The 461,373-nt window shown below is 62.4% G+C and carries 423 protein-coding genes, 2 tRNA genes, 5 pseudogenes and 1 riboswitch (2 of these 431 running past the window's edge); of the genes and pseudogenes, 134 read left to right on the forward strand and 296 right to left on the reverse strand.

Features of this window, described 5'->3' with window-relative positions; translation table 11 throughout:
* The 37 genes from HPY55_00585 to HPY55_00765 form a co-directional block, all read right to left on the reverse strand.
* Positions 1–297, reverse strand: the 5' portion of a protein-coding gene (locus tag HPY55_00585; protein NPV69125.1) for a 2Fe-2S iron-sulfur cluster binding domain-containing protein. It extends 1,422 nt beyond the left edge of the window; the window shows 297 of its 1,719 coding nt (coding positions 1–297); it begins with the start codon at positions 295–297; its stop codon lies off the left edge, out of view.
* 16 nt (positions 298–313) lie between these two features.
* On the reverse strand, positions 314–1,936 hold the full coding sequence (gene nuoF / locus HPY55_00590) for an NADH-quinone oxidoreductase subunit NuoF (GenBank protein NPV69126.1): 1,623 nt from the start codon (positions 1,934–1,936) through the stop codon (positions 314–316).
* Between the two features lie 15 nt (positions 1,937–1,951).
* Positions 1,952–2,449, reverse strand: a complete 498-nt coding sequence (nuoE, locus tag HPY55_00595) for an NADH-quinone oxidoreductase subunit NuoE (GenBank protein ID NPV69127.1) — start codon at positions 2,447–2,449, stop codon at positions 1,952–1,954.
* Between the two features lie 119 nt (positions 2,450–2,568).
* Entirely contained in the window at positions 2,569–4,314 is a 1,746-nt protein-coding gene (locus HPY55_00600; GenBank protein ID NPV69128.1) for a 2Fe-2S iron-sulfur cluster binding domain-containing protein, read from the reverse strand.
* Between the two features lie 19 nt (positions 4,315–4,333).
* Positions 4,334–7,375, reverse strand: a complete 3,042-nt coding sequence (gene nuoF / locus HPY55_00605) for an NADH-quinone oxidoreductase subunit NuoF (GenBank protein NPV69129.1) — start codon at positions 7,373–7,375, stop codon at positions 4,334–4,336.
* Between the two features lie 18 nt (positions 7,376–7,393).
* Positions 7,394–7,759: a (2Fe-2S) ferredoxin domain-containing protein gene (locus tag HPY55_00610; protein ID NPV69130.1), complete on the reverse strand. Its 366-nt coding sequence runs from the start codon at positions 7,757–7,759 to the stop codon at positions 7,394–7,396.
* On the reverse strand, positions 7,756–8,307 hold the full coding sequence (locus HPY55_00615) for an ATP-binding protein (protein NPV69131.1): 552 nt from the start codon (positions 8,305–8,307) through the stop codon (positions 7,756–7,758). Before HPY55_00615 ends, HPY55_00610 begins: the two co-directional genes overlap by 4 nt.
* A 29-nt stretch (positions 8,308–8,336) precedes the next feature.
* On the reverse strand, positions 8,337–8,813 hold the full coding sequence (gene nuoE / locus HPY55_00620) for an NADH-quinone oxidoreductase subunit NuoE (protein ID NPV69132.1): 477 nt from the start codon (positions 8,811–8,813) through the stop codon (positions 8,337–8,339).
* Between the two features lie 50 nt (positions 8,814–8,863).
* Positions 8,864–9,616 (reverse strand): PHP domain-containing protein, encoded by a 753-nt coding sequence (locus HPY55_00625; GenBank protein ID NPV69133.1) that lies wholly within the window; start codon positions 9,614–9,616, stop codon positions 8,864–8,866.
* A 12-nt stretch (positions 9,617–9,628) separates the two neighbouring features.
* Entirely contained in the window at positions 9,629–9,964 is a 336-nt protein-coding gene (locus HPY55_00630) for a serine kinase (protein ID NPV69134.1), read from the reverse strand.
* Positions 9,965–9,983: 19 nt separating this feature from the next.
* The gene (locus HPY55_00635) at positions 9,984–11,429 is read right to left on the reverse strand and encodes a 4Fe-4S binding protein (GenBank protein ID NPV69135.1); all 1,446 of its coding nucleotides are present in this window, start codon (positions 11,427–11,429) and stop codon (positions 9,984–9,986) included.
* Positions 11,430–11,478: 49 nt separating this feature from the next.
* A complete protein-coding gene (locus HPY55_00640; protein NPV69136.1) occupies positions 11,479–11,883 on the reverse strand; it encodes an anti-sigma regulatory factor in 405 nt (134 codons plus the stop codon).
* Between the two features lie 31 nt (positions 11,884–11,914).
* Entirely contained in the window at positions 11,915–12,286 is a 372-nt protein-coding gene (locus tag HPY55_00645) for a hypothetical protein (protein NPV69137.1), read from the reverse strand.
* A gap of 4 nt (positions 12,287–12,290) precedes the next feature.
* Positions 12,291–12,797 carry an ECF transporter S component gene (locus HPY55_00650; protein NPV69138.1) on the reverse strand — a complete coding sequence of 169 codons (507 nt, stop codon included), beginning with the start codon at positions 12,795–12,797 and terminating at the stop codon, positions 12,291–12,293.
* A gap of 142 nt (positions 12,798–12,939) precedes the next feature.
* Positions 12,940–14,307, reverse strand: a complete 1,368-nt coding sequence (locus HPY55_00655) for a DUF3048 domain-containing protein (GenBank protein ID NPV69139.1) — start codon at positions 14,305–14,307, stop codon at positions 12,940–12,942.
* Between the two features lie 350 nt (positions 14,308–14,657).
* The gene (locus tag HPY55_00660) at positions 14,658–14,969 is read right to left on the reverse strand and encodes a BMC domain-containing protein (protein ID NPV69140.1); all 312 of its coding nucleotides are present in this window, start codon (positions 14,967–14,969) and stop codon (positions 14,658–14,660) included.
* Positions 14,970–15,045: 76 nt separating this feature from the next.
* Positions 15,046–15,870 (reverse strand): hypothetical protein, encoded by an 825-nt coding sequence (locus HPY55_00665; protein NPV69141.1) that lies wholly within the window; start codon positions 15,868–15,870, stop codon positions 15,046–15,048.
* A gap of 89 nt (positions 15,871–15,959) precedes the next feature.
* Complete coding sequence (locus tag HPY55_00670) at positions 15,960–16,499, reverse strand: BMC domain-containing protein (GenBank protein ID NPV69142.1); 540 nt, start codon at positions 16,497–16,499, stop codon at positions 15,960–15,962.
* Positions 16,496–17,827 carry an electron transport complex protein RnfC gene (locus HPY55_00675; protein NPV69143.1) on the reverse strand — a complete coding sequence of 444 codons (1,332 nt, stop codon included), beginning with the start codon at positions 17,825–17,827 and terminating at the stop codon, positions 16,496–16,498. The genes HPY55_00670 and HPY55_00675 overlap by 4 nt, the downstream gene beginning before the upstream one ends.
* Positions 17,828–17,861: 34 nt before the next feature.
* The gene (locus tag HPY55_00680) at positions 17,862–19,271 is read right to left on the reverse strand and encodes an aldehyde dehydrogenase EutE (protein ID NPV69144.1); all 1,410 of its coding nucleotides are present in this window, start codon (positions 19,269–19,271) and stop codon (positions 17,862–17,864) included.
* Complete coding sequence (locus HPY55_00685; GenBank protein NPV69145.1) at positions 19,261–20,247, reverse strand: cob(I)yrinic acid a,c-diamide adenosyltransferase; 987 nt, start codon at positions 20,245–20,247, stop codon at positions 19,261–19,263. The genes HPY55_00680 and HPY55_00685 overlap by 11 nt, the downstream gene beginning before the upstream one ends.
* On the reverse strand, positions 20,219–20,515 hold the full coding sequence (locus tag HPY55_00690; GenBank protein NPV69146.1) for a EutN/CcmL family microcompartment protein: 297 nt from the start codon (positions 20,513–20,515) through the stop codon (positions 20,219–20,221). The genes HPY55_00685 and HPY55_00690 overlap by 29 nt, the downstream gene beginning before the upstream one ends.
* A gap of 4 nt (positions 20,516–20,519) precedes the next feature.
* Positions 20,520–21,341, reverse strand: a complete 822-nt coding sequence (locus HPY55_00695; protein NPV69147.1) for a hypothetical protein — start codon at positions 21,339–21,341, stop codon at positions 20,520–20,522.
* 3 nt (positions 21,342–21,344) lie between these two features.
* Positions 21,345–22,172 carry an ethanolamine utilization protein EutJ gene (gene eutJ / locus HPY55_00700; protein NPV69148.1) on the reverse strand — a complete coding sequence of 276 codons (828 nt, stop codon included), beginning with the start codon at positions 22,170–22,172 and terminating at the stop codon, positions 21,345–21,347.
* Positions 22,165–22,848 (reverse strand): phosphate propanoyltransferase, encoded by a 684-nt coding sequence (locus HPY55_00705; protein ID NPV69149.1) that lies wholly within the window; start codon positions 22,846–22,848, stop codon positions 22,165–22,167. Before HPY55_00705 ends, eutJ begins: the two co-directional genes overlap by 8 nt.
* A gap of 14 nt (positions 22,849–22,862) precedes the next feature.
* Positions 22,863–23,372: a BMC domain-containing protein gene (locus tag HPY55_00710; GenBank protein ID NPV69150.1), complete on the reverse strand. Its 510-nt coding sequence runs from the start codon at positions 23,370–23,372 to the stop codon at positions 22,863–22,865.
* A 5-nt stretch (positions 23,373–23,377) separates the two neighbouring features.
* Complete coding sequence (locus tag HPY55_00715) at positions 23,378–23,860, reverse strand: dehydratase (GenBank protein ID NPV69151.1); 483 nt, start codon at positions 23,858–23,860, stop codon at positions 23,378–23,380.
* Positions 23,857–25,686 carry a diol dehydratase reactivase subunit alpha gene (locus HPY55_00720; protein NPV69152.1) on the reverse strand — a complete coding sequence of 610 codons (1,830 nt, stop codon included), beginning with the start codon at positions 25,684–25,686 and terminating at the stop codon, positions 23,857–23,859. The genes HPY55_00715 and HPY55_00720 overlap by 4 nt, the downstream gene beginning before the upstream one ends.
* Before the next feature lie 48 nt (positions 25,687–25,734).
* The gene (locus HPY55_00725) at positions 25,735–26,256 is read right to left on the reverse strand and encodes a diol dehydratase small subunit (protein ID NPV69153.1); all 522 of its coding nucleotides are present in this window, start codon (positions 26,254–26,256) and stop codon (positions 25,735–25,737) included.
* A gap of 17 nt (positions 26,257–26,273) precedes the next feature.
* The gene (locus HPY55_00730; GenBank protein NPV69154.1) at positions 26,274–26,921 is read right to left on the reverse strand and encodes a propanediol/glycerol family dehydratase medium subunit; all 648 of its coding nucleotides are present in this window, start codon (positions 26,919–26,921) and stop codon (positions 26,274–26,276) included.
* A 29-nt stretch (positions 26,922–26,950) separates the two neighbouring features.
* Positions 26,951–28,618, reverse strand: a complete 1,668-nt coding sequence (locus HPY55_00735) for a propanediol/glycerol family dehydratase large subunit (GenBank protein NPV69155.1) — start codon at positions 28,616–28,618, stop codon at positions 26,951–26,953.
* A 160-nt stretch (positions 28,619–28,778) separates the two neighbouring features.
* Complete coding sequence (gene pduB, locus HPY55_00740; GenBank protein ID NPV69156.1) at positions 28,779–29,570, reverse strand: propanediol utilization microcompartment protein PduB; 792 nt, start codon at positions 29,568–29,570, stop codon at positions 28,779–28,781.
* Between the two features lie 49 nt (positions 29,571–29,619).
* Positions 29,620–29,895: an ethanolamine utilization microcompartment protein EutM gene (gene eutM, locus HPY55_00745; GenBank protein NPV69157.1), complete on the reverse strand. Its 276-nt coding sequence runs from the start codon at positions 29,893–29,895 to the stop codon at positions 29,620–29,622.
* Positions 29,896–29,929: 34 nt separating this feature from the next.
* Positions 29,930–30,424: an ethanolamine utilization protein EutP gene (locus tag HPY55_00750; GenBank protein NPV69158.1), complete on the reverse strand. Its 495-nt coding sequence runs from the start codon at positions 30,422–30,424 to the stop codon at positions 29,930–29,932.
* A 1-nt stretch (position 30,425) separates the two neighbouring features.
* Entirely contained in the window at positions 30,426–30,767 is a 342-nt protein-coding gene (gene eutS / locus HPY55_00755) for an ethanolamine utilization microcompartment protein EutS (GenBank protein ID NPV69159.1), read from the reverse strand.
* 184 nt (positions 30,768–30,951) lie between these two features.
* Positions 30,952–32,598 carry a response regulator gene (locus tag HPY55_00760; GenBank protein ID NPV69160.1) on the reverse strand — a complete coding sequence of 549 codons (1,647 nt, stop codon included), beginning with the start codon at positions 32,596–32,598 and terminating at the stop codon, positions 30,952–30,954.
* Positions 32,599–33,849: a histidine kinase gene (locus HPY55_00765; GenBank protein ID NPV69161.1), complete on the reverse strand. Its 1,251-nt coding sequence runs from the start codon at positions 33,847–33,849 to the stop codon at positions 32,599–32,601.
* A 568-nt stretch (positions 33,850–34,417) separates the two neighbouring features.
* On the opposite strand from HPY55_00765, the gene HPY55_00770 reads away from it, so the two are divergent.
* A complete protein-coding gene (locus tag HPY55_00770) occupies positions 34,418–34,936 on the forward strand; it encodes a hypothetical protein (protein ID NPV69162.1) in 519 nt (172 codons plus the stop codon).
* 171 nt (positions 34,937–35,107) lie between these two features.
* Here the strand turns inward: HPY55_00770 and HPY55_00775 are convergent, their stop codons facing one another.
* From HPY55_00775 to HPY55_00815, 9 genes are all read right to left on the reverse strand, one after another.
* Positions 35,108–36,175, reverse strand: a complete 1,068-nt coding sequence (locus HPY55_00775; GenBank protein ID NPV69163.1) for an NAD(P)-binding domain-containing protein — start codon at positions 36,173–36,175, stop codon at positions 35,108–35,110.
* A 95-nt stretch (positions 36,176–36,270) separates the two neighbouring features.
* Positions 36,271–37,407, reverse strand: a complete 1,137-nt coding sequence (locus tag HPY55_00780; GenBank protein NPV69164.1) for a hypothetical protein — start codon at positions 37,405–37,407, stop codon at positions 36,271–36,273.
* A 191-nt stretch (positions 37,408–37,598) separates the two neighbouring features.
* On the reverse strand, positions 37,599–38,699 hold the full coding sequence (locus tag HPY55_00785; protein NPV69165.1) for a hypothetical protein: 1,101 nt from the start codon (positions 38,697–38,699) through the stop codon (positions 37,599–37,601).
* Positions 38,700–38,967: 268 nt separating this feature from the next.
* The gene (locus HPY55_00790) at positions 38,968–40,725 is read right to left on the reverse strand and encodes a sigma 54-interacting transcriptional regulator (GenBank protein NPV69166.1); all 1,758 of its coding nucleotides are present in this window, start codon (positions 40,723–40,725) and stop codon (positions 38,968–38,970) included.
* Between the two features lie 181 nt (positions 40,726–40,906).
* Positions 40,907–42,115 (reverse strand): acetate kinase, encoded by a 1,209-nt coding sequence (locus HPY55_00795; GenBank protein ID NPV69167.1) that lies wholly within the window; start codon positions 42,113–42,115, stop codon positions 40,907–40,909.
* 49 nt (positions 42,116–42,164) lie between these two features.
* Entirely contained in the window at positions 42,165–42,764 is a 600-nt protein-coding gene (locus HPY55_00800; protein ID NPV69168.1) for a phosphate propanoyltransferase, read from the reverse strand.
* Between the two features lie 337 nt (positions 42,765–43,101).
* The gene (arcC, locus tag HPY55_00805; GenBank protein NPV69169.1) at positions 43,102–44,052 is read right to left on the reverse strand and encodes a carbamate kinase; all 951 of its coding nucleotides are present in this window, start codon (positions 44,050–44,052) and stop codon (positions 43,102–43,104) included.
* Positions 44,053–44,232: 180 nt separating this feature from the next.
* The gene (locus HPY55_00810) at positions 44,233–44,400 is read right to left on the reverse strand and encodes a hypothetical protein (GenBank protein ID NPV69170.1); all 168 of its coding nucleotides are present in this window, start codon (positions 44,398–44,400) and stop codon (positions 44,233–44,235) included.
* 19 nt (positions 44,401–44,419) lie between these two features.
* Entirely contained in the window at positions 44,420–46,756 is a 2,337-nt protein-coding gene (locus HPY55_00815; GenBank protein NPV69171.1) for a copper-translocating P-type ATPase, read from the reverse strand.
* 220 nt (positions 46,757–46,976) lie between these two features.
* On the opposite strand from HPY55_00815, the gene HPY55_00820 reads away from it, so the two are divergent.
* Positions 46,977–47,246 (forward strand): hypothetical protein, encoded by a 270-nt coding sequence (locus HPY55_00820; protein NPV69172.1) that lies wholly within the window; start codon positions 46,977–46,979, stop codon positions 47,244–47,246.
* Complete coding sequence (locus HPY55_00825) at positions 47,224–47,649, forward strand: PIN domain-containing protein (GenBank protein NPV69173.1); 426 nt, start codon at positions 47,224–47,226, stop codon at positions 47,647–47,649. The genes HPY55_00820 and HPY55_00825 overlap by 23 nt, the downstream gene beginning before the upstream one ends.
* Before the next feature lie 103 nt (positions 47,650–47,752).
* Here the strand turns inward: HPY55_00825 and HPY55_00830 are convergent, their stop codons facing one another.
* The gene (locus HPY55_00830) at positions 47,753–48,577 is read right to left on the reverse strand and encodes a hypothetical protein (GenBank protein NPV69174.1); all 825 of its coding nucleotides are present in this window, start codon (positions 48,575–48,577) and stop codon (positions 47,753–47,755) included.
* 125 nt (positions 48,578–48,702) lie between these two features.
* On the opposite strand from HPY55_00830, the gene HPY55_00835 reads away from it, so the two are divergent.
* Positions 48,703–49,371 carry a sigma-70 family RNA polymerase sigma factor gene (locus HPY55_00835; GenBank protein ID NPV69175.1) on the forward strand — a complete coding sequence of 223 codons (669 nt, stop codon included), beginning with the start codon at positions 48,703–48,705 and terminating at the stop codon, positions 49,369–49,371.
* Between the two features lie 109 nt (positions 49,372–49,480).
* Here the strand turns inward: HPY55_00835 and HPY55_00840 are convergent, their stop codons facing one another.
* On the reverse strand, positions 49,481–50,539 hold the full coding sequence (locus HPY55_00840; GenBank protein NPV69176.1) for a tetratricopeptide repeat protein: 1,059 nt from the start codon (positions 50,537–50,539) through the stop codon (positions 49,481–49,483).
* A 187-nt stretch (positions 50,540–50,726) separates the two neighbouring features.
* On the opposite strand from HPY55_00840, the gene HPY55_00845 reads away from it, so the two are divergent.
* Positions 50,727–52,034 (forward strand): hypothetical protein, encoded by a 1,308-nt coding sequence (locus HPY55_00845; GenBank protein NPV69177.1) that lies wholly within the window; start codon positions 50,727–50,729, stop codon positions 52,032–52,034.
* Between the two features lie 50 nt (positions 52,035–52,084).
* On the opposite strand, the gene HPY55_00850 is transcribed toward HPY55_00845, so the two are convergent.
* The 10 genes from HPY55_00850 to HPY55_00895 form a co-directional block, all read right to left on the reverse strand.
* Entirely contained in the window at positions 52,085–52,636 is a 552-nt protein-coding gene (locus tag HPY55_00850) for a 2-oxoacid:acceptor oxidoreductase family protein (protein NPV69178.1), read from the reverse strand.
* The gene (locus tag HPY55_00855; GenBank protein ID NPV69179.1) at positions 52,629–53,390 is read right to left on the reverse strand and encodes a 2-oxoglutarate oxidoreductase; all 762 of its coding nucleotides are present in this window, start codon (positions 53,388–53,390) and stop codon (positions 52,629–52,631) included. Before HPY55_00855 ends, HPY55_00850 begins: the two co-directional genes overlap by 8 nt.
* The gene (gene vorB, locus HPY55_00860) at positions 53,390–54,469 is read right to left on the reverse strand and encodes a 3-methyl-2-oxobutanoate dehydrogenase subunit VorB (protein NPV69180.1); all 1,080 of its coding nucleotides are present in this window, start codon (positions 54,467–54,469) and stop codon (positions 53,390–53,392) included. Before vorB ends, HPY55_00855 begins: the two co-directional genes overlap by 1 nt.
* Before the next feature lie 45 nt (positions 54,470–54,514).
* Positions 54,515–54,718 (reverse strand): 4Fe-4S binding protein, encoded by a 204-nt coding sequence (locus HPY55_00865; protein NPV69181.1) that lies wholly within the window; start codon positions 54,716–54,718, stop codon positions 54,515–54,517.
* 35 nt (positions 54,719–54,753) lie between these two features.
* Positions 54,754–55,719: a bifunctional enoyl-CoA hydratase/phosphate acetyltransferase gene (locus HPY55_00870; GenBank protein NPV69182.1), complete on the reverse strand. Its 966-nt coding sequence runs from the start codon at positions 55,717–55,719 to the stop codon at positions 54,754–54,756.
* 198 nt (positions 55,720–55,917) lie between these two features.
* Positions 55,918–56,769, reverse strand: coding sequence for an ATP-binding cassette domain-containing protein (locus tag HPY55_00875; protein ID NPV69183.1), 852 nt, complete (start codon positions 56,767–56,769; stop codon positions 55,918–55,920).
* 53 nt (positions 56,770–56,822) lie between these two features.
* Complete coding sequence (locus HPY55_00880) at positions 56,823–57,500, reverse strand: hypothetical protein (GenBank protein ID NPV69184.1); 678 nt, start codon at positions 57,498–57,500, stop codon at positions 56,823–56,825.
* 42 nt (positions 57,501–57,542) lie between these two features.
* Positions 57,543–58,274: an energy-coupling factor ABC transporter permease gene (locus HPY55_00885; GenBank protein NPV69185.1), complete on the reverse strand. Its 732-nt coding sequence runs from the start codon at positions 58,272–58,274 to the stop codon at positions 57,543–57,545.
* Positions 58,271–58,711, reverse strand: a complete 441-nt coding sequence (locus HPY55_00890; protein ID NPV69186.1) for a transcriptional repressor — start codon at positions 58,709–58,711, stop codon at positions 58,271–58,273. Before HPY55_00890 ends, HPY55_00885 begins: the two co-directional genes overlap by 4 nt.
* Before the next feature lie 161 nt (positions 58,712–58,872).
* The gene (locus tag HPY55_00895) at positions 58,873–59,820 is read right to left on the reverse strand and encodes an L-lactate dehydrogenase (GenBank protein ID NPV69187.1); all 948 of its coding nucleotides are present in this window, start codon (positions 59,818–59,820) and stop codon (positions 58,873–58,875) included.
* Positions 59,821–59,984: 164 nt separating this feature from the next.
* Here HPY55_00895 and HPY55_00900 point away from each other — a divergent pair, with 164 nt between their 5' ends.
* The 13 genes from HPY55_00900 (at position 59,985) to HPY55_00960 (ending at position 69,622) form a co-directional block, all read left to right on the forward strand.
* The gene (locus tag HPY55_00900) at positions 59,985–60,281 is read left to right on the forward strand and encodes a hypothetical protein (protein ID NPV69188.1); all 297 of its coding nucleotides are present in this window, start codon (positions 59,985–59,987) and stop codon (positions 60,279–60,281) included.
* A gap of 32 nt (positions 60,282–60,313) precedes the next feature.
* A complete protein-coding gene (locus HPY55_00905) occupies positions 60,314–61,525 on the forward strand; it encodes a S8 family serine peptidase (GenBank protein NPV69189.1) in 1,212 nt (403 codons plus the stop codon).
* Between the two features lie 447 nt (positions 61,526–61,972).
* Positions 61,973–62,413 carry a hypothetical protein gene (locus tag HPY55_00910; GenBank protein NPV69190.1) on the forward strand — a complete coding sequence of 147 codons (441 nt, stop codon included), beginning with the start codon at positions 61,973–61,975 and terminating at the stop codon, positions 62,411–62,413.
* Between the two features lie 46 nt (positions 62,414–62,459).
* Positions 62,460–63,305, forward strand: a complete 846-nt coding sequence (locus tag HPY55_00915) for a L,D-transpeptidase family protein (protein ID NPV69191.1) — start codon at positions 62,460–62,462, stop codon at positions 63,303–63,305.
* A gap of 139 nt (positions 63,306–63,444) precedes the next feature.
* Positions 63,445–63,756 (forward strand): YbaB/EbfC family nucleoid-associated protein, encoded by a 312-nt coding sequence (locus HPY55_00920; protein NPV69192.1) that lies wholly within the window; start codon positions 63,445–63,447, stop codon positions 63,754–63,756.
* A 1-nt stretch (position 63,757) separates the two neighbouring features.
* Positions 63,758–64,222, forward strand: coding sequence for a hypothetical protein (locus HPY55_00925; protein NPV69193.1), 465 nt, complete (start codon positions 63,758–63,760; stop codon positions 64,220–64,222).
* A gap of 107 nt (positions 64,223–64,329) precedes the next feature.
* Positions 64,330–65,265 carry a patatin-like phospholipase family protein gene (locus HPY55_00930; GenBank protein ID NPV69194.1) on the forward strand — a complete coding sequence of 312 codons (936 nt, stop codon included), beginning with the start codon at positions 64,330–64,332 and terminating at the stop codon, positions 65,263–65,265.
* Between the two features lie 157 nt (positions 65,266–65,422).
* Positions 65,423–66,589, forward strand: a complete 1,167-nt coding sequence (locus HPY55_00935; protein ID NPV69195.1) for a cysteine desulfurase — start codon at positions 65,423–65,425, stop codon at positions 66,587–66,589.
* A 1-nt stretch (position 66,590) separates the two neighbouring features.
* Positions 66,591–67,757 (forward strand): tRNA 4-thiouridine(8) synthase ThiI, encoded by a 1,167-nt coding sequence (gene thiI / locus HPY55_00940; GenBank protein ID NPV69196.1) that lies wholly within the window; start codon positions 66,591–66,593, stop codon positions 67,755–67,757.
* A 22-nt stretch (positions 67,758–67,779) separates the two neighbouring features.
* Complete coding sequence (locus HPY55_00945) at positions 67,780–68,181, forward strand: OsmC family protein (protein NPV69197.1); 402 nt, start codon at positions 67,780–67,782, stop codon at positions 68,179–68,181.
* A 103-nt stretch (positions 68,182–68,284) separates the two neighbouring features.
* Positions 68,285–68,485 (forward strand): hypothetical protein, encoded by a 201-nt coding sequence (locus tag HPY55_00950; GenBank protein NPV69198.1) that lies wholly within the window; start codon positions 68,285–68,287, stop codon positions 68,483–68,485.
* A gap of 148 nt (positions 68,486–68,633) precedes the next feature.
* Positions 68,634–69,080 carry an Hsp20/alpha crystallin family protein gene (locus tag HPY55_00955; GenBank protein NPV69199.1) on the forward strand — a complete coding sequence of 149 codons (447 nt, stop codon included), beginning with the start codon at positions 68,634–68,636 and terminating at the stop codon, positions 69,078–69,080.
* A 44-nt stretch (positions 69,081–69,124) separates the two neighbouring features.
* Positions 69,125–69,622 carry a hypothetical protein gene (locus HPY55_00960; GenBank protein ID NPV69200.1) on the forward strand — a complete coding sequence of 166 codons (498 nt, stop codon included), beginning with the start codon at positions 69,125–69,127 and terminating at the stop codon, positions 69,620–69,622.
* A gap of 306 nt (positions 69,623–69,928) precedes the next feature.
* On the opposite strand, the gene HPY55_00965 is transcribed toward HPY55_00960, so the two are convergent.
* From HPY55_00965 to HPY55_00990, 6 genes are all read right to left on the reverse strand, one after another.
* On the reverse strand, positions 69,929–70,567 hold the full coding sequence (locus tag HPY55_00965; protein ID NPV69201.1) for a hypothetical protein: 639 nt from the start codon (positions 70,565–70,567) through the stop codon (positions 69,929–69,931).
* 671 nt (positions 70,568–71,238) lie between these two features.
* A complete protein-coding gene (locus HPY55_00970; protein NPV69202.1) occupies positions 71,239–71,466 on the reverse strand; it encodes a hypothetical protein in 228 nt (75 codons plus the stop codon).
* 34 nt (positions 71,467–71,500) lie between these two features.
* Positions 71,501–74,908, reverse strand: coding sequence for a hypothetical protein (locus HPY55_00975; GenBank protein NPV69203.1), 3,408 nt, complete (start codon positions 74,906–74,908; stop codon positions 71,501–71,503).
* Between the two features lie 16 nt (positions 74,909–74,924).
* Positions 74,925–75,524, reverse strand: coding sequence for an isoprenylcysteine carboxylmethyltransferase family protein (locus tag HPY55_00980; GenBank protein NPV69204.1), 600 nt, complete (start codon positions 75,522–75,524; stop codon positions 74,925–74,927).
* Positions 75,525–75,785: 261 nt separating this feature from the next.
* On the reverse strand, positions 75,786–76,469 hold the full coding sequence (locus HPY55_00985; GenBank protein ID NPV69205.1) for an isoprenylcysteine carboxylmethyltransferase family protein: 684 nt from the start codon (positions 76,467–76,469) through the stop codon (positions 75,786–75,788).
* Positions 76,470–76,575: 106 nt separating this feature from the next.
* Positions 76,576–78,885, reverse strand: coding sequence for a sigma 54-interacting transcriptional regulator (locus HPY55_00990; protein NPV69206.1), 2,310 nt, complete (start codon positions 78,883–78,885; stop codon positions 76,576–76,578).
* Positions 78,886–79,185: 300 nt separating this feature from the next.
* Here HPY55_00990 and HPY55_00995 point away from each other — a divergent pair.
* From HPY55_00995 to HPY55_01025, 7 genes and pseudogenes are all read left to right on the forward strand, one after another.
* Positions 79,186–79,587 (forward strand): annotated as a pseudogene (locus tag HPY55_00995) (PTS sugar transporter subunit IIA).
* A 7-nt stretch (positions 79,588–79,594) separates the two neighbouring features.
* Complete coding sequence (locus tag HPY55_01000; GenBank protein NPV69207.1) at positions 79,595–80,080, forward strand: PTS sugar transporter subunit IIB; 486 nt, start codon at positions 79,595–79,597, stop codon at positions 80,078–80,080.
* A gap of 27 nt (positions 80,081–80,107) precedes the next feature.
* The gene (locus HPY55_01005; GenBank protein NPV69208.1) at positions 80,108–80,851 is read left to right on the forward strand and encodes a PTS sugar transporter subunit IIC; all 744 of its coding nucleotides are present in this window, start codon (positions 80,108–80,110) and stop codon (positions 80,849–80,851) included.
* A gap of 9 nt (positions 80,852–80,860) precedes the next feature.
* Positions 80,861–81,682, forward strand: coding sequence for a PTS system mannose/fructose/sorbose family transporter subunit IID (locus HPY55_01010; protein ID NPV69209.1), 822 nt, complete (start codon positions 80,861–80,863; stop codon positions 81,680–81,682).
* A 12-nt stretch (positions 81,683–81,694) separates the two neighbouring features.
* Positions 81,695–82,489 (forward strand): BtpA/SgcQ family protein, encoded by a 795-nt coding sequence (locus tag HPY55_01015; protein ID NPV69210.1) that lies wholly within the window; start codon positions 81,695–81,697, stop codon positions 82,487–82,489.
* A 170-nt stretch (positions 82,490–82,659) separates the two neighbouring features.
* Positions 82,660–83,949 (forward strand): DUF3644 domain-containing protein, encoded by a 1,290-nt coding sequence (locus HPY55_01020; GenBank protein ID NPV69211.1) that lies wholly within the window; start codon positions 82,660–82,662, stop codon positions 83,947–83,949.
* Positions 83,950–84,015: 66 nt separating this feature from the next.
* The gene (locus HPY55_01025) at positions 84,016–84,318 is read left to right on the forward strand and encodes a hypothetical protein (GenBank protein ID NPV69212.1); all 303 of its coding nucleotides are present in this window, start codon (positions 84,016–84,018) and stop codon (positions 84,316–84,318) included.
* Between the two features lie 51 nt (positions 84,319–84,369).
* On the opposite strand, the gene HPY55_01030 is transcribed toward HPY55_01025, so the two are convergent.
* From HPY55_01030 to HPY55_01060, 7 genes are all read right to left on the reverse strand, one after another.
* A complete protein-coding gene (locus tag HPY55_01030; GenBank protein ID NPV69213.1) occupies positions 84,370–85,377 on the reverse strand; it encodes an MBL fold metallo-hydrolase in 1,008 nt (335 codons plus the stop codon).
* Between the two features lie 130 nt (positions 85,378–85,507).
* Positions 85,508–85,720, reverse strand: a complete 213-nt coding sequence (locus tag HPY55_01035; GenBank protein ID NPV69214.1) for a hypothetical protein — start codon at positions 85,718–85,720, stop codon at positions 85,508–85,510.
* A 229-nt stretch (positions 85,721–85,949) separates the two neighbouring features.
* Positions 85,950–86,666, reverse strand: coding sequence for a P-loop NTPase (locus tag HPY55_01040; protein NPV69215.1), 717 nt, complete (start codon positions 86,664–86,666; stop codon positions 85,950–85,952).
* Between the two features lie 119 nt (positions 86,667–86,785).
* Positions 86,786–87,310 (reverse strand): hypothetical protein, encoded by a 525-nt coding sequence (locus HPY55_01045; GenBank protein NPV69216.1) that lies wholly within the window; start codon positions 87,308–87,310, stop codon positions 86,786–86,788.
* A gap of 25 nt (positions 87,311–87,335) precedes the next feature.
* The gene (locus HPY55_01050; GenBank protein ID NPV69217.1) at positions 87,336–88,580 is read right to left on the reverse strand and encodes a Glu/Leu/Phe/Val dehydrogenase; all 1,245 of its coding nucleotides are present in this window, start codon (positions 88,578–88,580) and stop codon (positions 87,336–87,338) included.
* A gap of 170 nt (positions 88,581–88,750) precedes the next feature.
* A complete protein-coding gene (locus HPY55_01055) occupies positions 88,751–89,461 on the reverse strand; it encodes a response regulator transcription factor (protein ID NPV69218.1) in 711 nt (236 codons plus the stop codon).
* On the reverse strand, positions 89,458–90,681 hold the full coding sequence (locus tag HPY55_01060; protein NPV69219.1) for a hypothetical protein: 1,224 nt from the start codon (positions 90,679–90,681) through the stop codon (positions 89,458–89,460). The genes HPY55_01055 and HPY55_01060 overlap by 4 nt, the downstream gene beginning before the upstream one ends.
* Before the next feature lie 232 nt (positions 90,682–90,913).
* Between HPY55_01060 and HPY55_01065 the strand changes: the two genes are divergently transcribed.
* Genes HPY55_01065 through HPY55_01080 form a run of 4 tightly spaced genes read left to right on the forward strand, consistent with a single transcriptional unit; the run spans position 90,914 to position 95,968 of the window.
* Positions 90,914–93,880: a sigma 54-interacting transcriptional regulator gene (locus tag HPY55_01065; protein ID NPV69220.1), complete on the forward strand. Its 2,967-nt coding sequence runs from the start codon at positions 90,914–90,916 to the stop codon at positions 93,878–93,880.
* Positions 93,877–94,368 (forward strand): PTS sugar transporter subunit IIA, encoded by a 492-nt coding sequence (locus tag HPY55_01070; protein ID NPV69221.1) that lies wholly within the window; start codon positions 93,877–93,879, stop codon positions 94,366–94,368. Before HPY55_01065 ends, HPY55_01070 begins: the two co-directional genes overlap by 4 nt.
* A 6-nt stretch (positions 94,369–94,374) precedes the next feature.
* A complete protein-coding gene (locus HPY55_01075) occupies positions 94,375–94,668 on the forward strand; it encodes a PTS sugar transporter subunit IIB (protein ID NPV69222.1) in 294 nt (97 codons plus the stop codon).
* Positions 94,669–94,717: 49 nt separating this feature from the next.
* Positions 94,718–95,968: a PTS galactitol transporter subunit IIC gene (locus HPY55_01080; protein NPV69223.1), complete on the forward strand. Its 1,251-nt coding sequence runs from the start codon at positions 94,718–94,720 to the stop codon at positions 95,966–95,968.
* A gap of 311 nt (positions 95,969–96,279) precedes the next feature.
* On the opposite strand, the gene HPY55_01085 is transcribed toward HPY55_01080, so the two are convergent.
* The 21 genes from HPY55_01085 to HPY55_01185 form a co-directional block, all read right to left on the reverse strand.
* Positions 96,280–97,656 (reverse strand): MerR family transcriptional regulator, encoded by a 1,377-nt coding sequence (locus HPY55_01085; protein NPV69224.1) that lies wholly within the window; start codon positions 97,654–97,656, stop codon positions 96,280–96,282.
* A gap of 171 nt (positions 97,657–97,827) precedes the next feature.
* Positions 97,828–98,241: a PTS sugar transporter subunit IIA gene (locus HPY55_01090; GenBank protein NPV69225.1), complete on the reverse strand. Its 414-nt coding sequence runs from the start codon at positions 98,239–98,241 to the stop codon at positions 97,828–97,830.
* Positions 98,238–99,104, reverse strand: coding sequence for a class II fructose-bisphosphate aldolase (locus tag HPY55_01095; protein NPV69226.1), 867 nt, complete (start codon positions 99,102–99,104; stop codon positions 98,238–98,240). Before HPY55_01095 ends, HPY55_01090 begins: the two co-directional genes overlap by 4 nt.
* Positions 99,105–99,139: 35 nt before the next feature.
* Positions 99,140–100,189 carry an alcohol dehydrogenase catalytic domain-containing protein gene (locus HPY55_01100; protein NPV69227.1) on the reverse strand — a complete coding sequence of 350 codons (1,050 nt, stop codon included), beginning with the start codon at positions 100,187–100,189 and terminating at the stop codon, positions 99,140–99,142.
* A gap of 56 nt (positions 100,190–100,245) precedes the next feature.
* On the reverse strand, positions 100,246–101,061 hold the full coding sequence (locus tag HPY55_01105; GenBank protein NPV69228.1) for a PTS system mannose/fructose/sorbose family transporter subunit IID: 816 nt from the start codon (positions 101,059–101,061) through the stop codon (positions 100,246–100,248).
* Positions 101,051–101,812, reverse strand: a complete 762-nt coding sequence (locus HPY55_01110; protein ID NPV69229.1) for a PTS sugar transporter subunit IIC — start codon at positions 101,810–101,812, stop codon at positions 101,051–101,053. Before HPY55_01110 ends, HPY55_01105 begins: the two co-directional genes overlap by 11 nt.
* 26 nt (positions 101,813–101,838) lie before the next feature.
* Positions 101,839–102,315 (reverse strand): PTS sugar transporter subunit IIB, encoded by a 477-nt coding sequence (locus tag HPY55_01115; protein NPV69230.1) that lies wholly within the window; start codon positions 102,313–102,315, stop codon positions 101,839–101,841.
* 220 nt (positions 102,316–102,535) lie between these two features.
* Positions 102,536–103,480, reverse strand: a complete 945-nt coding sequence (locus tag HPY55_01120; protein NPV69231.1) for a sugar-binding transcriptional regulator — start codon at positions 103,478–103,480, stop codon at positions 102,536–102,538.
* A gap of 139 nt (positions 103,481–103,619) precedes the next feature.
* The gene (locus tag HPY55_01125; GenBank protein ID NPV69232.1) at positions 103,620–104,534 is read right to left on the reverse strand and encodes a TIM barrel protein; all 915 of its coding nucleotides are present in this window, start codon (positions 104,532–104,534) and stop codon (positions 103,620–103,622) included.
* A gap of 49 nt (positions 104,535–104,583) precedes the next feature.
* Positions 104,584–105,210 carry a bifunctional 4-hydroxy-2-oxoglutarate aldolase/2-dehydro-3-deoxy-phosphogluconate aldolase gene (locus HPY55_01130; GenBank protein ID NPV69233.1) on the reverse strand — a complete coding sequence of 209 codons (627 nt, stop codon included), beginning with the start codon at positions 105,208–105,210 and terminating at the stop codon, positions 104,584–104,586.
* A 17-nt stretch (positions 105,211–105,227) separates the two neighbouring features.
* Complete coding sequence (locus HPY55_01135; GenBank protein NPV69234.1) at positions 105,228–105,545, reverse strand: hypothetical protein; 318 nt, start codon at positions 105,543–105,545, stop codon at positions 105,228–105,230.
* Complete coding sequence (locus HPY55_01140) at positions 105,535–106,308, reverse strand: SDR family oxidoreductase (GenBank protein NPV69235.1); 774 nt, start codon at positions 106,306–106,308, stop codon at positions 105,535–105,537. The genes HPY55_01135 and HPY55_01140 overlap by 11 nt, the downstream gene beginning before the upstream one ends.
* 48 nt (positions 106,309–106,356) lie before the next feature.
* The gene (locus HPY55_01145) at positions 106,357–107,400 is read right to left on the reverse strand and encodes an alcohol dehydrogenase catalytic domain-containing protein (protein ID NPV69236.1); all 1,044 of its coding nucleotides are present in this window, start codon (positions 107,398–107,400) and stop codon (positions 106,357–106,359) included.
* A gap of 31 nt (positions 107,401–107,431) precedes the next feature.
* A complete protein-coding gene (locus HPY55_01150; protein ID NPV69237.1) occupies positions 107,432–108,496 on the reverse strand; it encodes an Ldh family oxidoreductase in 1,065 nt (354 codons plus the stop codon).
* Between the two features lie 102 nt (positions 108,497–108,598).
* The gene (locus HPY55_01155; GenBank protein NPV69238.1) at positions 108,599–109,930 is read right to left on the reverse strand and encodes a PTS galactitol transporter subunit IIC; all 1,332 of its coding nucleotides are present in this window, start codon (positions 109,928–109,930) and stop codon (positions 108,599–108,601) included.
* Entirely contained in the window at positions 109,927–110,226 is a 300-nt protein-coding gene (locus tag HPY55_01160) for a PTS sugar transporter subunit IIB (protein ID NPV69239.1), read from the reverse strand. Before HPY55_01160 ends, HPY55_01155 begins: the two co-directional genes overlap by 4 nt.
* Before the next feature lies 1 nt (position 110,227).
* A complete protein-coding gene (locus HPY55_01165) occupies positions 110,228–110,725 on the reverse strand; it encodes a PTS sugar transporter subunit IIA (protein NPV69240.1) in 498 nt (165 codons plus the stop codon).
* Entirely contained in the window at positions 110,722–111,399 is a 678-nt protein-coding gene (locus tag HPY55_01170) for a class II aldolase/adducin family protein (GenBank protein ID NPV69241.1), read from the reverse strand. Before HPY55_01170 ends, HPY55_01165 begins: the two co-directional genes overlap by 4 nt.
* A 40-nt stretch (positions 111,400–111,439) precedes the next feature.
* The gene (locus HPY55_01175; protein ID NPV69242.1) at positions 111,440–114,280 is read right to left on the reverse strand and encodes a sigma 54-interacting transcriptional regulator; all 2,841 of its coding nucleotides are present in this window, start codon (positions 114,278–114,280) and stop codon (positions 111,440–111,442) included.
* 498 nt (positions 114,281–114,778) lie between these two features.
* Positions 114,779–115,600, reverse strand: coding sequence for a phosphoenolpyruvate hydrolase family protein (locus tag HPY55_01180; GenBank protein ID NPV69243.1), 822 nt, complete (start codon positions 115,598–115,600; stop codon positions 114,779–114,781).
* Complete coding sequence (locus HPY55_01185) at positions 115,597–116,823, reverse strand: Tm-1-like ATP-binding domain-containing protein (GenBank protein NPV69244.1); 1,227 nt, start codon at positions 116,821–116,823, stop codon at positions 115,597–115,599. The genes HPY55_01180 and HPY55_01185 overlap by 4 nt, the downstream gene beginning before the upstream one ends.
* 208 nt (positions 116,824–117,031) lie before the next feature.
* Here HPY55_01185 and HPY55_01190 point away from each other — a divergent pair, with 208 nt between their 5' ends.
* The gene (locus tag HPY55_01190; protein NPV69245.1) at positions 117,032–118,873 is read left to right on the forward strand and encodes a sigma 54-interacting transcriptional regulator; all 1,842 of its coding nucleotides are present in this window, start codon (positions 117,032–117,034) and stop codon (positions 118,871–118,873) included.
* A gap of 66 nt (positions 118,874–118,939) precedes the next feature.
* Here the strand turns inward: HPY55_01190 and HPY55_01195 are convergent, their stop codons facing one another.
* The 11 genes and pseudogenes from HPY55_01195 to HPY55_01245 form a co-directional block, all read right to left on the reverse strand.
* Entirely contained in the window at positions 118,940–119,872 is a 933-nt protein-coding gene (locus HPY55_01195) for a MarR family transcriptional regulator (GenBank protein NPV69246.1), read from the reverse strand.
* A gap of 148 nt (positions 119,873–120,020) precedes the next feature.
* Positions 120,021–120,374 carry a hypothetical protein gene (locus HPY55_01200; protein ID NPV69247.1) on the reverse strand — a complete coding sequence of 118 codons (354 nt, stop codon included), beginning with the start codon at positions 120,372–120,374 and terminating at the stop codon, positions 120,021–120,023.
* 408 nt (positions 120,375–120,782) lie between these two features.
* Positions 120,783–121,229 (reverse strand): type II toxin-antitoxin system VapC family toxin, encoded by a 447-nt coding sequence (locus tag HPY55_01205; GenBank protein NPV69248.1) that lies wholly within the window; start codon positions 121,227–121,229, stop codon positions 120,783–120,785.
* Positions 121,226–121,522 (reverse strand): type II toxin-antitoxin system Phd/YefM family antitoxin, encoded by a 297-nt coding sequence (locus HPY55_01210; protein ID NPV69249.1) that lies wholly within the window; start codon positions 121,520–121,522, stop codon positions 121,226–121,228. The genes HPY55_01205 and HPY55_01210 overlap by 4 nt, the downstream gene beginning before the upstream one ends.
* 489 nt (positions 121,523–122,011) lie before the next feature.
* On the reverse strand, positions 122,012–122,242 hold the full coding sequence (locus HPY55_01215) for an antitoxin family protein (GenBank protein NPV69250.1): 231 nt from the start codon (positions 122,240–122,242) through the stop codon (positions 122,012–122,014).
* Positions 122,243–122,286: 44 nt separating this feature from the next.
* Entirely contained in the window at positions 122,287–122,637 is a 351-nt protein-coding gene (locus tag HPY55_01220; GenBank protein NPV69251.1) for a type II toxin-antitoxin system VapC family toxin, read from the reverse strand.
* A gap of 157 nt (positions 122,638–122,794) precedes the next feature.
* A complete protein-coding gene (locus HPY55_01225) occupies positions 122,795–123,580 on the reverse strand; it encodes a hypothetical protein (protein ID NPV69252.1) in 786 nt (261 codons plus the stop codon).
* A gap of 96 nt (positions 123,581–123,676) precedes the next feature.
* A complete protein-coding gene (locus tag HPY55_01230; GenBank protein NPV69253.1) occupies positions 123,677–124,885 on the reverse strand; it encodes a DUF4163 domain-containing protein in 1,209 nt (402 codons plus the stop codon).
* Between the two features lie 917 nt (positions 124,886–125,802).
* Positions 125,803–126,062 (reverse strand): annotated as a pseudogene (locus HPY55_01235) (HEPN domain-containing protein).
* On the reverse strand, positions 126,055–126,378 hold the full coding sequence (locus HPY55_01240) for a nucleotidyltransferase domain-containing protein (GenBank protein NPV69254.1): 324 nt from the start codon (positions 126,376–126,378) through the stop codon (positions 126,055–126,057). The pseudogene HPY55_01235 and the gene HPY55_01240 overlap by 8 nt, the downstream one beginning before the upstream one ends.
* Positions 126,351–126,716, reverse strand: a complete 366-nt coding sequence (locus HPY55_01245; protein ID NPV69255.1) for a GNAT family N-acetyltransferase — start codon at positions 126,714–126,716, stop codon at positions 126,351–126,353. The genes HPY55_01240 and HPY55_01245 overlap by 28 nt, the downstream gene beginning before the upstream one ends.
* A gap of 167 nt (positions 126,717–126,883) precedes the next feature.
* Here HPY55_01245 and HPY55_01250 point away from each other — a divergent pair, with 167 nt between their 5' ends.
* Positions 126,884–127,585: an epoxyqueuosine reductase gene (locus HPY55_01250; GenBank protein NPV69256.1), complete on the forward strand. Its 702-nt coding sequence runs from the start codon at positions 126,884–126,886 to the stop codon at positions 127,583–127,585.
* Between the two features lie 3 nt (positions 127,586–127,588).
* Positions 127,589–128,401: an Fpg/Nei family DNA glycosylase gene (locus HPY55_01255; GenBank protein ID NPV69257.1), complete on the forward strand. Its 813-nt coding sequence runs from the start codon at positions 127,589–127,591 to the stop codon at positions 128,399–128,401.
* Between the two features lie 48 nt (positions 128,402–128,449).
* Here the strand turns inward: HPY55_01255 and HPY55_01260 are convergent, their stop codons facing one another.
* From HPY55_01260 to HPY55_01285, 6 genes are all read right to left on the reverse strand, one after another.
* Positions 128,450–128,974 carry a hypothetical protein gene (locus tag HPY55_01260; protein ID NPV69258.1) on the reverse strand — a complete coding sequence of 175 codons (525 nt, stop codon included), beginning with the start codon at positions 128,972–128,974 and terminating at the stop codon, positions 128,450–128,452.
* Positions 128,975–129,315: 341 nt separating this feature from the next.
* Positions 129,316–132,102 carry a DEAD/DEAH box helicase family protein gene (locus HPY55_01265; protein NPV69259.1) on the reverse strand — a complete coding sequence of 929 codons (2,787 nt, stop codon included), beginning with the start codon at positions 132,100–132,102 and terminating at the stop codon, positions 129,316–129,318.
* Positions 132,083–132,583, reverse strand: a complete 501-nt coding sequence (locus HPY55_01270; protein ID NPV69260.1) for a hypothetical protein — start codon at positions 132,581–132,583, stop codon at positions 132,083–132,085. The genes HPY55_01265 and HPY55_01270 overlap by 20 nt, the downstream gene beginning before the upstream one ends.
* Positions 132,583–136,140 carry a DUF1156 domain-containing protein gene (locus HPY55_01275; GenBank protein ID NPV69261.1) on the reverse strand — a complete coding sequence of 1,186 codons (3,558 nt, stop codon included), beginning with the start codon at positions 136,138–136,140 and terminating at the stop codon, positions 132,583–132,585. Before HPY55_01275 ends, HPY55_01270 begins: the two co-directional genes overlap by 1 nt.
* Before the next feature lie 5 nt (positions 136,141–136,145).
* Positions 136,146–137,099, reverse strand: a complete 954-nt coding sequence (locus HPY55_01280) for a hypothetical protein (GenBank protein ID NPV69262.1) — start codon at positions 137,097–137,099, stop codon at positions 136,146–136,148.
* Position 137,100: 1 nt separating this feature from the next.
* Positions 137,101–139,911: a hypothetical protein gene (locus HPY55_01285; GenBank protein NPV69263.1), complete on the reverse strand. Its 2,811-nt coding sequence runs from the start codon at positions 139,909–139,911 to the stop codon at positions 137,101–137,103.
* Positions 139,912–140,145: 234 nt separating this feature from the next.
* Here HPY55_01285 and HPY55_01290 point away from each other — a divergent pair, with 234 nt between their 5' ends.
* The gene (locus HPY55_01290; GenBank protein NPV69264.1) at positions 140,146–140,304 is read left to right on the forward strand and encodes a hypothetical protein; all 159 of its coding nucleotides are present in this window, start codon (positions 140,146–140,148) and stop codon (positions 140,302–140,304) included.
* Positions 140,305–140,506: 202 nt separating this feature from the next.
* Here the strand turns inward: HPY55_01290 and HPY55_01295 are convergent.
* Positions 140,507–142,104, reverse strand: a pseudogene (locus HPY55_01295) (DUF87 domain-containing protein).
* Positions 142,094–143,527 carry a hypothetical protein gene (locus HPY55_01300; protein NPV69265.1) on the reverse strand — a complete coding sequence of 478 codons (1,434 nt, stop codon included), beginning with the start codon at positions 143,525–143,527 and terminating at the stop codon, positions 142,094–142,096. Before HPY55_01300 ends, HPY55_01295 begins: the two are co-directional and overlap by 11 nt.
* A 450-nt stretch (positions 143,528–143,977) precedes the next feature.
* Here HPY55_01300 and HPY55_01305 point away from each other — a divergent pair, with 450 nt between their 5' ends.
* From HPY55_01305 to HPY55_01315, 3 genes are all read left to right on the forward strand, one after another.
* A complete protein-coding gene (locus HPY55_01305; GenBank protein ID NPV69266.1) occupies positions 143,978–144,463 on the forward strand; it encodes a YbaK/EbsC family protein in 486 nt (161 codons plus the stop codon).
* 256 nt (positions 144,464–144,719) lie between these two features.
* Positions 144,720–145,157, forward strand: a complete 438-nt coding sequence (locus HPY55_01310; protein ID NPV69267.1) for a hypothetical protein — start codon at positions 144,720–144,722, stop codon at positions 145,155–145,157.
* Between the two features lie 301 nt (positions 145,158–145,458).
* Positions 145,459–146,007, forward strand: a complete 549-nt coding sequence (locus HPY55_01315) for a rubrerythrin family protein (GenBank protein ID NPV69268.1) — start codon at positions 145,459–145,461, stop codon at positions 146,005–146,007.
* A 178-nt stretch (positions 146,008–146,185) separates the two neighbouring features.
* Here HPY55_01315 and HPY55_01320 read toward each other — a convergent pair whose 3' ends face one another.
* Positions 146,186–146,485 carry a hypothetical protein gene (locus tag HPY55_01320; GenBank protein NPV69269.1) on the reverse strand — a complete coding sequence of 100 codons (300 nt, stop codon included), beginning with the start codon at positions 146,483–146,485 and terminating at the stop codon, positions 146,186–146,188.
* A 716-nt stretch (positions 146,486–147,201) separates the two neighbouring features.
* Positions 147,202–147,288: transfer RNA gene (locus HPY55_01325), tRNA-Leu, on the reverse strand.
* 128 nt (positions 147,289–147,416) lie between these two features.
* Between HPY55_01325 and HPY55_01330 the strand changes: the two genes are divergently transcribed.
* From HPY55_01330 to HPY55_01345, 4 genes are all read left to right on the forward strand, one after another.
* Complete coding sequence (locus HPY55_01330) at positions 147,417–148,070, forward strand: TetR/AcrR family transcriptional regulator (protein NPV69270.1); 654 nt, start codon at positions 147,417–147,419, stop codon at positions 148,068–148,070.
* Between the two features lie 83 nt (positions 148,071–148,153).
* Positions 148,154–149,008, forward strand: a complete 855-nt coding sequence (locus HPY55_01335) for an ABC transporter ATP-binding protein (protein NPV69271.1) — start codon at positions 148,154–148,156, stop codon at positions 149,006–149,008.
* On the forward strand, positions 149,005–149,715 hold the full coding sequence (locus tag HPY55_01340; GenBank protein NPV69272.1) for a fluoroquinolone transporter permease: 711 nt from the start codon (positions 149,005–149,007) through the stop codon (positions 149,713–149,715). The genes HPY55_01335 and HPY55_01340 overlap by 4 nt, the downstream gene beginning before the upstream one ends.
* Positions 149,712–150,449, forward strand: a complete 738-nt coding sequence (locus HPY55_01345; protein NPV69273.1) for a hypothetical protein — start codon at positions 149,712–149,714, stop codon at positions 150,447–150,449. Before HPY55_01340 ends, HPY55_01345 begins: the two co-directional genes overlap by 4 nt.
* 53 nt (positions 150,450–150,502) lie before the next feature.
* Here HPY55_01345 and HPY55_01350 read toward each other — a convergent pair whose 3' ends face one another.
* The 12 genes from HPY55_01350 to HPY55_01405 all read right to left on the reverse strand — a co-directional run bounded on the left by HPY55_01350 (position 150,503) and on the right by HPY55_01405 (position 164,526).
* Positions 150,503–151,459 (reverse strand): D-2-hydroxyacid dehydrogenase, encoded by a 957-nt coding sequence (locus HPY55_01350; GenBank protein NPV69274.1) that lies wholly within the window; start codon positions 151,457–151,459, stop codon positions 150,503–150,505.
* Positions 151,460–151,500: 41 nt separating this feature from the next.
* The gene (locus HPY55_01355; GenBank protein ID NPV69275.1) at positions 151,501–152,091 is read right to left on the reverse strand and encodes a lytic transglycosylase domain-containing protein; all 591 of its coding nucleotides are present in this window, start codon (positions 152,089–152,091) and stop codon (positions 151,501–151,503) included.
* 94 nt (positions 152,092–152,185) lie between these two features.
* Positions 152,186–152,824 carry a dephospho-CoA kinase gene (locus HPY55_01360; protein NPV69276.1) on the reverse strand — a complete coding sequence of 213 codons (639 nt, stop codon included), beginning with the start codon at positions 152,822–152,824 and terminating at the stop codon, positions 152,186–152,188.
* 85 nt (positions 152,825–152,909) lie between these two features.
* Positions 152,910–153,899, reverse strand: a complete 990-nt coding sequence (locus tag HPY55_01365) for a dipeptide ABC transporter ATP-binding protein (GenBank protein ID NPV69277.1) — start codon at positions 153,897–153,899, stop codon at positions 152,910–152,912.
* Positions 153,896–154,909: an ABC transporter ATP-binding protein gene (locus tag HPY55_01370; protein ID NPV69278.1), complete on the reverse strand. Its 1,014-nt coding sequence runs from the start codon at positions 154,907–154,909 to the stop codon at positions 153,896–153,898. Before HPY55_01370 ends, HPY55_01365 begins: the two co-directional genes overlap by 4 nt.
* A gap of 12 nt (positions 154,910–154,921) precedes the next feature.
* Positions 154,922–155,836 (reverse strand): ABC transporter permease, encoded by a 915-nt coding sequence (locus HPY55_01375; GenBank protein NPV69279.1) that lies wholly within the window; start codon positions 155,834–155,836, stop codon positions 154,922–154,924.
* Between the two features lie 5 nt (positions 155,837–155,841).
* On the reverse strand, positions 155,842–156,765 hold the full coding sequence (locus HPY55_01380) for an ABC transporter permease (protein NPV69280.1): 924 nt from the start codon (positions 156,763–156,765) through the stop codon (positions 155,842–155,844).
* Positions 156,766–156,845: 80 nt separating this feature from the next.
* Complete coding sequence (locus HPY55_01385) at positions 156,846–158,450, reverse strand: peptide ABC transporter substrate-binding protein (GenBank protein ID NPV69281.1); 1,605 nt, start codon at positions 158,448–158,450, stop codon at positions 156,846–156,848.
* Between the two features lie 285 nt (positions 158,451–158,735).
* Complete coding sequence (gene polA / locus HPY55_01390) at positions 158,736–161,531, reverse strand: DNA polymerase I (GenBank protein ID NPV69282.1); 2,796 nt, start codon at positions 161,529–161,531, stop codon at positions 158,736–158,738.
* Positions 161,532–161,843: 312 nt separating this feature from the next.
* Positions 161,844–163,163 carry a DUF4349 domain-containing protein gene (locus tag HPY55_01395; GenBank protein ID NPV69283.1) on the reverse strand — a complete coding sequence of 440 codons (1,320 nt, stop codon included), beginning with the start codon at positions 163,161–163,163 and terminating at the stop codon, positions 161,844–161,846.
* Positions 163,160–163,777: a sigma-70 family RNA polymerase sigma factor gene (locus HPY55_01400; protein NPV69284.1), complete on the reverse strand. Its 618-nt coding sequence runs from the start codon at positions 163,775–163,777 to the stop codon at positions 163,160–163,162. Before HPY55_01400 ends, HPY55_01395 begins: the two co-directional genes overlap by 4 nt.
* A gap of 41 nt (positions 163,778–163,818) precedes the next feature.
* On the reverse strand, positions 163,819–164,526 hold the full coding sequence (locus HPY55_01405; protein NPV69285.1) for a hypothetical protein: 708 nt from the start codon (positions 164,524–164,526) through the stop codon (positions 163,819–163,821).
* A gap of 184 nt (positions 164,527–164,710) precedes the next feature.
* On the opposite strand from HPY55_01405, the gene HPY55_01410 reads away from it, so the two are divergent.
* The 4 genes from HPY55_01410 to HPY55_01425 all read left to right on the forward strand — a co-directional run bounded on the left by HPY55_01410 (position 164,711) and on the right by HPY55_01425 (position 168,571).
* A tRNA-Leu gene (locus tag HPY55_01410) sits at positions 164,711–164,798 on the forward strand.
* Between the two features lie 1,286 nt (positions 164,799–166,084).
* Complete coding sequence (locus HPY55_01415) at positions 166,085–166,612, forward strand: hypothetical protein (protein NPV69286.1); 528 nt, start codon at positions 166,085–166,087, stop codon at positions 166,610–166,612.
* A gap of 204 nt (positions 166,613–166,816) precedes the next feature.
* Entirely contained in the window at positions 166,817–167,995 is a 1,179-nt protein-coding gene (locus HPY55_01420) for an FprA family A-type flavoprotein (protein NPV69287.1), read from the forward strand.
* Positions 167,996–168,010: 15 nt separating this feature from the next.
* Positions 168,011–168,571 carry a flavodoxin family protein gene (locus tag HPY55_01425; GenBank protein NPV69288.1) on the forward strand — a complete coding sequence of 187 codons (561 nt, stop codon included), beginning with the start codon at positions 168,011–168,013 and terminating at the stop codon, positions 168,569–168,571.
* Positions 168,572–168,620: 49 nt separating this feature from the next.
* Here HPY55_01425 and HPY55_01430 read toward each other — a convergent pair whose 3' ends face one another.
* Both HPY55_01430 and HPY55_01435 read right to left on the reverse strand, forming a co-directional pair.
* A complete protein-coding gene (locus HPY55_01430; GenBank protein ID NPV69289.1) occupies positions 168,621–169,283 on the reverse strand; it encodes an N-acetylmuramoyl-L-alanine amidase in 663 nt (220 codons plus the stop codon).
* 9 nt (positions 169,284–169,292) lie between these two features.
* On the reverse strand, positions 169,293–169,607 hold the full coding sequence (locus HPY55_01435; GenBank protein NPV69290.1) for a hypothetical protein: 315 nt from the start codon (positions 169,605–169,607) through the stop codon (positions 169,293–169,295).
* A gap of 208 nt (positions 169,608–169,815) precedes the next feature.
* On the opposite strand from HPY55_01435, the gene HPY55_01440 reads away from it, so the two are divergent.
* Complete coding sequence (locus HPY55_01440; protein NPV69291.1) at positions 169,816–171,171, forward strand: M20/M25/M40 family metallo-hydrolase; 1,356 nt, start codon at positions 169,816–169,818, stop codon at positions 171,169–171,171.
* A 124-nt stretch (positions 171,172–171,295) separates the two neighbouring features.
* Here HPY55_01440 and pyk read toward each other — a convergent pair whose 3' ends face one another.
* The 7 genes from pyk to HPY55_01475 form a co-directional block, all read right to left on the reverse strand.
* On the reverse strand, positions 171,296–173,044 hold the full coding sequence (pyk, locus tag HPY55_01445; GenBank protein NPV69292.1) for a pyruvate kinase: 1,749 nt from the start codon (positions 173,042–173,044) through the stop codon (positions 171,296–171,298).
* A 24-nt stretch (positions 173,045–173,068) separates the two neighbouring features.
* Positions 173,069–174,025, reverse strand: coding sequence for a 6-phosphofructokinase (gene pfkA / locus HPY55_01450; protein NPV69293.1), 957 nt, complete (start codon positions 174,023–174,025; stop codon positions 173,069–173,071).
* A 40-nt stretch (positions 174,026–174,065) separates the two neighbouring features.
* Entirely contained in the window at positions 174,066–174,266 is a 201-nt protein-coding gene (locus HPY55_01455) for a glutamate decarboxylase (GenBank protein ID NPV69294.1), read from the reverse strand.
* A gap of 44 nt (positions 174,267–174,310) precedes the next feature.
* Complete coding sequence (locus HPY55_01460; protein NPV69295.1) at positions 174,311–177,769, reverse strand: DNA polymerase III subunit alpha; 3,459 nt, start codon at positions 177,767–177,769, stop codon at positions 174,311–174,313.
* 266 nt (positions 177,770–178,035) lie between these two features.
* The gene (locus tag HPY55_01465) at positions 178,036–178,740 is read right to left on the reverse strand and encodes an endonuclease III (protein NPV69296.1); all 705 of its coding nucleotides are present in this window, start codon (positions 178,738–178,740) and stop codon (positions 178,036–178,038) included.
* A 63-nt stretch (positions 178,741–178,803) separates the two neighbouring features.
* Entirely contained in the window at positions 178,804–180,234 is a 1,431-nt protein-coding gene (locus HPY55_01470; protein NPV69297.1) for a UDP-N-acetylmuramoyl-L-alanine--D-glutamate ligase, read from the reverse strand.
* Between the two features lie 29 nt (positions 180,235–180,263).
* A complete protein-coding gene (locus HPY55_01475) occupies positions 180,264–181,484 on the reverse strand; it encodes a pyridoxal phosphate-dependent aminotransferase (GenBank protein NPV69298.1) in 1,221 nt (406 codons plus the stop codon).
* Positions 181,485–181,732: 248 nt separating this feature from the next.
* Between HPY55_01475 and HPY55_01480 the strand changes: the two genes are divergently transcribed.
* The 8 genes from HPY55_01480 (at position 181,733) to HPY55_01515 (ending at position 190,401) form a co-directional block, all read left to right on the forward strand.
* Positions 181,733–182,449 (forward strand): GntR family transcriptional regulator, encoded by a 717-nt coding sequence (locus tag HPY55_01480; protein ID NPV69299.1) that lies wholly within the window; start codon positions 181,733–181,735, stop codon positions 182,447–182,449.
* Positions 182,450–182,455: 6 nt separating this feature from the next.
* Positions 182,456–183,670 carry an FAD-binding oxidoreductase gene (locus tag HPY55_01485; protein NPV69300.1) on the forward strand — a complete coding sequence of 405 codons (1,215 nt, stop codon included), beginning with the start codon at positions 182,456–182,458 and terminating at the stop codon, positions 183,668–183,670.
* Positions 183,671–183,846: 176 nt separating this feature from the next.
* Positions 183,847–184,863: an ABC transporter permease gene (locus HPY55_01490; GenBank protein ID NPV69301.1), complete on the forward strand. Its 1,017-nt coding sequence runs from the start codon at positions 183,847–183,849 to the stop codon at positions 184,861–184,863.
* A gap of 16 nt (positions 184,864–184,879) precedes the next feature.
* Positions 184,880–185,791 carry an ABC transporter permease gene (locus tag HPY55_01495; GenBank protein ID NPV69302.1) on the forward strand — a complete coding sequence of 304 codons (912 nt, stop codon included), beginning with the start codon at positions 184,880–184,882 and terminating at the stop codon, positions 185,789–185,791.
* 65 nt (positions 185,792–185,856) lie between these two features.
* Entirely contained in the window at positions 185,857–186,903 is a 1,047-nt protein-coding gene (locus tag HPY55_01500) for a BMP family protein (GenBank protein ID NPV69303.1), read from the forward strand.
* 149 nt (positions 186,904–187,052) lie between these two features.
* Positions 187,053–188,594 carry an ABC transporter ATP-binding protein gene (locus HPY55_01505; GenBank protein ID NPV69304.1) on the forward strand — a complete coding sequence of 514 codons (1,542 nt, stop codon included), beginning with the start codon at positions 187,053–187,055 and terminating at the stop codon, positions 188,592–188,594.
* A gap of 105 nt (positions 188,595–188,699) precedes the next feature.
* Positions 188,700–188,891, forward strand: a complete 192-nt coding sequence (locus HPY55_01510) for a 4-oxalocrotonate tautomerase (GenBank protein ID NPV69305.1) — start codon at positions 188,700–188,702, stop codon at positions 188,889–188,891.
* Positions 188,892–189,057: 166 nt separating this feature from the next.
* Entirely contained in the window at positions 189,058–190,401 is a 1,344-nt protein-coding gene (locus HPY55_01515) for an NCS2 family permease (protein ID NPV69306.1), read from the forward strand.
* 86 nt (positions 190,402–190,487) lie between these two features.
* Here the strand turns inward: HPY55_01515 and HPY55_01520 are convergent, their stop codons facing one another.
* The 3 genes from HPY55_01520 to HPY55_01530 form a co-directional block, all read right to left on the reverse strand.
* Positions 190,488–191,207: a SagB/ThcOx family dehydrogenase gene (locus HPY55_01520; protein NPV69307.1), complete on the reverse strand. Its 720-nt coding sequence runs from the start codon at positions 191,205–191,207 to the stop codon at positions 190,488–190,490.
* 121 nt (positions 191,208–191,328) lie between these two features.
* The gene (locus tag HPY55_01525; protein NPV69308.1) at positions 191,329–192,690 is read right to left on the reverse strand and encodes a YcaO-like family protein; all 1,362 of its coding nucleotides are present in this window, start codon (positions 192,688–192,690) and stop codon (positions 191,329–191,331) included.
* Between the two features lie 10 nt (positions 192,691–192,700).
* Complete coding sequence (locus HPY55_01530; protein ID NPV69309.1) at positions 192,701–193,849, reverse strand: TOMM precursor leader peptide-binding protein; 1,149 nt, start codon at positions 193,847–193,849, stop codon at positions 192,701–192,703.
* 752 nt (positions 193,850–194,601) lie between these two features.
* Here HPY55_01530 and carA point away from each other — a divergent pair.
* Entirely contained in the window at positions 194,602–195,711 is a 1,110-nt protein-coding gene (gene carA / locus HPY55_01535) for a glutamine-hydrolyzing carbamoyl-phosphate synthase small subunit (GenBank protein NPV69310.1), read from the forward strand.
* Complete coding sequence (gene carB / locus HPY55_01540) at positions 195,695–199,000, forward strand: carbamoyl-phosphate synthase large subunit (protein ID NPV69311.1); 3,306 nt, start codon at positions 195,695–195,697, stop codon at positions 198,998–199,000. The genes carA and carB overlap by 17 nt, the downstream gene beginning before the upstream one ends.
* A gap of 63 nt (positions 199,001–199,063) precedes the next feature.
* Here carB and HPY55_01545 read toward each other — a convergent pair whose 3' ends face one another.
* Positions 199,064–200,734, reverse strand: a complete 1,671-nt coding sequence (locus HPY55_01545) for a hypothetical protein (GenBank protein NPV69312.1) — start codon at positions 200,732–200,734, stop codon at positions 199,064–199,066.
* Between the two features lie 239 nt (positions 200,735–200,973).
* On the opposite strand from HPY55_01545, the gene HPY55_01550 reads away from it, so the two are divergent.
* The gene (locus tag HPY55_01550; GenBank protein ID NPV69313.1) at positions 200,974–201,198 is read left to right on the forward strand and encodes an AtpZ/AtpI family protein; all 225 of its coding nucleotides are present in this window, start codon (positions 200,974–200,976) and stop codon (positions 201,196–201,198) included.
* 61 nt (positions 201,199–201,259) lie between these two features.
* On the opposite strand, the gene panB is transcribed toward HPY55_01550, so the two are convergent.
* The 49 genes from panB to HPY55_01795 all read right to left on the reverse strand — a co-directional run bounded on the left by panB (position 201,260) and on the right by HPY55_01795 (position 254,585).
* Positions 201,260–202,108 carry a 3-methyl-2-oxobutanoate hydroxymethyltransferase gene (panB, locus tag HPY55_01555; protein ID NPV69314.1) on the reverse strand — a complete coding sequence of 283 codons (849 nt, stop codon included), beginning with the start codon at positions 202,106–202,108 and terminating at the stop codon, positions 201,260–201,262.
* Between the two features lie 26 nt (positions 202,109–202,134).
* Positions 202,135–203,445 carry an NAD(P)/FAD-dependent oxidoreductase gene (locus tag HPY55_01560; protein ID NPV69315.1) on the reverse strand — a complete coding sequence of 437 codons (1,311 nt, stop codon included), beginning with the start codon at positions 203,443–203,445 and terminating at the stop codon, positions 202,135–202,137.
* Positions 203,446–203,458: 13 nt separating this feature from the next.
* A complete protein-coding gene (locus HPY55_01565) occupies positions 203,459–203,710 on the reverse strand; it encodes a molybdopterin synthase sulfur carrier subunit (GenBank protein ID NPV69316.1) in 252 nt (83 codons plus the stop codon).
* A gap of 2 nt (positions 203,711–203,712) precedes the next feature.
* Positions 203,713–205,518: an aldehyde ferredoxin oxidoreductase family protein gene (locus HPY55_01570; GenBank protein ID NPV69317.1), complete on the reverse strand. Its 1,806-nt coding sequence runs from the start codon at positions 205,516–205,518 to the stop codon at positions 203,713–203,715.
* Positions 205,518–206,000 (reverse strand): 4Fe-4S dicluster domain-containing protein, encoded by a 483-nt coding sequence (locus HPY55_01575; protein ID NPV69318.1) that lies wholly within the window; start codon positions 205,998–206,000, stop codon positions 205,518–205,520. Before HPY55_01575 ends, HPY55_01570 begins: the two co-directional genes overlap by 1 nt.
* 233 nt (positions 206,001–206,233) lie before the next feature.
* Positions 206,234–208,114, reverse strand: coding sequence for a hypothetical protein (locus HPY55_01580; GenBank protein NPV69319.1), 1,881 nt, complete (start codon positions 208,112–208,114; stop codon positions 206,234–206,236).
* Positions 208,115–208,177: 63 nt separating this feature from the next.
* Positions 208,178–208,492: a small, acid-soluble spore protein, alpha/beta type gene (locus tag HPY55_01585; GenBank protein ID NPV69320.1), complete on the reverse strand. Its 315-nt coding sequence runs from the start codon at positions 208,490–208,492 to the stop codon at positions 208,178–208,180.
* A 124-nt stretch (positions 208,493–208,616) separates the two neighbouring features.
* A complete protein-coding gene (locus tag HPY55_01590; GenBank protein ID NPV69321.1) occupies positions 208,617–209,831 on the reverse strand; it encodes an OFA family MFS transporter in 1,215 nt (404 codons plus the stop codon).
* A gap of 248 nt (positions 209,832–210,079) precedes the next feature.
* Positions 210,080–210,763 carry a diphthine--ammonia ligase gene (locus HPY55_01595; protein NPV69322.1) on the reverse strand — a complete coding sequence of 228 codons (684 nt, stop codon included), beginning with the start codon at positions 210,761–210,763 and terminating at the stop codon, positions 210,080–210,082.
* 176 nt (positions 210,764–210,939) lie between these two features.
* Positions 210,940–211,236 (reverse strand): UxaA family hydrolase, encoded by a 297-nt coding sequence (locus HPY55_01600; protein NPV69323.1) that lies wholly within the window; start codon positions 211,234–211,236, stop codon positions 210,940–210,942.
* A 267-nt stretch (positions 211,237–211,503) separates the two neighbouring features.
* On the reverse strand, positions 211,504–212,202 hold the full coding sequence (locus HPY55_01605; protein ID NPV69324.1) for a hydrogenase expression protein HupH: 699 nt from the start codon (positions 212,200–212,202) through the stop codon (positions 211,504–211,506).
* A gap of 24 nt (positions 212,203–212,226) precedes the next feature.
* Complete coding sequence (locus HPY55_01610) at positions 212,227–212,928, reverse strand: hypothetical protein (protein NPV69325.1); 702 nt, start codon at positions 212,926–212,928, stop codon at positions 212,227–212,229.
* 7 nt (positions 212,929–212,935) lie between these two features.
* A complete protein-coding gene (locus tag HPY55_01615; protein NPV69326.1) occupies positions 212,936–213,925 on the reverse strand; it encodes an aminopeptidase in 990 nt (329 codons plus the stop codon).
* Between the two features lie 113 nt (positions 213,926–214,038).
* Positions 214,039–215,079: a hypothetical protein gene (locus HPY55_01620; GenBank protein NPV69327.1), complete on the reverse strand. Its 1,041-nt coding sequence runs from the start codon at positions 215,077–215,079 to the stop codon at positions 214,039–214,041.
* Complete coding sequence (locus HPY55_01625) at positions 215,076–216,212, reverse strand: DUF917 domain-containing protein (GenBank protein ID NPV69328.1); 1,137 nt, start codon at positions 216,210–216,212, stop codon at positions 215,076–215,078. Before HPY55_01625 ends, HPY55_01620 begins: the two co-directional genes overlap by 4 nt.
* Positions 216,213–216,262: 50 nt before the next feature.
* On the reverse strand, positions 216,263–217,228 hold the full coding sequence (locus tag HPY55_01630) for an ABC transporter ATP-binding protein (GenBank protein ID NPV69329.1): 966 nt from the start codon (positions 217,226–217,228) through the stop codon (positions 216,263–216,265).
* A gap of 14 nt (positions 217,229–217,242) precedes the next feature.
* Positions 217,243–218,226: an ABC transporter ATP-binding protein gene (locus HPY55_01635; protein ID NPV69330.1), complete on the reverse strand. Its 984-nt coding sequence runs from the start codon at positions 218,224–218,226 to the stop codon at positions 217,243–217,245.
* A 13-nt stretch (positions 218,227–218,239) separates the two neighbouring features.
* A complete protein-coding gene (locus tag HPY55_01640) occupies positions 218,240–219,139 on the reverse strand; it encodes an ABC transporter permease (protein ID NPV69331.1) in 900 nt (299 codons plus the stop codon).
* 25 nt (positions 219,140–219,164) lie between these two features.
* Complete coding sequence (locus HPY55_01645; GenBank protein NPV69332.1) at positions 219,165–220,175, reverse strand: ABC transporter permease; 1,011 nt, start codon at positions 220,173–220,175, stop codon at positions 219,165–219,167.
* Positions 220,176–220,296: 121 nt separating this feature from the next.
* On the reverse strand, positions 220,297–221,937 hold the full coding sequence (locus tag HPY55_01650; protein ID NPV69333.1) for an ABC transporter substrate-binding protein: 1,641 nt from the start codon (positions 221,935–221,937) through the stop codon (positions 220,297–220,299).
* Positions 221,938–222,075: 138 nt separating this feature from the next.
* On the reverse strand, positions 222,076–223,770 hold the full coding sequence (locus HPY55_01655) for a hypothetical protein (GenBank protein ID NPV69334.1): 1,695 nt from the start codon (positions 223,768–223,770) through the stop codon (positions 222,076–222,078).
* Between the two features lie 15 nt (positions 223,771–223,785).
* Positions 223,786–224,157 (reverse strand): trypsin-like peptidase domain-containing protein, encoded by a 372-nt coding sequence (locus HPY55_01660; GenBank protein ID NPV69335.1) that lies wholly within the window; start codon positions 224,155–224,157, stop codon positions 223,786–223,788.
* A gap of 32 nt (positions 224,158–224,189) precedes the next feature.
* Positions 224,190–224,363, reverse strand: coding sequence for a hypothetical protein (locus tag HPY55_01665; GenBank protein ID NPV69336.1), 174 nt, complete (start codon positions 224,361–224,363; stop codon positions 224,190–224,192).
* 356 nt (positions 224,364–224,719) lie between these two features.
* Positions 224,720–225,727, reverse strand: a complete 1,008-nt coding sequence (locus HPY55_01670) for a 2-oxo acid dehydrogenase subunit E2 (protein ID NPV69337.1) — start codon at positions 225,725–225,727, stop codon at positions 224,720–224,722.
* A 21-nt stretch (positions 225,728–225,748) separates the two neighbouring features.
* Positions 225,749–226,750, reverse strand: coding sequence for an ATP-NAD kinase (locus HPY55_01675; protein ID NPV69338.1), 1,002 nt, complete (start codon positions 226,748–226,750; stop codon positions 225,749–225,751).
* Between the two features lie 29 nt (positions 226,751–226,779).
* Positions 226,780–227,748 carry an alpha-ketoacid dehydrogenase subunit beta gene (locus HPY55_01680; GenBank protein ID NPV69339.1) on the reverse strand — a complete coding sequence of 323 codons (969 nt, stop codon included), beginning with the start codon at positions 227,746–227,748 and terminating at the stop codon, positions 226,780–226,782.
* Positions 227,749–227,811: 63 nt separating this feature from the next.
* The gene (locus HPY55_01685) at positions 227,812–228,741 is read right to left on the reverse strand and encodes a thiamine pyrophosphate-dependent dehydrogenase E1 component subunit alpha (GenBank protein ID NPV69340.1); all 930 of its coding nucleotides are present in this window, start codon (positions 228,739–228,741) and stop codon (positions 227,812–227,814) included.
* Positions 228,742–228,796: 55 nt separating this feature from the next.
* Positions 228,797–229,333, reverse strand: a complete 537-nt coding sequence (locus tag HPY55_01690) for a hypothetical protein (GenBank protein ID NPV69341.1) — start codon at positions 229,331–229,333, stop codon at positions 228,797–228,799.
* A 21-nt stretch (positions 229,334–229,354) separates the two neighbouring features.
* Positions 229,355–231,355 (reverse strand): sigma-54-dependent Fis family transcriptional regulator, encoded by a 2,001-nt coding sequence (locus HPY55_01695; GenBank protein NPV69342.1) that lies wholly within the window; start codon positions 231,353–231,355, stop codon positions 229,355–229,357.
* A gap of 343 nt (positions 231,356–231,698) precedes the next feature.
* Complete coding sequence (locus HPY55_01700) at positions 231,699–232,352, reverse strand: endonuclease III domain-containing protein (GenBank protein NPV69343.1); 654 nt, start codon at positions 232,350–232,352, stop codon at positions 231,699–231,701.
* A gap of 134 nt (positions 232,353–232,486) precedes the next feature.
* Complete coding sequence (locus HPY55_01705) at positions 232,487–234,346, reverse strand: ABC transporter ATP-binding protein (protein ID NPV69344.1); 1,860 nt, start codon at positions 234,344–234,346, stop codon at positions 232,487–232,489.
* Positions 234,343–236,151 (reverse strand): ABC transporter ATP-binding protein, encoded by a 1,809-nt coding sequence (locus HPY55_01710; protein ID NPV69345.1) that lies wholly within the window; start codon positions 236,149–236,151, stop codon positions 234,343–234,345. The genes HPY55_01705 and HPY55_01710 overlap by 4 nt, the downstream gene beginning before the upstream one ends.
* Before the next feature lie 39 nt (positions 236,152–236,190).
* Positions 236,191–237,318: an aminotransferase class I/II-fold pyridoxal phosphate-dependent enzyme gene (locus tag HPY55_01715; protein ID NPV69346.1), complete on the reverse strand. Its 1,128-nt coding sequence runs from the start codon at positions 237,316–237,318 to the stop codon at positions 236,191–236,193.
* Positions 237,319–237,396: 78 nt separating this feature from the next.
* Positions 237,397–238,416, reverse strand: a complete 1,020-nt coding sequence (locus HPY55_01720) for an alpha-hydroxy-acid oxidizing protein (GenBank protein ID NPV69347.1) — start codon at positions 238,414–238,416, stop codon at positions 237,397–237,399.
* Between the two features lie 147 nt (positions 238,417–238,563).
* The gene (locus HPY55_01725; GenBank protein ID NPV69348.1) at positions 238,564–238,968 is read right to left on the reverse strand and encodes a DUF126 domain-containing protein; all 405 of its coding nucleotides are present in this window, start codon (positions 238,966–238,968) and stop codon (positions 238,564–238,566) included.
* A gap of 64 nt (positions 238,969–239,032) precedes the next feature.
* Entirely contained in the window at positions 239,033–240,241 is a 1,209-nt protein-coding gene (locus tag HPY55_01730) for a DUF521 domain-containing protein (protein ID NPV69349.1), read from the reverse strand.
* A 25-nt stretch (positions 240,242–240,266) separates the two neighbouring features.
* Positions 240,267–241,928 carry a urocanate hydratase gene (hutU, locus tag HPY55_01735; protein ID NPV69350.1) on the reverse strand — a complete coding sequence of 554 codons (1,662 nt, stop codon included), beginning with the start codon at positions 241,926–241,928 and terminating at the stop codon, positions 240,267–240,269.
* Positions 241,929–242,073: 145 nt separating this feature from the next.
* A complete protein-coding gene (locus HPY55_01740; protein NPV69351.1) occupies positions 242,074–242,790 on the reverse strand; it encodes an ABC transporter ATP-binding protein in 717 nt (238 codons plus the stop codon).
* Complete coding sequence (locus tag HPY55_01745; GenBank protein ID NPV69352.1) at positions 242,790–243,566, reverse strand: ABC transporter ATP-binding protein; 777 nt, start codon at positions 243,564–243,566, stop codon at positions 242,790–242,792. Before HPY55_01745 ends, HPY55_01740 begins: the two co-directional genes overlap by 1 nt.
* Positions 243,566–244,471: a branched-chain amino acid ABC transporter permease gene (locus HPY55_01750; protein ID NPV69353.1), complete on the reverse strand. Its 906-nt coding sequence runs from the start codon at positions 244,469–244,471 to the stop codon at positions 243,566–243,568. The genes HPY55_01745 and HPY55_01750 overlap by 1 nt, the downstream gene beginning before the upstream one ends.
* 13 nt (positions 244,472–244,484) lie before the next feature.
* Positions 244,485–245,360, reverse strand: coding sequence for a branched-chain amino acid ABC transporter permease (locus tag HPY55_01755; protein ID NPV69354.1), 876 nt, complete (start codon positions 245,358–245,360; stop codon positions 244,485–244,487).
* Between the two features lie 103 nt (positions 245,361–245,463).
* On the reverse strand, positions 245,464–246,678 hold the full coding sequence (locus HPY55_01760) for an ABC transporter substrate-binding protein (protein NPV69355.1): 1,215 nt from the start codon (positions 246,676–246,678) through the stop codon (positions 245,464–245,466).
* Between the two features lie 159 nt (positions 246,679–246,837).
* Positions 246,838–248,187 (reverse strand): nickel-dependent lactate racemase, encoded by a 1,350-nt coding sequence (larA, locus tag HPY55_01765; GenBank protein NPV69356.1) that lies wholly within the window; start codon positions 248,185–248,187, stop codon positions 246,838–246,840.
* A gap of 40 nt (positions 248,188–248,227) precedes the next feature.
* Positions 248,228–248,635, reverse strand: a complete 408-nt coding sequence (locus HPY55_01770; GenBank protein ID NPV69357.1) for a DUF126 domain-containing protein — start codon at positions 248,633–248,635, stop codon at positions 248,228–248,230.
* The gene (locus tag HPY55_01775) at positions 248,635–249,852 is read right to left on the reverse strand and encodes a DUF521 domain-containing protein (GenBank protein NPV69358.1); all 1,218 of its coding nucleotides are present in this window, start codon (positions 249,850–249,852) and stop codon (positions 248,635–248,637) included. Before HPY55_01775 ends, HPY55_01770 begins: the two co-directional genes overlap by 1 nt.
* A gap of 86 nt (positions 249,853–249,938) precedes the next feature.
* Positions 249,939–250,829, reverse strand: a complete 891-nt coding sequence (gene ftcD / locus HPY55_01780) for a glutamate formimidoyltransferase (GenBank protein ID NPV69359.1) — start codon at positions 250,827–250,829, stop codon at positions 249,939–249,941.
* On the reverse strand, positions 250,826–251,431 hold the full coding sequence (locus tag HPY55_01785) for a cyclodeaminase/cyclohydrolase family protein (protein ID NPV69360.1): 606 nt from the start codon (positions 251,429–251,431) through the stop codon (positions 250,826–250,828). Before HPY55_01785 ends, ftcD begins: the two co-directional genes overlap by 4 nt.
* Complete coding sequence (locus HPY55_01790; GenBank protein ID NPV69361.1) at positions 251,428–252,717, reverse strand: imidazolonepropionase; 1,290 nt, start codon at positions 252,715–252,717, stop codon at positions 251,428–251,430. The genes HPY55_01785 and HPY55_01790 overlap by 4 nt, the downstream gene beginning before the upstream one ends.
* 158 nt (positions 252,718–252,875) lie before the next feature.
* Entirely contained in the window at positions 252,876–254,585 is a 1,710-nt protein-coding gene (locus tag HPY55_01795) for a urocanate hydratase (protein NPV69362.1), read from the reverse strand.
* Between the two features lie 395 nt (positions 254,586–254,980).
* On the opposite strand from HPY55_01795, the gene HPY55_01800 reads away from it, so the two are divergent.
* Entirely contained in the window at positions 254,981–256,801 is a 1,821-nt protein-coding gene (locus HPY55_01800; GenBank protein NPV69363.1) for a sigma 54-interacting transcriptional regulator, read from the forward strand.
* Between the two features lie 91 nt (positions 256,802–256,892).
* Here the strand turns inward: HPY55_01800 and HPY55_01805 are convergent, their stop codons facing one another.
* Positions 256,893–257,378 carry a transcriptional regulator gene (locus HPY55_01805; GenBank protein ID NPV69364.1) on the reverse strand — a complete coding sequence of 162 codons (486 nt, stop codon included), beginning with the start codon at positions 257,376–257,378 and terminating at the stop codon, positions 256,893–256,895.
* A gap of 7 nt (positions 257,379–257,385) precedes the next feature.
* On the reverse strand, positions 257,386–257,943 hold the full coding sequence (locus tag HPY55_01810) for an adenine phosphoribosyltransferase (protein ID NPV69365.1): 558 nt from the start codon (positions 257,941–257,943) through the stop codon (positions 257,386–257,388).
* Positions 257,944–258,197: 254 nt separating this feature from the next.
* On the opposite strand from HPY55_01810, the gene HPY55_01815 reads away from it, so the two are divergent.
* From HPY55_01815 to HPY55_01905, 19 genes are all read left to right on the forward strand, one after another.
* Entirely contained in the window at positions 258,198–259,238 is a 1,041-nt protein-coding gene (locus HPY55_01815) for a cobalamin-binding protein (GenBank protein NPV69366.1), read from the forward strand.
* 218 nt (positions 259,239–259,456) lie between these two features.
* The gene (locus HPY55_01820; GenBank protein ID NPV69367.1) at positions 259,457–260,518 is read left to right on the forward strand and encodes an NCS2 family permease; all 1,062 of its coding nucleotides are present in this window, start codon (positions 259,457–259,459) and stop codon (positions 260,516–260,518) included.
* Between the two features lie 110 nt (positions 260,519–260,628).
* Positions 260,629–262,161 (forward strand): amino acid permease, encoded by a 1,533-nt coding sequence (locus HPY55_01825; GenBank protein ID NPV69368.1) that lies wholly within the window; start codon positions 260,629–260,631, stop codon positions 262,159–262,161.
* A 109-nt stretch (positions 262,162–262,270) separates the two neighbouring features.
* Positions 262,271–263,788, forward strand: coding sequence for a PLP-dependent aminotransferase family protein (locus HPY55_01830; GenBank protein NPV69369.1), 1,518 nt, complete (start codon positions 262,271–262,273; stop codon positions 263,786–263,788).
* A 59-nt stretch (positions 263,789–263,847) separates the two neighbouring features.
* A complete protein-coding gene (locus tag HPY55_01835) occupies positions 263,848–264,615 on the forward strand; it encodes an AzlC family ABC transporter permease (GenBank protein NPV69370.1) in 768 nt (255 codons plus the stop codon).
* Positions 264,566–264,880 (forward strand): AzlD domain-containing protein, encoded by a 315-nt coding sequence (locus tag HPY55_01840; GenBank protein ID NPV69371.1) that lies wholly within the window; start codon positions 264,566–264,568, stop codon positions 264,878–264,880. Before HPY55_01835 ends, HPY55_01840 begins: the two co-directional genes overlap by 50 nt.
* 210 nt (positions 264,881–265,090) lie before the next feature.
* Positions 265,091–265,861, forward strand: coding sequence for a C26 family cysteine hydrolase domain-containing family (locus HPY55_01845; GenBank protein NPV69372.1), 771 nt, complete (start codon positions 265,091–265,093; stop codon positions 265,859–265,861).
* A 67-nt stretch (positions 265,862–265,928) separates the two neighbouring features.
* Complete coding sequence (locus HPY55_01850; protein NPV69373.1) at positions 265,929–267,296, forward strand: TRAP transporter large permease subunit; 1,368 nt, start codon at positions 265,929–265,931, stop codon at positions 267,294–267,296.
* 12 nt (positions 267,297–267,308) lie between these two features.
* Positions 267,309–267,560, forward strand: a complete 252-nt coding sequence (locus HPY55_01855; protein NPV69374.1) for a hypothetical protein — start codon at positions 267,309–267,311, stop codon at positions 267,558–267,560.
* A gap of 25 nt (positions 267,561–267,585) precedes the next feature.
* A complete protein-coding gene (locus HPY55_01860; protein NPV69375.1) occupies positions 267,586–268,629 on the forward strand; it encodes a DUF4392 domain-containing protein in 1,044 nt (347 codons plus the stop codon).
* A 59-nt stretch (positions 268,630–268,688) separates the two neighbouring features.
* Positions 268,689–269,672, forward strand: a complete 984-nt coding sequence (locus HPY55_01865) for a TAXI family TRAP transporter solute-binding subunit (GenBank protein NPV69376.1) — start codon at positions 268,689–268,691, stop codon at positions 269,670–269,672.
* Between the two features lie 79 nt (positions 269,673–269,751).
* Positions 269,752–271,641: a TRAP transporter fused permease subunit gene (locus HPY55_01870; protein ID NPV69377.1), complete on the forward strand. Its 1,890-nt coding sequence runs from the start codon at positions 269,752–269,754 to the stop codon at positions 271,639–271,641.
* Positions 271,642–271,740: 99 nt separating this feature from the next.
* A complete protein-coding gene (locus HPY55_01875) occupies positions 271,741–272,925 on the forward strand; it encodes a hypothetical protein (GenBank protein ID NPV69378.1) in 1,185 nt (394 codons plus the stop codon).
* 47 nt (positions 272,926–272,972) lie between these two features.
* Positions 272,973–276,635, forward strand: a complete 3,663-nt coding sequence (locus HPY55_01880; protein NPV69379.1) for a hypothetical protein — start codon at positions 272,973–272,975, stop codon at positions 276,633–276,635.
* A complete protein-coding gene (locus HPY55_01885; GenBank protein NPV69380.1) occupies positions 276,628–276,939 on the forward strand; it encodes a hypothetical protein in 312 nt (103 codons plus the stop codon). Before HPY55_01880 ends, HPY55_01885 begins: the two co-directional genes overlap by 8 nt.
* Positions 276,939–277,583 carry an ATP-binding cassette domain-containing protein gene (locus HPY55_01890; protein ID NPV69381.1) on the forward strand — a complete coding sequence of 215 codons (645 nt, stop codon included), beginning with the start codon at positions 276,939–276,941 and terminating at the stop codon, positions 277,581–277,583. Before HPY55_01885 ends, HPY55_01890 begins: the two co-directional genes overlap by 1 nt.
* 15 nt (positions 277,584–277,598) lie before the next feature.
* Entirely contained in the window at positions 277,599–278,321 is a 723-nt protein-coding gene (locus HPY55_01895; GenBank protein NPV69382.1) for a gamma-glutamyl-gamma-aminobutyrate hydrolase family protein, read from the forward strand.
* A gap of 230 nt (positions 278,322–278,551) precedes the next feature.
* The gene (locus HPY55_01900; protein ID NPV69383.1) at positions 278,552–279,478 is read left to right on the forward strand and encodes a MoxR family ATPase; all 927 of its coding nucleotides are present in this window, start codon (positions 278,552–278,554) and stop codon (positions 279,476–279,478) included.
* The gene (locus HPY55_01905; GenBank protein ID NPV69384.1) at positions 279,475–280,533 is read left to right on the forward strand and encodes a VWA domain-containing protein; all 1,059 of its coding nucleotides are present in this window, start codon (positions 279,475–279,477) and stop codon (positions 280,531–280,533) included. The genes HPY55_01900 and HPY55_01905 overlap by 4 nt, the downstream gene beginning before the upstream one ends.
* Positions 280,534–280,650: 117 nt before the next feature.
* Here HPY55_01905 and HPY55_01910 read toward each other — a convergent pair whose 3' ends face one another.
* From HPY55_01910 to HPY55_01930, 5 genes are all read right to left on the reverse strand, one after another.
* Positions 280,651–282,021, reverse strand: coding sequence for a sodium:solute symporter family protein (locus HPY55_01910; protein NPV69385.1), 1,371 nt, complete (start codon positions 282,019–282,021; stop codon positions 280,651–280,653).
* 164 nt (positions 282,022–282,185) lie between these two features.
* Positions 282,186–283,175 carry an ornithine carbamoyltransferase gene (locus tag HPY55_01915; protein ID NPV69386.1) on the reverse strand — a complete coding sequence of 330 codons (990 nt, stop codon included), beginning with the start codon at positions 283,173–283,175 and terminating at the stop codon, positions 282,186–282,188.
* Between the two features lie 34 nt (positions 283,176–283,209).
* Positions 283,210–284,409, reverse strand: coding sequence for a YgeY family selenium metabolism-linked hydrolase (locus HPY55_01920; GenBank protein NPV69387.1), 1,200 nt, complete (start codon positions 284,407–284,409; stop codon positions 283,210–283,212).
* A 33-nt stretch (positions 284,410–284,442) separates the two neighbouring features.
* The gene (locus HPY55_01925) at positions 284,443–285,750 is read right to left on the reverse strand and encodes a hypothetical protein (protein ID NPV69388.1); all 1,308 of its coding nucleotides are present in this window, start codon (positions 285,748–285,750) and stop codon (positions 284,443–284,445) included.
* Between the two features lie 177 nt (positions 285,751–285,927).
* Positions 285,928–286,677 carry a GntR family transcriptional regulator gene (locus HPY55_01930; GenBank protein ID NPV69389.1) on the reverse strand — a complete coding sequence of 250 codons (750 nt, stop codon included), beginning with the start codon at positions 286,675–286,677 and terminating at the stop codon, positions 285,928–285,930.
* Positions 286,678–286,818: 141 nt separating this feature from the next.
* Between HPY55_01930 and HPY55_01935 the strand changes: the two genes are divergently transcribed.
* Complete coding sequence (locus HPY55_01935; GenBank protein NPV69390.1) at positions 286,819–287,661, forward strand: hypothetical protein; 843 nt, start codon at positions 286,819–286,821, stop codon at positions 287,659–287,661.
* Between the two features lie 61 nt (positions 287,662–287,722).
* On the opposite strand, the gene HPY55_01940 is transcribed toward HPY55_01935, so the two are convergent.
* The 3 genes from HPY55_01940 to HPY55_01950 all read right to left on the reverse strand — a co-directional run bounded on the left by HPY55_01940 (position 287,723) and on the right by HPY55_01950 (position 291,845).
* Complete coding sequence (locus tag HPY55_01940; protein ID NPV69391.1) at positions 287,723–288,787, reverse strand: hypothetical protein; 1,065 nt, start codon at positions 288,785–288,787, stop codon at positions 287,723–287,725.
* A 391-nt stretch (positions 288,788–289,178) separates the two neighbouring features.
* Complete coding sequence (locus HPY55_01945; protein ID NPV69392.1) at positions 289,179–291,002, reverse strand: thioredoxin domain-containing protein; 1,824 nt, start codon at positions 291,000–291,002, stop codon at positions 289,179–289,181.
* A gap of 195 nt (positions 291,003–291,197) precedes the next feature.
* Positions 291,198–291,845 (reverse strand): CBS domain-containing protein, encoded by a 648-nt coding sequence (locus HPY55_01950; protein NPV69393.1) that lies wholly within the window; start codon positions 291,843–291,845, stop codon positions 291,198–291,200.
* A gap of 71 nt (positions 291,846–291,916) precedes the next feature.
* On the opposite strand from HPY55_01950, the gene HPY55_01955 reads away from it, so the two are divergent.
* Positions 291,917–293,146 (forward strand): polyprenyl synthetase family protein, encoded by a 1,230-nt coding sequence (locus HPY55_01955; GenBank protein ID NPV69394.1) that lies wholly within the window; start codon positions 291,917–291,919, stop codon positions 293,144–293,146.
* On the opposite strand, the gene HPY55_01960 is transcribed toward HPY55_01955, so the two are convergent.
* On the reverse strand, positions 293,039–294,184 hold the full coding sequence (locus HPY55_01960; GenBank protein NPV69395.1) for a DUF2600 family protein: 1,146 nt from the start codon (positions 294,182–294,184) through the stop codon (positions 293,039–293,041). The genes HPY55_01955 and HPY55_01960 overlap by 108 nt on opposite strands.
* Positions 294,185–294,322: 138 nt before the next feature.
* Here HPY55_01960 and HPY55_01965 point away from each other — a divergent pair, with 138 nt between their 5' ends.
* On the forward strand, positions 294,323–294,745 hold the full coding sequence (locus HPY55_01965) for an Hsp20/alpha crystallin family protein (GenBank protein NPV69396.1): 423 nt from the start codon (positions 294,323–294,325) through the stop codon (positions 294,743–294,745).
* 83 nt (positions 294,746–294,828) lie between these two features.
* Here HPY55_01965 and cadA read toward each other — a convergent pair whose 3' ends face one another.
* From cadA to HPY55_01985, 4 genes are all read right to left on the reverse strand, one after another.
* Positions 294,829–296,868: a cadmium-translocating P-type ATPase gene (gene cadA / locus HPY55_01970; protein ID NPV69397.1), complete on the reverse strand. Its 2,040-nt coding sequence runs from the start codon at positions 296,866–296,868 to the stop codon at positions 294,829–294,831.
* On the reverse strand, positions 296,865–297,236 hold the full coding sequence (locus HPY55_01975; GenBank protein ID NPV69398.1) for a winged helix-turn-helix transcriptional regulator: 372 nt from the start codon (positions 297,234–297,236) through the stop codon (positions 296,865–296,867). Before HPY55_01975 ends, cadA begins: the two co-directional genes overlap by 4 nt.
* Positions 297,237–297,459: 223 nt before the next feature.
* Complete coding sequence (locus tag HPY55_01980) at positions 297,460–297,708, reverse strand: spore coat protein (GenBank protein ID NPV69399.1); 249 nt, start codon at positions 297,706–297,708, stop codon at positions 297,460–297,462.
* A gap of 34 nt (positions 297,709–297,742) precedes the next feature.
* Complete coding sequence (locus HPY55_01985; GenBank protein ID NPV69400.1) at positions 297,743–298,042, reverse strand: hypothetical protein; 300 nt, start codon at positions 298,040–298,042, stop codon at positions 297,743–297,745.
* Positions 298,043–298,252: 210 nt separating this feature from the next.
* On the opposite strand from HPY55_01985, the gene HPY55_01990 reads away from it, so the two are divergent.
* Together HPY55_01990 and HPY55_01995 are read left to right on the forward strand one after the other, a co-directional pair.
* Positions 298,253–298,399, forward strand: coding sequence for a DUF3311 domain-containing protein (locus HPY55_01990; GenBank protein NPV69401.1), 147 nt, complete (start codon positions 298,253–298,255; stop codon positions 298,397–298,399).
* Between the two features lie 4 nt (positions 298,400–298,403).
* The gene (locus HPY55_01995; protein ID NPV69402.1) at positions 298,404–299,867 is read left to right on the forward strand and encodes a sodium:solute symporter family protein; all 1,464 of its coding nucleotides are present in this window, start codon (positions 298,404–298,406) and stop codon (positions 299,865–299,867) included.
* A 107-nt stretch (positions 299,868–299,974) separates the two neighbouring features.
* On the opposite strand, the gene HPY55_02000 is transcribed toward HPY55_01995, so the two are convergent.
* From HPY55_02000 to HPY55_02025, 6 genes are all read right to left on the reverse strand, one after another.
* Complete coding sequence (locus tag HPY55_02000; protein NPV69403.1) at positions 299,975–303,616, reverse strand: TSCPD domain-containing protein; 3,642 nt, start codon at positions 303,614–303,616, stop codon at positions 299,975–299,977.
* A 92-nt stretch (positions 303,617–303,708) separates the two neighbouring features.
* Positions 303,709–304,185, reverse strand: coding sequence for a transcriptional repressor NrdR (gene nrdR, locus HPY55_02005; GenBank protein ID NPV69404.1), 477 nt, complete (start codon positions 304,183–304,185; stop codon positions 303,709–303,711).
* Between the two features lie 171 nt (positions 304,186–304,356).
* The gene (locus HPY55_02010) at positions 304,357–304,926 is read right to left on the reverse strand and encodes a flavin reductase family protein (protein NPV69405.1); all 570 of its coding nucleotides are present in this window, start codon (positions 304,924–304,926) and stop codon (positions 304,357–304,359) included.
* A gap of 39 nt (positions 304,927–304,965) precedes the next feature.
* Positions 304,966–306,324, reverse strand: coding sequence for a hypothetical protein (locus HPY55_02015; GenBank protein NPV69406.1), 1,359 nt, complete (start codon positions 306,322–306,324; stop codon positions 304,966–304,968).
* A gap of 105 nt (positions 306,325–306,429) precedes the next feature.
* Positions 306,430–307,467, reverse strand: coding sequence for a spore photoproduct lyase (gene splB / locus HPY55_02020; protein ID NPV69407.1), 1,038 nt, complete (start codon positions 307,465–307,467; stop codon positions 306,430–306,432).
* Between the two features lie 31 nt (positions 307,468–307,498).
* Positions 307,499–308,551 (reverse strand): threonine synthase, encoded by a 1,053-nt coding sequence (locus HPY55_02025; GenBank protein NPV69408.1) that lies wholly within the window; start codon positions 308,549–308,551, stop codon positions 307,499–307,501.
* Positions 308,552–308,799: 248 nt separating this feature from the next.
* Between HPY55_02025 and HPY55_02030 the strand changes: the two genes are divergently transcribed.
* On the forward strand, positions 308,800–309,096 hold the full coding sequence (locus HPY55_02030) for an MTH1187 family thiamine-binding protein (protein ID NPV69409.1): 297 nt from the start codon (positions 308,800–308,802) through the stop codon (positions 309,094–309,096).
* Between the two features lie 97 nt (positions 309,097–309,193).
* On the opposite strand, the gene HPY55_02035 is transcribed toward HPY55_02030, so the two are convergent.
* Positions 309,194–309,436, reverse strand: coding sequence for a hypothetical protein (locus HPY55_02035; protein ID NPV69410.1), 243 nt, complete (start codon positions 309,434–309,436; stop codon positions 309,194–309,196).
* Between the two features lie 133 nt (positions 309,437–309,569).
* On the opposite strand from HPY55_02035, the gene HPY55_02040 reads away from it, so the two are divergent.
* Positions 309,570–310,091, forward strand: coding sequence for a transcription repressor NadR (locus tag HPY55_02040; protein NPV69411.1), 522 nt, complete (start codon positions 309,570–309,572; stop codon positions 310,089–310,091).
* A gap of 89 nt (positions 310,092–310,180) precedes the next feature.
* Here HPY55_02040 and HPY55_02045 read toward each other — a convergent pair whose 3' ends face one another.
* Positions 310,181–312,754 (reverse strand): S-layer homology domain-containing protein, encoded by a 2,574-nt coding sequence (locus HPY55_02045; protein ID NPV69412.1) that lies wholly within the window; start codon positions 312,752–312,754, stop codon positions 310,181–310,183.
* Between the two features lie 276 nt (positions 312,755–313,030).
* Between HPY55_02045 and HPY55_02050 the strand changes: the two genes are divergently transcribed.
* Complete coding sequence (locus HPY55_02050) at positions 313,031–313,537, forward strand: ECF transporter S component (protein ID NPV69413.1); 507 nt, start codon at positions 313,031–313,033, stop codon at positions 313,535–313,537.
* Positions 313,538–313,751: 214 nt separating this feature from the next.
* On the opposite strand, the gene glgA is transcribed toward HPY55_02050, so the two are convergent.
* From glgA to HPY55_02170, 24 genes are all read right to left on the reverse strand, one after another.
* Positions 313,752–315,230 carry a glycogen synthase GlgA gene (glgA, locus tag HPY55_02055; GenBank protein NPV69414.1) on the reverse strand — a complete coding sequence of 493 codons (1,479 nt, stop codon included), beginning with the start codon at positions 315,228–315,230 and terminating at the stop codon, positions 313,752–313,754.
* Positions 315,214–316,293, reverse strand: a complete 1,080-nt coding sequence (locus tag HPY55_02060) for a DUF4921 family protein (protein NPV69415.1) — start codon at positions 316,291–316,293, stop codon at positions 315,214–315,216. Before HPY55_02060 ends, glgA begins: the two co-directional genes overlap by 17 nt.
* Before the next feature lie 11 nt (positions 316,294–316,304).
* Entirely contained in the window at positions 316,305–316,553 is a 249-nt protein-coding gene (locus tag HPY55_02065) for a hypothetical protein (protein NPV69416.1), read from the reverse strand.
* 295 nt (positions 316,554–316,848) lie between these two features.
* The gene (locus HPY55_02070) at positions 316,849–318,708 is read right to left on the reverse strand and encodes a methyl-accepting chemotaxis protein (protein ID NPV69417.1); all 1,860 of its coding nucleotides are present in this window, start codon (positions 318,706–318,708) and stop codon (positions 316,849–316,851) included.
* Between the two features lie 331 nt (positions 318,709–319,039).
* The gene (gene rlmD / locus HPY55_02075; protein ID NPV69418.1) at positions 319,040–320,485 is read right to left on the reverse strand and encodes a 23S rRNA (uracil(1939)-C(5))-methyltransferase RlmD; all 1,446 of its coding nucleotides are present in this window, start codon (positions 320,483–320,485) and stop codon (positions 319,040–319,042) included.
* Positions 320,476–321,360, reverse strand: coding sequence for an LD-carboxypeptidase (locus HPY55_02080; GenBank protein ID NPV69419.1), 885 nt, complete (start codon positions 321,358–321,360; stop codon positions 320,476–320,478). The genes rlmD and HPY55_02080 overlap by 10 nt, the downstream gene beginning before the upstream one ends.
* 65 nt (positions 321,361–321,425) lie before the next feature.
* Complete coding sequence (murB, locus tag HPY55_02085; protein NPV69420.1) at positions 321,426–322,271, reverse strand: UDP-N-acetylmuramate dehydrogenase; 846 nt, start codon at positions 322,269–322,271, stop codon at positions 321,426–321,428.
* Positions 322,272–322,381: 110 nt separating this feature from the next.
* A complete protein-coding gene (gene meaB / locus HPY55_02090) occupies positions 322,382–323,338 on the reverse strand; it encodes a methylmalonyl Co-A mutase-associated GTPase MeaB (GenBank protein NPV69421.1) in 957 nt (318 codons plus the stop codon).
* Between the two features lie 13 nt (positions 323,339–323,351).
* Positions 323,352–324,473 (reverse strand): sodium ion-translocating decarboxylase subunit beta, encoded by a 1,122-nt coding sequence (locus tag HPY55_02095; protein ID NPV69422.1) that lies wholly within the window; start codon positions 324,471–324,473, stop codon positions 323,352–323,354.
* Positions 324,474–324,531: 58 nt separating this feature from the next.
* Entirely contained in the window at positions 324,532–324,951 is a 420-nt protein-coding gene (locus HPY55_02100) for a biotin/lipoyl-binding protein (GenBank protein ID NPV69423.1), read from the reverse strand.
* Complete coding sequence (locus HPY55_02105; GenBank protein ID NPV69424.1) at positions 324,948–325,370, reverse strand: OadG family protein; 423 nt, start codon at positions 325,368–325,370, stop codon at positions 324,948–324,950. Before HPY55_02105 ends, HPY55_02100 begins: the two co-directional genes overlap by 4 nt.
* A gap of 68 nt (positions 325,371–325,438) precedes the next feature.
* Entirely contained in the window at positions 325,439–326,989 is a 1,551-nt protein-coding gene (locus tag HPY55_02110; protein ID NPV69425.1) for a methylmalonyl-CoA carboxyltransferase, read from the reverse strand.
* A 70-nt stretch (positions 326,990–327,059) separates the two neighbouring features.
* The gene (mce, locus tag HPY55_02115) at positions 327,060–327,464 is read right to left on the reverse strand and encodes a methylmalonyl-CoA epimerase (protein NPV69426.1); all 405 of its coding nucleotides are present in this window, start codon (positions 327,462–327,464) and stop codon (positions 327,060–327,062) included.
* A 65-nt stretch (positions 327,465–327,529) separates the two neighbouring features.
* Positions 327,530–327,934 carry a cobalamin B12-binding domain-containing protein gene (locus tag HPY55_02120; GenBank protein ID NPV69427.1) on the reverse strand — a complete coding sequence of 135 codons (405 nt, stop codon included), beginning with the start codon at positions 327,932–327,934 and terminating at the stop codon, positions 327,530–327,532.
* 15 nt (positions 327,935–327,949) lie between these two features.
* A complete protein-coding gene (locus tag HPY55_02125) occupies positions 327,950–329,629 on the reverse strand; it encodes a methylmalonyl-CoA mutase family protein (GenBank protein NPV69428.1) in 1,680 nt (559 codons plus the stop codon).
* Between the two features lie 317 nt (positions 329,630–329,946).
* Entirely contained in the window at positions 329,947–331,173 is a 1,227-nt protein-coding gene (locus HPY55_02130) for a hypothetical protein (GenBank protein NPV69429.1), read from the reverse strand.
* A gap of 46 nt (positions 331,174–331,219) precedes the next feature.
* On the reverse strand, positions 331,220–332,416 hold the full coding sequence (locus tag HPY55_02135) for a CoA transferase (GenBank protein ID NPV69430.1): 1,197 nt from the start codon (positions 332,414–332,416) through the stop codon (positions 331,220–331,222).
* Between the two features lie 239 nt (positions 332,417–332,655).
* Complete coding sequence (locus HPY55_02140) at positions 332,656–333,141, reverse strand: HutP family protein (protein NPV69431.1); 486 nt, start codon at positions 333,139–333,141, stop codon at positions 332,656–332,658.
* A gap of 106 nt (positions 333,142–333,247) precedes the next feature.
* Entirely contained in the window at positions 333,248–334,177 is a 930-nt protein-coding gene (locus HPY55_02145) for a cation transporter (protein ID NPV69432.1), read from the reverse strand.
* A 234-nt stretch (positions 334,178–334,411) separates the two neighbouring features.
* A complete protein-coding gene (gene gatB / locus HPY55_02150) occupies positions 334,412–335,917 on the reverse strand; it encodes an Asp-tRNA(Asn)/Glu-tRNA(Gln) amidotransferase subunit GatB (protein NPV69433.1) in 1,506 nt (501 codons plus the stop codon).
* Positions 335,918–335,923: 6 nt separating this feature from the next.
* Positions 335,924–337,411, reverse strand: a complete 1,488-nt coding sequence (gene gatA / locus HPY55_02155; GenBank protein NPV69434.1) for an Asp-tRNA(Asn)/Glu-tRNA(Gln) amidotransferase subunit GatA — start codon at positions 337,409–337,411, stop codon at positions 335,924–335,926.
* Between the two features lie 35 nt (positions 337,412–337,446).
* Complete coding sequence (gene gatC, locus HPY55_02160) at positions 337,447–337,737, reverse strand: Asp-tRNA(Asn)/Glu-tRNA(Gln) amidotransferase subunit GatC (protein ID NPV69435.1); 291 nt, start codon at positions 337,735–337,737, stop codon at positions 337,447–337,449.
* 49 nt (positions 337,738–337,786) lie between these two features.
* Entirely contained in the window at positions 337,787–339,988 is a 2,202-nt protein-coding gene (ligA, locus tag HPY55_02165) for an NAD-dependent DNA ligase LigA (protein ID NPV69436.1), read from the reverse strand.
* A 107-nt stretch (positions 339,989–340,095) separates the two neighbouring features.
* Positions 340,096–342,009: a UvrD-helicase domain-containing protein gene (locus HPY55_02170; GenBank protein NPV69437.1), complete on the reverse strand. Its 1,914-nt coding sequence runs from the start codon at positions 342,007–342,009 to the stop codon at positions 340,096–340,098.
* A 144-nt stretch (positions 342,010–342,153) separates the two neighbouring features.
* On the opposite strand from HPY55_02170, the gene HPY55_02175 reads away from it, so the two are divergent.
* Positions 342,154–343,428: a copper amine oxidase gene (locus tag HPY55_02175; protein NPV69438.1), complete on the forward strand. Its 1,275-nt coding sequence runs from the start codon at positions 342,154–342,156 to the stop codon at positions 343,426–343,428.
* Between the two features lie 267 nt (positions 343,429–343,695).
* Here HPY55_02175 and HPY55_02180 read toward each other — a convergent pair whose 3' ends face one another.
* Positions 343,696–347,040 carry a PAS domain S-box protein gene (locus HPY55_02180; protein ID NPV69439.1) on the reverse strand — a complete coding sequence of 1,115 codons (3,345 nt, stop codon included), beginning with the start codon at positions 347,038–347,040 and terminating at the stop codon, positions 343,696–343,698.
* 264 nt (positions 347,041–347,304) lie between these two features.
* On the opposite strand from HPY55_02180, the gene HPY55_02185 reads away from it, so the two are divergent.
* Together HPY55_02185 and HPY55_02190 are read left to right on the forward strand one after the other, a co-directional pair.
* A complete protein-coding gene (locus tag HPY55_02185; GenBank protein NPV69440.1) occupies positions 347,305–348,999 on the forward strand; it encodes a DEAD/DEAH box helicase in 1,695 nt (564 codons plus the stop codon).
* Positions 348,996–350,576 (forward strand): hypothetical protein, encoded by a 1,581-nt coding sequence (locus HPY55_02190; protein ID NPV69441.1) that lies wholly within the window; start codon positions 348,996–348,998, stop codon positions 350,574–350,576. Before HPY55_02185 ends, HPY55_02190 begins: the two co-directional genes overlap by 4 nt.
* Here HPY55_02190 and HPY55_02195 read toward each other — a convergent pair.
* The 21 genes from HPY55_02195 to HPY55_02295 all read right to left on the reverse strand — a co-directional run bounded on the left by HPY55_02195 (position 350,566) and on the right by HPY55_02295 (position 369,898).
* Positions 350,566–350,982, reverse strand: coding sequence for a SoxR reducing system RseC family protein (locus HPY55_02195; protein ID NPV69442.1), 417 nt, complete (start codon positions 350,980–350,982; stop codon positions 350,566–350,568). The genes HPY55_02190 and HPY55_02195 overlap by 11 nt on opposite strands.
* 47 nt (positions 350,983–351,029) lie before the next feature.
* The gene (locus tag HPY55_02200; protein ID NPV69443.1) at positions 351,030–351,392 is read right to left on the reverse strand and encodes a metal-sensitive transcriptional regulator; all 363 of its coding nucleotides are present in this window, start codon (positions 351,390–351,392) and stop codon (positions 351,030–351,032) included.
* Positions 351,393–351,437: 45 nt separating this feature from the next.
* Entirely contained in the window at positions 351,438–351,866 is a 429-nt protein-coding gene (locus HPY55_02205) for a DMT family transporter (GenBank protein NPV69444.1), read from the reverse strand.
* Between the two features lie 57 nt (positions 351,867–351,923).
* Positions 351,924–352,409, reverse strand: a complete 486-nt coding sequence (locus tag HPY55_02210) for a QueT transporter family protein (GenBank protein ID NPV69445.1) — start codon at positions 352,407–352,409, stop codon at positions 351,924–351,926.
* Positions 352,406–353,680, reverse strand: coding sequence for a phosphoribosylamine--glycine ligase (gene purD / locus HPY55_02215; protein NPV69446.1), 1,275 nt, complete (start codon positions 353,678–353,680; stop codon positions 352,406–352,408). Before purD ends, HPY55_02210 begins: the two co-directional genes overlap by 4 nt.
* Positions 353,681–353,747: 67 nt before the next feature.
* Positions 353,748–355,313 carry a bifunctional phosphoribosylaminoimidazolecarboxamide formyltransferase/IMP cyclohydrolase gene (gene purH / locus HPY55_02220; protein NPV69447.1) on the reverse strand — a complete coding sequence of 522 codons (1,566 nt, stop codon included), beginning with the start codon at positions 355,311–355,313 and terminating at the stop codon, positions 353,748–353,750.
* Positions 355,307–355,942, reverse strand: a complete 636-nt coding sequence (locus HPY55_02225) for a phosphoribosylglycinamide formyltransferase (GenBank protein ID NPV69448.1) — start codon at positions 355,940–355,942, stop codon at positions 355,307–355,309. Before HPY55_02225 ends, purH begins: the two co-directional genes overlap by 7 nt.
* A gap of 49 nt (positions 355,943–355,991) precedes the next feature.
* Entirely contained in the window at positions 355,992–357,104 is a 1,113-nt protein-coding gene (locus tag HPY55_02230; GenBank protein NPV69449.1) for a phosphoribosylformylglycinamidine cyclo-ligase, read from the reverse strand.
* Positions 357,101–358,528: an amidophosphoribosyltransferase gene (locus tag HPY55_02235; GenBank protein NPV69450.1), complete on the reverse strand. Its 1,428-nt coding sequence runs from the start codon at positions 358,526–358,528 to the stop codon at positions 357,101–357,103. Before HPY55_02235 ends, HPY55_02230 begins: the two co-directional genes overlap by 4 nt.
* 59 nt (positions 358,529–358,587) lie before the next feature.
* Complete coding sequence (purL, locus tag HPY55_02240; GenBank protein NPV69451.1) at positions 358,588–360,924, reverse strand: phosphoribosylformylglycinamidine synthase subunit PurL; 2,337 nt, start codon at positions 360,922–360,924, stop codon at positions 358,588–358,590.
* The gene (purQ, locus tag HPY55_02245) at positions 360,921–361,649 is read right to left on the reverse strand and encodes a phosphoribosylformylglycinamidine synthase subunit PurQ (protein ID NPV69452.1); all 729 of its coding nucleotides are present in this window, start codon (positions 361,647–361,649) and stop codon (positions 360,921–360,923) included. The genes purL and purQ overlap by 4 nt, the downstream gene beginning before the upstream one ends.
* The gene (gene purS / locus HPY55_02250) at positions 361,646–361,987 is read right to left on the reverse strand and encodes a phosphoribosylformylglycinamidine synthase subunit PurS (protein NPV69453.1); all 342 of its coding nucleotides are present in this window, start codon (positions 361,985–361,987) and stop codon (positions 361,646–361,648) included. The genes purQ and purS overlap by 4 nt, the downstream gene beginning before the upstream one ends.
* A complete protein-coding gene (locus HPY55_02255; protein ID NPV69454.1) occupies positions 361,984–362,691 on the reverse strand; it encodes a phosphoribosylaminoimidazolesuccinocarboxamide synthase in 708 nt (235 codons plus the stop codon). The genes purS and HPY55_02255 overlap by 4 nt, the downstream gene beginning before the upstream one ends.
* Before the next feature lie 35 nt (positions 362,692–362,726).
* Positions 362,727–364,019, reverse strand: a complete 1,293-nt coding sequence (locus HPY55_02260; protein NPV69455.1) for an adenylosuccinate lyase — start codon at positions 364,017–364,019, stop codon at positions 362,727–362,729.
* 31 nt (positions 364,020–364,050) lie between these two features.
* Positions 364,051–364,602, reverse strand: a complete 552-nt coding sequence (purE, locus tag HPY55_02265) for a 5-(carboxyamino)imidazole ribonucleotide mutase (protein ID NPV69456.1) — start codon at positions 364,600–364,602, stop codon at positions 364,051–364,053.
* Positions 364,603–364,795: 193 nt separating this feature from the next.
* The gene (locus HPY55_02270) at positions 364,796–365,749 is read right to left on the reverse strand and encodes a phosphotriesterase-related protein (GenBank protein NPV69457.1); all 954 of its coding nucleotides are present in this window, start codon (positions 365,747–365,749) and stop codon (positions 364,796–364,798) included.
* 61 nt (positions 365,750–365,810) lie between these two features.
* The gene (locus HPY55_02275; protein NPV69458.1) at positions 365,811–366,635 is read right to left on the reverse strand and encodes a BtpA/SgcQ family protein; all 825 of its coding nucleotides are present in this window, start codon (positions 366,633–366,635) and stop codon (positions 365,811–365,813) included.
* Between the two features lie 55 nt (positions 366,636–366,690).
* Positions 366,691–368,040 carry a PTS ascorbate transporter subunit IIC gene (locus HPY55_02280; protein ID NPV69459.1) on the reverse strand — a complete coding sequence of 450 codons (1,350 nt, stop codon included), beginning with the start codon at positions 368,038–368,040 and terminating at the stop codon, positions 366,691–366,693.
* On the reverse strand, positions 368,040–368,327 hold the full coding sequence (locus tag HPY55_02285; GenBank protein ID NPV69460.1) for a PTS sugar transporter subunit IIB: 288 nt from the start codon (positions 368,325–368,327) through the stop codon (positions 368,040–368,042). Before HPY55_02285 ends, HPY55_02280 begins: the two co-directional genes overlap by 1 nt.
* 4 nt (positions 368,328–368,331) lie before the next feature.
* Positions 368,332–369,063 carry a creatininase family protein gene (locus HPY55_02290; GenBank protein ID NPV69461.1) on the reverse strand — a complete coding sequence of 244 codons (732 nt, stop codon included), beginning with the start codon at positions 369,061–369,063 and terminating at the stop codon, positions 368,332–368,334.
* A 40-nt stretch (positions 369,064–369,103) separates the two neighbouring features.
* A complete protein-coding gene (locus HPY55_02295; protein NPV69462.1) occupies positions 369,104–369,898 on the reverse strand; it encodes a DeoR/GlpR transcriptional regulator in 795 nt (264 codons plus the stop codon).
* A 359-nt stretch (positions 369,899–370,257) separates the two neighbouring features.
* Between HPY55_02295 and HPY55_02300 the strand changes: the two genes are divergently transcribed.
* The 4 genes from HPY55_02300 to HPY55_02315 all read left to right on the forward strand — a co-directional run bounded on the left by HPY55_02300 (position 370,258) and on the right by HPY55_02315 (position 378,060).
* Complete coding sequence (locus HPY55_02300) at positions 370,258–374,778, forward strand: pectin esterase (protein NPV69463.1); 4,521 nt, start codon at positions 370,258–370,260, stop codon at positions 374,776–374,778.
* A 19-nt stretch (positions 374,779–374,797) separates the two neighbouring features.
* Positions 374,798–375,802, forward strand: a complete 1,005-nt coding sequence (locus tag HPY55_02305) for a multicopper oxidase domain-containing protein (GenBank protein NPV69464.1) — start codon at positions 374,798–374,800, stop codon at positions 375,800–375,802.
* An 80-nt stretch (positions 375,803–375,882) separates the two neighbouring features.
* Entirely contained in the window at positions 375,883–377,046 is a 1,164-nt protein-coding gene (locus HPY55_02310; GenBank protein ID NPV69465.1) for a multicopper oxidase domain-containing protein, read from the forward strand.
* A gap of 15 nt (positions 377,047–377,061) precedes the next feature.
* The gene (locus HPY55_02315; protein ID NPV69466.1) at positions 377,062–378,060 is read left to right on the forward strand and encodes a ferroxidase; all 999 of its coding nucleotides are present in this window, start codon (positions 377,062–377,064) and stop codon (positions 378,058–378,060) included.
* A 210-nt stretch (positions 378,061–378,270) separates the two neighbouring features.
* Here the strand turns inward: HPY55_02315 and guaA are convergent, their stop codons facing one another.
* A complete protein-coding gene (gene guaA, locus HPY55_02320) occupies positions 378,271–379,827 on the reverse strand; it encodes a glutamine-hydrolyzing GMP synthase (GenBank protein NPV69467.1) in 1,557 nt (518 codons plus the stop codon).
* Positions 379,817–380,383, reverse strand: a complete 567-nt coding sequence (hpt, locus tag HPY55_02325) for a hypoxanthine phosphoribosyltransferase (GenBank protein NPV69468.1) — start codon at positions 380,381–380,383, stop codon at positions 379,817–379,819. Before hpt ends, guaA begins: the two co-directional genes overlap by 11 nt.
* A gap of 311 nt (positions 380,384–380,694) precedes the next feature.
* On the opposite strand from hpt, the gene HPY55_02330 reads away from it, so the two are divergent.
* Positions 380,695–382,422, forward strand: coding sequence for a hypothetical protein (locus HPY55_02330; protein NPV69469.1), 1,728 nt, complete (start codon positions 380,695–380,697; stop codon positions 382,420–382,422).
* A 219-nt stretch (positions 382,423–382,641) separates the two neighbouring features.
* Here HPY55_02330 and HPY55_02335 read toward each other — a convergent pair whose 3' ends face one another.
* From HPY55_02335 to HPY55_02365, 7 genes are all read right to left on the reverse strand, one after another.
* A complete protein-coding gene (locus tag HPY55_02335; protein NPV69470.1) occupies positions 382,642–383,178 on the reverse strand; it encodes a MogA/MoaB family molybdenum cofactor biosynthesis protein in 537 nt (178 codons plus the stop codon).
* Positions 383,179–383,182: 4 nt separating this feature from the next.
* A complete protein-coding gene (gene moaC, locus HPY55_02340) occupies positions 383,183–383,617 on the reverse strand; it encodes a cyclic pyranopterin monophosphate synthase MoaC (GenBank protein NPV69471.1) in 435 nt (144 codons plus the stop codon).
* 105 nt (positions 383,618–383,722) lie between these two features.
* Positions 383,723–384,715 (reverse strand): GTP 3',8-cyclase MoaA, encoded by a 993-nt coding sequence (gene moaA, locus HPY55_02345; GenBank protein NPV69472.1) that lies wholly within the window; start codon positions 384,713–384,715, stop codon positions 383,723–383,725.
* A complete protein-coding gene (locus tag HPY55_02350) occupies positions 384,705–386,675 on the reverse strand; it encodes a molybdopterin biosynthesis protein (GenBank protein ID NPV69473.1) in 1,971 nt (656 codons plus the stop codon). Before HPY55_02350 ends, moaA begins: the two co-directional genes overlap by 11 nt.
* Positions 386,676–386,695: 20 nt before the next feature.
* Positions 386,696–387,937 (reverse strand): molybdopterin molybdotransferase MoeA, encoded by a 1,242-nt coding sequence (locus HPY55_02355; protein NPV69474.1) that lies wholly within the window; start codon positions 387,935–387,937, stop codon positions 386,696–386,698.
* A gap of 31 nt (positions 387,938–387,968) precedes the next feature.
* Positions 387,969–388,157 (reverse strand): hypothetical protein, encoded by a 189-nt coding sequence (locus HPY55_02360; GenBank protein ID NPV69475.1) that lies wholly within the window; start codon positions 388,155–388,157, stop codon positions 387,969–387,971.
* 61 nt (positions 388,158–388,218) lie between these two features.
* Positions 388,219–388,370, reverse strand: a riboswitch (molybdenum cofactor riboswitch).
* A gap of 85 nt (positions 388,371–388,455) precedes the next feature.
* Positions 388,456–389,139: a LysM peptidoglycan-binding domain-containing protein gene (locus HPY55_02365; protein ID NPV69476.1), complete on the reverse strand. Its 684-nt coding sequence runs from the start codon at positions 389,137–389,139 to the stop codon at positions 388,456–388,458.
* An 80-nt stretch (positions 389,140–389,219) separates the two neighbouring features.
* Between HPY55_02365 and HPY55_02370 the strand changes: the two are divergent.
* Positions 389,220–389,309: pseudogene (locus tag HPY55_02370) on the forward strand (transposase).
* Positions 389,310–389,426: 117 nt separating this feature from the next.
* Positions 389,427–389,855 (forward strand): hut operon positive regulator HutP, encoded by a 429-nt coding sequence (locus HPY55_02375; protein ID NPV69477.1) that lies wholly within the window; start codon positions 389,427–389,429, stop codon positions 389,853–389,855.
* A 14-nt stretch (positions 389,856–389,869) separates the two neighbouring features.
* On the opposite strand, the gene HPY55_02380 is transcribed toward HPY55_02375, so the two are convergent.
* Entirely contained in the window at positions 389,870–391,501 is a 1,632-nt protein-coding gene (locus HPY55_02380; protein NPV69478.1) for an amidohydrolase, read from the reverse strand.
* A complete protein-coding gene (gene alr, locus HPY55_02385) occupies positions 391,498–392,694 on the reverse strand; it encodes an alanine racemase (GenBank protein NPV69479.1) in 1,197 nt (398 codons plus the stop codon). The genes HPY55_02380 and alr overlap by 4 nt, the downstream gene beginning before the upstream one ends.
* A 122-nt stretch (positions 392,695–392,816) precedes the next feature.
* Between alr and HPY55_02390 the strand changes: the two genes are divergently transcribed.
* The 8 genes from HPY55_02390 (at position 392,817) to HPY55_02425 (ending at position 399,866) form a co-directional block, all read left to right on the forward strand.
* Complete coding sequence (locus HPY55_02390; GenBank protein NPV69480.1) at positions 392,817–393,506, forward strand: response regulator transcription factor; 690 nt, start codon at positions 392,817–392,819, stop codon at positions 393,504–393,506.
* Positions 393,503–394,921 (forward strand): HAMP domain-containing protein, encoded by a 1,419-nt coding sequence (locus HPY55_02395; GenBank protein NPV69481.1) that lies wholly within the window; start codon positions 393,503–393,505, stop codon positions 394,919–394,921. The genes HPY55_02390 and HPY55_02395 overlap by 4 nt, the downstream gene beginning before the upstream one ends.
* A 157-nt stretch (positions 394,922–395,078) precedes the next feature.
* Complete coding sequence (locus tag HPY55_02400) at positions 395,079–395,918, forward strand: phosphate ABC transporter substrate-binding protein (protein NPV69482.1); 840 nt, start codon at positions 395,079–395,081, stop codon at positions 395,916–395,918.
* Positions 395,919–395,953: 35 nt separating this feature from the next.
* A complete protein-coding gene (gene pstC, locus HPY55_02405; protein NPV69483.1) occupies positions 395,954–396,820 on the forward strand; it encodes a phosphate ABC transporter permease subunit PstC in 867 nt (288 codons plus the stop codon).
* Complete coding sequence (pstA, locus tag HPY55_02410; protein ID NPV69484.1) at positions 396,807–397,634, forward strand: phosphate ABC transporter permease PstA; 828 nt, start codon at positions 396,807–396,809, stop codon at positions 397,632–397,634. The genes pstC and pstA overlap by 14 nt, the downstream gene beginning before the upstream one ends.
* Positions 397,635–397,653: 19 nt before the next feature.
* Positions 397,654–398,427 (forward strand): phosphate ABC transporter ATP-binding protein, encoded by a 774-nt coding sequence (pstB, locus tag HPY55_02415; protein NPV69485.1) that lies wholly within the window; start codon positions 397,654–397,656, stop codon positions 398,425–398,427.
* A 26-nt stretch (positions 398,428–398,453) separates the two neighbouring features.
* Positions 398,454–399,110 (forward strand): phosphate signaling complex protein PhoU, encoded by a 657-nt coding sequence (gene phoU / locus HPY55_02420; protein ID NPV69486.1) that lies wholly within the window; start codon positions 398,454–398,456, stop codon positions 399,108–399,110.
* A 180-nt stretch (positions 399,111–399,290) separates the two neighbouring features.
* Positions 399,291–399,866, forward strand: a complete 576-nt coding sequence (locus HPY55_02425; GenBank protein NPV69487.1) for a DUF2935 domain-containing protein — start codon at positions 399,291–399,293, stop codon at positions 399,864–399,866.
* Positions 399,867–399,992: 126 nt separating this feature from the next.
* On the opposite strand, the gene HPY55_02430 is transcribed toward HPY55_02425, so the two are convergent.
* Entirely contained in the window at positions 399,993–400,769 is a 777-nt protein-coding gene (locus HPY55_02430; protein NPV69488.1) for a crotonase, read from the reverse strand.
* Positions 400,770–400,791: 22 nt separating this feature from the next.
* Positions 400,792–401,643: a 3-hydroxybutyryl-CoA dehydrogenase gene (locus HPY55_02435; protein NPV69489.1), complete on the reverse strand. Its 852-nt coding sequence runs from the start codon at positions 401,641–401,643 to the stop codon at positions 400,792–400,794.
* A gap of 308 nt (positions 401,644–401,951) precedes the next feature.
* Here HPY55_02435 and gabT point away from each other — a divergent pair, with 308 nt between their 5' ends.
* Positions 401,952–403,295 (forward strand): 4-aminobutyrate--2-oxoglutarate transaminase, encoded by a 1,344-nt coding sequence (gene gabT, locus HPY55_02440; protein NPV69490.1) that lies wholly within the window; start codon positions 401,952–401,954, stop codon positions 403,293–403,295.
* Positions 403,296–403,439: 144 nt separating this feature from the next.
* Here the strand turns inward: gabT and HPY55_02445 are convergent, their stop codons facing one another.
* Both HPY55_02445 and guaB read right to left on the reverse strand, forming a co-directional pair.
* Positions 403,440–405,296, reverse strand: a complete 1,857-nt coding sequence (locus HPY55_02445) for a HAMP domain-containing protein (GenBank protein NPV69491.1) — start codon at positions 405,294–405,296, stop codon at positions 403,440–403,442.
* Positions 405,297–405,912: 616 nt separating this feature from the next.
* Positions 405,913–407,376: an IMP dehydrogenase gene (gene guaB, locus HPY55_02450; GenBank protein NPV69492.1), complete on the reverse strand. Its 1,464-nt coding sequence runs from the start codon at positions 407,374–407,376 to the stop codon at positions 405,913–405,915.
* Between the two features lie 119 nt (positions 407,377–407,495).
* Between guaB and HPY55_02455 the strand changes: the two genes are divergently transcribed.
* The gene (locus HPY55_02455; GenBank protein NPV69493.1) at positions 407,496–408,395 is read left to right on the forward strand and encodes a formate/nitrite transporter family protein; all 900 of its coding nucleotides are present in this window, start codon (positions 407,496–407,498) and stop codon (positions 408,393–408,395) included.
* A 35-nt stretch (positions 408,396–408,430) separates the two neighbouring features.
* Here the strand turns inward: HPY55_02455 and HPY55_02460 are convergent, their stop codons facing one another.
* Entirely contained in the window at positions 408,431–409,834 is a 1,404-nt protein-coding gene (locus HPY55_02460; protein ID NPV69494.1) for an HD domain-containing protein, read from the reverse strand.
* 102 nt (positions 409,835–409,936) lie between these two features.
* Here HPY55_02460 and HPY55_02465 point away from each other — a divergent pair, with 102 nt between their 5' ends.
* The 8 genes from HPY55_02465 (at position 409,937) to HPY55_02500 (ending at position 416,367) form a co-directional block, all read left to right on the forward strand.
* Positions 409,937–410,413: a chemotaxis protein CheW gene (locus HPY55_02465; GenBank protein ID NPV69495.1), complete on the forward strand. Its 477-nt coding sequence runs from the start codon at positions 409,937–409,939 to the stop codon at positions 410,411–410,413.
* Positions 410,414–410,452: 39 nt separating this feature from the next.
* A complete protein-coding gene (locus HPY55_02470) occupies positions 410,453–412,462 on the forward strand; it encodes a chemotaxis protein CheA (GenBank protein NPV69496.1) in 2,010 nt (669 codons plus the stop codon).
* Positions 412,462–413,049 carry a chemotaxis protein CheC gene (locus HPY55_02475; protein ID NPV69497.1) on the forward strand — a complete coding sequence of 196 codons (588 nt, stop codon included), beginning with the start codon at positions 412,462–412,464 and terminating at the stop codon, positions 413,047–413,049. Before HPY55_02470 ends, HPY55_02475 begins: the two co-directional genes overlap by 1 nt.
* Positions 413,046–413,531, forward strand: coding sequence for a chemotaxis protein CheD (locus HPY55_02480; protein NPV69498.1), 486 nt, complete (start codon positions 413,046–413,048; stop codon positions 413,529–413,531). Before HPY55_02475 ends, HPY55_02480 begins: the two co-directional genes overlap by 4 nt.
* 29 nt (positions 413,532–413,560) lie before the next feature.
* Entirely contained in the window at positions 413,561–413,926 is a 366-nt protein-coding gene (locus tag HPY55_02485; protein ID NPV69499.1) for a response regulator, read from the forward strand.
* A 5-nt stretch (positions 413,927–413,931) separates the two neighbouring features.
* Positions 413,932–414,993 carry a chemotaxis response regulator protein-glutamate methylesterase gene (locus HPY55_02490; GenBank protein NPV69500.1) on the forward strand — a complete coding sequence of 354 codons (1,062 nt, stop codon included), beginning with the start codon at positions 413,932–413,934 and terminating at the stop codon, positions 414,991–414,993.
* Positions 414,990–415,766 carry a protein-glutamate O-methyltransferase CheR gene (locus HPY55_02495; GenBank protein NPV69501.1) on the forward strand — a complete coding sequence of 259 codons (777 nt, stop codon included), beginning with the start codon at positions 414,990–414,992 and terminating at the stop codon, positions 415,764–415,766. Before HPY55_02490 ends, HPY55_02495 begins: the two co-directional genes overlap by 4 nt.
* Before the next feature lie 133 nt (positions 415,767–415,899).
* Positions 415,900–416,367 (forward strand): chemotaxis protein CheX, encoded by a 468-nt coding sequence (locus HPY55_02500; protein ID NPV69502.1) that lies wholly within the window; start codon positions 415,900–415,902, stop codon positions 416,365–416,367.
* Between the two features lie 49 nt (positions 416,368–416,416).
* Here HPY55_02500 and HPY55_02505 read toward each other — a convergent pair whose 3' ends face one another.
* From HPY55_02505 to tsaD, 8 genes are all read right to left on the reverse strand, one after another.
* Positions 416,417–416,923: a gamma carbonic anhydrase family protein gene (locus HPY55_02505; GenBank protein NPV69503.1), complete on the reverse strand. Its 507-nt coding sequence runs from the start codon at positions 416,921–416,923 to the stop codon at positions 416,417–416,419.
* Between the two features lie 58 nt (positions 416,924–416,981).
* Positions 416,982–418,004, reverse strand: coding sequence for a M42 family metallopeptidase (locus HPY55_02510; GenBank protein NPV69504.1), 1,023 nt, complete (start codon positions 418,002–418,004; stop codon positions 416,982–416,984).
* Positions 418,001–419,041, reverse strand: a complete 1,041-nt coding sequence (locus HPY55_02515; protein NPV69505.1) for a M42 family metallopeptidase — start codon at positions 419,039–419,041, stop codon at positions 418,001–418,003. Before HPY55_02515 ends, HPY55_02510 begins: the two co-directional genes overlap by 4 nt.
* A complete protein-coding gene (locus HPY55_02520; GenBank protein ID NPV69506.1) occupies positions 419,032–420,084 on the reverse strand; it encodes a M42 family metallopeptidase in 1,053 nt (350 codons plus the stop codon). Before HPY55_02520 ends, HPY55_02515 begins: the two co-directional genes overlap by 10 nt.
* 12 nt (positions 420,085–420,096) lie before the next feature.
* The gene (locus HPY55_02525) at positions 420,097–421,479 is read right to left on the reverse strand and encodes a DUF512 domain-containing protein (protein NPV69507.1); all 1,383 of its coding nucleotides are present in this window, start codon (positions 421,477–421,479) and stop codon (positions 420,097–420,099) included.
* Positions 421,476–422,348: a phosphatase PAP2 family protein gene (locus HPY55_02530; GenBank protein ID NPV69508.1), complete on the reverse strand. Its 873-nt coding sequence runs from the start codon at positions 422,346–422,348 to the stop codon at positions 421,476–421,478. Before HPY55_02530 ends, HPY55_02525 begins: the two co-directional genes overlap by 4 nt.
* A complete protein-coding gene (locus HPY55_02535) occupies positions 422,338–422,877 on the reverse strand; it encodes an acyltransferase (GenBank protein NPV69509.1) in 540 nt (179 codons plus the stop codon). Before HPY55_02535 ends, HPY55_02530 begins: the two co-directional genes overlap by 11 nt.
* Before the next feature lie 506 nt (positions 422,878–423,383).
* Positions 423,384–424,430 (reverse strand): tRNA (adenosine(37)-N6)-threonylcarbamoyltransferase complex transferase subunit TsaD, encoded by a 1,047-nt coding sequence (tsaD, locus tag HPY55_02540; GenBank protein ID NPV69510.1) that lies wholly within the window; start codon positions 424,428–424,430, stop codon positions 423,384–423,386.
* Positions 424,431–424,664: 234 nt separating this feature from the next.
* Here tsaD and HPY55_02545 point away from each other — a divergent pair, with 234 nt between their 5' ends.
* The gene (locus HPY55_02545; GenBank protein ID NPV69511.1) at positions 424,665–425,858 is read left to right on the forward strand and encodes a hypothetical protein; all 1,194 of its coding nucleotides are present in this window, start codon (positions 424,665–424,667) and stop codon (positions 425,856–425,858) included.
* Between the two features lie 32 nt (positions 425,859–425,890).
* Here HPY55_02545 and HPY55_02550 read toward each other — a convergent pair whose 3' ends face one another.
* From HPY55_02550 to HPY55_02575, 6 genes are all read right to left on the reverse strand, one after another.
* A complete protein-coding gene (locus HPY55_02550; GenBank protein ID NPV69512.1) occupies positions 425,891–426,496 on the reverse strand; it encodes a DUF523 domain-containing protein in 606 nt (201 codons plus the stop codon).
* Entirely contained in the window at positions 426,493–427,122 is a 630-nt protein-coding gene (gene rimI, locus HPY55_02555) for a ribosomal protein S18-alanine N-acetyltransferase (GenBank protein ID NPV69513.1), read from the reverse strand. The genes HPY55_02550 and rimI overlap by 4 nt, the downstream gene beginning before the upstream one ends.
* A 568-nt stretch (positions 427,123–427,690) precedes the next feature.
* The gene (tsaE, locus tag HPY55_02560) at positions 427,691–428,377 is read right to left on the reverse strand and encodes a tRNA (adenosine(37)-N6)-threonylcarbamoyltransferase complex ATPase subunit type 1 TsaE (protein NPV69514.1); all 687 of its coding nucleotides are present in this window, start codon (positions 428,375–428,377) and stop codon (positions 427,691–427,693) included.
* A complete protein-coding gene (locus HPY55_02565) occupies positions 428,367–429,128 on the reverse strand; it encodes a uracil-DNA glycosylase (GenBank protein NPV69515.1) in 762 nt (253 codons plus the stop codon). The genes tsaE and HPY55_02565 overlap by 11 nt, the downstream gene beginning before the upstream one ends.
* An 84-nt stretch (positions 429,129–429,212) precedes the next feature.
* Positions 429,213–430,247: an asparaginase gene (locus HPY55_02570; GenBank protein NPV69516.1), complete on the reverse strand. Its 1,035-nt coding sequence runs from the start codon at positions 430,245–430,247 to the stop codon at positions 429,213–429,215.
* A 42-nt stretch (positions 430,248–430,289) separates the two neighbouring features.
* The gene (locus tag HPY55_02575) at positions 430,290–431,132 is read right to left on the reverse strand and encodes a TrmB family transcriptional regulator (protein ID NPV69517.1); all 843 of its coding nucleotides are present in this window, start codon (positions 431,130–431,132) and stop codon (positions 430,290–430,292) included.
* A 161-nt stretch (positions 431,133–431,293) separates the two neighbouring features.
* Here HPY55_02575 and HPY55_02580 point away from each other — a divergent pair.
* A pseudogene (locus tag HPY55_02580) lies at positions 431,294–432,227 on the forward strand (EamA family transporter).
* 81 nt (positions 432,228–432,308) lie between these two features.
* Here the strand turns inward: HPY55_02580 and rsgA are convergent.
* The 7 genes from rsgA to acpS form a co-directional block, all read right to left on the reverse strand.
* Positions 432,309–433,379 (reverse strand): ribosome small subunit-dependent GTPase A, encoded by a 1,071-nt coding sequence (rsgA, locus tag HPY55_02585; protein NPV69518.1) that lies wholly within the window; start codon positions 433,377–433,379, stop codon positions 432,309–432,311.
* Positions 433,380–433,568: 189 nt separating this feature from the next.
* On the reverse strand, positions 433,569–434,297 hold the full coding sequence (locus tag HPY55_02590; protein ID NPV69519.1) for a gamma-glutamyl-gamma-aminobutyrate hydrolase family protein: 729 nt from the start codon (positions 434,295–434,297) through the stop codon (positions 433,569–433,571).
* Positions 434,297–435,274 (reverse strand): D-cysteine desulfhydrase family protein, encoded by a 978-nt coding sequence (locus tag HPY55_02595; GenBank protein NPV69520.1) that lies wholly within the window; start codon positions 435,272–435,274, stop codon positions 434,297–434,299. Before HPY55_02595 ends, HPY55_02590 begins: the two co-directional genes overlap by 1 nt.
* Before the next feature lie 2 nt (positions 435,275–435,276).
* The gene (locus HPY55_02600) at positions 435,277–435,627 is read right to left on the reverse strand and encodes a type II toxin-antitoxin system PemK/MazF family toxin (GenBank protein ID NPV69521.1); all 351 of its coding nucleotides are present in this window, start codon (positions 435,625–435,627) and stop codon (positions 435,277–435,279) included.
* Positions 435,624–435,881, reverse strand: a complete 258-nt coding sequence (locus HPY55_02605; protein NPV69522.1) for a ribbon-helix-helix protein, CopG family — start codon at positions 435,879–435,881, stop codon at positions 435,624–435,626. Before HPY55_02605 ends, HPY55_02600 begins: the two co-directional genes overlap by 4 nt.
* 92 nt (positions 435,882–435,973) lie before the next feature.
* Entirely contained in the window at positions 435,974–437,755 is a 1,782-nt protein-coding gene (locus HPY55_02610; GenBank protein ID NPV69523.1) for an NAD(P)H-hydrate dehydratase, read from the reverse strand.
* Positions 437,756–437,758: 3 nt separating this feature from the next.
* Positions 437,759–438,193, reverse strand: coding sequence for a holo-ACP synthase (gene acpS, locus HPY55_02615; GenBank protein NPV69524.1), 435 nt, complete (start codon positions 438,191–438,193; stop codon positions 437,759–437,761).
* 169 nt (positions 438,194–438,362) lie between these two features.
* Here acpS and HPY55_02620 point away from each other — a divergent pair, with 169 nt between their 5' ends.
* From HPY55_02620 to HPY55_02675, 12 genes are all read left to right on the forward strand, one after another.
* On the forward strand, positions 438,363–440,024 hold the full coding sequence (locus tag HPY55_02620; protein NPV69525.1) for a lactate permease LctP family transporter: 1,662 nt from the start codon (positions 438,363–438,365) through the stop codon (positions 440,022–440,024).
* A gap of 127 nt (positions 440,025–440,151) precedes the next feature.
* On the forward strand, positions 440,152–440,832 hold the full coding sequence (locus HPY55_02625) for a GntR family transcriptional regulator (protein NPV69526.1): 681 nt from the start codon (positions 440,152–440,154) through the stop codon (positions 440,830–440,832).
* The gene (locus HPY55_02630; protein ID NPV69527.1) at positions 440,829–442,100 is read left to right on the forward strand and encodes a M20/M25/M40 family metallo-hydrolase; all 1,272 of its coding nucleotides are present in this window, start codon (positions 440,829–440,831) and stop codon (positions 442,098–442,100) included. The genes HPY55_02625 and HPY55_02630 overlap by 4 nt, the downstream gene beginning before the upstream one ends.
* 12 nt (positions 442,101–442,112) lie before the next feature.
* Positions 442,113–442,910 (forward strand): dihydroorotate dehydrogenase electron transfer subunit, encoded by a 798-nt coding sequence (locus HPY55_02635; protein NPV69528.1) that lies wholly within the window; start codon positions 442,113–442,115, stop codon positions 442,908–442,910.
* Positions 442,903–443,817: a dihydroorotate dehydrogenase gene (locus HPY55_02640; protein NPV69529.1), complete on the forward strand. Its 915-nt coding sequence runs from the start codon at positions 442,903–442,905 to the stop codon at positions 443,815–443,817. The genes HPY55_02635 and HPY55_02640 overlap by 8 nt, the downstream gene beginning before the upstream one ends.
* Positions 443,814–445,316: an amidohydrolase gene (locus tag HPY55_02645; protein NPV69530.1), complete on the forward strand. Its 1,503-nt coding sequence runs from the start codon at positions 443,814–443,816 to the stop codon at positions 445,314–445,316. Before HPY55_02640 ends, HPY55_02645 begins: the two co-directional genes overlap by 4 nt.
* A gap of 60 nt (positions 445,317–445,376) precedes the next feature.
* Positions 445,377–446,450, forward strand: coding sequence for a TRAP transporter substrate-binding protein (locus HPY55_02650; GenBank protein ID NPV69531.1), 1,074 nt, complete (start codon positions 445,377–445,379; stop codon positions 446,448–446,450).
* Between the two features lie 95 nt (positions 446,451–446,545).
* Entirely contained in the window at positions 446,546–447,007 is a 462-nt protein-coding gene (locus tag HPY55_02655) for a TRAP transporter small permease (GenBank protein ID NPV69532.1), read from the forward strand.
* 11 nt (positions 447,008–447,018) lie between these two features.
* The gene (locus tag HPY55_02660) at positions 447,019–448,296 is read left to right on the forward strand and encodes a TRAP transporter large permease (protein NPV69533.1); all 1,278 of its coding nucleotides are present in this window, start codon (positions 447,019–447,021) and stop codon (positions 448,294–448,296) included.
* Positions 448,297–448,360: 64 nt separating this feature from the next.
* Entirely contained in the window at positions 448,361–448,855 is a 495-nt protein-coding gene (locus HPY55_02665; GenBank protein NPV69534.1) for a 4Fe-4S dicluster domain-containing protein, read from the forward strand.
* A gap of 3 nt (positions 448,856–448,858) precedes the next feature.
* Complete coding sequence (locus HPY55_02670; protein ID NPV69535.1) at positions 448,859–450,697, forward strand: aldehyde ferredoxin oxidoreductase family protein; 1,839 nt, start codon at positions 448,859–448,861, stop codon at positions 450,695–450,697.
* Between the two features lie 4 nt (positions 450,698–450,701).
* Positions 450,702–450,992, forward strand: a complete 291-nt coding sequence (locus HPY55_02675) for a MoaD/ThiS family protein (GenBank protein NPV69536.1) — start codon at positions 450,702–450,704, stop codon at positions 450,990–450,992.
* Between the two features lie 69 nt (positions 450,993–451,061).
* Here HPY55_02675 and HPY55_02680 read toward each other — a convergent pair whose 3' ends face one another.
* On the reverse strand, positions 451,062–451,220 hold the full coding sequence (locus HPY55_02680) for a hypothetical protein (GenBank protein NPV69537.1): 159 nt from the start codon (positions 451,218–451,220) through the stop codon (positions 451,062–451,064).
* A gap of 146 nt (positions 451,221–451,366) precedes the next feature.
* Here HPY55_02680 and HPY55_02685 point away from each other — a divergent pair, with 146 nt between their 5' ends.
* From HPY55_02685 to HPY55_02720, 8 genes are all read left to right on the forward strand, one after another.
* Complete coding sequence (locus tag HPY55_02685) at positions 451,367–453,034, forward strand: hypothetical protein (protein ID NPV69538.1); 1,668 nt, start codon at positions 451,367–451,369, stop codon at positions 453,032–453,034.
* A gap of 188 nt (positions 453,035–453,222) precedes the next feature.
* Positions 453,223–454,815, forward strand: a complete 1,593-nt coding sequence (locus HPY55_02690; protein ID NPV69539.1) for a peptide transporter — start codon at positions 453,223–453,225, stop codon at positions 454,813–454,815.
* Between the two features lie 164 nt (positions 454,816–454,979).
* Positions 454,980–455,576 (forward strand): hydantoin racemase, encoded by a 597-nt coding sequence (locus HPY55_02695; GenBank protein ID NPV69540.1) that lies wholly within the window; start codon positions 454,980–454,982, stop codon positions 455,574–455,576.
* Positions 455,577–455,601: 25 nt separating this feature from the next.
* Positions 455,602–456,687: a DUF917 family protein gene (locus HPY55_02700; protein ID NPV69541.1), complete on the forward strand. Its 1,086-nt coding sequence runs from the start codon at positions 455,602–455,604 to the stop codon at positions 456,685–456,687.
* A 6-nt stretch (positions 456,688–456,693) separates the two neighbouring features.
* Positions 456,694–457,647, forward strand: coding sequence for a DUF1177 domain-containing protein (locus tag HPY55_02705; protein ID NPV69542.1), 954 nt, complete (start codon positions 456,694–456,696; stop codon positions 457,645–457,647).
* Positions 457,644–458,471, forward strand: a complete 828-nt coding sequence (locus tag HPY55_02710) for a hypothetical protein (protein NPV69543.1) — start codon at positions 457,644–457,646, stop codon at positions 458,469–458,471. The genes HPY55_02705 and HPY55_02710 overlap by 4 nt, the downstream gene beginning before the upstream one ends.
* A complete protein-coding gene (locus tag HPY55_02715; GenBank protein ID NPV69544.1) occupies positions 458,471–459,145 on the forward strand; it encodes an AroM family protein in 675 nt (224 codons plus the stop codon). The genes HPY55_02710 and HPY55_02715 overlap by 1 nt, the downstream gene beginning before the upstream one ends.
* Before the next feature lie 98 nt (positions 459,146–459,243).
* Positions 459,244–460,143 carry an aminopeptidase gene (locus HPY55_02720; GenBank protein ID NPV69545.1) on the forward strand — a complete coding sequence of 300 codons (900 nt, stop codon included), beginning with the start codon at positions 459,244–459,246 and terminating at the stop codon, positions 460,141–460,143.
* Positions 460,144–460,234: 91 nt separating this feature from the next.
* Here HPY55_02720 and HPY55_02725 read toward each other — a convergent pair whose 3' ends face one another.
* Together HPY55_02725 and nhaC are read right to left on the reverse strand one after the other, a co-directional pair.
* A complete protein-coding gene (locus HPY55_02725; GenBank protein NPV69546.1) occupies positions 460,235–461,248 on the reverse strand; it encodes an amidohydrolase family protein in 1,014 nt (337 codons plus the stop codon).
* A 51-nt stretch (positions 461,249–461,299) separates the two neighbouring features.
* A protein-coding gene (gene nhaC / locus HPY55_02730; GenBank protein ID NPV69547.1) for a Na+/H+ antiporter NhaC crosses the window boundary here: on the reverse strand, positions 461,300–461,373 show its 3' portion. The gene runs 1,318 nt beyond the window's last position; only the last 74 of its 1,392 coding nucleotides appear in the window; its start codon lies beyond the right edge, outside the window — the gene reads right to left on this strand; the stop codon is at positions 461,300–461,302.

Below are 461,373 nucleotides of genomic sequence, written 5' to 3' on the forward strand. Positions count from 1 at the left end.
CAGGCAGTCCTCGGGGTGGTTGGCGAGCATGAGCTCGACCACCGCCTTGCGCGCCTCGCGCACCGCGGGCGTGTTCGTGCGCACGACCATGCCTTCGGCTGCGGGGAACGCGCACGCCGCCTGGAACGTCCTCGACCCCTCAACCTCGACCACGCACACGCGGCACACTGCCTTGACATCCTGATCGGGGTGGTGGCACAACGTCGGGATGTCTATCCCCGCTTTCCTGGCGGCCTCGAGTATTGTCGAACCCGCAGGCACCTGTACTTTCTGACCGTCTACCGTCAACGTTACCACTTATCTCACCCCTCTCTCAGACCTTCAAGGCCGCGCAGGTGCCGGCCGGGCAGCGTTTCTCGTTGATATGCGCGTCGTACTCGTCGCGGTAGTACTTGAGCGTGCTCATTATGGGAAGAGGTGCGGTCTGGCCGAGCGGGCAGAGTGGCGCCTTGTACATGACCTGTGCAAGCGACTCGATAAGGTCGATGTCTTTCCCGGTCGCCTCGCCCTTAGTTATCCGGTCCACCGCGTTGTACAGCTGTGTCGTGCCCTCGCGGCACGGGACGCACTTGCCGCACGACTCGTGCACGAAGAATCTCGCGAACGACTTCGCCACGTCCACTATGCAGTGGGTGTCGTCGATGATCAGCAGCGCGCCTGAGCCCAGGGCCGTGCCCACAGCGGCGAGCTTGTCGTAGTCCATCGGGATGTCCAGCATGGACGGTGGCAGGCAACCGCCAGAGGTGCCGCCGGTCTGAGCCATCTTGAACGTGCGGCCCTTCGGGATTCCGCCACCGATGTCGTAAATGACCTCGCGCAGCGTCATGCCCATGGGCACCTCGATGAGGCCTCCGTTGACGATGTCGCCGCACAGCGTGAACACTTTCGTGCCCGGAGTAGACGGCGTCCCGATGCCGCGGAACCACTCCCAGCCCCTGTCGATGATGACGGGGACGTTAGCGAGGGTCTCCACGTTGTTGATGACAGTCGGGCTGGCCCACAGGCCCTTGTCCGTCGGGTACGGGGGCTTTACCCTGGGTTCGCCGCGGCCGCCCTCGAGCGACTCGAACAGCGCGGTTTCCTCGCCGCAGACATAGGCGCCCGCGCCGGTCCTTATCTCGATGTCGAAGTCGAAACCGGCGCCGAGGATGTTCTTGCCGAGTAGCCCCATCTCGCGGGCCTGCTTTATGGCCCTTTCCAATCGCTCGATGGAGAGGGTGTACTCTCCCCTGATGTAGATGAACCCCTGGGAAGATCCAACGGCATATCCGGCGATCGCCATGCCCTCGATGATGCCGTGCGGGTCACCCTCCAGGATCAGCCTATCCTTGAACGTCCCGGGCTCGCCCTCGTCGGCGTTGCAGACGATGTACTTGGGAGAGCCGCTTGAAGCCGCAGCGAACTCCCACTTCTTGCCCGTGGGGAACCCCGCCCCGCCCCGCCCGCGCAGCCCGGACCGTTTGACCTCGTCGATCACCTCGGCTGCCTTCATGCCGAGCGCCTTGCCAAGCCCGCGGTAGCCGCCGCGAGCGATGTACTCCTCGATGGAATCCGGGTCGATCAGGCCGCAGTTGCGCAACACGACGCGAACCTGCTTCCTGAAATAATCGACGTCCGAAAACGTCTGCACCGGCTTCGCCTTCTCGGGCGCGCGGTAGACGAGCCTCTCGACCACCCTGCCCTTGAGCAGGTGGCTCTGAACGATCTCTGCGACGTCCTCGGGCCTCACCCTGGTGTAAAACGTGCCCTCGGGGTATACCACGACAGTCGGACCCTGCTCGCACAGGCCGAAGCAACCCGTCTCGACCACCTTGACCTCTTTCTCCAGCTCGCATTCCTTGAGCCAGAGACCGAACGCCTTCAGGATCGCGGCGGGGGCTTTGAGTGCGCAGTTCGTGCCGTGGCACACCAGGACGTGTGCGCGGTATAGATCCATCCTCTTCACCCTCCCTTACGCCGTGGCCCTGTAGGTGGCCAGGATTTGCCGAACCGTGTCCGGAGTCAGGTTGCCGTAAACGTGGTCGTTGATCATGATCGCGGGGGCCACGCCGCACACCCCGATGCAGCTCGTGAACTCGAGGGAGAACAATCCGTCCGGAGTCGTCTCCCCCATTTTGACGCCGAGAGCCCTCTCGAGGGCGTCGACGATCTCGGAAGCCCCTTCGACGTGACATGGAGCACTCTCGCACACCCTGATCACGTTCTTGCCCTTTGGCCTGGTGGCGTAGAGGGTGTAGAAGGTGACAGTGCCATAGACCTTGCTCGCGGGAATGTCGAGAGCCTCCGCGATCCTCACCATAGCGGACTCTGGTACCCAGCCCAGCTCATTCTGGATCTCGCTGAGGATCGGGAGAAGAGCTCCCTTCCTGGATTTGTGCCGCTCAATCGCGCGCTCGATGGTAGCCGTAGTCGCGTCAGATGTCTTGTGGGCAGCGTCGCCGGCGCCCACGCCGGAACCACAGCAACACGAGCCGCTTGCGCCCTCGGCGGGCGCGCCAGTGGACGGCGCCTTGCGGGTTTCCACCTGGTTTCCTCCCCTCCTGGAAAAGCTGCGAAGCCTGGAATTAGTCAGTCGCTGGCGCAAAGGCTCTTGTACTGGCCCCTCGGCGTGTAATGCGTGTGCAAGAGCTCGTGCGACTTGTGCCCGAGCGGGTGGCCCAGGAACTGCTTGTACAGTTCCTGCACCGCCGGGTTTTCGTGCGACTTCCTGAGTTTCATCTGTCTGTCGGCCTGGTAGATGGCCTTGATCCTCTTTTCGCGGATCTCGGTGTTGGTCGGTATGGGCTGGCCGCCGCCGCCGATGCAACCGCCTGGGCAGCACATGATCTCGATGAAGTGGTAGCCGGCCTTCTTCGCCTTCACCAGGTCGAGCACCTTGCGGGCGTTGCCCAGCCCGTGCGCCACCGCGACCTTCACCTTCAGGCCGTCCACGTCGACCACGGCTTCCTTGACGCCCTGCAGGCCGCGGACTCCCTCGAAGTCGATCTTCTCAAGCGTCTTCCCCGTGAGCACCTCGTACGCCGTGCGCAGCGCCGCCTCCATGACGCCGCCCGTCGCGCCGAATATGAGGCCCGCGCCCGTCGTGATGCCGAACGGCGCATCGTACTCCTCGGACGGTAGCATCTCGAAGTTCAGGCCGGCCTGCTTGATCATCCTTGCGAGCTCCCTCACGGTAAGCACCACGTCAATGTCGGGGTAACCCGTCGAGGACATCTCGGGCCGCTGCGCCTCGTACTTCTTGGCGGTGCAGGGCATTATCGAGACGACGAACATGTCCCTGGGGTGGATGCCCATCTTCTCGGCGTAATACGTCTTGGCGAGCGCGCCGAACATCTGTTGCGGCGACTTGCACGTCGAGATGTTGTCGACCAGGTCGGGGTAGAAGTGTTCCATGAACTTGATCCACCCCGGGCTGCACGAGGTGACCAGCGGTAGCACGCCCTTTTCCTTTATGCGGCCGATCAGCTCGTATCCCTCTTCCATGATGGTGAGGTCGGCGGTGAAGTCGGTGTCGAACACCTTGTCGAACCCCATCCGCCTCAGGGCGGCGACCATCTTGCCGGTTACGATGCTACCCTGGTCCATCCCCAGCGCCTCGCCCAGCGACACCCTGGTGGCCGGCGCAGTCTGCACGACCACGTGTTTGGACGGGTCCGACAGCGCCGCCCATACCTGCTCGATCTGGTCCTTCTCGTGAAGCGCCGCCACCGGGCAGACGAGGACGCACTGCCCGCAGTTCGTGCACACACCCTCCGCCATCTTGAGGTCGAACGGCGGGGCTATGGTCATGTCGAACCCGCGCTCGTGCGGGCCTATCGCGTTGACCGTCTGGATCTTCTCGCACACCGCGATGCAGCGGCGGCAGAGGACGCATTTCTCCGGGTCGCGCACCAGGGACGGGCTCGAGTCGTCGATCGGGTGCTTCGACATCGCGCCTTCAAACCTGACGTTGCGGATGCCAAACGCCTCCGCGAGGCTCTGCAGCTCGCAGTTCTGGTTGCGGATGCACGTGAGGCACTCCTGCCTGTGATTGGACAGGATGAGCTCCAGCGTGGTCCGCCTGGCCGCCCTCACGTCGGGAGAGTTGGTGAATACCTCCATGTTGTTGCCAACAGGGGCTACGCACGCGGCCTGGAGGGCCTTGGCGCCCTTCACCTCGACGACGCAGATGCGGCAGGCACCGATCTCATTGATGTCCTCGAGGAAGCAAAGCGTCGGTATGTTTATGCCGGCTTTGCGGGCCGCGTCCAGGATCGTGGCCCCCTGTTCGATTTCAACCTTCTGGCCGTCTATGGTCAGGGTTACCATGCTCATAACTCAGGACCCTCCAATCCTAGGCTTCCTTGACGTCGCACCTGAGGCACCGGCTCGCCTCGGTAACGGCTGCGTCCTCGGCGAGTCCGAGCTCGACTTCGTCGAAAGAGGAGACGCGCCTGCGGTCCGCTATGCAGCCGACCTTGACACGCGGCATCTCCTTCTCGATGATCTCGCCGGTGATTGCCCTCGTGACCGATACTGTCGGCACCACGTTGCCATCTCCACCCAGATACCTGTCGATCTCGCTCGCCGCCTTTTTGCCGGCCGCGATCGCCCTGATGACGGTATCCGGACCGGTCACGCAGTCGCCCCCTGCGAATATGCCTTTAACCCTGGTGGCCATGGTTTTCTGGTCCGCCTCGACGGTGCCGCCCTTTGCGAGCGTCACGCCCGTGCCAGCCAGCGCCTCTCCCTCGGGCGCCTGCCCGATCGCGGAGACCACGAGGTCGGCAGGTATGGCGAACGTCGCCCCCTGAGCGGGCACCGGACGCCTGCGGCCGCTCCTGTCGAACTCGCCGAGGTTCATCCTCTGGCATTCGAGCGACTCGGCCTTCCCGTCCTTGCCGGTAACCTTGAGGGGCGCCGCCAGGAAGGTGAATTTGACGCCCTCGTGCATCGCCTCGTCGACCTCGCCCGGGATGGCGGGCATGTCTTCCTTGCGCCTGCGGTAGATCACGCTGACCTCGGCCGCGCCGCAGCGGAGCGCGCTCCTCGCGGCGTCCATGGCGACGTTCCCGCCGCCGATTACCGCGACCTTCTTGCCCTTCACTCCGGGGTCCTTGCCCAGGTTCAGGTCTCGCAGGAACTTCACGCCGGATACGACGCCCTCGAGTTCCTCGCCCGGGACTCCGAGCTTCTGGTCCGCGTGGGCGCCGACCGCTACGAATATGGCCTGGTATCCCTGCTTCTTCAGGTCGTCAACAGTGACGTCCTTGCCCACCTTCACGCCCGTCTTGATTTCGACGCCGAGGGCCTTGAACGACTCGATCTCGGCGGCGAGGAGCTTCTTGGGCAGCCTGTACTCGGGGATGCCGACCGCGAGCATGCCGCCCGCCACCGGCAGGGCCTCGAACACGGTAACCTTGTAACCCTTCAAGGCCAGGTAGTGCGCGCAGCTGAGGCCCGCGGGGCCCGCCCCTACGACGGCGACCTTCTTTCCGTTGGTCTTCGCCGGCGCGAACGTCGGGAGCTCGCCCTTGTTCTCGAGTTCCCAGTCCGCCGCGAACCGCTTCAGCGTCCTGATGGCGACCGGCTGCTCGATCTGCGCCCTGCGGCACTTCGACTCGCACGGGTGGTCGCACACGCGGCCGCACACGAGCGGGAACGGGTTGTCACGCTTGACCGTGAGGTAGGCGTCCGCATGCTTCTTCTGCTTGATGTAGTCAACGTATATTGGTACGTCGATCCCCGCGGGGCACGTGTTCTGGCACGGTGAATCGAACAGCGTCGCGCAGACGGAAGCGCGGCACTTTTTCTCGCGGATGTGCTCGTCGTACTCCTCGCGGAAGTACTTGATCGTGCTCAGCACTGGGTTCGGCGCCGTCTGGCCGAGCCCGCAGAGCGCCGCGTTCTTGATCTGTTTGCCGAGCTCGATCAGCAGCTCGACGTCGCCTTCCTTGCCCTGTCCCTTGGTGATCCTGTCGAGTATCTCGTACATGCGCTTCGTGCCGATCCTGCACGGCGCGCACTTGCCGCACGATTCGTCCTGGCAGAACTCGAGGAAGAACTTGGCCAGGTCAACCATGCAGGTGTCTTCGTCCATGATGATGAGGCCGCCCGACCCCATGATCGTGCCGAGCGCAGCCAGTGACTCGTAATCGACGGGGGTGCTCAGGTATTCGGGTGGTATGCAGCCGCCGGACGGGCCACCGGTCTGGGCCGCCTTGAACTTCTTCCCCTTCGGGATGCCCCCACCGATGTCGTAGATGATCTCCCCGAGGGGGATGCCCATCGGCACTTCGACGAGGCCGGTGTTCTGGATCTTCCCGGCCAGCGCGAACACCTTGGTGCCCTTCGACTTCTCGGTGCCGAGGGAGGCGAACCACTCGGGGCCCTTGAGAATGATCGGCGGGACGTTTGCCCAGGTCTCGACGTTGTTGAGCACGGTGGGCTTGTCCCAGAGTCCCGACTGGGCGGGGAACGGGGGCCTGGGCCTCGGCTCGCCGCGCTTGCCCATGACGGAGGCGAGCAGCGCGGTCTCCTCGCCGCACACGAACGCGCCGGCGCCGACTCTGATCTCCAGGTCGAAACTGAACGGCGTGCCGAATATGTTATTCCCGAGCAGGCCGTACTCGCGCGCCTGCACTATGGCCTTGCCGAGCCTCTCAACCGCGAGCGGGTACTCGGCGCGGACGTAAACGTATCCCTGGTTGGCGCCGATCGCGTACCCGCATATCGCCATCGCCTCGATGACCGTATGCGGGTCGCCCTCCAGGACCGACCTGTCCATGAACGCGCCCGGGTCACCTTCGTCCGCGTTGCACACGACGTACTTGGGAGAACCCTGCGCCTTGGCCGTGAACTCCCACTTCATTCCCGTGGGGAAGCCGGCGCCGCCCCGGCCGCGCAGCCCCGACCGCTTGACCGCATCGATTACCTGCTCCGGGGTCATCGAGGAAAGCACCTTGCCGAGGGCGCTGTAGCCGTCCCTGGCGATGTACTCCTCGATGGATTCGGGATTAATCACACCCGTGTTTCGTAGCGCAATCCTGGTCTGCTTCGTGAAGAAGTCGATCTCCTCGATCTTAGGCACGACCATCCTGGTGCCCGGCTCGCTGTACAGGAGGCGTTCCACCGTGCGGCCCTTCAGCAGGTGCTGCTCGACAATGTCTCCCACGTCTTCGGGCTTTACCTTGCGGTAGAACACTCCCTCGGGATACACGACCACGATCGGACCCATATCGCACGGGCCCATGCAGCCGGTCTCGACCACACGGACCTCCTTCTCCAGATTGAACCGCTTGATGCCTTCAAGCAGGGCCGACTCGACGGCTTTACATCCGGACGAAACGCACCCGGCCCCGGCGCAAACCAGGACGTGGGAGCGATAGAATTCCATGTGCGAAACCCCCTTCGTCTACTGTTTCCTGGCGATGACCCATTCCCCGATGATTTGGCCGTTGACGACGTGCTTGGCCACGATCTGGCGCGCCTTCTCGGCATTCACGTAGGAATAGGTGACCTTTTCCTCGCCGGGCCTGATGACGTCAACGAGTGGTTCGTATTCGCACAGGCCGACGCACCCTGTCTGCGTCACGGTCACGTCGGTTATGTTTCGCGCGGCGAGCTCCGCGAGGATGGCCGCCATGACGTCGCGAGCGCCGGCGGCTATGCCGCAAGTGCCCATCCCCACGACCACCCTCGTCTCCTTCTCGCCCTCGCGGACCCGCATTCGCTCCTGGACTTCCTTGCGGATCCTCTCAAGGTCCTGCAGAGACTTCATTCTCGAGCACCTCCGATTTCTCTCAAACTCTCTCTCAGATAACCCTCTATCCAGGTAAGGACCGTTGGATTGCCTACCGGCACGTCACCCAGCCTGTCCTGGAGTTCCGCCGTGTCCAGCTCGAAGCTCCTGCCATCGACCGAGTGCCTGTAAGTCACCCGCACCCCCGGGTTACCGCCCACCACGACCGCCACGGTCCTGGCGACGTCCCCGAGCGGCGCCCTGTCCACGTGGCTCCTCCGGAACCACGCGGTGACTCTGGTGCCGCGACCTTTTACTGAATCTATGGTCATGCCGCCTTCAGAGCCCCTGGCGGCCGCATCGAGAAGAGGGAGTCCCAACCCGACTTTCCTGGTGGTCCTGGTCGTGACGAAAGGGTCGATCACGCGCCGGACCAGGTCCTTATCCATCCCTCTCCCGTTGTCTTCAACCGTTATTGTCAGGCGGTCGGTCACGAGGTCCTCATCTACCCCGATGATGACCCGGTCCGCACCGGCCTCGATAGAATTGGTCACGAGGTCCAGTATGTGAAGGGCCAGTTCCTCCACTCGACCAACCAGCCTTTCCCTTACCCGCCTTACTTGTACGCTCCCAGGATACCCGGCACCATGTCGGGCTTGAGCCTTGCGTGCACGTCCTCGCCGATCATGAACACCGGGCCGAGGCCGCACGCGCCGAGGCACCTGACGATCTCGATCGAGAACTTGTGGTCGTCGGTTGTGTCGCCCGCGGGGATGCCGAGCTCCTTCTCGAGCCTCTCGATGACCCTCTGGGCTCCTCTCACGTAGCACGCGGTGCCCTTGCACACCTGGACGTTGTACTTCCCCTTCGGCTTGAGGGAGAAGAACGCGTAGAACGTGGCGACCCCGTAGACCTCGTTGAGGGGAACGCCGAGTCCCTCCGATACCTTGAGGAGGACCTCCTTCGGTAGATAGCCGTACGCAATCTGCACCTGGTGCAGCACTTGAATGAGCCCGCTGGGGACCCCCTTGTACCTGGCTATGACCTCCTCGATTCTCCTGTCGATCTCTTCCTGACAAACCGTGGCCTCTATAGCTGCCAACTCCGTTCCTCCTTCCTCATCCGGTTGCCGCCGCACACCGACTACTCGAGAACCACCACCCTTCTCAATCCCTCACCCCTCAGGGCCGCCCGCATCTCGGCGATGCTCACTCCGGCGATGTGGAACGCGGTCACCGCGGACCCGACCTCCCCTATCGAGTGGGCGTCGGACGACCGGACCACTCCGCAGTCGCGGAGGTGCCGCCGGATCCCCGGCGGGATGCTCCCCGCTTCAAAACGCTGCGAAATCTCAACGGCATCAAAATGGACGTCCGGCGGAATGAACCCCAGCGTACCGATCACGCTGAACGCCGGGCGGTCCACGTGGGCCGCGATCATAATACCCCCGAGCCGGTCCATTTCCAGGGCGAGTTCATCGAGTCCAGCCGAGACCGCCGCGTACAGCGGCATCGTGCACTCCCCGAGCACCCGGTCATCCTCGTCGTACAGGATCTGTCTGCCGAATACCTGCGGGCTGTATGGCAGTTCTGGGAGCCTCTCGTATACCCAATCTTGCAGGAGCCGTGCCCGTTCAACCGTTTCGAACAGGCAAATAACATGGACCTCTTCCCTCGTCTGGACCTCCATTCCGGGCAGTACCCGAACCGGAGTGCCCTCCGCCGCCTTCGTCACCGCTCCCGCGTTCGCGGCCGAGTTGTGGTCCGTTATGCCGAGGATCGATATCCCCCGCTCCCCGGCCGCGCGTACGATGCGGCTGGGTGACATCCCGTCGTGCGCGCACGGTGACAGCGCCGTGTGGACGTGAAGGTCCGCGCCGTACCACGAGAGGTCCAACTGCGCTACCCCCTAACAGGGATCCTGTAATAGGGAGTAGAGCCTGCCCGCCACCTCGAACGACGGGTCGCCGCTCAACAGCACCGTCACTCCCTCCTCGGCGGCCTTCTCCAGCGTATCGGAGTCAGGCTGCTTCCCGCCGGCGATTATCACCGCTGCTACCCCTGTCAGGACCGCCACCGCGATCACGTTCCTGTGCGTCTGGATCGTAATCCAGGCGTGACCCTCCCTGGCGTTGGCCATCACGTCACTCAGGAGGTCGGAGCAATACCCGCCGGTTACGGTTCTATCCATGGGACCATCCCCGGCGGCGCTGGCCACGATCCTGAGGCCCATCTCTTTCGCCATCTCGCGAACGTTCACCGGCCTATTTCGCCCCCTTCACCTTACCGGGGTCGCCGGCGTTACCACCGGCATTCCCCGGGTCGCTGCCGCCGCCGGCGCCGCCGGCGTCGGCCTGTGCGGCACCCTGTGTGGCTCCGGGCGTGTGCTGGCCAGCCGCCATCGGAGGCGGTAGCCGCCTCGCGAGGTCCACTACCTGTTCCGCCAGGACCTGCACGCGTTCGCGAAGCTTGAACGTGCAGTCGGTCTCGGCCGCTGTCCCGCGGACGATATCCTCCGCAAGCGCCCGGCAGCTGGGTGACCCACACGATCCGCAGTCGAGGCCGGGGAGGCCCTTGAGGGTCTCCTCCAGCGCCTGCATCTTCGAGATCGCCTTCGTGACGTCGGAGTCGAGCGCCATAACGCTCCTCGGGCGGATCTCACTCCTGAGAGAGAAGAACCCCTCCGCCGCGGCCCCCGCCGCCCAGTTTTCATCTACCGCCATCGGTTCCCCGCCTAGCCTTTCTACGAGCGAACGCAACCTGACCCTCGCTACAAACGGGTTGAGCACTGTCAGGCAGCCGCCGATACACCCTCCGACGCACGCCTGCAGCTCGATGTACTCAACATCCGCGAGGCGCCCGCGCTCGATCTCCTCCAGGACTGTAATACAGCTGTGAATGCCGTCGACAGCGAGCATCTTCCCCGGCGCGATGGCCAGCGCTTCCCCTCCAGAACGCCCCCAGGAGTAGCCCACCCTGGAAGCCCGGCGAAGCCCCGACACGCCCTTCATCTTCGAGACCCGCTTGAGGATCTCGGGGTAGATGAGCGAGATGGCGATGGTCCCGTCCACTGCGGATACGTCCTCGCCAACAGGCTGTTTGACGGCTGTCACCTTGGCGGGGCACGGGGAGATGAAGAAGGTGCCCACGTCTCCCTCGCCTACCTTCAGCCCGGCGCGCGAAAAGGCTTTCCTGGCGAGGCGGGCGGATATCTCCATTGGCGACTCGACAGGCATGATGTATTCGAGTAGACTGGGGAATCTGACCTGCATGAGCCTGACCGCGGCGGGGCAGGCCGAGGATATCCAGGGCTTCCTCAGCCGGTTCTGTTTCATGAACTCACGGCTACCCACCGTGACGGCTTCAGCGCCGGCGGCCACCTCGTAAACTTCGTCGAAGCCGATGTCCCGGAGGGCCTGGATTATCGCGTCCGGCGGGACATCCTCATCGAACTGCCCGAACAGCGCAGGCGCCGGTAGCGCTATTCGCTTCTTGAAGGCGTGTATTCTCTCCAGCGTGTCGGTGACGGCGATCTTGGCATGGTTGGGACAGATACGGATACACTCGCCGCAATCGACGCATCGTTCCTCTATGATAGCGGCCTTGCCGCCGCGGACCCTTATTGCCTCGGTCGGACACCTCTTGATACAGTTGGTGCAGCCCTTGCACTTTTCCGCATCGAGCGTAACCGAATGGAAATAGGTCGTCATCTGGGTACCTCCGGTCCAATCCTTAGCGGCCCTGGATGAGCCTCGCCATCTACTTCGATGGGTGCGGCCTGCCGGTCTTGATGGTCATCCGGACGGTCGTGCCAATCCCCGGCTCGGACTCCACCGACATCTCGTCCGAGCACCTCTTCATGTTAGGCAAACCCATGCCCGCGCCAAACCCCATTTCCCTGATGTGCGGGGGCGCGGTCGAGTAACCTTCCTGCATCGCAAGTACTATGTCCCGGATGCCTGGACCTTCGTCTTCGGCCACTATCTCGACTGCCTCAGGCGAAATGCGGGCGCGGAGGATGCCGCGCCAGGCATGGATAACGATATTCATCTCGGCCTCGTATGCGCAGACGGCGCAACACCGCACAATCGAGTGGTCCAGGCCGATCTCCTGCAGCGTTCGCTTTATCCTGGATGCTCCGGTCCCGGCGGACTGGAAGTCCATACCCGTAACGGCGAACTCCAGAACGAGCGCCTCAGACGAATTGGACGTCACGGTAGCGACACGCCTTGAGCCCGGCACCGTACAGGAGGCCGCAGCTCTCGAACATAAGAAAATTCGTTACGAGTACGGGGATTCCCTTTTCTCTCGCGAGTTCGAGCACTCTCCCGCTCACCTGACGTGCCTTTCCTCTCACGAACAGGACGGCCGCCGCGTCGATCATCTCCGCGGTAAGGATCACCTGTTCGTTCACCAGTCCCGTGATAACGATGGTGTCCTGGAAGCCGAACGCAAGGACATCGCTCATCAGGTCGGCGGCGCAACCGGTCACCACCTGACTGTCGAGATTGTCCTCCCCGTACAGCACTTCGGCCTGCAATATATGCTTGATGTCCGAAAGCGTCATGGGTTCAGATCTGCCTTCCCGGTTCCCTCGACCTGTTGAAGACTTCGAGCACCTTTACCACAGCGAGAGCCAGCGCCACCCCGCCGAATGCCGTGAAGAGCTGGTACGTCGTCATTGCGTAGATCACGGGGGGTTTGAGCGGGACACTGTTGGCGAGCAGCAGTTTGACCCCGCCGAGCATCACCAACCACTTGGCCACCGCGCCCCCGAGCCCACCGGCGACCCTGTTGAGCCTGCGGGCAGCGGCGTATACCAGGACAATGGTAGCGTTGCCCGCCATGATTACCGGTAGGAGCACCGGTACCTTCATGGTCCCCGTGACGAACGCCGTCCATGGCGTGATGATACCGATGATGAGGCCGCTCAGCGGGTTGATCAGATCCACCGACGTGAGAAGGACGGCGTTGATTACGGGTCCCGTAATCGCCTGCTGAAGGTTCAGCGCTTGAATGGATACGGCGAGCGCAATCATCATCGCGCTTCTTGTCAGGAATCTCGTGGTGAGGTTCACAGCGGGCACACCTCCACCGAATATGTGAAACTATGCACAAAGTCGCACTCCAAAGTCATTCTAGCATTGTGAATGGGTTTGAACAATACCCAGCCGCCCCCTGTGGTCGTCGCCCGCGCCTTCCCCCGCTTCTCCGGGGGCGTTACTTGGGGGTTACCACGGCGTCCTCGGGAACAACCTGGACCCACGTAACACCCTTCGCGACATCGATCCTCTTGCCGTCCGCCGTCAGGAACCTCGTGGGGGACTGATCGTCCTCCTTCTCCCAGTAACCCTCCGAGACCTTGCCGCCGAGAAGGTACACTGCCCTGCCCTTGCCCGTGAGATCTATCGCCAGGCCGAGGTCGGCGTACACGACGCGGCTTTTCGCGAACTGCACTATGACGTTCGCGGCAGTGAGGGTCTTCCCGGACTCCCTGTCCCTGTGCGGCGAGCCGTTTATCAGTCTCTCGTAACACCCCGACGCCAGCCTGTACGACACGGTGTACGACTTGCCGTAGTTGATGTCGAGGCCTCTCGCGGGCGACTTCTCCCAGTCCTTGAACCCCCATGGCGGGGTTGGCGCCGCCGGCGTCGTGGCGGATGCCGCCTTCGCCGACTCGGCTGCGCGCGAGCGGACGTTGTTGGCGCTGACGTACAGGTTATGTGGCATGCCGCGTGTCCTGTCCCGCCAGAACCCCCTGCCATCGTGGAGCTCGTCTACATCGACCAGGTTGAGCGACCGGACCGCATCGATGTCCTTGCTGTCGCCTCCACAGTGGGCGATCGCCGCCCGCCACTCCCGTGCGATCACCGCGAAATACGGCCTGACGCTCCTTACCGGGCCGACGACCCTGGGAGACCCGCAGTGGTACAGGGCGAGGAACCTCGTGATGCCGCCTTCGGCGAGCACCTCGTACACTACGTCCGCATCGGCGAGCCCGCTCTGGGGCCTCGCCTTGGAGCTGTTCTCGACGATCACGGCGACTACGGTGTTGATGGGATCGTGGCTGCGCCCGGTGACCGCGCACGTCAGCCACTTCTCCTTCGGGCTGGGGGAGGGCCAATCCAGAACGGTGGGGACGGTGGGGCGCACGCTCGCGCCGGGCGGCGAAGGCTGTTGCCCACCCTGCGTGCCCTGCTGGCTGCCTTCCCCGCCGGCTACTGGCAGTTGTGCACCATCCTGTGACGGTGCAGCAGGAGTTGAACCCGGCGAGCGAGATTCACCCTTCGAAGGTTGCGTGTCGCTGCCAGCTGGAGCCTTCGGCGGCAGCATTCCGCACCCTTGCAGTACCAAAGCCGCAACAAGTAACACAGCAACAAACTGGATAAGTCCCCCGCCTGCCCGCTGGGACCTCAGCCCGGCACGTACACCGAGGAGATAGTTCTGCAGGATCATCGCCCTTCGTAGTCCGACTGAGCATGGATGGCCGGAGCCAAACAAGACCAGCGAGATGAGATTATCCCCTACACCAGACTCAAAAGCCTGAATCACCGGAGAAAGCGTTTTCTTGATTTCATCATCTTTCATTGCTGAACAGGGCTCCTTTCCCCTGTTTCTTGCTCAAAGTTTACTCTTCCCATTCCTCTCGTCTGTGTACGTCTGTCAACCTTGCAGTTTCCACACAAGCCTTCGCTTCGATGTAACGGTACTGCCCCCTGCAACAGCCTTCTATCACCTCTGGCTTATCCTGGTCTATGAATTCGGGCAAACCCTTTTCTTCCCTGCCGGGAACTTCCTCACGTAGCAGGAAGAACAAAAGGGCTGCCCCATCTGATGCTTTTGGGACAGCCCCTAACCAGCACGCTCTTTGCAGCAGGCGAACGCTCCCGACAAAGCCCCGGCCCCTGCGCTCCCGGGCGAGGCCGCATATACCCGCTTCACCTCTTCCCGCCCGTGGCGCTAGCCGCCTCCACAGCCGCCAAAGCAGCGTCCACAGCCGCCGTGTCGCCGAAGAAGGCAATGGTACTCATGCGCTGGGGGCAGTCACCGGTGAGCTCCATAGCCAATACGTCGCCAGCTTTCTGCCCCACATCGGCGAAGTAGAAGAGTCTAGCCAGGTCGGTCTGCACCAGGCCGATGGCATCAAATCGCCGGCCTTCTATATCTTTGCGCGCCGCCGCTGCCATGCGCCGGAGCAGCATGGCCATGGTTCCCGGGCGCGGGGCCCGGATCATGCAGGTAATGAGCATCTATCCACCCCCCAATAGGACTTGCGTCCCGAATTCGCGGCTGTAGCTGCCAGACACCCTGGACTCGTGCCGTGGCTTATTTGAGCAGCAGTACCGCTGTAGTAAGGATCGCTATTGCGAAGGCGGGAGGGTCAATGTGGGTATCCACATCTTTGTTGAGGAGGTTCCCCCCGAAATCCCCTACAAGGAATCCGAGTGCCCCGAACAACAGGCCCATCCAGATATTCCCGAACGCCGCGCCCGCAATGGCTGCTGGCAGCGCGACGTGGTGGGTAGCGGGGACGCCGAAGCCCGTCTGTGCAAAGATCAGCGACGTCGCGCTGATCCCGAAGCCTATGACGGCACTGCCCGTCACAGCTGAAGCCCAGGCCGAAAGGGCACCGAGCGAGGCGCAGAACAACAGGTTGGCCGCCAGTCCATCGCCGGTGATCATGCTTCCCGGCTTATCGCTCTTGCCGAACAACCCCGTTTTACCGAATGCGAGCCGGGCGATGCATCCAGAAAGCACTACACCGATCGCTATGTTGTCGCTCGGGAACTTTACCAGACTCAGCGCCTGCGTGATCAGGTGGCCGATTAAACCGAACACGCCGCCAACCAGCATCACGGGGAAGGACTTGGTTCTTATCAGCGGGAACGTAATATCAGTGCCCCTAGGAATGAGGCCGACCTTCGCCGCGTATGCCGCGGCGGCGACGCCCGCCGCAAACGAGACGTTAGGTCCGAAGTACGGCCCGAACGCGACGGCATCCAGGATCACCGGTTTCCCGCCTGCCACCGCCGTCGCAACTCCGATCAGCACGAGGACTCCTGTGAAGATGAAAGCGGGAAGCGCTCCGATGGCGGCCCCCAATACACCGCCCCCAAACACCGCAAGCAGGATATTCAGGTCAAGATTCATTTGGCTTACCACCTTCCAGGTAATTAATTAAGAGATCATTCACTGGCCCCACGTCTGAGCCCGGGTCCCCGGCACCACCCCCTTTATGTCTAAAAGGTAAGGTCCGGGTGCGGCGACGCGATCACCGCTGTAGCGACGAGTATCCCTTCCGAAGCCAGTTTGTTTTCGACGGTCCGGATGGCAACCTCTACCGCACCCAGCTCCCCGCAGAAAAGGACAAAAGCCTTGCCGCCCATACCCCGAGCCAGCCGGATTTCGAGAAGTTCCACGTTACCGGCCTTGGCCGCCGTGTCACCTGCAACAACAGCGGAACTCGCGTCCATGGTTTCAATGACCCCGAAGGCCCCCTTCGGTTCGGCCGGCGTCGTAGCAGTTAGGGCGGGAAAGACCGCCGGGTGGACGTTGGGGAGGACGAACCTGCCGATGGCGAAGGCCCAGTCAAAATCAAAGCCGTGTTCTACCGCCGCCTCTACCGCCCCCACGTCCCCCGCCACCAGGGCGATAAACTTGCCCGGGCAAAGGACAGTAGCCTGAATGAGCTCGACGTGCCCGGCCTTGAGCATGGCATCGGCAGCCGCAATACCCCGAGCTATGCTTTTGTATTCGATGAAGCCTAGAGCTTGTTTCATCTTTGCCCACCACCCTCCCGCGGCTTGTCCGTGAGCACCAGGGCAGCCGGCGTCCGCTCGGCCACGTACCCGGAAATGCTGGCAAAGAGGCGGCTCCCAATCTTTCCGGCCGGAGTCTCCGCCAGAAGCTGCCCCGCTTCCACCTTATCTCCTACCTTCACCACCGGCTCCGCCGGCGCACCCATGTGCTGCCGGAGCGGCAGCACCACTCTCTCTGGCGAGACATCCGCTTCCCGCACCGGCGCTGGCAGCTCGTACGGCTTTAGTCCCAGGCGCGGCAGCAAGCGCGTCAGCGGCACGCGGCGGTAAGGCCTCCAGGGGTGCGGGCCCGCCGGAACACCCTTGTGCGGGTTTTTCACGCCCTGGCGCGTTAGCTCTTCCTTGAGCGCCTGACTGACCCGACGGGGGGAAAGCCCCATCGGGCAGGCGTAAAGATCGCAGACGCCGCACTCGGAACAGAGAAAAGCGGCCGTGACCAGGGCTGCCACCGGACTGCCAGCGTAACTCGCCGCTAGCATCACCTTGTGAGGAGAAAGCTCGTGCCCAAGAAGATGGCGGGGGCAGAGGTCGGTACACTCCTGGCACTGGCAGCAGGCCGCCCGCGCCTGGCGGAGGATCGCGGCGAGTGGCTGAGCTCGCACCCGGACCACCGGGCTTGTGGCCGGCAGAACCACGAGGCCCTTGGTGGTCTTGGTTACGGGTTCGTTTAGGGTTTCCACCAATCTGCCCATCATTGACCCGCCGTTTAACACCGCAAAATCCGAGACGGTCGTACCGCCCGCGAGGGCAATCATCTCCGCGGTGCTCACCCCAAGCGGCACCCGGAAGGTACCTGGGCTCGTCACGGCACCGGTCACGGTGACCCACTTGTGCGTCACAGGCCGCCCGGCCCTTGCCTCTGCCAGGTTCCACAGGGTCTCCACGTTCAGCACTACGACTTTCACCTGGAGCGGTATGCCACCCTGGGGTACCAGCCGGCCCGTCGTCTCATAGACCAACACGAACTCGTCGCCCGCCGGGTAAAAGTCACCCAGCGGAACCAGGCTGAGCCCGGGGTAGGAAGCCGCGGCGGCCTGGGCCGTTGCCACAGCCTCACGGTGCCTGGCCTTGATGGCGATCCTGGCCTCCCTGGCCCCCACGGCCTGGCGTACCTCTTCGAGCACGGCCGCAAGGCGGGGGCTATCAGAAATAAGGAGCGCCTGGTCTACTTCGAGGAGCGGTTCGCACTCGGCTCCGTTTACCACCACATACTCAACCTGTGTGTCCAGCTTGACATGCGTGGGAAAGCCGGCTCCGCCAGCGCCCACCACGCCGAAAAGCCGGGCCATCTCGGCGACAGGATTCACGGCCTTCACCCCTGCTTCAGCGGATCGAAAAGGCGTCGACGAGCACGCACCGCCGCTTACGAGTAAAGGCACGCGCTGAGGTTAGCCCTTCCCCGGTCGGGCCGGCGATGGTGAAGGTAGTGAAGCCCTCGCCGCCCACGCCGATCCCGGCGTACGAGGGACCGTTCTTGACAAAGACGGTGGTCTGGATCTCTCGGGCCAGGCGGGTCATGTTGTCCACGTTTTTGGAGTGCATGATCGCCGTGTGCCGGTTGCCGTGCTCCACCTGAACGGCGAACTGGACGGCCTCATCCACGTTTCGCACACGCACGAGAGGCAGGATAGGCATCATGAGCTCCTCCTGCACAAAGGGGTGCTTCTTATCTACTTCCATCACGATACCCCGGGTCTCGGGCGGGGCCTCTTTGCCGATGGCCTTGAGGAGCACAGCCGCATCACGACCGATGAAACTGCGGCTGGGCTTGCCTTCGGGTGTAAGCACCACCTCGGCCAGATGGTCGATATCGCGGCGGTCCTTGAGCTGCACGGCACCGTTCTTCAGAAGGTTGAAAAGCAAGTAGTCAGCGACGCTTTCCACAGCGATGATCTCTTTTTCGGCGATACAGGGCACGTTGTTGTCGAAGGCGCCGCCGGCGATTATGTCGTGCCCGGCTTTTTCGATGTCGGCCGTCTCATCCACCACCACAGGGGGGTTCCCGGCTCCGGCACCGATGGTCTTTTTGCCGGAACTCAAAGCGGCCTGCACAAGGCCCGGCCCGCCGGTCGCGACGAGTAGACGCACCGCCGGGTGCCCAAACAGGATCTGGGTAGCCTCGATGCTTGGCTCGGCCACGGACGTTACCGCATCCTCTGGCCCGCCCGCCTGCATGATGGCTTCGCTGATGAGCTCCACCGAACGCAGCGAAGCCGCCTTTGCCGCCGGATGCGGGCTGAAAACCACGCTGTTAGCGGCGGCGAACATCCCGATAGCATTGCAGAAGACCGTCTCCGTGGGATTGGTGGACGGAGTGATCGCCCCTATCACCCCGAAGGGGGACATCTCCACCAGGGTCAGTCCCGCGTCGCCGCTCCAGGCCTCGGTAGTCAGGTCCTCCGTGCCCGGGGTTTTGTCAGCCACGAGGTTGTTCTTGACGATCCTGTCGGCGACGCGGCCCATCCCCGTCTCCTGCACTGCCATCTCTGCTAACTCCTGCGAATGAGCCCGTAAGGCAGCGCGGATGGTGGCAATGCACTTTTCGCGTTCCTTCAGGGTCATGCGCGTAACCTTTTTCTGCGCCGCCTCGGCCCTGAGGATGGCCTCTTCCATGCTGGCGTAAATGCCGCACGGCGCCCGGCCTGCCCGTCCACCCCTTTCCACTTCTTTCAGGCGCGCCAGGACCTGACGCACCACCTCCACTATGTCAACGGCGCTGGCGCTAGTTGCCACTTGCGTTCTCCCCCTCCCAAACTCTCAGCGCTGCCTGAGCTACTTCCATGTCTTGTTCTACGGTGCCGCCGCTCACCCCCACGGCACCTGCCACCTGTTCCCCGCTGAAGAGAGGGAAGCCTCCGCCGAAGATGACCAAGCGCCCTTCATTCGTTGCCTCAATGCCGAAAAGCGGCTCACCTGGCTGAGCTAACTTGGCCACCGTGTGAGTGGGTAACTTGAGGGCAGCTGCGGTATGCGCCTTCTTCCAGGCGATGTCGATGCTGGCAATGAGCGCCCCCTCCTGGCGCTCCAGGGCAAGGAGGTGTCCGGCCCCATCCACCACCGCAACCACCACCGGGAGGCCGAGCTCCTGGGCACGCCGTTCGGCCGCCGCGATCAACTGGCGGGCCGTGTCCAGGGTAAGCGATTTGGGGGCGCCGCCCAGCCGTTCCAGCACCTTCTCCTTGACCACCTGCACCAGCTCCTCGTTGGCCTCTGCGCGGGCCAGGACATAGAGAAGGTCCGAAAGACGGTTCAAGTACCGCACGATCTCCCCCCGAAGGCGGCGCTCTTGCCCCAGCCGTACCACCAGCCGTTCAGCCCGCCGCACAACGGTACGCGCAACATCGAGGGCGCCCGTGCCCACGGTACCACCTGGCAGTACGAAGCCGGTCTGGGGTGGAAGCAACTCCTGGATCTCGTCGATGACCTGCTCCAAGCGCCGAACGTCCTCTTCCTGCAGCCGCTCTCCGATTTTCGACAGCTCCTCCGGGGTGCTGGCCAGCTCGGAGGCCAAGACCTGTAGATTCCCCTGCATCTCCGGCAAGAGCCCCTGGGCGCGGCGGCTACGCACCAGGCCGCGGGCCAAACCCAGAAAGGAGCTGGCTTCGTCCACAGTGCCGTAGGCCTCTACCTGCAGGTCAGCCTTCGAGACCCGCTGGCCCCCCCACAGGCTCGTTTCGCCCTTATCCCCGGTTCGGGTGTATACCCTCATCGGCTTTAGCCTCCATGGAGTCAACAATGCCTACGATGGCAGCATCGACGGGTGAATCGGGCTGTCGCACGGCCTGCCGGGCCGAGCTGCCTTCCGCCACCAGGACTATTTCTCCGATGCCGGCCCCCACGGCATCTACGGCCACCTGGCTCGGCCCATCAGGGCGCCCCCAGGGGTCCACCGGCCGGACAATGAGGAGCTTGGTTCCCACCAGCCGTTCATCTTTCTTCGTGGCCACCACGTTGCCGATGACTTTACCGACAAACATCATTTCACTCCCCCTGGCTTTGGAGGTAAGGCGCTGCGCCCAGGCGAACCATCCCGGCGCCCTGGCAAACCACCATCTCGATTCCCCGGTCCCGGGCCAGGTCGCGTGCCAGGGGCGTCACCAGGGTTCCAGCGCTCACCCTGATGACCCGCCCTTTGAAGGCAGCTATGTCCGCCCGGCTCAGCACACGCCCCGTGAATGAAGCTGCCCCCGGCCCTGGCCCTGGTGCCGCTTGCTTATCCCCTGCTTCACCTGATACAGCGGCCGCAAGCCCAGTCGCGCCCACCAGCCGTACTCCAAACTCGGCGAGGCGCTCCAGGTTTCCGGCCAGCAGTGCCCGGTAAGCGGGCGCAACCTTATCCATCCCGAGCCCGGCCCGCATCGGGTTGGCCGGGTCACAGGCGTCTTTCGCGGCAAGGACGGGCCTGCCTGTAAGGAGGCTCTCCATGATCAGGGTCGCCACCAGGGTGTCCGCAATGCCGTGGGCCACCTTGGCCGCTGTGTTGAGTGTAAGCACCGGCACCAGCGTCAGGTCCGTTTCTTTAAGCAGTGCACCCGGGGTTTCCCCATCCGCCTCGGTCACTATTTCGATATCGCCCAGCTCGCTCCGCAGCCAGCCTTTTCCGAGTACCCGTTCGGCGCTGGGGGTGAAAACCGCCCGGACGGTATAGCCTGCATCCTGCAGCTTTTTCACTTCCGCCCGGCCCTCCGGGGCCCCGAGGCCGCCGCCGCAAAAAAGTGCGAGCACCCTCTTGCCCCGTCCTGCCAGCCGCCTCAGCACTTCGGCAACAATCTCTTCCACCAGGGCGTTCTCGTCCACTTCCATGCGTCACCACCCCGCACAGGACATGGCAATTCCCAGCGGCGTCACGAGCAGCGGGTAAACCGGGAGGTATACAGGGAGGTCGAGCTCTTCCTCCATCACCCGCTTAAACCCGGTAAAGGCGCAGGTGCCACCCACCAGGTACACTGCCTCCACCCGGTAACCCGCGGTGTGGCGCCGGACGATGGTGGCTATCTTCTCCATCACCGGACGTACAATTGGGAGAAGCCCCGGCTGTTCCTCGGAGCTACGCTTGCGTGCTTCGGCTTCCTCGGTAGAAATACCAAACCGACCGGCTATCACCAGGTCCAGATGGATACCGCCGGTGGGTTCGTCCGCCGCGTAAATCACCTGGCCGTCTCTAAGTACCGAAATCCCCGTCGTGCCTCCCCCTGCGTCCACCACCGCTCCGTCACTGATCCCCAGCACCCGCGCCGCAGCCGTCGGTTCGTCCACAATGGCCGTAACCTCCAGGCCGGCTGCTTCCAGCACGTGGCGGGTAACCTTCGCGTTCCCGGCCTCGGTTCCCGGCGGGATAGCGGAGGCGCCGCGCGTGAGTTCTATCCCCAGGCGTTCTCTCAGTGAGTTTGCCTGGCGGCGCACAATTTCCACGGCACCCACGTAGTCCACGATCATTCCTTCCCTAACCACCCGGGCAGGCGTAATCTCCCCTGCCAGGGGAGTTCCATCAGCGTCCAGCGCCACACTGACCACGTTAGCCGTGCCCACATCCACCCCTACGCGGACGGGGTTGGTGGGCCGGCGGGCCAGATGGGGCGCCATGCGTTCCGCCAGGGCAGCGATGAGGGCATTGGCCTGCTCCAATTCACGCACTTTTCCTCTCCCCGCCCCGCAGCAACTCTACCCGGTCTCCGGACTTCAGGCCCGCAGCGTTGGCTTCGTCCGTATCGATGTGCAGTTCCAGCTGGGACGCGGCCGAAACGCGCACCAGCACCCGGCCAAAGGTGAGCGCGCGGTCGCCCCCCGGAACCGCCACCTCCACCATCTCGCCGTCTTTAAGGCCCCAGGTCGCAGCTTCAGCCGGCGTGATGTGGATGTGCCTGAGGGACACAATTACACCCTCCCGCAGGAAACGCGCGCCTTTGGGGCCCACGATTGTGATCCCCGGGGTGCCGGCAATGTTCCCGGAGGCGCGTACCGTGGGCGGAATCCCCAGGGTAAAACAATCGGTCTGGGAGACTTCCACCTGGGTTTGCCCGCGCGGCGGCCCGAGCACCCGCACCCTGGTCAGAATTCCCTTGGGCCCGACCAGGGTTACAGTCTCTTCGGCAGCGTACTGCCCGGGTTGCAGCGGCTCCCTGGGGATAAGGTTATGATCGGAGCCGAAGAGCTCGGCCACATCCTCCGCCGAGAGATGAATGTGCCGGGCCGACACCCCCACCGGGATGAGGAGATCCTCGCCCACTCCGGCGGGTGCGGCAGGCTGGTCCTTGAGCCGCGCAAGTACGGCCGCAACCACCTGGGCCACCACTTTTTCTCTATCTTCCATGGGGTTGGGCCCCTTTACTCCGCGTGATGGATGCATCTGGAATGCGGTTCTCCCTTGCGGCGCGGGCAGGCCGGGTCGCCGCACAGGTTGCACACTTCGGCCGCAGACGACTCAGGTTCCGGCCCAGTTGCTGCCTCCGCCGGGGCCGCCTCCTCCACCGGTTGGACGGCCTCTTCGACGGGCGTTGCCTCCTGTTGCGCGACCGCCTTCTCCGCCTTGCGGGTCGACTTCGCTTCCCCCACCGTCTCCGGTGAGCGGATGAGCTTTGTCAGGTCCGAGTGTGGCCGCGGTATTACGAGTTTGCTCACCACTTTTCCCACACGGCTGGCAGCAGCCGCTCCGGCAGCAACCGCAGCTTGCGCCGCCGCGACATCGCCCGTGATTTTGACCGTTACCATGCCACCACCACGGGCAAGCTCGTAACCGATCAGCCGGACGTTCGCCGCTTTGACGGCAGCGTCCGCGCCTTCCACCGCTGCAGCCAGTCCTACTGTCTCAATAAGCCCTAGAGCCTGTTGCTCCACCGTCTTCACCTCCTCTGCTCCGCCAGCACCCTCTGCACCACTCGCGCCACGAGTTCATTCAGATACTCGTCGGCTACCGGCTCCGGCGCGCGTGAACCCGTCAAGGGGGGTGTATCTTCCTTCTCCTTGAAAGGAATTCCCTTAACCAGCCGGGCCGCATTGGCGCCCAAGTGCCTGGCGTGAGCTGGGTCGCATTCGTCCCTTCTTATGTAGAACAGGGGCTTTTCTTTCGGCAGGCGACTGAAGTGCACAGCAAGGCCGTCAGCGGCAATGCCGATGCCGGTTCCGAGGGGTGATGCCTGCGCGGCGGAGAAGGCAAGATCCACTGCGCCGGGTGCATCCGCGGCGCTGAGCACGCCGGGAATACCCTCTTCCTCGAGGCCGAGCTCCACCTCCCGGCAGGGCTCCAGCGGCGCTTCCGCACTCCGGTATACCTTTATATGGGGCTTTTCCCTGTGCGCCCGCTCCTCCAGGCCCACTCTCTTCACTCCTTGCAGTCCTCGTAAGCCAGGACCAGTCCTGTAGCCACGGCGTTGCGTGGACCTTCTGAGCCGCGTACGTTAGCCTGACCGGCCACTACCCCGTACTCCGCGAGGCGGTCGGTGATGAATCCGGCCACCTCCCAGTCCAGAGATGACCCACCCACCAGGGCAACGAAATCGATGTCACGGATGTTTCCGGTCGGAATGACCTGTTTGAGTGCCCGGATGCTGTTTTCCACAAAGACGCGGCGTTTGGCGTCCCGCCGCACGCCCCGCACCTTCTCCAGGCTGTGTTCGCCCGGAAGTGGCACCAGAGCGCGCCCCTTGAGCAGGACAACCCGTCCGAACACCTCCGCTGGCAGCGGCTCGCTGAAGAATTGCACAGTCCCATTCTCATGCCGGATGTGGTACAGGCTCTCCACCTTGGCCAGCGGGTAGCATTTGATGTCTTCCGCCAGGCCTGGGTCATCCAGCCCGAGTTCGGCGCCGATGAGGAGCGTAACCATGTTGCCCGCCCCCGCCAGGTGCACGGAGCGCACTTCGCCGCTTTTCGAGATAAGCGCAGCATCAGTGGACCCTGCCCCCAGGTCCAGGATGGCGAGCGGCGGGCTGGTGCCCGGCGTGGTGAGCGCACCCCGGATGGCCATCCTGGCCTCCACTCCGCCCACTTCCACCTTGATACCCGTGATACCCGTCTCCGCCTCGAGTGCCCGGGCAATGCGTTCCATCTGCAGGCGGTCCGCCTTCACCATGGCAGCGAGGCCGACGGCGTTTTCCATGGAAAACTCGTCAGCGATACCGCCCCGCACCTTCTGGGGTATGAAGGTATCCACCGCCAGGAGATCCTGGATCGTAATTCTGGCCGCCGGCTGATCCGTCAGCTCGGCCATCACCTGGCGGACACGCTCCAGCATGCCGCCCGCGTTGGTCCCCGGTTCACCGTGAACATCCTTGAGCGGCGCCACCTGCGCCAGAGCCTGCATGATCGCATCCGCGCCTTCCTCCACGTCCACCGTGCGCGAGTGGCGCTCACCCATGATGGTCAGCTTCCCGGCGGCGATGCGCCGCTCCCGCACGTCCCCGGCCGGGGTCCTGATGACCACCGCTGAACGGTTGCCGATGAGCGCACGGGCTATGGGCACCACCGCTTTGGTTTCCTCGGGGCCCAGCCCAAATACGGTAGCAATGCCGTAAGGATTCGCCAGCGTGGTGATTGCCGAACCCGGCGCGGAAACCTCGATGGCCGAGAGCATCCCTAGCGGAACCTTTTCGATAAGCCGCACCTCATCGACCACCGGAAGCGGCTTCGAAAGCCGGTTGGCGATCAGCACACCGTCGTCGCGCTGGGCTATCACACCCTGAACATCTATGCCCCGAGCCAGGGCACGGTTGATCGCCTCAGCCGCCACCGCGAAGTCCCAGCTGGCCGGGACTACCACGAGCACCTTCGTGCCCGGCGCCTGCAGCGAGAGGTCCGCGATCGGCGTGGTGAAGCCCGTGCCCAGGCCCAGTCCCCCAGGAGTAGCGGGGTTGTGGCCGATCATCGTGGATTCGGTGATCACCGTTTCCGTGATGGTCTCCATGGCCACATCCCCGATGACTGGGGTCGCCTCGTTGATGCGGATGAGGTCAAGATCCTTGAGCCCTAACCCCGCTTTGTCCAGGGCCTGACGAAGGGCGCTGAAGATTCCGTGCAGGTTCTGGCGCGTTCCCTTGATCCCGGTGGTAGGGACCAGGCTGCTGGCCAAGAACTTTAAGCCATCAGCGCCGATCTCGGCCAGGGCAACCTCGGTTGTAGCATTTCCTACGTCCACTCCGGCGAGGTGCCGCAAGGTATCTACCTCCAACACCCGACTGGACGCCAGGTGTCTCGCGTAGTCTCAAGCGCTGCGCAACCGGCCGCGCCGCTCGTACACCTCGGCGGCCTCCCGCACCAGAGCCGCGTTCATGCTGGCGCCGTACTTCTGTTCGATCTCATCGGCAATGGCCAGGAGCTCCTGCTTGGTGGAACGATACGGCCGAAGGGCCCGGTAGATCTCGAGGATGCGCTCGTCGGGGATCCGCGTGAGCTCAGCGGCGCGCCGGAGGTTGCGGGCAAACTGGGGCCGGCCGGCTTTCTCGGCAATCCCTGCCTGCATCTCCAGCGTCTCGGGCGTGATGCGGACGTCCTGGGGAGTGATGTCGCCCTTGAGCACTGCCTCGAGCGTAATATCGGACAGCGGTTTGCCGTTAGGTGTCTTCACCAGTCCCGGGCGTTTAGTGGCCAGCGGGTAGTCGCGGGCGGGGTCCAGGCTGGGCTTGTTCACCGCTCCTGCTGCGAAGGCCGGGGCGGACGCCTGGTTGGCCTGCACCGACTTGAGTACTTCCCGCACGATCTGTTCAATAAGACTCTCTTGCACCACATGCGTCACCTCCCCTATTAGAAGCTAACGGCAAGCTCAACCGGTTTCGCGTTGCGGTCTACGTGCTGGGTCTCCTTGATGTGAAGTACCGCCGCCACAGCCTGGTACTTGGGACGGGCCATCTGATCGTTCTCAGTAGGCACCGGGCTCGGGGAACCGCCCTTCGCGTACCGGGCCGCGTTCCGCCCAATTGCCCGGTAGGTCTCTGGCTTGAGCAGCGGGCACTGGGGGAACAGTTCGAGGTTGGAGAGCGGGTCGAGGTCCTTTTGGTGGATGACTGTAGTACCGCGGGACTGGATGCCAATGCCGATGCCCGACCCGGAGAGCTTGGCGGCCGTGTGCGCAACAAAAGCCACGTCCGAAGTGTGCCGTACCCGGATTGCGCGTGCCCGCAGGCCTTCTTCCTCGATCCCGGCGATCATCTCGCGCAGGACGACGGCATGGGGAATCCCAAGGATCGTTTTTCTCTGGTGAAGCCCGAAAGCTGGCGCCAGGCCGATCACCACCTCGTCACCCTTCGTCCCGCGCTGCGCCGGGCCCAGCTCCTTCTCACCTACCGGCGCGGGGGGGGCATCTGGCAACGAAGTCTTGGCCGGCCGCGCCTGTCCCATACTGGCCAGAACTTCTTCTACCACCTGGCGAACGAGCTGTTCGTTAATCTGCATACCTTTCCACCCCTTTCTTCAGCCGGTTTTCAGCCAATTTGATCCGGGCGCATGGCCCACGGGATGTTCTTGATCTCTTCCCAGCGCTCGGGTGAGAGGCGATAACCCGTGCCAGGGCCGGCGTAGTCGTTGGGATCGTTGATGGCGCTTCTCATAACAAAGTTCTTGTCGATGACCGCGGATGTGTGCAGGTAATCGCCCGACACGCGCTGCTTCAGCATCCCGAGCACGTTGTTCGCCACATCCTCAAAGCCGTTCTTGGCCAGGGCCTTCACGATGTCGAGGCCCGTGACAGGACCCTTGAAGAGCTCCTGAGCCGCCTTGAGGTCCTCCACCACGTTACGCTCGGGCATCTCTTTGCTGCCGTGCGCATAGGTAGCCGCCTCAACCTCTTCGTCGGTAATTGGAGGCAGGCCAAGTTCCCTGAAGATCGCCTGAAGCGCCCGGGCCGCCTTGTTGCGGATGGCGATGACCTCTTCCTCGGAAACCGGACACAGGCCGCCGTCTACCATGAGGTCGCGCTGCAGTACCAGGTAATCGTCATAGTCCTCGGCGTCGAAGTTGGAGCCGGCGAACATGTTATCGTAGTTCGGTACGGCGCTGTAACCCGAGAAGATGAGGTCAGTCCCGGGCAGGAACTGCATCATTGTGCGGGCTGTCCGCCGGATATCGGAATGGCTGAAGGTCTGATCGTTGCCGGAGGCGACCTCCAGGTCGAGCATGGTGGTGATGAGGTTTTCGGCCAGCACCGCTCGGATGCCGCTGGGCACGGCGCCAGGCACGCCGATGCAGCTGATGGACCCGTTCTGCAGCCCCTGCACTCCGGCGCCCTTGGTGATGTACACGCACTTGGCTTCGAGATAAAGCATTGATTTGCCCTCAGCGTAACCCATCTGAACCTCGGAGCCGGTCCCTGAGGTAAAGCGCATCTTGAGGCCACGCGAAGCGTAAGCGGAGGCCAGGAATGCCTTCGACCAGGGCGTATCGTCGCCGTCGACGAACACATTCTCAGTGCCGTATACGGAGATGGTCTCCGCGTACGCCGTAAAGCCCTTCATGCCAAGCTGGAGTTCGGTTGCCTCTTCCAGCGCGCACTGGGTAAGGACGCCGCCCCGTCCTGTCTGCGAGCCGACGAGAAGGGCGAGGGCATTAAAGGGAGCATAGCGTACTACGCCCACCGTCGTCTCGAGCTCGTCGAACCCGCGGAAGGCGGCTTCGGCCCCCTCGGCGGCGATTTGTACAGGGTTGTCGCGCAGGCTGGTGACGTGGGCCTGGTTGCCGGGCGTCTTGCGGCAACGAACCTTCTGCAGGGCCATCATCATCTCAACCACGTTCATGTGGCCCAGGACCTCGCAGATCTTTGCCGGGGTCATGGCCGTGGTGAGCCTGACGATCTCGGAACGCGGCACGTTGACATCGACGATCATCCTGGCCAGTCCCTGAGAGTCCATGCCAACTACTTTTTCGGCCAGTTCCAAATTTATGGCGTGGTCGGCAATGAACTGTTCGATCATATCGAACTCGCTGCGCGGCTTCCCGTCCATCTCCACCACGCGGCCGTTTTCGATCCTGATGCTGGGTTTAGGATCGTTTGGGCCGTTCATGGCTACAAGACCCACGTCAGCCCACTCCTGCACGAAACCGTCCTGGTGGACCGGCCGCTCCTTCAAGACCTCGAAGCGCTTGGATCTGTTCAAGGATTATCCCTCCTTGCTCGGTAATCTCGCGCCCCCGCAAAGCGCCCGTTACGGCTGTCCCCCGTGGCATTCCCCCACAGCACAGGCGCGCCCACGCACGGTTTGCCCCGGCTCCTGGAGCGCCGGTCCAAGGCGCCGCGCGGGGAATACCACGGTAAATTCAGATGTAGGGCTTGCCGGTAACGGAAGCGGGGGCTGCACCCAGGGACCCGAGGAGCTTCAGGCCCACTTCGCGGGCCGCTATAAGCGCCTGGCGTACAGCGCCCGAGTCGCCGCTGATGAAAAGGATGACCTCGTTGGAGAAGCTGGTGCCCTTGGCTGGACTGGCATAACCAATGGCATCCACATTGGCCGCCTTGACTGCCGTATCGGCCATGACAACGCCGATTCCGGCTGGAGCGCCTACAGTGAGGCCGAAGGCCTTGCCGATGGGGGCGCTAAAGGCCTTATTGCAGGCGAAGCTGGCGCGCGCGGTGTACTGGAACTCCAGGTGGCCGGCGTCGTTGGCGTAAACATCCCCAAAAGTGCGCTCCAGCTCTTTAAGGGCTACTTCCACCGCCCGCCGGGCATCGCTCACCTCTTCAGCGCCGAAGATGATGAGGCTGCCGTGGCCCGCCCCACCTTTAGTGTCACGCGCCAGCTGGATGCTGACGATTTCCGTGTTGGTGGCCTTGACCGCCTCGTCGGCCGCCATGATCTGCGGGCCGGCTCCGGTGCGGCCGCTCAAAACGCCGATGGAACGGTACCTGGGGTCGATTCCCATGCGCTCGTGCACAGCGGGGTCAACGTTGGCAATGACGAGACCGATGGTCTCCCCCAGCGCAGTGCCGACAAATTCCGTGATGTTGCACGCGAAAGCCTTGAGTGGGACGGCCGGTTGCGCGGCCGGCGCTGCGGCCTCGGCTTTCTTAAGGACTTCCTGGACGATCTTTTCGACCAGTTCATCTTTCATCAGTCATTCGCACCTCCGTGCTGGATTGAGGATCGGGGGGTGACGAGCCTTATCCTTTAGGGAGGATCTTCTCCGTATCGGTGTGGGGCCGCGGGATCACGTGGACGGAAACAACCTCGCCAACCTTCTGCGCCGCCGCAGCGCCAGCGTCCGTAGCCGCCTTGACAGCACCCACGTCACCGCGTACCATCACCGTGACCAACCCGGAACCGATCTTCTCGTACCCGATGAGCGTAACGTTGGCTGCCTTCACCATAGCGTCGGCCGCCTCAATGGCCCCTACCAGGCCCTTCGTCTCCACCATTCCCAGGGCTTCCAGCGCCATCCTGTCTGTACCTCCTTCTCAAAATACTCTGACTCTATCCGGAGCCCCCGTCTTTTCCCCTGTGCTCCTCACCCCCTCCGTGTGCTTTCCCAGGGCCTGCTCTGAACGATTCCAGGTTGGCTGCCAGAGCAGCCAGACCATAACCGGTGAGAGCCGAGACGGTAAAGTACGGTTCCTCAACCCCGGCCAGCGCCAGCTCCTCGCTCGCCGCCTTAAGGCTTGCGCCCGGTACGTCGGTCTTCGTGATAACGCCCAGCACCGGCCGGCAGAAGGAGGACGCAAAACCCGGGGGCGGGCGAAAATGCGGGCCGGCCGCGGCAGTTACCCACAGGACCACGTCCGCCTGCTGTGCGGTAACGAGAAGCGCCCGGTAGAAACGCGGGAGTTCCAGGTACTCGCCAGGCGTGTCCAGGGCAGCGCCCGTGCACTCGATCATCTGGGTCTTAGCGGCTTTGCCGCCACAACCCACCAGGGCGCGTATCAGCGTGGTCTTTCCGGCGCCGCGCGGCCCCACAACCAGGTAGCGCATCTCACGAGCGGGTCAGCGGCGCAGCCTGGAAGCCGAGCTCGTGGCTGAGGAAAGTCGTTGCCTCCCGCAGGGCCGTCTCCACCGCGCTCACCGGCCCCGTGACCACCAGGGACCCCGTGAAGCGATCCACAAAGCCCACCTCGACCGCCGCCATCTTGACCGCACGGTCCGCAGCGACAATCGCCGCTTCGCTCGGCGTTATTGTCATGATGCCGATGGCCTGCCCCGCCGTGAGACCCAGCTTCTCCGCCAGATTCGATTGCGGGTGGGCGATCAGATGAGCCAGGGTCACCTGTTTGCCAGGTACGTACTCCTGGACGACGCGCGGCTTCTCTTCCGGCACGCCCTTGCCCCCTCAGATTCGAGCGCTTGTTGCTTCGCCCTATCCGATCCCGTTCCTTGAACGCTTTTTGCCGGAAGGCGATGCCATGTTGTCCTTTCTTTACAGGTTGGCAGGGGGCCTGAGGGTATGTCTTTCGTGGAAGCAAGAGGGGAAGAAGGTGGCGGGTACGTTCTTGCGCTTTCTCTTACTTTTTTTGCCCGTCGGTGGAGCCCCACAATTCCTCGCGGGCCGCGCGGAACCGCTGTTGCCGGTACTCGCCGGGGCTCATGCCGAAGTGACGGCGGAAGATGCGGCTGAAATAGTTGGCCTCGGCGTAGCCTACCCTCTCCGCGATGGCGGCCACCGTGTCGTTGGTCCGCGCGAGGAGCTTCTTGCCCTCTTCCAGGCGTAGCTGTGTCAAGTAGTCCATAAAGTTAACCCCCTCCTTTTCCTTGAAGAGACGGCTGAGGTGGAAAGGGCTAAGGTGAACCTTCTTGGCCACGTCCTCCAGGGAGACGGATTCGCGGAAGTGTTCGTTTATGTAGCACTTAGCTTGCCCTATAACCTCGTTTCGAACGGCCGCTTGGCTAGCCTGGACCGCCGCAAGGCACCGTTCCAGCACGGACCAGACCCACTCTTCCACGGCGCGCGCCGTCCGCGCCGCGGCAAGCTCCTCCAACGAGGCACGCTGCAGTGCCGCCAGCACCTCAGGTCCTGCCCCGCCTTCCATGGCCGCGCGCGTAAGTGCACCCGCGAGCTCTAACGAGTGGGCACGAATAATCTCGGCCTGGCCCGCTGCAGCCGTGCTGAACCTTTGCCATAGCTCGCGAAATGCAGCACGGGCAGGCTCGGCCTCGGCCAACCGCATGTTCTGCACCAGGCGCATCTCCAGCTGGTAGGGATAGTCTGTGATCTCACCGCCGGAGCGCTCCAGATCAGAACTCACAACCACCTCGTCCGAGCCAAAGAAGCTCCCGTACTGAACGGCACGCTGCGCAGCGGCGTAGGAGAGAGGTACCTCGGCCAAGTCCGCACAGGTCGTTCCCACACCCACCGTGACCGTGCAGGGAGTGGATGACGCCACCTCCGCCCGCAGCTTTTCAGCGAGCTCCCGTCCCTCCCGATTACCGCCCGACACCTGCGCCAAAACCAGGAACGTGTCGCTCGCCATGGGGGTCACCAGGGCCTGGGCGCCATTCTGCGCAGTGCGGAGCAAAGCCTCGTAGACGTCTTTCTTGAGTACCTGACGTTCCACTTCGCGCCTGGCCCGGGTAGCAGCCGCAAAGTGGTCGATATCAACCAGGAGCACCTGGTAAGGGCCGGAGGTCAAACCGAGGAACCTGGCCCGTTCCTCCATCTGGGCCAGGTCCGTACTGCGGTCGCTCACCAGGTCCAGCACCAGGCCAGTAGTGATTAAAGGCATCATCGCCTCCAGTTCCCGGCGTAGCCGCTTGTCTTCCTCCTCCCGAGCTGTAGCCTCCGCCAACTCAAGGCACATCTTGTCTACCACACGCAGGATTTCCTGGGGCCGTGCCGGTTTGAGCAGGTAATCACTGGCCCCCAGCTTCAGGGCTCGTTGTGCGAAGTCGAATTCGTCGTAGGCCGTCAGCACTACCACCTTCAACCCCGGCGCAGCCTCCTTTAAGGCCCGGGTAGCCTCGAGCCCGCTCATCCCCGGCATCTGAATGTCCATGAATACAATGTCGGGCTTCAATTCCCGGGCCAGATTGAGACCTACGCGCCCCGAGCCAGCCTGGCCTACCACCTTTACCTGGGGCCGCTCACGCTCCAGGATAAAACGGATGGCCTCGCACTCCAGAGGTTCGTCGTCTATCAGAAGCATCTTGACCATTCAGATTCCCGCCTTGGCCGGCCGGTAGGGTAGGGTAAGGGTGATCTTGGTACCCTCACCAAACCGGCTCTGCACGTCCCGGTGATACCCTGCCCCAAAGTAATACTGCAGACGTTGGTGCACGTTGCTCATCCCCAGGCCAGTAAGGTGGCTGCGGCCCGAACGCTTGGACTCAAGACGAATGACCTCCTCGACCACCGTGGGCGGCATGCCTAACCCATCGTCAGCCACCTCAATGCGCACTCCCTCGCCTTCGCGCAGAGCCCGGATAACAAGGTGGCCGCCTTCCTCTTTCGGTTCCAAGCCGTGGACGATGGCGTTTTCTACCAGGGGCTGCAATGTAAGAAGCGGGATTTCCGAGTCCAAGCAGCTCTCGTCAATGTCCAGATCCACCTGAATGCGGTCACGAAAACGCGTCTGCTGAATAAGAAGGTAATGCCGGATGTAGGCGATCTCGTCGCGGAGCGTAGCCACCTGTCCGACCTTGCGCAGGCTACCGCGGAGAAGCTCAGCCAGGGCAAAGACCACCTCCTGCGTCTTGGCTGCTCCTTCCAAGAGGGCCAGACGGCTAATTGTGTTCAGCGTGTTGAAAAGGAAGTGCGGGTTGATTTGCGACTGCAATGCCTTGAGTTCAGCATCCTTTAGGGCCTTTTCCAGCTCGGCACGCGCCTTGACTTCCTCCACCAGACGGATATTCTGTTCGTTGAGCTGCTGCTGCACCATGCTGGCCACGCCCTTTTCAGCTATGTAGTTTGCGATTGTATACATAAGCTGGGCAGAGGCCATTACCTTGGCAAATAACATGGTGGGGATGCCTTCCATGAGTTGTTTTGACTCGGGGATCTGCGCGATGTTTAGCCCGGGTTTGGCAATCCGGTCTAAAGTGGCCATGGTCTCTTCCTCGACGAGTACCTGGCCAGCCATAATGGACCCGAGGTACTGCCCGTTCACAACTATGGGGGCGGCCAGGTCAACGAGCCCCATGTGACAGCGGTAAATGTAGGGACGGCCCTCGCGCACCGCCTCCAGCCCTGCGTGGGCATCGGACTGCTCACAGCCCTCGCGCCCCTTGGGATACTGGCGAACCCGGGCACAAAACGGGCGGAAGTTACTGTACCGTACTATGGGCTTCCCCTGGAAATCCACAATAATTGACGCAAGCCCCGTGGCATCGGAAAAGCGGTCCTGAATCTCCTGCAGCACAGAGACATCTACTGCGTCGCGCAGGTAAAAATGGCGCTGTAGAGCCATCCTTCCCCCTCCTTTGAGCCGTTCGCTGCCCTTGTCCGTTCCGCGATCGCTCCGAAGGATAGCACCTCTTACACTGCCCCGGCATTGCCGAGGACCCCGCAGGTTTCGCCGTGAGAGAAAACAGACGTGTTGACTGGTGATAGCGTGCCTCCGTTCGAGACAGCCGCGCGTTCCCTATCTAGCTAGGCCCCTGATGATCCTGCTCTCCGTACTGTTTACCCTGGTCTGCAGCCCACTTCCGGGGGAATTGATCTGGATCGGCTATGAACTCGACTGCCTGCAGGCATTGCAGCTTTGCAGGCCACCTTTCATGTCGAAAACCCGCCGAAAAATGCCGCTGGCCCATTAGGAGGCGAAAACCGCTACTCCAAGGTAACAGGTTGAATCCATTTGTCGGCCTTCATCCTTTTGCCCAAGAAGGTTTCCACTCCAGTCTAATAATTCCTTTGGGTACTCGCTTGTAGACGCCGGCGTCAATTCGTTGGCCCGGCAGGTTTATGATTTCACCGCGAAGAAAAGAACAGGCCGGTATCACTTCCAGACAGGTTACTTGGGGAGGAAAGTGACAATGGAAGAATCTCTCAGCATTATTGCCCAGATGATGGCGGTCGCGGCCAGGACGGCACCCAAGGCCGCGGGCCAGGATTTCGTGACGATCAAGGTCGTGACGGGCGGCGACGTGCAACAGCTTGCGAACGCGATGGACGAATTCGGCAAGGAATCGGGAAAGGCCAACTTCGACAGGGACGCGGCTAACGTGAGATCGTCACCAGCCGTGCTCCTGCTGGGGCTGAAGGACGCCAAGACACTCGGGCTGAACTGCGGCGCATGTGGGGTTTCGAAGTGCGCCGATCTGAAGAAGGTGGAAGGGCCCGAATTCGCCGGCGGGCTCTGCGCCTGGCGAATCATGGATCTCGGGATCGCGCTCGGCTCGGCCGCCAAGACCGCCAGCATCTTCAACGCGGACAACCGGATGATGTACCGCGCCGGCGTCGCCGCTCGCAGGATTGGAATGATAGACGCGGACGTCGTGGTGGGCATCCCGATTTCGGCGACGGGCAAGAGTATCTACTTCGACAGGAAGTAGTGTAAGAGCGGCAATCGTCACGGATGACCGCGAGATCGTCAATGCGGCAGACGCGACGGGAGTCCAATTGCATAGGCTGCCGTAATGCCTGAGGGGCAGGGCTCAGTTCCAGCCCTGCCCCATCACACCCAGTACGCTCAGAGGAGATCTCCAGAAGTATAAATTCACCTCCTATTGGAGCCTCGATATCAGTTCCTCGACCGAGGTCCCCTCCAAGCCCAAGGTTCGCAGGTTACGCCCCTCGGACCAGAGGTCGGTGCCCAACAGGTGAGAAACGAGGTGGATTACCGAGTCTATGATCGGAGTCGGCACACCCGCGATCCGGCCCATGGATGAATAGAAGACGAGACCCATGGGCACATCTTCGGTAAGGTACCGGTCGGTAAGGGTCTTGGGCCCTTTCATCTTGCGTCCGGCCTCGATACCTTCGTAACCAAACTGATCGATAAACACGCGCCCAACTTCTTCGGGTAATTCGCAATGGGGTTCGCCAAGGCCGAAAGCTTTCCTGACTTCCACCCGCTCCTGGTCCAGGGAACGCATGACTCTCCATACGGAGGGCGTCATTGCCTCCCTGTAGAGCCAGAACTCCCCCTGCGAGTATTCGATCCTGCTCGCGCTGAGCAGCGTCGGCACAGGGTGTATACAGGGATTGGTGTTATTGAGAGCGACGTCAAGTATGTTGTTTGCCGGGCACACTTCCGGATAGAGCCTCGCCAATACCCTGCATGCTTTGTTGGTGCGGCTTGCAGGATACGCAGCGAATGGGTTAAAGACCGCGCGGATGTGGATTGCCACCTCATTCTGGTCCACCATCCTGGCTCCGTACGGGAGAGTGGACGTTTCACCTAAGGTGATGTCTTTCCTTATGCCCATCTCGGCCAATACCTTTCCGAACAGGTAAGAGCCGAAGCCCCCCGGAAGCAAGAACACGTATTGCCCGTCTTCAAGATATGGCCCGCACAGTCGCGCCATGGACTCCTGCGCGAAAGCGGGAACGATTACGAGGACGACTTCGGCTCCAGATAAAGCTTCCTGAGGGTTGTGGGTTGCAACGTGCAGCGGGGCCAAACCCTGCCGCCATATGCCGCTCAGCCTGAGTTGTTTCGTTTCCCGGATGGCTTTGAAAGACTCCTCGAACTGCGGCACCTGGAAGAGCCGCACCTCGTGACCGTCCAGCGCCATATGTGCGGCAGCGGCCACACCGCCGTGCCCTGCGCCGAGTATCGCTATCTTCATACTTCTCCGCCTCCCTGCAGGCAGGATAGGCGCTACCCAATTCCATCTAACCAGGGATAGGGATTGGGTAGCGCGGGTTCATGTGGCTCACCGGGTTACTTGACCTCGAGGGTCTTGGAACGACCGATCTTGACCAACCCGATCGTCAGGACGGGAATCACATGAGCGACAAAGAATCCCCACGAAATAGACCCGTATCCTTTTGCGATGAGGTTGATCAGCCCGAACCTCGACATTCCGATGCTCAATACCGCCATTACCAGCGCAATGACGGCCCGCAGCGGGCTCGTCAAGGTCTGGCCCTTCTCACGAAGCGTTGCGGCCACGCGCTCGTTCACGCCGTGGATGAAGCCTATGCCGGTCTCTATCAGCGTCCCGAAGAGCGTAATCTCATAGGCTGCGAGGATTAGCACCGAGCCGAGCCTGGTCAGCGCGAAGAGAGCAGGTATCTCCGATTTGAGGATCTCCGGATAACCGCCAACCACGACCACGTAGAAGAAGAATGCAGGCAGTATGGCTATGAGGGAGCTCAGGATACCGGAGACCACCGCTTCGCTGCGTTTCTCTATGCTGCCCAGGGTGAACAGAACGGCAGGGATGCATCCAAGGTTGTAGAGTCCGTACTTAAATCCGGCCAGCGCCCAACCTGGTTTAACCTCACCCGTGCCAAAGGCCTGCGCTATCGAAGGGCCAAACTTCGACAGTCCCGCTACCAGGAAGACAATGTATACCGCATACAGCGCGAACGACCACCAGGACATATACGTTTCGATCGCTTTGCTTCCATAGTACGCGAGGAAGACCACCCCGACGAGCATGCCGACGACTCCGGCGAGATAGGGTATGCCGAACGTATCCCTCAGGATGGATCCGGACGCCGCTCCCACCACTGCGAGAACCAGGAACAGCAGGAGGATGTAGAGAACCTCGTACACGGGCCAAAACGGCCCCAATAGCTCTTTGAAGAACCCACGGTAGTCGTACTGCTTGAAGACCCGGGCAAACTCGTACGAGGCCGAAAGGACGATAGCCCACATTGTGGCGGTGACCAGGAACATGCCCAGCAGACCGCCGATAGGACCATAGTTGAGGAAGAACTCTACCAGCTCACGGCCTGTGCCATATCCACCGGCTATGACTACGGATTGAAAAACGAATCCGGGAAGCAGGTAGACGCGAAATAATCTCGAGTCGAGGAACGCATTGAGACGGAACCCCTTGTTACCGGTCATTCACGCACACCTCCTTGGGATTCTGGGGGTTCAGGGTTTTCCACCGGCCGGGGATCTGCCGAAAGGGTAAGGCAGACCTGATACTCACTCTCGTTCGTCAACCTCGGGCCGCTATCGGCAGATTACCCCGGCCTTCAGTTCTCCAGCGTGTCTCCAGCGTGGGTCCTGTATCGTCTGGATACCTGAAACACCTACATACCATCGACGTACTCGACGATCTGGCTCGGGGTCATGTCCGCAATACCCAGCTGCTTCAGTGTCCTACCCATCTGCCAGAAGTTCTGGTTACAGACTGCAGACCCTATGTACACGATGCTGTCGGTGACTGGAGTCGGCACGCCCAGTTTGTCACCGAGCTGGGATACCGGCACCAACCCGAAGGGCAAGTCCTCCGTGATGTACCGGTCGTAGATAGTGTGAGGACCTGCGATGGAGGCGATGACTCCAGCCGTGTCGAATGGGGCCTGGAACGCCACGCCCATTATGCTGGTGGTCGCCCGGAAATCCCGATCCTCGTACTGCAGGACTTCCAGCCCCATGGCCTTGGCTACGCTCTCGACTTCGATGAAGATGTGACGGATGACCCTCGCTACGGCCTCCGTTATGCCCTCCCTGTACATGTTGAAATCCCCGCGGGAATACTGGATGCGTCCCGTATTAAGCAGGGACCCCGGTGGGTGAACGATCGGGTTCGGGTTGCAAAAGCCGGCGACAAGCACGTTACGGCACGGCTGGAGGCAGGGGTACGCCAACTTCAGGACATCTACAATCTGCGCCGATTTCTTGCCCGGCAAGGAGGCCAGGAGTACAAGCGGGGCGGCGCAAAGGAGGTTCACGACTCCGGCCTCTTCCAGCCGTGTCCCGTAAGGCAAGGTATTTGCTTCCGCGATGGTAACATTCTTCTTGATACCGCTCTCCTTCAACAAGTGAGCCAGGCGCAGTGAACCGTAGTCACCAGCCCATACCACCACGGCCTGACCATCCCTGAGGTGAGGGAGGAGCTCCTTGAAGAAGGTATCGTGACCGGTGGCCGGGATAACCACGTTGATCCACTCGACGCCTTCAAGAGCCTCCGCCATGTCGGTCGTGACCTTCGCGATCTTTGCCTTGCCGGTCCGTCCCATGCCCTTGAGCTCGATCGTCTTCGATTCGAGAACAGGCGCGAATTTGGGGCCTTTCGCGAACTCGGGCGTCTCGTACAGATGGACAGTGTAGCCAGCAAGCGTCAAATCCGCCGCCATCGTCTGGGCGCCGTTACCCCCGCCGAGAACGGCAATCGGTTTGTTTAACACCGCATCACTCCCTTTCCGAATAGTGGACACCCGAATCCTTACGTGTCAAACCCGATTGCAAGGAGAATGCCATAAAAGGAATGCTGTAAGAAGCATGGTATTAACATGGTTGTGCAAGCACAACCGAATGAAAATCGAAGAAGGGGGTGTAACAGGTTGTTACAATCCCCTTCTTCATTCGCGTTCTTGAGTCGCTCGCGACCCAATGTAACCCCTTGTGACATGTCACGCGAACGTGTTACATAGGGCGTGATTCACCAGGCGTAATTCAGTCTTCCAGCAGCCTATAGATGGTCTGGCGCGACACTCCCAACAGATTCGCGGCTCTCCTCTTATTGCCCCCTGTCAGTTTCAGCGTCTCCATGACCGCTTTCCTATTGGTATCCATTTGCTCCTTTTGGCTGATGAATTTACGTCCCGCAGGATGCAGTCCTGACACAAGCAAATCGTCCTCGGTGATGTACTTCCCTTTACAGACGCAGAGAGCCCTGGATAGCGTGTTCTCCATCTCCCTGGCATTACCCGGCCAGCTGTGGAGCGACAACACCCTCCTGGCTTTGGGGTCTATTCCCTCTACCTCCTTGTTGATCGCTTTGCCCAGTTTCTTCAAGAAGGAATCGGCCAGAACCTGGATATCCTCTCTCCTCTCTCTCAGAGGAGGTATGCTAATATAAAGTACCTTAAGTCTGAAGTACAGGTCGGCCCGGAACTTCCCGTCCCTGACCATCTCTTCAAGGTCCCGGTTGGTTGCCGCGATTACCCTGACATTAACGAAGAAGGGTTTACTTCCACCGATTCTGGTAATGCTCGTGGTTTCGAGAACCCTTAAGAGTTTGGCCTGCAAGTGGATCGGCATTTCGCTTACTTCATCGAGAAACAGGGTCCCACCGTTGGCGAGCTCGAACTTTCCTGGTTTGCCACCTTTTCTGGCGCCGGTGAATGCCCCCTCCTCGTAGCCAAACAGCTCACTATCGATCAGTTCGTTGGGGAAGTTGGCACAGTTGACGGCAACAAAGGGCTCCGACTTCCGGGCGCTGTAATTGTGGATGGCCTGGGCAAAGAGCTCTTTACCGGTTCCACTCTCGCCCTGTATTAATATGTTCGCTGTACTCTGCGAAAAGGTTTTTGCCAGGGATATCCTCTCTTTTATTGCCGGGCTTTCGCCGATTATGTCGTCAAATCTGAACGTCGCTTCATACCCTGCAATGGTGTTGGCCAATTTCCGGGAACGTTTCATGCTTCTGAATATATCAATGGCGCCAATGATGTTCCCCGAGTCATCAAAGACGGGGTAACCGGAGTTATACAGATGCATCGCATTGCCTTTGAACTTCAAAAAATACTCATAATCCACGATGCTCGTTTTCTTATTCAGGATTTTGAGCAAGAAGGAATTCGTGACGAATTCGTCAATGCTTCTGCCTATGAATTCTTCCCGTGGCGTTTTTGTCATCTCGCAGCACATTTTGTTAACGTAAACGAATCTGCCGTCTTTATCGCACGCGGAGATTCCATCTTCAATATGATCAAGGAAGCGCACAAGGAGCTCATATTTCTTTTCGGCGTTGTACTTGTTAACCACTGCTGCAATGTCATTGATGTTCTTAGCGGTGTTCACCAGGAATTTTGGGATGTCGTCCTCTTCTTTGTCTGTTGCGAAGCACAAATAGTAATCTAAACCCTCTTCTTCCCCCGATTTATGATAAAAGTACAAGATGACCTTCCCAGGCTCATTTAAATCCCTGACGAATTTCGCGACTGTATCGGAATCAATCTTCGGCTTATACGATATGTCGAAGCATTTCCCTACCAATTCCTTCAACTGCGGTTTATCTTTAGCATGTACGGCAAGGATCGTGAAACTGCGGTCCAGGAGTAGAAGGCAAGAGTCTTTCCCACACATGGTCATGAGGCAGGATAGACCAAAACAGTCTGTCAATACGCGTCTTCCTGTATCAATGGCCCTTTCCACAACATCCTTGGCTATCGCTGAGTAGAGAAATCGAATGACAACATCGTTGAGCATAATAACCTCTCCCGGCTGAAGTGGGTGATTTGTGCTTCACTGGTGAGACCCTGCTATCCTTCTAGCAATCACTATGCTCATGATGAGTATGGGTCACATGGTAAACCGCCCCGTCAATCAAGCGGGGCGGCTGTGTTCTGAAACTGGCGGTTGTCGGCGCATGCCGGACTGTGGGGGTACTCTAGTTCTTCTCGAGGGACTTGACGATCTGCATCGTGTCCCGCGCAATCGCGAGTTCCTCGTTCGTGGGCACGACGAGCACCTTCACGCGAGAATCCGGCGTAGAGATCTCCTTTTCCCTGGCGGGGCTTTCGTTCAGCGCCTTGTCGACCTTGATCCCAAGGACGCTCAGCTTGGAGCATACGTGCCAGCGCACCAGCGTCGAATTCTCGCCGATCCCGCCGGTGAACACGAGCACGTCGAGCCCGTCCATCGCGGCTGCGTAGGCGCCGACGTATTTGCGCAGCCTGTAGCAGAAGATGTCGAACGCCCGTTTCCCGTTCTCGTTCCCCTCGAGCATCGCCAACTCGATGTCGCGCATGTCGTGGGATATCGCCGAAAGGCCCTTCATGCCGCTCCGCTTGTTGAGGAGGTCGTTCACTTCCTTGACCGACATCTTCAGGTCCACGACCATGTGATAAGTCAGTGCGGGGTCGATGTCACCGCACCTGGTCCCCATCACCAGGCCCTCGAGCGGCGTATAGCCCATGCTCGTGTCGACGGACTTGCCGCCGTCGACGGCGGTGATACTGCACCCATTGCCGAGGTGCGCGGTTATGGTCTTGAGATCCGCCGGTTTCCTGCCGGCGATTGCCGCGGCGCGTTCGGAAACGTACTTGTGCGATGTCCCGTGGAAGCCGTAGCGCCTGATCCTGTGCTCCGTGTACATTGAATAAGGTATGGGGTACAGAAAGGCGTGCGGCGGCATGGTGGTGTGGAACGCCGTGTCGAAAACCCCGCACTGCGGCACACCGGGCAACAGATGCTCGGCCGCCTCGATTCCGAGAAGGTTGGGCGGATTGTGCAACGGCGCAAGAGGTATGTTCTTCTCGAGGGCTTTCTTGACCGCTGGAGTAATCAGCATTGAACCCGCAAACTCCTCGGCGCCATGGACAACGCGGTGGCCCACGGCGTGTATCTCGGAAAGGCTCCTGACGGCCCCCACCTCGGGGTCCTGCATAGTGTCGAGGATGATCTTGATGGCGACCGAGTGGTTCTTGACCGGCAGCACGTCGCGCTTCTTCACGCCCCTCTGAGTCTGGTGTGACAGGATCCCGTCGTCCATACCCACGCGTTCGATCTGCCCCTTGCAGAGAACAGACTCATTCGTCATGTCCAACAACTGGTACTTGACGCTCGAGCTCCCGCAGTTCAGCACAAGCACGTTCATGTCCATACCTCCATACTCCGGATGTGTTGTGGGTTTGTCTGGTCCCGGGTCACTTGCATCCCATTACCAGGACGACCGTATCACCCGTGGACAGGAGGGCTGCGTTTGCCTCATCCGTGTCGATGTGACACTCGAGGGCGTACTTGGGGCTGACGCGAACCAGCACGTCGTCGAAGGTTGTCTTCCGATCACCCTTGTCGACTCGAATACTGACCACGTCCCCATCCTTGCACCCGAACCTTGCAGCCTCGGCTGGGCTCATGTGGATGTGGCGCATGGCCAGTATGCACCCTTCCTTGAGCCTGATCTCCCCTTTCGGGCCTTTCACAACGAGGCCCGCGGAACCGTGAATACTGCCCGATTCCCGCAAGGGCGCCTCCACACCGAGCTTGAAGGCGTCGGACCTCGAGACCTCGATTTGAGTCTTGTCTCTGACCGGGCCCATAACCCTGACGCCTTCGAAGGAACCCTTAGGACCGGCAATCGTTACGGTTTCAGCACAGGCATACTGGCCGGGCTGGCCCAGGTCGCGAAACTTCGTTAGCTCGTGGCCCTCGCCGAAGAGCGTGCAAAGATCGTGCTGGCTGAGGTGAATATGCCTGTTGGATACCCCTACAGGTATTCCCTGAGGGGGCGCCTGGTTGCTCAAGCGCTCAGCCTCCTTATAGAGTTTGCGCGGCGGTCGCAAGAGCGTCTGCCGGCGCGTAAATACAGTACTGACTCTCGCCTATTCGCCGTATAAACAAACATTTCCTTGCATCGCTGCATGGAAGAGTGATGCGACCACGTCAAGGCCATGGCCGGCGACCGGAGGTAGCCCCCCGATCGACAACTCGCAGGATAGCACTGGCCTTGCAGCGCGTCAAGCGCGCGCGGCCCCCTCCGCGGCCCGCCCTGGGGAACCACAAACAGAACAGCCCGGCCGATTGAACCGGGCTGTATTCCGCGTTGGCCCTGTGCGATTTTACGAGGCCAGCCGATGGATCTCAGGCGCCCGTGACTACGCGCGTCCCCGCCTTCCCCTTCAGCGCTTCGACCGCCGTGTCCAGGGACGAGATGATGGCGATGCTGCCGCCGCCGGCGACGAACCTCCTGCACGCCTCCACCTTCGGTCCCATGCTCCCAGCCTTGAAATGACCCTCTTGCTGGTAGCGGACCACTTCGTCGAGGGTGACGAGGTCCAGGTTTGCCTGGTCGGGCTTTCGGAAGTTCAGGGCGACCTTGGGCACGTCGGTCAGTATCAGGAACACGTCCGCCCCTATGTCCGCGGCCAGTCTCTGCCCGCCGAGGTCCTTGTCGATCACGGCCTCCACGCCCACCAGGCGACCACCCTCATCCACGACGGGGATCCCGCCGCCTCCGTTGGCGATGACCACCGCGCCCGAGTTCACGAGCGACAGGATAACGTCCCTCTCGACTATCCTTATGGGGTCCGGAGACGGCACAACCTTCCGCCACCCGCGACCCGCGTCCTCGATCCAGGTCTCGCCCTTCTCCCTCATTGCAGCGCGGGCCCTCTCCTCGGTATAGAAAGGCCCCACGGGCTTTGTGGGTTTGGCGAACGCGGGGTCGGACCGGCTGACGACCATCTGGGTGACAACCGTCACCACGGGCACGTTGACGCCCTCTCCGCGGAGTATGTTGGTCATGGACTGCTGGATCATGTAACCGATGAGACCCTGGCTTTCGGCGCCGCACACGTCGAGTGGCATGGCGGGCACCTGCCCGGACCCAGCCTCATTTTGGATGAGTATGTTGCCGACCTGGGGGCCGTTCCCGTGAGTTATGACCACGCGGCAGCCGTCCTTCATCATGGCCGCTACCTGCTCGCAGGTCTTCCTCACGTTCTCGAGCTGCTCTGCGTACGTCCCCTTCTGGCCAGGCTGGAGTATTGCGTTACCACCGAGCGCTACTACGACCGTCTTACCGTGTGACATGCAGCGACCTCCTCAACATCGCATATATATGCATGGGCCGTGACTGGAGATGAAACCCATGCTAATGCGCAGCGTTGGGGAGTTTCGCCATAAGTGGTTTCCATACCTTCATGCATATCCCACTGAGCGGAATTGCTTCCCGATAATTGCGCCTGCCGTCGCCCACTGCAGGCCGCCCGCTCACCTCTGCCTTATGTACCTCGTCGAGAGAAGGTAACCGGTTATCGCACCGGCCATGCAGCCCAGCACGGTGAGCCCTGGAAAACCGAAGAAGCGGATGGTAAACCTGCCCAGCAACGCCCCCGCAATGGAGCCGAGGGTCACGAGAACGGCCCTGTTGGAGATCATCCCTGGCTTATCCTCCGTTTCAGCGGGACGGCCGCCGGAGCGTGCCCGAGGGGTTGTATCGCCTGAGGCGCAGGGAGTTGGTCACCACCGACACGGAACTCGCCGCCATGGCCGCACCCGCGATTATCGGGCTCAGCTTGCCCAGCGCGGCCACGGGTATTCCGACGGTATTGTATACGAACGCCCAGAAAAGGTTCTGCTTGATCGTCCTCATCGTCGCCCTGGACAGCCGGATGGCGCGGACAACGCCCCTCAGGTCCCCGCTTATCAGGGTGATCCCGGCAGCCTCCATGGCGACGTCCATCCCCGTCCCGATCGCGATGCCTATATCCGCGGTGGCCAGCGCGGGGGCGTCGTTTATGCCGTCCCCCACCATGGCCACGATCTCGCCGCGGCGCTTGAGCTCCTCGACCTTACCCGCCTTGTCCCCGGGGAGCACCTCCGCGATGACCTCATCGATCCCGGCCTGTGCCGCTATGGCGCGCGCGGTGCGGCGGTTGTCCCCCGTAAGCATCATCACCTTGACGCCCATCGAACGGAGTTCATCCACCGCGGCGCGGGCTTCGTCCTTCAGCGTGTCGGCCACGGCCACGACTCCGGCCGGCGCCCCGTCCATCGCGAGGACGATCGCGGTCTTGCCCTGCTCCTCGAGCGCGATCACGTGGGGCTCGAGCGGTTCCATGCCTATCCCCGCATCGCGCATGAGCGCGCGATTACCCGCCAGCACCTGCCGCGCGGTGGCGTTTGACGAGACCGTCGCCCTGACGCCCTGGCCGGGTATGGCCACGAAGTCCACAGGTTCTCGAACCTCGATACCCTGTGAACGGGCGTATTCCACGATGGCTACCCCGAGCGGGTGCTCGGACCCCCGCTCCGCGGAGGCGGTAAGTTCGAGCAGTGTGGAGCGGTCCAGCGGTTCGAGCGTGACGACGTCCGTGACGGAAGGCTGCCCGCGTGTCAGAGTGCCGGTCTTGTCCAGCACCACGACCGTCACCTTGTGGGCGCGCTCCAGGTGCTCTCCTCCCCTGATGAGGATACCCATCTCCGCGCCGCGCCCTGTGCCCACCATTATCGCGGTCGGAGTGGCGAGACCCAGCGCGCACGGGCACGCGATCACGAGCACCGCGGTCATCGACAGCAGAGACCTCGTGACGTCCCCCGTCACGATGAACCACGCGACAAACGTCACCGCGGCAACGCCCAGGACCGCCGGAACGAAGTACGCCGCCACGGTATCGGCGATGCGCTGGATGGGGGCTTTCGACCCCTGCGCCTCCTCGACGAGGGCGATGATCCTGGCGAGCGCCGTGTCGCGGCCGACCTTTTGCGCTTCGAACGTAAACGAGCCGTGCTTGTTGATAGTACCCCCGATTACCTCGCTCCCCGGTGACTTCTCGACGGGTATGCTCTCGCCGGTGAGCATGCTCTCGTCAACCGCGGAATGGCCGCTCACCACTACCCCGTCGACAGGTATCCTCTCTCCCGGCCTCACAAGGACGTGGTCGCCCGGGCGCACCTCCTCGACCGGGACCTGCACCTCCTGGCCGCCCCTGATCACCGTCGCGCGGCGTGGCTGCAGGCCCATGAGCTTCTTTATCGCCTCCGAGGTGCGGCCCTTGGCGATCGCCTCCAGAAGCTTGCCCAGCACGACCAGCGTGAGTATCGTTGCGGACGCCTCGTAGTACATGTGGCCTTCGATGAAGAACGTGGTGGCCACGCTGTAGAAGTAGGCGGCCGACGTGCCCACTGCCACGAGCACGTCCATGTTGGCGGCCCCGTGAATCAGGCTGAGCCATCCCCGCCTGTAGAACTGCCAGCCCACGATGCCCTGCACGAGGGTACCGAAGGCGAACTGCAGCCTGGCGTCCTCCAGGAAACGGAATACGTGGACGCCCAACAGGTGGCCGAACATCGGAAGAATCAAGGGGACCGTGAGAGCGGCCGAAAAAGCGAATGTCGCAGTCTGGATTCTGATCTCTCGCTCGCGCTCGGCCCGCTCGGCGTCGGCGGGGCTCCTCGACGGCTCTCCTGTCTCCCCGCGCGCCGCGGCGCCGGCCTCTCCCGAGGGCCGGTCCGCGTCCTGCGCCCTGTAGCCGAGCTTGCGCACCGACTCGAGCAGTGGCTCCAGCGGCGTGCCTGGCAAGACGTCTACCGAAGCCCGCTCTGTAGCGAGGTTGACCACCGCCCCGATCACGCCGGGCTGCCTGTTGAGCTCCTTTTCGATCCTCGCTGCGCAGGAAGCGCAGGACATCCCGCCTAGCAGGATGTTCAGCCGTTCCGTGCGCACCTTCGCCACGCCGGCCTCGCCGTCACGGACCACTTCGTCTCCGCCGGTTGTTGCGTGTGTGCGTTCCATACGGAACACCCCCGAATGTTTGCGACCGGCCCGCTACGCGACTGCATCTGCGATTGCGCCAGGCCCCTGTTAGTATACCCCCCATAGGTATTTCGCTTACATCTTACTCCACCGGAGCTCCGGAGTCAAATCCATCAGACAGCCCACCGCACCGCTTGTCGAACGGAAATGGTTGCGGACGCCGATGTGCGATGTATACTTAGATGTAGGAGGTGGGCTCTTGGAGCGGATGGTGAGGAAACAACTATACATCACCTCGGAACACGAGTCGAAGCTGAAGTCAAAGTCGAGCGAGACCGGGGTGAGTGAGGGAGAAATCGTCAGGGAGGCACTGTCGAGATACCTGGACTCCTCCATTCCCCGGAAGCAAGGGCTCTCCAACTGGGAAGACGAGATGGCCTTCATCAAGTCACTTCAAGCGAAGGGCCCAGTTCCCGGAGGCCGCACCTGGAAGAGGGAGGAACTCTATGACAGGCCCCGCACTGATTGACTCAAACATCCTGGTATACGCGTACGACCGATCGGAGATGGAGAGGAGCCTCGTGGCGAGTGACGTGATTAACAACCTCGCCCGGACCGGCTTGTTGATACTCAGTTCGCAGGTTCTTGCCGAGTTCTTCGTGGCGGCCACACGGCGTATTCGTCACCCGCTCACGGCGTCCGAGGCTACCCGGTCTGTCCTGCGCTACGCGGCCGACTTCCCCGTCGTAGCCATCACCGGGCCAATTGTGCGCGAGGCCCTTAGAGGAGTGGCGTCTTATGGTCTTAGCTACTGGGACGCTCAGGTGTGGGCCACGGCCCGGCTCAACCAGATTGAAACCATTGTTACGGAAGATGTGCCGTCGCAGGACGAGATCGAGGGGGTCAGGTATGAGAATCCATTCGAGCATTGACGACGGCCGGCGACCTCAGTGGCACGAAAAGAAGAGGGCGGCTCGGCTATCCCGCCCCCTCCTGGACCATGAGCCCCGCTTCAGTTTCCGGTGGACGAACCCCCTAGGTTGTACCTGATCCACTTGGCGCCTGAGCCGGAGGTTCCTCCTGGTCCTGCGCGGGGTCATCAGGGTACTCCTCGAGCGGCTGGTCCCCCACTACCACAGTACCCGAGTCATTGTCGAAATCGACTTCGCAGCCGAGCGCCTGAGCGATGAACCTGAGGGGGATGACCGTCCTGCCGTTGATCGACTTCGGGGGGACGTCCAGCTCGACCGGCTGCTCATTCACCAGCGCGGTCCTCGTTTCGAGCTGCAACCTGACTACCGTGTCACCCTTGGAGATGACTACCGTGCGGGTCTCGGCCTGCCACTCGACCGTCGCGCCCAGCGCTTCGACGAGGGCACGGACGGGGACCAGCGTCCTGCCGTCCTTGATGACGGGCGGCACGTCGAACGAGGGCTTCTTCCCGTTGACGAACACTTTGAGCGACCGGTCACCTTTCTGCGTGTAGACCCTGTACATGTTCGTATACAGGTTACGGTTCCGCGGATCGATCTCGATCGCCTTTTGCAGCGCCTCGAGGGTTTGGGCGGTATCCCCGGCGTCCTCGTGCATCCGGGCAAGTTCTTTCAGCGCGTGAACGCTGTCCGGGTGCTCGGAGAGGTACTTCTTTAGCCCCTCCAGGGCTGCGGCGCGGTTCACGGCCGCTTTGATCATCTCCTTCACCTGAGCACGATCCCTTGCCTTTTCCCGGTCCCTCTCCTGCGTCCTGTCCTGCTCCGCATCGGAGGAGTTGGTCTGCGGGGCCGCAGCTGCAGCCGACCCCGCAACCAACACGGTGACGAGTATCACCGCCAGCACCGCAAAGCCAGTCGTCCTCTTCATAGTCCCATACCTCCTCGTTCTTGATCCCGGCGGTCTCACTCATCTCATACGCGGAACCGATGATATTTTGGGGGGTACCCACCGAAGCGCGCGGGCCCCATCGTATTGATAGGTGAGGGGTGGGTGTGGAAGCTGGCCTGGGCACCGACATCTCGAGAATAAAGGAAGACAGGCGCCTGCGGGACTCCTTCCTGGAATCCCACCGGGAGTTCGTAAGGAGATACGCGTCGTTTGTGTCGCATCGCCCGTTAAATTGGGAGAACGATGACGAACTCAGCGTGGGCCTGATCGCCCTGAACGACGCGATAGACTCGTACGACCCGCGCGCCGGAGTGGGTTTCCTGAGCTACGCGAAGGTGCTCATACGTCGGCGCCTGATCGACCAGTTCAGGAAATCGGCCGCGCTGGACGTCGAAGGGCCGCTGGAAGACGACATGCGGGTTGCCGCCCGGACCGCCCCGGATGATGAGGAAAGACTCGAGCGGGCGTACGAGATGTCGTGTTTCGAGCAGCGCATGGCGGAGTTCGGGATAACCCTGAACGATCTTGTAAGAAACTCTCCCAGTCACCGGCCGACCCGACAGACGCTGATGCAGGTAGCGCTGGCGGCCTACAGGTGTCCGGAAATCGTGCAGCGACTGCGCACAACAGGGCAACTTCCACTGAAGGAGATCCAGATGATAACGGGTTGCAGCCGGAAGGTGCTCGAAACCTGGCGCAAGTATCTAATCTCTCTCATCGTCATCCTCACCGAAGACGAGCTCGAAGGCACACGGGAGTTCATATTTGGGTAGCCGTCGCAGGCGCAGGTGGGTCGTTCTGAAACCGCCAAAGCCCGGGCGTGCATGAAGAGGGCGGCGTCTTCACAGCCGCCGCCCTCTTCATGTTGCCCCCAATTCTGCGCTACTGCCCTTCGCCAACCATGACCATCCCTGACGCCCCGTCATAACTGATTTGATACTTCAGCGCCTCTCCAACGAACCTCAGCGGGACTACAGTCCGGCCGTTCAACGACTCGGCTGGTACGTCCAGTTCCAGAGTCTTCCCGTTCACAAGGGCCGTCCTGGACTCCAGTTGCAGCCGGATCACCGTGTCACCTTTCGATATGATTACCTCGCGGGTCTGCGCCTGCCACTCCACGGTCGCCCCCAGCGCCTCGCTGACTGCCCTCACCGGGACAAGCGTCCTACCATCCTTGATGACGGGCGGCTGGTCGAAAGCCGGCCTCTTCCCGTTCACGAACACTTTCAGGGATTTCTCGCCCATCTTCGCATACAACCTTTGCATGTTCCTGTACAGGTTGTGGTTCTTAGGTTCAAAGGCAACCGCCTTCTCCAGAGCCTCTACTGCCTCGTCATCGTCCCCGTTTTCCTCATGGAGTGTGGCCAGGGCCTTCAGCGCCTCTTCGCTGTCCGCGTGCTCCTTGAGGTACGCCCGCAGCTGTTCCATCGCAGCCAGTCGATTGGCTACTGCGGTTTTAAGCATTCCCTCCACTTGCGCCTGCTCTTGTTCCTCTTCCTTTCCCTCCTTCAGATCCTCCAGCAGTTCCTTGGCTTCCTCCAGGCCGGGGTTCTCCTTTGCATACTTCTCGGCATCTGCAATGGCCTCATCCAGATTGCCCGCCTTCGCCAGGGCCTCGATCGCCCTCAACCGTTCGCGGACGTTCTCCTGGAGCGTGGCCCATTCCTTCTCGCGCTCACGCGCCTTTTCCGCTGCTTCCTCAGCTTCCTCGTCGACCTCACCGTCGTCCTCATCATGGGCGGCACCGTCGTCCTCATCATGGGCGGCATCGTCGTCCTCATCATGGGCGGCATCGTCGTCCTCATCATGGGCGGCATCGTCGTCCTCATCATGGGCGGCCTGAGGTTTGCCCAGCGCCTCCGCCGAGCATAACCCGTACGATCCAGCCATCGACGCCAGCAAGAGCACGCCTACGAGCACAAGTACAATCGCCTTCTTCATTTTCGTTGCCTCCTTGTGAAGACTGACTACGCCTTCCTGCCAGAAACCGAGATGCTTGAGCCATTCCGCCAGCCGGCTGAAATCGCTCACCGGTCTTTTGATAAATAAATACGGATTGTAGGCGTTGAATTGGGGGGTACCCACCAATACGTTGCGGTCCCTTCGTATTAGGAAGTGAGGGGGCAGCGTGTCTACGAGGCGCTGGACTGAAGAGGTGGCAGCGGTGCGCTACGACGACATTGGACCGGGTAAAGGGCTGGTCATCAAGGTTCAGGGTAGCGAGTATTACGTTGTGTCCAGGGATTGCCGCTACTTGCGACTCAGAGTCCGTGGCGTCGCACCGCGTCCCGGTGACATCGTCTGGCTACCTGCGACTTATCCGTCCCTGGTTCGCATCGCCATCGCAGCCTCCGTCCTACTGGTGATTGCTCTGGGAACTGCGGCGGTTGCGCTTCAGCGACAACCTGTTGCCTATATCGCTCTCGACATTAACCCAAGCGTCGAGCTAGGGCTCAACCGCTGGGAGAGGGTTGTGACCACCCGGGCGTTTAACCACGAGGGTTCGCTGCTTCTCAACCAGGTCTCGCTCAATGGGACGGGCATGATCAGCCGTCCGGCAGGGGAAGCGCTTGCCTCCATCGTTGAAGCCGCTATTGAGCACGGGTTCCTGTCACGTGAAGAAGACAACGTTATTCAAGTCGCGCTGCTGGCCCGGGAACGCCATTCACAGGCAATGGAGGAAAGTCTGCGAGAGCAGGTAGCGACAGTCTTGGAAAAGCGCGACGTGTCAGCGTATCTCAAGGTAAGAAGGGCCAGCCTTGAAACGCGAGATGCGGCCCGGAAGGAGAATCTCACGGTGAACGCCCACCTGTTGAAGAAGGAGGTCCAGGCTCAAGGTCTGGGCTCCACCGTGGCGGACTGGAGCAGACCACCTAAGGAGATTATTCGGAAAGTGGGAACCGGGAGGCTCTTTGATGCTAACGAATTCATAGGACATCACAGGAGCCGTGAGGAGACCACAGGTGGTGCAGGGACTCCTCCGGTGTCTCCCGCGAACAGCGTCGGGGAGCCGGGCGCCACCACGGAGCCGATTCACGGTCGCGATCGCGCCGGGAAGAACGACCCGACGGTCCCGCGACGTTCGCCCAAGAGGCCCAGCGGCAGCAGCGGCACGGTCAGGACCGGGGTGAAGCCCGGCTCTCAACCTGAGGCGGGCGACGCCAATCGTAGCCCCGCCGCTGGCAATACCGATTCGGGGACAGGGACACCCGTAGCGCCATCAACGCCAGCGCCGACTCCGCACGCGCCAGAGCAGCTGCCTCCGGGGCAACCTCCAGCGGGACAGTCTCCGGCAGGGCCACAACAGGAAGACGGCAAAAGCACGAACCCGGAGGCCCCGTCCTGGGAATACGACGAGAACGAGGAAGAAGAACCGCACGAGGATGAGGATAAGGATGACAGCCCGTCACGAAGAGGGAAACCGGGCGGCAATTGAGCAGCGCCCGGTTCCTATCTTACGCGACCCCTGCACGACGCACTGTGCGCCTACGCCATCGTGCGTGCCTCCCGGCCGGCGAATTCATATCCGGCGTCAAGCGCCTTCCTGTTCATCTCCAGCGCGCGCTCATTCGGCGAGTTCTCCTCGAGCGCCTTATAGAGCGCCCCCCTGTCGACCACGGACGTGAGCGCCGCCGCGACACCAACCATGACGACGTTGGCGACCCGCGGGTCGCCGAGCGACGCTGCGATGTCATTGACCGGCACGCGAACGACCTTGATGTCCTCGCGGTCGACGGCCTTGCCCACCAGGGACGAGTTGACCAGCAGGTAGCCGCCTGGAACGACTGCCCCCACGAACTTATCCAGCGACGGGGCGTTCATCACGACCGCCAGGTTGGGCCGGTTCACGATCGGCGAGCCTATCCCGGACGTCGACACCACGACCGAGCAATTGGCCGTGCCGCCCCGCATCTCGGGTCCGTAGGATGGGAGCCAGGTGGATTCCTTGCCCTCGAGCATGCCCGCGTAGGCCATGATCTTGCCCATGAACATCACGCCCTGCCCGCCGAATCCCGCGAAAACGAATTTCTCAAGCACTGGCGACCGCCTCCTCCGGCGTCTTCAGTTCGCCCATGGTGTAAAGAGGAAGCATGTTATCCTGCAGCCACTTGACGGCGTCCAGCGGACCCATGCCCCAGTTCGTCGGGCACGGCGACAGTACGCTCACAAACGCGAAGCCCTGCCTCTTCATCTGCACCTCGAACGCCTTCTTGATCGCCTTCTTGGCCTGGATGATGTTCTTCGGGGTGTCCACGGAAACCGACGCGACGTACGCCGCACCCTTGAGCGTCGCCAGGACCTGAGGCATGTCGATGGGGAACCCCGCGCTCGACACGTCGCGGCCGTACGGGGACGTGGTCGTTTTCTGGCCGGGCAATGTGGTTGGAGCCATCTGTCCGCCGGTCATCCCGTAAATGGCGTTGTTGACGAAGATGACGGTGATCTTCTCGCCGCGCGCGGCCGCATGCATGACCTCAGCGATGCCGATCGCGGCCAGGTCCCCGTCACCCTGGTAGGTGAACACGACGCGGTCCGGCAACGCCCGCTTGACTCCGGTCGCCACCGCGCATGCGCGGCCGTGCGCCGCGCTCTGCATGTCGCAGTTCATGTAGCTGCTTATCAGCACCGCGCAGCCCACCGGGGCCACGCCGATGGTGTCGCCCAGCACACCAAGTTCCTCGAGGCTTTCCGCAACGAGGCGGTGGATCACGCCGTGCCCGCAGCCCGGGCAGTAGTGGAACGGGACGCCGGTAAGCCCCTTTGTCCGAGAGAATACCTGCTTCTCAGACATCACGCCGTCACCCCCTGCGCCTTCTTCGCCGGTATCTCGTCGAGCAGCGCAACTACCCTCTCAGCCACGTCCTCGGGGGACGGGGTGAACCCGCCTACCCGCCCGAAGAAGCGTACCGGTAGTCGCCCGTTGACCGCGAGCCTGACGTCCTCGACCATTTGCCCCATGCTGAGTTCCACCGCGAGGACCCCCCTCACGCTCGTGGGCAGTGATTGGAATGCCTTGCCGGGGAACGGCCACAACGTGATGGGCCTCAGCAGCCCCACCTTGAGCCCTGCGGCTCTCAGCTGCATTACCGCTTCGCGGCATATCCTGGCCGACGTGCCGAACGCCACCACCAGGGCCTCCGCGTCTTCAATCTGGAAGGTATCCCAGCGCTGCTCTTCGGCCGTTATCTTCTCGTACTTCGCCTGCTCTCGCAGGCATATCGGCTCGAGCAGCTCTGGAGTAAGGCCCCAGCACTGCACGATGTTCCGCTTCGCACCCGGACCACGCCTGCCGGTCCCGGTTGTCGCCCAGGGCTTTTCTGTCCTCACAGGTGAGGGCTCCTTGAAAACCACTCGCTCCATCGTCTGGCCGATGATCCCGTCGCCCAGCAGTATTACGGGGAGCCGCCACCTGTCGGCGAGGTCAAACGCCTCCATCATGAGGTCGGCCGCCTCCTGAACCGATGCGGGGCCGAGCACTATGGGATGGTAATCCCCGTGGCCGCCGCCCTTCGTCGCCTGGAAGTAATCACCCTGGCTGGGGCCGAGTCCCCCGAGACCCGGGCCGGCGCGCTGGATGTTGACGACGACGCAGGGGAGTTCAGCCCCCGTGATATACGACAGCCCTTCCTGCTTGAGGCTTATCCCGGGGCCCGACGACGCGGTCATCACGCGGGCTCCGGACCCTGCCGCGCCGTAGACCATGTTGATGGCCGCGACTTCGCTCTCAGCCTGCAGGAACGTCCCCCCGACCTCAGGCATGCGCCGCGCGAGGTACTCGGCCAGCTCGCTCGACGGCGTAATGGGATACCCGAAGAACAGCCTGCACCCGGCCCTGATGGCAGCCTCGGCTATGGCCTCGTTGCCCTTCATGAAATACTGGTTTTCCACAGCCTATCCTCCTTAACGCCGGCGGCGCTAGCGCCAGACCGATATCGCGACGTCGGGGCATACGAGCGCGCACATGGCGCAACCCGTGCACTTATCCGGTTCCGCTACGGCCGCAGGGTAGTATCCCTTGCCGTTCGCGGCACGCGACTTGCCCAGGCACTTCCTGGGGCAAGCGACAACGCACAACTCGCATCCCTTACACGTCTCTACTGCAATCTCAACCCTGGCCAAGAAAGCTCCTCCTTCCTGCTCCACCCCCCGCGGGGCTACTGTTTACTTCCGGACGAGAGGATGACGGCCAGCGCGAGCGACGCGGCCTTGTTCTCGGGCGTGTCCGCCCTCGAGTTCATCACGACCGGCTTCCGCGCCCCCACGACGATGCCCGCCATGATCGCGCGGCCGAAATAAAGCATGCTCTTGCCGAGTATGTTCCCTGATTCAAGGTCCGGCGCGACCAGCACGTCCGCGCGCCCCGCCACCTCACCGGTGACGCCTTTCTGCGCGGCGGCCTCCGCGCTCACCGCAACGTCGAGGGCCAGCGGCCCATCCACGAAGGCCCCCTTGATCTGCCCCCTGTCCGCCATTTTGGCGATAGCCGCCGCATCCGTGGTCGCCTGCATCTCGGGGTTGACGACCTCGACCGCCGCGAGAATGGCAGCCCTGGGCTTCTGATAGCCCAGACCCCTCGCCATGTCAATGGCGTTCTGCACGATCTCCACCTTCGTCTTGAGGTCGGGCGAAACGTTGATGCCCGCGTCGGTCACGAACACCATCCGGTCGAACTCCGGCACGTCCATGGCTGCCACGTGGCTCAAGATCCGCCCCGTCCGAAGGCCTGTCTCGGGGTGAAGCACGGCTTTCATGAAGTCGGCGGTCTTGACCTGGCCCTTCATGAGGATGTGCGCCTTCCCGCTCGACACCAGCGAGGTCGCCATCTGGGCCGCCGCCGCGGGCGTCGGGGCATCCACGACCTCCATGCCGCGCAGGCTCAACCCGCCCTCGACAGCGAGATTTTCGATCTTCGCGACCTGCCCGAACAGTGTGGCTTCAACGCCGAACTCCTCGCGGCACACCCTCACGGCGAGGATGGTGTCGTCATCCTCGGCACCGGCGACAGCGAGCCGCAGCGGCTCTCTGCTGAGGATCTCCCGGGCCTGCCTGGCGTACGACTCGAATCTCCTGAGGTTCAAACCCACGGACGTCCCCTCCCCATCAGCCTGACATACACTCATGGCCGCGTCCAGAAGCTCCGGCTATCGCGTTCAGTGGGGCTGCACAAGACCGCCGGTTGGGTGGCGCTCTCAAACGCAGCCGCGCGTGGCGCAGTCTAGATCCAACACAGAATTCAGCAACCATTGGGGAAGATCCTTCAGGCAAAGGGGTGACTTGCCGTCAAATGTGGTTGGCCGACCCGCGAGTTCGGTCTGCTGTTACTCCCCGTGCGGGACCTGCCCACCGGCGATGGCTTTCAGCAGAGCGTCCTTTGCCTCACCCACAGTGAGGGGTACGCCGATATCCACCCCGGCGGCCTGCAGCCGGCTGAACAGGTCCACCAGCACCGGCAGTTGAAGGTTGGCCTCGGTCAGGACGTCCGGCCTCGAGAATATCTCGCGGGGCGTGCCGCGGGCCGCTATCCTGCCGCCGGCGATAACGTAGATGGTGTCCGCGAGCAGTGGGACACTGTCCACGTCGTGAGTAGTCATGATCACTGTAGTCCCCAGCCTGGAGTTGAACGAGTGCAACAGCGCCAGGATATCCCGGCGTGAGCGGGAGTCGAGCCCATCGAAGGGCTCGTCCAGTACGAGAATGTCCGGCTTCAGCACCATGGCCCCCGCGAGAGCGACCTTTTTCTTCTCACCGCCGCTGAGGTAGTGGGGGACCTTCTTGCTCAGGTGTCCGATGCCCACCGCATCGGTGATGGAGTCCACCATACCTCTTACCTCGGACACAGGAACTCCCTGGTTGCGCGGGCCGAACGCGACGTCGTCCCAGACCGTCGGCCCGATTATCTGCTCGTCGACGTCCTGGAGCACCACCCCGATGCGGCTCCGGATCCTGGCGAAATCCCGCGCGGGGTTGACGCCCAGCACCGTCACCTCACCCTCGACCGGCTTCAGCAGGCCGGTGATATGCATGAGGAGCGTGGTCTTACCCGACCCGTTGGGACCGAGCACAACCACGCGTTCACTCTTGCGCACGACGAAGTCCAGCCCGCACAGCCGGACCTCGGTCCGGTCGGGGTAGACGTGAGTCAGGCACCGTATCGACACTATTTCGTCCATCGCACATCCCGTTCCCGCCTGAATGGCTCCATACCTACCAGGCCCCCGCCCACTCACAGCGTCCTTGCCAGGCAGAGCAGCGCGAGTCCCACAATCACGGGCAACGCGTCGTACCGCGTGAGGCCGGCGACGTCACCGCGCCGCCTGTCACTCGAACTCCTGATGCCCGTGGCGTAGCCGCGCAGCACGAGTACCCTGTACGTCCTCTCGCTCAGGTCTATCGAGCGGATGAGCGCCGTGCCCAGCGCCGCCCCTATCGCCGACGGGCTGCGGGCCCCCTTCAACCTGAGCACCCTGCCCACGGCAGCCAGGCGGCCTGCCAGCAGGAAGAACGACCTGTACGTCATGTAGACTGAATCCGCCAGGATCCCCGGCAGGACGCGCTCAAGCACGGAGTGCAGGCTCACGAACGTGGTCGTCCCCAGGAGGACGATCAACGCCGCGGCTGCGGAAACAGACCGGAGGACTCCCAGCACGGGGTCGCCGGTGGAGAACACCCATCCGAAGAAAGCCGGGTAGAGCAGCAGGTGGCCCATCCGCCCCGCCGGTATCCCCGCGGCCGCAGCGAGGCCCGCTACCGCGGCGAATACAGCGGTAGCAGATCTCACGCCGGTCGAGAGGATAGCCGCCGCGACGCAAAGCGCCGCCATGGCGATCTTCGAGGTCGTCGACGCCCTGTGGATCACCGAATTGCCGCTCGATGACAGGTAGTCCAGGTACGCTATGTCCATCAGGTCATCTCACCGCCGGTTCCCTCCGGCAGTCTCCGGGACTCAGCCCGCTCCGCGGTCGATCAGGTCGGGCCTCACCTTAACGAGGAACGCCAGGGTCACGGCCACGACGACCGACTCGAGAGCCGCGCCCGCCAGCCCGACTGGCAGGATGAGCGTCGCCCCCTCGCGCACCCTGTTCAGAAATCCCTCTTCCCCGTGCTCTTCGCCTTCGTGACCCGCGGCAGCGGTCTCGTGGGCGGCGTCGTGGACCTCTTCCCCTTCTTCGTGCCGGTGAGCGAGCTCGTGCGGGTCGAGTCCCGCCGCCGAGACGACACCCAACACAAGGCTTACCGATATCGCGACCGCCACCACGGTGGCGACCACAGCGGAGGGCGTCACGCCCAATCTCCGTCGGAGCAGGGAGAACACCGCCCAGCCAACGGCCGCTTCCGCGCCGAGGACGAGCGAGTTGATTCCGATGACCGTGACCCCGCCGTGGCCAATCAGGGCGAGCAGCAGGTTGACCACGAATGCGCACACCAGGGCGAGCGCGGGGCCCAGGATCACGCCCGCCAGCACCCCGAGGTTGAGGTGTACTGGGAGCGGCCCGAGCGGCATGGACATCGCCACGAGCATGAACGCCCCCATGATCCCGATGATCGCGACCTTCTTGCGTACGTCTTGCTTCCTCAACGACCACAGCGAAACCGACAGCGCCGCGGCCAGCAGCAGGAAGCCGCCGAACGCCATCCACATGGGAATGGAACCGTCGGGGAAATGAAGGTGGCTCACTTCCCGTCCTCCTCCACGAGTTCCTCGTTTCCGCAGCCTGCACAATACCCGAATGCCTCAAAACGGTGGCTCACCAGTCTGAACCGCACGGATGCCAGGGCCTGCTCGTCGAGGTGCACCGGGCATCCCGCGATCTCCTCCACCCGGCCGCAGCCGAGGCAGATCAGGTGATGGTGGTGCGACGCGTTGGCCTCGAACCTCGTCGGCTCCCCGCAGACCTCCACCTTGCCGATGAGCCCTTCCCCGGCCATCAGGCCGAGGTTCCGGTAAACGGTGGCCAGGTTTGTACCCTCGCACCTCTTGCGGACGCGCTGGTACACCTGCTCCGCGGTAAGGTGCTTCGAGGTCCCCACCAGCACCTCGAGGATCGCCCTCCGCTGCCGCGTCAGCTTGTAGCCCATGTCCGCGAGTTCGCGGGTCCTTTCAGTCCCACCCATGATATCACCGCCGCGGGCTTATTTGCAGATACGAATCGTTTGCATTTATATTATAGAACCCCTGGTGGGAAAATGCTAACGATCTTGCCGGCCGTCAGCCTGGCGCGAGCGCGGTCCCGGGGCGCACGAATCGATCGCCCTCCGTGTCACTGTCCCCTGTATCAGTACCCCAGGTCTCGCTGTATGGCCCGCATCGCCTCCGCGGACCGGCGGAGGCCCTCCACCTCCCCCGCGGAAAGGGGTAGTTCGAGCGCGGTGGCGACGCCCGTCCTGTTCACGATGGACGGCAGGCTCAGGCATACTCCGGAGATCCCGTGCTGGCCGGTCAGCATCGTGGACACGGTCAGGACCGAGTGCTCGTCCCTGAGCACGCTTTCGATGATCCTCCTCAGGGCGAAGGCGATCGCCCAGTACGTGGCGCCTTTCATATCAATAATGTGGTAAGCCGATTCCCTGACGTTTCTGGCGATGTTCTCGCGGTCGACGTTGTCGCAACCCCTCGGGCAGGCGGGGCAGAACTCATCCAGGCGGGCGCCGGCTATGTTCGTGAGGCTCCACGCGGGGACCTCGGTGTCACCGTGCTCGCCGATTACGTAGGCGTGCACGTTGCGCGGGTCGACCCCGCAGTGGCCGCTCAGGAGGTAGCGGAACCGGGAAGAGTCCAGTACGGTGCCCGAACCCATTACGCGTGAGGGATCGCGCGTGGTGGTCAGGGCGGCAACGTGGGTCAACACGTCCACCGGGTTCGTCACCACGATCACCACCGCCTCGGGGGGCGCATGCCTGTCGATCTCCGACATGACCTCGCGCAGCACCGCGGCATTATCGCGCGACAGGTCCACGCGGGTCTCCCCTGGTTTCTGGTTCCGGCCGGCGGTGACGACTATGACGTCAGAACCCGAACAGCCCGAAATATCAGCCGAGTACACCCTTACCGGGCGGACGAATGACGCCCCATGCGCGAGGTCGAGAGCCTGACCCTCCGCCCTGTCGGCGTTCTTGTCTATAAGGCAGATTTCCGACAGCAGCCCGCTCTCCATAAGCGCGAATGCAGTGGCTGAACCTACCAGCCCAACGCCCACGATCGACACCTTCGCAGCCCCGTTCATTCAGACCCCCCAATCCATCGCACTCTCAACCAGATCATTCCCATTCTGAGCAGCGCCGATGCCGCGGCCGGATGCTGCCTTATGGTAACACTTGACGCCGACGCGCCATAGAATGTTGATGACGCACACGCTGCGCGCTGCTCGAATAGGAGGTGGGGGAGGCAGTGAGCATTAAGGAGCTATCCCTTGAACCCAGGGACGTTTCCCTTATCAAGGCACTCAGGCCGTTCAGCGGCCCGTTCGGACAGAAGCTGATCGATACGATCCTCGACATGAGCGCAATGCAGAGCGAGGGGAAAGACGTTCAGGTCCTGAGCCCCGTCTGGTTCTCCATCAAGCTCCAGGAAGTCGCCCAAAACGCGTTTTCCCTGTTCCTCATACTCATTTTGTTGCTCCTATCCACAGGCGGCTGGCCGGCTGACCCGCCGGCCGACGGGACACCCAAATCCAGGTTCTTCTGACGGCTATCGCGGGGAAAGGGGCTGGGCAATAGATGGGCTTCACCGAAGGTAGTCTTCCCGAGGGGAAGATCTCCGCGGAGATCATGTCGGTACTTCCGCGGGTATGTGAGCGCCTGCCCGTTATAATCGAGCTTTCGTCCGATGCGGTCGCCCTTGACGCCATACCCGCCAAGCTGGAGGGTTTCGAGTTCAAGTGCGACCTCGCGATAATCAATGCGATCGCCGGTACCATATCGCCAGACCAGATACAATCGCTGGCGGCGAAGCCTTCAGTGTACAAGGTGTATCCCGACAAGATGGTCCAGGCATGCCTCAACGTGGCCACGCCCGCGCTACGGGCCCACCTGATCCAGCAGCGCGGGACCACCGGCAAGAGCGTCACCGCGGCCGTCGTCGATACGGGGGTTCACCCCCATCCCGACCTCACGCGCCCCGAGAACAGGCTGGTGGCGTTCGCCGATTTCGTCGGCAAGAAAGGGTCCCCCTACGATGACAACGGTCACGGGACTCACGTCGCCGGCGAGATCGCGGGCAACGGCTACTCGTCGAACGGCAGATACAAGGGGATCGCTCCCGAGGCCAGGATAGCCGGAGTCAAGGTGCTCGACCAGAACGGAAAGGGACAGACGTCCACTGTGATCCAGGGTCTGGATTGGTGCCTCAAGAACAGGAGCAGGCACAACATCAGGGTCGTGAACCTCTCCATGGGGTCGCCCGCCGGCTCACCTCCCCACGAGGACCCCCTGTGCAAGGCGGTCGAGAGGCTGTGGGACGCGGGGATAGTGGTACTCGTCGCGGCCGGCAACGACGGGCCGGCGGACAAGACCATCCTGAGCCCCGGAAACGACCCCAAGGTGATAACGATCGGGGCTATGGACGACAAGAGGACGGTCGAGCGGAAGGACGACGCGATCGCCGATTTCTCCGCCAGGGGTCCAACGGCGGAGGGGCTGGCCAAACCCGACATTCTCGCCCCCGGTGTGGGGATCACCTCGCTCAAGGTGCCAAAGGGATCGCCGGGATTCAGGCTCCGCGGTTCCAGCAGGACTTACCAGGCGCTATCGGGGACCTCGATGGCCACATCCCTGGCGGCGGGCGTCGCAGTGTTGATGCTGGACCACGAACCCGGCCTCACACCGGACGAAGTGAAACAGCGGATGATGTCGTCTGCCGAAAACCGTGGTTACGATGCGAACGTCCAGGGGCGCGGTTACATCGACGCCAACAAGGCGGTAAGACCCTAGGTTAGGGCCGGACGATGACCGCGCAAGAATAGCAAGGAGGGGATTGCGTGTGTCTTCACCGTTGTTCAGGATATCCATGCCGACCGGACTGACTCAGAAGAGCGCAGCGCCAGACCCTTGGGCGGGGTACCAGTTCTGGGTTTGGCCCTACGGCTGGAGGAAGACCCAGGCCAACGTGACCGTTGCCACCCCTCGGCACAGGATCGACCCACCGGCGCCCGCGACTTCCGCCCCGGCGCCTCATGCTCCTCCTGCGCCCACACCACCCCCTTCAGCCCCGGCGACCCCAACCTCGCCGGAGCGACCGGTCGAGAACGGGGCAGGGCATTTGTTTGAGCCGCCAATTCCTCCCCCGATGGGGGCGGGCGAAACCCCCGCGCAGGAAGTGCGCGCCAATCACGGTTCTCTCGTGTGGAAGATCCCGTCCAGGGGCAAGGGGGGTCACGATTGAAAACGCGACCGGGAGTTCAACAACAGGGTTCTCCCGCCGGGGCGTGGCCGGACCCGTACATGACCAGGGCAAACAAGATGCTGGTATACAGCAACCCTCACAACCAGCGGGTGGCCCCGGCGTGGCACAACAACAACGTGGTGCATTTCCTCGACCTGGGGGAAGTGGCCGTCGATCCAGGTGGAGCTGCCCTCAATCCGCTGTACTTCGTGATTACCGGTTTCGACCACGCGGGGACGCCCGTCCTGGTGCAAGGCCAGTACTGCATAGTCAGCCGCCTCCCCGGGGAGCCGGGCTACTCGCAGTTCTGCCGGGTGTGCTTCCTCGAGGCGCCCGCCATCTACATGCCCAACACCGTCAGGTCCGAGGAAGACGCAAAGGCGAGCGGCTACCCGATCCTCGAGACGGACATGGTCCTGTGCGCGCCGGTACTCTAGTTCCCCGTAGCTCCGGCCCATCAGGCGGGCCGGCGGAGGTGGTCCGGTGGTTTTCGCGACGAGGTACCTCAGGTTGATGGACCCGCCCATGGTCGGGCCCGACGTCAGCCTCACCCAGGGGAGACTGAAAGCCCTCGGCATATACGAGGGAGAGATTAACGGGGTATTCGACGAGGCCACGGCCGAGGCCGTAAGGCGTTTCCAGCAACGGAACGGCCTGCGCGTTGACGGGATCGTGGGGCCGGACACGTACAACGCCCTCCAGCTCGGGGAGGCCATCGATGTGTGGCAGTCACCGCGCACCGGACCGCGCATCTCGATAGACCTGGTGCGGCGCCGGCTTTTCCTTTATCGCGCAGGGGTGCTGCTGGAGACGTTCCCCGTCGCCATCGGGAAGCCGTCCACTCCGACTCCGCCTGGCAACTGGGTGATCGTTGATAAACAGGAGAACCCCGGAGGGGCGTTCGGCGCAAGGTGGATGCGGCTGAGCACGCGGTGGGGTGGGTACGGGATCCATGGCACGGACACCCCCGAGTCGATAGGCAGGGCGGTCAGCCACGGCTGCGTGCGCATGCTGAACGAGAACGTCATTACCGTGTACAATCAGGCGCCCCTCGGGACCAACGTCAAGATACAGGGCGAGGCCATGACCGGCCGCATCCTCAGGATCGGCGTGGAGCCGGCCGACGACGTCCGCCTGGTCCAGGAGAGGCTCAAAGCCCTCGGATACTATCGCGGGGACGTGGACGGATTCTACGGCCCGCTCACGGCGGGGGCCGTGATGGCGTTCCAGCGCGACCGCGGGCTCGACCCCGACGGCATAGTCGGGCCGGCCACGTACGAGGAACTCGAGCTCGCCTGGGACCAGGCGACCGGCGACAGGAGGCCGTAAGCCAACGGCCCGCGGCGGTCTCTCCGGACTGGCGTGTGGCGGCTATCTGCGGCCTGCAGCAGCGGCTTCCCGGCGGCACACCAACGGCGTGTGCCGCCCTGATTTTGCCCGGCATAAGATCTACGGGAGGTAGAGGGGGATGGGTGATGGCTTCGCGGATATGATGCAGCAGTTCCAGGAGATACGGGCCGAGATGGAGAGGGTCAGGGAGGCGTTACGCGCCAAGACCATAGACGCCTCTTCGGGGCCCGTCAAGGTCACTATCAACGGGCACCAGGAGATTGTATCGGTATCGCTGACTCCCGAGTTCGCTCAGGACCCCCGCAGGCTGGAGGAATCCATCAAAGCGGCGGTAAACGACGCCATAATGAAGTCCCAGAACATGGTGGCCCGCGAAGTCGGCAGATTCATGGGGCCGGGATCAGTATTCGGGTGGACGGGGGGTATGTAGAGTGGCTGACGGGGACGGCACCCTCATCGGGAGTCTCTCGAAGTTGATGGAAACGCCCGCGGGGCAGGGTATGGATTCGACTTCGTTCCTGTGCATGCTGGGCCTTCTAAACGTGCAGACGATCATGACGGTCGTCCAGAAGGCCACCGAAGAGCAGACGGTGGTTTCGGAGGCTGTCAAGAAGTCGGGGCCTGACGCCCAGTCGCTGGCGCAGGCGCTATCGGGGCTGCTCGCCGGCCAGGCGGGGCAGGGAGGTCAGGGGGGCCAGAAGATAAACCCCGCAACCCTCCTCAGCCTGGTAAACGTGCTGGCAAGCCAGATGGAGAAGGGCGGGGCCCCTAAACAGGAGCAGAAGGCGGAAGAACCGGCGCTCCCAGCCAGATTGGAGCACAGGGGTGAAGTCCGCAGGGGGCAGGGGGACCCGGGGGCCGACCAGAGGGATGCGAAGGCGGCAAGCCAGAAATAGCAGGCGGCGCCCCGGGGCGCGTCCGGCAGATGATGTGGCTGATGCTTCTCCCGTCCTTCGCCCGCGCCCCGCGACCGTGCATGTAGACAGGCTGGAGGGAACGGCACATGCCGTCTAAGATTCGCCTGGGCCGGCCGAGGGTCGGCCTGGCCCTGGGTGGGGGTGGCATGCGCGGGGCCGCGCATATAGGGGTCCTCAAGGTGCTTGAAGAGGAAAACGTGCGGATCGACTACATCGCGGGGACGAGCGTCGGGAGCATCGTCGCCGCGCTGTACGCCTGCGGGTACCGCGCCGCCGACCTGGTGGACCTGACCGTTTCCCTCAAGTCAGAGGATATCTTCGACTATACGTTCAGCTTCAGAAGAATTCTCGCCATGGCCGTGAAGGTGCTGTTCGACTACATGGCGGTCCCAACCGACTGGATGCCGAACCCGCCAATGGGCCTGATAAAGGGCAGGCATCTCGAGAATTGGGTGCATCAGATGACCGGCGGGAAGACGTTCCGCGACACGGAGATCCCGCTGGCGATTATCGCCGTCGACATCGACACTGGCCGCCAGGTGGTGTTCGCATCCAATTCCGCCACGAAGGCGCTGGGCAGGTGCTACCCGTCCGCGCTGATGGCCGAGGACGAACCGCTCTCGCTGGCGGTGCGGGCAAGCAGTGCGATCCCGATCATCTTCCTGCCCCGGAAATACGCCGGGATGAACCTGGTCGACGGGGCGCTCCTGAACAACGTGCCCGCCGACGCCCTCAAGGCCTGGGGGGCAGACGTCGTCATCGCCGTAGACCTGGAGTTCGCCAACCAGCGGGGCGCGCTCATCGACAACGCCGTCGAGGTGGTTATCCAGGCGATCGACATGATGGGCCAGGAGATCACCGACCTCAAGCTGGCCAAATACGCCGACGTCGTGGTGAGGCCGGACGTTTACGACGTCGGCCTCACCGACTTCCACCGGATCCCCGAACTCATACAACGTGGCGAACAGGCCACGCGCGAGGTCCTGCCCCAGATACGCCGGTTCATCCCCCCGTACGCTTAGCCGCCACCCGGGGTGTCCCACCCGGCCGCCCGGCCCCCGCCGCCTCCGGAAGGAAAAGCGCCCAAGCGATAGAAAAGCGGTAGAAAAGCCAATACGCCTCCTTCTCACGGAGGATAATAGAGCGTGTCCGGTCACAGGACGTCTTACGGGGGCGCTTATGGAGGGAACTCGGGCGGAAATATACCTGGATAATGCCGCAACCACGCGTGCGAGCGCCGAAGTCGCCGCGGAGGTTTCGCGCTGCCTTCTGGAGGCATACGGAAACCCCTCTTCCCTGCACCCGAAAGGAATCGAGGCTGAAGAGGTGGTGGACAGGGCCGCCCGCGCCGTGGCTTCGGCGCTCGGCGGGGGCAAGAGCAACATCGTATTCACGTCCGGAGGCACCGAGGCGAACAACCTCGCCATCTTCGGCGCGGTCTCCTGGCGCCGGCGGCCGGGAGCCAGGATAATCAGCAGTCGAATCGAGCACCCCTCGGTGTTCAACACGGTCAAGGAACTCGAGTCGCTGGGTTTTGAAGTCGTGTTCGCCGGTGTCGACCGCGACGGTGTTATAGACCTCGACGAGTTCCGGGGGCTACTTACGCCCGCCACGGTCCTGGTAAGCGTGATGCACGTCAACAACGAGACCGGCGCGGTGCAGCCACTGGACGCGATAGCGGCGGCGGTGCGCGCCTGTGACGGTAAACCCCTGCTGCACGTGGATGCCGTGCAGTCGCTCGGCCACGTCCCGTTCCGGCCCCAGGATTCAGGAGTCGACCTGGCCAGCGTCAGCGCGCATAAGGTGCACGGCCCCAAAGGGGTGGGCGCGCTCTGGATACGGGACGGCGTCCGGCTCCGGCCCATCATCTACGGGGGCGGACAGCAGCATTCCATCCGGAGCGGGACGGAGAACGTGCCGGGCATATCGGGGTTCGGGGTCGCTTGCTCGCAGATCGCCGCCGACCCGGGCTTCGCCGAGAGGGAGCTCGGGCCAATCCGCGAGACCCTGGCCAGGCGGATTGAATCCGAGATACCGGATGCCGCGCTGCTGAGCCCGCGCCACGGTGCGGCCCCACACATCCTGAACGTGGCGTTCCGCGGCGTCAAGGGCGAGGTCCTCGTGAGGATGCTGGGCTCCCGGGGCGTCCACGTCTCCACCGGCGCCGCGTGTTCCTCGCGCAAGGGCGAAACCAGCAGGGTGCTCGAGGCGATGGGAGTGCCCCGCGACCTCGCTGTGGGGTCGATAAGGCTGAGTCTCGGCAGGTACAACTCGCTCGCGGAGGTCGACACGGTCACCGGCCACTTGAAGGAGGTTGTGGCGGGACTCAGGGGGTTCCACAGGTAGAATGGAGAACGGAGTTATACTGCTGCGGTACGGCGAGATCGGCCTCAAGGGCCGGAACAGGTCCTTTTTCGAAGACACCCTCGTGAGAAACGTGTCCTCCTCGCTAGGGGACATCCCATCCCGGGTCACGAACGAATACGGCCGTGTAATCGCCCGCGTCCCCTGCGGAGAATCCCGCGCAGCCGTCGAACGCTTGAAGCGCGTGTTCGGCGTCGTGTCGTTGAGCCCCGCGGTGAGGGTACCCCTCAGCATAGAAGCGATCGAGGAGGCGGCGTACGACGCCCTCTCCGCCGCGGCGCGCCCGCCGTTCACGTTTAGAGTGAGTGCCAGCCGCGCCAACAAACGCTTCCCTCTCACCTCACCCGAGATAAACCGCGCGGTCGGGGCCTACATCCTGGACCGGTTCGACGGTGGGGCCTCGGTGGATCTACGAGACCCGACGGCCACCGCGTGGGTCGAAGTGCGCAGCGACGGGGCTTACGTATACTCGGAGGTGATACCCGGGCCCGGCGGCTTGCCGCTCGGTTCCAGCGGGAAGGGCCTGCTTCTCCTGTCGGGTGGCATCGACAGCCCCGTAGCAGGGTGGTACATGATGAAACGCGGCCTGCTCCTCGAGGCCCTGCATTTCTACAGCTTCCCATTCACTAGCGAGAAGTCGAAGCGTAAGGTCATGGACCTCTGCGAAACGCTGTCGACGTGGGGCTCGCCCGTGGTGCTCCACGTATGCCCGTTCGGCGAAGTCCAGCAAGAGATCGGCCGGACGTGTCCCGACGAGATGATCACCATAGTGATGCGCCGGATGATGCTGCGCATAGCGGAAAGGGTAGCCTTGAAGCAGGGCTGCCAGGCGCTGATTACGGGGGAGAGCGTCGGCCAGGTGGCCAGCCAGACCCTCGAGAGCATGGCCACCATCGGAAACGTCACGCGCATGACGATCCTCAGGCCGCTCTGTGGCCTGGACAAGACCGAGATCATAGCCAGGGCGCGGGAGATCGGGACATTCGGCACATCGATCCAGCCATACGAGGACTGCTGCGCGCTGTTCGTTCCGAAGAACCCCCGGACGAAACCCGGGCTCGAACAGGCCGAGTCCGCCGAGGGAGGGCTGGACGTTGAAGGACTTGTCAAGCAGGCCGTTGAACGGATAGAGACCATTACGCCGCAGTGATTACTGAAGTGAGGTGTTTCGAGTGCCGGTGGAAACGGTACACATCCAGTGGAAGGGAGAGCATGCGCTCGAGTCCAGGTTGCCCTCCGGAAAGGTAATCACCATCGATTCGGCCGGTCCGAAACCCCTGGAGATGGTCATCGCCAGCCTCGGTGGTTGCGCGGGTCTCACCGCGCTCGCGTTCGCCCAGAAGATGAGGTTAAACCTGACGAGGCTCGAGATCGAGGTGTCGGGGGACCTGGCCGACGGCAAAGTGCCGGCGATCAAGGGCGGGCGCCTGAAATACCGCCTCTGGGGGCCGGACCTCCAGAAGGAGCAGGTCGAGAGACTCGTGGAGCTTTGCGAGAAATACTGCCCGGTCTACCAGACGCTGAAGCATGCGGGTCCCATAGAACACTCGTACGAGATAAACCCGGCCTCCTGAACGGGCCGGACATGGAGGCGCCCCGCAGTCACATGGCGGGCGGGCATTGGGGCGGGCGCTCCGGTGCACACTACCGTACGGGTTCGAACTGGGGGTGTGTGCCGTGGCGTCTGAAGACTCGAAGGAGAGAATCAAGGCGGCCGAGGACCTTCACAAGCAGGCCGCTCGCAAGAGGATTAACCCATTCAAAACGCCTCCGAACGATCTCACCACCAAGGAAATGACCCCTCCGGAGGCGAAAGGGCAGGCCGCTCCAGACCTTCCCGTGTTCGGGCCGGAGGTTGAGGTAGAGCCGAAGCATTGATGAGTGAAAGGAAGCCCGGAGGGGCTTCCTTTCCTGGTGTCGGGCATTTTTGCTCGTGACTCCCGCCCGCGAAGCGGAATTACCCCGTCCGCCGCCGGACAACATAACCTTGACCATTCCACTTGACCATTCCAAAGGAGGTAGTCTCATGTCGTTGTTCAGGTACGACCCCGGGCGGGAACTTGCGAGGCTACGGGACGAGATCGGCCGGTTCATCGAACCCTTCAGGACTACGGCGCGCGAAGCAGGTCCCTGGCAACCGTCGGTGGACCTGTTCGAGAGCGGTGACAGCATCGTGGTGCGGGCCGATCTACCAGGCATCGATCCAAAGGACGTGGACGTGAGGGTCACCGACAACGCGGTGTCCATCAGGGGTGACATACAGCGAGAGCAGCGTACGGACGAGGAGGGCTTCTACTACAGCGAGCGACAGTACGGCACCTTCTTCAGGTCAATCCCGCTGCCGAGACAGGTGAGGCCCGAGCAGTCGCGGGCGACCTATAGGAACGGGATTCTCGAGATCACGATGCCCAAAGAGAGCGACGGCAGGGGAAAAGGCCACAGATTGGAGATCGACGCCGGGCCATCGCACTAGGTGACCCTGGAGACGCACCAGGACAGCGAGGGGGAGGTGATATTATGGCCCGGTTGACCGGAAACCCCGTGAGGGCGGTGGCAGTAGCGGTAGCGCTCTGCCTTGCGCTGGCGGCCGGGGGCTGTTCGGTTTCCCTCGGCGGTGGCCAGAAGCAGCAGTCGGAGGCGCAGGGCGGGGGCCAACAAGGTGGACAACAGGGGGCTCAGAGCGACCCCAAGATACAGGCCGCGATAAGGCAGGAGCTCCAGGCCGGCGAAGGCCGGAGGATCCTCGAGGAGGCAGTACGCGACACGAGGACTTCCATCACCATGGACGACCTGCTCAAATCGCCCAAAGGGCAGAAAATGATCCAGGATGAGCTGAAGAAGATAGTCTCGGCCCCGGAGATGCAGAAGACCCTGCAACAGCAGGTTTCGCAGTCCCTGCAGTCCCCCCAGGTTCAGGAGGCGATGCAGCGCGCCGTCAGAGATGCGCTGGTGAAATTGATACAGGGTGGCGCGGGTGCAGCAGGTGGCGCCAAAGGCGGCCAGCAAGGCAGTTGAGGGGACCAGGACGGCCAGGGCGGTGGCGGCTCGAGCTGACGGGGGGCGCAAGCCCGGCGGAGGGCGCAGGGCGGAGACGCCCTGCGGTAAACTCGAAGCCGGTGGCATCCCGGAGTCAACTCTGCGTCATCTCGGTGGATTTATGTAACCATTCGGCGGTCAGTTACGTAATATGTAACCGTCGAAGTGGCGCGAGCCGCATGAACACCGAGTCTACCCTTGAGGTGCCAGGCCTCCCCATCCCCTCCGGGCCGGTGCCTCCCAGGCGGGGACCCTTGTAGGGCCCCGCCTTAATTCGCTCCGTGCTCAGGATAACCTTTCTGGCGGCTGTAGCAGCGCCTCAAGTTGGCCGAGGGCTCCGGTCAGGCGTCCTGTGAACTCCTCCAGTGACGTTACCCTGTCGACTCCCGGCATCTTGAGCCAGTCGTCCACCACCGCGCGGACGGCCGACAGCCGGCCGGCGGCTCCGGCCAGCTTTTCCTCATATGCGCGGACCCTTTCGGTGAGTTCACGCTGCCTGGTCCGGAGGACAGCCAGTTCACCGGATGCGGTCTTCCCGGTCAGGGCCATCTCCGCGAGGGTCGCGAGGCCGCTGAGGAACCCACTCAGCTCGAGCGAGTCCAGACTCGTAGCCGACTTGAGGAACAAAGTGAGCGCCCTGAAGGCCGTATCGCCGTCACGCTCCGAGGTCACGGGCGCCGGCTCCTCCGTCGCCACCGGCGAGGCGTCCTCCCCACCGGACCCTTTGTTCTGCTTCAACCTGTAGTACTTCCACCGCGCCGTCAGCCAGCTGATGCCGTTGTCGTCGGCGAACCCCTTCAGGGCCTCACTGACATTGGCTCCCGCCGCGAGGCGGCCTTGCACGTACTGCCACAGTTCGGCCTCTTTGCCGGCCTTCCAGCGGATACGTTTGGACGGCGCGCCCTCTGTCGCAAGCATACTCATACAGCACACCTCTCAGATTTTTGTATGATATGTAAGAATACCCACATGACAACCCGAATATGCCAACACTGGTCAATGTCTGGATCTTGGGGAACTAAACTCATCTACGGGTAGTCTCTACTGAAGTAAATCTACTGGCTGAATCGGCCATTCGTGACCGAGGTGGTTACTCGATGGAGGACAAGGTGGATCTCCCCCTCAGAAAGGCTGTGCGTGATGATTTCCGAATACCCGGGAGTCCCGGTAAAAGGCCTCGAGAACGTGGCAATTGTGTACGAATGGGTGGAGTGGGATAGCTCGCTGAGAGTGTATTTGGAGGAAGAAGATAGCACCCAGTCGTTGCCTCTCCCGCGGGGGCCGTCTGGCTTCATTTGGTGACGAGCGGCGCCGACTACGAAGTCATTGTGGGCAAAGAGTAATGGGGAGCCCGATTAGAGGGCTCTCCATTACTCCATTTGCTTATGTCGTCAGAGTCTCAGGGTGGGCAGGCGCTCATCAACACGAGCAGCCGCCAGCGGGTCCCTTCGGAGCTGAAATAACGTCTCTTCACAGGAAGGGAACCGGCATGACTACTGCCAATCAATCGTCCTGACGAGTCCGGGTCAAGGGGATCAGGCTAGGCAAACGTGAGTTCCTGCCGGTGTGGGGCGCCAGATCCCGCTGGCTCCGGTTCATCGCCTGCTTCGCATGACGAGGAAAGCAAGGGTGTACACGACGGCGACGATTGCGTACGCGGGGATGACTATTACGGCAATGGTGAAGAATACGGGTTCTTCAACGTGTAGCAGGCCGCTAATGAGGTTATGCAGGACGACCGACCCGACCCATGCCACGCCGAGCGCGAGCACCCTGACTACATCCAGCCGGAGCCATCTGTTAAGGTTCCTGGAACGGTCCACACGACCCACCCCCTGTACTGGCTGGGTTCGCCGGCTACTCGAGGTTCACTCTTGCCACCCAGGTTTGCACTCCAGTGCCCGGCTTCTGCGTTGCAAGCAGTATCCTGTCGCCCGAGAGAAACGCGCACGAGACTACCGCGGGATTGCCTATCTCACCGGCGATCGCACGCCAGGTTTTCCCCCAGTCGGTGCTGAGATGAATCCGGAAAAACCGCCCGTCCGGCAGGTGGTAGCCACCGAGTAACCAGCCTGCCCTTTCGCGGGAGACCGCGATAATTCTGAACCTCCGGTCTTCGATGTTCGCCGGAAAGCGCGTCTCGGAGACGGCGCGTCCCTCATATGACAGGGATAACCTGCCCAGGTAGATGCGGTCTGGACCGATGCCGCCCACCCGACAATCAGAAGTCTCCGGAAGACTCGACGTGAACCGGGTGAACGTCCGGCCGCCGTCACCCGACCGGTAGAACGCCGTAGTCGCGGCGGAATAGGCCAGGAATTCAGCCGCGCCGCCCGGGCCGGCGAGCAGCTGGATACTCATGAGAGATGGGCCCGGCAATCCTCTGCATGCCGCCCAGGTCCGGCCACCGTCGTTGCTGAAATATGCGCCAGATCTGCCCCCGGACCCGCTCATGATCCATCCCACCAGGACCAGGTTGTCGGGGTTGGACCCGCTGGCCGCCAGTTCCAGGCCCTTCAAGCCCCCGACCGAGTAGAGCACGTTCCCAAATTTGCCCGGCACCTCACCCGTTTCCTCCCACGTATCGCCCCCGTCAATCGTCCGCACTATGACAGCCAGCGATTCCCGCTCGGAGTGCTCCACAGAGATGCCGTATGCAACTCCCGCCTTTTCTCCGGCCAAAGGCGCGACTGCCCTGAGCTCGCAGAGGCCCCTCCCGGGTTCAACAATCCGTGAGGCCTCCCAGTTGAGCCCGTCGCTGCTGGCCATAATCCGGCCCATATCTTGCTTCATAAACGCGTGCGCGCCACTGGCATACACCCACGACCACGCGTACCTGCCCGGGACGGGTTGCCCCCTCGTCCACGTGAGCGGCAATGCGGGGCGTTCCGGCTCTCGCCCGCCCGGCCATTCCCCGGTGGCTGCGCCCGGATCCAACGGAAGTTCTTTCACCCAGATAATTCCCGCCCCGTTGGTGAGGACGAACACCCCGGTGCCCGGTGCAACAGACAGCCCCACCACCTCTATTCCGGGGTTGAGGCCCGGGACTTCAAACCACGTGCCTCCGCGGTCGCGGGAATACCAAACGAGCCCACTGCGGTTACCCCTTAACAGGACGAGTCCCTCCCGCCCGGGGTGAGCGACGATTTCGCACAGGTCTTCGTACCAGGGGACGCCCTTGGACCAGGGATAACCGGGATCCGACGGCTTCCACGTTTCCCCCGCGTCACTGGTAACCGATACGCCCCCGTCCGTGACTGCGTACGCATATCTCGCGTCGAATGGGTCCGCCGCAATTCTCCTTATGTAATGCCCGGACAACCCGCGGATGCTTGAAGCCCACGCAGCATCATCCGTGGTCTTGACCCACACGCCATCGGCGGTCCCCGCCCACACCGACCCGGAAGGACCGATTGCCACGTCCGTGACGCCGGTCCCCAAGAGCCCTGCGGGCGTGAACGTCTTGCCCCCGTCGCGGCTGACGTGGACGCCGCCGGCCGTCGATGGTCCCGCCAGAGCGACCCACAGCGTCCCGGGGCGGTGCGGGTCGAAGACCACGGCCGAGACACCCCCGTCGGGGAATGCCTCCAGCCGCGACCAGTGCATGCCCGCGTCCGAGCTGTGGTACAGGTCGCCGGCCCGTACCCAGGGGGTCAGGCACCCCCGGACAACAATTGCGAATACGGAGTCCGCATTTCCGGGGTCCTGGACGAGCCGCGCCACTTCCCATTCGGCGTCATCCGGGAATCCGGTTGGCGTCAGCCGTCCCCAGCGTCCATCGTCGCCGCGCCTCCAGAACTCCCTCGTAGGGGAGCATGCGTAGCGGGGCATGCCACCGGGTGCGGCTGCGGTAGCGTATATCGTGGTGCACGCCAGGCCGTCGTCCAGCGAAACCCACGTGGCGCCTGAATCCGGAGATTTCCAGAGGTGATCGCCGCAGGCCAGGTAGATGTCTTGTCCATCGGAGCACACCGCGTGGGGAATCCCTGACGGTACGACCACCCGCCGCCATGAAGCGCCTCCATCGTCGCTGACGGCCGCCTCGCCGCCCTGTTCGGCGAGAACGAGAACTGAGCCGGCTGCCAAGACTGGAGCAACGTAGGGGTTCGGCGCAATCCCGGGGTCGAGTTTGGCCCATGTCAGACCCCCGTCCCTGGTGGACCAGATGCCCTGAAGGCCGGCGGAGTACACAACACTGCCGTCCGGTGAGGCGGCGAAAGCGAGTACGCCCTCGACAGGCCCATAATTCCAGGTCCGGCCACCGTCGGTCGAGACCTTGACCCTGCCGGCGCCGCTTTCAACTCCAGAACACCCCGAGCCGAGCAGCAGGGCTCCCGTCCGCGGGTGGACTACGATGTCGCCCATCAGATAGCTCGCGACACTCGAACCCGTCCTCGCCCACGTCAGGCCACCGTCGGTGCTCCGGTAGAGCGTGACGGTGCTGCCGCCGATCATGCTACCCTCTGCATACGCCGCATAGGCCGTCTTGCCCGTGGGGTCGAACGTCATCGTAAACAGGTCGGGAAGGCCCTTGACCCCCGTCCACGTTCGACCGCCGTCCGCGCTTCGATCGAGTCCATAGCCATTTGAGTAGAATACCACCTGTGGATTACTCGGGTTGACCGCCAGCATCTGTGGAAACCCGCCCTCCAGCCCAAGGTGCTCCCACGTCATACCTCTATCCGAGCTGACATACAGGCCGTTGTGAATAGTGGCGATGTAGACCCGCTCGCCCCCCGGTGTGGCGGCGATGCGCATCACCGTAGCCCCGAACGGACCCAGGTTCTCCCGGCCAAGCCTGGCGGCCATCTCGGGCGATAGGACCTTCACCAGGCCGACGCGCGCGTCGTACACGACCTCCGCGCCGCAGAGCCTGTATACCTCGGCGGGAACCATGACATCGTCGTTCCGCCAGGAGCATGGGTCCTTCAGCGTCAACGAGTTCCCGGACACCGTCACCGTCGAAGAGCCGGCCCGCACCACAACCCGGTTCAGGTCTCGTGTGGCCTCGGCCATCCTGGTTTTCGGGTCAAGTTCGACCCGCCAGCCCATGGCCTCGAACACGGCTCTGGCTGGCAACATGATACTCAGCCAAGAACGCTCCGCCAGAGCCCCGGGCGCAAGCGGTTTCCCGTCCACCAGGACATGATGGAGTTCCAAGGCGGGTGCGGCCCACGCGGGCGCAGGCGACAAGCCGGCTATGCCAACAAGCAATGCCAGTACAAGCGCCAGCGCAATCCGGTTCTCGCGTCGCCGTGTTCTCAACACCTGACCCACTCCTTCACCGGCGAACGATGGGTAAAACGCGCCCGGTATACTTTATGTACTCCAGGTATTCGTCCCCGAAATGCTGGACCAGCATCTCTTCCTCCCTAGGCACCCGGTGGAAGTAAGCGGGCAGGTAAGTAACCAAACCGGCGAGGCCCGCGATCCAGTTTTGGAGGAGCAGCGGTTGTGCGAGGGCCCACAGCCAGTGTGCGGCGTAGATCGGGTGACGGATGTATCGATATACGCCGGTCGTCACCAGCTTCTGGCCCTCTATCAACTGTACCTTCGAGGACCAGTTCCTTCCGAGATCCGCGTGAGCCCGCCATAGTAGCCACAAACCCAGCGCAAACACGGTCATACCGGCCAATCCCAGCGCCGTAACCGCAACCGGAGGCAAGCGCCAGTCGGCGAAGTCCAGCCACCGTGTGGCTATCTGAAGCACCGGTAACAGCTGCATACCCACAAAGGTCAGAGGCATGACAACCCATTCGAAGGCTGTCGTCCGGTTCTCCCTCACCCTGTTCCGGATGTTTCGCTTCACGTGCGGCATCCGGATCACGTAGGCCAGGATGATGTCAACCACGAACACCACCCGGAAAAAACTCGCCCCCACTCACAAATTCCACCTTTCCCTACGCCGGATCGCATAACCCGGGGGCTTCGGGTGCGCCGTCACCGTATGACGCCCTGGCGCGAGACGTGCCCTCCCTGGGTTATCATTGCCAGCACCTTGATTTTACCACGGTGGAGCAGGCATAATCAGGCCACCCCGCAGGCCCTCATGGATGCCATTCGGGATGCGGGCTATACACCCGAGACAGCGTGAGCGAGATGTCATGAGCAAGCGCCCCGGGCCAGCCGGGGCGCTTCGGCATCACCACACGCCGGGCAACAGCCTGTAGCGAACTCGCGCAGCGTAATCCTTGTAGCCGTCCAGTTCACGCTGCAACGTGGCGTCCTCCAGGGCTGTCCTGAGAACCGTCAGCAATACCGTCGCTCCGGCCGGAACGAACGCCCATGCCGAGCCGAGGAGCAGAGGCGCGCCGAGTGTGAACATGACCATCCCCACGTAGCCGGGATGTCTCAAGTACCGGTACGGCCCCGCCGTGGCGACCTGGTGGCCGCGTTCTTTCTGAATGCGGACGACGCCCGCGAAGAACTTGTTGGAGACCATGGCCCAGCTGAAGACGCCATAGCCGGCTACGATCAGGCCTGCCCCTGCAAGGCGCGCTGAGAGGCTGGTTTCCGGTGTCCACCCAAACCTTTCGTCCAAACCGGCCACGACCCAAATCGCCATGGGTCCAATAAGGCTGACGAGCAGGGCAAGTACGCGGTCCCAACCCTTCGTCCCTTCCTTTGCTTCCGCGCGCTCAGCGATCAGCTCGGGGTGCCTCGGAAGGAGTACGAGCGAGTTCACCACGACGGTCAGGGCGTAGAGTGCGACGTGGGCCCACCCCCAGGTCCACGCGAGACGTCCGGCGGCCGCCATGAGGATTGCGGCCTGCATGACCGCGATCACGGCAATTTGCAGAAACCTCTTGAGTATCAGCCGGCTCATGCGGATCCCTCCCCGGGTCGTTTCAGCGATCCGCCAGGTCTACTGACGGACCCCCAACCGGTGGTAGTATATACCAGCGGGACCGGTTTCTCAACCATGAACACTGTCAGGGGAGTTCACTTTCGATGATCTGGGAGAGGATCAGCACCTCGTCGTCCGGTACCTTGAGTTCGAAGCTGCTCTCGACGTGAGCCAGCGCGCACCGGACCTGCTGCGCCAGCAAGCCCTGCAAGTCGTCGGACCCGATGTGCCTCGATGTTGCCGCACCCTCGATGGAGCCCGAGGATTTACGCGTTACGAGCCTCTCGAGCATGCAGGCCGTATGGACCATCAGGCGGACCCTCACTGCCTTGCTGAAACTCCTCCCGAGCCCGCTTTCCAGGGTTCGCACAAACGTCTCGGCCTCCGAGAGCGCCTTGTGGGGGTTCAGGAAAACCATGCTGTCCAGTAGCGTGTCCATAGTCAGGCTGCCAGCCATTGAGAACTCGTACGTGTCCATGCGGGCCGGGTCGAGTCCAAGCAAGTCCACGAGCTCTTTCAGCCCGTCTCCCATGACGAGGTCTTCAACCGGGATGAACGGTACTCCGGGAAGCCTCGGGTCCACGCTCCCGATAGCCGCGACCACGCCGCAGGGATTCAGGTATCCGGAATCCAGGAGTCTGTCTATACCGCGCTCACCACAACACACTACCGACACACTATCGCCGAAAATGCTTCTCAGCGTGTCGCGGATCCTCGCCGCGGCGCCCTCCCCCGAGTAGCAGGTGGCGAGGATTACGGGCTTGCCGGCGGCCTGTCGCGACGCCTGGTACCCGGCGTATTCCCCCATTGCCGAGATGAGAAACCGCGTGAGGTAAACCATCTCCCTCGCCGGCATCTCAACCCCAAGGTCTTCCTCGAGCCCCCGAAGTACTGTCTCGGCGGCCGTACGCTGGGCCGGCGTGGCTGCGGCGGGGAATTCCTCAGCAGGGCCGGCAGAATCCAACCGGCCGATCGCAGCCGCGAGGTGAAGCGCGAGCCGGAGGTGGTGCGCCGAGTCGAACGTGACGCCGAGCAACCCCGAGGCGGACTCGAGTGCCCGGGTCGTCGCTCGCCTGATGTGGCCCGGGACCAGGTATTCCACGAGCCCAGCCGCGCCCGAACGGGCTTTCCGCTGCAGGGTGGAGCGGCCATCGGTCTCGAGATGCTCGATGACGGATGAAAACGCCTCGTCCATCCTTGCGCCGCTATCCATCATCTGAGACAATTCGTTGAGGATGTTCCGCTGCGAGACGCCCTGCGGGAGGCCGGGCCTTACGGTTAGCGGCTCCGAGCCGTCGCCCGCGTCCCTGGCCGCACCGACGCAGACTACTCTCCTGCCCGCGCCCGACTTCAGCAGCGCTTTCGCGACAGCGAGCTGGATCACGCTGCGCAGATGCCCCAGGTTGCCGTCGCCGCGGAAATCCACCCACCTGTCGAAGGTCACCTGATCGACCGAGACCGGCCTACCGAGGTGGTCGGCCTCCCTGGCCAGGAGGTGCCTGACGACCAGGACCCTTTCCCCCACCGACCAGTCACCGAACGCGGGCATGTTTATCAGCACGGGGACTCGCCTCAGGAACGTCTGGAGTAGGGCTGAGTCCGGAACCTCGGTGGTGCACGATATGATGGTCACGCCGGCGCGGCGCTCCTGCCGCGACTCCCCTACTCTACGGTAGATCCCCGAGTCCATGAGCAGGAACAGCATTTCCTGGGCGGATGGCGGCAGGCGGTGAACCTCGTCTAGCAGGAGAATCCCGCCGTCGGCCCTCTCGATGAGTCCGGCGCGGTCGCTGTCCGCCCCGGTGAAAGCCCCCTTGACGTGGCCGAAAAGGTGGCTCGCGAGCAATTCCTCGTTCCTCGCGTATTCCGCGCAGTTGAACACGACGAGCGGGGCGCTGGGCGGCAGCGAACCGGATTGAACCGCGAAATCGTGCATAGCGTGGGCGAGCATCGTCTTGCCGGACCCCGTCGGCCCGGTGATAAGCGTGTGCAGCCCCCCTGGGTAGATCATCGCGGCCTTGGCCTTCTCGACGACTACCTGCAGCGTTCCGTCATATCCGATTATCTTCCGGAACGCCTCTGGCTGGTCGCTGTGGACACCGGGCCCGGACGTGCCCAGCTGCCGGGCGTGTCCGCCCGGGCTCGCCTGTTCACCCCGCGCCGCCGCGCCGGCAGCCTGATCCTTACCGGCTGCGGCCAGGTCAAACCTGACCGGTCGCCCCGCGGACTTTACGAGACTCCCTTCAGCACACAGCCGGTTGAGTTCGCGGCTCGCGTTTTCCCTCGAGATCCCGCAGCGTGCCGCCACCTCGACGGCGGTTACCCCGGAGAACCCCGGCCCCCCGCCTGCGCGCAATTCCGCTATCACGTTCGTTACCCTTTGCCTGCGCCTCACTCACACATCACCGCACACTCCCGCCGGACTGCGGACATCGCCCGGGGTCCTCGGATGACACACTATCCGGCATGTCTCTTGCAACTGATACTCGTCAATACGTCGCACCGGCACGAGGAAGCCGCAGGCCTTCGAGTCTGCGTCGAGTTTACGCCGAGTTCACAGCGGGTTCACGTCGTCCTTTGCGTTACTCTCAGCATAGCATTGTGCGCGGATGACACACAAGCATCCGGCACTGTGCCGGCACAGGCCGGGGCGCATGGCGAACCTTTGACTCAGGGGTGAGGTCTTACGGTCAGCGTCGTCGTCGTCAGCCATGGACCGCTAGCGGGAGCGCTCGTCAAGAGCCTCCGCATGATCGCCGGACAGGTCCCGGTCCATGCGATCGAACTCGAACCTGGTGAGAATGGAGACAAGATACTCGGGGAGCTCGAGAGGATATCCTCAAACAGCCCGGACGGAACCCTCGTCCTGGTCGACGTCTTCGGTGGGACCCCGTTCAACGCGTCAATGCAGCTGATGCGCGGCCCGTCGGTCGAATGCGTTTCGGGAGTCAACCTCCCGATGCTGCTCGAAGTGGCAATGGCCCTTCAAGGCGGGACGGCGGACAGCCTCGATGCCCTGGCGCGGATGGCCGCGGAGTCGGGTAAGAACGGCATCAAGAACGCCCGTGAGAGTCTATCCCCGGCTGGGGGGAGGTGAAATCCGTTTGTTTTCTCTGGTACGTATCGACGACAGGCTTATACACGGGCAGGTCGTGACAATGTGGGTACGGCAGGTCAACGCCAACGAGATATGGGTCGTTGACGACACCGTGGCGGCCGACAGTTTCACCCAAAGCGTTCTGCAGATGGTGTGCCCCAAGGAGGTCGCGCTTTCGGTACTGTCCCTGGCAGGGGCGGCGGAGCAGCTGGCGGCGGCACAGGCCGCGTCAACACGAAGGCTCCTCGTACTGGTGAAGCGCCCCTCAGTGGTGCTGAAGCTGATGGACGCAGGGCTCAGATTGACGGAGGTCAATATCGGCGGAATGGGCGCAGGCCCTGGGCGCAAGGGCTTCTACAGGTCGGTTTCGGTCAGCCCGGAAGACGTGGCCGATCTGAGAGCGCTGACCGGGAGAGGGGTCCGTGTGTACATCCAGGGAATACCCACAGATCCGGTCTTCGATGTAGGTAGAGCGCTGGCCAACTGGCAGTAGCAGTCACAGACAAGGAGGTAAGTGAGGATGTTTTTCCAAGCCGCCCTCGTAGCAATAATCACCTGGGTGGTCGCCACGTACCTGCCCATGAGCGTGCGCTGGGCACTGTACTTCGGCGGCCCACTGATGGCAGGACTCATCGACGGTTTGATCTTCGGTAACGTCCCGCTCGGACTGCAAATCGGCGCCACGATCCAGATGGCTTACGTTGGTCTCGTGGCCGCGGGTGGAACGCTCCCCTCCGACCTGGCCCTCGCCGGTTACCTGGGAGTGGCGCTCGGGATCATCGCCAACGCCACCCCCGAGGTTGCGATGACACTGGCAGTCCCCCTCGGGCTGCTCGGGTTGCTCGCGTTTAACACCCGCATGACCCTGAACGCGTTCTGGGTGCACAAGGCCGACGAGTACGCCGAGAAGGGCGATACGCGCGGTATCATCCTGATGAACGTCGTGTGCTCGCAGATCTTTCCGTTCCTCGTGTATGTTCCGACCACCTTCCTCGCGATCTACTATGGTAGCGGCTGGGTAAACACGGCGCTCACGCAGCTCCCCAAGTGGCTCATCGATGCGCTCAAGGTCACCGGCGGGCTGCTCCCCGCGCTCGGTCTCGGCATGCTCCTGAAGTTCCTGGCCAAGCCGGGCCTGATACCTTACCTGTTCCTGGGCTGGGTCATGGCCACCTACCTCAAGATGGACGTAATGGCCGTGGCCATTGTCGGCGCGTGCATCGGTGCCTTAAGACTATACCGCGAACGCGAGAAGGCAGCGTAAAGGGGGGTAATGAGGATGACCGAAAGAAAGACGCTGGACAAAGTCACACTACGGAAGTCGTTCCTGTGCTGGCTATTCTTCCTGCAGACAAACTACAACTTCGAGCGCCTGCAGTCGCTCGGCATATGCCATTCCATGATTCCGGTGCTCACCAGGCTCTACCAGAAGAAAGAGGACCTGGTCGCCGCCCTGAAGCGTCACCTCACGTTCTTCAACACCGAACCCACGTGGGGCTCCATGATACCCGGCCTCTGCGCCGCCCTTGAAGAGGAGAGGGCTAACGACCAGCCGATATCGGACGAGATGATCAACTCCCTCAAGACCGCGCTCATGGGGCCGCTGGCAGGCATCGGTGACACCATTACCCAGGGCCTGATGAAGACCGTCTTCCTCGCGATCGGCATCGACCTCGCCATCAAGGGCAACGCGATGGGCCCCGTGATCTTCTTCCTTCTCATGAGCGGGTATGCCATCGGCGTGAGCTGGTTCATGTTCTACACCGGCTACAGGCTCGGCAAGAACGCGATACAGCAGATGCTCCAGAGCAACATCCTAGATCGGGTGACGTCGGCGCTGTCAGTGCTCGGGCTCATGGTGACCGGAGCGCTTGCCGCGGGCCGCGTAAGCCTCCAGACCCCGGTCAAGTTCACCATCGGGAAGACGGCGGTCGCGCTGCAGCCGATCCTGAACCAGATCATGCCCGGCCTGCTCGGGTTGGCGTTTCTCCTCATCGTGTGGCAGTGGCTGAGGAAGGGCGTCTCTCCGGTCAGGGTGATCGGCTACATCTTCGCGATCGGGTTCGCGTGCAGCCTGCTCAAGATACTGGCGTAGGGAGTGAAGCGATTGGATTTCGGGAAAGTGTTCGGCACTGAGAAGCCCATCATAGGGCTGGTCCACCTCCCACCGCTGCCGGGGGCGCCAAAGTTCGAGGCTGGAACCAGGATGAAGGACCTGGTGAAGACGGCGGTCAAGGACGCGAAGGCTCTCAAGGAAGCCGGCTTTGACGCGATGATCTTCGCCAACGAGGGTGACTACCCGTACTCCAACCCGGTCGGGCTCGAGACTGTGGCTGCGTACGCGCGTATAGCCACCGAAGTGATAGACAAGGTCAAGATGCCGTACGGCGTCGGCTGCCTGATCGACCCCAAGGCGACGTTCGCCCTCGCGAGAGCGCTCGACGCCCAGTTCGTCAGGACGTACATGTCCGGTGTGTTCGCCAGCCTGTTCGGACTCGAGGTGTTCAACCCAGGCGACATCGCGCGCTACATCAAGAGCATAGATGCGGGTTCGATCCCAATGTTCTTGAACCTCACGCCGCACGCCGGCACATCACTCGACAAGCGCGAGTTCCTATCGCTGATAGACGGGGCCCTGTTCATGCTCGGGCCCGAGGTCGTGCTGATGCCAGGCCCGCGCGCGGGGCTCCCGCCGGACCTCGCGCTGCTCAAGGAGGCCAAGAAGAGATATCCCAAGGTGAAGATCATGGTCTCCAGCGGCGTAACTCCGGCCAACGTCAAAGAGGCGCTGGAGTACGGAGACGGCATACTCGTCGGGACCAACGTCAAAGTCGACGGCTACATCTTCAACCCGATCGACCCGGCGAGGTGCGAGGCGTTAATGAAAGCCGCGGGGCGGTAACCTGCTCGGTAAGCTATGCTGAGTGTAATCGAAGCACCACGGTAGACCGTGGTGCTTCGTCACTTATGGAAGCCGTAAGTATTGTCGTCTGTGCTCACAGGTGCGAGGGTAGAGATGGTGGGTGATTGCTAGGACTTCCAATTATGGTAGAATTGAATAGGGTGAGCGTTATGAAAACTGACAAAACCCTACCTATTAGGAAATCATATGAATTCTTTCTGGAAAGACACAAGACGGGTATTCCTTTTACGCTTGAAGAGATTCAGTGTGCTACCGGGTGGCGTCGTAACACCGTCAGAACCTATGTGACAAAGAAATGGGACGGCTTTCTTACGAGGAACGGTGGGCAGTATGTCGTGGCACAGCCCTTGCCCTACACGGAAGAGGAGTACGTCCGCCTGATGTCTCAGAAGCAGGCCTTAAGCAGAGACCCGCGTAAACCGGACTTTCCCTTGGAAACCGAACGCTTAGTAGCAAAAGCAAGAGAAGCCGCGGTGCTAGCCCTCGATATCTATAATCGCCCGGGAACGCTGTTCCGAACGCAGGGTTTCATCGTAATGATGGTTATCGCTTGGACCGCTCTGTTTCATGCTGTTTTTGAGAAACGAGGCATATCGTACATATACGAGAAAGATGGCTCCCCGGTAGTTGTAGATGGCGACCCCAAGGCATGGGGCATTGGGGATTGTATGGATCGCTATTTCGGCTCGTCGAATTCGCCCATAAGGCGCAACCTCGATTTCATCATCGGACTCCGGAACAAGATCGAACACAGGTATGTTCCAGCAATCGATCCACACGTAGGAGGCGAGTGTCAGGCGCTTTTGATGAACTTCGATGACCTGCTTACGAGCGAATTTGGCGACTACTACGCCCTGCGAGAAACCATGTCTGTGCCTCTCCAAACCTCGACTATCCGCCCGCAAGGACAGATGGAAGCCATGAAGCGGTTTCAAGGTAAGCAATATGATGAGATCAAGGACTACATTGACGGTTTCAGAGCGGAACTGCCGACCGAAGTCTATCAGGATCCTCGATTCAGTTTTCGAGTCTACCTGGTGCCGCGAATTGGCAATCACGAGAGTTCGTCGGACCTAGCGATCGAGTTCCTGAAGTACGATCCCTCTAACCCGGAATTCCTTGACGTTACCAGGAAAATCGCACTCATACGGGATCGCAGAGTGGAGGTTCTGAACCGAGGAAAATTCCGGCCGTCAACTGTCGCTCAGATAGTCGCGAAGAAGATCGGCCGCCCGTTCAGCATACATAACCACACGCAAGCTTGGAAGCTCTTCGGCGTAAGGAAACCGGGCGAAGATCCGGCAGGGTGCAAAACGGAGTACTGTCAGTTTGACGAGCCTCACAGCGACTATATCTACACGCAAAAGTGGATAGATTTCCTGGTCCTCAAACTGTCCGACGAGCAGGAATACAATCGGGTCGTCTCCTTCAAGTGGTGAAGCGGACGCACACACCCGTGAGCCGAGCGGTAACGGGGTAGTAGCGTGGGAGGGGCCGGCAAACAAATGGACGATATCTCGGTTCGACGATGGCTTAGAGAAAACGGCTACGAAGATGTTGCAGAAATGATAGACGCTGTCATCGCTGAATGGCAGGCTGCTGGAAACAAGACCAGACGCAACTGGTGGTTGGTCTTGGCTGGCGGCAGGAACGGAAAACCACGGAGAATAATGGGGCGGGTATTCCCGGTACTAAAGGTTGCCCAAGTCAGACAGGGCATCCCGGTCACATCCAACGCCATCTCACGGACAGTTGACGAGAAAGCCCCCAGGATTAAGCCGACTAACCGCTGGCCGAAACCGAAGTAGACCATTGTCAGGAGTCCGGACTCTTCTAGGTCTTCCTAGTCATACAACTTTCTACGGCTTCACCATTAGGCATCCGACGAACCCCTTGATGCTGTTGTTGATGAACGACACTTCCCGCGCCTTGACGCCCCCCGCAAACCGGTGAAACATCTCGAGGTGCCTGTCTTCGTTCAGCAGGTTCCTGAACACGGCGGAGATGGTCTCGTCAGGCGAAGCGCCGGCGGTACGCTGCTCGTCCAGCGTCCGTGCGGCCACCGACTTCCACAGCCCAAGCTGCTTCCTGTGGAGGTCCATCAGAAACCCGGGCCTCCTCGAATACCCGAAGTGACCGTAGCACATGACCGAAGCCTCATGGTTCCGCAGCTCCTCCACCGACCGCACGCTCACGTCGTAGAAAAACCTCGGGGGGGTCGCCGGCCTGATGTACGGGAGGAAGTCCTCGCCGTCCTCCTCAGGCGGGCCGCCCCCTTCCCACGTGTATAGCCCGAGCGCCTCCCCCGCGAACATTACCTTCTCGTCCCCGAGGTCGTAGATGAACGAGAAGTGATGGGGCGCGTGGCCCGGCGTTTCAATCACCCGGAGGCCTTCCACGGAGGAGCCGTCAGGCCGGAGGTTACCCGCCGGGACCGGAGCTATCGGGCCGTACGCACTCGCCAGTTCCCGCAGCGTTTGAATGCTCGCCTGCATGAGCCGGGATGGCTCGATCAGGTGCGGGTGGCCCTTGGGGTGGGCGATGACCATCGCCTCCGGGTGGTACGCCAGGAAATCGCCGAGACCGCCCATGTGGTCGATGTGCGCGTGGGTCAGCAAGACGTAGTCGACCCGGTTCACGCCCAGAGCCTTCAGACCGGAAACGAGGTCCGGCACCGTCGCGGCAGGGCCGACGTCAACAACGGTGTTCTTACCCCTCGCGGCGTCGACGATGACCCACGGGGTTATGAAATGGTCAAGCCCAGGTACTACCGGCGGCATATCGAGCCTGTAGAGGGCTCCTCCCCGTGTCTCCAAAACCTCGACTGCGGACGGCAGGCCTGCCGTGGTCCGGAATTGACTGTTCACGAAATCCACCTCTCATCGATCTAGGCCCTACATCCCTATTCGACGGCAATTCCCCGCCCCTCCTGTGACCGGCAGACGGGGTCACCGTCGTTCCGTTCTCGTCCGTGTAGGAAAAAAGCCCTGAACTCCTTCATCCTCGTGAAGCGCCGGTTCTGGATAATGGTTCTGTCGCCTTCCAGCGCGCACCGGCCGCGCACGCCTCAAGGCACAGCCAGCATTTCTCCGGGCAGAGGTCCTCCTCGCACAATGGGTCCGGCTCGAGCGGCAGGCCGGTGATGATCGAGACGAGATCGACGCGGTTCCCGTACTTGGGGGTTATGCCAAGGGAGTTCTTGCCCGGCACGCCAAGCCCGGCCACTGCCGCGGCGTGGCGATGTTTCCCTGGGGGTGGGCAACCTGGACTGCGGCCATGCTACACCCTCCACGGCATCCAGTCAATGAGGGTGTTCTTTGCCTGTGATGTTCTTTGCCATGCTCGCCTTCCGTCCCTCAATTGATGCGCTCCAGAACTCGCTCTTCACGGACATGTTTCTCAGGGGGAACAATGTCGAAAAGGGACGCTACGCAGGAAGTTATGGGCCCTGATCTGACAGCAGCTTCCGTGCGGTTCTCACGCTCCTGTCCCACAACTCGCCAAAACGGCGCTGCCACTCCCGTGAGACCGAGGAGATGGCAATCCCCCGTGCATGCAACTCCGCCACCTTGTCGCTATCCGGGATGCACATCAGTACCGGAAGCCCTTTGGCCTGGCAGTAGTCCAGTGGTTCGCGAGTCCCCAGGTCGTACCGGTTAACCACAACACCGTACGGCATGCCGAGCGGCCTGAGCATCTCCAGAGCGTTGGTCAGGTCATTCAAACCGGATGGCGTTGCCTCAATCACCAGAATGCAGAATTGACACCCCTTGACCGATTCAACGGCGGGCTCCGATACCCCGCCAGGGCAATCGAGGACTGTGGCGTCGCCCGTCCACGATGATTCCTTGATCTGCCTTATCAACAGCGACGGCGCCGCTTGGCCCGGAGTCAGCCTGCCCTGCACAATCGCTATGCCGGATCGAACCCCCCGGCATATCTCACCTATTCTTCTCGGGGTACAGTCCGGCGCTGGCACTACAACATCACGCATAACCTCCCAGGCCGGGTTCATGAGTAAATGGACGGCCGGGTTCTCCACATTGCAGTCAACGAGGCAGATCGGCAGTCCGCGCATGCCCAGCGCCACGGCTATGTTTACAGCAACAGTCGTTTTCCCAGCCCGATCCCGACCGCCCGCAACGCAGACCCTCACGGCCCCTCACCTCGCAAACCGGGGCGGGCCGCCATGTGCCCGGCAGCCTGCCCGCGTTTTACCCCGTCTTTCTTCCAGATGGAGCCGCACCTGCCGCACGGTATCGCGCATGCCGTTCGCTACACCGACCTGCGCCGGACCCAGACCCTCAGGGCGGGAGCCCAGAGAGAGTGAACGGCGGCGCCCAACCCCCTCCTCATGCTTACATCCTCGTCTTCGATGACCTGAACATCCATGAAACCTGCGGACAGGTCCGGGCCCAGACCGGTAACCTCGACCAGCATCCGGGGAAGGGCGCCATTTATCCTGGAGACGATGGATTCAAGCGCCGCCGTGCGGCATGCGACGCTGACTATCAACACCACGGGGAACGACGCGGACCCACAATCGTTCCCTTCCAGACCCAGGACGTAAGCTTCGCTGATGTTCCCATCCAGTGCCGCCACGGAATCCGCCAGATTATGCGCGCACGAGTAGGCGAAGTATCCCAGGGCCCACTCGTCATGAGCCGCCAGCCTGGAAAGAAGCGCATCCACGCCGGCGCAACCCGCCTTCTCGACCGCAAACTGCAGGCCTTGCCTGACCGCTGCCTCTACGATGCCTTCCACGTTGATCGAAACCACATTCTCCAATGGAATTGCCATCGATCTCCAACCTCCTCATCAACACTCAAGCAGCCAGGGAGAAGCGGGCAAGGGCCGCTTCGGCCACTCTCTTTATCCCGAGCATGTAGGCCGCTATTCGCAAGGAACATCCCATTTCGCTCGAGACGGCCCAAACCTCACCGCAGGCCTTTCCCATCAGGTCCTCGAGCCTCGCCATTACGTCACCGAGCGACCATTGCAGGCACTGAAGGTTCTGGACCCATTCGAAATAAGACACCATCACCCCGCCGGCATTAGCCAGAATGTCAGGGACAACGACTACGCCCTTGCCATTCAGGATTTCGTCGGCACCAAAGGTAGTGGGGCCATTTGCTCCCTCGACAATGATCCTGGCTCTCACGTCGCCGGCGTTGGATTCCGTTAATTGGGCCTCAACCGCCGCAGGGATGAGTACGTCGACGTCCAGGGTAAGGATCTCATCCCCTGTGATCTGGCGGACGCCCGCTGATTCATACCCCTCCAGTAACCCGGATGTCGTACTCGACACGTAGCCCAAAAGATCCGGGATATCGAAACCTCCCTTGAGATAAATGGCCTCCGAGACATCGCTCACTGCAACGATCCTGCAACCGGCATCGTGAAGGAACTTCGCCGCCCACGACCCAACCTTGCCGAAGCCCTGGATTGCCACCGTACACCCTGCGGGGTTCTTCCCTGCCCTGCGGAGCGCGTGCAGTGCGACAGACGCGACGCCGCGCCCGGTTGCCTCTCTTCGCCCATGTGAACCGCCCAGCACCAACGGCTTGCCCGTAACGCTCGCCCGTGACCAGACGGCTCCGCCCTGAGCCAGTTCATCGACGATCCAGGACATGACTCTCTCATCCGTATTCACGTCTGGAGCAGGAATATCCACCTGAGGCCCGATGAGTGGACCCATCATTCTCGCATAGTTCCTGGTCAATTGCTCCAGTTCAGGTTTCGACATACTCCTGGGGTCACAGGAAATGCCACCTTTGGCTCCTCCATAGGGTAGGCCGACTACGGAGCATTTCCATGTCATTAGCGCGGCAAGAGCCCTTACCTCGTCCAGGTCCACACTGACGTGATACCTGATCCCCCCCTTGTAGGGGCCCCGAACGCTGGAGTGCTGCACGCGATAACCCTGGAATGTCCTCAGAGTCCCATCGTCCATGACAACGGGGACTGTGACTGCGACCTCCCTCTCCGGGGAGGCGAGGAGGGTACGGAGACCCGGATCGAGCCCCAATTTTGTGACGGCGCTCTCATAAGCCAGGTTGACGCTTTCCATAAGGGCATTACCAGCCAGACCGATCACCCCCGACCTGTGACGTCAATGAAACCGGTTCCGGTCCAATAATAACGGCAGGACCGTGAAAACCGCATAAAAAGGCCACGGGTCGACGTAAAAAAGGCGTGAAAAACCGGGAAATGAGGAAAGGAATCTGGTGGTGGACAGGCTCAGGCGGTGCTGGGCGCGGCAAAGGAGTACCCGATGCCAGGGCTCGATAGAATGATCCTGGGGTTTGAAGGATCAACCTCGATTTTCAGCCGGAGGTGGCGAATGTACGCCCGGAGATACTCGAGTTCATCCCTGTATTCGGGCCCCCATACAAGGCTCAACAGCTCCTCGTGAAGCATCACCCGCCCGGCGTTTATCGCCAGGTGATAGAGAAGGTTATACTCCGTATGTGTGAGCTTTATCTCCGTTGTCCCACGGAACACCCTTCTCTGGGAAAAGCTGACAAGAAGGTCTCCGGCTCTCAGGTCCGTCGCTGAGCTGCTGAGATGCCTGCCGCCTGCACGCTTCAGCATTGCCTTGACCCGTTCAATCAGCTCCGCCGAGCTGAAGGGTTTAGTCACGTAGTCGTCGGCGCCACTATGAAATCCTTCGATCTTCTCGTGTTCACGCGCCTTGGCGGTGAGCATGATGACCGGGACATCCGAGAATTCACGGATCCTCCGGCACAGCGAGTAACCGTCCCCATCGGGCAACATCAAGTCCAACACGACGAGGTCAGGCATCTGCCTTTCGACAGCCGAAAGGCCGTCACGGGCAGTGAGCGCGTACGAAACGCGGTAGCCGACGGATTCGAGATTCGCTCTGAGCAGTCGAACGATCTTGGCCTCGTCCTCTATCACCAGGATCTTTTCCCCGTTCGCGGAACTCATTTGGGCTCCTCCCCACCCGCTTCAACCGGGAGAGTGAAGTATACGGTCGTCCCCTTACCTTCGACGCTCTCCGCCCAGATACGGCCTCCGTGCCCTTCCACCAGTTGCCGCGCTATTGGGAGACCGAGCCCGACCCCATTGACCCGCTCAAGTGAGCCGATCCTGAAGAATTTCTCGAACAGCCTGTTGAGATGCTCGGGCGGGATGCCCCTTCCCTGATCGGCAACGGCAATCACCACGCGGTCAGGAAGGACTCTACCGCTGACCACAATGAGGCCCCCGTCCGGAGAGTACTTGACGGCGTTGTCCAGCAGGTTATAGATAACCTGCTCAATCCTGAGGGGATCTACCACGGCCACCGGGAAACCGGGCTCGAAGTCTATCACAAACGTGTGTTTGGCGCTTTTCACGCCTATCTTCGAGACGGCGTCCGAAACCAGCCTCGGCATTACCGTCGGGCATTTCTCCAGAGAGACGTTGCCTGTCTCCATCGCCGCCATATCCAGGATGCTGGACACCATCTTCTCGAGCTTATCGCTCTCGTCGCTGATAACCTGCAAGAACTCCAGTCTGGTTTGCTCATCCCATGTGACGTCGCTTCGCAAGAGTGCGGTAACGTAGCCCTTTATGCCGGCAAGCGGCGTCCTCATTTCATGTGAGAGCGTGGTCACCATTTCGGACCGCATCATTTGCAGGCGCCGCAAGGCGCGGTCCTCTATCCCGGCCTCCATGGATTCGAGCGAGCGCAAGGCAGTAGACCCCAGGTGGACCACGAAAGCCAGGGTGTTGAGGATCTCGCCTTCCCCGCGATCACTCAGCGCAGTGGAATGAACAACCATGGCCATGTCGTCCCCCTTCCGGGTTGGCGCCGACAATCCGTAGAAGGTGGAGCCATCCGCAAGCCGGCGAGTTAAAGCTTTCTTCGTCGCAAGCACATCCGTAATGAACGCCGTGAGGTCTGCTTCGACGCCCGGCTCAACCGGGGTTTCCGGATATGAGGCGATTCTGCTGAGTTTCCATTCGCCGACCTCTCGCACGTAACATGCGCAGTAGCGGACCGCGGGTATCTCAGCCAGGGCGCGGCAGACCTCACTCAGGCAATAGCCGGGGTCTCCCCACCGGGCGAGGGCCTCGCAGAGGCTGTGGAGAACGGGAATTGAAGTGATCTGCGCCTCGCGTGGAACTGGGCCAGACTCCTGCAGTCTCCCTGAGTCATTCAAGACCATCACACCTCAAGCACCATTATAGCGCCTGGGACACTTCCTTGTCTTTCACTACCCGATTGACAAATCCGACCGCTTATTGTCACAATTGTTAGGCGCGATGTGTGGCCACCGGTTGTCGATCGGCGGACATCAAAAACCCTTCGGAGCCTGCCCATTCGCAGAAGGCGCCACCACTGCGGACCTGTTGGTACGGCAATTGCGTGTACATGAGAGTGAGGTGTTCCGCTTGACGGTCAACGCTCAGTCAATCCAGGACGTCATAGCCGGAGAAGACCCGAGAAGACCTTTCAGCGACCGGGAGATCGCAGAGCGGTTGTCAATTAGCCGTTCAATGGTTACTCTCATGCGGAAATCGGCCGGCATCGCCGATTCCCGGGCGCGCCTGCAGGCCCACCTCGTTTCCGCGATAGGAGAAGTCGCAGGCAACCGGCGCCTGAGTAACCGTGAACTGACCCTCCGCCTAAGGCAGCAGGGCTACAGTGTATCCAGGTCTGTCGTGAAGAAGACTGCTGAAACCCTGGGGCACGACCAGGTGTCCCACGGCGCTTCCGTGGAATCTGAGATGCCCGCAGCAGTGCCCAACACGCCCACGATTGCGCACAGGGGTACGAGACCCGCGGGAAAGGTGGACGAAGACGACCCGTTCTCTCGCTTGCTGGGCAGCAGCGGGAGCCTCAAGCCAATAATCCAGCAGGCGAAGGCGGCGGTACTCTACCCACCGCACGGCCTGCATACGCTTATCCTGGGTCCCGCAGGCGTCGGCAAGAACGAGCTGGCCGAGGCGATGTATCACTTCGCACAGGACATTCGTGGTCGCGCCATCCCGTTCGTCACTTTCAATTGCGCAGACTACGCCGAAAACCCCCAGCTGCTCCTTTCGCAGCTTTTCGGACACGTGAAGGGCGCATACACCGGCGCGGAAGCCGGCAAGATTGGACTGGTCGAGAAGGCGGATGGCGGTATAGTCTTCCTCGACGAGATTCACCGTCTCCCCGCGGAGGGCCAGGAGATCCTCTTCCACCTCATGGACCGCGGCAGGTTCCGCCGGCTTGGAGAGACCGAGACCCATCGACATGCCGATGTAATGCTGATAGCTGCGACCACCGAGGACCCGCAGGCCTCGTTGCTGGGGACGTTCCGCCGGAGGATTCCCATGATGATCGAGGTCCCGGCGCTCGCGGACCGGCCGCTGGCCGAGCGCGCCGAGATGATCAGGCGCTTCTCCAGGGAGGAGGCCGTGCGCACGGGTACGGCCGTTCGCCTGATGAAAGACGCCTTCCAGGCATTCATGCTCTATGATTGCCCGGGAAACGTGGGCCAGCTCAAGAGCGACATCCAGGTGGCCTGCGCCCGCGGGTTTCTCGTGCACGTCACCGAAGCCACGCCGAGCGTAGAAATAGACGCCTCCCAGCTGCCCAGCCACGTCCGGCGCGGGCTGCTCAAGCTTCCGGGTCATCGCCAGGAAATCGAGAACCTGGCCTCGGGCGACCTTACGATCCTGCCCGGCAAGGGGGAGCTCGCCCCGGCAAAAGACGATCTGTACACCCTCCCCGGCGACATATACCAGTACATCGAACAGAGGTACGAGGAACTTCGCCGGGGCGGCTTCGCCGATTCCGAAATCAACACGCTGCTGGGCGCCGAGCTCGACGTCCAGTTCCGCCGCCACCTGAAACAGGTAGGGTCGCGCTCACAACAGGTTACCCGGGAGGACCTGGTCAGCGTGGTTGGCCGCGACATAGTGGGCCTGGTGGAGACCATTCTCCAGCGCGCACGCTCGAGATACCCACAGCTGGACCAGCACCTGTTCTATTGCCTGGCAATGCACCTGAGCGCCGCGGTCGAGCGCCTCCGCCAGGGGAAGCCCATCGTGAACCCTCACCTCGACGAGGTCAAGAAGGAATACGTGGCTGAGTTCAGCCTGGCCACCGAGATGCTCGAGATGATCAACAGGCGCCTCGGACTGAACTTCCCCGAGGACGAGGCGGGGTTCCTCGCGATGTACCTGCGAGGCTCCTTGATGAAAGACGAGGGTCCCAGGGAAGGCCGCGTCGGCGTGGTGGTCATCACCCACGGGAAAGTGGCAAGCAGCATGGTGGACGTGGCTGCAAGGCTCCTCGGCGCCTCCCACGCGAGGTGCGTCGAGATGTCCCTCGATGAAGACCCAGAAGGCGCTCTTGCCCGGGCGATCTCCGCCGTAAAGGACGCCGATGAGGGCAAAGGGGTCCTGTTGCTGGTGGATATGGGGTCTTTGCTCACCTTCGGCGAGATCATATCTGAACGTACCGGCATTCGGACGCGGACCGTTGACCGGATCGACACCCTCATGGTCATCGAGGCAATTCGCAGGGCGGATCTTCCCTCAGCTTCCCTCGACGAGCTCGCCGAGAACCTTGTCGCCTATCGCGGGTCGCTCGTGAAGGGAGAACGAGGCCTTGCCCCCACCGCCACGAAGACGATACTCACCCTGTGCCTGACCGGCAAGGGTGCTGCCGTGCGGCTCCAGAGCTTCCTGGAGCGGGTTCTCGAAGGACAGAACGTCGAGGTGCTGCCGCTGGGCGCGGTCACTCAGAAGGACGTGAACGCCGAGATCGCGCGCCTGTCGCGCGAACATCACATCGCGGCCATCGTGGGAACGGTGGACCCCGGTGTCCGCGGCATTCCGTTCATCCCCGTGGAGCAAGTGATGGCCATCGGCGACCCGGGCGAGGTGAGGAGGGCGCTCGGGGTCTCGCAGCCGTCCGCCGCCGATTTCCTGGTCGATGATTTCCTGGTCCCCCAGGCTGACTGGTCAACCCGGCAGGAGGTGCTGGATGGGCTGACGTCGCTTGTCATCAACGCCGGCTTCGTAACACAGGCATTCGCGACCGACGTGTACCGGCGCGAGCTGTCCGGCCCGACGGTAATCGAGGGCGAAGTGGCCATTCCCCACGGTGATCCCTCCAGTGTGATCAGGCCCGCCATAGCCGTGGCCAGCCTTGCGGCTCCGGTGGACTGGGCCGGCTACAGGGTCAGACTTGTGTGCCTTCTCGCCCTGGGGACCCTGGGCAAAGAGGGATTCCGGACCATACGCCGGCTGCTTGGGCCCGGCGACCACCTCGAACGCCTCAAGTCCGCCAGGACCAGGTCGGAAATGAGGGCCGCCATCGAATGCGGATTGGGTTTGCAGGAGGAGCGTGCTGATTCGATATGACCGATTGTTCGCTGCTGGTTTCACCTGCTCTAGTAAGGGTTGGTCTACAGGTTTCCTCGAGCGACCAGGTTCTGGATGAGCTGTCCACCCTGCTGGAACAGAACGGGGCGGTGAAACCATCGTACCGCCAGGCCGTCAGGGAGCGTGAACGGCTGTATCCTACCGGATTACCAACCAGGGAGGTGGGTGTGGCGATTCCCCACGCAGATGCCCAGCATGTTCTCAAACCGGCGATTGCGCTGGCGACGCTGGTAAACCCGGTGAGATTCGCCTGCATGGGCAACCCGGACACGCCGGTGGATGTCGGGGTGGTCCTCATGCTGGCCGTCAAGGATGCCGGTGGACAGGTGGGGATCCTGCAGAAGCTGGTGGAGGTCTTTCAGGCGCCGGGTTTCCTGCTGGAGCTGAGGTCGCAGCCGGATTCCACAGCCGCCGCCTCGATGCTGGAGGCGCGTCTCGGAAGCACTCCGGGCCAGGAAAGGGGGTGAAAACGGGTGCGGGTTGTCAAACGTATCCTCGTCGCGTGTGGGACGGGCATAGCCACGTCCACGATGGTCGCCGACAAAGTAGCCGAGGCCTGCCGGAGCGCTGGGATCCAGGCTGACATAACGCAGTGCAAGGCGATAGAAGTCCCTTCGTATGCCGGCCAGGGAGTCGACCTTATCGTGACTACCACGCCGGTGTCGCCCAAGACCAAGGTCCCGGTCGTGAACGCCCTGCCATACCTGACGGGGATCGGCGCGGACGAGGTTTCCAAGCAGATCATCGAAAAGCTCAGGCACTCTTGAATGACCTTGCGCGGAATCGTACCAAGCAAATTCAGAGGAGGCGAGACGGATGTCGGTAATCAAGTTCATCCTTGACCTGGGCGCGACCGTAATGCTCCCGATCATCATTTTCGTACTCGGACTGGCGCTCGGGCAGAAGCCGGGGAAAGCGTTTAGATCCGGCGTCGTCATCGGAATCGGCTTCGTCGGTATAGGACTGGTCATCGGCGTATTGTGTGGGAACCTCGGCCCGGCTGCACAGGCGATGGTTAAGCGGCTGGGTATTCAATTGAATGTTGTTGACGTGGGTTGGCCGGCGGCCGCCGCAATCGCATTCGCATCGCAAGTTGGCGCCCTTGTCATCCCGGTCGGACTGGCAGTGAACGTCCTGATGCTTGCCACACGCACCACCCGGACGGTCAACGTAGACCTGTGGAATTTCTGGCACTTCGCGTTCACCGGCGCTCTCGTGACCGCGGCGACTAACAAGCTGTGGCTGGGGTTGGTTGCGGCCGCAGTGAACGCGGCGATCGTGTTGAAGCTCGGCGACTGGACTGCGCCCATGGTGCAGGAGTTCTACGGCGTACCCGGCATCTCGCTGCCCCACGGTTTCTCGGCAGCGTACGTCCCGATCGCAATCCCGCTCAACAAGGTCATCGACGCCATCCCGGGTCTCAACAAGATTTCAATTGATGCGGAATCGATACAGGAAAGATACGGAGTCGTAGGCGACCCCACCATCCTGGGGCTCGTGCTCGGGCTCATCCTCGGCCTGCTTGCAGGCTACGACTTGAAGCAGATGCTGAACCTGTCGATGTCGATGGCGGCCGTCATGTTCCTGATGCCCCGCATGGTCAAGATACTGATGGAGGGCCTGCTGCCCGTATCAGAAGCCGCGAGGGAGTTCATGCAGAAGCGGTTCGGAGGACGCTCGTTCTACATCGGTCTTGACTCGGCGATCGCCGTGGGTCACCCGGCGGCAATAGCGACAGCGATCATTCTCGTGCCCATCACCATCCTTCTCGCCGCAGTAATCCCCGGCAACCGGGTTCTCCCGTTTGGCGACTTGGCCACGATTCCGTTCATGGTTGCCATGGTGGCCCCGATCGTGCGCGGGAACGTGTTCCGCTCGGTGCTCATCGGCGCAATCGTCATCGGTGTAGGCCTGCTGATAGCCACAAACGTTTCGCCATTGCACACTCAGGCAGCCATCGAGGCACAGTTCAAATTCCCGGAGGGCGCAAGCCTCATATCCAGCATCTGTGACGGCGCGAACCCGCTGACGTGGCTATTGCTCAAGATAGCGTCGATCTTCGGCTGAACCGTCTGAGGCGACAATGTGGCTGTTTGGTCGCGGACCAGGCGGCGCGTGAGCGACGAAGGGGCCGTCCCATAGGTAGATGGGATGGCCCCTGGGCTTTTGCGGCCAAGTCGGCTACAGATCGCAGTCCAGCAGGTTGGATAGCAATACCGCGGCCAGTTCGTTGACCCTGATTATGGGGGAACTTGCCGCCAGCATGTGCAATCCTGGTGAGTCGAGGCCACGATCCGCCTATACCGTCGATCACGTATGGGCCCGACCAGATTAACGAATCCTGGGAAGTGAAGGCGGCAGCCCTCAATCGGCTCCTGTCATTTCACATCGTACCGCAACCAGACGGCGCCGCCCTCCAATTGCCCGACATGCACAAACCTCAGGTCGATAGCATTCTCACCAGCCGCCAGGTCTGTGGCCCGGAAGATCGAACTCGGCGAGGCGCCCCCGACGATGGTGGGGTAAACCAGGATGCTGACCTCGGAAACGAGCCCTGCGCGCAACAGGACCGCGTTCAGCGTGCCGCCGCTGTCAACCCGGACCACCTTCACTCCGTAACGCGTATTGATCTCCTCGAGCGCGGCCCGGAAGTCGACGTGGTCGTCGCCGGCGATTATATAGTCAACATGCCTGTGCCTCAGATACTCGAGGTAATCCACCGGAGTGATCCTTGAGCACAGTACTACTGCTTCCCGCCAGTAGGGCTGCGTCCTCCAGTGGTGCCACGAGCGTATCCTACCCCTGCTGTCAGGAACCACAAGCAGTGGACGGGTGTCGCCTGGAACCCGGGCCGGCCGCTCGAACGCCTTCTGGTCTTCTTGAGGCACTTCCCCCGGGGCACTGAGCAAGGTGTCGGCCCCGACAAGCGTGGCGTCTTCTTTCCAGTGAGCGACCAGCCCGTAGAACTGACCGAGATCGGGAATAAACCCGCTGACCCGTTCAAGATCCGTAAGGGTAGAAAGCCAGCGGTCTGTGGCGTAATACACATCATCGTCCGGGGAGGGGGTGTTCAACAGCTGACGAAGGCCATCCCTCTGACCGGAGTCGAGGAGCCTCAGCATGCGCAGGATGGACATAGTGCTGTATCTCGCCTGTCTCAGCATTCGGATTATCCTGATGCGGTCGATATCCGCCCCGCTATAGAGGCGATACCCGTTATCGGGGTGCCGCCGGATTCGCACCAGACCGTTGCGCTCCCAGTTCCGTAGCATATCGGTTGTCACGTTGAGTCGCATGGCTACTTCACCGATACGAAGGCAGCCGACGCCGGCGGGTCCGGCAGCTGCTGCGCCCGGTGTTTCCCTGGCCCAACGCTCGAGGGATCCGGCAGCAGCCTCGGCCTGGGCCATCTCGGAGCGTACCAGAGCGAGCAGGTAGTGGGCTTTATCGAGGGCACCCTCGAGATTCCCCAACTTGGACGATTCAATGAGTCCGAGCCCCGTCCTGCGTATGTCGCCCCCCAGCCAGGTGCAACGCAGGGTCATCCAGACTACCCGAATATGTTCGAGGTGGGCCTCAGTGAAGAGCCTGTAGCCGGCCGGGCTACGCGGGACAGGGGGCAAAAACCCCAGGGCTTCATACAGGCGAACCGTGTTGGGGTGGACCCCGATGACCCTCGCGATATCCGACGTCCGCAGGTACTTAACCGGGGCCTTCCTGTGCGTACGGGTTCTGCGGCCCGGTATCGCAGGCATCCGCCACTTCCCCTTCATTGTTGTCTGTTCCGCACGCGCGTTTGCCCGTACTCCTTCTATCCGGGCTTCAGACTCACCTCCCGGGGGGCTACGACCTTCTTGAAGTTCGTCCTGTCCCGTTGTCATTAGTTTGAAGCCGGCGCCCGGAGGCACCGGCTTCCTCACCACTGTTTACTCTACCTGTTGCTCCGTCAGCCGTAGTCTGACGTCGACGACACCCGCGTGACCCGCGTTGACCGCGATGGCGGCAAGGTCCCTCGCGGAGTTGCCAACCCGGTTCATGAGCACCTCGAGAATCAGCGGGAGGTTCGCCCCGGCAACGCATTGGTACCCGTGCCGCTCCGCGAGGAAAGCGGCGACGTTCATGGGTGTTCCCCCCAGCAGGTCGCATAGGAGGAGGATGCCGTCTTCCCCCGAGGCGACACCGGCGATCGCGGCCTCGACCTTGTCCTTGAAACTCTCGGGGGTGTCCTGGGGCGAGAGCTCCACCGCCGCAATGCCCTTCTGCCGGCCGGCTATCATCTGAGCAGCGTCCACGAGGCCGCCGGCGAACCTGCCGTGCCCAAGAACGACTATCCCGGTCACTGGCATCCACACCCGAGCCAGGCCTTGCCTGCGGCCCCCAGGGTCTGAATCTTGTCCCTCGCGGTCTCCTTGAATGCGCGGTTCGCCGCGCCCCAGATCGCGGGAGCGAACAGCTTGTCGAACTCCTGAGTCCTGGCCATTTCCTTTACCTTTTCGCGGATCGGGATCTGCAGGTCGGTAAATATGTTCACCTTCGCGACCCCGAGACCCAGGGTTTTCTCTAGCCCGGGCGTCTGGGAACCGCCGTGAATAACCAGGGGGATTTTCACGAGCCCGGCGATCTCTTTAAGTCGCTCAACGTATATCTTTGGTTCGAATCTGTACATGCCGTGAGCCGTCCCGACGGCGACCGCCAAAGCGTCCACCCCTGTCTCAGCCACGAACCGTTCGGCCTCACGCGGATCCGTCAAACCTTTTTCAACGTCGGTTTCATCGCCCTCACCCACGCCCACGTGGCCGATCTCGGCCTCGACCCCCACGCCGCAGGCATGTGCGACTTCAACGACCCGTCGAGTGACCTCGGCGTTCCTGGTGTACTCGTACTCGGAGCCGTCGATCATGACCGACGTAAAGCCCGCACGGATGCAGCGCACGATCAGGTCGAAGGACTTTCCGTGGTCATAGTGGAGGGCAACCGGAACACCAGCGAGTTCCGAGGCCGCCCTGGCGATAGCGGCAAAATACTCGGGAGCGATCTTCGTTATCGTCGGTTCCGCGATCTCGAGAAGGCACGGGGCCCTCTCCTCCTCACAGACCTCGAGGATAACCTGCGTACTCTGTAGATCCGTCACGTTGAACGCGGGAATCGCGTAGCCGTTGGCCCTCGCGTGCTTCAACAGGCCGATCATGTTTACGAGACTCACCGGGAACACCCCCATCCAGTCATCGGGCCCTCATCTCAATCCAGCGAGACAATGACTCTATAAGTGTCGGGTCTCAGGGCCGCTTCGAACGCTTCCTGGGCCTTATCCAGGGGGTAGACGCCCGAGATGAGCGAACGGACGCTTACTGCCGCCGAGGAGAGCATCTCTGTCGCCCTCAGGAAGTCGTCCCTGCTCTGGCTCATGGTCCCGATTATCTCGTACTCGTTATGGTGAACCTTGTTTACGTCCAGCGCCGCGGTTACAGGCGGATAGAACGCAGCGTACAGCACCAGGCGCCCGCCGCTCGTCAATGACTTGATGCCCTGAGCTATGGCGGCCTCTCCGCCACCCGTGATGAACACGACGTCCGCACCGTATCCCGAGGTCATGTCCTTGACCGTTTTTGGCATGTCACCGTCGTTCGGGTCAATCACTGCGGCCGCGGGGAGGTTCTCGAGCGCGAACTTCCTGCGATCCGGGTTCGGCTCGCTCACGATGACACGGCAACCCATCATGCCTGCGAGTTTTGAGTGGAGGGCTCCCATGACGCCCGCGCCTATCACCAGCACCGACTCGCCGAACATAAGCCTGCTCCGGGTGATCGATCTGACCACGCAGGACAGGGGCTCGGATAACGAGGCCTCCTCGAATGGCAGGTTGGGCGACACCGGGTAGACCTGGTATCTCGGGGCTATGACATACTGCCCGAGGCCGCCCGGTCCGAAGATCTCCCCGGGGGTCCTTCCTTTGTGCATGTTCTTGCAGAGGTTGTCGAAGCCGGTTCGGCAATTCCGGCATTGCCCGCAGCGCTCGATCCGCGCGACGGAAACGTGGTCTCCGGGCTTTATGGATTCAACTACACCGGGACCGACTTCCTCGACCACTCCCGCAAACTCGTGCCCGCCCAAAAATGGGTAGTAGTCCTGCTGGGCACCGCTAAACGCCCTCTGTTCCCACGTGCACAGGGCGCACGCGCGCACTCTGATGAGGACTTCCCCCGCGCCGGGGGAGCTGCGCGGGACGCCGGCGAGCCGAGTTTTCCTCGGACCCTCGATTACCAGGGCCTTGAACGTCTTGTCTGCCATCACGGTTCCTCCCATGCCTTCGCCTTCTTCCGGAACACTCCCCGGGGTCTGTGTTTCTAGAATACCTTGATGAGACTACCGATAACGCCTGTCACGACGAGAATGACCATGACCGTGATCGGGTTGCGTCCCTTGCGCAGGAGCCATAGAGTCCCGAGCGTAAGGGCGAGGGGCAGCAGTCCGGGCATGATCTTGTTGAGAACGTCCTGTATTACGACATTCGTCTGGCCGATCTTAATCGCCAGCTTGGTGCTGAGCGTAACGAACCTGCCGACGAGGCCGCCGAGGACCATGGCGCCCACAATGCCCGACCCGTTCACGAGGTCCTGTAACCTGCCGCTTTCGAGGATTCGCTCAACCGCCGCCTTGCCGAGCCTGTAGCCCTGGCTGAACATGGTGTACGCAATACCCCAGATCGCGGCGGCGACGAGCAGTACGTACACGAGCGGACCTGCGAGATTCCCTTCCCTGGCGAGCCCCACACCGATCGCTATGAGGATCGGGGCGAGCGTCCCCTGAGTGATGCTGTCGCCCACTCCGGCCAGCGGTCCCATGAGGCCCATTTTCAAGGAGTTTATCGCCTCATCGGAGATGGGAGCCCCGCCTGCCCTCTGCTCCTCCATGGCGCCGGTTATGCCGTGGATCACGTGGCCGACGTTCGGCTCGGTGTTGAAGAACACCAGGTGGCGCTTGAGCGCTGCGGATATCTCTTCCCTGGTGTGATAGAGCTTCCGGATAACCGGCGTCATGGAGTGCGCGAATCCAAGCGCCTGCAGCCGCTCGTAGTTGTAGCACGAGTGTGAGAAGAACGTCCAGAGCAGCCACGACTTAGTAAGATCGCTCCGGCTGAGCCGCCTTTCCTCACCCTTCATTCTGAACGCCTCCCTTCGCCGTCGCCTGGATCATCAGGAAAGCGAGCACCGCGGCAAAGGCGCCCACCGCGACTATGTCGAGCTTGAGGTAGACGACCAGGAAGAACCCCAGAAGAAAATAGGCAATAGTGCCCGGCCGCGATATGCCCATGAGGTTCATCGCAATGCCCAGCGCGGGAAGCATGCCGCCTACAACCATGAGGGCCTTCAGCACCCCCTGGCCAAGAAGGTCAATGAACCCCTTCACGGCAGCCGGCCCATAGAGCACCGCGAAGTATACGGGGAAAAAGCTGATTACGAACAGCAGTATCTGTGGGGGCACCACGTTGCAGAACACCACGCCGTTGATGTTACCGTCTTCCGCGTACCGGTCCGCCCAGTGTACGAAGATGGCTCCGCCGGTCATCCTCACGAACCAGATGACGGTTCCCAGCAGGCCGATCGGCACGGCGAGCGCGAGGGCCGCGTTGACATCAATACCGGAGGCAAGGGCAAGAGCGGTTCCGACGTAACCCGCCAGCGCGGGGTCCCCCGGAAGAGCCCCACCTGCCGAGATAAAGCCGAGGTAGATCAGGTTGATCGTCGCCCCGATGATTGCACCCTGAACGGGATTCCCGAGTACGAACCCCACCAGGGTGCCAGCGACTAGAGGCCTGTACAAGGTCCAGTACCCAAGGCCCATGAGCCACGGGCCTTGTGCCAGATAGTAAAACAACGCGATCAGGCCAGCCTGAAAAGCACTGATGTGCACAGTCTGTTTCCTCCCTTCTTCACCTGCTACTTGATCACTGCGCTGAGCGCCGTCCCTCTTTCGTCTGGCACGATCCTGAATACCACCTCCACACCCGAGGCCTGAATCTCTTTGAGCAGTTCCACCTCCTCCGGTGACGCCGATACGTTGCGGAACAGTTGCTTCCGCCCCGGGCGGGCGCCCATCCCGCCCACGTTCAAGCACTCGATCTTGACGCCCGCTCTCACGAGCGCCGCAGCATTCCGGGGGTTTTTGACTAGAACGGTTGTCCTGGGGTTCTGAGCTTCAGGCGCGGACAGGATCCCAACGGAGTCACTCACCGAATAGACCTCAACCTTGACCCCGGGGGGAGCGGCAAGCCGCATCACTTTCTGAAGGAATGAGTCCTCTGCTACGTCGTCATCCGCAATGACGATCCGGTTGGTGCCGAGAGTCTTGCACCACACGGCCATAACCTGACCGTGAACCAGCCTGTCGTCGATGCGCACTAAACCGAATCCCATAGGTCACCTTCCTTGTGACATTTGTCAATAACAAATGTTACGCCTATGCGATTCGCCGCTCCGGGCTAAATCCCTCTTTATCACCGCTGGAAATGTAATGGATGCAAACCGTGGGCCCGGGGAAACGGTAGGGAGGAGTCGTGGACTGTGGGATGAGTGTCTCGAGACACGCCCGAAGGCGGACTGCAGGTACTAGACGAGGGCCTGGGCTGGCGCCACGTCAGCAGTCCTGATGAAGAATGGCCCGGGCAGTTGGTTCGTCAACAATCAGGGTATCGAGCCACCTACCGCGAAGCGCTGCGAGTATGGCATCCGCCTTATAGGTGCCGCCGGCTACCCCGACGACGCGTTTGGCCGACCGGATCTGTTCGGGCGTCACGCCGACCAAATAGTCGCTTCGGGGGAACTCAATTCCGCGCCCATTCGGATCGAGGAGCCTGAGACACAGGTCGGCTACCGGCCTCACAGAGGAATAGCGTTGCGCCGCCTCAATATCTTTCGAATACAAGGGATCCCATGGTATCGAGGTACTCCCGACGCCAATCAATATCCAATCGAGATTGTCCCAGTGCCGGACAACCTCCTCAATCTCGGGCAGATCCATCAACGCCCTGTAAGCTTCAAGGGTCAGAACCTTCGCGGGCGCGTGCAGGAAAAAGCATCTCCCGCCGAGGCGCTGGGCGGCAAACCGGCACATCTCGTTGACCTGGAATTCACTCAGGTCGCTACCCTCGCCCCCGCAGAGCGGGACCACTGTTACGTTCATGTGCCGTCTCGGTTCGAGATGGGTCACAGTCTGGTAGACCGTGCGCCCTCGGCCTATCCCAAGGGTTTCGCCGGAGTTCAGACGATCTTCGAGATAGCGCGCAGCCCACGAGCCAATTTTCATGGTCAACAGAGTGCGGTCATCTGTCGTGACGGGGACCACGACTGCTTCAGACAGGCCGTATCTTGCGGCCAGTTCGGCTCCCGTTTCGCCGGCCCGGGATACGGGGTGGCTAACGGAAATCCGGACAATACCCTGTTTTCTTGCCGCAGTCAGCAGTAGTGACACCTTCGGTCGCGATACGCCGAGCTTTTCGGCTATCTCGTGCTGGGTAAGGTCCAGTTCGTAGTAGAGCTCCGCAGCCTGCACCATGAGATTCAGTTCTGTCGCATCATCCATATGCTCACCGTTTTCCAATCCTTGATGTATGCTGCCTTTCGGCGTCCGCCAATTATGATCTGACATTACCACAGGCGTCAAGACGTTTCAATTGCGGCGGCCCGGCGTTGAGGGGCCTGGCAATCCTCGCCGCGACCGGTTATTCCAGCATCGCGAGGGCAGTCTCGAGAACACGCTTGGACCCCGCCACCACAAGGTCCGGATCCTCGCCCACCATCGGTTTCACCTCAAACGACACGGGGCGCCTGGTACCATTCCTGAGATACCCCACACGGCGGAGAAGGTCCAGGAACTCCGCAACCTCCGTGGGGCCGATCTCCCCTCCCTCGACCCCGAACCTGGGGTGCTGGTCACCGTATGCGGGGTGGGACCGGTCCCTGATGACGCAGTTGCCTATGTGAACGTGTACTGTGAACTGTCCGGCGGTCCGGACGCACTCCTCCACGGTCTCGCGCTGCTGGGGGATGTGGCTGAGGTCGATCATCAGCCCGAACCACGGGTAGTCCCGCCGGAGATCCCCCACCAGGCGGGCCGCGTCGGCAGTCGACCCGACCAGTCGCTTCTTGTCCACCTCCCTGTCGAAAACCTCCAGGGCCACGGTGAGCCCCCCACGTCGTCCGGCGTATTCGCATATCTCCACCAGTGATTGCTTGAGGAGGATCAGCGCCTCCTCGCGGGCGCCGGGCATGTCCGGCCCGCTCAGGATACCGATGAACCTTGCGCCAAGCTCCAGCGCCTCGTCCACGCACGACTTGACCGCGGCGATGGCGCGCGCCCGCTCTTCGCCATCAGTCGAGTTCAGGTTCAGCTTCCGTCCCAACAGGACAGGCTGAGCGCCGTATCCAACCCTCATCCCCGCGATCCGAAGGTCATGAGCCACCTTCTTTCTCATCACCGGGTCGTCAATGTGAGTCACCTCGATGCACGAGAAAAACTCGTCCGCCGCGACCTTCTGTATCGTCTCGTAGAACCAGTCCTTCCCCACTACGGTCTCGGGGTAGGCCATACTGTGAACGATCCCGGGTTCCATGAGCCCCCTGAAGCCTCCCGCCATCGTACATCCGCCCCCGTCGCGGCCACCGGCGAGTCGCCGCCGGCAGCCTTCAATCAGCTTTCAAGGACGATACAACCCTCTGAGCAAGGGCCATGATCCTGGGCCAATCCTTGCTCTGGACAGCCTCCTTCGGAACCAGCGAGCCGCCCATCCCGACCGCAAACGCACCGGCGCGAACGAACTCGCCGGCGTTGTCCGCCGTTATGCCGCCCGTGGCGACCAACCTTATATGCGGCAGCGGGCCTTTCATCTCGCGGAAAAACGCGGGCCCCACGACGCTAGCCGGAAACACCTTGACCGCGTCCGCACCCCACCTGGCAGCCATGAGGACCTCCGTCGGGGTCATGGCCCCGGGGATGCACGCAGCGCCCATCATCCTGGCGGCGCGAACCACCCGCTCGTGGGCGTTGGGCGCGACGATGAACCGGGCGCCTCGCTCGACGGCCGTGGCCACCTGTGACTCGACGAGCACCGTGCCCGCGCCGCACACCACCCCAGGCATCCTCGCGACGGCCTGTATCGACTCAGCGGCGCCGGGCGAGTTGAAGGTTACCTCGATCAGCTTTACTCCTCCACCCGCAAGCGCCTCTGCGACCGCCACTGACGCCTCGGGATCGAATCCTCTTATGATGGCGATGACCTTCGACTCTCCCAACAACTCCAGCACATCGGTCACCCTGAACACCTCCCGGGTCATACCCGCTTTTCCGCGAGACAGCAACCCTCATCACAGCACCTTCTGAGGAGCGCCTCCACCTCGCCCTCGGCCATCATACCCATATACGCTTTCGGAAGCACAAGGACGCGCGCCCTGGTATCCGCGAGCACCGGCGACGGTGAGATGATGAGGTTCGAGGGCGAGTCCCAGTACCCAAAGGAGGCAAACTCCGCCTCTATCGCTCTGGTAGACCCTAGCCCCAGCCGCGCCAGGCAATGGGCCACCATGACGGCCACCGCGTGGGCGCGCGAGCTGCAGCACCCTTGGAGCACCACGACCGCGCTATACCCCAAGCGTATACCCACCGTCCACCGGAAGGATCGCCCCGGTGATGTAGGCAGCCTTCTCCGAAGCCAGGAACAGGATGGCCTCAGCGACTTCTTCGGGGGACGCCATCCTCTTTAGCGGTATCTTCTGGACCCTCTGCCTCTCCCTCTCACCCTCCTCGGGGTCGGCCAGCCTGGCCGCGATGCGCTCCGTGAGGGTCAGGCCCGGAGACACGGCGTTCGCCCTGATGCCGTAAGCAGCCATCTCCGCCGCCAGAGCCTTGGTCAGGACGTGCACGGCCCCTTTGGAGGTCGAGTAGTGCGCCCTCCCTGCCTTGGGGGCGATCCCCGCCGAGGAACCCACGTTGACGATCGCGCCGCGCCTGGAGGCGGATATCATCGCCCTGGCGAACGCCCGGGAGCAATAGAAGACCCCCGAGAGATTGACTCGCAAGGCGGCCTCCCAGGTCTCGTCGTCGATATCCGCGAACGGGATCCTCTGGGTCATCCCGCCCGCATTGTTCACTAGAACGTCCGGGATCCCCATCTCCGAGACGACGGCCGCGGCGACCGCCTGCACAGCGCGGGGGTCCCCGACGTCGCACGGGTACCCCCTGGCCGTACGGCCCGTCGTCTTGCACATCTCGCGTGCGACCTCGCCCAACCTCGCCGCGTCGCGGGCAAGCATCGCCACCGCCGCGCCCTCCTCCGCGAACCGGCGGGCGACCGCGTAACCTATCCCGCGGCTCGCCCCCGTGATCACTACCACCCGCCCAGCGAATCCACCCATAAGGTCACCCCCGAAATCCCATCCGCGCGGCGCACCGCTGCTGACTCGTCATGCGTGTGGGTGTACCACCACTTTCAGGCCCACAGCCCTTTCTACCATGGAGAACCCCTCCAGGACGTCGTCCAGGGGGGGTTGCGCGGTGATGAGGCTCGACACGTCGACGATCCCCGCGGCGAGGAACCTGATTGTCTCGTCGTACTGGTTCGGGCCGGACCCGTTGGCCCCGAACAGGGCGAGCTGCTTGTAGTGGATGAGGTTCGTGTCGAGCAGCGCCTCGGAGCGCCCATGAGGCAGCCCGGCAAAGAAGCTCACCCTCCCGCCCCTCCCCGCGATGTGAAGGGCCTGAGCCTGGGTCGCTCCGACGCCGCACGCCACTATGACCACGTCGAACCCCCTGTTCCCCGTCATCACCTTCGTAACCGCGACCGGGTCTTCGACCTGGGGGTCGACCACCCTGTCGACGGCGAAAGCCGCCGCGGTCTTACGCCTCTCCGCCGACTGCTCGAACATCACCACCATGCCTGCGCCACGCGCCCGCGCCTGCAGGGCGTGCATTACACCGATTGGCCCTGCGCCGATAATGCATACCGTGACCCCGGGCGTTATGCCCAGCAGCGCCTGACCGTTGTACACCGCTGTAAACGGTTCTATCAGACAGGCCTCCCTCAGACTCAGCCTTTCGGGAACCGCCCGGACGTTTCCCATCTCAACCGCTTCCGCGGGGATCCTCACGTACCCGGCGAAAGCGCCATCGTAGTCGAAACCAATGATCCGCCTGTTCTCGCACAGGTTCTGCAGGCCTTTCTGGCAGAGATAGCAGCGCCCGCACGATATGCCGGGCACCACCATCACGCGATCACCCTCCCTGAAGGAATGCACCCCCGGGCCCGCGCCTGCCACGGTCCCCGAGAATTCGTGGCCGATGACCCGCGGTCCCCTGATCCTGGGGTGCCCGTGCCTGTAGGTCCTCACGTCAGTGCCACACACCGAGCACGAGTCGACCTTGACCAGTATCTCACCGGCCCCTGCCTGCGGGACCGCCACCTCTTCAACCCGGGCGTCGTTCACGCCCCTGAACACCAGGGCCTTCAACTGGCCTTCACCCCTTTGGGCTTGCTGCAGGTCACAGCCCGAGGGCCGTGACCCTGATGCCCATCTCCCCCGCCTCTTTCTCGAGGTCCGCTACCACCTGCCGGGGCACCGGAATGCCATCGGCAAGCCGCCGCCTCTTCGTCTCTTCCTCGATTTCGCCCGGCAAAAGGACCCGTTCCGTCCCCTTCGCGGGGGGGCACGAACGTACCTTGGCAGCCACCGCCCGGACCGCCTCCTCGAAACACCCGTCCCCCGAGATTACCGCCGGGTTCACGGCCGCAAGGAGGAACCCCACGTTCTGCCCCCTGTCCATCCGGTGGTGCAGCGACCCAACGCCGTCGAGGCACCCCGCTCCGGAGAGCGCCCCCGCCAGGATGTCCACCATCAACGAGATCCCGTACCCCTTGTGGCCGCCTAGCGGGAGCAGCGCCCCTTTGAGCGCCTCCTCGGGATCGGTGGTGGACCTTCCCTCGGAATCGACGGCCCAGCCAGGGGGAATCGGCTCACCCCTGTCGCGGGCCAGGTAGATCTTCGACTTCGCCGCCGCACTGGTGGCCATGTCGAGGACGATAGGCGGCTGGTCCCCGGCGGGCACCGCGATCGACACGGGGTTCGTCCCCAGCAGGAAGACCCTGCCTCCCCACGGCGCCACACTCGGCGGGGCGTTGCACATGGTCACGCCTATCATGCCTTCCCCGGCGGCCATCATTGAATAGTAGAACGCGGCGCCGAAAGTGGTGTTGTTCCGGCAGAGGCACAGGTAGGCGCCCTTCTCACGGGCCTCTTCCACGGCTCGACGCATGGCGCGTACGGCGGTTATCGCGCCGAGCCCGTTGTCGCCATCGTACACCGCAAACGACGCACCCTCGCGCACGATAGCCACCCGTGGCCGCGGGTTGGTGGCGCCGGCCCTCAGGCGCTTGAGGTAGGTCGGCAGTACGGAAACGCCATGGGAGTCGACTCCACTGAGGTTCGCCTCGACGATGGTGTCGGCGACGGTTGCCGCGTCATCCGCACAGACGCCCGCGCCCACCAGCACTTCCTCGCAAACGCGTCTCAGCACCGGTTCGGGCGCCATCAGTATTTCAGACCCCACTCGAACACCCCCAAGGCAAGCCGGGGGCCGGCGCACAGCCGCTCCGAGGTCTCATGGCCGGCCCCACTCGCGTTTCTATCCCAGACTAACCCGCGTTCAGGCTCACTCCTTGCCGCCCTGGAACTGCGTCTTCAGCACCCAGAGTCCAAGCACGAGGAATCCAGCGAACACAAGAATGCCGGCGACGTTGCCCTTCGCCAGTTCGATGACTCCCCAGATGACCGGACTGGTCTTGAGCCAGGTGATCTCCGTCACGCCCTGCGGGAATTTCACCCCGACCTGGGCGGCGAGCGCGGTGAACGAGGGAGCCACGGCGCTGGCACCCCAGAGGCTGACAGCCAGGATGACCACCCCCAGGATCAGCGCGCGCACCATGTCGCCACCGACCAGCGCGACCGCCGGAGCCATGAGGCAGCCGAAATTGCCCAGGTCTCCGAACGGGAGCGTCGTATTGCCGGGTAGCGTTATGGAGAGCCCGATGAGCGCCGGGATCAGCAGCACGGCCGAGGTGATGGTCGTGGGGTGACCGGCGAGGACCGGCCAGTCGAGACCGATGTAGATCTCGCGCCCGGGGAACCGCCGCTTCATGAAATCCGCAGCGGCTTCGGACACAGGCATCAGGGCCTCCATGAAGATCGTGACCATCCTCGGCATGAGCAGCATGACCGATGCCACAGTGATACCCAGCTTGAGGATCTGGTCGAATTTGTAGCCGGCAAGCAGGCCGATGATGAGCCCCATGAGGAGCCCGATGATCATGTTCTCGCCGAGGAATCCTACCTTCTTCTGGATCGCTTCCGGATCCGCCTTGACCTTCTTGAGGCCGGGTATCCTGTCGAGGATGGCCGCCACCGGGGCTGCGGCGAGCAGCCAGGTGGCGCAGGCGTGGGGTACCGAAATCCCGGGTATACCGCTCAGCTCCTGAACCTTCCTGGCGGTAAGATCGCCGATCTTGAGTTCGATCACGATGAGTGCGATGGCAACGACGAACGACCACACCAGGTTACCGGTTATGCCGAGTACGACGGCGCCGGCGAACACCTTCTGCCACACATTCCAGAGGTCGACGTTGAGGCTCTTGGTGAATCCGACGGCGATCAGGAGAAGGTTCAGCAGGATCTGGAGCGGGAACATGATGGCGGCGTACGGCCACGCCCAGCTGATTGCGGAGGCCGCCGGCCAGCCCACGTCCATGGCGTTGAGGTGCAGGCCCGTGCGGTTGATCATCGCCTGCGCCGCAGGGGCGACCTGTCCCACAAGAAGCTGCCCCACAACCAGGTTAATACCGGTAAAGGCGATGCCCAGGGTCAGTCCAGCCCTGGCCGCGCGTCCCGGCTTCAGTCCGACGGTCAGGCCCAACAGGAATATGATCACGGGCAGGAAAACGTTCGCTCCCAAACCGACGATATACTTCACCACATCCAGAAGGGTCACTGGGATTCACCTCCGCGAAGTAGTCCTGCGATCTCGTCGAGAACCGCCTTTTCCCCCACCCCGGTCAGCAGCGGCACGCCGTTGACTACAGGTATCCCGGCGGGCGACTTGAGCCCCGGGGTGATCGACACTATGAGGTCCGCCTTGCCGATCTCGCCCTGCAATTCCCTGAACGCCAGCTGCTTGACTTCGACATCCACCCCCCTTTCCGCGCAACCCCTTCGGATTTTCTGAGCGCACACCGTCGAAGACGCGATCCCGGAGCCACACGGCACAAGAATGCGCCTCTTACCCACCTTAAACCGCCCCCTCTCGTGCTCCCCCTTGCCAGCCGCAAACGTACGGCTGGATGATACCGATCAGATCCCCCGGTTCACGGGCCCCCTTTATCTGGAGCAGCCGCTGCGGGTCGCTGAACATCCCCGTCAGCCTGGCCAGGAATTCGGCCTGCCGGCCTGCGTCCGTGAGGGCAAGCAGGAATACCACCCCCACGTCGACGCACTTGCAGTCGTCCCCCATCAGCCCGAATTTCACCGGCCTCGCCAGGGTTGCCGCGGCCATCGACGCCGAAAGGCAGTGAACTGCGTCGGCGTGGGGTATCGCAACCCCGACGGGGGTTGTAGGCAACCCCGTCGGAAACCGCTCCTCCCTGGATAACACCGCGGGCCCGAAACTCGGCTTGACGTATCCCCTCCTTTCCAGGAGCCTTGCGAGGGACAGGACAACCTCGGCCTTATCACGAGCCTCAAGGTTAATCAGAACTAGATCTTTTGTGACGTGCACTGCCGCGTTCATTTCCTCTCCACCTTTTGGCCGTAGATGGTTAGATATTTGTGCCTGAGCCGTTGCACTTCGCCCTCGCCCAGGACCCCGGGGGTTCCCAGCCCCACCGCGATGGCGTATATCCTGGCGGCGTTCTCGACCACCTCCGCCACCGTGTAGGCCTCATCGACAGACGAGCCCGTCGCCACGACCCAGTGGTTCCCCAGGAGGACGGCGGCGCGATCCCCCATCGCCTCCAGCGCCCTCCCCCCGAACTCCTCGCTCCCCGACGGGAAGTAAGGAGCCACGGACACCGCCCCACCGACCGCGCTCCCGAGGGTGGCGATGACGACGGGTATCTCCCGGCCCGCACAGGCGAACGCTGTGGCGTAGAGCGAATGCGTGTGGGCTATCCCCCACACCCCGGGTTTCCGCCTGTAGAAGATACAGTGGAGGGGCGTCTCCGTGCTCGGTTTCCACCTGCACTCGACGGGGGCGCCGTTTACGTCCACCACGCACATGTCGTCACCGGAGAGTTCCTCGTATGGCATGCCACTCGGCGTGATGACTACCAGGCCCGTGCCCGGGTCGCGCCCGCTGACGTTTCCCCACGTCGCCGGCGCCATCCCCGATCTCGACATCTTGAGAGCGACCTGGAGCACCCTCTCCCGCAGCGCTTTGAGACCGCCGGTAGGCCTGTGAGCCATGACGTTGAACCCCCCAATTCCAGGCTGCCGCAATCACCCTTTAGCCGAGGAGCGCCCGCGCAAACGAGGCCGGATCATCGGACGATTCGAGCGCCTTCCTTACGCGGTCGTCCGCAAACCGTTCGTACATCTCCACCACGGCGTCGAGGCACTCAGGGGTCAGGGCCATCAGCATGACGAATCTCGCCTGCTCGTTTCCCCAGGGACACGGCTTTGCGAGGCGTGCCGCCGCGACGGCCGGCCTCACGACGTACTGGACATCCCCGTGGGGGATCGCAACGCCGTAGCCGATGTACGTGGGTCCGATCATCTCTCGTTCCAACGCTGAAGCCGCGAATCCGGGCGTGACCAACCCCCGTTTCTCGAGCAGGCCGCTCAGATACCGAATTACCTCGTCCCGGTCCCCCCCATGAAGCCCCACGAAGATGAGGTCTTCGCGGATGAGGTCGCGCAGATCCGCGCCGGAGATCGCGGCCTTCAGTTCACTCATCCTGCGACCGGAGAGGACCTCCGATGCCGGGAAAAACCTTATCCCCGGTAGCTTCGGGTCCACGGATCCGACCGCGGCGACAACGTTCTCCAGCCCTACATTCCTCACCACATCGGGGACCTGGACGGGCGAACAGGGAATCAGAGTGACGCCGGCCTTATCGGCCTCGAAGACGCTCCGGAGTTCCCCCGCCAGCCTGTCCGCCAGGCCCCTGCCCGTGAGGCAGGTGACGAGCACCGTCTTCGCGCGGGGTTCGGAGCGCCTCGGCCTGTGTACAGCCACTCCCGGCTCTTTCCCCAGGGCGTCGGCGATGTCGTCCAGCGAAGCGCCGGCAGCCATAGCACGCCTGGTGGCTTCTATGGCAAAGGGTGACGTGAGAGGGGTTATCGTCCGCGTAGGTACGCCGGTTTTCTCCGAGATGACGTCGCCCATCGCAAGCACGCTTCCCATGTCGGCGAGGATCAGCACACCCGCGCCCTTGTCGGCGCGCCTGACGGCCTCGATCGCCCGCGGGAGGCCGTCCTGGGGGCTCTCATTGAGGTCGAGCTCAAATACCTCCACGCAGGAAGCGGGGAGCAGGGCCCGCGTAACCTCCGCAACAGCCGAGGCGACCTTGCCGTGGCTCATGAGGACGACTCCCACAGCCGGGGAATCATCCTGGTCAGAGAACGACGACCTCAGGTACATGGCCACGAAGGCGCGCTCGTCCTCCGAGAGGAAAACCCCCGTGGCGCACTCCACGGCCTCAAGGAGTTGCCCGGCGAGGCGGTACTCCTCGGGATACTGGGCCTTGACCTCCTGCATCTTGGGGTTAGGCACCGGCCTTCCCTCGCGCACCCTCTCGGTCGAGGCGCTGAGGTGAATGGCCAGGCAGGCCACCAGCGACTCATCCCATGGCCCGCGGCCCGCCCTCTCCTGGGCAAGGAACCCCTGCACGGCCTGCAGCACAACCGGGTCCACCATGCGCGAAAGCTCGAGGGCCTTCATGGTGCCGCTCCTCAACCCCGCGGCCCTGATGTGTTTCCGTATCATTCCTTCGAGTTCCCGGCCGATCGCCTCAGGTATAGCGGAGCGGTCGCTCCCCTGCCTTTCAAGCTCCCTCGTCCGTTCCTCGATCCACTCGTAGATGTTCGCCGGAAGGGAATAGGCGTCTGCCCTGGACGCGCCGCCCTCCTCACCGGCCGGTGTAATAATGAGATCCTGGTTGACGTAACGTGGCAGCCCCAGATGGGCTTCCGTCCTCACGAACAGGCCCCTGGCGACGTGCGGCGCCAGATCCTCGACCTGGATTACGACCATCTCGCCATCGTCCGAGGTCAGGGCGCGCAGGAAAGCGCGCGCGCACGCAACCTGTGTGTCGGATTTCATCTGTCCGGCGTTCCCCGGACAGTGGTAGTTCAGGAACGCCTGGACCGCGCCGCCGCTCACCCTGACCGGCCGGTTCAGCTTCGCGGATTCCTGCTTGAAGAACGCACGGAGCATGTCCATCCGCTCGGCGATAGGCCGTTCGTTCAGCCCAGGTATCCTGATAACCACAGGTATCCGTCTTACAAAGGCCTCCAGCAGCGACGAGCCGGGGTCGGCGCACGTAGCGCCTATCAGCATGAACTCGGAGTTGTACTCCTGCCCCGTCTCGCCGAGGCGCCGGAACGTGCCCCTGTCTAGCAGCGTGAACAGCATCTCCTGTCCCTGCGGGGGCATCCTGTGGATCTCGTCGAGGAAGAGCACTCCGCCGTCCGCGATCTCAACGAGACCACGCCTGTCTTCGGTCGCGCCCGTGTACGCCCCTTTGACCTGCCCGAAGAGGTGACTCATCAGCAGTTGAGGGTTATCCGCGTAGTCGGCGCAGTTCATCACCACGAACGGAGACCCGGCGGGAAGCACGCCCACGCGGACGCCGTACCTGTACATGCGGGTGGCAAGCTCGCTCTTGCCCGACCCCGTCGGGCCCAGGATCAGGGTGTTCAGACTCCTGGGAGGGTACATGACGGCTGCCTTGGCGAGCTGGATGCAGGACTTGAGGCTACCGGAGGCGCCGACCAGATCCTCGAAATCATCGCCGCTTCCGGAACCGCCAGAGTACCCGCGCGACACCGCCCTTGCCACGACCCCTCTTATGCTCGTGTGGCTCACGCGGAACCCTCCGGAGCGGAGCCTCCTCGCCAGCTCCCTTCCCGAGACCCCCTGCCCATCGATGGCCCCATGAACGACCCGCGCGATGCCGCGCGCGCGCCGCTCGCGGGAGTTGGGTATGTTCAGCCTCAACCTTATATCGGTCACGGTCGAACGTGGCAGCCCGATCATCCGCGCGATCTCCAGGTCGGAGAGCGGCGAAGCTGGGTCCTCACCCCTGATCAGGGAGCGCATCTTCTCTTCCGCGCTTTTGTTCACAGGCAACACCACCCCTTTGTCGTGCAATAGCCGTGCCATGCGCTGAATCCCGGCGCACGCAGGGCTTCCCCGCCTGCGGTCGACATTGCCGGTCGGGAGGTCGGCATTGCCGGCTCTTCTGCGGCACTGTGCTTCATCCCGGTAATGAACCAGGTACAGGAATAACCCCCAGGCTAACCAGGAGTATTAAGTCGTCTCGAGTCAACACGCGTCAAGGGACCATTCGCGACACACCGAGTTCGGGGAAAGGAGTCATTGACGGGTTCGCTTGTAGGAAATTTGCATGGCGGGGATTGAAGGCGAAGTCGAATGAATCCATGGGTCGAATAACCGCGTGGAGCAGCTCATTTCAGGGCAACATGCTGTGGACGACAACAGCCCCGAGCAGGCCTGCTGCTGTGGCCGACAACAGGTTGGAAGTCCCATGAGCACACTCTTGCCGCGGAAAACGTCGACGATGTCCGGCCCGGGGCCATGCCGGCGTACACTGAACCCCGATCAGACCCTGATCGATTTGAACCTCCTCACCTGTTCGGTGATAGCCAGCTCGGCCGGCAGGCGTTCCATCGACGACGCGCCAAAGAACCCGACAACATCGTGGGTCCTGGACAGCACGTACTGGGCGTCGTCGGGTTCGGCTATCGGGCCGCCGTGGCACAGCACCATAACGTCCGGGTTGACCGCTTTGGCCGCGTCGCACATGGCCTGTACCCGCTTCACCGATTCATCCAGCGTTATCGCCGTCTTAGCGCCGATACTCCCCTTCGTCGTGAGTCCCATGTGCGGAACGACGACGTCAGCCCCCGCACGCGCCATCTTATCTGCGTCAGTGGGGGTGAAAACATACGGGCAAGTGAGGAGGTCCATCTCGTGGGCGAGCTGGACCATTTTCACCTCGAGATCGAAGCCCATGCCCGTTTCCTCGAGATTCTGGCGGAACACCCCGTCAAACAGGCCGACGGTGGGGAAGTTCTGAACCCCCGTAAAGCCGGCGTCCTTTACCTCCCGGAGAAACACCCGCATCAGGCGGAACGGGTCTGTCCCGCACACGCCCGCCAGGACCGGCGTCCGCTGTACTATCGGGAGAACCTCCCTACCCATTTCCAGTACGATAGCGTTAGCGTCGCCGTACGGGAGAAGGCCGGCGAGCGAACCCCGTCCAGCCATCCTGTACCTGCCCGAGTTGTAGATGATGATGATGTCGGCCCCTCCCACTTCGGCGCACTTCGCGGAGATTCCGGTGCCCGCACCCGCGCCGATGATGGGCTTTCCCGAGCTAATCTGCCTTCTCAAGGACTCCAGGGCTTCCTGCCTCGTCATCTGTTTCCCACCTCCTGTCGGCCTATAAAATCCAGAAGCATCGACGCAACCTGGTCGGCGAACTCAGGGGCGTTTATGTGATAATCCATCTCGACCAGGCGCGCCGGCGGTTTCACGCTCCTCCGGAGCGCATTGAACAATGCCTCGTTGGAATCGGGTGCGTAGAACGGCTTGCCCGGCGCGTCGATAGCGGACACGCCCTTCAATGGGACAATCACCACGGTTGGGCCTTTGGCGGCGCTTACCTTGCTTCCGATGATCTCGCCGATCTTTGCAGCCTCTTCGGGAGTAGTCCTCATCAGCGTTACTGTCGGGTTGTGGACGTACAGGTTCCTGTGCTTGTAGTGATCTGGGACAGTGTCCATCGGCCCGAAGTTGCACATGTCCAGAGCCCCTGGGACAACCACCTGGGGGATGCCTTTCTTCGCGGCGGCATCGAGCCTGGTGGGGCCGGCGGACAACACCCCGCCGCAGACCTCGTCGACCCACTCGGTGGTCGTTATGTCGGCCACGGCTGAAATAAACCCGTCTTCGATGAGGCCTTCCATGGCCTGGCCCCCAGTCCCTGTCGCGTGGAAAACGAGCACCTCGTACCCGTTCTGCTCGAGGGCCTGCCTCACGCGGGTCACGCACGGAGTCGTCACACCGAACATCGTCGCGCCGATCAGCGGCTTATCCTCCGTGGGGGGGACCTGCGTCTCCACCATGCCGCACACAGCCCCGGCCGCATTGGCGATCACCTTCCGCGACAGCCGGTTGAGGCCTGCGATGTCCACGATGGAGTAGGTCATGGTGAGGTCCTTGGTGCCCACGTACGGCCTCGTATTCCCCGAGGCCAGCGTCGACACCATCACTTTGGGAACGCCTGCAGGCAGAAGGCGCATTGCGGTGGTGCCGATCGTGGTTCCCGCGGATCCGCCGAGGCTCACCACGCCGTCGATCCTGCCCTGATCGTAAAGGCCTCGCACCACATTCGCGGCGCCCTCGGCCATTACGGTGATCGCGTGCCCCCTGTCGTTCCTGGCAACGAGGTCCGCGATGTTCGAATCCCCCGCATTCGCCACTTCGTCACGAGTCACATCCGGTGTGAAGTGGGGCGGGCCCAGGACGCCGGCATCGATGACTATGCACCTGTGCCCTCTCGCCTCGATCTGCTGTTTGAGGAACTCGAATTCGGGCCCCTTAGTATCCAGCGTGCCGACTACTGCCACGGTCTTGGCCATCCCGCACACCTCCAGGAAGGAATTGGGTCGCCAGCTGTATAATGCAATCGCTGTGCCCGTATGACGCGGAGCCCGCGCGAGCCGTTGAACTGCGCATCAGTGTCCGGACGAGAAGCGGGACGCCTTTCTTTGAGAAGATCTCTTCCCATTGAGTGTGAAAGGCGAGTACTACCTTTCCCACCCCGTGCACAGGCCAGGGGGTCTGTCTATGATGGGTACGGTGGCTGACCTGGACCGAGAAGCGATCGTTACGCAACTTGAGCTTGTGGTGAGAACTGGACGGCCCATCATAGGCGCCGGTGTAGGAAACGGGTTTGCCGCTAGACACGCTCAGGAAGGCGGCGCCGACATCATCTTCCTCTTTAACTCAGGACGATTCAGAATGGCAGGAGTAACCTCGCTAGCAGGCTATCTTCCGTACACGAATGCGAATCAACAGGTTATGGATTTCGGGGTCCGCGAGGTACTCCCGCGAGTGAAAGGTATCCCTGTTGTGTTCGGGGCGTGCGCGAGCGACCCCTCCCTCTCCCACGCCGAGTTGCTCAAGCGGCTACAGGATGCCGGGTTCCACGGCGTCATCAACTTTCCGACGATGTGCATCATGGACGGCGCCTTCAGGGAAATGGCGGAGGAAGAGGGTCTGGGGTTCCAGCGGGAGGTCGAAATGATCGACCTCGCGAGGCGACGCGGGCTCTTCACGGTCGCATTCGCCCAGACCCCGGAGGAAGCCCGCGCCATGGTGAAAGCCGGCGCAGACGTCCTTTGCGTTCATTTTGGTTTCACCCACTCGGGTGAGGGCGGATTGAGAACCTGCATTCCCATGGACAAGGCCATAGCGCTGTACCAGAAGGTGGTCGAGTCGACCCAGGGGATCCGGACCGGCCTGGTCTACATGGCATACGGAGGGCCGCTCGCCGACTCGCACAGCATTCGGGAATTCACCCAGTCGGTGAAAGTGCATGGTTATGGAGGTGGTTCGAGCATTGACAGCATTTTCGTCCGGAGAACCATAAGTGGCACGACTCAGTTACTAAAGAACATCGTCCATGACGAAGTGAACGGCCCTGGCGACCTGGTCGGCAGTTCGCCCCCTATGAAGCAGGTCTACGAGGTAATCCGGAAGGTCGCTCCCAGCGATGTCACCGTCCTGGTAACCGGCGAAAGCGGGACCGGAAAGGAACTCGCGGTGGAGGCCATCCACAGCCTGAGCCACCGCAGGAATAAACCCCTCCTCAAGATCAACTGCGCCAACCTGCCCGAGCAGCTGCTCGAGAGCGAATTGTTTGGCCACGAGGCGGGCGCTTTCACCGGCGCGGTGCGTAGTCGCGTGGGCAGGTTCGAGCAGGCCAACGGGGGAACCCTCGTCCTCGACGAGATCGGCGAACTGCCACTGGCGATGCAGCCCAAGCTGCTTCGCGCCATCTGGCGACAGGAGTTCGAGCGGATCGGCGGAAACCGGACCATCAAGGTTGACGTTCGCATCATTGCCTGCACCAACCGGGACCTGGCGGCGATGGTACGGGAAGGAAAGTTCAGGGAGGACCTGTTCTGGCGCCTTAACGTCGTCAACATAAACATGCCCCCGCTCAGGGTGCGGCCATCGGACATACCGCTGCTGGTCCCGAGGCTTGTGGAAAGACTGTGCGCGCGGTTGGGCAGGGCGGTGCCACACGTCGATCCGGCGTTGGTGGCTGAGCTCTCGCGACACCAGTGGCCCGGCAACGTCAGGGAGATTGAGAACTTCCTCCAGCGGCTGCTGGTTCTTTCAAGCGGTGACACGCTGACCCTGAACTCGTTGACCCCCGAGCTATCGAATTCAGGCGCTGTGATTACGGGTGCGTACGCCGTTCCCAGGCCCAGTGGCGGTCTCCAGCCAGCGTCGATCCAGGAGGCCAGGGACGAATGGGAGTCCGCGACGATACTCGACGCCCTACGGCGCTGCGCGTATAACCGTACCGACACGGCGAGGCTCCTCGGCATAAGCAGGCGTACCCTGTACAATAAACTCAAGAGGCTCGGGATGACTCCCGGGCAGAACCGCCAGCAGTGACGGAGTCTCCGAGCCTCCAAAGTTGAGGTGCGGCAGGGGTGGTAAGGGACACGCGCGAACACCACCTCAGAGGGCCAGTTCCCATGTCTCCCCGATAAGGTCGTGACCGAAGCTGTGGTGTGCTTCCTGGGCGACGAGTGTGAAGCCCACTTTCTCGTAGATGTGCCTGGCTTCTTCGAGCACGCTGTTGGTCCAGAGCACGAGCTTCTTGTAGCCGGTGCGCCTTGCAAAGCGAATGCACTCTTCGACGAGCCGGGTACCGAGACCTAAGCCCCGCGCCTTGGGCTCGACCAGCAGGAGCCGGAGCTTGGCGACCGTCTCGCTGGCCTCCACGACGAATACTGAGCCGACGATCTCACCGTTCATTTCCGCGATCCAGCATCGTTCACGTGCCGGTTTGAAGTTGTTGATGAAATCCGCGACAATCTGGGCCACGAGCGCCTCGAAGCGTTCATCCCAGCCGTACTCTTGAGCATAAAGCACGCCGTGCCGGTGGGTGACCCAGCCCATGTCACCCGGCTCGTGCGGTCGCAAGAAGAAGGGCTCGGAGAACTTGAATCTCTTCCTGTCGAGGATGCTCTCAATGGTATGTATGGCCTTCAGGAGGCGCTGTTGGTCCTCTTCGCTGAGGTCGTTCAGCATCTCGGCTACTTCGTCGCGTGAACGCCGGTCGAGGAGCGAGAAGGCATTCTTGCCCTCCTCGGTGAGGCGCAGGAGTCGCTGGCGCCCGTCCTGTTCTGAACGGACCCTTTCAATAAGTCCCTGTTCTTCAAACCGCGCCAGGGTGCGGCTGAGGTAACCCGCGTCCAGGCCCAACTCACGGACAAGCTCGGAAGCGGTCAGGTTGTCGCGGTGCGCGAGTTCAAATAGGATGCGGGCCTCGGTCAGGGAGTAGGGGCTGTGCAGGAGGCCCTCGCGCAGCACGCCGATCTGCCGGGTGAAGAAGCGGTTGAAGTGCCGTACGGCGGAAATCCTGTCTTCGAGGGTGTCAGCCGGCATGAGCTCATCCCCCTTTTTGTTTGCCATTATATACTATTTAGTTGCCTTTGTCAACTAAATGGAGTTGAGGCATTGCGCATCGCGCATTTTAGCTATCAGGGGAGTGTTCGTGATCCTCAGTATTGCGAGGGGAAATCACCGATCCATCTCACGTCATATCGTTCCACCAGAACAGATTGGAGGAACCGCCGGTCCGCAGTCCAGAGGGGATACGACCTCTCTTCCGCTGCAGCCAGATACGCCGCCCCTCATCAATCAGGTCGCGAGCAGACAGGCCCAAGCGCCCAATTCTTGCCCGGCGTTCATCCATACGCTGTGCCGCTCGAATCGCCCCGGCTATCCGGTCCACTCCTTCCTCGAGGTCAATCTTCTCCCTGACTGCTTCTTCGCAGAACTGGCTGAGACTCATGTCGCGGCGTGCTGCAGCCACTTTGGCGCGGCGGCGCAACTCGGCATCGTCTATATAAATGCTCAGTTTCTGGCGCCGCGTGGTCCCTGACACAAAACCACCTCCGCCTCGATTGTAGCGCCTTGACGCTAGCAGCGTTAACGCCCGGTGAAAATCTGGGTCACGCAACGAGGTGGGGGGTACAGCAGAAAGACTCTCAAGACGCGCCAGGGTGAAATGGAGTATGCCCGTGAGGGAATGGGCAAACTGCATGTCGCAGTTCGTCCTCCAGTTCGGTGACAGGATGGAGGTGGACGGGGTCATAGCGTGAGGCGCCCGGAGAATACCGGCAGAGACCATTTACACAGAATTATTCACACTCCCTCAAGACAGTCACAGTCATGGACAACCCGATGGGGCTCAAGAACCTCATCCTCCAGCTGAACAAGCCCGGAGTAGCGGCCCTTGCTATAAAACCGGGGTCTTTCATCGCGGAGCTGCCGCCGGAGGTCGTAGCGCCCCTCAAACGACAAGCCTTGCATAAGACTTCTGCGCGCTCACCTGGTTGAAAAGCTTCTCGTCGGCTGTCCAAAACTCACAAACCGCTCCCGCCTCTTCCGCAGCGGTTTCCGCAACTGCCAGGTACGCGGCGTCGTACAGCGTGGGAAGGCGGAGTTGCCTGCTGGTGTCCCAGGCCTTGTCCGCATAACGCTGGGATCCCATATATCCGATGATTTGGAGCCTGCGAAACCAATGCCAGGCCTTATCCGCCTGCTCGACCGTAATGAGCTCTCTGTGCGTCTTTTGCCTCAAGACGCTGCCGACCTCTAGCAGAGCAAAGTCGGGAAGAACGATGGGCCTTTCCTGTTCAATTGCGTCTTCAAGGAGCCTCGTCGCCGCCTCGCTGTGTTCCTCCCTGGTCAGCACTTTTACTATAACGCTTGCGTCGAGGCATAGCGGCATGGTCACTGAGATCTCCTTTCTCGGAGCTCACGAATCAAGGCTACGGAGTCTCCGGTGTCTTCTCGCATGCTCGCTCGCAGATTAGCCAGTTCCTCCAGAGCCATCCTGCTTTCGTTCAGGCGCACGATCTTCTCCGCCTCGTCAAGCCTTCTCTGCGTAGCCTCATAACTTGCCGCATCGACGATGTAGGCAACCGGTCTGGACCTTTGCATCACTACAACGGGCTGCTTAGTCCGCACAGCACGTGAGATCACCCTTGCTGGGTTCTGCCTCATTTCTGTGATGTTAGCAATCTCCATAACGGTCCTCCTTTTCACAACCCTGCTGTCTATAGTATATCTTTTGATGCCTCGTCTGTTAATCGTACACTGAACATCGCTGGCCAACGAAATGCTTTAGCACGTCTTACTGTTAGAGCATGTCTTATTGCTGTTCATGAATCCGATACACCCGCCCATCGAAGGATGCCGCCAGACACTGAACCTGTCCCTCGTGATCTGTTCATGATCTACATGACGCTTCCAAAGTATAAAAAAAGGGCCTCTTCCCGGCCCACAAATAAAAATGGTGCCGAAGGTGGGATTCCAGGAAGCCACTTGTGTGTGGTGCCATGTGGTCCCTCAAATGCCGTTCTATCTGGCTTTCTCTCCCCTACTCATGTTGTCTGTTCCCTGCCTTGATGCTGGAGACCGGCAAGTTCGTGATCTGTTTGTGAGCTGTCGCGATCTGGTGCGACAACACTGAAAGGGCAATCACGCAGGAAGTATCGAGAAAAAATCTCTTTGCGGTCATGACCGTTCGACGTAAAGATACTCTTCAACGCGCCGCGACCCGTCACTGGGGCCATCCAGTTTAAGCGAAAGGGCAGTCTCCAGGAACGACCGCCTGGCGACCTTACCGGCAGCCTTCTTCTCGGCAACCCTGATGGTAAGCGTCACTCTAGTGTCGGGCTTGATGTCAATCGGCTCTTCCGGCCGCAGAGCCTGTCCGTCGAACACCGCTCTCACGGTCCTGGTCATCGTTTCCGCCCCTTTTCGCGGCTTCTTGCGCGGTATGTCTGTAATCACGCCTGGGGTGTATCACATTCTCCAATCCAGAGGAGTTCAACTTCATCTTGGGCTCGGAGTTCGGGATCTCCCGTCACCAGGACCGCGCCCAGTTGCCTCGCGAGGGCCAGGGCAAAGCAATCAGCGTAGGACATCCTGTATGCCGCTTTGTAGTGCGCCGCCTGGAGGGTCACCTCACGGGAGGCGTTCACCTGCTTGACCGGGAGGCCGTCAATGGTCGCTAGCGCTATCTGCGCGGCCTGAACTGATTCCTCCCGTTCGATGATGTAGAGAACCTCGCCCAGATTGACCACACAAACACTGAGCAGAGTGTCTCCACGCCTCGCCCTTTCAAGGAGATCCGCCACAGGAAAGCGACAGGCGACAACAAGAGGACATTACCGGGATACCACGGCAGGCCCTCTTTCACTACTTCAACCGGGTGGACGTTTTCGGCTCGCGTTGTCTCGCGCTTTCACCGTCCAACGGCACGGCAGTGCTGGCCTGCTGGGACTTAGCCGGGGTCTAGTCCTTGCTCACAAACTCGATTACCGTGGTAGCTTGGGGCAAGTACCTCGTGAACCCGGACCGGTCGCGGGGGGCGTCTTCGTCCAGCGTTGCCCTGGCAGCGGCCAACAGCGTTTCAAGTACCCGCTCGCCATCAGACAGCTGCGGGCTATCACCTACTAATCCAAAGATCCAATGATCCAGCGAGTAAGACTCTGCAGCCGATGCCTCGCTGAACCAGAGGGGGGTTGGGTCATCGGTAGTTTGGAATACGATGTAGTGTGGTGAGTCCGAATAGCCCGGGGCGGACTTTAGCGGGACTAGCCGCAGCTGCTGTGAATTCGGGGGGTACCACAGATCTGACCGGTCGAAAATCATCGGGCAGGCATAATCCACCGACGCGTTTTCGATCTGTGCGATTCTTCTAAGAGTCTCATGTTGGGACAAACCGGTCGCCTCATCAACGTCTAGCTTCAATTTGCTCCTGTAGTAAGGGGTATGGTACCCGGGCGGCAGCCTACGGGACCTCACCATAGGCTCTACTTTCTTAAACTGGAGAAAGTAGGCAACATAGAAGAGGCGAGGCCGGGAGAGCTGGTTCTTTGCTGCACTCCTCAGGCGCCTGTAGAACTCTCTTTCAGAAAGATGTGTTCTGACAAAAGCCTTGTCGAACCCAACCCAAGCTTCGTATCGCGGATCAGGCTTGAACACCTGTAGTATCGGCCCGTACAAGAGTGAAAACCTTTCCATTAGCAAGCTGTGGAAATGGTGTTCAAGCAATGCCTCTGTGATGTCGGTCTTCATATGATCCCCCTACAAGGTCAAAGTCGTGGCCGGTTACGACTCGTTCCTGTTCGGAAATATGCCGAACCACGTCTGATCAGCGTGTAACCTGCGCGCCTAATCCCCCATGATAAGTTCCTCGAATCCCGGGTCGAGCGACCCCTCCAGGGCTGCGAACTCCACGGGGAATTCCTGGATTCCCGCCACGTACGGAGTGTATTCGTACAGCTGGAAGTAGACGACCACCGAACCATCCTGGGTGTAGAAGTCCTGGTCCTTGCGGATCGCCTCAAACGGACGCAACAGGAAAATGTCGCCGCCACGAGCGGCGATCTGCTTCTTCACCTCGTCGCTCATCAGCATGACGTAGTCAATGTCGCTCTTGAACAGGTCGGAGAGTGCGTACACCTGGCCGGTCTGTATGTTCATCGTGTACGAACTCTGGACTGTCATACCGTGAGCGCCGCCGGTGTATTCGAACTGCGTCAACACGATGCTGATGATGCCGTCGCGGTTGTACGCCACCCTGTAGTCAAGCCACTCCTGCACCTGAATCACCCTGGGATCGGTGCTGTTGGGCTGGCCCTTGAGGTCCTTCTCGGTTTTCTCGCCCGCAGCGCGGCAGGCGGCTGCAGCCTTCCGGAAATGCTCGTTGAAGGCGGCCTCAGCGTCTTTGTTCGCAAGCCCCCCGATCCTGGGGTACTGTATGTTTACCTGGAGAGTCTCCGTCTCCGAGATGTCCTTTACCGTGTCTATCTTGAGGGGATTCTCCTCGACCCGGAACAATGCGACCGAGCGCGCGGTGGCGTCCCACACAACCCTGAATCCCATGTTCTCCGCCATGAACCGCAGGGGCGCGTAAGTCTGCCCGTCCAGGAACATTGCACCCGGCGACACCTGCGTCCGGTGGTCTCCGACCGTGGCGGTGTTCTTGCCGACATCGAATGAAACGGTCCTGGTCCCACCGGTGATCTCAGCAGTGCCGGCGTCGGCGTGGATGTTGACGCCCATGCGCATTTCGCCGCCGAAACCCTTGAGGGACACCATGGTCCGGCCATCCACCAGCCGACCCCTGGTCTGCAGAGGCGTCCCGTCCACCCACATGGGGACAGTGTCATCGGCCTCTGCGAGGGCGAGGTTAGTCGCGGGCGCTACCGCGGCGGGCGCTGCCGCAGAGGGCGGTGCCAGAGAGGGCGCCTCCTCCACGGGCGCGGGGACCAGCGTCTCTGCGGAAGCTCCCCCTGCGGCCGAAGTCGCCGCGCATGAAGACGCAACTAAGGAGGCGCACATCACGATGGCTGCAGCCAACTTTCGTTCTCTGGTCAATCCATAGCACCTCCAATGCCGTGCGTGGTATCGGTCATATTGACTTGCGCGCGGCACCGGAGGTTCCCCCTTGACTTCGCGGTGAGACCTCTCGACTTGCACCCTCGCGCACCCTGTCCACCTGGGACTAGATCTCCGAGGGGAGCTCGATGAGCTTCAGTTCCAGCCCCTCCCCTTGCAACTGGCTGACTCCTCAAGGACTATCCCAAACACCTTCGACGCAATCCACTCACCTACGTGACCCACAGCGCGGGACGCCCTGTGATGCTGGCGATCTCGGCGTCCAGCGCATTTTTCTCGCGGATCAGGTTGGCAAGCCGCACCAGGTCGTCCACTCGAATCCCCCCAGAACGATGCATGCAACGTGGCACTGCAAGAGTTCGACAGCGGATCAGCCCCACCTTTGGATTACCGTCGCGGCGGCTCTCAATCGGACGTCCGCGTTACGGGATGTCAGCTTGTTCCGTGCCAAATCTACGCTCGCAGACTCTCTCAGAGCAGCCCGAATCGCTGGGCGCGCCGAACTAACGTTGTTCGTGCTACTGACGCCGCGGCTCTACCGTGAGAATCCCAGCAGTCGGCTTTACGGGTGGCTGATCGACAACTACTGACGGTGCCCGGATGCACCGGCGCGCGACCCCACCCATAGGAAGGGTGTGGACTGGGCCGGTGTCAGCAAGCGTCTTGGATGGTTGACGTGGGAGGAGTGCGAGGACGTTAGAGCCGGCACCTGCGCGTGGCTCAGGCAGAGCCGTTGCGGCTGACTACAGAACGGATGGGGGGCTTGCCACACGGACCCTGCGTTCCTGTACCGAGAAACCCACAAAACATCTCCGGTCAGTTGAGGTCTTCCCGTTTCACGGCCGGATTCGTCGGGATTGCCTCAACAACTGCTTCATCAGGCGTAATTGTCCTTCTTACTCCTCGGCGGGCACCATCTGTGGCGCCAGCGCTCGAACAAGATCCCGAATTGTTCTTGCACTATTGAGCGCCTGTCTCATGTCGTGTTCTTCCAGCATCAGCTCAAATGGATACCGCGCCTGAACGCCACATATTGCTGGCAATGGTAGCAGACGATCTCGACAGGAACAGGGCGCATGTTCAGAAGATACTCGGCAGCGTCCAGGTCCATCTCGGCGAGTCTCAACCACTCTCGTGCTTTCTTGAGCTTATCCATACAGCACCATACTCTCGTGTGCAATTTCCCTCTCAATGCCCGGAGCCAATTTGCGCTGGTCGAACTTGCTTCTCTTGCTGACGATCACGTCGACAGCCATCGTCTTCTTGTTGCGGATTGCCTTCCGTATCAGTCTCATAGCGTCAATTTCCCTGATGGCAGCGTTGTCCGGCATCACTACACAGATGTCCAAGTCCGAATCGATGTGCGGCGAGCCGCCTGCATGCGATCCGAACACGAATATCCGCTCCACGGGCACAGTGTTCACTATGATGTCCCTGAGGATGTTCAGTTCATCCTGTACTCGCTTTTCCATGTTGAAACCTTCCTTCCCTCTGCCCCCAAACTCACCACGGAACAGAGTGCCCTCCGGTGCTTTCGAAGCGTCGTGAAAAGATACCTCAGAACCGCCCTGACTGCTTCTGTTGCGTACCCATGCCCCTGATGGGCGGGTGCTATCGTGAACCCGATTTCGACCTGTGAGTCGTCGCCGGCGGGGAAGCGAATCCCACAATCCCCGATGAGAGTCCCGAAGTCTTTCCTCACGGACAACAGGTTCCCTCTGCGCCGCAAACACAAAGGCCTGGAAACTGACGGGGTCACTGACCTCTCCGACGGAGCAAAGAAGCCGTGCGACTTCCCTGCGGCCCGCACCGAGGGTTAGCCCTCTATTTGTGTGCTCGCTCGGGTGGATGCCTTCTGGCAGACCCACGCGGGACCTATTGAGCGCTTCGCCGACAGAGTGAATGATCCGAATAACTGGAGCAAGAGGGCACAGCCGCCCCACGTCGAACACTGGAGGAGTCTGGAGGCGTTGTGTAATGAAGTCTGTCGACGCACCGTACGTCAAGAGCGCCGCCGCGCGGCTCGGCGCCGACCTCTGCGGCATAGCGCCCGTCGCCCGTTTTGAGAACGCTCCGGAAGGCTTCCACCCGCAGGACATCCTGCGGGGCTCCAAATCGGTGGCCGTGCTGGCCGCGAGGTTTCCACGCAGCTGCCTGCGATCCTCGTCCCCGATCCCCTACACATTCGCCAGGAACATGATGGTGCACAAGATGGATTCCATCTCGTTCCGGTTATGCGAAGACCTGGAGGCCTGCGGAATCGACTCCGTGTCCGTACCCGCCTCCGACCCGTACGAATACTGGGACCCCGCGCGCAGGCACGGAAGGGGCATCCTGTCTCTCAAGCACGCCGGGCAGATAGCGGGACTGGGCAAGATCGGCAAGAACACCTTGCTCGTAAACGAAACGTACGGGAACATGATATGGATGAGCGCCGTGCTGGTGTCGGAGGAGCTCGAGGCGGATCGTTTGGCGGACTATGAGCCGTGTATGCCTGGATGCAGCCTGTGCCTGGAGGCCTGCCCCGCCGGCGCGCTCGACGGTGTGACCATCGATCAGCGCCGGTGCAGGGAGCGGTCGAATCGCTGCACAGAGGGTGGAGGATTCTACCTCTCCTGCCACGAGTGCCGGACGGTGTGCCCCAACCACCTTGGGTTGGTGAGAACCCGGGAGGAATGACTGATGCCGGAGTTGCCCGAGACCTTCAACCTCGCAAGACAGATGGACGTAGAACTGAAGGGCCGCAAGGTGGCGGCGGTGGAAGTCCGGCAGGGCAAGTGCCTGAATACGGGCGTGGATGAATTTAAGTCCCTCGTCGAGGGCAAGACGTTCGCGGGTGTCCGGCACCGGGGGAAGTGGGTCGTCGCGGACCTCGAGCCGGGAGTCCTCTTCCTCCTCAGCCTGGGGATGGGGGGTGACGTGTTGTTCCACCCAACGCCGCAAGGACTGCCTCCCAAGTACCAGGTTAGGTTCGATTTCGAGGACGGCGCCGTCCTCACGATGGGGTTCTGGTGGTTCGGGTACGCCCACGCGGTGCCAGGGGACGCCGCGCATACCCACAAGATGACCGCGGAATTGGGGCTCGATCCGCTGGACAGCCGGACATTCACGTTCACGCGCTTCAGCGAGTTGCTTCGGAAGAAGAGGGGCGCCGTCAAGCCGGTGTTGATGGACCAGAGGTGCATCGCGGGGATCGGGAACGTCTACATCCAGGACATCCTCTTCAAGGCGCGCCTGCATCCTGACAGGCCGGTCCCCTCGATCTCCGAGGCCGAGATGAAGTCCCTCTACAATACGGTTGTCGACGTCCTCAGCACCGCGGCCGGACTCGGCGGGCTGGCCTATGAGAAGGACCTGTACGGCAGGCCGGGGGGATTCAAGGATTTCCTCGTGGGGTACAGGGAAGGCAAGCCTTGCCCGGTTTGCGGGGGTTTGATCGAGAAGATCAAGACCGGGTCGACGGCGTCGTTTGTGTGCCCGGGGTGTCAGAGATGAGGTGTCGCTGGGCGGGTTATTCCTCACACCCCCGCGCTGGGCCGCTACTCAGTCACGGCACGGTGCCTGCAACTGGAAGTAGGCCTTGTACAGCTCCTCGGCTGCGTGAACACACTCTGGACGGATCATGCCCTTCTCCACCAGCAACCGGCCAGCTTCATCCAGAGGAATGCCCCTGTCCTGGGTCAGCCAGATGAGTCTCGCGAGCGTGAGGACCGCTGGGGGGTCGGTCGTGGCCAGTCTTTCCACGAGTGGTGATTCGACCCTGTCCAGGGTCTTGCCGAGATCATCGCGAACGAGGATGGCATTCCCGCGCCGTTCGTCGATGATGATGCCGTCATGCATAAGACCCTCTAAGTCCCAGGTGAGGTCAACGCTCAGCGGCAGGTTGCGGGAGAAATCGAACTCGTACTCTGAGGAGAGGGCGTTTCCTCTCTGCGCCACGAACACGAAGGCCTGGAAACTGACGGGGTCACTGGCCTTTCCGATGGAGTAAAGAAACTTTGCGACTTCCCTGCGGCGCCCAACCAGGGTTTGTCCTTCACCAGAAGCGAGGACCGCGCCGGATATCATCTGTACACCTCCCGGATGGTGAGTCGCGGTTGAGTATGGAAACTTCTCCGGGTCGAAGGCAGAATCCTCCAGGATCGGAGCCGGCGGACGTCACGAGTGCGCACAATAGCAAGTGTGTTCGATTCCGACGGAGTGACCGTTCGATTTTAGTCGGAATTGGCGTTTGATTTGAGCTGGAATCGGTGTTCGGCTTCAGTCGAAATACGCAGCTCGAGAAAGCGATTTCGGAGAGTTCATCAGCCTTGCAGACCGGAGTCGCAACAATGGGCCCCGTTGTTGCAGTTGGTAGCCGGGATCCTCCCGATGCCTGCCCATGTTCTGCATTCGTCTATTGTCAGTGGTCATCTCTCTATTGCCAAAAGTGCCAGAAGCGACGCCGAATAGTCCGCTCCTTCGGAGATAATTCCCTGGTAAAACAGCTCCCGATGAAGCATCTCCTGCAGACGAGCCTTATTCCTCATCGCAATGTCCTTCCATGTTCCTGTAGCCGAGCCCCCCGCCTCGGACATACTGGCCAAGCGAGCCCCCAGTCGCTCCAGCCAGGGCGCGCGCTCTCCCTCACGGGTGATCCCTATTCGAACCACGTGACGGCCGGGCTTACCGTTAGCGGAATTCACAGTGACCAGCCAGACCGAGAGAAGGCCTCCCTCAGGCAGGGCGCTAATCTTGCCGATGAGTCCTCGACCCGCTTCAGGGAGTCCGAGGCAGGTCTTAAAGCGCTCCCGTACTACCGGGTGTTCAAGCCCCATCAGATGTAAATCTTCGTTTTGCAGGGCACGTTCGCGATCTGAGGTGAATAGCAGGGGGGTGTCACTCTGCCAGAGTTCCCACAGTGTTGCATCCCTCTGCTTCATCTGCCGCTCCGTAAGTCTCTCGACGCGGCTCATGAATGAGACGAGCCGTTCCATCCCACGACCTTGATCATCTTGCTTCATGTAGTCTCCAAGATCGAACCGCTCAAGATCCTGGAACAGCTCAAAAACGACTTGCCTTGCCTTGTCCGCGTTCGAGAGAGCCACCTCAAGTTCCAGTCGGGTGCGTTTAAGCGTGGGATCTGACAAAGCGTCCTGGTATAGCCGATCATAGCTTAGCTGGCTGCCCAATTGCCCCAGCACCTGTCCACGCAGATCCTCAGCGATTTGACCGTGTTCATCCATTTTGCCGAGAGCGCGGGCGATGTCGTTAAGTTTCTGTTCCAACAGTAGGAAAATCTGGCCCTCAATCGTGTCCGCGGCCACCAGATTGTATACTTGGGCGGTCGACTCTTGCCCATACCGGTGAATCCTACCGATTCGTTGCTCGATGTCCATGGGGTTCCAGGGCAGATCGTAATTGAACAAGATTCGGGCGAATTGCAGGTTGATCCCTTCGCGACCTGCGGCAGTGCACACCAGCACTCTGGGCCCGTCCTTTCGACGGAAGCGTTTCATGGCGGCAACCTTTGCGCCATGATCGCCGCCTTTGAGCACCTCAACGTCATTACCGTGGAATGTTTCATCGAGATGGCGCCGGATGGTCTCAACCGTTCCAAGATAGGTCGCAAAGATGACAACCTTTTCTTCAGGATTCTGGCCCCAGATTTGTTTCAGCGCATGGATCAGAATCTGAGACTTGGTTTCGACTCCAGACGGATATTGGGAGAGAAGGGTGCAAATTCGCTTTCTCTCCTCTGGTAATGACGCCAGCGCAAGAGTGGTTGCGAATTCTTCACCTGCGGCCGCAGCTGCCTCGGCGTCTAAGAGGCACTCGATCGACTGCATATAGTCTTGGGCTTCAGTCCTCTTCTTCAGCAGCTTAACCCTGGCCTCAGCCAAGATCCGCTCGGTCTGAGCATTTCCTACTTGGTCATACGGAAGGTCATGGATTCTTCGGATGATCTCTCGCGCTTCATCAAGAAGGCGGTCTCGACCGTCTACATCCAACAAGTCATCCCGCTCCATAGCCTCCTGGATTGTCAACGCCAACAGGCGTTTTTGGAGGGTAAGCTTTATCGCGGCAAAGCTGCTGGCCGCAATCTTCTGGAACACAGACATCACAAAGCCAAGCGCGCGGCCTTTCGAGCCCTGCCTGGCAGCTAAACCGTATCCATCTCTGAGATAGGTAAGAAGATCGTCATAGAATTCCTTCTCACTGGCTGAAAGCGAGAAAGCCTCTGTATGGACAGTGCGACATGCAAACAGAGGGCTACCATCAGCTGCACACGCATCTGCTTTGGTGCGTCGGATCACCACCGCATTGAGACGATGGCGATTTTCTACCATATCGGCCACATTCTCGAACAGCCCCGGCGCCAAGAGGCGTATGAGAGCCCAGAATCGAAAATGGTCGCCCTGATGCGGCGTCGCGGAAAGCAGGAGGAGATCCCGGCAATGACCGCGCAGCGCCTCCGCCAGCTTGAAATTCTCAGTCTTGGTAACACTATTGCCACTACGGTATACGCTCAGGTGGTGAGCTTCGTCAAAGACTATTAGATCCCAGGGTGGGGCTTCAAGTAGTCTCCTGATTCGGCTCCTCCGCTTAAGGGTGTCGATGGAAGCGATGAGCATGTTATGCCTGGAAAAAGCGTTCGATTTGCGATCGGTGACGTCTCCCTCACTGCCGAACACCTCAAAATCCAGGCCGAACACATCGTTCAATTCGCTGCGCCAGTTCTCTACGAGGCCTGCGGGTACAATCATCAGGGCTCGGTGGAGTTCGCCACGAGACATGAGTTCACGCAGAATGAGCGCAGTCTCGATAGTCTTGCCAAGACCGACCTCATCAGCCACCAAGAATCGTCTGGGGCTGGCATTCGCAATGCGGTGCACTAGCACAACCTGGTGAGGTAACAGGTCCACTTTGGCCGAGGTAAGAGTTGCGGCGTTGCCCACTAGCGGGAGTTCTTCCGCTTCAATCGCAAGACAGAGCCTCTCAAGACGTTCAGGAGACACTGGAGTGAGTCCCGATACTATTTGGTCATATCGATCCGCAGACAGAGCTAAGGCTGCGGATGGGACTCTTCTCTCACCCACGGATTGGAAGAAGACCGTCACATAACCCGCAGGTTCGACGCCAACGACGACGCCTTCGCCAAGGTCGCGATGCGAAACCCGAACTCCCGGCTTCAAGTCAGGAGAGGCGTCCGACATAGTAGCCCACGATCACCTCTTGGTTGGGGTCATCACCCGCACGGACGATTCGCTTGATGTACCCAGGTGCGCTCCCATTCCATAGCCCATCAGAGAGGTTGATGATGTGGCGGTCGCGACGGTGGAATAAGACTGCATCATCCATTGGGGTTTCGGTGAAGGCCTTCTGATGGGCCGCAAAACCGAACACTACTCCGTGTTCCGGCCACCTGCCCTGAATCTCTTTGATCAACGGCTCCACACGATTGACCAGGAACCGGGTCACCTCTTCCGGTGGAAGTGTTTCGACCAACGCCTGAAGTCCCGAAATGAGGACCGTGCGGCCGGGGACTGGCAGGGCAGATGGGGGTTCTCGCAGCCAGCCTAGCGCCTCGCGAAGGGACACCACGGCGCCCTCGGAAATGAGGGGCCCGAGGACGGCTCCATCGAAAACCACGCTGGACCCTTTCCGCTGCCACACTGAGCTCGAAAGCGTCTCCATTATTCGTCTTCCTCCAGTAGGTCAAGCCTCATCTGAGCCGATATGGAAGGAACCTTGCGATTGCGCCAGTGTTGGACGATCCCGTAAGCGGTTTGGGCTGCTTCCCTGATCCTGCTATCGGTGTCGACCGTGACGTACCACTTGAGAATATCGTCAACAGACTTCCTGAGATGGAAGTTGGGATTATTGAGTTCATCGTCAATTCTTACTCCCGAGTCATGTAGGGCTGCTCCCATCAAGAAGTGAGCCTGATCGAGATCGGTCTTGATAGCCTTTCGGTTGCGGCCCGGCTGCGTGAACCAGGCAAACCGGTCGGCAATGGGAACGACGTGCACAGTCTTGCCAACTCCACGTATCCATCCCCGTGATTCCAGATCACTCTGGCTGTACCCCGTTCCCCGCAGGGTCTTGTGTAGATCGTCACGTTCCATCTCGCAACGCCCAAGAAACACTCGCAGATACAGACGGGTCGGCGGCTCCGCGTTGGCTGGCGGCCTCTGATGCAGCGTTGACGACTCTTCGTTGAGATCGTCCAGCAACTGGTTGATGCCCAACAGCGCATCCCTGACGTCAAGCGCCTGGCCGTCGCCGGTGAAGACCTTGCCGTAGTGGCGACTGTAGAATTCGAGGGCCTTGCCGGTGAGGACCACTTTCAGGTCTGATTGCGAGAGGTCCTTCCCGTGAGACTGCTCCAACAGCCCTTTCAATCGCCCAGTCTCGTCCTTGACCCAGCGTCTCATACGGGCCCAGCTTACAGGCTGTAATTCCTCCAGTCGCTTCCGGCATACGTGGATGATGTCGTATTCAATTTTGCGGGATCCAAACGCGCCCGACTCTCCTTTAGACTCGTCGCTACGCACCGGGTAGGTAGCTACCAAGACGTAGCCAGCATCGAATAGGGCCCTGAGCACTTCGATCCACGGCTCGTATTCACTGTGGTGGAACGTGAAGGCCATAATGCCACCGTCTTTGAGCAATCGACCGGCCTCTGCCCAGCAGGCAGTCAAGGTCTGCCGGTAGAAATCTCCAGATGGTTCAGGCCTGTAGAGCGGGTTTCGGTCATTCTGCTGCAATGAGCCGTCACCGGTAATATCTCTTATGATCTGGAGATGGGAGGCCGGAATCAACATCGACTTCTCGTACTCCTCGCGATCATCCGGGTGTTCTACCGAGTTGTCAACTACCTCCAGGCTGTGAGGTGTTCGTTCTGGCTCAAAGTAGCGCCGCTCTGGCAACCCCTCATACCACTTCAATAGCGGTATCCTCAGCCAGACATAGAAGAAGTCGGCCAGGTCCGCGTAGAACAGGTTGTTGCCAAATGGAGGATCAGTGATAACGAGGTCAAAGGGTGCACTATCCAAAGCTGGTAGATCGGTCGAGGAACCGCACAGCACACTTGAACTGCCTGGAATCACCGGGTCCCCCGGCGCCTCTCGGAGGCTTCTCTTCTTCTCCACTTCATCGGGGAGAACCACGTCCCAAGGGTTCCTTGCCCACGCGACCCCGTCAAGGGTGGAAGCCACGTTTGATCGCCAATTGCCGCGTCCAAGTCCTGGGAAGACACAGTTCTCGACAACCAGGCTCTTTGGGTGATAGTTGGCATTTGACATCATGGGCACCAATTTGTCGTAGCCTGTATCCCAGAAACAGAACATGTTCTGATTCCGGAGGTATTGCTGAAAAGCCCCAAGTGCCTGTTCTCGCACATCCAGCGGCCATGCTTCTCCTGAGGCCCCCATGATTGCCTTCAGCAGCTGGGTATGGACCAAGAGCTGGCGCGAATTGAACATTTTCCACCAGTGGGTATAGCCCCAGTTTGGGATTCCTCCATTGAGCTTGTGAGTCATGTACGAGACCCACAACTCGGCCTTGGGCCAGAAGTCCTTCAGATCGTCTTCCTTCCGGAAAGACCATTCGAATTCACTCGCATTTAAGCGTGTAATGTCCTGCATATCAGGCACTTTAAAGTACCGTCCGCCGTAGTTGTAGCCTTCAGCTTCGCATTCCGGACAATAGCACTGGAGTGCATAGACTGCCACCGGGGCTGTATGACCGCTGGCTCGCACAGACTCCAAGACGTTTGCCCTTCTGCCGCACGAAGCGCAAGTGAACTCCGCTTTTCGTGGGACCGTGCCATCGGTCGTGCTGATGACCGATAGATCCGCAAGCCTTATGGTATCAGGCAGGGTTTTGCCGCGCACCTCGACGATCCTGCAGTCAGCAAGGCGTAGAAGGTTCCAACGAGCCGTATCATCCGGCATTGCGCCAGCCCAGCCGCCAAGTTCCCTCCCATTCTCCACGCCTGAAGAGCCTTTCAGCCAGTCCGGGTGAATGAGAAGGTACATCTGCACTTGCTTGCGCCTGATGCCAAACGCCTTCTTCTTACGCTCTGACGACTTCGCGGACGGCCTAGCATGGCGATCGAGTATGTCAGCCAACCGTCTCCCAGCGAATGCCCCACAACTCGGGCAGTACAAGCCTGGCTCGTCTCGTAGAAGTTCCCTCAACTTCAGCGTCCGCTCGTACGTGTCATCCGAGCTTCCCCTATCGTACTCGGACAGAAGCGTCGCAAATGGTTGTGAGAGTTCGGTGAATAGGCCTTCTGAATCGAGCACAACCCGCTCGGCTCCGGGCGCCATTCGTGTCTCGCCTAACTCGGCATGGAAGGCCATTCCGCACTTTGGACAAGTGATCTCCAGGTAGTCGGTAGAGAGACCCTTCTCAGCAATTAATGGGGAACGAAAAACCGGTGTCCGGTGCCCGCAGCCGTGCGCCTGACAAGGCCCGTGCTTAGCCCAGAACGTGTATATGACCTCAGGCCCCTGCCACCGATAGCGTGATCGCGCCTCGGGCGGTAGCACAATAGGATCAACTTCTACAGTCTCCCCGGACTCGTTGTCTATCCAATGCCCCTCATGCCCCCTTGGGCAGGTTGTGATGTAGAAGGGTTGAATCTGCGGCTTGACGTGCTTCTCTATTTCGACAAAGAAGGCTTTCACCTGTTCCGGGTCGCTGCAGGCAATCTCGTTCTTTACGACAAACCAGGCAATCGGGTTGAGATCAACGCCAACCATCTGCATGCCTAGGCGAGAACCCTCCACGAGGGTCGTGCCTCCGCCCATAAAGCAATCGAGCACCCGCAAGTTCTTGAAGGAGCCTGCCTTTTGATGGTTGCAGTAATAGTGATCCCATATCCTCTTTGCGGCCTCACCCGGGTCGTCAGGGGCCTGTGTAGCCGCTCCGATCAGCATCGCACGGAAGACACTACTCCTCCGGCGCGCCCACCACTTCGACATCTGATAGATGGGCTTGCCGGCGTTTCCTTCAAGTTGCGAGACGGCGTTGATCTGCGCAATAGGAAAGTCGAGTTCAAGACAGGTGGGTTTCCGTTCAGGATTGCCAAAATCCGGCACCGGAAGCCGGATCGCCTTACCGAGGTTCGGCGCAATTGGATCTTCGTCGCCTAGCTCTTTGTGTGAGCGTCCCCGCTGTTCTCGCCTCACGTCCTGTGCGCCCACTTCGTTTCCGAATAGGTCGATTGCCTTCGAACGCTCCATGGCTCTCACAACTCAGTCAACTCCACAAAAGGGACTGCTACTTCAAGCAGACTCATGCCGCCGTGACAGATATGCGGGAAGCCCCCTTGGACCTTCCATTTCCATTGTCCCATGATCACGTGGTGTTGGTTGTGCGACATGACCAACGGTGGCATGAACCTTCGGTCCCACTCCTGTTCAGCCGATTTGTACCGCGATGCCCCAAATGCATTTCGCAGCAGATCGTGCGCCTCCGGGTCGGTTACCTCCGAAGAAAACAGCTTGCTGACAGCGTAGCCGTGATCAGAAGTGATGACCAGTCTCCTGCCCTTACGAATCTTGTTGACGAATTTCCAGAATCCGTCGCCCTGAAGCACGGAACTGGCGCTCGCGGCAACCTGCTCGGGAAGCCGGTTCTGAAGATGTATCAGGTCATCTAGCCAGGTGTGCCATACAATTATGTTTGGAGAATGGGGTATTGGATAGTCCTCAAATGGAACACCAGTCACGTCAGTGTAGACATCGCCTGCGAAAAGAAGCAAAGTGCCCGGTTTGGCGTCGTTCGCCAAAGCCCCACGGCTTGAACACCCCAGAGCTCTGGCAAATTGGTCGGTCAAAGAGGGTACCTCTGCGCCTGTAACCTGGATCGACTGTATTTGGATGCCGTGTTGTCTTGCCCCTCTAAGCAGCATGGGGAGTTCACGAAGTGACAGGGCGTCGAGAACGAGAACGGCTCGGCCGCCGGCTGATGGGCCACTGCACCACTCCCTTAGCGTTTGCGTCGTCCGAGTCGCAACTTGAGGATACGCCTGCCACAACTCCCATGCCGCCTCCGAAATGAGGCGGTCGGCGCTCACAGTCTCATCATGAAGCGCGAAAGGGGTTGCCGAGTTCTTCGCTATGTCAAGCAACGCGGCAAAAATGGACTGCCAGGTTTGCGCAGGGGACACCGAATCGAAGATGATTTCAGCCCAATTCAAGTCACTTCTCGCCTCCATCCTTCCACGTGATTTCGAGGTTGGCCAAGTAGGCTGATGGAATGCGTTGGAGGACTTGCCTGATCTGTTGAACGGTAAGCCCGGTGAATTCGACTCTGGCCGTTTCAATCACTTGCGAAGCGTGCACTCCCCACGTTTCAAGGCACCCTGAGAGATTGAGCCCAGTAGCCGGCTTGTCGGTGCGCCTGGTCTTGGCAATCACAGCGGCCTTGGGATCATTCGCGTGGGCGTCCGTTTCGTCTCTTGATTCCTGAGAGATTGGGGTGTGCGAGCCACACCCAGTCAGGTATTGCGCCCCGCCGTTTTTCGCCTTGGGATCATGCACATCGCCTGGAACCGCTTTAGCGCTCGGGATCTGGGGGACGCCCACAGCCCCAGGAACCGCGGCCCCACCGACAGCACCGGGCAATCCCAACTGGATCGACCGCATCTCCTGCCCTGTGCGAAACGCCTTCGATTTGATGTGTTGGAGAGCAGATTTGCTGTCTGTGTCTTCAGGCCTTCGAGTGATCCAGGTACCTCCAACGTTCAGAGCGATCTTGCCCTCGGCGGCAATCTCAAGCACCTTCTCGAACATTCTGGTCTCGCCCAAGAATGGAAGGACGTCACCTGAGCCTGGCGGTGGCGGTTCAATCAGGTCATCCATTACCGCCCCAATGAATTCGGAGTCGCCGGCTCTTTCAATCACAAAGGAGCGGAATACGTCCTGGTCAAAGAAGTCCCTGGCAACCCGGTCTTCTATGGCACTTGGAATCCCGTTACCCTCATCCGAGAACGTAGCGACGTCGAATTCGCAGTTGTGAGGCTGCTGGTAGTCCCATTTCCGCAAGATCGCAAACCTGGTAAACCGGGTCTTGAGAGCAGTCCTCAGGGGACGGTCAAACTCCTGATGCAGAGTCCTGTAGACCCCGTCGGTCCCCCAAGCCTCTCGCGAGCACAGGTAGCTGCATCGCGCCAAGTACATCAGCCCTGCGTCATCAAATAAGCCAGGACTGTCGAGCCCAAGGAGCAGAAAACGAACACTATTCCGTCGCGAAGTCACTTGCTTGGCGAGCCATTGGCCCAGACGGGCATGGAGAGTGAGCGTACCCGATTCAACCTTCTCAGGGATAACCAGTAACACCGGCTGTTGCCAGCAGGCAGGCTTGTCTACGTCCTCTACCTCACTCCACGGGTCAGACTCCCAGTGCGGCCCCAATACGATCACACGCGATGGCGGCTCATGAGTCTCGCTCACCAGGACGTGCTTCAGAGTACGCCTGATATGCTCGATATCCTTGCCCGGGTACACAGCCTGCCCTGCGACGGCCTCTCCAGTTCCACGCCACAACTTGTCATTCTTGGCGCACGCACGGACCTTGGACCTGGGGTTCTCCTCCAGGGCAAACCACAGCGGACCGCCAAGTACGTCGTCGCCATGAATGTTAATGCTATTCTCGATGACATGCGTGATCTCCGCCTGGAATGCGTTATCATCCACAGGCTGCTTTCGCGTAATGTCGAGATGTAGCTCAGATGGAGTGGCACCGGCTCGTTTCGCCGGAGACATTGAATGCATCCAGATCGAACTGACTAACTCTCGAGCGTGCGGCATCGCCAGCCCAGTATTCAACAATGATTCGAGGTTTCGTCGCGCGACTTCGCGCAGCTTCTCCTGCCCAACTTGACTGGCGATAGCATCGATGAGCGACTGGACTTCTTCGGACTCTCCATCCACGAAGAAATCGGCAGGTGTAATAATTGGGACCGACTCACCCCGTCCCCGATAGGCATGGGCGAGAATCCGGATCAGGTCGCGCGTCTCCTGGGCAGCCTGTGACAACAGGATCTGATCCTCAAGCAAACGTAACAATTCAGGACTGAACGGCCAGCACTCCACGACTTCTTGGGCGATTCTATCACGCTCGGCCTCAGATCTGTCGGCATACAGAAGCCGAAACCGCTCATTGGCATATGGTTCAGAGATAGTAGCGATCTCGTTATCCGGGATATTCGCCCTGTTTTCGAACAAGCGGTGGAGAAGTAATCTCTGCCGATCCTTCTTCGACGTCGGGCCACGGAAATCGATGAGCACAGGACTCTGTCTGTGAACTTGACGGAAGGCTTCGTTCTGGTTATCAAAGACTGAGATCACAAAGATGAGGTTCTCCGGACAATCCCTGGCAATCTCTGAGAGAATCTGGACGAAGTTCGAAGCCCATTGACGAAGTCTTAGTCCAGTCTTGGGGTCCTCCTCGGGCAAACCCGTGAACCACGTCTGGAACTCGTCCAGAATCAGGCAAGTGGGCTGGTCCTGAAACATCTTCTCGAGTAGTGTCCTTGGCGGGAATGGCTGGGCCATCTGTTCAAACTGACCGCGATAGTACTGCCCTTTGGAATGCCTGTCAAAGAGGAGATCCCACAACTGCGGGTACTCATGGTTATGCACGGGTTCGCTAATGGCCTTGAAGCCCTTAACTATCTGGATGCCCCGCATCTCGTCGCTGGCTAGTCTGTCCGCCCAGCCATGGATCCACTGCTCCACTACCGCGGGTGATTCAATAGCATGATGCATCACCGCTAAGATATGGGATTTGCCCCGACCACGATCACCCATAACAACAATTGGCCGACCACTGCGCTTGGTACTGATAGCTCTCAGCGCCGTCTGAATGTCCGCCGTGGGGTAGGTAATAGGCAGAATGTGTTCAGCCGGTTTCTGGACCGCCCCTTGATTGTCGCTGGTACGAAGCGAGATCGCCGTGCCTCTCATCTCGGGGCCCCTGAATTCGGCCCTCAGGCTCAGTCCAAGCATAGGATCATCTCCAACATGTATTCGAGGGTTACCACGATCGCTGTGATTCACATCCAGGGTTTCCATAAGGTCGCACACTGAATTGTTCTCTCAGAATTGCCATCTCCCTTCAAATCTCTCGACAATTGCTGGTTCAGGGGCAATCTTCCATTTGACAACAGACTCTCGCTTCTGGAGTGGCTGCGCAAGACCGGCATGGACAAGGACTGTAACTTCCTTAGGGAGTCGGTGCAGGTGCTCGCCCGAGCGTTGATTGACCTTGAGGCTGCGGAGCGGATCGGCGCCGGCGCCTACGAGAGGACTCCGGACCGGCTCACTTATCGCAATGGTTACCGGGCCAGGGAATGGGATACCCGGGTCGGGACGGTGAACCCGAGCATCCCCAACCGCTGAGATGAGCCATTTCGCCACCTCCGAACCCCTGAGTCGCCACCTTTGAGCGTATTCTAGGTATTCCAGGCATCCCCTGTGAGCCGCAAGTCAATCTGTTCCTGGGAATCCCAGCGTTGCTTCCACACACTCCTGGCGCTCAGGGCCTTAGCCCCTCGTTCCTACAGGCTGACCACCCGTACTCACGCTTGGTCTTTTTGAAGTGTCAAGTGCGGTTCCTTAGGCGATGTCTCTTCGTGCTCACCTGGGCCATGCTCCGTGCTTTCGACGCCGGATTCGGTTCACGACCCTCCCAGCGTCTACATATCTCCTCAACCGGTACGTCCGGAGTCTCGTCGAGAGTCCAGTACTTGTAGAACTTAGGATCACGACTCCGAGGAAGGGGGTGTGCATCGCGAATTCTCAGCAACGCCGGAGCCCTAACGCACTCCCCCAAGACAAGCGCTGTCTGTGGCGCCAATGCCGGAAGCTGGTCCAGGAGTCCTCCGTAGATACCCGGAACGATGTCCTTGAAGTACCGCAAGTCCTCCGGATTCTGAAGCCGATGCACGATGAAGCTGCTGCATTGCGAGAGCACTGTTCTTGAGAGCTCGCTCGGGCGTTGCGAACTCACCACTAGTCCGAGACCGTATTTCCGTCCCTCACGAGCGATTCGCTCAAACACCTCACGAGAAATGGACTCGTCGTCACTGCGCGTTCGTTCGTGAATGTAGTTCTGCGCTTCCTCAAGGACTAGCACGACCGGAAGAGATCCCCGCGCCTTCTCGCCACCATACTCACCAAGCCGTTGCAGGAACTCCAGGACAAGTCGACCGATGAGTGCGGTGACATTCTCCAACACCTCTGCCGCTAGCAGGCTGAGGTCAATAATCACTACATGATGCCCATCAGTGCTGGCCCGCTGACGATCGTAGAACGGAAGCACGCCCTTCTTCACAGCGTTCTCGTCAGACAACGGCGGATTGGGGTTCTTCGCTGATTGGAGACCCATGACATCCCTTAGAAAGGTGGCCAACGAGTGAGTCGCATAAGGCATCTGGGCACTAACTGGCCCCATAAGGAACTCATACCTGGTATCGGCCAGCAGCCTGTCTATCCGTCGGACGGGATGTGTAAACACCGCCATCTGTCTATCTGGGACCATGATTCGTTCTCATGCCGAAGCTGAAAGGCCGAACGGTATTCTCCGTTCGTGTCGAGGATCACGAAGTTGGTCCGGCGGATCTCTTCCCGGCCAAGGATTGATTGGATCAGAGATGCAATCGTACAAGACTTCCCCGAACCGGTGGAACCTAGGACCGCTACATGCTTTCCGAAAAGCACGTCCGGGTCAACGTTGACGGCCCTTCCTTTGAACAGGGCCGATTCACCGATCTCCACACAGTACCCCGGTTCGTCAGGATCCGGCCTACCCTGTTGTCTGCCGAAGACTACGTCGAGATCCTGCTTGGCCGCCAGCAGAACTGGGTTATCAAGAACCGGAAACAGGTAGACTCCCTGAGTAAAGGATTGGCCGCTAATGGTTCCGATGAGGGTCGCCTTCATGAGCCGGCGCGACGATGGCAGAGTAACCATGGTGCGATCAGCTCGGACTTCCGCCTCTTCGGAAATTGAGACGCGGGTTACCATTGCGACCAATCTGTGGGCGCCTACGGGCATTATCACGTACGAGTTGATGCGCCCAACTTCCTGCACCCCTTCGGGTGTAGTGCGTGTCAGTGCCCGCAAGTCTCTGTTTAGCTCTATTGTTACCTGAGCGGTGTCCACTGCCACGACCCGCCCGATTTCGAAGTCATCGGCCATTAGTTGAATCCCCCTCGAAAGACACCCGGTCCGTATTGAGGGCTCGTTGCGTGGACGCGATCTGTCGTCTTATTCCCTCATCTCGCAAGTCAGGTAGTGCGTGCTCGACGAATCCGGCAAAAGTCCCATACTCCTTCCCAGAAAAGACCCACACGCGTGGGTCTTTCGCCGCACGTAAGGTCTCGACAAACTCGCTCCGCGGATTGGGATCGACTATAACGAGAGTGAAACTTGGCACTCCAAGTGCCTGTCGGACGATGGTGTTAACGTGGTCGTCCCCAAAACCGTAGCCGACTACAAAGAGTGTAGACTGGGGCCTCACTATGCTGGCAGCGAAACGACGGAACATCTCAGAATAAGGGAGGCCGAGCGTCTCCCCATACTTGAGGGGAGTCGGATAGATCACTACTAGTTCATCATCAGAGGCGTTGGCGGTTCCGGCAAGGCCATACGGGTTGTCCATGCTCATGGGCTCCGAAATCCATGTGAGTGACCCGTGAAGCTTGCAGAGGTGGGCCACTCGATCGTGACGGTGAACACGACCCTCGGTGGTTTCGGCCGGGAAATATAGGTCCTGATCGTAGCACTCGGGGCGGAAAACCCTCCTTAGCGTCCCGACGAACCCATCGATGAGCACGAGTCCCTCAGCATCGGCCGCCTGCTCCACCAAGGTGTCGTAGTTAAGGGAGAAGATGTGGACCCGCTTTAGGTTAAGTGGGCGGGTCAGTATCTTCCGAATGAATTCCTTGTATGTCTCCAGACCGCTTTCTTTCCCCGGAGAAGGCAGCCTACAACGGCGAGCAAGCGACCGCTTTGCACGACGCAGGCACTCATCTATCTCTTGTGAGCGGAAATCAGCGTTTGGATTGTCGAATAAGCGAAGGCGACCGCCCTTTTCAGGTATGGCCGCTCGCCAGCGATATAGGGTTGAGAGGAGTGTCTCGTAGTTGGCAGCGATCGCGATTGCTTGTCCTCCGTCTAGAGCCTGCCGCCGAAGCAATATCTCGCCCTTTGCCGTGGGGACAACCACGTTCGACCTGACTACTTGTTTTGCAGCCAAATAGAAGTATCGGAGCCACGTGCTCACACGGGGATGTCTGGTGCCTCTGACGCCTTCACTGACGAGATCGCGTTCCACCTCAAGGGGAATCGACCCGATCAAGACTCCCCCACAGCCTGTCGATGCCCCTGCTCCAAGCAGGAAAGACACCGTGTCGGTCTTCAGCAATGTTCCAACCCGAATCCGAACGTCTGTGGAGGCCTCCCGGAGAATTCCCTTCAGCTTATTCTCATCCGTTTCTGCTAGGGCCTTGGCGCGAATCTCAGTAAGTTGGTCTTCTCCTCCGATCTCGAAGCGGAATTCCTCGAGAAGGCGAGACCGCACATCCACATCGTGAGAGGCTCCCGGACCCACATTTCCCAAGGCAGTGTACCTCCTTCAGAGACCTCTCTCCCATGCGACTGCTATCATTGACCAGGTACTGAATCTGTGGGAAGACACTGATTGTCCTCAAGTAATCCGGGTCCAAGGTCTTGTGCGAACTGGCTACGTCCCTTGATGCTGACGTGCACCCTCCTATTCCATGTTGCACCTAGCGGTTCCTTCTTCTGTCAACCCTTGAAGCGGCACTGCGCTGCCGCCGGCCCTTCGCACTGCCGTTTGATTCCTCCGCCCGAATCTGGCTTAATGGTAATGACGGCTGCCGGCGGTGGCCATGCAGGACTCCGCTCAGGGTACTGCCCGGGACACCGCGCAGGCCACGACCATCGAAGGACGCCCGAAGTCCGCCGGCTCGCATGGCCACGTCGGCTTCGAGGACCAAGCCGACCTTGAAGCGGGCAGGCTGATGGACAATCAGGGAGGAAACAAGCCTTGAGCATAGAGTCGGTCAGGCGCTTTTTACAGGAACGAGGTTACACAGAACCCATCATGGAGATGCCGCAATCCAGCGCGACCGTCGCCCTTGCGGCAGCCGCGCTTGGGGTTGAAGAATGCCGGATCGCCAAGACCCTGTCCTTCGCCGACGGCGAGGGCGCGATGGTAATCGTCGTCGCGGGCGACGCAAGACTCAACAACGCCAAGTTCAAACGTCGTTTCGGCTTCAAGCCCAGGATGTTGCCCACAGACCAGGTGGCGGGATTGACCGGCCATCCGGTGGGAGGGGTGTGCCCGTTCGCCCTACGCAGGACAATCCCCGTATATCTCGACGTTTCCCTCAGGCGTTTCGACGTGGTTTTCCCCGCCGCGGGCGGCACCAACACGGCGGTCCGGATGACCCCGGAGCAACTTGAGAAGACAAGCGGCGGCGAATGGGTGGATGTGTGCAGGGTTCCCGGGGAAGAGGACGCGGCGAGCTGAGCAGTAGTTTCCTCCGCCTCGAATTCCCCCGGCTTAAATGCAGGGCCGCAATGCTGCCGCGTGGCCGCGGTCAAGCAGGCTCACCATGCTATGCCCGCCTACCCCCCGAGCCCAAGCAGTCTCCTCGCCTGCTCCACGCGGTCCCCATTTGGGTACTCCCTGAATAACGACCGCCAGGCCTGCTCGTAGGTATTGGATTGACCAGCGGAGAACCACTCATACCGTCGTGGCGGATTCCCCTGGAGGATGACGACGTATGCTCGATCTCATGCTCTCCGAATACGCACCCCCGCTGCAGGCCGGCGATGTCGTGGACGAGGGTGGCTCGCTCGGCCCCAGGACGTTGCTGAACGCCGGTCTTCTTCCATCGCTCTCGCGTACGGGAGTCAACGTGACAGACGCGGCGGTAATCCCGGGGGGCCTCCCGGATAGCCCGGAGGTTGCAGGGATGGCGCTCGACCAGCGGCAACGCCGCCTGTTCTCCTGTACGCGCCAGCTCGCCGAACGGATCGATCGCTCCATCACCCAGGGGCACCTTCCCCTCATCCTGGGAGACTGCACGGCGGGTGTGGGCGCGTTCGCCGGCCTGAAGCGGCGCTGGGATGACGTCGCAGTGATCGTGCGCGTCGCTATTGCGTCCGGCGCGCGGCCGATTCCTGGTCTCCACCAGGAATTCCCGTGGACCCAAAGATAACGCTGACCTATTCCTCTAGCCTCGCCCTCCCGAGTCCATGCCTCGCCGCGTTCCGTTAGGTCGGACTGCCAACCCCAATATCACACGATTGCAAAACCGCCGCTCGCCAAAACCACTGCTCCTGTAAGGAAATCGGACTCGTCCGAGGCGTAGTATCCCACCCTACAATTCTGAAGCGGCTGGAGAGCGAGGGTTTTCCAACCGGGGAGTCTGATGGTGATGACGGGCGAATGATTCGCCACGCGGTTGCAGGCGATGGTATCTGGTATAATGAAACCATGTTTCAGAGAAATAACCAGGGATGGAGGGGGATTGTGTGAACTTCAAAGGCACGCAAACCGAGAAGAACCTGCTAGCTGCATTTGCGGGTGAATCCCAGGCACGGAACAAGTACACGTACTTTGCCGCAATCGCCAAGAAGGAAGGCCATGAGAAGGTCGCTGCCGTGTTCCAGGAAACCGCCGACAACGAGAAAGAGCACGCGAAGATCTGGGCCAAACTGCTGGGAATGATAGGCGACACCTCTGCAAACCTCCAAGAAGCCGCGCAGGGCGAGAATTACGAATGGACCGAGATGTACAAAGGGTTCGCCGAGACAGCGGATGAAGAAGGATTCAAGCAAATCGCCGAGCTGTTCCGGAAGGTTGCCGAGATCGAGAAGTCGCACGAGGCAAGATACCGGAAGCTCCTGCAATCAGTGAGCGACGGCACCGAGTTCAGCCGGGCCGAATCCGTGGAGTGGGTGTGCAGGAACTGCGGCCACGTGCACAAGGGGGCAAAGGCTCCCGAGGTGTGTCCTGTGTGCTCCCACCCGAAAGCGTTTTTTGAGGTGAGATGTGAGGAGCGCTGAACCGCGCCCGAAACCATGTTAAGGCCGTCCGGCCCCAGAAAGCATTGCGGCGGCAGGTTTCCCCCAATGACGGTGGACAACCTGCCGCATCGGCCAGCGGGAGTTCAACCGGAAGGCTTCCCACAGGCTGGCGTCGAAGTACGCTGCGACTATTTCCTCGTTTACCTGGGTCTTGAGGTCACTGCAGATGCGAGATGAATGGAGTCAAAGGCTCTCCTGATTCCAGTGCTTGTGATGTCTCGTCTATCATCCTACGACGTCTGGCCTCTGACCGACGACACGAAGCATTATAGGTGACTCTGAGCAGCCATGCCTCCACATCTCTTAGGCCGGGCAGCCTCAGTCTAAGCCAGAGTTTGACAAAGGATTCCTGTACAACGTCCTCAGCGTCCATCTTGTCTCTGCAGACAGCGTACGCCACCCTGTAGGCCTTTTTCCAGGTGTCTTCGTAGACCCCAGGGCCCATCTGGTTCCACATAGTGAGGAACCATGCCGATTATCAAGTATATGCGGTCACGGAATAGAGTCCCTCGAGTGCCCTTCAGGAGAACCAACGGTAAGCACCAGTGTGGCCACCTGCGCGTCCAGGAATTCGTGATGACAGGCAGCACCGCTACTCCCTTTGCCTTCCATGGAACGGCGAAGAACCTGAACGCCTCAGGTTACCCCCACCCCCTATAACCTCGACGCCGACGGCCTCGAAACAATGGCTGAGATCCACAAGACTCATCGCCGGATCCTCCTTGCAGCCTCGGCTACCTGCTCGTATGTCAAAGGTCAGCCAATTCACCGGGGGTACGCCACGTGATTCACCCGTCCCATACCGCCATCTTCGCACCACCACCGCCGTGCCCACACCGCCGTGTTGCCTTTGTTGCACCGGCGCACGGGTCCCCCGCGTATCCGTGCGCCAGAGCTGCAATCTTGCGGAGATTGGTGCGCCGGGGCAGCGATTTGGCTGAGATTGGTGCGCCGGGGCAATCCACCGGCTGTCCGTTGCACCGGCGCACCAATCCCGGCAGAATTGCTGCCCTGGAACACGCACGACCCTCACAAAGCTGCCCCTGCGCAACAAACCTCCGCTGCAGCCCGTTCCAAAACAGCATGATGTCGGCGCCATACCAGGGTCGGTGGGTCCGCGCAGAATCAAAAGGGGGCCTCTACATGGCCCCCAAGCATCTCCACAAATAAAAATGGTGCCGAAGGTGGGATTTGAACCCACACAGGCGTTCGCCTACGGCGCCCTGAACACCGCGTGTCTGCCATTTCCACCACTTCGGCACTGCAAGTGCATCACCTATATTAGCACAGCCTGCACCGGCAATCAAGGGCCACACTCTTGACCACGTGGTCAATATGTAGTATATTGGGCTCGAATTTGACCATGTGGTCAAAGGGGGTCACTCGCTGTGGTGGACCGGGGTACGGGCGGGGTCACGGGCCAGACAAACGAGACGCCTTTGGATGAGAAAAGGAAGCAGATCCTTCAGGCCGCTCTCAAGGAGTTCGCCCGAAGCGGCTACGAGGGCGCGTCGACGAACCGCATCATCAAGGATGCCGGTGTTTCGAAGGGGCTGCTGTTCTATTACTTCGAGAGCAAGAAAGACCTCTACCTGGAGACTGCGGACATGTGTTTGCAGTACTTCGAGTTGCGAGTTGGCCGCGAGCTCACGACTATGTCCGACGACATCGTGGACCGCATCGTGGAGATCGGCAGGGTGAAGCTGAAAACCGCAGCGGAACAACCACTCATGTACCGGCTGCTGTCGGACGTGTTCCTCGATCCTCCGGAGGACCTGAAGGAAGAGCTGGATGCCCTCCAGTCGAGGCTGCGCATCAAGTACCTGCCTTACCTGACCGAGAATATCGACTGGTCTCGCTTCAGGGACGGGGTTGACCGTCAGAAGGCCGTGGGTCTTATCACGCTCGTGGTTGACAGTATCGGGGGACAATACGCCAGGGCGTACAGGGACTCGGGCTACAAGCACTCGTCCGACCTGGATGATGCAATTCACGAGATTCAAATCTATCTCGACATGCTCAAACATGGCGTGTACAAATGAGTGGCGGCTGCCGGGGTCTCCAGGCTGACCCGGTGGACCGCCGAGACCGCCATCAGGAGCCGCACCAAGGAGGGGGCATTCGGATGATTCAGGTAAGGGGGCTCTCGTTCAGGTACCGTGGAAGCGCCAATCTCGCAGTAGACGGCGTGAGCTTCGAGGTCGAAAGAGGCGAGATATTCGGCTTTCTCGGCCCAAACGGCGCAGGCAAGAGCACGACCCAGAAGATCCTCATTCGTCTCCTGAAAGGGTACGGAGGGGAGATCCAGGTGCTCCGCAGGGACTTGAGGCAGTGGGGACCCGACTATTATTCGAAAATCGGGGTGGGCTTCGAAACGCCGTCTCACTACCAGAAGCTTACGGGCCTCGAGAATCTCCAGTTCTTCCGTTCGCTTCACGGGCCCGACACCGAGGATCCGCTGAGACTCCTCGAAATGGTCGGCCTCAAGGGCGACGCGGGAACGCGCGTCGGCGCCTACTCGAAAGGTATGCAGATGCGCCTGAACTTAGCGAGGGCCTTGCTCAACAAGCCGGAGGTCCTGTTCCTGGACGAACCGACATCGGGCCTGGACCCGGCCGGTTCACGCGGGATCCGCGACCTCATACTTGAACAGAAGGCGATGGGCCACACGGTGTTCCTCACGACACATAACATGTTCATAGCCGACGAGATCTGCGACAGGGTTGCGTTCATCGTGGACGGCAAGATCGCACTGATTGACGCTCCCCGGAAGCTTAAAATCGAGCATGGTGAGCACGTGGTGTCGGTTGGGTTTGAGCGGAACGGGCAGATGGCTGAGAGAGAGTTTCCTCTAAAGGAACTCGCCGATAACGCGGGGTTCATAGAAACACTGAGAAACGAGAGGGTGCTGACGATCCACAGCAAGGAGCCTACCCTGGAGGACGTTTTCATCCGGGTCACCGGGAGGCGACTGCAGTGAAGCACCTGCCTACGATGCTGAAGATGGACATCAGTCTCCAGGCGCGATACGGGTTCTACTACGCCGCGTTGTTCGTCGTGCTGCTGTGGATTTCGGTGATACGGGCCTTGCCGCAAGAGATCCTCGACATGGCGGCCACATTCGTGGTGTTCGCAGACCTCGGTATTGTCGGGTTGATGTTCATCGCGGGCCAGGTATTGTTCGAAAAGGGCGAGAGGACGCTGTATGTCCTGGTGACGACGCCACTCACGTTCGCCGAGTATCTGACATCCAAGCTCGTGTCGTTGACGGTGCTCGCCTGGCTAATCAGTGTGGCGATGGTGACGGCGACATATGGGCCAGGGTATAACCTCGCGATACTGACGGCTGGAATTGTTCCGATGTCGGTGATCGCCCTGCTGGTCGGGCTGATCGCTGTGTCACCATACACGTCAATCAGCAATTTCACTGTGGTCATCCCACTTTACGTATTCGTGCTGAGCCTGCCACTGCTGGACTACTTCGGGTGGGTCAGGAGCCCGCTGATGTACCTGGTGCCAACGCAGGGCTCGCTTCTACTACTGCAGGGCGCGTTCAGGCCCGTCGCAGGCTGGGAGATAGCCGGTGCGCTGGCGCACCAGGTCGTATGGATTGCGGTCCTGGTTCACTGGGCGAAGGCCAGGTTCGAACGGTACGTAATCGCGCGCGAGGGAGGGCGCTCCACATGAGATTCGCACGGGCATTTGCGTTGAACGACCTGAGGAACATTCCCAGGGAGCCCCTGATTGTGTTCATGCTACTGGCCCCCTGGGTTTACGTGGTCCTGCTCAGGCTGGCGTTGCCGGTCGCCGGTGAGTGGCTAATGGCGACTTATGGCGTATCCGTCGTCGATTACTACCCTCTCATTATGACCGCCTTCACCCTGCCGATACCGCTGTTCATAGGGATCGTGTACGGCCTTCTCCTCCTCGACGAGAGGGACGACCGCGTGTTCCCTGCTCTCCAGGTTACGCGCGTTTCGCTCGATGCTTACCTGGCCTACCGGCTCGTCGCGGCCGCCTGCGTCAGCGTTCCTTACAGCGCGTTCTACGCCTGGGCAACGGGACTTGTGCCGCCCCGGACGGTGTTAGCGACGCTCCCGGCGCTGGTGCTCGGGGCGGCTGTCTCCGCGTTCACGATGCTGTTCCTCGTCGCGTTCGCGTCCAACAAGGTGGAGGGACTGGCGCTGCTGAAAGTCCTGGGAACCCTGATCATGTTTGGGCCGATGGTGGCGTTCTTCTGGCGGTCTCCGTGGCAGCTCGTGCTGGGGATCATACCGAGCTACTGGCCGGCGAAGGCGTACTGGCTCCTGTACCGTGGTGAGGCGGCGTGGGGCTACATCGCTACCGGCTCCCTGTACGGACTGCTTCTCTGCGCCGCTTTGTACTCCGTGATGCTCCGCAAAATCAGGAACCTTGTGTAAGGGATACAGTGCGTGGGGGTCCGGTCGAGGAGGTTCGGCCGGACCCATACTCTTTAATACCCGCGGCGCTTGTCCACCACGTTGAGCAACGGTTCGCCGGCGATCCACCGGCGGAGATTTTCGGCGAAGTGCTCGGCGAGGACCTCGCGGTGGTTGGGGATCGCCCCCGCGACGTGCGGCGTAATGAGCAGGTTCTCGAGCGCCCAGAGCGGGCTGTCAGCCGGGAGGGGTTCCTCAGCGAACACGTCAAAGGCCGCGCCCGCCAGGTGGCCTGTGGTGAGCGCCTCGACCAGCGCGGTCTCGTCGACTATGCCGCCTCGGGCGATGTTGACGAGGTACGAGCCCTTCTTAATCGAGAAGATATTCGACCTATCGAAGAATCCCCTGGTTCTCGCCGTCAACGGAACGCAGATGGCGACATAATCCGACTGAGCCAGTACCTGCGCCATCGCCTCGGGCCCAAGCACCTGGCCGTCGCGGCCGGCGCGGGCCGCCGCCCCGACCGCCAGCACCTTCATCCCGAACGCGCGGGCGCGCCGCGCCAGTTCGCGGCCTATACTGCCGAATCCGATGATGCCCAGCACCTTGCCCGCCAGGATATCGCCCGTCCCGCGTTGCCAGACCCTGCCCACCTGCTGCCGGCCATAAACATGAAAACACTTGGCCAGCGTGAGGATTTGCGCGAAAGCGTGCTCCGTTACGGGTACGGCGTGGACGTCGCGGGCGTTGGTGACAGTGATGTCCGACTCCACGAGCTCGGGTATAAGGGCTTTCTCCACCCCGGTGCTCCCGACGTGGATCCAGCGGAGCCGCGCCCCGGCCGCGAGGATCCCGGCGTCGAGCGGGACGCCGTTCCAGACGAAATACATGGCCTCGGCGTCGCGAACCATCTCCAGGAGCTCGTCGCGGTTTGCGGCCCCGGTCACCGGCACCCCTGGTACTACGCGGGCAATTGCGTCGAGCTGGCTATGTTCCAGCGGTTTCGTGGATATGACCTTTATGGCGCCCACCCCCACCTGACGCGGGTTAACAGAATTCGACGAGAAGGAACTCAGCGGAAGTACAGCGGGTAAATGACGCGGTAGATCCGGCGGTACAACCGGACTCTCTCGATGAACCGTCTGGTTTCCGGGAATTGTATGTCCTCAGGCCAGAGAAACCTCCTGGGGCCGGGCGTGGGCGACCCTCCGTTCGAGCGGCCGGGCTGTGTCCACTCGAGGACATTGCCGAGCCCACAGTTGTACGCCGCAAGAGCGGCCGTGACGTCCTCGCCGAACAGGTCCAGGAGGTGTCTCATGTAGTACGACCCAATGCGGATGTTCTTCTCCGGATCGAACAGGGCTTCCTCGGAGAACGGGATGCCGAGCTGGGAGGCAACCCATGACCCCGTCCTCGGCATGACCTGCATCAGGCCGAGTGCGCCGCTGGACGAACGCGCGCGCGGCATAAACCCGCTCTCCGCCTTTATGACCGCGTAAAGTAGCGAGCGCTCGATACTGAATTCGGCGGAGTACTTCTCCACAGCGCCGGAGTAACCGAGTGGATACGTCACGCGCAGCACAACGAGCGAGACAATTAGGGTGGCAGACGCAACACCGATTGCGAGGGGAATCACCCCGAAACGCCGGCAGAACTCCCGCAAAGGCCAACACTCTCCGCGCCCTGGACTATTCGACCGGGCCGCCGCTTCGCTGATCCGCTCCTACCGCGCCATACCCGGATGCTTTCTATCAAGACTATATTTCTAGGCCCCTGCGTTCTTCCCTGTACAGCCTATCAATTAGTGAATCCCAGAGCGATCTCACGCGCCGCGCCAGGTCTCCGGGGGAGTCCGTATTGTCGATTATGACGTGCTCCGGACGAATGGGCCGCGCTACGGACGCCTGCGACTCGATCCTCGCCAGCGCAGCCTCCCGCGGCATCCCATCGCGGGCCATGAGTCGCCGCAGCTGCGTCTCCCTGTCCACCGTGACGACCCACACCTCGTCGACGAGATCATCCATTCCGGCCTCAAGCAGCACCGCGGCGTCCACGACCACGACCGGCGGGGGACCGCCGGGACGCGAACGTGCCTGCTCGATCCCCCCGGCGACCACACGCTTTATTTCGGGGTGGGTAAGCCGGTTGAGCTTGCGGAGCTCCTCCGGCCTGGAGAACACAAGCGCGCCGAGTTTACGGCGATCAATACTGCCATCCGGCATGAGGATCCCGTCGCCGAACTCGCGGCGGATGGCCTTCCAGGTGGGAGAACCCTGCCTGACGATCTCCCGCCCGATGTCGTCGCCGTCTATGATTTCGGCCCCGAGATCCTTCAGTATCCCGGATACTGTTGATTTTCCGCTTGCGATCTTGCCTGTGAGTCCTATGACAACCATGTTCGTTGGGTTGAGCGATCGCTCCTACGTAGTTTGAGCCGGCACCGCCGGGTCGCCCGCGGCGCGCCGGGGCGGTCGTGTCCGTTCACGGCTGCTTGACCAGGTGGCACGCCACCATATGCCCGCCGCCTATGTCGACCAGTTCGGGCTCGATCTCTGCGCACACCTTCATGACCTGCATGCAGCGCGTCCTGAACCGGCAGCCGCTGGGAGGGTTGATCGGGCTCGGAACGTCACCCTTCAGTATTATCCTCCGGCGCTCGGCCTCGACGTCGGGATCGGGAATCGGTATGGCCGACAAAAGCGCCTGAGTGTAGGGGTGCAGCGGCCTGTCGTAAAGCTCCGCGCTGGGCGCGAGCTCGACGATCTTGCCGAGGTACATGACGGCCACGCGGTCCGATATGTGCTTGACCATAGACAGGTCGTGCGCGATGAACAGGTAGGAAAGGGAGAGACGCTCCTGAAGGTCCTGCAGCATGTTCACGACCTGCGCCTGGATGGATACGTCGAGCGCCGAGATTGGCTCGTCGCACACGACCAGATCAGGGTGAACTGCCAGGGCGCGGGCGACGCCGATTCGCTGGCGCTGCCCGCCGCTGAATTCGTGGGGGAACCTGGTGGCGTGCTCGGGGTTGAGGCGGACCAGGTCCAGGAGCTCGAGCACGCGATCTCTGCGCTTCACGCCGTTGGCCGCGTTGTGGACCTCCAGCGGTTCGGCGATGATTTCCTCGACGGTCATGCGCGGGTTCAGCGAGGCGTACGGGTCCTGGAATATCACCTGGATCCTCCGCCTGAGGGGAAGGAGTTCCTCCTCCGGCATGTGGCTGATATCGACCCCGTCGAATACCACGGAGCCCTCTGTAGGTTCATAGATCCTTACGATAACGCGCCCGACCGTGGTCTTGCCGCACCCGCTTTCGCCCACCAGTCCGAGGGTCTCAGCCGGGGCGATCGTGAACGATACCCCATCTACGGCCTTGACGACTCTGCGGTCGGACTCCCAAAGCCCGGCCTGCACCTGAAAGTACTTTCTGAGGTTCTTCACCGCGAGTATGGGCGTGTTCGCAGCGCTCATTGGCCCACCGCCTTTCGCAGGTCCACGCGCGGAGCGAGCGGATGCAAGAGCCAGCATGCAGCGCGGTGGCCGTCGGAGACCGCTGCGAGATCAGGGTCGAGCTCTACGCAGACCCTCATGGCGTAATCGCACCTCGGGCAGAACGCACACCCCTTGGGTGGCTGTATGAGGTCGGGTGGTTGCCCGTAAATCGGCACCAGCCGTTTCCTCTCACGGGAGTCGAGCCGCGGGATTGCGGAGAGAAGCCCTACGGTATACGGGTGCTTTGGGTTTCCGTAGATATCCCTGACCGGGCCCTCCTCAATGATCTTGCCGGCGTACATGACGATCACCCTTTGGGCAATCCTCGCCACTACTCCCAGATCGTGGGTTATTATCGTGATCGCGGTGTTGAGCCGGCCCTTCAGGTCCACCAGAAGGTCAATGATCTGCGCCTGGATCGTGACGTCCAGGGCGGTCGTGGGTTCGTCGGCAATGAGCAGTTCCGGGTTGCACGACAGCGCCATGGCAATCATCGCGCGCTGCCTCATACCGCCGCTGAACTGGAACGGGTACTGCGAGAGGCGGTCTTCCGCGTTGGGGATGTCCACCGTGGAAAGCATCTCGATGGCCTTCCTCCGGGTATCCGACCCTCCGAGCCGCTGGTGCTGGTGGATCGGCTCCATAAGCTGAGACCCCACGGAGAATACAGGGTTCAGCGAGGTCATCGGGTCCTGGAACACCATGGCGATCCGGTTGCCGCGGATGTGCTCCATCTCACGTTCGCCGGCCTTCACCAGGTCCTTGCCGCCGAACATGATTGAGCCGGACTTTATCTTACCGGGGGGTGTCTGAATCAATCGCATGATCGAGAGCGCCGTCACCGTCTTCCCGCACCCGGACTCGCCCACTATCGCGACGACTTCCCCTTTGTGTACGTCGAACGATACGCCGCGTACTGCCTGAACCACGCCGGTGTACGTACGAAACACCACTTCGAGATCGCGAACGCTTAGCAAAGTCTCCGCCATTGCAGTACCCCCCTACTTCCGCAGCCGCGGATCGAGCGCGTCCCGCAACCCGTCACCGACGAAATTGAACCCGAGCAGGCACACACTAATCGCCGCAGCCGGGAAGAAGAGCTGCCATGGATAGCTCCTGATGGACTTCAGCCCGTCCGAAGCCAGTGTCCCCCAGCTCGCGACCGGGGCGGACACGCCCAGACCGATGAAACTGAGGAATGCCTCGAGGAATATGGCCGTGGGGATGCTGAGCGTGGCATACACCACTATTGGGCCCATCGCGTTCGGCACCAGGTGTTTCATGATGAGCTTCCAGCGGGGGACGCCTATCGTCCTCGCCGCAAGGATATAGTCCTGTTCCTTTATACTGAGTATCTGCCCTCTCACGATTCTGGCCATCGTCAGCCAGTACGCGATCCCGAGCGATATGAATATGTTCGTGAGCCCGGCGCCGAGGATGACCATGAGAAGGATTACGATCAGCAGGGTGGGGATGGCGTAGAGTATGTCGACGATTCTCATCATGATGTCGTCGACGCGCCCACCGGCAAACCCCGATATCGCGCCATACGTCACTCCGATGGTGAGGTTAATGAGGCTGGACACGACCCCGATGGCTATCGATATCCTGGCGCCGTGCAGTACCCTCACCAACAGGTCCCGCCCGATCTCATCGGTCCCGAACCAGTATTCGCGGCTCGGGGGCTCGTTGAGGTGGCTGTAATCCTGCTCATCGTATTTATGCTTGGCGACCATGGGGCCAAATACCGCCGCAAGCACCAGAAGTATCAACATGATCAGGCCGACCGTGGCAAGACGGTTCTGCTTGAAGCGCCTCCACGCGTCCTGCCAGTACGTGATCCGCGGGCGTACGATCGCCTCGCTTGCCCGTTCGTCCCTCCCGATGGGGATGAAGAGCTCGGGTCCTACCGACATCCCCCTCACTCCTTCCCGTACTGGATCCTAGGATCCAGGAACGCGTAGACTACGTCAATGACCAGGTTAATACCGAGGAGAAGAATCGCGTAAAACACCGTCATCCCCATGATGACAGTGTAGTCGCGATTATAGATGCTGGTCACGTATTCACGCCCAATGCCAGGTATGGCGAAGATTCTTTCGATTACGAAGCTCCCGGTGAATACCGCAGCGATCTCCGGTCCGAGGTATGTTATGACAGGTATAAGGGCGTTCTTCATGGCATGCTTGTACACGACCAGGAACCCGGGGAGGCCCTTGGCCTTGGCCGTCCTCACAAAATCCTGGTTCAGGACTTCAAGCATGCTCGACCGGACCAGCCTGGCCAGGTAGGCGCACGGGCGGGCGGCCAGGGCGATCGCGGGAAGCACCACGTGTTTGGGAGTCCCCCAGAGGGCCGCCGGAAACCACGCCAGCTTGTAGGCTAACACGTACATCAGCAGGGCCGCCACAACGTAATTGGGGACGGCGATCCCCAGGATGGACAGGAACATCGCCGTGCTGTCCTGCCACCCGTTGTGGCGCAGTGCCGAAATCACTCCGGCCGGAACTGAAACCACCAGCGCCATGGCTATGGCTACGGCGCCGAGGCCGGCTGACACCGGGAAGCCTTCGTTGATGATCTGGTTCACCGTTCGGTTCTCGTACTTGAACGAGGGACCTAGATCCCCTTTGACAAGGTGCTGGAGGTAATCCCAGTACTGCACGTAGACCGGCTGGTCCAACTTGTATCTGGCCTCTATGTTCTTCAGAATGTTCTCAGGGAGCCTCTTCTCCCTGGCGAATGGACCGCCAGGCACGGCGTGCATGAGGAAAAAAGTGGCTGTGGTAATGATCCACAGCGCGATGATCATGGACATAGCCCTGCGACTGATGAACCGCAACATCGCCATTGCACGCACCACCCCCGACCGGTAAGTGGAGGTAGAGCGGGGGAAACCCCGCTCTACCTTGGATGGAACTGGGTCTACTTCTCGATTGTCGCTTGATGGTAGTCGTGCAGGCCCAGCGCGGAGAACGAGGCGCCCTTCAAGGTGCTGCGGACCATCTTCGGTTCGATGTAGAAGTATATGGGGCTGATTATCTGCTCATCCATCAGCATTTTCTCGGCCTCGTGCATCAGCTTGATGCGCTCGGCGTTGTCGGCGGTCTTCTTCGCCTTCGAAATGAGATCGTCGTACTTCTTCGACTTCCAGCCGGTGTCGTTGTTGCCACTCGTGGAGATCCACATGTCAATGAAGGTCATCGCATCGAGGTAGTCGGCCAGCCAGCCGGCGCGGGCGACGGTGTAGTTGAGCTTGGTCCTGTTATCCAGGTACACGCCCCACTCCTCGTTCTTGAGCGTGACATCGATACCGAGCTCCTTCTTCCACATCGCCTGGACCAGCTCGGCTATCTTCTTGTGGCGTTCGTTGGTGTTATACAGGATCTCGATCTTGGGGAACCCCTTGCCGCCAGGATAGCCGGCATCAGCGAGGAGCTTCCGCGCCTGATCCGGATCGTAGACGGAGAAGAATGAACCGCCGGCGTCTCTGAAGTCCTTGGCCGGGTCGGCGTCGGGGAACCCCGGAGGTACCCAGGCGCTTGCAGGCTTGAACCCGGCGTTATGTAGGATCTTCTCGCAGATCACGTTGCGATCGATGGCCAGCGTGAGGGCCTTCCTCACCCTGACGTCATTGACGGGCTTCTTCGTCACGTTGAAGAGGTAATAGTAGGTACCGAGGTTGGTCACCGGATGCCAGTGCGGCGTCGTCTGTACCCTCGGGATCTCTTGCTCGGAGACATCGTTGGTGACATCGAGCTGGCCCGCCTCGAACATCGTTAGCTCTGTGCTGTACTCCTCGACCATCGTGAAGACCAGCTTGTCGAGTTTGATGGCGCTCCTGTTCCAGTAGTTCGGGTTGGGGACGAGCTCGACCTTTGATTTGTGGTCCCACTTGACCATCTTCATCGGGCCGTTACCCACGTACGTCTCAGGCTTCGCGGTCCACCCCTCGTTGTCCGCTTTCACGACTTTTTGGTTGAGCGGGAAGTAGGTCGGGAACGCGGTCATGTACAGGAAGTACAGGCAGGGCGATTCGAGAGTGACCTCGAGGGTGTATTCGTCGACCGCTTTCACGCCGACTTTGTCCGCCGTCTTGTCCTTGCCCGTGTTGAAGTCCTCGGCGCCCTTTACGTAGTACAGTTGGTAGGCGTATTCTGACTTGGTGGCGGGGTCGAGCGCCCGCTTCCAGGAGAAGACGAAATCGTGAGCGGTCACGGGGTCGCCGTTAGACCACTTGCCGTTCTTGCGGAGGTAGAAGACGTACTTCGTGCCGTTGTCCTTGACCTCCCACTTCTCGGCGGCCGCAGGCAGGACCTCGGAGCCCTTGAGCCTTGTCAGCCCGTCGAAACAGTGAAGTGTGATGTGGTTTTCCGGAATACCGGTGGCCCTGTTGGGGTCGATGTACTGGGGCTCGGTCCCGATGTTGACGGTCAGGACCATTTCTTTCTTGGCGGGCTCCGCGGGCTTCGCAGGCTCCGCGGGCTTCGCGGGTTCCGCGGGCTTCTGGCCGACGCATCCGGCGAGCATGCTCGCAGCGAGAGCCAGCACCAGGATAGTAACCAGCGCTCTCTTCACTTTCGTGCCCCCTTTGCTTATCTTAATAGACTCAGGATCCCCTCGTGAAGGCGACCTACCACCTCCTCCATCCGGGGAAACCCAACCGCCGCTACGGCGGGTGGTGGCCTGGTTCCTTACACTCGACCTTATCAGGAGGTCAATTCTCCACACCCCAGGGAAACCCTTTCTGCCTTATGCAAGAATGCAAGATGTGATTACCGGCGCCCGTGGGACGCGCGGTCCCCCACCGCGGGTTCAGATCGCTTTCATGTCGTACCAGTTCGGACCCGATTTCAAGTCCACCTTGAGCGGGACGGACAGTCTCACGACATCTTCCATTGACTTCTTGACGAGATCCGTCATCGCATCCAGTTCGGACCCCGGAACCTCGAAGACGAGCTCGTCGTGGACCTGCAGGATCATCCTCGATGCGAGCCCTCTCCTCTTCATGGTGGACGCTATGTTAACCATCGCCAGTTTGATGATGTCCGCGGCGGTGCCCTGGATGGGGGTGTTTATGGCGGTGCGTTCCGCGAACATCCTGAGGTTCCTGTTGGGTGAGCTGATATCGGGCAGGTAGCGGCGGCGGCTGAACATCGTGGTCACGTACCCCTTGTCGCGGGCGGCGGCGACCACGTTTTCCATGTATGACTTGACCCCGGGGTACCGCGCGAAGTAGCTGTCGATATATGCCTTCGCCTCGGCCCTGGATATCCCCAGGTTCTGCGACAGGCCGAAGTCGCTGATGCCGTACACTATGCCGAAGTTGACCGCCTTCGCGCGCGAGCGCATCTCCGGCATCACCTGGTCGATCGGCACTCCGAATACCTCGGAGGCCGTCCTCCGGTGGATATCCTCGTCCCTCAGGAAGGAGTCGATCATTGTGGGGTCGCTGGAGATGTGCGCAAGGATTCGCAATTCGATCTGGGAATAGTCGCCCGCCAGGAGTACGTGTCCCTCCTTCGGAACGAATATCCGCCGTATCATCCGCCCGAGTTCCATGCGGATTGGTATGTTCTGGAGGTTGGGCTCCGCGCTTGACAGCCGGCCTGTCGCGGTCACGGTCTGCTGGAATGTCGTGTGAACCCTGCACGTCTTGCGGTCTATAAGGTCGAGTATTCCATCGAGGTAGGTCCCCTTGAGCTTTTGTAGCTGGCGGTATTCTAGCACTTTGGCCGCGATTTCGTGGCGCCGCGCCAGTTCCTCCAATACCTCGGCATCTGTAGAATATCCGGTCTTGGTCTTCCTTGCCCGCGGAAGATTGAGCCTCTCGAAGAGCACCTCGCCGAGCTGCTTCGTTGAATTGACGTTGAACTCGCAGCCGGCGATGGCGTATATCTCCGTCAACACCCCATCGATCTTGGACGAGAACTCCTTCGACATGCGCTCGACCATTCCAGGGTCGACCCCGACCCCGGCGACTTCCATGTCCGCGAGCACCCCGACCAGCGGCATCTCGATCTCGCGGAACAGGCGCGCCAGGTCGTTTTGCTCGAGGAGTCCTCCCATCTTGCTCGCGAGCGAGACCGTCGCGGCGGTGCACGCGGCAAGATGCTCGGGAGAGGGGGGCTTGCCCTTCTCCGGCCCGGGGATGTTGATGCCCAGGTGTTCCCTGGACAGGTCGGGCACCTTGTACGACGACCGCGTGGGGTCGAGCAGGTAGGCGGCGATCGCGGTGTCGAACTCGAGGCCCCGCACGTTTACGCCGGCCTGCTTCAGGGCCACCAGCGCAGGTTTGACGGCGTGGGCTACCTTCCGGATACCGGGGTCCTCGAGGGCCCGAGCCATCACGGCGATGGCTTCGCCGGCGTCGACCGCACCGTCTATTACGCCGTCGAGTGTGCCGCCCCGTGCGAGCCTCGCGTAGAACGAGACCGCCGGGGCGGTTACAAGCAGCGCCACGAGCGGGCTGGTCGCCGGCCCTCCGCCCGGCCCGCCATCCCCGACTACGAACGTCATGCCTATCACGTCGCCGCCAGTGATCTTCGCGACTGCGGATTGAAGCTCGCCTGCGGTAGTGACGGTGGTGAACTCGCGCGCGGCCTGGATGAGGATGGACTCTTCCCCGGTCGTGCGCTGTGCCGCGTTACCAGAGGTGGTCGGACTCCCGCCGGCCGCGCCGGGGCCGGCTGCGGCGCCTCCTGCGGCGCAGATGTCCCCCTCCGGCCGGTAGCCCGCCCTCGAGAACGAGTCCCTCACCCGCCGCGCCAGGTTCTTGAAATCCAGTTCCTGGAATAGCGACTCCACGCCGTCCATATCGGGCGCCTTCAGGCAACACTCCTCGAACCGAACGTCCACGGGGGCATCGGTGACTATCGTGGCGAGGCGCTTGCTTAGCCCCGCGCTCTCGACTCCACTCTCGAGGGCCGCCCTCGCACGGGAGTCTTTGAGGTCACCGAGGTTCTGGAGGAGCGTCTCCACGCTGCCATATTCCCTTATCATCTTGAGTGCGGTCTTTTCGCCGATGCCGCGCACCCCGGGGATGTTGTCGGAGACATCGCCCACGAGGGCCTTGTAATCGACGACCTGCGAGGGGGTAATCCCGAGCGCCTCCCTGACCCCGTCGGGATCGTACCGCGCCACCTCGCTGATGCCCTTGCGCGTCAGCAATACGGTGACGTGGTCCGATACGAGCTGCAGCGCGTCGCGGTCGCCAGTCACGAGGAGAGTGTCGATCCCTTCGCCCTCGGCCTTGCGAGCTATGGTGCCCAGCACGTCGTCGGCTTCGTAACCGTCCACCTCGAAGATCGGGATTTTAAGACTGTTCAGCGCGGCCTTTATTATTGGGATCTGGGATTTGAAGTCGTCCGGGGAGCCGGTGCGCGTGGCCTTGTACTGATCGAACTCAACGTGCCTGAAGGTGGGGGTCGGGCGGTCGAACGCCGCGGCCACCATGGCCGGTTTCTCTTCCTCTATAAGCCTGAGGAGCATGGTGAGGAAACCGTATACCGCGTTCGTCACCTGGCCCGAGGCTGCGGTCAATCTCGGCAAAGCGTAAAATGCCCTGTTGGCGAGGCTGTGCCCATCCAGGAGGACGAGCTTTTTCGACATCCCTGATCCCTCTCGTTCCAGTTGCCGGATGTATCCTGATTGCCAGGTATATAATTCCCCCCCGCCGCGCCGCACACCTGCGAAGGAGCGGCTCACACCTGGCAGAGGTTCACCCTGCCCCGGGTTGCCACCGCCACTGCCACTCCCCAATTACCGGCAATCCTCTGCTTTCTTAGCCTTCCGGAGGTCTGGTTATTCTTCCCCGCACCCGCGGTTCCTCTCCGGAAGGGGTGCCTCTCCGCGAAAAACACAGCGCCGCGACCGGTCGCCGCGGCACCGTACAGTTGACTCACTACTGACTCGCTACCTCAATTACGCTGCGCTCTTCCCCTTGCTGGTGGTCACCTTGTTGTAGATGATCCAGCCTACGCCGATCAGTATCGCGTACGGAGCCGCTTTGGCGAGGGTGATCGCCAGCTTCCTGAACGTACTCATGAACGCCTGCCATACCTCGTCGAGGAGCCCCGGAGTCCCGGGTATCGCCGCAGAGCCTTCCCTTGCTTCCCTGATGGTCATCGTGATCGTGGAGTAGGAGGTCGCGCTCTGCAGGTACTTCATGCGGCCCTTGAGCATGTCGACCTCAGACCGCACGCGGTTCAGTTCGTTCTCCACCTGCATGAGTTCGCCGACACTGTTGGCCTTGCCCATGATCTCCACGAGCCGCTGTTCCTGGCGCTCCTTGTTCTTGATCTGAGCCTGGGTATCGATGAATTGCTGGGTGACGTCCTCACTGTTTATATTCTTGGACATAATCTTGCCGTACGACTCGAGCTCGCCGAGGATGGTGGCGAACCTGTCCTCCGGTACTCTAAGGACGAAGTTCATTCCACGGTACTTCAGCTCGTCGGTAAACGTACCCGACCTCTGGATGAACCCTTTCGACGTTTCTACAAGCGCGATGATCTTGCGGCCGGTTTCGTCGACCTTGCCCTTCTCGATCTCGACCTGGAGGTCCGCCCGCTTCACCAGCTTGCGGTCAAGATCTTCGACTACGATGTCGTACGACTGGTCGGGTGCGATTGGCGGCATCGACACACCGAGTTGGCCGGCCGGAGCTTTTGCCAAACGCTTGGTCGAGTCGGCGAAGCCCTCCGCACCACCGCCCATTCCCGGAGGAGCCGCAGGCGCCGGCACCGGAGTCTCCGCGGGCATGGATTGCGAGTACGCCATGTCGGTCTTGTCCGCCGCAGGCGTCCCTGTTACTGCTCCGCCACCCCGGGCTTGCTCGTTTTCGCGGGTCGACCTGGTCTGGCCAGCCTTCGTCCCGTACAACCCACCGGGCCTCTGCGCCATCTCGACCACGCTTGATATACCCACCGAGACGACGACCACGGCGGCGACTGCGGCCGCGGTCCTGTACGCGGGCTTCCACCTGTCGACACCGAGCCTGTGCAGTATTCCCGAACGAGCCTGCTTCGCCTCAATCTTCCGCATGAGTTCCGAATGGAAGTTCTCGGGCATATCCACCTCACCCACCGCGTGACATAGTTCGACTGTCCGCCTCAGATCGGCGAACTCGGGGGCACAGGCGGGACAAGTGTCAAGATGGCTCTCAACGGCTGCTGCTTCTTCGGGGTTCAGTTCCCCGTCGAGGTATGCGGATAGCAGTTCCCGCAGTTCTTCGCACCTCACTTGCCTGCCCCCCTTTCAGTCGATTCGACGATAGGTTGGGTGAAAAGTTCCGACGCGCTCAACCTGTCCTTCAAGGCGGCTCTGGCGCGGTTCAGTCTAGACTTCACCGTACCCAGGTTCAGGCCCAAGGTCTGGGATATCTCCTCGTAAGAAAGTCCCTGTAGGTCCCGTAATACCACTATTATCCTGTGGTCCTCGGGTAGCAATGCAATGCCCCGCTGGACGAGTTCCCTGACCTCGGCTTCTTCAATTACCTCTTCCGGGCCTGGTGCGGGGGCGGCGACCTGCCTCGTCATTTCACCATCTTCGCCCTCGATAGGCTCGTCGAGGTACGACACGCGCTGCCTCTTCCGCCTTCGCAACTCATCGAGGCAGATGTTCGACACTATGCGGTAAAGCCAGGTGGAAAACGACGAATCCCCCCGGAACTCGCGTAATGAGGAGTACGCCCGAAGGAACGCCTCCTGCGCCACGTCGGAGGCATCATCCGGATTACCCATCATCCGAAGGGCGAGGTTGTATACCCTTTTCTCGTAGGCGTATACCAGCTGTTCGAATGCGGCGACGCTCCCGGATCTCGCTTTCGCTATCAGATTATCCTCGGGAGACGACAATTGCCTCGCTCCTTTCGGGGTGAAATGCTTTACACACTATTCTACAATGCAGAGTCCAGTCCTGCGTTTCGCAGCGTGAAGCCGGCACCGCGCACCTCCCTGCGCGAAGTCGCCGCGTCCGGAGAAACCAGCCTGATGTATGCCTCGATGTCGTCGAAGTGCCGCTGGAGCGCGTCTTCGCCGATCCCTTCAGGCACGTAGACGGCGAAGCACACGCGACGTGTTCCCGGGGTAATGCGGGTCCGCCAGTCGGGGCCGTACAGCACGCTCGAAATGATGCCTCCTTCATCGGCCATGATCATGTCGCCGGCCTTGCATGCCTGCTCCTGGCCGTTGAGACGGGTGTAGATTTCACCGCCATCGGCGAGGTCCGCGCGGATGAGCCCTTCGACGGCATCAAGATCGTGCCCTGCTGTTAGCAGGCCGTTCTTCAGTTCGGCCATGAACATCGTCTCGACGAGCGCCGCAACATTGGGGATCGGCTTGCCCTTCAGCGCCACGGACTCAATTTGCATCCGAACGTGATATGACTTGTCGAACCGCCTGTAATAAGAGTCGTAGGCCCGGATGACCGGCAGGGATGCGAGCATTTCCCGATCGGGTATGCGTTTCTTCAGGTCCTCCACCAGTCGTTCCTTCTCGCGCTCCAGCGCGGTGTGCCGTTCGGGGTTCGATACGTTGTCCATCGCCAGAATACCGGCCAGGGCGCCGGGATGAATCTCCTTCCATTTCCCAGTGAGCGTCAGCAACACCTCACCCCCTTTTCCAGGACAATACTCGAAAAAACTGCGAACCCCTCCAGAGCCGTCTTCGTGCGTGAGGGCAGCCGGAGAGATCCGTGCGGGCTTCCACACGCGGGCTTCCGTTCATTGACAGGGGACGAACGCGCGTGCTATCATCGTATTTGCCCAACTGAACAGCGTTATCGTATGTGCCGAGGTGGCGGAACTGGCAGACGCGCGCGACTCAAAATCGCGTTGGGTGACCCCCAGTGAGGGTTCGATTCCCTCCCTCGGCACCAGCATAGAGGCCCCAAACCGGATTGCATATGAGAACGGTGAAAAATTGCTAATGGCTTGCTAATATCGCCCCCGCCATCACGTTTGCGGGGGCTTCTCGTTCTGGGGGCAGGGCCATCCACAGAATGCCCCGCCAGGGCGCTGGCGTAGGACACAGGGCGCGTTTCGAAGGGGCATGGCTATCTTATGGGTATGTCCCCCGCGACAACGCGCATATTTCACGTAAAATAAGCCGGGGGGCCCCCCACCCATCCACCTTGCGGGCTCCCCGAAACCGTGCGCCCTTCAATTGCGCTATCCGCTGCCGGTTGGCAGATCCCCCAAAAAAGCGTTCAACAACGATCCTCTTGCCCATGCGAAATGGGGATGCGCGTCCCTGAGTCCGGGCGCGCATCCCCATTTCGGAGCCTCGCGTTGTCAGTTGCCGAACAAGAGCAGGATAAGGATAAGGAAGATTATGAACGCAAAGTTCCCGCCAAACATCCCGCCACCATCAAAGAAGCCGCCTTTTCCTTCGGCCATCTCCCAGCACCTCCCGGAGTGAATCCTTTACAGCATATGCGCCGGTTCGAAATTGGCTACATAAGATGATACAGGGCCGTCTGTGGGTAGAAAGGCCAGGAGTGTTGTGTGAACGTTAGTTTCCAGACAATAAAGCAAATTGGGGACCCCGCCACCCTTCCATTCTTGCGGGCTCCCCGAAACCGTGCGACGTTCAACTTCCAGGTATTCAGGGACGACATATCTAAGAGGACCGGCTTAACTGGTCAATAGTCGTGAGAGATACCAGTCTCAGCCGGCCAATCCGGTACCTCGATAGGAAAAGGCTCCGCGTCTACGAATTCCTTGCTGAGGTCAAGCCCGTGAGAAATAAGTGCCCTTTCCAGACACCGCGCCGCGTTACCAGCCGACACAGCCGACACAATTGTTGATCCCCCGGCTGCAATCGCCCGCCACAAGGTAACTCCTTCTATCGATTTCTTTGGGATAAGGGTCATCTTATTCGCATCAAAGTAACGTACTACATCTCTAACGTGCCCAGTTTGTCTTCGAGGCGGCCTCGGTCGACCACCAGCACTCTTCTACCCCTTATGCTCAGTTCTCTTGCCACGGTGGCTCCGCCCACGCAGGCCGCCGGCTCCCCTGCCACAATCCTCCAGCGCCGGCACAGCCGTGCGTGATCCGGGACTCTCAGACCTGTGCCCGCGAAGTGCGTAGAATTAGTGGTGCGATGAATGGGGAAACCAGGTTCAACCCGGGTTTCCGCGATGATTGGAGGCTTAGTGAAATGAGAGACGGCTTTTTCTGGGGCGGCGCCTTCTGGGGTCTGTTGCTCATTGTATGGGGCGTGCTAGCCTTGCTGCGCAGCTTCTTCAACATCAACCTGCCGGTTTTCCGGATACTCGTCGCGCTGTTCTTCATCTACATGGGCGTGAGCGTACTCGTCGGCGGCTTCGGCCACACCGGCGACAAGAACACCGTGCTGTTCGGCGAGAGGACGATCCCCGGGGATCCGGCCGCCGACGAGTACAACATCATCTTCGGGTCAGGCGTAATTGACCTGACCAGGCTGACTCCTGTGGACCGCGGGCACATCGAGGTCAATGTGATCTTCGGCGGCGGAACTGTAAAGATAAACCCCGAGATCCCGATCCGGATCCACGCCAGCTCGGCCTTCGGCAGCGCGAGCCTGCCCAACGGGAGCGCGACCTTCTTCGGCGAACAAACCTACACCACGAAAGCTGCCGCGGAAGGCGTCAAGATGATCGAACTCAAGGTCAGCACGGTTTTCGGGTCAGTCACGGTTATCGAGTGACGCCGCACCGAGACCAGTGCGGTCGCAGCGACCGCCGGGATCGCCGGAGCGCGGCAGGCTGTTTGGAGCGCCCCCCCGGGGGCGTCTTTGTTTTGCGCGTCCGCAATGCGTGAAGGAAATGTGCATTCGGTGTTAGTATTTGAGTCACAGGCGGTACGGTGACGCCGGCCGCCATTGGGCCCCATCGGAAGGAGGAGACACTCGTTGAACCCGAGGGAGATCCGAAAAGGGGTCATATCCGTGGGCGCGGTCGACTGGGACAGGCGCCTGTTTGATTCGCTCATACCGCTTCCAGACGGCACGAGCTACAACGCCTACCTGGTGAAGGGGTCCGAGAAGACAGCGCTCATCGACACGGTCGACCCAACCATGGAGGACGTCCTGTTCCACAACATCGAGGGCGTGCCAGTTATTGACTACGTGGTGGCGCACCACGGGGAGCAGGACCATTCAGGCAGCATACCCGCGGTGCTGAAGAAGTACCCAGCGGCCAGGGTGGTGTGCACTCCGAAAGCCAAGGGTATACTCGCGGACTTGCTGCCCATCCCCGAAGACAAATTCGTTACCGTTGAGGATGGGGAGACCATATCGCTCGGCGACAGGACCCTGAAGTTCATCCACACACCGTGGGTACACTGGCCCGAGACAATGGTCACGTACCTGGTCGAGGAGAAAATCCTGTTCAGCTGCGACTTATTCGGTTCGCACCTCGCGACGTCTGATCTGTACGTGACCGACGAGGCCAGTGTCTATGAGCCGGCCAAGAGGTACTACGCGGAGATAATGATGCCGTTCAGGCACGTTATCCCCCAGAATATCGACAAGCTGAAAGACCTGCTCATCCAGGTGATAGCCCCCAGCCACGGGCCGCTCTACGGCAGGCCCGAGTTCATCGTCAACGCCTACCGCGAGTGGAGCACGGGTGACCCGAAGAACGTGGCAGTCGTCGCGTATGTGACGATGCACGGTAGTACTGAGGCCATGGTGGACTACCTGGTCAACGCTCTGGCGGACAGGGGCGTGACGGTCGAGCAGTATAACCTGCCCGTGACGGACCTCGGCACGCTCGCGATGTCGCTCGTGGACGCGGCGACTGTCATTATCGGGACGCCGACGGTGCTGACGGGGGCGCATCCGGCCGCGGTGTACGCCGCGTATCTCGCCAACGCGCTGAGGCCGAAGACGAGGTTCGCGGGGATAGTCGGGTCGTATAGCTGGGGTGGCCGTGCGGTCGAGCAGGTCAAGGGGATGCTGACGAATCTCAAGGTCGAACTGTTCGAGCCGGTCATCGCGAAGGGACGCCCGAAGTCGGCCGACTTCGAGGCCCTCGACAGTCTGGCGGACGCGGTGGCGGCAAAGCACAAGGAGCACAAACTGGTCTGAGACGGAGGTAGCACGATGTACGTCCTGGCTGTGATCGGGTCACCGCGAAAGGGCGGAAATACCGACGTACTGGTGGACAAGGCCATCGGGGGCGCGCGCTCGTCGGGTGCTCAGGTGGAGAAGGTGTATCTCAGCGACCTGGATATCGGGCCGTGCGACGCCTGCATGGGCTGCGAGAATACCGGCGAATGCGTCAAGCCGGACGACATGCAGGACCTTTTTCCAAAGATCCTGAGGGCGGACGGACTAATAATCGGCACTCCCGTGTACTGGTGGGGACCGACGGCGCAGACGAAGCTGTTCGTCGACCGCTGGTATTCCCTTCAGTTCAAGGAGGCTTCGATGAAAGGGAAGAAGATGGCGGTTATCGCCCCGTATGGAGACGACGACCCCGCCACGGCCCGCCACGTGTTCGGAATGTTCCAGGACGCCGCGGACTACCTGGGCGTCGACCTGGTGGGCACCTGCGGCGCCACAGCCAACGACAAGGGCGAGGTCGCGTCCAACGAGGTGGCCCTCAAGCGCGCGCTTTACCTTGGGAAACTCGTAGCCGCTGGCGGCCAGGTCCACGGGTAGCCGCTCGCCGGGGTGACCGGCGCCGGTGCCCACCGGACCGGCCGGAGGTCTATTCCTTTACGGTCGCCTGTGCTGCTATCCCTCGAATTCTCTCGAGCCGATCCGCCAGTATGTCTCGTTCCGCCACGACACGCAGGTAGTCGTCCAGCGTCACCTTACGCCCGCCCGTGTCGTCGCCGGACGGGTTGCGCCCCACCGGGGTGTCGCCTACACGGGGCGACGGCAGCTCGGACTCCAGCGCCCTCGTGACCCTCGCGGCGAATTCCTCCCAGCGCGGCAGGAGAAGGCGCGGGCACGCCTTCCCACTCCACTTCTTGTGGGGGACCATCCTCTCGATACCTAGACCCATGCGCCTGAGCAGCCACGCGATGAGCCGAACGGCATTGGCTTCGGCCGCCTCCCTGTCGCCGTCGCCGTTCTCGCATATCTCGATCCCGATGGAAGTCGAATTCCCAGGCCCGTTTCCCCCGTCCCCCGCGTGGTACGCAACCTCGTCGACGGGCAGGTGCTGCACGATGTGCCGGTCGTCGACGGTGAAGTGCCACGACGCGGGAATGGATGCCGCCGCGCCTTTCAGGTAGCCGGCGTGTGCGAGCGCCGTCGCCCCCGCCCGTGGATTCGCCGTGTCGTGGACCGTTATCCACTCGGGCCTCATGAGCCGGCCGGGGCGATTACGGCGGCCCTTGGGTATAAAGTCGCGGATTACCTCCACCACAGCCGGTCACTTCCTTGCATCGGTTTCGAACCGCTTCTCGTATTCGGTTATCGCCTTATCGTTCATCTTGCCGGCGGCTGCCGCCACGAGGAACCCGTTGGCCACCGACAGGAAGTACACGATCCAATTAAACGGGCTCGCGCCCATGGCAAACTGCGCCAGCAAGACCACGATGAATCCCACGATCACGGAGTAAATGTCGGTGGTAATGCCGAGTGCCTTCTGGACCAGGGTCTTGGTGTAGGCGACCACCAGGTACGTAAGGAACGATGCGCCTCCGAGCGTGGCCAGGGTCTCAACGGTGAACAGCTTGTCGGCCAATGGTCTCCCCCTCTGCACTGGACCCGACTCCATAGCATTATACGTCGTAGCGCTATGAGAGGCGCGGCGCTTCACGGAGTTTGCGCCGGGTCGACGCAGAGTCGGGTCCTGCTGCTGAAACTTGCGATCGATTATTCAAAGATGCATGGAGGACGGCACTGTACACAGCCAGAAGAGATACCCAAATTCTGGCACAGGGGGTTGGTAGTTGATGAGACGCAGGTGGGTATTGCCGGCCGCGGTTGTGATGGTATTCGCCATGGCCGGCGTGGCACTGGCAGGTACCGGACCCGCTCACAAGGACATACCGCGCGAGTTTTCGGGTGAAGCGGCCCTGGCGCACATCCAGGCCCTGGCCACGGGGCCGAGGGTGGGAGGAACGCCGGCCGAGCTCCAGGCTGCGGAGTACATCAAGTCGTACCTGGCCGGCCTGGGGTATGAGGCATCACTCCAACAGTTCCCGATCTGGTACTTCGAGGGCAGGGGCTGCTCGCTGGAAGTCCTCTCGCCCGCAGCGGTCGCGGGTCCCCGGGCCGTCAACTTGCTGACCTACTCGGCACCGGGCGACGTCGAGACAGACCTGGTATACTGCGGCCTCGGCAAGGCGGAGGACTTCGCCGGCCTGGATGTGACTGGGAAGATTGCGCTCATCAAGCGAGGCTCGATCACGTTCCTGGAGAAGACGCAGAACGCCATGAATCACGGGGCGTCGGCGGTCGTCATCTTCAACAGCGCGCCGGCCAACTTCTTCGGCACCCTCCAAAAACCCGTGGGCATGCCTGCGGTTTCTATCTCCGGGGTAGACGGGGAGGCGCTGGTGGCCGCGCTGGCAGAAGGGCCGGTCAAGGTGCACCTTGTGAGCGACACCACGATCGAGCAAAGGTATTCGCACAACGTGATCGCATCCAAAAAGCCGTCGCGGGGCAAGGGGACCGGCAAGGTCGTCCTGGTCGGCGCGCATCTTGACTCCGTGGCGGCCGGGCCCGGCACCAACGACAACGCCTCGGGCGTCGCCGTGATGCTCGAGGCGGCCAGGGTCCTGAAGGATTACGACCTGGCCAGCGAGGTGCGGTTCCTCGCGTTCGGGTCGGAGGAGCTCAGCCTGGTGGGGTCCAACTACTACGCGGCGTCGCTCACTCCCGAGGAGGTTTCCAGCATCATCGGGATGATCAACCTCGACATGGTCGGTGTCGGCGGCACGTGCTCCTCGGGCAACATCGGGATATCGGACGAGTGGCTCGTGGACCTCGGCATCGCCACCGCCGGCGAGATGGGTCTTACAATGGAGAAGGAGGCCCGCGGCACGAACAGCGACCACTATCCGTTTGAGGCTCTGGGGATACCGGTCAACTTCGTCACGTGGGGGCCCGACCCGTACTACCACACTCCCCAGGATACGGTCGACAAGATTAGCACAGCCGACCTCAACTGGGCGGGCGATGTGGTGACGGCGAACATGTTCGACCTGGCGAAGACCCCGCTTCCGAAGTCGGTCAGCGGTATACTCGCCAAGGCGCACAAGTACACGTCGACCTACATGGGAAGGGAGTGCGATCTCGAGTAAGGCCCCGAAGATGCCGGTGGCCAGCACAAGAGCAATCGTGGGGAGCGCGCCGATCGCCTCCCCACTTCAATCAGGAGGACAAGTTCAACTACCGGAATTACGGTGAATGCCGCGATGAGCCAGATCATACGCAGGCTTCACCGAGGTAAATCAGCCCCCGCGTGGCGTCTATAGTCACGGTCTGCAGGTCCCTCAGGATACTCGTCGCGCCCTGCGCCCCGACCACGGCCGGGATACCGTACTGCAGGGCGGCGATCGCCGCGTGCGAAGTCAGGCCGCCTTCTTCAGCAATGATGCCTGACGCTTCACGGATGAACGGGACGAAGTCGCTGTCCGTCCCGATCGTTACGAGAATATCACCCGGGTGGAACTTGCCGGCGGCCTCCGTGGCGGTCTTCGCGATGCATGCCCGGCCGGTGGCGGGCCTCGACCCGATCCCTGTGCCGCGAACGGGGATGTCACCGACAGTGTGTACCTTTATGAGGTTCGTGGTGCCCGGTATCCCCACGGGGACGCCCGCGGTGATGACCACGAGGTCGCCCTTCTTGATGAGTCCCTTCTCGAGGCCGGCCAGAACCGCCTGGTCAACCATTTCGTCTGTGCCCTTCACCGGCGTGATTTGCGTCGGGAATACGCCCCACACGAGAAGCAGCTTCCTCACCGTGTCGGGTCGCGGAGTCACCGCGAGGACGGGGGCGCGCGGCCTGTACTTCGAGACCATGCGGGCGGTGTGCCCCGACTCGGTGGCGGTAATGACGCACGCGGCGCCAAGGTCATTCGCCGTCCCTGCCGTGGCGCTGGATATAGCCTCGGTGACAGTCCGGGCAGCCTGCGTACGCTTGCGCACGAGGATCTCATCGTGCCGCAGCGCGGTCTCGGCCCTCTCCGCAATGCGGGCCATCATGGCCGTGGCTTCAACGGGGTATTTGCCCGAGGCGGTCTCAGCCGACAGCATCACGGCGTCCGTGCCGTCGAAGATGGCATTGGCCACGTCACTGGCCTCAGCGCGCGTCGGCCGCGGCTTGTTTATCATCGACTCCAGCATTTGCGTGGCGGTAATCACGGGCTTGCCCAGCCTGTTGCACCGGTCGATCATCGTCTTCTGGACGAGCGGCACGTCCTCCGGTGGAATCTCGACGCCGAGGTCGCCGCGCGCCACCATGAGCCCGTCCGAGACCTTCAGGATCTCGTCGAGGTTGCTGACTCCCTCGCGGCTCTCGATCTTGGAGATGATGTGGGTGCAGCCGCCCGCCTCCTCGATAATGCGCCGGATGGCCAGGACGTCGGATTCCTTCCTGATGAACGAGGCCGCGATGAAGTCGACGTCGATGGCGACGCCCCATCGCAGGTCGTCGATGTCCTTATCCGACAGCGCGGGAAGTGACACGCTGGAGTCGGGCAGGTTTACCTTCTTGCGGTTACTGATTACCCCGCCGTTGAGTACCCGGCAGCGCACGTCCGTCCCGCCGACTTCGAGCACCGACAGCCCGATGTTGCCGTCGTCGAGCAGGACTCCCCCGCCCTCGTGCACGTCGCGGGGGAACCCGGGGTGCTGCACGTGCGCGATCGTCGAGTCACCTAGCACCTCGCGCGTCGTGAGCGTGAAGGCGGCGCCTTCCTCCAGCACCGCGGAGCCGTTCCGGAACTCGCCGAGCCTGATCTCGGGCCCCTTGGTGTCGAGCATCACCGCGACGGGGCGGCCCAGGCGCGCGCACGCCTGCCGCAGTGTCTCGATGCGCCGCGCGTGCTCATCCCGGCTTCCGTGGGATAAATTGAGGCGGGCCACGTTCATGCCCGCTTCGATGAGCCCGGTCATTATCTCCGGCGATTCGCTGGCCGGACCGAGTGTGCATACGATTTTGGTCTTCCTCAAAGGGACATCACTCCCCCGGCGACTCTAGATCGCGAGTTCCGCGGCAAGCCGGTACACCTCGTGATCGATTTCTTTCTTCTGCGTTAAGACATAATCTATGTCCTGGACCTCGAGATCGGGACCGGAGACGCCGATGAACGAGGACTTCCGGCCCTGAGCGAGCATCTCGACCGCCTTTGCCCCCATGCGGCTGCCGAGCATTCTGTCCAACCCCGAGGGCGTGCCTCCCCTCTGGATGTAACCAAGCACAGCCACGCGGGTCTCGAACCCGGTCCTCTTGGTTATCTCCTCGGCAACGCTGAAACCGCTGCCAACGCCCTCGGCGACCACAATGATACTGTGTGTCTTGCCCCGCCGGTATCCTCTCAGCAGCCTGTCGCACACGTCGTCCATGCTGAACGGTATCTCCGGTATCAATATCGACTCGGCCCCGCCGGCCATCCCCGCCGCAAGCGCGAGGAACCCTCTCTCGCGGCCCATAACCTCGACAACGAATGTACGCTCGAAGGCGGTGGCGGTGTCGCGGAGTTTGTTGACGCCGTCGAGGATCGTGTTGAGGGCCGTATCGAATCCGATGGAGTAGTCGGTGCAGGCCACGTCGTTATCTATGCTACCCGGGACGAACGCCACGTTTATCCCCTGGTCAATGAGCATCTTGGAACCGTGGAGCGATCCGTCGCCCCCGATCACGATGAGCCCGTCAAACCGCTCCTGCTTCAGGACTTTGACCGCCTCGGCCAGGCCCTCCGGCGTCCTGAACTTGTCGCTCCTGCCGCTATGCAGGACTGTCCCGCCCCTGTGGATTATGTCCGCGACCGACCCGAGCTGCATCGAAACCATCTCACCCGACATCAGGCCGATGAACCCGCGCATGAAGCCGATGACCTGGTGCCCATCGTAGATCCCCTTGCGTACGACGGCGCGGATGCAAGCATTCATGCCCGGGGCATCCCCGCCGCTGGTCAACACTCCTATCCTCATGTCATGACCCCTTCCAGACCCGCTGCTGCGTCCAGTCAACTTATACACCCAGCACTCCTGTGAGAATCTCGTGGGCTTCCTCTACCTCTCCCTCGGGAACCAGTACTTCCACGCTACCGGCCGCCCCCATTTGAGGTACCCCCATCGACCTGAGCATGCACAGGAGTCCCTCTTTAACCAGGACCTCCTTCAGCATCTCAGCCAGGGCCTTGTTAGGTGCTATGTAGACTACAGTCCACACGGTACCAACCCCCCGGCGGTCACCGGATCCGGCGCGCCCTCGGCTCATCCGTTCTCCTCGACTTCCGAAAACTCCTTTTCCGGGATTTCCTCGAAGGCAACGCAACCGCTTCCCACGAGGTCTTCGAGCTCGCACTGCAGCGACGGCGACGGTGTGACCCAGTACTGCGGTGAGGCCATGATGAGTCTCTTCTTGTCAACGAAGTTGATGTAAACAGGCCACGAACCCGCGTTATCCTGGAGGATCTCCTTCAGCCTGTTGAGTGTCGCGCCACCAGCCGTGTCGCCGCCGCGAACCACGACGGTGACTTTGCCGCTCGACCCTGCGAAAACCCCCTGGCCCCTGGAAAGCGGCGACACGGACTCCGCAATCACTTTCACCTGCTCGTCCTGTATCTGCACCCGGCCCGTGACAAGCACTATTGTGTCCACCTGGATGTCCTGAGACACCTTGCCGAATACCCGCGGAAACACAACGACTTCGGTCGAGCCGGTGAGGTCTTCCAGGGTGACGAACGCCATCATCCCGCCGTTTTTCGTGGTTATTTTCTTGGCAGCGGTTATGAGGCCGCCGATCGTGACTCTCTCGTCGTTGGCGACGCCGGACAGGCGCTGGCAGGTGCACGAGCACATGTTCCTGAGCTGCCGCTCGCACTCCTTGAGAGGGTTACCGCTAATATATAGCCCCAGCAGGTCTTTTTCCATCCTGAGCAATTCGTTTCGCGGGTACTCGGGGACGTCCGGCAGCGACTCTCCGGCAGCCTGCACGGGCACACCGGAGAGAAGGCTCATCTGGCTGCCACTACTGCCCTTCGCCGACCGCGACGAACGAGACAGCGTGCCCTCCAGAGCGGCCATCAGCTGGGCACGCCTGCCCAGGCTCCCCATGGACCCCGACTTTATCAGGCTCTCCAGTACGCGCTTGTTCAGGGCGCGCGAGTCCACCCGCGAGCAGAAATCCGCGAGCGACCGGAACAGCCCACCCTCATCCCTTGCGCTGATGATAGAGGCAATCGCCGCCTCGCCCACGTTCTTGACCGCGTTGAGCCCGAACCTTATGCCGTCCTTCGTGACGGTGAAGTCGGCCAGGCTCTCGTTAATATCGGGGGGCAGAACGCGGATGCCGAGCCTCCTGCACTCGTCGATGTACTGGGATACCTTTTCGGACTGGCCGGCGACGCTCGTCAGGAGCGCGGCCATGAACTCCGCGGGGTAGTTCGCCTTTAGGTAAGCCGTCTGGTACGCGATGAAACCGTACGCCGCCGCATGCGCCTTGTTGAAACCGTAGTTGGCGAACTTCATGATGAGGTCGTAGACCTCCGAGGCCACCCTTTTCGCGACCCCGTGGCTGACACAACCCGAAACGAACGACTGCTCCATCTTGTCGAGCAGTTCCTTCTTCTTCTTGCCGACGGCCCGCCTGAGGATGTCGGCCTCCGCGAGGCTGAAGCCGGCCATCGCCGACGCCACCTGCATGATCTGCTCCTGATAAACCATGACCCCGTGGGTTTCCTGGAGTATGGGCTCCATGCGCGGGTGGAGATACTTCGGCTTACCGGTCCTAGAAGCTATGAATTCGGGGATGTGTTCCATCGGGCCCGGACGACACAAGGCCACGGAGGCGATTATGTCCTCAAACCGCGAGGGCTTGAGTTTGATGAGAAAGTCACGTACCCAGTCGCTTTCAAGCTGGAATATCCCCAGGGTCTCGCCGCGGCTGAGCATCTCGTACGGCGCGGGGTCGTCGAGCGGAATGTTGTTGATGTCGATGTCGAGGCCTCTCAGCCGCTGTATGGATTTCAGCGTATGGTCGAGCACGGTCAGCGTTCGCAGGCCGAGGAAGTCCATCTTGAGAAGGCCGAGTTCCTCGAGGAGGTCCATCGTGAACTGGGTGACCACGCCGCCTTCAGAAGCGCGCTGCACCGGGACGAACTCGACGAGGTTCTTCCCCGTTATCACGACCCCGGCGGCGTGTACAGACGCGTGCCTCGGCATGCCTTCGAGAGCCCTGCCCACGTCGATGACGTCGCGGAATTTCTCGTTCTCGTTGTACATCTTCTTCAGGTCCGGCGCCGTCTCGAGGGCCTTGTCGAGGGTGATGCCGAGATGGGCCGGCACCGCCTTGGCCAGGCGGTCCGCGTCGGCGTATGATACCTCGAGCGCCCGGGCGACGTCTCTGATGACCGCTCGGGCCGCCATTGTGCCAAACGTGATTATCTGCGCAACACATTGCGAACCGTACTTCTGGGTGACGTATTCTATGACTTCGCCTCGCCGTTCAAAGCAGAAGTCGATGTCCATGTCGGGCAGCGTCACACGCTCGGGGTTCAGGAACCGCTCGAACAGCAGCCCGTACCTGAGCGGGTCGATGTCGGTGATCCCCAGCACGTACGCCACCAGGCTCCCAGCCGCCGAACCCCTTCCCGGACCCACCGGGATATTCCTCGACTTCGCGTACTGCACGAAGTCGGACACGATCAGGAAGTACCCGGGGTAGCCCATGTCGTTGATGACTTTCAGCTCATACTCCAGCCTGTCCCTGACGTCCTGAAACGGGTTTGGATACCTGAGATGCAGCCTCTCCTCGCAGAGGCTCCTGAGGTACGTCGACTCGTTGAAGCCGGGCGGGCATTTGAACTCGGGAAGGTTGGTCTTGCCGAACTCGAACGTGACATTGCAGCGCTCAGCAATTTCAAGGGTGTTCCGCAACGCCTCGGGTGCGAACGAGAAGACGTCGTACATCTCCTGCTGCGTCTTGAAGTAGAACTCCTCGCTGCCGAACCTGAGCCTCTGCGGGTCGCTGACCAGCTTGTTCGTCTGTATGCAAAGAAGGATGTCGTGGGCGCGCGCATCCCCCCTGTTCGTGTAATGGCTGTCGTTCGTAGCCACAATGGGGGTGCGCGTTTCCGCGGCTATGTCGAGCAGGGCGCGATTGGCGCGCTTCTGTTCGTCGAGGCCGTTGTCCTGGAGTTCGAGGTAGAAGTTGCGTTCGCCGAAGATATCCCTGTAGGTGAGTGTGCGCTTGAGGGCCTCGCCGTAATCCCCGTTGAGGATCGCCTGGGGGATGCTCCCCGCCAGGCAGGCGCTCATGGCGATAAGGCCCCTGCTATGCTGCCGCAGGAGGTCGAGGTCCACGCGGGGCTTGTAGTAGAACCCTTCGAGGTGGGCGGCGGAAACGACCTTGACGAGGTTGTGGTACCCCTCATCTGTCTCGGCCAGCAGCACCAGGTGATACGGGTCCTCGTCGAGTTTCGGTTGTTTGTCAAACCTGGTCCTCCTGGCCTCGTAAACCTCGCACCCGATGACCGGCTTGATACCGTATTCCCTGCACACCTTGTAGAACTCGATCACGCCATACATCACGCCGTGGTCGGTGATCGCGATGGCGGGCATCCCCATCTCCACAGCCTTCCGGGCGAGGTCGTCTATTCTAGAGTGCCCGTCAAGAAGACTGTAGACTGTGTGCGAATGAAGATGGGCGAAATTGCGTGAGATTGAAGCCATTCGGACTCGCCTACCCTACCTACCAACACTGGAAACATGTAATAAAGCTGTGATAACATGAAGAGGCATCCTAGTCGAGCGGAGACTTAGAGCCAGGGATCCGAGGAGGAATGGGCCCGTGCCGTGGAAGAAGTGTCCCTACTGCAACGGCCTTTCCTATTCGGCAGCCACTAATTACCAGGAGTGGCTGTGTCCGTACTGTGAGAAGAACATAGCGTCCGCGCCCGAGTGCTCCCCGGACGTCTCCGTCACGAAGCCCGTCGACGTCACGAGTTCTCGGCCGGGGGAGTAAAATCCTCCACGGCAGGCCTTCTGCAAGCGGTGCGGAGTCTGCATTCGTGGCACCCAGGTTTCGAAGGACGGCATGTTCGTCTCCCGTGTTCGATGAGCCCGAGATGAAGGTCCATACTCATCTCGGGCGGTATTGTTTTCTGGAGGTGTTCCTGCGCCTTCTCGGCCGAGGCCTTCTCATCCACCAGGCCGAGCCGCTTCGACACCCGCAGTATGTGCGTGTCGACGGGGAATGCGGGGCGGCCGAGCGAGAACAGCGCTACGCACGCCGCGGTCTTGGGGCCAACACCCTCCAGGGAGGTCAGGTACTCCCAGACGGCATCCGTATCCCAGTCCCTGAGGAACTCCAGAGAGAACGACCCCGTCCGCTCGAGAACCGCCCGGAGAATGCCCTTGATGCGGGCGGCCTTCTGCCTTGCCAGGCCCCCGACCCTGATGGCCTCTTCGATCTCGGCCTCGGAAGCTTCGAGAACACGGTCCCAGGTGGGGAACCGCTGCTTCAGCCGGCGGAACGCCCTGCCGCTGTTACGGTCGTTCGTGGCCTGCGACAGGAGCGTGAGGATGAGCACGTCGAGCGGGTCGCCCGCCGTCTCGCGAAGGAGGAACCCCTTCCCCAGCTCGGGGTTGTCCTTCCTGAGTTCATTGAGGATCGTGCAGAAATACTCGGGACTGCGTTCCATGAGGACCTCCCGCGCAGCGGCCCGGCGAAGCAGGCCGGGATACCGACCATCAGTTCCCGGCGATCATATCTTGGCGACGAGCGCCTTGAATATCCTGCCGCGCTCCTCGAAGTTCCTGAACATGTCGTAACTAGCGCAAGCCGGAGAGAGCAGTACGCTGTCGCCCGGCCGCGCGTTCTCGACCGCCTTGCGGACGACCTCGCCCAGACTGCCGCAACGGATCACCTCGGGGCCGTGGCCGGCCTGCTCCGCGGCGCGGGCTATGGCCTCCTCGATCCGCGGGGCGGTGTCGCCGAGCGTGAACACGAGCCGTGCGCGCTCAACCACCTCGTTCGCCAGTGCCTCGAACGGGAGGTGCTTGTCGTACCCGCCCAGGATGAGCACGAGTGGCCCCTCGATGGTGTGGAGCGCCGCGATTGTCCGGTCGGGGGCCGTCGCGATAGAGTCGTTGTAGTAATGCACCCCGTCCCTGATCCGTACGAGTTCGAGCCTGTGCTCGACCCCCGGGAATGCCCTGGCGACTCCGGCGATGTCCCCGGGGCGCGCTCCCAGCCACGACGAAGCGGTCGCAGCGGCGAGCACGTTCTCGACGTTGTGGAGTCCGGGGATCCTGATCTCGTTCACGGGGAGCACCGGCTCGAAGCGCGGCTCGACCGCCGGTACGGCGCGCAGCGCCTGTCCCTCGCCCGGCGAGGGCGCGTCGCTCCACCCGAACACCGGCGTCATCACGATGTCTTCCCGGACGAAGGCGCCGCCTCGACCCGGTCCTACCCGGCTGAACAAAAGCGTGTGGCCGGGACACTCGGCGGCCATCGCCGCCGTGACCGCGTTATCGGCGTTGAGCACCGCCGCTCCCGTCTCGCCCTGGAAGCGAAAGATGCTCTTCTTGGACTCAACGTACTCTTCCATGGATGCGTGTACGTCGAGGTGATTGGGGCTGACGTTCGTGATGACCGCGACGTCGGGACTCCTGTCCAGCGTCTGGAGCTGGAAACTCGACAGCTCCAGCACGACGACCGCCTCGGGCGGGATTCGCTCGACTTCCTCTATGAGAGGGTTGCCGATGTTGCCGCCGACAAACACGGGCCTCCGGCCGTGCTTCTTGAGCATCTTTCCCAGCAGCGTGGTGGTGGTGGTCTTCCCCGCGCTGCCGGTTACGCCGGCCGTCGTCGCCTTGCACAACTGGAAGAACAACCTTGTCTCGGAGCTGATTTCGGCACCGGCGTCCCTGGCTGCGGTTATCTCGGGGAGGTCCTTCTTCATCCCCGGGGTGAGAAAAACATGCTCGAAGCCGGACAGCCTGTCGAGGTACCCGGGTCCGGTCGAGAACTCGACCCCCAGGCGCGTCATCTCGTCGAAGATCCCGCCGAGATCCCTGGCGGTCTTCTTGTCGAAGGCCGTGATTCTGGCTCCCTTGGATACCAGGTAGCGGGCCAAAGGCACGTTGCTTAGCCCCATTCCCACCACCGCGACCTTCTTACCCCGCCAGTCCAACAGGTTCACCCCATCACCGAGCCTCAGGTTCAGCCCTTGATGCCTTTCAGGAACGTCTCGATGCGGTCGAGCCCCTTCTCAAGGTTCTCCATCGAGGTTGCATACGATATGCGGACGTATCCGTCCATGCCGAAAGCGGTCCCGGGGACAACCGCCACGCGGGCTTCCTGCAGGATGAGGTCGGCGAGCGCGGCCGAGTCCTTCATCAGGGTCCCGCCGCAGCAGGTGCAGCCGCCGGCGCGTTTCCCGATGTAGCTCGACAGGTTCGGGTATACGTAGAACGCGCCCCCCGGCGTGTAGCATTTCACGCCCTTCATCGAGTTTAGCCGCTTGACCACGAAGTCGCGCCGCTTCTCGAACGCCTTGACCATGGCGAACACCGGTTCCTTCGGGCCGAGCAGCGCCGACACGGCGGCTTTCTGCGCCATGGACGCCGGATTGGACGTTACCTGGCTCTGGAAATCACCCATGGCCTTCGCAATATCTTTCGCCGCGGCCGCGTATCCTATGCGCCAGCCGGTCATCGCGAACGCCTTGGATACGCCGTTGATTACGACGGTGAGGTCCTTGAGCGTCTTGTCGAACGACGCTACGCTGACGTGCTTCGTCCCGCCGTACACGAGCTTCTCGTATATCTCATCCGAAATGATGTATATGCCGTGCTTCGCGCACACCTCGCCCAGCGCCCTGAGTTCGGCCTCGTCGTACACCGCCCCCGTGGGATTGGACGGGCTGTTTAGTATCAGCATCCTGGTTTTCGGGGTTACGGCGGCCTCGAGCTGCGCCGCGGTCATCTTGAAACCGCTCGCCTCACTGGTCACGACCTCCACAGGCTTGCCGCCGGACAGCTTCACGATCTCCGTGTAGCTCACCCAGTACGGCGCCGGGACGATCACCTCGTCGCCGTCGTCGCACAGCGCCTGCACGGCGTTGTATATCGCGTGTTTCGCGCCGACGGACACCACGACCTGCGCCGGCTCGTAGTCGAGGCCGTTGTCTTCCTTGAGTTTCTTGCAGACGGCCTCCTTCAGCTCCGGGATGCCGGCCGCCGGCGTATACTTCGTGAACCCCTCCTGTATGGCCTGAATGCCCGATTCCTTGATATGGGCGGGCGTGTCGAAGTCAGGCTCACCGATGCCGAAGTTGACCACGTCAATGCCCTGCTTCTGCATCTCCTTGGCCCTGGCGTCGAGCGCCAGCGTCGGCGACGGGCTAAGCGCGGTGGCTCTTTTTGACAGTCGTGAACTCATGAGTGACGCTCCCTTCGGGCGAGTTCCCGGCGTCAATGCCGGTGGGGGGATCGTTCTCCGCACCATTCACCAGTACCTTCCGGTTCTCACCCCGTGATCCCTTACCTGACACGACGTGCAGGAATCGACTCCTTCCTATAGAATAACAGGGCCAATCCGATGATCTGATTGGTATACTGGCGTGCGCACTCACAGTGCAGCCTCGCGACACCTCTCCGTTCGTAACGGGTCGCGAAGGAGATGGACGTATGCAGTACAGGGTAAAGACCTCCCCGCTTTACGTGAAGACGAAGGAGAACCTAATCCGACTCATACACGACTCGTCGGACGACTCGAACCAGCTCCCTTCCGAAGAAGGTCTCATCCGCACCATGTGCGTCAGCCGCGGCACTGTGAGGGAGGCGCTCGTAGCCCTCAGTCGCGAAGGCATCGTCAGCAAGCGGCCGGGTCTGGGGAACTTCTTTCACCGCAGCGCACTCGACTACCCCATGAGGATAGACCTGGTATACGATTTCGTCGACCTCCTCTCGCGCGCGGGACACCAGGTGGCCGTCCGGCAGGATCCATTCTCCGTGGTGAATGCGCCCGAGTGCACTGGCGAAACGGGCGAATTCCTCAAAGTCACCTGGACTTATCTCGCCGGCGCCGAGGCTGCCATACTCGCTGACATGTATGTCCCCCGCGCCCGCTTGCAGGGGGAACCGGATCCCGCCGTGATCGAGCGGAGCCTGCCGGAGTTCCTCTTCAAGTACTGTGGGGACGAGAGCGTGCAGTCCGCGATCATTATGGGGGCCACGATGCCGTCGCCGAGGCTGCGGATACTGTTCAAGATCGCGCAAGACATGCCCGTCATCAGGTGGAACGAGGTGTATTTCAACCTCTCTGACGAGAAGGTCGCGTACGCCACAGTTTACTTCAACCCCTGTGTGACGGCTCTTTCCATGATAAGAAAGGATCTGGGGTAGACTTTGGTGACCACGTCGCGCCTCGGCGGAGGCATTGCCGCTCATCCGGCGGCCGGTCCGGCGCTGGACCTGGAAGTGGATGTGGTAGTCATCGGGGCAGGACTTATCGGGTGCGCGGTCACGTACGGGCTGTCCCGCGCGGGATACCACGTAGCCCTCATCGACAAGGGGAAAGTGTGCTCCGGCGCGTCCTCGGCGAACTTTGGGAGAATCCAGATCCAGGATTCCGAATCCGGGGCACCACTCGACCTCGCGATGAGAAGCGCCGCGATGTTCCCGTCGTTCTTGGCCGGGCTGGGCTTCGACGTGGAATACGAACCGTCAGGGGCGCTGATGGTCGCTCAGACGCCCGCCGAGTGGGATGCGCTGGTGGAGGCGCAGCAGCCCAAATGCCGGCAGGGTCTCGACGTCCGCCTCCTTGGGAGCGACGATGCCCGGGTGGTGGAACCCTATCTCGATGCCGGCTGGGTTTGCGGCGCGAGCTACTCGCCAAACGAGGGCCAGCTGAATCCGATGTTGTACACGATGGCGCTCGCCGCACGGTCGGTCGAAATGGGTGTCAAGGCACTCGAGGATTGCAGTGTCGAAGGTTTCGATGTCTCGGGTGGGCGGCTGGCCGGGGTAATCACCTCGCGGGGCAGGGTCCGGTGCGGCGCCGCCGTACTGTGCGCGGGCGCGTGGTCGCACGCGGTAGGTAAGAAGGCCGGGCTCGAACTGCCGGTCGAGTTCGTGATGGGCGAGGCGCTCATCACCGAAAGCCTCCCGCGCATCGTGAGCGGTTACTTCTGCCTGGCATCTTTCTTCGAGACGGCGCATTCGACGGGGCAGGCGGTCTCAGCCTGCTGCACGCAGACCAGGTCCGGTAACATGCTGGTCGGTGAGGCGACGGTGAAGATGCGAGGCGACGCCCTGCCGGCGGCGGAGGACGAAAGACGGCGAAATACGCATTTTGCTCCGCGCGCAATAGCGCGGGAGGTCTTGCGTTTCTTCCCCACGATCGCGCAGGCAAACGTGATTCGCACGTGGCGGACGTTCGCCCCGTTTACCTCCGACCACCGGCCGGTGCTGGGCATGTCTCGAAAGCTCGACGGGCTGGCCGTGTGCGCCGGGTTCAAGAGCACGGTCGTAGTGACGCCGCTACTGAGCTGGCTTGTGGTAGACCTGTTGAAGCACGGGAACCGCGCGATCCCTCGCGAGATCGCACACGGCTGCACCTTTTGAAAAGGGCTGATGAACGACTTATGCCGGGAACGACGGGAACCAAAGGAACCGCACGCAAGACGGATACCAGCGGGACGGCCGCGACCAGGCGGCTGGTGGGGTATGGTCGCGTGTTGTTCGGGCCGCTCTCGGCTGTAGTATTTGCGCTCGCCATCGGGGCCTTCGTAATCAAGGCGATGGGGATAAGCCCAGTGGCTGCCTACCAGGCGTTGCTCGCGGGGTCGGTGGGCAGCAAGAACGCGATCGGAGAAACGCTGGTAAAGGCGGCGCCGCTCATGCTGACCGGGCTGAGTTTCGCGGTGGCTTTCCGGTGCGGCCTCGTCAACATCGGCGGCGAGGGGCAGCTTTACATGGGCGCGCTGGCGGCGACTTGCGCCGGCGTGTTCGTAAAGGGACTCCCCACAGCCATCCACCTGCCGTTGGCCGTCGCGGCCGGTTTCTCCGGCGGCGGGCTGTGGGGTCTCATCCCCGGCTGGCTGAAGACCAGGTTCGGCGCCAACGAGATCATCACAACCGTCATGCTGAACTACGTCGCCATCTATTTTGTCAGCTACCTCGTGACGGGACCGCTAAAGGCCCCACCCGGCAGTTCCCCGCACACTGAGCCGGTGGCCGCGAGCGCGGTCCTGCCCAGGATCCTGCCGGGCACCCGTCTTCACCTGGGATTCATCGTGGCCGTCGCTGCCGTGGTGTTCTACTACGTATTCCTCTGGAAGACGCGTGAGGGGTTCGAGTTGCGGGTCGTCGGCCAGAACCCCGGGGCCGCGCGGTACGCCGGGATGAGACCCGCGTCGAGCATGATGCTCGCGATGTTCGTGGCCGGCGGAATGGCCGGCGTCGCCGGCGCGGGGGAAATCCTGGGGATACAGCAACGCCTCATGCAGGCGTTTTCACCCGGATACGGCTTTGACGGGATCGCCGTCGCCCTGCTCGGGCTGACGACTCCGGCAGGTATCGCTTTGGCGGCGGTACTCTTCGGAATCCTGCGGAGCGGCGGCAACATGATGCAGATGATGGTCGGCGTCCCGATCGCCCTGATCAACGTGATCCAGGCGCTGGTCATCCTGATGGTCGTGGCGCAGATAGCGTCCCGCCCTGGTGGACGGGAGCGGCTCCGTACCCTGCTGCGGCAGACCTGGAAGGGCCTGGCCGCGGGCACGCGCCCGGCGCAGGGGGGTGGACCACGTGGATAGTCCAGGCACAGCCGCAATGATCGGGGACTTCCTGGCCACGATCATCAAGTCCGCAACGCCGATACTTATCGCCGCCACAGGGCTGGTTTTCAGCGAGCGCGCCGGCGTCGTCAATATCGGCGTCGAGGGCGTGATGCTTACCGGCGCCCTGGTTGGCGTGGCCGGCTCGCACTACCTGGGGTCGGCCACCTGGGGCGCGCTTGCCGCCATGGTTTGTGGCGGGCTAATCGGGGCCGTATTCGCGTACTTCGTCGTCGAGCTCGGAGCGGATCAGGTCGTGACGGGGACCGCGATCAACATCCTGGGGCTCGGCCTCACTACCACGCTGCACAGGTTGCTTTTCGGGGTAGGAAAGGCGATCCCCGTGATAGACACGTTCGAATCCATCCGGATACCCGTGCTCGCGGACATACCCGTGGTCGGCCCCGCGCTATTCGACCACATGGCACCCGTTTACCTCGCCTTCCTCCTGGTGCCAGTTGCGCACGCAATGTTGTTCAACACGTGCTCCGGGCTGGCCGTGCGTTCGGTTGGAGAACACCCGCGAGCGGCGGACACTGTCGGCATAAACGTCTGGAGGATACGGTCCCTTACGGTGATCGGGAGCTGCTGTCTCGCGGGCCTGGCCGGTTCGTACCTTTCCCTGGGTATCCTCTCGTTCTTCACGGAGAACATGGTCGCCGGCCGCGGGTTCATCGCGGTCGCGGCGGTGATATTCGGCAGGTATTCGCCAGTTGGGGCGCTGCTTGCAGCCCTGTTGTTCGGAGCCGGCGACGCTCTGGCCGACCGCTTCCAGGCGCTCGGCAGCGCCATCCCCTACCAGTTCATGCTGATGATTCCCTACGTGTTGACGGTGGCCGTGCTCGCCGGGTTCGTGGGGAAAGCCGTGCCTCCCGCTTCATCCGGTCTCCCTTACAGTAAGGAATAACGCGGAAGGAGGTGGCATTCCGACTTCAGGGCCAAAAACACACTGAACACAGGGGGTATAAAGAGTTGGTCAAGAAGATGAGTGTATTGATCGTATTGTGCCTACTGGTCGTGACGCTGGTCCCCGGCTGCGGCGGGACCCAGCAGAAGCCGGCCGAGCCGCCAAAACCAGCCGAACAGCCCAAGCCGGCTGAACCGCCCAAGCCCGAGCCGAAGAAGTTGAAGGTGGCTCTGCTCACGCCGGGTCCGATCAATGACCAGGGCTGGAACGCGACGGCATACGCAGGCCTCCAGGGGATCAAGGACCAGCTCGGCGCAGAGATCGCGTATTCCGAGAAGGTCGCCCCATCGGATTTTGAAGAGGTGTTTCGAGGTTACGCGAGCAAGGGGTTCGACGTGGTTTTCGGGCACGGCTTCCAGTTCGGCGACCCCGCCAAGAAGGTCGCCAAGGAGTTCCCGAACACGAAATTCATCATAACCAGCACGGACATCTCGCAGGAGCCGAACGTGGCGTCGCTCGGCAACAGCAACTACGAACAGGGATTCCTGACCGGCGCCCTGGCCGCTTTGCTGACCAAGTCCAAGACGATCGGTTCCGTAGGCGGGATGGAAATCCCGTCGCTCAAGGCGTTCATGGACGGTTTCAAGGCCGGCGCCAAGTACATCGACCCGAAAGTTAAGGTGCTCGTGACTTACATCGGCAACTTCGACGACGCGGCCAAGGGCAAGCAGCTTGCCCTGCAGATGATCCAGAACGGCGCCGACGTCATCAACCACGACGCGGACGCCGCCGGTCTCGGCGTAATCGAGGCGGCCAAGCAGAAGAAGGTCAAGTGCCTCGGCGCGATCAGCGACCAGAATTCCGTCGCGCCCGAGGTGGTCGTGAACTCAGGTCTTAGCGATCTGTCCAAGGCGTACGTGCTCATCACCAAGGACATCGTAGCAGGCAAGTTCAAGGCCGTGTCGGTCAACTACGGCATCAAGGAGGGCACTGTCGGCCTCGCCCCGTGGCACAACTGGGAGGACAAGGTCGACAAGGCCGTGAAGGACAGGATGAACCAGATAGTCGAGGACGTCAAGAGCGGCAAGCTCGACCCGGCGAAGCTCAAGTAAGTCCGCCGGCGCGGGTTTGCGCAGGACGGTGGGGGCGGCGCCGCAGTAATGCGGCTCCCGCCCCCGCCGGGCGGGCTCGAGCGCAGCCGGAGCGGGCGCGCCGGACGTAATACGCGCGTGCAGGCAGGGAGTGGAGGAACCCGAGATACATGGCCACAGTTCTGCGGATGAACGACATAACGAAGCAGTTCCCCGGCGTGCTCGCCAACGACGGCGCGTGCTTCGAGGTAGAGCAGGGCGAAGTGCACGCACTGCTCGGGGAGAACGGGGCGGGCAAGACCACGCTGATGAACATCCTCTACGGCCTGTACCAGCCCACGAGCGGGGAAATCCTCCTGCGGGGTTCCAGGGTCGTGATCGACTCCCCCAGGACCGCCATAGCGCAAGGGGTCGGCATGGTACACCAGCACTTCATGCTGATCCCCGCCCTCACGGTCGTCGAGAACATAGTCCTGGGGATGCCGCGTGGGACCGCGGCGCCGGGCAGGCGGGCCGGGGTGGCGGGTGGGGCGTTCCTCAACCTGAAGGCGGCGGCCATGCGGGTCAGGGAGTTGTCCGACCAGTACCACTTCAGGATAGACCCGGAAGCCAGGATAAGGGACCTATCCGTCGGCGAACAGCAGAGGATTGAGATCATCAAGGCCCTGTACCGTGGGGCCGACATCCTCATACTGGACGAGCCTACGGCCGTGCTCACCCCGCAGGAAACCGGGGAGTTGTTCGAGGTCATCAGGCGGCTGACGGACGAAGGCCACACGGTAATCTTCATAAGCCACAAGCTCAACGAGGTCATGGCCATCTGCGACAGGATAACGGTGCTGAGACAGGGACACACCGTCGGGACCGTCCGCAAGGACGACACCGCGAAGGAAGACCTCGCCAGGATGATGGTGGGCCGGGACGTCCTGTCCGAGCTCCCGCGCCGGCCCGCGCCGGCCGGCGGGGTGGTGCTGAGACTCGACCGCCTCGAAGCGATGGCCGACGTCGGGGTCAAAGCCCTGAAGGGCATGTCTCTCGACGTAAACGGCGGCGAGATCCTCGGTATCGCCGGCGTGGACGGAAACGGCCAGCACGAGCTGGTGGAGGTCATAACGGGACTCAGACCCGCGTGCGGGGGTTCGGTGTTCCTCAAGGATACCAGCGTCACGAACTGGCCACCGCGCCGTATCACAGAGATGGGGGTCGCCCACATCCCCGCCGACAGGCACGCGAGGGGTCTCGTGCTGAGCATGACCCTCACAGAGAACCTGGCGTTGCAAACGTACTACCGCCAACCGCTCTGCCGCGGGCACTTCGTCGACTGGGCGTACGCCAGGCAGGACGCGAGGCGGCTCATCGACGAGTTCGACGTTCGGACGCCCCACGAGGAACTGCCCGCGAAAAACCTGTCGGGCGGGAACCAGCAGAAGGTCGTCCTGGCCCGCGAGCTCTCGAGGGACATCGACCTGCTAATCGCCGCCCACCCCACACGGGGACTGGACGTGGGGGCGACGGAATACGTGCATCGCAAGATCATGGAGCAGCGGGACGCGGGCGCCGCCGTACTCCTCATCTCGACGGACCTCGACGAGATCCTCGCCCTGAGCGACAGGATCGCCGTCATCTACGAGGGCAGGATCGTCAGCGTCGTCTCCAACGACCGCGTCGACATCAACGCCCTCGGGCTGATGATGGCCGGGACCAGACCCTGACCTCTCCCTCCGCGCCGCCCGCGGGTCACCGGCAGGCCTCTCGTAACAGGAAGGAATTGGCTGCTTCCGGGGCGAACGCCATATTTCCGTGGGGAGGTGATGAGCGTGCCGATAATCGAGATCAGCGCGTTGAAGGGCAGGACCCTCGATCAGAGAAGGGCCCTCGCGAAGGAGATCACCGATTCGCTGGTACGGGTCTATGGAGCCGCGCCGGAGACCGTGTCGATCATCTTCCGCGACATGGCGCAGGAGGAATACGCGAAAGCAGGAGTGCTCTATTGCGACAGGGGTAAGTAGCGCCTTACAGTCCATGGGCAGGGGGCGGCGGGCGGCAGCCACGCCGTCCTTCGTATTTCGCGGTGGAAACCGGGAGGAACGCGACAAGATTCGCCGAACTTGATGAAGGGCAAGCGGCCAAACGAACGGGCCGGACTCAGTCAAAACATACGGAGGGATGTGAACAATGGAGGGATTTTGGAGTTTCCTTGATAGGCGATTCGGGGTGACTGCCAAGAACTCATCCGTATCTACCGAAATCATCGCCGGCGTTACGACGTTCATGACGATGGCGTACATCCTGTTCGTGAACCCGAATATACTCGGCGCCGCCGGTATGGACAAGCAGGCTGTTCTGATGGCCACGGCGATAGGCGCCGGTGTCGCCACGATTATGATGGGCGTCTACGCCGGGCTACCGTTCGCGCTGGCGCCCGGCATGGGGCTGAACGCTTACTTCGCGTTCACCGTCGTCAAGGGCATGGGCCTGTCCTGGCAGGTAGCGCTCGGGGCCGTGTTCATCGACGGCATCATATTCCTGATCCTGTCCCTCCTGCCGGTACGCGAGCAGATAGTCAAGGGGATCCCAATGAACATCAAGCTCGCCGTAAGCGTGGGTATCGGGTTGTTTATCGCGTTCATCGGCCTCGCCGAGGCGGAGATCGTCGTGTCGAACCCCGCTACCAAGGTCGCGCTCGGGAACGTCACTTCCCCCGGCGTCCTGCTGACATTGTTCGGCCTGGTGCTCACCGCCCTACTGATGGCGAAGAAGGTGCGCGGCGCGCTCCTCTGGGGAATCGTGGCTACGACCCTGACGGGTATCTTCATCCCCGACGGCAAGGGCGCGATGCTCACCAAACTGCCGTCCCAGATCATTGCGCCGCCTTCGTGGGACATCCTCTCCAGGACGTTCGGCCAGATGGACATCGCGGGGGCGCTGGGCTGGGGCCTGATCTCCATCGTGTTTACCTTCACGTTCGTCGACATGTTCGACACGGTCGGCACGTTCATCGGTCTGGCCTCGAAGATTGGGATCATCGATGAATCCGGTTCGTTCCCCGGCGCCGGCAAGGGTCTCGTGACCGACGCCGTCGGCACCGTCGTCGGCGCAGCTGCGGGCACCAGCACCGTCACCACCTACGTCGAAAGCGCCGCAGGCGTCGCCGAGGGAGGAAAGACGGGACTCACGGCGGTCGTGACCGGTGTGCTGTTCATGCTGTCATTGTTCATCTGGCCGCTGGCGGGCGTGATCCCGCCGCAGGCCACGGCGCCCGCGCTCATCATCGTCGGGCTACTCATGATGGAGCCGGTGCTGAAGATAGACCTCTCCGACGTGACCGAGGCGCTTCCCGCCTTCCTGGCGATCGTCATGATGCCCCTGACCTACAGCATCGCCAACGGCCTGATCTGGGCGATCCTTGGATACGTCGTGGTCAAGGCGATCTCCGGCCGCAGTCGCGAGGTCAGCCCCGTGATGTGGGTGCTCGCGGCACTGTTCGTCATCAACTTCGTGGTATCGGCGCCCCACTGACGCCGGCGTACGTAAGGACCTGCACGAACCTGCGCCGCAGATTGGGCACGTAAAGAAGACCGGGGGCTCGTCGCCCCCGGTTTCCACTACCCTTCGGGCAACCCCGGTTCGGCGCAGATGGCGTCCGAACACCCGCGCCTGCCTGCGCCGGGCGCCGTCTTGCCTATCACCGCGATATACACCGCGGATTCCTGGAGCCCGTCGACGCCGATCAACCTGTTGACGTTGTCGTCCATGAAGCCGCCGACTGTGGCGCAACCCAACCCCAGGGCCGTGCACTCGAGGTAGATGTTCTGCGCCAGATGGCCGGCGTCGAGGAGGATGTAGCGGTAACCGCGTTCACCGTATTTGATCTTGGTGCGCGCGAACATCGCTGTCATTACGATGATTGCCGAGGCGTTCAAGATCATGTCTTGACGGTGGCAGTCCTCGAAAAGATGGTTCCGGTAGTGCCCGGGCCGAAGGAGTTCGAGGGCGTTCCCCTCGACGTCGTAGTGGTAGACCCCGGGTTCGAGGCTGTCCACGGCGACCACCACCGGGTACAGCTCGATCGGATACAGCGCCCCCGCGGAAGCCGACGCGCGAAGCGGGATCGTCACGTCGCCGGACACGATCTTCCCGGTTATCCCCCCGCTGAAGAACAGCACGCGGCCGAATTCGTCCAGCGAAAGCGGCTGACCGGAATAGTCCCGGATGGACCGGCGCCTGAAAACGGCTTCCTCCAGTCCCGGCGACGGCAGGGGCGACGGCTTTTCGAGGACGACCCTGCAGCAGTGGGGGTATTTCTTGAACGCACGGTACCACATCCCCCGCTGAGGCGACAGGTCGAGCATGAGCGGGGCGACGCGGACGCGCTCTTTCGTGTTCTCGTGGTACACCTCGGAAATGGAGAAACTCGCTTCTTCCCGCAATGCCGTCGACCTCCGTTCAAGGAAATGGGTGCGGGATGGGGTTCATCTCCGCCTCCGTCGCCACGTGGTCGCTGTAACCGAGCCGGTACGGAACTTCGTACAACCGGCGGCCTCCGAGCTTCCTCCAGTTGTGGTCCATTTCGAGTGGATGCAGTCCGGGTATCACTATGCGGACCACGCTGAAACCCACCTCGGCGATGTCGGGTGTGGTGACGTCCACGGCTATGACCTCGTGCCCTTTCGCGGCGAGCGCGTCCACGCAGCGCCATATCCTTGCGCTTACCGGCTCGGCGGGAACCTGGTCCAGCGAACTCAGTCGCGCTTCTGCAGTGACTTGCGTCAGGAACTGCACGTGCCGCGACATTCCGCGCGACGCGAACAGGCGCACGTGGTCCTGCCCCTTCGTGATACCGGTGTAGCCGGGCTGGGGTTCGAAATCTGGCGTGTCACGCAGGAGCTTGCGCGCCCACAGCCTCGTCTGGGCCGTCTCCTCGAGCGAGCGCATGATGCAGTGCTCCAGGTCGAAGTCAGCCCTCGCGGCTATCACGCACTCGGGCCCCGCCCCCGTCCGGTCCAGGGAAAGGGTGATCACGACCGGGATCCCGAGGTCCGTGGTTGCCAGGTTGACGTTGACGTCGATGGACGCCTCGGCGAACCTGTCAATGACCGCCGCCAGCGAAGGGTTCTCGACATGGTCCAGCAGCAGGCGCGGCACGGGCATCCGGTTCAACCAGGTTATCGAGAATGAGTCCCGCTCAACCACTTCATAGATCCCACGCAACACGGCGTGCTCGTATGACCCGCCGCACGCCAGCCCCGTGGAGATCGGCGCCGTGACCGCCTCGTTCCTGTCCCTCCACGGGTACGGGACGTACACAAAGCAGGCGGGAACGTGCACCTCGGCGTCCCGCGTCAGGGACCTCCCCTTCATCCAGCGGAACACGGTTTCTCCGGTTGGGCGCGACAGCGGAAACCTCTCGTCCGCGTACTGGCTCTCCGAAAACATCGTCAGTTCCCACGGCGCCACACCGTCGCGCCCCATCTCGTTGGGCGTGGCCTCGACGAAACGGTCAGGGTCGGGGAGCCCCCCGCAGTACCGCTCCACCGATTCACCGATTGCGGCCATAACCGCGCGGGGCCTCGTCAACGCGCAGCCGCCGTTCTGGCGGAAACACCGCACCCCGAAATACGGCATGGTATCGGTCAGCGGCGAGGCTACGTGGAAGAACCGCGGGTCGTTAGTTTCGAGCGGGAGGTCGTAGAGCCGCTGGATGATTCCGGTGCGTTCGTCGACCAGGCGCATGCCTTTCTCCATCGCCCGTTCCAGCTCGGGGCCGGCAGCCTCCGGTGCGACCTCAAGTGCAGGTACAGGCGCCATGTTGATCACCTCACAACGCCCATTGCGCCTGGACGGGGGTCCCGGCGCTTGACCCGCAAGAAGGGCACCTGGGCAGCTTCAGTATGGGATGTGATTTGGCCTCGAACGTGTTGACGTTGAATACCCACATCTTCCCGCTCGTGGAGGGATAGGAGAATCCTGTCAGCAGCTTGAGGCATTCGATCGACGCAACGTGGCCGAGGAACCCGGCGATGGGGGTGAGGCAACCGTAGTCGGCCGGTGCGTTCCCCGACGCGAGGTATTCCTCAAAGGCGAGGTTCTCATCGTAGTGGGGCCAGTTGCCCCTGACGCGCTTCTCATAGCAGGTGTAACACGCCGTGTCCCGCGGGAGTACAGAGGGGCCCAGTTGCGCTTCAAATCCGTCGAGAGCGGTGCGAAGCCACCTCACGCCCTCGCGGAGGGAAGCGGCATTTATCGCCCGGTATATGGAGACGGCCGGATGGTCCTGGCACACCAGGACGAGATCCGCCCCGCGGATGCAGGCGCATATCCGGTCGATATTCGCCAGGTCGACCTGGGCCGGTTCGGGCCTGGCGCAGGCGCCGGATGCGGCCATGCGTTCGCACGCCACCTCCGCTCGCGGCCTGCCGGTGTCGGCCGGCGAGTACAGCCCGCCGCACTCGTGTAACGAGGGATCGACCACGCCGTCGTCGACCACCGTCATATTGCCCACCCCCGCCCGCGCCAGCGACGCGACCGCGTGGGAACCGACTCGCCCCAGGCCGAAGACCACAACCCTGGACGCCTTGAGGACGTCGAGGGCGATCTGCCCGTTGCCGAACACCATTGAGAAGAAGGTCCTCCCCGCCCCGCCGGGAGCGGGTGGGGCCGCGGGGGTCTCAGGAGCCACGCCGGGCGCCGGGACGGCGGCATCCTCTATCAGCCGCCTCTCGTATAGCATCCTCAGCGTCCTCAGGACCTCGACCGCGGGTATTTCGGGAAAGCACGCAAGCACCTGCCTCACGTCGCGCGTCCCATCGAGCAGGTCCAGGAGCCGCGCAACCGCCTTCACGGAGCTTCCGCTGAGGATGACCGTCCTGTGCGCGCTCCTCAGCTGGATCCGGTCTCCCTCCATGGGCAGCACATTGAAGAACCCGGGCACCCTGGGTTTGGACGGGAGTCCACCTGTATCTGTCATCCCCATCCCCCTCAGTATGGTAATCGGGGGCCCGCTGTCGTGGGCCCGAATGAACCGCGGAGGGGGCGACGGACGCCCCCACCTTACGCAGTAATGGATCGGCGATTAGTCCTCTTCGCAGCAGCAGCAACAACAGCAGCAACAGCAGCACCCGCCGCCATTGTCGTCATCGTTGTGCGCGAACTTGACCGCCGCATCAACGAACTCCTTAATCTTGAGTTCGTCCACTGATTTCACCTCCTTGTCTCAGGGAACTGGCCCGAGGACGAGATTGGTGGGGGCCGCTCGCCGCCCCCACCCGCGATCACCATTAGTCCTCCTCGCAACAGCAGCAACAGCAACAACAGCAGCAACAGCACCCGCCGCCGTTGTCGTCATCGTTGTGTGCGAACTTGACCGCCGCATCAACGAGTTCCTTTACCTTGATATCCTCCACAGCGTTCACCTCCGTTCTCCATCTGCGTTACGGGCCTGGATCATGGTCAACAGGTTGGAGCGTAGGAACCGGTTCCACGGTATTTATATGAGCACGGCTGCGGATTGGTGACATAATCGGGCGATGGTCAGATATCTCAAAAGCCATGAGGTTTATGCAAGAAGTTTTAGTGTACTAGCACTCCTGGCAGCAGGGATTCGCCAAAGTTTAATTTAAAGTCCTTGCAATTTTATACACATCACAAGTATAATTATTCATAGTACGTCATCGCGGAGCGAGGCCGGGGGCGCCCCGCGGAAGACCGGGAGGGGACCAGATGAAGGCCAGGCTTATCCTGGAGGACGGTTCGATATACGAGGGGGAGAGCCTCGGGTATTCCGGCTGTGTCGCCGGCGAGGTGGTCTTCAACACCGGCATGACGGGTTACCAGGAGATCCTGACTGATCCCTCCTACTACGGGCAGATAGTGGTGATGACTTACCCCCTGATTGGGAATTACGGCATGAACCCCGGGTGGTGCCAGTCGTTCAGGCCGCACGTGGCAGGGTTCGTAGTAAGCGAGGCGTGCGGCTCGCCGAGCCACTGGGAATCGGCGGAAGGGCTGCACGAATACCTTGCCGCCAACAGCGTGGTGGCGATGTCGGGCACAGACACTCGCGCGCTCACACGGCGCATACGCGACCGCGGCACGATGAAGGGTGTGCTTGCCGCTGAGGGCTGGGCCGGATTCGAACCGGCCGTCGCCACCGGCCTGATGAACAACATCGATCTCCGCGACGCCGTCATGAGAGTCACATCCGGCAAGGAAATGAGGATACCCGGAAACGGCCCGCGGGTCGTCGTGATAGACTACGGCGCCAAGAGGCGGATAATCAGGATGCTGGCGGATGCCGGCTGCGAACTTGTGGTTGTCCCCGCGTGGTACACTGCCCCGCAGGTGCTTGCCCTCGAGCCCGAGGGGGTCGTGCTTTCGAACGGGCCGGGTGACCCGAAAGATGCCGCCGGCCAGACAAAGACGGCCGGAAGCCTGCTCGGAAAACTCCCGCTATTCGGCATCTGCCTCGGCCATCAGGTGCTCGCGCTGGCCGCGGGGGCGGAGACCTACAAGATGAAGTTCGGCCACAGGGGCTCGAACCACCCCGTAAAGGACCTGCGGACCGGCCACGCCTGGATCACCAGCCAGAATCATGGCTACGCGGTTGACCCCGGCACCCTGGACGGCACCGGACTGGAGATGGCGCAGGTGAACCTGACCGACGGCACCGTAGAGGGCGTGGCACACCCCTCGGAGCCGGTGATGTCCGTGCAGTACCATCCAGAAGCCGGCCCGGGGCCACACGACTCGAGCAGCCTGTTCCGGCAGTTCGTCGAAATGATTTCGCCGGGCGCGGGGCGAGGGTCCACGCCGCATGCCCGTGCTTCCTGAGGTATCCAAGGTCCTCGTTATCGGGTCGGGGCCCATCATCATAGGCCAGGCCGCCGAATTCGACTACGCCGGCAGCCAGGCGTGCAGGGCGCTCCGCGAGATCGGCGTCCGCGTGGTGCTCGTCAATTCGAACCCCGCAACCATCATGACCGACCTGGCCGTCGCGGACGTCGTCTACATCGAGCCACTCAACGTCGAGAGCATCGAGCGCATAATCTGCAAGGAACGTCCGGGCGGTCTCCTGCCAACCCTCGGGGGACAGACCGGCCTCAACCTCGCCGTCGAGCTCCACGATTCCGGCATCCTTGACAGGTACGGGGTGCGACTCCTCGGCACTCCCATTGAAGCCATCCGGAAGGCCGAGGACCGCGTGTTGTTCCGCGAGGCGATGCGCGCCGCCGGTCAGCCCGTGATCGAGAGCGAGCCCGTAACCAGCGTTTCGGGGGCGCTCGAGTTCGCCAGGTCCCACACGCTCCCCGTCGTGGTCAGGCCCGCGTTCACCCTCGGCGGCTCCGGCGGCGGGATAGCATTCAACGAGCACGACCTGGCCGAGATCGCCTCGCGCGGCCTGGCATTGAGTCCCGTCAAGCAGTTGCTCCTCGAACGCACGGTGCTCGGCTGGAAGGAGATCGAGTACGAGGTCGTACGTGACGGCGCGGGCAACTGCATCACCGTGTGCAACATGGAGAACGTCGATCCCATGGGCGTGCACACAGGCGACAGTATCGTCGTAGCGCCGAGCCAGACGCTCTCGGACGAGGACTATCAGATGCTGCGCGACGCCGCCCTGGCCATCATCGGCCACCTCAGAATCGAGGGCGGCTGCAACGTCCAGTTCGCGCTCGACCCCCGCGGGTCACGGTATTACGTCATCGAAGTCAATCCCCGGCTGAGCAGGTCGAGCGCCCTGGCCTCCAAAGCGACTGGCTATCCCATCGCGAAGGTCGCGGCCAAGATCGCCGCGGGTCTCCGCCTCGACGAGGTTGTCAACCCCATCACGGGCAGCACCAGCGCGCTTTTCGAACCGGCGCTCGACTACGTCGTACTGAAGATCCCGCGCTGGCCGTTCGACAAATTCCCGCTCGCCGACTGCTCGCTGGGTACACAGATGAAGGCTACGGGCGAGGCCATGGCGATCGACCGCTCGTTCGAGGCGGCGCTGATGAAGGCAATACGGTCACTGGACCTCAAGTCGGACGCCATCCGGCAACCGCAGTACTCCGGGCTCGGGCTCGACCAGATCGTGGCCGGGCTGAGAGTGCCCACGCACGAGCGCCTGTTCCTGGTGGCCGAGGCGATAGCCCGCGGGATGGGCATCGCAGAGATCAGCGAACTGAGCGGAATCGACCCGTTCTTCGTAAGGAAGACCGAGCGGCTCGTCAGGATCGAGCAGGGGCTCGGATCACTGGGTAAGGCACTCACGGGATCCGCCGCCGGAGGCGATGATCGGGCGAATGTCCCCCGCTCCATGCTGGACGTCAAGCGCGCAGGTTTTTCTGACAGGCGTATCGCCGGAGCGGCCGGGCTTCGGGACGGGCAGGTGACGACGATGCGTCTCGGCGCGTCCGCCGGCGCGGCGGGCATCGCGGGTCTACCCTTGCTCCCCGCCTACAAAATGGTGGACACCTGCGCCGGTGAGTTCGAGGCGCGCACCCCTTACTACTATTCGACGTACGGGGCGGAGGACGAGGCCCCGCGGATGGGCGACGCGACCGTGATGATAATCGGCTCGGGACCGATCAAGATCGGCCAGGGGATCGAGTTCGACTATTGCTGCGTGCACGCGGCGATCGCGCTTCGCAAGATGGGATACCGGACGGTCATGGTGAACAACAACCCCGAGACTGTCAGCACGGACTTCGACATCTCCGACAGGCTGTATTTCGAGCCGGTGACGTTCGAGGACGTGATGAACATAGTCGTCAAGGAAAGGCCCCTCGGAGTGTTCGTCCAGTTCGGCGGACAGACCGCGATAAACCTGGCCGGGCCGCTCTCCGCCGCCGGCGCTCCGATAGCCGGAACGCAGGCGGGCAGCATAGATGCCGCTGAGGACCGCGGGAAGTTCGACGCGCTGCTCGCGTCGCTCGGAATCCCGAGGCCGCAGGGCGGCGTCGCGTTCTCGGTGGTACAGGGGCGGGAGGTCGCCTCGTCCGCCGGCTACCCGGTGCTGGTGCGGCCGTCGTTCGTCATCGCAGGGCGCGCCATGGAGATCGTGAGGAACGAGAGCGAACTCACGACTTACCTCGCGTCAGCGGTCCAGGTGACGCCCGAGCACCCGGTGTTGATCGACCGTTACATCGAGGGACGCGAGGTCGAGGTGGACGCGGTGTGCGACGGGACCGAGACGCTCGTGTGTGGGATAATGGAGCACGTGGAACAGGCCGGGATCCACTCGGGCGACAGCATCGCCGTCTACCCGCCGGTATCGCTCGACGCCACGCAGCGCGAGGCCATCGTGGACTACACCTCGCGGATATCCGCCGCGCTGGGCGTGAAGGGCCTCATAAACGTGCAGTTCGTCATCGACGGTGCACGCGTGATGGTTATCGAGGCGAACCCGAGGGCGAGCCGGACGGTCCCGTTCCTGAGTAAGGCAGCCGGCCTGCCAATCGTGGACATCGCCGTCGCGGTCTCACTCGGTGCCACGTTGCGGGGTCTTGGATATACCCCGGGCATATACCGCGAGCCGGCGCGCTGCGCGGTCAAAGCTCCCGTGTTTTCATTCGGGAAGCTGGTGGGCGTGGAGTCCAGCCTCGGGCCCGAGATGAAGTCCACGGGCGAGGTAATGGGTATGGCGCCCACGCTGCCCGAGGCGATGCACGGCGCGCTGTCCGCCGCGGGTTATTCCGTGCGCAGTGGCGGGACTGTGCTGCTGTCCATCGCGGACAGGGACAAGTCCGCGGCGGAGGACGTCGCCAGGGGGTTCCGCAGCCTGGGTTTCCACCTGGCGGCGACCGACCACACCGCGGAGTGGCTCCAGCGCAGCGGCATACCAGTGCGGCGGCTCGACAAGGCCAATGGTGCCGGCATCATGGAATCACCCGCGCTGCGCAGGGTTTCGCAGGGCGAGGTCGACCTGGCCGTTGTGACAGCTTCAGTCGGCAAAGACCCATCACGCTGGGGCTTCAGGCTGCGCCGCACGCTCGCCGAGCACGGCGTCCCGACCATAACCTCGCTTGCGACGGCGCGGGCGTTCCTCATGGCCACAAGGTGGCGAATAGACACCGAAACCGGCGGCCACTCGCCTGCCGGTCCGGTCTCGCTCAACGAATACCTGTGTATGGATTGAACCTTCGCGCGGCCCCGGCGCAGTCTTACGGCCTTGCCCGGGCGGCCTCACCGGGCGGCGGCCCTACGGGCGCTTCCTCACAATGGGGTCGTACCACACCGGCTGGACCTTGCGAAGCATCTCCTTTCGCCTGCAGAACGAGTCCATCTCGGTGTCCATCTCGAGAGACGCGAAACCCGCGGCGCCCTCGACCTTTGAGGCCTGGCGCCTTGACGGGTCACCGTAAACGACACTGCGCCCAGCCTGATTGGAAACCGCAAGGTATACATCGTTATTGGCGGCACGTTCGCTCCACACGAAATCCCACTCGGGCCACGGCCACGCCGACGGCGCCAGGATGACGTCTGCGCCCTGTTTGGCGAGGCAGCGTGCGACCTCGGGTATGAGCAAATCCGTACCGATCGCCACGCCGGTCCTCCCCGCCGAGATGTCGAAGCACGGCAGCCCGAGATTGCCCGGCGCCGCCCACTCCCTGTCGTATTCGTTCAGGTGTACCTTCCTGTAGACTCCCGCAAGCCCGCCGGGCTCCAGCACCACCGCGGAGTTGTACACGGCGCCGTCGCAGTCTACCTCGGCTATCCCGAACACAACGTGCGCCTCGAACTCGGCCGCTATCCCGGCCAGGCGATCGGTCGCCGGACCTGGCACGGGCTCCGCGAGGTCTTTCATCTCCGCCGCCGGCGGCATCCCGGTTACGCACAGCTCGGGGAACACGACCACGTGCGGGCTGAGGTACGGGCTGGGCCCCGGCCCGGACGTTCCGGAGGCCGGCGCCTCGCACGCCTCCTCGAGTATGGTCGCCATGGTGGCCAGGTTCTCCCCCGGCCGCCCGGCGACCGGGTCGAATTGGGCGACGGTAAGCCGCGACCGCCTCCCTCCAGGCAGCCTGGTCAACAGCACAGGCTGCCAGAGGTACGGGTTGGTGATCACCGCGTGGTATTCTTCCGGCCTCCTGGCGCCGAGCAGGTCGCCGAAGCCGGGCACGTTCTTGTCCCTCGTGGCTCGAATCGAGATCTCGCCGGTGACCACGGCGTCCCCTCGCTCGACCGTCGCCATGACCTCGCCACGGGGACCGATGATGGAACTGCCGCCGCCAAACCTTATCCCGCGCTCCTCGCCCCACCTGTCGGCCGCCAGGAAGTACACGCCGTTCTCCAGGGCGCGAGCGCGCCACGATTTCGCCGGCGTCTTCGTGACCCAGTTGGTCGGGAAGCATATCACGTCGGCTCCCTTCAGGGCCGGCACCCTGCCCGACTCGAAGAAATCCGCGTCCATGCAGATGATCATAGCCAGCCGCCCGAGTGGCGTATCGAACACCGGGAAGCCCAGGTCGCCGTCTTTTGCCCAGAGCGTCTCGTCGACGAACGAGTGCACCTTCCGGAATTTCCCCGCCACCTCACCGTCGGGCCCAATTAGCGCTGCGGCGTTGTAGTACACGCCTGTCGCGGGGTCTACCTCGGGAAGGGAGATGACGACGTACATCGAGTACCGCCGCGCGATCTCGCCGAACACCGCGGTCGCCGGGCCGGGGACCGGCTCGACGTAGGGCGCTATCTCCTCCCTCGACTTGAAGCAATAGCCGGTCGTACCCATCTCAGGCGTGACGACGAGGCGGGCGCCCTTCTCTCCGGCCTCCTCGACCAGCCGGCCGAGTCGACGGATGTTCTCTTCCTTTTCGAACAGCGTGGGCTCGAATTGCACCACGGCCGCCTTGTACGTGGGCAACAAAGTCATCTGAAGGCACCCCCTGGTCTCGCGCCCGCCTTGCGCGCGCTCACTGGCAACAGCCGGTTACATAGGTTCGTGGGGAGCATCCTTTACTTCCTGCCTCTGTTTCCTGCCTGCGGCGGGAATGTCGTACCCGCGGAGAGAATTAGAATAAACCTGAGCCGGCGCTGCGGGATGTTCTCGATGAATCGGTGTCCGGAGCGCGGCGCCGCAGCGTCTCGCCCGGCTCGTTTGGAGGCAGCGGAGTGGCTGGTGAAAAGGGACCTCCCGGACGTGTCATAAGCGTGCTACAGCTTGGTTTCGTCTTCATCGCCAACGTCCTGGTTTTCACCTGGATAGGCGCCCGCATTGACGCGGCCCTCAGCAAGCGGGGTCTTTTCACTGCGCTGTTCATCATTTTCGGGGTGGTCACGAGCTTCGTGATCTCGGGTATAGCCCTCGCTGGCATAGCCCGCCGGCACAAGGAATAATCCGCGGGCCGGCCGGGATACCCGGGCCGGCCCGCATTTTCGATGCGTCGAACAGGCGGGTTTACTTCAACTCCGACAGGAGCTTCTCCAGTTCGCCCGCCTTCATCGAGTAGTTGTGCTTCTCCTCGGGGAACACCCCCGCCTGCACTTCTTTTATGTAAGCCTGGAACGCCTCCAGCATTACCGAGCTGATATCGCAGTACTTCTTCACGAATTTCGGCGTAAACCGGTCGAAGAACCCGAGCATGTCGTGAACAATCAGGAGCTGGCCGTGGCAGTATGGCCCCGCGCCGATCGAGATGATGGGGATTGAAGCCCGCTCGGTGATTACCTTGCCGACCTCCGGCGGGATTGCCTCAAGCAAAATTGCGAATGCGCCGGCCTCCTCGAGGACCTTCGCGTCATCGATAACCTTTCTCGCGGCCACGGCGTCCCGGCCTTGCGACTTGAAACCCCCGAGCATGGCCAGTGACTGGGGCGTCAGGCCGAGGTGGCCCATTACCGGGATCGTCGCCTTCGTGAGCGCCCGTATGACTTCGGCCACGTTCGACCCGCCCTCGAGCTTGACGGCGTCACAGCCGGCCTCCTGCATGAACCTGCCTGCGTTCCTGACGGCTTCCTGCACCGAAATCTGGTAGGTCATGTAGGGCATGTCTCCGATGAGGAAGGCGCCGGGCGCGCCCCTGCGCACCGCCTGCGTGTGCGGGATCATCACGTCCATGGTGACGGGCAGGGTGGTCTCGTAACCGAGCACCGTCATTCCCAGGGAATCGCCCACCAGGATGATATCCACGCCCGCTTTCTCCTCGAGAAGCGCAGTGGGGTAATCGTAGCACGTTAGCATCGTGATCTTGTCGCCCTTGCGCATCTTCTCGTACAATGCCGGGATCGTTACCTTGTCTCTCGCCACAGAGATCGCCCCCTGCCCTGAGTTAGCTATCGCCCCGCCATGCTCCCCGGCCACACGGTCACGCCCGCGCGAAAAGCCACGTGCGCGAACGACAGGTTGCCGTCGAGAAACGCCTCCGCGATAGCCTGGATGGTAGTCTCCTTCGCGGGCGACTGCTTGAGGGCCAGCGCCCGGAGCACGCCCATCGAGCGGCCGGGTCCGACCTCGACCGCCCCGACTATCCTGCCGTCTCTAATTACGACGCGCCTCCATCCCGGACCTCTTCGCCGCGCCACTACGCGGTCACCGCCGGCGCCGCGCGCGTCCCCGAATGACGACACGCAGAACCCCCCGAACCTGAAGGAGTTGGATGCCACCCCTCCCCCGTACTCCATGCACGCTCCCGCCATGTTCTCACCGGCCACTTTTCCCTGCTCCACGGCGGTCGTCCAGAGGGCGTTGACGGCGCTCCGGCCCCTGAGAGGGTCGAACGCCTCGCAGGCGTCGCCGGCCGCGTAGATGCCGTCGACGGAGGTCCTCAGGGACTTATCGACAATTATACCGCGATTTACGCTAATTGGAAGCCCTCTGACGGGCGATGTGTTCGGGCGGACGCCCCTCCCCACTATCACGGTCCGCGCTTCCAGCGATCTCCCTGAACGCAGCGACACCCCCTCGACCCTGCCGTCTCCGCGGAACGCGACCACGTCATCGCCTATGCGGAACCGGACGCCCGCCCGCTCGAGGTTCTCCTGCACGATTCCAGCAGCCTCCGCGTCAAGCACCTGCGACAGAATGGACTCGGAGGCCGCTACAACCGTCACCGGTATGCGCAGCGCGGCGAGGGCCTCCGCAGCCTTCAGGCCGACCATGCCGCCGCCAATCACGACTGCAGGCGCACCTGCACAGGCGTCGCCCGCGCCGCCCTGGCCATCCTTACCACGCGGCCCGGTGACCCACCGGCGGATACCGACCGCGTCGTCCAGGGTCCTCAGGGTGAACACCCCCGGGAGGCGGACGCCGGGCACATCCGGCACCACCGGGGAGGCGCCGGTTGCGACGAGCAGCCGGCTGTACGGGATCTCGCCGTGGGCGTGAGTGACCACGACCCCACGCCCCGGGTCGATCCCCACGACCGTCGCCCCCAGGATCGTCCGTACTCCGGGTCCGGTACAGGGCGCCAGGAACACCAGGTTGTAGTCCACCTTCCCCGCGACGTAGTACGAGGTCAGTACCCGCGAGTAGAACGGGTGATTCTCTGACGATATCATCGTGACATCCGCGCCGGGCAACCTCCGTAGGATTGCGCGCGCGGCCGCGTTGCCGGCCGCCCCGTTCCCGATTATCACGAAGCGCACCCCGCCGCCCCCTTCAACCGCCCGCCACGGGCGGGATCAGTGTTATGGTGTCGCCGGGCGTGACCCTGGTCGCCAGACCGTCCAGGAACTCCACGTTCCTTCCGTTGAGCAGGATCGTCACGCCCGCCAGGTCGCTGTGGAATTGGGGGCCCGCCATGGCTTTGAGACGTTCGATCACCTCGCCGGCTGTTGCGGGCCCATCCTGGATCCTGACGCTGCCCCCTCCGAACGACCGTGCGAGTGAGGCGAAAAGCAGGACTTCCACCATTACTCAATCCCGAGTCTCGCGAGGGTCTCCGGAGCGGGCTCTCCACTCTCGGTCCATCCCCTCACCTTGTAATACTCGCCCAGCATGTCACTCAACCTGTTAACCCGGCCCTTCGCCGGTCCGTCCGGCATCGGCTCGTTCAGGAGCCGCGGGGCCAGCGTATCATCCGCGGCTGTGAACCCCGCCTTGATGTTGAACAGCCTCTCGAGGTTCCAGATCCTCTCGCCGCATTCAATGGCACTCTCGGTGGTGTAGTCCACGCCGGTCGCTTCTTTCAGCATTGCCGCCACCTCGGGCGCGCCAAGGGCGAACGTGCTGAACAGGCATATACCCGAGGAGTCGACCAGGGCCGTGATATCCTGGAAAGCCTTGGTCCAACCCCCCTTGCCCTCGACAGTGAACGGGTCCAGCTTCTCCGGCACCCCTAGTACTTCGGCGGAAATCATGTATCCGCGGACGTGGCAGCCGCCGCGGTTGGACGTGGCGTAGTTCAACCCTATGCCCTGTATAGCGCGCGGGTCGTACGCCGGGTATTCCTGTTTCTTCGAGGACATGGAAAGCTCAGGGTGACCGAATTCAGTTGCAAGCCTGTACGAGCCCTCCGCCAGGAGGTTCCCCACACCTTCCCTGTAACCCGTCTTCCTGACCGCCTCGACAAGTACGTCCGGGTCACCGAACCTGAGCTCCAGGTCCGAGGCCGACGCCGGCATGTACCCCTTCTCGTACAGCTCCATAGCGCACGCCAGGGTGGCGCCCATGGTTATTGGATCGAGCCCGAGCTCGTTGCAGATGTAGTTCGCCCTGGCCACAGCCTCAAGGTTATCGATGCCGCAATCCGCGCCGAGCGCCCACGCGGCCTCGTACTCCGGCCCTTCGCCGCTTGACTTGTACTTCCCCTTCTTGACCTCGCTCGGCCTGCCGCACGCCATCGGGCACCCGAAGCACGCCTTCTTCCTGACGAGGAGTGTGCCGGCGAGCGTCTCGCCGCTGATCTTGCCGGCGCCCTCGAACACGCCCGCCTGGAAGTTGCGGGTCGGGAAAGCGCCGTGAGCGTTGATCACGTTCACCAGCACCGCTGTCCCGTAGCTGGGGAGCCCGGCCGCGGTCACACCGCTGGTCTTGATCTTGTTTTTGAAAATGTCCAGTACGAGGTCCCTGAACGCGTCCTTGTTCGCGACCCTCACACCCCCGGTGCCACGCACCGCCACCGCCTTCAGGTTCTTGGAGCCCATTACCGCACCCACCCCGGAACGGCCCGCGGCACGGGTCTTGTCGTTGACGATGCCGGCAAACTTCACGAGATTCTCGCCCGCCGGCCCGATGCACGCCACCTTGGCGTCGGGGTCGGTCTCGACGCGGATCAGGTCCTCGGTTTCGTTGGTCGTCTTCCCCCAGAGCTTCCCGGCGCAACGCAACTCGGCCTTGCCGTCATTGATCCAGAGGTAGACGGGGTCTTTGGCCTTGCCTTCGACGATTACCGCGTCATACCCGGCGAACTTCAGCTCGGGTCCCCAGTACCCACCGGAGTTGGAGGCCGCGATGGCGCCGGTCAGCGGACCCTTGGTTATCACGTTGTAGCGCCCGCTCGATATCGCGGCCGTCCCCGTGAGCGGGCCGGTCGCGAATATGAGCTTGTTCGCGGGGCTGAGCGGGTCGACCTGCGGGTCCACTTCCTTGAACATGATGTGGGTCCCCAGCCCGCGAGCGCCGATGTAGTTCTGGGCCCGTTTCGGGCAGAGACTCTCATCCTTCAGAGTCCCGTCCCCTAGGTTCACCCTCAGGATCTTGCCTACCCAGGCGTACATCAGACCCTCACCTCCTTGAGAGCATCCCTGAGCTTGAGCGCGACGCCCCGCCGCTTCTCGAGGTTGATCGCGTCGGCGCCGGCGTACTCGATCGCGCCCCACGGGCAGAACAGGGCGCACTCGGGCTCACCATCGCAGAGCTCGCACTTGAACACGGTCTCGTCCGCCGCTGAGTAGGACATCGCCCCGAACGGGCAGGCCGCCACGCACATCCGGCAGCCGATGCACCGGTTGGAGTCGAGCTCGACGGCGCCGGTGACCTCGTTGTGCGACAGCGCGCCTGCGGGGCATACCTCGGCGCAGACCGGCTCGTCGCACTGCTGGCAGGTCACGGGCATGTAGAAGAAATCATCGGGGAATGCTGCGACGTTGACTCGCGCCTTGACGGGGTTGAATTCGCCGGCGTGCTTCAGTGAGCACACCAGCTCGCACCTGCGGCACATGGTGCATTTTTCGTGGTTGACCATCAGGACCTTTTTCAACACTCACCCTCCTCTCGGATAACCAGGAATCCTGAAACGTGGGGCCTGGAACACTGGGGAACCGGCACGGACACAGGGGTACCGTAACTCGAACCCTGGCACAGGCTGAGCTATGACTAGATAGATGTAGCGGCGAATTAAGCGCACATATTGAGTGGGAGCGAGTAGAGTCAATGCGAATTATGGTAGTACTTTCAATTAATGGCTATTCAACAACAGCCTGCCAAGATCCTTCAGCCAGCAAACGGGTCAAACCGCCCTTTCGGGGGAAGGCCCAGCCTCTCCAGCACACGCGAATTGGGATGGCCGGAGGTTGTGTCCCAGTCTCGCACGGCGTAGTAATCGTCCACGAGTCTCGCGATGTCGCAGACGCGTCCGGCGGACGCCCCGCCCGGCAGCGGGTCGTGCGTGAACCTCTCGGGAAGAGTATCATCCGCGGGGTCAAGGCCGTCCTCGAGGTTCATCAGCCTTTCCAGGTTGTTGATCCGTTCTCCCACTGTTCGCAGGTCCTCGGCAGGCAGCGACACCCGCGACACACCCAGCCACTGGCCCTGGGCGTCCGGGAACGCCGAGCCGTCCCTGAAGATAAACTTGCATACTCCCAGGCTGTCGGAGACAGCCCTCATGTCCTCGAAGAACGCGACTTCGGAGCCCCTTCCGGCGAGCGTGCCGCGTTCCACCAGCGTAGGCACGCCTGCCACCTGCAGGCCCTCGTCAACGGTCAAGGAACCAGTCTCGGCCACCGGGAAGGCGCGCATGTGGCATCCCCCGCGGCTCGACACGGCGTAGCCCAGGCCCCACGAGGGATACGCCCTGGGGTCGGTGGCGGGGGTCTCCAATCCCTTTACATGAAGGGCAAACCTGTGTGAGTCGCCGCCTATCACCCTGGAAGCGCCGTGCACCCCGAGTCCGAGGATCGCCCCGATCCCTTCTCTCCTGGCTATCAGGGGTATGGCATCGAGCATCGCCTTTCCGTCGCCAAACCTGAGGTCAGGTTGACCAGGGCCGAGAATGTGATCGAGTAGTCGCCTTTCGCGGCACTCCATTCCAAACGATAGTACTCCACCGAGCGAGATCATTTCGAGGCCCATTCGATTGGCCAGGGCGTGGGCCGCGAGCACGGCGGCCATGTCCTCTACTCCACACCTTGCGCCATACTCCTTCACGGTGGACGCCGAAGCCGCCTCCCCTGTTACCCCCGCATACTCCCCGGTCTTTATCTCGAAAGTGTTACTGCACGGCAGCGGGCAGGCGTAGCAGGCCCTTGACGACGTCTTGAACTCCCGTTCGAATACCTCTCCGGAGAGACGGTCCGTCCCAGCGAACTCCCCCGCCAGCCCGTTGCGGACCACCAGGCCCCCTGCCTGGTTGTACTTCCTGAGAGCATTGATGGTCCCCCATCTGGCGTGCGTCTTGAAGTAAGGGGTCTCCCTCAGAACCACGTTGAAACGCGCACAGCGTTCGGAGCGCCTCACCGAGACGGATTCCGGCGGCTCAGCTGCTTCGGTGATGATCCCCTTGAGGTTCTTGCTTCCCAGCACTGCACCCAACCCGCCACGTCCGGCCGCCCTGGCGCCGTCCGCGATTATGTTAGCAAGGGGAACGAGTCTCTCGCCGGCAGGTCCTATGCACGCGAAGGACGCCGCGGCGGATCCACCCCACCGGGCGACGCTTTCGCAGGCCGCTTCAAGCGTGTCCATACCCCACAAATCGTCGCAAGGCACAACTTCAACGCGTGGCCCGGGCGTTTCGCCCGCCGCAATCCTGATCAACACGGGCCGGCTCGCCCTGCCGGTCACTACGAGCGCCCTGACCCCACACCACGCCAGCCGCGCCCCCCAAAGCCCTCCGCCGTTTCCAGCGGAGACGAACCCCGTTGCGGGAGCTTTCGCGGCGACTGCCCAGCGGGCGGATGAAGGGGCGCCTGTGCCTGTGAGCAGGCCGGGCGCGAAAACCACGGGATTCATGGGATCGAACGGGCCGGCCGGGCGCGGGCCCATCGATGCTATCAATGCAACTGCCAGGCCTCGCCCGCCGAAGTACTGGTTGAGCATCCACTGTGGAACGGGAGTGCGGGTTACAGTGTTGCGACTGAGGTTAACGGCGATTATCACGGGCCTCGACTCCGTTTGTTAGAGTGTCGTTGTCGAGGTCCTAATTCGCGGGTGCTGCGACAATCACCTCCGGCCGGGGGGCGTCGTCCCCGATCTATCGTCGGCCTTGCCACCTGCAGAAGGTTTCGGGATGAGGCCGAGCTCGCGCAGGCGCCTCGTCATCACGCCGCCGATTCGGCCGCTCTCGGCGGCGGTCAATTCGGCCCAGCCCATCTCGTAGACCTTGTCCATGAGGCCGAGCTCGCCGGCCACCTCGACCTTGAGGTCGTGAAATGGGCTCTTCTTGTTAGCCGGGGTCCTGCGGGCGATCTTATTAGTACCCCGGCGCTCATCACGGGGCCCGGCAACGCGAAAGGCACGACGCCGGCGGTCAGTCATAAGCCCACCTCCAGGGCGTTATGCTGTCCGCCGGCGACGTAGAGTATTCGACCGATCCGCAGGCCTGCGGCTCACTCCTCCAGGCCAGCGCCAGCCCAGCGCCGCCAGCCCGGGGCCGCTGGTCTTACGCCGCGTCGAGCGGTATCTTGGGCGGCGGCTTCAGGATCGCCGAGATGACAACCGACGCCGCCACCACGCACGCCCCCACGATGAAGGGAGCGCTGTATGTACCTGTCACGTCCTTAAGCAGTCCGCCCACGTATGGTCCCGCGAATCCTGCCAGCCCCCACGCCGTGAACAGCAGGCCGTAGTTCGACCCCTGCGACGTCGGGCCGTAATAGCTCAAGCAGGTGGCGGGGAACAGGGTGAACAACGCCCCAAAGTTCCAGCCGATCAGCGCCGCCACCAGCCAGAGCAACATGGCGACCGAGCCGGCGGGGTATAGCACGAGCATGGCGGCAACCTGCAGTCCGAGGTAGATCAGGAATACTGCCCTGGACCCGACTTTGTCCACTATCATGCCGGTGACGATCCTGCTGGCCGCGTTGCAGATGGCGAGGGTGCTGACAGCCCAGCCGGCCTGCATGGCCGACAGACCGGCGTCACGGCCGTGGCCGGCTATGTGGCCGATGACGAGCAAGCCGGCGAACGCACCGCAGAAATAGCTCAGGTACAGCATCCAGAACTGCGCAGTCCTGATAGTCTCTCGGAAGGTGTAATCACGCGTGGCCTTCTGCGAGCCGCCCTTGAGTACAGGGGGGATCCACCCCGCAGGCCTCCAGCCCTTCGGTGGGTTAACCAGTGTAAACGAGGCGAGCACCGACATGACGCCCATAACCGCGCCAACGTACCAGAATACGTAGCGCCAGCCCATGCTGTCGATTATGCTGGTGGCAAGCGGTCCCATGATGAAAGATCCCAGCCCCAGCCCGACTACCGCGCAACCGGTGGCGAGCGCCCGCCTGTCGGGCCACCACTTGGGCGCCGTGGCGATGGGAGGCAGGTAGACCATACCTCCGCCGAACCCCGAAATCAGGCCGTAGGTAAGGTAGAGATGGGCTTTCGTCTGGACGAAGCCGGATGCGACGAACCCGACGCCGAGGATCAGCCCGCCGATAAGGACGACTATCCTCGGGCCATATCTGTCGCTGAACCTTCCGGCGGGGTAAGTCATTAATCCGAAGACGAGGCACGCGAGCGCGTACGCGAGGGCGATTTCCGCCCTGCTCCACCCAAATTCTGCGTTGAGGGGTTTGATGAATACGCTCCATGCATAGAGGAGCATTCCACACGCGGTACTGCTGGCGATTCCACCTAGAAGCGGGAGCCATCTGGGCATGACTGCCCCGGGGACTCGATCCGTCGCCATTCTACATTGCCCTCCTCCTGTTTCATTCTCTTGCGCGACGGGTCGCACCCTTGGGCCACCTGGGCTACGGGACAGTGTGCCGGCTAGAGGCCTTCGGCCCGCCGGCCTGGATGTTCCTCCTGTCGCCCGGCCGTTAGTGCGGCTTGAACTCAGCCGTGACTTTCGCGATGAGCTCCCTGCGTCTTTGGCTGTGCTCGGCGATTACTCTGCAATGGTCTTCAATACACTTGCCCTGGACCCTGGGCCTCCCGGACACCGGTGATTTCGAGCTTCCAGTAACCCATCGTGTAGTAAGGGCTGGCGTGTTCTATCGTCAGATTCTTACGGAAAGGAGGCCCTCCCAACACCAGCGTATGGTACTCTCCCGATTCGCCGCTCGGCGAAAACCCCTCTGCGTTGCCAAGAGCGATCAGTCTCTCGACCGTCTTTCCGTCGAGCACCCTGCCGAGCCATTGCAGGTCGAGCACGCTGCTGTTGATAGCGGTAAGCACGGCCTGGAATCCATTAGCCGCCCATTCTCGGAGCAGGTCGCGGTACGACGCGCCCCACAGGGGGAATTCGGCAGCTGCACCTGCGTCGGCGCAGACCCGTTCTATCCAGTCTCTGTGGTCCTGCAGATCGATGTCTCCGAAAACCCCTCCTGTCACGCCTCGCCGCACCAGGTCCGAGACCGCCCTTTTGAAGTTGATCTCATAGTCCTTCCAACCGGACTCAACGGCTACCAGTTCCAAACCCAGGGATTCGGCTTGCTTCTCCACAGCCGCCAGCGGCACTCCGTGCGCCGATATGTAGCCTCCTTCGTGCACGGTCAGGGCATAACGAACATTCAACCCTTTCCCCCGAGCTTTCCAGTACGCGAGACAGGAGTCCTTTCCTCCGCTCCACGACACAAACCAATCCACGCGAACACCCCCGGGTTTCCTGAACGTCACCGTCGAGCCCTCGAGTCGTCACCAGACACCAGTGCCGGGGAGTTCACCGCAACCCGAGTCACATCCTGCCGTTCAATCACTTTGAGCAGCTACCTCCTTGTTGGCTATCTCAACGCCAACCTGGGTGGCCTTTCGGCCCCCGAGGCTCAACCCTGCTTCAAATCCCCGCGGCCGCGCTCGCTCTCGACGTTGTGAACGTGCACGTGCTCGCCGACCTTGATGTCCCTGGTGGCCTTTCCGATGGACTCGCCGTACTTGACAACATGCTCACCCTTCGCGATGTCCTTGATGGCGAGCTTGTGCCCGAACGGGATGTCGTTCTGGACCACGACCTCGTGGACCGTGTCGCCCACAAACATGCTAACTTTCTGGCCTTTCTTGAGTTCCACTGTCCCCGTAGCGACGTTGTCCCTGGGGTCGATGACGACGGCCTCTTTCTTCATGGGCCACCTCCTCGCAGGCGTTCCTCGGGAATTGTACGCTGCTTATACGAGTATAGCAGGCGGATTGCCATGCAGGCGAGCTGGGTCTTGGGGGCTATGTAAAAAGGAGAGCCGCACGGAGGTGCCAGATAATACAGCAGCTGTGCGGTGTCTCACGAGAGCGCTACACCTCGGCGAGCATACGGACGAAGACAGTGGTGTCCGTCATCACATCGTCCTTTGGTTTCCTTCTCGTCGACCACGACGTACCGCACGGAGGTCAGGGTTTCACCGGACCGCGGAGGGCAGGCACACACCTGCCTGGCTGTGGTTCAGGCCCAGATCTATCAACATCTCGAGCGCCTTCAGCCCCGCGCTCAGGGGTTCGACCACGGGGACATCCAGCCGGGCACGCACGAGGTCTGCCACGGCCACCATGCCGCCGCACCCCAGCACAATGACCTCCGCGCCTCGCTCCTCGACGCACCTCCGCGCCTCGTCGACTATGGCGTCCACCGTCGACTGCGGGTCATCGGCGAGCCTGGCGACGGGGATATCGACTCCCACTGAGGCGGCAAGCCGCGGCAGAAGGCCGAGGGCACTCGCCTGAATCTCACCCCAGGCCCGCGCGTTTCTCCCTACGGATACCACCGCGAAGGTGTGCCCGAGCAGTGCCGCTGCGGCCATGGAAGGTTCGGCGATCCCGAGAACTGGAACCCGCGCCACCTCCCGCGCGGCGTCGACCGCGGGGTCGGCAAAACAGCCGATCAGTACTCCATCGCACGAAGCGCCGCGCTCCTGGACGAGCCTCATAATGTCGCCCTGGGCATCCACAACGTCGGTAAAGCATTCAATCGCCGAGGGGCCGTGTTCGAGGCTAACAACGGTTAGCCGCGTGTCAGGCTCGGCCACCCCCCGCAGGTACGTCTCCAATTCCAGCGTCATGGCCCATCCGGCCACCGGTATCACAATGAGGATGCTTCTCACCAGGCAACCACCTCCCGTCGCGCGCTACCCAATGAACCGGTTCAGTGCATACAGCCCGCGGCTGCTCGTGGATAACCGGAGGCCGGCGACCAGTTCGGCCATCTTGACGGTCACCGCCATGGGCTCGATTACGGGAAACCCGACCCTGTCGGCCAGGCGCCCGGCCGCATACGCCATCCCCGTGCAACCGAGCACGACTACATCGGCGCCGTCCCTCTCCACGGATGCCGTCGCCTGCTCGAACAACACCTCGTGGAACCGCTCCGGATCGGAGTCCAGTTCGAGGGGCGCCCGGTCCACCCAGCGGCACGACGCCAGCTTGTACGAGACCCCGGCAACGCGCGCCTGGCGGTGGACCTTAAGCGAATGCTGCCGGTCGAGGCAGATCACAGAGAACCGCTCCCCAAGCAGGCAGGCCAAGGCCAGGGAGGTCTCCGCAGCGCCGAGTACGGGAACGGGCAAGATCTCCCTGGCGGCGCGGAGCCCCGGATCGGCGAAGCAGTTCAGCACTACGGCGTCGCACTGCTCCCGGTACTTCCGCACCGTCTCGAGTATCGCCGGCTCCGCTGCCGCGACAGACGAAGCGGTCTCCAAAGATGCCGGACCCTTCGAAAGGCTTACCACCTTCACCTGGGTCGAGGGTCTCACGTATCGCTGAAGGTAATCGTAGTCCGAGACGTCCCACCGTGAAGTGGCAACGGGGTTAATCACCAGTATTCTGCTCACGATCATCTCACCTGCCAGTCAGCCCTGACGTAAGCTCTTTGGCCTCCGGATCGACGACCCGGCCGCGGTCGAGCAGCTGCGCGTCGTCAAGCCACACAGACGAATTGAGGCAAATGCCATCACAGTGCGATACGGCGGGAATGCCGTCGGGCGGAACGTCGGCGGCGCTCTGGTAGCCCATCCCCCATTCGGTACAACCCCATACGCGCTCATCCTCGAGAACGTTGCCGGTGAGCCGTGCCCCGGGGTTAAACCCGTAGCACACGTGTGCCAGGCGGAACATGTTCGGGTCGTTCAGCCCCTCCAACCATTTCACGAATGTAATCGCCCCCGGCCCTCCCGCGATGTCGATCACGCGCCCATGTCGCACGGTAAGCCGCACCGGTTCCTTGAGGAGGCCGGCAGGAGGCGTCAGCGAACCGTCGAAAACGATGCTCCCTTCGATGGTGTCGAGCACGGGCGACCAGCCGATCTGTCCCGACAGCATGTGCACCCCGGGCTGGCCGGCTTCACCTATATCGCAGGTCATGGGGTGCATGGGCGAATTGTCGAATTCCACAGCCGTCCCCGCGGGCGTTTCTATGCACATGTGGCGCGCCTGCCTGGTGAGGCCGGCGACCCGTCGCAGAAATAGGCTCAGCCGGCTCCTGTCAACGCGGCCTATCGTGCGTATCATCATGTCCGCGTTCATGCCCACGAGACACATGTAGCGCAGGCGCGGGTTGGACGCCATGGCCTTTTCGTACGGCGTGGAATACAGCATCCACTGGTTGTTGAACTCCACCCACACGTCCGCTCCGTTCAAAGCTCCTGCGATCGCGTTAACCGGAAGGTACGGGTCTGCCGCTTTCCCGACTCCTTGCGGCGCCGCGACCAGTGCGACGAGTGGCTTCGCCCCCACGGCGAACGCCGCTCGCGCGGTCGAATTCACCACCCTCATGTCCGACTCGGTGTCCGCCGTAATAACCACCGTCTCGCCGGGCCGTGTCTCGAACATGTCCCGGATCAGAGTCTCCGCCGCGCGGCCGAGCTCGAATTCGTAGAGAGATTGACCGTCCACCTGTACGACCCCCCAAATACCGTCAGTAAGCACCGAGCCGTTGCGGGATGCTAGATCAACCACGCTCCGTCCTCGATGACCGGCCGGCCGTCGATGTACAGCGTGGGGTCTCTCAACACGAAATCCTCATGCATGCCGGCCGTCACCTTGCCACCCATGTGGCTGTTGTCCCCGATCGCAACGTGGACTGTGCCCTTGATCTTCTCTGCCTCCAGCACGTTGTCCGGCCGCCGCGCGTTGGGGTTGGTGCCTATCCCCAGCTCGGCGAGGTTCCTCCTCCCCATGAGCGCCGGTGAGTCGGCATCGAGGTCCAGAAGCCCGCGGAACTCATCGCCTATCCGGCCGCCGCCCTCAATCGCCACAACCAGGCCGTCCCTGAAAGATATCGCCATGTCCTCCCGAAGGCCTGGATGCCACCCTTTCTCAATGACCACACGACCGTTCGCGGTCCCTTCCAGCGGCGCTATGAAGGCCTCTCCAGCGGGCAGGTTGCCCCAGGCCCCCGGGTGATTCAGGGCCCCGGTGTCGGCTTCGCCCTTGCGGCCTTCGAGGCTCATCTGCAGCCGGGTTCCCGCCGGCGTGGTGAGCAGCACGGCTGACCCCCGCGTCAGTGCGGACGCAAAGAGCTCGGATCCGGAGCGGATGGCCTCCACGCCGGCGGAGACCGGTCCGCCGGGGAGAAGCATCCCTGGCTCAATCGACGGCATGCTGGCCAGCCTCTTACCCGAGCGGGTGGCGATTTCCCTCGCATCCGTGTGGCTAAGCGAGAAGGTGGTGACAGCGAGCACGACGTCCGCAGACCTCATGGCCCCGGCCACCTCCGCCGGCGGCTCCTGGCCATTCCGCCCCGTGCACGCATAGGTAAGAAGATCGACCACGCACCCGGGAAAAGCCTCCCGCCCGATATCGGCAACGATCCTGGCCAGCATGCTTCTTGTGCTCATGTCGGCGAGGAGAGCGAGGGGCATACGGCGCCAGTCGGTCACCGCGGGAACATCGTTGACGACCAGGACCCGTTCACCCCGCTTGAGCCCCATGTTGTCCCCCAGGATCTGAACCACGGCGGGGGCAATCGCCTCTCTATCGATCACCTCGTACCCTCCTTACCTCGACCGAACCTTACCTCGACGGGGGTGTATTTCACGCCGAGCCCCAGGTACGCGGGGCCCAGCACGCGCAGGCCCGCCGGCGTCCGCCAGGCCTCCGGGGCCGGCATCACCACCACGGCAAGCCGCGTCCCTTTCCGAATAACGGGGTTAAGCAGGGGCTGGCCGGATTCTCGCTCGAGCAGTGTGATGAGGTCCGGCACCGTCACCGCGATTTCGCCATCCAGCCAGGCTGCCATGTGTTCGTTCCGGTAATTCACGCGGCATTCCCGGCCATGGAACTGATCGCGCCCGTCGACGAAGACGTCGCCCTCAGTCACGCCGTTGCGGTCCTCCCAGCGGGAATCCTCGCGCACCACGCCCTCGAAGATTACCGCCCCGCACCCCTCTTCGGCCACCGCCGGAACCGGGTCACGGCCCTTTTCACGCGCTTCCCGCAGAGCCCTGCCGATCCTCTCTGCATGGCTTATGGCACGTGGAATGACGGCCGTCTTGAGCCTGGCGCCGGTGACCGGATGGTCGCAAACTCCCGCACGGCCGCCGCTGAGAACCGCGACGGAGCGCGCCAGCGCCTCGGCGCGGATGTCGTTCGGGACACGGCGCACCACCATGACCTCGCCGTAGCGAGTCGCCACGGCGAACGGAGCGATGCTCACTCCGCTCAGGCTCAGCGTGGAATGTATGAGCTCGGGGACCGAACGTCCCGCGGGATCCGCATCTATCAGGGGTAACCCCCGTTCGGCGGCAACCGCCATGGCCACGGCGGTATTTCCCCCGCCCAATTCCGTGGAAAGCACGCCGTAGAATCTGCTGCCCACGGCCTCCTCGAGCGCCTGGAACGCCACGGCAGGCTCACTCTGGCAAACCGGTTCCAGGCCAGCCGCCGACGGATCGAGGCTGCGGGTACCCTCGGGTGAGACAGCCCCGCAGTAGTAAGGGGAGGCCACGAGCAGGTTGTCCGGCACCTCGGAGAGGTCCGCTAACCGGAGAGTAACGCCCTTTTCCTCGAAATCCTCCACCTGCCGCAAGCCCCGGTCCAATTCCCCGCCGCCCCCACACCCGAGGACAGCGCAACCGAGAAGCACATCGCGCCTGGCCTGTTTGTCGAGAACCTTCATGAGTCTGAATGCCCCCTTCGAACACACGACCGAACTATTGAACCGACGCTCTAATCCACCAGGTGGCAGGCCGCAAGGTGCCCGGGGGTCACCTCCACCAGTTCCGGCTCCAGTCCCCGGCAGATATCGCGCGATTCCTGGCAGCGCGGGTGGAACCGGCAACCACTGGGTAGATGCGCTGGGTTCGGGACGTTGCCTTCCAGGATGATCTGGGGTCGCCCCGTGCTATCCATGGTTGGAATGGCTGCCAGCAGTGCCTTCGTATACGGATGCAGGCAGCCGCTGAAGACCTCGCCGGTGGGCCCTATTTCCACGACACGCCCCGCATACATGACCGCAATTCGCTGCGACAGATATTGCACCACGCCGAGGTCGTGGGAGATCAGCACGTACGTGAGCCCCATCCTCTCCTGCAGGTCGCGCAACAGGTTGAGGATCTGCGCCTGGGATAGCGTATCGATTGCCGACGTGGGCTCGTCCAGGACGACCAGTTTCGGGTGCAAAGCCAGCGCGCGTGCGATCGCCAGCCGCTGCCTCTGCCCACCCGAGAACTCGTGCGGGTACCGCCGCACGTGGTCGGGCTGCAGGCCGACGAGCTCCAGCAAATCGGACACTCTCTCGGAAAGCGCGTGGAACCTTAGTCGCTGGTGTACCGAGACCGGTTCGCCAACGATATCGCGCACCATCAGGCGCGGGTTGAGCGACCAGTACGGATCCTGGTAGACGATCTGCATGTCTTTCCTCATCTGGCCCAGTTCGGCCTCGGTGAGGGACATCATGTCCCGCCCCTCGAACCGGATGGAGCCCGTGGTTGGGCGAGCGATCCGCAGCACGACCCGCATGAGCGTGGTCTTACCGCAGCCGGACTCGCCGACAACCCCGAACGCTTCTCCTCGACGCACGTCGAACGACACGCCGTCGACCGCCTTGATCCAGCCCACGGGTCTGGACAGCAGCCCCGCCCTGATCGGGAAATGCTTCTTGACGTCCCTGATCTCGAGAAGTGCATCCTCCATCGTCAGCCCTCCTCTCAACCCGCCAGGTGGCAGGCCACGAGCCGACCGGGGCCGGCCTCCCGTAGCTGCGGTCTTTCGGACTCGCACAAGGGAACGACCTGCGGGCATCGCGGGCGGAACGAGCAGCCCGGTGGAATGCGCAGAGGGTCGGGCGGGAAGCCCTCCGTGACCGCCAGCCTCCCGGATCTCATCTCCGCGCGCGGCAGCGCTGCGAGCAGCGCCCTGGTGTACGGGTGCGCCGGGCGCTGGAATACATCCCCGGCAGCCCCCACCTCTACGATCCGTCCCGCGTACATCACTCCAACGCGGCTACACATCTGGGCGAGAACGCCGAGGTTGTTCGCGATGAACAGCACCGTCATACCGGTGTCCCGCTTTATCTCGTTGAGAAGATTGAGGATGCCGGCCTGGATGGTCACATCGAGCCCCCTAGTCGGTTCGTCGGCGATCAGCAGTTCGGCCCCGCATGACAGGCCCATGGCTATCATCACTCGCTGGCGCATGCCCCCCGATAGTTCGTGCGGGTACTTCGCGAGGATCCCTCCGGGATCAGGAAGCCTCACAACCTCCAAGACCTGTGCGGCCTTTTCCTCGGCCTCGCGCCTGGAGAGACGGTGGTGGGTCCGGATTACCCTGATCACCTGCTGGCCGACGGTGAACACCGGGTTCAGAGACGACATCGGGTCCTGGAATATCATCGACGTCTTGCGACCCCTGATCCGTCTCAGTTCCTCTTCCCTCATGGCCAGCAGGTCCTGCCCACGCAGGAGTATCCGCCCGCCCGCTATCACGCCCGGCGGGGAGGGGACCAGCCGGAAGATGGACAGCGCCACCACTGTCTTGCCGGCCCCGCTCTCGCCGGCCAGGCCGAAGGTCTCGCCCTCCGCAACGGAGAGGTGTTCCAGGTCGACGACCTGGGCCAGGCCCTCGCGGGTTTGAAACTGCACTTTGAGGTCGCTTATCTCGAGCAGCGGCTGTCTCTCGGCAACAGCTGTCATGATTTCCACCACCTCAGGCCCGCCTGGCCTTGGGGTCCAGAATCTCCCTCAACCCGTCACCGAGCAGGTTGAATACCAGCACTGTCACGAAGATCGCGAGTCCGGGGAAGAGCCCGTACCACCAGGCAGTGAAGAAGTAGTTGCGGCTTGTGCTGAGCATGAGTCCCCATTCCGGCGTGGGTGGCTGAGCCCCCAGGCCGAGGAAACTCAGTGCGGCCGCCGTCAGCACGACCGACCCGAAATCCATGGATGCCTGCACGATAATGGGCGCCAGGCTGTTCGGCAGGATGTGGACCATGACGATCCGCGGGTGTGCCGTACCGATGGTCTGTGCCGCCTCCACGAACGGCCGCTCCCTGACGCTCATGGCCTGGCTGCGGGCGATGCGCGTGTACCAGGGCCACCACGACAGCGCAATGGCGATCATGGCGTTCGTGAGGCTCGGACCCAGGAACGCCGCAATCGCGATGGCCAGGAGCAGCGGGGGGAAGCTCAGGAATATGTCCGTGAGCCTCATGATGACCTCGTCCGTCCAGCCGCCCCGGTAGCCCGCTACCAACCCCAGCGGCACGCCGATAAGCAGGGATAGCCCTACCGCCAGCATGCCTATCTGGAGCGATATGCGGGTGCCGTAGAGCACCCGGCTGAGGAGGTCGCGCCCCAGTTCATCAGTTCCCATCCAGTGCCCCGGTCTCGGGGAAAGCAGCTTTGTGGACGGGTGGGCCGTCCCGGCCGCCTGGTCCGGGTACGGGGCGAGCACCGGGGCCAGGATACCGATGAGAACAAGCAAGAGCACGATTACCGTCCCCACGCGGGTGAGCGTGTTCTGCCTGATGAGGTATGCCGCGTATCCCAGGCCATTCAGGCAAGGCTGAACGCACTCCTTTTGCAGGTCCTGCCAGGTACCCGCCATGTTCCTTCCCATGCTCCACCGCCTCCTAGGTCCTCACGCGCGGATCGAGGCTGATTACGATGTCGGCGAACAGGTTCAACAGCACGTAGGTGCAGGCGGCGAATATGGTAATGCCCATTATGGCAGTGTAGTCGAGCGTTATGACCGACAGCGCGGTGTAACTCCCGAGGCCCGGCCAGGTGAAGATGGCCTCGATCAGGAAGGTGTTTACCAGCGAGTATCCAGCCGACAGGGCCAGCACCGTGACTGTGGGGCCGAGGGCGTTCTTGAGCGCCAGCGAGTATACGACCGACGTCTCAGGTATGCCAAACGAGCGCGCCGCCCTTATGTAATCCTCGTTGAGTATTTCGATCAGGGAAGAGCGCACCATCTTCGCCACGAGACCCACGGGGTATGCGGCGAGGGTCACGGCTGGCAATACAAGGTGCCGGAGAGCGCTGGCCAAAGCGGGTTTATTCCCGGTGAGTAAGCAGTCAAGCACGATGAAGCCGGTGACCCTTTGGAGCGGGTGGGTGAGGCGCACCATGGTGTCGAGCTGCCCGCCCAGCGGCAGGAGTCGCAGCTGGCGGAAGAATACGAACTGCAGCGCCATGGCCAGCCAGAACGTAGGCAGCGATACGGAGCCCACCGACATCAGCCGGCACAGATGGTCCGGCCACCTGTCCTTGTGCACCGCTGCGGTTGTTCCAAGGGGCACCCCCACAAACAGGGCGAGGAGCGTACTCACGACGACGAGCTCGAGCGACGCCGGCACGTACGTGGCCAGGTCCTTCAACACCGGCTGGTGGGTACGGATCGATTTGCCCCAGTCGCCCTTCACGATGCCGGTCAGGTAGCGCCAGAACTGAATATGAAGGGGCTTGTCGAGGGCCAGCTCCTTCTCCGCCTGCGCTATCTGTTCCGCCGTGGCGTGCGGCCCCACCCAGCGCGCGGCCGGGTCAGACGGCACCGCCCTCGCGAGGAGGAAAGTGACAGTGCACACTCCTGCAAGCACGACCACGCCCATTAACACTCGCCTGACGCAATACGTCCACAAACGGCCATCCCTCCACGAAAGCGTCTGCCACAGGCCACAGCCTAAGTGCAACAGGTCACATCACAGGCCTGCACTGGGAGTGCGGTAGGGGCGGGTCGCCCGCCCCTACCTGTTGTGCTGTTCACTCCCGGTAAGCGTCGTAGAAGAACAGCACGTGCGGGTACGCAGGGTTGTCACGCACCCCTTTCAGGTTCGCGATCTTCGGCCGCACGTACTGGAGGTCCGCTACCCACGCTGCAGGAGCGTCCTCGATCAGGGTCTTCTGAGCCTGGCTGTACAGCGAGATCGCCTTCGCGCGATCGGCGCCTGCAACACTGTTGGCCTCGTCGATAAGCCGGTCGAACTCGCGGCTCTTGTAGTAGGAGAGGTTGAACACTATCTCTTTCTCCGAGTGGAATACCGCGTTCAAGAAGCTGTATGGGTCGGCCAAGTCGGGCCACCAGTAGAACAGGAAGATGTCCTGCCTGTCCTTCGGCTGCTTTGCCTTGCCCATCTCCCACTGGGCATCCCACGGCATACCGCGGATGTCCATCTGGATGTTGAGCTTCGCCAGCTCGGATTTCATCAACTCGGCAACCTGGCGCTCCTTTTCGTCGCCGCCCACGTACGTCAGGACGATCTTGAAGCCGCCGTTCGGATACCCCGCCTTCGCCAGCAGCGACTTAGCCTTCTCCAGGTCATAGGCATACTGCGGCAGACTGTCGTCGTGCCCCCAGAGCCCTTGGGGGACCGCACCCTTCGATTGTGTGGCGTAGCCGTGGAACACGTGCTTCACGATGTCGTCGTATGGGATGGCGTACGATATGGCCTGGCGAACCAGTTTGTTGTTGAGGGGAGGCTTATCCATGTTGAAGAGTGCCATCAGCATCTGATAGCTGGGAGTCGTCAGGATCTCGATCTTGGGGTTGTTTGCGAGCGCCCCGATGTCCTCGAACGGCATCTCGTTGCAGTAGTCGGCCTGGCCGGATTCGAGCATCTGCCTGCGGGTGGAAGGCTCGGGCACCATCTTGATGATTGCCTTGTCGAGGTGGTTGCCGCTCCATCCTCGCCAGTAATCGTTGAACCTGGTCATGACGACCTCGTCACCGCGTTTCCAGCTCTCGACCTTGTACGGTCCGGTCCCGCAAGTGTTGCCCTGGCCGAACCAGTCTGTCCCAAACTCTTTCGCATGCTTTGGGCAGTACACGAAGGCCGAGTAGCCGGCAGCCGCGATGAAGTCGAGGGGCGCGGGCACCTTCAGGTGGAATTCCACGGTGTTTTCATCGGGGGTCTTGATCTCCTTTACCTGGCTCCATATGAACGAAGCGCCTTTGCCGCGTTGAATCGTGCGGTCTATCGAGTACTTTACGGCGGCAGCGTTCATCGGCTCACCGCAATGGAACTTGACCCCTTTCCGAAGATTGAACGTCCATACGAGGCCGTCCTTGGATACCTGGTAGTTCTCCGCCAGCACCGGGACGAACTTCTTGGTAGCCGGGTCGAACTGGATCAACTGCTCGTAGGCGTTGTTCATCACGATGATCTCGTTGGAGAACACGTCCGCCGGATCCCAGAAGATGACCGGTTCACTGTGGTACGCATAGACGGCGATCTGCGGCACCTTGGGGGCTACGGCAGGGGTTTTCGGTTCTTCCGCCGGCTTCTTCGGCTCCCCGGCAGGCTTGTCACTCCCTCCACAACCGCCCAGTCCCAAGACAATGGCCAGGACCAGCAACGACGCCAGAATACGAACCGCCGGTCGTCTCCAAACTGGCCGCTCCATTTTGTCTATCCCCCTCCGCCCAGGAAGTGTAATCAGGCTAGACACAATATTGGAGCGGCGCCTGCGACCTCCTTTGTTGCTGCCGACAATAATGGGGCTGCCGTTTGTGGAGATCTCTAACGGCGGTCCGGTATTCTGTCAATGGCCGGCGGCGTCCAGCAGCCGTCCGATCTTGAGGCATATCTCGATCTCAAAACGCCTCGGCCCCTGGCACGGGTCGTACCCGAGGATGGTCGTTACCCTCTTCAACCTGTACCTGACGGTGTTCTCGTGGACTGCGAGCTTGAGCGCGGCCTCCCTTGTGTTGCCGCACTCGAACACGGCCTCGAGTGTATGGATGAGTCCAGGCCCATCCGCGCCGGAGGTCTCCACCTTGCCGAGCACGCGGTCGTATTCGCGGCGCAGTTCTCCCACAGATCTGTCGGCGAGAAACCGGTACACTCCGAGGTCGGCGTATTTGACGGTGCGGCCATCGCCGAACAGCCACCTGCCCATTTTGAGGGCCTTGCAGGCGGTGTGGTAGCTGTCGGCTATCTCGGGCGCCTTCGCTCGCGGGTCACCTACCCCGGCCGAGACCGCGCGCCCGCCCATTTCCGCAGCCATCGTGGAACGCAGTGTCTCGCCGAGGCTCGCCCCGTATTCCAGGACCTGCTCATTGTCCCACTGCCCACCGCGCGCGAACCCTACCAGCACAACCACCTGGCAGTCGCGGACCATCAGGTAGCTCTCGGGCGACAGCTGTCGCAGGCGCGTGCCCACTCTCTTGACAGCACGCTCGAAAGACTCCCGGTCGGGCCCCGGAAGCCAGTACTCAGGCCCATTCCCGTTCGACTGCCGCGACGCGCCGGCGTCCAGCACGACCGCAACCCGTTTGCTCCTGAGCTCGAGTTTGAGCCCATCAGCCCGCGGCAGTAGTTCCTCCTCGCTGCGAAACGCCCCCTGGAACACCTCCTCGAGCAGGTCTCTTTTCAGCCCCTCTTCCGCGTCCTGGATAGTAAGCCGCCGGATTAGGTCCAGGGCTGCCACGACGCTGGCATGTTCCAGCGCGAGAAGTTGCCACGGCTCATGAGGGCTCCCGAGCGAGTAGCTGATCACCGCTCCCCTGGGATGCCCACGTACCAGGACTGGAACGACGACCTCCTCCACGGTAACGTCCCTGCTCCCACCGCACTTGAATGCGGTCACAGACGGAGTGAAGTCGCGGAGCGCGTGAAGGCGGGCCTCCCCCTGGACCTTCCAAAATGCCTGCCAGGACCTTGTCTGCGTGGCGGGGATCTCCACAACCACGTCGCCTTCATCCTCGCCCACCACGACCACCGCCATCCCCGTAGAATTGGCGAACGAGCGGAAGACCCGCCTGAGGTCAGTCCCGACGAGGAACATATCCATCAGATGCCTGCGCAACTCGTCAGCACGGCGAAAGACCATGAAGTGCCTGTCGAGTATCGCCTCCATCAGGGGCCCGACCACGTCCATGTGGCCCAGGTCCGGAGGGAGCTCGAACAGGGGAAAATCCTCCTCGTCGGCCGCGGCAATGGCTGCGTTGGGGACGCTTATGAAGCATTCACCCGTGAACACTCCCAGGCCAGCGCTTCCCTTGCGTTTGAGCAGGCGGATAAGGAAGGGCAAGGATCCCGGTGAATCGCGAAAGGCATACAGGGATGAAACCATGAAAAGGCCGGGGCGTATCCAGCGCTCCACATTGGGGATTTCGAGTACGTCCACCCAGCTGACGGTCCCGCTCATCCCCCGGCGCCCCGCAACCAGGCGGCCTCGCTTTAACCCGCCGATGTTCGCCGCTTCTGCCAACGGTATGCCGATATCACGAACCAATCCCCGGGCCTCCGCTCAAAGGAGTGTTTGCATAATTCGACGTTTTCTGTGCCCTTTGGGGAGAGGGTTCGACTTTCCAGGACCTGGTCCCTCCTGGCCAATCTCGCGCAAACCGCTAATTATGCCGTCGGACACCGTACCCTTCAATAACCCCCGCGGATTCCCGACCGCGACGATTCTCTCGCCAACCTTGAGCTGGCTGGAATCGCCCAGCTCCGCCGGCTCAAGCGGTTCTCTTGACTTCAGCAACGCGAGGTCCAGCGGGTCATCCTTCCCAACGATTCCGTCCACGAAGAACCGGGTGTTCTTGTAGTCCGTCACGGCTATGTAAGCCGCGCCCTGGATCACATGGGCGTTTGTGAGAATCAGGTCTCTGCCAACGGCCACTCCGCTGCGCCCGCGCCACAATCTAGGACCTGCTAGGACCTGCCCAGCCATGTGGCCAGGCCCAGCAGGAACAGGCATCCGGCGATTATCGTGATCCCTATCGGGACGGGGTCGGTCTGTCTGGTGATTATCCAGCCGACCACCGCGAACACCACGACCGCCATACACATGAACGCGTACCTGGCGATCTTCTCGTCCTTCCTCAAGAATCCGCTCCCGCCTTTCTTTCGCAACACAGTACCCGGATCCGGCAAGACAGTGTCGGTTACCCACAATGACATAAGTAGAGACAAAGGTGCTGCCAAGGATGCAGCCGAAGATGCCGTCGCCGGTGCTGTTGCTGGCGTTACGGGGATGCCCGCCGCGTTGACATATTCCGGGGTATCGTTCAAGGTGAGGGGTCAGGATTCCTGCCAGGCGCGGGCGCCACAGCGGCGGGAAGTTGCCTGTCTTTCCAGTTCCACCACTTGAGAAGCTCGGGATCGTGCTCAGACCGGGAGGCGTAGTACACGGCAGCGCGGAATACAACCGTGACGGTATCCGGCTCATGACTCGGACAACATCATTTCAGGCTATCTGGGTCCTCGAGGAGCGCCTTGACCCGTCCGAGAAAACGAGCGGCCACCGCGCCATCGACCACCCTGTGGTCGAACGCCAGAGTCAAACTCATGGACTGCTCTTCCTCAAGTGCCCCGTTGCGCACGACGGGTTCGGGTCGAATCTCGCCCACGGCAAGGATGGCGCACTCCGGCTGGTTGATGATCGGCCCGAACGACTCTACGCCGAACATCCCCAGGTTGCTCACGGTGAAGGTGCCACCTGAGATGTCATCCGGATCGAGGCTTCCAGCCCGCGCAGCCTGAACGAGCCGCCTCGACTCCCGGGCGATCTCTCGCAGCGACTTCGCGCCGGCACCCTTGATCACGGGGACGATGAGCCCGTCCTCGAGCGCCACAGCGATACCCACATTCACAGCGGGGTGGAGCAATATGGCGTCACCGTCAAACGACGAATTGAGCACGGGGTACTCTGACAGGGCCCGCGCGGTAAAGAACACTACTAAGTCGTTCACCGAGACCCTCTCACCGTCCGGACACGACGAGTTGACGGCGGCCCTGAATCGAAGGGCGTTTTCCATGTTCACCTTCACGGTGACCCACGAGTGCGGGACCGTCGTCCAGCTCTTCACCATGCGCTCGGCTATTGTCCGCCTCATGACCCCGAGGACTTCGCGGCGCGCCGGCGTCCCTACGTCGCCTTGCCCTCCGAGCGCGTCTTCCGGCGTCACCGGCGCTGCCCCGGCCACATCGGATGTGACCTGCGTACTGCCTGAGGCCACATCCTCCAGGTACCCGATTAACGACGCAACCGGAACAACGGAATCCGGCGGCGACACAATGCGCAACGCCCCATCCGCCGGCGCCTCCACCTCGTTGACGATCTTGTCGGTGGCCACTTCAACCACCGGCTGCCCCTTCCGGATAGTCTGACCGTCCGCCGCCAGCCACTGGACGACACGGCCTTCAGTCATGGTCAAGCCGAGCTTCGGCATGATGATCTCCGTTCGCATCAGTCCATCGCCACCTTTGGGTTATACGCTGAACAGGCCGGATTGCTGCGCCTCGAGCAGCGCCCCGGCGATGTCCACCACGAGAGGGCCTTCGAGCGACAACTCCACTTCGAGACGACCCCCGCCTTTGATCAAACGTTCGCGCTCTCCGTCGAACGCTGCTGCGCACGGCCCGCGTCCTGCGGACACCCGCCCCGCGGGTCCTATTTCAGTCCATCCCGCTATGCGCACTTCCTCGATTAAACCCGGGCCCACCGGCGCCCGGACAGTCGCGCAACAGGGGGCTCCAGGACCGGCGAGGCGCAGGTGGACCGCCCTGGACTCGTAGCGCCCAAATGGCTTGAAACAACCTGCGATAGCCGACAGCCCAATCGCGGCCGGCTCGCCGATGGCGCATATCACGTCCCTGACGTGCCCCATGTCCCACAGCGCCCTGGCCCCAACGAACTGGTCGTCCGTCAGCGCAATGTCAACGAGCGCGAAATCCCCCAGAGTCCCGTCAACGTACAGGAGGAGGCGTTTGGCCCTGCGGTATGCAGTGGACAGGCCGCGTGCGACTGCTCCCGCAGCGATGCCCGCGGTCGTTCCCTCAACCATGGCTGGGAACACGTTGTTAGTCCCCGTCGACACCGGGACCAGGGGGACATCGCCGCAACCCCTGGAGACGGCCCTGCACGTGCCGTCCCCACCCAGTACAACGATGGCTCCACAACCGTTCGAACGCATGATGGATGCAGCGGTGGTGGAATCGGAGCTCCCCTCGCCTATGCGCATTTCGAGAAATCGCACACGGGCGCGCAAACCTCTTCTCCCAATGCCGCCCAGGGCCTTATCCCCGACCCCGAACGTGTCCGGCATAATCAGGACCTCATTCACCCCCGCGGCATCCAGCCCGAGGAGGATCCTCCTGAGGATGTTCGCTTTCTCCAGGTTGTCGAACACCGAACCGTATGCCACAAGGCGCCGGACGTCTTTCCCGGAAGCAGGGTTCGCGATTATCCCAACACGGGCCTCCGATTCCACCACGTCATTCCCCCGGAGCCCCTGCTGCGTCAGGCGGCCATTACCTTGCGGACAGCCCCCGTTATGTCGGCTTTGCCGGGTAGCACGAACTGCTCGAGCACGGGGCTGAACGGCACCGGTACCGCCTTCGCTCCGACGCGAATAATGGGGGCCTTGAGCGAACCTGCGGCCTTCTCGGCGATGATCGCGGCGACTTCCGCCCCGAAGCCGCACCTTGCCACTGCCTCGTGGGCGATGGCCACTCTTCCGGTCTTACGGACGGAAGCGAGTATGGTATCCTCGTCCAAAGGTACCAGCGTCCTCGGGTCCACGACCTCAACGCTGATACCGTCCTTCTCAAGGTCGGCGGCAGCCGCCACGGCGTGGTTGACCATGATCGAGGTCGCTACTACGGTTACGTCGGAGCCCTCGCGCTTCACGCAGGCCTTCCCCAGCGGTATCGTGTAGCTTCCTTCAGGCACGGGACCTTTCGAGCTATACAGCACTTTATGTTCGAAGAACATGACAGGGTTGTCGTCCCGGATCGCCGAGATCAGCAGCCCCTTTGCGTCGGCGGGATTTGACGGCATCGCGACCTTCAGGCCGGGGATATGCGCAAACCACGCCTCCAGGCTCTGGGAGTGCTGCGCCGCCGCGCATATGCCGCCGCCGATGGGGGACCGGACCACTATCGGCAGTCGCGCCTTGCCACCGAACATGTACCTCATCTTCGCCGCCTGGTTCACCAGCTGATCCATACACACGGTGAGGAAGTCGCAGAACATTATCTCCGCAACGGGCCTCATGCCGGTCGCTGCCGCTCCCACGGCCGTGCCGATGATGGCTGTCTCCGAAATCGGTGTGTCGCGGACTCTGTCCTCACCGAATTCCGTCCAGAGGTTCCCGGTTACACCGAAGCACCCGCCGAATCTGGCCACGTCCTCTCCCAGAACGAACACCGACGGGTCGCGCCGCATTTCCTCCCTCAGCGCATCGCGTACCGCCTCGGCGTACGTCATCTCCCGCGGCGCGGCCTGGCCGGCGGTCTCCTGGCATGCGTATTCGTGCACAACAAACCCTCCTCAAGCGAAAAGGTCTTCGAGGGCTTCCTCGGGCGAAGGGAACGGGCTCTCCGCCGCGCACTTCACCGCGTCCTCGACTTCGGCCTCGGCTCCGGACTGGATGGAGGCGGCTTCCTCCGGCGAGAGAGCCTCCATTTCGAGGAGGCGGCCATTGAACGCGAGGATGGGGCACCTCCGCTTCCACTCCTCCAGCTCTTCTACCGACCGGTAAAGCGTCGGATCACCCTCAAAATGACCCTTCCAGCGGTACGTCTTGCACTCCAGGAGCGTCGGGCCGTCTCCGGCCCTGGCCCGGCCGATCGCTTCTTTGGCGGCCTCGTATACGGCCATAACGTCATTGCCGTCGACTGTCACACCCGGGATCCCGTACGCCCCCGCCCTGTCCGCCACGTCGGCCACCTTCTGATGACGGGACTGGTGCATTGAAATGCCGTACAGGTTGTTTTCACAAACGTAGACCACGGGAAGATTCCATATCGAAGCGATGTTCAATCCCTCGTGGAAGGTCGTCTGGTTCGATGCGCCGTCACCGAAGAAACACACAGTCACCTGGTCGGTCCCGCGCATCTTCGCGGACAGGGCGGCGCCGGCCGCGACCGTCAGGCCGCCGCCGACTATACCGTTGGCGCCCAATATCCCGATGTCAACATCGGCGATGTGCATTGAGCCGCCCTTGCCCTTGCAGTACCCGCTCTTGCGGCCGAACAACTCGGCCATCATGGCCTTCATGTCCCCGCCCTTGGCAAGGCAGTGACCGTGTCCCCTGTGTGTGCTTGTTATGTAATCGGACGGTTTCAGGTTCGAGCATACGCCCACTGCCGTCGCCTCTTCGCCTATGTACAGGTGGACGAAACCCGGGATCTTGCCCTGTGCGAATAGCTCGCCGACCCTCGTTTCGAAAGCGCGGATCCTCACCATTTGCCTGAACATCTCGAGCAGGAGACTGCGATCCAAAGTCTTAACCCCCCTTGCGCCGGGCCCCCGCTCACACGTCGACCATCACGGTCAGTGCGGCGTTTGCCACGAGAATCTCGTCGGAGCCGTCGTCCAACCCCGGGATCGCGATGCCCCGTGCGGTCATACCACCCTCGACGGCTCGCAGCGTCTTCTTGCCGTAAGGGATGGCGCCGAAGACCTCGGCTTCCCGCACCATGCCGGGGTGGGGGACGGCCACGACAATGTCCACCACCATGTCATCCAGGTTTTGGAGCCCAACCACCTCCCTCAGCCCAACGATACATACCTTCGAGACAGCGTCTTTGACAGCCTTGACCGCCGCTTGTGTGGGATCCTGACCGTGCTGGTCCACCCCCGATCCGATCTCGACCAACAGTCTCTTGAGCAACGCTTGACCCCTCCTGAGGAATACCTGTATGCAAGACCCATGCCCGGAACGGGCCTGACAAGACCGCTGCACGGACGACTCAGGGAAGACAAGGCGACCGGCTATTGCTCCACGACGGAGCACGCCGGTCGCCTGGACAGGGCAGGCGCTGTTCCAGAGTGGACCACACAGTACCATTCTGGAACAGCTGCCGGGGAACTATCTTCCTTGCGCCTGCTGAGTGTTCACCCCCCAGTCCCGCAATCGCCGGTAGAGTGTGTTCCTCCCAATGCCGAGCGTGCGGGCTGCGCGTGATATGTTCCCGCCGCTTTTATCCAGGGCATCCATTATGACCTCCTTTTCGACTGCCTTCAGACGCAGGCCCTCGTCAGGCCCCGTTATTCCCTGGGCTTTACTCGTTTCCTTGCCTGAGGCGGCTACGCGAAGGGGGTCCGGCAGATGCTCCATCCTGATAACGTCATTGGCGAGACACGCCGCTCTCTCAAGCGTGTTTTCCAGCTCCCTTACGTTGCCCGGCCAGGTGTATGCAAGCAGGATCTCCATCACACCGGCCTCCAGCTCGAGGGCGCGCTTGCCCAGCCGCCCCGTGAGATCTTTCAGGAAATGATTGGTGAGCACCGCTATATCCTCGGGCCGCTCCCTCAAAGCCGGCATCCGTATGGGCATAACATTTAGCCTGAAGAACAGGTCCTTCCGGAAATCCCCCCGGGCCGCCGCTTCGGCAAGGTCAACGTTGGTAGCCGCGATCAGGCGTACGTCGACCGGGGTCTCGTCGTGGCTGCCGAGCCTGGCGACCTTCCGCTCCTGGACGACCCTCAGGAGTTTCACCTGCATTTCTAAAGGCATCTCCGCAATCTCGTCGAGGAACACGGTTCCGCCGTCGGCCAGCTCGAACTTCCCCGGCCTGCCCTCGCGCCTTGCGCCGGTGAACGCGCCCCCCTCGTAACCGAACAGTTCGCTCTCGATGAGTTCGCGCGGGATGGCCCCGCAGTTAAGAGCCACGAAAGGCCCGCGCGCCCGCTGGCTGGCGTTGTGGATCGCCTGGGCTACCATCTCTTTCCCAGTTCCCGTCTCTCCCGTAATAAGGATGTTCAGCGGCGTCGCGGCAGCGTGTCTGGCCAGGGTTACCGCACTCTTCACGGCGTCCGAACAGTACACGAGATCGTCGAAGGAGAAGGTGGCCTTGTGCCCAGCGATCTTGTGGACGAGTCTGTGCACTCCCTTGGCCTCCCTCAACGTCATCACCATGCCAGGGGCGCTTGCCTCCGAACCCATGATGGCCCTGGCGCTGCTGGTGCAGTACACCTTGCCGGCAGGCGTCACGACAAGGGCCTCCTGGTCTGCGTATTCGCGGCGCTGCAAGAGACTTCGGGCCACCGGGTTCGACTCGTCGAAGAACGAGATTATGGGGCGGCCCAGGATATCCGTCTCGGACCTCCCCAGAAGCCGGGCCGCGGCTGCGTTAACCTGCTTGACGACGCCGCCGGAATCCACGGAAAGCACACCCTCGGAAATGGACGAAAACGTGGCGCGGAACGCCCTGTTGCTGATCTCCACCTCGCGGACGGCCGCTTCCCACCTCAGCTGATTCTCGATGGCCCGGGCAGCCGCCATGACCATTCCGAGGGTATGCGGGTGCACCAATTCGCACGGCCCCGTCATGTCGAGGACCCCAATGAACCTGCCCGCCTGGTCGTGGACCGGGGCGGCCGAACATGTCCATGGGTGGTGGAGTGAGCAGTAATGCTCCGCACCGCAGACCTGCATGGGGGCGTCAATCGCCAGCGCAGTGCCGATGGCGTTGGTGCCGACCGCCTGCTCGTTCCATCTCGCGCCGGGCACAAAGTTGAGTTCGCCGGCACGTCTCGAAACCGCGGGGTCGCCCACCACTTCGAGGAGGACGGGCTCGTCGTCCGTCAATACCACGATGAAACCCGCCCCGGCAACGCGGTAGAGATCCTCCATGAACGGCCTGGCGATGCTGATGAATTGCCGGTTGGCCTCGATCTTGGCGCGAAGAACCGGCTCGTCCACCACCGGGCCGGTGCCGCCGTAGGGGTTGACTCCGTACGATCTGCACCTCAACCACGATGCGAGGATTCCTTCTTTGACCTTCGGGCCGGGCATGACGTTCCGGTTTACGAACCCCTCCCACGCATGGAGCACGGGGTCCGGTCGGGGCGCACCGATGCCGGCCATGGTGGTCCCTCCTGGGTTACATACTGGCGCACCTGCGGTACTGAAAGGGCTTCAACTGACCTGTGGAAGCATGTTTGGTGAGCATCGCGTTTGAACGAGGCAATTCAGTCACGTTGCGGGGAGTCTTCGACGGTCGAATTGCAGATCCTGCCAGCCAGCCGGTATGCGCCGGACTCCGGTCAGGCCGGCAACGTCATAAGGCCTCCAACCTGCGATTTGATGGAGGAGGCGGACCAGGTCGGGAGCCTTTACGTACCACCAGGGCACATTGGCCCAGGCCGCTCTGTGGTACACGACCGAGTAACGCAAACCGCCTCATACCATTATCCCGCCCTCATCGATTTCATCTCAGCGGGCACTCTCCGCACGCCGGTCCCCGCTTCGTACAGTAATGCTTACCAAGGTGTACCAATAGCGCGTGGTACTCGTTGAACATGCGCGGGTTCGCAGGCAGGTTATTCATGAACAGCGCGCGGACGTCTTCATACGCCGCGTCCGGCGGGACCAGGCCCAGCCTGCTGAGCACCCGGACTGTGTACGCGTCCACGACGAACGTCGGGAGGCCGCCGGCGTAGAGCATGATCGAGTCCACCGTCTCGCGGCCGAGGCCCCACACCGCGAGCAGCTCGCCCCTGAGCTCGCCGGCGGGCGTCGCGAACATCCGGATGAGGCTGCCGCCGTGCCTACCCCAAAAGTATTCGAGGAACGACTTGAGCTTCTTCACCTTCTGCCGGTAGTAACCCGTCGGGCGAACGAGGGGTTCGATCTCCTCGTTGGGTGTTACGAACAGGCCGCGCGGGTCGAGAAGTCCCGCCTGTTTGAGATTGGCTATCGCCTGGGCAACGTTTGTCCAGGACACCGACTGGGTTAGGATGGCCCCTACGATCACCTCGAATGGCGTCTCCGCAGGCCACCAGCGTTGCGGGCCGAAACTCGCGTGCAGCCGGTCGTACATCTCGCTCAGTGCTCGACCCGCGGCGTTGCTTCCAGCGCCCATCGTGTCGCCCGCCACCCCGCTCTCAGCGCCTTCAAAAGCGCCGCCCGCCGCGCACCACCGGCGACGGCACGGCGCCGTCACGACGGCCGGCGCATCGGCGGTCTTCGCCTTTCGTGCCGCTCGCGCCGTCAACGTCATCCGGTTGCCCCCTCCACCTGCCGCGCCCACAGCCTCCTGTAGACGCCGTCCTTCTGCAACAGCGCCTGGTGCGTTCCCTTCTCGGCGACCGCCCCGGAGTCGATCACGTAGATCACGTCCGCGTCCATGATCGTGGTCAGCCTGTGTGCGATGACGACCGACGTCCTACCCCTGAACACCGCCCGCATGGCCTTCTGGATCATCGCATCAGTCACGGGATCGACGCTGGACGTCGCCTCGTCCAGGATCAGTATCCGCGGGTCCGCGAGGAGCGCCCGCGCAAGGGCGACGAGCTGGCGCTGCCCCGGCGAGAATCTCACACCGCGCTCCATCACCTGCGTGTCAAACCCGTCCGGGAGTTCCCTGATAAAATCGAGGAGCCCAACCGCGCGCGCCGCCGCCTCGATCTCCCCCACAGTGGCGCCGGGCCGGCCGAAGGCAATGTTCTCCCCCACGGAGGCGGAGAACAGGAACCCATCCTGCGGTACGATGCCCATCTGCCTCCTGAGTGACGACTGCTTGACGCGCTTGAGATCCAGGCCGTCCGCGAGGATCCGGCCCGACACGGGGTCGTAGAACCGCGTCAGCAAGTTGATGATCGTCGTCTTGCCGGCGCCCGTTGCGCCGGCGATCGCCACCACCTGCCCGGGCTGCGCCTCCAGATTGACGTGGGAGAGCACGGGGTTTCCGGCCTCGTACTGGAACGTGACGTCCTCGAACACCACGTGCGCGCCGGGCACCAGCATACCGGCGGTGTTACCACCCGCAGCCTGCGCAACCTCCGCCCGTGGGTCCGGGAGCTCGACAGCATCCGGCGCGTCCACGACCTGCGGCCGTGCGTCCAGGAGCTCGAACACCCTCTGCGCCGACACGGCGGCAGACAGGAACATGTTGTACACTTGACTGATCTCACGGATGGGCATGAAGAAGCGCGTCACGTAGTTCACGAATGCGACCACGAGTCCCACCGTGATGTCCCCGCGACCCGAACGGATTCCCGCTATCCAGATGACGCCTGCAACGCCCAGCGCGCCGATGAGCTCGACCACCGGGAAGAACAGGTAGAAGAGCGTGGCCGCCCGCAGTCCGGCCCTCATCACACCGGCGTTGACCTGGTCGAACTGTTGCTCGTTGAACTCCTCGCGGCCGAACGCCTGCGCCACCCGCACCCCGGAGATGCTCTCCTGGATGTTGGCGTTTACGTCGGCGGCGCGCCTCCGCTGTTCGTGAAGCGCGCGGCTCATCGCGCCCTGGAATACGGTCACAAGCAGGACCAGCATTGGTACGGTGGTGAGCGCCACCAGTGCGAGGCGCCAGTTCATCGCCAGCATCGCGGCCGCGATCCCGGCGATGGTCAATACGTCCGATATCGTCGAAGTCAGCCCGCCGGATATCAGGTGATCCAGGGAGTCGATGTCCCCCATCACCCTGGACATCACTCGGCCGACCTGCGTGTTGTCGTAGAAGCTGATGCTCAGATCGTGGAGATGGTGGAACAGGTCGCGGCGTAGCCTGTACACCACGTCCTGGCCGATTTCCGTCATCAGGCGGCCCTGGCGGTAACCCGCGAACCAGCCCACTCCGGCTATGACCAGCATGAGCGCGGCGACGAGGCCGAGCCCCCTGAGATCGCCCCGCGCTATGAACCCGTCGATGCCCACCTTCGTGAGGTACGGTCCGGCGAGTGATGCCAGCGTGCCTATGACGACGAGCAGCGCCGCGACCAGCACCCCGTTCCGGTGAGGCCTGACGTACTTCCACAGACGCGCGACTGCCGCCTTGTTGACAGTCGAGAGAGATAGCCCTTCCTCGCGGTCCATCGCGCCGAAACGGCCGGGGCCGTGTCCCTGCATCACGGCCGCCCACCCCCTTCGCCGCCGCCGGCAACCGCGTCACTGCCGCCGGCCGCCGCACCGCCACCCGCGCCGGTCTCACCAAGCAGGTTCTGCTGGAATATCGACGCGTACAGCCCGCCCGCGGCGAGCAGGTCGTCGTGCGTGCCCTGTTCGGCTATCCTGCCCTGGTTCAGCACGAGGAGCCGGTGCGCGAGGCGCACCGTGGATAACCTCTGCGCCACTATGAAACACGTCCGGCCCTTCAGAAGTCGCGAGAAGGCGGCCTGTATCCGCGACTCGGTCTCGGCGTCGACGCTCGAAAGCGATTCGTCGAGGATGACGACGGGCGCCTTCATGAGGATGGCGCGCGCAATGGATACGCGCTGCTTCTGCCCGCCGGAGAGTCCGATGCCCCTTTCGCCCACCACCGTGTCGTAACCGTCCGGCAATCCTACGATGAAATCGTGAATTTGAGCCGCCTTCGCGGCCTCGATCACGTCCGCGAGGGGCGCGCCGGGCCGGCCGTAGCTGATGTTCTCTCTGATAGACGTCGAGAACAGGAAGACATCCTGGCTGACGACGGCAACCTGCCTGCGCAGGCTGTCCACCGTCACCTTCTTTATGTCGTGACCGTCGATTAGCACCCTGCCCGAGCTGGGATCGTAGAACCTGGGAATCAGGTTCACCAGCGACGACTTGCCCGACCCTGTCGGGCCGAGAATGGCCACGATCTCGCCGGGCGCGACGTCGAGGTCGATCGAGTCGAGGATGCGCTTGCCCTCGCGCTCGAACGTCACGTTCTCCACCCGTACAGATCCCCTCACGGGCGGGAGTGGTGTCGCCCCGGGGGCATCCACTATGTCAGAGCGGGTGTCGAGGATGTCGAATATCCTTTTGCCGGACGCCATCGCCATCTGGTACATCGCGATCACGAATCCGAACATCCTGACGGGCATCGTGATCTGCGACAGGTAGAGTCCCATGGCGGCGAGCGAACCGAGGCTCAACTTGCCGGCAAGCACGATGCTCCCGCCCACCAGGAGGGTGACAGCAGGGCCGATCGCGCTGAGAAAGTTCATGTAGTTGGCGTAGTAGGAGAGGGTCCTGCCGAGACGCACCTGCCGAACGTAGTTCTCGCGGTTCTCGCGGTCGAACCTCCCGATCTCGTGCTCCTCGCGGGCGAACGCGCGGACCACCCTCACCCCTGAAATGCTCTCCTGCAATACGGCGTTCATCTGCGCCTGCTGTTCCCTTATGCCCCCGAACTGCGGCCTCACGGAGCCCGAGAACCGGAGCACCGTGTACAACAGCACCGGCATGAACGCGAGGGACGCCGCGGCGAGAGTGGGGTGGATGTAAACCATCGCCATGAGCCCGCCGGCGAAGCCGAGGACGCCGCCGCCGATCCAGATGAACCCCATCCCGACAAACCGGTAAATGGAGTCGACGTCGCCCGTGAGTCGCGACATCAGTTCCCCCGTCCGCGCGCGGTCGTAGAAGGAGAAAGAGAGTTCCTGCAGGTGGCGGTACAGGTCGCCGCGCAACCTGTACGATACCTTTTGGGCGCTCAACTCCATCGTGTACCGCTGGACGAACATGGCCACCCCGCGGAGCACGGCGACTCCGACGATGGCGAGCGCTCCGGCCACCGCCACCCCTACCTGGCCCTGCCCGATGGCGGAGTCGATCGCCCAGCGCACCACCAGTGGCTGGACGAGGCCGAGGCCCGACACGGCCACGACCATCATCAATGAAACCGTGGCCAGGAACCAGTGTCCGGCCACGTAACGCATCAGTCTCAACAACGTGGGCGCCTTTGTTGCCATATCCTCACTTTCCGTCAGCGCGCCGGGGCCGTCTACCGGCTAACCGCGGCCCGCGTACCGCCTCGTAAAGCGCGTCAACCTGCGGAGTCCCTCCGCGAGCTTCTCCGTCGCGTATCCAAAGCCTATCCTGAAATGCCCCTCCGTGTCAAAACGCGAACCCGGCACCAGCAGGACGTCTTCCGCTTCGACCAGGCTCGAGCAGAACTCCTCCGACGAGGCGGGGAACTTGAGCCACGGGAAACACACTACCCCTTCGAGCGGGGGCACGAGCCCGATGATATCCACGTTTTCCTTCGCCCACTCCTCGAGGATCCCGGAGTTCTCCAGCGCGAGCCGCCTGTTCCTGGCAAGGACGCGATCTCGATTCTCGAGGACGACCTGCGCAACGACTTCGCTCCAGACCGGCGGACAAATCGAGACGTAGTCACGATGTTCGAGACACCTCCTCACGACCCCGGGGGTCCCGACGACCCACCCGATCCTGGCCCCTGAAAGACCAAACGCTTTCGACGTAGACCCGACAACGGTGGCCTCCGGCAGGAACTCCAGCGCGGACGGCGACGGTTCGCCGCCGTCCAGCCGCAGGCCACGGTATACCTCGTCACTGTGCACCGCGATGCCCCGCTCCGCCGCAAACCGGCACACATCCCGGATGAACTCCGGCTCGGGCGCGAACCCCGTGGGGTTGTGCGGGAAGTTCAACACGATGAGACGCGTCCGATCGTCAACGAGTTCCTTCAACTCATCGAGATCCGGCGCCCATCCGTTTTCCCTGCGCATCGGCCATTTCTTGATACTCGCTCCCAGCGAGGCCGGGATCTCGTGGAGCTGCTGGTAGGCGGGGTATACTGCGATAACCCCGTCCCCGGGTTCGAGTTGCGCGGCGAACGCCAGGTAGTTCGCTTCAATCGCCCCGTTGGTGACCATGACCGAGTCCTCGGATAACCCCGGGTATAGCGCCGCTATGGCGCGGCGCAGCGCGGGATTGCCGTTGCACTCGGTGTACCCGAGCGGCATACCTGCCGTTTCGGCTGCCAGGTCGCGGCCGGTGATTTGTCTGATCTCATCTACGGTGAGTGGCTTGATGCAGCTTTCGGCGATGTTCAGCCCCGTTGTGAATTCGTACTTGCCGAACCACCGCTCGACCCCGAACGGCCTCGGACGCATTGGAATCCCCCCAATATGCAGGCTTACCGCTGGCCGGACCGGCAGCGAAAAGCTCTCGTGACGTTCAGGATCGGTGCGTTATACCAGTACACCCGGGCCGACATCGGTCAGGCTGGCGCAACCCGTCATTATCATCGCGGTCCTGAGTTCGCTGCCCAGTTGTTCCATCTGGGCCTTCACGCCATCGACCCCACCGCCCACCGCAGCGACAGCCAGGGGCCTGCCGACGAGTACCGCATCGGCGCCGAGCGCGAGCATCTTCAGCACATCCGCGCCAGATCTCACGCCCCCGTCGGCCAGCACCAGAGTGCGACCGCGAACGGCCCGCGAGATCGCGGGTAGCACGTCGGCGGTGCCGGGCGTGTGGTCCAGCACACGGCCACCGTGGTTGGATACGACAATGGCAGCCGCTCCCGCCTCCGCAACGACTTCCGCCTCATCGACAGTCATCACGCCCTTGACAACGAATGGCAGCGACGTGCTGTCCACGAGCTCGGCTATCATCGCGGGCGACTTCGGCTCGACCTTCTGTCCCGTCAGCGTCATGTTTATGAACGCGGCCGCGTCCACGTCAACGCCGACTGCGACGGCGCCGGCCTCCTCCACCCGCTTCATCCGCTTGACGATCTCTTCTTGCACGCGGGGCTTCAGGATCACCATCCCGCCACCGCTCGATGCCAGCCGCTTTATCACCTGCAGGCCCGAGTCCAGAACCTGCGGGTCGCCGCCGTCGCCGCCCGTGCCGATGCTACCAGCAAGCGCGGGGCCGCATATCATCGCGTCAGCCAGCTCGAATTCGGTCAGCGCGCCAAGACGGTTGACCTTGACGCCGGCGACCGGCGCCCCCAGTATGGGAAAGGCCAGTCTCCTGCCGAAAAACATGAAGCCGGTATCGGGATCCCCGGCTTCGTGAAGCACACGCATGTTCAGTTTCAGCGACGCCAGCGCCGCAACGTTGTTGACGAACGAGGCCCCTGTCCCCACGCCGCCGAATCCCGGGACCTCGCCCCTGCAGGTCCTGCCGTCGCATACCCTGCACACGCGACAGGAGCCACTGAGCCGTTCCCTCGCCGCTTCCCTGATCTCGGCCAGAGTCATCATCCGCCACCTCCACGCGTTACGTGTGGGCCAAAGGCCAAACCAGGCTGAAGGTGGCGGGACCCGCTATTGGGCACCCGTCAAGGCCTGTCGTAATCCCGCCGAGCGCCCACCGCGCGCCCGTGGACACCCGTCAGGCAGCCGGGATCACGGCGCCTTCACGACCGTGATCGTCCCTTTTTCCGCGTCCACCTTCACTTTATCCCCGTTCTTCACAACGCGGTAGAACTCCTTGTCAACGCGGTCAACCATGGGAACCTCCATGATGATGGCGGACGCAACCAGGACCGTCTCCGGGTACTCGATAATCAGCGCGCTCGGGGAGTTTCCCTTCACGGCAAGCTGGTACATGCCGTCCGCCTGGACGACCGAACTCCCCTTGCCCCCGGGGAATACGAGCACCTTCCCCGCGACGCTCTCACCCTCTATAGAGTGGCCTTCCTCTATGACCTTCCCCGCGGTGGGGTCGGTGAGGTAAAAGCAGATGTTGTCGCTTGAGACCAGCGCATCTCCCTCAGCCACCCCGCGGCATATCGGATGGCACTCGAACACGTACGTCTGCGACCCCGCACCAAACGGCGCTCCCACACCGGTGCAGGCGCCCTGTCCGTTTCCGCTACTCACCGGCCTCACCCCTGATCGCCGCCTCGACGCACTCCCGTAGGCTGCGGATTATGAAGTCCATGCCGCGCCGTTTGGAGTAGTAGGCGCACTTGAACGACTCGGTGACGCCCACCTTGCCCGAGAGGTGGTGGAAGCAAGGCTGGTCCATGCAGGTCTGGTCGACTATGTGGCCACCCGCGCTCCTGATGATCTGCAAAAGACCCATCCGCCTGGCGAGTTCGAGCGTCGTGGAGGACGTCATGATCCAGAGCTCAGCCTTGAGCTTCTTCCTCTCGACCATTCTCGCGATCTCACGGACCTGCGAGATCGTGAAGTGCGGGCACCCGAACAGGGCGAAATCCACCTTCCCCGGCGGCTTCGAAATCGAATCGCGGGTCTCCTGGAGGTCCTCTCTGGTGATCACCACGCGCTGTTTCGGCGACCCACCCCCGAAGGCGGCCTCGACCGTCGGGGCCTCGGGTGTGACGCCGGCGACGTGGTACATGGGCACCGCGCCCGCGGTGTTAAGCTCCGCCCCCAGATTCATCAATCCCTCGGGGCTGGGAGTCCGCGGCATCCCAACGAACACCGGCACGCCATAGGCCACCTTGCGCGGCAGGCAATAGCCGAGCAGCCGGTAGTCGAAGTCGTCCTCGATCTCGGCCTGGACTTCGACCAGTACCTCGCCGCGCCGGTTTTCGTCAAGCAAGAGGCCGTATTCCGGGACCCTCCCCGTCACCGCTGCGCACAGCGCGCTCTGCGCGGCCTCGCGGTTCGTACGCGCGCCCCAGACGGAGTTTACGTACGGTGTCGCGCTGGACTCCGAGAACGCCACGATCTCGCCGAATCGCGGGATGTTGTCCATGAGGTACGGCGTGCAGCTATATGTCAGCAGCGCGCCCACCGCCTTGTACGCCCTCCTCGTGCGGGTGATTATCTCGACGTCCGCCTCCGAGAGGCTCGTTACCTCCTGGAAATACTCGAGGTTGAAGCCCGGGTTGATCGTCGGCGGGACGCGGCAGGTGGCGCCGCCTCCCACCAGCTTCTCGACGAACCACAGGTCGGCTTCCTGGTTGCTCAACGCCACGTGGGCGCGGCTCACCGGAACCATCCGCTCGGCGCCGAACGCCTCGCCGATGGCGACCTGTACCTTCATTGCCGTGGCGACGCCCGGCCCGTACTTGCCGTCCAGCATCGCCCTTTCTTCACCGGTCAGGTGCACGAGTCAGTCTCCCTTCAGCCTCCGCCTAGCGGAGCATCGGTATCTTGACGCCCCTCTCACGGGCCGCCTTCACCGCAATGTCATAGCCGGCGTCAACGTGGCGCGCGACGCCGGTCCCCGGGTCGGTGGTGAGTACCCTGCGGAGCTTCTCCTCCGCCGTGCTGGAGCCGTCGGCCACGACGACCATGCCCGCGTGGATCGAGTACCCGATCCCCACACCGCCGCCGTGGTGCACGGAAACCCAGCTTGCGCCGGCCGACGTGTTGACGAGCGCGTTCAAGATCGGCCAGTCGGCGATCGCGTCGCTGCCGTCCTTCATCGCTTCCGTCTCGCGGTTGGGCGAAGCGACGGAGCCGGAGTCGAGGTGATCCCTGCCGATGACTATCGGGGCCTTCAGCTCGCCCTTCCGGACCATCTCGTTGAACTTCAGGCCGGCCTTGCTGCGCTCACCGTACCCGAGCCAGCATATCCTGGCGGGCAGACCCTGGAAGCTGACCCTCTCCTTAGCCATCTTGAGCCAGCGCGCGAGCGCCTTGTCCTCGGGGAACAGGGCCAGGACAGCTTCGTCCGTCCTGTATATGTCCTCCGGGTCTCCGGAGAGCGCGACCCACCTGAACGGGCCCTTACCCTCGCAGAACAGGGGTCTTATGAAGGCGGGCACGAACCCCGGGAAGTCGAACGCGTTCTTGAGTCCGCGCTCCAGTGCCTGCTGCCGGATGTTGTTGCCGTAATCGAACACCACGGAGCCCTTCTTCTGCCAGTCGAGCATGGCGCGGACGTGAACGACCATGCTGTCCTTCGCGCGTTCGATGTACTGCTTCGGGTCCTTCACCCGGAGGTCAGCCGCTTGCGCGAGGGTCAGCCCCGCCGGCACGTAACCGCCCAGCGGGTCGTGGGCGGAGGTCTGGTCCGTCACGGCGCCGGGGACGATGCCACGCCTGACAAGCTCAGGGTGCACCTCGGCGGCGTTGCCCAGGAGTCCGATCGAAAGCGGCCGTCCGGCTGCCCTGGCCTCGTCAGCCATCCTGAGGGCCTCGTCTATGCTCGAAGTCATGACGTCGCAGTACCTGGTCTTGATGCGCCTTTCAATCCTGGAGGGGTCGACCTCAACGCATATCACGACGCCCTCGTTCATGGTGACGGCCAGGGGCTGCGCGCCACCCATGCCTCCCAGGCCAGCGGTGATGACGAGCCGACCCTTGAGCGTCCCGCCGAAATGCTGGCGGGCCATCTCCGCGAACGTCTCGTACGTGCCCTGCAGGATCCCCTGCGTTCCGATGTAAATCCAGCTGCCCGCAGTCATCTGGCCGTACATGGTGAGCCCCATCTTCTCGAGTTCCCAGAACTTCTCCCACGTGGCCCACGCCGGCACGAGCATGGAGTTGGAGATAAGCACGCGCGGCGCCGCCGGGTGAGTGCGAAACACCGCCACGGGTTTGCCTGATTGGACGAGGAGCGTCTCGTCACACTCGAGGTTCTTGAGCGTCTCGACGATCGCTTCGAAGCAATCCCAGTTCCTCGCCGCCTTACCGCGGCCGCCGTAGACCACCAGGTCCTCCGGCTTCTCGGCGACTTCCGGATCGAGGTTGTTACATATCATCCTCATGGCCGCTTCCTGTTCCCAGCCCTTGCACGAGAGCTGGCCGCCCCGCGGGGCCCTCACGGTGCGCGCTGCAGCAGTCGCCATTCTCAATCCCTCCCTGGAGTGGTTTATTCAACAAACAAAACAGGGGACTCCAATACCAGAGCCCCCTGTCGCCTTGTGTCTGAACGGGCTTTGTCGTCGTTACCTTTGGCTGTTCGCGTTGCCTGGACCTAGAGTGCCGTTCGATTCAGGCTGACGAGGCGGCTCCCAGGTATGCCTTTTGAATCTCGGGGTCCGTGGAAAGCGCCCGCGCGGGCCCCTCCCTGACTATGCACCCCGTTTCCATCACGTAGGCGCGGCTCGAGAGCGCCAGCGCGCCCCGCGCATTCTGCTCCACCAGCAGGACAGTAGTGCCCAGCCTGTTGATGTCCCGTATCGCCCCAAAGATGGCCTTGACGAGTATCGGGGCGAGGCCCAGGGACGGTTCGTCCATCAGCAGGAGCCGCGGGTTGGACATGAGCGCCCTGCCGATGGCGAGCATCTGCTGCTCGCCGCCTGACAGCGTGCCGGCCCGCTGTTTCGACCTCTCCTGGAGCCTGGGGAACAACTGGAATACCTTCTCCAGGGTCTGCTTGGTGCCGGCAGCGTCCCTCCGCAAGAACGCCCCCATCTCCAGGTTATCCAGGACGGACAGGTTGGCGAAGATACGCCTTCCCTCGGGGACCTGGCAGATCCCCAGCCCCACGATATCGTACGGTCGCTTCGCGAGGAGGTCAACGTCGCGAAACTTGATGGACCCGCTGCGCGCGCGAATGAGGCCGGAGACGGCCCTCATCAGAGTGGATTTCCCTGCGCCGTTTGCCCCGATGATGGCGACGATCTCCCCCTCCTCCACGTTCAAGGAGACGCCCCTCAGCGCGTGGATACCACCGTAGAATACGTTGAGATCCTGCACCCTGAGCATCAGGCGATCTCCTCCCCTTCACCCAGGTAGGCGGTGATTACCTCGGGATTCGCCTGAATCTCCCCGGGGCTCCCCTGGGCGATCGTCTTCCCGAAGTTGAGCACGATCACCCGCTCGCAGATCCGCATGACGATGTCCATGTGGTGCTCGATCAGCAGGATGGTCAAATCGAGCTCCCGCCTGATCCGGAGGATGAACTCCACGAGATCGGCCGACTCCTTCGGGTTCATGCCCGCGGCGGGCTCGTCCAGAAGCAGCAGCGCCGGGCCGAGGGCGAGTGCCCGGGCGATTTCGAGACGCCGCTGGTGGCCGTAAGGAAGGTTCCTCGCGATCTCGTCCTTGCGCGTGTCGAGGCGCACCCACTCGAGGAGCGTGTCGGCCCTCTTCGTGAGTTCTGCATGCTCGCGCCTGAACCTGGGGGTCCTGAACACGGCGTCCGCGATCGAGTAGCCTGCCTGGCCGTGGCAGGCGGTAAGCACGTTATCGAAAACCGTGAGGTTTGAGAACAACCTTATGTTCTGGAACGTACGGGCCATGCCGAGTTCGGCGAGGCGGAACGGGGGAAAACCGGTCACGTCCTTTCCGTCGAACGCTATGGTTCCTGTCGTCGGCTTGTAGAGCCCGGTCAACAGGTTGAACACAGTGGTCTTGCCGGCGCCGTTAGGGCCTATCAGCCCGATGAGCTCGCCCTTCTCGACTGCCAGGTTGAAGTCATCCACGGCGACCAGCCCGCCGAACGACCTGCTCAAATTCCTGGTGACCAGGATATCCGGCATCACGACCGCCCCCCTTCGCCGGCCCCGGCGCCTGGAGCGGCCGATTCGCCGGGCACGCTCCTCGGCCGGCCGAAACCGCAGAGTGACTGGGGGCTTATCTCGCGATACCCGAGGAGTCCCTTGGGTTTCGCGATGATTATGAATATGACCGTCGCCCCGTACAGGACGAGTCGCCATTCGGCCACCGCCCTGAGCACCTCGGGGAGGAGCGTGACCAGGAACGCGGCGAGTATCGAGCCGGTGAGGCTCTTAACCCCTCCCAGTATCACGCCGATTATGAGCTCGGTCGACTTCTGGAAACCGAACATCGACGGGTGAAGCACCGTCGTATACGACCCGATGAGTCCACCGGCCAGTCCTGCCAGTCCGGCGCTGATCGCGAACACGATCATCTTGTACTTGAAGACGTTTATGCCCAGCGTCTGCGCGGCCATCTCGTTCTCGAGGATGGCGACGAAGCTGAATCCGTGACGCGACCACAGCAGGTTGCGCACGGCGACGATGCACAGCACCGCGATGATCCCCACCAGCAGCAACGTGCTCCTGAATGGGATGCCGGGGAGGCCGCGGGAGCCTCCGGTCAGCCCGTCCCACGCCTCGATGAGTCGCGCTACTATCTCCCCCACACCCATCGAGCCGACCACGAAGTAGTCGCCCTTCAGCCTCAGCGTCGGGTAGCCGATAACCAGGCTGCACATCACGGCTGCTACGACGCCGCCGGCGAGCGCCAGGTAATACGGGACATTGCCGCGCAGTATGAGGAGGGCGCACGTGTACCCGCCGATTCCCATGAACGCCGCGTGCCCGAAAGTGAAAAGCCCCGTGAACCCGAACATGAGGGCGACGCCCAGCATGGCGATTATGTTGATTCCTGTTAGCACGAAGACGGATTCAAAGTAACCCACCGGGCTTCACCCCCTACGCCTTCTCGTCAACCGGCTTCCCCATCAGCCCCGTGGGACGGACGAGGAGCACCGCAATGAGCAGCAGGAATGAGAAAACGTCGCGGTACGTGGTCGAGACGTACCCCGCGACGAAGGTTTCCGTAATGCCGAGAAGCATCGCCCCCAGGAAGGCGCCGGGGACGCTGCCGAGTCCGCCGAAAATGGCGGTTATGAATGCCTTGAGAATGATGAGCCCCATGTTGGCGTGAACCGTGTACTTGACGCCACGGAATATCCCGGAGAAACCGGCCAGGATCCCCGCAAGGAGGAAGGTGTAAGAACAGATCTTGTCGACGTTCACTCCCATCAGGAAAGCGGCGTCGGAGTCGTACGCGGTCGCGCGAATGGCCTTGCCCAGCCTGGTATAGTTCAGGAACAACTCGAGAGCGACGACCCCGGCAAGTGCGGTCACCAGGGTCAGCAGGTCGATCGAGCTTATCACAATCTCACCCAGCTCGAGGCTGGTCTCCACCACGGCTTCCTCGGGGAAAGACCTGAACTTGGCACCGATAGTGACGATGGTCAGGTTCACGAGGAGGGTCGAGACACCGCACGCGCTGATGAAGTAGTAGAACTTGGGCGCGTTCCGGAGCCTCAGCGGCCTGTAGGCGACCTTTTCGACGAGCATCGCGAGGCAGCCGGCTACGAGGACGCCACCGGCGACCGAACCGAAGAATGGGAGATTCACCAGGCTTACTCCGAAGAACGCAGCAAAAGCAGCGATCATAGTGAGCTCGCCGTGAGCGAAGTTGCTGAAACCCAGTACGCCGTATATCATCGAATACCCGACGGCAGCCAGAGCGTAAACAGAGCCCACAACAAGTCCGTTAACCAGCTGTTGAAGAAACATGTCGTTCCCCCAATCCGCGCCTGCCCTGCTCCGAGGGGACAGGGGGCGGCGGCCATGCCGCTCCCTGTCCCTGTCCCTGTAATACTACGCTATCGTACCTGCGTTACTCCTTCGTCGCCTCGATGAAGGCGAACTTGCCGTCCTTGACCTGGAGGAGCACTGGATGGAGCTTCGGGTTATGCGTCTTGGGATCGAACGTGATGGCGCCGGTCACCGCCGGGAAGTCCCTGGTGGCCTCGATCTGGTCCCTGACAGCCTCCCTGTCGGCCTTGCCAGCCCTCTTGATGGAGTCCACGATGATGTAGAGGGCGTCGTACGCAGCCGCCGCGTTGCAGTCCGGCTCCACGTTCCACTTCGCCTTGAACGCCTTGCGGAACTCCTGGTTCTTGGGCGAGGGATCCTCGGGCGACCAGTGGGTCACGATGTAGGTGCCCTCGGTGGCCTTGCCGCCTATCTTGACGAAGTCGTCGGAGTCAAGCCCGCCACCGCCGACGAAGGGCGCCTTGATACCGAGGTCGCGCGCCTGCTTGATGATGAGCGCGGCTTCCTTATAGTAGATGGTGAGAGCGATCAGGTCGGGGTTCTTGGCCTTTACCCTGGTAAGGATGGCCTTGAAGTCCTCTTCGCCGCCCTTGATGGTCTCCTCAGCAACGATCTGGCCGCCCCACTTCGGGAACTTCTCTTTGAATACTCCGAGGAGCGTCTTGGAGTAGTCCTGGCTGACGTCGTAGATCACGGCGACCTTCTTGGCCTTAAGCTTCTCGCCGGCCGCCCACGCCACGCCGCCGCCCTCAACGGGCGAGGTGAACGAAACCCTGAAGAAGTACTTCCGTACCTGGTCCGGAGCAGGCTGCGTCACCGACGGGTGGATGGCCATGGTGCTGATTGCCGCTACCTTGGCCTCCTCGACTACCGGGGCCATGGCGAGGCTCATGGAGCTCATGTTCTCGCCCACGATCGCGACCACGTTGTCCTGGTTGATCAGCCTGCGGACGACGTTCACTACTTCGACCTTGTCGCCCCTGTCGTCGTACTGGACGACCTGGATCTTCTTGCCGAGGACGCCACCCTTCGCGTTGATCTCCTCTTCAGCGAGGGTGATACCCATCTTCTCCTGCTGTCCCCAGGCAGCTGCATCACCGGAAAGCGGGCCGGTGTACCCGATCTTGATTACGTCGTCCTTCGGCTGGGCAGGCTGCGGCGCCGGCGCCGGTGCGGGTTTCGCCGGCTCGGCCGGTTTCTGGGCCGGCTGGCCACCGCAACCCGCCAGCGACACGATGATTACCAGCGTCGCTATGAGCGCTATAACCTTCTTCACTCGATTACACCCCCTGCGTGTTTTCGTTTCCATTCGCTACCGTCCTGTTGGTACTTCGTTCTGACTCCCTGCCAGATGTGGTTTCCGCCCACCACTCCCTTCGGCTGCACCGAACCGCCTTTTCTGCACAGGTAAACAAAAAGAGAGTAAACCCGTGAATCAGGAACTCTCTTTACTGATAGCTGCTGACTTGATTCGGTTGTCCCGATTGTCTTTCGACGTCCGCGACCCGACTCCTTCAAGTACCGGCAGGCAAACACCGCCCATCGGCAAGACGCCTATCGTCCCGCCGGGGACCCGTCGCAGAGCGGTGTCCACCGCTTCCTGCAGGTCTTCGACCTTCGTGTAACCAAGGACTGCGCTGTCCTCACCGGTGAGCCCGTCCGAAACGAGTAGTACGCTGGCTTTCTCCCGAATCCTCGAGTTGCAGATACCGAGGTCGGCGGCCACAAGATCGTTAGTCTCGTCACCGGGCGAGGTGCTCCTCGCGAGGCAACACGCCTCGCGGTAACCCAGTTTCAGCCAGTCCCTCAACCGCGGGTGGTTGTGCTCGAGGCCCTCCGGGCAGGGGGTCACAAAAATGATGCAGCCGCCCTTCTTCACCGCGAAGTACGCTGAAATGAGGCCCTTCTCGGCCTGCCAGTAGTCGATGTCGCACGGGAAGGAACTCACGATCACGATGTCGGCCGGCTCCGGCACGTCAACCCCATAGGCCTCGGTGGCGATAGCGGCGCCCTCACGCTGCGCCTTCACGAAGTCGCCGGCGACGACGCCGACTATTTCGCCGCGGTGATTCAGCACGGTGTTGACGATGAACGCGAGCCCAACCCTCCGCGCCACTTCTTCCATGCCGGCCCTGCACGGGTTGTCCATGACCCCGAGCGGGATCTCGTCCAGCAGCGCCGCGGCGACGTGGGTCGCGGCGGTCGTCGCGAACCCGCATATCCCGGGCTGCACGATCTTCGCCCCGCCCGAGAATCCAGCGTCGGAGTGCGGGACGATGTTACCCGTGCCGATGACGAAGTCGGCCTCGAGCGCTTTCCTGTTCACGTGGACGGGTATCTTGCTCGGCCCGACCTCGACGACGCCAAGGTCGACCATCTGGGTTTTGTCCCTGAAGTCGTGCTGGGATATCTTCACCCTGTCCACGACCACTTGTCCGACCTTGTCCACGATCTCCTGGCTGGTCATCACCCTGTGAGTGCCCGGGGCGGTCAGGAGCTCTATGTGCTTCGACGCAACGCCGCAGCCCTCGAGGTAATCGAGCAGCACCGGCAGCATCATCTTGAGAGGGGTGTTGCGCGTATTGTCCTCGATGAGGATGAGCACCTTGTCCCCGGCCGAAACAAGGTCCCTCAGAGCCGCGCAACCGGTGGGGTTGTCCAGCTTCCGCCTGATGGCTTCCCTGGGATTACCTACCGGGGCCAGGTCCTTCATCTTGCCGTCGAAAAGAAGCCGGCCCGCCGGGATCCGGGCCTTCACGGAACCCGATCCGTAAGGTAGCGTTATCGTTGTCAGGTCGGGCGCCTCCCTCCGCGAGTGTTGTCCGCTACTCGAGCGTCACAATCTCGTTGTCTGCGTCCACGGTCACCTTCTGCCCGTCTTTCAGGTTTTCGTAGAACCCGCGGTCCACCCTGTACACGGCCGGTATCTCCATGACGATGGCGCTCGACACGAGCACGGTATCGGGGTGCTCGATGACCATCGCCTTCGGGGCCTTGTCGTGCTTCATGAGCTTGTACAACCCGTCAGCCTGCACGACCGAGCTACCCTTGCCCGACGGCATGACAAGGATTTTCCCCGCGACGCTGCTGCCTTCCAGTGAATGATTCTTTTCTTTGACGATGCCTGTCTCAGGTGCTACGAGGTAGAAGCAGACAGCGTCGCGGGAAATCATGACCTCGCCTTCGGCCTTGCCTGCCGATATGCGACGGCACATGAACTGCTTACCGGGCATTATCGCGACACCTCCCCTTTGATAGCGGCCTCAACGGCCTCCTTAAGGGGCCTGATGATGAACTTGATGTCCCTGATCTCGTTGTAATAGGCGCACTTCGGCGAGTCGGTCACGCCGGTCTTACCGTAATATGGCTGCCAGCACGGCGGGACATCGATGCAGGTGTCCGACACGATGTGGCCCCCGGCTCGCTGGATCGTGCTGAGGTATCCCATCCGCCGCGCGAGCTCTTTTGTGGTCGAGCTGGTCAGCGCCCAGAAGTCGACCGCGAGCCGCTTTCCTTCGAGGGTCCGCGCTATTTCGGCGACCTGGTTGAGCGTGAGGTGCGGGCACCCGAACATCGCGAAGTCGATCTTGCCTGGTTCGCCCATTATCAGGTGGCGGACGTGGTCAAGATCCTCATCCGTGATCACTATCCGCTCCTTCGGCTTCCTCCCGCCGAAGGCGGCCTCCAGAGTGGGTGCTTCCGGGGTTATGCCTGCGATGTGGTACATTGGGACGGCGCCCGACGTGTTGAGCTGGGCGCCGAAGTTCATGAATCCCTCGGGGGTTGGTCTCTCCTTGATTCCGGTGAACACGGGGATCTCGAGGCCCTTGTACTTGAGGGGGTAGCTCCACCCCAGCAGCTGGTAGTCGAAGTCGTCCTTCACGCGGGCCTCGACCTCGACGAGTATCTCGCCCTTGCGGTTTTCGTCGAGAAGCAACCCGTATTCGGGCACGAGTCCGGTTATCGCCGCGCACAGCGCGCTCTGGGACGATTCCCTGTTGGACCTCGCCCCTATAACTGAATTGACGTATGGCGTTGCGCTCGATTCCGAGAACGCTACCACTTCGCCATACGCCGGCACGTTCTGGCCGAGGTATGGGGTACAGTCGAAAGTGAGGGTCGCGCCGATCTTCCTGTAGGCCTCGTCAGTGGCCGTGACGATGTCCCAGCCCTCTTTGGGGATTTCGAACAGGTGCTCGCTGAGGTACGCGCAGTCGATGCTCGGGTTGACAGTCGGGGATACCTTGCACCGCGCGCCCTTGTTCAGGAGTTTCTCGACGAACCAGAGGTCGGCGTCCTGCGCGCTCAGCGCCACGTGCGCCCTGGTTATCGGCACCATCCGCCGCGCCTCGAACACATTCCCCACGGCTACCTGGATCTTCATGGCCAGGGCCGTGCCCTCGCCGTACTTGCCGTCCAGCATGTCTTTCTCGTAGGCGGAAAGATTCACGATTTCACCCCCGCGAACCCGCGAATGGTTGGAGGTCATCCGGTCGCCAACCGTTGCACTGGTCGGCCGGTCTGTTAGCCGCTCTATCAGTCGATCAACGTGTTCTCTATGATCTGGCCCATGTTGAAATCGTGTACCTGCAGGTAGTGCTTGACGACCTCGTCAAGCGCCATGAGCGGGACCGGGCCGACGAGCTCCGCGCCCGCTACCAGCACCCCGTAGCGCGCGGCCTCCGACCTGATGGTCTCCATGACCCGGGGAATGGGGGTCTTGCGGTAGTCGATGAGGTTCATCGACACCTGGACCATCCCCTTATCCTCGAGGGAGAGCCCCATCGCCCGGACGTACCGGTACCCGCCGTTTATGTGCCTGACTGCCCTGGCGATCCTCTCCGCGATGGAAAGGTCGTCCGTCCTGAGGTTGACGTTGAAGGCCACGAGCGGGAATCTAGCGCCCGTGATCACCGCGCCCGTCCTGGCGTTGAACTCAGCGGGGCCCTCGTCGGGCTTCCAGTTCGGGTCGCAGAGCTTGTCGCGGAGACCCTCGTACTGGCCCTTGCGCACGTTGACAAGGCTCTGGCGCTCGGGTCGCGTCGCCGCGTCCTCGTAGTAGTAGACAGGGATACCCTTCGCGCCCACGAACTTGCCGAACACCCGCGAGATCTCGACCGCTTCCGCGGTCTCGACATCGCGGATGGGTATGAAAGGAACGACGTCGAGCGCCCCCATCCTGGGGTGGGCGCCGCTGTGCTTCGTCATGTCGATGATCTCGAACGTCTTGTCTGCGAGCTTCTTTGTGGCCTCGAGCACCGCTTCCGGAGCCCCAAGGTACGTGATGACCGAGCGGTTGTGGTCCTCGTCCGACGAGTAGTCGAGCAGCTTGGCGCCGGCGGTCGTCCGCACCTGGTCCACCACGGCCTCGACCATTTCGCGGTTCCTGCCCTCACTGATGTTTGGAACGCACATCAGGACTCTCATACGCCACCTCCGACTTCCAGGCCGGCAAAGCCGGCAGCCGTTTTCAGAAACGAATCAGCCTCGGCCTCAAACCGGGCCTTTGCTGCGGGGTCCTTCAGTGAATCGAGGTTAATCCTTACGTTAAACACACAGCCTGTTACACCCGTCGTTGCCAGAAGCCGCGCGACCTCGAGGTCGGATGCGGCATTCGGGTTGGACTTCCCCTTCAACCGCCTGTACAGGTCCAGCACCTTCAAGCAGGAGACCGCGTTGTCGCGCGGGACCTCCGTGGCGTTGACCAGGGCGGCCTGGATCGCCCTGCTCCTGGCCTGTTTCTCCTCATCGGTGGACTTCGGGAGCTTGTAGGCGTCGGCCACCCTGCTGAATGCCTCGGCATCCTTCACCGCGCCCGTCAACAGGGCATCCCGTAGCTCGACCGCCGCGGAAACAACGGCGTCATATTCCCCGTCGCTCAACGCGCTGTCAGGGCGTCCCCTGGACAGGCCGGCCACCATCCCCACCAGTCCGGCGGCCATACCGCCGGCGAATGCGGATGCCGAACCCCCTCCGATCGTCTTGTCCGACGGATCGAGGATTCTGTCCATTACGTCATACCTGGTCAATGCGTACCACCATCCCCATTAACAATAACCCTGCCCCCTTCAACGACAACCTTCCCCCGCTTGATCACCTTGTCGACCACGTTTCCGCCGAGGCGGTATATCACGTGCTCGTACGAAGGGACGTCCCAAACCTGGATGTCCGCCAGCTTCCCGGGTTCGAGCGAACCGCGGTCGGACTCGAGGCCGAGCGCCTTAGCGCCACCGAGCGTAGCGGCCCGCAACGCTTCCGCCGGCGACAGGCGGTGATTCCTGCACGCCAGCGCCATCACGAGCTGCATGGACTCGGTCCACCCGCCCGGGCACAGGTTCGTGGCGAGGGCGACCGTCACCCCCGCGTCAACGACCGCGCGCGCATTCACCGGTCGCGGATGACGTACCGCGAAGTCTATTCCGGGCAGCAGCACGCCCGGGACTCCCGATCCGGCCAGTTTCCCGAGGGCCTCGGGTGGCGTGTAGTTGAGGTGGTCCGCGGACGCCATTCGCATGTCCGCCGCGAGGTCAGAACCGCCGATGTACGAATAGGCGTCCGTGTGGATCTTGGGGCGCAGCCCGGCGCCGGCCGCCGCCTCGAGGATGCGCTCGGAGTCCGCGGTGGTGAAGTGGCCGTCGTCGCACCACACGTCACAGAAGGTGGCGACCCCGATGCCCGCCACCCAGGGGATCATCTCGCCTATCAGCATATCGATGTACATCTCGCGGGACACGTCCGGCGGCCACCCATGGGCCCCCAGGAACGTGCTGACGATGTCCACCGGGGTTTCCTTGCCAAGCCGCGCGTTGACGCGGAGCATCTTTATCTCATCTACGGTGGTGAGGCCGTAGCCGCTCTTACTTTCCAGCGTGGTGGTCCCAGCGGCGAGCATCCTGAGGAGCCGCGCCCTCGCGGAGGTGAAGAGTTCTTCCTCGCTCGCCTGCCTCGTCATCTTCACGGAGACCATTATCCCTGTCTCGATCCCCATCCACTGGAGATCGGCAGGGTCGTCGGTCGTCATCCTCGCCGCGTACTCGCGGACCCGTGACCCACCGAACACCAGGTGGGTGTGGCAATCCACGAAGCCCGGCGCCACGACCTTGCCCGTGGCGTCGATGACGGCGGCGCCACTCGTATCCACGGCGCGGTTTACTTCCTCTCGCGCGCCTGCTGCGACGATACGGTCACCCGCGATCGCCACGCAGCCGTTCTCTATCCTCCCGATCAGGTCGCGGGCATTCTCCGTGCAGGTGATTATCTCGGATGCGCCGGTAATTACGACGCTTGCCTCCGGTTTCTGTCGCCTGTCCCCCATCCAGCTCACGCCTCACGTTTTCAGCCGTCTCGCCCTGCAACGTCGGCCGCGCAAAGAGCCTTTGCACCTTACACACATCTGCCTGCCTTCGCCCACCCGGACGCCGGTCCGATAACCGGGCCGGCTGTCCGGGTTAGTTGTCGGGTCACCGGCTACATCTACTTCTCCAGGTCCTTCGGCCCAAAGGTGGCCCTGGGGCTCCACCAGAGAGGTATCTTGATGCTCTCCTTCGTCAACTTACCTTTGCCCATCGCGACGTCGCGCGCGGTCTCGTACCCGGCCTGGGCGTGGCGGACCACACCGATGCCTGAGTCGGTGGTCATGCACACCGAGAGACGGAATTTCGCTTCTTCCGTGCCGTCGGCGATCATGGTGACGCCGGTGTGCACTGCCTCGCCCATCGAGTAATTGGCCTGGATGGCGACCAGGTCGGCCATACCCACCGCGTTGAGCAGGCCGTTCAGGTACGGCCAATCAGAGATCAGGTCGCTGCCGTCCTTCATGTTCTCCGATTCAAACGTCGGGTTCACTATCGAGCCGGAGTCGAGGTTATCGCGCGAGAACGCGACCGGGCCGGCGAGCTCGCCGCGACGGATCATCTCGTTGACCTCGAGCGCGAATTCCTTACGCTGGCCGAACCCCATATAGCAGATGCGGGCGGGCAGGGCCTCGATCGGGATGTGCTTCTTCGCAAGGCTGATCCACCTGGTCACCAGGATGTCATCCTCGAACTTGTTGAGTATCATCTCGTCGATCTTCGCCAGGTCGCTCGCCTCACCCGAGAGGCAGGTCCACCTGAAGGGCCCACGGCCTTCGCAGAACAGCGGCCTGATGTACGCCTGGACGAACCCGGGGATCTTCATGGCTTCTTTCTCGGCCATTCCGGCGTCGCGGGCCTCCTTGCGGATGCTGTTGCCGTATTCGAACGAATGCACGCCCTTATCCAGGTATTTGTTGAGCATGGTGAGCTCGCGGATCATGGTCTCGCGGGCTTTCTTCAAGTACAGCAGGCGGTCTTTCGCCCTCAGCTCGGCAGCCTGATCCGGGGTGTAGCCGGACGGAATGTAGGAAATTGGGTCGTGGGCCGGCGTCATGGATGACATGATGTCGGGCATGAAGCCCTTCGCGAATGCCTGCTCGAATATGTCAGCCGAGTTGCCGACCACCGCGATGCCGAGTGGCTTCTTTTCGGCGGCGTACTTCTTCGCCATCGCTATGGCCTCGTCGAGCGACGGAGCGAGCACATCTATGAACTTCTTCTCGATCCTGCGCTTGATTATCTTCTCATCCGCGTCGCACAAGAGGCAGACGCCACCGTGCATTGTCATGGCCCTGGTCTGGTTGCCGCCCATTCCACCGGCGCCGGCCGTCATGTAGATCTTGCCGACCAGCGAGTCGTTATAGTGCAGGCGAGCAATAGCCGAGAGGGTCTCGAACGTCCCCTGGATTACGCCCTGCGTCCCGATATACTCCCACGGGCCGGCGGTGTACTGCGCGAACATCGTGAGGTTCTTGTCCTGCAGGTCGTAGAATATCGGCCAAGTCGCCTTCATGATGTTGGTGTTGGCCATGACTACTTCGGGCGCGTACTTGTGGGTCTTGAAAATGGCGACCGGCATGCCGGACTGGACCACGAGTGTCTCATCGTCTTCGAGGTTCTTCAGGGCGTCGACGATCGCGTGATACGACTCCCAGTTCCGGGCGCACTTCCCGATGCCACCGTAGATTACCAGCTCTTCCGGCTTCTCCGCGTTCTCCATGTTGTTCTCGAGCATGCGGAGAATACTTTCCTGCCTCCAGCCCTTGCACCGGAGGGTCTTACCGCGTTGCGCCTTGACCGAATACAGGATCTCGGGCTTCGCCACTATGTCTTCCTCCTCCTCCTCACTCCGAGTTGAGCATTGACAGCCACTAACTCAACATCTACAAACCGGCGTCTCGTCACACCCAACACCATGCAATTCTCTTGCCAGCCCAACTCATCCTTGAGGTAGCGGCGAGGTAGTGGCGGGACGTTACGCCCGCGGTCGCTTTTCGGCTGCTTAAAGGCCATTTCGCCGGCCACCCGGCAGCAGTCCTGCAATCTCGCAAGCCCGGCCGTTCCCCCTCCAGCCGGCCTCAGCAGCCGGCTCTCGCGGGCCTTCAGCACGCCACGGGTTTATGCACTCCGCAAAAATCCTTTGCACCAGACCCCGCGGACGGGAGGAACAACCGCCGCCGCCACAGAAATCTTGGAGAATACCTGCGGGAGGAGGTTGAAGCCGTGGAGTTCGAGGCTATCGGATCGCTGCTGAGCGACTTCGTCGAGGGCATCGTGATCGCCGGGGCGGACGGTGTCATAGCCTGGCACGGCGGCCGCATCGACGCCTCATACGAGGTCCAACGGGGGAAACGGTTCTCCGAGGTTTTCGGAGTAGACGCTCCCGGGACTGGCGAAAAGGGGACCGTACTCACTACCCCCCAGGGGCGCAAGATAGTACTCCGCGGCAAGCGGGTTGCGGTCGGCGGAGCCTCCTATCACGTCGTGTTCGTCGACGACATGACCAACCTCAAGTCAAAGGAGAGCCGCCTCCACTGCCTGGAGACCATAATCGAGTCGATCAACGACGGGGTGCTCATGAGCGATTTCGAGGGGCGCATTGCGCTGTACAACCGCGCCCAGCAGAACCTCGAGGGTATACGCGGTGAGGAGGCCGTCGGGAAGTACCTGTGGGACACGTACCACTACAATCCGGAGCTGTCCGAGCACCGCAGGGTGTTCAAGACCGGCGTCCCCATCATCGAGAGGTACCGCGCGCACGCATACAAAGACGGAGTCCCGCAATACCTGACGTACAGCACCTACCCACTCGTCAAGGACGGCGAGACCATTGCCGTCTACTCCATCAGCAGGAACGAGACCAAGCTGCGTGCGCTGCTGTACGAGACCATCGAACTCAAGCGGAAGCTCCTGAACGGCCCCGATCAGCGGGAGGATCTACCCAACAACGGGACTGCCTACACTTTCGCCGACATCAAGGGCGAAAGCCAGGCAATCCGTGGGCTGGTCCAGGAAGCGCAGATGATGGCCCTCCTGGACACCAACGTTTTGATCGTCGGCGAGACGGGAACCGGTAAGGAGCTGTTCGCGCAGAGCATCCACAACCACGGGATGAACTCGAAGAAGCCGTTCGTGGCGATCAACTGCGCGGCTATTCCGGAGGCCCTGCTCGAGAGCATCCTGTTCGGCACCGTCAAGGGAGCATACACCGGCGCCGTGGACCAGATCGGCCTGTTGGAGCACGCGCAGGATGGCACCCTGTTCCTCGACGAGATAAGCTCGATGCCGGTCCCGCTCCAATCCAAACTCACCCGCGTCCTCCAGGAAAGAGCCGTTCGAAGGGTTGGCGGGCTGTCCGTCGCGCCTGTCCGCTGCCGCATAATCAGCGCCGCCAACGAGGACCCGCACAGGCTCATACAGGAGGAGAGGCTACGCCTTGACCTGTTCCACCGGATAGCCGGCACCTGCCTCATCATCCCGCCGCTCCGCGAGCGCAAGGATGACATCCTGTACCTGTCCCAGCACCTGATAAACTACTACAACAGGGCCTTCAACAAGCGTATCGATGGGCTGGCGCCTGAACTCAAGGACCTGATGCTTTCATATCCATGGCCCGGCAACGTGAGGGAACTCGAGCACTTCGTGGAGAACCTCATGGTCCGCGCTGGGGACGACCAGACCGTGCTGGACGTGCACAACATCCCGCTGTACCTGCGCCGCGATATCCTCGGGAAAGCGGCTTCTCTCGACCCTGCGCCCAGGCCGGCCACACCTGGCTGGGCGGTCGCACCTACCGCACCCGCGACTGTTGATGAACGCGCCAGGCAGGCCTCGCTGCCGGAGCACCTGCGCGACTACGAGGAACAGACATTGAGGAAGGCACTCGACGAGAACGGCTGGAACATCAGCCGCGCGGCGAGGAGCCTCGGCATCCTGCGCCAGAGCCTGCAATACCGGATGAAGAAGATGGGCATCATCAAGCCCTCACCCGTGTTGTTGGGGCCGTCTGGAGCTTCGGGCTCTTCAAGCCCTTCAGCCGGGTAGGCGGCCGGGTCGTAGGCTCTCACCACGAGCGACGCCCACAGGAATGCCCGAACAGGGCCAGGAAATAGCCCTTCGAGCGCCCGAGACGGGTCTAGACGTGGTTCAGCCCCAGGCCGAACGCCTCGTGTTCCCAGCCTTTCACGGGCGCCCCGATGGTCCCGTACAGCGCCACCGCGAGCCATTCACCTTCCTGCGGGTCCACCTCGCTCTTCGATCCCCGCAGCACCACGAAACTCAGGCCCACCGTGCGCAGCACGCTGCCGAACTCGATCTGCCCGCGCGAGACCCCCTGAAGGGCTTCTATGATCGCGTGGTAGAGCGCGTGCTCTTCGCGGAAGCTGGTCTCGTCGACGAGACCGCTCCTGCGGGCGGCCGTCTCGACTGCGGCCACGACCTTCGCCGGCTCCATCGTCCCCACGCGGCCCCTGACCATCCTGAAGCCTCGAGCCCTGATGACGTCGTCGACCGCACCGGCGGCGGCCTGGGGGTCGTCGAGCATGACCGCCAGTACCGCTGACTTCCCTATCCGGTTACCCCGCAGAAGCGTCTCGAGTATCTGCAAGACGTTAACCTCCATCCGCCGGCTACCTCGAGAACACGGGTAGCGGTTCCAGGTAGATGAGATCCTCCTGGTAGAAGTCGCCCTCCTTGAGTACGGCCGCGCGGCAGACTATCTGTCCACCGGCCTGCCTGATAAGATGCTCCACAGCGTAGATGGTGCCTCCGGTCGATACAACATCGTCCACGACCACGATCCTCCGTCCCTTGACCCTCTCGACGTCGACACCATCCAGCACGAGCTTCTGGGTGCCTTTCGTGGTGATGGACTCCACGTCCACTACCAGCGGGTTCTGCATGTACGCCTTTATGCTCTTGCGGCAGACGATGTACCTCTTGTGTCCGAGGATCGTCGCCAGCGATTGCAGGAGCGGGACCACCTTGGCCTCGGGCCCAAGCATCAGGTCGAAGTCGACCGCACAGAGTCTCGCGGCGAGGCCGCCGGCGCAGACGTTGATCAGCTGCGCGTCCCCCATCATCACGAACGACGCTATCCACAGGTTCTCGGCCACGCGGATTACAGGGAGCCTGCGCTTCAGACCGCATACCTGAATGTCGTAGTACTGCTGACCCGTGTATTGCATCGACTGTCCCCCTTGACGGCGCGGCGGTGGCAAGGTCGTCCGGCGTAGTCGCCACCCCGGCCTGCGTACGGTTTTGTCCCGCCATCTTCTTCGTTGACGGGGGTTGTTTTCCTTTTCGGAGCGGTTTGCCGCCGGCAGGGTCTATTGTGTAGAATGTCTGTGTCACGCAACGGTGGACAGGGCCTCAGCAGCGCCCTGATAGGGCCTCAGCAGGGCGGATGATACCGCCCGCTGGCCGAGAGGGGAGTCAACACATGCGTTCGAGCGTAAATGTCATCGCACCCACGAGGAGACCTCGAAACGTCCGGCGAGGTACCCACCTCCTCACCACAGCCCTCATCATCGCAACACTCATCGCGGGATGCGGCGGCGCCGCGTCCAAATCACAGCAGTCTGCGCCCTCGCAGGAGCCATCGCAGGGGTCTTCGCAGGCGCCGTCGAAAGACGCGCAGTTGCCGCAGGAGCCTGCGCCCGCGCCCGAGTACCCGCTCTCGTTCGTGGACGGCCTCAAGAGGCCGGTTACGCTCCAGGCCAGGCCCTCGCGCATAGTCTCCGTGATCCCGGCGGGGACGGAGATACTGTTCGCCCTCGGGGCCGGCGACAGGGTTGTCGGGGTCAGCACGTACTGCAACTATCCCGAGCAGGCAAAACAGAAAGAGAAAGCCGGCGGCTATTCGAACCCCAGCGTTGAAAAGGTCGTCAGTCTCAAGCCCGACCTCGTGCTCGGCGACTTCGTGCACGGCGAGTTCGCCACCCACCTGGGCAAGCTGGGCATCCCGGTGATGCTCCTCAACTCCCAGAGCGTGGCGGAGGCGCTCGACTCCATCAAGATGTTGGGGCGGGCCATCGGGTCCAGGGATGCCGCCGAGTCGCTGTGCGCCGCGATGGGGTCGCGAGTCGACGAGGTTCAGAAGAAGGTGGGTTCTGTCCCCGCCTCCCAGCGGCTCAAGGTATTCCACGAACTCTGGCACGAGCCGCTTATGACGTCGGGCCCCGGGACCATAATGGACGACCTCATCAGGCTGGCGGGCGGGATCAACGTCGCGGCAGACGCCAAGACCCAGTACCCCGAGTACAGCCTCGAGATGCTGGTGGCCAAGAACCCGGACGTGATCGTGTACACGTACCACTACGACCAGCGCCAGCTCAAGCGGAAGGGCTGGGACAACCTGCGAGCGGTGAAACAGGGCAGGGTGTACGTCTTGACTGACGACCTCGTTTCGAGGCCGGGGCCCAGGATCGTGGACGGGCTCGAGGAACTCGCCCGGAAGCTCTATCCCGACGCGTTCAAGTAGCGAGCGCGGGGAGCGTGCGAGCGAGCGCGGGCGCACCCAGCGTGGGCCGCGCGGATGGCAGCGCGGGCGGCGACCTGACCGTCGCCGCGTTAAGTCAGAATCTGCCATCTAGCAGGAAGAATCTCGCCCGCGGTGAATACCACGGCATCCGCTGGAGTCACAGGACCCCGCACGGTTGAGGCATTGAGAATGCACGGACTACAACAACGGAGGGAGAGATGGTTTTGGCCGACGTACTTGCCGCAATCGCCGTAGTCATCAACGGTTTGCCGCAGGGCCTGCTCGCGCTGTCTTACGGATTCGCCGCCTTCCCCACCGCGCTGGGATTCGCGATCGGTGTGGCGGGCGCGTTGCTGTTCGGCTCCGTGGCCCCGATATCGTTCCAGGCGGAGTCGATCGTGCTGGCCGGGACGATCGGCCGCGACCGGTACGAAAGGTGCACTATTGTCGTTATTACCGGTATCGCGATGGCCGTCGTCGGGGCGCTGGGCCTCCTCCAGCCGACGATCGCGTTCATCGGGCCCGCCATCGAGAACGGCATGATGGCCGGCGTCGGGATAATCCTGGCGACCGTCGCGGTCAACATGGTGAAAAGCAACTCTAAAGTGGGTATCGTCTCTGTTGCTGTCGCGCTCCTCGTCTATGCTTTCAAGAAGGACCTGGTGTGGACCATCGTCTCGAGCGTGGTGGCGAGCACGATACTCTGGCTGGCTGTGAAGCCGAAGACTGACGACGCCGGGACGGGCGCCTACACCGATATCGAGGTAATGCGGCCCATCCAGCTCAAGTTTACCCCGCAGGTCATCCGCGGTGCGCTCGCGATGATATGCCTGCAGATAGGCGGCAACATAGCGTATGCCGGCATTACAGGCAAGATCGCCGGCAAAGGGGTCAACGTCGACCACGTAACGCTATATTCGGGCCTGGCCGACGCCGCCAGCGCGTTCTTCGGTGGCGGACCCGTCGAGGCGATCATCAGTGGTACCGGTGCGGCCCCGCGGCCACTCATTGCCGGAGTCATGATGATGGCGATAATGGCGGCCATCCTGCTGCTCAAGCTCCTGCCCACTATCGGTAAACACGTCCCCAGCGAGTCGATCGCGGGCTTCCTGTTCGTGCTTGGCGCCATCGTAGCGTTCCCGATCAACGTCAAGGCGGCGATAGGCGCCGACCCGATCACCGGCGGTGTGACGACGGTCGTCACCGCCGCTACCGACCCGTTCATCGGCCTGGTCGCCGGCGTCATCGTCCGCGCGCTGATGGCCGCGGCCGGGAGCTAGGCGGCGGCCTGGCGGAACTGTAGTCTCCATCGCGGGCGCCGGTCAAGCGGCGCCCGTTCTTCGCTAGGCCGCCGCGGCCACGCGTCGCCCCGGCAGCCGGTGTGGCTGTATTGCCCCGTTCCGCCCTCGACATACTGAGCACTGTGAAGGACGCTCTCAAGCGCGGTCTGGGTTCGAGGCACCTCTCGATGATATCGATAGGCGGCGTGATCGGGGTGGGTATGTTCCTCGGCAGCGGCGCCACCGTCAGGCTGGGCGGGCCCGGCGTCGTGCTGTCGTACCTCCTGGGCGGCGTTATAATGATGATGGTCATGCTGGCGCTGGGGGAGATGTCGGTCGCCTACCCCGTACCAGGGTCGTTCCGCGTCTACGCCTCCCAGTACCTTAGCCCGTTCGTAGGGTACGTCACAGGCTGGCTGTACTGGGTGTCCTGGGTTGGCATAATGGCCGCCGAGATCGTCGCCGCCACGGTTTACATGGAGTACTGGTTTCCCGGCGCCCCGAACTGGATATTCGGAGCCCTGTTCGCGGTCCTGATGACCGTGATCAACCTGGTCTCCGTGAGGTCGTTCGGCGAATTCGAATTCTGGTTCTCGCTCGTTAAAGTGATCGCCATCGTGGCGTTCATCGTCGTAGGCACGGCGGCGATAACCGGCGCCGGCGCGCGGTTCGGCGTGCCCGCCATCGGCCTTGCCAATTACACCGGGCAGGGCGGCTTCTTCCCAAACGGCGTGCGGGGCGTAGCGCTGGCGATGGTCATGGTCATGCTCGCCTATGGTGGCACCGAGGTCATCGGCGTCGCCGCCGCCGAGACGAAGAACCCCGAAGTCAACGTCCCGCTGGCGATTCGCGGCGTCGTCGTGCGGACGCTCGTGCTGTACGTGGGGTCCATTGCGGTCCTGGTGGGGGTGATACCGTGGACCCGCGCCGGCCTCACGGAAAGCCCGTTCGTGTCGGTATTCGGCCTGGTGGGCATACGAAAGGCCGCGACGCTCATGAACCTCGTCGTCATCAGCGCCGCCCTCTCGTCCATGAACAGCGGGCTATACACGAGCTCGCGCATGCTACACTCGCTCGCGTCCCAGGGAATGGCTCCCGTGCTGTTCTCCCAGGTCAGCACGAGTACCGGCGTACCATACTGGGCTGTGCTGGCCAGTACAGCCTCCCTGTACCTCGGGGTACTGGCATATTACGTCTCGCCCCACGGCGCCTTCCTGTTCGTGGCCGGCATCTCGGCTTTCGGCTTTTTCTTCTCCTGGCTCGTAATCACACTCACCCACCTACGGTTCAGGCCCGCGGTCGCGGCGGCCGAGCCCTGGAGGCTGAAGTTCAAGGCCCCCGGTTTTCCCCACACTTCGATCATCACGTCCATCCTGCTGGTAGTCGTGACTTCGGCGCTGTGGCTCATTCCCGAGCAGCGTATGGGCCTGTATGCGGGACTCGTGCTGCTGGCGTTCATAAGCCTGGCATACGCACTCGGGTTCTTGCTGGAGCGCCGGAGGCCCGGCCCGGCGCTCGAACCAGGCCCCATGTCCAGACCCGCGGAGGCTCTGCGACTGGCCTCCTACTTCGGCTTCGAACAGGCGACGGACGAGCCGGAGGAAAGACCAGGCGACGGCGAGAGCGGGACATCATCCCGGTAATCCCAACTTGGTTGGCCTCTGAAACGGTCCAATTGGCTGTTGCACGGCCCCCCACATCCGGTATACTGGCATTTGGGTGATCCCAATCATCTATTGGGTGGCAGAGGACATGCGCATCACGATAGACCGTGACATCTCAACGCCGGTCTACCGGCAGATCGCGGACCAGATTCGCGACCTGATCCTTTCCGGTGAGTTCGGCCCGGGCCGGCGCCTACCCGCGGAGCGGAAGCTCGCGGAGTCACTCGGCGTAAACCGGAGCACGATCATCAACGCATACGGCGAGCTCCAGGCCTCGGGGCTTGTCGAGTCCCGTTTCGGTCGCGGTACGACTGTTCTGGCTGCACCTCTCGGCAGCCCCCCGGCGGGAGACAGGCAGGCGGCGCCGCTTCCGTGGCGCCAGTTCTTCGGCGAGACTGCGGGAAGGACGCGGGAACCCCTCCTCCGGGACCTCATGGAATTGGCCGGTCGGGAGGACATCATCTCTTTCGCCGCAGGCATACCCGCGCCCGAGACGTACCCTCTCGATGCTTTTCGCGAGATACAGGACCAGGTGCTAAGGGACCACGGCCGTGCGGCGCTCCAGCACAGCCCCACCGAGGGCCATCTTCCCCTCAGGGAGACCATTTGCCAGATCATGCACGCGCGAGGGGTCAACTGCTCGCCGGACGAGATACTCGTGCTCTCCGGCTCCCAGCAAGGACTCGACCTGGCAGCACGCGTTTTCGTAGATCAGGGTGACGTGGTGCTGGTCGAAGAACCATCTTTCTTCTGCGCCGTTCAGGTTTTCCAGACCTCGGGAGCAAGGGTCATCGGTGTGCCGCTGGACGAAGGTGGGGTACGCCTCGACGTGCTTGAGACGCTGCTCTCCCGCTACCAACCGAAGTTCGTCTACACGCTGCCAACGTTTCAGAACCCGTCCGGGGTGACGATGAGCCTGGAAAGGCGGCTCGCCCTGCTTGAACTCGCTTATCGCTACCAGGTTCCGGTCCTCGAAGACGACCCGTATGGGGAGCTTCGTTATGAAGGCAAATTCGTCCCTGCGTTGAAGGCTCTCGACCGCAACGGCTACGTGATTTACCTCAGTACATTCTCAAAGGTCTTGTTCCCGGGCCTGCGTGTGGGCTGGATGGTCGCTCCACGGCCGGTTGCGCGGCAATTCGCGCTGGCGAGGCAGCTCGTGGACCTGCACTCGAACACGCTGGCCCAGTGGCTAATCGATGGGTTCTTCCGCCGCGGCCTGTTTGACGTTCACATCGCCGGCGTGCGGCGGGAGAACGAGCGCCGCCGCAATACCATGCAGCTGGCCCTCGGGCGCAAGGCGCCGCCGGGGTTCCGGTTCAACCGGCCGGAAGGAGGACTGTACCTGTGGTGTACACTACCCAGCGGCATGAACGGTTCCAGACTCCTGGCCCACGCCACGGAACACGGGGTCACGTTTGTCCCGGGTGAGCCCTTCTACGCCGGGGGACAGGGGCAGGACCACATCAGGCTGAACTACAGCTACCTCCCGCCAGACCGCATCGAGGAGGGCGTGGCAAGACTGGTCACCGTCATACGGGAGTCGACGAGCCATGGCCGGGAAATGCCGGCAGGAGTGGTGCCCGGGATGATGCCCATCGTGTGACGATCGGCCGGATCTCTGTTGACGCTGGAGCGACTACTACCGTTTCAGAGGGGATTTCCGTGATCGAAGACAGGCAAATGCTTTCGGAATCGTTTCGCTGGGACGACTTCACCCTCGCGCTGAGGCAGGCGCTCCCACTCACTGTGAGCATATTCGGGTACGGTCTGGTGTTCGGAGTCCTCGCCCGGCAGAGCGGTCTCACCACGTGGGAAGTCCTGCTGATGTCGACGGCTGTCATCGCCGGCTCATCTCAGTTCGTTGCGGTCGGCATGATCTCGGCGGGAGCCGCCGCCGGGCAGATCGTGCTCGCGACCCTCCTCCTGAACATGCGCCACCTTCTCATGGGCGCCTCCCTCGCGCCGTACCTACGAGGGGTCAGGACCTGGAAACTGGCGGCCCTGGCGCACCTGTTGAACGACGAGTCATACGCCCTGATAATCGATCGCTTCCAGAAACACGGCGGAAGCGTGGCGTATTTCCTGGGGGCCGGGCTGGGCACGGTCTCCGGGTGGATTCTCAGTTCCGCTCTTGCGGGCGCCCTTGGAAACCTCGCCGGCAGCACCCAGAAGTTCGGCCTCGACTTCGCGTTCGCCGGCACGTTCATCGGCCTCCTGGTGCCCCAGATCAAGAACAGAGAAACGTGGATCTCGTTCGGAGTCGCAGCCATTGTCTCCCTGGCGTCGGTTCAGCTGATCCCAGGAAAGTGGTATATGGTGATCGCCGCCGTCGCGGCAGCGGTCGCAGGAGTGGTGGTGGAATCACTTGCGAGCGGAAGTCGTGCTAGTCATACTGGGCATGGCCCTGGTCACTTATCTGACGAGGGTTAGCCTCCTGGTCCTGGTCGGGCGGGTCTCGCTGCCCGCACCCCTGATGGCGGCGCTCAGGTACATCCCGATAGGCATAATTACTGCGCTCGTCGTCCCAGCCATACTGGTAGTCGGCGGGAAGATCGACGTTTCCCCCGCGAACCTCTACATCCCGGCGGCCCTGGCCTCAGCCCTGATAGCCGCGAAGTGGAAAAACATACTCCTCGCCATGTGCGGCGGCGTCGCGGTCGTAGTCATAATGAGGCTGGCTCTTTCGCCCGCCTGAGGACCGCACAGCAGGCCGCCGTTGCGCTGGCCGCAGGCAGGACTCGGCCCGAATGTGGGGCGGTATGGAAGTAGACGTCACACAGCTAGAAGGAATATCCTCGTCCCCGTCGAATAACGTGCCTACCAATAGGGCCGTCTTTGCAGACGGCCGCAGTTGAAGGCCAAGTGGTCCTAACCAGTTATACTAACCTGGCAGGAGGGCTTCACCGTGAGGCCTTTAGTAGCGGTAACGTCGTCAGCGCTTACCTCAAGCCCCCAGGTCCCCAACAGGATCTCCTGCTACGTCGACAGCGTCTACACAGACGCGCTGGTTTCTTGCGGCCTCCAGCCCGTGATTCTGCCGGCCACGTCCCCCTGCAGCCCGGACAACTCCGAAGACCCCGTCAGGCTAATGTGTGCTTTCTCCGGTCTTCTGGTGACGGGGGGACCGACACTGCCGTCCACAACACCGCTGGATTCGCCCATCCTGCCCCTGAGAGAGCAGGACCCGGCTCGATGGGAGCACGACACAACTGTCATCAGAGCCGCGCTCGCGTCGGGAATCCCGGTTCTGGCGGTCTGCCGCGGGATGCAGGTGCTTAACGAGGTCCTTGGTGGGACTACTCACCTTAACCTGGTGCTCGACGGTGTCACGAGCCTTGATCACAACCAGGGAACCCTCCCGGAATCCGCGCCGTATCACAGGGTCAACGTGGTAGGTAGTTCCCTGCTTGCGCGACTCACGGGCACCAGCACTCTCGAGGTCAACAGCTTCCACCGGCAAGGGGTAAAGGCCCCCGGAAAAAGCTTGACCGTTTCGGCGGTCTCGGCCGATGGCGTGGTCGAGGCTATCGAGATGGAGGCCGGTTTCTGCCTCGGTGTACAGTTCCACGCCGAACGAATGCCCGGCAGCGCCCCCATGAGGGCAATCATGGCGGGTTTCGCCTCGGCGTGCCGTGCTCGACGGAAAGCCTTGTCCAGGGAGGGATGCCGCTCGTAAACCGTTTTCCGGGTATAGCCGCGAATCGTAGACAGTAGACAGGGAGGAGGTTTGAGGAATGCAGTATATCGGCCCGTTCCCGCTGCAGGTCTTTTACCTGTTTGAGGTCCTTCTGGTCGTCCTACTGTTCCTTGTCCTGTACAAACGCCCGGTATATGAAGCAATGGCTCTCGCCTACCTCGCAACCATCATGATGACCGGAAGGTACGACCTGTTCTGGAAGTATCTCACGTACTCGTCGACCAGCACTCTGTTCTATGCCATCGTAGCGTTCCTGTTAGTCGCACACATCTTCGGCGAGACCAAGGTCGTGGAGAAAATCATCAATTTCATCCTGGCGTCGGTTGGGCGATTCCGGGGCGGCGCCGGGTATGTATCGCTTCTGGCGAGTACATTCATGGCAGCCCTATCCGGTACCGGACCCGGCAATGTGGCGGCAACCGGCGTGTTCACCATCCCCGCGATGATTGAGACCGGCTTCTCGAGAGCTCTGGCCGCGACAGTCGAGATGAGCTGCTCCACCCTGGGCAACATCATCCCGCCGTCAGGCATAGTGATTCTGTCATGGGGCCTGCTAGACAAGCTGTCCCCCGGCGCGATCAGCTCTTCGCAGTTCGTGATAGCCGCCTACGGAATAGGCCTCTGGTTCGTGATACAGCGCTGGCTGACGCTGCTCGTGATGTGCAAGTACTACAACGTCAAGCCGGTCCCGGCCGAGGCAAGGCCCTCGCTAAACGACTCCTGGAACAAGGGCAAATGGGCGCTCATCCTGCCGTTGCTCATATTCATCCCGCTGTTCCTCGACGCAAAGTTCCCCGGGTTTCTGACAGCGCGGCTCGGGAAAGAAGGCGTGAAGGCGTTCTCCACGTGTGTGCTCCTGTTCACGCCCGGGATGGCCGGCGCATATGCCCTCTGGATAGCCCGCAGGGATATCCCTGAGAAGATGAATCTGAACGGTCTGGTGGGGATGTTCCGCCGCAGCGTCATGCAGACAGTTCCGGTTGCCGCGACAATCTACCTGGCGTACGGTCTTTCGATGGTGTTCAGGGAGATCGAGATGGAAAAAGCCGTCCAGCAGTGGTTCCTCGGGATGGGCCTGAACGCGTCGTCTATGATAATCGTCGCCCCCGTATTCTTCATGCTCCTCGGGATGGTATTACCGGGCTCCTCACAGATCGCGCTCCTGGGCTCGGCAATGATAGCAACCTTCGCATCGATGGGCGGGAACCCGGTGCTGTTCGCTTCCATGCTGCCGGCCATGACGGGAGCGATGGAAGGAATGACCCCGCCCCTTGCGCTCTGCATGTACGCCGCGATGGGCATAGCCAAGTCGGGCTTCGTGGAGACGACCAAGATAACGCTGGTGTGGGTGGCGCTGCACCTCCTGGTATCGATAATCCTGCTTACGGGCGTACTGCCCATCTTCGGACTATAGGGGGTGAGAACGGTGAAGGCGATATCCGATTCCTTGAACGTGTGCTACGGCTTGCTCGCTCTCTTCACCCTGGGCGTCGGGGCGGCGGCCTTCTTCATGTTCCTGGCGGGCCTAGTCATCGGTGGGGCGACCGCCACAAGCCTGGCCGTGACCGCCCGCGACTGGATGATGTTCGCAATCAAGACCGCGTCGCTGGCTACATTGTTCGGGCTTGTTGACATCTACCTGAAGGGGTCTCACTCCCTGACGATAGACCAAAATTGAGCGTCCTCGTGCGGAGGTGTTGGGTTTGGACCGCAATGGTCTCCTGGATCTCGCAGCACAGAGAATAGACAGCCTGATAAGTATCGATGTCCCGTCACGGAACGTGATTCACGTACTATACCCACTTGCCCGGGAGAAGACGGGAAAACCCCTTTGTATGGCCGCCGCACAACTCCTGATGAAGAGTGTAACGAGGGGCGGGGTTGTCCTGATCGCGACTGGCTGGCCCGACCGGCCCCATATATCGCCCTCGATAGCCGAAACGGACGGTCCGCCCGGGGCCGCCGCACTTGCGAGGGCTCTGCACAGGGGCCTTGGGGCGGTACCTATCGCGGTAGTTGAGGAAAACCTGGTCGAAGCGATGGAAGCAGTGATGCGCGCAGCAGGTTTTCGGGTAGTAACGCCCCAACAGGCAGTCGAAGCCGCAGTTTCATCCGCGCCCATCCATGCGGCCAGCGTCGTTGGGTTTCCGACTGACGCCGAGGACGCGAAGCACAATGCACAGTACCTGTTCGACCGACTCTCACCGCAGGCGGTAGTGACGATCGAAAAAGGCGGCATGAATGAAAAAAGCAGAATTCACACGAGTCGCGGGGCCGATACGAGCACGCACATGTCCAAGGCCGATTACCTGGTCCTCGAGGCTCAAGGCCGCGGCGTCAAGACAGTGGGTATCGGAGACGGAGGAAACGAAATCGGGATGGGGGTGATAAGGGAAGGAATAGTCAGGCTTATCCGTTTCGGCGATCGCTGCAATTGCGGGTGCGGCGGCGGCATTGCTCCCAGTACCGTTACTGATGTGCTGGTTGCCGCCGCCATCTCCAATTGGGGAGCCTACGGCGTTGCGGCGTGCCTGGCGATCTTGCTCCAGGATGCCGATGTGTTTCACAACCACGTTGTCGAAGGGCGTATGTTGGACGAAGCGTGCCGAGCGTCGCTGATTGACGGTATCACGGGCTATTGCGAACCAAGCGCCGATGGCCTACAGGCCCCGGTACACCAGGCATTCGTGACGCTAATGCTTGAGACTGTCAGGCAGGTAATCCGCTCGCTAGATGCAATCGGCTGACCCACAGTTGAATTCGTACCATAGAACGACAAGAGCACAGCCTGGAAGGGGGTAGTGAAGTGAATGCTCGGAAGAACACGATGGTAGCCGCCGCCCTTGTAATGGTCCTGCTCCTCGCATTATCGGGTTGCGGCCAGAAACCCACTCAGGGGAAAAAGGTCGACAAGATCCTAATGCAGGCATCGAGTATGGGCGGTATAGGCTATGGTTATTCACTGGGGCTGTCAAAAGTCGCCGCCAAGGTTACACCCGACGTCAGCTTCACTGTTGAGGCGACTGCAGGTTATATAGAGAACGCCAAGCGATTGTCGCAGGATGTCGGGCACATTGGTGTGATTAGCCAGGACGACGGTTATGCCGTCTTTAAGAAACAGGGGGATTTCGCCAGCGCAAAGGCCAGACTGCTAACAATGTTCCCTGTTCACACCCTCGACTGGCACATCATTGTGCCTGGTGACGGGCCTGTCAAGACAATCTGGGATTTGAAGGGCAGGAAGGTGTCCGTACAACCTAAGGGCAGTTTCAACGAACGGTTGTCCTCGAACATACTCGCCGCCCTTGATATCGAGTGCAACAAGGTGTACCTGACCCACTCGGAAGCCGCGGAGCAGATGGCGTCAAAATCGCTCGACGCCCACATCGCGTCGGGGTCGTCCCCCGCTTTCGCGGAGCTTGCCGTCCGCATGCCGCTGAAGGTCATTTCTCTGTCGCCCGACGACATATCCAAAATCCGGCAGAAGCTCCCGTATTTGAACGAGACCGATTTCAAGGCGGAGGCTTACTACAAGGGGACGGGCACCGTCAAGAGCGTGAACGTTTGGGCCATCGTGGCCTGCAGAGAAGACCTCCCCGAAGACCTGGTCTACAAGCTTGTAAAGGGTGTTTACGAGAACAAGGACCTGATGGTCGAGGGGCACCCCAGCGCGAAGTTGATGGATCCCGCCCAGGTAACGAAACTGACAGTCCCGCTCCATCCCGGTGCGTACAAGTTCTTCACCGAGAAAGGCATCGCGGTTCCAGACAGCCTGAAGCCGCCCAAGTAGTCGTCGGCCCGAACACGGCTGATCGTGGCGTGAGAGAGAAGGCGCGCCTACAGCGTCGCGCACGGAGGGGAGACTCACAATGGCCGAATCCGGCACCACAGGGAACGCACCAACAAGGGGTCTAGTAGTCGGGGCAATAGCGATCGCGACATCCGTATTCCACCTGTATTCGATGGTTACTCCGGTGCCACTCAACCCGTACACTCAGCGTGCTGTACACCTCCTGTGCGTCTTAACGCTGTGCCTGGTGTTGAACCCCCTCCGCGACAGGCGGGCGCGCCTTCTTGACTATGTGGCCATAGGCGTTGTACTGATTTCGTGCGGCTATATTCTCCTCGAGTACCCAAGAATTCAGGAGCAGGCCGGCCTGCCGTACGGACTGCAGCCATTGGTATCCGCTCTGCTGGTCATTGTAATACTCGACGCCACCCGCAGAGTCGCAGGGTACGCCCTGCCTATCCTCGCCGTCCTGTCCCTGCTGTATGCGTATTTCGGCGACTTCATCCCCGGTGCATGGGGGCATACGGGGTTCTCGCTCGAGAGGATTCTGGGCTACCTCTACCTGACCCTGGACGGAATATGGGGAGTCCCCGTCGCGGTGTCTTCCACTGTCATCATGGCGTTCACGATCTTCGGGGCATTTCTCAAACAAGCCGGCGTTGAGAGGGCTTTTACCAACCTGTCATTCGCCGCCGCAGGCCGCCTGGTTTCCGGGCCAGCCCAGGTGTCGGTCATAAGCAGCGCGCTGTTCGGCACGGTTAGCGGCAGCGCCGTGGCAAACGTCGTCGCCACGGGTTCATTCACGATACCGCTCATGAAGAGTAGAGGATTCCCGGATTACTTCGCCGGAGCCGTCGAGGCGGCCGCGTCCACGGGCGGGCAGATCATGCCCCCGATCATGGGGGCGGGCGCGTTCATCATGGCGGAGACGCTCGAGATGCCGTATCTCAAGATATGTATCGCAGCCGTGATCCCTGCAGTGCTCTACTTCCTGTGTTGCGGATTGAGCGTTCATTTCGAGGCGCTGCGATTGGGCTTCAGGGCGCCCCGGCAGGATGAGGCCGGCGAGCACCCCACGCTGCTCAGGGTTATTATTCGGGACGGTTACATGTTCCTGCCCTTGCTTGTTATGCTTTATGTCATTTCGCGCGGGGTTTCGCCGATGAAAGCGGCCCTCTATGGAGCCGTCTCCGCGGCGGTACTGAGTATCGTGAACCGGAGAGCCAAGAACGATCTATTTAACCTGAAGGGAATGGTTGAGGCTCTCAAAGACGCTGCAACCGGAGTTGTTGAGGTGGCAACAGCCTGTGCGTGCGCCGGCGTAGTCCTGGGCGTAATATCGATGACGGGCCTCGGCGTTAAACTCACGAGCCTCCTCATAGCGGCGTCCGGCGGCCGTGTCTGGCCGGCGCTACTGATGGCTATGCTGGCGGCTATCATACTCGGCATGGGCCTTCCGACCGCGGTCGCATACGTTGTCGCGGCAGCGGCGACCGCGCCGGCTCTCATCCAGTTCGGGATCCATCCCCTGGCCGTCCACATGTTCATATTCTACTTCTCGATTCTCGGCACGATCACCCCCCCTGTGTGTCTTTCGGTCTATGCGGCTGCGGGCCTCTCGGGAGCCAACTGGCTCAAGGTCGCGTGGACTGCGATAAGGTTGGCCTTACCGGGCTTTATCGTGCCGTTCTTCGCAGTTGCCGATAACTCCCTGCTCATGGTAGGTTCTCCCGGCGCCATACTCCGGACATCCTTGACGGCGGCGCTGGGCGTCTTACTCCTGGCGTCGGGCTCGATGGGCTGGCTCAGGGGCCGTCTCTCCGTCGTCGAGCGCTTCCTGATGGTTGTGGCGGGAATCGCGCTGCTCGACCCCGCCCGAATCACCGACCTGCTCGGGCTGGGGCTCATGGTTATCGTCTACCTCCGGCAGCGTTACCTTGCTCAACGATCGGCAAGGCAAGCCACCTAGAGAGTAGTGGCACTGCCGTAAGATAGGATCACGCCCTGTACAGGTAATAACACGTTATGATATGGCACTGACGAGAACGGTAAACGGGAGGGCGAGAGATTGGGATCACAGACTAAGGTAGTCGTCTGCGGCGGCGGCAACGCCGCCCACGTACTCGTGCCTGCCATAAAGGAAGCAGGCGGGACGTGGGTGGCGGTTCTGGCTACGTTCGGCGATGAGTCGCAGAGAATCGCCAATGGAGTTGCGCAAGGGGGCATCATAGCCGCCTACCGAGACCATCATTACAGGGGGGTTCCCGATCTCGTTACCTCGTCTCCATCCGAGGCGATTCCTTCTGCCGACGTGGTTATCGTCTCGGTTCCCGCGTTTGCGCACGCGCAGGTGGTTGAGTCGATTGCGCCCTATCTTAAGTGCGGTGCGTTCCTGGGGGCAATGCCGTCCAGAAGTGGTTTTGAATTCTACGCCACCAATAAGCACCTCCGCGACAGGGATATAACGCTCTTCGGCTTTCAGACTCTCCCGTGGGCCTGTAGGGTGGCGGATTACGGCAGGCTCGTAAACGTCCTCGGCCGGAAGAACATCGTAAGCATGGGGGCATTCCCCACGTCCAAGACGGCCGGGGTTGCCCAGGTGCTCGCATCTATTACCGGGCTCAGGATACGACCCGCCAACTCCATGCTTTCAATAAGCCTGGGAAACGTCGGCCAAATAATTCACCCGGGTATTATGTACGGTTTCTTCCACGGAAGGGAGGACCTTGATTACGACAGCGACTCTGTCCCTCTATTCTACCAGAGTGTGAACCGCGAGACCTCCATGATTCTCGACCTTATGAGCCGGGAGATCCTGGCCGTGGCCCGCTTGATTGAGCAGAAGCACGGCGTCAACTTGGGCGATGTTATCGGCTTGAAGCAATGGCTCCTGGACTCCTACGGGGATCAGATCCGCGACAAGACCGACATACAAACGTGTTTCGCTACAAACAGCGCATACGAGGGCATTAAAGCTCCGGTAATAGGCGAGGGCAACAAGTTCAGGCCCGATTTCAAATCGAGATACCTAACGGAAGATGTCCCGTACGGACTGGTCGTGACAAGAGGTGTTGCCGCCATTTGTGGAATCGAGACACCGGTTATCGACAGGGTAATAGACACCTGCTCGCATTGGATGGGAGTCCAGTACCTCATCGGCGGGAAGCCTTGCGGGCGGGACGTATCCGGAACCAGGCATCCCGTTGTCTACGGCATACGGGACATCGATCGCCTAATCGCGACTAGCGTTTGACGCTTGACATAATCTTACGGACGAACAAGGGATAGGGGGAGAAAACGATGGCAAAGAAACGCAGGGTCCTGGCGGCATCGATCGGCGAATGCGTACACTCGCTCGGGGTCGAGACGTTCGCCGAGTGGCTCGAGGACCAGGACCTCGGGTACGTGTCGGTCAAGCTGGGGCCGGCGGTGCCCATAGACGACCTCATAAACAAGATCCGTGAATCCCAGCCCGAGGTGGTAGCGCTCTCGTACCGCCTCGGTGACCTTCACGTCGATAAGATGCTGAAGGAGTTCATGGACAAGACGTACCAGTACGGTATCGACCCGAAGACCAGCCCTATCAGGTATTGCTTCGGAGGCCTGAGGACGGCGGCGAACCTGGCGCGCGCGCTTACCGGCCACGCGATCTTGCCCGACAAGTTCTCGAGGCCCGAGGACAGGCATTACGACCTCGAGGCCCTGGCGCGGGAATTCAAGGGCTACTCGAAATACGATGGCTTCTTCGAGATGGTCGCAGACGATTACATCACGATGGAGCAGCTGATTGAATTCGCCCAGCGTAAGACTCAAAAGAGCAAAGATAAGAGGGTCGAGTGGTCCGACGACCTCCTCGAGAGGATCCGGCAGGTGCGCGAGCGCGAGAACAGGCCGGTAATCAGGGCGCACATCGGGATCGCGGCGGAGTCGATCGAGCCAACGGTCGAGGACATCAAGAAGATATGCGACGCCGAGGCGATCGAGATCGTCTCCCTCGCCCCCGACCAGCCATCGCAGACGTTCCTCGCCAAGTTCATCCGCGGCGAGGAGGACCCGGCCAAGTACCTGAAGGGCCAGGGCGGTGTCCCGATCCGTAGCAAGGAAGACCTGAAGGCGCTCAAGGACGCGTCGCTCCGCGGGAACTTCCCGATGACGCGCATCTACTCCGGCACGGACGAACTCCTCGAGCTCGCGAAGGTATTCGAGGAAGCGTTCCACATGCCGTTCCCCGCGGTGCCGATATTCTACTACAACCAGCTGGACGGCCGCGGCCCGCTGCCGATTCGAGAGGGCATTGACGAGCATTTCGAGGTCATGAAATGGTGGGCGTCGATCGGCAAACCGCTGGAGATAAACGACCCGCACCAGTGGCAGCTCCGCAATTGCTCGGACGACATGTACGTCACCGACCACATCGTGGCGGGGATCGTCGCGCTCAAATGCGGTATCAAGACGTACGTGATGCAGCTGATGTTCGACCTGCCCCCGCAGATCGCGCCGATCTACGACCTCGCGAAAATGCGCGCGTCATACGAGCTCATGGAACCGCTCACGAGGTACTTCGAGTTCAAGATCGTGCGCGAGACCAGGGGCGGCCTATCGAGCTTCCCGCCGAACCTGGACATGGCCAAGGGGCACCTGGCGACGACGACGTACTGGCAGATGTTCATGGAACCGGACATCGTCCACGTGGTGAGCTACCCCGAGGCGCACCACGAGGCGAGGGCCGAGGACATCATCGAGAGCTGCGACATCGTCAAGCAGGTGTTCAAGAACTTCTACAAGCCCGGGCAGCCCGATATCTGGTCCGACCCGAGACTCCAGGCGCGAAAGGCGGATCTAAAGAAGGGCGCGATGTACAACATGCTGCACCTCGCGCTCATGGCGGGCTACGAGGGCAAGGTGACGGTAAAGAACTACCTCGAGTGGGCGAAAGAGCCGTCCGAGGACGCCGAAAAGAACTTCGAGGCGATGCTCCTCGACATAATTGACGAGCAGAATTACCCGACGAAGGACGCCGCGCTGATCGGCGCCGACAACCTCGATCTGGCGCTGCAGACGGGCCTGTTCCAGGCACCACAGATCACCGTTGTCGACAAGCGTTACGAAATGGCGGGCAAGTGCAGGACCAAGACCACAGGCGGCATGTGTAGGATCGACGAATTCGACGGGATCAAGGTGCGCGACGAGATCCACAGGGTAGACCTCGTGAGGCAGAAATACCCGTGGTACTTCAACAAGAGCATAAGCATGGCGGACGACAAGTCGTACATCACCGAACTCGAGGAGAAGATCGAGGACTCCACGGTGAGGGAATTCCGCCGGCAAATCGGCGTATCCGACGTGACAGACAAGAACGTCCTCGCGGTGGACTTCGGCAGCACGTTCACGAAGATCGCCACGTTCAACACTTCGTCGGACGAGGTAAAGCTGCTGTACGTCCCTACGACGGTCGACGATATCCGCATCGGCCTCGCCAACGGGCTCGGGTGCCTCGAGGCTTGCCAGAAGGCGGGCAACTGGGAACCCCTGCGCGAGGCGATGTTCAAGTTCGACATACGGCTCCCCTGCTCGAGCGCGAAGGGCGGCCTCAAAATGGTGACGGTGTCGCTCTGCAAGGAGGAGAGTGGCTTCGCAGCCGAGCTCGCGGCGCTGACGGCCGGCGCGAAGCTCCTGAACACCTACGAAGGCCGCCTTACAGACGAGCAGGTCCGCGCGATCTACGAGGTCGACCAGCCGGAGATCATCCTGATCGCGGGAGGCGTCAACGAGGGCGGCGAGGCCGACATCCCGCTGCACAACGCGCGGATGCTGGCAGCCAACGCACGGCTGGCGACGTACGCGAAGTACGGGGTCCCCGTGATCTATGCCGGGAACCAGGATATCGCGAGCGACGTGGAGGGGATATTCAAGGAATACGGCGTGGACGTCCGCGTGACGGGCAACGTCATGCCCGAAGTCAACATGTTCAACATCGAGACCGTGAACGAGGCGATCCGCGACCTGTTCCAGACGATAATCATCCGCGGCAAGGGTTTCGACGTCGTCGAGGAATACATGAGCGCGAGGTTCCTGCCCACCCCGCGCGCGGCATTCCTCGGCATCAACCTCCTGGCGAAGGGTTACGGGAGCGAGTCCGGCATCGGAAACATAGTGTCGCTGGATGTCGGCGGCTGCACGACGGACTTCTTCGCCAACGTGAAGTCGAACCCACTGTATGCTTACCCGTGGGAAGACGAGAAGAAGCGGGTCAAGCGGACGATCCTGAAGACTCCCAACGCCCCGCTCGCGTACAGGCGGGTCGAGGGCAAGTACGGGATGAGCTACAACGCCGAGAACCTGATGGAGATTGAGAGGTTCAAGTCGGGCGCCATGCAGAAGGACCTCGAAGAGTTCTTCAACGAGAAGTTCCCGTCGTTCGCCCCGGGCAAGGGCGCCTTCCCGCAGTTCCTGTCGCGGGTGGATGGGCGGCCCGACGGGCGGTGGCGTTTCGACCTCGGCCGGTACCTCGCGTGGGTGCACGCGAACCCGCACGCGCTGTCCGAGTGCCGCGAGGAAGATGGTGTCAGGGCGTTCCTGACCAGGGAAATCATGAAGGTGGCCACCGGCAGGAACGTTGGGTACGTGAAGGAGACCGACACCTACTTCCTCCAGTACGGGGTGAACTTCTTCACCGAGGAGTGCACGCTGCTGCTGATCGGCGGCCCGATATACCACAAGTGCCAGTCGGGCGCGGACTACAACTTCGACGACCTGCGACTGATCGCCCAAGGAGCGCTGTTCGCCCCCGACGAATACACGGTGCTGAGACCCGATGGCAAGGTCCTGATGGACGCCTCATACCTGGTTTCCACGGTCGGTGGCCTGTACGGCAGGGTGGACCCGGAAGGCGCGCTGAGGATATTGAAGAAGAACCTGAAGCATCTCGACATGACGGCGCGCCAGCAGGCATGTGGTGTGTGACGTCGGGGCGGGCCATGCGGCCCGCGGATGGTGTGGTGTCGGATCCGATGCACCCGTATACAAGGGCACTCACGGCTCCATTCCGGTCATCGGCGTACGGAAGCGACTGAAGACGATAGAGGGGATCGTACCGGATCCCGTGAGCGTGAATGACGAATGCCCCTTCGCCGCGCGATGCGACGAAAAACGCGGTGATTGCTACAGATCAACTGGATGTGTCGAGATACGGCCCGGCCACCACGTCTGGTGCGGCGCACTGACTGGGCACCGGCTGTCCGAGACCGGCGCCAGGAGGGACATCTGATGCCGCTAGTTGAAGTGATGGGGTTGAGTAAACACTTCGAAGTACGCCAGTCACCGATATCGCGCTTGCTCGGGGCAAAGCGGCGGGTCATCCGCGCAGTAGATGGGGTCGACTTCTCCGTCAACGAGGGCGAGACTCTGGGCCTGGTGGGCGAATCGGGATGCGGCAAGTCAACCGTGACGCGGTGCGTCGTCGGACTCACGCGACCTACCGCCGGCAAGGTCACCTTCTCCGGCCTGGACGTCTCGACAATTCGCGGCGACGACCTGCGGAAGTTCAGGCGGTCGGCGCAGATAGTGTTCCAGAACCCCTACGCATCGCTCAACCCAAGGAAGACGGTGTCCCAGATACTCGGACAGGCGCTTGTACAGGGCGGTTTGACGAACCGCGCCGAACGGGAGGCGGAAATCGTACGTCTCATCGAGAGTGGGATTGCAATTGCCAGAGCCCTCGCCGTCCATCCGCGGTTTCTTGTGTGTGACGAGCCGGTATCCGCTCTGGACGTGTCGGTCCAGGCTCAGATCCTCAATCTCTTGATGAATCTGCAGGCTGACTATCATCTCACGGAGCGATGCACCAGGGAAGAGCCGTCCCTCACTGTATCTTCTTCTGGACACAGCGTTGCATGCCACTCATATGAGTGATCGGGGGTGCGAGGAGTGACACCAGTCATAGGCGCCACGTGCGCCTGGAGCGTGGAGACATGGAAGCACGAAGAGAAGGAAGCAGGATACATGTACGCCGGCTCAGCCTACTCCTGGGCCATCCACAGGGCGGGAGCGATGCCGTTGATGGTACCCGTTCCACCCCCTGATGCTGACCTTACGTCTGCCGCGGAGTGTGTCCTTGCGCGGGTAGACGGACTCCTCCTGACGGGAGGAGGGGGTGCAAAGATTCGAGAAGGTAGCGGGTTGCCGCCGTTAGCAGCTCAGCAGCCGCGACGATACAGATTCGAGAACATTCTGATCAACCGTGCTGCCGTCATGGGCATCCCAATCATGGGTATCTGCCGCGGTCACCAGATGATAGCCGAGGTCCTAGGCGGAAGCACTCGCATTTTGGTCCCGCCCCACGCACACTTGCAGGAGAAACCTTCGTGGGAACCGCAGCACGTCATCACAGTGGAATCCGGCTCACTTTTGAGTCGTGTATGCGGAAATGACCCCTGGGAAGTCACCAGTTTCCACCGGCAAGCGGTAGGAGTTGTGCCGCCCGGGTTCAGGGTCAGCGCCTTCTCCAAGGACGGTGTCATCGAGGCAATCGAGGCGTTGGGCGAGACGTTCATCGTGGGGTTGCAGTTTCACCCCGAGTATCGCTGGGAATTAGACGAACGGTCGAGGATCTTGTTCAAGGCTTTCGTGACGCAGTGTCGCCGCGAGTGAAGTGAAGCCTCTTCTATCCCGAACAGTGAGAGAGACCGACACCTACTTTCTCCAGTACGGGGTGAACTTCTTCACCGAGGAGTGCACGCTGCTGTTGATCGGCGGCCCGATATACCACAAGTGCCAGTCGGGCGCGAACTACAACTTCGACGACGGGCGGGCCGCTGTGGCTTGCCTTCTGTTTACACGACAACTGGCAGCCTGTAATGTGGCTGAGCGGAGGGGAGTACATGCGAGAGGCGTCGCGGCCCAAGGAGCCCGGGAAGGTGTGGGCGCAAAACCTGGAATCGCAGCGTGAGCAGGCACGCCGGTGTATCGAAGTCGTCAGGTCCCGCATAGTGGGGCTGGACGACCAGGTAGAGCTCGCGGTGCGGGCGGTGTCATCCGGACTGCCTGTCATGCTGGAAGGCGAATCCGGCACCGGGAAGACGGAACTCGCAAAGGCGATCGCGGCGGGGCTCGGGAAGACGGTTTACCGTGTTGACGGAACCCAGGAGCTCACGGCCACCAAGATCCAGGGCTGGTTCGACCCCCCGCTCGTGATCAAGCAGGGCTACGGCTGTGATTCGTTTATCCCCGGCCCGCTGGCGGCTGCGATGAGGGATGGGGGCCTGTTCTTCTTCAACGAAACGTCGAGAGCGCCCTCCGAAGCGCTCAATGCCGTCCTCTCGGCCCTCGATGAGCGGCTCCTTTACATACCCAGGCTTACCCCCATCGAGGCGTCGCCGGGCTTTTGCGTAGTGTTTACGTTGAACCCTGTCGACAAGGTGGGCACAAACCCGCTGCCCCGCGCTCTCTACGACAGGTGCGTGTGGATTCAGGTGCCGCACCTGGACGTGGAGGAGGCCGCCAGGGTGGTACGCATGCGTACGGCAAATGCGGACGACGACCTCGTGCGCGGGATATGTCGCGTCGTCGAGTTGACGCGCACCCACGATGAGGTGGCGAGCGGCGCCTCCGTCAGATCCGCGATACACATCTCGAGGTTGCTGATGAGTGCGCCCGAAGGCATCGACCCCTGGGACCCCGGGGAAATCTTGCGCTGCGCCCATTCCGCGTTGTCGCGGAACATAAAGATGAAATATGACGCCGTATCCACGGCCGATGACGTAATCCGCCAGGCCGTCGAGGAGGTGTTCGGGCAAAAAAAAGCGTGACGGCCTCCCATCACGAAGGAGGCCGTGACAGCCTGAGCAACGAGACGCCGCCGCCCAGGGCGGGGCAGCCCCCTCAGTCCACGCCGCCCGGCGGCGCGAAGCCGATCCCACAGTACGGGACCACGGCGGCGCGGGACCTGCTATCCGAGGGGAGCAGGGACCTGATTGGGTACGCGCGGGCGGACATCGTCCAGCTCGCCCAGGCGAGGCCCGAAGCCGTAGCCGCCGTCCTGGGTAATGCGCAGGTGGCCGAGGTCTTCGTTGATGCAAGCGAGCCTCAGTCGGTTGTCCAGGTATACAGAAGTATTCGCGACCGCATGGAAATGCACAGGCGCAGGGAGTTGCTCAAGCGCATCGTCGACAGGATATCGAAGGCGGCCGCAACCCTGTCGGAGGCCAGGAAGGTCAGGAAGCCTTCCGAAGTCAGGGCATACAGGCCGGGCGACGCCGACTGGGACCTGGATTACACCCTGGAAAGGCTGAGCGAGAACCCCGGTAAAGCCCTCACCTACGACGACATACGCGCCACCGCGTCGACGCCCCCCGGTCTGGCGGTGTGCCTCATCGCGGACAAGTCTCAGAGCGTCGGGGGCATGCTCCACGATATCGCTGTTGCCTGCGCCGTCGCCTGTTATCGCCTGCGCGACGAATCCCTCTCGGTACTGCTCTTCGATAAGTCAGTCGAGTTCGCCAGACACTTCGAGGAAGAAGGCACGGCCGAACGTGTCATAGAGAGGGTCATCGATATGGACGCCGGCGGAGCGACTGACCTGTTCAAGCCGCTGGTTGCGGCGAAGGGCGAATTCGAGAGTATTCCGGCGTCGCGGTCACGGAAAGCAATCCTGGTCACAGACCTGGTGGCGACCAGAGGTCACGACCCCGTGCCCGTGGCGCGGGACCTGCCTTCGCTCAAGGTGGTCTGCGTGCCCGGTTTCCGTAACGAGCTTCCCGCGCTGTCCTCCGCATTCCGTAATCTCGACAACACCCGGTTCGTCTGGGCGGACTCGTCCGGCTCGGTGACCGAGGCTATGCTCGAGTTAATCGCCTCCGAATAGCCCACGGCGTCGGAACGAGCTGATCCGGGGTCCCGCCGGGAGGGCGCGATCCCCGGATCAGCTCAAACGAGCGTAATTCTGCTGGACGTGGGGGCCACCATGAAACACAGTGTGGGCTTACTGGCTTTCTCTCCCGTATCCATCGAGAGCGGGAGCGATCTCGCCGCCCATGGCCTTTTCGACGAAGCTGGTGATAGCAAACGCGATCACGCTAGCTACCGAACCCGCCACGATCGCGAGGACCCCGTACGGCTGGCCGATGACCTGCCAGTATATCCCGGCAGTGCTCCCTACCAGGATCGAGACCAGCCCGGCGTTCCTGGTTGCGTTCTTCCAGACAAGACCGAGTGCGAAGGCAGCGAATGGTCCCGCCGATCGCAGCATAAAGGCGAATGTGTTAAGCGTTATGATGTTTATCTTGAACAACGCTATCCATATGGCGAGCATCCCGATTACGACGTTCATCGTGCGAGTCAGCAATACCAGGGTCCGGTCAGAAGGCTCGGGATTGATGTATCGCTGGTAGATATCCTTGACTATGATGGTGGAAGCGCACAACATGTCGGAGTCGGCGCTCGACATCGTCGCAGCAATGATCGCCGAGCAAATCAGACCTGCGATCACCCCGGGGGCAAGCCTGAAAGTCGCAACCGCCAGGGCCTGGTTCGGGTTGATGTCGGGGAAGGCGGCGAGGGCCACAAGGCCTATGATTGCTGGTATAAACGCGTAGAGACCCATGGTGAGCGCGGACAGCAAGGTTGCCTGAACGCCCGAGCGCTCATCCTTCGCGGCATAAATGCGGGACACCATCTCCGGCCCCGATATGAATGTTATGAAGTACTGAAACACGAGGCTGATTATGGTCGCCCAGCCGCAGGCCGTGAAGGACATTCTGGCGGGAGACACCTTCGAAACCACAGTTGACCAGCCGCCAGCGCCCTGGATGATGAAAGGTAAGGCTATAAGCAGCCCGAAGAATATGACGACCCATTGAAAAAGATCTGTAAAGGCATCGGCCCAGAGGCCGCCCATCACCGTGTAGACGATACACACCATGCCGGCGATGAGTATGGCGGGGTTGAGTGACATCCCGGTCAGCACAGATATGATGGTACCCGAGGCCAGCATCTGTGAGGCGGTGAGGCAGAAGAGGGCGACAACGTTGACAACGGCCGTTATGAGGTGACTCGGCGCGCCGAACCTTTTCCCTACCACCTCAGGGATGGTATAAGCTAGAGAACGACGCAGGTAGGGAGCAAAAAATGCCACGGGGACTATGCCGATGGCAGCGGCCAGGACGTACCACCCCGCCGATAGACCCCACGGACCGAAGGCTCGACTCGCTACGCCCACCGAGCTTCCACCGCCGACGTTGTTCGCTGACAGGCTGGCCGCCACCAGGATTGCGGGCAGCGCCCGACCGGCAAGTAAGTAATCCGTGCTGTTCTTGATCATACGCTTATTGGTATACCATCCCACAGCAATCATACCCGCCAGATAGAGGACCACTACAGTCAACGCGGTTCCCTGGACCACATTAATCCCTCCTTAGACTAGGAACGAGTGTCAGGACCAACTTGGGAAACCCACGTATCCCCATCACCTTCGTCCTGAGCGTAAACCACCTCCATTTCGGCAGTCGACCACTCGTCTCAAGGGCGCCCCCCCATGGTGAGTGCCATGACCGCCTTCTGGACGTGTAGCCGGTTCTCGGCCTGATCGTAGACGACCGATTGAGGGCCGTCGATGACTTCGTCCGTGACCTCGCGTCCGCGGTCGGCGGGGAGCGGGTGCATGTATATGGCGCCTCTCCTGGCCAGGCCCATCCGCCTGGAGTCACAGCACCATCCCGAGTACCGGTCTATCAAAGATAGCCCCTCTTGACGGTCAGTGGTGTAGACAAGGGGGCCCCAGCTCTTCGGGTACACCACGTCGGCGCCACGCATGGCCTCGTCCATATCTTGGACGATTTCTAACTTGGTTCCCGAGTCCGCCGCGTTTTGCTTTGCTTGCTGGATGATATCGGGCATCAAAGCGAATTCCGGGGGGTGTGCAAGCACCACGTCCATCCCAAGACGCGGCGCCATGAGGACGAGGCTCTGCGGGATCGATATGGGGCGCACGTAATTTGGGGCCGAAGTCCAGGATACGACCAGTTTCAAGCCGCGAAGATTACTGCCGAAGCGCTCCCTGATGGTAAACATATCCGCGAGTATCTGGAAGGGGTGATACATGTCGCATTGCATGTTGAATACCGGCACGCGCGAGTATCGGGCTACTTCGCGAATGTACTTGTTACCCTCCCCGAACACGGTGTGCCGGACGGCAATGGCGTGGCCATATCTGCTAAGTACGGAAGCGGTATCCTTCGCATTTTCCCCGTGGGCGATCTGTAATCTGTCCGGCGTAAGGTCATGAGCATGCCCTCCCAGCTGGGTCATTCCCGCTTCAAAAGAGTTACGGGTTCTGGTCGAGTTGTCGAAGAATATCATGAACAGGGTCTTGTCCTGCAGTAACCGGTGTGGGACACCCACAGCGAACTGGCGTTTCAACTCTTGGGCGAGATCGAAGGTCATCTCGAGCTCTTCATGCGAGAAATCCATGTCCGTCAGGTAGGGATGGCCTCTCAACAGGCTATGCATTAGTATGGCAACCTCCCTCAGACTTTGCCAGGACTCATGCCTCTCCGAGCGATTGACTGATTACCGTAGGAAACAGCGCGTAAAACGCCGCCGCCTTGACCAGGTGTTCTACAGTAACGTACTCGTTCACCGTGTGCGCCAGCGCCTCGTCACCCGGCCCGAACCCGATGGTCGGTATCTTGAGCTGTCCGGCCAGGGTCACGCCGTTGGTGCTGAACACCCACTTGTCCACGGCTGGCTTTTCGCCGAACAGCAGCTCCGCGGTGCGGATCGCCGCCGCCACGGTGGGGTGGTCTTCGGGCGTGATCCATGTGGGGAAGTCCTTCGGCACTCTCTCGACGTATCCAGTGTAACTGGGCTCCTCGTACGTCAAGAGCTCCGCATGTGCGTGCTCGGCCCCGGGAAGGGCTTTTATCTCCGATATCGCGCCGGCACTGTCCTCCCCCCAGGTCAAACGCCGGTCTATGTAGGTAGTACACTCGTCGGGAACCACGTTCAGGGAACCCGATTTACTCTCGATGCGGGTAACCGCGATCGTTCCTTTGCCTAGGAAGGGGTCATCTTTGAGCCTGCTCTGCAGCTCCTCGATGCCCCGGAGCACCCCGGCCATTTTGTATACGGCATTCTCCCCGCGCTCCGGTGCGCTGGCGTGGCAGGCGCGGCCTTTCAGTACCACCTTGATCTCGCAGCGACCACGATGCCCCCTGCATATGCGCAGGTTAGTGGGTTCGCCGAGCACCACAAGGTCGGGCTTCCTCGGTAGATTCTGGACAAATACACGCGATCCGAACCCGTCGCAATCCTCCTCCTGGACAATGCCGGCAACGTAGAGCGTGTACAGCCGGTCCAAGCCCATCTCTTTGATGATACGCCCCCCGTAGGCCATCGAGGCCATGGCCGCCTTCATGTCCACTGTGCCCAGGCCGTACACCCTGCCGTCCTCAAACTTCCCCTCATACGGGTCGTAGTCCCAGGCGGAAGGATCGCCTACACCCACGGTGTCCAGGTGGGCATCGTACATGATCACCAGGGGTCCGGACCCGATGCGCCCGATGGCGTTCCCTATCCTGTCGCTGTACGTTTCATCGAAACCAATCGCCTTCATCTCACTCAATACTCGTTCAACGACCGGCCCCTCGTGACAACTTTGGCTGGGAATGGCGACAATGTCCCTCAAGAATCGGACCATATCCCCCGAATAGTTCCCGGCCGCCCGTAGCACCGCTGGCGTCACCTTCAAAGGCTCAAAACGATGCTGCTCCAACCGCTATCCCCCCCGAGACTGTAACTTGACAGCCACCCGGAACACCCGCTTGGGCCTGCCACGGCTACCGGCATTCTCCTGTCCCGCCTCCACAATGTAACCGGAGGCAAGGAGCTTGCTCAGTACGCGATGCGAGGTCCGAAGCCCCACTCTTAGTCTTGAGGCCAGGTCGTGAGCGGTGAATTCATCCCCCAGCTGGGATAGAGCCGCCGCAACACGATTGAGCGAGACGGCAGCCATGTGCGACTCACGGGCCAACTGCACGAGCGTGGGATCGGTGCTGCGCAGGTCGTACGACATCGGGCAGGATCCGAGAGGTCCGATGAGCCGCTTGTTTTCCAGTATGACATAGCAGCTGCTGCCTCGCTGGCGTACCGCCTCCTCAAGGGCCGCACGCGCGTTGATCCCTGCCTCGTTCGCCGTAATGCCAAACCCGACTCCAGCGCCCATATCGAGACCCGCTCCCGCCATCTTTTCCAGGACCGGCCAGCAGGTATAGTAAGACGTGGTTTTCTCGAACTCCGCCCGGGTCGTGAAGAACTGGTACTCGCCGCCACCGCAGTCCACGACATGTCCGTCGACCTCCTCGGCGTGGGAAAGCAATATCTCGTACGCCCGCAACCGCAACCGTTGCTGCTCGAACTGCGTCATACCCTTCCAGTCAGATCTAGCCCTGACCAGCCCCACTACGATCTGCGCGCCCCTCGCGCGGGCCCCCTCCGCGAGGTACATCGCTTTCTCCAGGGCCTGCTCCATGGCAGCACGGGACGGTACCAACCAGGAACAGGAAACTCCGGCACCCTGTAATCGCCCGTATACCGCGAGTAAACAGGTGAGCGCGTGCGTCGTCACGCCTTCGCGAAACAGTTTAAGGTGGAATTCGGTGACCTGCTCCGGGTCGGCCAGTCCTTCATACTGCAGCACCTTGATGGTTTCAAGGTCAAGCCCCAACTCCTGATACGTTGCCTCAACAACGTCCCTGTTGATTGTGTCAACGCTCACCCTGTGTAAAGCACCGCGATCTCGAACTTTAAACAGGGATGAATAAAGCCACATGGGAGAATAGGGGATGAACGTGGTAGGGACTCCAGGGCGATGCTCGCGCATGGCCTGGCGGTAGCCCACGGGGCCTGTGAACAGGATCACTTCTGCCTGTTTACTGGCCGCTGCACACAACCGTGGCGCCTCGCTCGCTGTCTGGTACGCGAAGGGCAAAACCTGTAACCCCCGGAGGCACCGCGCGACAGCCAGCATTTCGTCGACCAGGGCGGAGGGGCCAATCGCAGCGACCTTGATGGACTGAGCCTTCATTTCAATGCTCCCCGTATTTATGGACGTGTCGATATATGGACTATAATTAAGTACTTCTGCGCCCGAGCGCCAAATCCTTCGTCGCGTAAACGTGGCTAACGAGACGCTGGAACGGTCAGTTCCGGACGAGCCTGCATATGGAGGAGGGTCGTATTAGTAATTCTCAAACGCGGGCGTTCAGTCGGTGACCTCGCGCGTCACCGAGAACTTGTACCTGTCGGAGCGGTAGTGGACTACGCGGTACTCCACCGGTGTCCCGTCGGACGCCTCGACCGTGGACGTGACGACGAAAACGGCTGCGGGGCCCCGCAACTTGAGCAGTCGTGCAACAGCCCCCGTGGCCAGCGCCGCCTCGAACGCCTGCTTCGCCCGCACTGGTCTCACGACTCCGGCGAGTTTATACAGGTCGAACGACGTGAAGGGCTTGCGCTCGCGACTCAGCTCGACGGCCTTCTCGGCGACGGCCATTCCGACCTCGGGGGTGAAATACGATGTATACAGGGCCATTGGCTCGGAGTCCGCCATGCCCAGGAGCACCATTTTGACTACAGGCGCACCGCGGTCAAGCCCCAGGCCCGAGGCGGCCTCGTCGTTGGCCGTCGCGCGCCGTACCTCGACGAGTGACGTGACGGGCAGCAGGCCGTGCCCTGCTATCGTCCTGTCGAACCCCGTGATGCGCTCCAGCGACTGGTCTATCTTCCTCTTGGTGACGTAAGTGCCCTTACCCTGGCGAGTGAAGAGTATGCCTTCGGCGACCGCCTGGGCGATCGCCTGGCGAACGGTAATCCTGCTCACACCGTAGGACTGGCAGAGCTCCCTCTCGGAGGGTATCGCGGTCCCCTCGGGGTAAACCCCCTCCTCGATGTGTCTTTGAATCTCTTCCTTGAGTTGCAGGTAAAGTGGGGTTGCTCCGTCCTTTTGCAGCAATCACGGCACCTCCGCGCACTCGAAGACTCCTCATATATTTTCACACTTATCCCACGCGACCGCAACGGGGGATAATAACGCCGCGGGCCGGGACAGAGAGAGCCATGCAATCCCCCCGCGGGAGGCGTGCGATTGGCAAACCTGGGGAGCTACTTCTTCAACCTCCTGTGGTTCGTCTTCATAGCCTCCAGCTTCCTCCTGCCGCTCATGAGACAACACCGCATTGAGCGGCTGCGTCACGCGGTGATACGGAGGCTGGAACGGTCGAGGGATTCACGGGTCATCACGATGATACACCGCCAGGAGGCGGTGAGCTTCCTCGGGATCCCGATCGCCCGCTACATAAATATCGAGGATTCGGAGCAGGTGCTGAGGGCAATCAGGCTCACGCCCGATGACCTTCCGATAGACCTGATACTCCACACTCCAGGCGGGCTCGTGCTCGCGGCGGAACAGATCGCCCTCGCCATAAAGCGCCACAAGGGCAAGGTGACCGTCTTCGTCCCCCACTACGCGATGTCGGGTGGAACGATGCTCGCCCTGGCGGCGGATGAAATCGTGATGGACGAGAACGCAGTGCTGGGGCCGGTGGACCCGCAGGTCGGCTCGTACCCTGCGGCCTCCATCGTAAGGGTGCTGCGCGACAAGAAGCCGGAAGACATCGACGACACGACGATGATACTTGCCGACGTCGCCGAGAAGGCGCTTGCGCAAGTCCGCGACACGGTGTCCAGCATACTGAAGGACAGGCTCGACGAGGACAAGGCGCGCGAGGTCTCGAAGACTCTCACCGAAGGCCGCTGGACGCACGACTACCCGCTCACCCCCCAGCAGCTCGAGTATCTGGGCCTTCCGGTGAGCGTCGGTCTGCCAACCGAGGTGTACGCACTGATGGAGCTGTACCCTCAACCTGCGCAGCGCAGGCCGTCGGTCCAGTACATACCGGTCCCCTACCGTGATGAAGAAAAACGGGCGAAGCGGTAGCAGGCCGCGTCTCCAAAGCAATCACCACCGCCACGACCACGAGGGCCGTGATCCCGGCGGGTCATCCCACGGGGGTGATTATCAGCTCCTCACTGGGCGCCTTGCCCTGGTCCTGCCAGGACCTGACGGTGACCTTGAACTTGCTGCTGGACCCTCTTTTGGGCATCGGATAGGTATCGGGTCGATCCTTCAGGATAGCTGCTTGAGCAGGCGCGGCGGGTTTCAGGCCGTCGCCGGTCGACTGGAGGCCAGCGACCCACGCCGGTCCATCCTCCTGGGCGCTCTTCCTTTCGCCGAGGACGAGGGTGTTCTCGTCAAGCCATTCGATGTCGCCGATGAAATGCCCCTTCGCCATGTCGAACTCCCTTACCACCTTACCGGTCTCATCCAGGACTCTGACCTTCGGGCTCAGGACAGACGAGAAATCTGCCACATCGATAAGCTTGTGACTTCCATCGGCGACCTTGAATGCCAGGTGCCGTCCGTCGGGACTCCACCGGACGAAGTCGATGAGGTCCAGATACGGGTCCACGTGCTTCAATTCGCCTGTGACGATGCTCAACAGCCTGAGTCTCCACGGCCTCCCGCCGTTCCTGGGGTCGGGCATCGCGGCGGACCGCCCGTCTGGCGAGAACCACACCGGATACAGGCCGTCCCACACCGGCAGACCGGTAATGAGGTCTTTCGTCGAGCCGTCAGCCGTGTTGATGCGCCGGATCTCGCCACCATCGCGCGTCCCCAGGTGAATGCTTATCAGGCGGCCGTCGGGGGTAGCCGCATGACTCCTGAGCGTCCCCTGGAGATCGGCTACCGATCGCGATGAAGCCTTGCCGCCGGAGAAGTCGGTCACCGTCAGCTTCGTTGGCTGCCCCTGCGCTGCGGGCAGGTCCAGGCAGACAACGGATTCGGCCCCATTCCAGGCGACAGGGAACATCGCGTCCAGTCCCTTGACTTCGCGGAGGAGCCTCGACTCGCCCGTGGCAGCGCCGACCAGCCAGAGCTGTATTACGGGTTCCGGTTCCGGACCCGCTCCGGGACCGCCGGGCGCGGGGCCCTGTTGCGTTGCACTCGCGGTTTCCATGGTCACGATGAGCCTCTGCCCGTCCTTCAACCAGAACCAGTCCACGCCCCGCCTCCAGCTGGAGAAGGGTCCGAAGATGGTCTTCCCGCCGTCCTTCCTCACGCGGAGGGCGGGCCCTGTCTGCGGCGGGGGTTCGGGTTTCTGCGGCGGCTGCGCCGCAGGGGGCTGTGTGGCAGGCGGACGCTGCTCACCGCTTTGGGCGGGCGGCTGAACAGGCGCACCCTGTCTGGCACCGCAGCCCGTCACCAGGCTTGCAGCCATCGCCATGAGTGCCAGAAAGACCACCATCTTCTGAATACGCCGGTGCGCTGGTAACAACGTACATCACCCCAGTCCAGTCTATCATGAACTCATCTACCATGAGTTCAGACGAAGGCTGTACCGGAGGGGTTGCGGCGGTGGTGTGGCTGTTGACACAATTATGGCCTCAGGCCCCTCAAGGTAGCCGGCTAGCGGCCTGGATCGTCTCCACGGCTTCTCCGATGGAGGTCGAAGGGGCAAAGCACCTGTCACCCGCGCACACCATCACGGCCGGCCCGTCGACCGGCCCTCCGGGGGCTGGCCGCGAATCGCGGGGCGTAGCGCTGCCATCGTGGGCCGTGCCGCCATCGCGGGCTCCGTGCATCACGTCGACTCCCGGGATGAAATACCCGCTCAGCCGGCCGGCGAACTCCGCGGCAGCGTGTGTGTCGCTGCCGCCAACGACTTCGGCGGTTACCGGGTACAGGTAGTGGAGGACAGCCGCTGCATACGGAGCCGCGATGAGGCCGTACTCCCGCCACGAACCGGCGAACGCTTTCAAGCAGGCCTCCGCCTTGGCGAGGTAATAGGCGGGCTCGCGCCAGGACTCGTACTCAGGTCCAGTGCGCAGCCCCGCGACAAACGCGGCACGGCGCAACACTTCGGCTGCACGGGCGTTGTCCTGCAACGACTTCACGCGTGTCTTCAGGGCTCCGGCCGCTCCATCACCGGATGTCAGACCAGCCGCGATGTCGTGGAATCCACCGTGTTCCTCGTCCCAGTATTGGTCCAGGCAGGCCTCGAGCAGGTCACGCGCCACACGCAGGTATTCGCCGGTCTTGGCCGCAAACGCACCCGAGGCATGCGCGTCCAGCAACGCGGAACACATCCATATCTGGTCCTCGAAGAGCCCATCCCCCTTCGCTCCGCCCTCGTCTGAGTAGTGGCGCATGCCCTTCCCCTCCGCGTAACACTCCTCAAGCAGCGTGTCGAGAACGATCCCCGCCCTCTCGGCCAGGGCCGGTTCGTCAAGGTGGCGTGACGCCGCGATGAGGAACGACGCCGCCATAGCGTTCCAGTTCGCGTAAACCGCGGGGTCCACGCGTGGGGCGACGCGCGCCCGCCTGTCTTCGAGCGGCAGAGCGTAATATCCCTCGTCCGCATCCTGGCTGCCGTAGTACCCGCCCGATTCGCGCCACAGCGTGTTGTCGAGATACTCGAGGATGCCCATGGCGGTCGTCCGGTACTCCTGCCTTCCGGTCAACTTGTAGGCAGCCGCATACGTCCTCAGTAGGTGGGCGTTATCCTCGAGCATCTTCTCAAAGTGTGGAACGGACCAGTCCCTCGTCGTGGAATACCTGAAGAACCCTCCCATCACGCGGTCGTACATGCCGCCCGACGCCATGTTGTCCAGCGTCGAAGTGACAACCTCCAACAGGCGCTCGTTTCCGGTCCTTGCGTGCACCTCGAGCGCGAGGTCCAGGGCGTGGGCGTGAGGGAACTTGGGCTGAAGACCGAATCCCCCGTGTTCGCGATCAAACGATCCCTCGATTGCGGCCACCGTTTCCTTGACTATCTCGTAGGACACGCCGCCAGCGGCGGGGGCAGGCTCGCCGTAGTCGTGCCGGGGCCCTGCTTCATACGGCCGGTGGTGATACTCCGGCGACCGCGCATAGGCATCCGACAGTTCGCGCAGTACGCGTTTGAACTGCTCGGGGGGCACGTAGGTGAAACCGGTGAGCACGGCTCCCTCCGCGTTCAGGAAGGCTGTAGTGGGCCAGCCACCCATGTTGTACCGGCGGTTTACTTCCGGCCGCCTGTCGTTGTCCACGCGTACCGGGATGAAACCCTCTTCCACCAGCCTCGCCACTTCGGGGTCGGAATACGTCGTCCGGTCCATCACGTGGCACCAGTGGCACCATGTCGCCCCGATGGCCAGCAGCACCGGCTTCGATTTCCGCGCGGCCTCCTCGAAAACCTCCGGCCCCCACGTTCTCCACTGGATCCCCGTGCCCTTCACTTATCGCAGCAACCCCTTCCTGCCGGTGATGATATCCCAACACAGGTATTGTTCCCCGAAACGCGGGCCGCAGCGAACAGGAAGCCTCCGGTTGCCGCGGGGTACCCGCTCGGAAGACAGCGGTGGGGAGCATCCGCGCTCCCCACCATCGTACGTCTGTGTGTCGCCTTGACTTCCCGGTGGTCCCGACCCCGCTCAGCCCGCCTCGCCCGGGAACACGTGCGTTACCTTGTGCCCGGTAGAATTGAGCATCTTGACGAGCTCGTCGATGCGTTCGCCCATTACTCTGAACGTGGCCTCGGCCGTTCCTCCCGAACCCGGAAGGCTGACCATGCTCACGATGTATATTCCCAAGTCGCGGGTAAGGCTTGTGACCTCGGCGAGAGTGCCGATCCGGTCTTCGATCTCGACCGTCAGCCTGACCCCGCCACGCCTCACCCCGAGGAGGTCGATGAAGGCGTCGAACACGTCGGTCTCCGTTAGTATGCCCACAACTTTGCCTTTCGAGAGGACCGGCAGGCCGCCCACCTTCTTGTCCCTCATCAGTCGCGCAGCATCTTCAAGCGGGACATCGGGGGAGATGCTGATGACGGGGGACGTCATGGCCTCCTTGACCTTCATCTTGGCGAGGAGAGCGGGGATCTCCCACACCGCCAGCGTACTGGCAGGCGAGGGCGAAACCCGGAGGAGGTCTGTCTGGGTGACTATGCCCACGAGAGCGCCTCTCTCGACAACGGGCAACCGCCTGACGCCGTTCTTCTTCATGACATCGAGGGCATCTGATACACTCGTGGACGGCGTAACGCACACAGGGTTCCTGATCATCCTATCACTTACCAGCACAGCGTTCCCTCCCCTTGTTACTCCGTACGTCATGCGCCCGAAGCCGCGCGTTTTGGGAGGAGGTATTCGAGATGCCGATCGCGCGATCCTGCATCGGCAGCATCGTTGCGCCCCTGACCCGTGCCGGCGGTGTTCTGGACGCGACGTATGAACTCGGCGGGCGTGAACAGACTACGGATCGTCTGATCAAAAAGGAGACGTGCTATTTGCGCCCATCAGGGTCCTTCTTCCCGGCGGCGACCATCGCCCCCGGCCTGGATCAGGTCAAAGACAGGCTATCGGCGCTCCTCGACGTGGACGGGGCGATGGCGGGACCGGCGGCGTACCTCAAACAGACGACGGGAAAACTGCTTAGACCGGCGCTCACGCTGGCCTGCGCAGCCCTCGCCGGGGGGGTCTCCGAGGAAGCGATCAACACGGCCGTCGCCGTAGAACTGATACACACCGCCTCGCTCGTGCATGACGATGTTGTCGACCAGGCCGACTTGCGCCGGGGGTTGCCGTCCGTCCGCTTCGTGTTCGGGAATCGCGCCGCAGTCCTGCTCGGCGACTACCTGTTCACGACGGCCTTCGAGATGCTCAACAGGTCACTCAAGCGCTCGATTGTCAGGCTTCTCTCCCGGACGATCAGGACGATGAGCTCCAGTGAGCTCATGCAGCTCGGGCGGCTTTACGCCCTACACGCCAGTGAGGACGAGTACATGCGGTACATCGACTGTAAGACAGCCAGCCTGATGTCCGCATGTTGTGAAGCCGGCTCGATCGCGGGCGGGGCTGGCCACCGGAAGATAAAGCTGCTCGCGTCCTTCGGCTGGAACCTTGGGATGGCGTACCAGGTAGCCGACGACATAACCGACATCGCGGGGGCGGCCGAGGAGAACGGAAAGCCATCCGGCGTAGACCTCCGCGCGGGCGTCGTGACAATTCCGCTAATCAGGCTGCTGACCGACGCCGGCTGGGCGGAACGCGTAAACCGGTTGTGGAACGGCGAGGGTTCGACTGACCGCGACGCCGCGGAGATCCTGGAGGGCATGCGTACAACGGGGTGCCTTGCGTACGCGGCGAAAGTCGCGCGCCGGCACTGCCGCGCCGCGCTCGAATGCCTCCAGGACCTCGACCCCGCGCCCGAGGCAGACATGCTCCGGAGCATCGTCACCCTCATCGATGGGCGCTGTGGGCCCTGCCCGGCGCAGCTACAGCGCCCCGAGCCGGCGCAAGACCCTGCACAGGGAGAAGAACCTTGCCCCGTCGACACCCGTCTGGCCCAGCAGCCTGACGGTGACTCCGTCCAGACCGCTTGACCTGACCTTGGGGTCTGAGAAGTACAATGCGGGAAGTCCCCTGAGGACCGTCAGGTGAAAAGCCCCACCGTCGAGGGCGCCAAGCCGCGCTTCCGCCTCGGTAAAGAACCTGCTCAGAGTCAGGGTGACCGCGTCGAGGGAGTCGTAGTACACAGTGAAGTTCAGGTCCCCGTGAAGGTGGTCTTCCTCCCTGTCGACCAGGTAGTCCAGCATTATGTGAAGGGCGCACACGTACGGGAAATACGCGCCGGCTACCCGCACAGCTTCGGGAGCGCCAGCGCCAGGACCGGCAGCCAGGGCGAGAAGGGCGAAAACGCCCAGCGTAGATCCTGCTGCGGCCCCGAACTCCCACCATGTCATGTTGTGCCGGCACCTCTCGCGGTACCACAGGTCCATGGACCGTTCCCTCGTCTCGTGCGCCGTGTGCTTACGGCTCTGCATCTCGCCGTACAGGGTGGCAAGTGACATCACGGGATCCGCTACGACGCGATACGCGGGAAGCCTCGCGGTCCCGCCCCGTACACGCCTCACCAGCAGTTCGAGGTACCCTCCGTCGTAGCCCAGGGGGAATCCGTCGAAGTAGGAGGCCGGCGCAATGCGCGGCTCCACGCGCGGCCCCACGCGCGGCCCTGTGCTAGCCGCACCGCAGCCTCGTGACTGGCCGCCTCCCCCAGCGCCGACGGCGTCGGTGAACGCCCTGTGCAATCTCTCGTGTACGCACTGATCCGTGCAACTCGAGCGGTCCACCAGCGTGTCGAGGTAATCACTGAGCGTCTGGAGCGCCACGATTGTGGCTGTCAGGTCGCGCCTCGCCGCAGCTGGTACACCGGGCGCGCACGCGTAAACAGAGCCACCGATCGAGTGAAACGCCTTGTTGTGCAGGGAATCCAGCGCCAGCGGCAGGATCCCTGGCGGGCACAGACGCCTGGCCTGGCCCTCGAGATACCGTAGCTCCGCGCGCGCCAGGCTGAGTTGGCTGAGGCACACGCCCAGGATGGCCGGGAACGCCGGCCTTCCTTCCGTCCAAGTAATCACCATCAGGCTTATTATGGAGCCGGGCCTCCATGAAAATCCGCATCCGCCGTAAACCCAGAGTGATAGACCTTGACTAACTTTGACTTTAATGGTAAGTTGGTGGTAGGCTAAATGTAGCAGCCGAACCAGGAGGTGACAGAGGTGTTTGGCATAACGCCCTGGAGGTGCAGGAGCAGGGTATTCACGGACGTGGACGACCTGTTCAACGGCTTCTGGCCGGTGACCGCGGTCAGCCACTTCGGCCGCGCGGACATCGTTGAGAACGAGAAGGAGTACCTCGTCGAGATCGACCTCCCCGGTCTGGACAAGAACGACATCGTCGTCGAGGTTACGGACGGGGGCTCGCTGGTCGTGAAGGCGGACCAGAAGGCTGAACAGGAAGAGAAAAAGGGATACTACATTTGCAAGGAGCGAAGGATGAGCCAGTTCTACCGCACGTTCGAATTTGACAGCGACGCCGACCTCGGCTCCGTCGAGGCGACGTACCGCGACGGGGTGCTGCGGTTGAGCGTTCCGAAGCGCCAGCCGCCGGAGGATAAGAGCCGCAGGGTCGAGATCATCTAAAACCCGGTCGAAGGATTTTGTCCGACTCCCCTGAAGACAGCCCGGCGATGAGCCGGGCTCTCACCTTGTGGGGCCGGGTCCGTTCAGACGTCCTGACGGAGCGGCCTTATCAGCCGCATGGCGTTTGCGGTGACGAGTAGTGACGACCCCATGTCGGCCACCACGGCCACCCACAGGCCCGCCATGCCGAGGAAGACCAGTATTACGGCGACGGATTTGATCCCCAGCGCTATGGCAATATTCTGCCGTATGACGTCGAGCGTATTCCGGCCTAGCCTGACTACGTACGGGATCTTGGATAGATCGCCGGACATGAGCGCCACATCCGCCGTCTCCAGCGCGACGTCTGACCCGGCGGCGCTCATCGCCACCCCGACAGTCGCGGTGGCGAGCGCAGGCGCGTCATTTACGCCATCCCCCACCATGGCGACGGATTGGTGGCGCATCATCAGGTCCTCGATCAATGAGACCTTGTCTCCGGGAAGGAGTTCCCACACTATCTCGTCCACGCCCGCGGCTTCCCCAAGGGCACTGGCCGTTCCGCGGTTGTCTCCCGTCAGCATGGCGATATGCCGGACGCCCAGGTCGCGAAGCCGCCTAACGGTGGATGCAGCAGCGGGCCGGAGCGCGTCCCCCAGAGAGACGGCGCCCACGAGCGCGCCGGGTTGGCCGTCGTGCGGAGCCGCTCCGAGTAACGACACGGTCTGCCCCTTTTTCTGAGCGCGTTCAACAATCGCCCCCGCGTGGCCGGAGTCTATGCCGTTCGCCTCGAGCCACCGCGGGTTTCCCAGCACGTACGTGCGGCCCTCCACACCGGCCGCCACGCCCATCCCCGCGGCTGACCGGAAATCCTCCACCTCCCGCGGGGCTATCCCCCGCCGCCTGGCCTCCGCGACGATCGCCCCGGCAATCGGGTGCAGCGACCTGTTTTCCAGCCCCGCGGCGTATGCGAGCGCCTCGTCCGCGGAGAACCCGTTGAACGACTCGACTCCGGTGACCCTCAGTCGACCGGCCGTAAGCGTGCCGGTCTTGTCAAACGCGAAGGCATTCACGCGCCCCAATGCCTCCAGGAATGCGCCGCCCTTAACCAGCACCCCCTGGCGGGCTGCGTTGCTGACAGCCGAGAGTATGGAGACGGGGGTCGATATCACCATGGCACAGGGGCAAGAAACGGCCAGCAGCGCAAGCCCCCTGTAAATCGAGGGCCGGAGCGGTTGTCCCCAGGCCAGCGGTGGGACCGCAACGACAAGCGCTGCGATCATGGTGACGGCCGGGGTGTACCAGGAAGCGAACCGGTCCACGTACTGCTGGACGGGGGCCTTCTGAGATTCGGCCTGCTTCACCATGTAAATGATCCTCGCGAGCGTGGTATCACCTGGAAGCTTCGTGACCGTAATCTCGAGGGCACCCTCGCCATTAATCGTCCCCGCGAACACCTCGTCATCCGGTGCCTTGTCCGCCGGCATCGACTCGCCGGTAATCGGCGATTGGTCTACCGACGAGCGCCCGCGGAGTACCTTGCCGTCGGCGGCGATTCTCTCCCCCGGATGAACCAGGATCAGGTCACCCGGTTTCAACGCGCCTACCGGGACCCTGACCTGCGCGCCGTCCCGGAGTACTGTCGCCTCCTTGGGCGCTATGTCCAGCAGTGAGCCTATAGAGCGGTAGGCGCGTTCCATCGTGCGCGATTCGAGGTAATCGGAAACGGAGAATAGAAACGCGATCGTGGCCGCTTCGACCCATTCGGAAATCGCAACCGCTCCGACGACAGTGACGATCATGAGCACATTCATGTCTATGGCGCGCCGGCGGAGGGCTTGAACGGCGCGGCGCGCGGGACCGGACCCGCCCATCACCAGCGCCAGAAGGCGCGCGCTCAGAATCGCCCAGCCGGGGCCATCGAGTAGGCTCAGTATCAGCGATACTCCGAGTGCCACTCCCGAGACGATCATGAGGATGAACTGGGAGCGCGAGCCCTCCTCAACCCCACACGCGCCGCAGCCTTCCCCAGCCTCGCCTGTCGCCTTGTCTCCTGAGGCGCTCTGGGCGTACGACATCGCGCACGCCGACCCTCCGCAACAGCCACAATCCCTCGTTCTCTCGGACCCTTCGCCCACGGTCAATCCCCTTCTCCCAGGTGTGACACCGCCTCGTTAATTACGTTGATCACGTGCGAATCGTCGAGCGAGTAATATACCTGCTTCCCCTCACGCCGGTACCTGACCACACGAGCCGCCCGGAGCAGCCGCAGGTGGTACGAGACGGCGGGTACGGACATGCCGAGCAGCGTGGCGATGTCGCAGACGCACAGTTCCTCACGTGACAGCGCAAACGCGATCCTCGCCCTGGTCTCGTCCGCCAGCGACTTGAACAGATCACCAAGCCCCCGCACCCCTTCGACCTGGGGCCTGAGCCTGTTTACCCTCTCCGGGTCAAAACAGAAAACATCGCAGGTATCGGCTACCGTGGCGGCACCGCGGTTCTCGGCCACGCTCGATCCCCCCTAAGCAGCTTATTCTAACATTTCAACAACTGTTTAATTGAATACCCGCTGTCTACTTTACTCCACCTGGATGGTTCCAGTCAACTTTGCAGTGAGGCGAGCGCCCTGGCGCCGCCGGGATTCGTGGGGAAAACCGGGGATTATGCGTCCGAATCGCGAGCTATTGAGCGAGGAGAGCGGCAGGGGCGGCATCTGCCGCCCCTTGCCTTCACTATGATCGTCCTGCCTGCTCACCGCCAACGGAGCCCATCGCAGGAGTCAACCTGTACCAGCCCTTACTGTTCATGTAGTCGAACAGTTCCTTCGCACTGTCGACATACTCGTCATGGCACTTCTGGAACGTCTCACGCAGGTCGCGGTTGGCCGATTCCATGGTCGCGTTGTGGTACATCGACGACAGCTGCTTGACACCGGTGAGCATGTCGACGGCGATATCCCTGTCGCTGAGTTTGTCGGTCACAGTCCCACCCTCCTGTCTCGTACCGCGTCACTCGCTATAAGCGCCGGGTTCCGGCGCCTTCGACCCCGCCGCCACCGAACGCGGCGGGACCTCCGAATTCGGCGCGCCCGCCGGTCATGCCGGCGCCGGCACCCGCGTTCCCCTCACCCGCAAGGCTCGAGAGAATCCTCACATTCTTCTCGTGAAGATCGCGGAACCGCTCGCACATGGTCCTGAGCTTGGGGTCGTCGGTCTGCTTTGCGTAAATGGAGGCCTTCTTTAGAGAGAGCTCTTCACTACGCAGTTGCTCGGAGAGAAACCACTGCTCCGTCTGGGTCCTGCCGGTTTGAGGCATCCGACCATCTCCTTTCCTCATACGATTTTCATGGATAGTGTTGACGTGTCCGGAACCCCTGATTCGGCAGGAGACTACCAGTTTATGGACGAATCATCGCGATCCATAAAGTCACCACTGGAAAGGAGGTGAGACGTGATGGATGCCCATACGAGAGAGCGAAAAGCGCTGACGGCCGTGGCGATACTGGGGCTAATCTGCTTACTGGCGATGATATTCCCGTTCTACTCGATCGCTAACCGCGTGGAGCCGTTCGTGCTCGGGATGCCGTTTTCGATGTTCTGGATCGTGATGTGGATCGGCATCGAGTTCGTGGGGGTTATAGCGGCGTATCTCTGGGAGTATCAAGGGAGGTGATATCATGGAACGCTGGGTTGCAGCGCTTACAGTCATCGCAGTTTACCTTGGTTTCGCCCTCGCACTCGGGCTACTGGCCGGATACCGCCGGGACCTCTTCTCGATCTCGGAGTTCGCCGTAGCCCACAGGAACATGGGTGTGTTCCTCATGTGGTTCATGATGGGCGGTACGATATTCAGCGCCTTCGCATTCATGGGTGGCCCGGGGTGGGCGTTCTCGAGGGGCGCGGCGTCGTTCTACATTCTTGGGTACTGCGCGCTCGGACTACTACCCTGGTACGTAATTGGCCCCAGGGCCTCAAGGATCGGCGAGAGGCATAGCCTGATCTCCCTCGGCCAATTCCTCGCGAAACGGTACGAATCGAGGGCCCTTCCAGTCCTGGTTGGTCTCGTCGCAACGTTCGCATTCGTCCAGTACATCACGCTGCAGATCAAGGGCACGGCCTACATATTCAACGTGCTCACCGACGGCCACATCAGCTACAACGCCGCCGCTTGCATAGCCTACGGCATAGTCATCGTGTACGTCGCTACCGGCGGAGTCCGCGCGGCGGCCTGGAGCGACGTGCTCCAGAGCCTCCTCATGCTCATCGTGGCGTGGGGCGTGGGGTTCTACCTCGTATACACGCTCCAGGGCGGACCGCTGGCCATGTTCCAATCCATAGCCACCAAGATGCCTGGATTCCTTCAGATAGGCGTGCAGGGGTCGAAGATGTCGCCCGCGGCCTTCTCGACCTCGACACTGGTGTCCGTGCTGGGGTTCATCATGTGGCCCCACCTGTTCACCAAGTCCTTCACCACGACTCCGCGCCGCATCAAGCTCACGGTCATGGCGTACCCGGTGTTCGCCATTTTCATGGTGCCCGTGCTGTACATGGGATTCGCCGCGATCGGCAAGGTTGATCCCAAGCTACTGAAGAACGCCGATGAGGTCGTGCCGTATGTCATTACCCACCTTCTCGGCGTGAGCGGATGGTTCTACGGACTGGTGGGCGCGGGCGCGCTAGCCGCGGCCATGTCCTCGGCCGACGCCATCACTCACGGCGCCGCCGTGGAGCTGGTTCAGGACGTCTACAAGGTGTTGAAACCTGACACCTCCGACAGGAACACCGTAATCCTCATGAGAGTGGCGGTGCTAGTCGTCGGCGCAATCTCCCTGTACGTGGCGCTGTACGGCGCGGCGGGATTGATTCAGCTCCTGCTCGGGGCGTACGGTTCAATAGTGCAGTTCCTGCCGGCGGTCTACGGCGCGCTGTTCTGGAAACGAGGCACGGCCCCCGGGGCGGTCGCCGGGCTGGTCGCCGGCGTGGCAGTGAACGTGTACTACCAGCTCATCGTCGGCAAGGGACCCCTCGACATCCACCCGGGGATTTGGGGCCTGATGGTGAACCTGGTGATATTCGTCGTGCTGAGCCTTCTCACGCAGCCCCCATCGAAGGAGGTCGCGGAAGACTACATCAACGCCTAAGCAGCACGTGGTCATGTGGTCATGAAGTGGTCATTAAGCGGATGGCGGCGGGGCGACATACTCCGCCGCCTTTTCATGCACAGAACCCCCGGTCAGCCAGAGCACCTTCACGAGCACTTCGAGTACCCGCAGAACGCGCATGTGATGCAGCCGTTCTCATGTTTGACGTGGCCGCCACATTCGGGGCAGGCCCCCGTGTGGTTGTCCAGGCTGTCGAGGCCCGCCGAGATGTGCTGGCTGGCCAACACCTGATCCTCGCCCAGCCCGTCGGAGGCGAGCCTTCCGGCGACTTGCCTATCCCTGAGGTACCTCTCAAGGATAATACCTATCGCGTCGGGGCAGGACAGGACCATTCCGCCTTGCCGCCACGCCGGAGTGGGACACCTGATGCCCCTGAGTTCCTTGATGACGGACTCCGCCTTGAGCCCCGACCGCAGCGCGAGCGAGATGAGCCTCGCCACGGCCTCAGACTGCGAGGCCGCGCAGCCGCCGGACTTGCCCATGGTAGCGAAGACCTCGCACAGCCCGTGTTCGTCCTCGTTGACCGTGACATACAGGTTACCGCATCCGGTCTTCAGCCGCGAGGTTGTCCCCACCGTCACCTCGGGCCGCGGCCTCGGCGTCAGCTCGACCCTGACCGCCGGGACGCCGCCGGCGCCAACCGCCCCTTGCGCGGCCACTGCGGAGACCTGGCTCGCATCGCCGGCTGCCCTGCCTGCCTCGTTTGACTTGCCGCCCACGTTGAGCACCTGGGACTCGCGGCTGCGGTCCCTGTAGACCGTGACCCCCTTGCAGCCCAGGCGGTACGCCAGCATGTAAACCCTGGCGACCTCCTCCACAGTGGCTTCGTGCGGGAAATTAACCGTCTTGGACACGGCGTTGTGAGTGTACTTCTGGAACGCGGCCTGCATCTTGATGTGCCACTCGGGCGTGATGTCAAGCGCCGTCACAAACAGCCGCCGGATAGCAGGGGGAATCTCATCGAAATCCTGGATGGAGCCGGTGGCCGCTATGCGGCGCATGAGTCCCACGTCGTAGAGACCCCTCGCCCGCATGACCTCCTCGAAAACCGGGTTGACCTCGGGCAACTCCTGGTTGTCGAGGACGTTCCTCACGTAGCTCAGGGCGTAGATCGGTTCGATGCCGCTCGAGCAACCGGTGATCATGCTGATCGTCCCGGTTGGCGCTATGGTCGTGATGGTGGCGTTCCGGAGCCGCGGCCCCCCGTGACTGTATACGCTCTTCGCAAAGTTCGGGAACACGCCCCGCCTCTTCGCCAACTCCTCGGATGCGCGGACCCCTTCGTCCTGGATGAACTTCATTACCGATTCGGCGAGGTCGGTGGCCTTCTCGGAGTCGTACGCGACGTTCAGGCGGATCAGCATGTCCGCGAAACCCATGACCCCGAGGCCCACTTTCCGGTTGCCGAGGGTCATGGTTTCGATCATGTCTACGGGGTACTTGTTGGCGTCTATCACGTTGTCCAGGGCATGGACCGCAGTCCAGACAGTGCTCCTGAGCAGGTCCCAGTCGATGTCCCCGCTCTTCACCATGCGCGCCAGGTTGACCGAGCCGAGGTTGCACGACTCATACGGGAGCAGTGGTTGCTCTCCGCAGTTGTGAGCACAGAACCCGTTGCCATCGAAGGCGTTGACCCCGGGGACTTGCACATCGTAGACGTCCTCTACTCCATCCGGCTCTATAGCCAGCACGGTTGCTACAAAGATCTCGCGGTTGAGCCGGCGCCGGTATGATCTGAGGAGAGACTCGAGCCGGGCCGCCTTCTGGCGGTCCACAAAGCCGACTCGCTCGGCATACAGGCTCAAGTTAACTCCGCTTATTATGAGCTCATGCCGATCTTTTATCTGGTACTCCCGCATGCCGCCTCTGCCGTCGGGCGGGAGTTGCCGGCCAGCCGAACGCCGCTCTTCGTAAATGGTGCTGACAATGCCCAGACGCAGGAGCATGCGTTGGACGGCGCGCAAGAGCCCCAGGTCGCTTTGGGCCAGGCGTACGCTTGCGCCCTTTTTCTCGCTTCCCTGGACGAAACCGTCGCAGTCGAACAGTCCGCGCAGGAAGCCCCTGTAGCCCTCCGACGAAGCGCGTTCGATTTCCATCGTGATAGTCTTACGGCCAGGGTGCATGGCCATGCGCTCGGCCAGCGCACGCAGGCTGGCCAGCTTGAGCCGGTATTCGTTGCGCCCCTTGACGGCGGTCCAGCCGCGGAAGTCAGACCGGTGCGGCAACGTCTGCGCGCACGTCAACGCGGCCTCCATAACCGCGGCCGGCCCGGCCACCGCCTCCGCTTCGTTGACCGCCTGCTCTCTGGTCCAAACAGAGAGAACGGCGGCGTCATTCTTCAGGACTCCGTCACCGACCAAAAGGCCCAAGAGATACCCTTCGGCCTCGGTCAACTCGCCCGGCCAGCCAGCCAGGGAGCGGTGGTCGTGAAGGAGAACATGATCGCCAGGCGTTAGTTCTTGGGTCGAAACCCATTCGGACGCAAGGCGGTAGCGGGTTTTGTCTACCACCCGCAAGACCTTGTGGTCGGGGGTCAGCCTGATTGAGTAACCCTCCTGCGTCTGCAATCTAACGACCGGCCTTGTGCCCGTCTTGAAAAAGCCTTGTCCTCCCGTCGAGTAACGCCGCCCGTTCACGACCGCCTCGAAGGGCCGGCCTGTCAGTTCGCGGACCTGGCGCGGGCCTTCGCCAGTCATGACCCAGGTATCGCCGGTCACGCATGGGTTGGTGCTTTCTATGTGCCCGACAGCGGGCGTCGGGTTGTCCTTCTCGAGGCGGTCGAGGAAGATGATGCCCGGCTCCCCGTTTTTCCAGGCCATCTCGACGATCTTGTCAAACACGTCGCGGGCCCTCAGTCTCCCGGAAGGTTGACCCGTCCTGGGGTTCATCAGCTCGTAAGTCTCGTCTTTCTCGACGGCCTCCATGAACGCCTCGGTCAGACCGACTGAGATGTTGAAGTTGGTGATCTGGTCGTTTTCACGCTTGCAGACGATGAACCCCTCGATGTCAGGGTGATCGACGCGCAGGATCCCCATGTTTGCCCCGCGGCGCGTCCCGCCCTGCTTTACAGCATCGGTAGCGGCGTTGAACACTTTCATGAACGAAACAGGCCCGCTCGCGACCCCGCCGGTGGACTTGACTACGTCGTTTTGCGGCCTCAGCCTGGAGAAACTGAACCCCGTCCCGCCGCCGGACTTGTGGATTATCGCGGTGTTCTTCAGTGTCTCGAAGATGCTGTCCATAGAATCATCAATGGGCAGCACGAAGCAGGCCGACAGCTGCTGCAGCTCCCGCCCCGCGTTCATCAGCGTGGGCGAGTTGAACATGAATGCGAGGCTCGCAATCGCGCCGAACATCTCGTCCTCGGCTGCGTCCAGGTCGGCCGCGTGACGCGATATCGTTTCGAGTAGTTCGGAGAAGGAGACCTTCATGTGCCCGGTCCGGTTGAGGCGACAGAAAGCGCGGTGAAGCGTCTGGGCGTCGAACGGGGTGTACTTCGAGAACCCCGACTGGCACGATCCCATGTCCGCCGAGGGCTTGACGGTCTGCTTGCCGGCGACATCGAACACATCGTCCAGGTATAGCGCGTCCATCAGAGAAATGTTGCGCGCCACCCGCCTGAACATTTCTTCCGGCGTCTCAATCACGTTGCCGTCTTCGTCCTTGGCCAGGTAGCGTTTTTTCAAGACAATCAATGCGTTTTCCGACAGAACCGGGCCTTGATTCATCGGATCTCCTCCAACTTGGGCCGGCAGGCGTTTCCGCTATTCGCCCGTCTCATGCCCGTCGCCGATCGCGATTCTTTTACCGCCCCAGCAGACTAACCCCGGTCCGCCTCCGGCTTCCTGGACTCGAGAAGCCTTTCCAGTTCATCCAGGAATGTGCCCACGTCCTTGAATTGGCGGTATACCGAGGCGAATCTGACGTATGCAACCTCATCGATGTCGCGGAGCTTCTGCATGACGCGCTCGCCTATTTCCTCAGCAGGTATCTCGCTCCTGAACGAGCTGCGAAGGTCCCGCTCGATATCAGCGGCCGCCTGCTCCAGCACCGGGAGTGGGATCGGGCGCTTCTCACAGGCCTTGATCATCCCGTTAAGGATCTTCCGCCTCTCGAAGGTCTCCCGCCGGCCATCCTTCTTTACGACGAGCAGGGGTTGCTCCTCGTGTCGCTCGTAAGTGGTGAAACGCTTCTGGCAGGAAGGGCATTCCCGCCTCCGCCTTATCACGCTGCCGGCTTCGGTAGGCCGCGAATCCAATACATTGGAGTCTACCGCGCCGCAGTAGGGGCACTTCAATGCTACCACCCCGTAATAAGAGGGGCCAAACAAGTGTTTCCCCGCAACATGTTGAGTGCACTTTCAATTATACACCGCAACATGTAGTGATCCAAAGCGGGAAATGCACCGATTCAGCCCTTGCAGCACGATCATTCGTGCCAGCCCTGTCCGATCTTGGACAGGCTGTCATTATTTCGCTTTCTGCTCTAGAGAGAACCCGTAATCGCCAATATGCTGGCCGATCTCGTAGTAGGACCCGTGGCCGTACGCGATCAGGCCGGCTTTAGCCGTGTCGATCCGCCCATCGGGACCGAGCGCGCCGGGGTCGGCGTTGACTGCGATGATCTCCCCCAGTATCACATCGTGCGTACCCGCCCTGACTGTGTTCCTGACGACGCATTCGATGTTGATGGGGCATTCCTTGATAGACGGGGACTTCACCTTGCCGGACGGCGCCGCGGTAAAACCGCAGCGTGCGAACTTGTCCTCCCGCCTCCCCGAAACCTGGCCGCAGTAGTCGGTCGCCCATACCTGGGATGCATTCGGGATATTGATGACGAACTCGCCGCTCTCCACGATCATCTTGTGTGAGAGGCGGGTGGGCCTGACCGCGATGACCGCCATCGGCGGGTCCGCCGCGCAGTTGCCCGCCCACGCGAGGGTGATGATGTTCTTCGGCCCGTCCACCGTCCCCGACGTCACCAGCACCACGCCCGACGGGTACACGGCGGGTGTTACTCCAAGGCTCTTCTTGTCCAATCGTCTCAACCTCCCAGCATTATGGCTGCGTCGCCTGCGCTACTCGATGCTGTCGGCCGGAACCGTGCGCGAACGCGCGGCGCCTCCGCGCTTCGAGGCCGGCGCCCGGCGCGGCTCCCCGAAGCCGGCTGCGGCGAGCGCACGCGCCACTTCCGGTCCCCTGCCAAAGCTCCCGCACTCCTTGAGTTTCTCAACGGCGGCCTCAGCTATGGCGAGGCTCATCCTGCCAAAGACCCCCGGATTGCAGGCCGACTTGCTCCCTTCCCTTATGCCATCCACGTTAGCCTCGCAGTAGTCCGCAAGGTAGTTCATCCCCACGACCATGAACCTGGTAGCGATGTTGTTCTTCCCCACGAGGCCCCTTGGGAGGAACGCCGCCCCGGTGCCGCCGTGCTGCGCATACGGAACGTACCTCCCGGTCTTCCGCATGACCTCCCTGTGCACGGCTATCAGCCTGTCCACGTCTGGTTCGTGCTTCTCGTGAGTCTTCGAGGCGTGGACCATACCTGCGGGGTATGCGATCGCCTCGGCGCCGCTGTACTCCACGAACGCGGCGATATCCCGGGCATATCGATCGAGGTCGGTCCCGGCCAGCCGCTCGTATTCGCTTTCATCACCGCTCTGGCCCGTGGCGCCGTACTCGGCCTCGAGAATCATGTCAGTATTTCCCAGGACATGCCTGAGCTCGTCGCTTATGTCCCTCGTCACCGCGAACGTAAGCGCCGGCGGCAATGTCTCGGTGTCGATCATCCCCCAGGCGGGCCGGACCTCGTTCACCACCGCCAGGAAATCCTGCCTGAACGCTGCGTATTGGTCACTTGACAGGTACCGGAGGCAATCCTCAACAGTGGCGCGGCCCAGGGGGCCCCCGCGAACCCCGCCCGCGGCGCGCACGGCGTCGTCTATCCTGGCTCTCGCCAGCGCAATGTCGAGTTCGCTACCCGCGTTCGCGGCCCGAGCGCCCCTGCCGGCAATGCACGCCGCGCCGGCAGTCCCGAGGACTTCCTCGAACTTCGGGACCCTGAAATGGTCGAGCGTGATCCCCATGAACCGCGCGCCGTACTGCTCCGCAGTCTCGTCAAGCACGTTCCTGATAATCCGCGCGCCGGCCACGAGGTGATCGTCGATCGATACGGATACGCCGGCCAGCGGCTTCACCGAGCCGGGGTTGCCCCCCGCCATATTGATGGCGGAATAACTCAGCTGCACGAGCATGGGCGACTGGTCGCCCTGGGCGGCCGCCATGACGAACCCCCGGGAAATCACGTCAACAGGCGGGACCAGATTGGCGGCGAGCAATGTCGCCCGCTCATTCTCGGGCTTGAGTTCCCCCGATTCGCTGAACGGCGAGAAGTGACGACATATCGCCATCACCTCACGGCCTGACAGAAGACTCATTAGACGCACCTCCAACACTCGTCAGGGACGATAAGTCCGGTTCGTCCGAGCAAGCGCCAATTCCTTCCGCAAGCAATTCCCATCTGTCGCCCACTCGGACCGTGCCTAGATAACGTAGTCCACGCGGGCCCCGGGGAACAACCGCCCGATCTCCAACCTGAACAGGTCGTCGATTCGCCGAAGCAGTTCATCCGGGTACACGTACTTCACGTACCCGAACTGCCCCATTTTGACGCGCCTTTCGTTCTCGTCGAGGGGGAGGGCCGTATGCGGGTGCCGCCTCGATATGAGCGACTTCGCCCGCGGGGTGAACCGGTGCGAGATGATCTCGAACGTGAGGGCACCTGCCGCGCGGGCGGGCATGGAGTCCCGCAAGGATGCGAGCAGGTCCCGGTACTGATCCTCCCAGCCGTCGTATACTACGACCGGAGCTATCAGGAATCCCACAGGGTACCCCGCCGCCGCCACCAGGCCCGCCGCGTGGAGCCGTGCATCCAGGCGCGGAGTACCGGCCTCGTACCGCTCGATGACCGGCTCCGCGTTGACGCTGAACCGGAACCGAGTGCGACCCTTGTGGTCCAAGCGGAGAAGTCCATCGACGTTCGCGAACTTGGTGACGAACCTGAACAGGGCGTGGGATTGCCCGCCGAAAAAGGAGATCGCCCTCGCCAGCCCGCCGGTGAAATCCTCCACCGGAAGGGGATCCGAAGTGGCGGCGCCCTCGAATACCGTTGTCTCAGGGAAGCGGTCCCGAATGTACCTGGCCGCCCGCTCGATGATCTCGTCGATGTTCACGTATGCCCTCATGTATGGCCTGGGGCCGAGCGTCGTCTGGAGGTAACAATACTCGCACAGACCCGGGCAGCCCGTGACGAGCGGCAGCTGGTAATGCGCTGAGGGCTTACACGTCTGGAACGCGAGCGACCGCCTTACCGCGAACACCAGCGTCCGCTTGGCTTCGCGGTAGGACGTCTCAGGGCTCAGGCCACGCCCCCCGGGGACACGGCCACGAGGCGGAATCACCCCGACAACAACGCCCATCCCCCGGAACCGGTCGTACATCTCCCGCCCGAGCGGGTACGACAGGGCACCCTCCTCGAAGAAAACCCTCTGTGGAACGAAAGACCCACGGGTGTCTCCCATGGGTCTAGCCTGCCCACATATGGCGATTGACCTACAACCCCAGCACGCCCTCCACGTCTTCCACGCGCGGGCCGCACTCGATGGGGGCGGGCAACCCCCGCATGGCCTCGTCGGGGTCCTTGAGGCCGTTGCCCGTGAGAATGCACACTACTGTCGACCCGGGCGTGAAGTACCCGCGGCCCGCGGCCTTCAGCAGGCCCGCGATCGAGGCGCATGAAGCGGGTTCCGCGAATACGCCCTCGCTGGAGGCCAGCAGGCGTTGCGCGTCGAGGATCTCGGCGTCGCTCACGGCATCGATCCTGCCGCCCGATTCATCCCGCGCCGCCACTGCCCTCTGCCAGCTTGCAGGGTTCCCTATCCTTATCGCCGTCGCGACGGTCTCGGGCTTCTCAACCGGGTGTCCGAGTACAATGGGCGCTGCTCCCTCCGCCTGGAACCCGGCGAGTATGGGGAGCTTCGAGCACCCACCGGCAGCATGGTATTCCTTGAATCCCTTCCAGTACGCCGTTATGTTACCGGCGTTCCCCACCGGCAGAACGAGGTAGTCGGGTGCGTCGCCCATGACATCGCATATCTCGAATGAGGCGGTTTTCTGGCCCTCGATACGGTCGGGGTTGAGCGAGTTGACGAGGCATACGGGATGCCTTTGAGCGATCTCGCGGACCGCGTTCAGCGCCTGGTCGAAGTTCCCTTCCACCGTGACCACGGTGGCGCCGTACATCAACGCCTGCGCCAGTTTCCCCAGTGCGATGTTCCCCTTGGGAACGAGCACATAGCACTTGAGCCCCGAGTGCGCGGCGTACGCGGCAGCCGACGCGGACGTGTTCCCCGTGGAGGCGCAGATCACTGCCCTGGCGCCGCGCTCCAGTGCCTTCGCGACCGCGACCACCATGCCCCTGTCCTTGAAGGACCCCGTCGGGTTCATCCCCTCAAACTTGGCGAGCACTCGCAGGCCGCTTCCGGCTATCCGCGAGATCCGCTCCAGCGGAAGAAGGGGCGTCCCCCCCTCGAACAGCGTAATGCGCGGGGTCGCGCCGGTTATGTCCAGATGACGTTCATACTCGGCGATTACGCCTCTCCACACACGCGACACACGATCACCTTCGTCCAATTCGATTGGCCGTCATTTGCGGTCCGGTCCTGACGCTTCTCGACCGCGGCGCCCGCCGACCTGCGTTCCCCCGCGGTTCCTCCCGCCGTCTTTCACCGCGTCCTGCGATTTTTCCTGTTTACCGATAGCGAGCGCATATAATGGCGGCCGCGCGCAGCAATAATAGACTGCACCGGAGCGTGAATGCGATATCGGAAAGCGACATCAAGGAGGAGTCGGGCGTGGCAATAGTAGAGGTGAAGATCGTTCCAATCGGGACTGACAGCGCGAGCATGTCGAGCTACGTGGCCTCCTGCTACAGGCTGGTCCAGGATGAAGGGCTAAAACACCAGCTCACCCCCACCTCGACAATAATCGAGGGGGAACTCAACCAGGTCCTCGATGTGGTCAGGAAGATGCACGAGGTGCCGTTCGATAACGGCGCCGACCGCGTGGTCACCAACATCTACATCGACGAGCGCAAGGACAGGTCCTCGGACATGGGAGACATGGTGGACGCCGTCGAATCAGGGGTCTAGAGCCAGACAGGTCTCTCGAACGTGCCGGACAGATAGCGCTGCAGCGGGGAGAACGTTGCGTTCCCCCCGTGTTCCATCCATCTACCCTGGCGAAGCCTTAGTGCCGGCAGCATCGGAACATGAGGGAGACCAGGTATACGACGAGCATCACGACCCCGACCAGCAACAGCGGCCCCGTGAGCACGGCCGCCAGGATGATCACCGGCAGCGCGACGAGGACCCAGATGAGACGAAGCCCCATGCCGACGATACCGAACAAGACCTTGAGCGCGATCGCGGCGGCCGAAATCACTGCCGCGATTACCAGCCAGACGAGAACCGAACCCAGTGCGAACGCCATTTGACCGATCGACCTCCATCCCCTTGCTAAAGATATCATAACGTGGGGTCCGCTGCCACAGGATCGGCCCCCGTTTTGTATATACGGTCCAACTGGTAAAATGGTCTGGAGAAGCCTTACCGGGGGTGGTCGCGTGAACGCGGAGGAACGCAGGAGCGGCATCCAGTCGCTGCTCCTCAAATCGGCGAAACCTTGCACTGGGTCGGAACTCGCGGCGAACCTGGGGGTTTCCCGCCAGGTGATCGTCCAGGACATCGCAATACTCCGCGCGCGGGGCGAGCCGATCGTCGCCACGCCGCAGGGATATGTGATGCGTGAGGCCGCGCTCGGCCCCGGTGAAACGAGGGTCGTCGCCTGCAGTCACGGCGCGGGGAACGTGCGTGAGGAATTGCTTACGATTGTACGCGAGGGCGGCGAGATACTCGACGTCATCGTGGAGCACCCGCTCTACGGGGAAATCTCGGGGAGGCTCATGCTACGGAGTGAGGCGGACGTCGACAGGTTCCTCTCGAGGATGGACAGGACGCGCGCCATACTGCTCTCATCCCTCACTGGCGGGGTGCACCTCCACACCATACGCGTGCCGGGTCCTGCCGCATTCTCGGCCATCCTCACCGCCCTGAGGGAGAAGGGTTACCTTCTCGACGAACAATAAGGACGAACAGTGAGCCGGCTGCATCGCGCAGCCGGTCACACAATCGCTATCCCGCAACTGCATTTATGACCGCACCGATCTCGGCAAACTCACTGCAGCACGGTTATCTGCGTAATTACGTTCCCAGCGAGCTTCAGAGCAAGCAGGTTCCCCGCCACCAGGTCCTCGAGTTCCATATCTGTCGTGCCCTTGCGGACGCCCGCGCCGTCTTTCACCTTGTACGTGACGACCGCGCCCTTCTCGTTCCTGACCCTCAGCGAATAGCCCTCAGCAAGGTCGGTGATCATCGAGACGTAAGTCACGTGCACCTCGGACTGGGGCCGCCTCTCCACGCTCACACGGGTGACCCTCGAACCGTGTATGGTGAGCGTCACCCGGTCGCCCCGCATCAGGTCGGCGGTGGTCATCGGGTATCCGTCGTACTCGATCTTCACGTCGGCTGCCAGGGTATAGGTGGACGTCCCACCGCCTTCGGGCGGCTTGATGGATATCCTTGCCGCCGTGCCGGTTGACACCCGCGTAATCTCGCCCGTTATCTCCTTCGGGACCCTGTCCTCTACGTCAACGCTCGCGGCGTAGGCGTCCTTCATCTTCACCTGGACGCGGTCGCCCACGACGATCTCGCCCAGGGTGATCGCCTGTTTGAGATACGTGATCTTCGTGCTCGAGTCGAGGGCGATAGTGACGCCCTCCTCGTCCTGCGGCTTAACCGTAAGCCTGTTGCGCCGTTCCTCGACCTTTTCGACCACGCCCTCAATTGCCGCCCGGGCGTCCTGGGCCTCGATTCTCGTGATGACGCCGTCGAGCAAGCTCATCTTTACGCGGTCTCCGGCGCTTACCTTCTCGAGTTCGATCGCCTTGCCTTTGCGCCAGATCTTCGCGTCGGGCGAAACCCAGGCCCGCAGCGTTGTCCCGCTGAACAGCTTGACGTTCATCCTCGCGGGCGCCCATTCGGCCTCTATCGACTCAACCCACCCGGAGGCCTCGTCGGTGTTCCGGACGGTTATCATCTTTACGTTCCACGCGCTCCCCGATGCCGGCGTCTCCAGGTCGAGGATGACCCTGTCCCCTACCTTGAGATCCTCGAGCGCGATCAGGGCACGGCCGCTCCTGGCAATGCACTCGGGCAAGAGCTCGTAGGTGAGGTCGTTCCCGTGGGCGTCCTTTATCCTGATCTCGGGCGAGGCGCCCATCTTGATTTCCCTGACGATGCCTTCGGCCTCCGACGTCCCTTCGGGGGACCTGACGTCAATAGCCGTGATCTCCCCGCCGGTCACTCTCACCCGCGCCATGTCTCCTTCGTTCAGCTCGACGAGGTTAGATGCCCTTCCGTCACGCGTGACGGTGCAGTTCAGCGCTATCCTGTATTCCCGTCGCACGGACCGGTCGTCGACCCCTGCGAGGCGAGGTTTGTCCCCGAGCGAGGCCCACTTGATCAGGATCTCGAACTCCACGATTTCCTCGGGTTCCTCCGCGGTTATCGCCGTTATCGTCGAGTCGGTTATCTTCAGGGTCACCCTGTCGCGGGGCTTCACGAACATCAGGTCGGCGGTCTTCCCGTTGCGGTTCACCTTACAGCTCGAGCCCACCGCGTAGGCGCAGGTCTTGCCGGTCTGATCCCTGAACACGAGCACCGGACCGTAATCGCGCGCGATCTCGATCACTGTGCCCTGCTTCTGCGATTGCCCCATCTCGGGCCAGGATGCGGGCGATTTCGCGCGCGCGTCGACAAGCACGACAAAGCCCTGGTCGTTCCAGACCACGGCCACCAGTTGGCCCTTCTTGATGGATGAGGTGGCTACTTCCTTGCCGTCGACGAACACGGCCAGGTCCGGCGACAGGGTCATCGTCACGGACTCGGCGAATACCTCGCCGCGGTCCCAGTAGCCAAGTTCGCCGGTGCGCGGCCACCACTCGCGGTCGAATTTCCTCATCGTTATGATGGATTGTTTCGCGTCCACGGCAGTCACCACGCCGCGAACCTCCCTGCCCCGGACCGGGGCGAGCATCTCGCAGCAACGCTCAAGCACGGTCGCGAACTCCGCGCGTGTTATCGGATGCGCGGGGCCGAACGTCTGGCCGTATCCCGTCATGATCCCCCGGCTGTTCGCGACAGCGACGTATCCGGCTTTCCCAGCCGGCACCTCCGGCGAATCGGTGAACGGGAGGACCTCATCCATCCTGTCCTGCGCCTCGCCGTCCAGGCCGGCGGCTTTCACCAGTACCTCCGCGATCCACCACCTTGCGGCGGGAACGCCCGGCTGGAACGGCCCGTCAGCGGGGTCTACGAAACCGAGGTATGCGGCACGGCCAACGTCCTCGGCGGCCCAGCGGTACTGTTCGAGTATTGTGACGGAGTCCTCGAACTCCATGGCCTCTTCAATGGCGCCGCCGGGAGGTTCCGCGGTGGCCGAGCCGCCCGCGCCCTCGCCGGCGGTCTCGCGCAGCATCCTCATGACTCCGACGATGACCTCCGTGCGCGTGACGCTGGCGTTGGGCCTGAATCCGCCATCCGGGTAACCCTTGAGGATCCTCTTGGCCGAGGCCCTGGCCATGTACTGCATGGCCCAGGCCGCCTCGCCCTCGTCGTGAAAGTACCTGAAGGGCGTCTCCCGTGCAGCCGAAGCCGGGGCCACGTCGACAACTGCGGCCAGTACGAACATAAACAGGACCACCGCAAGGCCAGCCGCTAAGGCGCCGGACGCGGTGATCGCGCTGCCGGAAACCGTGCGTGGAACGATGGACGATTTTCGGGCCAGCCCGCCCACCTCCCTACATTATCTATCGCAGGCTGCCTGTATCATCGTTAGCCGTGTGGTTGCCGGATTCCTGCGGGCTTGGTGTCTTTACACTTGACATTACACCATCCCACAACGTACCATTAATCTGCAGCCTGCCGCGAGCCGGCCGGCAGCCAGACTTGAACCGAGGTGAGAGCAATGCGGACACGCGAACTCGTAGCCGGAGCCCTCCTTTCCGCCCTGTCGCTCGTCATACCACTTGCTTTCGGAGGAGTACTGGGAGTCTCCATCCCTCCATTCTCGGCTACACTTGCGTCGCACGTCCCCTTGATGCTTTCGATGCTCGTCAGCCCCGCGGCGGCCGTGATGGTCGGCGCGGTTTCGGCCATCGGCTTCACCATGAAGCTCGGGCCCGTCATCGGGGCAAGGGCAGCGATGCACGCCTTCGTCGGGGCTACAGGCGCGGTGCTCGTGCGCCGTGGAGTCCGCTTCCCGCTGGCACTTCTGCTCTGCCTGCCCGTGCACTCGTTGCTCGAAGCTTTCATCGTGCTGCCGTTCGGATGGAGCCTGCAGAAGGCAGGCGTCGTCGTGGCGGCGGGGACTGCGCTCCACCACCTGGTCGACTCGGCCATCGCAGTCTCTCTGACAGGGATCCTGGCGAAGATCGGGGTTTCATTCTGGAAGGAGCAAGAACGAGGAGCATAGACGTTCCAGTATTGAGACACATTACAATATAAACGAATGGCTTTCCTCGGGCTGCTGTATCACCTCCAGTACGTCCCGGGCCCGTGGGAACAAGAGGGTCATCCCGCTTTTCGTGGGATGGCCCTCCTCATGCTACCGCCGCAGCGGCGTGGCCCGGGCGCCGCGACCTGCGCCGTACTCAACCCTGCCAGGCGGGCCCCGCCACTGCCCCGTCCTACGCGGTTAATTCCACGATGTCTTTCTTCATTAGCGCCCTGTCGTACAGGTCCATGTACTCAGCCGCCGAGCGGTTCCAAGAGAAGTCGAGGTCCATGGCCGATTGCACGAGCCGGCGCCACTTCTCCCTGTCCGAGTATGCCGAGATGGCGCGCCTGAGCGCGCTCATCAGGGCGTCCGAGGAGTACTCCTTGAACGAGAACCCGTTACCCATGCCTGTGCCGGCGTCGTAGTCGAATATCGTGTCGGCCAGGCCCCCGACGTGCCTCACCACGGGTATCGTGCCGTAACGGAGGCTTATGAGCTGCCCGAGGCCGCACGGTTCGAACCTCGATGGCATCAGGAACATGTCCGCGCCCGCGTATATCCTCTGCGCGAGAATCCCGTTGAACCCGATGAACGCGGCGACCTTGCCCGGGTTCGATTCCGACAACGACTTGAACATGCGCTCGTAGTGAGGGTCGCCGGTCCCCAGCAATATGAGCTGGACGTCCATGCCGAGTATCTCGGGCATGGCCTCCAGCACGATGTCCAATCCCTTCTGGTCAACCAGCCGCGACACGAGCCCGATCAACGGCACGTCGCGGACATGCAGGTTCATCTCCTTCTGCAACGCAAACTTGTTCTCTTTCTTGTCGCCCACCATAGTCGAGTCGAAGTTCTTGTATATCCTGGGGTCGGTGCGGGGATTGAACTCGTGATAGTTGATCCCGTTCACGATCCCGTAAAGGTCGTCGCCGCGCTTTCGCAATAGGCCTTCCATTCGTTCTCCGAACTCGGCCGTCTGAATTTCCTGCGCATACTTCTTCGACACGGTATTGATCACGTCGGAGTATGTAATGCCGGCTTTCATGAAGCTCACAGACCCGTAGAACTCCACCCCACCGGGGTGGAACAGGTGCTCACCGACCCCCATGAGTCTCAGCACGTCTATGGGGAAGTTGCCCTGATAGGCGAGGTTGTGGATCGTGAACACCGTGCACACCTTGGAGAAGAACGGGTCGTTCGCGTAGAACTCGTTCAGCATGAGCGGGACCGGCGCCGTCTCCCAGTCGTTGCAGTGGATGATGTCTGGCTGGAATCCGAGCCTGGGCAGCATCTCGAGAACCGCTTTGGAGAAGAAGATGAACCGCTCGGCGTCGTCGGGGTAACCGTAGACCCCGTCCCTGTCGAAATACTGGTAGTTGTCGATCAGGTACACCGGGACCCGTTTCCAGCCGCCGTTGACCTTGGCCTCTATGCCGGTGGCCTTCACGACGGCGGTTTCTTTCCTGTCCCCGACCTGCACGGGGAAATCCATGATGGTTTCCTCCGGCGTAACCGCCTTGTACCTCGGCATCACGACCCTCACGTCATTGCCCAGCGCGGTAAGTGCCTTCGGAAGCGATCCCGCCACGTCCGCCAGCCCCCCAACCTTGGCGAACGGGGCAACCTCCGACGATGCAAGTATGATCTTCAGGTTACGGTCGAGTATCACGCGGTTCATCCCCTTTCACTTGCGCGGACCCCGCGGGCCCCGCTTCGCCGGACACCGGCACCAGGCCCTCGAGCCCGAGAGACACCTCGCGCAGCAATGGAGCGGCCATCTCGGGCGGAGTGGGGTTTATGTAGTATCCGGTGCCCAGTTCAAACCCGGCCGCTATCGTGAGCCTGGGGAGGATCTCGATGTGCCAGTGGAACCCGTCCCCGGCGGCCCCGAAAGGAGCGGTGTGCAGGATCAGGTTGTACGGTGGGTTATCGAACGCGGCTTCGAGGCGCCTGACCGTGTTCCTGAGCACCGCGGCGAGCTCCCGGGACAGGTCCTCTGGTGTTTCTTCGAAGCGCGGCAGGTGACACGCCGGGGCAATCCACGTCTCGTAGGGAAACCGCGAGGCAACCGGGCAGTATACAATGAAACCCGCCGATTCGTCGACGATGCGGTCCCCGTTCTCAGACTCGTAGCGCAGTACATCACAGAGCGTACAGTCGCCTCCGTTACCGCGGTTCAACCCCCGCATCTCCGCCTGTACCACCCCGGGGGTCACGGGTAACGCTATCAACTGGAAGTGCGTGTGTTCGAGAGAAGCCCCCGCCGTAGCGCCGGAGTTCTTGAACGCCTGAACGTATTCCACGCGGCCGCCGCGCCCGTACGCCCGTATCCGGTCCTTGAGCGCCCTGATCACGAGTTCGACCTGGTCCACGTCGTGCGTCCCGAGGCTGGAATCGTGCCTGGGTGACTCGACCAGCACCTCGTGGCCTCCGGCAGCGTTCATAACGAGGTGCGGCCCCACATAGCGCGGTTCCTCGCGCGCGAGGTCGGGCGAGAGCGCCGGGAACTTGTTCGGGACAACTCTTATGCTCCATCCAGGTGTGTCGGGAGGCGAGCCATCCCTGTACGCCAGCACCTCGGGAGGTGTGAGGCCCTCGTTCCCGTAGCAGAACGGGCACGTGCCGCCCTTTTTCGTTTCCGCGGGGCGTGCGAAGTCGTGGGGGCGCTTACCCCTTTCTGTGGCGATGATCACCCACGTGCCGGTGAGAATATCTTTCCTGAGTTCGGGCATCAATTACCCCCCTAAATACTGCGGAACGGCCGGTCTTTACGGAGGCTCGTCGACCCGTGGTCCTCCAGGATATCGGCCCCGTCGTCCGGTAGCTGTATTTCGGGGACGTCGAACTCGGGGATCTCCTCTTCCTCGGGGCCTTCCCCACCGTTGCCACCGGATAGCTCCCCATCATCGGGGTTATCGACGTCGACGAGCGTCCGTGGATCACTGGTCCGGGGATTCCTGGGTGGAATGCCGCCCCTACTGTCACTGCTCACTGCGTTCCGGCCTCCTTCCGCTTACGCTGGTATACGCCATGGCTCGGCGCCCGCGTTCGCAACAAATCCGCACAGACATGCCTGAATCCTAGTATGTCCAGGGAAAGCCGTGACAGGTTGGGAAAAACAAGCACGTTACGGATTGAGCGCCGGATAAGAGAAGCAGCGGCCCCACTCTTCCGGGGCCACTGCTTGCGAGCCCTCCGCCGCCGCCAGGCGGAAGACTCCCTGGGGGTGAGAATGTCTGGGGAGCCTGGCCGTTCTCGCTAACCGGACCAGGACCAGACTGCTACTATTAGAGTCGGAATGTGCCCACAAGTTTCCGCAGATCCTGGGCCATTTGAGCTAGTGACTGCGCTGAACTTGCCATCTCCTCGATCGACGCGTTGACTTCCTCGGCCGCCGAAGAGACCTCCTCTATCGCTGAGGCATTCCGCTCGGCAGCCTTAGCGATGGAATCAGCAGAACCGAGGACTTGCGAACTGGATGCCGCCATTTGCTCTGTAGCCGCGGTGGCTTCTTCAACCACCGATGCACTTGAATCCACAGCAGTCATAGCCTGTTTGCTTGCAGCCTGAATATCCGTAATTGCCTCTCTGATTCGCTCGAATTCCACGCCCGCATTCTCCACGGCGGACACTATTTGGCCGAGCACCTCCCGGGCTTCCGACGCCACGTTGAAGCCTTCCTTCACCGCCTCGGCGCCCACTCCAACCGACTTCACAGAAGCCTCGGTACCCTTTTGAATGTCCGCAATCAAGTTGGCTATTTCCTTGGTTGACTTGCTCGAACGCTCGGCTAGCTTCCTGACTTCGTCCGCGACCACCGCAAACCCGCGCCCGTGTTCGCCCGCCCTTGCGGCTTCTATGGCTGCATTAAGGGCGAGCAGATTGGTCTGGTCCGCAATGTCGCTTATCACCTGCACAATCTCGACGATCCGCTGTGAGTGCTCCGACAGCTCGTTGATGTTTGCACGGATATCGTCGCTCGTTTTGTTGATGGTCTCCATTCCAGAGACAGTTTTTTCTATTGCCTGCCTACCGCTCTGTGCCGAGCTCCTTGCAGTCTCGGCCGCCAGGGCTACCTGCTGGGCTGCGGACCCGATGCGATCCACCGCCTTCACCATGCCCTCGACACTTCGAGTCGCCTCTGACAGGCTCTTCGATTGAGTCTGAGCCCCCGCCGCTACCTGATCTATAGCGTTCCCGAGCTGGCCCAGCACCTTGCTGGTCTCCCGGGCGCCTTCGGCTTGAGACGTGCTGTCCTTTGTGACATCCTGTATGGACGTAGAGACTTGCTGAATCGCCTTTGCCGCCTCTTCAGCTGTCGCCGAGAGTTCCTCGCTGGACGCGGCAACCTGCTCCGCCGACTCCGACGTCTTCTTGACCAGATGCTTGAGGCTGTCCAGCATGCCGCCGAACGCCACCGTCAACTTCTCGATCTCGTCCCTCGTCTTCACCGCGGGTGCGCTGATCGTCAAGTCCCCCGCAGCAACCGCGGTCGCAGCCGTTGTAAGTGCACCCAGCGGTCTCGAGATCAGGCGTCCTAGTACCAGGCCAAGCCCAACACCCAGAATCGCGGCTAGAACCGTGACTATAAGGGTGATTCTCTGTACGTTATCCGTCGTCAGCTTAGCGCCAGCCTCTATTTTATCTGAGAGGTCGGACGTGAAACTGACCCATTCCCCCATGGCCTTGCTGAGGCTTTCCTCAACATCGCCGCCCTTATCCACGTCTGCTGATACACCCGCTTCGTCACCGGCCTTCGCGTTAGCGATCATGCTAGCCACGAGCTTGTCGTAGTCCTCAATGTGGGTCCTGAACGTCTTTAAGAAAGCCTTGCCTTGCTCCGTCTTGATGAGCTTATCCAGCTTGGCCAGCAGGTCCGAGACGTTCTTCTCGTGACCTTGCGCGTCTCTGAGGTGGTTCTCTTCAAGGGTCTCGACATAATACGTGACAGCCAGTATCCTCTTCGTGATCTGCGCATCCAGCTCACGTATCAGGAGCAGCGCCTCCAAGACGTAGTTAACCATGTCCTCCTGGTAGCTCTTCCGGACGCCATTGATTCCATTGATAGCAAACAAGCCAACCGCACCGAAAACGACAACCAGTACCACGTATCCAGCAATGATCTTGACACCGACTCCAAGTCTCACCTTTCCGCCCCCCCAATTACCCGGCTCGCCTGCGAACCCGGCAATTAATGTTGCTGTGTACAGCCGACACACCGAGAAGCACGTCATGCACCTGCCGCTCTATTACTTCCCATCGTGAAGGTACGGATTGGTATTTAGCTAATTGAGCTAATCTTAAGCTAATTAGCTCCATTCTGGTAATTGCCGCAATCATGCGATTATCAAGCTAATTTAGCTAATTTAGCTAGTTTAGGAACTCTCGACGCATTTGGACACGGTTCGCCAAAAAAGAGAGCGCCGGAGGGACGGAATTACGTGGAGCGCAAGGGGATGAGGAGGCCGTGGAGCGCGCTCAAGCCCTGACGATGCAGGCGACCGCCTCCACGTGGGGGGTCTGGGGAAACATGTCGAACGGCTGCACCTCGACAGTCCTGTAGCCGAGTCCCTCGAGGTAAGCGAGGTCCCGCGCAAGTGTCGAAGGATAACACGACACGTAGGCGACAGTGGCGGGTTTTGTCCTGGCGATGGCGTCGAGGACTCCTTCAGAGCAGCCGGCGCGCGGCGGGTCCAGCACAACCGCGGCCGGCGACGCCCCTTCGGAGGCAAGTCCGAACACGACGGACTGGGCAACCCACTCCGCCCGGCCCTCGACGAACCTGACGTTGCCTATTTCGTTGAGCCTGGCGTTCCGCCGCGCATCCCTGACGGCGTCCGGGGATTCCTCGATCCCCACCGCGAGGGAGAAGCGCCGCGCCAGGAAGAGCGTGATGGTCCCGATGCCGCAGTAGAGGTCCAGCGCGGTTGAATCCCGAATCCCGGATTCGAGGTATTCCAACGCCTTTGCGTACACCCTCGCAGCCTGCACGGGGTTAACCTGGTAGAACGACAGCGGGGATATCCGGAACCTGAGGCGACCGGTCTCGTCGTTTCCGAACAGGTCATCTATGCACTCGCGCCCCCGGATGACCTTCCACTCCGTACCGAGCACGATGTTGGTCCTCCCGGGGTTGACGTTCTGGACCACGCTGACCAGGCCGGGGACTGCCTTCATCAGTCCTTCAGCGATCTCCGCGGCGGCGGGAAACCTCCGCAGTGCGGTGACGAACGCCGCCATCGACTCGCCTGTCCCGACCGCCACCCGCGCCATTATGTACCGGAGGACGCCCCTTCCGGTTCGCTCGTCGTACGGTTCGACGCGGTGCTCCTCGCACAACTTGAGCGCCTCGCGGAGTATGAGGTTGTTGGTAGGATGCTGTATCAGGCACGACTCCGCGGGGACGATCTCGTGCGTGCCCTTGCGAAAACAGCCGGCCACTAGCCACGAGCCCGGTCGAAAGCCGGCCCGCCCGTCGACCCGTCCGGACGCGCGGCCCACGGGGAACATGACCTTGTTCCGGTAGTGCCATGGTTCCGGCGAGGGCATCGTATCGCGGACGACAGCACCTTTCAAATGGCCGATCCTCGACAGCGCATCCTCGACCAGCCTCTTTTTCCACGAAAGCTGGCCCTCGTACGACATCGCCTGGAGGCTGCAGCCCCCGCAGTACTCCGAAACGCTACAGCGGGGGTCGACTCTGAGAGCGGAGGCCCGCTCAACCGCCACGAGCTCCGCCCGCGAGAATCTCTTCCGTTGCTCCGTTATCCTCGCGCGCACTGTATCGCCGGGGATGCCCCCGGGGACGAATACGGCCTTGTCCCGGTGCCTCCCCACGCCCGCGCCTTCGTGAGAGAGTCCGGTGATCTCCAGATTGGCGACCTCTCCGCCGTCGCGGCGTCCGGTTCTTCGCTTCAAACACAAGCCCCCTCGGTCACTCTTAAAGTTGCGCCGTTTGTAGCAGCGTCGATCTCGGTCCGCACGCCGAGCGGAATGGTGAGCCTGTATTTCCCGTGCCCGCAGCACAGGCCCGACACAACCGGAACCCCGAGATCCCCGAAGTAGTGGGCGAATATCTCGTCAAGTTGGAGCGTCGGCTTGCCGGCCTCGGGGACACAGTCGATGAATTCGCCCAGCACCACCCCGGCGACACTGGATAGTTTTCCCGCCATCTGGAGCTGCCGCAGCATCCTGTCGATCCTGTAGGGCCTTTCGGAGACCTCCTCGAGCATGAGTATCTTGTCCCTGGTATCTATCTCGAAGGGGGTCCCAATTGATGAAACGACCATGGACAGGTTGCCGCCCGTGAGCGTGCCGGCGGCGCGTCCCCCGCCGTTCCACCGCGGGCGTGAGGGCGCCGGCACCCCGATGGGATTGGCCAGATCACCGAGGGGTCCCGTGGAGGTGATGGCGCGAACGAGGTGCGAGACCGTGTAGTCATTGAGTCGCTCGGGGTCCTTGGCCTCGACAACTGGACCGTGGAATGTCACCAGGCCCGCGCGCTTCCGGATGGCGAGGTGAAGCGCCGTGATGTCGCTGTATCCGACGAATACCTTACGACTGGCGCGCACGGCCTCGTAGTCGATCATGTCGAGGATCCGCATTGACCCGTACCCACCCCGCGCGCACACCACGCAGTGGACTTCCGGGTCGCGGAACATCTCGTTGAAGTCGGAGGCGCGCGCGGAATCCGTCCCCGCCAGGTAGCCGCGCCGCTCCATTACGTGACGCCCCAGACGGACTCTAAAGCCGGCGCCTTTGAACGCCTCAACCCCCCGTTCGAGGCCCTCGGCATCCACCGGGCCGGAAGGAGCGACGATGCCGATGACTCCTCCAGGGGGCGCCGCCCTGGGCTTTACCCGCCTCAGGCTTCACCCACCACCTTGATCTCGGGGGTCAGCTCGACCCCGTATTTCCGCAGAACTGCGTCCCTAATAAAAGTAATCATCTCGAGTACGTCATCCGCCGTCGCTCCACCGCGGTTGACGATGAACCCTGCGTGAACCGTGGACACTTCGGCGCCGCCGATCCTGTGGCCCTTCAGCCCGGCGCCTTCTATGAGCGGCCCCGCGTACGCGCCTTCGGGGCGCCTGAACACGCTGCCGGCGCTGGGCAAGTCGAGGGGCTGCTTCTCTCGTCTTCTCCGGTCAAGGTCACTCATGCGCTCCAGAATGGCGGGGCGGTCACCGCGTTTCAGGCGCATGGTAGCGGACAGCACGATGTCGCTCCGGTCCTGGAGCACGCTCTTTCTGTAAGCGAAGCCGAGCGCGGCCGCTTCGAGGACAACGACGCGACCGTCGCCGGGTGAGAGCAGTTCCACGGACTCAATGACGTCCTTCATCTCGCCATCGTAGGCGCCGGCGTTCATCACCGCCGCGCCCCCGACGGTGCCCGGGATCCCGTGGGTGAACTCCAGCCCCGCAAGGCCGCGCGCGGCAGCCGCCTCGCTCGTCTTGCGGAGCAGCGCACCCGAGCCGGCTGTCAGCGTCTCTCCGGCGATTTCGAGCCGGTCCAGCGTGCCCGCTAGCTTTATGACGACACCTCTTATACCCTTATCCCTGACCAGCAGGTTAGTGCCGTTCCCCATCACGAACCAGGGGAGAGACTCCGACGTGCAAAACGCCAGTACGGTCCTGAGGTCGTCAACGGAGGACGGGATAGCGACAAGATCGGCGGGACCGCCGATCTTGAACGACGTGTGACGGGACATGGGTTCATCGAACAGCAGCCTGCTGGCGGGAACCAGCCCGGCAATAGTCTTCAGTATTCCTGAGCGGCGATCGAATCGCCCTGGCTCCAAAGCCGCTAATGCCCCTTCCGTTATTCTGTCTTCCGTGATTCTATGAGGATATCCACCGCCGTGTACGGGTCGAGTTCCCTCGACGCAACCTTCGAGATGACGTCATCCCAGAGGCCCCGCGCCTTGGACTTCTCAATGAGAGGCTCCACGACCGCCTGCGCTAGGACCTCGCTGACGTCGAACTCGGACGCCTGCAGGGCGTGCTTCTGCATCTCCCCGCTCTGCCGTACGTAGGCGGCGTGTTCCGAGATTTTCGACGCCAGTAAAGCTATCCCTTCGCCGCTGACGGCCACGGTCTTGACCACGGGCGGACGCCATCCCCTCCCGGGAGGGCTCATGTCCAGCATGTACTCGATTTCGAGCGCCGTCCTGCCGGCGCCCTCCCTGTCGGCCTTGTTGACGGCGAATACGTCGCCGATCTCCATGATGCCGGCCTTCATGGCCTGGACGTCGTCGCCCATCCCCGGCGCCGCGACCACCACCACTGTATGGGCGTACCTCATGATCTCGACTTCAGATTGGCCCGTTCCAACCGTCTCTATGAAGATGACGTCGCAGCCGAACGCGTCGAGCAGGTGCAGGGTCGCCCCCGTGGCACGGGAGAGTCCACCAAGGTGGCCCCTCGTGGCCAGGCTCCTTATGAACACGTCAGGATCGATGGAACGGGTCTGCATCCTGATCCTGTCACCGAGTATCGCGCCGCCGGTGAATGGGCTGGTCGGGTCGACCGCGATCACGCCCACCTTCTTGCCTTCATTGCGGGCAGCATCGATCAGCCCGTCCGTCAGAGTACTCTTGCCCGTACCCGGGGACCCCGTCACGCCGACCACGTAGGCCCGCCCGGAATGACGGTACGCGGCCTTGACGATCTCCCTGTGGCCGGGCGATTCATTCTCAACGACGGTGATGGCTCGCGCGAGCGCGAGCCTGTCACCGTCCAGTATTCTATTTACCAACTCCTCGGTTGTGTTCATCATCAGATCGTGTAGTCTACCGCTTCAGCAGCGCCAGCATGGTGCCCGCGGCGACTGCAGTGCCGATGACGCCTGCTACGTTAGGGCCCATCGCGTGCATGAGCAGGAAGTTGCCGGGGTTCTCCTGTTGGCCCACCACCTGCGACACGCGCGCCGCCATCGGGACGGCGGAAACGCCGGCCGAGCCGATCAGCGGGTTGACCTTGCCACCGCTCAACACGTACATGACCTTACCCAGGATCAAACCACCGGCTGTGCCGCCCATGAATGCAACCAGGCCGAGGCCAATGATCTGGATCGTCTGCAAGTTGAGGAACGACTCGGCGCTCATCGTGGCGCCCACCGATGTGGCCAGAAATATGGTCACGATGTTGATCAGTTCGTTCTGCGCCGTCTTGGAGAGGCGCTCCACGACTCCGGCCTCCCTGAACAGGTTGCCGAGCATGAGCATGGCTACCAGCGGGGCGACCATCGGGAGGATGAGGCTGACCGTGATTCCCGACACGACCGGGAACAGGATCTTCTCGGTCCTGGAGACCGGCCTGAGCTGCTCCATGATGACCGTGCGCTCTTTCTTGGTAGTTAGCGCACGCATGATCGGTGGCTGAATCAGCGGCACGAGCGACATGTACGAATACGCCGCCACGGCGATGGGCCCCAGAAGGTGTGGGGCGAGTTTCATCGTCGTGTAAATGGCCGTAGGACCGTCGGCACCGCCGATGATGCCGATCGAGGCCGCCTCCTTGATCGTGAACCCGAGCGCTTTGGCTCCGAGGAGCGCGATGAACACGCCCAGCTGGGCGGCCGCCCCAAGGAGAAGAGTGCTCGGGTTAGCGAGGAGCGGGCCGAAGTCGGTCATCGCCCCCACTCCGAGGAAAATAAGGGGTGGGAATATCTCGTGTTCGACTCCGAAGTATAGGTACTTCAGGAGACCCCCCTCGGCCATGATCCCCGTTAGGGGGAGGTTTGCCACAACGCAACCGAACCCGATGGGCAACAAGAGCAGGGGTTCAAAGCCCTTGGCTATGGCAAGGTAGAGTAGGATGCACCCCACACCGAGCATCACGATGTTGCCCCACGTGAGCCCGATGAATCCGGTGCTATCCAGAAGCGTCTTGATAACGCCCGATGCGTCCATCGAGGATTGTCCCCTTTCAGCTTTCAGTCACATATTGTCCGTCCGGGAGGCACCGGGACTATTTCGCCAGGGTGATCAGGGGATCCCCGGTGTTGACGCTCGCTCCCTTGCTCGTGTGCACCGAAGCGACAGCGGCGTCACACGGGGACATGATTTCATTCTGCATCTTCATTGCCTCGAGCATTATCAATACCTGGCCCTTCTTGACCTGCTGTCCTTCCTGGACCAGGATCTCGCTTATCGTCCCGGGCATCGGTGCGGATATCAGGCCGTCTTTGCCACCGGTTGGCTTGGGTTTCGCCGCTGGAGCAGCGGCGGTCGCCGCCTTCGGGGCCGCGGGTGCAGGCTCAGCTTTCACGGGCGCAGGTGCGGGTGCGGGTGCTGGAGCCGCGACTACCGCTGGACTGGCTCCGCCGCCGACCTCTTCCACGCTTACTTCGTACTCTTTACCATTGACTGTTATCTTGAACTTCCTCACGCCGTAGCCCTCCTCCGAACCAGTTCTCTGGATTGCATGATCCTGGTGCGCCCCGCCATCGCCCACAGGCTTTCTTCCCTGCGGGTTCCCTGCATGCCGATCACGAGACCTGACGCCGGCTTCTCAAGGTAAGCCGCCACAGCCGCGCTGATCACGGCCGTAACCTCGGCGGATACCTCGGAGCTCACTTCGGCCCCCACCGCCTCGACACTCTCGCCCTCCGCGGCAGCCACTACTTCCATCTCATCCGCGGGCGCCTTGCGGCCGCCGCCGTTCCCATTTGGGCCTGAACCCTTCTCGAACGGCGCCACGAACACCTTGATAGCCTTGATTATGAGCGCGAGCACCCAGAGTACCAGGAAAACCACCGACATGTCGATGATTGTCAACCACAGTCCGCCTATCATTGTGTCGGGCATTTCGATGTCTCCTCTCCCCTGCGCCACACAGGCCGGAGGCCCCGGAGGGCCCTCCGGGTGATCCATAGCTACATCGGTAGGTTGCCGTGCTTCTTGGCGGGCCTGGTCTCGGCCTTACTCCTGCAAATCTCGAGCGCGCCGATGAGCCTCGGCCTGATCTCCTTCGGGTCGATGACGTCGTCGACGAACCCCCTGGATGCGGCGATGTACGGGTTGGCGAACTTGTCGCGGAACTCCTGGATCTTCTGGGCGCGCACGGCCTTCTGTTCCTGGGCGTTCGCTATTTCGTCCCTGAATATGATGTTGGCCGCACCCTCGGGTCCCATGACAGCGATCTCCGCGGTCGGGAGCGCATATACCAGGTCGGCCCCCAGATGCCTGGAACACATGGCGATGTACGCGCCGCCGTATGCCTTGCGTACGATCAGGGTGATCTTGGGCACCGTCGCCTCGGAATACGCGTACAGGAGCTTGGCGCCGTGGCGAATGATCCCGCCGTGCTCCTGGCCGACGCCCGGCAGGTAACCGGGGACGTCCGAGAACGTGACGAGCGGGATGTTGAAGCAGTCGCAGAACCTGATGAACCTGCACGCCTTGTCGGAAGCGTCGATGTCGAGGCAGCCCGCCTTGACCTTGGGCTGGTTGGCGATGACGCCGACCGTACGGCCGTTCACCCGCGCGAACCCGACGATGATATTCTCGGCATAATACTGGTGGACCTCAAAGAACGTGCCCCTGTCCACGACCCCGTTGATCAGGTCCTTCATGTCGTACGGCTTGTTGGGATCCGTCGGGACGAGGTTTCGCAGGTTTTCGTCAGTCCTGTTCGGGTCGTCGCCGGTATCCACCCTGGGCGGGTCCTCGAGGTTGTTCGAGGGGATGTAGCTGAGAAGTGTCTTGATCATGTCGAGGCACTGCTTCTCATCCTGGGCCCAGAAATGAGCCACGCCGCTGACCCTGTTGTGGACGGTGGCGCCGCCAAGGTCGGCCGGACTCACGTCCTCACCGGTAACCGCCTTGATGACCTGCGGGCCGGTAATGAACATGTTGCTCGTACCTTCTACCATAAATACGAAGTCCGTGAGCGCGGGGGAATACACCGCACCTCCAGCACACGGCCCCATGATTACCGAAATCTGCGGGATCACGCCGGAGTAGATGGAGTTCTTGTAGAAGATCTCCCCGTAACCCTTCAGTGCATCTACGCCTTCCTGGATCCTCGCGCCGCCCGAGTCATTCAGGCAGATGCACGGGACCCCCATCTTCCTGGCGAGGTCCAGCCCCTTGGCTATCCTGAGCGCGTGAGCCTCACCCAGTGAACCACCGATGACCGTGAAATCCTGGGCGGCAATGCACACGGGCCGGCCGTTGATGTAGCCGTATCCCGTCACGACACCCTCACCGGGCGCCCGGACCTTATCCATCCCGAAGTTGGTACAACGGTGCTCGACGAAAGCGTCCAGCTCGACGAATGTGCCCGCGTCGACCAGCGCGTCGATCCGCTCCCTCGCGGTCATCTTCCCTGACTTGCGCTGCTTGTCGAGCCTGTCGGGACCTCCTCCTTGCTGGACCTCAGTGCGTCGTTTTTGGAGTTCGGCCAGTTTCTCCTCAATGCCCAACCTTCTTCACCTCCGTCTGCTGATGCGAAGACCCGGACGAACAGGACCGGAGCCCTGACCGCCTATAAACTTACGACCTCTCGCAAATCTCGAGCAGGACGCCGTTTGTGACCTTGGGGTGCACGAACGCTATCTTCGCGCCACCGGCGCCCTTGCGAGGCTTCTCGTCGATAAGCCTGAGACCGGCCGCCTTACACTCCTCAAGCGCCTTCTCGATGTCCTTCACCCTGAGCGCGATGTGCTGGATGCCCTCCCCCTTGGCCTCGATGAACTTCGCGACGGGGCCATCAGGTGAGGTGGACTCGATGAGCTCTATCTCGCTGTCGCCGACCGGGATGAACGCGACCCTCACCTTCTGCTCGGCGACTTCCTCAACCCCGTGCATCTTCAGCCCGAGGATGTCTGTGTACAGTTTCGCGGCCTCATCGATGCTGTTGACCGCGACACCGATATGGTCTACCCTGGTGACCAGCATGTTTTCACCTCCGTTCGCGTTGCGTTCAGCATACCTAAGGTATCCATGGCGCCGCTCAGCCCCATTCATACCGATTTCTTGACATTCTCCTCGATGAACTTCACGATCTCCCGCATCGAAGCGCCGGGCGTGAACACTGCGGCAACCCCGGCCTCCTTGAGGGCGGGTATGTCCTCGTGGGGGATTACGCCACCGGCCACGACGAGGACGTCCTTGAGCCCGCGTTTCTTGAGGTTCTCGATTACCCTGGGGAAGAGCGCCAGGTGAGCGCCGGACAGGATGCTCAGGCCCACCACATCGACGTCTTCCTGAAGGGCCGCCTCCGCTATCTGCTCGGGCGTCTGCCTCAATCCAGTGTATATGATCTCCATGCCGGCGTCGCGGAGCGCGCGGGCGATGACCTTCGCCCCGCGGTCGTGACCGTCCAGTCCCGGTTTAGCCACCAGCACCCTGACTCGGGTTTCTGCCATGTCGCTACCCTCCCCCTATATGCTCACTGTTGACTTGTACTCGCCGAACACCTTACGCAGCGTGTCGCAGATCTCGCCGAGCGTCGCGTAACACCGTACCGACTCGAGGATGAGCGGCATGAGGTTCTCGGAACCGGCGGCCGCCTTCTCCAGCGCGCCGAGCGCGGCGGCAACCTTCGTGTTCTCCCTGGTCGCCTTGACCTTCGCGATCTTCTGCTTCTGCCGCTCGCCGACCGCCGGGTCGACTCTCAGCAGTCCCTTGGGCGGCGGCTCCTGGATCTGGAACTTGTTCACGCCGACCACGATTCGTTCGCCCTTCTCGACTTCCTTCTGGTACCTGTACGCGCTGTCCTGGATTTCCTGCTGCACGAATCCCTTCTCGATAGCGACCGGCGAGCCGCCGAGCGCGTCGATCTTCTCGATGTAGGCATTGGCCTCTTTCTCGATCTTGTCGGTCAGCGCCTCCACGTAGAACGAGCCTGCGAGCGGGTCTACCGTGTTGGTCACGCCGCTCTCGAACGCGATGAGCTGCTGCGTGCGGAGGGCGATTCTGACGGAATCCTCGGACGGCAGCGCGAGCGCCTCGTCCCTGGAGTTCGTGTGCAGGGACTGGGTCCCGCCGAGCACCGCTGAGAGCGCCTGCAGCGCGACCCTGACGATGTTATTGTCGGGTTGCTGAGCGGTGAGCGTGGAACCGGCCGTCTGAGTGTGGAAGCGGAGCATCTGGGAGCGGGGGTCTTTGGCGCCGAATCTCTCCTTCATGATCCTGGCCCAGAGGCGCCTCGCCGCTCGGAACTTGGCGACCTCTTCGAGCAGGTCGTTATGCGCGTTGAAGAAGAACGACAGCCTCGGCCCGAACTTGTCGACGTCCAGCCCCGCCTTTATGGCCGCGTCGACGTACGCGATACCGTTGGCCAGCGTGAACGCGACTTCCTGGACGGCCGTCGCGCCGGCCTCCCTGATGTGGTAGCCGCTGATTGAGATCGTGTTCCACTCGGGGACGTTCTTCGAGCAGAACTCGAAGATGTCGGTGATCAGCCTCATTGAAGGCTTGGGCGGGAATATGTAAGTGCCCCGGGCTGCGTATTCCTTGAGGATGTCGTTCTGGATGGTGCCGTTGAGTTTGTCTGCGGACACACCCTGCTTTTCGCCCACCGCAATGTACATAGCGAGGAGGATCGCGGCGGGAGCGTTGATGGTCATCGACGTGCTGACCTTGTCGAGCGGGATGCCATCGAACAGGGTCTCCATGTCGGCCAGGGAGTCGATAGCCACACCGACTTTGCCGACTTCGCCTTCCGCCAGCGAATGATCGGAGTCATAACCAATCTGCGTCGGAAGGTCGAACGCCACGCTGAGTCCTGTCTGACCCTGCTGCAGGAGGAACTTGTAGCGCTTGTTCGTGTCCTCCGCGGAACCGAACCCGGCGTACTGCCTCATCGTCCACAGCCGGCCACGATACATCGTGGGCTGGACGCCGCGGGTAAACGGGTACTGGCCAGGAATGCCGAGATCCCGCTCGTAGTCGAGGTTCTCGACGTCCGCCGGGGTGTACAGCCGGTCGACCGGGATGTTGGAACCGGTAACGAACTGCGGCTTCGACTCCGGCGCCTTGGCCAGGCTCTTCGCCAGCGGCCCCTCTTCCCACCCCTTCCTGACTTGCTTCACCCGTTCCATCTTTTCCTTGTCGTACATCTTTAGATGGTACCTCCCCCGGAATAATGCAACACCTGACCGCGTGCCCCCCTGTCTGCACTGGGCTTCGATCAGGTGTTGCCTGCGTTGAGAGGCTTTCGGCCCCCCGGTCTGGCACTATGATCGAACCTGGGTCTTGTCTCACCAACCGAGTTCCAGAGAGTATGTTTCGGCATAGTATACGTGAAATCCTCCACGGTCTTCTTGAAACATCGCTATACTACCCGAATGGGTGGGCCGGGTAGGAGATCCGGGGGCCCGGGTCTGAAGGGGGAGGGGCGGTCGCCAGCCACGGTACCGCCCCTTTGTCAGGCAGCTCACCGGACGATGCCGAAGTACATCAGGATGCCTACGAACAGCACCCCTCCGATGCCGACCGCCAGCAGCTCCCTGAATAGCTTCTCTCTGTCAATGGTATCCGGCGCGGCAGCCATTGCCAGGGCTCCCAGCGTGGACAGCGGGCTATTTGTCACAGCGTGTGCTCCCTGTACAACCGCCGACACCAGGCTTTCAGGCGGTACCGTGGTCCCGAGCTTCTGGATGAGCCCGGGTACCGTAGGGATCAGGGTGGGCATCACAACTCCGGAGGCCGAGGAGAATGTCGACATGGCGCCACCAGTCAGGGCCATTATGGCCGCGGCGGACCTCGGGGTCATGAAGGAACCGAGGAAATCCGTCAGCAGCTTGATGCCCCCTGTCTTGCCTGCCACGTTGACCATGACGCCCACTCCGCACACGAGGAGGAGCGTCATCCACGGGACAGCGGCTACCGATTTCTTCTGGTCAGCTACTTTAAACAATAGTAGTGCCGCCGCCACGAGGAACGCAGCCAGTCCCACGTTCCACTTCAGGAACACGACTGTCAGCACCAGCGCGGCGATTCCTCCAAGGGTGACCAGCTGGTTCTTGTCGAACGGATTGGGCCTGGAGAGCTGCCCCTTCGTTGAAATCTTCAAACCACCGAAAAACACGTAGCTCACGATACCTATGATGATCTGCAGGATGATCATATTTATCCAGACGTGCATTCCAGTGTCAAGGCCCTGCTTCTTTGCAAGCTCGACGCCGATTATGCCGGTGGGCGCGATCGGCGAGAGTCCGCCGGCATTGGAACCCGCTATTACCATGAGCGCCATGAGCAGCGGGCTGATCCCGGTTTCCTGCGCCACCGCCATTGAGATCGGGTGCACGAGAGCGCATACCGAGATGTTGCCGGGGCCGATAGCAGCGAGGACGAATGCAAGCAGGAAGAAGACTATGGGGATGAGCTTCGCCTGGCCTCGCGCGGCGTAGACCGACTTTCGGGCGAGGAGTTCCAAAGTCCCATTTGTCTTGGCGATCGCGAACAGCAGGGTTACGCCGAAGAGGATGAAGAAGAGATTTGTCGGCCACCCCGCGATGATGTCATTAGGCTTCATTCCGCCCAGGAACTGGCCAACGACGAACGCAAACGCCACGCTCACGAGCCCCGTGCTGATGTCGAACGCAAACCCGATGGCTATGGCCACAAGGATGCCGAGCAGGGAAACTAGTGCGACGCTCACTTTGCCCACTCCTTTATGTGGTTATAGGGGTCGAATGCAGGTGGCCCTAGACGACGCCTTCCGCTTGGAGCCTGTCGAATTCCTCAACGGAGAGACCGAGAAGCGAGTTCAAGAGTTCGAAGGTGTGCTGGCCAAGCGCGGGAGCAGGCATCTCGATGCTGCACGGTGTGGCCGAGAACTTCACCGGCACGCCCGCCATTTTCACTCCTCCGACGCCGGGTTGCTGTACCTCCACCACCATCTCCCTCGCCTTGATTTGCGGGTCGTTTACCACCTCCTCGACAGTGTTGATCGGCCCGCAGGGCACCGCCGCCCCCTCCAGGATCGCGGTCCATTCCTGGGTGGACTTCGTCCGGAACACGCCGGCGAGTACCGGCTCGAGCTCGCTCCAGTTCTGGGTCCTCAGCGGATTAGTAGTGAACCTGGGGTCTTTCCCAAGGTCCGGCAGGCCGATTGCCTCGCAGAACCTTACCCACATCGGGTCGTTGCCGACGGCGATGTTTATGTAGCCGTCTTTGGTCTGCATCGCAGTGAAGGGGGTGAGGGATGGATGCCTGTTCCCGATACGGCCCGGTGACTTGCCGCTGGCGAAGTACCTCGCTATGGCGTTCTCGAGGATAGCCACCTGGCAGTCAAGCATGGCCACGTCCACCATTTGCCCTTCGCCGGTGAGGTCACGGTGACGCAAGGCCGCAAGGATGCCTATAGCCGTGAACAGTCCCGCAGTGATGTCGCCGATGGAGGCGCCCACTCTTGTCGGCGGGCCACCCGGGTGCCCGGTGATGCTCATGATGCCGCCCATGCCCTGCGCGATCTGGTCGTAGCACGGCTTGCGGCTGTATGGACCGGTGTGACCGAACCCCGAGCAGGCCGCGTAGATAAGTCTTGGGTTGACCTTCCTCAACTCCTCGTAACCAATCCCGAGGTCTTCCATCGTTCCCGGAGAGTAGTTCTCCAGAACGACGTCACTCTTCGACACCAGCTTCTTGAAGAGATCCTTGCCCTGGGGCTTCTTCAGGTTCAGAGACATGCTCCTCTTGTCGCGGTTCAGGCTGATGAAGTAGACGCTCTCCTTCCCGATGAAGGGGCCGAACTCGCGGGAATCGTCGCCCCTGCCCGGGATCTCCACTTTCATGACGTCGGCGCCGAGGTCCCCGAGCACCATGGCGCAGTACGGCCCCGCGAGTACCCGGGTAAGATCCAGCACTTTGATCCCCGAAAGTGGTCTGGTAGCCATGCCCATTCCCTCCTTTTATTGGCAGTCGCGGGGCACAGCAAAGCCTCAGGAGCATAAAGCTTCTGAGGCTTACGCACAGTCACACTATCACAAGCGCCCCAGGCTGGTGGTTAGGTCGAGTCACACTGTCACACAGTCGCGGGGTACCTTTTGAGGCTTACATTCGGCAAGACTGACGGAATTCCTGCAAACCCTGCTGATGTCTTCCCCATGTCGCATGGGGCTATGGGTCCTGGCCGCGTTGTTCAGTCAAGGTGCATGGCCCCCAAACCTGCACGCCTGTGGTTTGTGAGAACGTGGAAGGCCGAGTGTCCGAAGATCGCGCATACTATCCACGACCCCTGCCGTACGACGGCGATTTTCATGGACATGCTGGCGCTCATCGGCGCGTCGGTGAGCAACCCGCGTTCAGCTTCGATCAGGGCGTGGAGCAGCGCGTGAGTATCGGACGAGCGTTTTCGTATCACTTCCTGGCTCAGGCACGCGCCTACCACCTGCGGGCCGATCTTCGATCGCAACGCGTCGCTCATCCCGCCGAGTTCAGTCACTGCAAACTTGAGTCCTCGTACCTTCGACAGGATGCGCTTGACCTCGTCCTCTTCCTCGCGAGTCCTGGTCAGGGCGAGCAGCATCGCAGCCCGCTCGGCGTCTATACCTCCCGCCACATCGAACGAGACCTTCAGACCGTTCTCCAAACCGGAACCTGGGCTCTGCGCATTCTCATCTCCCATCGTGTAGGAACACCCCCGTCAAATTCTCCAACTTATGGTGTGATGGCCGGTGAGTCTCCCGCCCGGGTAGTTCTGCTCGGGAGGCCAGTTTACCTCTCCCGACGGGTCAGGGCTCTGCGCCGGGTTCGACGTGTACCACGCAGTCGATGGAGAACTCTTCGCGCAGGCGACGCCTCACGGCGCCGGCTATGCTGTGGGATTCCTTCACGTTAAGATCCGGAGCCACCTGTATGTGTACCGAGCCAACCTTCGTCGCGCCATAATCGTGCAGCACGAACCTGTGCATGTCCTTGACGCCGTCCACGGACCTTACGACCTCGTCGACAGCGCTGGCCAGCTCGGGGTCCGGACGCTCTCCCATAAGCACGCTGGCCGACGACCAGCCGAGCTTGACTCCGGTGTAGGCTATCAGCACTGAAACGGCGACCCCGAGTGCGGCGTCCACTTTGGGGTAGCCCGCCACAGCCGAGGCAATCGATACTGACGACAGCGCACTGGCAACCGCGTCGGATCTGTGGTGCCAGGCGTCCGCCTCGAGCGCCGGCGAGCCGATTGCCCTGCCCAGCGATATCGAGAATCGTGCCATCCACTCTTTCGCGAGCCCGACGGCCAGCAGCACCGCAACCACGCCGGGGTTGCCCTTAACTACCGCCCCGCCGATTATCCGGCCAACAGCCTTGGACGCGAACTCAAACCCGACGATCGCCAGCAGGATGGCGATGACGAGACTGGCCATCGTTTCGACACGCCCGTGACCGTGCGGGTGTTGCTCGTCCGGAGGCCGCGACGCCGCCGCGAAGCCTGCGAGAACGATGACGGAGGTGACGACGTCCGCCGCCGTGTGGACAGACTGGGCGAGCAGCGATATGCTGTTCAACATGAGCCCGAGTGCGGCGTTCAGCCCCGCGAGCAGCACGTTCCCGAGGATGCCCACCCATGCCTCCAGGTAACCGTATGCGCGTCTGACCCCGGGGTCTTGCGTGTCGCCATAGTCCCCGACGAATTTTCTCAGCAACGCCTTACTGACGAAGTCCATGAGTCATCCCTTTCTATGACCCTGTCCCGCCACGCAAAAAGCCCGCGGGACCCCTTGGTCCCACGGGCTTCCAACCCGCTGCGTTACGCCCAGCCCCACCGCCCGGAGGCGATCGCCTGCTCCAAAATGACTGATTCCGATTATAAGCTATAGCCTTGCCCCGCGTCCAGCCCGATTGCAGTCGCGTGATTGCAGCCGCGGACGCAACCACGACCGGCGGGCGGCCGGGCCGTCTTAGCCCAGGTGCTGCTTGAGCAGCCGGTTTACCGCCTCGGGGCTGGCCCTTCCACGCGTGGCCTTCATGACCTGGCCCACGAGGAATCCGAGGGCGGCGGACTTTCCCGACTTGAAGTCCTGCGCGACCTTGGGATTGTCCTCAATCGCCTTGAGCACCAGCCGCTCGAGCTCGCCCTCATCCGAGATCTGCACGAGGCCTTTTCGCTTCACAAGGTCACCGGGCGTCTCCCCGGTCTCACACATCTCGTCGAATATGGACTTGGCGATCTTGCCGCTTATCGTCCCGTCGTCGATGAGCTTCAGGAGACCAGAGATGTGGGCCGGCGTGACCTTCGCCTGCTCTATCTCGATGTCGTTTACGTTGAGGAAACGCGTGACCTCACCCATCACCCAGTTCGAGACGGTTTTCGGTTTTCCCGCATCGGTCCCGTACGCCCTGACGCAGTCCTCGAAGAAATCGGCCATCCTGGGCGAGACCGTCAGGACGCTCGCGTCGTACTCGGGCAGCCCGTAGCTCTCCACGAACCTTCGCTTGCGCGCCTCGGGCAGTTCCGGCAGTGTCCCGCGGATCTGCTCGACCCACGCGTCGTCGACGCTAAGGGGCACGAGGTCCGGCTCGGGGAAGTACCTGTAATCGTGCGCCTCTTCCTTACCACGGAGGGAAACCGTAATCCCCCTGGGCTCGTCCCAGTGGCGCGTTTCCTGTACGACCTCGCCGCCGCTAGAGACGACTTCCACCTGCCGCTTTATCTCGTACTCGAGGCCCCTCACCACCGAGCGGAAGGAGCCGACGTTCTTCAGTTCAGTGCGCGTGCCGAAAGTCGCCGAGCCTGCGGGCCGCACCGACACGTTGGCGTCGACGCGGAGCGAGCCCTCCTCCATCTTACAGTCGGACACCCCGGTGTACTGCAGGATGCTCTTGAGCGCCTGCAGGTAGCTCCTGGCTTCCTCTGGAGAGGATACGTCCGGCTCCGAGACTATCTCTATGAGCGGCACGCCGCACCTGTTGAAGTCGACCAGGGAGAACGACGCCTGATCGATCGCGCCCTCGTGGAGGAGTTTGCCCGCATCCTCCTCGAGGTGCAGCCGCTTGATGCCGATCCTCTTCTTCGAGCCGTTGACGTCTATCTCGATGAACCCTCCGGTCGCCAGCGGGTAGTCGTACTGCGAGACCTGGTACGCTTTCGGTAGGTCGGGGTAGAAATAGTTCTTCCGGTGAAACTGGCTGAACGGCTGTATACGGCAGTTCAGGGCCAGGGCGGCTTTCATGGCGTATTCCACGACCGCCCTGTTGAGCACCGGAAGCGACCCGGGCAGCCCCATGCACACCGGGCAAACCTGCGAGTTCGGTTCGGCCCCGAACGCAGCCGCACACGAGCAGAATATTTTCGATTTCGTGTTCAACTCGACGTGGACTTCGAGGCCGATGACGGGCTCGAACAGCGCGCCGCCGGGCCCCGGCACCGTGTACGTGGCCCCCGTGGCCACCGTGTTTTCAACCATGGCTAATCACCCCTCCGCCACCATTGCCGGAACAAGGCGGCTCGTGCCTGCCGCCTGCTCGAACGCGTGAGCGACCATCAGGATCGTGGCCTCGTCGAACGGCCGGCCCATTATCTGGAGCCCAACGGGGAGCCCCCTGTCGCCGCCATCGAGCCCGCAGGGGATCGATATGGCGGGTACCCCGGCCATGTTGACAGGAATGGAGAAAACGTCTGAAAGATACATGAGCATGGGGTCTGCGGTCTTGGACCCGATCGGAAACGCCACCGTCGGCGACGTCGGGCAGGCCAGCACGTCGTATTTCTCCCACGCTTTATCGAAGTCGCTCTTCACGAGGGTTCTCACCTTGAGCGCCTTGAGGTAGTATGCGTCGTAGTAACCGCTGCTCAGAGCGTAGGTGCCGAGCATGATCCTTCGCTTTACCTCCGGCCCGAAGCCCCGCCTGCGGGTCTTCTGGTACATACCCAGCAAGTCGGCCGCTTCCTCACGGATCCCGTACTTCACACCGTCGTACCGGGCGAGGTTGGAGGATGCCTCCGCGGGCGCGATAAGGTAATACGCCGACAACGCGTACTCCGTGTGGGGCATGGAGCACTCCTCGACCACGGCGCCAAGGCTTTCGAACACTCCCAGAGCACGGTCGATGGCCGCCTTGACGCCGGGCTCGATGCCCTGACCCATGTATTCCTTCGGCACTCCGATGCGCAATCCGCGGATCTCCATGCCGAGCTTCTCCCCGTAGTTTCCCCGGGGCCGCGGCGCCGAGGTGGAGTCCATGGGGTCGTGCCCGCCGATGATGTTCATCACCTCGGCGCAGTCGGCAACGTCCCTTGTCAGCGGCCCAATCTGGTCGAGGGACGACGCGAACGCCACGAGCCCGTACCGGGATACCGCGCCGTACGTGGGTTTCAGTCCCACGATCCCGCACAGCGCAGCGGGCTGCCTGACGGAACCGCCGGTGTCGGAACCCAGCGCGTACGGGACCATGCCCGCCGCAACCGCCGCGGCGGAGCCGCCGCTCGAACCGCCGGGGACGAGGTTAAGGTTCCAGGGGTTGCGCGCCGGGAAGAAGCCCGAGTTCTCGCACGACGACCCCATGGCGAACTCGTCCATGTTGGTCTTGCCGAGCAGCACCTGGCCGGCCTCGCGCAGCCTGATCGTCACCGTGGCATCGTACGGCGGGACGAACGGTTCGAGTATCCTCGAAGCGCAGGTCGTATGTATGCCCCTCGTGCAAATGTTGTCTTTCAGGGCGAACGGCACGCCAAACAGGTCCGGCAGGCCGCCGGCGCCGGGTGCGGCGCCCCTCCGCCCCTGTTCGGCCAGGCGCTGGTCCATCTTGCGGGCGCTTTCCAGGGCATGCTCGCCGGTAACGCGCAGGAAGGCTTTGACCGACCCGTTGAGCCGGTCTATCCTGTCGAGAAAGTGCTCCACAGCCTCGCCGGCCGAGACCGCGCCGGATCCTATCAGGAAGCCCAGCTGCTTTGCCGTCATGTGGTGCAGGTTTGCCACAATCACACCCTCCTGTATCAAGGCTCCCTGATCTTCGGCACGCGGAAGAACCCGCCGGCCGAATCTGGGGCGTTCGAAAGCGTCTCGTCCCTCGAGAAGCCCGCCCTGACCTCGTCCGGTCTCATGACGTTCTCCAGGTCCAGGGCGTGCGACATGGGCGGAACGTCAGACGTGTCCAGGGCGCGGAGCTTGTTGATGTGCTCGAGTATGCGGGACAGCTGCCGAGTGTACGCCTCGACCTCTTCCTCGCTCAGCTCGAGCCTCGCCAGCCTGGCCACGTGAAGTACTTCTTCTCTCGAAATCGCCAACCAGATCACCCCGTCTCGCGTCGCCGGACTTCGCGGCGCTCGTAATGTGTCAGCGGTCGCCGTGGTCACCGTCCGGCGCGCTTTCACCGGCAGTATTGCCCCGGCCGGCCATCGCAAGAAACTCCATCTCGGAGAGTATAGTCGTGCCCAGCTCCCTCGCCTTGTCCAGCTTGGAACCGGGGTTCTCGCCGGCGACCAGGTAGTCGGTGGATTTGCCGACGCCCGACTGGACTTCGCCGCCCAACTCGCGGATAAGCCTCTCGACATCAGACCGCTTCATGGTCTCGAGCGTCCCCGTGACCACGAACCGCTTTCCCGCGAGTGGAGTCGAACGCGCGATCTTCGGTTCGTCCCGCATCCGGACGCCGGCCGCCTCCAGTTTCCGCAGGACAGTTCGAGTCTGGTCCTGGCGGAAGAACTGGACGACGCTTTCCGCAATCTTGTCACCGATGTCGGGAACCGTCGTCAGTTCCTCTTTGGTGGCGGCCGACAGTGCCTCCATGCTACCGAAACGGTCCGCAAGGAGCTGGGCGACCTTCTGCCCGACGTGGCGGATGCCGAGTGCAAAGATGAGTCGTTCAAGCGGGTTGTCCCTGGTTTTCCGTATGGCCGCGATGAGGTTGGACGCCGACTTCTCACCCTTGCGCTCGAGATTCAGCACATCCTCGCGATTCAGGTAGTACAGGTCGGCCACGTCCTTCACGAGGCCCGCGTCCAGGAGCTGCTGTATCAGCGCGGGGCCGAGGCCTTCGATGTTCATCGCGTCCCTCGACGCGAAGTGGATGATGCCTTCCCGGAGCTGCGCGGGGCAGGAAATGCCGGTGCACCGCGCGGCGGCTTCACCCTCCAGCCGGATCACGCCGGCGCCGCATTCGGGGCATTTCTCCGGCATCCTGAATTCGGTCTCCTGCCCGGTACGCTTCTCTTTGAGCACCGACACGACCTCGGGTATGACCTCTCCGGCCTTCTGAATGATGACGTGGTCCCCGATTCGCACGTCCTTGGCCCGGATTATGTCCTCATTATGGAGTGTGGCGCGACCCACCGTCGAGCCCGCCAGCCTGACCGGATCGAGTATCGCCGTGGGGGTGAGAACCCCCGTACGGCCGACCTGTATAATTATGTCGAGAACTCGCGTCACCGCCTGCTGTGCGGGGAACTTATACGCCAGCGCCCATCTCGGGCTATGCGCCGTCGACCCGAGCACGGGCCGCTGTGCAAGCTCGTTGACCTTGATGACCATCCCGTCGATTTCGTAGCGCAGATCGTCGCGTTTGACCGCCCACTCGTTACAGTAGTCGATGACCCCCTCTATAGTGCTGAACGAGCGATACGGCGGAATCTTGAAGCCGAGGTGCTCCAGGGTTTTCATTCCCTCGACATGGGTTCTGGCGCCCCCACCGCTGCTTCCCGACCGGTTTTCGGCAAGGCCGCCGGCGTCTTCTTCGAGCTCGCCCCCCACGGCGCCGCCGGTCTCCCAGTGACGGATCTCATAGACGAACCCCGCCAGCCTGCGGGATGCTGTCACCCTGGAGTCGAGCTGCCTGAGCGATCCCGCCGCCGCGTTGCGCGGGTTGGCGAACAACGGCTCGCCTCTGGCCTCGCGCTCCTTGTTGAGCGCCTCGAATGCGGGGCGGGGCATGTACACCTCACCCCTGCACTCGAGCCTCGCAGGTATCTGCGGTAGGCCCGCCGCACCCGCAGTACCGGCCGCTTCCCCGGCGCCAGCGGGGCCGGCGCCGGCCCGCCGAAGTGGCCTGAGTCTCAGCGGGATGCTCCGGATGGTCTTGAGGTTCTCCGTGACGTCCTCGCCGGTTTCTCCGTCGCCCCTCGTGGCGCCTTGCACGAACACGCCGTTCTCGTACACCAACGAAACCGACAACCCGTCTATCTTGGGCTCGACGACGTATTCGACGGTCGCGTCGGCCACCGTCTCGGCCAGCAGGCTCCTCACCCTACGGTCGAACGCCCTGATCTCGTCAGCGCTGTACGCGTTGCTGAGGCTGAGCATGGGAAAGCGGTGCCGTACCTGGTTGAACGCGGGAAGCGGCTCTCCGCCGACGCGCTGGGTCGGCGAATCCGGCGTCCTGAGCTCGGGGAACAACTCCTCGATTTCGAGAAGCTCCCTGTAGAGCCGGTCGTATTCGCAGTCGGGGATCTCGGGACGGTCGAGCACGTAGTAAAGGTAGTCATGATGCCTGATCTGATCGCGGAGCTCGTCAGCCCTTTCGGCAGCCTCTTCCCTGCTCATCGCCTTGACGTCCCTGGCGGCCACCATCTTAGAGTCACCCCTTGCGCGTTACCCGGCGGTGCCCCCGTGGCGCGACACCCCGGGGGCGCCCGCTGCGGGCGAGCCGCTTAGTCGCCGGCCCTCACGTACAGCGCGGCGGGTATCTCCTTCAGAAACCTCGACTCGATGGACGGCATATATTCGCCGTACATCATCCTGTCGCGCGCGCCCGTCAGGTACAGGAGCTCCTTGGCCCTGGTCATCCCGACGTAACAAAGGCGCCTCTCTTCTTCGAGTTCGTCCTGGTCGCCGATGGATCTCGAGTGGGGGAATAGCCCCTCTTCCATCCCCGACAGAAACACCACGGGGAACTCCAGCCCCTTCGCCGTGTGCAGGGTCATCAGGGCCACCGAGTCCTTGCCCTCTTCGTATGTGTCCACGTCACTCATCAGCGAGACCGACTCAAGGAACAGATCGAGCGTGTTCTCGGGGTTGGCAATCTCGAATTCCCTCGCGACGTTGAGCAGTTCCTTCAGGTTCTCGACCCTCGTCATCGCCTCGATTGTGCCCTCGACTTCCAGAGCCGCGAGGTATCCCGTACGCTCGAGCACGTCCTCGACAAGCCGGAATAGCCCGGTGTGTTCTGCAAACGCCGTCATGAGAGCGTGGAAACCGGTCGCCGCTTTGGCGCCCGCCCCACGAACTCCCTCAATCTGGTCCGCCCTGCCCATGGCATCGAGAGGCGAGATCCCCTCGCGCCTGGCGTATGCCATGATCTTATCCATGGTGCTCTCGCCCAATCCGCGCTTGGGCACGCCGGCCGCGCGGCTCAGGCTGATGGAATCGTGCGGGTTGCGCAGCAGCTTCAGGTACGCCATTACGTCCTTTATCTCTCTGCGCTCGTAGAACCTGAGACCGCCCACCAGGTTGTACGGAACGTTCGAAGTCATGAATACCTCTTCAAACGCACGCGATTGCGCGTGCGTGCGGTACAGCACCGCGAACGAGGAGTACGGCAGGCCAAACAGCTTGCGCAACCTGGCGATTTCCTCCGTCACGAACGTGGCCTCGCCGTGCTGGTCGGGGGCGCGGTAGTAGATCATCCGCTGGCCCTGCCCGTTCTCCGTCCAGAGCCGCTTTTCCTTGCGCGACATGTTGTTGCGGATGATGTTCCAGGCGGCGTCCAATATGTTCTGCGTGGAGCGGTAGTTCTGCTCGAGTTTGACCACCTTCGCGTCGGGGTAGTCCCTCTCGAACTCCAGGATGTTGCGGATGTCAGCGCCGCGGAACTTGTATATCCCCTGATCGTCGTCGCCGACTACGAACACGTTCCGCTGGTCTCCCGCGAGCACCCTGACGAGCTCGTACTGCGCTCTGTTGGTGTCCTGGTACTCGTCCACGAGGATGTGCTGGAACTTGATCCTGTAGAACTCGAGCACGTCGGGCCTTTCGCGGAACAGCCTGAGCGTCTCCAGCAGCAGGTCGTCGAAATCCAGCGCGTTGTTGTCGCGGAGCTTCTTCTGGTACCGGCGGTATACCTCGGCCACCCGCTCCTCGAAGAAGCCGCGCGCACCCGCGGCCATGGCCTGCGGGCCCTCCACGTTGTTCTTGGCGCGGCTTATCGTCGCGAGCACCGCCGTCGGCGAATACTTCTTGTCGTTAAGGTTCAGTTCTTTGAGGCACGCCTTGACCGCGGTCAGCTGGTCGTCGGTGTCCAGTATGGTGAAATTGCGTTGCCCGCCTATCTTGTCATAGTCCCTCCGCAGTATCCTCACGCACGCGGAGTGGAAAGTGGAGACCCAGATGTCGCGCCCCAGGTCACCGAGAAGGCCCCTTACCCTCGCCTTCATTTCGCCGGCGGCCTTGTTGGTGAAGGTAATGGCGAGTATGCGGCCCGGGTCCACGCCCTTCGAGACGAGATACGCGAAGCGGTGTGTGAGCACCCGGGTCTTTCCGCTGCCTGCGCCTGCGAGTACCAGCACAGGGCCGCCGAGATAGGCGGCGGCCTCCTTCTGCTGAGGGTTCAATCCATCGAGGATCATGCGGGCATCCTTTCGCCGTGGTCTACAGGGTGATTATACCACAGGGGCCGCCCGCACCCGCAGTCTTTGAAAATCCGTTGTCAACCGGAAGTAATTGCAGGAATTTGCATCTTGGCTGTAATACAAATCTTGCGTGATGCCTGGATGAGACGCTTATGGTCGTTGCTCGTTCTGGTCCTGATGTTGGCCTGCACCTTCACTTCATTGGCTCTGGCGGAGCCACAAAGGCCAATATCCGTTCTGGTTGACGGGTTGCCGGTTACATTCGACGTTCAGCCGTTCATTCAGAACGGTCGCACCCTGGTGCCGTTCCGCGCCATAGCGGAAGCGTTGAACGTCAAAGTCACCTGGGACGGCAAGACTCGGATTGTGAGTGCGACGGACGGCAAAACCGCTGTCCGCCTCCAAATCGGCAATAAGACTGCCTACCGCAATGACGCTCCCGTTCCCCTGGACGTGCCACCGGTGATTCTCGGAGAAAGGATGCTGATCCCGGTGCGGTTCTTCGCCGAAGCGTTCGCCTGTAACGTGGATTGGGATGCTCCCGCCGGCGTAGTGAGGATCGTCTCTCCCCCAAAAGAGATAACGGTGGTGGGCTTCTACGCCCTGGGTGACAGCGACACCAGCAGCTGGGCAAACCTGTTCGGCCGGCCATACCCGGAGACGGACACCGGAAACACTGACGTCATCAGCGAAATCGCGTTGGGATGGTATAGCCTCGATAAAGACGGCGTTCTCCTCACGCGAAGCAGGACCGGCTGGCAGCGTCCGGACGGGTGGGAGGACGTGCTTCGGGCCGCCGGGAAGTTCAACCTGGAGACGGAGATGGTAGTCCACGTCACGGACGGGGACGGGACCGTTTCTTCCCTGCTTGCCAGCGAGGCCGCCATGACCGGGGCGGTCCGGGCCATAACGCAAGAGGCGAAGAGATACGACGGGATCAACCTTGATTTCGAGGGCCTGGGTTATCAGGACACCGGTGAACCACTGGGACTGGTGCAGCGCGAGTTCACGGCTTTCGTTCGCCTCCTGTCCGAGCAGGCAAGAGCCTCCGGTCTTGGCCTTACTCTCACGCTGCACGCTCCGAACAGCGCCTATAAAGGCTATGACTACAAAGCGTTGGGAGATCGCGCCGACAGGATTGTCGTCATGGCCTACGACTACGGCTCGAAGCCGGAACCGGTCAGTCTCGTCGCGCAGGCAATGGAAATGGCGAAGGCGCTCGTCCCGCCAGAGAAGCTGGTGCTGGGGATTTCCGCGCCCGCTGAGACGGCTGAGAGCATACCGGCCAAGGTCGGCATTGTCAAGCGTTACGGCCTCGGCGGCATCGCCTTGTGGAGGCTGGGTGTGATCACCGACGGTATGTGGAAAGCGCTGAGAGACACCGTGCGAGCAAGAAGGGTGGCCTCGCCGGAGTGACGGTACGAATCCCCCCACCACGTTCCTGACGACTTCGAGTTCCTTCACACCATTCAGGTTTCCCCGCGGAGCACATCCCTGGTCACTGTCGCAGACATATCGGAAGTGGACATTCTGATTGTGGACGACGGCATTGCAGCGGAACAGAAGCGGGCGTTCGAGGAGTCGGGGATCCAGGTGCTTGTAGCCGGAGAATAACAGTTCCCCGTGACTACCCAGGGAGCCGCCTGCGTCATTGTGGGCCGGAGCCCCCAAGCCCCGTCAGAGTTACCCGTTCTGGGAAAAGATCTTGAGGAACGCCTGCACCACGTCCGGGTCGAACTGGGAGCCCGCGCCCGCGCTGATCTCCTTGAGGGCCGCCTCGTGGCTGACCGGCTCCTTATACCTTCTCCCGTGTGTCATCGTGTCGTAAGCGTCGGCAACAGCGATGATCCGGGATATTAGCGGAATCTCCTCCCCCCGGAACCCCTGGGGGTAGCCGGTGCCATCCCACCGTTCATGGTGGCTCAGGATTGCCTCGGCAATCGGGGCCATTTCCGGCGAGGACGTGGCGATACGGTAGCCGATCTCCGGATGCTTCTTCACTATCTCCCATTCCTCCTTCGACAGGGTCGCAGGCTTGAGAAGGATGTTATCAGGTATCGCTATCTTACCTATGTCGTGAAGGGCAGCCAGCAGTGCCAGCTCGTCCAGTTTGCTGTCTGACAGACCGACGGCCCGACCAATGTCCAGGGCCGTCTTCAGGAGGCGCTTGGCGTGCTCCTCGGTTTCGTGACTCTTTTCCCTCAGGGTCTTTTGCAGGGAGAGGATTATGAAGCTGCGCGTACTCTTGTTCTCCAGCAGTTTGTTCCGGTACATGCGGTCTTCGGCTTCTTTAAACAGCTTCCAGATATCGTCGCCGGGTTGTTCCTTCGTCACCGCCCCCAAGGCTATGCTGAGCTGGACCGGATCGCTGTGGGATTCGAGGCACGCCTGCCTGATACGTTCGCATACCTCCATTGCGCCCTTCTGGGTGGTCTTGGGCAGGACGATTACGAATTCATCGCCGCCCCACCGTGCCACGACATCATCTTTCCGGCATGAACTCCTGAGTATCCGAGCCATCTCGACCAGGTACCTGTCGCCTTCATGGTGGCCGAGCGCGTCGTTTATCAGCTTGAGACCGTTCACGTCACCCATGATGATGCTGATGGGTAACCGCCTTTCCCGGCTGGGCCGCGCAAGTTCATCCTCGAGATACGCCCTGTTGTAAAGGCCCGTGAGCCTATCGTGATAGCTCAGGTACTTGACCTGCTCCTCGGCCCGTTTCCGCTCGGTAATATCCCGGAAGATGCCGAACGTGCCGATCAGCTTCTTGTGGCTGTCGAACCTGGGAGCGCCCGTGAGGATCAGGACTCTCTTCTCGCCACCCGGACGGGTTATCTCGATTTCATATGTGGTCTTGAGCCCGAGCTGTCGCAGCTCCACGTTCTTCAAGAGTGTCTGAAGGCTCTCGCTGTCGATGAATTCCCTGAGGCTCCGCCCGACCAGCCTGCCGTGGTCGAGGCCGAAAATCTCGTGCGCGGCCGGGTTCGCGAAGGTAAACCGCTCCTCCAGGTCGAAAATGCCGATACCTTCGTCCTGGTTCTCGACCAGCATCCTGTACCTCTCTTCGCTCTCCCTGAGCGCGTTCTCCCCGTGTTTTCGCTGGATGTGCGCGGCGAGTATTTCGGATACCGTCCTGAGGAGCTGGGCATCCTCATCAGACCATTCCCTCGGCCCGCGCATATGGTCGAACCCGAGGAGCCCCAACAGCTCCCCCGCGCAAAAGATGGGGACCTCGAGTACCGAACGTACGCCCTGCGCTTCCAGTACCTTCCGTTGCCCGGCTGCCTCGTCCGGCAGATTCGCTGTGTCGGATACGATGATGGTCTCGTTATTCAGCAGCCTGCCTATCCACCATGGAATACGGGGGGACTCTGTCCACTGGATGCTGTCGACCTGTGGTTCCACCCCCGGCGCAAGCCATTCAAACGTCTTGTCCAGCCTCTCCCTGGATTCCCTGAACTGGAAAACGTAGGCCCTGTCCGCGTCGACGACTCTTCCCAGGACAGCCAGTACAGCGTTCAGGTCCCCCGTGTCCGCCGACACCAGTATGGCGGCTACCTGCGCGACAGCCTCTTCGAGGGCGAGCCGGTGTTTCAGTTCCTTCTCGGTGCGTTTGCGTTCGGTAATATCCCTGCTGGCGATTATTGTGCCGCTCAAGCCCCCATCGTCTAGGAGCGGACTGCTCACCGACTCAAGCCACACGTAGTGGCCCCCGGCATGCCTGCACCGGAACTCCACCCGCTGCGGCAGGCCGGCTCCGGCGATTTCCTGCATTGCAGCCGACAGGCAGCCCCTGTCGTCGGGATGAGCCAGATCCAAGACGGCCGTTCCGGTGATTTCTTCCGGGCTATGGCCGAGAACCGTCAGGTGCGAGGCGCTGGCGTACTGGACGATGCCGTTCTCGTCTACCTGACAGAGGAGGTCCAGCATATTGTCGTTGATGCGCCTGAGCCGGGCCTCACTCTCTCTCAGCCCGCGCTGGGAGATCTCGACGGCCTCGAGCATCCGGTTGATCTCCCGGCCGAGGTTCGACAGATCGTCCTCTCCTCTTACAGCCAACCGGGCTGAAAGATCACCTGTGGTGCGAACGCGGTTGACCCCCGAAACGAGGCGGGCCAGAGGCGACAGTACCATCTTCTCCATGGCCAGGACGATCAGGGCCCCGAGAAACAGACTGACCAGGATTGCGAATGCCTCCAGGCGCCACAGGTTCTCACGCGCCTGGTTGTATATCGCCCTGGGAAGATCCACGCGTACGACGAAGCAAGGAGCCCCGTATATATCCTCGACAATTGCATACCCCCTGGCGTCTTCAGTCCCCGCGTACTGTACGTGGATCCCCTTCGTACCCGATGTCGAGCCGCCGGCGGCGCGCAGATCGCCGGGTAAGCCTGGGTCATCCAGACTCAAGATAGAGACTGGCAGGCGGACCGATCCCGCAAGCCGTTCGACCGCAGGCGTGTCCAGGAAAAAGCCCATGATTAGTGCGCCGCGGATGGGCCCTTCGGACTGGCTGTTCAATATCGGGCGAGAAGCGACAACCATCGGACCTTCGGGAAGAAGCAAGAATCCCCCGAGACGGCTGTCGGTTGAGCGGTGCCGCAGCAGGGGTCCTTCCGTGGAAAGGTGTTCTGCCATTCTCAGAACGGGCAGTTCCGTTCCGGTTCGCAGGTCGAAGCTCTTGCCGAATACCACCTTACCGGCCGGGTTCACAAACAACATCAGGTTAATCTTGAGATTAGTGAAGGTGGATCTGGTCAGGTTAGACTGGATATAGTCGTCATTCAAGTCCTCGACGAACGAGTATGTGTCGTCCCAGATCGCCCAGTCGGCGCAGGTTGTATCCAGGTGAGCCACACTTTCGCGCAGGGCGTTCAAGGCGACGTCCACATTCCGCCGCGTTTCAAGCGTCTCCAGCGCGCTGATGTTCGCCCGCAGTGTGCTCTGAGTATACATGTGGAGAATCGCGAGCAACAACACCGTCGTCATCCCAATAATGATGAGAGTCCTCTTGCGTAGCCTCATTGGCATCCTTGGGCAGCCGCAATTCGGAGAAAAAGAGCCCCCCACAAGTACTTGTATCGTCGAATCCTGTCGAATCATTATGGGGACACTCCTAGATTTATTCCAGCCGACTGGGGGCGGCGCCCCCGGCAAGCCCGGCCAATTGTTCACGATAACTTAAACTTGTGGGGAGGGAATGAAAGGAGCCTGTAGAATAATACCGAAATCGAGGCTTTTGCCTTGGACCTTCCGCATAGCGGAAAGGAGTAGCCAGGGATGTACCTTATGGACCAGCCCTTAATCGTGCAAAGCGACATGACCATCCTGGTCGAAGTGGCCAACCCTTTCTACGAGCGCGCGCGGGACCTGCTTCTGCGGTTCGCCGATCTCGAGAAAAGCCCAGAGCACGTCCACACCTACAGGATCACGCCGATCTCCCTGTGGAACGCCGCCGCGAGCGGTATGACCGCGGCTGAGATAACCGAGACGCTGGCGTCCCTGTCAAAGTACCCGGTCCCGCAGAACGTCGTCCACGAAATCGGCGACTACGTCGGCCGGTACGGCCGGCTCAAGATGTACTCCACCCCGAGGGGACTCGAGATCGTCTCGACGGACGATTTCGCCATAGCGCACGCGATACGGCACCCACAGGTGAAGCCGTTCATCATGCGGCAGATGGATTCGCGCACCCTGCTTGTGGCGCCGGACTGCCGCGGCAGGATCAAGCAAGCCCTCACGAGGCTGGGCTACCCCGTGGAGGACCTCGCCGGCTACGTGAACGGCGAGCAGATGAACCTATCGCTGCGCTCCACCACACGGGCCGGTCTGCCATTCGCTCTGAGACCCTACCAGGAAGCGGCGGTGAAGAGGTTCTACGCCGACGGCGCCGAGACGGGCGGCAGCGGCGTGATCGTGCTGCCGTGCGGCGCCGGCAAGACGGTCGTCGGAATGGGCGTCATGACGGAGCTTCAAGAGCAGACGCTGATCCTGTCGACGAATATAGTCGCGGTCCGGCAGTGGATAGACGAGCTCCTCGACAAGTCGGACCTGACCGAGGACCAGATAGGAGAGTATTCAGGAGAGAAGAAGGAGATCAGGCCGGTCACGGTCAGCACCTACCAGGTGCTCACGCACCGGAAGGGCGCGAGCGGCGAATACCCGCACTTCTCGATATTCTCGCAGCGCAACTGGGGTCTCATCGTATACGACGAGGTGCACCTCCTCCCCGCGCCGGTGTTCCGCATCACCGCGGAGCTGCAGGCGCGCCGCCGGCTGGGGCTCACGGCCACCCTGGTCAGGGAGGACGGGCGAGAACACGAGGTGTTCAGCCTGATCGGACCCAAGCGGTTCGACGTCCCGTGGAAGGATCTCGAAAAAGAGGGCTGGATTGCGGCGGCTTCGTGCTTCGAAATCCGCGTCGAGATGGACCAGGAGCACAGGCTGGAGTACGCCGTGGCCGACGAAAAGAACAAGTATCGCGTGGCCTCGGAGAACCCGCGCAAGACCGACATCGTCATGGCGCTGCTCAAGTCGCACGAGACCGACCAGGTCCTCGTCATCGGCCAGTACCTCGACCAGCTCAACAAGATCGCGGAGATCACGGGGGCTCCGCTCATCACGGGCCAGGTCCCCAACTCTCAGAGACAAAGACTATACGACCAGTTCAAGAAGGGCGAACTACGCCTGCTCATAGTGTCAAAGGTGGCTAACTTCGCGATCGACCTGCCCGATGCGAGCGTGGCCATCCAGGTATCCGGCACTTTCGGTTCCAGGCAAGAGGAGGCCCAACGGCTCGGCCGCATCCTCCGCCCGAAGAAGAACGGCGCTCCCGCGAGGCTGTACTCGCTCGTCACGCGGGACACGAAGGACCAGGAATTCGCCCAGAACCGGCAGCTTTTCCTGACCGAACAGGGCTACAACTACACAATCATGAATGAGGCAGCGTTCCTCGAGGAACTGAAGGGGGCAGGCATCGAGTGAATCTCCCCGAGTGCCTGGTGCGGGCCCCCTCTCCCCACGTTCTCCGGCTGGCAAGGTCGTTGGGTGTCGAGAGTCCGCAGGTGACAGCCGACGTTGTGAATTCGGTGTCGGCACGGTTGAAAGACGAGCGTTATCTCGCCGGCGTGACTTCGGGGCTTTCCGATGAAGAGCTGACCGCGCTGCGCATGGTCGCGTTCTGCGGTGGCGGGTCTGGCATAGTCGTCGAGAAGTGCCACCAGAAACTGAACGAGCTCACCCGCAAGTGGAGGCGGAACGGCGCCAAGGTCGTAGAAGCTGTCATAAAGGCCGGTATCGTATACACGGGGCGCGAGAACTACAGGCAGATATATTTCATACCCGCCGACCTGCGGGAGCGGGTTGCTGGTGTGCTCCTGCCGCCCATCTTGCAGCGGGCGCTGGCGGCGGAGGCCCCGGTGGTTGCGGCCGATCCGGAGCCCCTGGCCCCGGTGAGACACGTCCACCTCCTGCTATCGTACGTCAAGAAGAACCAGGTCAAGGTCGCGCAGGGCGGCGCCATGTACAGGCGCGCCCAGCGTGATATCATCTCCTCGCTCGGCCTGCCGGACGAACTGCCGGACGAGACCGAGTCGTTCCAGGCCGTGCACCCACTCCACCTGTCGTTCATCCTGAACTACTGCAAGCGCCAGGGTCTACTCACCGAGAACGAACAGAGGGAGATAGAGTTCTCGCCGAAGGTCGAGGAATGGGTGTCGAAGCCGACCGCGTCGAAGGCGTGGGACATCCTGTCTTTCCTTCTCGATGAATGGGTCAGGCCGGACCCCGACGTCCAGACGATGCTGGAGATCATGCGCCATGTTCCGGTCGAGGCGTGGGTGCGGTTCGAGCCTCTCGTGGCCGAGATGGAGCACATCAGCCTCGAGCACTCCTGGCACGCCCTGGAGACCAGGCTCGACAAGGCGATCAGGATGCTGGCGTACGGTGGGATGATCGTGAGTTCGAGTACGCCGTCGGGAGACGTGCTCAGGCTCGCGGCCCTCGGCAGGGCGCTGCTCGCGTCGAGGCTGCCGCTGAGCCCGGACGGCGCGCCGCTGGCCGTTGGGGACGACCTGATCGCCGGGCGGGTGGAGAATTCGTTCTTCCTGCAGGGCACCTTCGAACTCCTCGTACCGGCGTCGGTCGACCCGTCGATCCTGTGGACTCTGGAGCACGTAGCGGACCTGGTCAAACCGGACCAGATGCTCATATACCGCATCAGCCGAGAGTCGATATACCGCGCGCTCTCCGGCGGGATGAACGCCTCAGCCATACTCGGGTTCCTCAGACGCCACAGCAAGAACGAGATACCGCAGAACGTGGCCTATTCGATAGAGGAGTGGTCGAAGGGTTACGGCAGGGTCGAATTCGTGGAAGCGCTGATATTGCACTGTGACACCGAGGAACTCTGCAGCGAGATCAAGGCCTCGAAGAGAATGCAGCAGTATATAATCGGTGAAGTGGGACCGAGGCACCTCGTCATTAACCGGCAGTACTACAGAGAAGCAGTCGAAGCGCTGCAGTCGGAGGGTTACATGCCTAAACCGGGTATCAGGAGGTAGCCTGGCGCTCGACGGCGACTATCACCGGCTGGAATCTCGACTGCCCCGCGGCGCGCTTGTCGAGCGCGTAGATGACGGGGAACGACAGGGCGAACCCCGCAAGAGCGAAGGCGACCTTGTACACCCCGCCGGCCACGACCGAGCCCAGGATGAACGCCAGGAGGCCGCCAAGGAGTGGCAGGCCGTATATAATAAGCGCCGCGTACAGCACGTCGCCCGGCTGGAGCTCGAGTTCCACGACGTCACCCGGCACCGCGCCCGCGTTGTTCCTCACCTGTATCTCCAACTCGTTGGATCCCGGAACGACCCGCTGGCACGCCCCGCACTTCGAACAAGCGTCGGTACGCGTCAAACGAACGACGGCAAAGCCATCTTCAACCCGACTGACCATGCCCTTTTCCCGCACTGGGTTCCCTCCAACGACGGTCCGCCTCGCGCGTCAGCGCCGCGCGACTACCTGGAGAACTTGAACAGCACGTCGACGAGCTCGTCGATGACGTCCTGCGAGTCGTCCTTCTTGAGCGCCTCGGCGACGCAGCCCTTCACGTGCGATTCCGAAATCATCATGCTAACCCGCTTTACTCCCTGGCTGATAGCTGCGAGCTGGGTAAGCACGTCGATGCAGTAACGATCGTCCAGGATCATCCGCTGGACACCGCGCACCTGCCCCTCGATCTTCCTCAAGCGTTGTAGGAGGTCCGCCTTATTGGCCTCATACGAGCTCACCGGAGTCAAACCACCTTTCGGGTTGTGTAATCTGCAAATCACGCTGCGCCGCGAATTGTACCGTACCCAGGTAGCGTTAGTTAGAATCATCATATACTGGTGCTGGGGGCCAGTCAACAGGCTAAGCCAGCCGGGCTACTTCCTCAGGAGAAGCCAGGCTCCGATCGAAAGCATCCCTACGCCGGCCAGCCTGAGCGGGTGAAACGGCGCGCGTTCGAGGCCGAGTACGCCGAAGTGGTCGAGCGCGGCGGCCGTCAGGACCTGGCACGTGATGATGGCCGTGGTGGCCCGGCACGCCCCTATCCTGGAGACCGCCCACGCAACGAAATAGACGATCGCGATGTTCAGCGGCCCGCCAAGGTAGTAGAACCATTTGACGCTCGTGAATTTGCCCGAGGAGGCTTCCCGGATGATGAGGAGCAGGGGGACCATGGCGGTTATTGCTGCGAGGTGTACAGCGAAAGTGGCCTTGAGCATCCCGACTGCTTTACCCACCCCCGAATTCAGGACGCCCTGAAGGGCCATAAATGCCCCGGCTATGCCCGCGACCATTATGTGAATCAAGGCTGGATGCCCTCCCCGTTAGACTTACGGCTAAAGTGTCCCTTTGCCGCCGGGCCCCTATTCTCCCTCGAAAAAACGCCTGGCGCCGGGGTTCCTGCCGAGGAACCGGAGGAGCGGGTAGCCAAGCGCATAGCACGCAATCGCTTCGCCGATTGCGATATTGAGGGCGACCGGCAGGTACGGCATATCGCTCAGCTTGCTCACATAGGCCGATACCACCAGGCTGTTGATTATCACCGGGGGCAGTGGAGCCGCAAGATCCCGCGGCATCCTCGAGGTGAGATACGCTGCGGCGAGCGTGGCCCCAGCGCCAAGCGTGAGGTCGTAGACAAGAAACGGGCTCGCCAGGTTGGCGAGAATGCAGCCGGCCCACAGGCCCGGGATCGCGTCGCGGGTCAGGAATGGGAGGACCGTGAGCGCCTCGGACACGCGGACCTGTACAGGCCCGTAGCTCAGTGACGAGAACGGCGGAGCTAACGTCAGGACGGCGTAAACCGCCGCCACCAGAGCAATCCGGACAAGTCGCCTGGGACTCAGCTTCATCCTATCCCCCTCAGTCCGATGTCGCTGCGGTACTGGGCCCCGTCAAACCGTATTTCCCTCACAGCATTATAGGCGACTCCGCGCGCGGCCGCCAGTGTTTTCCCCACCGCCGTGACTCCGAGGACGCGGCCGCCCGAGGTGACGATCGAGCCCCCGGGGCCGGAGGAAGTGCCCGCGTGGAAAACCAGCGCGCCAGCCGCCGTAGCCCTGTCGAGACCGTGAATGACCTTACCCGTTTCGTATTTCCCGGGGTATCCGCCCGAAGCCATCACGACGCAGACAGCGGCGTCACTCGACCATTCGACCCGTTCGCGCGAGAGTCTTCCCTCGATGGCACCCATCAATACCCTCGCCAGGCTGGTCTTCATTCTCGGCAGCGCAGCCTGGGTTTCGGGGTCACCGAACCGCGCGTTGAACTCCAGCACCATGGGGCCGCGGGGGGTCAGCATCATCCCGGCGTACAATACCCCGGTGTACCTTATGCCTCGCTTCAGGAGCTCCCTGAGGACGGGCGTGATGACGGTCCGCCCGATTTCGTCGAGCAATGGCGCGGGCACCACGGGTACCGGGCTGTACGCCCCCATGCCGCCGGTGTTGGGCCCCTGATCCCCGTCAAACACCCGCTTGTGGTCCTGGACGGGCTGCATGAGTATCGCCGTCTCGCCGTCTGCTATCGCCATCACGGACGCCTCCGGGCCCTCCAGATAGTCCTCCACGACGACGCGGAGGCCCGCGTCCCCAAACACGCGCCTTTCCATAATATCCTCGACAGCCGTCATCGCCTCACTCACGGTGACACAGACGCACACTCCCTTGCCGGCTGCGAGACCGTCGGCCTTGACGACGATGGGAGCGCCCCTCGAGGATATGTACGCGCGGGCTCGCGCGGGGTCGTCGAACAGCTCGTACTTCGCGGTGGGCACTCCGCTCGCCGACATGACGTCTTTGGCGAACGCCTTGCTACCCTCGATCATGGCTGCGGCCCGGGTTGGGCCGAACACCCTCAGCCCCGCGGCTGCGAACCGGTCGGCCAACCCCGCCATGAGCGGCGCCTCCGGTCCGACAACGGTGAAGTCGACGCCCTGTTGAACAGCCCATGCCGCGAGTCTGTCGACGTCCCCCACACTTATGTCGACGCATTCGAACTCGCGGGCTATACCAGCGTTGCCGGGCGCGCAGAACACGCGGCCGACCTCGGGGCTTCCAGCCAGCGCCCAGCAAAGCACGTGTTCACGCCCACCGCCGCCAACCACCAGCACCTTGAGTCCCACGCCTGTCCACCTCCGCCCGCGTTGTGCTCCGGCGGGCACCGCAGTACGCCCCGCCCGGCCGTTCAAATCAATGCCTGAAGTGGCGTATTCCGGTAAAGACCATCGCGATTCCCGCGTGGTCGGCTGCGGCTATTGACTCCGTGTCGCGGACCGAGCCGCCGGGCTGCACGATGGCCGTAACCCCCGCTGTCGCAGCAGCCCCAACCACGTCCGGGAACGGGAAGAACGCGTCGGACGCCATCACTGATCCCCGCGCACGATCGCCAGCAGCCTCGATTGCGATCCGGGCGGCGCCTATCCTGGACATCTGGCCGGCTCCTATCCCGACCGTCTGCCCGCCCCTCGCCAGGACGATGGCGTTGGATTTGACGTACTTGCACACCTTCCAGGAGAACGCGAGGTCCCCGGCCTCCTCCGGCGTGGGTCTCCGGGTCGTAACGCAGCGCCAGGCGGCGGGGGTGTCCGCAGTTTGATCGGATTCCTGGATCAGGAGGCCGCCGCTGACCTTCTTCAAATCGTATGACGGGCGCCGCTCCACCCCGCCGGGAGCGGGGAGCCGGCCTGTGGCGAGCACCCTGATGTCCTTTTTCTTGAAGAGGATATCGGTGGCCGCGCCATCGAACTCCGGCGCAAGCAGCACCTCGATGAACACCGGCGAGAGGAGCTTCGCGGTCTCGGCGTCGACCGGCCTGTTGAGCGCGACTATCCCCCCGAATATGGACACGGGGTCGGCATCGTAGGCGTGCGAGAAAGCCTCGGCAGGGGATGAGCCCAGCCCGACGCCGCAGGGGTTCGCGTGCTTCACCGCCACCGCCGCCGGCCCATCGAATTCCATCACGAGCTCGAGTGCGGCATTGGTGTCGTTGATGTTGTTGAACGACAGCTCCTTGCCGTGAAGCTGCCGCGCCGTCGCGAGACTCGGGGCCCTGGCGAACGGTTCCCTGTAGAACGCGGCCTTCTGGTGAGGGTTCTCGCCGTATCTCATGGCCTGGACCTTCTCGAAACCGAGGGTGAGTTCGTCAGGGAGATCGAGTGGACCGGTCCCGGCGCCCGCGATGGCCACGAGGTAGGACGAGATCAGGGCGTCGTAGTGGGCGGTGTGGGCGAAAGCCTTGACGGCGAGCCTGAGCCGCGTTTCCCTGGCGACATCGCCGGAACCGCGGATCTCCCTCAGGATAACCTCGTAGTCGCGCGGGTCGCATACCACGACGACGCCTTCATGGTTCTTGGCGGCGCTGCGCAGCATCGAAGGCCCGCCGATGTCGATGTTCTCGATGACTTCCTCGAGCGGTACCCCTTCGCGCGAGGCTACCTCCCTGAAGGGATACAGGTTGACGACCACTATGTCGATGGTTTTGATGCCCTTTTCGGCTATCTGCTCCATGTGGGAGGAAAGATCGCGACGCGCCAGGAGCGCCGCGTGTATGCGCGGGTGGAGTGTCTTCACCCTGCCGTCGAGGATCTCCGGAAACCCTGTCTCGTCCGAGACCTGCCTGACCGGTATCCCCGCAGCGGCAAGCGCCCTGGCGGTCCCGCCGGTCGAGAGTATCTCGATGCCGAGGTCATTCAGCGCCCCCGCGAACTCGATGAGCCCCGTCTTGTCGTAAACGCTGATAAGCGCGCGCTTCACCAACGCCCGTCGCCTCCGTCTCTCCGTATCCTCACACGGCGGCCTTCCACTATCAGCCTGCCTCCGGCGTATAATCTGATCGCCTCGGCGTATATCCGGTGTTCCTCTTTGAGGATCCTCGCGGCCAGCGTCTCCGCTGTGTCGTCGTCGAGCACCGGCACCGCCGCCTGCAGTATTACCGGCCCCGAGTCCACGCCTTCGTCGACGAAATGCACGGTGCACCCGCTGACCTTCACCCCGTACCTCCACGCCTGCTCCTGCGCGTCAACCCCGGGGAACGAAGGTAACAGGGACGGGTGTATGTTGATTATCCGCCCCTTGAACCTCCCGATGAAGGCCGGACCCAGCACCCTCATGTATCCCGCGAGGCAGACCAGGTCGACTGAGCGGCGCTCGAGCTCCGCGGCTATCGCCCCCTCGAACGCGCCCTTTGACCCGAACGCCCGCCGGTCGATGAACACTCCCTCGACTCCCGCCCGCCCCGCCTTCTCCAGCGCCGGCGCGGACGCGACGTCGCTGATCACCACCGCGACCCTCGCGGGGATCGTTCCATCGCGGCAACCGTCGATTATAGCCTGCATGTTGGTGCCCCTGCCCGAAACCAGGATTCCGAGACGAAGCATTCTCTCCAAACGCTCTACCCCCAGTGGCCGCAGCCGCTCCCGGCGCCCCTCGGGGCCCCTAGATGTCGACCCCGGGATCGCCCGCCCGCACCTCGCCGATGAGCGCAGCGGGAAATCCTCTTGACGACAGGAACTCCACACAACGGCCCGCCTGGTCGGGCCGGACGACCGCCACCATTCCGATGCCCATGTTGAACACCCGGTACATCTCTTCCCGGGCGATGCCGCCGAGCCTCTGGATGAGGCGGAACACGGGGGGGACTTCCCACGAGTTCAGGTTGATGGCGGCCCTGCAGCCCTCGGGCAGGATCCTCGGAATGTTATCGAAGAAACCGCCCCCTGTGACGTGTACGAGGCCCAGCACGTCCACCGCGCCCGCGTCGAACATCTCGGCGAGAACGCGGGAGTATATCCGAGTGGGCTCGAGCATCTCTTCGCCCAGCGTGCGACCGAGTTCATCGACGTGAGAGTCGAGCCGCAGCCGCGCCTCGTCCAGCAACACCCGCCGCGCCAGGCTGTAGCCGTTGCTGTGGAGCCCCGAGGACATCAGTCCCACGATCGCGTCCCCGCGCCTTATCCGCGAGCCGTCGATCATGCCGCCCTTCTCGACCACGCCGACGGCGAAACCCGCGAGGTCGTACTCGCCCGCGGCGTAGAACCCCGGCATCTCCGCCGTCTCGCCGCCGAGTAGCGCGCAGCCGGCCATCACGCAGCCGTCGGCGACGCCCTTGACTATACTTTCTATCACCGCGGGTTCGAGCTTGCCCACCGCGAGGTAATCCAGGAAGAACAGCGGCCTCGCCCCTTGCACGATGACGTCGTCCACGTTCATCGCCACGCAGTCGATCCCGATGGTATCGTGGATCCCTGTGGCGAACGCTATCTTCAGCTTCGTCCCGACGCCGTCGGCTCCGGCCACGAGCACAGGTTCACGGTACTTCCCCGGCTCGAGTGCGAACAGGCCTCCGAACCCGCCTATGTCCCCGAGCACCCCGGGTATGTACGTCCTCCGGGCGTGTGGAGTGAGCCTCCGCACGGCCTCGTTGCCGGCCTCGATGTCCACACCCGCCCGCGTGTAGCTGTCGCCGGGACTCCGGCCTCTTCCGCAGTCCCCGCCGCCGGGCCCGGCGCCGGCCGGTTTGACCCACGAACCGTACGGGCGCTCGCTCATCTCGCCCCACCCCCGCCCACAGCGCGCGGAACGGGCTCCTCGAGCGCGAACTTCCCTGAGGCGCATTCCACGTCGACCGGGTACCTGCCTGTGAAGCACGCCGCGCAGTGCGGGGCCGCGTCATCGCAAGTCGCACCCCTGCGCGACGTCCGGACCGCGCGGCCGCATACGCCCTCGAGGAGCTCTTCCAGGGTGAGGTATCTCAGGCTGTCCGCACCAACCATGCGCTCTATTTCCTTGACCGACTTCGTGGCGGCCACTAGTTCGGATTTCGACGACGTGTCGATCCCGAAGTAGCACGGGAACCTGTATGGCGGCGAGCTTATCCTCAAGTGGACCTCCCTGGCCCCCGCATCCCTCAGCAACCGGACGATCCGGCCCGAGGTCGTGCCCCTGACTATCGAGTCGTCGACCAGCACGACCCGCTTTCCGCTGACGACTTTCTTGAGCGGGTTGAGTTTGAGCTTGACGCCGAGGTCTCTCGTCTTCTGGGCGGGCTGGATGAACGTACGCCCGATGTACCTGTTCTTGACCAGGCCCATCTCGTAGGAGATCCCCGCCTCCTCGGCATAGCCCGTTGCGGCCGATATGCTCGAGTCGGGGACGCCGGTGACGAGATCCGCATCAGCAGGGTAGTTCCTTGCCAGAATCCTGCCAAGATCCTTCCTCACCGAGTGGATGTTGAGACCCGCGAGGTCTGAGTCAGGCCTCGCGAAGTAGATGTACTCGAATATGCACAGCGCCGGTCGCCCCTGCGGGAGCGCCTGGCACGACCTGAGACCGCCTTCGTCGACTACGACCATCTCGCCCGGCTCGACGTCCCTCACCATCTCCGCCCCGACGGCGTCGAACGCGCAACTCTCCGACGCCAGCACGTAGCACCCGTTGAGCCTGCCGATCGAGAGCGGTCTTATGCCGTTGGGGTCCCTGACACCGATAAGGCGATCCCTGAACAAAAACAGGAGGGCATAGCCCCCCGTTACCTGGTTCAATGCTTCGTTCACCGCATCCTCCTCGCGGTCCGCTGTGGACCTCGCGTAGAGGTGCGCGATCACCTCGGTGTCCAGCGTGGTCTGGAATATGGAACCTTCCCTCTCTAACAATTGCCGCAACTGGAACGCGTTGACGAGGTTGCCGTTGTGGCAAAGCGCCACTGACGACCCCCTACAACGCACGAGTATCGGCTGAGCGTTCGCGAGCAGCGTCGTGCCCGTGGTAGAGTAGCGAACGTGGCCGATCGCCCTGTCACCAGGGAGTTCCGCCACCACGCCCTCGTTGAAGACGCCCGAAACCAGCCCCATACCCTTGTGGAGATGGAGCGAGCAGCCGTCGCCGGCAACGATGCCCGCGCTCTCCTGCCCGCGGTGCTGCAGGGCGTACAGCCCGTAATACGTAAGCCTGGCGGCTTCGGGGTGGCCGAACATCCCGAAGACCCCGCACTCCTCGCGCGGCCTCAAGTCCGCCGCGCCGGCCGGCAGGCCGGTCAACCCATGGCGCACGGTATCACCCCTCGCCACAACCGCTCGAGTCCAGCCGTATCAAGGTCGATAAGCGTGCGTGTCTCGCGCCCCTGATTCACGCCGGTCTCGCGGGCCGAGATGTGGAGCCGCGAGGACGTCACCCTCCCTACGATGGAACAGGGCACCCCTGCCGACCTGCACATCTCTATCAGCTCGAGTTCACGAGACGCTTCGACAGTAACCACGACGCGGGACTGCGTTTCGGAGAACAGCAGCGAATCCGGCCGGCCGCCCCACCCCACCGCGACCTCCGCCCCTCTAGCCCCGGGCTGCGCGGAGAAGCAGCACTCCGCCAGGGCTACGGACAGGCCACCGTCGGATACATCGTGGGCGGACTTCAGGAGACCCGCTTCGTTGGCCCGTATCAGGATGTCTATCAAGCGCTTCTCGAGATCCAGATCGAGGCGCGGTGGTTCGCCGGCGACCTTGCCGTGCACTCTCTTCAGGTATTCGGTTCCTCCGAGCTCGTCCAGCGTCCGGCCGAGCAAGACGATCGAATCGCCATCCGATTTGAACCCGGGGGTGAGCATCTTCGAAACGTCGCCGAGCAGCCCGATCATCCCAACTACTGGTGTCGGGTAAATGGCGCGTACCACGCCGTCCTGCGTGCGGGATTCGTTGTAGAAGCTGACGTTGCCGCCCGTCACGGGCGTGCCGAGCGCCTCACACGCCCGCTTCATTCCCTCGATTGCGCCCTTGAACTGCCAGAAGACTTCAGGCTTCTCAGGGTTGCCGAAGTTCAGGCAGTTCGTGATGGCGAGTGGCCTCGCGCCCGAGCACGCGACGTTCCGCGCCGCTTCCGCGACGGCGATCGCCGCGCCAATGACGGGATCGAGGTAGCAGTACCTCCCGTTCCCGTCGGTACTTACCGCTATGGCCTTCTCGCCGGCGGCATCCCCGGCGTCCCGCCTGATCCTCAGTAGCGCGGCGTCCGCCCCGGGAAGCGCCACCGTGTTCGTCTGCACCATGTAGTCGTACTGCCTGTAAACCCAGCGTTTGCAGGCTATCGTTGGGGACGCCAGCACCGTCCTGAACGCCTCGCCGAGGTCCCGCGGCTCGGGCAGCAAGGCCGGGTTGAAGGACCTGGCCTCAGCGAGATACGCCGGCTCGGACCACTCCGGATCGTACACGGGAGCGCGATCGGCCAGGGATATGGCGGGAACCTCGGCCACCACGCGACCGTCCTCAACGACCCTGAATACCCCGTCCTGTGTCACCCTGCCGATCACCGCCGAGGGCAACCCCCACTTCCGGCAGATCCCCTCGACCTCGTGCTCCCTGCCCTTCTCAACTATCACCAGCATGCGCTCCTGGGACTCCGAGAGCATGATCTCGTATGGAGTCATGCCTTCCTCCCTGAGCGGAACGCGCGCCACGTCTATTTCGATTCCGGTGCCGGCCCTCGCCGCAGTCTCCGCGCACGATGAGGTGATGCCTGCCGCACCCATGTCCTGTATGCCGACGACCGCCCCCGTCGAGATCATTTCCAGGCACGCCTCAATCAGGAGCTTCTCGACGAACGGGTCGCCGACCTGGACGTTGGGCCGCTTCGCTTCGGAATCCTCACCGAGTTCCTCCGACGCGAACGTCGCGCCGTGGATCCCGTCCCTTCCTGTCGAATGGCCGGCGATCATCACCGAATTCCCGATGCCCGCGGCGACACCGCGCTTTATCCGGTCCTTCCGGATCAGGCCCACACACATGACATTGCACAGCGGGTTCTCTGTGTAGCAGCCCTCGAACACTACCTCGCCGCCCACGGTCGGGATGCCGACGCAGTTCCCGTACCCGGCGATGCCGGATACCACGCCGCCGAACAGGTACCGCGACCTGGGGTCGTCGAGCTCGCCGAATCTGAGCGGGTCCATCAGGGCGATGGGCCTCGCGCCCATCGCGAGTATGTCCCTGATTATCCCGCCCGCGCCCGTCGCGGCGCCCTGGTAGGGCTCGACGGCGGACGGGTGATTGTGAGATTCCATCTTGAAGCACACGGCCAGGCCGTCCCCGATGTCGACGACGCCCGCATTTTCGCCGGGGCCGACAAGTACGCAGGTGCCCTTCGTGGGAAGCGCCTTGAGGGCTTTGCGGGAGTGTTTGTAGGCGCAGTGCTCCGACCACAATACCGCGAACATGCCGAGCTCGGTCCAGTTCGGATCCCTCCCGAGCTCTCCGCGAACCAACTCAAACTCGGAGTCCTTCAGCCCCATCCGCCTCCAGAGCCGGCCCTCCAGTATGTCGCGCACCGAGGGCTCGGCGCGGCCACCGGGCTCGCGCCTTTCACCGCATCGCGTCCCGCTCATGCGCGCCCACCCCCCGCCGCGGCCGCCCGCCGCGGCCCTTGGATGAACGACGCTATCGACCGGAAGACCTCAAGGCCGTCAGCCGACCCGAGCGCCGCCTGGTACGCGCGTTCGGGGTGGGGCATCATTCCGGCCACGTTGCCTTCTTCGTTCAATATCCCCGCTATGTTCCGCACCGCACCGTTTGGGTTCGACGCCCGCGTGACCTCCCCGTCCGGCTCGCAGTACCGGAACAACACGCGGCCCTTCGTCTCCAGCAGGTCTACCGTCCGCTCGTCCGCGTAGTAGTTGCCTTCCCCGTGAGCGATGGGTATCCTCAGGACCTGCCCGGCGCAAAGCCGGTTGGTGAACGCCGTCGAGGGATTCTCGACCCTGAGATTGACATACATGCACCTGAACTGCAGGCTATCGTTCCTGAGCATCGCGCCGGGAAGAAGCCCGCATTCGAGCAACACCTGGAATCCATTGCAGATACCGAGCACCAGGCCGCCTGCGCGTGCGAACCTCTCTACCGCCTCCATGACGGGGGAGAAGCGCGCGATGGCGCCTGCGCGGAGATAGTCCCCGTACGCGAAGCCGCCTGGCAGCACCAGGCAGTCGTAGCCGGCCACGTCCTTACTCTCGTGCCAGATGTAGTCAACCGGCGCCCGTAAGCCGTCCCTGACCGCGTAGTACGCGTCGGTGTCGCAATTCGAGCCGGGGAACACCACAACCCCAAACTTCACGCCTCGGAAGCCCCCTTACGTGCGCCGCCGGCCGCTGCCGCGGGCCGTGTGCCACCCGTACAATCGCATTCGCCCTCGCTCCCCCCGGCCTCGAACACTTCGAAGGTGTATTCTTCGATGACCGGATTGGCCAGGAGCTTCCTGCACATCTCGTCGATCAGCCTTGCGGCCTCTTCCATCGAAGTAACGCCGGCGAGGGTGACCTCCATGCTCTTGCCGACCCGGACGTCCGTCACGGCGTCGAACCCCATCGAGCGCAGGCCGCCCCCGATCGCGGCCCCCTGCGGGTCCAGCACCGTCTTCTTCAACATGACCTTTACGGCCGCGGTGCAGTTCATGCCGGGGTTATCCTCCTCAGTACCTCCTGGTAGGCCTCTTCGACGCGCCCGAGGTCCCTGCGGAACCTGTCCTTGTCGAGCTTCTCACCCGTGTCGGTATCCCAGAACCTGCACGTATCCGGGGAGATCTCATCACCCAGGATTACGCTCCCGTGATATCGCCCGAACTCCAGCTTGAAGTCGATGAGGTCCATCTTCTTCGGCGCGAGGAACTCGCGGAGCACCTCGTTCACCTTCAGTGCCATCCGCGATATCTCCCTCATCTCGGCCTCGCTGGCCATCCCGACCGCGTACACGTGGTACTCGTTTATCATCGGGTCGCCGAGCTCGTCGCTCTTGTAGTAGAACTCCAGCACCGGCGTTCTAAGGCTTGCCCCTTCGGGTTTGCCGAGGCGCTTGGCGAGGCTACCGGCGATGACGTTCCTCACGACAACCTCGACGGGGATGATCTCCAGGGGCTTGACGACCATCTCGTTGTCGCTCTGGAGGCCAATGAAGTGGGTCGGCACGCCCGCCTTCTCGAGCACCTCGAAAAACACCGTGGATATGCGCGCGTTAGCCGCGCCTTTCCCCAGGATGGTCCCTTTCTTCTGGCCGTTGAAGGCGGTGGCGGCATCCTTGAAGAACACGATAATCCGGTCCGGGTCGTCGGTAGAGTAAACGATTTTCGCCTTTCCCTCGTACAGCCTCTCCCTCTTCGCTATGCCAGCCAATGTGGTCCACCTCCGGAGTGTCTTGCTTATAGCCCGACTCGATCGAATATCTCGCCGATGCGGCCGAGCTGCCGCCTGTAGTCGAACGCGTCTTCGAGTTCGGCCTCGCTCAGCACCGCCGTTATCCCGGGGTTGTTTGAAACCAGGGACTTGAAGTTCAGACCTTCCTCCCACGCCTTCATGGCAAGGCCCTGCACCAGCGTGTACGCCTTGTCTCTCGGCATGCCTTTCTCCACCAGCGTGAGCATGACCCGCTGTGAGAAAACCAGTCCGCCGGTTAGTTCCAGGTTCGCCATCATCTTTGTGGGGTAGACACGCAGGTCTTTCACTATCCCGGTGAACTTGGCGATCATATAGTCGAGAAGGATCGTCGTATCGGGCAGGATGATGCGCTCCACCGACGAGTTGGAGATGTCCCGCTCGTGCCAGAGGTTGATGTTCTCCAGAGCGGCCATTGCGTTTCCGCGCATAACCCGTGAAAGACCGCAGATCTGTTCGCAGGTGATCGGGTTCCTCTTGTGGGGCATGGCGGACGAGCCTTTCTGTCCCTCCCGGAACGGCTCTTCGGCCTCGAGCACTTCGGTACGCTGCAGGTGGCGTATCTCGGTTGCGAACTTCTCGAGCGACGACGCCACGAGCGCCATCTGGAGGACGTATTCGGCGTGCCTGTCCCTCTGGAGTACTTGAGTGGAAACAGGCGCCGGCATGAGGCCCATCTTCTCGCAGACATATCGCTCAACGAAGGGATCCACGTGGGCGAATGTCCCGACCGCCCCCGCGATGCGGCCGTAGCCGGCGACCTCGCGCGCCCTCTGGACCCGCTCGATACACCGGCCGAGCTCCGCGTACCACAGCGCCATCTTCATGCCGAACGTTATGGGCTCCGCGTGCACGCCGTGGGTGCGGCCGATCATGGGGGTTTCCTTGTGACGGTGAGCCTGGTCGGCGACGACTTTTCGAAGCGCCTCCAGGTCGTCGAGGATGATATCGGCAGCCCGGACCATCAGGTACGACAGCGCCGTGTCGACGACGTCGTACGAGGTCATCCCGAAATGCACCCACTTGCCCGCTTCGCCCACGCTCTCGGCAACCTGGGTGACGAAGGCGATGACGTCGTGGCGCACCCGCGACTCGATCTCGGCGATCCGCGCCGCGTCTATCCTGGCCCTGGATCTGATCTCCTCTACGGCCTCCTCCGGGACTTCCCCCAGTTTCGACCATGCCTCGCAGGCGAGGATCTCCACCTTCAGCCAGGTGTCGTACTTGTTGTCCTCGGACCATATCGCGGCCATTCCCGGCCGCGAGTATCTCGGTATCATACCGGCTCCCTCCTCCACTGGGCCTGGCGCGTTACGCCTTGCCAGTCATCCCCTTGTAGCCCTTATGCTGGAGTTCGGCGTCTTTCGACAGCACGCCGGAAGCCATCTTCTCACGGTAATCGCGCATCCGCGCGCGGAGCCGCTCCGAAGCCGCCCCGTCGCCGGAAGCCAGGATTTGTAGCGCGAGCAGCGCTGCGTTTCTCGCCGAGTCCACCCCGACCGCGGCAACCGGAACCCCTGGAGGCATCTGCACTATGGAGTACAGCGCGTCGACGCCGTTCAGGGCGCCGCTCTTCAGCGGGACACCGATGACGGGGAGGGTGGTGTGCGCCGCGATGACTCCGGGGAGATGTGCGCTGAGACCGGCGCCCGCGATGATTACGCGCACGCCCCTCGCCTCCGCCCCACCTGCTATCTCGCGTACCTTGTCCGGCGTCCTGTGTGCGGAAGCTATAAACATTTCGAAGCCGACCTCAAACGTTTCGAGCGTCTCGGCGGCTTCTGACATCAGCGATAGGTCCGAAGCGCTCCCCATGATGATACTCACGAGCGGCTGCTTGGCCTGCCCAGAAGTCTGTTCCATAGGTCCCCCTTTCGACGTCGAATCTGCGACAATGTTCGGATCTAGGACTTGGCAATTCAATCCTAACACCCACCTCAGGGCATGTCAACGACGATATCCCGAATGATTCCACTTCGCGGTATATGGATCATTCGGTATTGCGGGGGGCGGGGCCGGGGGGCGGAAGCGAAGGCTCCTGACTATGGAAGGAGATTCACTGGATGAATGAGAACGCTCTCTCTGGGTTGTCTATCAGCATCCTTCTTATCGCGTCCTCGGGTATGCCCTCTTCCCTGAGCCTCGGCGCGAACGTTGTGAGTATATAGCTGTGTCCCGGCCCGCCGCCATACTCGGGCCAGTATGACCTTCGCCCATTATCACCGCCCAGGAGGATCCTGTCCCCAAATCCGGCATCCAACATGCCCTTTATCAGGTCAATGATAACCTCATCGGGCCAGTACTTCACCCTGGACGGGCCGTCGTATCCGAGGAACACCCCGCGTCTTGCCACCTTCTTGTGATACCCGAGGTCGGGGTTCCTGTCAATATGCCCAATGATCATGCTCGAGGACGGGACTCCCAGCGACTCGAGCGCGTTAACCTGTTCGAGCGCCATCGTGCCGCGCTCCGTGTGGGTCGATATGGGGGCCCCGGTGTTCTTGTGAGCCATCGCTGCGGCCACTAACATGCGGTGCTCCCCAGGAAGTATGTGATTGTACTCCGTTCCGGCCTTGATGACGCCGGCCCTCGCGCTCGACCGGTGGACAATGGGGCCGTTGTAGTTGTTGATCTCAATGCCTTCGGTGATCTCCTCGGTTATCAGGCGCGCGATCTCATCTTCGGGGTAGTTGTACACCCAGTGGGTAGCCTCGTAGTAGATCGCTCTCTGGAATCCCGTACATGCGATTATGTGTACCCCGGACTCCCTGGATATGCGGACGAGTTCCTCAATTCTCCTGCCGCAGTCGATCGGGTTCATGTCCACCATGGTCCCGCCGCCATTCCCGGCATATAGTCGGGCGGCCTCGATGGCGTAGTCGACCCTATCCAGGAGCAGGTCCCTGTCGGCCCGGACCTCGCCCCCGCCGATCGTCATCAAGTGGTCGTGATAATCGACGATCCCTAACCGCCCAGAGTCAACAGGTCCAAGCACTGTTTGTACTTTCACAATACCGCCCCCCAGGAAAAGGCCGACCGGCTGGTTCTTCCAGCCGGTCGCCAACTCGGCTTCACCTTGCGTCTCTGTGCGCCCTGAAGGCCTTCACCTTCTCCATGAACTCCACGACGTTTGCCCTCGACACCGGGCTGAACGTCTTGCGGTCCTCCTTGAACGCGGTGCCCACCACGCAGCCGTCCGCGATCTCCAGTATCTTCGCCACGGTCTCCGGCGTGACCCCGGTGTTCGCGAACACCGGGGTGTCAGGCAGGGTGTCCTTTACCTTCTTCAGCGCATCCAGCGGGGTCGCTGCCCCGGCCATGTAGCCTGACACACATATCCCGTCGGCGAGCGAACTGAACACCGCCGTTCTGGCCACCGTTTCGAGCGGCCGCTCCGCGAGTGGCGCCGCGAACTCCGGTACTATGTTGTAGAAGAGCCGGACGCGCGTTGCCCCTATGTTGCGCCTGAAACGCAGCGCCTCGCCCGCGCACGTATCCCACAAACCGAGGTCGCTGGAGTAGACTCCGGTGAAAACCTCCCGCACGAACGAAGCCCCGGTCGCATTCGCGATGGATATCGCCGCGACGGGGTCCCAGAGGACGTCCACGCCGAACGGTACCGGCAGGCCCCGTGACACCTCGGCGACTACCCTGGTCATCGCGGCAATGACCTCAGGGCCAACCCGCGTGAGGTAGGGCCTGTCGTATTCGTTGCAGAACATCACCGCGTCGACCCCGCCGGCCACCAGCGCATCCCTGTCGGCCTGCGCTCCGCGTATCAGTCTCTCCATGCCGCCCGCCTCGTCGTAAGTGGGGGCGCCGGGCATGGCCTGGACGTGGATCATCCCTATTACCGGCTTCTCAGTCCCGAAAACCTCTTTGACCCAGCTAGACATCTTTGTCCTCCTTCGAACGTCGCGGGGCTGGTGAATCCGCCCCAGACCCCCGGAACTACTTACTCTGGTCGGCCCCCAGCCGCCAGAACGCGAATACTGCGATTGCGGCGAAAACCGCCATGAACAGCCAGATGTTCTTGAGCGCGTTGGCTACGGCGGAGAGGATCACCCACACGGTCGTGTAGTCGGTGTTCGGATACACCGCGTTCTTCAGGGCCGTAAGCGGCGCGAGGAAGCTGCCGCCTATCATCTGCAGTACTCCGACCAGAAGCCCCGCGAGTATGGTTGCCTTCCAGCCGCCGTAGTGATTGGCGAACACCCCGAGCGTGCCGCCGTCGAAGAACGTCGGTATCACCCCGGGTATCGTCACGACCCTCGATCCTACAGCCAGGAGCAGGCCCATTCCGATGAACTCACCCGCGAAGGTCGAAACGAAGCCGAGGACCGCCGCCGTCGGCGCCAGAGGGAAGAACACCGGCATGTCGAGGGCGGGGATCGCGCCCGGGATCACCTTGTCAGATATGCCCTTAAAAGCGGGTACGATCTCGGCCAGCATCATCCGGACACCGGTCAACAGCACGACGATGCCGACCGTGAACTGCGCGCCGAGGAACATGCTCCAGAGGGCCCAGTTATCTGGTTTCGCATACGATGCGACAATCTTTTCGCCTGCAAGCAGGCAGATACCCGAGAAGAACAGGGTCATCAGGATGGTGGTCGCTATTACGTTGTCGCCGAACATGCCGAGGTAACCTGGAAGCTTCAGCTCTTCGGTGCTGTCGTTGGGCTTGTTGACCGCTTTGCCCACCAGGCTGCCGATGATGCAGCCGACTCCCGACATGTGCCCCAGCGTGAACGAATCACCCGCGAACTTTCTGGAGTACCTGTGCACCCAGGCCGGGAGGATGGTCCAGTACGTACCCGCGATGAGGCTTCCTGCCACGACGAGCCCAACGCCGTCGAGCCCGAAGAAGTACCGCACCACCCACGCCACGAAGCAGCAGAATGCCAGCATTGTGTGGCCGGTCAGGTAGACGTAGTGAAGTGGCGTGATCCTTGCGAGGATGATGTTCACGATGAACCCGAACACCATGATCTGCGCCGCAAGCCCGACGAGCGGGCCGAGGTTCTCCATGGCCGATACCCAGCCGCCGTATGGGTCCATGACCACGCCCGTCAGCCCGAACGCCTTCTGCAGTATTTCCATCGCGGGCCGGAACGCTCCGAGGAGGGCTGCCGACCCCGCCTTGAGGACGAGAACACCAACGATCGTCTTGATGACGCCCATTACGACCTTATTGCCCGGGGCCTTCTGCACCAGAAGACCTACAAGGGCCACGATTCCCAGCACGAGTTCCCACTTGTTGGCGACGATCTTAAAGCCTTCGATGATTGCGGACAGCATCACGGTGTTCCTCCTTTTCCTTTCGATCTGAAGAATGCTTCAATCTTGGAGCGTATCTCGGTCTTGTCTACGAAGTTGACCACGGGAATAACCGCCTCCCGGTCGGCGAGCTGTTTGGCGATTGTGGGGCTGGCGAGTATCAGGTCGGCTTTCACCGTCCCGAACGTGCCCGTGTCGGCGGCCTCGACTGTGGCCGGTATGCCCATCTCCTTCAATACAACCTCCGTGGTCATCTTGAGGATCAGGCTCGATCCCATCCCATTCACGCACACTGTGATGACCTTCAAACCCTTATCCCCCCTTTTCCCCGCGGACGATGAATGCGATCTCGTCCGCCAGGCGCTCCAGTATAACCTTACCCTTCTCGGCGGTAGCGGCCGTGGCATCGCCGAATACTCCCGTCCTGCTGAAAGTGCTCCACTTGACAGGCCTGTGTCCGTAGTCCGGCGGCACGTCGGAGTACTCGCGCACGGCGCGGTCCACGTGGCACCTCGATTGGTCAATGTGCAGCATGATGGATGTTTCGAGCTCGCCGGCGTGGAAGACGCCGCCCATCAAGGGGGTAGTACACACGCCGGCCGTAACGCGCGGCACATTCGGGTAACAGACGTGCCAGACGAGGGCCGACTCGTGGCGGTCAAACACGATGCGCGCGGCCTCGCGCAGGTAGGCCAGATTCCCCAGGTGGCCCGACAGCAGGATGATCCTCTCAACGCCCTGCGAGACCAGGCTCTCGCAAATGTCGACCGCTATCGCCACGAGAGTCTCGGGCCGGAGGCTGATGGTCCCGGGAAAGCCCTTCGCAGACCACACCTGGCCGTAGCCGACAACCGGCAGGACCACTCCACCAACCCTGATGGCGACCATTTCGGCCAGGCGCGATGCCACAACCGAGTCAACATCCAGTGGGAGGTGAGGCCCGTGCTGTTCACAGGAGCCAAAGGGGACAATCACGTAACCTGCTCTGGATAGCGCTTCTCCTGCCTCTGGAGACGTGAGGTCCGCGAGTCTGACGGTCGTCATAGGGGGATCCCTCCCGGTGTGTAGTCGAGTCCCGCGCGGCCTATCCGCTTTGGGCGTGCCGCTCCTCCTGGCTGAAGGGCGCGATGACGACTCTTACGCCGTTCTTCCTCAGCCAATCGGTCCATTCCGCGGGGGTGTTTCCATCACAGGCAACCACATCGGCGGCCCTGATGGGGGCAACCCTGGCAAACGCGCGCTTCCCGAATTTGCTCGAGTCGGCCAGGATGATTACTTCCCTGGAATGCTCTATCATGACACGCTTGACGGCGGCGTCATGCATGTTGTAGGCGGTGAAGCCCTGGTCCCTGTCTATTCCGGCGACACCGATGAACGATTTGTCCATGCAGAGGTCTCCCAGCGTGCGTTCGGCGATAGTCCCGACGAAAGACCTGTCGCGCTCGCGAAGGATGCCGCCGGTGCAGATGACCTCGAAGCCGCTCCTGCCCAGTAGTTCGTTGAGAACGGCCAGGGAAGAAGTGACGACCGTGAGGCCTTTGGCCGTGAGCCTCCTGGAGAACTCGAGCGTCGTTGTGCCAACGTCGATACCGATGCATTCGTTCGGCTCCACGAGCCCTGCGGCAACCTCGGCTATAGCCCGCTTGCTCTCGGCGTTCTGCACGCTACGCTCGAGAAACGGACTCTCGGCCCCGACTCCGGAGGGCCCGATTCCGCCCCCGTACGTCCTTACGAGCAGCCCGCGCTCCTCCAAGCGCGCGAGATCTCTCCGTATTGTCATCTCCGAGACGCTGCAGGCCTGGCTTAGCTCGCTGACGCTGACGAACTTCTTCTTCTCGATCAGCGACAGCACGACTTGTTCCCGTTCCGCAGGAAGCATGCTGCCGTCACCTCTCGTGCGCCTTTGCGGTCTTGTCCATTATTGTTCATTTTTGTTCACATGTGTTCTTCTTCGTCCGGTGCGGAATTCCTTCCGCGAGAGGGCGATGCCCGGGAAATCCGGTAGGACTCTTCCTTCGGCACTTCGAAAACCGCAAACAGCCCCTGCGTGAATGACCTCGGGGCCGCAAGACCTACGAGATACCCCGGCAATGGCCCCAGCAATAGCCCCGGGGATAGTCTCTTTCACCTTTTCCCCGCGATCGTTGTGGATCGTAACACCTGCAGCCCCGCCGGAATACGATGCTACTAGTGTTCTGTTAACCTGCAAGGACGCCACCGCGCAAGGGGGTCGGCAACGTGGAGGAATCCGGATCCGTAAAGGGCGCGTCCAGCGGCACAATCACGGTTGTCGCCAAGGACGTCAGGTTGGGGGATCCGATTCAGGAGTTCAAATTCATCGTTAACGAGGACAACGTCGGGGACCCCCAGGTAGAGATCCCCGAAGGGCTGCGTGACCCAACGAAGCTGCCATCGCTGAAGCCCGGGGCCAGCCACAGTCCAGTGGTGGCGACGGGAGAGTCCTCTACTTCCTCCGTCCCCGTGGTGATGGTCCCCGACGGGAAGTACCTCGTTTCGGTGCGGGCCGAAGGCTACAAGATGGAAGGCACGTGGGTTACCGTCTCGGGCGGCGACGTCGTGGCGACCGTGAACCTTCAACCCCACCCCCTGCCCCTGTCCAGGATCAGGGTACACGTGTTCCACGACAACCACCCCGTTAACGGGGAGGACGACTTCCCCATGGAGACCGGCCTGGAAGGGTTCCACATCACAATCGACGACGAGGTAGGCGAGGTAACGGTCGATTACTTCGGCAACCCGATCGGCACCAAGTACGAGGTGGACCAGGACGGGAACGTAATACTCGACCTGGACGGTAAACCGGTACGCATCATAGGCACCGGCGGAAAAGTCTTGACAGACGCGAACGGGAATGCCGTGATCGAGAACATACCCCCCGGGAAATACGGCGTCCAGGCGATACCTCCGGACGGGACCGATTGGATCCAGACGACAACGATCGAGGGCACCCATGTTATAGACGCCTGGGTGGAGGAGGGCAACGACGGATATCTGCGTGAAGAGGGCTTCAGGTCTCCACTCGTGTGGATAGGCTTCGTCAAACCGATGGGGTTCCCACCGTCGATGCCTTGGACGACAGGGGTCATCAAGGGCCGGGTCCTGACCATAGTCGACTTCGAGCCGCCCCTCAGGCCTGCCATGCTCGGCGAGCCGATTGACCGCCCCTGGATAGCGCTGACCGACATCGGCGGGAACGACGAGCAGGTGTACACGGGCCGCGGCGACTCCAACGGCAACTTCTTCATCGAGAACGTGCCGCCCAGCCTCTACCAGATGGCGATCTGGGATGAGCCGCTGGACTATATAATCTCCTTTCTCACGGTGCTGGTGGAGCCGGGCCAGACGGTGGATGTGGGGGACATCGGCCTCCCTCGCTGGTATGGCTATCTTAAGGGAGCAGTGTTCAACGACCCCGACGAGACCGCAAGCCACGGTCTTGGTGAGCCGGGAATCCCCAACGTCGATGTCCAGACGCGGTTCAAGGACGGAAGCATCCAGTACACTACCGTGACTAACATGGCCGGTGACTACGCGTTCAACGAGGTATTCGAGCTGGAGCGGTTCGCGGTGGCCGAAGTGGGATTCACGCGCTTCGCGCGGACAGGGGCCACCGCCGTTCCGAATTACGGTCTGCCGATGCCGGCGCCGACCGGCTGCACAGATCCACGGGGTAACTACGTCAAGTGCCCTGAGACGTACCCCGGGATGCTAACGCTTGCTGAGCTCACCTGGGCGGCCAGCACCAACCGTATAGACTTCGGCAAGAGGCCTTATAACCCAGGGGAAAACGGCGGCATTACAGGGATCGTGTACTACGGCACCATGAGGAACGAGCTCGACCCCAGGTACGCGGTTGCCGAGGAGTACGAGCCCGGTGTCCCCGGTGTGACGGTGAACCTGTATGCGGCCAGCGTCAACCCCACGACAGGCGAGGTAACCCAGGGGGCCCTGCTGAGTACCGTAACGACCGATGCGTGGCAGCACCCCACCGGGTGCGTGGACCAGAACGGGAACCTGATACCGTGTCTCGAAATCCCGACCAGCTCCAACCAGATCAGGCCGGGCGTGTTCGACGGGGGCTACGCGTTCGAACCGCTCGCGGCGGGGACCTATATCGTGGAAGTGGTGCCCCCTGTGGGATACAGGATACTCGACGAGAACTCAGTGAACACCGGCGAAGGGGACGAATTCGTCCCGTCGCCGCCGGTGGCCGCGCAGGCGGCTGCGCGGGCTGCAGCCCGCGCAGCTGCCGCCCAGCCCGAGCGGACCACACCGGGCAGCCTTGCCGTTCAAATGGCGCCGGCCCCCTATTATCCCATCCCCACACCACCGTATTATGACCCCACGAAGAAGGTGGTCACGGTCAGGGACGGGCTCAACGCAACGGCGGACTTCTTCATCTTCACGGATGTTCCGGTCCCCGGGCGGATCGTGGGGTGGTTACTGGACGACCTGAACCTGGAGACCGATCCCAACCGCATCTACTACGGCGAGAAACGGGGTATCCCCGACACTCCCATAGGCATCAGGGATTTCGAGGGCAGGCTCATAAGGACGGTCTACTCGGACATTAACGGGGTATTCGATGTGCTGTTGCCGTCTTCGTATACGCGGAATGTACCAACCCCTTCGGGAGTATCTCCGGCGATGTACCGCGTTATCGGGAACGACCCCGGCGATCCAGACAACCCCAACGCGAACTACAACCCGAACTACCAGACCCTCGATCTGGTGTTCGACGTCTGGCCCGGGAAGACCACTTACGCGGACGTGGCCGTATTCCCCGTCTCCGCTTTCGTGGGCCTGCCCGGCGCGCAATTCACTACGCCGCCCTTGTGCAACGCGGAACCCGGGACACCGGAGATCTACCACGTCGATAGAGTCCATGTGGGTCCCATAGGAAGCCGTACTGTGACTATAACGGGGAAAGACTTCGGCCTCACACCCGGGACGCTCACCCTGGACAACGTAGCCGTCGCGACCACACTGTGGACAGACACGTCCATCGAGTTCGACGTCCCGAACATACCCGGAGGGCCCATACAGCTCCTGGTGAAGAACTCGACAGGCAAGGGGCGCGCCACCGGAATAACGATTCACGTCCTGGACGCCACCTACAATCCGCCGGTCATTAACGTCCCCAGCGTGGCCTACCCGACGATACAGTCTGCGATCGACTCCGCGATCGACGGTTCCCTGATCGTGGTGGCCACTGGCACGTACTACGAGAGCCCGATCCTGTATAAAAACGTCAAGCTCCAGGGCATGGGGGCCCACGACACCGTGATCGACGGGAAGTTCTTCGCTTCTTACGCCGCCGACTGGCTAACACACCTGAACTCGATCGACTTCGATGGTCCCGAACTACCCCCGCCGGGCCCGGTTGCCGGTTTCAGCCAGGGCCAGGTGGTGACTGTCGTCTCCAAAGCGGGGGCATTCAGCCCATCATTCAGGCCGCAGATAGACGGCTTCAAGATCACGGGGGCCAGGGGGAAGGAAGCCGGCGGAGTCTACGTTCACGCCCAATGCCGGGGCCTGGTGATAAGCAACAACATCATACGGAGTAACGGTGGCGGGTTCGGTGGCGGGATCACCATCGGCAAGGCGTACTGTGGAAGCAACTACAACGAAGGAATCCGGATTCACAACAACCTCATCGCCAACAACGGCGGCATCAGCCTCGCGGGCGGAATCGGGGTATTCAACGGTGCCGACAACTACGAGATCGATCACAACGAGATATGCGGCAACTACTCGGGCGAATATGGCGGCGGCATCTCCCATTACGGCCTCAGCAACGGCGGGCGAATCCACCACAACTGCATACTGTTCAACGGCTCGTTCGACGAGGGGGCCGGCGTGTTCATCGCAGGCGAACAGCCTACCGCTCCGGCCGTGCTCACCGCCGGTTCGGGCGAGGTGGATATATACAACAACATGATCAAGGCCAACGTGGCCAACGATGACGGTGGCGGGGTCCGCCTTCTGCAGCCCCTGGACTACCGCATCAACATCTACAACAACTTTATCGTAAACAACGTGTCGACAGACCTCGGCGGGGGTATTGCCCTGGACGACGCCTCGAACGCGGTTATCTTCAACAATACTATCGCAAAGAACATAACCACCGCCACGGCCGAGGACAGCGATGGGTATCCACACGCGGCGGGGCTGGTCAGCGAGGCGCACAGCGCCGCATTCATGGCCACGCTGCCGCCCGGTGAACCGGGTTATAGCGATCCGGTGCTATTCAACAACATCTTCTGGGACAACAGGGCCGGTGTGTTCGACCTGGACCTCAACGGTGGACGCGGCGGGATCGCGGGGATCGGCGCTGCGGGGGATCCATCGCCGATCCGTGTGATGGACCTCGAGGTGTTCGCGACTCCCGCGCTGTTCGACCCCGAGTATTGCACCCTGTCCTCGGCATATCCAGCGGGAAGCAACAACCAGGTGGGGAACCCCGCGTTTGTGCAGGAATACGACCTCGAAGTAACCGCCGTGGCGTTCAACATGGAACCGGGATTCAAGTCCGTGAAGATAGTCAATGTCACCCCGTTCGCGCAGGGTGACTACCACCTCACCGCGGGTTCCCTGGTCGCAATCGACAAGGGCACGGCGCAGGTGACCAGGATCAGGGGCGGCGTACCCGTCGTCTACCACGCGCCCACGGACGATTTCGACGGGGAGACCCGCCCCAAGGGCGCGGCGTACGATATCGGCGCTGATGAGTTCTAGGGTGGGGGGAGAGTGCGACATGGCCGAGGTCAAGAAGCGATTCGGCGCCACCGATGGATGGATGAAGGTGCCCGGCGGCGGGACTTACTATATATTCGGCTTCGTGGACATCACCGGCGTGCCGGAGAACATGATATTCGAATACAGGGGTAAGGCCAGTCTGCCGGCGCCGATGCTCGAGGTCTATGAAGGCGACACGGTCTACCTTACCCTGACCAACCTTGGGATGCCGACCAGGCCCGACCTCGACGACTCACACACGATCCACTGGCACGGCTTCCCCAACCAGATCCCCCTGTGGGACGGCGTCCCCGAGGCCTCGATCTCGGTGTTGGTGGCGAGGGACTTCGAGTACTACTACAAACCCCTCGACCCGGGGACCTACAAGTACCACTGCCATTTCGAGCCCGTCGAGCACATCCAGATGGGCATGGTGGCGCCGCTGGTGGTGAGGCCCCTCATCGAAAAAAACCCCGCCTACGCGGGCAGGAAGTTCGCCTACAACGACACAGCCACCGAGTTTGACCGGGAATACCTCGTTTTCCTGACGGAGCTGGACACGGACCCGCACAACCTCGTGGCGAGCGTTCAGAAATTCGACTGGACCGAATACAAACCCGAGTACTGGCTGCTGAACGGCAGGTCGTACCCGGACACAGTCAAGCCCGACAACGACCCCGCCCTCCCGCAGCAGCCGTACTCCTCGCTGATAACCGCGGTCGAAGGGGAGAGAGTCCTGCTGAGGTTCATCAACCTTGGATTCCAGCAGCACTCGGTACAGATCCTCGGCATTCCCATCCGAGTGGTGGGCCAGGACGCCCAGCGGCTAAGGGGGCTTGGCGGCGAGGACCTGTCCTACTGGAAGAATGCCCTGTACTTCGCCCCCGGGCAAACGGTTGACGCGATATTCACGGCGCCGGAATCCGGCATCTATCCAATGTACAATCGAGGTTACCATAAAAACACCAATTCGGGCCAGGGGTTCGGCGGGATGGTCACCGAGGTGCGGGTGCTCAGCAGCTAGAAAGACGGATGGCGGCAGACCGTCCCGGGCCGGCGCTGGCGCCGACAGCCCTGGATGCCGGCAAGAGGGAGAGATTCGCGATGGCTACGATAGACCTGTGGGTTAAGGACGGCCATTTCAGTACCCCCGACGGCAACAGCATTTATTTCTGGGGCCTTTCAAAGACGGCCGGCGGTCAGGCCCAGATCCCCGGACCGCATATTGTCGTCAGGCAGGGCGAGACGGTTACGGTCAATCTTACAAACACCCTCAATTCCGAGCCTGTCTCAATATGCTTCCCCGGCCAGCCACAGGTGACGGTAGGGGGCAACCCCGCCCAGCCCCAGTACGGCCCCGGGGGGAGCCTGCTTTCGTTTACGAACCATGCCCCACCGGGCGGAGGAACGGTCTCGTACACGTTCACACCCAACCGCCCGGGGACTTTCGTCTACGAGAGCGGGACCAGCCCACAGACACAAGTACCCCTCGGGCTCTATGGCGCGCTGGTCGTCCGGCCGGCGGATTACGACCCGGATGTCGCCTCGCGGAAGACGGCATACGGCGCGGGCACAGCGACGGAGTACAACAGGGAGTACCTTCTGATAACCAACGAGGTCGACCCCGACCTCCACTATGCCGTGGAACAGGGCAGGCCCTATCCAGTCCGCAAATTCAAGCCGCGCTACTGGACGCTCAACGGCCGCTGCGCGCCCGACACGATGCTGCCCGACAACGTGCCGTACCTCCCCCACCAGCCATACGGGGCCATGGTCATGGGCGTGCCCGGTGAGAAGATCCTCATTCGCATGGTTGGCGCCGGCATAGACAATCACCCACTCCATACCCACGGGAACCACACAAGGGTTGTGGGGCTCGATGGGCGGCTCCTGAGGAACGGCTCCAGGGATCTGTCGTTCAAGCGGTTCACCGTGCTGGTCGAAGCCGGCCAGACCTACGACCAGATCTACCAGTGGTTCGGGCTCGGCTACACGCCCGAGAACCCGATCCCGACCACAATGCCAAACCTCAGGAACCTGGGGATCGGGGATGCGGGCTGGACCATGTGGAGTGGGAGCCCGTACCTGGGGGTTAAGGGCGACATCCCCGTGGGTGTCGTCTCGTTCAACGAGGTCGGAGAATACCATTTAATGCTTCACGCACACGAAGAACACAAGATCACCAACTGGGGCGAGTTCCCCGGGGGGCTAATGACGATGATAGCCATCTACCCGTCGCTCGGCTCCGGAGTGGGGACGCTGGAGTAGAAAGGAGAGACTCACATGGCTCAGGTTTTGAGGAGTCTCTGGGTAAAGCAGGGTACCCTCTCCCTGCCAGGGACCAGCGTGCCTTTCTGGGGGTTCGCAACCTCGTTCGCAGGGGCGCCGAGGCTCCCCGGCCCTGTGATCGAGGCCACCGTCAGGGACACAGTGATCGTGGTGCTGCGAAACTGCAGCATCCTCATTCCGGCATCATTGATATTCCCCGGCCAACACAATGTACGCGCCATGCGTCCGGGATCGGGATGGCGCCGGGCCGCCCCGCAGTACAGCGGCGGAGAGATGATCTCGCTCACTGACTTCCTCGGGCCTGACTCAACTGGGAGAATCAGGTACAGGTTCACGGCGACAAGGCCGGGGGTCCACCTGTACGAAAGCGGGACCAACCCCGAAAACCAGGTCCAAATGGGATTGTACGGAGTGCTGATTGTCCGGCCCATGGGGCACGATATCCCGTACACCCCGAATTACCGAACGGCCTACGGCGCAGGCACCGGCTCGAGGTTCGACGTCGAACACCTGCTGGTGCTCGGTGAGGTTGACAGCCAAATGCATGCGGCTCTGGGCCAGGGCGGCGGCTACGACACACTCAGATTCGCGCCCGATTACTGGATGATCAACGGAAGGTGTTACCCCGACACCATCAAAGCCGACAACGACCCCGCCCTGCCGAGCCAACCGTACGGATCGGCAATCACGGCGAGGGTGGGGCAAAGACTCTTGCTCCGGCTGGTCAACGCGGGTTTTCTCCCCAATACGATGCACTTCGGGGGGCTCGTAGGCCGGGTCGTGGGGACGGACGGGTTCGCACTCCGCTCGCGGGACGCGGACGGCACATACGAGAAGGCAGCAGTTACGCTGGGCCCCGGGCAGACCTTCGACGTACTGTTGAGGCCCCAGAATACGGGGGTATACTATCTCAGGGCGCGCGAGTACAACCACGTCGTGAATAACGACACGTTCCCGGGCGGGATGATGACCAGGCTGACGGTGACCACCTAGCAGTGTGGATCCGCATCCGGCGGTTCATCAGGCGTGACGAAGTCGATAGTGGTCGATTAGGGTGCAGAGTCCCTGGGAACGCCAGTAGGCGGTGTTCGGGGCTTTGTTTAGGGGGCCGGACGCTATTCGGTGAAATAGCCCAGCCATCCCCGCAGGTACGTATTCTGCTCGGATAGCCCATCTGCGCCGCGATCTGCCGCACCGCTCTCTTCATTCCCACTCAATCGTCCCCGGCGGCTTCGACGTGATGTCGTAGACTACCCGGTTGATCCCTTTTACCTCGTTGACGATGCGACTCGAAATCCGCTCGAGCAGGTCGTACGGCAGCCTCACCCAATCGGCGGTCATCCCGTCGTCGCTCGTGACAGCCCTCAGTATCGCCGTGTACGCGTACGTCCTGCCGTCACCCATCACTCCCACGCTCTTCATGGACGACAGTACGGCGAAGCTCTGCCAGATCTGCCGGTACAGCCCCGCCTCCCTTATTTCCTCGATGACGATGGCGTCCGCCTCCCGGAGTATGTCGAGCTTCTCGGTCGTGACCTCGCCGATGATGCGGATCGCCAGACCCGGCCCGGGAAACGGCTGCCTCCACGCTATCTCCTCGGGCAGCCCGAGCTCGCGCGCGACCTCCCTCACCTCGTCCTTGAACAGGTCGCGTAGAGGCTCCACGATCTTGAGCTTCATCCCGGGAGGCAGTCCTCCCACGTTGTGGTGGGTTTTTATCACCGCCGCCGTCCTGGTGCCGCTCTCAATGACGTCGGGGTAGAGTGTCCCCTGGATCAGGTAGCGCGCGCCCTCGATCCGTGCGGCTTCCTCCTCAAATACCCGTATGAACTCGTGGCCGATGATCTTGCGCTTCGACTCCGGGTCGGTGACTCCGCGAAGCCTTTCGAGGAAACGCTCCGCCGCCTTGACGTGTATCAGGTTGATGTGGAACCGCTCCCGGAAGGTGCGCTCGACCTGTTCGGCTTCGCCCTTCCTGAGCAGCCCGTGGTCGACGAATATGCAGGTGAGCCGGTCGCCGATGGCCATGTGCGCCAGGACCGCCGCGACCGACGAATCGACCCCGCCGCTCAACGCGCAGATGGCGCGGCCGTCGCTCATCTGCTCTCCGAGGCGCGGGACCGCGTTGTGAATGAATGACCCCATGTCCCACGTGCCGGAGCACCCGCAGATGCGATACAGGAAGTTCCGGAGGATCTCCCGCCCGCGATGCGTGTGCACTACCTCGGGGTGGAATTGAACACCGTAAAGCCGCCGGCGCGGGTCGACGATGGCGGCGAACGGCGCATTCCTCGTCCGCCCGAGCGCGACGAACCCCCCGGGGGCGGTCAGCACGGAGTCGCCGTGGCTCATCCAGCACTGGGTGGGACTCTCGACGCCAGAGAACAGGCCCTCCCTGCCGGGTGCGTCGCCGAGCACCTCGAGATCCGCCTTGCCGTACTCTCGTTTACCGCTTCTCCTGACGTCGCCGCCGAGCAGGAGGCTCATGAGCTGCATGCCGTAGCATATCCCGAGAACCGGGACGCCCAATTCAAATACGGCCGGGTCGCACCTGGGCGAACCCTCGTCGTAAACGCTCGCGGGCCCGCCCGTCAGGATAATCCCCCGGGGGTTCCTGGACGCGATTTCGGGCGCCGGCGTATCGTTGGGCAGGATCTCGCAGAATACGTGGGCCTCGCGCACCCGGCGCGCTATCAGCTGCCCGTATTGGGCGCCAAAGTCCAGGATTACGACGTTTTCGACGGCGGGGTCACTCGACACCGGCCTTCCCTCCCGTTGGTGAGTACACTTCCGGCTTCAACACGCAAATGAACGGCAGCTGCCGGTACTTCTCGTTATAGTCCAGGCCGTATCCGACCACGAACGCGTCCGGAATCTCGAAACCGACGTAGTCGAGGGTGACTGGGACCTTCCTGCGCGATGGTTTGTCGAGCAGGCAGCACACCTTCAGGCTGGCCGGCTTGCGCGCCTTGAGTGCCTCGCAGAGGTACCTCAGCGTGAGGCCCGTGTCGACAACGTCCTCGACGATCAGCACGTGCCTGCCTTCGATGCTCTCCTCGAGGTCCTTGGTGATCCTTACCACGCCCGAACTCGACGTAGAGGCACCGTAGCTCGAAACCCCCATGAAGTCGAAGGAAGCGAGGCATCTGAGGCTCCTCGCCAGATCCGACAGGAAGATGAACGCGCCTTTCAAGATCCCGACTGCGATCACCGGTTTTCCGGCATAATCCTCGGAGATCCTTCGCGCCATTTCCGCGACCCGCCTCTGGATGGCGTCCGAGTCGAACAGGATCTCCTCGATGTCGCCCGAGAACATTCCGTTGCCCTCCATACGACCCTTGCTGCCACTCCTGCCGCGTGAGCCGGCACCGGTTTTCCGGCCACCCCTGCGAGAACCGTCGCTTGCCAAGACAGAGTCACCCCCGGGCGGTATACCGAAACCTATAACCAGAGTATCGCAGCGTAGCCGTTCGAGTGTCAAGAACACAGGTCAACCCACACGCTCCGTGTTCGACACCCGCCTCCGACACCAATTGCTTGTACTACGATGGAGGGCTGGTGTAACATTTCCCTGAATAAGGCTGTACTGCCACGTACTGCCAGTCGAAGGGGGTGTCAGCCCGGTCTATGCTCAAGCGTCACGAACGTATTTCCGAGAGCCGGAGGACCACGCGCACCAGAGTGATGGCGCTCGCCCTCGCCGCGGCAGCCCTGACCGGCCTCGTCTCCGTGGTTCAGTTCGCGCAAGGCGACGCGTCATCGCAGAATCGCACGTCACTTCCGGCCCGGAACTCGTTCGCGCAGGAAATGCTGTCGCTGCGGCGGATGGCCATCAACTACGTGACAAACGAGGCGCTTGCCGCGGGCCGGCTTGCGCCCGGCGACCCCGCGCCGGAGCCATACCCCGGACCCGTCGCTGCGCAGGCTGGGTCCGCGGGCGGCTTCCACACGGAAAGGCGATCTGCCGTGGACCTGGGCGCCGCTATCCTGCGTACCCTGTGCGGGGTGCGGGCAGGCAACCCGCCGGCCGTTCGAAACGCATGGGCTACGCCTGCTGATTACTGGACCGCATTCGAGCGGGGCTGGGTCGCGCATTTTGCAGCGGTGGCCTTCGACAACAGCGCGTTCACGAAGGAAGCCGCGAACAGTGCCTTGCGCTGCGTGGCCGCTCACGACTACTGGGCGAGGCGGCTGGAACGTGAGAGGTCGTCAGGCCCGGGAATGGCGTCGCTGCTTTACCCGCTATGGCACGAGCGCTACGGCTGGGCGTCCACCTTGAGGGCAGTCAGGGGCGGTCTTCCAGGCCCTTGGCTCTCGTCCGGCCAGTCCCTCCGGCGAGATGGGGACATCGTGCCGGACGGTTCAGAATTCCTGTTGAACGGCGATATGGTGGGCTCGGTCATCTACGCCATCGTCACCGATCCGAGGGTTCAAGCCACGTACAGACCGGCCCGGTTCTACGCCGCGTTTCTACCCCCGGGCTCGACTTACAACAAGGATTCGCCACCGCCCGCGGAAACGTTCTCGCCGCTGCAGAACGCCTACCTCAAGGTATTCCACGTGCTGGCCAGGTCGGTCAGGCCCGGTTCCATCCGGCAGGGGCCGTCTCCCCTGATCACGCTGGTATCGGAGTACGCGCGACAGTTCCCGGATGAAGCACCGGCTGTCTACGATGATTTCCTGCGCGCCACGGACGGCCTGACCGTCGACCCATCGATCGCCGGCTACCTGCCCCCGCGCGGACGGGCCTGGGACGCGTACGAACGGGACCGCCACTCAACCCTCCTGGAGCAGGCGCGGGAAAGGCTCGTCCGCGGCGAGATCGCGCCTGACGCCTCGGTGAGGTACGCGCCGGAGACAGCCGGCGAGACCGTTACGGCAGAACAACCGGGCGGAGGCCGTATTCCCTGGGGTGGACCCTATTACAGGCTCAACCAGGTACTCGTTGCGCTGGTGGCGAGGGTAATCCTGTCGCTGACAGCGTGGGGTCTCGCAAAGGCCGCCTTCTACGCAATCCGCAGGGCCTGGACTACGGACAGCCTCCTGGAACTCGGTGCAACGCGCACACCCGGCCCGATCCGGTCGAGGTTTGGCGCCCTTCTTTGGGCGACGTCGAGACTCGCCGGAATGGTCAGCCTGAGCCTCGCTCTCATGGTAGTGCTCCCGCCCGTGCCTCCCAGCCTCCGGATGATAATCGGAGTGGTTGCCGGTGTCGTCGTATGGAGCGTGGCGGGCCTTCCGTGGGTCCTGGTGGCTCCCTTTCCTGGGTATTCGAGGAGTCTGGCGCGAAGGGAAGTCGTATGGTCCATCGCATCGACGGTGGTGGCCTCAACCGCCCTCTTGCTCGCGATCTAGCTGCGCGTTGACGTAACCTCGCAGGTACCGGCTGCATAGCATGTAGCAGCACCAAAACCTGTACCCGGGAGGCATGAGCTATGGAGAAATCCAGTGATGGCTGGTTCGGCGGAAACTGGGCCTTCATTCTGTTCCTGGTTCTGATACTGCTGTTCTTCGGCGACAACTGACGGTTGTCCGGATGCGCGGCCCGGGTCTCCCCCGGGCCGTTCGCCTTCATCAGTCCCCCAACCTCGCGCAATCCCGCGCCTGCCCCCTCAGCACCTCCACAGCATGGGGGATCACCGGAAGGATCACCTCCAGGCACTCCTTGACGGCCCTGGGACTGCCGGGCATGTTCACGATGAGACACTGACCGCGTGTGCCCGCCACCTGGCGCGACAGCATCGCGTGCGGGGTCGCCCTCATCCCTGCCTGGCGCATCGCCTCGGCGATACCCGGCACCTCGCGGTCGATCACGGCGTACGTCGCCTCCGGCGTGTGGTCCCTCGGACTCAGGCCAGTCCCACCGGTCGTCAGGATAACGTCGATGCCCCTGTTGTCCGCCATGTCGGAGATCTCACGCGCGATGACCTCGGCCTCATCGGCGACGATCACGTAATGGGCGACCACGCCCCGCGCCGCTCCAGCAGGGGGCCCTTCAACCATCTCGCGTATAACCTGACTCGAAAGGTCCTCGCGGTCGCCCTTCGAGCCCGAGTCGCTCGCAGTCAGAATGCCGTATTTTATGGATTTTCTGGCTGTTGCGTCGTGCATTGAATCATCCCCGTACGTAAGTCCCGCTCTTCCCGCCGGACTTGAATATGAGCCTGACATCGCCGATGATGATGCCCTTGTCAATGGACTTGCACATGTCGTATATAGCGAGGGATGCCACGGACACGGCCGTCAGCGCCTCCATCTCCACCCCGGTACGCCCGATGCTCTCCACCGTAGCCGTGACCTCGACGACAGGTCGCCCTTCGCTAAATGAGAATTCGACAGACGCCGAACTGATGGGAACCGGGTGGCATAACGGGATGAGCTCGGGCGTGCGCTTTGCGGCCATTATCCCTGCGACCCGCGCCACGGCCAGCACGTCACCCTTGGGGATGTCGCCCTCCCTCAGCCTTTTCAGGGTCTCGGGGGCCATGAGCACCTCGCCGGCGGCCACGGCTTTCCGTACGGTTTCGGGTTTTCCCCCAACGTCAACCATCACCGCCCTGCCGCGTTCATCGAGATGAGTCAACCCTTTAGAGGCCGTTTCGCCGGCCTGCCCGCCGGGACCGCGCGCTTCGCTCACGTCACCAAGCCCCCTCTCCTATCCACCGATCCTGGACATTAACCGCGCGTCAAGCCCGGCGGCGCATTCCATCGAATGCTCCAGCGGCTTCATCATCGCGGCTTCCCCGAACAACTCCGCTATCCGCTCATCCGTGCAACCCGCGCGGATCTCCGCCTTGACGTCGATCTCGGCGCCGGAGGCGAGACATGGGCTGATCTTGCCCAGCGAGGTAAGCCTCATCCGCGTGCACCTGGAGCAAAAATGCGCGGTCATGGGGGATATGAAGCCCACCTTCCCCCGGTAGCCTTCGATCCCCAGATAGCTCGCGGGGCCTCTTCCCGCGAGCACCGTCGCGGGCAAGACCCGCCCGCCCGAACCGGATGCGACGGCCTCTACCCTCGCCCTGAGCTCGGACGCCGGTATGAATCGCTGGTTGAACCAGGCGTCGTTCCAGCCGACCGGCATGAGCTCGATAAACCTGAGGTGCACCGGCCGGTTCTTGATGAACTCCAGCATAGCCGGTATTTCGCCGTCGTTGAGACCCCTCAACGGCACGCAGTTCAGCTTGACGGGGGTAAGCCCGTGTTCGAGCGCCGCGTCGATCCCTCGCAATACCTCCGCCAGGTTCCCCCCGCGGGTGATCGTCGCGAAAGTGGCCGGGTCGAGGCTGTCCAGGCTTATGTTCACGCGCTTCAGTCCCGCGGCCTTCAGTACGGGCGCCAGGTCTTCGAGCCCGCTGGCATTCGTGGTCATTGCCAGGTCCTCAAGTCCCCGTATCTCCGCAAGCCGCGCGACCAGGTCGACTATCCCCCTTCGCATGAGCGGCTCACCGCCTGTGAGCCTCACCGTCTGGACGCCGCACGAGACTCCGGCGCGGACAACCCTGACGATCTCCTCGTAGGAAAGGAGGTCGCTGTGGGAAACGAGGGGCGCCCCACCTTCCGGCATGCAGTAAATGCAGCGCATATTGCAGCGGTCGGTGACCGAGACTCTCAGGTATGTCAGGTTCCTGCCGAATCTATCCCTCAACGGGTTCCCCTCCAACCACCCTCACGATCCCGGTTTCGCGGGTGTCGTAGCCGCCGAGCGACTCGACGGCCTTCTTGAACTCCTCTGTCCGCAGGACCTCCAGCATCAACCGGACAGGCGCGGCCTCGAGGTGTTTGGCCGGAATCGCCAGTTCGTAGCGCTCTTCGCCCACCGGGATGAACTCCAGGTCCAGCGCCCTCGCCGCCGCGAGTATCCCAAGCCCCACGTCAGCCGTCCCGCTCGAGACTGCGGCGGCCACTGCCATGTGGGTAAATTCCTCCCACTCGTAGCCGTGGACCGCCACGGGATCGATGCCGGCCAGATTCAGATGATAGTCCAGCAGGAGGCGCGTACCCGCGCCCCGCTGCCTGTTCACGAACATGACGTCGCCTCGCGCCAGGTCTTCAAAACCCCTGATACATCTGGGGTTGCCCTTTCGCACCATGAAACCCTGTTGGCGGTGCGCGAGCGTTACCAGGTGCACGCGCGTCCCCGGCAGCATCCGCCTGACGTAGGCCGTGTTGTAGTCCCCCGTGCCGGGGTCGAGAAGGTGTGTCCCGCACGCGTGGGCTTCCCCGCGACGCAAAGACGTGAGCCCGCCCATGCTGCCCACGTGGGCGGACGAGACGGAGTACCCGGGATGATGCGCCGAGAGCATACCACCGAGAACGTCCAGCGCAACGTCATGGCTACCGATTATCACGACGGAGTTGACGATCTCATCCACGGGTCGGAGCAGTTGTACTGGGGCCTCCGACCCCTCTTCAAACCCTTCCGAGAACCTGGGGATGCGCATTATGCCGTCGGCGCGGACGAGCGAGGTTATCAGTCCCGCCCCTCTCGCCACCGGCGTTGCGACGAGTCTTCCGTCGATGCTGCCGAGCTTGACCCTCACGTACTCGTCGACGCCCGCCTGCGAAGCGGCCCGCCTCGAGAGGACCGCCTTGACCCCGGTGACTTGCGGAGCCGGTAATCCCTGGAGCCTGTAGAGCAGCGGCCTCAGGAACATGCAGGCGGTTATGTAGGCGGAAACGGGGTACCCCGGGAGCCCCACCACCGGCTTGCCGTGGGAATATCCCAGCACAACCGGTTTACCCGGCTTGATCGCCACCCCGTGAACAACCACGGCGCCGGCCCCGGACACAGCCGCGGAAGTGAAGTCCTCGCGGCCCGCCGAGGAACCCGCGATTAGCGCAACCACGTCCGCGGAGCACGCGGCGCCGGCGAGCGCGCCGGCAAGCATTGCGGGGTCGTCCGGGCAAACGGGGAGAACGCGCGCCTCTCCGCCCCACTGTGAAACGAGCGCCGACACGACAGTCGAGTTGTAGTCGGGTATCTGGCCAGGGGCTGGCTCGACACCCGCCGGCACGACTTCGGTTCCCGTGGGCACAACCGCGACGCTGGGTCGCCGCCTTACCGGGACTTCCGAATGCCCGCACGCCAGTAGCGCCCCGAGGTCTTCCGGCCTCAGCGAACGGCCGGCGGGGAACAGCATCTCGGTGGCGACGATGTCCTCACCGATCTGCCGGACGTGCTGCCATGGCGACGCGGGCTGGATCACCTCGACGACCCCCGCGGCCCTGTCCGCATAGTGGACGTCCTCGGCCATGATCACGCAGTCGAATCCGCTGGGGAGCGGGTCGCCGGTGTCCACCTCCAGCGCGTCCACCCCGAGCCGCAGGCGCCGCGGCGCAGTCTCAGATGCGTCGAAGGTCAGCGCCGCCCGGGTCGCGACGCCGTCCATCGCCGAAGCGACAAAGTGCGGGGACGACCGGCGCGCATACACTGGAGCGGCGGTTATCCGGCCAAGCGCCTCGCCCACAGGGATCATTTCGGACCCCACGGGCTCGGACCCGGCGGGCGCGAGTACTCCCGCCTGCTCGAGCGCCGCGAACCAGCGGTCGAGCCCTTCTTCCCACGGGAGCGTGTCCAGGTATATCCTTCTTGAAGCTGAAGTCATACAAGAGCCCCCAGCATCCATCAGATAGGGTAGACGTCGACGAAAGCGCCCGCTTCCACGCCACCGGCGTCCAGCGGGATGTGTATCATGGCCTCGGCCCTCGTCAACGTGGAGATCAGCCCCGACTTCCCCAGCACCGGGTCCACCCAGGCTTCAGCGCCCTCCCGGCGGACGGTGCACCGGACGAATTCGTCCCGCCCCGGCGCCGACGCGAGGCTCCTCGAACAGCGGGCGCGGAACGGGATCCCGAGGGCGAAACGAACGGGGTCGTCCCCCAGGTCCTCGCCCCCCAGGTGCCTCAGCAGCGCGCTCACCACCGTCCTGTACGCCACCAGTGCGGACGCCGGATGACCCGGCAGCCCCGCCACGAGCCTATCGCCGATCACGGCGAGTATCGCCGGTTTCCCGGGCCTCAGCGCGAGGCCGTGAACGACGACGCCCGGCTCACCGAGGGAATCCAGGGTAGCGGCGACCACGTCCCGGACACCCGCCGAACTCCCACCGCTGATGACGACGGCGTCGAGCTCGAGGGCATCCCTCAGAATGGCCCGCAGCTCGTCCGCGGAATCGGGGGCCACCCCCAGAAACACCGGCGTCATACCGTCGCGCTCGATCGATCCCGCAAGCGCGGCCGCGTTGACGTCCCTGATCTGCCCCGGTCCGGGGTCGCGGCAGGGGTCGACAACCTCGTCGCCCGTCGAGAGCACGCCCACCATGGGGCGCGCGTAGACTCCTACTTCCACGACGCCCAGGCCCTCCAGCGCGCCCAGCTCCTGGGGCCTGAGCCTGTGGCCGTCGCGTAGAACGACGCTGCCCGCGGCGACGTCCTCGCCGCGCTTGATCACGTTCTCCCCGGGGGAAACGGAATACCCCACGGCGACGTCGCCGTCACCCGGTTCCTCGCAGTATTCGAGCATCGCCGCGGCGTCGGCACCCGGGGGCAGCGCACCCCCTGTCAGAATCCGCATGGCCGACCCTGCCTCCAGGTTCCTGACAGGCATCGAACCCATGACAACATCGCCGCACAAGGTCAGGTAGGCCGGCATGCTCTCGCTCGCCCCGAACGTGTCCCTCGCGCGGACCGCGTAACCGTCAACCGTGGACCTGTCGAACGGCGGAAGGTCGCCTGCCGCCACGACATCGCAAGACAGCACCCGGCCCAGCGCCCCGCGGGCCGGCACCATCTCCCGGGCGGTGAATCCGCGCCGCATTAGCGCCCGCACGGACCCGACCGCGTCCCTTATCGTCACGACGTCAAGCAAACCCGCCCAGCGCTCTCCTTTACGGCTTTTCTCAGATCTCCCTCTTGAAGCAGCCGAGCTGGCAGCCGGTGATCTTCACGCCGAGGGCGTCGGCAGCCTTCCCCACTTCCGAGGGGGAGACCCCCAGCCTCTTGGCCAGTTCGAGCGCTTCCCGGCACGGCAGTCTCGAGTTGGCGGCCGCACGCTTGACCGCTTCCCGGACCGCGTCACCTGCGTCCATCGAAACCACACCCCATTACGATTGAGAAAGTAATCAGAAGGCACCCCCTGCCCGGCAGAGGGTGCCAGAACGAACGGCTCCTTTCCGAACATGGGAGGCACAGCGGTTTCCCGCGCACCCTCGACACCGGCTACACACCGGCGCCTCGGCCGTGGCCCGCGGACGGCGTGATCACCGCCCGTACGGGTCAGCGGCTCGGAGTTCAATATGCGCTTTTGCAGCCTTTACACCGATCATACGACGAAATGTGGCGTCTGTCCAATGCCAACGCGACCGGGGACTCCAGCCGACGTGTCACTTACCGCTCTTCACGTTCCGGCGGCACGGGTATCACCAGCATGTCGCCGGGGCGTATCACGTACGGGTGCCGTATTCCATTCCACGCAGCCACTTGCCTCCAGTCAAGACCGTGCTTCGAGGAAATCCCGGCCAGGCACTCGCCCTTTTCCACCTCGTGCATGATGAACTCGGGGACGGGGATCTTGATGCGGTCCCCCGGTTTGAGAGTCACGTCCGCGGGTAACCCGTTGAGTTTCGCCAGCACGGCTGCCGGGATACCCCACGCCTGCGAGATACTCTCCAGTGTGTCTCCATCCTTGACCTCGTAGCCCGACTGGCTCCATTCCCAGGCCGCCACGAGAGCCCTGGCAATTCGCATGGTATCCCCGCCCACGACGCCGTCCGGTCTCATGCCGTTCGACGACTGGAACCTTCTCACCGAACACTCGGTCACCCTGCCAAAGTATCCCGTGGGCTTCACGGTGAACAGCCCGAGCCGGCGCAGCAGTGACTGAAGGTACCAAACGTCCTCTCCCGCAGCCCCTCGTCGAAGAGGCCTGTATCCAAAATGAGCGGCAATACATACCGGGTTCAGATCAGACACAACCGCGCTCCACGGCGCGATACCCGCCACAACAACAAACACTGCCGTCGCGAGTAGCGTGTATACCATCCGGCGCAAAACACCCGCAGCCCGGTTCAAATAAGCCACCCCCAGCCACCAGGGACTAATTCTACCAGTAATTTACAATTCCCTCCTCGGCGGCCCTCTTTTGCCAGACCGTTCCGAAAAGATTGGGGACTCGGGTGCACTGCTGTCCAGCCTGTAGTCTGGTTCTTGATCGAGACGTAAATGCAACCCGAAATATCCTTAACTTGGCTTCAGCCAACTCGCCCGGACGGGTCAGGGCGTAACGTGGGGCGTTGGACAGAAGGGAAACCCGGACTGGAAACGAAGTTCACCCGGAGACGGAAGGCAGGTGGGCGAGAGTGAAGGAACTGGAGAGCCTGGAGATCGCAAGGGCGGCGATCAGGATGGCCACCACGAGGGATCGCGCCCAGGAACTCCAGGTCAAGGAGGAGCTGCGGGCTGAGGGGATCCGGGGGGCCGCCATAGACATCGGCGGCGAGTTCAGCGTGATCGTCAAGACGGGGATCGAAAGAGCCCTCGTCGCCGCAAAGCGGGAAGGGCTCATCCAGGAAACGCACACCGACGAGGGCGCCGTGGCCGGCGCCGCGCGAGAAGCGCTGTCACAGGTCGTCCAGAAGGCCTTCGGCCTGAACGTGGGCGGCAAGATCGGTGTCGCGCGTAAGGCCGAACACCTGATAGTAGTCGCATTTTTCGCCGTGGGCCTGGTGCACCTGAACGAGGTGGCTATAGGCCTCGGGCACCGCGCGATTCCGATGCCGCGTTCCTGAGGTTCACCGGCGCGTCAGCGGAGGGCCGGGGCAGCCTTGCCGTCCAGCCACGCTGTGCCGCCTCCAACAACCGTCGCGAGCACCCTGCAACCAGGGATATCTCCCTCTGCAACCGTGAACAGGTCGGACGACAGGACGACGAAGTCAGCGAGGTAGCCTCGCCTGATCATTCCTTTGCGAGCCTCCGCGTATTCCGCGAACGCCCCGTTGACCGTGTACATCCTCACGGCTTCCTCCACCGGGACCTTCTGCCCGGGGACCCATCCACCCGGCGGATAACCCTCGATGCTGGCGCGTGCCACCGCCCCGAATATGCCTATCATGGGGTCCAGCGGGTCCACCGGCGCATCGGAGCCCGCAGTACAGCATATCCCCGCGTCGACCAGCGACTTGAAAGCGTACATGCGATCCCGCCGTTCCGGGCCGACCCTCCCGGGCATCCAGTGCACCTCGTGCGGGATGAAGCATGGCTGCAGGTCGGCGACGGCTCCCAGCGACTTCATCCGGGCCACAGAGGCTGCGTCAGTGAGACCGCAATGCACCACGCGGTCTCTGCGCCCGCCTCGCGCTGAGCCGGCGGTAACGGGCTCGCCGGGCGCGGTCGTAGCCTGTTCGAGGGCATCCAGCGTCACGTCCAGCGCCCGGTCACCGAGCGCGTGAATCGAGATCTGCCTGCCCTTCCTCGCCGCCGCCGCGGCGAGCCGCGCCAGTTCCCCCGGCTCGTATACCAGCAGCCCGGTATTCCCCGGGTCGTCAGCGTATGGTTCCCTGACCGCCGCCGTCCTGGGTCCAAACGCCCCGTCAGCCCAGAACTTGACCGATCCCATCCTCAGCCAGTCATCACCCGACCCCGTCGGCTCGGTTATGGCCGAGATCTCCTCCATGGTGCTCATGGGTTGATCCATGTAGACCCGTAAGGGCAGCTCGCCGCCCGTATGAAGGCTGCGATACGCCTCCTCGCAGGAGAAATCTATCGTGTGGACGCTCGTGATGCCCAGCTTGAGCATTTCCAGCATCGCTCGCTTCAGGGTCTCCCGCTTTGCGCGCTCATCCGGAGCAGGCAGGATGCGCGACACGAGCTGCATTGCCGTCTCGTGCAGGAGCCCTACCGGGACCCCGCTGTCGTCGCGGACGATTTTCCCGCCAACCGGGTCGGGTGTATTCGCGCCCACCCCCGCCATCTCGAGGGCTAACGAGTTTACGAGGGCGGTGTGGGTACATTCACGTATGAGATATGCGGGGTTGCCGGGTATGACGCCGTCAATGTCGGCGGCCACCGGGTCCCGCCTCTCGGCAAACCTCTCCTGGTGCCATCCCCACCCCAGCACCCACTGCCCGGGGCCCAATTCCGCCGCGCGCTCCCGTAAGCGGGACCTCACCTCTTCGATGGAGCGGCATTTCGACAGGTCAACGCGCTCGAGGCTCTCCCCCACCCACATCACGTGGGTGTGGCCGTCTATGAACCCGGGGAATACCGGCAACCCGCCCAGGTCGATCTTCTGGGCACCGCGCGATCCCTGCGCGAGATTAAGGACGTCATCGTTCCCCCCGATCGCCACGAATTCCCCGCTATCTACCGCGAAAGCCTCCGCGACGGGCGTTGCGGGATCCATGGTCCGTACCAGCGCGTTGTAGTATACTCTCACTCCGGCCCCTCCTCCCCGCCGGCGCCGGGCCCTGTCCCTGCGCGGCACGTCTGGCCGCCATCCGTCGCCAGTCCCATCTCCACGGCCAGCTTCCCACGGTACACCCTCGGCACCATGTACGGCACGAGGAATTCAGCCACGCCCACCCCCGCCTTCATGGCCGTGCCGGTCAGCGTCAGGCTGGAATCACCCTGTCTGCCGCATATCGCGACCTCATCCCACTCCTGCACCCCGGGGATTCCGGTGACATCCACGGCGAACCGGTTCATGCAAACCGTCCCGATTACCGGAGCAGGCCGGCCGCGGACCAGCACCGCCGCGCGATTCGCCAGCGCCCTGGGGAGTCCCTGGCCGTACCCGAGCCAGACTCCCGCGATAACGGAGTCAGTCGCGCACGTGTGCGTCGAGCCATAGCTCACGGTCGAGCCCGACCGTACCGCCTTGACGAACTCCACTCGCGCCTTTATAGACATCGACTCTTCTACCCCAACGACGTTTTCGAAGGGAAAAGGCCACATGCCGTGTATGCCGCATCCCGACCTCACCATGTCGAAGAACGCGTCGCGGAATGAAGCCGTACCGCCGGTGTTGCACGCGTGCCTTATCCCGGGGTCGATTCCCTTGGCCTTCAACGTTTCGAGCACCCCGGTGTATCGCTGCATCTGCGCGCGGTTCCGCACCATGTCGGCGGAGTCCGCGTTGGCCAAGTGGGTGAAGACCCCGCCAAGCCTGACCTTATCCTGCGATTTGATGAACGCGCACAGGTCCACGGCTTCGTGGGGCAACACCCCCGTCATCCCCATTCCCGTATCCACATCGACGTGCACGACGGCCTCCCTGCCCATGGCGGACGCGGCCGCTGCGATTACAGTCACGGCCTCCCTGTCCCACACCGCCTGCGCAAGACTGTGCTTCACGACGTCGCCCACACGTTCGTGGGCGGTCTTGCCGAAGACGAGGATGGGGGCATGGACCCCCGCCGAACGGAGCGCGATCCCCTCGTCCACGTTCGCCACCGCCAGCCAGTCGGCCCCGCCGGCCAGGGCCGCCCGGGCAACCGGCAGGAGCCCGTAGCCGTAGGCATCTGACTTGACGACGGCCATGAACTTGATCCCGGCGCCCGCGTGCGCGCGGAGCTTTTCGACATTCCTCGCCACGACGTCGAGGTCTATCTCAACCCAGGCCCTCAGCACCCAAAACCCTCCCACCCGAAGAGGATCCCGTACCAAATTCCGCAGCAAGGTGATGCCTTTCTACGGGTTGCAGGAATCCTCCTTCCCGACGTACAATCCTGAGCAGCGGGAGGTCTCAGGTGATGGCCGAGCGTGTGTTGATAGTTGACGACGAGGAGTCCATAGTCAGACTTGTCTCGTTTAACCTGAAGAAAGAGGGCTACACGGTGCTCGAGGCGCGCGACGGGAGTGACGCCGTGTCGGTGATCGAGGCCGCCAACCCCGACCTCGTCCTGCTGGACGTGATGCTACCCGAAATGAACGGCCTCGACGTGTTTCGCGCGATCCGCTCGCGCGGGAAGGAGACACCTGTCATCTTCCTTACAGCGAGGGATTCCGAGATAGACCGCGTACTCGGCCTTGAACTCGGGGCCGACGATTACATTACGAAACCTTTCAGCCCGCGCGAACTCACGGCGCGCGTACGCGCCGTACTCCGGAGGAGCACGCAGCCGCGCCCGAACTCCAACGTAAGCTACGGGGATCTGATGATAGACCGGGACGCGCGCACGGTCGAGGTTGGGGGCGAGCCCGTCAACCTCACCGCCAAGGAATTCGACCTCCTTTCGTTCCTGGCCCAGAATCCCGGCAAGGTGTTCACTCGCGAGACCCTGCTCGACCGCGTTTGGGGGTACGAGTACGCAGGCGACACCCGGATCGTCGACGTGCACGTCAGCCACCTCAGGGAGAAAATCGAGGAAGACCCCAAAAGCCCCGCCTTCGTGAAAACCGTACGCGGCATCGGCTATAAGTTCGGGGAGAAAACGCGTTGAAAGGCCTCGGTCTCAAGGTTACGACGGCCGTCCTGCTGACCGTCGTCGCGTCCACTCTTGCGGTGGGCCTGATCATCATCGGCCGTCAGGGATCGGCTTCGGGTGAAGACGCGGCAACAACCCGCCTCATCCTCCTGTTTTCAGTCCTCATTGCAGGCGGAATCGCGACCGCCGTCGGATCGCGACTGGCATCCGGAATCATCCAGCCCGTCGAACAGATGACAGACGTCGCTCGCTCACTGTCGACAGGTGACTTCTCCCGCTACGCTTTCGTGAACAGGGACGACGAACTATCGGCTCTCGGGGAGGCTCTGAACGAGATGTCCGCGAGCGTCCGGCGCATGCTCGAGGCGGCCTCGACCGGGAAGGGTCACCTCGAGGCAGTGCTGTCAACCATGGAGAGCGGCGTGGTTTTCATCGATAGCCACGGCAGGGTGTCAATGGTCAACACAGCCGCGGTAAAGATATTCAACCTGCAGGACGCGTACCTGGGGCGGCCTCACGTCGAAGTGCTGAGAAACTACCAGATCAGCGCCGAGGTGGACCGCGCGATCACCACCGGTTCCTCAATGAGGTTAGAAGTAAACGTAATCTACCCCCAGGAAAGGTCGCTCGAGGTTTTCCTCAATCCCCTTGCCGGGGGGCCCAACGGCTCGGGCGTCGTCGTCGTTTTTCACGACGTAACCGAATTGAAACGCCTCGAGAAAATCCGCAGGGATTTCGTGGCGAACGTGTCTCACGAGCTGAAGACCCCGGTCACCTCCGTCAAGGGGTTCGCCGAGACTCTGCTGGATGGGGCGATATCCGACCCCGCGACGGCCCGCGAGTTCGTGGAGATCATATTCCGCGAGGCCTCCAGGCTCGATATGCTGGTGAGGGACCTCGTGGACCTGTCGAATCTGGAGTCGGCTCCGGTGCCGATCAAGCCGGTTCCCGATGACCTGAGAGACTCCGTGCAGGCCTCCACCAGAAAGGCCGCGCTAAAGGCCGGCCCGGCCGGTGTGAACGTCCGGCTCCGGACCCCGGGCGAGCCCGTAATCTGCCCCATCGACGGTGAGAGGATCGAGCAGGTGATGGACAACCTGCTCGACAACGCTATCAAGTTCACGCCTCGCGGCGGCGTGGTCGAGGTCTCACTCGAGGTCCAGGGCAACTACGCGGTGGTGACAGTCGCCGACACCGGCTGCGGCATCCCCCCGGAGGACCTCCCGCGCATATTCGAGAGGTTTTACACCGTCGACAAGGCGCGCAGCAAGAAGACCGGCGGCACCGGCCTCGGCCTCTCGATCGTCAAACACACCGTCGACCTGCACGGCGGGCGGGTCCAGGTCGAAAGCGAGTACGGCAAGGGCTCCTCTTTCCACTTTTCCATCCCGCTGTTCTCCAACCACATGCCCCGCGCCGGGGCCAGCTAGGACCTTCCGCCCGCCGGTCCAGCGCCGATTCACACAATCTTAACACCGCGACAATGTCCCTTTCACGTTGATCACATAACATCGGACTCGGGACAACGGCCTGCCCGTGGTACCCGGGCCGGACCGGCCTTCCCCATGAGTTCGAGGAGGGGTCACCGTGAGGAATTCAAGCAGGATAGCGCTGGTTCTGGCAGTCGCGCTGGTCCTGAGTCTTGTTTCCGGGTGCGGCCAATCCGCCCAGCCGGCCAAGCCCGCCGAACCGCCCAGGCCCCAGACAGTAACCGTCACCGTTGCAGGCTCCACTTCCGTCCAGCCCGTCGCAGAGAAACTCGCCGAAGATTTCATGGCGAAGAACAAGGACGTCAAGATCAACGTCCAGGGCGGCGGTTCATCCGCCGGCGTCAAGGCTGCGCAGACCGCTACGGCCGACATCGGCACGTCGTCGAGGGAACTCAAGCCCGAGGAAAAGGGCCTCAAGGAGTTCATCATCGCCAAGGACGGTATCGCAATTATCGTCCATCCGAAGAACAAGCTCGAGAATCTCACGCTCGACCAGGTTAAGAAGGTATTCTCCGGCAAGATAACCAACTGGAACGACCTCGGCCAGCCGGCCGGCGCCATCACGGTTGTCATAAGGGAAGAGGGTTCCGGAACCAGGGGCGCGTTCGAGGAGCTCATCATGAAGGAAGAGAAGTGCACCGACAAGGCGGCAGTCCAAAACTCGACCGGCGCGGTCAGGAGCACGGTCGCTTCCAACCCGAACGCAATCGGCTACGTTTCACTCGCAGGCGTCGACCAGACGATCAAGGCTCTCAAAATGGAGGGCGTGGAGCCCACCGCCGCCAACATCGTTGCAGGCACCTACAAGGTCAGCCGCCCGTTCCTGTTCCTGACCAATGAAGACCCCACGGGCGCGGTCAAGCAGTTCATCGAGTTTGCGCTAAGCAGTGAGGGCCAGGATATCGCGGCGAAGGAACACCTGGTGAAGGTCAAGTAGACCCTTTGACGTCGCAGTCTGGAGGCCAATTGTGAATGTCCCATGACCCTGCGGAACAAGTCGTCCGGATAGCGCTTCTCGCGTGCGCCGTAGTATCAATAGCGGGTATCCTCCTGATTGCGGTGTTCATATCTGCTCCGGGCCTGCCCCTGATAATGAGGGTCGGGCCCCTCTCATTTCTCTCGGGAACGGTATGGGCGCCGACGTCGGGGAAGTTCGGCATACTACCCATGATCGTGGGCTCCATGGTGGTCGCGGCAGGCTGCCTGTTCCTCGCGATCCCGTGCGGCATCGCGTGTGCGATCTACCTCGCGGAGTTCGCCCCCGAAGGTTTCGGCAGGGCCGTACGCCTCGCTCTCGGGGTACTCGCCGGTATCCCATCGGTGGTTTACGGCTTCTACGGCCTCGTCGTCATAGTGCCGATCATCCGGGAGACCTTCGGCGGGTCGGGCTTGAGCGTGCTCGCTGGGTCGCTGGTCCTCGCGATCATGGTTCTCCCCACCATAGCCACCATCTCCGAGGACGCCATCAAGGCTGTCCCGGACGAGTACCGTGAGGGTTCGATGGCACTCGGAGCAACGAGGTGGGAGACGGTCTCGCGCGTAATCGTCCCGGCGGCCAGGTCGGGGATAACCGCCTCGATCGTGCTCGGCATGGGCCGGGCCATCGGTGAAACCATGGCGCTCATCATGGTCACCGGAAACGCCCCCCGTTTCCCCGCGAAAATCACCGACATGGTGCGCACGTTAACCGGAAACGTAGCGCTGGAGATGGGCTACGCGGCGGGAGACCACCAGAAGGCCCTGTTAGCCACTGGATTGGTGCTTCTCGTATTCATAATGATTCTCAACTGGATCGCGGTGGCGGTCAGCAAGGCGGGGGACCGGCATGAAAAGGCGTAAGACAACCCAGATGGTCATGGTGGGTCTTCTGGCCCTCTCCACGTTCATCATCTGCGGCGCGCTGGCCGCGATAATGTGGCAGGTATTGTCCAAGGGGATGCCCGTCATATCTGCCGATTTCCTGCTCAAGCCCACGACGAACTCGGGCCGCAGCGGCGGCATCTTCTCGAGTATCGTTGGGACCTTCTACGTTACGGCGGTCTCGCTGCTGGTGTCGGTCCCCCTTGGGGTCGGCGCGGCAGTATATCTTACGGAATACGCCAGCGAAGGCTGGCTCGTGGAATGGATACGCTTCGCCGTCTCGTCGCTGGCGGGAATCCCGTCGATAGTATTTGGACTGTTCGGGTTCACGTTTTTCGTCATCCAGATGAGGATGGGATGGTCCGTCCTGTCCGGCGGGCTCACGATGGGCTTGATGATACTGCCGTGGCTTGTCCGGATCGCTGAGGAGGCGATTAAAGCGGTCCCCTGCGAATATCTGGAGGGGAGCCTGGCGCTGGGCGCTCCGCGGTGGAAGGCGGTATTCGGTCTCGTCGTCCCGGCGGCGTACCCAGGAATCCTCAGCGGCATCCTGCTCGGGATCGGCAGGGCGTTCGGTGAGACGGCGGCGCTCATCCTTACAGCCGGTTCGGCCTACCACACGCCCACATCCATATGGCACCCTGCGCGGACGATGGCCGTTCACCTGTACATCCTTTCGAGTGAAGGACTCTCACTTGAAAGGGCGTACGGCACGGCGGCGGTACTGTCGGCGAGCATACTGGCAATAAACGCCCTGGCCTCGCGGCTCACCAGGGCGATTCGCACGCGGTAAGCGATCGGGAGGGTTTCCCTTGAGTGTAGGAATCGAACCGGGGATCAAAATCGCTACACGCAACCTGGAAGTAGCGTACGGAAGTTTCGTCGCGCTGAAGGATATCAATATGGACATCCCCGAGCGCGCTGTAACTTCGCTGATCGGGCCGTCCGGTTGCGGGAAGTCGACTTTCCTCAGGACGCTGAACAGGCTCAACGATCTGGTCCCGGTGTGTAAGGTCAGGGGGATCGTGACGCTGGACGGGAAGGACATCTACAGCGCGCAGACGGACGTCACGCTGCTCAGAAAGCGGGTCGGCATGGTGTTCCAGAAGCCCAACCCGTTCCCCATGTCCATATACGACAACGTGGCGTACGGCCCGCGCATTCACGGCGCAACCTCGAGTGATAAACTTGACTCCATCGTGGAGGAAAGCCTGAAGGCGGCCGCGCTCTGGAACGAGGTCAAGGACAGGCTTCGCCAGAATGCGCTCAGGCTGTCCGGGGGCCAGCAACAAAGGCTGGTGATCGCAAGGGTTCTGGCGATCGAGCCCGAAGTAATTCTTATGGATGAACCTGCGTCGGCCCTCGACCCCATCTCAACGGGCAAGATCGAAGATCTCATCGGTGAACTCAAAAGTAGATATACGGTTATCATCGTAACTCATAACATGCAACAGGCCGGACGAATCTCGGATTTCACGTCGTTCTTCCTTAACGGTGAGATGATAGAGATGGGCCCGACGAGGAGTGTGTTCACAAACCCGAGGGACCGGCGCACAGAGGATTACATTACGGGCAGGTTCGGCTAAGGACCGCCTCGGGGGAGGCAGAGCGTATGCCACGCACGACCTTCGAACTGGAACTCGAGAACCTCCAGAATGACCTGCTGCGGATGGGGACCCTGGTGGAGCAGGCGATCCATGACGCGGTCAAGTCTCTGGCCGAGAAGAACCTCGAGCTTGCCGAGAAGGTAGTCCGTGAAGACGACATCGCCGACAAGCTCCAGATGGACATCGAGAACAGGTGTCTGGCCCTTCTTGCGCTGCAGCAGCCCATTGCGAGGGACCTGCGGACCATCGGCACCGCCATGAAGATAGTCACGGACCTCGAGCGTATGGCCGATCATGCCGTGGACATCGCCAAGGTTACCATCCGGATATACGACCAGCCCCTGATCAAGCCGCTGATCGACATCCCAAGGATGGCGCAGATCACCAAGACGATGGTGAGACAGTCGCTCAACGCATACGTGAACCGCGACGTCGAGCTGTCGCGGCAGCTGGCGGAAGCTGACCACGAGGTAGACCACCTGTACGGCCAGGTGTTCCGCGAGCTCCTCGTTTACATGATGGAGGACCCGCGAACGATCAATCAGGCGACGTACCTGCTGTTCGTGGCGCAGTACCTGGAGCGAATCGCCGACCACACGACGAACGTCGGAGAATGGGTCGTGTACATGGTAACCGGCGAGCGGGTGGACCTGAACAGGTAAACCCGGTAGCGTCCGCGCCCCGACGGCGCAGGCCTGGGCCCGGCGAACGCCCGAAGCCGCACAGCAATCGCGTGCGCCCGCACCCGCGGGCGCTTTCGTTTTCCGTTAACAGACTCCGCTGCAGATTCATATATTGTCTAGGGAGCACAAACCATCGCAGGCAAACGCGGAGGGAGTCTTATGTATAGCGTGGTGCCCGAAATCATGAGGTGCGGTCCCTACCCCTGTCCACCCGCCTACCCGCCCGTGTACCCGCCGGCGTATCCACCGGCGTTCCCGGTCCAGGCAATAGGGTGCGCCCTCCAGGAAATCGAGTTCTGGTCGGAGATAGAGAGGCAACACACAGTGGCGTTGAGGGTCCTGGTGCCGACGCTCGACGAGCCGACCGCGAACGAACTGGCGCGTCTCGAGGGCGAGTACGCGGACATCGGTGCCAGGGCGCGGATCTTGAGGGAAGGCTGGTGCACCTACGGGACGATTGACCCGGTGGTCGGGGAACTGGGGATGCTCGTGAACCGTTCGATGGCCGCTAACACCCGGCTCATCGAGCTCCTGGCTACCATAGCCCAGGCGAACCCCGAGAACGCCGCAGTGCAGCTCCTCGCCGCGCACTTCACATCCGAGACCCGGTATTACCAGAGGACCCTCGAGCAGATAGGCGGTATGCTCTACCCCGGGATGGCGCCCGGGATGCCCCCCGCCATGGGGCCAGGCATCATGCCCGGCTTCCCGCCCGGGATGCCGCCAACGGGCTGACCGCCGTCACACGAGCACGGCCCCCGCGGGCGCACGCCGGCGCCGGCAGGGGCCGTTTTTCGTCTCTGGCGTCCCGCCGCGCTGGCCGTTGACAGATCGCGGCGGCCGGCAACTACTTGCCGGCAACTACTTGCCCGTGAACACCGGTTTCCTCTTTTCGAGGAACGCCTTCATGCCTTCCTTCTGATCGGCGGTGGCGAAGCACTCGCCGAACACCTCAGCCTCGAACGCCCCGCCCGTGTGTATGCCGGTCGCGAGGCCCTTGTTGATGGCGACCTTGGAGAGCTGGACTGCTACGGGCGCGCGCGACGCGATCCTCGCGGCGAGCTCCTTCGCCCTGGCCATCAGATCGGCCGCTGGCACTACGGTGTTGACCAGGCCGATCTTCTCGGCGGTAGCGGCGTCAATGATGTCGCCCGTGAATATCATCTGTTTTGCCCACGACGGGCCGACCACGCGCGGAAGCCGCTGACTGCCGGCGTAGCCCGGCGTAATCCCGAGGGTCACTTCGGGCTGGCCGAGCTTCGCCCTATCCGAGGCGATCCTGATGTCGCAGGCGAGCGCGAGCTCGCAGCCGCCTCCCAGCGCGAAGCCGTTGACCGCCGCGATGACCGGATGCGGGAGTTCCTCGATCTTCATGAACACCTTCTGCCCCAGAAGGGCCCAATCACGCCCCTCGGCTACAGACATCGGCTGCATGACCCCGATGTCCGCCCCAGCCACGAACGCCTTCTCGCCGGCACCGGTGATTATAAGCGCCTTAACCTCCTTGTCCTGCGCGACCTGGTCGAGCGCGGCCGAGAGCTCCTCCAGCACCTGCTTGTTCAGGGCGTTCAGGGCCGGCTGGCGGTCTATAGTCAGGATGCCAACTCCGCCTTCCTTTTCCAGCTTGATGAACTCCATATCCCCGCCTCCCCCGCAAGGCTCACTGATAGGTGAAGAATCCCCTGCCGGTCTTCCGCCCGAGGTAGCCAGCCTTCACCATCTTCCTCAGCAGCGGGCACGGCCTGTACTTCGGGTCGCCGTATCCTTCGTGAAGCACCTCCAGGATCGAGAGGCACGTATCGAGTCCGATGAGGTCGGCGAGCGCCAGGGGTCCGATGGGGTGGTTCATGCCGAGCTTCATCACGGTGTCGATGTCCCCGGCCGAAGCGACGCCCTCCATCAGGCAATAGAACGCCTCGTTCAGCATCGGGAACAGCATCCTGTTGCCCGCGAATCCCGGGAAGTCCTGCACTGCGACGGGGGTCTTCCCCATCTTGATCGCGGCCGCTTTGACGGTCTCAAACGTGTCGTCCGTGGTGGCGAGCCCGCGGATGACCTCCACGAGCTGCATGACTGGCACCGGGTTGAAAAAATGCATCCCGATGAACTTGTCCGGCCTCTTGCTCGCGGTAGCCAGCTCCGTAATCGATATCGAGGACGTGTTGCTGGCGAGTATCGTGTTAGCGCCCACCAGCTTGTGGAGGCAGCCGAACAGCTCCTTTTTCACCTCGATGTTCTCCACTACGGCCTCGATCACGAGATCGGCGTCGCCGGCGTCGTCGAGGCGGATCGCAGGTTTGATCCGCGCCATCGCGGCGTCCTTGTCGGCCTGCCCGATCTTCCCCTTCTCCACCGAGCGGCCAAGGTTCTTGTCGATCCCCTTCAGGCCTCTATCGACGAACTGCTGGGACACGTCGTTCAACGACACCTCGAACCCTGACTGCGCCGCCACCTGGGCTATACCCGAGCCCATCTGGCCGGCCCCCACCACGAAGACCTTACGGACCTCCATACACGTCCCCCTTCCTCATACTACCGCCCCGGCGCCACAGGCGCTCGGGGCCGCTATCTCCAGTCACACACTCCCCGGGGAATACTACGACTTTGCCCGCCCGTTTCCTCCCATTCGGGGTGCCGGAACATGGTCATAGTGCCGGATTTCCGGCACGTTCTCGCGCGGTCCGGACCGCCGGATTGCCTGCGAATAGTGGCTTTGCGCCGCGCCGGCGATGGCATGGAACATGCAATAGTGAATGAAGGTCGCTTGTGTCACTCGTTTGCACGCGTTCCGGTCTATTAGTGCAGCAGGGAGGGTGAAACATGGGCAAATGGATTAATCTCAAGACGCAGATCCCCGGCCCCAAGTCCCAGGCGTGGGTCGAGAGAAAAGGCAAGGCGGTGTGCGAGGCCTTTTCGCTGAACGTGCCCATAATGATAGACAGGGCCCATGGGGCGATCCTCACAGACATCGACGGAAACCAGTTCATCGACCTGACAGGAGGCATCGGGTGCCTGAATGTGGGCCATTGCCAGCCCGAAGTCGTCGAAGCGGTCAAGGAGCAGGTGAGCAGGTTCTTCCACACCGACTTCACCGTAGTGCCGTACCCGTCGTTCATTGAGCTGGCGGAGAAGATCTGCAAGCTGGTACCCGGCGACTACCCCAAGAAGGCCACGTTCTTCAACTCGGGGGCCGAGGCAGTCGAGAACGCCTGCAAGATCGCAAAATACTATACCGGCCGGCACGCGTTCGTGGCGTTCGAGGGCGCGTTCCACGGCAGGACGCTCATGGCGATGTCCCTGACCAGCAAGATCATGCCCTACAAGCACGGGATGGGACCGTTCGCTCCCGAAGTCTACCGCATACCGTTCGCCTATTGCTATCGCTGCCCGGTCAACCTGGAGTATCCCTCCTGCGACATCGCATGCGCCAAGGCGCTCGAGCGGGCGTTCGTGACGATGGTGGATCCGGCGACTACCGCGGCCGTAGTCGGCGAGCCCGTGCTGGGTGAGGGTGGGTTCGTGGTGCCGCCGAAGGAGTTCTACCAGAGGATACGCGAAACATGCAACAAGCACGGCGTACTGCTGATCCTCGATGAGGTTCAAACGGGCATCGGCCGGACCGGCAAGGTGTTCGCTCACGAGCACTACGGCATCACGGCAGACCTCGTGACGATAGCGAAATCCATGGCCGGCGGCGTCCCCATCAGCGGAGTGATCGGTCGCGCCGAAGTGATGGATGCTCCGCACGACAGCGCGATCGGCGGCACGTACGTTGGCAACCCGATCGGTTGCGTGGCAGCGCTCAAGGTGCTGGACGTCATCGAGAAGCTCGACCTCTGCGGCAGCTCGTTGAGGCAGGGGAAGATCATATCCGACAGGTTCAACCAGTGGAAGAAGGACTTCAAGGTCGTCGGCGACGTCAGGGGCCTCGGCGCCATGGTCGGCGTCGAGTTCGTCCGCGACAGGAAGACCAAGGAACCGGCCCCGAAGGAAACCGCCGCTATCAAGGATCTCGCGTTCAAGAACGGCGTCCTGGTGCTGAAGGCCGGCGTGTACGGCAACGTGCTCAGGATGCTGGCGCCGCTCGTAATCACCGACGAGCAGCTCAACGAGGCGCTCGACGTGATGGAGAGAGCGGTGGCGGAGGTCAACTCGAAGATGTAATCAACAACGCCCCCGTGTTCCGGTTCGGTAACGGAGGGGCCCTGCTCCCGCTTGGAGAGCAAGGGCCCCTCTGAATTTGAACCGCGTTCGACCGGCGCCAGTCGTGCAGTCGCAGGATTCCCGCAACTGTCCCCGCCGGCGCGGCTAGATCCTGAACTTGGCCACCATCGCTTGCATCTCCTGCGCCATCTTGGCCAGCGACTGCGCGGAACTGGCCATCTCCTCCGAAGAGGCACCGAGCTCCTCGCTGGAGGCGGATATCTCTTCGGCTCCGGCCGCATTGGACTGGGCAGCACGGCCGATTGACTGAACCAGGTCCTCCACCTGCCGCGCTGAAGCTGTGACTTCCTCAGTCGCCGCTGTGCTTTCTTCCGACGTGGAGGCTATCTGGTCCATGGCGGTCGTAACCTCGCTGCTGTTCGACGAGATCTGCGTTATGGCGCTGGCGATGGATCTCACGTTCTCGTCCGTGGAGAGCGCCAGGTCGAGTATCTCCTTCATCGTCTCGCTTGACTTTACTCCGAGCTCGACGCCCTTCTCCACAGCCCTGACGCCATCATCGATCGCCGTGACACTCTTCTGAGTGCCGGCCTGGATCTCCGAGATCAGCTGGGCGATCTCCTTGGTCGACCTGGCGGACCTCTCCGCGAGTTTCCGGACTTCGTCCGCAACAACGGCAAACCCCTTGCCGTGTTCCCCGGCGCGAGCGGCCTCGATGGCGGCGTTCAGCGCCAGCAGGTTGGTTTGCCCGGCGATGTCCTCGATGACCCCGACTATCTCACCGATTTTTTCAGAACGGGAAGCCAGCTCCTGGATGGATTCGTTGATCTTGTTTGCGACGTCGCCGATCAGCTTGATGCCTTCGACGGTCTGGTCAACGGCTTCCTTGCCCGAGGTCGCGCCTTCCCTGGTTCTCTCGGACGTCTGAGACAGAGACTCGGCCGCTCGAGACAACTCCTGGATCGCCGCGGCAATCTCCTTGACCGAATCGAGGGTCTGGTGTGTGATCCTGGCCTGATCCTGGGCGCCCGAAGCGATCTGGGTCAACGCGTCGCGCAGCCCCTTCATTGCGTTCCCTGTCTCGGTGACCTCCTTGGCCTGGTTCTCGGCACCCCTGGCGGCGTCCTGGGCCGCTTTGGCCACCTGCTGGATCGCGCTGGACGACTGCTCAGCGGTTGCAGCCATCTCCTGGCTGCTCGCCGAGACGTCGCCGGACAGCCTGGTCACGTGGGATATCATGTTCCGCAGCGACTCGATCATCTGCGCGAAGGCGTTGCGCAGGTCCTCGACCTCATCCTTGCTCTTGACCTGGGGTACCTCTACCTGCAGGTCGCCAGCCGCCACCCTGACAGCGAGGTCGGAGATCCGCCCGATGGGCTTGCTTATGCTCGTCACGACGAGGCTCCCGACAACGATCGCGAGTATACCCGCGATCACGCCGGTGAGCAGTGCGGTCTGTGTGACCGATTTGGACAGGCCCTGGAATTCGTCGAGGTAGCTTCCCGCGCTCACGATCCAGTCCCATTTCTTGAATTCCTTGAACGCGGTCACCTTGTCGCGCGCTTTCGTCTCGCCCAGCTCGCGGTTGATCCACGAGTAGCGAACCCACCCCGTACGCTGGCGGAGCATTTCCTTGACGAAATCCTCGTTCGAAATGTCCTTTCCCTCAGATGCGGGATGCATCACCAGTTGACCTTTGGAGCTTATGGCGTAGAAATAGCCCGTGCTCCCCACTTTCCTGGTTTTCAAGATTTCCTTCACCCTCTTCTGGGCGGCCGCGAGGGTGATGTCGCCCTGGTCGACCTGGTCGGCCTCCGCCTCGATCAGCGCGAGAGCCATCTCGATCTGGTTTGTAAGGTCCTTCTGGATCATGGTATAGAGCTCCCTGTCCACGGACCTCAACGAGAGGTACCCCATGACAATCATGGGAGTCACGCAGAACAGGATCAGCAGGCCGACAAGCTTCAAACTAAGTGACACTCTGCGTCGTTTCGCTTTCATTGACTTTCCCCCCCAGGGTATTAGACTACTGCCGACTGCTATGGCCTATCGCCACATCGTGACTGTTGAGTTTGGCGGCTCGCACGACTGGCTCGGATGGTGTGATGATGACGGTATTTTCCCTGTTCAACCCTCCTTTCGATATCCACTGACGCTCGACACTACCTGCTGGCTTCCGGGATCAGCCCCATGAGTCTTGCTCTCATCTCGAGACGCAAGATCGCCCGTTGCGATGGCTCTGGGCTGTTCAAAGGCGGGATTGTGTAGCCCAAGGCGGGTACCCCTTCGGGGGCTAAAGCCCACCATCCAGATACATCGTGGAGTATTGACGTAATGTGAAGTATTCTGACTTACGTAAATTGTGGGGAGCCACGCGTTTCCATGAATGAAAAAAGCCCGTGTAGGCGTCGAAATCCCATCCACGGGCCACTTCGATGTTCTCGGCCTGCGCCCCACTCAGACAGGTCCTGTCTTTCATACATTTCTTCAACGCAGAGCTCGTCTCGCGGACCAGAAAAACGGCAAGGGCGCTTCCGCCACCGTGCGAAGCGCCCTTCATAGGGTTGTCACCGGTTTCGCGTCCAGCCTCGCTGCGTACTACCAGCGTGATTGCGCATTACCTGCCGCTGTAGTTAGGGGCCTCCTTGGTGATGTAGACCCCGTGAGGATGGCTCTCCTGCAGGCCGGCTCCGGTAATCAGGATGAACGTCGTCTCTTCCTGCAGCTGCCGGATACTTTGAACCCCGCAGTAGCCCATCCCGGAGCGGAGCCCGCCGACCATCTGGAACACCGTCTCCGAGAGCAGGCCCCTGTAAGGAACCCTTCCCTCTATCCCTTCGGGGACGAGCTTCTGGCCGTTCTCCTGGAAATAGCGGTCGGCGGAGCCTTCCTTCATCGCGCTCACCGACCCCATGCCCCTGTAGACCTTGAAGCTCCTGCCCTGGAATATCTCCATATCGCCGGGACTCTCCTCCGTACCGGCGAACAGGCTGCCGATCATGACACTGTCCGCGCCCGCGGCTATCGCCTTGGTGATGTCACCCGAGTAGCGAATACCGCCATCGGCGATGACCGGGACTCCCGCCTCGCGCGCCGCGACATATGCCTCCCAGACTGCAGTTATTTGCGGAACACCGATCCCCGCGATGACCCTCGTCGTACATATCGAGCCCGGCCCGACGCCGACCTTCACCCCGTCAACCCCGGCCTCGACCAGTGCCCGCGCCGCCTCGCCGGTCGCGATGTTGCCCGCGACCACGTCCACCTCCGGGAACCTGTCTTTCAACTCCCTGACCGTACGCACGACGCCCTTCGAATGGCCGTGCGCCGTGTCCACGACCAGAACGTCCACGCCCGCGGACACCAGCGCCGCGGCCCGCTCCATCGTGCCCCTCCCGACGCCGACCGCCGCAGCCGCAAGCAGCCTGCCACGCGCATCTTTCGCCGAGTTCGGGTATTTGCGCGCCTTCTCGATGTCCTTCAGCGTTATCAGGCCCCTGAGCTTGAAAGCGTCGTTGACCAGTGGAAGCTTCTCGATCTTGTGCTTACCGAGTATCTTCCTCGCCTCGGCCAGCGAAGTGCCCTCCGGGGCGGTTATCAGGTTGTCGTGGGTCATCACCAGCGATACCTGCTTTGTGTGATCCTCTTCAAAGCGGATGTCGCGGTTTGTCAGGATGCCTATCAACCGCCCGCCCGCTTCCACAATCGGCACACCCGATATGTGATAACGCGCCATGAGGTCCAGCGCGTCGTTGACGGTGGCGTCCGGAGGCAACGAAATGGGGTCTGTTATGACCCCATGTTCGGAGCGCTTTACCTTGTCTACCTCGGCCGCCTGCCTCGAGGGGGACATGTTCTTGTGGATTACGCCGATGCCGCCCTCCCTGGCTATAGCAATCGCCATCCTCGCCTCGGTGACAGTATCCATGCCGGCGCTGGCGAGAGGGATGTTCAGCCGGACGTTGCGCGTGAAACGGGTGGAAACGTCGACGTCGGCGGGGAGGACCTGCGAGTAGCGGGGTACGAGGAGAACGTCGTCGAAAGTCAGCCCTTCCCGCCCGAATTTTTCGTTGAACTTCATCGCCGAACCCCCTTACGCCGGACTGTTTGTCACAGTATAGCACGCTCAAAGCGGGGGTTCAACACGCGCTCCTGCAGGACAGATGCGCCACGGCGCGAATTACTACCTCCATTGCATTCATGGGAGGTCATCTATCAGTGAACATGCTGACTCCAGTCGAAATCGCTCGGGCGGCGTCCGCCACCGGTCTGAAGAAATCCCAACTCCCGCCCGCGAAAATGCTCACACTCGCGGTACTGGCGGGAGCATACATAGCCCTGGCGGGAGATCTCGCTACTGTGGTTTCTGACGACATGGGCAAGTACTTCGGGTATGGGTTCTCGCAGTTCATCACGGGGGTGGTGTTCACTGTTGGACTGGCGCTGGTGATAGTGGCCGGCGCGGAGCTGTTCACCGGCAACAACATGATGCTCACAGTGGCGGCGCTGGACGGCAAGGCACCGTGGCCGGGGGTCCTGAAAGCATGGCTGGTCGTCTACGCCGGGAACTTCGCAGGTTCACTCCTGGTGGCGTGGCTCGTCGTGCAGAGCGGGCAGTGGGCCGCCAACAACTATCTAGTCGGAGCGAAAGCAGTCGCGTGGGCCAACGCGAAAGTCAGCCTCAGCTGGCAGGCCGCATTTATCCGGGGGATCCTGTGCAACTGGATGGTCTGCCTGGCCATATGGTTGTCACTGGCCGCAGACGACGTGGTCAACAAGATTGCCGCACTATTTCTGCCCATAATGGGCTTCGTCGCGTGCGGGTTCGAGCACAGCGTCGCAAACATGTACTTCATACCAGTGGGTATCGTCCTCTCCCAGGTCCCCGAGGTCGTTGCGGCTTCGGGGCTCGCGGGAAAGATCGACAACCTGAACTGGGTTTCGATGTTCACGCGGAATCTCATCCCTGTCACGCTGGGCAACATCGTCGGCGGGGCCGCCCTGGTGGGCGGGGTCTACTGGTTCGCGTACCTGAAGGGCTCATCGACCCAGGCGGCGGCGCCCGCAGCGACCTCGATCTCCAAGCCCGCGAACCGTTGAGCGCGTCACCAGAATCCACAGCCGGAAGGCCCGGGTTACGCCCGGGTCTTCAAGTTCCTCATCAATTCTCTAAGCCTCTCCCTGTCATTGAGCGATGGGTCGTCCATGACGCGGTCGAGGAGCTCCTGCAGCACCTCACCCACCGCCGGCCCCGGGCCTATCCCCAGTACCTCCATCACGTCGTGGCCGTCCACGGCGAGGTCGCTCCCCTTGACCGCCTGACCCGCCTCAAATATCTGGCGGACCCTGCTCTCCATCTGGAGAACGACACGCTCGCCGTATTGACGCATGGCGGCGGCGCAGGCGCTCCCACGGCCGGCCGGCAGAACGGCTCGCGCCCCAAAAGCAGAGGCCACGGCGTCCGCTCTCCTCAGCTCTATCAGGTCGAACACGTTGGCGGCGCCGGCGCGGGCTATCAGCCTTCTGATGGCCGCATCGGTCACCGTGGCGCTGTAGAAGAACATGTGCTCCCTGACCAGGGTTCTTACCTTCTCGCGGACCGCTCTGGGATACCGGAGTCCCTCGAGGATGCGGTCCGCCATCTCGGCCCCCGTCTTCTCGTGGCCGTAGAAGTGTCCGGACCCCGATTCGTCCAGGGTCAGGGTGTGAGGCTTGGCGATATCGTGCAGCAGCGCCGCCAGCCGGAGCAAGAGTTCGGGTTTCACCAGGCACACAACGCAGATGGCGTGCTCGTCCAGTGTGTCCCCAGTTGGTGAGCCGGTGGGGTAACCTACCGAGCGTGCGAATGCCGGGATGACCTGGTCCATGAGCCCGAGATCTATCATCTGGGCGAGTGCCCTGGCGACATGCGGCCCGAGAAGGAGCCGTGAAAGCTCATCCCGCACGCGTTCCCGTGACACGCGCCCCAGCAGGTGGGCATTGATGGAGATGGCCGTCCGCGTACGGCCATCGATAGTCCACCCGTTCTCCGACACGAAGCGGACCGCGCGCATCATCCGGAGGGCGTCTTCGGCGAAACGCTCCCGGGGGTCGCCCACCGCCCGTAGCAGGCCCTTGCGCATGTCCTTGACCCCGCCGAACGGGTCGACGATTGACAGCCCCGGCCACTCCAGCGCGAATGCGTTAACCGTGAAGTCCCTTCGCGACAAATCCTCGTTGATGTCACTGATGAAGGTCACCGAATCAGGGCGCCTGCGATCGCTGTACGACGCTTCCGACCGCAACGTGGTGAACTCCACGACGACACCGTCCCGTTCGAGCCCTATAGTCCCGTGCTTCTCGCCCTTGTCGATGAGGTCAAGGTCGCCGAACACCCGCTTTACCTCCGCGGGCGTCGCCAGCGTCGCTACATCCCAGTCACTAGCGGCCGTTCCATCCAGGACCGCCCTCGCGGCGCCACCAACTATGTAGCAGGCGTAGCCCGCCCCCGTGAGCCTGTCGAGCAGGGAAACCACGAACGGGTCTAGCCTGGTGTTCACCGCCGAATCCCTCCTATCACTGCTCTAATCTTTTGCCTCTACGTCCCGATATTAACAATTGGACAGTTTGTTCGCTAGTTTTTCCTTTTGGGGGGACTTGAAATGGCAGAAGAGGTCAGGAAGACGATCGAAGAGCACCAGCTCGTGGTGTTCGGGCTCGCAGGAGAGCTGTACGGCGTCGACATAGCGGCCGTCCGCGAAATCATCACCATGCAGCACATAACCAGGGTCCCACGGACGCCGGACTTTGTTGAGGGGATCATCAACCTGCGCGGCAAGGTTATTCCCGTCATCGACCTTCGCAAGAGGTTCCATCTGGGATTAAGTCAGGAAGACAAGGAGACGAGGATCGTGGTCGTCGAGATCCAGGCTAACACCATCGGAATGGTCGTCGACAGCGTCTCCGAGGTCCTCAGGATCTCCAGCGACGTCATCGAGCCCCCGTCCCCCGTAATCGTCGGGATCGACGCCGAGTACATAAGCTCCGTCGCCAAGGTAGAGGAACGCCTTATTATCTTGCTCGACCTGGAGAAGGTGCTAAACAAGCAGGAGCAGATGGAGCTGAAGGCGGTCAGCTGAAGCGACGGTCCGGATGACTCGAAAGTGGGGTGAACCATTTTGCCCGCCGGTCTCACCGACGATCTCAAGCTATTTCTCGCGGAAATGACCGAGCTATTGGAGGTTATGGAAGACGGGCTTCTAAAGCTCGAGAAGGCGCCCGATCCGGACGTCGTAGCCGAGACATTCAGGGCCGCGCATACCCTGAAAGGCTCCTCGGCGACCATAGGTTTCTCGGGTATGGCGCAGGTCACACACGCCATGGAGGACCTGCTCGATACGTGGCGCGACGGCGCCATGCCCACCAGCGACCAGAGGGATCTGTTGTTCGACGGTCTCGACTGGCTCAACGAAGCCAAAAAGAAGCTGGAAGATGGGGGCGCTTGTCCCGAGGGTGACAACCTCGTGGCGAGGATACGAGGGGTAGACGGCTACGGTAACGGCAAGGCTCAAGACGATCGCGTTTCACACGGACCGGCCGGTAATGCGGCGCAGCTCACGGCGAGCGTGCCATGGTCCACCGTTCAGAACGAGCTGGCGGAGGCTGTCACGCGGGGGTACCGCGCGTTCCAGGTTCACATCGAATTCGACCAGGCGGCCGTCATGCCGTCGGTAAGGGCATTCCAGGTGTGTTCACTCCTCGAAGACATGGGCAAGGTCCCGTGGTCCGACCCGTCGCCGGAGCAGATCGAGAGGGACGAAGCCGGCGCAACGCTTGACGTTATAGTGCTTACGGACAGGGACGCCGACGAAATCACCAGGGCGATCCATTCGGTTACCGACGTTGTCAACGCCGGCGTCACCGAGCTGAAAATCCAGGCGAAGGCGGCCCCCGCGCAGCCCAAGGCGGGCGGCAGGGTTCTGGGGTCGAGCGTCCGGCTCGACGTGGAAGTGCTGGACACACTCATGAACCTCATTGGCGAGCTCATCGTCGACCGCACGCGCCTCGCCCAGGTGACGGGCAAGATCCAGGAAGCCACGGACCTTGAGGAATTCGAGAGAAACCTGAACGGGATTTCGGCGCACATTGCGCGGATCAGCACGCAGCTGCAGGAGGGCATCATGCGGGCGCGCCTGGTCCCGCTGCAGAACCTGGTGAGGAAGTACCCGAGGCTCGTGAGGGACCTCGCGTCCTCGTTCAAGAAAGAGGTCAACTTCGAGATCCAGGGGGAGCAGACGGAGCTCGACCGTTCGGTGATCGAGGCCATCGACGACCCGCTGATCCACATCCTGAGGAACGCCGTGGACCACGGGATCGAAACTCCGGGCGAGCGCTCGAGGGCGGGTAAGCCGAAAACCGGCACCGTCCGGCTGATCGCCGCTCACCACGAGAACCAGGTGGTCATCACCATCACTGACGATGGCAAGGGGATCGACCCCGAGAGCCTCCGCACAGCCGCGGTGAGAAAGGGTTTCATGACCGAGGAAACGGCCAGGCGCCTCAACGACGAGCAGGCACTGGAACTGATATTCCTCCCGGGTTTCAGCACGAAGGAGCGCGTGAGCGAGGTCTCGGGCCGTGGCGTCGGCATGGACGTTGTCCGCACGAATCTCAAGAAGATAAACGGCACGGTAGACATCAAGTCGCGGCCGGGCGGCGGCACAACGTTCATACTCCGGTTGCCGCTGACTCTCGCAATTATCCAGGCCTTGCTCGTGAGGGCCGGGAAGAACGTCTACAGCATACCGCTTTCAATGGTCTCTGAAGCAGTGAAGGTCGAACCGTCCAATATGAGCACGGTCCACGGGAAGCCCGTTATACGCGTCAGGGACAGGATCTTCCCGCTCGTGGACCTGGACGGCCTGTTCTTCAACGGAGGCTCGTTCGGGAGGGACTATGCCGTCATAACCGTTGACTATGGCGTCCAGATTGCGATCGCAGTCGACAGCCTGCTGGGCCAGCAGGAAATCGTCGTGAAGAACCTGGGGAAGTTCTTCGGGGGAGTCAAGGGAATATCAGGGGCGACTATCCTGGGCGACGGAAGCCTCGCGCTCATAGTGGACGTATCGCGGCTCGTCATGTCTCACGCCGACGAAAACGTCGAGATGTACAGGGAGGCTGCCAGCTGATGCGCCGCGCAAAGACCGGAAACATCCTGTACAAGGCAATAGCGGGGGGTATCGGTGAGGCCAGGCAGGTCATTGAGTTGATGGTCTCGGTGAAGGTATCCACCTCTTCGGATCTGCGGCCGGTGGATATCAGCAAGATCCCCTCCCTGATGGGGCCGCTGGACCGGACCGTCGTCGCCACATACTCGCGCGTCGCAGGCGATATCGACGGGCACCTCGCGTTCCTCTACGAACCGGGGGCCGCCGAGACGCTCGCTGCGCTGGTAACCGGCCAGGACAGGCCGGATCCTGAGCTCGGAGCGTCCGCACTGTGCGAGGTCAGTAACGTAGCGGGCTCAAGGATCTTGAACTTCCTGTCGGATGCTTCGGGTCTCCGGATCCTGCCTACTCCGCCAATACTGGTATCCGACATGGCGGGGGCTATCCTGCAATCGGTGCTGTACGACCTGGCACCGTTCGGCAATGAGGCGATGGTTCTCAAGACGGACATCCGCCTTCAGGAGCGGGGCGTCATGGGAATGATGGTGCTGATTCCCTCCAAGGACAGCCTTGCGCGATTGCTGGACGGACTTGGGAGGCAGCAATGAACCCAAACGTGATCCCGGTTTTGATCGGCAGTATTGAATTCAGCAAACATCCGGATTCGGTGCTGGTCACCTACTCGCTGGGGTCGTGTATCGGCCTCACAGCGTACGACCCCGTTACCAGGGTTGGGGGCATGGCGCACATCATGCTTCCGGACGGAAGGGTCGCCCCGGGCGAGGAGGGCAAGTATGCCACCAGCTGCGTCCCCGCCCTTATTGAGGGAATGGTTAAGCACGGCGCCGCGAGGAGCCGGATCATCGTCAAGATGGCGGGGGGCGCCAAGATCCTGGCGCTGCTCGAGGTCTCGAACGGCACCAACATCGGGAAGCAGAACCAGCTGGCAGTGCTGCAGGCTATCGAGAAGTCCGGCTTGAAGATAGCCGGCTCCGACTGCGGAGGGGATTTCGGGCGCACATTGCGCCTGTTCGTGAATTCGGGCGTAGTTGAGGTCGCCACCGCAACCAGGGGCGCCTGGACTATCTGAGATTGGGAGCGTGGGAGCGTGGGAGAGACATGCCGAAAATACTTGTGGTAGACGATGCAATCTACGTCAGGTCGAAGAGCATGAAGCTGCTGGCCGAGAACGGTTTTGAGGTGGAGGAAGCCGCCAACGGGGCCGAAGCGGTCGACAAGTACAACGAGATCAAGCCCGACCTGGTCTTGATGGACATCACGATGCCGGTCATGGACGGCATCACCGCGGTGAAGGAGATAAAGAAGAATGATCCCAACGCAAAGGTGATCATGTGCACCGCGCTGGGCCAGCAGTCAATGGTCATCGAGGCGATCAAGGCGGGCGCCAAGGATTTCATCGTCAAGCCTTATCAGACAGACCGCGTCCTGGCCACCGTTAGAAAGCTGGTCCAGGCGGCAGGGTGAGCCAAATGGCCCCCAAAGTCAGGGTACTTGTTGTAGACGACTCCGCATTCATGAGGCGGGTGGTCTCCGATATTCTCCAGTCGGACAACCGGCTGGAGGTGATCAGCACCGCCCGCGACGGGCTCGACGCGATCGAGAAGATCAAGGGCCTGAAGCCCGACGTCGTCACTCTCGACATCGAGATGCCAAGGTTGAACGGTATCGAGGCGCTCGAGCGGATCATGGCGGAATGCCCGACGCGAGTCGTGATGGTGTCGAGCCTGACGCAGCGCCACGCGAGGGAAACCATAAGGGCGCTATCGCTGGGCGCGGTGGATTTCGTCCCTAAACCGTCGAGCGGGCTGTTCCCCGACATGAGTTCCCTCAAGGACGAACTGGTCTCGAAGGTGTGGGCCAGCGCCAGAGCGAGGTTAAGGCCAGTGTACAGGCCGCCCGAGACAAGACCGGTGAGGAAGATAGCGCCAGAGAAAACGCAGGCGGCGCGGGCAGTGGTAGTAGTCGGATCGTCCACGGGTGGGCCGTCGGCGCTCCAGGATGTTATGAAGAGTCTTCCGGCGGGGCTTCCGGCGGGCGTCCTCGTGGTGCAGCACATGCCGGCGGGTTTCACGAGGTCACTCGCCGAAAGGCTGAACCATCTGTCGCACCTGGAAGTGGTCGAGGCGTCGGGCGGCGAGCAGATAGTCGAGGGCCGCGCCATCATGGCCCCGGGCGGGTTTCACATGACGTTTGACCGCGACCTGCAGGTGTCGCTTACGACGGACCCGCCGAGACACGGCGTGCGACCGGCGGTGGACGTGACTATGGAAGCTGCGGCAGCGGTATTCGGTCCCAACTGCGTAGGGGTCGTGCTGACGGGGATGGGCTTCGACGGCTCCAAGGGGTGCTCCGCCATCAAGTCCCGGGCGGGCACGGTAATCGCGGAACACGAGTCCACGTGCGTAGTATACGGTATGCCGCGCGCGGTGATCGAGATGGGATACGCCGACAGGGTGTGCCCTATTGGTGAAATAGCGGACGCGATAAAGGAAGCAGTAGACGGACTGTGCACGAGGCGGTGTAGCGCATGATTTTGGAGGATACATCGTACTCACTCCTGAGAAAACGGGTCCTCGACGTTACGGGGATAGACATAGCCTGCTACAAACCGCAACAGATGGAACGCAGACTGAAAGCGTTGCTCGACAGGTCGAAGGTCGAGGACTACTACGCTTACGCCAGGATGATCGAGCACGATCCGGAAAAGGCCCGCGAACTCTGGGACTTCATTACGATCAACGTATCGGAGTTCTTCCGTAACCCCGACCGCTACAAGGACCTGAAGGAGAAGATCATACCCAGCGTATCGACCGGGCGGCCGCTGAGGATCTGGAGCGCGGGCTGCGCCAACGGCGCCGAACCGTATTCCCTGGCCATACTCCTGCACGAGACGGGCAACCCGGGCCACACGGTGCTGGCGACCGACATCGACCGGAAGACGCTCACCAGGGCCCAGGCCGCGCTGTACGACCAGAACGACCTCAAGAACGTGGGGCCGGCCCGTATACAGTACTTCGAGGCGAGGGACGGAAAATACGCAGTGTCGAACACGATCAAGAAATACGTGACGTTCCAGTACCACGACCTCCTCGGGAACCACTACCCCGAGGGGATGGACATAATCGTCTGCCGCAACGTGGTCATCTACTTCACCGAAGAAGCAAAGGAGAGGGTATTCAGGGGGTTCTGCAAGTCGTTGAAGCCTGGCGGGGTACTTTTCGTCGGGGAGACAGAGACACTGTTCAATCCCAAGATTATCGGGTTTGAACCGGTACTGCCATTTTTCTACAGGCGAGCAGGTTGACTGACGTACGTGAGTATATCTTTGAGCATGCTATCAGTCCTTGGGGGGGGACGGGCAAATGAGTTGTGCTGTACAGCAGTATGTTGACGCCAGTGTGAGGGCGGTCACCGCCATCATCAAAGGGGGGACCGGGGTGATTAAGGCAGCGTTTGTCAACCCGTTTATCCAGGCCGGTTCGCAGGTGCTGACCCAGGAGCTGAACCTGGCGGTGCAAAGGGGCGAACTGAATCTCGAGCAGTCGAAGGCTACGTCCTCAGACGTAACCATAATGCTGGGAGTCACAGGCGACGCCTGCGGCATCGTACTCTACGGGATGTCCGAACAGACTGCGAAAGGCATAGTGGGAGTCATGGTGGACGACCGCGTGCCGATATTCGACGAGATGGCCGAGAGCGCGCTCGCCGAACTGGGCAATCTCATAACAGGTATGGCCAGCATAAGCCTGGAGAAAGAGGGATACATCTGCCGCCTCACGCCGCCCATCGTGATCAGCGGGCGCGGCGTGATTATCTCGACCGTGGACATCAACCGGATAGTAGTCCCCCTGATGACGACGAAAGGGCAGATCGACATCAGCCTCTGCCTGAGGTCGGAGAGGTAGCGCGGGTTGGCGCGGCGCCCGGCCACGGAAGGCGGGGCGCTGCGCCGCTTTACTTACCCAAGTAGGCCTGTGCGAGTTCCCAGTAATCGTTGGCGTGCGCGATCAAGCCATTAGCCTCGCTGTCGCTCAGCTGCCGGACTACCCTGGCGGGCACGCCGAGGACCATACTCCGCGGCGGGATCTTCGTCCCCGGCGCCACTACTGCGCCGGCGCCGATGATACACTCCTCACCGATCTCCGCGCCGCCAAGGATGACCGAGCCCATGCCCACTATCGTCCTGCTACCGACGGTGCAGCTATGAAGCATCGCCAGGTGCCCGATCGTGACGTCATCCCCTATGCGCGACGGATAATCCGGGTCGACATGGATCACGGCATTCTCCTGTACGCTGGTCCCCTCGCCTATCGTAATCGAGCTGATGTCGCCCCGGAGGACAGCGCCGTACCAGATGCTGCACCTTGGGCCGATTGAGACGTCACCGACCACCACCGCCGTCTCCGTGACCAGCGACGGTTGCGTGATCCTCGGGCTCTTCCCTTTGAACGAACCGAGCATGCGGTTTCCCTCCACGTTCGTACGCCGGGTTTGTATACCGGTTCTGAACCGGTCCTATCTACAGTACCATGGGGCCGGACAGGGTCTTCTCGAGCAATCGCACGCACGCCTCCACGTCCCGGAGGTCCACCATCTCGACGGGCGTGTGCACGTACCGGGTCGGGATTGAAATCACCCCGGACGGCACGCCCTCCCGAGTGGTGTGTATCGGTCCGGCGTCGGTCCCACCCCGCTCGAGCACCTCCATCTGGTAGGGTATCGAGTGCGCAGTGGCGGTCGAGACGAGAAGTCGCCTGACGCCGGGGTGCGCGACCAGGCGCGAGTCCTTGACCTTGATGGCCGCGCCCTTGCCCAGGGAGACGTTCATGTGATCCGATTTCGGGGTATCGCCCGTCCGCGTCACGTCCACGGCGATGGCGACGTCGGGGTATATCCCGAAGGCGGAGGTCGTGGCGCCCCTGGTGCCCACCTCTTCCTGCACGGTGAACACGAAGTAGGCGTCGTGCGGTACGCTCTTCAGCCTGCGCATCACCTCGACCACCACCGCGCAACCCACGCGGTCGTCCGCGGCCTTCGTGATTATCCTGTCGCCGTTTTCCTCCATCTTCCGGTCGAATACCGCCATGTCGCCGATCGATGCTCGCTGGGATGCCTCTTTCTCGGAAGACGCGCCCACGTCGATGAACATCCTGTCGATCTTGAGCTCGCTCATCTTGTCCAGCTTCTCCATCCACACGGCGCCGGTAGCGCTGTTGGCGAACACCACGCGCTGGCCGAGGATGGTGAACGGGTCGACCCCACCGACAGGGGCGAACCGGAGGAAGCCCTTCTCATCGATGTGTGTCACGATCAAGCCGATCTCGTCCATGTGCGCGGCGACCATCACCTTGGACGCGGCGCCGGCTGCGGCCTTATCAGCCGCCGCGGGACCGGCCTTCTTGAACGCGATGAGGTTACCCAGCGCGTCCACGCTGATAGAATCACAGTATCCCCGGATCATCGATACGATGACGTCGCGTACGCGCTCCTCGTTTCCCGACGGGCCATACGCTTCGACCAGCTTCTTGATCGTGTCCTTCATGGGCGAAACCCCTCCCCGACACTCACCAGAAATGCGTCCACGAGCCTGATGGCATTCTCGAAGTCATCGAGGCTCATGATGCATGACGGAGAATGGATATAGCGGCACGGTACCGAAACAGAGGCAGTCGGCACGCCGGTCCTCGACAGGTGGATCCGGCCCGCGTCATTACCGCCGAGTGTGATGCGCTTGAACTGGTACGGGATGTTGTTCTCCGTGGCTACCTCGACCATCTGCCTGAGCATCGTCTTGCTGGCGATGGATGTCCCGTCCATGATGCTGAGGGCGGGGCCGCCGCCAAGGCGCGTGGCCTGGAGGTGGTCGTCCGTCCCTGGCGTGTCCGAGCAGATCGTGCCTTCGAGCACGACTGCCATGTCCGGCTGCACGGCCCACGCCGACACCGCCGCTCCGCGCAGGCCTACCTCCTCCTGGACGGTGAAGACCGCGACCACGGAGAACGGGTAATCCCTGCCAAGGATTTGCGCCAGCACCGCGCACCCGGCCCTGTCGTCGAGCGCCTTGGCCCTGACCGTCCTGCCGCCAAGCTGCCTGAAACCGCCGGCGAACGAGGCGTAATCTCCAGGCCGCACCTTTTTCTCGGCGTCCTCGCGGCTCCTCGCGCCGATGTCTATGAAGAGATTGTCGGACTTCAAAATTTTCTCCCGCTCGTCGCTCTCCTGCAGGTGCAGCGGTTTGAGACCGATGACGCCGCGAATCCTGTTGCGTCCCACCAGGACCTCCTTGCACGGAAGCACCCTGTCGTCGATGCCCCCGACCTTCTGGAATCTGAGCAGGCCCTCCTTTTCGATGAAACTCACGATGAGACCGACCTCGTCCATGTGGGCCGCCAGCATGACGAGCGGTCGAGCGAGCTCGCCGCGCGGGGTCTCTCCAGGATTCTTGCGGGCTATCAGGTTGCCGAGGACGTCGCATTCCACGTCCGCCCCGGCCTTCGAGGCCTCGTCACGCAGGATGCGGCGCACCTCGTCTTCGTTGCCGCTTACGCCTGCGGCCTGGGTCAGCCTTTCTAATAGCACCGCAATCCCTCCACAAACGCGCGATCGAGGTCCGCTGCGAACTGGGCGGCCAGCCTGCCCGCCTCCTGTATGTCGCGCAGTGACAGCACCTCGACAGGCGTGTGCATGTACCTGAGCGGGATGGAGATTACTCCCGTCGCCACGCCGGAGCGCGTCACCTGTATTGCCCAGGCGTCAGTCCCCGAGGACCCACCTGACACCTCAGTCTGCGCCGGTATGCCGTTACGCCTGGCCACCTCGTCGAGGCGCGCCAGGACCTTTGGATGGACGTTCGGGCCGGCCGACAGGACGGGGCCCTTGTCCAGCCTCGAAGTGAGGTACTCCGGGATCCCCGGCATGTCGCCGTGCGTAACGTCTATGGCGATGCCCACGTCCGGAGATATGCAGAACGTGGAACAGGCCGCCCCGCGCATCCCGGTCTCCTCCTGCACGGTTGCGACGATGTAGACGTCGGCGGAGTGCCGCAGCCGCGACAGGCAGTCGAGGCATTCGTACAGCACCGCGACCCCGGCCCTGTCGTCGAAGGACTTCCCGACGACGAAATCGCCCAGTGGCGAGAACGCCGACTCAAAGCTCACCATGTCACCGACCTGTACGTTCTCGCGGACCTGTTCCTCTGCGAGGCCGGCGTCCACATACAGTTCGTCCATTTTGAATGCGGCGTTCCGTTCCTCTGGGGGCACTGTGTGCGGGGGTTTCGAACCGACCACGCCGGGGATGCTCGCCCTCCCGTGAATCAGGACCTCCATGCCCGGCAGGACCCTCGGATCAACCCCGCCCATGCCGGCGAAACGCAGGAACCCGCCGTCCTCGATCTTCGTCACGACCAGCCCGATCTGGTCGCTGTGGGCGGCGAACATCACCTTCGGCCTCGGGCCCGGCCCGTCACCCGGTTTGAACGCGATGCAGCTGCCAAGCCTGTCAATCCTGACGTCCGCGGCCAGGGGCCCGAATGCCTCGGCGACAATGCGCGAAACCTCCGACTCATGGCCGGGCAATCCCGTCGCTCTCGAGAGGCGACCCAGGAAGTCAAGGGTATCCAATCGCATTCCTCCTCAGACCACCGCCACCGGGACTCCAGTGGCCTGTTCGATGTCCATGTACGACCGGCCGGCCAGGTCCTTGCCCCTGTCGTCGAACGGGGCCGCCGGTACTACGACAACCGCGGCGGCTCCCCCGTGAGCCAGGTGCTGCCGGACGGACGAGATGATGTCTTCCACTGTAAGCAGGCCGGCACAGGCGATGTTGCCGCCGAAGAACTCGTTCCGCGCAACGATGACGCGGGCGTCGGGCATCGAGGCCCGCAGCGCCAGCCTCACCGGCGTCTCTCCGAGTACTGAGGTGACGAAAAGCGGTCGCGCCGCGTCAGTCCGGCAGGTCGTGCGACTGAGCGTGGACGCGCCTGCGCGCCTGACGGCGTCAAGCGCGTCCCTGACCTGGCTTGTCTCAATGTCATGCAGCATTACCACGCCGGGCGGCGTGCGAGGTATCTTCTCCAGCAGTACCTCGAGGTCCCGCCCATCCCGCGCCAGCTTTACGACGGGGTCCCCCGCGTTCTTCATCAAGTCGAACGCGTGGTACCTGCTCTCCGGGCCGGTCCCGTCAACCTCGAGGATGACGTCGCCGCGCTTCATTCCCGCTCGCGCCGCGGCGCTGTTGCGGATCACACCCTCCACGCGCGGGACGAGGTCAGTCACCCGCGGCGGCTCCACCGTCACCGGCATGTCCACCGCGCCGGCGGATCCGTTCCGGACGGCCGCCACCGCACGCTCGACGAGAGCGCGCATCTCCCCGCCAGACAGGGTGTCCCCCACGTATCGCCTGGTATACCCTGGCATCATCACGCGGGCGGTGAGCGCCCCGCACCCCCTAAGGAATTCGATGGTGCGACGCAGGCTGTGGACGGCCTCGCCGGCGGCCACGACGCTGCCGTGGAACCGCACTCCGCATTCGCTGAGCAGTTCGACTCCCCGTATGGCGCGCTCCGGAGCACGATCGCCCATAATCCGGCTCCGGACGTCAAGATCCACCACGTTCAGCGACACAGTGACCTCAACGTCGCCGAGGCGAGATAGCATGCGGGCGGTTTCCCTGTCGAGAAGCGTTCCGTTTGTCGTGATCCGGATGGGCGTCCCGGGGTATCTCCCGCGCACGAGTTCGACTATCCCCGCAAACGCGGGATGGGTCATGGGCTCGCCCTCGCATATACGGGTGGCGGATTCTCCAATCACGATCTTCTCCGCGCCGGCCAGCTGATCGAGAGACCGGGCTATCTCAGTCACTTCCCTCGGGGGGATGCCGATTACCTCAACCCCCGGCGGGTTGAACCGGTTGCTGCAGAACACGCAGTCCAGGTTGCACTGCGATGTAATCGGGAGCACACCCGCTCTGTGGGACGCGTACAGCACCCCGGTGAGCCTGCCCCAGTCGGGGATCACGACGCCGCACCCTCCGGCGCAGCCAATCCCACGAGAACGAACACCCAGGGGACCAGAAGCGTCGCCGAGAGCCCCGTGGTGGCGTACCGGAGCCACACCCAGGACGGCGTCGCGGGCGCGACGAGCTCGATGATACCGCCGACGGCAAGCACACAACCGAGGCCCAGCGCCACCCTCGCAGCCTGCGTCCGCAGTCCGGCGGGTCTCCGGAAGCCGCACAGCGCGGGCTCGACGGCGCCGCCAAGCGCGAACCCCAGGAAAAACCCCGAAGACTTCATGACGGATTCATCGACGGGGCCGGTGAGCATGAGGGCCGGGAGTACCAAAGCCGCGATAACGAGGACCGGCCTCGTGACGCGGCGCCCACTCCGGTCCAGCCACCGGAACGACGCCACGGCGGCGATTGCCACCGCGATGCCGAGCGCGCCTCCACCCACGACGTCTTCAAGATAATGGACCCCCAGGTACATACGAGAAGCGCCCACCAGCACTGTCGCCACCGCCGCGGCCGCGGCCATGAAACGCCGCCTGAACAGGCCGGCGAGCATCCACCACAGGGTCGCAGTCCCCTGCGTGTGGCCGCTTGGAAACCCGTACCCCTCGGCGCCCAATACTACGTACGGTCGCGCGGCCCCCGCGCCGCCGGAGTGCGGCGCCGGCCTCGGCAGTTTGAAAACCAGCTTCAGCACGGAATTGAGCCACATCGAGAGAAGGAACACAACGCCCAGCCTGAGACCTGCAACCCTGTCGTTGCACCAGTAAACCGCGAGCACAACCGCGGTCAGGAAAACCTCGCTGCCGGCCAGCGTCACCGCGATGAAGAACAGGTCCACGGGCGAAACCACAAAGGACAGCATCTCAGTCCCCATCCTGCTGCCCTCCTCCCGGGCTTATCTTAGATCGAACGATCTCGCGGGCCGGCACACCGCCCACGAACGCGCCGGCCGGAACATCGCCGGCAACGAGCGCCATGGCGCCGACGGCGGCGCCGTCTCCAATCCGGACTCCGGCCAGTACCGTCGCATTGGCGCCGATCATGACATCCCTTCCTATGATGACCTCTCCGGTGCGAAGCGCGTGCGGCAGGAACTCGTGGGCGAGTATCGTCGCATTGTAGCCAATGACCGTGTTATCCCCAATGCTGATCAATTCGGGGAAAAAGAAATCCATCATAGCCATTGCCGCCACCGAAACGCGCGCGCTGACCTTCATCCCGGTTACGCGATACAGGACGCACTTCCACGACGGGAATGGGATGTACCTGCACAGCCACATCACCAGGAAGTTGCGGAATACCTTCCAGGCAGGGACTATCGCGTGCCAGCGGTGCATCGGGTTAGGTCCATCGAATTCACGGGTGTAGAGTCGCCTCAATCCTATGCCGTTCTCCTTTTTCATTAGACAAATCTCCGAAAGGTTCCTGAGCCATCGACGGGCACCGGCGTAGAGCCTGGACTCGCGTTATGTCACGCTCGGGTCCGCCGGGTCCCCAGGCATTCGCCGAAATCTGGCCGAGTGTGGTGGCTACCCGCTGTCTCTGCCTGTCTTCGCCCTGAATCTCACTGCAGCTGCCCTGATCTCACAGAATCTACCCAGTCTCGCCGGACGCGTGCGCCACAGCACGTGTCACAGCCCAACATGTGCTCTGGGAGCACGCGTCCGGTCGGGATCCATGCCGTACGGCAGCAGACAGCAATAAAGATCACATTCCGTCAATACGGCGCCGCGGCAGCGGGTCCCGGCACGCGGTAATAGCTCCGGCCCGCACGAATATAGATGTGCCTGTAACAACGTGACGACAACGCCGCAAGGCCGGATATCCACCTAATCCACAGGGTTATCCACAGGGGAAGGGTGGCTCCAGCAGCGTTTTTATGCTTCAACCACCGAATTCACAGGCTGTTCTAAGTCCGCCCTGTTGATACCACCGCGTCACAACCAGGCCGCCTGGAAAATGGCAGGTCGGCCTCGGCATTGAGGTCGAACCCCGACCTCTCCCCCGCACTGAGCCTGTAGTAGCCTGCCGCAGCGATCATGGCGGCGTTGTCCGTGCACAGCGCGAGGGGCGGTATGGTTACATCGAGACCCAGCCGCGAGCCGGCCTCCGCCAAACGGCGCCGGAGCGCACTGTTGGCGGCAACTCCGCCGGCAAGCGCGACCCTGCGTATACCTCTCCCCCCGGCGAGCGCCACCGCCTTCTCAACCAGGACTTCCGCAACCGCTTCCTGGAATTCGGCGGCCAGGTCTTCGAGGCTCCACCGCTCGTTGCCCAGCCTTTCCATCGCCAGCACCACAGCGGTCTTTATGCCGCTGAACGAGAAATCGAACGAGTCCTCCTCGAGGAAGGCGCGGGGAAGCCGAACGCGGCCGGGGGTTCCGCCCCCGGCCAATCCGTCAATGAGCGGACCCCCCGGGTAGCCCAGCCCCATTACCCTGGCGACCTTGTCGAACGCCTCTCCGGCAGCGTCGTCCCTGGTCCTCCCCACGATATCCATGTCCCCGTGTCCGTGCACGACCACGAGGTCAGTGTGCCCACCCGATGCTATCAGGCACACAAACGGGAATTCGGGCCGGGTCTCGCCCAGCCAGTTCGCGTATACGTGTCCCTCGAGGTGGTTTACGCCGATCAGCGGGAGTCCCTTTGCGTAAGCCACCGCCTTGGCGAACGCCACGCCCACCAGCAACGCCCCGGCCAGCCCGGGGCCGTTCGTGACGGCTACCCCATCAATCCCGTCCAGTTTCACGCCCGCCGCTTCGAGCGCCTCGTGGACCACGGGGAGAATCATCTCGACGTGCCTGCGGGAAGCGATCTCGGGAACAACACCGCCGTACTTGCAGTGGATGTCTATCTGAGAGGATACGACATTACTCAGCACCGTCGAGCCGCCGGCCACGACGGCCGCCGAGGTCTCGTCGCAGCTTGTCTCGATCCCCAGGACCTTGAACGCCAACAGATCCGCCCCTTTTCAGAACGTATCTTCTGTTCTGCAGGAGGTCGCGTATTCCTCCGCCGCGTTACCAGAAACTACATGGGACACGAGGGAACCTTGCGCTGTGGGGTTCGTCTCAGGGATATGGTACACTTATGTTAACCATGGAGTCGCGTCAGAGACCGCCGGCTATACAGCATATGCTGGCATATAGATTACCGGCCCGCGCGACGACCAGGGAGAGGAGGATACGTTATGTCTAGCTCTGCAGGGACGAGGAGGTTTGCGGCGCTGGCGCTGGTGGCCACGCTTCTGGTTTCGGGAATCGCGGCTGCGGCGGCCCCGGCGGCGCTGGCCGCGGAGGCTACGACCTCCGCCGGCACAGCCAGCGTCACACGGGACGGGATGAGAATGCTCCCGTTCAGGAAGGTTATGCAGGAGGCGGGCGCTTCCGTCTGGTTTGACAGTGCGGCCCAGGAGTTCTACGTCGAAATAGACGGCCTGGACATCACGCTTCCGGTATACGGCGGATACGCCGTGGTGGATGGCCAGACGGTGAAGCTCAGTAGAGCGCCCGTGGTAGTGCAGGGAGTCGCGTACATCCCCGAAGATTTCATCGAGGGTGTCCTTTCCGGCGACTACGCGGGCTGGCGATGGAACGACCGCTGGTACGACAGGTGGTTTGGCCGCAAGCGCGTGGTGGCGCTCGACCCGGGCCACACGTGGACTCAGTCGAAGGACGGTCTGCAGTTCAAGCTCACATACAAAAATGGGAGCCCCGAGCGAATCGGGCTCATGGTGAAGAACGCGACTTCCGAGGACAAGACGCTCACGTTCCCGTCGGGGAAGACCCACGAGATCGTCATCCTGCGCTACGGGCAGAAGGTATGGGGTTCCGCGGACGGCAAGTTCTACACCCAGGCCGTCCAGAATGTCGTGCTCAAGGCGGGCGAAACGAAGACATACTGGTCGGACATACCGCGGCTGGCCTCGGGCGCGTATTCCGTCAGGGGGTACCTCACGGCCGTATCGTCAAGCAAACCGGTGGTCAGGGCCAATCTGTCTGTGAAGTATACCGGGTACGGGCGTGCCCCAACGTGGTATGATCCGCTCGAGTACACCCTGAGCTTCAGGCAGAAGTCGCTGTTCGGCGCCAACCCGCCGAGCCTGATGCTGACCGTCAAGAATCCGACGAACGATGAGGTCATCTTCCCTGACACGCACACCTACGCGTTCGTGATCTGGGGGACTGATGGCTCGGTCACGCGGAAGGAGCTCCCCGCGATGTCCAGGAGCGAGTTCGTGCAGAAGATGGCGGCGGGCGCCCTGCAGCAGCACTTCATCTACCTGAAGGGCCTCCCGGCGGGCGAGTACTACGCCGAGGGTTACGTGAAGGAAGGCGGAGAGGTAATTCGTACAATCGGAGGTATTCGGTTTACCATCCGGTAAGGCGGATCGGCTGCTAAACTAGCGAAGAACAGTCAGCCGGGGGTCGAGTAGGTCCCCGGCTCTTCTCCTGTTGCCATCAAGGAAGCAACCTTGCGGTTGCATGAAAGCACCTGCTCGTCAACAACCTCGATTCCGTTGCGCTTGAGCAACGCGGCGGTCACCCCGTCGAGCAGGGGCGCCCGCTCTTCGCCTTCGAGAAGGTCGCGCGCGACGCCGCAGGACGGGCTGCCGCATTTGAGCACGGCGGAGCGACATCCGGCGAGGCGTGCCACGCGGAGGGCTTCCTCCGCCCCCCGTACGAACTGCGGAGTCACGTCTTGACCGTCGCTGGTCAGCACGCGGGCGCGCCCATCCAGCACGTCGCCCCCGTCGCCGCCCTCGATGGCCGCGGGTGGCCTTGGCGTGGGTAGTCCGCCGAGCTGTTCCGGGCAGACCAGCACGAGGCGGCCCGATTGAAGCAGGCGTTCGAGCAGGGGCGTATAGGAGGGGCCGGCCTTGTTCTCGCCGTCGTATCTGCAGCGGACCCCCAGGAGACACGCGCTGCACAGGATGGGGCCTGCTTGCCGGCCTCCCCGGCAGTTCAGCAAATGACCGGGGCTCGGGCGGCTGCCGCTACGGGGCGAGACCTGATCGTTCATCGCCCGACCCCGAACCACGGGACTCTGTACCAGGGGTTCTTCTGCTTGCAGAGGTCGTCCTTCCACATGATGATCGCGTCTTCCTTGAGGTCGGAGTAATACCCTTTACGTATACCCTTGGCGACGAAACCCATCTGCTCGTAAAGGCTTTGAGCGGCGCTGTTGGACTTGCGCACCTCGAGGGTCATCCTGGTGGCGCTACGAGACCTCGCGCGCTCCATCAGGTCGACCAGGACGCGCTTGCCGATGCCGAGCCGCCGGTACTCGGGGTGTACCGCGATGTTCGTGACGTGGGCCTCGTCCAGGATGACCCACATCCCGCCGTAACCCACTATAACGCCGTCGAGCCTGGCTACGATGTAGTGAGCGTAGATGTTCTGGGTCAACTCGGACCAGAAGGCGCGGCGCGACCAGGGTGTGGGAAACGAGTGCACCTCGATCTCGAGCACTGCGTCCAGGTCCGCGAGCTGCATCTCGCTGACCTCGATCCGGTTTTTCAACAATTCGCCTTCTTCTGCCTGGATTCCCACTTCAGTTCGGCCTCCGACAGGCGGAGATAAGCCGGACGGAGTTCGAGCGGTGAGACCGTTCTTCCCGCATCCAGCAACCGGACAGCCATCTCGCATACCGTTGAAGCCCTTGGAAGCCGCCTGTTCTCGGGGGCGAAAACCGCCCTCGGCCCCAGCACGTCTGCCAGGATGGCCGAACACATGCCGGCGGCATCTCCCAGTATCAACACACTACCTTTAGTATTCTCGAATAACGGCGCGAGTGAATCAACCGCAAAGCAGCCAGCCTGCTTTACGGGGTCGCCGGTCAGGCCGTCGTAGAGCGCGCCGTAAACCTCTCCCTTCCTCGCGGTGAGGAGACTGCAGATGTGACCCGGCCACGGGATGGCCGACAGCGCGAGCGCGTCGAGCGTCGGGACCGGCACGGCGGGTTTGTCCCAGCCGAAAGCGAGGCCTTTCGCCGTGCTGACGCCTATCCGCAACCCGGTGAACGAGCCCGGTCCGGTCGACACCGCTACCGTGGAGAGGTCCGCGGGGAATGCGCCGGTGTCCTTGAATACCGCGTCCACCAGGGTCATCAGCTTGACCGAGTGCGCCTGTTTGATATACAGGGTGTGCTCGGCGAGCAGCCTCCCCGCAAACAGCGCGACGCTGCAGGCGACGGTGCTTGTCTCGATCCCCAGGATCAACCCGCGTCGCCTCCTTCAGTCGTCCCACTGGCCGGCTCCGGCGCGGGACTCTTCGACGGCTGCGGCGCAGCCGGCGCCGCCTTTCGCCCGGTCGTGCCCGCGGTTGACAGCCCCCGCACGAGGCCACAGTGCGCCTCTCCTCGCGCCGTCATCGTGATGTGCCTCGTGTTAGCCGGGGCCTCCTCGCGACCCACACGCTCTATGACTACGTCGAGCCGTTCGCTCGGCATGAACCGCTCGACCCTGTCCGCCCATTCCACGATGACGACAGCCTCGTCGAGCATCTCGTGAAACCCCAGGTCCTCTATTTCGGCAGGGTTATCCAGTCTGTACACGTCGAGATGGTGTACGGTCATCCTCCCGCGGTAGGTATGGACGAGGGTAAACGAGGGGCTGGTGACGTGCCCCTTGACCCCGAGCCCACCGGCCAGCCCGCGGGCGAATAGCGTTTTGCCAGCCCCGAGCTGCCCGCTGAGGCCGATGACTGCAGGAAACCGTATGGCTTCGCCGATTCTGCCCGCAAGGGCGAGGGTCTCATCCGGCGAGTTCGTCAGGAACTCGCTTCTGTTCCCTGCCGGGCGAGCCGCCGCCGGCCGGCCTGCTACCGTTTCGATCACCACCTGCGCCAGAGTCGCGTCGTGGCGCATCTGTAATATAACCAGCAGCGGGAGGTCATGCTCCACCCGCCGCGCCCGGGACCGAATCGTATTCGGATCTGACCTTCTTGAAATCCTCCCACACCGGCTTCTTCTTGGTCTCATCCCTCAGGAGAGCAGCTGGATGGAAGGTGGGTAATATCCTGATACCTCCGCGGTCGAACCACGTCCCTCGCGAGGCGGTGATCCGCGCGGACCTGTCCACCAGAGTCTGGGTGGCCAGGGCGCCGAGGCACACGATTATCCGGGGGTGTATTATCCTGATTTGTGCGCGCAGGTTGGGCAGGCACCTCGCCGCCTCCTGCGGGGTGGGGAGCCTGTTGCCAGGCGGCCTGCATTTAACTATGTTGGCTATGTATACCTCTTCGCGGGCAAAACCGGCCGCCGCCAGGATCTTATCGAGGAGCTTGCCCGCTGGGCCAACGAATGGGCGGCCCATCTCGTCCTCGACGGCCCCCGGACCCTCGCCGACCAGCATGAGGGTTGCCTTTGGGGTGCCCTCCCCGAACACGACCCCACGGCAGCCGTCGCGCAGCTCGCACCTCCGGCATTTCAGGACGTGCCTCGCAAGGTCGTCGAGGTTGTCGATGCCAGCGTAGTCGTTTTCGGGACCGGGTGCGATCACCGCCGGCGGCCGGTCGACGAGCGACCCCTGGGCCGGCGAGTACCCGGCCGGCTGGAGCGGCACCTGGGTCGTCTGCGTCGACGTGGACCGAGCCCCGGTGGGCGCCACCAGCGTTTCGAACAGCGTGCCCTGAGTCAGGCGTGCAGCGGGCATCCTGGAAATCCCACCCCCATCAAGCCTGCTCAACCATTCAAGGCAGGGACGTGCTTCTCCTGCCGGCGCAGGAGCGCGCGGGACTCACGAACGACGTTCCAAAGTGAAGCACGCCTCGACGAAGCCGACTGTCTCGCCCCGATGGTTCACGACAGGCGGGCGTTTGAGCCCCCCGAGACGCGCGAGATCGGCTGGTGGCAGCGCCCCGAGCTGCTCGAGCGCGCTCAGCAGCGCGGGTCCCAGAGCACGCGAATTCCCATCCTCCACCTTGAACGCGAATCCGAAACCACTATCCCTCGTTGCGGCGCAGTAGACTCCGTCGGCCCCTTCCTTCCCGATCAGCCGGCCACCTGCGCCCCGCATGAGGTCGGTGCACAGTCGCCCGGTCCCACCGACCATGTCGGGGTTGGTCACCATCGCCTCGACGAGGCGGGCCGCGGCGGCGGCCCGGCCCGGCCGGTCTGGAGGCAGCGCGTCCCACGTGACGAGCCTCGCGTAGGCCAGGGCCATGCTGTTGAGTGGCAGGCCGAACACGCATACCCCGCAACCGTCCACGCCGACGACGATCCGCTCCTCGGGGTATCCCGACACCTCCGCGACGATCGTCTTCATCATCCGCTGCACGGGATGGTCCGGCTTCCAGTAACCGTCGAGGGGGAGTCCCAGGTGCACGCAAAGCGCCAGCATCCCCGCGTGTTTTCCCGAGCAGTTGTTGTACAGGGGGGTCGCGGGCCTGCCTTCACGGATGAGTCGCACAGTCTGGGACCTGCATATCGGCGGGTGGACCCCGCAGGCGAGGTAGTCCTCGCAGAGCCCGGCTTTCGCCAGGATGCCGGCTACGACTTCGACGTGGAAGTCCTCACCGCTATGCGAGCCGCACATCACCGCAAGCTCGCGGGGGCTGAAACCGAAGCGTTCCGCGGCGCCGGATTCGATGACGGCAAGCGCCTGCAAGGGCTTGGCTGACGAGCGCATGTACGTCACTTTCGACGGATCACCCACGGAAGCGACCAGCCGGCTGGCGGCGTCCACCACCGCAATGTCTCCCCGGTGCAAGCATTCGACCAGGTCTCCCCTTGTGACCCGGCAGATAACAGGTGATACAGGATACTGGGTCACGATACCATCTCCCCCGCCGGCCGCCCCCGGGAACGGATGTCCCTACTTCAGCAATCCCAGTTTGGCAGCAACGCTGACTCCCGGTGGGCCGAATCTGAAGCGGTTGCGAAGATGGATGAGATTAGGCCCGAAACTGGCTTCCAGCAGGGGGCGGTGTTCTTTCAACATCTCCATGATGTACAGGTCGTGCTTTATAACCTCGGTAATCGGCATGGCCAGGCCTGGATGCATCGTCCACGCCGCGCGGCTATCATCCCCCAGTGATACGATTCCAGCGACGATTTCCCTATCGTCGGCGCTCAAGACAACCCAACGCCCCCCGTACTCGTCCGTGATTTCCTCGCCGAGGTCGTGTGGGTAGACCTGTGCAAAGCTGAATTCTATGTTTCCATAGCCTACGATCAGGATTTCAACGCCGTTTCTTGACGCCTCGCGCAGGTCTTCCTCTATTTCTTCGGCATCCTCTTTCCATATTTCGAGCAGTATTCGCCCTTTTGCCTTCCTTATGACCTCCTTGACACGGTTGAAGATGTCGTGATACCCGGTGATGTTCCAGATGTTTCCCCTGCCCATAGCGTCGCAGGCATATCGTTCAAGTGCCTCGTCCGCCGCCTTCAGTATCGCTTCAGTCCTGAGCCGCCTTCGGGCGATCAGTTCCTTGGGGGGTAACGGAGCATAGAGACTGGGATTGCCGTGGCTCATTATGACTTCTCCGCGCTGTACCAGCGAACCCAACACCTCATAAATCTTGGACCTCGGCACCCCCGAATTCAGGGCGACAGCATATCCCGAAATGGGAGATTTCTCAAGTAGAGCCAGGTATGCCTTGGCCTCATACTCCGTCAAGTCCAAGTCCTGCAGGATCTCTATCATGTTGGATTTCACACGCGCTCTCCCCCCTGGAACACCCCTCACACCAGTCACTTCATTCAAGTATACCATCAGGCACTTGACGCAACCAACATCTGCACATTACACTAGACAGTATCCAGATAGTAGCTACATTATTAGCTACTAGACGTCAATTGCTGGAGGGTGGCCCAGAAATGGATGCTGGAACCATAACACGCGGAGAACCGGTGAAAGCGGCAAGACCCCAGCAGGACATATCGTACATACTCGCCGGGACGCTCGCCGTACTGATATGGAGTACGTCATTTGTCGCAACCAAGATGGCATACAGGTCATTTCCACCCTTGACGCTCGGGGCAGCGCGTTTTGTCATCGCTTCCCTGGTCCTGGGAACCATCCTCCTGGCGCAGGGAGCGTCCAGAAAACCCACCCCCAGGGACGCAGGCCTGATTTCGGTCAGCGGGGTGCTGGGGATCACGGTGTATTTCGCCCTGGAAAACACCGGCGTAAGGCTGACGACGGCGTCTAACGCCGCCCTCATCATTGCCTCTTATCCTGCCATAACCTCCCTTTTCGAGTTGCTGCTCTACCGGACCAGAGTATCGTGGATGAAGATGCTTGGTATCTCAATGGCCCTGTTTGGGGTCTACCGGCTATCTCACAGCCAGCAGGGGGGCGGCGGAGAGCAGCAATTAATGGGTAACCTCCTGTTGATCGCGGCGGGTATAGTCTGGACACTCTACAACTTCGTGACTCGCAGGGTGGTAAGGGGCTATCCGATGATTACCGTATCATTCTACCAGACGGTCGCCGGAACGCTCACCTTCATTCCGCTGGCCTTGACCGAGAGGGCGAGCTGGCAAGTCCCAACCATTGAGGCATCTCTGATCCTCCTGTACCTGGGGGTATTCTGCTCTGTCGCAGCCTTCCTGCTATACAACTACGGGCTTCGCGGGTTGTCTGAGCTCCGCCGTTACCCTGATGAACCTCGTACCCGTATTCGGGGTCCTGTTCTCGGTACTGCTCCTCCATGAAGCGGTACGAGTCGACCAGTTGATGGCCGGGGCGGTCGTCATTGCCGGAGTCATCCTGAGCATCCGGCAAGCGGACACATCAGACGCACGATGAGGTTGAGTAGAGCAACAGCGGGCGCCAGGCCTCCTCGCAAACGTCGCGGCGACTGACGGGAGTTGGCGCCCGCACGTCATCTCAGTGCTTCTTCAGTCTCTTCACCGCCTTGCTCAAGGCCTTGCGCCGCCTCTTGTCCGCGAGGTAGGAGTCGATATTCTCCTTCCGGTTCAAGAAGGCCACCTCCCTGCGAAGCCTCAGGTAGCTTTCGTACCTGCCGGGATCCAGCGTGCCAGCTTCCACTGCCTGCTTCACGGCGCATCCGGGTTCCGATTCGTGCCGGCAATCCGAGAATCTGCAGCCGCGGGCCAGTGTCGCTACGTCCTCGAACGCGTCGTCCAATCCGTCGTCCGACGCCCAGAGCTGGAGCTCCCTCAGCCCGGGGCTGTCAACGAGCAGGGCCCCCGACGGCAGGCGAATCAACCTGCTGTAGGATGTTGTATGCCTGCCACGGCTGTCATCCTTCCGCACCTCTCCGGTGGCCTGGACGTTCGCCCCGAGCAAGCGGTTTGCCAGGGTCGATTTTCCCGCCCCCGAGGACCCGAGAAGCGCCACGGTTCTGCCCGGAGCGAGATGAACGCCGAGGCCTGAAAGGCCGTCGCCGGTGATGTTGCTCACCACGTGGACAGGGACTCCCGGCGCGATTGATTCGACCGCGGCGGTCCGCGCGGTGAGTGTCGCTACATCACAGAGGTCCGCCTTGGAAAGCACGACCACGGGTGACGCCCCGCTCTCCCATATCAGCACCAGGTAGCGTTCAAGGCGTCTCACGTTGAAGTCGCGGTCGAGCGCCATGACTATAAACACGGCGTCTATGTTGGCCGCTATGACCTGTTCCCCGGTGTGCCCTGGGCCGGGCTGCTTCCTGGAGAACTTGCTTCGCCTGGGCAGGACGGCATGGATCATGGCCGGTCCCGCCCCTGACTCACGGGTGAACGCAACCCAGTCGCCGGTTACCGGAAGATCAGTCCCCGAGTCCGCAAGGTGCCGGAACCTGCCCGATAGCAACGCCCGTACCTCCCCCGCCTCGCTGAGCAACAGGTAAGAATCCCTGAACTCCGCTGAGATCCTTCCAGGGGTGTAGCCAGGCACAGCATATTCGCTGAACTGGGACTCGAGACCGGAGTCCCATCCAATGTCTTGAAGACGCAAGCGGATTCCCCCTCGACTTGATGGTCGCAGGGAAATCCCCGTAATGAGGCAACACGGCGCGAGGATGTGCGGCGCCGTCCGCGAAATGCGAGGAAACCCGCGACCTTAATCTTCTTTTCTTCGACCCCCGACCTTCACCGACTCCAACACAGTTCAACACCCCTTCCTGTAATTGAACGCCTTTTCCGGTCAATCCCGGCCGCCGCGGCACGCCTCGATGAAGTGTGAGAACAACCTCACCGAGTCTTCGCCGGGGTACAGGTCCTCCGGATGCCATTGAACCGCGACCACGAACCTGTGGGACCTGCTCTCAACCGCCTCTATAATAACACCGTCGCAGGCCATCGCGGTAACCTCCAGCCCCGTGGCAACATCCTTGATGGCCTGATGGTGACGGGAATTGACGCGGGCATTGCTTTTCCCAAGTATACGTTCGATAGCCGTCCCGGGACTGATCGTTACCTCGTGGAGCCCCCAGCCGCGCGGGGTTCGCCTGAGCCGGTGCTCGCCCGCGCGGGGTTCCTGCGACGGGATGTCCTGGATCAGGGACCCTCCGGCCGCGACGTTCAGCAGCTGCAGCCCACGGCAAATGCCCAATATGGGCTTGTCCACTGCGAGGAACGAGCGCGCCAGCGCAATCTCCATCTCGTCCCGTTCGACCGAGATCCCGTAGACGCCGGGGACCGGGTCTTCACCGAAGTACCGCGGGTCGATGTCTGCGCCGCCGGTCAGAAGCAACCCGTCGAGCTCGCGCGCAAGCGCATCCGCGGTGGCTCCGTAATCGGATTCGACCGCGGGAACGAGCAGGGGAACAGCGTCCAGTCTGACGAGCGGCTCGACGTAGTTGCGGCGGACGTGGATGCGCCCGTCCTGAGCGCAATCACTCGTCACGCCGATGACCGGCGATGACTTGACCATCAGAACCACTCGCTGTAGGCGAACAGGCCAGGGGCGCCGCCCGTGTGAAGGAAGACCACCGTCTCACCGCTCCGGACGAGCCCCCGTTTCACGTGTCCGGCGAGTCCCGCGAGCGTCTTGCCGGTGTAAACCGGGTCCAGGATCAGCCCTTCGGTCTCGGCGGCCAGTCTTATCGCTTTGATGCACTCCGGACTCGGTATGCCATAACCCGGGCCAACGTAATCGTCGTCAACGTGGACGTCGTCTTCCGTGACTGAAACCGGGAGCCCGGCCAGCCGCGCCGCTTCCTCCGCCTTTCTGACGATCCTCTGAATGAGGTCCGGCTCGCGGCGCCCGACGCTGATGCCCCACACGGCAACTTGCGGGGCGAACACCTTCATTCCAAGCAAGAGGCCGGCAAGCGTGCCACCCGAACCTCCCGACGTGTACACTCTATCCGGCGCAATTCCAGCCGCTATCGACTGGTCAACGATCTCCATGGCGGCCAGGACGTACCCGATCGAACCGAGGGCAGACGAGCCACCCAGGGGGATTATGTACGGTCTCGCTCCGCCGGCCCGCAACCGTTCGGCCACCCGCGCCATCTCCGCATCGAGGTCGGCGTCCTCAGGAACGAACGAAACCTCGGCTCCGAGGAGCTCGTCGAGAAGCAGGTTCCCCTGGCGCTCGGACGGCTTCTTGCCTTCCAGTACAAGAACGGGTCTCATGCCGAGCTTCCTCGCAGCGGCGGCGGTCATCCTCGCATGATTCGACTGCGGCCCGCCCGTGGTGATCACGGTATCGGCTCCCTGCTTTACCGCGTCCGCCATGAGGAACTCGAGCTTCCTCGCCTTATTCCCGCCCAGCGCAAGGCCGGTGTTATCGTCTCTCTTCACGAAAAGCCGGATGCCCCCTAGAGCCTCGCCGAGTCGCGGAGCCTCTTCGAGCGGAGTGGGCAGTGTAGCCAGCCTTACCCGGGGGATCTCGCCTATCTGCACGGTCAGACCTCCTTAAGCCCTATACTTATGGCAAGCGCTTCATTCAGCCTCGCCATCAAATCCTCCTCGAGGTGCGACACCTTCTCCTTGAGCCGGCGCCTGTCGATGGTCCTGAGCTGCTCGGCGAGCACTACGGAATCCCGCTCGAGACCCGAAATGGCTGCTGGAAGCTCGACGTGAGTCGGCAGCCTGGCCTTGTCTATCTGGGAGGTTATCGCAGCGACGATGACCGTCGGGCTGTAACGGTTTCCGATGTCATTCTGGATGACTATTACCGGCCGGACTCCGCCCTGTTCCGACCCTACAACGGGACTCAGATCGGCGTAGAACACGTCGCCTCTCCTGATGTTCACTCATCCCGACCTCCGGGTTCCCCATGGTCGTAGCCCATCCCGAGTTCGGCCCAGCCGAGGTTTATCTGGGCCATCTCTATGTATCCCCTGCGCATGGACTCCCGGGTCTCACGCCTCTTTCGCTCTTCGATGTAGGCCCTGACCGCGCAGCGGATCACCTCGCTCCGGTTGCCCTTCTCGACGGCGGCGATCCCGTCCACTTCCTGTAGCAAGCCCGCCGGAACGCTGATCATTATCCGCCTGGACCTGGCCATTGATGACCCTCCCGCCTTCGATCCTGGGGCCCGCACACCTCTGGAGCGTGTTTCCACCGCTGGAGCCGGTGTGCATCACTGGAGCCAGTCTGCTATCTTGAATTATATCTACGTTGAACCAGGGCAGCAATATCCAAACGCGCCAGGTATATATCATTTGTGCCTGTTGAGTGATATATGACACACGAGTCGTCGTCCATACGACAGGTTATTGCACGTGCGGTAGGAAGGTTCCTTAACACGTCGCCCGCCAGTATCCCTGCCTCACCCGCCTGGTCGGCAGCGATGTCCCCTGCGAGACCGTGGAGGAACACGCCCGCGGCGGCGGCCTCGAATGGCGGGAGTCCCTGCGCTATCAGCGCCGCGATCGCCCCCGTGAGGACGTCCCCCATCCCGCCCGTCGCCATGCCGGGGTTCCCCGTGAGGTTGATGAATACACGGCCATCCGGAGAGGCGATCACCGTGCGGGCGCCTTTCAGCACCACCACCGCGCCGGATGCCCGCGCGAACTCCGTCGCCACACCCAACCTGTCCCGCTGCACCTCGGCCGTGCTGATGCCCGCCAGCCTGGCCATTTCACCCGGGTGGGGCGTAATTACGGTCGGCCATTGCCTCACCTCGAGGTCTCGCCGCCCGCCCAGGCAGTTCAGCGCGTCGGCGTCGAGGACCAGGGGGATTTCGATCGTAGAAAGCAACTTGCTGGTCAGCGCGCGGGTCTCGGCGGTAACCGAAATGCCCGGCCCGTACGCCAGCACGCTTGCGTCCCGGCAGAATTCGACGATAGGTCCGGCCGCAGCCCTGCTCAACGTCACTCTGCCTGGTCCCGCAGCCGCGGTCTCGACCGGCTCGCGCTCCTCGACCGGCTCGGCCGCCTCCGGTAGCGCCAGTTTCATCGCCTCGGTGAGCTTTGCCTCCATGACCGGCGCCAGCGATTCCGGCACCCCCGCGGTCACGAGGCCCGCCCCCGCGCGGCATGCCGCCCCAGCGGCCAGTGCCGCGGCCCCTGTCATGCCGCTGGACCCTGCAACAACCAGCACGCGGCCGTAGGCCCCCTTGTGCGAGTCCCTCTTGCGTGCTCCGAGCCACGACGCAACCACTGCGGGTTCGACCGTCTCCACCCGGACCCCCAGGGCCGGTCCGCCGCCGGGTATACCTATGTCCCCCACGAGTACTTCGCCGGCGTAATCCGCACCGGGGAAGATGACGAGGCCCGCCTTGGGGTATCCGAACGTAACAGTGACGTCGGCCTTCACGCAGGGCCCAGACGCCTGGCCGGTAGTCGAATCGAGTCCCGAAGGAACGTCCACCGCCAGCACACGGGGGTCGCCTCGCCCGCCTCGCCGGCCGGTATGGCCGGAGGCCCGCGCCGCGTTGATCGCCCCTATGGCGGACGCCACGGGCTCGCGCGGTTCCCCTGAGAATCCCGTTCCCAGGAGGGCGTCGATCAGCAGGTCGAAGCCCGCGAGCTCGCGGGATAGAGTCGCGGCAGTCTCCTCCGGCGACGAAAGGTCGACCAGTCTGAGCAGGGCACCTCCCGGTCCGGTCGCGGGGTGAGCCTGCTCGAGCACCCTGGTCAGGGCCTGGAGGTTCGTGAGCGCGTCGCCCTTGATGCCGTCGCTGCCCCCGACAACGTACACCGTAACCCGGCAGCCGTGGTTGGACAGGTGGCGCGCTACCACGAAGCCGTCCCCGCCGTTGTTGCCCTTGCCGCACAACACGGCCACCCGCGTACCGCGAAGGCCGCCCAGCATGGCGGCCGTGGCGGACACGACACACCTCCCGGCGTTCTCCATCAACACAGGGCCGGGGACTCCCACCTGGTTTATCGCCCAGGAATCGATGTCCCTCATCTGGGCGGCCGTCACTAGCTTCACGCTCTATTCCCCCTGTGCCAGAGCCACCGCTACCGCGATGGTGCGCTCGTGCGTTATACTTACCTGAACTTCGCTTACACCCAGACTCCTGGCCACCTCCATCGCGCCGCCAGCGAGCTCGACCCGGATGGGTCCGCCGCCGCTGCGAAGGACCGCGATGTCCTTCCAGGCCACCCTGGATATGCCGCAGCCGAGCGCCTTGGCCACGGCCTCCTTGGCCGCGAACCTGGCGGCTATCCTCGCCGCAATGTCCGCACCGCCGGCCCGTCCACCCGCATCAAGCCCGAGATCCTCCATTTCGCGATCGCTCAGGATCCTTTTCAGGAACCGCCGGCCGCGTCTCGCGAGGGTCTCGCGCATGCGCCCGACGTCCACGGCGTCGATTCCCAAACCCTTGACTTTCAGGGGGATGCACCTCCCGCACTGCGATAGTTCCATCGCACACCGTATAATCCTGCCATTTCCCGGCCCTGGGCAGCCGTCCCGCCGCTGCAACTTACCCGCCGGGAGGCCCCCGTCCCCTCCACGGCCGGGCTTCTTCCTGCAGGTTAGTCTTTCCACGTTGTCCACTACCGGAGGTGCGGGTTATGATTGAGGCGGTATTCCGTTGCCACAAGGCGGTGCGTTCTTAGTGGGCGAATGGGTACAGCCCTATGACCCTGCGGGGTCGTTCTACATCTCCGTGCTGGCGGCGGCGGCGCCGCTCGCCCTGCTGTTGACGATGATCGTGGTGCTCAGGATCAAGAGCTACATCGCGGGCGGGATAACGCTGGCCGTCACGTGCGCCGAGGCGACACTTCTCTGGCGCATGCCGGCGGTCAAGGCGGCGGGCTCGGTCACGCTGGGCGCGGCGTTCGCCCTGTTCCCCATAGCCTACATAGTCGTTGGATCGCTGTTCCTGTATAACCTGGCGGTCCAGACGGGAAGGTTCACCGAAATAAGGCGCTCCCTGGAGGCGGTGTCGCGCGACCGAAGGATACAGGCGATACTCGTGGGGTATTGCTTCGCGGCATTTCTGGACAGCACCACCGGGTTCCTCACACCCGTCACGATCACCGCGTCGATCCTCGCAGGCCTGGGCTTCCCGCCAGTCGAGGCAGCCCGTCTCGGTCTACTCGGTGCGAGTATGCCGTCGGCGTTTGGCGCGATGGGCTTGTCGATCGTCGTCCTGTCCCAGGTGAGTGGCCTCTCGATGGACGCGATCAGCATTATGTCGGGGAGGCAAATGCCGTTCCTGTCGCTCGCGATGCCGTTCGTGCTGCTCGCCCGCATGGCGGGAATGACCCCACGGATCCTGGCGAGAGTGTTGCCGCACGCCCTGGCGACAGGCGCCACCTACGCGTTTGTCCTTTTCGCCTTCTCGAATTACATCAGTCACTACTCCGCCGCGCTCGCAGCGGCGGTGTGCGGGCTGGTGGCAGCGGCAATAACCGCAAGGATATGGCCGTTGAACGACCGCTTTGAATTCGACGCGAGCCGCACGGCTGACGCCGGCCCGCGGCGCGGCCTACCGCCCGTAAGGATCCTGATCGACGCCTGGATGCCGTTCATCCTGCTGAATGTCGTCGTACTGGTCTGGACAGTCCCGCAGGTGCAGAGCATTCTGGACGCGGCTTCTCTACAGATACCCGTGGCCGCGTTGCACAACCTCGTGTTGAGGACTCCCCCCGCTGTCCCGCGCGCCACACCGATGGCGGCGGTGCTCAACCTGAACTGGTTGTCCGCCGCCGGGACGGGCATCCTCGTGGCCGCGGTGTCGTCGGTGGTGGTGTTGAGGGTGCCGTTGGAGACAGCCGCTTCCATCCTCGCTGGGACCGTCAGGCAGGTGAGGCTGTCCATCCTGACGATGGTCACGGTGTTTGGAGCAGCATACCTCATGAACTACTCGGGGATGAGCACGACCCTGGCGCTCGCCATCGCCCGCTCGGGACGCGCGTTCCCATTCCTCAGCCCGATCCTGGGCTGGCTCGGAGCGGTGATGGTAGGGAGTAACACGGCTTCGGACGCGATGTTCGCCTCCCTGCAGGTGATGACGGCCAACAGGGTGGGGATGCCGCCCGTGCTGGCTGTGGCGGGAAACGGCGTCGCCGCGGTATTCGGCAAGATGCTGGCCCCTCAGACGCTCGCGGTTGCCGCCAGCGTCGCGGGCATACCCGGGGAGGAGAGCGTCCTATTCCGCAGGATCGTGCTGACGAGCGTGATGCTGGCGGTGTCCGTCGGCTTGATTAGCGTGATCCAGGCTTACCTCGTGCCCGGGATGATACCGTGAGCGCCGACAAAACCCCGCAAGGAAAACGCGCCTTCCGCGTAGAACACCACTAATATACTAGTATCCTACCCAAGGGCGCCCCACGGCGCGGCGGTTATTGCCAAGTCTCCCTTCGAAAGGAGTCGCCATGTTACAGAACCCGCTGGATGTGAGTGTGGCACTGTCTGAGAAGGTCTATCAGGAAATTCGCAAGGACGTCATCACGCTGCAACTCGAGCCGGGCTCGATGGTTCGGGAGAGCCAGCTGGTCGACAAGTACGGGGTCAGCAAGACCCCCATCCGCGAGGCGCTCAACCGCCTCCGCCAGGAGAAGCTCATCACCTCCGTCCCCTACAGGGGATACATCGTCGCCCCGATAGAAGCGAGGGAAGTGTGCGACTGCTTCGAACTCCGCGAGATAGTCGAACCCGCCGCGGCCGGCCTGGCGGCCGAGCGCATAACTCCGGAGCACATCGCCGATCTCGAACGGATATCCAACGAGACGCCGACCGCCGGAACACGGGAGGAGTACATGCCGTACCTCGAAAACAACAGGGCGTTTCACGTGGGTGTGGCTCGAGCCACCGCCAACAGAGAGATCCTGTCGGTGGTCTCCAATATCTTCGACCGCACCTACCGCCTGCTATATCTCGGCGTCAGGTCGGGCCATCTCTACCTCAGGATGCAGTACCACTACGATCTCCTGGATGCCTTCAAAAAGCGCGACGCGTCCGGAGCGCAGTCAATAATGCGCGAGCACATCAGGCATTCAATGACGAACGTCATGGAGATCGCCCGAGATTATCCCGCGGCCGGAGGTTTGAAATGAACCACCTGAAGGATTTGGTCCTGAGTTGTTTCGACCGTGATGAACTCCTGACGCTGGCTTTGAAGGTGCTGGGCACCCCGAGCCCGCAAACAGAGCTGTTCGAGCGGGAACCGCAGGTGCTGGATTTCATTTGGAAGGTCGTGGAGCCCTATCTCCTCGGGCTGGGTCTCGATACTACGACGGACCCGATGGGCAACATCTTCGCGCGGATCGGGGCCCCGCCCACCGCTGCGACGGCAGCCGCTGCGCCGGCGGCGCGGGCGTCGTCGGGGTCGCCGGGTGGCTCCCCGCACGGCGGTTCGCTCATGCTGGTCGGTTACGCCATGACCCCACAGGCGGGACAGATGGCGGACGCCTTCAAGGGGATGGTCGTGAGCGGGGACAGGTACGGCTACACAGGCGAGTGCCTCCGTGGAAGGGGAAGCTGCGAGCAGAAGGGTGCCCTCGCCGCAATGATGTACGCCGTGGGCCTTGTGGAGAAGGCCCGGCGGTGCGCCGGCGTCAGGTTCGATGGTAGCCTTGTATTCCTGTGCAGCACCGCCGGCGAGACCGGACGCCACGACGCCGTGGATTGCGCCCTGGATAACCTGCCGGGCAAGCCCGGCCTCGCGGTGGTCGGCCTCGGCACAAGCAATCAGGTGTGCCTCGGCAACAAGGGGCGCATCGACGTGATAATCGAGGTCCACGGTCGCGCGAGCCACAGCAGCGCGCCGCACGAGGGGGTCAACGCCATCGAGGGTGCCCGCCTCGTGCTGAATGCGCTCAGCGGGTTGGCACCGCGGGGGGCGCACGAATCGCTGGGCGAGTCCACGTTCGCCCCAATGCACATCGAGAGCTTCCCGAGGGCCACTCACACCATCCAGGACCTCTGTGTCATTGCATACGACAGGCGCCTGCTTCCCGGGGAGACGCCCGAAGCAGCGCTTGACGAGATCAGGTGGACCGTGTCCGGCATCGAGGGATTCGGGATCGAGGTGAAGCAGGGCCCGCTCATGTACCCGTCCGAGGTCTCGCGCAACTCGCGGGTTGCGAGCCTTCTGTCCGAGTCATTCTCAGCGGTCACGGGACTTGCGCCCTCATTCACCTACTTCAAGAGTTCGCTCGATGCGGGCCTGCTCAACCTGCGTGGGGTCGAGACGGTGATGTTCGGACCGGGCGACACCCGGTTCGCCCATACCTCGGACGAGGTCGTACCTGTTGAGCAGCTCGAACAGGCAGCCAAAGCGTACGCGCACGCCGCGCTGAAGGTACTCTGCGGCGATCGCTGAGGAGGGAATCCTTTGGTCGAGGTCCAGTGTGAGGTAATGAATAACCGCGAAGTCGCTGGCGGGGTATGGAACATGGCCTTGCGTTCGCCTGATCTCGCGGGCACGGCGCGCCCCGGTCAGTTCTGCATGTTGAGGGTAAACCGCAGGCTCGACCCTGTATTAAGACGGCCCTTCACCTTCCACCGGATCCTGCCGGACAGGGAGTACATCGAGATCCTGTACAAGGTGGTCGGCCGCGGCACGGACCTGATGACGGGGCTGGAGCCGGGGGCCTTCGTGGATGTCCTGGGGCCGCTCGGCAACGGCTACGCAATACCGGAAGACGCGCGGACGATCGTCACGGTGAGCCGTGGGATAGGCATTGCCGGCCTTGTGGCCCTGGCTGAGGAGGCCAGGCGCAGGGGAGTCAATGTCCTGGCGCTGGCGAGTTTCAGCAACAAGGACGCCGTGACGGGAACAGAACTCCTGGACTATTTCGGCTGCGAGACCGCGCTTCACACCGACGACGGGGTCCACGGCGGGACCGCGCTCGTCACCGACGGGCTCGGCGCGAGGCTCGCCGGCAGGCAGGTCGACCAGTTCTACACTTGCGGGTCGAGGCGCCTTGCGATGGCAGTCTACCAGTGGTCAGCCGGACACGGAATACCCGCTCAGGTGTCGCTCGAGCAGCACATGGCGTGCGGCATGGGCGCGTGTATGGGGTGCGTCGTCGAGGCGTTCACCTCCGGAAAGCGCGACGCGAAGGCATACAGACGGGTGTGCAAGGAGGGTCCCGTGTTTTGGGCCTGGGAGGTGTGCGGGGTTGCCTGAAGTGAGGCCTGACCTATCAGTGCGGATAGGCCCCATAAGCATGAAGAACCCCTTGATGGTGGCCTCGGGCACCCACAACCTGGATTACGGCGAGCTGTACCCGCTCGACATCCTCGGGGCGTACGTTCCCAAGACCATCCGGATGCACACGTGGCCGGGCAACCCGCCGCCGAGGACCGCTGAGGTCCCATCGGGGGTAGTGACGTCTGTCGGCATCCCAAGCAAGGGGTGGGACGCGTTCGTAAGGGAGGATGCACCGCGGCTGAGGGCGCTGGGCATTCCGGTGATCCTCAGCGTGGTCGGCAAGACAGAGGACGAATACGCCGGGATGGCCGAGAGGGCCGGCTCGCTCGGTTTCCTGGCGGGTGTCGAGCTCAACCTGTCGTGCCCGAACATAAAGGCGGGCGGCCTGGCGTTCGGATCGGACGCGAAGACGGCGGCCAGCCTGATGGATAAGGTGAGGAAGGCCACGTCCCTGCCGGTGATCCCGAAACTTCCGCCTGATTACGGCCGCGTGGTTGAGGTGGCGAAGGCATGCGAGGACGCTGGGGCGGACGCGATCGCGATGATCAACGCTCCTCCCGCGATGGTAATAGACGTGGATACCCGCCAGCCCGTGCTCGGTAACCGCACGGGCGGTCTGTCGGGGCCCGCCATAAGGCCGATGGCGGTGTACATGATCTACAGGGTTTACAAGGCGGTGCGCATTCCCATAATCGGGATGGGTGGCGCCTGCGACGCCAGGGATGTCATCGAGTTCATGCTCGCGGGTGCAAGGGCAGTCGCGCTCGGGACTGTCAATTTCTTCGACCCCATGGCCGTGCCGAGGGCCCTCGAAGGGCTTCGCGAGTTCACGACCACAAACGGGATAGACGACATAAACTCGCTCGTCGGCGCGGCCCATTGAACGAGTACGGAGGAGGGGAAACACTGGACCGGCTGATAATCGAGGGTGGGCTGGTAGTCTATGGCGAAAACCGCTTCAGCGTCGCGAAGGCCGACGTGATCGTCGTGGACGGCGCGATCACCGAGATCCGCCCCCCGTCCGGCGGGACCGGTGGCAGGGCGGCCGGTGGCCGCGCGACGGGCGGCGACGGGGCCATAGACGGGGCGATCGTCATCAACGCCGAGGGAAAGACCGTCATTCCGGGGCTCGTCAACGCTCACTACCATTCGTACGCCAACCTGGTGAAGGGCCTGGCGCCTACTGTCCCGCTGGAAGAGTGGATGCTATACATAATGGAGCAGGGAAATCTGCTGACGCCGGACGACATGTACTGGAACGCCATGCTCGGAGCAGTCGAGATGATACGGACAGGGACCACGGCGGTCATCGACCACCTGGCCCAGGGACGCCAAGCCCTTGGAGCGGCGATGCAGGCCTATGGGGGCGCCGGGATGCGGGCGTGCATCGCTCCAATGATCAGTGACAAGACATACGCGAGCACGCTCCCCCTCGACGACGCCACGGCGGAGGAATTGCTCGGTCCGCCGACCGTAACGCCGGCTGCCGGACTCATATCCATGACGGTTGACCTGTTTCGCGAGTGGAACGGCAGGCGGGGACGTCTGTCCGTGGGATTCGGCCCCTCGGGCCCCCAGAGGTGCTCGGACAGTCTCATCACCGAATGCGCCCGCCTGGCCAGAGAATACGGCGCGCCCCTTCACACCCATGTCCTCGAGACACGGGCTCAGGCCCAGACGGCGGAACGGCTCTACGGCGTCCCGATGGTCCGGCACCTGGACCGGCTCGGCGCCTTGGGCCCAAACACATCACTGGCGCACGGGGTGTGGCTGAACGACGAGGAGATCTCGCTCGCCGCGGACCGCGGCGCCATCGCGGTGCACAATCCGGCGAGCAACTTCCTCATCGGGAGCGGCATCGCGCCCGTGAACAAGTACAGAAAAGCGGGCACTCCCCTGGCGCTGGGGACCGACGGGGCCAACGCGTGCGGGAACCCCAGTATGTTCGACTCGATGAAGCTCGCCGCGATGATCCACAACAGGCTGGATGACGCCCCGGAGGGATGGCTCACCACGGAGGACGTCTTCCGCATCGCCACGGCGGGAGGAGCCACCGCGTTCGGCCGCCCGGCCAGGTTCGGGTCTATATCGCCGGGAAAACGCGCGGACATCGTGATACTCAACCCCGCCAGATCGCTATCCCTCACGCCCGACAACAGCCTGTTCTGGCAGCTGGTCCATGGGAAACCCTCGGACGCCGTCGAGACGGTGATCATTGAGGGTCATCCGGTCATGGTCAACGGGGTCATGACCACCGTGTCGGAGGAGAAGGTCCGGCGCGAGGCGCTGGAACGGGGAGAGAGGATTCGAAGCAAGTTCATGCGGATGAAACCCGCCATCGATGAGCGGGCAGCCAGGCTCAGGCTGGCGTTGAGGGGGTGAGGCCCGCGGAGAACGCGGATCGAATGTGGCCGCAGTCATGCTACGAACAAACGAAGGAGGGTGAAGACAGCCGTGTTTAGGAAAGCCATCGCCGTTAGCATCATAGCCGCAGTGATTCTCACCGTGAGCGGCTGCGGCGGCAGCCAGTCGGCGCAGAAGCCGGCTGAGGCGCCCAAGCCCGCGGAAGCACCCAAACCCGCGCCGAAGCCCCAGAAGATCACGATCAAGATCGCCCACGTCGTGGACCCGTCGCACCATTACCAGATCGCCGCCCTGAAGTTTAAGGAACTGATCGAGAAGAAAACCGACGGCAAGGTCGAAGTGCAGGCGTTCCCCAACTCGCAGCTAGGCAGCGAGCGGGCCATCCTCGAGGGTCTCCAGATGGGCTCCATCGAGATGGGCATCATCACCTCGGGTTCGCTGGCCAACTTCGTCCCCGAGTTCGCGGTGCTCGACCTGGGCTACCTGTTCAAGGACGTCGACGAGGCGATGAAGGTGATCGACGGCCCCGTGGGGCAGGAGCTTGCCAAGAAGATGTCGGCCGTCGGGATCCGCCGCCTCGGGACGATGAGGTACGGCTTCCGCAGCGTCTACGCGCATAAGCCCATCAAGGCCCCCGCCGACTTGAAGGGAATGAAGATCCGCACCATGGAGAACCCCGCTCACCTCGCCATCTTCAAGGCGCTGGGCGCGAGCCCGCTGCCGATGGCGTACGGCGAGCTGTACACGGCGTTGCAGCAGAAGGTCGTGGACGGCGCGGAGAACCTGATGGACCTGTACTGCAACTCGAAGCACTACGAGGTAGCCAAGTACTATTCGCTCACAAACCACGTGTACTGCATCGTCATGTGGATGGTCAGCGAAAAGGCCCTCGCGAAGATGCCCGAGGACGTCCAGAAGGCGATCGTCGACTCTACCAAGGAAGCGCTGGTGTTCGAGAACGACCTGATACTGAAGCAGATGGCCGACTCGAAAAAGAAGCTGATCGAGGCGGGTGTTGTCATCATCGAGCCCGACATCGCGCCGTTCAGGCAGATCGTCAAGGCCAGCTGGATGGACGTCGCCAGAAAGATTTCGGGTGGCGAGGACCTCCTGAAGAAGGTAGCGGCCGAGATCGGGGTCACTGTCAAGTAGCATTCGGGGCAGCCCCCCTTTGTCCGGGCAAGCCGCCGGCTGCGTCTTCGCGAGCGGCTTGCCCGGGTCCAATACTCCGCGAAGGAGCGCCGGTTATGAATAAGGTCAAGGCCTATATGGATCGCCTGGTGGACTGGACTTGCGTGGTACTCCTGTCGGTTGCCACGGTGGTCTGCTTCTACCAGGTCGTCGCCAGGTACGTCTTCTCAGCCCCCCCAACATGGTCCGAGGAGGTGGCGAGATATGCATTCATCTGGCTGACGTTCCTCGGCTCCGCCCTGGCGTTCCGGGCGGGCGCGCACCTGGGAATGGACGCGGTGACTTCTACGCTCCCGAGGCAGGCGCGCCGCGTGGTCGCGCTGCTGAGTTCGGCAATCCTGCTGACACTCCTCGGGTTCATGATGTGGCAGGGGCGCCTGGTCGTGTCGTTCGTCACGCGGCAGCTCTCGCCCGCAATGCGCTTGAGCATGTCGATCCCCTACGCCGCGATCCCCGTCGGAGCGTTCTTCATGTTCGTCGAGGTACTGTGGAACGCGGCCAGGGTACTGCGGGAATAGGGGGGAAAGCTGTGTTGTTCTTGATCGCGTCACTACTCGTTCTGATGGCCCTGAACGTGCCGATCGCGTTCTCTCTGGCCGCGGCGCCCATACTGTATCTCCTGGCGAACCCGCGGATCCCGCTGCTCATGACCGTCCAGCAGATGTTCAGCGGAGTCGATTCATTCGTCTTCCTGGCGGTCCCATTCTTCATACTATCGGGTGACCTGATGCATCGCGGCGGCATATCGGCGCGCCTGATCGACCTCAGCGAGGCGCTCCTCGACCGGTTTACGGGCGGGCTGGCCATGGCATGCGCGTTCGCGTCAATGATCTTTGCCTCGATAAGCGGATCCGGTCCGGCGACCACCGCCGCGATCGGCGGCGCCATACTGCCCGGCCTCGTCGAGCGAGGCTACGGGCGAGAGTGGTCCGTCGCACTGATGGCCTCGTCGGGCGTGATCGGGCCGATCATACCCCCCAGCATTACGATGGTCATTTACGGGGCGATGACGGGGACGTCCATAGCCGCGCTGTTTCTCGGGGGGTTTGTCCCGGGCGTCATGATCGGCGTCGGGCTCATGATAATCAGCTACCTCCACGCCAAGCGCGTGGGGGTGCGACGGCTCTCGGAACGCGGGGCGCACAAGAGCATCGGCAAGGCGTTTCTCGACGCAGCGTGGGCGCTCGGCATGCCGGTCGTGATCCTCGGCGGCATCCTTGGCGGGGTGTTCACGCCGACGGAAGCGGCCGTGGTGAGCGTCGTCTACGCCCTTTTCGTCTGCCTCGTGATTTACAGGTCGTTGAAGATCACCAATCTCCCGGCGATCTTCAAGTGCTCCGCCACGACAACCGCGCTGGTCATGATAATCCTGGCAAACGCGGCGATATTCGCGTGGCTGGTGAGCGCGGAACAGGTGCCCCAGAAGGTCATCGCCCTGTTCCAGTCCGTTACCAACAACCGCTTTTTCGTACTGCTCATCGTTAACGTATTCCTGCTGATCATCGGGTGTTTCATCGATACATCCTCGGCCCTGGTAATGACCGTCCCCACGCTCGTTCCGCTGGCGACAGCGGTCGGCGTGGACCCGCTGCACCTGGGGCCGATAATATGCATAAACCTCGTGGTCGGCATGGCTACGCCACCGGTCGGACTTACCCTGTTTACGGCGTGCGCCATCGGAAAGGTCCCGATCGCCCGCGTCGTCAGACCCATCATGCCCATGATCCTCATCATGGTCGTGGTGCTTCTGATAGTCACTTACGTGCCGTCGGTGGTGCTGTTCCTCCCGAGGCTGCTGCTCGGGTAGCGGGCGTAGCGCGCTTTCCGCGCGGGCCGGCGTGACGCTCGGCGTACGAAAGGAGTAGGTCCTCGTGACTTCAAGGAGTCTTCTGGTGGTACACCAGGAGCGCTGCACCGGTTGCAGGCTTTGCGAAACAGTGTGCGCCCTGTTCCACGATGGGGTGGTGTCGCCCAGCCTATCGAGGGTGTCCGTAATCAAGGACGAGATCAAGGGGACCGACATCCCCATCCTCTGCGCGCACTGCGACAGGCCGGCGTGCAGGGAGGTTTGCCCCAGCAGGGCGATACGCCCCACCGGGGCGCATGGGACCGGCATCATCGACCCGGGCCGGTGTATCGGTTGCCGCCTGTGCGTGCAGGCGTGTTCGTTCGGCGGCATCTCGCTCACGCCGGAGGGCGAGCCGCGGAAGTGCGACCTGTGCGGCGGTGAGCCGAGATGCGCGAGGTACTGTCCCGCGGGCGCGATCGAATACCTGCCGGCGTCGCGTATCGGACCCCGCAAGCGCAGGCTCGGGGCAGGCAGGCTTGTCGAATTCGTCGCTGTCGCGGAATCGAAGGGGGTCTGACCGGTGAGATCACCATACGGTAACGTACTCACGATCGATCTTCCGGCGCAGGAAATCTCATCGAGCCCCCTCGACGAATCCCGCGTGAACGCCTACCTCGGAGGCAGGGGCCTGAACTCGCGGCTCCTGTACGAGATGACCAAAGGTGGCGAGGACCCACTCGGCCCGGACAATCCGCTAATATTCGGCGCCGGGCTGCTCACCGGCAGCGTGGTGCCGTGTTCCAGCCGGTTCACCGTGACCACCAGGTCACCGCTGACGGGCGCCATCGGCGACGGGAACTCCGGCGGTTTCTTCGGCCCCGAGATGCGGTTCGCGGGCTACAGCCACATCGTTTTCAGCGGGAAGGCTCCATCCCCGGTCTACGTGTACGTCGAGGACGACCGCGTGGAGATCCGCGACGCATCCCACCTGTGGGGTCTCGACACGGCCGAGACGACTTCGCGAATACAGATAGAGATCGGAGACCCCGACGTCCAGGTGGCGTGCATCGGGCCCGCGGGTGAAAACCTGGTCAAGGTGTCCTGTATCATCAACAACCTGAGTCGCGCGGTGGCGCGGTCGGGCGTGGGCGCCGTTATGGGCTCCAAGAACCTCAAGGCGGTGGCCGTCCGCGGCTCGGGAAGCCTCCGGACCGCGTCGCCGGAAGCCGCGTTCAAGATGCTCGACCGGGTCAAGGAATTGAAGGTCTCCGACATGTCGTTCAGTCTCTTCAGCAAGTACGGCACTCCGGGTCTCGTCAGCGTGTACAATTCCCGGGGGGTCCTTCCAGTCAACAACTTTCAGAGGTCGTACGTGCCCGACATTGAGCCGCTGAGCGGCGATACGTTCATAAACGAACACTCAGTGAAAGCAAAGGGATGCTACAACTGCGTGATCCACTGCAGCCATTTCTACCGGGTGGAAGGTAGCCACGCCGAGGAGGGCATGGAGTACGAATCAATCGGCGCGCTGGGTCCCCGGCTCGGCGTGATGGACTTCCCGACGGTTCTCAAGGCGAATCTCGCATGCAACCGCCTGGGCCTCGACACTATCGGCGCAGGCGACGCGATCGGATTCCTGATGGAATGCCGCGAAAGGGGGCTCGTCTCCGAAAGCGAAGTTGATGGACTTGACGTAACCTGGGGCAACGGCGTGGTCGTGCTGGAGTTGCTCGACCAGATGGCGCGCAGGAAGGGCGTGGGCAACCTCCTCGCGGAGGGCTCGTTCAATGCGGCCAAGGAGATCGGCAGAGGCGCGGAGCGGTACGCCATGTGCGTTAAGGGTCAGGCGATGATCACGGCGGACCCAAGGGGCCTGATGGGCTGGGGCCTCGCGTTCGCCGTTGCGAACCGCGGCGCCGACCACCTCAGGGCGCACCCTGTGGTGGAATACTGCTTCACCCCGGAACGCGCCCTGGAGCTGTGGGGCACGACGAAGGCTGTCGACCGCACCGCGACCGAGGGCAAGGGCAGGATGATCAAGTGGTGCGAGGACGCCAGGGCGATCGTGGACTCGATCGGCGTGTGCAAGTTCCTCACCCGCACCGCTTACCTCCAGCCGTCCCAGCTCGCGACGCTCATCGAGCCAGCAACCGGACTGAAGTTCACGGAAACCTGTCTTATGAAAGCCGGCGAGCGGATCACGAACCTCGAACGGCTTTACAACACACGTGAGGGGTTCGGCCGCAGCCAGGACACTCTGCCGGACAGGTTCCTCAGGGAGCCCATCCCCGAGGGGCCTTCGGCCGGCATGGTCATCCCCCTCGACGTCATGCTAGACGAATACTATGAGGCCAGGGGCTGGGACGTCAGCAAGGGCATCCCGACGAAAGAGAAGCTGGCCGAGCTAGGACTGGCCTGAAACCATGGGCGACATAAGGGTGCAACTGATAGGCGGGGTCAGGGAAATTGCCGGCGCGACCGAATTTACCCATACCACGATTACCCCGGTCACCGTCAGGCGCCTCCTGGCCGAGCTCGAGGGCCGGTTCGGGCGCCGGTTCGGTAAAGAGGTGTGCGCGGTGGCCTACCCAGGCGGCCCCTCTTTCTACCAGATCCTCGTGAACGGCGCCAACATCCTTTCGGGCGCCGGCCCCGACACCGTCATAGCGGACGGCGACGAGGTCTTGATATCTCCTCCTATTTCGGGCGGGTAGCCACTGCGGGCGCCGGCCTGATTGACCGGCGCCCCTGTACATCCCCGTGATGCGCTGGCGATGGCGCGCCTACAACCCGAACATCGCCGCCGCGTTCCCCGAGAGTATCGCCGTCTTCTCCCCTTCGGGCGCTTCGAGCCCCCTGATGACCCCGGTACACCTGTACAGGTCGCCCATCTGGTGCCGGGTCAGATCGTTCTGGGGCGCGCCGCTCCTTGCAGGCAGCAAGAATCCACTTGTTCGCTTCCCAGGAAAACCCGTGGTTCCTGTCGAATCGTCCTCACAATCTCCAGGGGCCAACCCGTGCCCGAGGATTGACGCCAGGTCAGAGTAGCAGCGACAAGGACGCACCACCGTTCCTACAGGGGGTGGTCTTGCGTGGGGTGACTGTACGGCGCGCCCTTGAGATCGGCGGGCTGGCCAGAGCGCGCCTCGCGGCCGGCGAAGCAGGGCTGGACCGCGTCATCAGGTACGTCGATATTATGGAGGTCCCCGACGCGGCCGGCTGGTTCCGGCCGGATGAGCTGGTAATAACGTGCGCATACGCGATTCGTGAAGACCCGGAGGCCCAGATCGATCTGGTGCGCAACCTGTCAAGGAGCGGCGCTTCGGGGTTGGCCGTCAAGCCGAGCCGTTTCCTCGGCTCGATGCCGCAGGGAATGATCGGCGCGTCAAACGAAGAGGGCCTCCCCCTCATAGAACTCCCCGGGGACCTCCCTTACATCGAAATCACACACCCGCTATTGTCGGAAATCCTTAATGAACAGGTTCGCGAGTTGCAGTACGAGACGGACGTCCACCGAAAGCTGACCCGGCTGATCCTGGAAGAGAAGGGGCTCGACTCGATAACCGCGGCCCTGTCGGAGGTCCTGAACGCAGGGGTATACATCCTGGACGACGGCATGCGCGTTCTCGCGAGGTCCGATGTTCGCAGCGCCCGCCAGAGACCCCCCGCCGCGCCGGACCAATCGCCGGCTGACTCCATTCCGGCCGCACTGAGAGAAGCCGTGGCCCGGGTCCTGAAGGGAGATCCCAGGGAACAGGGTATAAGCCGCTGCGACCAGGGGGTCACCGTCGTGCCCATACGAAGCGCCGGAACGCTGCTTGCTTTCGTGGTGGTTGACACAGGAGAGGAAGGCCCGCTCGCCCCTCACGAACTGAGAGCGACTGAGCAGGCCGCCACCGTGAGCGGCTTGGAGATCGCCAAGATGAACGCCGTCAAGGAGACCGAGGCGAGGCTCAGGGCGGACTTCTTTGGCGAAGCTTTCAGGGGCGGCGCTGAACCAAGCGTGATCATGGCTGCGAAGGCCAAGATGCTGGGCATTGACGTCGAACGCCCGTTTTTCGCAATAGTCGCAAGACCGGATGAATCCGGCGAACGGCCTTTACCAGGAGATGGTGGGCGCCAGCGTGTGAAGGGCCCCGGAAGATACCTGGTCGATGTCGCCAGGGAGGAATGCAGGCTTCACGGCGCACGGGCTACGGTTACCGAGTTCGAAGACAGCATCGTGGTGATCTGCACTTGCGCCCCTGGCGTGGAGGGCCGAAGCGCTGTTGACCTCGCGAGAAGGATTGTGAATTCCACACGCGCCGTTTCCTCTCACGAGAGGTGGTTCTCAGCGGGCATAAGCCTCGTCCACACTGGGGTTTCGTCTCTCGCAACCGCTCACGCCGAGGCGAAGACGGCGCTCGAATTCGGAAAGGCAGTCTATGGCCGGGGGAAGGTAGCGTGCTACCGCGATCTTGCCCCGTACTCACTCCTGGAGAACATCGACGGACAGGTACTCGCCAGCTACTGGGAGAGCGAGGTCGGTCGCCTGGCGCGAGAAGACAGGAAGCTCCTCGACACCCTCAGGGCCTTCCTCGAGTGTGGAGGCGAGATCAAGAAGACCTCTCAGGTTCTCTTCGTACACCGCAACACCCTCGACTACAGGCTGAAGCGGATAGCCTCCCTTCTGGACTGCAACGTACACGATCCGGAAGTCCAATTCCGGCTGCGGCTCGCGTTCCTGGCAGGCATTCTTTCCATTAAGGGACGTTGACCCCGTCAGTCAGGCCGTACCCGTCTCAGTCGCCGCCCCGCCAGGCCCACCTTATGTACACCACGCTTTGTGCACCACGCTCGAAAAACTCCCGGACTTTTCGTGGATAGGTTCCACAGGGGTGGCCGGTCCTCCGGCGAAGCTGAACAAAGATGCACAGTTTTTCAGACTAAGGAGGGAGGGTTGGTATGGAAACATCAGCAGAGCCGGGAAAGAGGCTCCATGTGAGCGCGTTTGAGCCAGCCACGTTCGTTGTCAGCGTGGCCATGGCGGCTTTGTCCGGGGCCATATGCATGCAGATCATATCGAAACTCGGGATTACTCCGAACACGTCCATCATTGGCGCCGTCGTGGCCATGGCCGTCGCACGCATCCCGCTGAGGTCGTTCAGGGCATTCAGGTCACTGGACCGCCAGAACCTGGTCCAGACGATGACATCCGCGGGTGGGTTCGGGGCCGCTAACTGTGTTCTCTTGTCTGTCGGAATACTCTATCTGCTCGGCTACCGGAATCTTGCCGTCCCCATGGCCATCGGGTCCGCAATAGGAATGCTCGTCGACATGTTGCTCGTATGGCGGACGTACGACACCCCCCTGTTCCCCGCCAGTGGCCCCTGGCCTCCGGGTGTGGCAACCGCCGAGGCGATCTTCGCCGGCGACGAGGGAGGCAAAAGGGCCCGCAGGCTGCTTGAAGGTATAGTCGCGGGCGTTGTGGGTTCATACTTCAAGCTGCCCATGGCGGGCATCGGAATTGTATTCATAGCGAATATCTTCGCCATGAGCGCCCTGGGCATCGGGCTGATATTCAGGGGCTACAGCCAGCAGCTGTTCAGCATCGACCTGGGTAAGACGTACATACCGCACGGGATCATGATCGGAGCGGGTATCGTATCGCTAATCCAGGCCGCCAATATCATTATCAAGGGATATTCCAGGAAGGCGACGTCAACGGCCGGAGCGGGCGCCCTCGACGAAGGTGTAACTGTCAGCGCAAGAGCAATCCCGAAGGCCTTTGCGGAATCCGGAGTGCTCTTCGTAGCGGGTTCGCTGGTACTGGCCGTGGTGTCGGGTGTATTCGCCTCCATGTCGGCAGGCCAGATCTTTGTGTGGGTGGCCTGGGCGTCGTTCTCGGCGCTGGTCTCCACCGTACTGGTTGGGATGTGCGCCATGCACTCCGGCTGGTTCCCAGGGTTCGCGATCACGGTCATCTTCCTCACTCTCGGGGTGTTCATGAACATACCGGCGGTGCCGCTGGCCCTCCTGACAGGCTACGTCACATCCACCGGCCCGTGCCTGGCCGACCTTGGCTACGACCTGAAGACCGGCTGGCTGCTCCGCGGCAGGGGCAAGAACCCGGCCTACGAGCTTGAGGGCCGCAAACAGCAATTCTACAGCGAACTGGTGGGCGCGATCGTAGCCATGGCAGTCGTCCTGCTGTTCATGGACATGCATTTCAAGCTCGACCTGCTGCCACCCGTAAGCCGTGTGTTCGCCACGACGATCAAGGCCGGAGCCGACCCAAAGATCATAAGCCAGCTCGTAATGTGGGCCATTCCAGGGGCAATTCTGCAGGCAATCGGCGGTTCCAGCAAGGCCCTCGGAATCCTGTTCGCGACGGGACTCCTCATAAAGAACCCGATCTACGGGATAGGCGTTCTGATGGCGGTGGTAGTCCGGCTCATCATAGGGACCGAACCGATGGAGGTAAGGGAAGCAGGCCTCATCGCGGGCGACGGGATTTACGGGTTCGCCAGCGCTCTCTTGAAGACATTTACCGGATAGGTGCAACATGTGTTTCCGGGGCAGTCAAGCGTTCAATCTGGCGCGGGACTGCCCCCATCTTTGCCAGCCGGTAGGCAGCCGGTGCCCGATGCGAACCACTGGGAGGGAGTAACATCAGGAAGAAGGTAGGTCTCATTAGAGTGCTGACGACCTCCGATCCGGACATGCTCAATCTCCACGGAAGGATCATCGAGCAAGCCTATCCTTCGCTCGAGGTGACCTCCCGGTGTATCACCGCGCACCCGGAGGGCGTCCACGATGAACTCACGGAAGGCACGGCCTCTCCCCTTGTGGTCGAGCTGGCCCTCGCCTTCGAGCACGAGGGATTCGACGCCGTGGTGGTCAGCTGCGCAGGTGACCCCGGCGTCGAGGGGGCGCGACAGAAGCTCCGGATCCCCGTAATCGGCGCGGGCGAAGCGACGGCGGCTCTCGCGCTCGGCTTCGGTGGGAGGGTCGGGGCGCTGGGCATAACGGCGGAAGTCCCCGCCGCGATGCGAGCCATTCTGAGGGATTCCCTGGTGTCCTCGGCGCGTCCGGCCGGAGTGTACACTACGCTCGACCTCCTCACGGAAGAGGGGCGCGCTTCAGTCAATGAGGCCGCTCTGAGCCTCAAAAGGGAGGGGGCCCGCGTGATCGCGCTTGCATGCACCGGCCTCTCCACGATCGGGGCGGCGAGCGCGATCAGGGCAGCAACAGGGCTGAGGGTGATTGACCCCGTGATCGCCGAAGGCCTGTTCGCCTATCACGCCGTGTCATTCTGACGCGTGCAGAAAGGAGGGGAGTGCCGTGGGCAGACTTGCGTTGAACCAGGACCTTCTCGAAGCTGCGGTACTCGGCGGGGGCTTTTACGGAGGAGGAGGGGGCGGCGCCCCATCGACAGGAACGGAAATGGGCGGATTGGCCCTGTCCCTCGGTGACCCGTACCTGGTCGACGCCGGGGATGTGCCGGCCGATGCCGTATTGCTGACGGTATCAGCTGTCGGCGCCCCCGCTGCGAAAGGACGCCACGCTAAGGCCTATCATTACCTCAAGGCCGTTGAACTCCTGCTCAAATACACCGGCCAACCGGTTCACGGTTTCATCACGAACGAGTGCGGTGCCCTGGCGACGGTGAACGGGTGGGTCCAGGCCGCGGCGTTTGGGTTGCCCGTAGTGGATGTCCCGTGCAACGGGCGGGCGCACCCCACCGGGACGATGGGATCCATGGGGCTGCATCTCGCCCCCGGCTATATGTCGTTGCAGGTGGGCGTCGGCGGTAGCGTCGAGCAGGGGACCTACGTGGAGGTCTTCGTCAAGGGCCAGATCGAAAAGGCATCGGCCATGGTGAGGCAAGCCGCGGTACAGGCCGGCGGCCTGGTGGCCGTGGCCAGAAACCCCGTCAGCGCCGCGTACGCCCGCGAGCATGGCGCCCCCGGAGCAGTCCTGCAGTGTGTCAGGGTGGGCCGCGCGATTCTGGAGGCGGGCAGGCTGTCCCCACTCGCGGGGATCGAGGCTGCGGCGGACGCGGCGGGCGGAGAAGTCGCCTGCAGGGGGACCGTCCTGGCCAAGGATATCGAGACTGCGGGCGGCTTCGACGTGGGCAGGGTCGTCCTCGAGGACGGAACGGACCTCGTGTTCTGGAACGAGTACATGACGCTCGAGAGGTCCGGTGAGCGCCTGGCCACATTCCCGGACCTCATCACGACGATGGACGTGCACGCGGGCCTGCCCGTATCCACGGCAGAGTTGCAGCCCGGCCAGCAAGTGGCGGTCGTCGTCGTCCGGAAGAGCGCGCTCAGGCTTGGCGCGGGGGTCAAGGATAAGGGTCTTTACAGCACCGTCGAGCAGGTGACGGGCAAAGAGGTCATAAAGTACGCGTTCGACGAGAGGTGAGACTGGATGAGTTTTAATGCAACCCTGAAGGCGTTCGATCTTCTGGACGACCCCAACGTAAACGGGTCCGCCGTCGTCGACCTCCTGCGGTCGCTGGGAGTGGAGCAGGTCGCTACTACACGTATAGAGGGCCCGCGGGGCTATACCGACTTCGTGAAGGCGGTGATCCCGGGACACTCCGGTAAAGGTCGCGGCGGGCAATCCCCAACGCTTGGGGTCATAGGGAGACTGGGAGGCATAGGGGCGCGCCCGGAAATGATCGGGTTCGTGTCGGACGGCGACGGCGCGGCGGCTGCAGTGGGGACAGCCCTGAAACTGGCCTCGATGTCCGCCAGGGGTGACGTCCTCCCCGGTGACGTCATCGTCGCGACCCACATCTGCCCGAACGCGCCCACGCAGCCCCACGAGCCGGTGCCGTTCATGGGTTCCCCCGTGGACATGTCCACGATGAATGACTATGAGGTGGCCCCAGAGATGGATGCTATACTGTCCGTGGATACGACCAGGGGGAACAGGATAATCAACCACAGGGGGTTCGCGATATCCCCAACCGTAAAGGAAGGCTACATCCTGCGGATTAGCGAGGATCTGCTGGACATTATGAGCATCACCACCGGCAGGGCCCCCGTGACATTCCCGATTACAATACAGGACATCACCCCGTATGGAAACGGGGTCTATCATATCAACAGCATACTCCAGCCGGCAACCGCCGGCCGCGCTCCAGTGGTCGGCGTCGCCATAACGGCGGAGAGCATGGTACCCGGATGCGCCACAGGGGCGAGCCACGTGGTCGATGTGGAACAGGTGGTCCGTTTCATAATCGAAGTAGCCAAAGCGTTTGGTAAGGGCAAGTGCCGCTTCTTCGATCCGGATGAGTTCAAGAGAATGCTCGCGCTCTATGGTCCGATGAACCACCTGCAGACGCTCGGCGGAACGCCCGGGGGAACGGCGGCGTGATTTACCAGTTCACGGTCACCGTGGCCGAGGCAAAGAGGCTTATAGCCAAGGCGATCGGGGTCATGCCTTCAGTGAAGAAGGCCCTCTCTAGCGGCCGGGTCTTCCTGAAGGGAGGGACCACCGTAAGCGCCGTTTCCGAGGAGCTCGGCGGCCCGCCACTACGGATCTCCGGGAGGATCTCGCCGTCGGGCACGCGGGCGGCCCTGGAACAAGTAAACGCACCGCACTGCCTGGTATTCGAACGGGGCGTGCCGCTGGCGGCGGACGGCCGGCTTGAAGAAGTGGTGTATTCCCTCGGCCCTGAAGACGTGGCGGTGCTGGGCGCCAACCTGATCGATTCCCGCGGTGGCGCGGCCATGATGGCAGGCGCCGCTCTCGGGGGGCCACCCGGCAGGGTTCTCGCGGGACTCGCGGCCCAGGGCACCCAGGTTCTGATCGCGTGCGGCCTCGAGAAGCTCTTCCCCGGCTGCATTGAGGACGCAGTCAATGCCTGCGGAAGAAGCAAGGTAGACCGGGCGATGGGTATGGCCGTGGGGCTCATCCCGGTTTACGGCAGAGTGATAACCGAGGTTGAGGCCTGCCGCGTGCTGGCCGTCGTCGAAGTCCAGGTGGTCGGGCGTGGGGGCGTCTCCGGCTGCGAAGGTGGGACCACGCTCGTCGCCGAAGGTGAGGCTGAAGACATCTCGCGGCTCATGGAGATCGTGAATTCCGTAAAAGGAGCGGGCACTTCCGGCGTCCCGGAAAGCATGGTCGAATGCAGGCCGGGGTGCGAGTCGTGCAGGCGCCATAGGGCTTGCGCCTACCGGATTTCAAAGGAGCGGTGATGGTTGTGAAACGGGTACTCGGAACCCTTACCATAGGTCAGTCCCCACGAGTGGACCTGATCCCCGAGATGAAGGACATTCTGGGCGGAAACGTCGAGGTCCTCGAGGCGGGCGCACTGGACGGCCTGACTCTCGAAGAGGTACAGGGGCTATATCCCGGTCCTGACGACTACGTGCTGGTAACCAGGATGGCGGATGGGACCTCGGTCAAGATTGCGGAGCGACACATACTCCCCCGGATGCAGGAGCGAATCGACGGGCTCGTCGCCCGGGGGGCGGAAATAATAGCCCTGGTCTGCACGGGCGAGTTCCCGCCGTTCCATTGCGACAGGCTGATCGTGAGGCCTCAGCGCGTGCTCCACAACACAACGGCAGCGGTGGCGGGGGGTCTCAATCTGGGCGTCCTTCTGCCGGACGCCGATCAGATCCCTCAGGGGACCAGGCGCTGGACCGGGGCGGCATCAGCCGTCAGGATCGAGCCGGCGTCCCCTTACGGTCCCGTCGAGGCCATCGGGCGCGCAGCCGCCAATCTGCGCGAATGGGGTGCACAGCTCGTCGTCATGGACTGCATCGGATACACGCTCGCCATGAAGGATACCGTGCGCGAGATAACCGGAGTACCCGTGGTGCTGGCGCGGTCGATCGTCGCCAGGGTGGTCGCCGAGCTGCTGTAGTACGGCGATGTCCAGCATTCGTTTGTGTATCCAGAGAGGAAGGATGTTTCGCCGTGGCCAACCTGCTCGAAGCGTGTAAGGACGTCCTGGTCAAATGCATGGGTCTTTCAGCGGGGGAGCCGACCCTGATCGTGACGGACACGGACAGGCTCGATGTCGGAAAGGCCCTCTTCGAAGCAGCGGGGAGCCTGGGAGCCGACGCCGTGATGACGGTGATGAAACCCAGGTTAGTGAACGGAGAGGAACCGCCACCCGGCGTGGCTGCCGCAATGGCAGCGTCAAGGGTTGTCCTCTGCCCCACCTCCAAATCCCTCACCCACACGCAGGCCAGGGCTGCGGCCGCCCGCACGGGTTCGAGGATCGCCACCATGCCCGGCATTACCCCCGACATGCTTTACGAGGGGGCCATGACCGCGGACTACCGGAAGGTGAGCGACCTCACTCTCAAGGTCGCCGGCCTCCTGACGAACGCCACGTCGGCGCGCATCGTGTATGAGGGCCGCGTCCTCAGCATGAGCCTCGCCGGCCGCAAGGCGGTAGCCAGCACGGGGAGGTTCCTGAACCCCGGCGAGTCGGGCAATCTCCCATCGGGAGAAGCATACATAGCCCCGGTTGAAGGCACGGCGGACGGGGAAATGTGGGTTGACGGGTCCGTGGCAGGCCTCGGTAAGGTGCAGGGCCCGCTTCTGGTGTCTATCCAGCGGGGAACAGCATCGTCGTTCTCCGGCTGGGGGGCCCGGGAGCTGGAGAGGATGCTGGCGACGCCCGATGCGAGGAACGTCGCCGAGCTCGGTATCGGGACGAACGACAGGGCGCGGTTGACGGGGACGGTCCTGGAAGACGAGAAAATCTACGGCTCCGTCCACATCGCCTTCGGGGACAACTCCACCTTCGGGGGCACGGTGAAGGCGGGCATTCATATCGACTGCATAATGCTCAGGCCCGACCTATACCTGGACGACCGGCTGGTTATCCGGGCGGGCGAATTCGTCGCGTGAGTCCTGGACAGGGGCTGTTGTTGAGCGGACCGTTCAAGAGTCCCCTCGACAGTAATTCCTCCCGCAGTTGTTACGATGTCTGTTCCGGGCTCTACAGCCCCAGCAACGCCACCGCGTTCCCCGAGAGTATCGCGGTCTTCTCCCCTTCGGGCGCTTCGAGCCCCCCGATAACCTCGGTACACCTGTACAGGTCGCCTATCTGGTGCGGGTAGTCGCTGCCCACCATGAGGCGCCAGGCGCCAAGCAGCTTTCGCGCGAAGTCCACGGCAAGCGGCTCGAACGAGACGCAATCGATGTATATCTCCCTTATGTACGAGGACGGCGCCCGCGAGGCTTTCTTGCATTCGGGGTATGCCGCCCAGCCCCTGTCGAGCCGCTCGGCCAGGTACGGCAGGCAGCCACCGAGGTGCGAGGCTATTAACTTCAGGCCGGGCACCCTGTCCAGGACCCCGCTGAATATGAGCCTGGCCACGGCGAGCGTCGTGTCCACGGTGAAACCGACCGTTGCCGCAAGCCGGTAGTCGAGGAACGCGTCCGATGGGATCGGCGTGGTCGGGTGAACGAACAGCGGCGCGTCGAGCTCTCTTGCCGTCTTGAACAGCTCCTCGTAGGACGGGTCGTCGAGCGTCTTACCGTTCACGTTGGTGAACAGCGTGCCCCCCTTCAGTCCAAGTTCCTTCACCGCCCGCTCGAGCTCCCTCGCAGACGATCCGGGGTCCTGGAGGGGCAGAGCCGCAAAGCCGTAGAAGCGGCCGGGAAACCTCTGCGTTATGGCGGCAAAGTCGTCATTCGTCATCTTCGCCAGCCTGATACCCCGCTCCGTCGTCTCGATGTGCGTCCCCGGAGTGGTGAGGCTCAGGATCTGGGCGCGGATCCCGGCGCGGTCGAGCTCCTCCCGCCGGAACTCGATGTCCCTGTGGCCAGGGACGATCACGTTGTAGTCGCCCTCATAAGTGAGGATGTAGTTGCCGTCCTTGTCTTCGGTGACTGTGGCGGCGCCGCGCCCCTTCTTCAACTCCTCCAGGTACGAAGGCGGGTAGAAGTGATTGTGGACGTCTATGGCGCCGGCGCTCGTGGGCCGCACGGACTTACAGCTGCAAGGCATCGGAAAACCCCCTTGTCTTGGCTTACCTGGTGGCCCCTCGACGGTGGCCTCTCACCTGGTCCTGAATATGGCGAATCCGGTGTATCCGTAGATTACGGAGAATATGGGCACGATCCAGTTGAGAA

This window comes from Bacillota bacterium (genome assembly GCA_013178305.1).
Taxonomy (GTDB): domain Bacteria; phylum Bacillota; class Sulfobacillia; order JABLXB01; family JABLXB01; genus JABLXB01.

What these genes read in the sequence shown, in the direction of transcription:
- nuoF (NPV69126.1), bottom strand. Translation starts at nt 1,936, where the DNA reads ATGGATCTATACCGCGCACACGTCCTGGTGTGCCACGGCACGAACTGC.
- HPY55_00600 (NPV69128.1), bottom strand. Translation starts at nt 4,314, where the DNA reads ATGAGCATGGTAACCCTGACCATAGACGGCCAGAAGGTTGAAATCGAA.
- nuoF (NPV69129.1), bottom strand. Translation starts at nt 7,375, where the DNA reads ATGGAATTCTATCGCTCCCACGTCCTGGTTTGCGCCGGGGCCGGGTGC.
- HPY55_00610 (NPV69130.1), bottom strand. Translation starts at nt 7,759, where the DNA reads ATGAAGTCTCTGCAGGACCTTGAGAGGATCCGCAAGGAAGTCCAGGAG.
- HPY55_00630 (NPV69134.1), bottom strand. Translation starts at nt 9,964, where the DNA reads ATGGCGAAAGAGATGGGCCTCAGGATCGTGGCCAGCGCCGCCGGGGAT.
- HPY55_00635 (NPV69135.1), bottom strand. Translation starts at nt 11,429, where the DNA reads ATGACGACCTATTTCCATTCGGTTACGCTCGATGCGGAAAAGTGCAAG.
- HPY55_00640 (NPV69136.1), bottom strand. Translation starts at nt 11,883, where the DNA reads ATGGACTTCCAGTCCGCCGGGACCGGAGCATCCAGGATAAAGCGAACG.
- HPY55_00645 (NPV69137.1), bottom strand. Translation starts at nt 12,286, where the DNA reads ATGACGCTTTCGGACATCAAGCATATATTGCAGGCCGAAGTGCTGTAC.
- HPY55_00655 (NPV69139.1), bottom strand. Translation starts at nt 14,307, where the DNA reads ATGAAAGATGATGAAATCAAGAAAACGCTTTCTCCGGTGATTCAGGCT.
- HPY55_00660 (NPV69140.1), bottom strand. Translation starts at nt 14,969, where the DNA reads ATGCTCATTACCTGCATGATCCGGGCCCCGCGCCCGGGAACCATGGCC.
- HPY55_00665 (NPV69141.1), bottom strand. Translation starts at nt 15,870, where the DNA reads ATGAATCTTGACCTGAATATCCTGCTTGCGGTGTTTGGGGGCGGTGTA.
- HPY55_00670 (NPV69142.1), bottom strand. Translation starts at nt 16,499, where the DNA reads ATGAAACAAGCTCTAGGCTTCATCGAATACAAAAGCATAGCTCGGGGT.
- HPY55_00675 (NPV69143.1), bottom strand. Translation starts at nt 17,827, where the DNA reads ATGGCCCGGCTTTTCGGCGTGGTGGGCGCTGGCGGAGCCGGCTTTCCC.
- HPY55_00685 (NPV69145.1), bottom strand. Translation starts at nt 20,247, where the DNA reads ATGAGGGTATACACCCGAACCGGGGATAAGGGCGAAACGAGCCTGTGG.
- HPY55_00690 (NPV69146.1), bottom strand. Translation starts at nt 20,515, where the DNA reads ATGTTTGTCGGTAAAGTCATCGGCAACGTGGTGGCCACGAAGAAAGAT.
- HPY55_00695 (NPV69147.1), bottom strand. Translation starts at nt 21,341, where the DNA reads ATGGAAGTGGACGAGAACGCCCTGGTGGAAGAGATTGTTGCCGAAGTG.
- HPY55_00705 (NPV69149.1), bottom strand. Translation starts at nt 22,848, where the DNA reads ATGGAAGATAGAGAAAAAGTGGTGGCCCAGGTGGTTGCGGCCGTACTT.
- HPY55_00730 (NPV69154.1), bottom strand. Translation starts at nt 26,921, where the DNA reads ATGCAGATTAACGAACAGCTCGTTCGCCAGGTGGTAGAAGAAGTTCTG.
- pduB (NPV69156.1), bottom strand. Translation starts at nt 29,570, where the DNA reads ATGAAAGATGAACTGGTCGAAAAGATCGTCCAGGAAGTCCTTAAGAAA.
- eutM (NPV69157.1), bottom strand. Translation starts at nt 29,895, where the DNA reads ATGGCGCTGGAAGCCCTGGGAATGGTGGAGACGAAGGGCCTGGTAGGG.
- HPY55_00750 (NPV69158.1), bottom strand. Translation starts at nt 30,424, where the DNA reads ATGCGCTACCTGGTTGTGGGGCCGCGCGGCGCCGGAAAGACCACGCTG.
- HPY55_00760 (NPV69160.1), bottom strand. Translation starts at nt 32,598, where the DNA reads ATGGTCAAGATGCTTCTGATAGACGACGAACCTCTGGAGTGCGAGGCC.
- HPY55_00765 (NPV69161.1), bottom strand. Translation starts at nt 33,849, where the DNA reads ATGGCTCTACAGCGCCATTTTTACCTGCGCGACGCAGTAGATGTCTCT.
- HPY55_00770 (NPV69162.1), top strand. Translation starts at nt 34,418, where the DNA reads ATGGAAGAATCTCTCAGCATTATTGCCCAGATGATGGCGGTCGCGGCC.
- HPY55_00775 (NPV69163.1), bottom strand. Translation starts at nt 36,175, where the DNA reads ATGAAGATAGCGATACTCGGCGCAGGGCACGGCGGTGTGGCCGCTGCC.
- HPY55_00780 (NPV69164.1), bottom strand. Translation starts at nt 37,407, where the DNA reads ATGACCGGTAACAAGGGGTTCCGTCTCAATGCGTTCCTCGACTCGAGA.
- HPY55_00790 (NPV69166.1), bottom strand. Translation starts at nt 40,725, where the DNA reads ATGCTCAACGATGTTGTCATTCGATTTCTCTACTCAGCGATAGCCAAG.
- HPY55_00795 (NPV69167.1), bottom strand. Translation starts at nt 42,115, where the DNA reads ATGAACGTGCTTGTGCTGAACTGCGGGAGCTCGAGCGTCAAGTACCAG.
- arcC (NPV69169.1), bottom strand. Translation starts at nt 44,052, where the DNA reads ATGTCACACGGTAAGACGGTCGTAGTAGCGCTCGGTGGTAACGCAATA.
- HPY55_00810 (NPV69170.1), bottom strand. Translation starts at nt 44,400, where the DNA reads ATGATCTCCAACAGGGCCGTTCTCGTGACCCTCGGCTCCATTGCGGGG.
- HPY55_00815 (NPV69171.1), bottom strand. Translation starts at nt 46,756, where the DNA reads ATGGAACGCACACACGCAACAACCGGCGGAGACGAAGTGGTCCGTGAC.
- HPY55_00825 (NPV69173.1), top strand. Translation starts at nt 47,224, where the DNA reads ATGACAGGCCCCGCACTGATTGACTCAAACATCCTGGTATACGCGTAC.
- HPY55_00830 (NPV69174.1), bottom strand. Translation starts at nt 48,577, where the DNA reads ATGAAGAGGACGACTGGCTTTGCGGTGCTGGCGGTGATACTCGTCACC.
- HPY55_00840 (NPV69176.1), bottom strand. Translation starts at nt 50,539, where the DNA reads ATGAAGAAGGCGATTGTACTTGTGCTCGTAGGCGTGCTCTTGCTGGCG.
- HPY55_00855 (NPV69179.1), bottom strand. Translation starts at nt 53,390, where the DNA reads ATGTCTGAGAAGCAGGTATTCTCTCGGACAAAGGGGCTTACCGGCGTC.
- vorB (NPV69180.1), bottom strand. Translation starts at nt 54,469, where the DNA reads ATGAAGGGCAACGAGGCCATAGCCGAGGCTGCCATCAGGGCCGGGTGC.
- HPY55_00870 (NPV69182.1), bottom strand. Translation starts at nt 55,719, where the DNA reads ATGAGTGTATGTCAGGCTGATGGGGAGGGGACGTCCGTGGGTTTGAAC.
- HPY55_00875 (NPV69183.1), bottom strand. Translation starts at nt 56,769, where the DNA reads ATGGACGAAATAGTGTCGATACGGTGCCTGACTCACGTCTACCCCGAC.
- HPY55_00880 (NPV69184.1), bottom strand. Translation starts at nt 57,500, where the DNA reads ATGGACATAGCGTACCTGGACTACCTGTCATCGAGCGGCAATTCGGTG.
- HPY55_00890 (NPV69186.1), bottom strand. Translation starts at nt 58,711, where the DNA reads ATGGGTGGGACTGAAAGGACCCGCGAACTCGCGGACATGGGCTACAAG.
- HPY55_00895 (NPV69187.1), bottom strand. Translation starts at nt 59,820, where the DNA reads ATGAACGGGGCTGCGAAGGTGTCGATCGTGGGCGTTGGGCTGGTAGGT.
- HPY55_00905 (NPV69189.1), top strand. Translation starts at nt 60,314, where the DNA reads ATGGGCTTCACCGAAGGTAGTCTTCCCGAGGGGAAGATCTCCGCGGAG.
- HPY55_00920 (NPV69192.1), top strand. Translation starts at nt 63,445, where the DNA reads ATGGGTGATGGCTTCGCGGATATGATGCAGCAGTTCCAGGAGATACGG.
- HPY55_00930 (NPV69194.1), top strand. Translation starts at nt 64,330, where the DNA reads ATGCCGTCTAAGATTCGCCTGGGCCGGCCGAGGGTCGGCCTGGCCCTG.
- HPY55_00935 (NPV69195.1), top strand. Translation starts at nt 65,423, where the DNA reads ATGGAGGGAACTCGGGCGGAAATATACCTGGATAATGCCGCAACCACG.
- thiI (NPV69196.1), top strand. Translation starts at nt 66,591, where the DNA reads ATGGAGAACGGAGTTATACTGCTGCGGTACGGCGAGATCGGCCTCAAG.
- HPY55_00955 (NPV69199.1), top strand. Translation starts at nt 68,634, where the DNA reads ATGTCGTTGTTCAGGTACGACCCCGGGCGGGAACTTGCGAGGCTACGG.
- HPY55_00960 (NPV69200.1), top strand. Translation starts at nt 69,125, where the DNA reads ATGGCCCGGTTGACCGGAAACCCCGTGAGGGCGGTGGCAGTAGCGGTA.
- HPY55_00965 (NPV69201.1), bottom strand. Translation starts at nt 70,567, where the DNA reads ATGAGTATGCTTGCGACAGAGGGCGCGCCGTCCAAACGTATCCGCTGG.
- HPY55_00985 (NPV69205.1), bottom strand. Translation starts at nt 76,469, where the DNA reads ATGAGCCGGCTGATACTCAAGAGGTTTCTGCAAATTGCCGTGATCGCG.
- HPY55_01005 (NPV69208.1), top strand. Translation starts at nt 80,108, where the DNA reads ATGTTTTTCCAAGCCGCCCTCGTAGCAATAATCACCTGGGTGGTCGCC.
- HPY55_01010 (NPV69209.1), top strand. Translation starts at nt 80,861, where the DNA reads ATGAGGATGACCGAAAGAAAGACGCTGGACAAAGTCACACTACGGAAG.
- HPY55_01020 (NPV69211.1), top strand. Translation starts at nt 82,660, where the DNA reads ATGAAAACTGACAAAACCCTACCTATTAGGAAATCATATGAATTCTTT.
- HPY55_01025 (NPV69212.1), top strand. Translation starts at nt 84,016, where the DNA reads ATGGACGATATCTCGGTTCGACGATGGCTTAGAGAAAACGGCTACGAA.
- HPY55_01045 (NPV69216.1), bottom strand. Translation starts at nt 87,310, where the DNA reads ATGGCAATTCCATTGGAGAATGTGGTTTCGATCAACGTGGAAGGCATC.
- HPY55_01050 (NPV69217.1), bottom strand. Translation starts at nt 88,580, where the DNA reads ATGGAAAGCGTCAACCTGGCTTATGAGAGCGCCGTCACAAAATTGGGG.
- HPY55_01055 (NPV69218.1), bottom strand. Translation starts at nt 89,461, where the DNA reads ATGAGTTCCGCGAACGGGGAAAAGATCCTGGTGATAGAGGACGAGGCC.
- HPY55_01070 (NPV69221.1), top strand. Translation starts at nt 93,877, where the DNA reads ATGACCGATTGTTCGCTGCTGGTTTCACCTGCTCTAGTAAGGGTTGGT.
- HPY55_01080 (NPV69223.1), top strand. Translation starts at nt 94,718, where the DNA reads ATGTCGGTAATCAAGTTCATCCTTGACCTGGGCGCGACCGTAATGCTC.
- HPY55_01085 (NPV69224.1), bottom strand. Translation starts at nt 97,656, where the DNA reads ATGCCTGCGATACCGGGCCGCAGAACCCGTACGCACAGGAAGGCCCCG.
- HPY55_01100 (NPV69227.1), bottom strand. Translation starts at nt 100,189, where the DNA reads ATGGCAGACAAGACGTTCAAGGCCCTGGTAATCGAGGGTCCGAGGAAA.
- HPY55_01105 (NPV69228.1), bottom strand. Translation starts at nt 101,061, where the DNA reads ATGAAGGGTGAGGAAAGGCGGCTCAGCCGGAGCGATCTTACTAAGTCG.
- HPY55_01115 (NPV69230.1), bottom strand. Translation starts at nt 102,315, where the DNA reads ATGGGATTCGGTTTAGTGCGCATCGACGACAGGCTGGTTCACGGTCAG.
- HPY55_01120 (NPV69231.1), bottom strand. Translation starts at nt 103,480, where the DNA reads ATGGATGATGCGACAGAACTGAATCTCATGGTGCAGGCTGCGGAGCTC.
- HPY55_01125 (NPV69232.1), bottom strand. Translation starts at nt 104,534, where the DNA reads ATGGCGGGAGGCTTCAGGGGGCTCATGGAACCCGGGATCGTTCACAGT.
- HPY55_01140 (NPV69235.1), bottom strand. Translation starts at nt 106,308, where the DNA reads ATGGGTGGATTCGCTGGGCGGGTGGTAGTGATCACGGGGGCGAGCCGC.
- HPY55_01165 (NPV69240.1), bottom strand. Translation starts at nt 110,725, where the DNA reads ATGAACGCGGCAGTGCACGTCACAAAAGATCTAGTTCTGATTAACCTT.
- HPY55_01170 (NPV69241.1), bottom strand. Translation starts at nt 111,399, where the DNA reads ATGGCTCACAGGCCTACCGGCGGTCTCAAAGCGCTGCGGGAGAGGGTG.
- HPY55_01180 (NPV69243.1), bottom strand. Translation starts at nt 115,600, where the DNA reads ATGACGAGGCAGGAAGCCCTGGAGTCCTTGAGAAGGCAGATTAGCTCG.
- HPY55_01185 (NPV69244.1), bottom strand. Translation starts at nt 116,823, where the DNA reads ATGGCCAAGACCGTGGCAGTAGTCGGCACGCTGGATACTAAGGGGCCC.
- HPY55_01190 (NPV69245.1), top strand. Translation starts at nt 117,032, where the DNA reads ATGATGGGTACGGTGGCTGACCTGGACCGAGAAGCGATCGTTACGCAA.
- HPY55_01195 (NPV69246.1), bottom strand. Translation starts at nt 119,872, where the DNA reads ATGCCGGCTGACACCCTCGAAGACAGGATTTCCGCCGTACGGCACTTC.
- HPY55_01210 (NPV69249.1), bottom strand. Translation starts at nt 121,522, where the DNA reads ATGGAGATTGCTAACATCACAGAAATGAGGCAGAACCCAGCAAGGGTG.
- HPY55_01215 (NPV69250.1), bottom strand. Translation starts at nt 122,242, where the DNA reads ATGACCAGGACCGTGAGAGCGGTGTTCGACGGACAGGCTCTGCGGCCG.
- HPY55_01225 (NPV69252.1), bottom strand. Translation starts at nt 123,580, where the DNA reads ATGAAGACCGACATCACAGAGGCATTGCTTGAACACCATTTCCACAGC.
- HPY55_01240 (NPV69254.1), bottom strand. Translation starts at nt 126,378, where the DNA reads ATGGAAAAGCGAGTACAGGATGAACTGAACATCCTCAGGGACATCATA.
- HPY55_01250 (NPV69256.1), top strand. Translation starts at nt 126,884, where the DNA reads ATGAAGTCTGTCGACGCACCGTACGTCAAGAGCGCCGCCGCGCGGCTC.
- HPY55_01255 (NPV69257.1), top strand. Translation starts at nt 127,589, where the DNA reads ATGCCGGAGTTGCCCGAGACCTTCAACCTCGCAAGACAGATGGACGTA.
- HPY55_01260 (NPV69258.1), bottom strand. Translation starts at nt 128,974, where the DNA reads ATGATATCCGGCGCGGTCCTCGCTTCTGGTGAAGGACAAACCCTGGTT.
- HPY55_01265 (NPV69259.1), bottom strand. Translation starts at nt 132,102, where the DNA reads ATGTCGGACGCCTCTCCTGACTTGAAGCCGGGAGTTCGGGTTTCGCAT.
- HPY55_01270 (NPV69260.1), bottom strand. Translation starts at nt 132,583, where the DNA reads ATGGAGACGCTTTCGAGCTCAGTGTGGCAGCGGAAAGGGTCCAGCGTG.
- HPY55_01275 (NPV69261.1), bottom strand. Translation starts at nt 136,140, where the DNA reads ATGGAGCGTTCGAAGGCAATCGACCTATTCGGAAACGAAGTGGGCGCA.
- HPY55_01285 (NPV69263.1), bottom strand. Translation starts at nt 139,911, where the DNA reads ATGCTTGGACTGAGCCTGAGGGCCGAATTCAGGGGCCCCGAGATGAGA.
- HPY55_01310 (NPV69267.1), top strand. Translation starts at nt 144,720, where the DNA reads ATGCTCGATCTCATGCTCTCCGAATACGCACCCCCGCTGCAGGCCGGC.
- HPY55_01315 (NPV69268.1), top strand. Translation starts at nt 145,459, where the DNA reads ATGGAGGGGGATTGTGTGAACTTCAAAGGCACGCAAACCGAGAAGAAC.
- HPY55_01320 (NPV69269.1), bottom strand. Translation starts at nt 146,485, where the DNA reads ATGTGGAACCAGATGGGCCCTGGGGTCTACGAAGACACCTGGAAAAAG.
- HPY55_01335 (NPV69271.1), top strand. Translation starts at nt 148,154, where the DNA reads ATGATTCAGGTAAGGGGGCTCTCGTTCAGGTACCGTGGAAGCGCCAAT.
- HPY55_01345 (NPV69273.1), top strand. Translation starts at nt 149,712, where the DNA reads ATGAGATTCGCACGGGCATTTGCGTTGAACGACCTGAGGAACATTCCC.
- HPY55_01360 (NPV69276.1), bottom strand. Translation starts at nt 152,824, where the DNA reads ATGGTTGTCATAGGACTCACAGGCAAGATCGCAAGCGGAAAATCAACA.
- HPY55_01365 (NPV69277.1), bottom strand. Translation starts at nt 153,899, where the DNA reads ATGAGCGCTGCGAACACGCCCATACTCGCGGTGAAGAACCTCAGAAAG.
- HPY55_01370 (NPV69278.1), bottom strand. Translation starts at nt 154,909, where the DNA reads ATGGCGGAGACTTTGCTAAGCGTTCGCGATCTCGAAGTGGTGTTTCGT.
- HPY55_01375 (NPV69279.1), bottom strand. Translation starts at nt 155,836, where the DNA reads ATGTCGGTAGGACCCGAGCTCTTCATCCCCATCGGGAGGGACGAACGG.
- HPY55_01380 (NPV69280.1), bottom strand. Translation starts at nt 156,765, where the DNA reads ATGTTGCGGTTCATCAGTCGCAGGGCTATGTCCATGATCATCGCGCTG.
- HPY55_01385 (NPV69281.1), bottom strand. Translation starts at nt 158,450, where the DNA reads ATGCTCGCCGGATGCGTCGGCCAGAAGCCCGCGGAACCCGCGAAGCCC.
- polA (NPV69282.1), bottom strand. Translation starts at nt 161,531, where the DNA reads ATGTCGAAAAAGCTCGTCCTCCTGGATGGGCACAGCCTCGCCAACAGG.
- HPY55_01415 (NPV69286.1), top strand. Translation starts at nt 166,085, where the DNA reads ATGAGAGACGGCTTTTTCTGGGGCGGCGCCTTCTGGGGTCTGTTGCTC.
- HPY55_01425 (NPV69288.1), top strand. Translation starts at nt 168,011, where the DNA reads ATGTACGTCCTGGCTGTGATCGGGTCACCGCGAAAGGGCGGAAATACC.
- pfkA (NPV69293.1), bottom strand. Translation starts at nt 174,025, where the DNA reads ATGAGGATAGGAGTGTTGACCAGCGGCGGGGATGCCCCGGGCATGAAT.
- HPY55_01460 (NPV69295.1), bottom strand. Translation starts at nt 177,769, where the DNA reads ATGGCTTCAATCTCACGCAATTTCGCCCATCTTCATTCGCACACAGTC.
- HPY55_01465 (NPV69296.1), bottom strand. Translation starts at nt 178,740, where the DNA reads ATGGAACGCAGTCCCGAGTATTTCTGCACGATCCTCAATGAACTCAGG.
- HPY55_01475 (NPV69298.1), bottom strand. Translation starts at nt 181,484, where the DNA reads ATGAGTTCACGACTGTCAAAAAGAGCCACCGCGCTTAGCCCGTCGCCG.
- HPY55_01480 (NPV69299.1), top strand. Translation starts at nt 181,733, where the DNA reads ATGCAGTACAGGGTAAAGACCTCCCCGCTTTACGTGAAGACGAAGGAG.
- HPY55_01490 (NPV69301.1), top strand. Translation starts at nt 183,847, where the DNA reads ATGGGGATAAGCCCAGTGGCTGCCTACCAGGCGTTGCTCGCGGGGTCG.
- HPY55_01495 (NPV69302.1), top strand. Translation starts at nt 184,880, where the DNA reads ATGATCGGGGACTTCCTGGCCACGATCATCAAGTCCGCAACGCCGATA.
- HPY55_01505 (NPV69304.1), top strand. Translation starts at nt 187,053, where the DNA reads ATGGCCACAGTTCTGCGGATGAACGACATAACGAAGCAGTTCCCCGGC.
- HPY55_01515 (NPV69306.1), top strand. Translation starts at nt 189,058, where the DNA reads ATGGAGGGATTTTGGAGTTTCCTTGATAGGCGATTCGGGGTGACTGCC.
- HPY55_01520 (NPV69307.1), bottom strand. Translation starts at nt 191,207, where the DNA reads ATGTGGTACCGTGCGTTCAAGAAATACCCCCACTGCTGCAGGGTCGTC.
- HPY55_01525 (NPV69308.1), bottom strand. Translation starts at nt 192,690, where the DNA reads ATGGCGCCTGTACCTGCACTTGAGGTCGCACCGGAGGCTGCCGGCCCC.
- HPY55_01530 (NPV69309.1), bottom strand. Translation starts at nt 193,849, where the DNA reads ATGACAGATACAGGTGGACTCCCGTCCAAACCCAGGGTGCCCGGGTTC.
- carA (NPV69310.1), top strand. Translation starts at nt 194,602, where the DNA reads ATGAAGGCCAGGCTTATCCTGGAGGACGGTTCGATATACGAGGGGGAG.
- carB (NPV69311.1), top strand. Translation starts at nt 195,695, where the DNA reads ATGCCCGTGCTTCCTGAGGTATCCAAGGTCCTCGTTATCGGGTCGGGG.
- HPY55_01545 (NPV69312.1), bottom strand. Translation starts at nt 200,734, where the DNA reads ATGACTTTGTTGCCCACGTACAAGGCGGCCGTGGTGCAATTCGAGCCC.
- HPY55_01570 (NPV69317.1), bottom strand. Translation starts at nt 205,518, where the DNA reads ATGTACGCCTGGGTAGGCAAGATCCTGAGGGTGAACCTAGGGGACGGG.
- HPY55_01585 (NPV69320.1), bottom strand. Translation starts at nt 208,492, where the DNA reads ATGACTGACCGCCGGCGTCGTGCCTTTCGCGTTGCCGGGCCCCGTGAT.
- HPY55_01590 (NPV69321.1), bottom strand. Translation starts at nt 209,831, where the DNA reads ATGCCCAGATGGCTCCCGCTTCTAGGTGGAATCGCCAGCAGTACCGCG.
- HPY55_01600 (NPV69323.1), bottom strand. Translation starts at nt 211,236, where the DNA reads ATGAAGAAAGAGGCCGTCGTCATCGACCCCAGGGACAACGTCGCTACG.
- HPY55_01615 (NPV69326.1), bottom strand. Translation starts at nt 213,925, where the DNA reads ATGTTCGAGACACGGCCCGGCGAGACGGTGGTTATTACGGCGGACACC.
- HPY55_01625 (NPV69328.1), bottom strand. Translation starts at nt 216,212, where the DNA reads ATGAAGGTTCTCGACAAACAGGCCAGGCGCGATGTGCTTCTCGGTTGC.
- HPY55_01630 (NPV69329.1), bottom strand. Translation starts at nt 217,228, where the DNA reads ATGGAGGATGCACTTCTCGAGATCAGGGACGTCAAGAAGCATTTCCCG.
- HPY55_01635 (NPV69330.1), bottom strand. Translation starts at nt 218,226, where the DNA reads ATGACAGCTGTTGCCGAGAGACAGCCGCTGCTCGAGATAAGCGACCTC.
- HPY55_01640 (NPV69331.1), bottom strand. Translation starts at nt 219,139, where the DNA reads ATGGCGGGTACCTGGCAGGACCTGCAAAAGGAGTGCGTTCAGCCTTGC.
- HPY55_01650 (NPV69333.1), bottom strand. Translation starts at nt 221,937, where the DNA reads ATGGAGCGGCCAGTTTGGAGACGACCGGCGGTTCGTATTCTGGCGTCG.
- HPY55_01670 (NPV69337.1), bottom strand. Translation starts at nt 225,727, where the DNA reads ATGCGAACGGAGATCATCATGCCGAAGCTCGGCTTGACCATGACTGAA.
- HPY55_01680 (NPV69339.1), bottom strand. Translation starts at nt 227,748, where the DNA reads ATGACGTACGCCGAGGCGGTACGCGATGCGCTGAGGGAGGAAATGCGG.
- HPY55_01685 (NPV69340.1), bottom strand. Translation starts at nt 228,741, where the DNA reads ATGTTCAGGCAAATGGTGAGGATCCGCGCTTTCGAAACGAGGGTCGGC.
- HPY55_01690 (NPV69341.1), bottom strand. Translation starts at nt 229,333, where the DNA reads ATGGTACTGTGTGGTCCACTCTGGAACAGCGCCTGCCCTGTCCAGGCG.
- HPY55_01695 (NPV69342.1), bottom strand. Translation starts at nt 231,355, where the DNA reads ATGGCCGGCATCGGTGCGCCCCGACCGGACCCCGTGCTCCATGCGTGG.
- HPY55_01700 (NPV69343.1), bottom strand. Translation starts at nt 232,352, where the DNA reads ATGGGCGCTGGAAGCAACGCCGCGGGTCGAGCACTGAGCGAGATGTAC.
- HPY55_01710 (NPV69345.1), bottom strand. Translation starts at nt 236,151, where the DNA reads ATGGCAACAAAGGCGCCCACGTTGTTGAGACTGATGCGTTACGTGGCC.
- HPY55_01715 (NPV69346.1), bottom strand. Translation starts at nt 237,318, where the DNA reads ATGCGTCCGAGGCCGTTCGGGGTCGAGCGGTGGTTCGGCAAGTACGAA.
- HPY55_01720 (NPV69347.1), bottom strand. Translation starts at nt 238,416, where the DNA reads ATGACTCTGGCCGAGATCAGGGAAGCGGCGAGGGAACGGCTCAGTGGC.
- hutU (NPV69350.1), bottom strand. Translation starts at nt 241,928, where the DNA reads ATGGCGACTGCTGCAGCGCGCACCGTGAGGGCCCCGCGGGGCGGCCAG.
- HPY55_01740 (NPV69351.1), bottom strand. Translation starts at nt 242,790, where the DNA reads ATGCTCAGGGTGCAGGATCTCAACGTATTCTACGGTGGTATCCACGCG.
- HPY55_01745 (NPV69352.1), bottom strand. Translation starts at nt 243,566, where the DNA reads ATGCCGGATATCCTGGTCACCAGGAATTTGAGCAGGTCGTTCGGCGGG.
- HPY55_01755 (NPV69354.1), bottom strand. Translation starts at nt 245,360, where the DNA reads ATGTTTCTTCAACAGCTGGTTAACGGACTTGTTGTGGGCTCTGTTTAC.
- HPY55_01770 (NPV69357.1), bottom strand. Translation starts at nt 248,635, where the DNA reads ATGCCCGGTAAGCAGTTCATGTGCCGTCGCATATCGGCAGGCAAGGCC.
- ftcD (NPV69359.1), bottom strand. Translation starts at nt 250,829, where the DNA reads ATGAGAGTCCTGATGTGCGTTCCAAACATCAGTGAGGGCAGGAACCGC.
- HPY55_01790 (NPV69361.1), bottom strand. Translation starts at nt 252,717, where the DNA reads ATGGGGGACAGGCGACAGAAACCGGAGGCAAGCGTCGTAATTACCGGC.
- HPY55_01805 (NPV69364.1), bottom strand. Translation starts at nt 257,378, where the DNA reads ATGGAGGTTAACGTCTTGCAGATACTCGAGACGCTTCTGCGGGGTAAC.
- HPY55_01810 (NPV69365.1), bottom strand. Translation starts at nt 257,943, where the DNA reads ATGCAATACACGGGTCAGCAGTACTACGACATTCAGGTATGCGGTCTG.
- HPY55_01815 (NPV69366.1), top strand. Translation starts at nt 258,198, where the DNA reads ATGCGTTCGAGCGTAAATGTCATCGCACCCACGAGGAGACCTCGAAAC.
- HPY55_01820 (NPV69367.1), top strand. Translation starts at nt 259,457, where the DNA reads ATGGTTTTGGCCGACGTACTTGCCGCAATCGCCGTAGTCATCAACGGT.
- HPY55_01830 (NPV69369.1), top strand. Translation starts at nt 262,271, where the DNA reads ATGCGCATCACGATAGACCGTGACATCTCAACGCCGGTCTACCGGCAG.
- HPY55_01870 (NPV69377.1), top strand. Translation starts at nt 269,752, where the DNA reads ATGGCCGAATCCGGCACCACAGGGAACGCACCAACAAGGGGTCTAGTA.
- HPY55_01880 (NPV69379.1), top strand. Translation starts at nt 272,973, where the DNA reads ATGGCAAAGAAACGCAGGGTCCTGGCGGCATCGATCGGCGAATGCGTA.
- HPY55_01890 (NPV69381.1), top strand. Translation starts at nt 276,939, where the DNA reads ATGCCGCTAGTTGAAGTGATGGGGTTGAGTAAACACTTCGAAGTACGC.
- HPY55_01900 (NPV69383.1), top strand. Translation starts at nt 278,552, where the DNA reads ATGCGAGAGGCGTCGCGGCCCAAGGAGCCCGGGAAGGTGTGGGCGCAA.
- HPY55_01910 (NPV69385.1), bottom strand. Translation starts at nt 282,021, where the DNA reads ATGATTGCTGTGGGATGGTATACCAATAAGCGTATGATCAAGAACAGC.
- HPY55_01915 (NPV69386.1), bottom strand. Translation starts at nt 283,175, where the DNA reads ATGCATAGCCTGTTGAGAGGCCATCCCTACCTGACGGACATGGATTTC.
- HPY55_01925 (NPV69388.1), bottom strand. Translation starts at nt 285,750, where the DNA reads ATGAAGGCTCAGTCCATCAAGGTCGCTGCGATTGGCCCCTCCGCCCTG.
- HPY55_01955 (NPV69394.1), top strand. Translation starts at nt 291,917, where the DNA reads ATGCCGATCGCGCGATCCTGCATCGGCAGCATCGTTGCGCCCCTGACC.
- HPY55_01960 (NPV69395.1), bottom strand. Translation starts at nt 294,184, where the DNA reads ATGGTGATTACTTGGACGGAAGGAAGGCCGGCGTTCCCGGCCATCCTG.
- HPY55_01985 (NPV69400.1), bottom strand. Translation starts at nt 298,042, where the DNA reads ATGCCTCAAACCGGCAGGACCCAGACGGAGCAGTGGTTTCTCTCCGAG.
- HPY55_01990 (NPV69401.1), top strand. Translation starts at nt 298,253, where the DNA reads ATGATATTCCCGTTCTACTCGATCGCTAACCGCGTGGAGCCGTTCGTG.
- HPY55_01995 (NPV69402.1), top strand. Translation starts at nt 298,404, where the DNA reads ATGGAACGCTGGGTTGCAGCGCTTACAGTCATCGCAGTTTACCTTGGT.
- HPY55_02000 (NPV69403.1), bottom strand. Translation starts at nt 303,616, where the DNA reads ATGAATCAAGGCCCGGTTCTGTCGGAAAACGCATTGATTGTCTTGAAA.
- HPY55_02015 (NPV69406.1), bottom strand. Translation starts at nt 306,324, where the DNA reads ATGAGTCTTCTGTCAGGCCGTGAGGTGATGGCGATATGTCGTCACTTC.
- splB (NPV69407.1), bottom strand. Translation starts at nt 307,467, where the DNA reads ATGGGAGACACCCGTGGGTCTTTCGTTCCACAGAGGGTTTTCTTCGAG.
- HPY55_02035 (NPV69410.1), bottom strand. Translation starts at nt 309,436, where the DNA reads ATGGCGTTCGCACTGGGTTCGGTTCTCGTCTGGCTGGTAATCGCGGCA.
- HPY55_02045 (NPV69412.1), bottom strand. Translation starts at nt 312,754, where the DNA reads ATGTTCGTACTGGCCGCAGTTGTCGACGTGGCCCCGGCTTCGGCTGCA.
- HPY55_02050 (NPV69413.1), top strand. Translation starts at nt 313,031, where the DNA reads ATGCGGACACGCGAACTCGTAGCCGGAGCCCTCCTTTCCGCCCTGTCG.
- HPY55_02060 (NPV69415.1), bottom strand. Translation starts at nt 316,293, where the DNA reads ATGCCCGAACTCAGGAAAGATATTCTCACCGGCACGTGGGTGATCATC.
- murB (NPV69420.1), bottom strand. Translation starts at nt 322,271, where the DNA reads ATGTCCCGTCACACGTCGTTCAAGATCGGCGGTCCCGCCGATCTTGTC.
- meaB (NPV69421.1), bottom strand. Translation starts at nt 323,338, where the DNA reads ATGATGAACACAACCGAGGAGTTGGTAAATAGAATACTGGACGGTGAC.
- HPY55_02095 (NPV69422.1), bottom strand. Translation starts at nt 324,473, where the DNA reads ATGGACGCATCGGGCGTTATCAAGACGCTTCTGGATAGCACCGGATTC.
- HPY55_02105 (NPV69424.1), bottom strand. Translation starts at nt 325,370, where the DNA reads ATGCCCGACACAATGATAGGCGGACTGTGGTTGACAATCATCGACATG.
- mce (NPV69426.1), bottom strand. Translation starts at nt 327,464, where the DNA reads ATGCTGGTCACCAGGGTAGACCATATCGGTGTCGCGGTCAACAGCATC.
- HPY55_02120 (NPV69427.1), bottom strand. Translation starts at nt 327,934, where the DNA reads ATGGCAGAAACCCGAGTCAGGGTGCTGGTGGCTAAACCGGGACTGGAC.
- HPY55_02125 (NPV69428.1), bottom strand. Translation starts at nt 329,629, where the DNA reads ATGTACGACAAGGAAAAGATGGAACGGGTGAAGCAAGTCAGGAAGGGG.
- HPY55_02135 (NPV69430.1), bottom strand. Translation starts at nt 332,416, where the DNA reads ATGGGCATGGCTACCAGACCACTTTCGGGGATCAAAGTGCTGGATCTT.
- HPY55_02140 (NPV69431.1), bottom strand. Translation starts at nt 333,141, where the DNA reads ATGGGAGATGAGAATGCGCAGAGCCCAGGTTCCGGTTTGGAGAACGGT.
- HPY55_02145 (NPV69432.1), bottom strand. Translation starts at nt 334,177, where the DNA reads ATGGACTTCGTCAGTAAGGCGTTGCTGAGAAAATTCGTCGGGGACTAT.
- gatB (NPV69433.1), bottom strand. Translation starts at nt 335,917, where the DNA reads ATGGTTGAAAACACGGTGGCCACGGGGGCCACGTACACGGTGCCGGGG.
- gatA (NPV69434.1), bottom strand. Translation starts at nt 337,411, where the DNA reads ATGACGGCAAAGCAGCTGGGCTTCCTGATAGGATCCGGCGCGGTCTCG.
- ligA (NPV69436.1), bottom strand. Translation starts at nt 339,988, where the DNA reads ATGAGCAGGGAAGAGGCTGCCGAAAGGGCTGACGAGCTCCGCGATCAG.
- HPY55_02170 (NPV69437.1), bottom strand. Translation starts at nt 342,009, where the DNA reads ATGATCCTCGATGGATTGAACCCTCAGCAGAAGGAGGCCGCCGCCTAT.
- HPY55_02175 (NPV69438.1), top strand. Translation starts at nt 342,154, where the DNA reads ATGAGACGCTTATGGTCGTTGCTCGTTCTGGTCCTGATGTTGGCCTGC.
- HPY55_02180 (NPV69439.1), bottom strand. Translation starts at nt 347,040, where the DNA reads ATGAGGCTACGCAAGAGGACTCTCATCATTATTGGGATGACGACGGTG.
- HPY55_02185 (NPV69440.1), top strand. Translation starts at nt 347,305, where the DNA reads ATGGACCAGCCCTTAATCGTGCAAAGCGACATGACCATCCTGGTCGAA.
- HPY55_02200 (NPV69443.1), bottom strand. Translation starts at nt 351,392, where the DNA reads ATGATTCTAACTAACGCTACCTGGGTACGGTACAATTCGCGGCGCAGC.
- HPY55_02210 (NPV69445.1), bottom strand. Translation starts at nt 352,409, where the DNA reads ATGAAGCTGAGTCCCAGGCGACTTGTCCGGATTGCTCTGGTGGCGGCG.
- HPY55_02230 (NPV69449.1), bottom strand. Translation starts at nt 357,104, where the DNA reads ATGAGCGAGCGCCCGTACGGTTCGTGGGTCAAACCGGCCGGCGCCGGG.
- HPY55_02235 (NPV69450.1), bottom strand. Translation starts at nt 358,528, where the DNA reads ATGTTCGGCCACCCCGAAGCCGCCAGGCTTACGTATTACGGGCTGTAC.
- purL (NPV69451.1), bottom strand. Translation starts at nt 360,924, where the DNA reads ATGAGCGGGACGCGATGCGGTGAAAGGCGCGAGCCCGGTGGCCGCGCC.
- purS (NPV69453.1), bottom strand. Translation starts at nt 361,987, where the DNA reads ATGAACTGCACCGCGGCCGTAAAGGTCATGTTGAAGAAGACGGTGCTG.
- HPY55_02260 (NPV69455.1), bottom strand. Translation starts at nt 364,019, where the DNA reads ATGATACCGAGATACTCGCGGCCGGGAATGGCCGCGATATGGTCCGAG.
- purE (NPV69456.1), bottom strand. Translation starts at nt 364,602, where the DNA reads ATGGAACAGACTTCTGGGCAGGCCAAGCAGCCGCTCGTGAGTATCATC.
- HPY55_02275 (NPV69458.1), bottom strand. Translation starts at nt 366,635, where the DNA reads ATGTCTAGCTGGGTCAAAGAGGTTTTCGGGACTGAGAAGCCGGTAATA.
- HPY55_02280 (NPV69459.1), bottom strand. Translation starts at nt 368,040, where the DNA reads ATGCTGTCCGCAATCATCGAAGGCTTTAAGATCGTCGCCAACAAGTGG.
- HPY55_02290 (NPV69461.1), bottom strand. Translation starts at nt 369,063, where the DNA reads ATGACGACCGTCAGACTCGCGGACCTCACGTCTCCAGAGGCAGGAGAA.
- HPY55_02295 (NPV69462.1), bottom strand. Translation starts at nt 369,898, where the DNA reads ATGCTTCCTGCGGAACGGGAACAAGTCGTGCTGTCGCTGATCGAGAAG.
- HPY55_02305 (NPV69464.1), top strand. Translation starts at nt 374,798, where the DNA reads ATGGCCGAGGTCAAGAAGCGATTCGGCGCCACCGATGGATGGATGAAG.
- HPY55_02310 (NPV69465.1), top strand. Translation starts at nt 375,883, where the DNA reads ATGGCTACGATAGACCTGTGGGTTAAGGACGGCCATTTCAGTACCCCC.
- HPY55_02315 (NPV69466.1), top strand. Translation starts at nt 377,062, where the DNA reads ATGGCTCAGGTTTTGAGGAGTCTCTGGGTAAAGCAGGGTACCCTCTCC.
- hpt (NPV69468.1), bottom strand. Translation starts at nt 380,383, where the DNA reads ATGTTCTCGGGCGACATCGAGGAGATCCTGTTCGACTCGGACGCCATC.
- HPY55_02330 (NPV69469.1), top strand. Translation starts at nt 380,695, where the DNA reads ATGCTCAAGCGTCACGAACGTATTTCCGAGAGCCGGAGGACCACGCGC.
- HPY55_02335 (NPV69470.1), bottom strand. Translation starts at nt 383,178, where the DNA reads ATGCACGACGCAACAGCCAGAAAATCCATAAAATACGGCATTCTGACT.
- moaC (NPV69471.1), bottom strand. Translation starts at nt 383,617, where the DNA reads ATGGTTGACGTTGGGGGAAAACCCGAAACCGTACGGAAAGCCGTGGCC.
- HPY55_02350 (NPV69473.1), bottom strand. Translation starts at nt 386,675, where the DNA reads ATGACTTCAGCTTCAAGAAGGATATACCTGGACACGCTCCCGTGGGAA.
- HPY55_02360 (NPV69475.1), bottom strand. Translation starts at nt 388,157, where the DNA reads ATGGACGCAGGTGACGCGGTCCGGGAAGCGGTCAAGCGTGCGGCCGCC.
- HPY55_02390 (NPV69480.1), top strand. Translation starts at nt 392,817, where the DNA reads ATGGCCGAGCGTGTGTTGATAGTTGACGACGAGGAGTCCATAGTCAGA.
- pstC (NPV69483.1), top strand. Translation starts at nt 395,954, where the DNA reads ATGTCCCATGACCCTGCGGAACAAGTCGTCCGGATAGCGCTTCTCGCG.
- pstA (NPV69484.1), top strand. Translation starts at nt 396,807, where the DNA reads ATGAAAAGGCGTAAGACAACCCAGATGGTCATGGTGGGTCTTCTGGCC.
- phoU (NPV69486.1), top strand. Translation starts at nt 398,454, where the DNA reads ATGCCACGCACGACCTTCGAACTGGAACTCGAGAACCTCCAGAATGAC.
- HPY55_02425 (NPV69487.1), top strand. Translation starts at nt 399,291, where the DNA reads ATGTATAGCGTGGTGCCCGAAATCATGAGGTGCGGTCCCTACCCCTGT.
- HPY55_02430 (NPV69488.1), bottom strand. Translation starts at nt 400,769, where the DNA reads ATGGAGTTCATCAAGCTGGAAAAGGAAGGCGGAGTTGGCATCCTGACT.
- HPY55_02435 (NPV69489.1), bottom strand. Translation starts at nt 401,643, where the DNA reads ATGGAGGTCCGTAAGGTCTTCGTGGTGGGGGCCGGCCAGATGGGCTCG.
- gabT (NPV69490.1), top strand. Translation starts at nt 401,952, where the DNA reads ATGGGCAAATGGATTAATCTCAAGACGCAGATCCCCGGCCCCAAGTCC.
- HPY55_02445 (NPV69491.1), bottom strand. Translation starts at nt 405,296, where the DNA reads ATGAAAGCGAAACGACGCAGAGTGTCACTTAGTTTGAAGCTTGTCGGC.
- guaB (NPV69492.1), bottom strand. Translation starts at nt 407,376, where the DNA reads ATGAAGTTCAACGAAAAATTCGGGCGGGAAGGGCTGACTTTCGACGAC.
- HPY55_02455 (NPV69493.1), top strand. Translation starts at nt 407,496, where the DNA reads ATGGGAGGTCATCTATCAGTGAACATGCTGACTCCAGTCGAAATCGCT.
- HPY55_02465 (NPV69495.1), top strand. Translation starts at nt 409,937, where the DNA reads ATGGCAGAAGAGGTCAGGAAGACGATCGAAGAGCACCAGCTCGTGGTG.
- HPY55_02475 (NPV69497.1), top strand. Translation starts at nt 412,462, where the DNA reads ATGCGCCGCGCAAAGACCGGAAACATCCTGTACAAGGCAATAGCGGGG.
- HPY55_02480 (NPV69498.1), top strand. Translation starts at nt 413,046, where the DNA reads ATGAACCCAAACGTGATCCCGGTTTTGATCGGCAGTATTGAATTCAGC.
- HPY55_02485 (NPV69499.1), top strand. Translation starts at nt 413,561, where the DNA reads ATGCCGAAAATACTTGTGGTAGACGATGCAATCTACGTCAGGTCGAAG.
- HPY55_02490 (NPV69500.1), top strand. Translation starts at nt 413,932, where the DNA reads ATGGCCCCCAAAGTCAGGGTACTTGTTGTAGACGACTCCGCATTCATG.
- HPY55_02495 (NPV69501.1), top strand. Translation starts at nt 414,990, where the DNA reads ATGATTTTGGAGGATACATCGTACTCACTCCTGAGAAAACGGGTCCTC.
- HPY55_02505 (NPV69503.1), bottom strand. Translation starts at nt 416,923, where the DNA reads ATGCTCGGTTCGTTCAAAGGGAAGAGCCCGAGGATCACGCAACCGTCG.
- HPY55_02510 (NPV69504.1), bottom strand. Translation starts at nt 418,004, where the DNA reads ATGAAGGACACGATCAAGAAGCTGGTCGAAGCGTATGGCCCGTCGGGA.
- HPY55_02530 (NPV69508.1), bottom strand. Translation starts at nt 422,348, where the DNA reads ATGGGGACTGAGATGCTGTCCTTTGTGGTTTCGCCCGTGGACCTGTTC.
- HPY55_02535 (NPV69509.1), bottom strand. Translation starts at nt 422,877, where the DNA reads ATGAAAAAGGAGAACGGCATAGGATTGAGGCGACTCTACACCCGTGAA.
- HPY55_02545 (NPV69511.1), top strand. Translation starts at nt 424,665, where the DNA reads ATGTCTAGCTCTGCAGGGACGAGGAGGTTTGCGGCGCTGGCGCTGGTG.
- HPY55_02550 (NPV69512.1), bottom strand. Translation starts at nt 426,496, where the DNA reads ATGAACGATCAGGTCTCGCCCCGTAGCGGCAGCCGCCCGAGCCCCGGT.
- rimI (NPV69513.1), bottom strand. Translation starts at nt 427,122, where the DNA reads ATGCGAGATGGCTGTCCGGTTGCTGGATGCGGGAAGAACGGTCTCACC.
- HPY55_02565 (NPV69515.1), bottom strand. Translation starts at nt 429,128, where the DNA reads ATGCCCGCTGCACGCCTGACTCAGGGCACGCTGTTCGAAACGCTGGTG.
- HPY55_02590 (NPV69519.1), bottom strand. Translation starts at nt 434,297, where the DNA reads ATGGTCAAGTCATCGCCGGTCATCGGCGTGACGAGTGATTGCGCTCAG.
- HPY55_02605 (NPV69522.1), bottom strand. Translation starts at nt 435,881, where the DNA reads ATGGCCAGGTCCAGGCGGATAATGATCAGCGTTCCGGCGGGCTTGCTA.
- acpS (NPV69524.1), bottom strand. Translation starts at nt 438,193, where the DNA reads ATGGAACTATCGCAGTGCGGGAGGTGCATCCCCCTGAAAGTCAAGGGT.
- HPY55_02625 (NPV69526.1), top strand. Translation starts at nt 440,152, where the DNA reads ATGTTACAGAACCCGCTGGATGTGAGTGTGGCACTGTCTGAGAAGGTC.
- HPY55_02630 (NPV69527.1), top strand. Translation starts at nt 440,829, where the DNA reads ATGAACCACCTGAAGGATTTGGTCCTGAGTTGTTTCGACCGTGATGAA.
- HPY55_02655 (NPV69532.1), top strand. Translation starts at nt 446,546, where the DNA reads ATGAATAAGGTCAAGGCCTATATGGATCGCCTGGTGGACTGGACTTGC.
- HPY55_02675 (NPV69536.1), top strand. Translation starts at nt 450,702, where the DNA reads ATGGGCGACATAAGGGTGCAACTGATAGGCGGGGTCAGGGAAATTGCC.
- HPY55_02690 (NPV69539.1), top strand. Translation starts at nt 453,223, where the DNA reads ATGGAAACATCAGCAGAGCCGGGAAAGAGGCTCCATGTGAGCGCGTTT.
- HPY55_02695 (NPV69540.1), top strand. Translation starts at nt 454,980, where the DNA reads ATGCTCAATCTCCACGGAAGGATCATCGAGCAAGCCTATCCTTCGCTC.
- HPY55_02705 (NPV69542.1), top strand. Translation starts at nt 456,694, where the DNA reads ATGAGTTTTAATGCAACCCTGAAGGCGTTCGATCTTCTGGACGACCCC.
- HPY55_02715 (NPV69544.1), top strand. Translation starts at nt 458,471, where the DNA reads ATGGTTGTGAAACGGGTACTCGGAACCCTTACCATAGGTCAGTCCCCA.
- HPY55_02720 (NPV69545.1), top strand. Translation starts at nt 459,244, where the DNA reads ATGGGTCTTTCAGCGGGGGAGCCGACCCTGATCGTGACGGACACGGAC.
- HPY55_02725 (NPV69546.1), bottom strand. Translation starts at nt 461,248, where the DNA reads ATGCCTTGCAGCTGTAAGTCCGTGCGGCCCACGAGCGCCGGCGCCATA.